The sequence below is a fragment of the Candidatus Methylacidiphilales bacterium genome, from assembly GCA_030054035.1.
Taxonomy (GTDB): domain Bacteria; phylum Pseudomonadota; class Gammaproteobacteria; order JASGCS01; family JASGCS01; genus JASGCS01.
Genome location: JASGCS010000001.1, coordinates 57,672 through 476,275 on the forward strand (window position 1 = coordinate 57,672; position 418,604 = coordinate 476,275).

At 34.8% G+C, this 418,604-nt stretch carries 397 protein-coding genes and 24 tRNA genes (1 of these 421 only partly in view); 192 read left to right on the top strand and 229 right to left on the bottom strand.

What is annotated here, in order from left to right; genetic code table 11:
• The 13 genes in view from rplF to cysC are tightly spaced (at most 23 nt apart) and all read left to right on the top strand, a layout consistent with a single transcriptional unit that may run on beyond the window.
• On the top strand, positions 1–49 hold the 3' portion of the coding sequence (gene rplF, locus QM538_00315; protein ID MDI9346940.1) for a 50S ribosomal protein L6. It extends 488 nt beyond the left edge of the window; 49 of the gene's 537 nt are visible here — the last part of the coding sequence; the start codon falls outside the window, past its left edge; the stop codon is at positions 47–49.
• Positions 49–405: a 50S ribosomal protein L18 gene (gene rplR / locus QM538_00320; GenBank protein MDI9346941.1), complete on the top strand. Its 357-nt coding sequence runs from the start codon at positions 49–51 to the stop codon at positions 403–405. Before rplF ends, rplR begins: the two co-directional genes overlap by 1 nt.
• An 8-nt stretch (positions 406–413) precedes the next feature.
• A complete protein-coding gene (rpsE, locus tag QM538_00325; protein ID MDI9346942.1) occupies positions 414–932 on the top strand; it encodes a 30S ribosomal protein S5 in 519 nt (172 codons plus the stop codon).
• 12 nt (positions 933–944) lie between these two features.
• Positions 945–1,151 (top strand): 50S ribosomal protein L30, encoded by a 207-nt coding sequence (gene rpmD / locus QM538_00330; GenBank protein ID MDI9346943.1) that lies wholly within the window; start codon positions 945–947, stop codon positions 1,149–1,151.
• Positions 1,148–1,582 carry a 50S ribosomal protein L15 gene (rplO, locus tag QM538_00335; protein MDI9346944.1) on the top strand — a complete coding sequence of 145 codons (435 nt, stop codon included), beginning with the start codon at positions 1,148–1,150 and terminating at the stop codon, positions 1,580–1,582. The genes rpmD and rplO overlap by 4 nt, the downstream gene beginning before the upstream one ends.
• Positions 1,583–1,585: 3 nt before the next feature.
• Entirely contained in the window at positions 1,586–2,905 is a 1,320-nt protein-coding gene (gene secY, locus QM538_00340; protein ID MDI9346945.1) for a preprotein translocase subunit SecY, read from the top strand.
• A gap of 3 nt (positions 2,906–2,908) precedes the next feature.
• Entirely contained in the window at positions 2,909–3,022 is a 114-nt protein-coding gene (gene rpmJ / locus QM538_00345) for a 50S ribosomal protein L36 (protein MDI9346946.1), read from the top strand.
• Between the two features lie 23 nt (positions 3,023–3,045).
• Complete coding sequence (rpsM, locus tag QM538_00350) at positions 3,046–3,402, top strand: 30S ribosomal protein S13 (protein MDI9346947.1); 357 nt, start codon at positions 3,046–3,048, stop codon at positions 3,400–3,402.
• Positions 3,399–3,782: a 30S ribosomal protein S11 gene (gene rpsK / locus QM538_00355; GenBank protein ID MDI9346948.1), complete on the top strand. Its 384-nt coding sequence runs from the start codon at positions 3,399–3,401 to the stop codon at positions 3,780–3,782. The genes rpsM and rpsK overlap by 4 nt, the downstream gene beginning before the upstream one ends.
• 1 nt (position 3,783) lies before the next feature.
• Positions 3,784–4,404, top strand: coding sequence for a 30S ribosomal protein S4 (gene rpsD, locus QM538_00360; protein MDI9346949.1), 621 nt, complete (start codon positions 3,784–3,786; stop codon positions 4,402–4,404).
• Between the two features lie 23 nt (positions 4,405–4,427).
• Complete coding sequence (gene rpoA / locus QM538_00365; protein ID MDI9346950.1) at positions 4,428–5,435, top strand: DNA-directed RNA polymerase subunit alpha; 1,008 nt, start codon at positions 4,428–4,430, stop codon at positions 5,433–5,435.
• A gap of 9 nt (positions 5,436–5,444) precedes the next feature.
• Positions 5,445–5,846, top strand: a complete 402-nt coding sequence (gene rplQ / locus QM538_00370; protein MDI9346951.1) for a 50S ribosomal protein L17 — start codon at positions 5,445–5,447, stop codon at positions 5,844–5,846.
• A complete protein-coding gene (gene cysC / locus QM538_00375; protein MDI9346952.1) occupies positions 5,839–6,375 on the top strand; it encodes an adenylyl-sulfate kinase in 537 nt (178 codons plus the stop codon). Before rplQ ends, cysC begins: the two co-directional genes overlap by 8 nt.
• Here cysC and QM538_00380 read toward each other — a convergent pair.
• Positions 6,368–6,997 (bottom strand): peroxiredoxin, encoded by a 630-nt coding sequence (locus tag QM538_00380; protein MDI9346953.1) that lies wholly within the window; start codon positions 6,995–6,997, stop codon positions 6,368–6,370. The genes cysC and QM538_00380 overlap by 8 nt on opposite strands.
• A 97-nt stretch (positions 6,998–7,094) precedes the next feature.
• Here QM538_00380 and QM538_00385 point away from each other — a divergent pair, with 97 nt between their 5' ends.
• Complete coding sequence (locus tag QM538_00385; GenBank protein ID MDI9346954.1) at positions 7,095–8,027, top strand: LysR substrate-binding domain-containing protein; 933 nt, start codon at positions 7,095–7,097, stop codon at positions 8,025–8,027.
• On the opposite strand, the gene QM538_00390 is transcribed toward QM538_00385, so the two are convergent.
• Positions 7,998–8,624, bottom strand: a complete 627-nt coding sequence (locus tag QM538_00390; GenBank protein MDI9346955.1) for a GDSL-type esterase/lipase family protein — start codon at positions 8,622–8,624, stop codon at positions 7,998–8,000. The genes QM538_00385 and QM538_00390 overlap by 30 nt on opposite strands.
• On the opposite strand from QM538_00390, the gene QM538_00395 reads away from it, so the two are divergent.
• From QM538_00395 to QM538_00560, 34 genes are all read left to right on the top strand, one after another.
• Positions 8,610–9,266 (top strand): ABC transporter ATP-binding protein, encoded by a 657-nt coding sequence (locus tag QM538_00395; protein MDI9346956.1) that lies wholly within the window; start codon positions 8,610–8,612, stop codon positions 9,264–9,266. The genes QM538_00390 and QM538_00395 overlap by 15 nt on opposite strands.
• Positions 9,263–10,396 carry a hypothetical protein gene (locus tag QM538_00400; protein ID MDI9346957.1) on the top strand — a complete coding sequence of 378 codons (1,134 nt, stop codon included), beginning with the start codon at positions 9,263–9,265 and terminating at the stop codon, positions 10,394–10,396. Before QM538_00395 ends, QM538_00400 begins: the two co-directional genes overlap by 4 nt.
• Complete coding sequence (locus tag QM538_00405) at positions 10,393–10,857, top strand: nucleoside deaminase (protein ID MDI9346958.1); 465 nt, start codon at positions 10,393–10,395, stop codon at positions 10,855–10,857. The genes QM538_00400 and QM538_00405 overlap by 4 nt, the downstream gene beginning before the upstream one ends.
• Positions 10,858–10,873: 16 nt before the next feature.
• Positions 10,874–11,230, top strand: coding sequence for an NADH-quinone oxidoreductase subunit A (locus QM538_00410; GenBank protein ID MDI9346959.1), 357 nt, complete (start codon positions 10,874–10,876; stop codon positions 11,228–11,230).
• Positions 11,227–11,760, top strand: coding sequence for an NADH-quinone oxidoreductase subunit B family protein (locus QM538_00415; protein MDI9346960.1), 534 nt, complete (start codon positions 11,227–11,229; stop codon positions 11,758–11,760). Before QM538_00410 ends, QM538_00415 begins: the two co-directional genes overlap by 4 nt.
• 9 nt (positions 11,761–11,769) lie before the next feature.
• Positions 11,770–12,453, top strand: coding sequence for an NADH-quinone oxidoreductase subunit C (locus tag QM538_00420; protein MDI9346961.1), 684 nt, complete (start codon positions 11,770–11,772; stop codon positions 12,451–12,453).
• Positions 12,450–13,706 (top strand): NADH-quinone oxidoreductase subunit D, encoded by a 1,257-nt coding sequence (locus QM538_00425; protein MDI9346962.1) that lies wholly within the window; start codon positions 12,450–12,452, stop codon positions 13,704–13,706. Before QM538_00420 ends, QM538_00425 begins: the two co-directional genes overlap by 4 nt.
• A complete protein-coding gene (locus QM538_00430) occupies positions 13,703–14,221 on the top strand; it encodes an NAD(P)H-dependent oxidoreductase subunit E (GenBank protein MDI9346963.1) in 519 nt (172 codons plus the stop codon). The genes QM538_00425 and QM538_00430 overlap by 4 nt, the downstream gene beginning before the upstream one ends.
• Positions 14,214–15,512: an NADH-quinone oxidoreductase subunit NuoF gene (nuoF, locus tag QM538_00435; GenBank protein MDI9346964.1), complete on the top strand. Its 1,299-nt coding sequence runs from the start codon at positions 14,214–14,216 to the stop codon at positions 15,510–15,512. The genes QM538_00430 and nuoF overlap by 8 nt, the downstream gene beginning before the upstream one ends.
• Complete coding sequence (gene nuoG, locus QM538_00440) at positions 15,503–17,872, top strand: NADH-quinone oxidoreductase subunit NuoG (GenBank protein ID MDI9346965.1); 2,370 nt, start codon at positions 15,503–15,505, stop codon at positions 17,870–17,872. The genes nuoF and nuoG overlap by 10 nt, the downstream gene beginning before the upstream one ends.
• On the top strand, positions 17,869–18,945 hold the full coding sequence (nuoH, locus tag QM538_00445) for an NADH-quinone oxidoreductase subunit NuoH (protein ID MDI9346966.1): 1,077 nt from the start codon (positions 17,869–17,871) through the stop codon (positions 18,943–18,945). The genes nuoG and nuoH overlap by 4 nt, the downstream gene beginning before the upstream one ends.
• On the top strand, positions 18,942–19,430 hold the full coding sequence (gene nuoI, locus QM538_00450; protein MDI9346967.1) for an NADH-quinone oxidoreductase subunit NuoI: 489 nt from the start codon (positions 18,942–18,944) through the stop codon (positions 19,428–19,430). Before nuoH ends, nuoI begins: the two co-directional genes overlap by 4 nt.
• A 3-nt stretch (positions 19,431–19,433) precedes the next feature.
• Positions 19,434–20,030: an NADH-quinone oxidoreductase subunit J gene (locus QM538_00455; GenBank protein ID MDI9346968.1), complete on the top strand. Its 597-nt coding sequence runs from the start codon at positions 19,434–19,436 to the stop codon at positions 20,028–20,030.
• Positions 20,027–20,347 carry an NADH-quinone oxidoreductase subunit NuoK gene (nuoK, locus tag QM538_00460; GenBank protein MDI9346969.1) on the top strand — a complete coding sequence of 107 codons (321 nt, stop codon included), beginning with the start codon at positions 20,027–20,029 and terminating at the stop codon, positions 20,345–20,347. Before QM538_00455 ends, nuoK begins: the two co-directional genes overlap by 4 nt.
• A gap of 2 nt (positions 20,348–20,349) precedes the next feature.
• Entirely contained in the window at positions 20,350–22,281 is a 1,932-nt protein-coding gene (nuoL, locus tag QM538_00465; GenBank protein ID MDI9346970.1) for an NADH-quinone oxidoreductase subunit L, read from the top strand.
• The gene (locus tag QM538_00470) at positions 22,278–23,786 is read left to right on the top strand and encodes an NADH-quinone oxidoreductase subunit M (GenBank protein MDI9346971.1); all 1,509 of its coding nucleotides are present in this window, start codon (positions 22,278–22,280) and stop codon (positions 23,784–23,786) included. The genes nuoL and QM538_00470 overlap by 4 nt, the downstream gene beginning before the upstream one ends.
• 2 nt (positions 23,787–23,788) lie before the next feature.
• A complete protein-coding gene (locus QM538_00475) occupies positions 23,789–25,261 on the top strand; it encodes an NADH-quinone oxidoreductase subunit N (protein MDI9346972.1) in 1,473 nt (490 codons plus the stop codon).
• 24 nt (positions 25,262–25,285) lie between these two features.
• Positions 25,286–25,359: transfer RNA gene (locus QM538_00480), tRNA-Met, on the top strand.
• Between the two features lie 34 nt (positions 25,360–25,393).
• The gene (locus QM538_00485; protein ID MDI9346973.1) at positions 25,394–25,876 is read left to right on the top strand and encodes a peroxiredoxin; all 483 of its coding nucleotides are present in this window, start codon (positions 25,394–25,396) and stop codon (positions 25,874–25,876) included.
• Entirely contained in the window at positions 25,866–27,134 is a 1,269-nt protein-coding gene (locus QM538_00490; protein ID MDI9346974.1) for an efflux RND transporter periplasmic adaptor subunit, read from the top strand. Before QM538_00485 ends, QM538_00490 begins: the two co-directional genes overlap by 11 nt.
• 3 nt (positions 27,135–27,137) lie before the next feature.
• Positions 27,138–30,218: an efflux RND transporter permease subunit gene (locus QM538_00495; protein MDI9346975.1), complete on the top strand. Its 3,081-nt coding sequence runs from the start codon at positions 27,138–27,140 to the stop codon at positions 30,216–30,218.
• Positions 30,219–30,311: 93 nt separating this feature from the next.
• The gene (locus QM538_00500) at positions 30,312–30,755 is read left to right on the top strand and encodes a hypothetical protein (protein MDI9346976.1); all 444 of its coding nucleotides are present in this window, start codon (positions 30,312–30,314) and stop codon (positions 30,753–30,755) included.
• Between the two features lie 3 nt (positions 30,756–30,758).
• Positions 30,759–32,252 carry a transcription termination factor NusA gene (gene nusA, locus QM538_00505; GenBank protein ID MDI9346977.1) on the top strand — a complete coding sequence of 498 codons (1,494 nt, stop codon included), beginning with the start codon at positions 30,759–30,761 and terminating at the stop codon, positions 32,250–32,252.
• 13 nt (positions 32,253–32,265) lie between these two features.
• Positions 32,266–34,722 (top strand): translation initiation factor IF-2, encoded by a 2,457-nt coding sequence (gene infB, locus QM538_00510; protein ID MDI9346978.1) that lies wholly within the window; start codon positions 32,266–32,268, stop codon positions 34,720–34,722.
• A gap of 19 nt (positions 34,723–34,741) precedes the next feature.
• Positions 34,742–35,068 carry a ribosome-binding factor A gene (locus QM538_00515; protein ID MDI9346979.1) on the top strand — a complete coding sequence of 109 codons (327 nt, stop codon included), beginning with the start codon at positions 34,742–34,744 and terminating at the stop codon, positions 35,066–35,068.
• 2 nt (positions 35,069–35,070) lie between these two features.
• Positions 35,071–35,985 (top strand): tRNA pseudouridine(55) synthase TruB, encoded by a 915-nt coding sequence (gene truB / locus QM538_00520; GenBank protein MDI9346980.1) that lies wholly within the window; start codon positions 35,071–35,073, stop codon positions 35,983–35,985.
• A 21-nt stretch (positions 35,986–36,006) separates the two neighbouring features.
• On the top strand, positions 36,007–36,372 hold the full coding sequence (gene sdhC, locus QM538_00525; GenBank protein ID MDI9346981.1) for a succinate dehydrogenase, cytochrome b556 subunit: 366 nt from the start codon (positions 36,007–36,009) through the stop codon (positions 36,370–36,372).
• Complete coding sequence (sdhD, locus tag QM538_00530) at positions 36,354–36,695, top strand: succinate dehydrogenase, hydrophobic membrane anchor protein (protein ID MDI9346982.1); 342 nt, start codon at positions 36,354–36,356, stop codon at positions 36,693–36,695. The genes sdhC and sdhD overlap by 19 nt, the downstream gene beginning before the upstream one ends.
• Entirely contained in the window at positions 36,692–38,467 is a 1,776-nt protein-coding gene (gene sdhA, locus QM538_00535; protein ID MDI9346983.1) for a succinate dehydrogenase flavoprotein subunit, read from the top strand. The genes sdhD and sdhA overlap by 4 nt, the downstream gene beginning before the upstream one ends.
• A 16-nt stretch (positions 38,468–38,483) precedes the next feature.
• A complete protein-coding gene (locus QM538_00540) occupies positions 38,484–39,257 on the top strand; it encodes a succinate dehydrogenase iron-sulfur subunit (protein MDI9346984.1) in 774 nt (257 codons plus the stop codon).
• Position 39,258: 1 nt separating this feature from the next.
• Positions 39,259–39,519, top strand: coding sequence for a succinate dehydrogenase assembly factor 2 (locus QM538_00545; protein ID MDI9346985.1), 261 nt, complete (start codon positions 39,259–39,261; stop codon positions 39,517–39,519).
• The gene (locus QM538_00550; GenBank protein MDI9346986.1) at positions 39,519–39,923 is read left to right on the top strand and encodes a hypothetical protein; all 405 of its coding nucleotides are present in this window, start codon (positions 39,519–39,521) and stop codon (positions 39,921–39,923) included. The genes QM538_00545 and QM538_00550 overlap by 1 nt, the downstream gene beginning before the upstream one ends.
• 4 nt (positions 39,924–39,927) lie before the next feature.
• Positions 39,928–40,644 carry a pyridoxine 5'-phosphate synthase gene (locus QM538_00555; GenBank protein MDI9346987.1) on the top strand — a complete coding sequence of 239 codons (717 nt, stop codon included), beginning with the start codon at positions 39,928–39,930 and terminating at the stop codon, positions 40,642–40,644.
• The gene (locus QM538_00560; GenBank protein MDI9346988.1) at positions 40,625–41,527 is read left to right on the top strand and encodes a pyridoxal-phosphate dependent enzyme; all 903 of its coding nucleotides are present in this window, start codon (positions 40,625–40,627) and stop codon (positions 41,525–41,527) included. Before QM538_00555 ends, QM538_00560 begins: the two co-directional genes overlap by 20 nt.
• Here QM538_00560 and QM538_00565 read toward each other — a convergent pair.
• Positions 41,524–42,273: an FHA domain-containing protein gene (locus tag QM538_00565; GenBank protein MDI9346989.1), complete on the bottom strand. Its 750-nt coding sequence runs from the start codon at positions 42,271–42,273 to the stop codon at positions 41,524–41,526. The two genes, QM538_00560 and QM538_00565, sit on opposite strands and share 4 nt — an antisense overlap.
• Positions 42,274–42,421: 148 nt before the next feature.
• Here QM538_00565 and QM538_00570 point away from each other — a divergent pair, with 148 nt between their 5' ends.
• Positions 42,422–43,963 (top strand): HD domain-containing phosphohydrolase, encoded by a 1,542-nt coding sequence (locus QM538_00570; protein MDI9346990.1) that lies wholly within the window; start codon positions 42,422–42,424, stop codon positions 43,961–43,963.
• Between the two features lie 2 nt (positions 43,964–43,965).
• Here QM538_00570 and QM538_00575 read toward each other — a convergent pair whose 3' ends face one another.
• Positions 43,966–45,045 carry a cyclic nucleotide-binding domain-containing protein gene (locus QM538_00575; protein ID MDI9346991.1) on the bottom strand — a complete coding sequence of 360 codons (1,080 nt, stop codon included), beginning with the start codon at positions 45,043–45,045 and terminating at the stop codon, positions 43,966–43,968.
• Positions 45,046–45,116: 71 nt separating this feature from the next.
• Between QM538_00575 and queA the strand changes: the two genes are divergently transcribed.
• The 5 genes from queA to secF are packed head-to-tail and all read left to right on the top strand — an operon-like array spanning position 45,117 to position 50,473.
• A complete protein-coding gene (gene queA, locus QM538_00580) occupies positions 45,117–46,157 on the top strand; it encodes a tRNA preQ1(34) S-adenosylmethionine ribosyltransferase-isomerase QueA (GenBank protein ID MDI9346992.1) in 1,041 nt (346 codons plus the stop codon).
• Positions 46,154–47,272, top strand: coding sequence for a tRNA guanosine(34) transglycosylase Tgt (tgt, locus tag QM538_00585; GenBank protein ID MDI9346993.1), 1,119 nt, complete (start codon positions 46,154–46,156; stop codon positions 47,270–47,272). The genes queA and tgt overlap by 4 nt, the downstream gene beginning before the upstream one ends.
• A 55-nt stretch (positions 47,273–47,327) precedes the next feature.
• On the top strand, positions 47,328–47,687 hold the full coding sequence (gene yajC / locus QM538_00590; GenBank protein MDI9346994.1) for a preprotein translocase subunit YajC: 360 nt from the start codon (positions 47,328–47,330) through the stop codon (positions 47,685–47,687).
• Between the two features lie 12 nt (positions 47,688–47,699).
• Positions 47,700–49,535, top strand: coding sequence for a protein translocase subunit SecD (gene secD, locus QM538_00595; protein ID MDI9346995.1), 1,836 nt, complete (start codon positions 47,700–47,702; stop codon positions 49,533–49,535).
• Positions 49,523–50,473 (top strand): protein translocase subunit SecF, encoded by a 951-nt coding sequence (gene secF, locus QM538_00600; GenBank protein ID MDI9346996.1) that lies wholly within the window; start codon positions 49,523–49,525, stop codon positions 50,471–50,473. The genes secD and secF overlap by 13 nt, the downstream gene beginning before the upstream one ends.
• Here the strand turns inward: secF and QM538_00605 are convergent.
• Complete coding sequence (locus tag QM538_00605; GenBank protein ID MDI9346997.1) at positions 50,453–51,205, bottom strand: inositol monophosphatase family protein; 753 nt, start codon at positions 51,203–51,205, stop codon at positions 50,453–50,455. The two genes, secF and QM538_00605, sit on opposite strands and share 21 nt — an antisense overlap.
• A 69-nt stretch (positions 51,206–51,274) precedes the next feature.
• On the opposite strand from QM538_00605, the gene iscU reads away from it, so the two are divergent.
• The 15 genes from iscU to QM538_00680 are packed head-to-tail and all read left to right on the top strand — an operon-like array spanning position 51,275 to position 62,930.
• Positions 51,275–51,667 (top strand): Fe-S cluster assembly scaffold IscU, encoded by a 393-nt coding sequence (gene iscU, locus QM538_00610; protein ID MDI9346998.1) that lies wholly within the window; start codon positions 51,275–51,277, stop codon positions 51,665–51,667.
• A complete protein-coding gene (locus QM538_00615) occupies positions 51,654–51,971 on the top strand; it encodes an iron-sulfur cluster assembly accessory protein (protein ID MDI9346999.1) in 318 nt (105 codons plus the stop codon). The genes iscU and QM538_00615 overlap by 14 nt, the downstream gene beginning before the upstream one ends.
• Positions 51,972–51,998: 27 nt before the next feature.
• A complete protein-coding gene (locus tag QM538_00620) occupies positions 51,999–52,454 on the top strand; it encodes a hypothetical protein (protein MDI9347000.1) in 456 nt (151 codons plus the stop codon).
• Positions 52,455–52,459: 5 nt separating this feature from the next.
• Positions 52,460–54,268 (top strand): Hsp70 family protein, encoded by a 1,809-nt coding sequence (locus tag QM538_00625; GenBank protein ID MDI9347001.1) that lies wholly within the window; start codon positions 52,460–52,462, stop codon positions 54,266–54,268.
• A complete protein-coding gene (fdx, locus tag QM538_00630; GenBank protein ID MDI9347002.1) occupies positions 54,261–54,602 on the top strand; it encodes an ISC system 2Fe-2S type ferredoxin in 342 nt (113 codons plus the stop codon). The genes QM538_00625 and fdx overlap by 8 nt, the downstream gene beginning before the upstream one ends.
• Before the next feature lie 3 nt (positions 54,603–54,605).
• A complete protein-coding gene (iscX, locus tag QM538_00635; protein MDI9347003.1) occupies positions 54,606–54,818 on the top strand; it encodes a Fe-S cluster assembly protein IscX in 213 nt (70 codons plus the stop codon).
• A 24-nt stretch (positions 54,819–54,842) separates the two neighbouring features.
• On the top strand, positions 54,843–55,268 hold the full coding sequence (gene ndk / locus QM538_00640; protein MDI9347004.1) for a nucleoside-diphosphate kinase: 426 nt from the start codon (positions 54,843–54,845) through the stop codon (positions 55,266–55,268).
• Positions 55,246–56,352 (top strand): 23S rRNA (adenine(2503)-C(2))-methyltransferase RlmN, encoded by a 1,107-nt coding sequence (gene rlmN / locus QM538_00645; GenBank protein ID MDI9347005.1) that lies wholly within the window; start codon positions 55,246–55,248, stop codon positions 56,350–56,352. The genes ndk and rlmN overlap by 23 nt, the downstream gene beginning before the upstream one ends.
• Positions 56,353–56,384: 32 nt before the next feature.
• Positions 56,385–57,164 carry a hypothetical protein gene (locus QM538_00650; GenBank protein ID MDI9347006.1) on the top strand — a complete coding sequence of 260 codons (780 nt, stop codon included), beginning with the start codon at positions 56,385–56,387 and terminating at the stop codon, positions 57,162–57,164.
• A gap of 14 nt (positions 57,165–57,178) precedes the next feature.
• On the top strand, positions 57,179–57,955 hold the full coding sequence (locus QM538_00655; protein ID MDI9347007.1) for a helix-turn-helix domain-containing protein: 777 nt from the start codon (positions 57,179–57,181) through the stop codon (positions 57,953–57,955).
• 2 nt (positions 57,956–57,957) lie between these two features.
• Positions 57,958–59,235 (top strand): histidine--tRNA ligase, encoded by a 1,278-nt coding sequence (hisS, locus tag QM538_00660; protein ID MDI9347008.1) that lies wholly within the window; start codon positions 57,958–57,960, stop codon positions 59,233–59,235.
• A complete protein-coding gene (locus QM538_00665; protein ID MDI9347009.1) occupies positions 59,222–59,875 on the top strand; it encodes a tetratricopeptide repeat protein in 654 nt (217 codons plus the stop codon). The genes hisS and QM538_00665 overlap by 14 nt, the downstream gene beginning before the upstream one ends.
• A 33-nt stretch (positions 59,876–59,908) precedes the next feature.
• Positions 59,909–61,042 (top strand): PQQ-binding-like beta-propeller repeat protein, encoded by a 1,134-nt coding sequence (locus tag QM538_00670; protein ID MDI9347010.1) that lies wholly within the window; start codon positions 59,909–59,911, stop codon positions 61,040–61,042.
• A 2-nt stretch (positions 61,043–61,044) separates the two neighbouring features.
• The gene (locus QM538_00675; protein ID MDI9347011.1) at positions 61,045–62,385 is read left to right on the top strand and encodes a 50S ribosome-binding GTPase; all 1,341 of its coding nucleotides are present in this window, start codon (positions 61,045–61,047) and stop codon (positions 62,383–62,385) included.
• 50 nt (positions 62,386–62,435) lie between these two features.
• Entirely contained in the window at positions 62,436–62,930 is a 495-nt protein-coding gene (locus QM538_00680; GenBank protein MDI9347012.1) for a cytochrome c, read from the top strand.
• Positions 62,931–62,942: 12 nt separating this feature from the next.
• Here QM538_00680 and QM538_00685 read toward each other — a convergent pair whose 3' ends face one another.
• On the bottom strand, positions 62,943–63,497 hold the full coding sequence (locus QM538_00685; protein ID MDI9347013.1) for a hypothetical protein: 555 nt from the start codon (positions 63,495–63,497) through the stop codon (positions 62,943–62,945).
• Between the two features lie 21 nt (positions 63,498–63,518).
• Complete coding sequence (locus tag QM538_00690; protein MDI9347014.1) at positions 63,519–64,073, bottom strand: hypothetical protein; 555 nt, start codon at positions 64,071–64,073, stop codon at positions 63,519–63,521.
• 48 nt (positions 64,074–64,121) lie between these two features.
• Here QM538_00690 and QM538_00695 point away from each other — a divergent pair, with 48 nt between their 5' ends.
• Positions 64,122–64,784, top strand: a complete 663-nt coding sequence (locus QM538_00695) for a cytochrome b/b6 domain-containing protein (protein ID MDI9347015.1) — start codon at positions 64,122–64,124, stop codon at positions 64,782–64,784.
• On the opposite strand, the gene QM538_00700 is transcribed toward QM538_00695, so the two are convergent.
• Positions 64,764–65,351, bottom strand: a complete 588-nt coding sequence (locus QM538_00700; GenBank protein MDI9347016.1) for a DUF924 family protein — start codon at positions 65,349–65,351, stop codon at positions 64,764–64,766. The genes QM538_00695 and QM538_00700 overlap by 21 nt on opposite strands.
• Positions 65,314–66,489: a pyridoxal phosphate-dependent aminotransferase gene (locus QM538_00705; protein MDI9347017.1), complete on the bottom strand. Its 1,176-nt coding sequence runs from the start codon at positions 66,487–66,489 to the stop codon at positions 65,314–65,316. Before QM538_00705 ends, QM538_00700 begins: the two co-directional genes overlap by 38 nt.
• 20 nt (positions 66,490–66,509) lie before the next feature.
• On the opposite strand from QM538_00705, the gene uvrB reads away from it, so the two are divergent.
• From uvrB to rsmA, 13 genes are all read left to right on the top strand, one after another.
• Entirely contained in the window at positions 66,510–68,531 is a 2,022-nt protein-coding gene (gene uvrB, locus QM538_00710; GenBank protein ID MDI9347018.1) for an excinuclease ABC subunit UvrB, read from the top strand.
• Positions 68,532–68,567: 36 nt separating this feature from the next.
• Positions 68,568–68,644 (top strand) — tRNA-Val (locus QM538_00715).
• Positions 68,645–68,676: 32 nt separating this feature from the next.
• On the top strand, positions 68,677–70,404 hold the full coding sequence (thrS, locus tag QM538_00720; GenBank protein ID MDI9347019.1) for a threonine--tRNA ligase: 1,728 nt from the start codon (positions 68,677–68,679) through the stop codon (positions 70,402–70,404).
• Between the two features lie 36 nt (positions 70,405–70,440).
• A complete protein-coding gene (infC, locus tag QM538_00725; GenBank protein ID MDI9347020.1) occupies positions 70,441–70,959 on the top strand; it encodes a translation initiation factor IF-3 in 519 nt (172 codons plus the stop codon).
• Between the two features lie 8 nt (positions 70,960–70,967).
• Entirely contained in the window at positions 70,968–71,168 is a 201-nt protein-coding gene (gene rpmI / locus QM538_00730; GenBank protein ID MDI9347021.1) for a 50S ribosomal protein L35, read from the top strand.
• Positions 71,169–71,185: 17 nt separating this feature from the next.
• A complete protein-coding gene (rplT, locus tag QM538_00735; GenBank protein MDI9347022.1) occupies positions 71,186–71,548 on the top strand; it encodes a 50S ribosomal protein L20 in 363 nt (120 codons plus the stop codon).
• Positions 71,545–72,582 (top strand): phenylalanine--tRNA ligase subunit alpha, encoded by a 1,038-nt coding sequence (pheS, locus tag QM538_00740; GenBank protein MDI9347023.1) that lies wholly within the window; start codon positions 71,545–71,547, stop codon positions 72,580–72,582. The genes rplT and pheS overlap by 4 nt, the downstream gene beginning before the upstream one ends.
• The gene (gene pheT / locus QM538_00745; protein ID MDI9347024.1) at positions 72,572–75,025 is read left to right on the top strand and encodes a phenylalanine--tRNA ligase subunit beta; all 2,454 of its coding nucleotides are present in this window, start codon (positions 72,572–72,574) and stop codon (positions 75,023–75,025) included. Before pheS ends, pheT begins: the two co-directional genes overlap by 11 nt.
• On the top strand, positions 75,003–75,275 hold the full coding sequence (locus QM538_00750; GenBank protein ID MDI9347025.1) for an HU family DNA-binding protein: 273 nt from the start codon (positions 75,003–75,005) through the stop codon (positions 75,273–75,275). Before pheT ends, QM538_00750 begins: the two co-directional genes overlap by 23 nt.
• Positions 75,272–75,625, top strand: coding sequence for a MerR family transcriptional regulator (locus QM538_00755; protein ID MDI9347026.1), 354 nt, complete (start codon positions 75,272–75,274; stop codon positions 75,623–75,625). The genes QM538_00750 and QM538_00755 overlap by 4 nt, the downstream gene beginning before the upstream one ends.
• A tRNA-Pro gene (locus QM538_00760) sits at positions 75,616–75,692 on the top strand. The genes QM538_00755 and QM538_00760 overlap by 10 nt, the downstream gene beginning before the upstream one ends.
• Before the next feature lie 39 nt (positions 75,693–75,731).
• Positions 75,732–75,808 (top strand) — tRNA-Arg (locus QM538_00765).
• A gap of 9 nt (positions 75,809–75,817) precedes the next feature.
• Positions 75,818–76,618, top strand: coding sequence for a 16S rRNA (adenine(1518)-N(6)/adenine(1519)-N(6))-dimethyltransferase RsmA (gene rsmA, locus QM538_00770; GenBank protein MDI9347027.1), 801 nt, complete (start codon positions 75,818–75,820; stop codon positions 76,616–76,618).
• On the opposite strand, the gene QM538_00775 is transcribed toward rsmA, so the two are convergent.
• The 4 genes from QM538_00775 to QM538_00790 are packed head-to-tail and all read right to left on the bottom strand — an operon-like array spanning position 76,596 to position 81,608.
• A complete protein-coding gene (locus tag QM538_00775; GenBank protein ID MDI9347028.1) occupies positions 76,596–77,696 on the bottom strand; it encodes an ABC transporter permease in 1,101 nt (366 codons plus the stop codon). The two genes, rsmA and QM538_00775, sit on opposite strands and share 23 nt — an antisense overlap.
• 12 nt (positions 77,697–77,708) lie before the next feature.
• Positions 77,709–78,839: an ABC transporter permease gene (locus tag QM538_00780; GenBank protein MDI9347029.1), complete on the bottom strand. Its 1,131-nt coding sequence runs from the start codon at positions 78,837–78,839 to the stop codon at positions 77,709–77,711.
• On the bottom strand, positions 78,817–80,562 hold the full coding sequence (locus QM538_00785) for an ATP-binding cassette domain-containing protein (protein MDI9347030.1): 1,746 nt from the start codon (positions 80,560–80,562) through the stop codon (positions 78,817–78,819). The genes QM538_00780 and QM538_00785 overlap by 23 nt, the downstream gene beginning before the upstream one ends.
• Positions 80,563–80,564: 2 nt before the next feature.
• Positions 80,565–81,608 carry an efflux RND transporter periplasmic adaptor subunit gene (locus QM538_00790; GenBank protein ID MDI9347031.1) on the bottom strand — a complete coding sequence of 348 codons (1,044 nt, stop codon included), beginning with the start codon at positions 81,606–81,608 and terminating at the stop codon, positions 80,565–80,567.
• Between the two features lie 35 nt (positions 81,609–81,643).
• Here QM538_00790 and QM538_00795 point away from each other — a divergent pair, with 35 nt between their 5' ends.
• The 11 genes from QM538_00795 to QM538_00845 all read left to right on the top strand — a co-directional run bounded on the left by QM538_00795 (position 81,644) and on the right by QM538_00845 (position 94,562).
• Entirely contained in the window at positions 81,644–82,651 is a 1,008-nt protein-coding gene (locus QM538_00795) for an NADP-dependent oxidoreductase (GenBank protein MDI9347032.1), read from the top strand.
• A 294-nt stretch (positions 82,652–82,945) separates the two neighbouring features.
• Positions 82,946–86,575, top strand: a complete 3,630-nt coding sequence (purL, locus tag QM538_00800; protein MDI9347033.1) for a phosphoribosylformylglycinamidine synthase — start codon at positions 82,946–82,948, stop codon at positions 86,573–86,575.
• Between the two features lie 3 nt (positions 86,576–86,578).
• Positions 86,579–88,234: a hypothetical protein gene (locus tag QM538_00805; protein ID MDI9347034.1), complete on the top strand. Its 1,656-nt coding sequence runs from the start codon at positions 86,579–86,581 to the stop codon at positions 88,232–88,234.
• 14 nt (positions 88,235–88,248) lie between these two features.
• Complete coding sequence (gene glyA / locus QM538_00810) at positions 88,249–89,502, top strand: serine hydroxymethyltransferase (GenBank protein ID MDI9347035.1); 1,254 nt, start codon at positions 88,249–88,251, stop codon at positions 89,500–89,502.
• 39 nt (positions 89,503–89,541) lie between these two features.
• Entirely contained in the window at positions 89,542–90,600 is a 1,059-nt protein-coding gene (gene ribD, locus QM538_00815; GenBank protein ID MDI9347036.1) for a bifunctional diaminohydroxyphosphoribosylaminopyrimidine deaminase/5-amino-6-(5-phosphoribosylamino)uracil reductase RibD, read from the top strand.
• A gap of 10 nt (positions 90,601–90,610) precedes the next feature.
• On the top strand, positions 90,611–91,255 hold the full coding sequence (locus QM538_00820) for a riboflavin synthase (protein MDI9347037.1): 645 nt from the start codon (positions 90,611–90,613) through the stop codon (positions 91,253–91,255).
• Positions 91,236–92,318 carry a 3,4-dihydroxy-2-butanone-4-phosphate synthase gene (gene ribB, locus QM538_00825; protein MDI9347038.1) on the top strand — a complete coding sequence of 361 codons (1,083 nt, stop codon included), beginning with the start codon at positions 91,236–91,238 and terminating at the stop codon, positions 92,316–92,318. Before QM538_00820 ends, ribB begins: the two co-directional genes overlap by 20 nt.
• A gap of 1 nt (position 92,319) precedes the next feature.
• Entirely contained in the window at positions 92,320–92,826 is a 507-nt protein-coding gene (gene ribH, locus QM538_00830) for a 6,7-dimethyl-8-ribityllumazine synthase (GenBank protein ID MDI9347039.1), read from the top strand.
• A complete protein-coding gene (locus QM538_00835) occupies positions 92,811–93,206 on the top strand; it encodes a transcription antitermination factor NusB (protein MDI9347040.1) in 396 nt (131 codons plus the stop codon). The genes ribH and QM538_00835 overlap by 16 nt, the downstream gene beginning before the upstream one ends.
• A gap of 2 nt (positions 93,207–93,208) precedes the next feature.
• Positions 93,209–94,117 (top strand): thiamine-phosphate kinase, encoded by a 909-nt coding sequence (locus tag QM538_00840; protein MDI9347041.1) that lies wholly within the window; start codon positions 93,209–93,211, stop codon positions 94,115–94,117.
• Positions 94,095–94,562, top strand: a complete 468-nt coding sequence (locus tag QM538_00845; GenBank protein ID MDI9347042.1) for a phosphatidylglycerophosphatase A — start codon at positions 94,095–94,097, stop codon at positions 94,560–94,562. The genes QM538_00840 and QM538_00845 overlap by 23 nt, the downstream gene beginning before the upstream one ends.
• Here the strand turns inward: QM538_00845 and QM538_00850 are convergent.
• On the bottom strand, positions 94,548–95,144 hold the full coding sequence (locus QM538_00850; protein MDI9347043.1) for a Maf family protein: 597 nt from the start codon (positions 95,142–95,144) through the stop codon (positions 94,548–94,550). The genes QM538_00845 and QM538_00850 overlap by 15 nt on opposite strands.
• Positions 95,145–95,234: 90 nt before the next feature.
• On the opposite strand from QM538_00850, the gene rpmF reads away from it, so the two are divergent.
• The 3 genes from rpmF (at position 95,235) to QM538_00865 (ending at position 97,500) form a co-directional block, all read left to right on the top strand.
• Entirely contained in the window at positions 95,235–95,447 is a 213-nt protein-coding gene (gene rpmF / locus QM538_00855) for a 50S ribosomal protein L32 (GenBank protein MDI9347044.1), read from the top strand.
• A 67-nt stretch (positions 95,448–95,514) separates the two neighbouring features.
• Positions 95,515–96,525, top strand: coding sequence for a phosphate acyltransferase PlsX (gene plsX / locus QM538_00860; GenBank protein ID MDI9347045.1), 1,011 nt, complete (start codon positions 95,515–95,517; stop codon positions 96,523–96,525).
• 18 nt (positions 96,526–96,543) lie between these two features.
• Positions 96,544–97,500 (top strand): beta-ketoacyl-ACP synthase III, encoded by a 957-nt coding sequence (locus QM538_00865; GenBank protein ID MDI9347046.1) that lies wholly within the window; start codon positions 96,544–96,546, stop codon positions 97,498–97,500.
• On the opposite strand, the gene QM538_00870 is transcribed toward QM538_00865, so the two are convergent.
• The 22 genes from QM538_00870 to QM538_00975 all read right to left on the bottom strand — a co-directional run bounded on the left by QM538_00870 (position 97,490) and on the right by QM538_00975 (position 115,947).
• Positions 97,490–98,674 (bottom strand): aminotransferase class V-fold PLP-dependent enzyme, encoded by a 1,185-nt coding sequence (locus QM538_00870; GenBank protein MDI9347047.1) that lies wholly within the window; start codon positions 98,672–98,674, stop codon positions 97,490–97,492. The two genes, QM538_00865 and QM538_00870, sit on opposite strands and share 11 nt — an antisense overlap.
• A gap of 208 nt (positions 98,675–98,882) precedes the next feature.
• A tRNA-Leu gene (locus QM538_00875) sits at positions 98,883–98,971 on the bottom strand.
• A 9-nt stretch (positions 98,972–98,980) separates the two neighbouring features.
• A tRNA-Cys gene (locus QM538_00880) sits at positions 98,981–99,051 on the bottom strand.
• Positions 99,052–99,076: 25 nt separating this feature from the next.
• A tRNA-Gly gene (locus QM538_00885) sits at positions 99,077–99,152 on the bottom strand.
• A 52-nt stretch (positions 99,153–99,204) separates the two neighbouring features.
• Positions 99,205–99,762: a CDP-diacylglycerol--glycerol-3-phosphate 3-phosphatidyltransferase gene (gene pgsA / locus QM538_00890; protein MDI9347048.1), complete on the bottom strand. Its 558-nt coding sequence runs from the start codon at positions 99,760–99,762 to the stop codon at positions 99,205–99,207.
• A 53-nt stretch (positions 99,763–99,815) separates the two neighbouring features.
• Positions 99,816–101,495 carry a GIY-YIG nuclease family protein gene (locus tag QM538_00895; GenBank protein MDI9347049.1) on the bottom strand — a complete coding sequence of 560 codons (1,680 nt, stop codon included), beginning with the start codon at positions 101,493–101,495 and terminating at the stop codon, positions 99,816–99,818.
• The gene (locus QM538_00900) at positions 101,480–102,106 is read right to left on the bottom strand and encodes a hypothetical protein (GenBank protein ID MDI9347050.1); all 627 of its coding nucleotides are present in this window, start codon (positions 102,104–102,106) and stop codon (positions 101,480–101,482) included. Before QM538_00900 ends, QM538_00895 begins: the two co-directional genes overlap by 16 nt.
• Entirely contained in the window at positions 102,096–103,133 is a 1,038-nt protein-coding gene (locus QM538_00905) for a hypothetical protein (GenBank protein ID MDI9347051.1), read from the bottom strand. Before QM538_00905 ends, QM538_00900 begins: the two co-directional genes overlap by 11 nt.
• 14 nt (positions 103,134–103,147) lie before the next feature.
• Positions 103,148–103,771, bottom strand: a complete 624-nt coding sequence (gene tmk / locus QM538_00910) for a dTMP kinase (GenBank protein MDI9347052.1) — start codon at positions 103,769–103,771, stop codon at positions 103,148–103,150.
• Positions 103,772–103,803: 32 nt separating this feature from the next.
• Positions 103,804–104,529, bottom strand: a complete 726-nt coding sequence (locus QM538_00915; GenBank protein MDI9347053.1) for a LuxR C-terminal-related transcriptional regulator — start codon at positions 104,527–104,529, stop codon at positions 103,804–103,806.
• Between the two features lie 135 nt (positions 104,530–104,664).
• Positions 104,665–105,048, bottom strand: a complete 384-nt coding sequence (locus QM538_00920; GenBank protein ID MDI9347054.1) for a PilZ domain-containing protein — start codon at positions 105,046–105,048, stop codon at positions 104,665–104,667.
• 22 nt (positions 105,049–105,070) lie between these two features.
• Positions 105,071–106,141 carry an endolytic transglycosylase MltG gene (mltG, locus tag QM538_00925; GenBank protein MDI9347055.1) on the bottom strand — a complete coding sequence of 357 codons (1,071 nt, stop codon included), beginning with the start codon at positions 106,139–106,141 and terminating at the stop codon, positions 105,071–105,073.
• On the bottom strand, positions 106,131–106,952 hold the full coding sequence (locus tag QM538_00930) for an aminotransferase class IV (GenBank protein ID MDI9347056.1): 822 nt from the start codon (positions 106,950–106,952) through the stop codon (positions 106,131–106,133). Before QM538_00930 ends, mltG begins: the two co-directional genes overlap by 11 nt.
• Entirely contained in the window at positions 106,904–108,130 is a 1,227-nt protein-coding gene (locus QM538_00935; GenBank protein MDI9347057.1) for a chorismate-binding protein, read from the bottom strand. Before QM538_00935 ends, QM538_00930 begins: the two co-directional genes overlap by 49 nt.
• Before the next feature lie 10 nt (positions 108,131–108,140).
• A complete protein-coding gene (gene fabF, locus QM538_00940) occupies positions 108,141–109,376 on the bottom strand; it encodes a beta-ketoacyl-ACP synthase II (protein MDI9347058.1) in 1,236 nt (411 codons plus the stop codon).
• Between the two features lie 26 nt (positions 109,377–109,402).
• On the bottom strand, positions 109,403–109,645 hold the full coding sequence (gene acpP, locus QM538_00945) for an acyl carrier protein (protein MDI9347059.1): 243 nt from the start codon (positions 109,643–109,645) through the stop codon (positions 109,403–109,405).
• A gap of 70 nt (positions 109,646–109,715) precedes the next feature.
• Positions 109,716–110,456, bottom strand: a complete 741-nt coding sequence (gene fabG / locus QM538_00950) for a 3-oxoacyl-[acyl-carrier-protein] reductase (GenBank protein ID MDI9347060.1) — start codon at positions 110,454–110,456, stop codon at positions 109,716–109,718.
• Complete coding sequence (gene fabD, locus QM538_00955) at positions 110,449–111,402, bottom strand: ACP S-malonyltransferase (GenBank protein ID MDI9347061.1); 954 nt, start codon at positions 111,400–111,402, stop codon at positions 110,449–110,451. Before fabD ends, fabG begins: the two co-directional genes overlap by 8 nt.
• Positions 111,399–112,193 (bottom strand): 4-hydroxy-tetrahydrodipicolinate reductase, encoded by a 795-nt coding sequence (gene dapB, locus QM538_00960; GenBank protein MDI9347062.1) that lies wholly within the window; start codon positions 112,191–112,193, stop codon positions 111,399–111,401. The genes fabD and dapB overlap by 4 nt, the downstream gene beginning before the upstream one ends.
• A gap of 14 nt (positions 112,194–112,207) precedes the next feature.
• Positions 112,208–113,350: a molecular chaperone DnaJ gene (dnaJ, locus tag QM538_00965; protein ID MDI9347063.1), complete on the bottom strand. Its 1,143-nt coding sequence runs from the start codon at positions 113,348–113,350 to the stop codon at positions 112,208–112,210.
• Positions 113,351–113,377: 27 nt separating this feature from the next.
• Positions 113,378–115,306 (bottom strand): molecular chaperone DnaK, encoded by a 1,929-nt coding sequence (gene dnaK, locus QM538_00970; protein MDI9347064.1) that lies wholly within the window; start codon positions 115,304–115,306, stop codon positions 113,378–113,380.
• A gap of 80 nt (positions 115,307–115,386) precedes the next feature.
• Positions 115,387–115,947: a nucleotide exchange factor GrpE gene (locus QM538_00975; protein MDI9347065.1), complete on the bottom strand. Its 561-nt coding sequence runs from the start codon at positions 115,945–115,947 to the stop codon at positions 115,387–115,389.
• 54 nt (positions 115,948–116,001) lie between these two features.
• Between QM538_00975 and ispG the strand changes: the two genes are divergently transcribed.
• Complete coding sequence (gene ispG / locus QM538_00980) at positions 116,002–117,219, top strand: flavodoxin-dependent (E)-4-hydroxy-3-methylbut-2-enyl-diphosphate synthase (GenBank protein MDI9347066.1); 1,218 nt, start codon at positions 116,002–116,004, stop codon at positions 117,217–117,219.
• A 24-nt stretch (positions 117,220–117,243) separates the two neighbouring features.
• On the opposite strand, the gene QM538_00985 is transcribed toward ispG, so the two are convergent.
• Positions 117,244–117,320 (bottom strand) — tRNA-Arg (locus QM538_00985).
• Positions 117,321–117,356: 36 nt separating this feature from the next.
• Here QM538_00985 and QM538_00990 point away from each other — a divergent pair.
• From QM538_00990 to QM538_01000, 3 genes are read left to right on the top strand one after another with little or no spacing between them, the layout of a single operon-like run.
• Positions 117,357–118,274, top strand: coding sequence for a MoxR family ATPase (locus QM538_00990; GenBank protein ID MDI9347067.1), 918 nt, complete (start codon positions 117,357–117,359; stop codon positions 118,272–118,274).
• Positions 118,275–119,210, top strand: a complete 936-nt coding sequence (locus QM538_00995) for a hypothetical protein (protein ID MDI9347068.1) — start codon at positions 118,275–118,277, stop codon at positions 119,208–119,210.
• On the top strand, positions 119,204–121,162 hold the full coding sequence (locus QM538_01000; protein MDI9347069.1) for a DUF3488 and transglutaminase-like domain-containing protein: 1,959 nt from the start codon (positions 119,204–119,206) through the stop codon (positions 121,160–121,162). Before QM538_00995 ends, QM538_01000 begins: the two co-directional genes overlap by 7 nt.
• Here QM538_01000 and QM538_01005 read toward each other — a convergent pair.
• Positions 121,159–122,385, bottom strand: a complete 1,227-nt coding sequence (locus QM538_01005) for an IscS subfamily cysteine desulfurase (GenBank protein MDI9347070.1) — start codon at positions 122,383–122,385, stop codon at positions 121,159–121,161. The two genes, QM538_01000 and QM538_01005, sit on opposite strands and share 4 nt — an antisense overlap.
• Before the next feature lie 82 nt (positions 122,386–122,467).
• Between QM538_01005 and ppsA the strand changes: the two genes are divergently transcribed.
• Both ppsA and infA read left to right on the top strand, forming a co-directional pair.
• A complete protein-coding gene (gene ppsA / locus QM538_01010) occupies positions 122,468–124,879 on the top strand; it encodes a phosphoenolpyruvate synthase (GenBank protein ID MDI9347071.1) in 2,412 nt (803 codons plus the stop codon).
• Positions 124,872–125,096, top strand: a complete 225-nt coding sequence (infA, locus tag QM538_01015) for a translation initiation factor IF-1 (GenBank protein ID MDI9347072.1) — start codon at positions 124,872–124,874, stop codon at positions 125,094–125,096. Before ppsA ends, infA begins: the two co-directional genes overlap by 8 nt.
• Here the strand turns inward: infA and QM538_01020 are convergent.
• From QM538_01020 to QM538_01030, 3 genes are all read right to left on the bottom strand, one after another.
• Positions 125,089–127,416 (bottom strand): AAA family ATPase, encoded by a 2,328-nt coding sequence (locus QM538_01020; protein MDI9347073.1) that lies wholly within the window; start codon positions 127,414–127,416, stop codon positions 125,089–125,091. The two genes, infA and QM538_01020, sit on opposite strands and share 8 nt — an antisense overlap.
• A 26-nt stretch (positions 127,417–127,442) precedes the next feature.
• A complete protein-coding gene (icd, locus tag QM538_01025) occupies positions 127,443–128,696 on the bottom strand; it encodes an NADP-dependent isocitrate dehydrogenase (protein MDI9347074.1) in 1,254 nt (417 codons plus the stop codon).
• A gap of 61 nt (positions 128,697–128,757) precedes the next feature.
• Positions 128,758–131,466, bottom strand: coding sequence for a thrombospondin type 3 repeat-containing protein (locus tag QM538_01030; GenBank protein ID MDI9347075.1), 2,709 nt, complete (start codon positions 131,464–131,466; stop codon positions 128,758–128,760).
• Positions 131,467–131,561: 95 nt separating this feature from the next.
• On the opposite strand from QM538_01030, the gene QM538_01035 reads away from it, so the two are divergent.
• Positions 131,562–133,559: an acyltransferase family protein gene (locus QM538_01035; GenBank protein ID MDI9347076.1), complete on the top strand. Its 1,998-nt coding sequence runs from the start codon at positions 131,562–131,564 to the stop codon at positions 133,557–133,559.
• Positions 133,560–133,575: 16 nt separating this feature from the next.
• Here QM538_01035 and QM538_01040 read toward each other — a convergent pair.
• The 4 genes from QM538_01040 to QM538_01055 all read right to left on the bottom strand — a co-directional run bounded on the left by QM538_01040 (position 133,576) and on the right by QM538_01055 (position 136,609).
• Positions 133,576–133,651, bottom strand: a tRNA-Thr gene (locus QM538_01040).
• Positions 133,652–133,672: 21 nt separating this feature from the next.
• The gene (locus tag QM538_01045) at positions 133,673–134,395 is read right to left on the bottom strand and encodes a hypothetical protein (protein MDI9347077.1); all 723 of its coding nucleotides are present in this window, start codon (positions 134,393–134,395) and stop codon (positions 133,673–133,675) included.
• A complete protein-coding gene (locus tag QM538_01050; GenBank protein MDI9347078.1) occupies positions 134,388–135,140 on the bottom strand; it encodes a type III pantothenate kinase in 753 nt (250 codons plus the stop codon). The genes QM538_01045 and QM538_01050 overlap by 8 nt, the downstream gene beginning before the upstream one ends.
• On the bottom strand, positions 135,137–136,609 hold the full coding sequence (locus QM538_01055) for a hypothetical protein (protein MDI9347079.1): 1,473 nt from the start codon (positions 136,607–136,609) through the stop codon (positions 135,137–135,139). The genes QM538_01050 and QM538_01055 overlap by 4 nt, the downstream gene beginning before the upstream one ends.
• Before the next feature lie 25 nt (positions 136,610–136,634).
• On the opposite strand from QM538_01055, the gene QM538_01060 reads away from it, so the two are divergent.
• Entirely contained in the window at positions 136,635–137,366 is a 732-nt protein-coding gene (locus tag QM538_01060) for an FAD-binding oxidoreductase (protein ID MDI9347080.1), read from the top strand.
• On the opposite strand, the gene gloB is transcribed toward QM538_01060, so the two are convergent.
• Complete coding sequence (gene gloB / locus QM538_01065; protein ID MDI9347081.1) at positions 137,363–138,160, bottom strand: hydroxyacylglutathione hydrolase; 798 nt, start codon at positions 138,158–138,160, stop codon at positions 137,363–137,365. The genes QM538_01060 and gloB overlap by 4 nt on opposite strands.
• A 24-nt stretch (positions 138,161–138,184) precedes the next feature.
• On the opposite strand from gloB, the gene QM538_01070 reads away from it, so the two are divergent.
• Both QM538_01070 and QM538_01075 read left to right on the top strand, forming a co-directional pair.
• On the top strand, positions 138,185–139,699 hold the full coding sequence (locus QM538_01070; GenBank protein MDI9347082.1) for a glutamate--tRNA ligase family protein: 1,515 nt from the start codon (positions 138,185–138,187) through the stop codon (positions 139,697–139,699).
• Positions 139,696–140,703 carry an NAD(P)/FAD-dependent oxidoreductase gene (locus tag QM538_01075; protein ID MDI9347083.1) on the top strand — a complete coding sequence of 336 codons (1,008 nt, stop codon included), beginning with the start codon at positions 139,696–139,698 and terminating at the stop codon, positions 140,701–140,703. The genes QM538_01070 and QM538_01075 overlap by 4 nt, the downstream gene beginning before the upstream one ends.
• 9 nt (positions 140,704–140,712) lie before the next feature.
• Here QM538_01075 and QM538_01080 read toward each other — a convergent pair whose 3' ends face one another.
• Genes QM538_01080 through QM538_01105 form a run of 6 tightly spaced genes read right to left on the bottom strand, consistent with a single transcriptional unit; the run spans position 140,713 to position 146,039 of the window.
• Positions 140,713–141,936: a DUF1015 family protein gene (locus QM538_01080; GenBank protein ID MDI9347084.1), complete on the bottom strand. Its 1,224-nt coding sequence runs from the start codon at positions 141,934–141,936 to the stop codon at positions 140,713–140,715.
• Positions 141,924–142,688, bottom strand: coding sequence for a HesA/MoeB/ThiF family protein (locus QM538_01085; protein ID MDI9347085.1), 765 nt, complete (start codon positions 142,686–142,688; stop codon positions 141,924–141,926). Before QM538_01085 ends, QM538_01080 begins: the two co-directional genes overlap by 13 nt.
• Positions 142,688–143,776: a redox-regulated ATPase YchF gene (gene ychF, locus QM538_01090; protein MDI9347086.1), complete on the bottom strand. Its 1,089-nt coding sequence runs from the start codon at positions 143,774–143,776 to the stop codon at positions 142,688–142,690. Before ychF ends, QM538_01085 begins: the two co-directional genes overlap by 1 nt.
• 1 nt (position 143,777) lies before the next feature.
• Complete coding sequence (pth, locus tag QM538_01095) at positions 143,778–144,362, bottom strand: aminoacyl-tRNA hydrolase (protein ID MDI9347087.1); 585 nt, start codon at positions 144,360–144,362, stop codon at positions 143,778–143,780.
• Complete coding sequence (locus QM538_01100) at positions 144,363–145,070, bottom strand: 50S ribosomal protein L25/general stress protein Ctc (protein MDI9347088.1); 708 nt, start codon at positions 145,068–145,070, stop codon at positions 144,363–144,365.
• Positions 145,071–145,088: 18 nt separating this feature from the next.
• Complete coding sequence (locus tag QM538_01105; protein ID MDI9347089.1) at positions 145,089–146,039, bottom strand: ribose-phosphate pyrophosphokinase; 951 nt, start codon at positions 146,037–146,039, stop codon at positions 145,089–145,091.
• 34 nt (positions 146,040–146,073) lie between these two features.
• Here QM538_01105 and QM538_01110 point away from each other — a divergent pair.
• The 5 genes from QM538_01110 to QM538_01130 all read left to right on the top strand — a co-directional run bounded on the left by QM538_01110 (position 146,074) and on the right by QM538_01130 (position 150,374).
• Positions 146,074–146,161 (top strand) — tRNA-Ser (locus QM538_01110).
• Positions 146,162–146,433: 272 nt separating this feature from the next.
• Positions 146,434–147,840, top strand: a complete 1,407-nt coding sequence (locus QM538_01115; protein ID MDI9347090.1) for a hypothetical protein — start codon at positions 146,434–146,436, stop codon at positions 147,838–147,840.
• Positions 147,821–148,690 (top strand): hypothetical protein, encoded by an 870-nt coding sequence (locus QM538_01120; GenBank protein ID MDI9347091.1) that lies wholly within the window; start codon positions 147,821–147,823, stop codon positions 148,688–148,690. Before QM538_01115 ends, QM538_01120 begins: the two co-directional genes overlap by 20 nt.
• Positions 148,691–149,205: 515 nt before the next feature.
• The gene (locus QM538_01125; GenBank protein MDI9347092.1) at positions 149,206–149,604 is read left to right on the top strand and encodes a DUF2177 family protein; all 399 of its coding nucleotides are present in this window, start codon (positions 149,206–149,208) and stop codon (positions 149,602–149,604) included.
• Positions 149,605–149,642: 38 nt separating this feature from the next.
• On the top strand, positions 149,643–150,374 hold the full coding sequence (locus QM538_01130) for a DUF1295 domain-containing protein (protein ID MDI9347093.1): 732 nt from the start codon (positions 149,643–149,645) through the stop codon (positions 150,372–150,374).
• A 108-nt stretch (positions 150,375–150,482) separates the two neighbouring features.
• On the opposite strand, the gene QM538_01135 is transcribed toward QM538_01130, so the two are convergent.
• Both QM538_01135 and QM538_01140 read right to left on the bottom strand, forming a co-directional pair.
• Complete coding sequence (locus QM538_01135; protein ID MDI9347094.1) at positions 150,483–151,061, bottom strand: heme-binding protein; 579 nt, start codon at positions 151,059–151,061, stop codon at positions 150,483–150,485.
• A gap of 142 nt (positions 151,062–151,203) precedes the next feature.
• Positions 151,204–151,785: a TMEM175 family protein gene (locus QM538_01140; protein ID MDI9347095.1), complete on the bottom strand. Its 582-nt coding sequence runs from the start codon at positions 151,783–151,785 to the stop codon at positions 151,204–151,206.
• A 74-nt stretch (positions 151,786–151,859) separates the two neighbouring features.
• On the opposite strand from QM538_01140, the gene QM538_01145 reads away from it, so the two are divergent.
• Positions 151,860–153,026 carry a hypothetical protein gene (locus tag QM538_01145; GenBank protein MDI9347096.1) on the top strand — a complete coding sequence of 389 codons (1,167 nt, stop codon included), beginning with the start codon at positions 151,860–151,862 and terminating at the stop codon, positions 153,024–153,026.
• Positions 153,027–153,032: 6 nt separating this feature from the next.
• On the opposite strand, the gene QM538_01150 is transcribed toward QM538_01145, so the two are convergent.
• Both QM538_01150 and QM538_01155 read right to left on the bottom strand, forming a co-directional pair.
• A complete protein-coding gene (locus QM538_01150; GenBank protein MDI9347097.1) occupies positions 153,033–153,290 on the bottom strand; it encodes a zinc ribbon domain-containing protein in 258 nt (85 codons plus the stop codon).
• 23 nt (positions 153,291–153,313) lie between these two features.
• Positions 153,314–154,750: a deoxyribodipyrimidine photo-lyase gene (locus tag QM538_01155; GenBank protein ID MDI9347098.1), complete on the bottom strand. Its 1,437-nt coding sequence runs from the start codon at positions 154,748–154,750 to the stop codon at positions 153,314–153,316.
• 74 nt (positions 154,751–154,824) lie between these two features.
• Here QM538_01155 and QM538_01160 point away from each other — a divergent pair, with 74 nt between their 5' ends.
• Positions 154,825–156,219 carry a serine/threonine-protein kinase gene (locus QM538_01160; protein MDI9347099.1) on the top strand — a complete coding sequence of 465 codons (1,395 nt, stop codon included), beginning with the start codon at positions 154,825–154,827 and terminating at the stop codon, positions 156,217–156,219.
• A 46-nt stretch (positions 156,220–156,265) separates the two neighbouring features.
• Here the strand turns inward: QM538_01160 and QM538_01165 are convergent, their stop codons facing one another.
• The 11 genes from QM538_01165 to QM538_01215 all read right to left on the bottom strand — a co-directional run bounded on the left by QM538_01165 (position 156,266) and on the right by QM538_01215 (position 168,864).
• Entirely contained in the window at positions 156,266–157,351 is a 1,086-nt protein-coding gene (locus tag QM538_01165; protein ID MDI9347100.1) for a nitrilase-related carbon-nitrogen hydrolase, read from the bottom strand.
• Between the two features lie 5 nt (positions 157,352–157,356).
• A complete protein-coding gene (locus QM538_01170; GenBank protein ID MDI9347101.1) occupies positions 157,357–158,316 on the bottom strand; it encodes a glycosyltransferase family A protein in 960 nt (319 codons plus the stop codon).
• Between the two features lie 81 nt (positions 158,317–158,397).
• Entirely contained in the window at positions 158,398–160,416 is a 2,019-nt protein-coding gene (locus QM538_01175) for a TonB-dependent receptor (GenBank protein ID MDI9347102.1), read from the bottom strand.
• A 71-nt stretch (positions 160,417–160,487) separates the two neighbouring features.
• Entirely contained in the window at positions 160,488–160,820 is a 333-nt protein-coding gene (locus tag QM538_01180) for a hypothetical protein (protein MDI9347103.1), read from the bottom strand.
• Positions 160,821–160,830: 10 nt separating this feature from the next.
• Positions 160,831–161,988 (bottom strand): iron-containing alcohol dehydrogenase, encoded by a 1,158-nt coding sequence (locus QM538_01185; GenBank protein MDI9347104.1) that lies wholly within the window; start codon positions 161,986–161,988, stop codon positions 160,831–160,833.
• Between the two features lie 26 nt (positions 161,989–162,014).
• A complete protein-coding gene (locus QM538_01190; GenBank protein MDI9347105.1) occupies positions 162,015–163,400 on the bottom strand; it encodes an aldehyde dehydrogenase family protein in 1,386 nt (461 codons plus the stop codon).
• A 27-nt stretch (positions 163,401–163,427) separates the two neighbouring features.
• Positions 163,428–164,804 carry a glutamine synthetase family protein gene (locus QM538_01195; protein ID MDI9347106.1) on the bottom strand — a complete coding sequence of 459 codons (1,377 nt, stop codon included), beginning with the start codon at positions 164,802–164,804 and terminating at the stop codon, positions 163,428–163,430.
• 23 nt (positions 164,805–164,827) lie between these two features.
• A complete protein-coding gene (locus QM538_01200) occupies positions 164,828–166,417 on the bottom strand; it encodes an amino acid permease (GenBank protein MDI9347107.1) in 1,590 nt (529 codons plus the stop codon).
• Between the two features lie 26 nt (positions 166,418–166,443).
• Positions 166,444–168,399, bottom strand: a complete 1,956-nt coding sequence (locus tag QM538_01205) for an acetoacetate--CoA ligase (GenBank protein MDI9347108.1) — start codon at positions 168,397–168,399, stop codon at positions 166,444–166,446.
• Between the two features lie 83 nt (positions 168,400–168,482).
• Positions 168,483–168,713, bottom strand: a complete 231-nt coding sequence (locus QM538_01210; GenBank protein ID MDI9347109.1) for a hypothetical protein — start codon at positions 168,711–168,713, stop codon at positions 168,483–168,485.
• A 61-nt stretch (positions 168,714–168,774) separates the two neighbouring features.
• Positions 168,775–168,864 (bottom strand) — tRNA-Ser (locus tag QM538_01215).
• Between the two features lie 30 nt (positions 168,865–168,894).
• On the opposite strand from QM538_01215, the gene QM538_01220 reads away from it, so the two are divergent.
• Both QM538_01220 and QM538_01225 read left to right on the top strand, forming a co-directional pair.
• Positions 168,895–170,109 carry a hypothetical protein gene (locus tag QM538_01220; protein ID MDI9347110.1) on the top strand — a complete coding sequence of 405 codons (1,215 nt, stop codon included), beginning with the start codon at positions 168,895–168,897 and terminating at the stop codon, positions 170,107–170,109.
• 42 nt (positions 170,110–170,151) lie between these two features.
• Positions 170,152–170,856, top strand: coding sequence for a Bax inhibitor-1/YccA family protein (locus QM538_01225; protein ID MDI9347111.1), 705 nt, complete (start codon positions 170,152–170,154; stop codon positions 170,854–170,856).
• Positions 170,857–170,861: 5 nt separating this feature from the next.
• Here QM538_01225 and serS read toward each other — a convergent pair whose 3' ends face one another.
• Genes serS through QM538_01245 form a run of 4 tightly spaced genes read right to left on the bottom strand, consistent with a single transcriptional unit; the run spans position 170,862 to position 175,395 of the window.
• The gene (gene serS / locus QM538_01230; GenBank protein MDI9347112.1) at positions 170,862–172,130 is read right to left on the bottom strand and encodes a serine--tRNA ligase; all 1,269 of its coding nucleotides are present in this window, start codon (positions 172,128–172,130) and stop codon (positions 170,862–170,864) included.
• On the bottom strand, positions 172,127–172,495 hold the full coding sequence (locus QM538_01235; protein ID MDI9347113.1) for a CrcB family protein: 369 nt from the start codon (positions 172,493–172,495) through the stop codon (positions 172,127–172,129). The genes serS and QM538_01235 overlap by 4 nt, the downstream gene beginning before the upstream one ends.
• Positions 172,496–172,498: 3 nt before the next feature.
• Positions 172,499–173,095, bottom strand: a complete 597-nt coding sequence (locus QM538_01240) for an outer-membrane lipoprotein carrier protein LolA (protein MDI9347114.1) — start codon at positions 173,093–173,095, stop codon at positions 172,499–172,501.
• Positions 173,096–173,121: 26 nt separating this feature from the next.
• On the bottom strand, positions 173,122–175,395 hold the full coding sequence (locus tag QM538_01245) for a DNA translocase FtsK 4TM domain-containing protein (protein MDI9347115.1): 2,274 nt from the start codon (positions 175,393–175,395) through the stop codon (positions 173,122–173,124).
• Positions 175,396–175,460: 65 nt separating this feature from the next.
• On the opposite strand from QM538_01245, the gene QM538_01250 reads away from it, so the two are divergent.
• Entirely contained in the window at positions 175,461–177,365 is a 1,905-nt protein-coding gene (locus QM538_01250; protein ID MDI9347116.1) for a nucleoside monophosphate kinase, read from the top strand.
• Between the two features lie 12 nt (positions 177,366–177,377).
• On the opposite strand, the gene thrC is transcribed toward QM538_01250, so the two are convergent.
• Both thrC and QM538_01260 read right to left on the bottom strand, forming a co-directional pair.
• A complete protein-coding gene (gene thrC, locus QM538_01255) occupies positions 177,378–178,448 on the bottom strand; it encodes a threonine synthase (GenBank protein MDI9347117.1) in 1,071 nt (356 codons plus the stop codon).
• Entirely contained in the window at positions 178,445–179,752 is a 1,308-nt protein-coding gene (locus tag QM538_01260; GenBank protein MDI9347118.1) for a homoserine dehydrogenase, read from the bottom strand. Before QM538_01260 ends, thrC begins: the two co-directional genes overlap by 4 nt.
• 32 nt (positions 179,753–179,784) lie before the next feature.
• Between QM538_01260 and QM538_01265 the strand changes: the two genes are divergently transcribed.
• On the top strand, positions 179,785–180,162 hold the full coding sequence (locus tag QM538_01265; GenBank protein MDI9347119.1) for an MTH938/NDUFAF3 family protein: 378 nt from the start codon (positions 179,785–179,787) through the stop codon (positions 180,160–180,162).
• Here QM538_01265 and QM538_01270 read toward each other — a convergent pair.
• The 6 genes from QM538_01270 to trpS are packed head-to-tail and all read right to left on the bottom strand — an operon-like array spanning position 180,159 to position 184,910.
• Positions 180,159–180,836 carry a peptidoglycan DD-metalloendopeptidase family protein gene (locus QM538_01270; GenBank protein ID MDI9347120.1) on the bottom strand — a complete coding sequence of 226 codons (678 nt, stop codon included), beginning with the start codon at positions 180,834–180,836 and terminating at the stop codon, positions 180,159–180,161. The two genes, QM538_01265 and QM538_01270, sit on opposite strands and share 4 nt — an antisense overlap.
• 3 nt (positions 180,837–180,839) lie before the next feature.
• A complete protein-coding gene (locus tag QM538_01275) occupies positions 180,840–181,469 on the bottom strand; it encodes a protein-L-isoaspartate(D-aspartate) O-methyltransferase (GenBank protein MDI9347121.1) in 630 nt (209 codons plus the stop codon).
• Positions 181,470–181,485: 16 nt separating this feature from the next.
• Positions 181,486–182,253 (bottom strand): 5'/3'-nucleotidase SurE, encoded by a 768-nt coding sequence (surE, locus tag QM538_01280; protein ID MDI9347122.1) that lies wholly within the window; start codon positions 182,251–182,253, stop codon positions 181,486–181,488.
• Positions 182,234–182,866, bottom strand: a complete 633-nt coding sequence (gene scpB / locus QM538_01285) for an SMC-Scp complex subunit ScpB (GenBank protein ID MDI9347123.1) — start codon at positions 182,864–182,866, stop codon at positions 182,234–182,236. Before scpB ends, surE begins: the two co-directional genes overlap by 20 nt.
• A complete protein-coding gene (locus QM538_01290) occupies positions 182,863–183,699 on the bottom strand; it encodes a segregation/condensation protein A (protein MDI9347124.1) in 837 nt (278 codons plus the stop codon). The genes scpB and QM538_01290 overlap by 4 nt, the downstream gene beginning before the upstream one ends.
• Entirely contained in the window at positions 183,696–184,910 is a 1,215-nt protein-coding gene (gene trpS / locus QM538_01295; protein MDI9347125.1) for a tryptophan--tRNA ligase, read from the bottom strand. The genes QM538_01290 and trpS overlap by 4 nt, the downstream gene beginning before the upstream one ends.
• A 42-nt stretch (positions 184,911–184,952) precedes the next feature.
• On the opposite strand from trpS, the gene QM538_01300 reads away from it, so the two are divergent.
• From QM538_01300 to QM538_01320, 5 genes are all read left to right on the top strand, one after another.
• The gene (locus QM538_01300; GenBank protein MDI9347126.1) at positions 184,953–185,495 is read left to right on the top strand and encodes an inner membrane-spanning protein YciB; all 543 of its coding nucleotides are present in this window, start codon (positions 184,953–184,955) and stop codon (positions 185,493–185,495) included.
• A 5-nt stretch (positions 185,496–185,500) separates the two neighbouring features.
• On the top strand, positions 185,501–185,767 hold the full coding sequence (locus tag QM538_01305; protein MDI9347127.1) for a BolA family protein: 267 nt from the start codon (positions 185,501–185,503) through the stop codon (positions 185,765–185,767).
• Positions 185,768–185,780: 13 nt separating this feature from the next.
• Positions 185,781–186,614, top strand: coding sequence for a peptidylprolyl isomerase (locus QM538_01310; GenBank protein ID MDI9347128.1), 834 nt, complete (start codon positions 185,781–185,783; stop codon positions 186,612–186,614).
• A gap of 206 nt (positions 186,615–186,820) precedes the next feature.
• On the top strand, positions 186,821–188,386 hold the full coding sequence (locus QM538_01315) for a 2-isopropylmalate synthase (GenBank protein ID MDI9347129.1): 1,566 nt from the start codon (positions 186,821–186,823) through the stop codon (positions 188,384–188,386).
• Positions 188,376–189,137, top strand: a complete 762-nt coding sequence (locus tag QM538_01320) for a uracil-DNA glycosylase (GenBank protein ID MDI9347130.1) — start codon at positions 188,376–188,378, stop codon at positions 189,135–189,137. The genes QM538_01315 and QM538_01320 overlap by 11 nt, the downstream gene beginning before the upstream one ends.
• Here QM538_01320 and QM538_01325 read toward each other — a convergent pair.
• The 4 genes from QM538_01325 to ilvB are packed head-to-tail and all read right to left on the bottom strand — an operon-like array spanning position 189,115 to position 193,130.
• Complete coding sequence (locus tag QM538_01325) at positions 189,115–189,879, bottom strand: phosphatidylcholine/phosphatidylserine synthase (GenBank protein MDI9347131.1); 765 nt, start codon at positions 189,877–189,879, stop codon at positions 189,115–189,117. The genes QM538_01320 and QM538_01325 overlap by 23 nt on opposite strands.
• Positions 189,872–190,900, bottom strand: coding sequence for a ketol-acid reductoisomerase (gene ilvC, locus QM538_01330; protein MDI9347132.1), 1,029 nt, complete (start codon positions 190,898–190,900; stop codon positions 189,872–189,874). The genes QM538_01325 and ilvC overlap by 8 nt, the downstream gene beginning before the upstream one ends.
• The gene (ilvN, locus tag QM538_01335; GenBank protein ID MDI9347133.1) at positions 190,897–191,415 is read right to left on the bottom strand and encodes an acetolactate synthase small subunit; all 519 of its coding nucleotides are present in this window, start codon (positions 191,413–191,415) and stop codon (positions 190,897–190,899) included. The genes ilvC and ilvN overlap by 4 nt, the downstream gene beginning before the upstream one ends.
• Before the next feature lie 2 nt (positions 191,416–191,417).
• Positions 191,418–193,130 carry a biosynthetic-type acetolactate synthase large subunit gene (gene ilvB, locus QM538_01340; protein ID MDI9347134.1) on the bottom strand — a complete coding sequence of 571 codons (1,713 nt, stop codon included), beginning with the start codon at positions 193,128–193,130 and terminating at the stop codon, positions 191,418–191,420.
• Between the two features lie 76 nt (positions 193,131–193,206).
• Between ilvB and QM538_01345 the strand changes: the two genes are divergently transcribed.
• Positions 193,207–194,733 (top strand): M48 family metalloprotease, encoded by a 1,527-nt coding sequence (locus QM538_01345; GenBank protein ID MDI9347135.1) that lies wholly within the window; start codon positions 193,207–193,209, stop codon positions 194,731–194,733.
• Positions 194,734–194,772: 39 nt separating this feature from the next.
• Positions 194,773–194,848 (top strand) — tRNA-Lys (locus QM538_01350).
• A 27-nt stretch (positions 194,849–194,875) separates the two neighbouring features.
• Here QM538_01350 and QM538_01355 read toward each other — a convergent pair.
• Genes QM538_01355 through dctP form a run of 4 tightly spaced genes read right to left on the bottom strand, consistent with a single transcriptional unit; the run spans position 194,876 to position 199,735 of the window.
• A complete protein-coding gene (locus tag QM538_01355; protein ID MDI9347136.1) occupies positions 194,876–196,591 on the bottom strand; it encodes a cation:proton antiporter in 1,716 nt (571 codons plus the stop codon).
• A 6-nt stretch (positions 196,592–196,597) separates the two neighbouring features.
• Positions 196,598–198,043, bottom strand: coding sequence for a TRAP transporter large permease subunit (locus QM538_01360; protein MDI9347137.1), 1,446 nt, complete (start codon positions 198,041–198,043; stop codon positions 196,598–196,600).
• A 13-nt stretch (positions 198,044–198,056) separates the two neighbouring features.
• The gene (locus QM538_01365; GenBank protein ID MDI9347138.1) at positions 198,057–198,596 is read right to left on the bottom strand and encodes a TRAP transporter small permease subunit; all 540 of its coding nucleotides are present in this window, start codon (positions 198,594–198,596) and stop codon (positions 198,057–198,059) included.
• A gap of 8 nt (positions 198,597–198,604) precedes the next feature.
• The gene (dctP, locus tag QM538_01370; protein MDI9347139.1) at positions 198,605–199,735 is read right to left on the bottom strand and encodes a TRAP transporter substrate-binding protein DctP; all 1,131 of its coding nucleotides are present in this window, start codon (positions 199,733–199,735) and stop codon (positions 198,605–198,607) included.
• 102 nt (positions 199,736–199,837) lie between these two features.
• Between dctP and QM538_01375 the strand changes: the two genes are divergently transcribed.
• Together QM538_01375 and QM538_01380 are read left to right on the top strand one after the other, a co-directional pair.
• Complete coding sequence (locus QM538_01375) at positions 199,838–200,749, top strand: ABC transporter ATP-binding protein (GenBank protein ID MDI9347140.1); 912 nt, start codon at positions 199,838–199,840, stop codon at positions 200,747–200,749.
• Entirely contained in the window at positions 200,739–201,527 is a 789-nt protein-coding gene (locus QM538_01380) for an ABC transporter permease (GenBank protein MDI9347141.1), read from the top strand. Before QM538_01375 ends, QM538_01380 begins: the two co-directional genes overlap by 11 nt.
• Here the strand turns inward: QM538_01380 and QM538_01385 are convergent.
• Complete coding sequence (locus QM538_01385; protein MDI9347142.1) at positions 201,524–202,645, bottom strand: ribonucleotide-diphosphate reductase subunit beta; 1,122 nt, start codon at positions 202,643–202,645, stop codon at positions 201,524–201,526. The two genes, QM538_01380 and QM538_01385, sit on opposite strands and share 4 nt — an antisense overlap.
• 137 nt (positions 202,646–202,782) lie before the next feature.
• Between QM538_01385 and mnmA the strand changes: the two genes are divergently transcribed.
• Positions 202,783–203,883: a tRNA 2-thiouridine(34) synthase MnmA gene (mnmA, locus tag QM538_01390; GenBank protein MDI9347143.1), complete on the top strand. Its 1,101-nt coding sequence runs from the start codon at positions 202,783–202,785 to the stop codon at positions 203,881–203,883.
• Here the strand turns inward: mnmA and acnA are convergent.
• Both acnA and QM538_01400 read right to left on the bottom strand, forming a co-directional pair.
• Positions 203,880–206,528, bottom strand: coding sequence for an aconitate hydratase AcnA (acnA, locus tag QM538_01395; GenBank protein ID MDI9347144.1), 2,649 nt, complete (start codon positions 206,526–206,528; stop codon positions 203,880–203,882). The two genes, mnmA and acnA, sit on opposite strands and share 4 nt — an antisense overlap.
• A 16-nt stretch (positions 206,529–206,544) precedes the next feature.
• On the bottom strand, positions 206,545–207,936 hold the full coding sequence (locus QM538_01400; protein ID MDI9347145.1) for a class II fumarate hydratase: 1,392 nt from the start codon (positions 207,934–207,936) through the stop codon (positions 206,545–206,547).
• Positions 207,937–207,972: 36 nt separating this feature from the next.
• On the opposite strand from QM538_01400, the gene purB reads away from it, so the two are divergent.
• Positions 207,973–209,322, top strand: a complete 1,350-nt coding sequence (gene purB, locus QM538_01405; GenBank protein ID MDI9347146.1) for an adenylosuccinate lyase — start codon at positions 207,973–207,975, stop codon at positions 209,320–209,322.
• On the opposite strand, the gene lysS is transcribed toward purB, so the two are convergent.
• From lysS to QM538_01420, 3 genes are read right to left on the bottom strand one after another with little or no spacing between them, the layout of a single operon-like run.
• Positions 209,285–210,721, bottom strand: a complete 1,437-nt coding sequence (gene lysS / locus QM538_01410) for a lysine--tRNA ligase (GenBank protein MDI9347147.1) — start codon at positions 210,719–210,721, stop codon at positions 209,285–209,287. The genes purB and lysS overlap by 38 nt on opposite strands.
• A gap of 25 nt (positions 210,722–210,746) precedes the next feature.
• A complete protein-coding gene (gene prfB, locus QM538_01415) occupies positions 210,747–211,883 on the bottom strand; it encodes a peptide chain release factor 2 (GenBank protein MDI9347148.1) in 1,137 nt (378 codons plus the stop codon).
• 7 nt (positions 211,884–211,890) lie between these two features.
• The gene (locus tag QM538_01420; protein MDI9347149.1) at positions 211,891–213,000 is read right to left on the bottom strand and encodes a hypothetical protein; all 1,110 of its coding nucleotides are present in this window, start codon (positions 212,998–213,000) and stop codon (positions 211,891–211,893) included.
• A gap of 86 nt (positions 213,001–213,086) precedes the next feature.
• On the opposite strand from QM538_01420, the gene QM538_01425 reads away from it, so the two are divergent.
• Both QM538_01425 and QM538_01430 read left to right on the top strand, forming a co-directional pair.
• Positions 213,087–214,580: a hypothetical protein gene (locus QM538_01425; GenBank protein MDI9347150.1), complete on the top strand. Its 1,494-nt coding sequence runs from the start codon at positions 213,087–213,089 to the stop codon at positions 214,578–214,580.
• Positions 214,577–215,134 (top strand): NUDIX hydrolase, encoded by a 558-nt coding sequence (locus QM538_01430; GenBank protein ID MDI9347151.1) that lies wholly within the window; start codon positions 214,577–214,579, stop codon positions 215,132–215,134. Before QM538_01425 ends, QM538_01430 begins: the two co-directional genes overlap by 4 nt.
• Here the strand turns inward: QM538_01430 and QM538_01435 are convergent.
• The 4 genes from QM538_01435 to QM538_01450 form a co-directional block, all read right to left on the bottom strand.
• Positions 215,131–216,681 (bottom strand): FAD-binding oxidoreductase, encoded by a 1,551-nt coding sequence (locus QM538_01435; GenBank protein ID MDI9347152.1) that lies wholly within the window; start codon positions 216,679–216,681, stop codon positions 215,131–215,133. The genes QM538_01430 and QM538_01435 overlap by 4 nt on opposite strands.
• A gap of 70 nt (positions 216,682–216,751) precedes the next feature.
• Positions 216,752–219,484 carry a TonB-dependent receptor gene (locus QM538_01440; GenBank protein ID MDI9347153.1) on the bottom strand — a complete coding sequence of 911 codons (2,733 nt, stop codon included), beginning with the start codon at positions 219,482–219,484 and terminating at the stop codon, positions 216,752–216,754.
• A 91-nt stretch (positions 219,485–219,575) separates the two neighbouring features.
• The gene (gene typA / locus QM538_01445) at positions 219,576–221,396 is read right to left on the bottom strand and encodes a translational GTPase TypA (protein MDI9347154.1); all 1,821 of its coding nucleotides are present in this window, start codon (positions 221,394–221,396) and stop codon (positions 219,576–219,578) included.
• Positions 221,396–222,379, bottom strand: a complete 984-nt coding sequence (locus QM538_01450) for a quinone oxidoreductase (protein ID MDI9347155.1) — start codon at positions 222,377–222,379, stop codon at positions 221,396–221,398. The genes typA and QM538_01450 overlap by 1 nt, the downstream gene beginning before the upstream one ends.
• Before the next feature lie 66 nt (positions 222,380–222,445).
• On the opposite strand from QM538_01450, the gene murI reads away from it, so the two are divergent.
• Both murI and QM538_01460 read left to right on the top strand, forming a co-directional pair.
• Positions 222,446–223,240, top strand: coding sequence for a glutamate racemase (gene murI, locus QM538_01455; protein ID MDI9347156.1), 795 nt, complete (start codon positions 222,446–222,448; stop codon positions 223,238–223,240).
• A 52-nt stretch (positions 223,241–223,292) separates the two neighbouring features.
• Positions 223,293–225,857 carry a hypothetical protein gene (locus QM538_01460; GenBank protein MDI9347157.1) on the top strand — a complete coding sequence of 855 codons (2,565 nt, stop codon included), beginning with the start codon at positions 223,293–223,295 and terminating at the stop codon, positions 225,855–225,857.
• 18 nt (positions 225,858–225,875) lie between these two features.
• On the opposite strand, the gene QM538_01465 is transcribed toward QM538_01460, so the two are convergent.
• From QM538_01465 to QM538_01475, 3 genes are read right to left on the bottom strand one after another with little or no spacing between them, the layout of a single operon-like run.
• On the bottom strand, positions 225,876–227,786 hold the full coding sequence (locus QM538_01465) for a hypothetical protein (protein MDI9347158.1): 1,911 nt from the start codon (positions 227,784–227,786) through the stop codon (positions 225,876–225,878).
• A gap of 11 nt (positions 227,787–227,797) precedes the next feature.
• Positions 227,798–228,145 (bottom strand): hypothetical protein, encoded by a 348-nt coding sequence (locus QM538_01470; protein ID MDI9347159.1) that lies wholly within the window; start codon positions 228,143–228,145, stop codon positions 227,798–227,800.
• Complete coding sequence (locus QM538_01475; GenBank protein ID MDI9347160.1) at positions 228,145–228,510, bottom strand: diacylglycerol kinase; 366 nt, start codon at positions 228,508–228,510, stop codon at positions 228,145–228,147. Before QM538_01475 ends, QM538_01470 begins: the two co-directional genes overlap by 1 nt.
• Positions 228,511–228,568: 58 nt before the next feature.
• Between QM538_01475 and QM538_01480 the strand changes: the two genes are divergently transcribed.
• A complete protein-coding gene (locus tag QM538_01480) occupies positions 228,569–229,399 on the top strand; it encodes a hypothetical protein (protein MDI9347161.1) in 831 nt (276 codons plus the stop codon).
• 12 nt (positions 229,400–229,411) lie between these two features.
• Complete coding sequence (gene pncB, locus QM538_01485; GenBank protein ID MDI9347162.1) at positions 229,412–230,590, top strand: nicotinate phosphoribosyltransferase; 1,179 nt, start codon at positions 229,412–229,414, stop codon at positions 230,588–230,590.
• Between the two features lie 24 nt (positions 230,591–230,614).
• Here the strand turns inward: pncB and QM538_01490 are convergent, their stop codons facing one another.
• From QM538_01490 to QM538_01530, 9 genes are all read right to left on the bottom strand, one after another.
• Positions 230,615–230,827: a cold-shock protein gene (locus QM538_01490; protein MDI9347163.1), complete on the bottom strand. Its 213-nt coding sequence runs from the start codon at positions 230,825–230,827 to the stop codon at positions 230,615–230,617.
• A 70-nt stretch (positions 230,828–230,897) separates the two neighbouring features.
• Positions 230,898–231,470, bottom strand: a complete 573-nt coding sequence (locus QM538_01495; protein MDI9347164.1) for a glycerol-3-phosphate acyltransferase — start codon at positions 231,468–231,470, stop codon at positions 230,898–230,900.
• Positions 231,471–231,515: 45 nt separating this feature from the next.
• A tRNA-Ser gene (locus QM538_01500) sits at positions 231,516–231,607 on the bottom strand.
• 45 nt (positions 231,608–231,652) lie between these two features.
• Entirely contained in the window at positions 231,653–231,865 is a 213-nt protein-coding gene (locus tag QM538_01505; GenBank protein MDI9347165.1) for a carbon storage regulator, read from the bottom strand.
• A 1-nt stretch (position 231,866) separates the two neighbouring features.
• Positions 231,867–233,126 (bottom strand): aspartate kinase, encoded by a 1,260-nt coding sequence (locus QM538_01510; GenBank protein ID MDI9347166.1) that lies wholly within the window; start codon positions 233,124–233,126, stop codon positions 231,867–231,869.
• Between the two features lie 18 nt (positions 233,127–233,144).
• Positions 233,145–235,754, bottom strand: coding sequence for an alanine--tRNA ligase (gene alaS, locus QM538_01515; protein MDI9347167.1), 2,610 nt, complete (start codon positions 235,752–235,754; stop codon positions 233,145–233,147).
• 14 nt (positions 235,755–235,768) lie between these two features.
• On the bottom strand, positions 235,769–236,260 hold the full coding sequence (locus tag QM538_01520; GenBank protein MDI9347168.1) for a regulatory protein RecX: 492 nt from the start codon (positions 236,258–236,260) through the stop codon (positions 235,769–235,771).
• The gene (gene recA, locus QM538_01525) at positions 236,232–237,311 is read right to left on the bottom strand and encodes a recombinase RecA (protein ID MDI9347169.1); all 1,080 of its coding nucleotides are present in this window, start codon (positions 237,309–237,311) and stop codon (positions 236,232–236,234) included. The genes QM538_01520 and recA overlap by 29 nt, the downstream gene beginning before the upstream one ends.
• A gap of 81 nt (positions 237,312–237,392) precedes the next feature.
• A complete protein-coding gene (locus QM538_01530) occupies positions 237,393–237,728 on the bottom strand; it encodes a hypothetical protein (protein MDI9347170.1) in 336 nt (111 codons plus the stop codon).
• A gap of 73 nt (positions 237,729–237,801) precedes the next feature.
• Here QM538_01530 and QM538_01535 point away from each other — a divergent pair, with 73 nt between their 5' ends.
• Genes QM538_01535 through QM538_01545 form a run of 3 tightly spaced genes read left to right on the top strand, consistent with a single transcriptional unit; the run spans position 237,802 to position 240,720 of the window.
• Positions 237,802–238,689, top strand: a complete 888-nt coding sequence (locus tag QM538_01535; GenBank protein MDI9347171.1) for an NAD(+)/NADH kinase — start codon at positions 237,802–237,804, stop codon at positions 238,687–238,689.
• Positions 238,667–240,367 (top strand): DNA repair protein RecN, encoded by a 1,701-nt coding sequence (recN, locus tag QM538_01540; protein ID MDI9347172.1) that lies wholly within the window; start codon positions 238,667–238,669, stop codon positions 240,365–240,367. Before QM538_01535 ends, recN begins: the two co-directional genes overlap by 23 nt.
• Complete coding sequence (locus QM538_01545) at positions 240,364–240,720, top strand: outer membrane protein assembly factor BamE (GenBank protein ID MDI9347173.1); 357 nt, start codon at positions 240,364–240,366, stop codon at positions 240,718–240,720. The genes recN and QM538_01545 overlap by 4 nt, the downstream gene beginning before the upstream one ends.
• A gap of 20 nt (positions 240,721–240,740) precedes the next feature.
• On the opposite strand, the gene QM538_01550 is transcribed toward QM538_01545, so the two are convergent.
• Positions 240,741–241,169, bottom strand: a complete 429-nt coding sequence (locus QM538_01550; GenBank protein MDI9347174.1) for a type II toxin-antitoxin system RatA family toxin — start codon at positions 241,167–241,169, stop codon at positions 240,741–240,743.
• Positions 241,170–241,178: 9 nt separating this feature from the next.
• The gene (locus QM538_01555; protein MDI9347175.1) at positions 241,179–241,955 is read right to left on the bottom strand and encodes an exonuclease domain-containing protein; all 777 of its coding nucleotides are present in this window, start codon (positions 241,953–241,955) and stop codon (positions 241,179–241,181) included.
• A gap of 49 nt (positions 241,956–242,004) precedes the next feature.
• On the opposite strand from QM538_01555, the gene smpB reads away from it, so the two are divergent.
• Together smpB and QM538_01565 are read left to right on the top strand one after the other, a co-directional pair.
• Positions 242,005–242,463, top strand: coding sequence for an SsrA-binding protein SmpB (gene smpB, locus QM538_01560; protein MDI9347176.1), 459 nt, complete (start codon positions 242,005–242,007; stop codon positions 242,461–242,463).
• 24 nt (positions 242,464–242,487) lie between these two features.
• Positions 242,488–243,330 (top strand): 2,3,4,5-tetrahydropyridine-2,6-dicarboxylate N-succinyltransferase, encoded by an 843-nt coding sequence (locus QM538_01565; GenBank protein ID MDI9347177.1) that lies wholly within the window; start codon positions 242,488–242,490, stop codon positions 243,328–243,330.
• Here the strand turns inward: QM538_01565 and smc are convergent.
• The 3 genes from smc to QM538_01580 all read right to left on the bottom strand — a co-directional run bounded on the left by smc (position 243,327) and on the right by QM538_01580 (position 247,869).
• Positions 243,327–246,821 (bottom strand): chromosome segregation protein SMC, encoded by a 3,495-nt coding sequence (smc, locus tag QM538_01570; protein ID MDI9347178.1) that lies wholly within the window; start codon positions 246,819–246,821, stop codon positions 243,327–243,329. The two genes, QM538_01565 and smc, sit on opposite strands and share 4 nt — an antisense overlap.
• Before the next feature lie 52 nt (positions 246,822–246,873).
• A tRNA-Asn gene (locus tag QM538_01575) sits at positions 246,874–246,949 on the bottom strand.
• A 17-nt stretch (positions 246,950–246,966) separates the two neighbouring features.
• Positions 246,967–247,869 (bottom strand): UTP--glucose-1-phosphate uridylyltransferase, encoded by a 903-nt coding sequence (locus tag QM538_01580; protein ID MDI9347179.1) that lies wholly within the window; start codon positions 247,867–247,869, stop codon positions 246,967–246,969.
• A 106-nt stretch (positions 247,870–247,975) separates the two neighbouring features.
• Here QM538_01580 and QM538_01585 point away from each other — a divergent pair, with 106 nt between their 5' ends.
• On the top strand, positions 247,976–248,233 hold the full coding sequence (locus QM538_01585) for a ferredoxin family protein (GenBank protein ID MDI9347180.1): 258 nt from the start codon (positions 247,976–247,978) through the stop codon (positions 248,231–248,233).
• Positions 248,223–250,652: a PD-(D/E)XK nuclease family protein gene (locus QM538_01590; GenBank protein ID MDI9347181.1), complete on the top strand. Its 2,430-nt coding sequence runs from the start codon at positions 248,223–248,225 to the stop codon at positions 250,650–250,652. Before QM538_01585 ends, QM538_01590 begins: the two co-directional genes overlap by 11 nt.
• Here QM538_01590 and pnp read toward each other — a convergent pair.
• Positions 250,649–252,742: a polyribonucleotide nucleotidyltransferase gene (gene pnp / locus QM538_01595; protein ID MDI9347182.1), complete on the bottom strand. Its 2,094-nt coding sequence runs from the start codon at positions 252,740–252,742 to the stop codon at positions 250,649–250,651. The two genes, QM538_01590 and pnp, sit on opposite strands and share 4 nt — an antisense overlap.
• 55 nt (positions 252,743–252,797) lie before the next feature.
• The gene (rpsO, locus tag QM538_01600) at positions 252,798–253,058 is read right to left on the bottom strand and encodes a 30S ribosomal protein S15 (protein MDI9347183.1); all 261 of its coding nucleotides are present in this window, start codon (positions 253,056–253,058) and stop codon (positions 252,798–252,800) included.
• Between the two features lie 94 nt (positions 253,059–253,152).
• Here rpsO and QM538_01605 point away from each other — a divergent pair, with 94 nt between their 5' ends.
• A complete protein-coding gene (locus tag QM538_01605; protein ID MDI9347184.1) occupies positions 253,153–253,962 on the top strand; it encodes a hypothetical protein in 810 nt (269 codons plus the stop codon).
• Here the strand turns inward: QM538_01605 and QM538_01610 are convergent.
• Genes QM538_01610 through QM538_01650 form a run of 9 tightly spaced genes read right to left on the bottom strand, consistent with a single transcriptional unit; the run spans position 253,943 to position 263,828 of the window.
• On the bottom strand, positions 253,943–254,920 hold the full coding sequence (locus QM538_01610; protein MDI9347185.1) for a malate dehydrogenase: 978 nt from the start codon (positions 254,918–254,920) through the stop codon (positions 253,943–253,945). The genes QM538_01605 and QM538_01610 overlap by 20 nt on opposite strands.
• A gap of 11 nt (positions 254,921–254,931) precedes the next feature.
• Positions 254,932–255,675: a 3-deoxy-manno-octulosonate cytidylyltransferase gene (gene kdsB / locus QM538_01615; protein MDI9347186.1), complete on the bottom strand. Its 744-nt coding sequence runs from the start codon at positions 255,673–255,675 to the stop codon at positions 254,932–254,934.
• Between the two features lie 2 nt (positions 255,676–255,677).
• Entirely contained in the window at positions 255,678–256,673 is a 996-nt protein-coding gene (lpxK, locus tag QM538_01620) for a tetraacyldisaccharide 4'-kinase (GenBank protein MDI9347187.1), read from the bottom strand.
• A gap of 8 nt (positions 256,674–256,681) precedes the next feature.
• Positions 256,682–258,424: an ABC transporter transmembrane domain-containing protein gene (locus QM538_01625; GenBank protein ID MDI9347188.1), complete on the bottom strand. Its 1,743-nt coding sequence runs from the start codon at positions 258,422–258,424 to the stop codon at positions 256,682–256,684.
• A 9-nt stretch (positions 258,425–258,433) separates the two neighbouring features.
• The gene (locus QM538_01630) at positions 258,434–258,847 is read right to left on the bottom strand and encodes a biopolymer transporter ExbD (protein MDI9347189.1); all 414 of its coding nucleotides are present in this window, start codon (positions 258,845–258,847) and stop codon (positions 258,434–258,436) included.
• Positions 258,848–258,856: 9 nt separating this feature from the next.
• Positions 258,857–259,453: a MotA/TolQ/ExbB proton channel family protein gene (locus tag QM538_01635; GenBank protein MDI9347190.1), complete on the bottom strand. Its 597-nt coding sequence runs from the start codon at positions 259,451–259,453 to the stop codon at positions 258,857–258,859.
• A gap of 32 nt (positions 259,454–259,485) precedes the next feature.
• Entirely contained in the window at positions 259,486–261,855 is a 2,370-nt protein-coding gene (locus QM538_01640) for a DNA internalization-related competence protein ComEC/Rec2 (protein ID MDI9347191.1), read from the bottom strand.
• A gap of 46 nt (positions 261,856–261,901) precedes the next feature.
• Positions 261,902–262,573: an ABC transporter ATP-binding protein gene (locus QM538_01645; protein ID MDI9347192.1), complete on the bottom strand. Its 672-nt coding sequence runs from the start codon at positions 262,571–262,573 to the stop codon at positions 261,902–261,904.
• Complete coding sequence (locus QM538_01650) at positions 262,566–263,828, bottom strand: ABC transporter permease (GenBank protein ID MDI9347193.1); 1,263 nt, start codon at positions 263,826–263,828, stop codon at positions 262,566–262,568. Before QM538_01650 ends, QM538_01645 begins: the two co-directional genes overlap by 8 nt.
• Positions 263,829–263,853: 25 nt before the next feature.
• On the opposite strand from QM538_01650, the gene QM538_01655 reads away from it, so the two are divergent.
• Both QM538_01655 and QM538_01660 read left to right on the top strand, forming a co-directional pair.
• Positions 263,854–264,555: a rhodanese-like domain-containing protein gene (locus QM538_01655; GenBank protein MDI9347194.1), complete on the top strand. Its 702-nt coding sequence runs from the start codon at positions 263,854–263,856 to the stop codon at positions 264,553–264,555.
• A gap of 307 nt (positions 264,556–264,862) precedes the next feature.
• The gene (locus QM538_01660; protein ID MDI9347195.1) at positions 264,863–267,835 is read left to right on the top strand and encodes a helicase-related protein; all 2,973 of its coding nucleotides are present in this window, start codon (positions 264,863–264,865) and stop codon (positions 267,833–267,835) included.
• A gap of 11 nt (positions 267,836–267,846) precedes the next feature.
• Here the strand turns inward: QM538_01660 and QM538_01665 are convergent, their stop codons facing one another.
• Both QM538_01665 and QM538_01670 read right to left on the bottom strand, forming a co-directional pair.
• The gene (locus QM538_01665; GenBank protein ID MDI9347196.1) at positions 267,847–270,801 is read right to left on the bottom strand and encodes a TonB-dependent receptor; all 2,955 of its coding nucleotides are present in this window, start codon (positions 270,799–270,801) and stop codon (positions 267,847–267,849) included.
• Positions 270,802–270,848: 47 nt separating this feature from the next.
• Complete coding sequence (locus QM538_01670; GenBank protein MDI9347197.1) at positions 270,849–273,431, bottom strand: TonB-dependent receptor; 2,583 nt, start codon at positions 273,429–273,431, stop codon at positions 270,849–270,851.
• A gap of 63 nt (positions 273,432–273,494) precedes the next feature.
• Here QM538_01670 and QM538_01675 point away from each other — a divergent pair, with 63 nt between their 5' ends.
• Positions 273,495–274,211 (top strand): CsiV family protein, encoded by a 717-nt coding sequence (locus QM538_01675; protein MDI9347198.1) that lies wholly within the window; start codon positions 273,495–273,497, stop codon positions 274,209–274,211.
• Here QM538_01675 and nagZ read toward each other — a convergent pair.
• The 21 genes from nagZ to rpsB are packed head-to-tail and all read right to left on the bottom strand — an operon-like array spanning position 274,174 to position 295,977.
• Positions 274,174–275,190 (bottom strand): beta-N-acetylhexosaminidase, encoded by a 1,017-nt coding sequence (gene nagZ, locus QM538_01680; GenBank protein MDI9347199.1) that lies wholly within the window; start codon positions 275,188–275,190, stop codon positions 274,174–274,176. The two genes, QM538_01675 and nagZ, sit on opposite strands and share 38 nt — an antisense overlap.
• Entirely contained in the window at positions 275,180–275,656 is a 477-nt protein-coding gene (ispF, locus tag QM538_01685; protein ID MDI9347200.1) for a 2-C-methyl-D-erythritol 2,4-cyclodiphosphate synthase, read from the bottom strand. The genes nagZ and ispF overlap by 11 nt, the downstream gene beginning before the upstream one ends.
• A complete protein-coding gene (locus tag QM538_01690) occupies positions 275,647–276,342 on the bottom strand; it encodes a 2-C-methyl-D-erythritol 4-phosphate cytidylyltransferase (protein ID MDI9347201.1) in 696 nt (231 codons plus the stop codon). Before QM538_01690 ends, ispF begins: the two co-directional genes overlap by 10 nt.
• A complete protein-coding gene (locus QM538_01695) occupies positions 276,314–276,679 on the bottom strand; it encodes a septum formation initiator family protein (GenBank protein MDI9347202.1) in 366 nt (121 codons plus the stop codon). Before QM538_01695 ends, QM538_01690 begins: the two co-directional genes overlap by 29 nt.
• Positions 276,666–277,931, bottom strand: coding sequence for a phosphopyruvate hydratase (eno, locus tag QM538_01700; GenBank protein ID MDI9347203.1), 1,266 nt, complete (start codon positions 277,929–277,931; stop codon positions 276,666–276,668). The genes QM538_01695 and eno overlap by 14 nt, the downstream gene beginning before the upstream one ends.
• On the bottom strand, positions 277,918–278,799 hold the full coding sequence (kdsA, locus tag QM538_01705; protein ID MDI9347204.1) for a 3-deoxy-8-phosphooctulonate synthase: 882 nt from the start codon (positions 278,797–278,799) through the stop codon (positions 277,918–277,920). Before kdsA ends, eno begins: the two co-directional genes overlap by 14 nt.
• Positions 278,796–280,439: a CTP synthase gene (locus QM538_01710; GenBank protein ID MDI9347205.1), complete on the bottom strand. Its 1,644-nt coding sequence runs from the start codon at positions 280,437–280,439 to the stop codon at positions 278,796–278,798. Before QM538_01710 ends, kdsA begins: the two co-directional genes overlap by 4 nt.
• A complete protein-coding gene (gene tilS / locus QM538_01715) occupies positions 280,420–281,775 on the bottom strand; it encodes a tRNA lysidine(34) synthetase TilS (protein MDI9347206.1) in 1,356 nt (451 codons plus the stop codon). The genes QM538_01710 and tilS overlap by 20 nt, the downstream gene beginning before the upstream one ends.
• On the bottom strand, positions 281,772–285,263 hold the full coding sequence (gene dnaE / locus QM538_01720) for a DNA polymerase III subunit alpha (protein MDI9347207.1): 3,492 nt from the start codon (positions 285,261–285,263) through the stop codon (positions 281,772–281,774). The genes tilS and dnaE overlap by 4 nt, the downstream gene beginning before the upstream one ends.
• 3 nt (positions 285,264–285,266) lie before the next feature.
• The gene (locus tag QM538_01725) at positions 285,267–285,821 is read right to left on the bottom strand and encodes a ribonuclease HII (protein ID MDI9347208.1); all 555 of its coding nucleotides are present in this window, start codon (positions 285,819–285,821) and stop codon (positions 285,267–285,269) included.
• Positions 285,822–285,837: 16 nt separating this feature from the next.
• The gene (gene lpxA, locus QM538_01730) at positions 285,838–286,647 is read right to left on the bottom strand and encodes an acyl-ACP--UDP-N-acetylglucosamine O-acyltransferase (protein ID MDI9347209.1); all 810 of its coding nucleotides are present in this window, start codon (positions 286,645–286,647) and stop codon (positions 285,838–285,840) included.
• 1 nt (position 286,648) lies between these two features.
• Positions 286,649–287,107 carry a 3-hydroxyacyl-ACP dehydratase FabZ gene (gene fabZ, locus QM538_01735; protein ID MDI9347210.1) on the bottom strand — a complete coding sequence of 153 codons (459 nt, stop codon included), beginning with the start codon at positions 287,105–287,107 and terminating at the stop codon, positions 286,649–286,651.
• Positions 287,108–287,117: 10 nt separating this feature from the next.
• On the bottom strand, positions 287,118–288,116 hold the full coding sequence (gene lpxD, locus QM538_01740; GenBank protein ID MDI9347211.1) for a UDP-3-O-(3-hydroxymyristoyl)glucosamine N-acyltransferase: 999 nt from the start codon (positions 288,114–288,116) through the stop codon (positions 287,118–287,120).
• A gap of 33 nt (positions 288,117–288,149) precedes the next feature.
• A complete protein-coding gene (gene bamA, locus QM538_01745) occupies positions 288,150–290,507 on the bottom strand; it encodes an outer membrane protein assembly factor BamA (GenBank protein ID MDI9347212.1) in 2,358 nt (785 codons plus the stop codon).
• A gap of 3 nt (positions 290,508–290,510) precedes the next feature.
• Positions 290,511–291,707 (bottom strand): 1-deoxy-D-xylulose-5-phosphate reductoisomerase, encoded by a 1,197-nt coding sequence (locus QM538_01750; protein MDI9347213.1) that lies wholly within the window; start codon positions 291,705–291,707, stop codon positions 290,511–290,513.
• A gap of 12 nt (positions 291,708–291,719) precedes the next feature.
• Positions 291,720–292,361, bottom strand: a complete 642-nt coding sequence (locus tag QM538_01755; GenBank protein MDI9347214.1) for a phosphatidate cytidylyltransferase — start codon at positions 292,359–292,361, stop codon at positions 291,720–291,722.
• A gap of 7 nt (positions 292,362–292,368) precedes the next feature.
• Positions 292,369–293,040 (bottom strand): polyprenyl diphosphate synthase, encoded by a 672-nt coding sequence (gene uppS / locus QM538_01760; protein MDI9347215.1) that lies wholly within the window; start codon positions 293,038–293,040, stop codon positions 292,369–292,371.
• Between the two features lie 22 nt (positions 293,041–293,062).
• Positions 293,063–293,620 carry a ribosome recycling factor gene (gene frr, locus QM538_01765; GenBank protein MDI9347216.1) on the bottom strand — a complete coding sequence of 186 codons (558 nt, stop codon included), beginning with the start codon at positions 293,618–293,620 and terminating at the stop codon, positions 293,063–293,065.
• Entirely contained in the window at positions 293,604–294,350 is a 747-nt protein-coding gene (pyrH, locus tag QM538_01770) for a UMP kinase (protein MDI9347217.1), read from the bottom strand. Before pyrH ends, frr begins: the two co-directional genes overlap by 17 nt.
• A 9-nt stretch (positions 294,351–294,359) precedes the next feature.
• A complete protein-coding gene (gene tsf, locus QM538_01775; GenBank protein MDI9347218.1) occupies positions 294,360–295,247 on the bottom strand; it encodes a translation elongation factor Ts in 888 nt (295 codons plus the stop codon).
• A gap of 1 nt (position 295,248) precedes the next feature.
• Positions 295,249–295,977 carry a 30S ribosomal protein S2 gene (gene rpsB / locus QM538_01780; GenBank protein ID MDI9347219.1) on the bottom strand — a complete coding sequence of 243 codons (729 nt, stop codon included), beginning with the start codon at positions 295,975–295,977 and terminating at the stop codon, positions 295,249–295,251.
• 48 nt (positions 295,978–296,025) lie between these two features.
• On the opposite strand from rpsB, the gene map reads away from it, so the two are divergent.
• Both map and dapE read left to right on the top strand, forming a co-directional pair.
• A complete protein-coding gene (gene map, locus QM538_01785) occupies positions 296,026–296,796 on the top strand; it encodes a type I methionyl aminopeptidase (GenBank protein ID MDI9347220.1) in 771 nt (256 codons plus the stop codon).
• A complete protein-coding gene (gene dapE, locus QM538_01790) occupies positions 296,777–297,925 on the top strand; it encodes a succinyl-diaminopimelate desuccinylase (protein MDI9347221.1) in 1,149 nt (382 codons plus the stop codon). Before map ends, dapE begins: the two co-directional genes overlap by 20 nt.
• Here dapE and QM538_01795 read toward each other — a convergent pair.
• The 4 genes from QM538_01795 to QM538_01810 are packed head-to-tail and all read right to left on the bottom strand — an operon-like array spanning position 297,895 to position 303,154.
• Positions 297,895–299,376, bottom strand: coding sequence for an ABC transporter ATP-binding protein (locus tag QM538_01795; protein ID MDI9347222.1), 1,482 nt, complete (start codon positions 299,374–299,376; stop codon positions 297,895–297,897). The two genes, dapE and QM538_01795, sit on opposite strands and share 31 nt — an antisense overlap.
• A complete protein-coding gene (locus tag QM538_01800) occupies positions 299,354–300,370 on the bottom strand; it encodes an ABC transporter permease subunit (GenBank protein MDI9347223.1) in 1,017 nt (338 codons plus the stop codon). Before QM538_01800 ends, QM538_01795 begins: the two co-directional genes overlap by 23 nt.
• Position 300,371: 1 nt before the next feature.
• Complete coding sequence (locus QM538_01805) at positions 300,372–301,430, bottom strand: ABC transporter permease subunit (GenBank protein ID MDI9347224.1); 1,059 nt, start codon at positions 301,428–301,430, stop codon at positions 300,372–300,374.
• Positions 301,427–303,154, bottom strand: coding sequence for an extracellular solute-binding protein (locus QM538_01810; protein MDI9347225.1), 1,728 nt, complete (start codon positions 303,152–303,154; stop codon positions 301,427–301,429). Before QM538_01810 ends, QM538_01805 begins: the two co-directional genes overlap by 4 nt.
• Before the next feature lie 24 nt (positions 303,155–303,178).
• Between QM538_01810 and QM538_01815 the strand changes: the two genes are divergently transcribed.
• On the top strand, positions 303,179–304,000 hold the full coding sequence (locus QM538_01815) for an enoyl-ACP reductase (GenBank protein MDI9347226.1): 822 nt from the start codon (positions 303,179–303,181) through the stop codon (positions 303,998–304,000).
• On the opposite strand, the gene QM538_01820 is transcribed toward QM538_01815, so the two are convergent.
• Positions 303,993–306,002: a SurA N-terminal domain-containing protein gene (locus tag QM538_01820; GenBank protein MDI9347227.1), complete on the bottom strand. Its 2,010-nt coding sequence runs from the start codon at positions 306,000–306,002 to the stop codon at positions 303,993–303,995. The two genes, QM538_01815 and QM538_01820, sit on opposite strands and share 8 nt — an antisense overlap.
• A 31-nt stretch (positions 306,003–306,033) precedes the next feature.
• On the opposite strand from QM538_01820, the gene QM538_01825 reads away from it, so the two are divergent.
• Both QM538_01825 and QM538_01830 read left to right on the top strand, forming a co-directional pair.
• Positions 306,034–306,357 carry a hypothetical protein gene (locus QM538_01825; protein ID MDI9347228.1) on the top strand — a complete coding sequence of 108 codons (324 nt, stop codon included), beginning with the start codon at positions 306,034–306,036 and terminating at the stop codon, positions 306,355–306,357.
• Positions 306,312–306,665 carry a hypothetical protein gene (locus QM538_01830; GenBank protein ID MDI9347229.1) on the top strand — a complete coding sequence of 118 codons (354 nt, stop codon included), beginning with the start codon at positions 306,312–306,314 and terminating at the stop codon, positions 306,663–306,665. The genes QM538_01825 and QM538_01830 overlap by 46 nt, the downstream gene beginning before the upstream one ends.
• A 10-nt stretch (positions 306,666–306,675) precedes the next feature.
• Here QM538_01830 and QM538_01835 read toward each other — a convergent pair.
• The 11 genes from QM538_01835 to QM538_01885 all read right to left on the bottom strand — a co-directional run bounded on the left by QM538_01835 (position 306,676) and on the right by QM538_01885 (position 312,764).
• Positions 306,676–306,752: transfer RNA gene (locus QM538_01835), tRNA-Asp, on the bottom strand.
• Positions 306,753–306,756: 4 nt separating this feature from the next.
• A tRNA-Val gene (locus QM538_01840) sits at positions 306,757–306,831 on the bottom strand.
• Between the two features lie 35 nt (positions 306,832–306,866).
• The gene (gene lon / locus QM538_01845; protein ID MDI9347230.1) at positions 306,867–309,290 is read right to left on the bottom strand and encodes an endopeptidase La; all 2,424 of its coding nucleotides are present in this window, start codon (positions 309,288–309,290) and stop codon (positions 306,867–306,869) included.
• 12 nt (positions 309,291–309,302) lie between these two features.
• Positions 309,303–310,622: an ATP-dependent Clp protease ATP-binding subunit ClpX gene (clpX, locus tag QM538_01850; protein ID MDI9347231.1), complete on the bottom strand. Its 1,320-nt coding sequence runs from the start codon at positions 310,620–310,622 to the stop codon at positions 309,303–309,305.
• A 5-nt stretch (positions 310,623–310,627) separates the two neighbouring features.
• Entirely contained in the window at positions 310,628–311,251 is a 624-nt protein-coding gene (clpP, locus tag QM538_01855; protein ID MDI9347232.1) for an ATP-dependent Clp endopeptidase proteolytic subunit ClpP, read from the bottom strand.
• Positions 311,248–312,294, bottom strand: coding sequence for a trigger factor family protein (locus tag QM538_01860; protein ID MDI9347233.1), 1,047 nt, complete (start codon positions 312,292–312,294; stop codon positions 311,248–311,250). Before QM538_01860 ends, clpP begins: the two co-directional genes overlap by 4 nt.
• Positions 312,295–312,307: 13 nt before the next feature.
• Positions 312,308–312,392: transfer RNA gene (locus QM538_01865), tRNA-Leu, on the bottom strand.
• 12 nt (positions 312,393–312,404) lie between these two features.
• Positions 312,405–312,480, bottom strand: a tRNA-Lys gene (locus QM538_01870).
• Between the two features lie 31 nt (positions 312,481–312,511).
• Positions 312,512–312,587, bottom strand: a tRNA-His gene (locus QM538_01875).
• 16 nt (positions 312,588–312,603) lie between these two features.
• Positions 312,604–312,679: transfer RNA gene (locus QM538_01880), tRNA-Arg, on the bottom strand.
• An 8-nt stretch (positions 312,680–312,687) separates the two neighbouring features.
• Positions 312,688–312,764, bottom strand: a tRNA-Pro gene (locus QM538_01885).
• A 26-nt stretch (positions 312,765–312,790) separates the two neighbouring features.
• Here QM538_01885 and QM538_01890 point away from each other — a divergent pair.
• Positions 312,791–313,690 carry a tetrahydrofolate dehydrogenase/cyclohydrolase catalytic domain-containing protein gene (locus QM538_01890; protein MDI9347234.1) on the top strand — a complete coding sequence of 300 codons (900 nt, stop codon included), beginning with the start codon at positions 312,791–312,793 and terminating at the stop codon, positions 313,688–313,690.
• On the opposite strand, the gene cysS is transcribed toward QM538_01890, so the two are convergent.
• The gene (gene cysS, locus QM538_01895) at positions 313,661–315,040 is read right to left on the bottom strand and encodes a cysteine--tRNA ligase (protein MDI9347235.1); all 1,380 of its coding nucleotides are present in this window, start codon (positions 315,038–315,040) and stop codon (positions 313,661–313,663) included. The genes QM538_01890 and cysS overlap by 30 nt on opposite strands.
• Here cysS and QM538_01900 point away from each other — a divergent pair.
• Entirely contained in the window at positions 315,039–315,770 is a 732-nt protein-coding gene (locus QM538_01900; protein ID MDI9347236.1) for a UDP-2,3-diacylglucosamine diphosphatase, read from the top strand. The two genes, cysS and QM538_01900, sit on opposite strands and share 2 nt — an antisense overlap.
• 6 nt (positions 315,771–315,776) lie before the next feature.
• Here the strand turns inward: QM538_01900 and recO are convergent, their stop codons facing one another.
• Genes recO through QM538_01935 form a run of 7 tightly spaced genes read right to left on the bottom strand, consistent with a single transcriptional unit; the run spans position 315,777 to position 322,303 of the window.
• On the bottom strand, positions 315,777–316,502 hold the full coding sequence (gene recO, locus QM538_01905) for a DNA repair protein RecO (protein MDI9347237.1): 726 nt from the start codon (positions 316,500–316,502) through the stop codon (positions 315,777–315,779).
• Entirely contained in the window at positions 316,489–317,328 is an 840-nt protein-coding gene (gene era / locus QM538_01910) for a GTPase Era (protein ID MDI9347238.1), read from the bottom strand. Before era ends, recO begins: the two co-directional genes overlap by 14 nt.
• Positions 317,329–317,337: 9 nt before the next feature.
• Positions 317,338–317,991 (bottom strand): ribonuclease III domain-containing protein, encoded by a 654-nt coding sequence (locus tag QM538_01915; GenBank protein MDI9347239.1) that lies wholly within the window; start codon positions 317,989–317,991, stop codon positions 317,338–317,340.
• A 5-nt stretch (positions 317,992–317,996) separates the two neighbouring features.
• Positions 317,997–318,380 carry a DUF4845 domain-containing protein gene (locus QM538_01920; GenBank protein ID MDI9347240.1) on the bottom strand — a complete coding sequence of 128 codons (384 nt, stop codon included), beginning with the start codon at positions 318,378–318,380 and terminating at the stop codon, positions 317,997–317,999.
• Complete coding sequence (gene lepB, locus QM538_01925; GenBank protein ID MDI9347241.1) at positions 318,380–319,132, bottom strand: signal peptidase I; 753 nt, start codon at positions 319,130–319,132, stop codon at positions 318,380–318,382. Before lepB ends, QM538_01920 begins: the two co-directional genes overlap by 1 nt.
• Positions 319,129–320,925: a translation elongation factor 4 gene (gene lepA, locus QM538_01930; protein ID MDI9347242.1), complete on the bottom strand. Its 1,797-nt coding sequence runs from the start codon at positions 320,923–320,925 to the stop codon at positions 319,129–319,131. The genes lepB and lepA overlap by 4 nt, the downstream gene beginning before the upstream one ends.
• Before the next feature lie 13 nt (positions 320,926–320,938).
• Entirely contained in the window at positions 320,939–322,303 is a 1,365-nt protein-coding gene (locus QM538_01935; GenBank protein MDI9347243.1) for a Do family serine endopeptidase, read from the bottom strand.
• Positions 322,304–322,351: 48 nt separating this feature from the next.
• Here QM538_01935 and QM538_01940 point away from each other — a divergent pair, with 48 nt between their 5' ends.
• A complete protein-coding gene (locus QM538_01940; GenBank protein ID MDI9347244.1) occupies positions 322,352–323,200 on the top strand; it encodes a rhodanese-like domain-containing protein in 849 nt (282 codons plus the stop codon).
• Here QM538_01940 and orn read toward each other — a convergent pair.
• The 9 genes from orn to QM538_01985 are packed head-to-tail and all read right to left on the bottom strand — an operon-like array spanning position 323,181 to position 331,987.
• On the bottom strand, positions 323,181–323,732 hold the full coding sequence (gene orn / locus QM538_01945; GenBank protein ID MDI9347245.1) for an oligoribonuclease: 552 nt from the start codon (positions 323,730–323,732) through the stop codon (positions 323,181–323,183). The genes QM538_01940 and orn overlap by 20 nt on opposite strands.
• A gap of 18 nt (positions 323,733–323,750) precedes the next feature.
• Positions 323,751–324,083, bottom strand: a complete 333-nt coding sequence (locus QM538_01950) for a histidine triad nucleotide-binding protein (GenBank protein MDI9347246.1) — start codon at positions 324,081–324,083, stop codon at positions 323,751–323,753.
• A 17-nt stretch (positions 324,084–324,100) separates the two neighbouring features.
• Complete coding sequence (gene recR, locus QM538_01955; GenBank protein ID MDI9347247.1) at positions 324,101–324,700, bottom strand: recombination mediator RecR; 600 nt, start codon at positions 324,698–324,700, stop codon at positions 324,101–324,103.
• Between the two features lies 1 nt (position 324,701).
• Positions 324,702–325,910 carry a DNA polymerase III subunit gamma/tau gene (dnaX, locus tag QM538_01960; GenBank protein MDI9347248.1) on the bottom strand — a complete coding sequence of 403 codons (1,209 nt, stop codon included), beginning with the start codon at positions 325,908–325,910 and terminating at the stop codon, positions 324,702–324,704.
• Positions 325,907–328,204, bottom strand: a complete 2,298-nt coding sequence (locus tag QM538_01965; GenBank protein ID MDI9347249.1) for an NADP-dependent malic enzyme — start codon at positions 328,202–328,204, stop codon at positions 325,907–325,909. Before QM538_01965 ends, dnaX begins: the two co-directional genes overlap by 4 nt.
• Before the next feature lie 2 nt (positions 328,205–328,206).
• Positions 328,207–328,953, bottom strand: a complete 747-nt coding sequence (locus tag QM538_01970; protein MDI9347250.1) for a DsbC family protein — start codon at positions 328,951–328,953, stop codon at positions 328,207–328,209.
• Between the two features lie 3 nt (positions 328,954–328,956).
• A complete protein-coding gene (locus QM538_01975) occupies positions 328,957–329,829 on the bottom strand; it encodes a tyrosine-type recombinase/integrase (GenBank protein MDI9347251.1) in 873 nt (290 codons plus the stop codon).
• Positions 329,823–330,938 (bottom strand): LptF/LptG family permease, encoded by a 1,116-nt coding sequence (locus tag QM538_01980; protein MDI9347252.1) that lies wholly within the window; start codon positions 330,936–330,938, stop codon positions 329,823–329,825. The genes QM538_01975 and QM538_01980 overlap by 7 nt, the downstream gene beginning before the upstream one ends.
• Positions 330,935–331,987 carry an LptF/LptG family permease gene (locus QM538_01985; protein ID MDI9347253.1) on the bottom strand — a complete coding sequence of 351 codons (1,053 nt, stop codon included), beginning with the start codon at positions 331,985–331,987 and terminating at the stop codon, positions 330,935–330,937. The genes QM538_01980 and QM538_01985 overlap by 4 nt, the downstream gene beginning before the upstream one ends.
• A gap of 49 nt (positions 331,988–332,036) precedes the next feature.
• Here QM538_01985 and QM538_01990 point away from each other — a divergent pair, with 49 nt between their 5' ends.
• From QM538_01990 to QM538_02005, 4 genes are read left to right on the top strand one after another with little or no spacing between them, the layout of a single operon-like run.
• Positions 332,037–333,563 carry a leucyl aminopeptidase gene (locus QM538_01990; GenBank protein ID MDI9347254.1) on the top strand — a complete coding sequence of 509 codons (1,527 nt, stop codon included), beginning with the start codon at positions 332,037–332,039 and terminating at the stop codon, positions 333,561–333,563.
• Complete coding sequence (locus QM538_01995; GenBank protein MDI9347255.1) at positions 333,550–333,999, top strand: hypothetical protein; 450 nt, start codon at positions 333,550–333,552, stop codon at positions 333,997–333,999. The genes QM538_01990 and QM538_01995 overlap by 14 nt, the downstream gene beginning before the upstream one ends.
• 6 nt (positions 334,000–334,005) lie before the next feature.
• A complete protein-coding gene (locus tag QM538_02000; GenBank protein MDI9347256.1) occupies positions 334,006–334,197 on the top strand; it encodes a hypothetical protein in 192 nt (63 codons plus the stop codon).
• Positions 334,187–336,952, top strand: coding sequence for a valine--tRNA ligase (locus QM538_02005; GenBank protein MDI9347257.1), 2,766 nt, complete (start codon positions 334,187–334,189; stop codon positions 336,950–336,952). Before QM538_02000 ends, QM538_02005 begins: the two co-directional genes overlap by 11 nt.
• Before the next feature lie 6 nt (positions 336,953–336,958).
• Here QM538_02005 and QM538_02010 read toward each other — a convergent pair.
• The 12 genes from QM538_02010 to rsmI form a co-directional block, all read right to left on the bottom strand.
• Positions 336,959–337,044 (bottom strand) — tRNA-Leu (locus tag QM538_02010).
• A 26-nt stretch (positions 337,045–337,070) separates the two neighbouring features.
• On the bottom strand, positions 337,071–337,412 hold the full coding sequence (secG, locus tag QM538_02015) for a preprotein translocase subunit SecG (protein MDI9347258.1): 342 nt from the start codon (positions 337,410–337,412) through the stop codon (positions 337,071–337,073).
• Positions 337,412–338,155, bottom strand: a complete 744-nt coding sequence (locus tag QM538_02020) for a triose-phosphate isomerase (protein ID MDI9347259.1) — start codon at positions 338,153–338,155, stop codon at positions 337,412–337,414. The genes secG and QM538_02020 overlap by 1 nt, the downstream gene beginning before the upstream one ends.
• Complete coding sequence (glmM, locus tag QM538_02025; GenBank protein ID MDI9347260.1) at positions 338,152–339,492, bottom strand: phosphoglucosamine mutase; 1,341 nt, start codon at positions 339,490–339,492, stop codon at positions 338,152–338,154. Before glmM ends, QM538_02020 begins: the two co-directional genes overlap by 4 nt.
• A gap of 8 nt (positions 339,493–339,500) precedes the next feature.
• Positions 339,501–340,370, bottom strand: a complete 870-nt coding sequence (folP, locus tag QM538_02030) for a dihydropteroate synthase (protein MDI9347261.1) — start codon at positions 340,368–340,370, stop codon at positions 339,501–339,503.
• 11 nt (positions 340,371–340,381) lie between these two features.
• Positions 340,382–342,277, bottom strand: coding sequence for an ATP-dependent zinc metalloprotease FtsH (gene ftsH / locus QM538_02035; protein MDI9347262.1), 1,896 nt, complete (start codon positions 342,275–342,277; stop codon positions 340,382–340,384).
• 9 nt (positions 342,278–342,286) lie between these two features.
• Complete coding sequence (locus tag QM538_02040) at positions 342,287–342,919, bottom strand: RlmE family RNA methyltransferase (protein MDI9347263.1); 633 nt, start codon at positions 342,917–342,919, stop codon at positions 342,287–342,289.
• 11 nt (positions 342,920–342,930) lie between these two features.
• Entirely contained in the window at positions 342,931–343,398 is a 468-nt protein-coding gene (gene greA / locus QM538_02045) for a transcription elongation factor GreA (GenBank protein MDI9347264.1), read from the bottom strand.
• A gap of 25 nt (positions 343,399–343,423) precedes the next feature.
• Positions 343,424–346,627 carry a carbamoyl-phosphate synthase large subunit gene (gene carB / locus QM538_02050; protein ID MDI9347265.1) on the bottom strand — a complete coding sequence of 1,068 codons (3,204 nt, stop codon included), beginning with the start codon at positions 346,625–346,627 and terminating at the stop codon, positions 343,424–343,426.
• Positions 346,611–347,726, bottom strand: a complete 1,116-nt coding sequence (gene carA, locus QM538_02055) for a glutamine-hydrolyzing carbamoyl-phosphate synthase small subunit (GenBank protein ID MDI9347266.1) — start codon at positions 347,724–347,726, stop codon at positions 346,611–346,613. Before carA ends, carB begins: the two co-directional genes overlap by 17 nt.
• Positions 347,686–348,507 (bottom strand): serine/threonine-protein kinase, encoded by an 822-nt coding sequence (locus QM538_02060; GenBank protein ID MDI9347267.1) that lies wholly within the window; start codon positions 348,505–348,507, stop codon positions 347,686–347,688. The genes carA and QM538_02060 overlap by 41 nt, the downstream gene beginning before the upstream one ends.
• A 15-nt stretch (positions 348,508–348,522) precedes the next feature.
• Positions 348,523–349,377 carry a 16S rRNA (cytidine(1402)-2'-O)-methyltransferase gene (gene rsmI, locus QM538_02065; protein MDI9347268.1) on the bottom strand — a complete coding sequence of 285 codons (855 nt, stop codon included), beginning with the start codon at positions 349,375–349,377 and terminating at the stop codon, positions 348,523–348,525.
• On the opposite strand from rsmI, the gene QM538_02070 reads away from it, so the two are divergent.
• Genes QM538_02070 through QM538_02080 form a run of 3 tightly spaced genes read left to right on the top strand, consistent with a single transcriptional unit; the run spans position 349,351 to position 351,519 of the window.
• A complete protein-coding gene (locus QM538_02070; protein ID MDI9347269.1) occupies positions 349,351–350,559 on the top strand; it encodes a hypothetical protein in 1,209 nt (402 codons plus the stop codon). The genes rsmI and QM538_02070 overlap by 27 nt on opposite strands.
• Positions 350,552–350,929, top strand: a complete 378-nt coding sequence (locus tag QM538_02075; GenBank protein MDI9347270.1) for a YraN family protein — start codon at positions 350,552–350,554, stop codon at positions 350,927–350,929. The genes QM538_02070 and QM538_02075 overlap by 8 nt, the downstream gene beginning before the upstream one ends.
• The gene (locus tag QM538_02080) at positions 350,908–351,519 is read left to right on the top strand and encodes an SIS domain-containing protein (protein ID MDI9347271.1); all 612 of its coding nucleotides are present in this window, start codon (positions 350,908–350,910) and stop codon (positions 351,517–351,519) included. The genes QM538_02075 and QM538_02080 overlap by 22 nt, the downstream gene beginning before the upstream one ends.
• Positions 351,520–351,521: 2 nt before the next feature.
• On the opposite strand, the gene QM538_02085 is transcribed toward QM538_02080, so the two are convergent.
• Genes QM538_02085 through QM538_02145 form a run of 13 tightly spaced genes read right to left on the bottom strand, consistent with a single transcriptional unit; the run spans position 351,522 to position 361,887 of the window.
• On the bottom strand, positions 351,522–352,145 hold the full coding sequence (locus QM538_02085; GenBank protein MDI9347272.1) for a glutathione S-transferase family protein: 624 nt from the start codon (positions 352,143–352,145) through the stop codon (positions 351,522–351,524).
• A gap of 22 nt (positions 352,146–352,167) precedes the next feature.
• Positions 352,168–352,938 (bottom strand): cytochrome c1, encoded by a 771-nt coding sequence (locus QM538_02090; protein ID MDI9347273.1) that lies wholly within the window; start codon positions 352,936–352,938, stop codon positions 352,168–352,170.
• Entirely contained in the window at positions 352,935–354,146 is a 1,212-nt protein-coding gene (locus tag QM538_02095) for a cytochrome b N-terminal domain-containing protein (protein ID MDI9347274.1), read from the bottom strand. Before QM538_02095 ends, QM538_02090 begins: the two co-directional genes overlap by 4 nt.
• Complete coding sequence (gene petA / locus QM538_02100) at positions 354,143–354,721, bottom strand: ubiquinol-cytochrome c reductase iron-sulfur subunit (protein ID MDI9347275.1); 579 nt, start codon at positions 354,719–354,721, stop codon at positions 354,143–354,145. Before petA ends, QM538_02095 begins: the two co-directional genes overlap by 4 nt.
• Positions 354,722–354,757: 36 nt before the next feature.
• Positions 354,758–356,053, bottom strand: coding sequence for a histidinol dehydrogenase (hisD, locus tag QM538_02105; GenBank protein ID MDI9347276.1), 1,296 nt, complete (start codon positions 356,051–356,053; stop codon positions 354,758–354,760).
• Entirely contained in the window at positions 356,050–357,102 is a 1,053-nt protein-coding gene (locus QM538_02110) for a 3-deoxy-7-phosphoheptulonate synthase (GenBank protein MDI9347277.1), read from the bottom strand. The genes hisD and QM538_02110 overlap by 4 nt, the downstream gene beginning before the upstream one ends.
• A 5-nt stretch (positions 357,103–357,107) precedes the next feature.
• Positions 357,108–357,737, bottom strand: a complete 630-nt coding sequence (gene hisG / locus QM538_02115; GenBank protein MDI9347278.1) for an ATP phosphoribosyltransferase — start codon at positions 357,735–357,737, stop codon at positions 357,108–357,110.
• A complete protein-coding gene (gene murA, locus QM538_02120) occupies positions 357,734–358,996 on the bottom strand; it encodes a UDP-N-acetylglucosamine 1-carboxyvinyltransferase (GenBank protein MDI9347279.1) in 1,263 nt (420 codons plus the stop codon). The genes hisG and murA overlap by 4 nt, the downstream gene beginning before the upstream one ends.
• Positions 358,989–359,255: a hypothetical protein gene (locus QM538_02125; protein MDI9347280.1), complete on the bottom strand. Its 267-nt coding sequence runs from the start codon at positions 359,253–359,255 to the stop codon at positions 358,989–358,991. Before QM538_02125 ends, murA begins: the two co-directional genes overlap by 8 nt.
• The gene (locus QM538_02130) at positions 359,252–359,863 is read right to left on the bottom strand and encodes an ABC transporter substrate-binding protein (protein ID MDI9347281.1); all 612 of its coding nucleotides are present in this window, start codon (positions 359,861–359,863) and stop codon (positions 359,252–359,254) included. Before QM538_02130 ends, QM538_02125 begins: the two co-directional genes overlap by 4 nt.
• Positions 359,860–360,321: an outer membrane lipid asymmetry maintenance protein MlaD gene (gene mlaD / locus QM538_02135; GenBank protein ID MDI9347282.1), complete on the bottom strand. Its 462-nt coding sequence runs from the start codon at positions 360,319–360,321 to the stop codon at positions 359,860–359,862. The genes QM538_02130 and mlaD overlap by 4 nt, the downstream gene beginning before the upstream one ends.
• Positions 360,318–361,082 (bottom strand): lipid asymmetry maintenance ABC transporter permease subunit MlaE, encoded by a 765-nt coding sequence (gene mlaE, locus QM538_02140; GenBank protein ID MDI9347283.1) that lies wholly within the window; start codon positions 361,080–361,082, stop codon positions 360,318–360,320. The genes mlaD and mlaE overlap by 4 nt, the downstream gene beginning before the upstream one ends.
• The gene (locus QM538_02145; protein MDI9347284.1) at positions 361,069–361,887 is read right to left on the bottom strand and encodes an ABC transporter ATP-binding protein; all 819 of its coding nucleotides are present in this window, start codon (positions 361,885–361,887) and stop codon (positions 361,069–361,071) included. Before QM538_02145 ends, mlaE begins: the two co-directional genes overlap by 14 nt.
• A gap of 47 nt (positions 361,888–361,934) precedes the next feature.
• On the opposite strand from QM538_02145, the gene QM538_02150 reads away from it, so the two are divergent.
• From QM538_02150 to lptB, 6 genes are read left to right on the top strand one after another with little or no spacing between them, the layout of a single operon-like run.
• Positions 361,935–362,678, top strand: coding sequence for a VacJ family lipoprotein (locus QM538_02150; protein MDI9347285.1), 744 nt, complete (start codon positions 361,935–361,937; stop codon positions 362,676–362,678).
• A 2-nt stretch (positions 362,679–362,680) separates the two neighbouring features.
• Positions 362,681–363,655, top strand: coding sequence for a KpsF/GutQ family sugar-phosphate isomerase (locus QM538_02155; GenBank protein ID MDI9347286.1), 975 nt, complete (start codon positions 362,681–362,683; stop codon positions 363,653–363,655).
• 4 nt (positions 363,656–363,659) lie between these two features.
• On the top strand, positions 363,660–364,136 hold the full coding sequence (locus QM538_02160) for an HAD hydrolase family protein (protein ID MDI9347287.1): 477 nt from the start codon (positions 363,660–363,662) through the stop codon (positions 364,134–364,136).
• On the top strand, positions 364,126–364,566 hold the full coding sequence (locus QM538_02165) for a hypothetical protein (GenBank protein ID MDI9347288.1): 441 nt from the start codon (positions 364,126–364,128) through the stop codon (positions 364,564–364,566). The genes QM538_02160 and QM538_02165 overlap by 11 nt, the downstream gene beginning before the upstream one ends.
• Entirely contained in the window at positions 364,556–365,014 is a 459-nt protein-coding gene (locus tag QM538_02170) for an LptA/OstA family protein (GenBank protein ID MDI9347289.1), read from the top strand. The genes QM538_02165 and QM538_02170 overlap by 11 nt, the downstream gene beginning before the upstream one ends.
• Entirely contained in the window at positions 365,007–365,735 is a 729-nt protein-coding gene (gene lptB / locus QM538_02175; GenBank protein MDI9347290.1) for an LPS export ABC transporter ATP-binding protein, read from the top strand. The genes QM538_02170 and lptB overlap by 8 nt, the downstream gene beginning before the upstream one ends.
• Here the strand turns inward: lptB and QM538_02180 are convergent.
• Positions 365,728–367,113: an aconitase family protein gene (locus QM538_02180; GenBank protein MDI9347291.1), complete on the bottom strand. Its 1,386-nt coding sequence runs from the start codon at positions 367,111–367,113 to the stop codon at positions 365,728–365,730. The two genes, lptB and QM538_02180, sit on opposite strands and share 8 nt — an antisense overlap.
• Before the next feature lie 94 nt (positions 367,114–367,207).
• On the opposite strand from QM538_02180, the gene QM538_02185 reads away from it, so the two are divergent.
• Together QM538_02185 and grxD are read left to right on the top strand one after the other, a co-directional pair.
• A complete protein-coding gene (locus QM538_02185) occupies positions 367,208–370,108 on the top strand; it encodes a ribonucleoside-diphosphate reductase subunit alpha (protein ID MDI9347292.1) in 2,901 nt (966 codons plus the stop codon).
• Positions 370,108–370,443 carry a Grx4 family monothiol glutaredoxin gene (grxD, locus tag QM538_02190; protein MDI9347293.1) on the top strand — a complete coding sequence of 112 codons (336 nt, stop codon included), beginning with the start codon at positions 370,108–370,110 and terminating at the stop codon, positions 370,441–370,443. The genes QM538_02185 and grxD overlap by 1 nt, the downstream gene beginning before the upstream one ends.
• A gap of 7 nt (positions 370,444–370,450) precedes the next feature.
• On the opposite strand, the gene pyrC is transcribed toward grxD, so the two are convergent.
• Positions 370,451–371,500, bottom strand: a complete 1,050-nt coding sequence (pyrC, locus tag QM538_02195) for a dihydroorotase (protein ID MDI9347294.1) — start codon at positions 371,498–371,500, stop codon at positions 370,451–370,453.
• 30 nt (positions 371,501–371,530) lie between these two features.
• Between pyrC and QM538_02200 the strand changes: the two genes are divergently transcribed.
• Both QM538_02200 and QM538_02205 read left to right on the top strand, forming a co-directional pair.
• Positions 371,531–372,889, top strand: coding sequence for a Mur ligase family protein (locus QM538_02200; protein MDI9347295.1), 1,359 nt, complete (start codon positions 371,531–371,533; stop codon positions 372,887–372,889).
• On the top strand, positions 372,873–374,186 hold the full coding sequence (locus tag QM538_02205; protein MDI9347296.1) for a serine/threonine-protein kinase: 1,314 nt from the start codon (positions 372,873–372,875) through the stop codon (positions 374,184–374,186). Before QM538_02200 ends, QM538_02205 begins: the two co-directional genes overlap by 17 nt.
• Here QM538_02205 and QM538_02210 read toward each other — a convergent pair whose 3' ends face one another.
• The gene (locus tag QM538_02210; GenBank protein ID MDI9347297.1) at positions 374,187–375,425 is read right to left on the bottom strand and encodes a GNAT family N-acetyltransferase; all 1,239 of its coding nucleotides are present in this window, start codon (positions 375,423–375,425) and stop codon (positions 374,187–374,189) included.
• A 7-nt stretch (positions 375,426–375,432) separates the two neighbouring features.
• Positions 375,433–377,118, bottom strand: a complete 1,686-nt coding sequence (gene ilvD, locus QM538_02215) for a dihydroxy-acid dehydratase (GenBank protein ID MDI9347298.1) — start codon at positions 377,116–377,118, stop codon at positions 375,433–375,435.
• A 33-nt stretch (positions 377,119–377,151) separates the two neighbouring features.
• On the opposite strand from ilvD, the gene ampD reads away from it, so the two are divergent.
• On the top strand, positions 377,152–377,703 hold the full coding sequence (gene ampD, locus QM538_02220; protein ID MDI9347299.1) for a 1,6-anhydro-N-acetylmuramyl-L-alanine amidase AmpD: 552 nt from the start codon (positions 377,152–377,154) through the stop codon (positions 377,701–377,703).
• Here ampD and QM538_02225 read toward each other — a convergent pair.
• Positions 377,645–378,310, bottom strand: a complete 666-nt coding sequence (locus QM538_02225) for an epoxyqueuosine reductase QueH (GenBank protein MDI9347300.1) — start codon at positions 378,308–378,310, stop codon at positions 377,645–377,647. The genes ampD and QM538_02225 overlap by 59 nt on opposite strands.
• 49 nt (positions 378,311–378,359) lie before the next feature.
• On the opposite strand from QM538_02225, the gene QM538_02230 reads away from it, so the two are divergent.
• The 3 genes from QM538_02230 (at position 378,360) to speB (ending at position 379,894) form a co-directional block, all read left to right on the top strand.
• Positions 378,360–378,812: a PaaI family thioesterase gene (locus tag QM538_02230; GenBank protein ID MDI9347301.1), complete on the top strand. Its 453-nt coding sequence runs from the start codon at positions 378,360–378,362 to the stop codon at positions 378,810–378,812.
• Positions 378,813–378,814: 2 nt separating this feature from the next.
• Positions 378,815–378,888 (top strand) — tRNA-Gly (locus QM538_02235).
• 19 nt (positions 378,889–378,907) lie between these two features.
• Positions 378,908–379,894, top strand: a complete 987-nt coding sequence (gene speB / locus QM538_02240) for an agmatinase (protein ID MDI9347302.1) — start codon at positions 378,908–378,910, stop codon at positions 379,892–379,894.
• Here the strand turns inward: speB and QM538_02245 are convergent.
• Genes QM538_02245 through QM538_02275 form a run of 7 tightly spaced genes read right to left on the bottom strand, consistent with a single transcriptional unit; the run spans position 379,891 to position 385,319 of the window.
• Positions 379,891–380,334, bottom strand: coding sequence for a YbgC/FadM family acyl-CoA thioesterase (locus tag QM538_02245; protein MDI9347303.1), 444 nt, complete (start codon positions 380,332–380,334; stop codon positions 379,891–379,893). The two genes, speB and QM538_02245, sit on opposite strands and share 4 nt — an antisense overlap.
• A gap of 14 nt (positions 380,335–380,348) precedes the next feature.
• Positions 380,349–381,356 carry a Holliday junction branch migration DNA helicase RuvB gene (gene ruvB, locus QM538_02250; GenBank protein ID MDI9347304.1) on the bottom strand — a complete coding sequence of 336 codons (1,008 nt, stop codon included), beginning with the start codon at positions 381,354–381,356 and terminating at the stop codon, positions 380,349–380,351.
• Complete coding sequence (gene ruvA / locus QM538_02255) at positions 381,353–381,919, bottom strand: Holliday junction branch migration protein RuvA (protein ID MDI9347305.1); 567 nt, start codon at positions 381,917–381,919, stop codon at positions 381,353–381,355. The genes ruvB and ruvA overlap by 4 nt, the downstream gene beginning before the upstream one ends.
• Positions 381,909–382,418: a crossover junction endodeoxyribonuclease RuvC gene (gene ruvC, locus QM538_02260; protein MDI9347306.1), complete on the bottom strand. Its 510-nt coding sequence runs from the start codon at positions 382,416–382,418 to the stop codon at positions 381,909–381,911. The genes ruvA and ruvC overlap by 11 nt, the downstream gene beginning before the upstream one ends.
• On the bottom strand, positions 382,402–383,124 hold the full coding sequence (locus tag QM538_02265; GenBank protein MDI9347307.1) for a YebC/PmpR family DNA-binding transcriptional regulator: 723 nt from the start codon (positions 383,122–383,124) through the stop codon (positions 382,402–382,404). Before QM538_02265 ends, ruvC begins: the two co-directional genes overlap by 17 nt.
• Before the next feature lie 3 nt (positions 383,125–383,127).
• On the bottom strand, positions 383,128–384,918 hold the full coding sequence (gene aspS / locus QM538_02270) for an aspartate--tRNA ligase (GenBank protein MDI9347308.1): 1,791 nt from the start codon (positions 384,916–384,918) through the stop codon (positions 383,128–383,130).
• A 2-nt stretch (positions 384,919–384,920) separates the two neighbouring features.
• Complete coding sequence (locus tag QM538_02275; protein ID MDI9347309.1) at positions 384,921–385,319, bottom strand: zinc ribbon domain-containing protein; 399 nt, start codon at positions 385,317–385,319, stop codon at positions 384,921–384,923.
• Between the two features lie 84 nt (positions 385,320–385,403).
• Here QM538_02275 and QM538_02280 point away from each other — a divergent pair, with 84 nt between their 5' ends.
• From QM538_02280 to QM538_02320, 9 genes are all read left to right on the top strand, one after another.
• Positions 385,404–386,945 (top strand): sulfite reductase flavoprotein subunit alpha, encoded by a 1,542-nt coding sequence (locus QM538_02280; protein MDI9347310.1) that lies wholly within the window; start codon positions 385,404–385,406, stop codon positions 386,943–386,945.
• Positions 386,935–388,569 carry an NADPH-dependent assimilatory sulfite reductase hemoprotein subunit gene (locus QM538_02285; protein ID MDI9347311.1) on the top strand — a complete coding sequence of 545 codons (1,635 nt, stop codon included), beginning with the start codon at positions 386,935–386,937 and terminating at the stop codon, positions 388,567–388,569. The genes QM538_02280 and QM538_02285 overlap by 11 nt, the downstream gene beginning before the upstream one ends.
• A gap of 3 nt (positions 388,570–388,572) precedes the next feature.
• Positions 388,573–389,946, top strand: coding sequence for a uroporphyrinogen-III C-methyltransferase (gene cobA / locus QM538_02290; GenBank protein MDI9347312.1), 1,374 nt, complete (start codon positions 388,573–388,575; stop codon positions 389,944–389,946).
• Positions 389,947–389,960: 14 nt separating this feature from the next.
• Positions 389,961–390,587: a c-type cytochrome gene (locus tag QM538_02295; GenBank protein ID MDI9347313.1), complete on the top strand. Its 627-nt coding sequence runs from the start codon at positions 389,961–389,963 to the stop codon at positions 390,585–390,587.
• Positions 390,588–391,373, top strand: a complete 786-nt coding sequence (locus QM538_02300) for an alpha/beta fold hydrolase (protein MDI9347314.1) — start codon at positions 390,588–390,590, stop codon at positions 391,371–391,373.
• A tRNA-Ala gene (locus tag QM538_02305) sits at positions 391,364–391,439 on the top strand. The genes QM538_02300 and QM538_02305 overlap by 10 nt, the downstream gene beginning before the upstream one ends.
• 54 nt (positions 391,440–391,493) lie before the next feature.
• Complete coding sequence (locus QM538_02310) at positions 391,494–392,501, top strand: hypothetical protein (protein ID MDI9347315.1); 1,008 nt, start codon at positions 391,494–391,496, stop codon at positions 392,499–392,501.
• Between the two features lie 23 nt (positions 392,502–392,524).
• Positions 392,525–393,895 carry a TrpB-like pyridoxal phosphate-dependent enzyme gene (locus QM538_02315; protein ID MDI9347316.1) on the top strand — a complete coding sequence of 457 codons (1,371 nt, stop codon included), beginning with the start codon at positions 392,525–392,527 and terminating at the stop codon, positions 393,893–393,895.
• Position 393,896: 1 nt separating this feature from the next.
• Entirely contained in the window at positions 393,897–394,529 is a 633-nt protein-coding gene (locus QM538_02320) for a peroxiredoxin (protein MDI9347317.1), read from the top strand.
• On the opposite strand, the gene QM538_02325 is transcribed toward QM538_02320, so the two are convergent.
• Both QM538_02325 and QM538_02330 read right to left on the bottom strand, forming a co-directional pair.
• Positions 394,524–395,861, bottom strand: coding sequence for an FAD/NAD(P)-binding protein (locus QM538_02325; protein MDI9347318.1), 1,338 nt, complete (start codon positions 395,859–395,861; stop codon positions 394,524–394,526). The two genes, QM538_02320 and QM538_02325, sit on opposite strands and share 6 nt — an antisense overlap.
• Positions 395,854–396,525, bottom strand: coding sequence for a queuosine precursor transporter (locus QM538_02330; protein MDI9347319.1), 672 nt, complete (start codon positions 396,523–396,525; stop codon positions 395,854–395,856). Before QM538_02330 ends, QM538_02325 begins: the two co-directional genes overlap by 8 nt.
• Before the next feature lie 18 nt (positions 396,526–396,543).
• Between QM538_02330 and QM538_02335 the strand changes: the two genes are divergently transcribed.
• Positions 396,544–397,530: a magnesium and cobalt transport protein CorA gene (locus tag QM538_02335; protein MDI9347320.1), complete on the top strand. Its 987-nt coding sequence runs from the start codon at positions 396,544–396,546 to the stop codon at positions 397,528–397,530.
• Positions 397,531–397,538: 8 nt separating this feature from the next.
• On the top strand, positions 397,539–398,030 hold the full coding sequence (locus tag QM538_02340; protein MDI9347321.1) for a disulfide bond formation protein B: 492 nt from the start codon (positions 397,539–397,541) through the stop codon (positions 398,028–398,030).
• Here the strand turns inward: QM538_02340 and QM538_02345 are convergent, their stop codons facing one another.
• From QM538_02345 to QM538_02365, 5 genes are all read right to left on the bottom strand, one after another.
• Entirely contained in the window at positions 398,031–398,426 is a 396-nt protein-coding gene (locus tag QM538_02345; protein MDI9347322.1) for a hypothetical protein, read from the bottom strand.
• A 4-nt stretch (positions 398,427–398,430) separates the two neighbouring features.
• Positions 398,431–399,015, bottom strand: a complete 585-nt coding sequence (locus QM538_02350) for a hypothetical protein (protein MDI9347323.1) — start codon at positions 399,013–399,015, stop codon at positions 398,431–398,433.
• Positions 399,016–399,094: 79 nt separating this feature from the next.
• Entirely contained in the window at positions 399,095–401,695 is a 2,601-nt protein-coding gene (locus QM538_02355; protein MDI9347324.1) for an AAA family ATPase, read from the bottom strand.
• Between the two features lie 30 nt (positions 401,696–401,725).
• A complete protein-coding gene (locus tag QM538_02360; GenBank protein MDI9347325.1) occupies positions 401,726–402,394 on the bottom strand; it encodes a polyphenol oxidase family protein in 669 nt (222 codons plus the stop codon).
• A complete protein-coding gene (locus tag QM538_02365; protein ID MDI9347326.1) occupies positions 402,391–403,320 on the bottom strand; it encodes an RluA family pseudouridine synthase in 930 nt (309 codons plus the stop codon). Before QM538_02365 ends, QM538_02360 begins: the two co-directional genes overlap by 4 nt.
• 22 nt (positions 403,321–403,342) lie before the next feature.
• On the opposite strand from QM538_02365, the gene QM538_02370 reads away from it, so the two are divergent.
• Positions 403,343–404,113, top strand: coding sequence for an outer membrane protein assembly factor BamD (locus QM538_02370; GenBank protein ID MDI9347327.1), 771 nt, complete (start codon positions 403,343–403,345; stop codon positions 404,111–404,113).
• 3 nt (positions 404,114–404,116) lie between these two features.
• Here the strand turns inward: QM538_02370 and nadE are convergent, their stop codons facing one another.
• Positions 404,117–405,715 (bottom strand): NAD(+) synthase, encoded by a 1,599-nt coding sequence (gene nadE, locus QM538_02375; protein MDI9347328.1) that lies wholly within the window; start codon positions 405,713–405,715, stop codon positions 404,117–404,119.
• 30 nt (positions 405,716–405,745) lie between these two features.
• Complete coding sequence (locus QM538_02380; GenBank protein MDI9347329.1) at positions 405,746–406,837, bottom strand: extracellular solute-binding protein; 1,092 nt, start codon at positions 406,835–406,837, stop codon at positions 405,746–405,748.
• Between the two features lie 45 nt (positions 406,838–406,882).
• On the opposite strand from QM538_02380, the gene QM538_02385 reads away from it, so the two are divergent.
• Positions 406,883–407,938 (top strand): PQQ-dependent sugar dehydrogenase, encoded by a 1,056-nt coding sequence (locus QM538_02385; protein MDI9347330.1) that lies wholly within the window; start codon positions 406,883–406,885, stop codon positions 407,936–407,938.
• Between the two features lie 12 nt (positions 407,939–407,950).
• Here the strand turns inward: QM538_02385 and QM538_02390 are convergent, their stop codons facing one another.
• The gene (locus QM538_02390; protein MDI9347331.1) at positions 407,951–408,304 is read right to left on the bottom strand and encodes a hypothetical protein; all 354 of its coding nucleotides are present in this window, start codon (positions 408,302–408,304) and stop codon (positions 407,951–407,953) included.
• Between the two features lie 325 nt (positions 408,305–408,629).
• Here QM538_02390 and QM538_02395 point away from each other — a divergent pair, with 325 nt between their 5' ends.
• From QM538_02395 to QM538_02410, 4 genes are all read left to right on the top strand, one after another.
• Positions 408,630–409,205, top strand: a complete 576-nt coding sequence (locus QM538_02395; GenBank protein ID MDI9347332.1) for a pilin — start codon at positions 408,630–408,632, stop codon at positions 409,203–409,205.
• A gap of 88 nt (positions 409,206–409,293) precedes the next feature.
• Complete coding sequence (gene pilB, locus QM538_02400; GenBank protein ID MDI9347333.1) at positions 409,294–411,042, top strand: type IV-A pilus assembly ATPase PilB; 1,749 nt, start codon at positions 409,294–409,296, stop codon at positions 411,040–411,042.
• Positions 411,043–411,047: 5 nt separating this feature from the next.
• Positions 411,048–412,259 carry a type II secretion system F family protein gene (locus tag QM538_02405; GenBank protein MDI9347334.1) on the top strand — a complete coding sequence of 404 codons (1,212 nt, stop codon included), beginning with the start codon at positions 411,048–411,050 and terminating at the stop codon, positions 412,257–412,259.
• A complete protein-coding gene (locus QM538_02410) occupies positions 412,252–413,091 on the top strand; it encodes a prepilin peptidase (protein MDI9347335.1) in 840 nt (279 codons plus the stop codon). The genes QM538_02405 and QM538_02410 overlap by 8 nt, the downstream gene beginning before the upstream one ends.
• Positions 413,092–413,098: 7 nt before the next feature.
• Here QM538_02410 and QM538_02415 read toward each other — a convergent pair.
• Positions 413,099–418,604, bottom strand: a 5,506-nt coding sequence (locus tag QM538_02415) for a hypothetical protein (protein MDI9347336.1), incomplete at its 5' end; no start/stop codon positions are given.

Consider the following 418,604-nt stretch of genomic DNA (forward strand, 5'->3'; position numbering starts at 1 on the left):
TAAGCTTTCAGATGAAGTTATTGTTAGAAAAGAGGTTAAGAAAAAATAATGACACGAAACATAAATACAAGAGTTAGAAGAGCCAAAAAAACTAGAATCAAAATCCGCTTACAATCTACCCATCGCTTAATGGTATATAAAACACCTAGACACACCTACGCACAAGTAGTCAGTCCTGACGGATCAAAAATTATAGCTTGTGCTTCTACTTTAGGTAAAGTGATGAGGGATAAAGTTAAACATGGTGGAAATATTGAGTCAGCAAAAATTGTTGGTAGGTTGATAGCTGAAAAATCAATTCAGAAAGGAATTTCCATAGTAGCTTTTGATAGATCAGGTTTTAAATACCATGGTAGAATTAAGGCATTGGCAGAAGAGGCTCGAAATGCAGGATTGCAATTTTAGGAGACATTATGGCAACATTCGAAGAAGCGTTAACATATACAGGATTTAAAGAAAAATTAGTTTCTGTTAACAGAGTTACTAAAGTTGTTAAAGGTGGTAGGTTGTTTTCTTTCGCCGCTCTTACTGTTGTCGGTAATGGTAATGGTAGAGTAGGTTTTGGATACTGTAAATCTAAAGAAGTCCCGAACGCAATTGCTAAATCGTACGAGCAGGCCAAACGCAATATGATCGAAATAAAATTAAAGAAAAGAACTATTCATTCTCCTGTTACTGCCAAACATGGTGCTGTAAAGATATACCTACAACCAGCTACTGAGGGCACTGGTTTGATTGCCGGTGGTGCTATGCGTGCAATTTTGGAATGTGTTGGTGTCCATAATGTACTTGCTAAATGTTATGGTTCAAGGAATCCCATTAATGTAGTACGAGCTACAATTAAAGGACTGCAATTGATTGACTCGCCTTTCCATGCTTCTAAAAGAAGAGGGAAAAAAATGATAAAAAATATCAAAACTGAACAAACTTAATAAATAGCCTACATGAATTCAAAAATATCAAAAAAAGGTAACACAATTACACTGACTTTAATTAAGAGTGTCGCTAAATTTACAGTTAAACAGAAACAAACAATTGCTGGATTAGGATTGAGAAAATTTGGCAGTGTTTCTACTCTTACCAAAACACCTTCTGTGGAAGGTATGATTCGTTCAATGCGTTTTGCACTAAAAGTTGAGGAATCAACATGAAACTGAATCAGTTCTCCCCCGCGCCAAATAGTAAAAAAAGTAAGCACCGGGTTGGTCGAGGTAAAGGCTGTGGTTGGGGTAAAACTTCTGGCAGAGGACACAAAGGGCAACATGCTCGTGCTGGTGGTTATCATAAAATAGGTTTTGAAGGTGGACAGATGCCTTTAGTTAGAAGATTGCCCAAATTTGGATTTACTTCCCTTATTAAGCCTTTTCGTGCCGAATTAACGCTTGCGAGACTAAATACCTTGGATAACAGTGAGATCACGATAGATTTTTTAAAGCAAACAGGTATTATTAGTTCAAAGGTAGAGAAAGTAAAAATTATTGCAACAGGAACGTTGAGTAAATCTTTTAGTGTGGTCGGTGTTTCTGTAAGTAAAAAAGCGAGACAGTTGATCGAACAAGCTGGAGGAAAAGTCGTCAACTAGTATATGGTTGTAAGTCCTTCTAATAAACTACAAACTGGCGTAGTTGATCTTTGGTATAGAATTGCTTTTGTATTTTTTGCGATAGTCATTTTTAGATTTGGTTCATTTATTACATTGCCAGGCATCGATGTAAATGTGCTAACTACTTTTTTTGATGATAGTAAAAATACAATTCTAGATTTAGCAAATGTTTTTTCTGGAGGTGCATTACACAGAATGTCTATTTTCGCACTTGGAGTAATGCCTTATATTAGTGCTTCTATTATTTTACAGATGCTCACTCATATTGTACCATCTCTTATCGCATTGAGAAAAGAGGGGGAGTCAGGTAGGGTTAAGATTACAGAATACACTAGGATACTCACAATATTATTTGCCACACTTCAGTCTATCGGTACAACATACGCGCTGAGCAATCAAAATATTAATGGCGAACAATTAGTTATAATCAACCAAGTTAGTTTTATCTTCATCTCAACAATAACGCTAGTTACTGGCACTATGTTTTTAATGTGGTTAGGTGAGCAAATAACTGAACGTGGTTTGGGAAACGGCATTTCATTAATTATTTTTTCAAGTATTGTAGCTGGTCTACCCACAGCAGTGTCAGGAACCTATGATCTATACTCACAAGGCGAATTGAACCCGCTCTCACTCATATTTATTTTTGTAATTGTTTTGGCAGTTGTTTTTTTTGTTGTGTTCATCGAAAGAAGTTTTAGAAAAATCCCAATTCAATACCCTCCTCGGCAACAGGGACGGACTATGGTATTGCCTCAATCGAACCATCTACCTTTAAAACTTAATATGTCAGGTGTCATCCCTCCAATATTTGCTTCGGCAATTGTTTTATTTCCTGCTACTGTGATAAAATGGTTTAGTAATGTTTCTACAGATACTTGGTTGGGAAATATAGTAAATCAACTTCAACCGGGAAAAATGGTTTATGAGTTTGTTTATGTTCTTGCAATCGTATTTTTTGCTTTTTTCTATACCAGCCTAGTGTTTAATCCAAAGGAAACTGCTGAGAACATTAAAAAAAGCGGAGGCTATATACAAGGAATTAGACCAGGTGAGCAAACTGCTTGGTATATTAAATTTATAGTTAACAGATTAACTGCAATCGGTGCATTTTATCTAGCATTTGTATGTTTGGTACCCGAGTTGTTAATTTTATACTTTAATGTACCATTTTATTTTGGAGGCACATCTATTCTAATTGTTGTGGTGGTTGTTATGGATTTTATGGTGCAAATACAAACACATTTAATGTCCTTTCAGTATGAAAAACTAATGAAACGAGCTAATTTAACGATGAGATAAAAAATGAAAGTAAGAGCTTCAGTAAAAAAAATTTGTAAAGATTGTAAGATTGTTAAAAGAAAAGGTACAGTAAGGGTACTTTGTAAAAATGCACGCCATAAACAGCGTCAAGGATAACAGATTATTATGGGAATAGAAATATGGCAAGAATAGGTGGGATTAATTTACCAATTAACAAACATGTTAGTGTTGGCCTAACTTCTATCTATGGTATTGGTAGAAGTAGAGCAATAAAAATTTGCACGTTGGCAAATGTTAACCCTTCAGATAAAATTAAAGTCCTCAATGAAGAACAATTGGAATCAATCAGAGAGCAGGTTGCTAAGTTTCAAATTGAAGGGGATTTAAGGCGCGAAGTTACAATTAATATCAAAAGGCTTGTGGATTTAGCTTGTTATCGAGGGATTAGACATAAAAAAGGTTTGCCTTTAAGGGGCCAAAGAACCAGAACAAATGCTAGAACTAGAAAAGGACCAAGAAAAGGAAGAACAAAATGACCACTACCCCAATAGTTAAGAAAAAAAATAAAATTGTATCGGATGGAGTTGCACATATTTTTGCATCATTTAATAATACTATCATTACTATAACTGACAAACAAGGTAATTGTATTGGCTGGGCGACGGCTGGTGGTTCTGGCTTCAAAGGATCCAAAAAAAGTACACCTTTTGCTGCGCAGGTTGCGGCAGATAAAGTTGGTGCCATTATTAAAGAACATGGAGTTAAAACATTACAGGTATTAATTAAAGGCCCAGGTCCTGGTAGAGAATCTGCAGTTCGAGTTTTACATAATTTAGGGTTTAAAATTTTATCAATTTCAGACATAAGCCCAATTCCACATAATGGCTGCAGGCCCCCAAAACAAAGGAGAGTGTAAAATGGCTAGATATCTAGGTCCAAGTTGTAGATTATCAAGAAGAGAGGGAGTTGATTTAGAATTTAAATCTGGTTTACGAAGTATAGAAAGTAAATGTAGATTTTCAAAACTTCCTGGCAGGTTCAGTGAACAAAAAACAAAACCATCTGAATACTGTACTCAATTACGCGAAAAACAAAAGTTAAAACGAACATATGGTTTATTAGAACGTCAATTTAGTATTTATTATAAAAAGTCTTTAAAGTTAAAAGGTAATACTGGTGAAAATATTTTTAAAATGCTTGAGCAAAGACTTGATAATGTTGTTTACCGGATGGGTTTTGCTACTACTCGAGCTGAAGCCAGGCAATTAGTTTCACATAGACTTATTTTGATTAATAACAACTATGTCACAATTCCTTCTTTTCAGGTTAAAGCAGGTGACATAGTTAAAATTAAGCAAACCGCACAATCCCAATCAAGAATCAAAACATCTTTAGATTTGGTTGTTAATAAAGGAATCCCTGAGTGGTTAGAAGTTGATAAAGGTAAATATTCTGGAGTTTTTTTGAGATCTCCCAATCGATCAGAATTATCTTCTGATATAAATGAAAGTTTAATTATTGAACTTTATTCTAAATAATAAAATAGTAGAGGAAAAGAAATATGTTTATACCAGTAGAGTCGTTCTTAAAACCAAAAATTGTCGAGATAAGTAAAATCGCACACAATAACTCAGTGATAGTTCTCGAGCCATTTGAAAAAGGATTTGGACATACATTCGGTAATGCGTTAAGAAGAACGTTGTTATCTTCTATGCCAGGTTGTGCAGTAACTGATGTTCAAATATCAGGTGTTTTGCACGAATTTCAGTCGATAGACTCTGTAGAGGAAGACATGCAAGATATTTTATTTAATTTAAAAAAGTTAGCTGTAATAATACATGAAGGTGATCGAGCTGTATTACAATTACAAGCAAACGCTACCGGTGATATTTTTGCTAAAGATCTGATTATTCCTCATAATGTTGAGATTATTAACCAGGATTTACATATTGCAAGGCTTCATTCATTAATAAAAAATGAAAAATTTGAAATGAATATAACTGTTCAAAGAGGAAGGGGTTATGTTACAGTACCAATGAGAAATATTCTGCAAGAAGGAGTAAGTCATAATCCAATTGGGAATATAAGACTCGATGCTAGTTTTAGTCCTGTTACGAGAGCTACCTATAGAGTTGAAAATGCTCGTCTAGATAACAGAACAAATTTAGATAAGTTAATAATTGAAATAGTAACTAACGGAACTATTGATCCTGAAGATGCTATTAGACGATCGGCAACTATTTTACGTGATCAATTAGTTTGTTTTGTGAACCTTGAGGCTGAATCTTCTCAAGATGTCATACAGAAAATCATTAACCCTTTATTTTCCCGACCAATTGAAGATTTGCAACTTACCGTACGATCTACAAATTGTTTAAAAGCTGAAGATATTTATTACATAGGAGATTTGGTACAAAGAACGGAAAACGATTTGTTAAGAACACCTAATCTTGGAAAAAAATCACTGACAGAAATTATAAGTATTTTAAGTTCACATGGATTAAAATTAGGTATGGAATTAGATAATTGGGTTAGCCCTATTAAAATTAAAATTGATGACCCTAGATAATCGTTTTATATGAGACATAGATATTCACAAAAAAAACTTCAAGTAACATCTTCACATCGAAAAGCAATGCTTAGAAACTTAAGTGTTGCGATTATTAACCATGAACGAATTGTTACTACTGTGCCAAAAGCTAAAATGCTGCGTTCATTTATCGAACCATTAATTACATTGTCTAAGAATGACTCAGTTAATACTAGAAGAGCGTTATTCAACATTTTAAGAGACCGATCAGTTGTTAGTAAACTCTGTTTGGTGATAGGTAAAAGATTCACTGAACGTCCCGGTGGTTATACTAGAATTTTGAAGTATGGCTTTAGACCAACTGATAATGCGGCAAGAGCTATAATTGAACTTGTTGATTATGTTTTACCAGTTACTGAAGAGATTAATAAATTAGCAAAAGTTGACTAATATTTTACCTCAATGTTTCTGGTTTACAGGACTCTCTGGATCTGGAAAATCCACATTAGCTGAATATACTAAAAACCAATTAATTTCTAATAATTTCATAGATAAAATTATTATTCTTGATGGTGACGCGATTAGAACTGGGTTAAGTTCAAATCTTGGTTTTTCTCAATTAGATAGAACAGAAAATCTTAGAAGGATTGCTGAGGTTGCCAAGCTGTTTTTGAGTGAAAAATATTTAGTGATAGTTTCTTGTATCACCCCATTGAATTCACAAAGGAATCTAGCAAGAACAATACTAGATAGTTATATATTTACTCTTTGCTATTTACAGTGCGCTTATCAAGTTTGTGAAAAAAGAGACGTTAAAGGGTTATATAAAAAAGCAAAAAATAATTCGTCTATAAAGTTAACAGGAAGTGGTAGTGAGTTTGAAGAACCCACTACCAGTGACTTAACAATCAAAACAGACGAACTTTCACTTCAAGACTCCTACCTACTCATTCATGGTAGATTAGTCAAATCTAAATAATTTTTACTTTTCTAAGGTAGGGTTTTTGCTCATCCCATCCTTGAGGAAAAAGCTTGTTAGCCTCTTCATTTGATAGTGAAGGTATAATTATCGCATCTTCCCCTACTTTCCAATTTACAGGTGTTGCAACTTTTAGTTTATCAGTTAGTTGTAAACTATCAATAACTCTTAATATTTCAACAAAGTTTCTACCCGTTGATGCAGGATAAGTTATGATCAATCTTACAATTTTTTTTGGATCTATTATAAAAACTGATCGGACTGTAAAAGTATTATTTGCTTTAGGATGAATCATGTCATATAAACTTGAAATTATTCTTTCTTCATCAGCTAGTAAAGGAAAATTTAGTTTTACTTTTTGAGTTTCTTCAATATCATTTGCCCAGGTTTTATGATCAGAAACGCTATCAACAGAAAGCCCTAAGACCTTAGTGTTTCTTTTCTCAAATTCATTTTTTAATTTTGCGACTTCCCCTAATTCTGTGGTGCAAACAGGTGTGAAATCTTTTGGGTGTGAGAATAACACACCCCAATTGTCCCCTAACCAGTCATGGAATTTTATGTCCCCTTGAGTTGACTTTGCATTGAAGTCTGGTGCGATGTCGCCTATTCGTATTGTCATAATATGTACCTCTGTGGTTTTTTATTTATTATATTGTACAAAAATTTGTTATCTAAAATAATATTATAATTAAATAGTTATATGATAAAATTAGATAATGAAATTAATCCAGCTTAAGATACTCAATGCGTTAGTGGATAACAATTTTAATATAACAAAAGCAGCTAAGCAACTAAAAATTGCTCAATCTGCTGCTAGCAGACAGTTAATGCTCTTAGAGCGAGAGTTAAAAGTTGAATTATTTATAAGAAAAGGCAAAAGATTTATAAAGTACTCAGATACTGGCAGCGGAATTGATGGTTTTATTAATCGAATATTGCTAGAAGAGAAAAACATCCTCCAGTTCGTATCATCTTTAAATGACAACACTGAAAAAATTCTTACACTTGCAACTACTCATACACAGGCGAGGTATTTTTTACCTCACGTTATTAGTAAATTAAGTAAAAAATTCCCAATTCTCAAATTTAGAATAGAACAGGGAACACCTCAACAAGTAGCTGATTTACTTGATAAAAATAAAGTAAGTTTCGCTTTATGTACAGAAATGCTTGATACTTACAGTGATTTTAAAACTTATGATTGTTATCAATGGAATCATATTGCAATAGTTGCTAAAAATCATCCATTGGCCTCAATAGGCACTGTAAAGTTAAAGACCTTAAGTGAATATAATCTAATTACTTACAATATAGGATTTACAGGAAGATCTGTTCTGAATAATATATTTACAATGAATAAACTACCTATGAGAGTAGTTCTTTCAGCAACTGATAGTGATGTAATTAAAACTTTTGTTAAGCAATCATTAGGTGTTGGAATTATCAATCAATTAGCTTTTCAAGAAGAAGACAAAAATTATTTAGTAATTATACCGATACAAGAACTTCGTGTCGGCTGTGTTACAAAATTAGCAATAAAAAAAAGTTTATATTTACCAAGATTGTTTAAAGAAGTTATTCATTTTATTTTAGATGAAGGTAAAAGAATAGAAAAGAAATTAATTATAAAATCTCAAAGATTTGATTGATTTTTCAACATTGGACTGAATAATTGCTTGGGCTTCTTGATTAAAGTGTATACCATCTGATTGTAAGAATTTTCTATCGTTAATTACTTCACCTAAGAAATTTGGATTTAGATGGCTATTGAATTTAACTGAAAGCGTCTTGTACATATCTAAAATATCGTTTCGGTAGTTGTTACCATAGTTAGAAAAAAATGGAATTCCAAGAATGAGTACTTTGCTTTTATTTCTATTTGCGATTTTAATAATTTTCTCTAAATTATTTCGGGTGTGCTCAATTGGGATTCCTTTTAGAAAATCATTGCCCCCTAACGCAATAATTACTAAATGGTAATATTTTTTATTGAGATGAAATGTCGCTATATGTAACCCATCTGTACTTGTAGCGCCAGAAACACTTGCATTGGTAATTATAAACTGTTTATTGTTACTTGCAAGTAAACTCACCCAGTCTTTTTTATAAGGTAAATTATAACCCGAACTCAAACTATCACCAAAAATTATTATATTTAATGGTGAATGAGTTTGTGATAGAATGCAAAGCGGTATTAAGCAACTAAACATTAAAACTATAATACTTCGGATATGAATTTTAGCCATGATAATAATATACTGCAAGTAAACAACCTTTCAATTCAACACGAATCTGAAACTAGTCCTTTGTTTAGTGGCTTACATTTTACCTTACCATTTCGTAAAACTCTTGCACTTGTAGGAGTTTCAGGTTCAGGAAAAAGTAGCTTATTAAAGATCATTTCTGGCTTAGGCAAACCAACAACTGGCGATGTCTGTTTTAATGGCACCTGGTTTTCAACTTTAAATGAAAAGCAATTAACTTTACTTAGAAAAGGTAAAATTTCATTTATATATCAAAATACTAATTTAGTTCCCTATGCGACTATTTATGAAAATGTATTAATTCTAACTTCAATGGTTTCATTGGATTTTGATCAGGTTTATTTTGAAACACTAGTAAATCTTCTTAAGATGACATCTGTAATAAAAAAACCTGTCTATCAATTGTCTGGTGGTGAAGCCCAACGTGGGGCAATTATCCGTGCATTAATGCTTAAACCAATATTACTAATTGCTGATGAGCCTACTTCCCAATTAGACAAACATTTAATAGATATAGTGATCACAATTTTTGATACAATGAAAAAAAACAATAATTGCTCTATTATTGTTGCTACCCATGACCCAATGTTAGCACAGAGTTGTGATTTTCAAATTAAATTATGATAAACAAAAAGAGAAAAGTTCTTTTTGTTACTGGAGAGGCGTCTGGAGATGCGTATGCTTCACAAATCATACTTGTTTTAAATTCTATTAACACGTCTGTTTCATATTATGCAATTGGTGGCGAAATGTTAAAGAATGCTGGGGCGAATATACTTTTTAACTATCTTTCAATTCAGGCTTTTGGATTTCTTCAAGCAATAAAAAAATATTGGAAAATAACAAATATTTTAAAAAAAGTTTGCAGGTGGATTGAATTGGAAAATCCTGATGTGATTATTCTAGTTGATAATTGGGGGTTTAATAGTTTGTTGGCTAAGCATATAAAAAAAAAGACTTCAATTAAGATATTTTATATAATTCCTCCTAAAGTTTGGGCTTGGAATATAAGCCGAGTTGCGCAGCTTAACAAAATATCAGATTGTGTTGCCGTGATTTTCCCTTTTGAAGTCTCATTATTAAGTACGTTAGGGTGCGATAATGTTTTTTATGCAGGCAATCCATTACTTGAAATATATCAATTAGAATCAATTCAATTAAATCAACGTAATGAAAATAGAGTAATTATAGGATTAATTCCCGGAAGTAGAAAATCAGAAGTCGATCTACACCTACCACTATTAAATGAGGTTGTTGATAGGTACTTTAAAAAAAATATAGACTCACAGGTTGATTTTATAATTCCGTGCGATGTATCGATAAAATCCATTTATGAGTCAGTGCTAGTCCACCCAAGAATAAAAATTTTATATGGGAAGTTTTCTTCAATTGTTCAGAAGTGTAATATTTGTGTGACTGCTTCTGGAACTGCCTCATTAGAAGTTGCGTTATGTTTAATTCCTCAAATCGTATTTTATAAATCAGGTTTTGTAGATTCGCTCATATTAAGGAAAATTCTTACAACTCAGTCCATCTCTTTACCAAATATTTTATTATCTCAAAAATATATTCCTGAATTAATTTTTGAAAACGCAACAAGTTCCTCAATCCTTTCGCATCTAAGTGAGTTGCTCGCAAATAAGTTTGCGCAATCAACACAAGTTGAGTTATCTAAGTCGCTCTATTCAATATTACAATCCGATTCGCTATTTTCAAAACAGTGTGCTAATCAAATTAAATTATTTCTTTCGTGAATCACTTTAAATCAGATGAATATTTCATTAATCGAACTTTAACTTTAGCTCATGTTGCTTCATTACATGGTGAGGTTCCTGTAGGTGCGGTGATTGTTTCTAACAATCAATTAATTTCAGAAGGGTCAAATAATACTCGAACTTTGTGTGATCCAACAGCTCATGCTGAGATTCTTGCTTTAAGAAATGCTGGAATTCAATTTAACTCAAACAGATTACCTACATGTACTTTGTATACATCATTAGAGCCCTGTGGAATGTGTATACAGGCAATCAAACAAGCAAGAATCAAAAGATTAGTATTTGCTTGCCTGGATGAAAATCTTGGGTGTGTTTGGAGCAATAATCTGGATACTTTTTATCCACTAATCGTAACTTATACAAATTCAGATTGTGCCAGGTCATTGTTACAATCATATTTTATCAAGAAACGTAAGCTTGAAGTGTATAATAGTACTTAGAATAATAAATAATTAAATGCTAGCTGGCTACATTCCTATAATCATATTCCTTGTTATTTCAATAGGGATAGGTCTAACTATGCTTATTTTAGGCTTTTTCTTAGGGCCTAGAAAGTCAAATGCATCTAAAACCTCACCATATGAATGTGGTTTTGAGGCCTTTGAAGATGCGAGAATGAAATTTGACGTTCGTTATTATTTAGTAGCCATTCTGTTTATAATTTTTGATTTAGAAATTGTTTATTTTTTCCCCTGGGCTGTATCTTTGCGATTTCTTGGATTTCCTTCTTTAATGGCGATGGGGTTATTTTTCTTAATTTTGTTAATCGGCTTTCTGTATGAATGGAGAAAAGGAGCGTTGGAATGGGAATGAACAAAAAAGCAACTTTTAATACCCCAGTTGAGCAACTAATTCATGGTGATTCACTTCAACATTACAAGGAGCATGGTTTTTTGTTATCTTCAGTATCTGGATTGATTAATTGGGCTAGAAGTGGTTCTCTTTGGCCAATGTCTTTCGGATTAGCTTGTTGTGCTGTTGAAATGATGCATGCTTCTGCGTCTCGATATGATTTAGATAGATTGGGTGTTATATATCGACCTAGTCCTAGACAAAGTGATGTGATGATAGTAGCCGGTACATTGTGTAATAAAATGGCTCCTGCCCTAAGAAAAGTCTATGATCAAATGAGCGAGCCTCGATGGGTAATTTCTATGGGGTCTTGTGCTAATGGTGGAGGATATTATCATTACAGCTATTCAGTGGTCAGGGGATGTGACAGAATAGTACCGGTTGATATCTATGTTCCAGGTTGCCCACCTACGGCAGAGGCTTTAATCTATGGCATCCTACAACTTCAAGATAAAATAAATCGTTCAAGTGCGTTTATTTATAGGAAATAATTTATTTTTATGATATCGAAAGAGTCATTTTTTAATCAGCTGCAAAATCAATTTATAGACCCTAGTTTTCATTTTGAAATGCATTACGATCAAGTTCTCGCTGAGATACCCAGTGCTTCTTTGTTAGATTTTGCATTAACTATGAAAAGTAAATTTCAAATGGAGCAGCTTATAGATATAACAGCTGTTGATTTGTTAATGTACGGTAAGCATGAATGGAAGACAGACAGAGCGACTCAATCTGGTTTTTCGAGAGCGGTTTCATCAAATGATTTTTCAAGAATGAAATTTGACCCAAACCAAAATTCAGTAACTTCTGACAACAGGTTTGTATTAATTTATCAACTCTTATCAGTGTTTAACAATTGTAGATTGCAAATCAAAACTCCCGTTGTTTCTAACAAAATATATTTGATCGATAGTGTAATTTCCGTTTGGTCATCAGCTGACTGGTTGGAGCGTGAGGTTTTTGATATGTTTGGTATTTATTTTTCTGGACATAGAGATTTACGAAGAATCTTAACCGATTATGGTTTTGTGGGACATCCATTTAGAAAAGATTTTCCTCTGATTGGTGAGGTTGAGGTTCGTTATGATCCTGAATCTGGAGCTGTAATAAAGTGCCCTGTATCTATAGAACCTCGAGTACTTGTGCCTAAAGTTATCAGAAATGATTTTCGTTATCAGCCATGAATTCAGAGATAAAAAATTATACAATAAATTTTGGACCTCAACATCCAGCCGCTCACGGTGTTTTAAGACTTATCTTAGAAATGGATGGTGAGACCGTAGTAAAAGCTGATCCACATATTGGATTACTTCATAGAGGCACTGAAAAATTAGCAGAATCTAAACCTTACAACCAATCCATTGGATACATGGATCGTTTGGACTATGTCTCCATGATGTGTAATGAGCACGCCTATGTATTAGCAATTGAGGGTTTACTAGGAATTTCCCCACCTATTCGAGCCCAATACATAAGGGTTATGTTTGATGAGATAACAAGAATTTTAAATCACTTAATGTGGCTTGGGGCACATGGTTTAGATTTAGGTGCGATGAGTATGTTTTTATATTGTTTTAGAGAAAGAGAGGATTTGATGGATTGTTATGAGGCAGTTTCTGGAGCGAGAATGCACGCAACCTATTATAGACCTGGCGGGGTTAATCGCGATTTACCCGACACCATGTCATTATACAAACCTTCTAAATGGCGGAGTAAAAAAGAGCTTGATTCCCTAAACGAAAATAGAAATGGCACATTGTTAGATTTTATAGAGGCGTTTACAAATAGATTCCCAAAAAAAATTGAAGAATACGAAACTTTACTGACAGATAATAGAATTTGGAAACAGAGAACGGTGGGCATCGGAGTTGTTTCACCAGAGAGGGCGTTGCAATTAGGTTTTACTGGTCCAATGTTACGAGGTTCAGGTGTGGCTTGGGATTTAAGAAAAAAACAACCATACGAGGTTTATCCCCAAATTGATTTCGATGTGCCAATTGGACATAACGGAGATTGTTACGATAGATTTCTTGTAAGAGTTGAAGAAATGAAGCAATCAAATTATATTATTAAACAATGTGTTACTTGGTTAAAGCAAAATCCTGGAATTGTAAGGTTGGACAACCCAAAAATTACCCCCCCAAAGCGATCGTCTATGAAAACAGATATGGAATCTCTTATTCATCATTTTAAGTTATTTACCGAAGGTTATTGTATTCCACCTGGAGAAATTTATAAAGCTATCGAGCACCCAAAGGGTGAGTTTGGTATTTATTTGGTTTCTGATGGATCAAATAAACCATACCGCCTCAAAATTAGAGCTGCTGGATTTTCTCACTTGGCAAGCATAAATGAGCTTGCTTCTGGTCATATGTTATCTGATGTCGTGGCAATTATCGGTTCGCTTGATATTGTTTTTGGAGAAGTTGATAGATGAAAGAAATTATTTCAGTACTATCTAAGCAAAGCTTGGATGAGATTAACAGTTGGAAAAAAAAATACCCTAAAGAAGGTGAGCGTTCGGTTATTTTGGCAGCGTTGAGAATAATTCAACACCAACTTGGTGGATATTTGACCGTGCAAGCTATGGATGAAATAGCTGCAATGCTTCAAGTTCCAAAAATAGCAATTTATGAAGTAGCTACTTTTTATTCAATGTATGAAACTAAACCTGTTGGAAAAAATGTAATTTCAATTTGTACGAATATTTCCTGTATGCTAGTTGGAAGCGGGGATTTGCTTTCTTATGTTGAGCAAAAATTAGGAATCAAAGCAGGTCAATCAACACCTGATGGTTTGATTTATTTAAAATTAGAAGAAGAATGTTTAGCGGCTTGTTGTGAAGCTCCTGCTATTCAAATAAATCATAAATATTATACTCACGTAGATAAGATTGCCATGGATACAATAATCGAAGGATTGCAACAGGAAAGTACTAATAGCCATGAATGAGTCACTTGTCTGCACCGCAACATTCAGCCTAAAGCAACCTTGGAGTTTTAGTACCTATACTCAATTAGGTGGTTATAAGTCGTGGGAAAGAATCCTGAATGATAAAATCACTCCACTTGAGATTCAAGAGATTGTTAAAAAGTCTGGGTTGAAAGGTCGAGGTGGTGCAGGATTTCCAACTGGGTTGAAGTGGAGTTTTATTTCAAAAAGTGAAGGACAAAAATATTTAGTTTGCAATTCAGATGAGTCAGAGCCAGGCACATGTAAAGATAGAGACATACTTCGATTTAATCCCCACGCTCTTGTTGAGGGAATGGCAATTGCAAGTTATGCAATTGGCGCAACTGTCGCATATAACTATATACGTGGTGAATTTATGGACGAGCCTTTTGAGCGATTTGAAAAAGCTTTGCAAGACGCTTACAAGGCGGGCTATCTTGGTAAAAATATAAAAGGTCATGGTGTGGATGTTGATATATACACCACATTAGGTGCTGGTGCGTACATATGTGGGGAAGAGACTGCATTGCTAGAATCTTTAGAAGGAAAGCGAGGGATGCCCAGATTTAAACCTCCGTTTCCAGCAGTAGTGGGCTTGTATAACAAACCCACTATTATTAATAATACGGAAACACTTGCCTCAGTTCCTTCAATAATTAAAAACGGCAGTGAGTGGTTTGCTTCATTGGGTACGCCTACAAGTGGGGGGGTAAAAATTTTTTCTGTAAGTGGGCATGTGAATAAACCGGGAAATTTTGAAATACCTCTTGGAACTCCATTTTCTACTTTGCTACAACTTGCAGGTGGTGTGTGGAAAAATAACGAACTAAAAGCAGTAATACCTGGTGGGTCTTCTGTGCCAGTTTTAAAAGCAAACCAAATAAAAAATTGTAAAATGGATTACGACTCAATAAAAAATGCTGGCTCATTACTAGGTTCAGGTGCGGTTATTGTAATGGATACAACAACTGATATGGTTAAAGTTCTACATAGGATTTCTCGATTTTATTTTGCAGAATCTTGTGGTCAATGCACTCCTTGTCGTGAAGGTACTGGGTGGATCTATCGAGTTCTTGATAGAATAATAAAAGGCAAAGGACTAATTGAAGATTTAGAGCGGCTGGACACAATTGCATCTCGAATTGAGGGGAGGACTATTTGTGCGTTAGGTGATGCCGCTGCAATGCCAGTACGGAGCTTTTTAATTCAATTCCCTGAAGAGTTTAAACATTATATTGACCATAAAAAAAGTTTAGTAGAGATTAATAATGAAAAAGAAATATGGAATTAAAAAAAGTTAACCTATTTATTGATGATATTGCGTATCAAGCGTCACCTGGTGAAATGATTATCCAGGTTGCGGATAGAAACAGCATTCAAATCCCAAGATTTTGTTATCACAAAAACCTCTCAGTTGCTGCAAATTGCAGAATGTGTTTGGTAGAGGTGGAAAAATCGCCAAAACCATTAGTTGCTTGTGCGACTCCTGTTGTTGAAGGCATGAAAGTATTTACAAGGTCCTCTGTAGCTAAGCAAGCGCAACGAGGAACTATGGAATTTCTTTTGATCAATCACCCACTTGATTGTCCTATTTGCGATCAGGGTGGGGAATGCGAGCTTCAAGATTTAGCAATGGGTTTTGGTACTGGCGTATCTTCATACGTTGAACATAAACGCGTCGTTAAAGATGAGAATTTGGGCGTGTTAATTTCAACAGACATGACAAGATGCATCCATTGTACAAGATGTGTAAGATTCGGTCAAGAAATAGCAGGTTTAAGAGAGTTGGGATTGACAGGAAGAGGTGAAAATATGCGAATTGAAACCTTTGTTAATTCAGTCATGGATTCAGAACTTTCTGGAAATATTATCGATTTATGCCCAGTAGGCGCCTTAACTTCTAAACCTTTTAGAATGAATGCTCGTTCATGGGAAATGATACAGCACCCATCTATTGCTCAACATGATTCTTTTGGTTCGAATGTGTTCCATCATACTTTGAGAAATCAAATTAAACGCGTTGTTCCAAGAGAAAATCAAAGCGTAAATGACACCTGGATTTCTGATAGGGATAGATTTAGTTATCTTGCGTACTCAAGTAATGATAGGTTGTTAACTCCACAGATTAAATCTAACGGAAAATGGCACAATGTTGAATGGCAGGAAGCAATTAAAACATGTTTAGAAAATTGGACAGAGCTTGAAAGTGGTAAATCTAAAAGTAAAATGTCTGTTCTTATTGGCGCAATGTCCACTTGTGAAGATAGTTATGCAGCTGTCAAGTTTTTTTCCTCTTTGGGTTTTACAAATATCGATTATCGAATACGAAATCATACATTGAGTAAATCGGATAATCTACCTGCTCAATTGACAATCCCATCATTAGAATCACTTCAACAATCAAAACTAATCTTACTTTATGGAATTAATCCCAGAAAAGATATTCCAATATTTTCTCTTGCTTTGCAAAATTGTGTCAAGCAAAATAGAAGTAAGATTCATATTTGGAATACATTGCATTATCAACAAACATTTACCACAAATCAGCTTATTGCTCATGATCTAGTTCTAGCTCGATGTGCGTTGTATTTGTTGTCTAATGTAGAATTACTATCTCAAAGTAAACAAAATATAACTTTAGATTTTAAAGATATTAGCCCTTATAAAGTTGAAATTGAAGCCTTAGCAAAAGAACTACTTGCGCATGGACAAAATGCAGACATCATTATTTCAACTACATCATCCCATCATAAATATTTCAGCGAGATTTGTTCAATTTTTAACCAAATTTCGGCTTTAACAAAAGCACGTTTTTCTGTAATGCCATCACAGGCAAATGAAAATGGCTTAAGATTGGCCCTGCGTACTCGTGGCATTAAACAACACGATGATGAATTTAATCATTCGTCTCATTTTTGGATCCAAAATTTAGAACCGCATCGCGATGCATTTAGGTCTGATTTGTACAGACAGGCTTTTAAATCAGCAAAATCTGTAATTGCCTGTACTACTTTTGCAGATGATACATTGAGGGAGTATGCAACTGTACTTTTACCATTAGCCCCAATTGGAGAACAGGGCGGGACATTAATTAATTGTTTTGGTCAATGGCAGACATTTAATTCAAGTGTGGCCCCAACTTCTGAAGTGAAAAGTGGGTGGTTAATTTCTAAACTGCTTGCAAATGAAGCGCGAATTCCTGGATTTAATTGGCTTTCAGAACATGATGTATTATCGGAATATAGCTCGCTCAATAGTACCACAACCTCGGCATCAACTGATTCTAGCAATCTTAACATTTTAAAAGAACATAAAATTGACAACATATTTATTCCAGAAAAAAATTACCTCGTCACAGTTTGGGGAATGTATCAAAGTGATTCAATGTGTAGAAGATCTAAACCATTACAAGAAACTACTGATGGTGTTCGTGATTCTAAGGTGCTTGTATCAATTTCACTCGCAAATAAACTTGGTATAATTTCAGGAAGCAATGTGGAGATTGCGATGGGAAATATTAAAATAATAGCAGTCGCTGAAGCATCAAATATCGTCCCATCAAATTGTGTTTCAATCTCACTTGGAAGTACAATTGCTTCTGAAATAGTACAAGGTGAGAATCAAGAAGTAGAGCTGAGATTAGTTTCATGATTAATGCAATTTCAAATATGTTGTTTACCTCAATCATTGAACCCTATCGTTCAATTCTTGCTATTCTGGTTTCAATAATCATCGTGCTAATACCACTTATTATTTCAGTCGCGTATCTTACTTATATTGAACGAAAGATAATTGGGTTTATGCAGTTTAGAATTGGCCCAAATGTTATAGGTTACCGCGGAATGCTTCAACCTTTTGCAGATGTCATTAAACTACTTTGTAAAGAGATAATTATCCCTTCAAGTAGTAATAAATATTTATTTTTAGTGGCTCCCGTTTTAGCTATTGCCCCTTCGCTTACAGCATGGGCAATAATACCATTCGCTGATAGTTGGTCTATTTCTAATATTAACGTAGGGCTACTTTTTATTTTTATGCTTACTTCATTAAGTGTTTACGGAATTATCATAGGAGGGTGGGCTTCAAATTCTAAATACTCTTTTTTAGGCGCCATTAGATCTGTTGCTCAAATTGTTTCTTATGAAATTGCCATGGGGTTTGCTTTGGTTGGAGTAGTCATAGCAAGTGGCAGTTTGAATGTTTCAGAAATAGTTTTAGCACAAAAAGGCGAACATGGTATCTTACAGTGGTATTTCATACCATTATTTCCACTTTTTTTTGTGTATTTAATTTCAGGAATAGCAGAAACAAATCGCGCGCCATTTGACGTTGCTGAGGGGGAATCAGAAATTGTTGCGGGTTTTCATGTCGAGTATTCTGGTACTGGTTTTGCCGCATTCTTTCTGGCTGAATATGCAAACATCATCCTTATTTCAATGCTAACATCAATATTGTTTCTCGGTGGCTGGCTATCTCCTTTTCCAGAATATTTCTCAATTCCTTTTCTTACCACTCCAGGTTTCGGTTGGCTATTAGTTAAAACATCAGCGATCATTTTTATGTTTTTGTGGTTTCGAGCAACTTTTCCTCGATATAGATATGATCAAATAATGAGGCTTGGTTGGAAAATATTACTTCCTATTACTATGATCTGGATACTAGTTGTGGCCCTATTGGTTCATAATCAGGTTTATCCATGGTTTTCAAATGTTAGAATCACATGAAGAAAATTTTCTTTATCTTTAAATCTTTATTCCTTTTTGAATTGTTTAAGGGCCTAATACTTACAATAAAATTCCTTTTTAAGGGCAAGTCAACTATTTATTATCCTGAAGAAAAAACACCTCTCTCTCCTCGCTTTAGAGGCTTACACGCGTTACGCACATATTCAAATGGTGAGGAACGATGTATTGGTTGTAAGTTATGTGAATCGGTATGTCCCGCACTTGCAATCACAATTGACACAGTGCAACGTGATGATGGTACCAGGCGTACAACTCGATATGATATTGATTTATTTAAGTGTATTTATTGTGGTTTTTGCGAAGAGGCATGTCCAGTTGACGCAATTGTTGAAACTAATATTTTTGAATATCATATGACTCAACGAGACCAAAGAGTTTTAACTAAGGATAAACTGTTAGCTATTGGGCAATTATATGAAAAAACAATAGATTCTAATCGAACTTCTGACTCACCTTATACCTAATCAATGATTTTATCTTTTCTACTATATTCCTTAATTGCACTGACATTGCTTTCAAGTATTTTGGTTGTGTTTTCAAGAAACCCAGTCTTTTCAGTATTGGCTTTAATTGCCACAAGTGTTTGCGTGGCGTTAATATGGTTATTGTTACAGTTTGAATTTTTAGCTATAACCATGATTGTTGTTTATGTTGGTGCTGTGATGGTGTTATTTTTGTTCGTCGTCATGTTTTTAGATATCGATGTTTCAAAAATGCTTTTTTCTTATAAGTCAATTTTACCTATTGGATTAGTACTCCCACCGTTATTTTTAATTGTGTTATTAACTCCATTTTTCTATAATATTATTGATGAATTACACCTTAAAATTTTTGAGTATTTATTACCTAGTGATCATTCAAATACACTTGAACTAGGGAAAGAATTATTTGGTAACTTTACCTATGTTTTTATACTATCAGGTTTGGTGCTTCTACTCGCAATAGTTATTGCAATTTCCTTAACCCTAAGAAGAAGAAAGAGCGTGAGTTATCTCAGTCCAGAAAAGCAAATTTCTGTATCTAGCAAAAATCGAGTTTCATTAATTAAAGATATGTCACCATGATATTTTCAGAGCCCATACTTCTATACCTATCTGTTACTTCTGCCTGTATTTTTTTAATTGCGAGTATTGGATTGTATGTCCATAAAAAAAATTTAATCATGGTGCTACTTTGTTTAGAATTGATATTAATATCTGTAAATTTACAAATACTTACAATTGCAAAAATGTACAATGATCTTTCTGGGCAAATTGCAGTTTTTTTTATTCTTACAGTTGCAGCCGCTGAAACCGCTATTGGTTTGGCTTTAGTAATTTTGATTTATAGAAATAGATCAACGGTTTCTATGGAAGAACTTAACCAAATTAAAGAAATATAAATATGATTTCTAGCATCCCTCATCTAGTACTTTTTCCTCCATTAGTTGGTTCAATTATCCTAGCAATATTATGTTTTCGTAAACCATCTTCAATTACTCATTTAATTGCAATTACAATGGTAGGTATCTCAACAGTTTCCTCTCTGATTCTGCTTTACATTGTTTTTAACAACCCCCAGCTTCAAACAGTTTATCAATTGTATGATTGGATGAGTTTTTCGACCTATAAAATATCCTTCGGTTATTTTATTGATCTCTTGAGTGCAATTATGGCTTGCACAGTTACTTTTGTTTCGTTTATGGTGCATTTGTTTACGATCGGCTACATGAAAGACGATAAAAGCTATACCAGATTTTTTTGTTATCTAAATTTGTTCACCTTTTCAATGTTACTTTTAATTTTTTCGCCAAATTTGGTGCAATTATTTTTTGGATGGGAGGGTGTTGGAGTTGTTTCATATTTATTGATTGGCTTTTGGTATGAGAGACCGTCAGCAATAAAAGCAAATTACAAGGCTTTCATTGTAAATCGTTTAGGTGATATAGGCTTATTAATTGCAATTGCAATTGCATTCTCTGTATTTTCAACCCTTGATATTGAACAAATGTACAGCCAATTTGAGTCTAGCAAAAACCTTACTTTAGTTGTTTTTGACCATCAATTTTCTGCAATATCTTTATTTGCTTTTTTTATTTTTGTTGGCGCAATGGGAAAATCAGCACAAGTACCTTTACATGTGTGGTTGCCAGATTCAATGGAGGGCCCAACTCCAATTTCCGCTCTCATACATGCCGCCACAATGGTTACTGCTGGAATTTTTTTAGTAGTTCGGTTTCATCCTTTTTTTAGTTCATCAACTCAGTTGTTAGATTTTATTTTAATTATTGGAACAATTACTTCTTTATTCATGGGTTTAATTGGGATCGTACAGTCCGATATTAAAAGAATTATCGCATACTCAACACTTTCTCAACTAGGGTTAATGGTTGTGGCACTTGGAGTTCAAGCGTATGCTTTTGCAATATTTCATTTAGTTACTCATGCATTTTTTAAAGCATTACTATTTTTATGTGCTGGCTCTGTCATTCATTCGATGCACCATGAACAAAATATTTTTAAAATGGGAGATCTAAAAAAGAAACTACCTATCACTTGTTATACAATGATCGTTGGCACTTTAGCACTAACAGGTTTTCCTTTATTTTCTGGTTTTTTTTCTAAAGATCTGATTTTACATAGTTTACATAATGCTTCAACACCTGTGGCGCATTACACTTACTGGTTAATGGTAATTGGAGTTTTTGTGACAACGCTTTACTCGTGGCGATTAATTTTTGTAGTATTTTTCTCTAAATCAAAACAACATCATCATGATAAAATCGAAGAATCTAATCTAGTGATCACAATACCTCTCTTGCTTTTAGCTATCCCTTCATTTCTTTCAGGGTTGGTGTTAATGCCGATATTTACAGATACAAATTTTTTGTATAATTATGGTTTAATAGATTCAGTTACCAAACAACATATCATTACTATTTCAGAAGTCATTAAGTCATTGTTTATTAATCCAGCTTTTTATTCAATGAGCATTGGTATGGCTACCGCTTGGTACTGTTACTCTTACAAGCCAGAGATACCTGGGATACTTTCCTTACGGCTTGTTAAAATTTATAATCTCCTACTTAATAAATACTGGATTGATGAATTATATGCCTTTTTATTTTGTAGGCCGATCACTTGGTTTAGTGCGTTTATTTGGAAGCGAATTGATAATCAATTTATAGATAGTTTTTTGGTTCATGGAACTGCGAACTCATTTTTAGTTATCGCTAAGAAAATTAGAATGTTACAAACAGGTCTTTTATATCATTATATATTTCTTTTCCTAGTTTCAGTAACCTTTCTGTTACTAATAATATTTTTTATGCCATGAATCAATTAAATATTCTGTCATTACTAATTTGGTTGCCCATAATCGGTGGTTTTTTATTGTTGCTGAAACCATCAGCTATTTACTCTAGTTTACTATCCCTGATTACTTCGTTGGTGCCCTTATGTCTATCATTTATCTTGGCGATTTCTTATTCTGGTGATCCTATATTTCAATTCCAAGAACTGTATCCATGGATAAGTAAATTTAATATTAATTACCACTTATCTGTTGATGCTATAAGTATCGTGCTTATTGTGTTAACCACATTAAGCACAACATTAGTAATCGTCTTTATTCAACCTTCAAGCATCCACTTACAACAACAATACTACAGTTCATTCCTAATAATGGAAGGTTTGATGATCGGTGTGTTTTCATCTCAAGATGTTATATTGTTTTATTTATTCTTTGAAGCAATGTTAATCCCGATGTATTTGATAATTGGATTGTGGGGTGGGCAAAATAGAATTATAGCGACATTAAAGTTTTTTCTATACACACTTTTTGGGTCAATATTATTTTTGGTTGCAATTACTTATATGGGTATCACAACTAATTCATTTAATTTAGCTACTTTACAAAAATACAATTTTCCAATCCAAGCTCAGTTTTATTTATTTATAGCTTTTATAGTTGCTTTTGGTATTAAAGTACCAATTTGGCCTGTTCATACTTGGTTGCCTCACGCTCATGTTGAAGCCCCTACTGGTGGATCGGTGATTCTTGCTGCCATCACGTTAAAAATTGGTGGGTATGCAATCCTTAGATTTTTACTACCTATTACCACAATTGCAACTATCACACTCTTACCTTTTATAATTATTTTGTCTCTAATTGCGATTGTTTATATTGGTCTTGTTGCCTACGCACAGCAAGATATGAAAAAACTAATTGCTTACTCATCAGTTGCGCATATGGGATTTGTTACCTTAGGTATTAGCGTTTCTGTTTTATTAATTCAAAATGGAGTTGTAACTGAAAGTGCCATTCATGCTATGCAAGGCGCCCTCTTTCAAATGATTTCACATGGTCTTATTTCTGCTGCATTGTTTTTTTCAGTAGGAGTGCTATACAATCAGCTTCACACAAGACAATTAATTGATTATGGCGGCGTTGTCTTGAAATTGCCATTTTTTTCTGCTTTATTTGTGTTGTTCTTATTTGCAAATTGTGGTTTGCCAGGTACTTCTGGATTTGTGGGTGAATTTTTTGTAATTATCGCAACTTTTCATTATTCACCAGTTGTTGCAATTATAGCTTCTTCGTCATTAGTGCTCGGCGCCATGTATAGTTTATTGATGACCAAGTCTGTAATTTTTGGACCTGTATCTAAAAATAGTGAGAAACTTAAATCTATGACATGGCGAGAGTCAGTAGTTTTGATTATATTAGCATTTTTAATTATTTATTTTGGAGTATTTCCTGCCAATTTGAATACATATATGCTGCCTTCTTCAACTGCGTTATTAGAAACAATCGTAAGTCATATGCTTTATTATAAATAAAAATGCACCCCACTATCCAAATGCCATTTAGTTTTTTACCTTTTTTACCTGAGTTGTTTTTATTAGCTGGGTTGCTTATTTTCATTATTGTAGGCTCTTTTTTAAACATAAAATCCAATCCAATAAAGATATTAAAACTCATAGTTGGCATTACAACATTTCTAACTTTATTATCATTAATTTATTCACGACTTCAAATTCATTCAGTATATATATTTGAAAATAGTTTTATTTTAGATTCTTTGGCTTGGCATTCTAAATTATTTCTTGTAGTCCTTTTTGGCGCATCACTTTCTTTTGGTGGCCAGCATTTAATTAAAAACAAAGTACCAGTCTTTGAGTTTTATACTCTTTTGCTAATTTCAATAATTGGGTCATTTGTTACTATTTCAGCAACACATGCTTTGAGTATGTACTTAGGTATTGAGTTAATCTCATTATCTTTTTATGGATTAATTGCTTTACAAAGAAATGATTCTCACAAGAGCGAAGTTGCAATGAAGTATTTTGTGCTTGGTGCCTTATCTTCCGGTTTACTTTTGTATGGTATATCAATGATTTATTTACAAACTGGTTCTTTTTCTTTTCAAGAAATATTATCTTGGGTACATGAACATAACTCAATTCAAGACCAAGTCCAAGTAAGGCCTTATTTTATTTACCTCGGTGTGGCATTTATAGTAATTGCATGTTCATTTAAATTGGGTATTTTCCCATTTCATCAATGGATGCCAGATGTTTATCACGGAGGAAACACGATTACCATAATGTATTTATCATTTATCCCAAAACTTGCTGTCGGGATATTGCTGTTACGTTTTTTAGAAAATTTTGTGTTCGATGTTTACAGACCTATTTTTTTATTAATCACAATTCTAAGTATTGGATCTTTAATTTTTGGCAATCTTGTCGCTATCGCACAAACAAATATTAAACGCTTGCTTGCGTATTCAACCGTGTCTCACATGGGTTTTATCTACCTGACAATAATTAGTGGTTCTATTGATAAATCTACAGTGCTTTTTTACTTGTATAGCTACCTTTTAACAACTTTGTTTGTTTTTATGCTTTTACTTTATCTTGATGATGAAATTCCTAATATTACCGAAATTGATCAATTAAGAGGACTTTCTACTAGCCATCCTTTCATTGCTTTCTGTCTCCTGACCTCGATGCTCTCTCTAGCTGGTATTCCACCATTTATAGGATTTTATGCTAAATTTAATGTTTTAATATTTTTAGCTCAAAATAAATTATATAGCTTAGTTGTTTTTGCGGCGTTAATTTCTGTGGTTGGCGCATACTACTATTTAGCTTTAGTAAAAAAAATATACTTTGAGTCAAACTCATCTCAAAAAATACCCGTAAAGACCTTTTCTGGTCAGTCAATAATTATAGGAATAACCTTTATTGTGTTTACAATTCTTTCACTGTACCCTGAATTTTTGTATAAATATTCTTCGTTTGTTTTTTAGCAAGTAACTGTGATACAATTGTTATGCGGGGTGGAGCAGCTCGGTAGCTCGTCAGGCTCATAACCTGAAGGTCGTAGGTTCAAATCCTGCCCCCGCAAAATTTTAATTATATAATATAGGATAATATAAACAATGCCAATCACAATTAACCAACAATTACCACAAGGTAGGTTTACAGTCATGAAATCTGGAGCCCCATCTAGCGTCTCAACTGACGATTTGTTTTCAAATAAAAAAGTTGTCTTATTTTCTGTGCCAGGAGCTTTTACACCTACCTGTTCTAATGATCATTTGCCAGGATATATTAAACTTCACCAATCTTTTAAAGAAAAAGGAATTGATATAATTGCATGTCTTTCAGTCAATGATGTCTTTGTGATGGATGCGTGGTGTAAACAATCGAAAGCTGATGAAACGATACTATTTTTAGCAGACGGTAACGCAACCTATACTAAAGCTCTCGGACTTGAACTTGACGCTACTGGCTATGGTATGGGTATTAGAGGGCAGCGTTTTTCAATGTTTATAGAAGAGCGGGTTGTAAAATTATTATTTATTGAAAATGACACAGGACTATCGGTTTCTTCTGCCGAACATATGTTGCGTGCGCTATAATCTGAAAGATCTACATAGTTTCTCCCAATTACTTTATCAAGGAACCCTAAAGTATTCTAAAAAACTAATTACTTTCTTAATTGAAAATCCAAAATTTAGAAATAATATACTTAGGGCCATTGTTGTTTTATTGGTCATTATTTGGATTGTGTATTTTTACCTTTACAATTTTTTTAGTTTTCCTACGAAAATACCTGAAGTTGTTACATATTTTGTTCAAAGTGAAATAGTTCCAGTAACCGTTGAAGCGATCGGAAAGACTGAAGCAAGTAAATCAATTTATATCACATCAAGAAATAATGGATATGTTGACACTCTTGAATTTGAAGAAGGGTCTTTTGTAAAAAAAGGCACTATTTTAGCTAGTCTAAGAAAAAATCAAGAAACCGCTAATTATAATAGTATAAGAGTTCAATGGCAAAATGCATTAATTAATATGCGAAGACAACAAGATTTGTTTGAAAAAAATCTAATTTCAAAAAGCGCTCTAGAAAATTCTAAAACTCTTGAAGAGCAGTTAAGGAACGACGCACAATCAGCGCAATCTAAATTAGCTGACCAGCTAATCACAGCTCCTTTCTCGGGATTGGTTGGTATTCGTAAGGTTGGGCTTGGAAGTTTTATTCAAGCTGGCCAAACTATTACTACCCTTGACGATACCGATGAGCTCTTTGTTAACTTTTCCCTTCCAGCAACACTAACAAATTTACTACAAAAAGATTTAGTTATAGAAGCTAGTTTAACTAATTCTTTGGAGAATCAAAACTCCAAAAAATTCCAAGGTAAATTATTTGCAATCGATTCGCGTGTTGATGTAGATACGCAATCTATTTTTATTCGCGCTATTATTAGCAACTCTGAAAGAAACTTAAGGCCTGGAGTGTTGATGTATGTTACAGTCCAACTCTCATCGCATCGAGGGTTTGTTATACCTGAAGAAGCTCTTGTTCAAAAATTAGATAAATCCTCTGTTTGGGTCGTTAATGTAACAAAACCAATTGTTAAAACTGAAAATATATTTTCAAAGTTAACTAGTTTATTTTCTAAAACTCCTGAAAAGAAAATATTTATTGTAGAAAAAAAACAAATAACAATTATATCTAGAAAAGCAGGTTGGGTAGAAATCGAAGGTGATATACAAGAGAACGATTTGGTAGTAATTCGTGGAATCAATAAATTTAAATTTGACCCAAAGGCATCTATTAAAAATATTGTTGATAAAAATGCATACAACAAAATGCTTTTAAGTATTCAATAGTTTGTGATTTTATCTGATATTTCGATTAAGAGACCAATACTTGCGATAGTAGTTAACATACTATTTTTACTATTTGGTATTGTGTTTTTGTTGAAATTACCGCTTAGAGAGTATCCAAATGTTGATATTCCGGTTGTGTCCGTGCAGACAACTTATACGGGTGCTTCTGCGGAAATAATTGAAAAAAAGATAACTAAAATTATTGAAGATAGAATAGTTGGCCTTGAAGGCATTGATCAATTAACATCTCAAAGTCAGGAAGGAGTTTCAAATATTGTAGTGCAATTTAAAGCAAATAGAGATTTAGATTTAGCTTTAAATGATGTTCGAGATAAAGTCATTTCTGCGACTAGATTTTTACCGGTTGAGGCTGATTCCCCAACGGTAAGTAAAGCTAGTCAAGACGACCAACCAATAATATGGTTAAATTTACAAAATAAAGAAAAAACTCTTCTTGAAATAACTGATTTCGCAAATCAGTATATAGTCGATAAATTTTCTTCGCTTGAGGGTGTTGCAAGGGTAAATGTCGGTGGGAACCAAGATAAATCGCTTAGAATTTGGCTAGATTATGGAAAATTATATGCAAATGGTCTTACTCCCGAGGATATCGTAAAAGCACTTTCAGTTCAAAATATTGAAGTTCCCTCAGGTTCGATTGATTCAAAAAATAGGTCGTTCCTAATAACAATTGACAAAGGTTATAACACCCAAAAAGACTTTAGCAATCTAGTTATTAAAAAAGGCTCTAACGGTTACCCACTAAAATTACAAGATATTGCCAGGGTGTCTGTAGAGGCGGTTGAGACTAGAAATTCTCTAAGAGGAAATGGTGTCTCTATGGTGGGAATAGGTATCGTTAAACAATCGAGTGCGAATACTTTGGCGGTTGCTCGAGCAGCTAAAAAACAAATGGTTGAGCTCAATCAAGCATTAGGTGATGGTTATTCAATTGAAAGTTCTTATGATAGCAGTTTGTTTATTGAAGCATCCCTTGCTGAAGTATATAAAACCTTGTTTTTTGCAATTATAATGGTCATGCTTGTAGTATTTGTGTTTTTAAATGATTGGAGAACTACTTTATTTATTTGCCTTAGTATCCCAACATCAATTGTTTCCACTTTTATTGTTCTGCACTTTTTTGGTTTCTCCCTCAATATTTTAACTTTACTTGCCATCGTATTAGCTATCGGTCTTGTAGTCGATGATGCAATTGTTATCCATGAAAATATTTACCGAAGAGTGCAAGAAGGAGAGCAGGCCCTGGAGGCGGCTTGGTATGGATCAAGACAGATTGCATTTGCGGTTGTTTCCACTTCTTTGGTATTAATTAGTGTTTTCATCCCAATATCACTTATTGAAGGATTTGTTGGAAAAATGTTTGCTGAATTTGCAATTACCATCGCCTCAGCTATATTTTTCTCAACATTGGTTTCACTTACTTTATCTCCAGCACTCTGCTCAAGGTTTTTAATAAAAAAGAATGCGATACCAAAATTAGAAAAATATCTTTCTGCAATGTCTGAAAGATACATAGTTATTGTGCAAACCTATCTCTATTCATTTAAAAAAATATTTATTTATCTGTTGGTAATTATACTATTCATTGTATTTTTCATTTTTTACTTAAAAAAAGAGCTTGTTCCTTTTGAAGATCGTGGATTAATCTTTTCCATCATTAATGCTCCAGAAGGATCTTCCTTTGATTACACCATATCTCAAGTCTCATCCATTGAAAAGCGGTTAATGCCTTTAGTTGAAGATAAGCAAATTCAGAGATTAATTTTACGCGTACCTGGTTCTTTTTCAGGAAATGAGTTTAATACCGCAATTGGCTTCATTGTGCTTACCCCACACGAAAGTGGTCGTTGGGGTATAGGTAGGGTACTAGGAGAAATATATTCTAGAACTAGTGATATCTCTGGGGCTGATTTTATTGCATTTCCGCTACCAAGTTTATCGAGATCGTTTGCTCAATCTTCATTTGAGTATGTGTTGCAAGGTCCTTCGTACCTTGAGATGTTACCGTATAGGGATAGGATTATACAAAAAATGAATGAAAGTAGTTTATTCTCGCAAATTCAAAGTGATTACAAAGAAACTACTCCGCAAATTAAGTTTATTTTGCAACGCGACAAAATTGCAGAATTCGGATTATCAACATCAGACATTAGTCAGACTTTGACTACTTTACTTGCTTCAAGAAAAATTACAAACTTTACTGAGAACGGATATCAGTATGACGTAATAGTAGAAGGTGAAAAGTATTTAAAGAACTCACCTAAAGATATACTTAAATTCTATGTTAGATCACCAAAAACTAATAGTTTTATCCAATTAGCAAATTTTGTTTCTGTTCAGGAAAGTGCTGATGCGACGATATTGAAGCGCTTTAATCGCCAGAGAAGTGTTACCATCTCTTCAAATCTAACTAATGGAGTTGCTATTAGTACAGCAATTTCAACTCTGCAAGAAATTTCAAAAAACCTACTCCCTACCAGCTTTTACTATAATTTTAAAGGGTTAGCTTCTGATTATTTAGCCAGTAGCGCTTCTTCAACTTATTTTTTTATTCTATCTTTATTTATAATCTATTTGGTATTAGCAGCGCAATTTGAAAATCTTTTTTTCCCAATTGTAATACTGGTGACAGTTCCTTTAGCGGTTATTGGGGGATTACTACCTTTATTCTTATTTTTTAAAACATTAAATATATTTAGTCAATTTGGTTTATTAATCTTAATGGGGATAAGTACAAAAAATGGGATATTAATTGTTGAATTTGCAAACCAATTACGTGAAGAAGGGAAGACGATCAAAGATGCGATTATTGAGTCCTGTAAGGTCAGATTAAGACCTATTCTTATGACTAATATAACTGCAATTGCTTGCGCAATACCACTAATTCTTAATAGTGGCCCAGGTTCAGAAACGAGAACTTTGCTAGGTTTAATGTTATTTTTTGGTGTTTTTATAGGTGTTTTGTTGACCTTAATCGTAATACCAACAGTCTATATGTATATTGTTACCACTTTTCCAAAATACACCACTTTAAGAAATTCTAAAATTAAATTATTAGTGTAGTTTTATGGTTGTTATTTTACCTGTTTTATGAGAAAATAGGAATAATGTGTGAAAGTCTCAGAGTTTGCACTAAATCAGAAGTAAAATATTTTTATGTTTAGGACTACAAACACAAACCAACTTAGGTTTATTGAACCTATTGTCGCTCGATTTGGGTTGTCAGTTCTGGGGCTAGAGTTCATATCGGGTAAATCAGTGTTATTAAGAGTGTATATAGACAATCCTTGTGGAGTTTCCGTTGACGATTGCGTTAAAGTTAGTCGCGAGCTTATGCTTTATTCCCATGTGCCTGAATTAAGTTTTGACAGGCTTGAGGTTTCTTCACCAGGTATTCCAAAACAGATTTTTTCTATTGATCAGTTAACTGAGTGTCTGGGTAGTAAAGTTATCGTTACTCTACGATATCCAATGTTTAATCTACGTAAAATTAACGTAACAGTTATTTCATGTGGTGAATTAAGTGCGAGTTTTGATTATAAAGGACAAGTACTAGAGATACAATACACACAAATAAAAAGGATTAACCTTGAGGAATAAAAGATGTCAAAAGAATTGCAATTAATAATTGAACAAGTATCTGATGAAAAAGGTTTAAGTAAAGAACAGGTTATAAAAGTTCTAGAAAACGCATTAGAAATGATATACCGAAGACAGACTAATCATGACCAATTAATTAGGGTTGCCATTAATCCAAAAAACGGCACTTACCAAGGATTTAGGAGATGGTTAGTGATCTCTAGTGAGCTCCAAGTAGAAGATCCTCACACTCAAATATCTATAGATCAGTTAGATATAAATGAAAAGCACTTATTAGTCGGTGATTATAGGGAGCTAGCCTTGCCACAAATTGAATTTGGAAGAATAGCGGTGCAGCAAGCTAAACAGGCTATGATGCAAAAGATTCGAGAGGAAGAGAAACTACAGATCGTTTCTCAATTTAAAAATAAAGTTGGCACAATAGTTTCTGGCGAAGTTTCTAGAATGGAACGAGAAAAAATTTTTATTGAATTAGGAAACGGCGTTGAATTAGTGCTTTTAAAACAACAACTAATTCCGACTGAGCGAATTCGTTTAAAAGATAGGATTAGAGTTTACCTTAAGGATGTCAGGTCAGATTTTCGAGGCCCATGTTTGTTGGGATCTAGAACTGATCCGCAGTTTTTAGTTAAATTATTTGAGATAGAAGTTCCTGAAATTGGTCAAGGATTAATAACAATAATGGGAGCTGCTCGAGATCCCGGTTCAAGAGCAAAACTTTCTGTGCGTAGCCATGATGCTAAATTAGAACCCATTGGGGCATGTGTGGGAATGCGTGGACAAAGAGTCCAAGCTGTGTCAAATGAATTAGGAGGTGAGAGGGTTGATATAATTCTTTGGGATAGCAACCCCGCTCAATACGTTATAAATGCAATGTCACCTGTTGATATAAAAAATATTTACATTGACGAAGATACTCACACAATGAATTTGGTTGTTGCAAGTGAAAAATTATCTCAAGCAATTGGTAAAGGTGGGCAAAATGTAAAATTAGCAAGTGAGTTAACGGGGTGGTCTTTAAACGTTCTTGATGAAACCCAGTACCAAGAACAAACTCTCCATGATCATGAGGCTAGTATTCAGTTATTTAAACAAGAGTTACATGTAGATGATGAAGTTGCTCGTATTTTAGTCGAAGAAGGGTACATTGGTATTGAAGAGCTTGCGTTTTCTACTCTAGAAGATTTAAAAAAAATCCCTGATCTTCATGAGCCTTTGATTACTGAGCTATATCAAAGAGCAAATGATGCCTTAGTAAAAAAAGCTTTAGAAGTAAAAGAAAATAAATCTGTAGCTATCAATCTCGATTCTTCTATACATGATTTAAAAATATTAAATCACGATTTAATCAACCTTTTAATTCAAAATAACATAACCATTATCGGGCATTTATCTGATCTTTCAACTGATGAACTACTTGACATCTGTCCACAACTTCAACGTGTAGAGGCAGAACGATTTATAATGGAAGCAAGAAAAATATCATTAGGGATATGAATTAATATTTATTATGAATGACCATCTAGGTAAAACAATTGAAGAGATAGCGAGAGCAATTAATAGGTCAACCGCTGACATTTTAAACACACTTCAAAATGCTGGCATTTTTAATAAAAGAGCTTCTGATTACATCAGTGCTTCCGAGCTTAAAGTCTTATTACACGGTACTGTAAAGAACCAGCCCCAATCACGTATAACTAATGAAAATCTTACATTTAGAACTTCAACAGGCATTAAAAAAAATGTAGGTATTCAAATTAAGAGAAAACACACCTCTCCAGATCCGCAACAAGTTACCGAAAAACTTATATCTCACGCACAGGAATCGGTTTCTTTGGGGGAAAAACCTTCTGAAGTAATTTCTCAATCTGAAACTGTAACGCAATTGGATAACCAGGTGTCATCTATTACCCCCGCTACGCCACCTCCAACTAATCAGTTAAACCATGTAAACAATACTCCAATTGAAATAATTGATAAAGAGTCAAAAAAGAAAAAAAATAAGGTTAAAATTGCACGCCCCCCTAAAAAATTAGCCGAATTAAAATATTCTTTATTGTATGAAACTGATGATACAGTTACTCAAATAGATCCTCTACGCCAAGAGCTATCACTCTCCGATGAGGTTAGTGATAAAAGAAAAAAAAGAAGAGATGCGCAGAAAAGACATTTTGATGTTACTTCTATACATAATCAAACTTTCACAAAACCAACAAGTATTCAAATTAAAAATATTTCTGTGTATACTAAAAATAAAATTGCTACTATTTCTCGATTATTGTCAATTAAACAAACTGATGTTGAAAAAACTTTATTGTCACTGGGATTTGTTCTGCCGGAAAACAAAGAACTCGATACTGAAACAGCATCTCTTTTAATTGAAGAGTTGGGTCATAAAGTTACTTTTGTTAAAGATTCTACTTACGAAGAACTTATTAATTCAAAGATTGTCAATGACAACTTGCTAGTTGCTAAACCTCCTATTGTTTCGGTTATGGGTCATGTAGACCATGGTAAAACCTCCTTGTTAGACTATATTAGAAAAGCAAATCAAGTCTCAAAAGAGGCTGGTGGAATTACTCAGCATCTTGGAGCTTATCAAGTAGTGCATAAAAACAATCCGATAACTTTTTTAGATACCCCTGGTCATAGTGCTTTTACTGCCATGAGATCGGTAGGTTCAAAAGTAACAGACATCATAGTTCTTGTTGTCGCAGGTGATGATGGTGTTAGTCAGCAAACAATTGAAGTTATACAACTTGCAAAAGACAATGCTGTCCCAATAGTTGTTGCGGTTAATAAATGCGATAAGGAAGAGTATCGTTTTGATAAGGTTGAGCAACAGCTAATGACACACAACATTATTCCTGACACGTACGGAGGTGACACGCAGTTTGTTAAGGTTTCAGCACTACACGGTACAGGAATAGACAGTTTACTTGATGCAATTATTTTACAATCCGAACTTTTAGAACTTCGAGCCCCTGCTAATGGAGTAGCTCAGTTAACAGTAATTGAATCGCATATAGAAAAATCAATAGGAGTTGCGACTACAGCTATTATACAATCAGGAGAGCTTTCAATTGGCGATCTTTTAGTATGTGGTAATACCTTTGGTAAAGTTAGAATTTTGAAAGATACTTTTGGCAGAGTAATAAAAAACGCACAACCATGTTGTCCAGTTTTGCTTTTTGGATTACCTGAAACACCACTACCTGGATCTAAAGCCTTTGTTGTGAACGATGAACAGACCGCAAAACTATTTATTAGGGCTTATGAGTTTGAGCAAAAGAATGAAATTCAAAAAGAAATTGATCAAGTAGTAGAAAATGAAGATCCTTTCGCTAATTTGCTACTGAAACCAGAAACAATTCATCATTTAATTATTAAAACAGATGTTCAAGGTACTCGCGATGCTATACAGAAAATCTTAACAGAAGACCCATTGCTCACTTCAAAAATAAAAATTATTTTTTCTAAAGTTGGCCCAGTTTTAGAATCTGATATTAAGCTTGCAAACGCTACAAGTGCAAAGATAATCGCGTTTAATGTTAGAATTGATTCCAGTGCAAAAGCAATTGCTCAGCGTTTTGGAATTGAAGTCAAATATTATAACGTTATTTACCATATTTTAGAAGACATCAAGCAATTTATTACCAATAATCAACCAGTTGAGCGAAGAGAAGAAATCGTTGGTTTTGCAGAAGTTAGAAATGTTTTTGAATCGGCAAAATATGGACAAGTTGCGGGTTGTATGGTTAAAGAAGGTGTGGTGAAAAGAAAATTACCAATCAGAGTTCTCAGAAATAATGTAGTTATCTATGAAGGTGAATTGGAATCTTTACGGAGATTTAAAGAAGATATCGAAGAAGTGAAGACTGGAATTGAGTGTGGTATTGCAGTGAAACGATACAATGATGTGCAAGTTGGTGATGTTATTGAAGTTTTTAATATTTTAAAAAAGTAGTGAATAATTTTAAACGTATATGCGAAACACTACTTCTTTCAAACCATTTCCTCGCAGTTTAAGAATCTCAAAAGAAATAGTACGGTTGTTACCCAATGCTATAAGATCTATTATTCCTAATAAAATCCCATTTCTAATCACTTTTACAAACTGTGTAGTTTCTTCTGATTGTTCCCATGCTAAGGTGTATTTTGTGCAACATGATAATACCACAGAACATACAATAGCTTTACTTACTTTAAATGCTAAAAAATTTCGTATGTACTTTAGATCAAAATTAAATATTAAAAAGATCCCAAATTTTACTTTCATACATGACACTGCATTTCCGGTATCTAAAAATTAACTGTGCCAATTCTATTACTTGACAAACCTTCAGGTATTACATCATTTCAAGCATTAAGAGAATGCAACAACTTATTTGCATTTACAAAATATGGACATGGCGGAACTCTAGATCCCAAAGCAACAGGGTTGCTACCAATTTTTATAGACCACGATACTATTTTTTCAAAGATTTGTCTTTTATCGAGTAAAAAATATGAAGTTATTTGTCACTTAGGTGTTTCAACAACAACCTATGATACTGAAGGCGAGTTAATAGAGTGCGAGTCAAAAAATATTGAACCTTCGATTGACAAAATATTAGAATCATTAAAAATATTTACAGGGTCTTATAATCAATTGCCCCCTATTTATTCTGCAGTTAAAATAAATGGTAAGAGATTGTACTCAATTGCGCGTACTAAAAAAAATGAAACCTTGAAATCACTCAAAGTTAAGCCCAGACCTATTACAATTTATTCAATTGATCTTTTAAATTATATATACCCCTTTTTAAATTTACAAGTAGTTTGTTCCAGTGGTACATATGTTCGTAGTTTGGTTAATGATCTTGGTAATTATTTGCATTGTGGGGCACATGTCTCAACGCTTCGCAGACTTGGGGTCTCATGTTTTAATTCAAAAATGTATACTTTGGATCAATTAAGTTCTTGTAATCAAATTGATCGAGAGGCGCTACTAATTCAAACCTCGGATTTAATATCTGAACAACCTCATATTTTGTTGTCAGATTACCAAATTAAAAAACTTAGCAATGGTCAAAAAATTTCATATCATGATTTAATTGATTCAGATAGCTATTTGGAAAATCAAGAGTACTTATTAGCATCAACTCGGAAAAAATTAGTTGGTTTTGGTTTGATTCAAGATCAATTTCTTAAACCAACTCGTATGATTTCAAATCACACATATAATTGAGTATAATGTATATAAAATAGCATGAAAAAGCCACTCATTTCACCACATCTTGAGATTTATTCTTTCCCTTTGGTCTCAGTGCTTTCAATTATGCATCGGGTTTCTGGAAGTGTATTAGTTATTTGCTCACTTAGTTTCCCTATATTGTTTTGGTATCTTATGTATGATCCAAATATTCTTAGGTCCGCACTCTCACATTATTTTGCTAAGATAACAAGCTCATTAATTATTTTTTCATTCACGTATCATTTTTTATCAGGAATCAGGCATTTATTACTTGATTCTGGTTTTGGTTTTTCTTTAAAGACAGCATACTTTGCTGGATTATTTTTGCTTAGCGCAACTATAGTAGCATCATCTTTAATAATTTGGGTTTTGATTTTATGAATATTGATGGTTTGAATCATTGGAAAATGCAACGATTATCAGCTATAACATTGTTTTTTATTACAATATGCCTCGCTTTTTTTATTTTCTCAAATCAGCAACCTTTTGACAATTTAATTTTTCAACTAAATCAAAACAATTATTTTAAAACTCTTGTATTATTCTGGATTTTAATTATGTATTTTCATGCCTATCTTGGTGTTGAAATGATAATTACTGATTATTTAAAAAATACCTCATTAATAATTACTATTCAATACTTACTTTTAGCTCACTATATTGGTTCTTTTATTTTTATTACCGTGGGATTGTTACGATTATGAGTTTATTTTCTAATAATAATATTGAGTATCAAGACTTTGATATATTGATTATTGGTGCTGGTGGGGCTGGACTAAGAGCGACTTTAGAAAGTGCACAAAGTGGATTAAAGGTTGCGTGTGTCTCTAAAGTATTCCCAACTAGAAGCCATACTGTAGCCGCTCAAGGCGGTATAAGTGCCGCATTAGGCAATATGGGAGAAGATGATTGGCGTTGGCATATGTATGATACTATCAAAGGATCGGATTGGTTGGGTGACCAAAATGCCATTGAATTAATGTGCAAAGAAGCACCTCAAGCGGTTATTGAATTGGAACATTATGGAGTTCCTTTTTCAAGAACAGAATCAGGGAAAATTTATCAAAGACCATTTGGCGGTATGACAACCCATTTTGGTCAAAAAAAGGCCGAAAGAACATGCGCAGCGGCTGATAGAACTGGACATGCCATATTACACACCCTTTACACCCAGTGCATTAAAAATAACGCCCTTTTCTTTATAGAGCATTTTGTGACTGATCTTTTGTTCGATGACAATAAGCAGTGTTGTGGTGCCTTGGTTATTGACTTAAACGAAGGAAAACTTAGAGTAATTACCGCAACTGTAGTGATACTTGCAACAGGTGGTTATGGCCGTGCGTATTTTTCCGCAACTTCAGCTCACACCTGTACAGGAGATGGGGGCGGGATGGTTTTACGAGCTGGATTACCACTTCAAGATATGGAGTTTGTGCAGTTTCATCCAACAGGAATCTATGGAAGTGGTTGCTTAATAACTGAAGGCGCAAGAGGTGAGGGCGGGTATTTAACTAATTCTTTAGGTGAGCGCTTTATGGAACGCTATGCCCCAAACGCTAAAGATTTAGCTTCTCGAGATGTCGTAAGTAGAGCTATGACAATTGAGATAAATGAAGGTAGAGGTGTAGGAGAAAAAAAAGACCATATTTATTTACATTTAGAGCATTTGCCAAAAGATGCACTAAGCAAACTGCCTGGGATAACTGAAACAGCAAAAATTTTTGCAGGTATAGACGTTACCAAAAATCCAATTCCCGTCATACCCACAGTTCACTATAATATGGGAGGGATACCGACAAATCTTTTTACGGAAGTGTTGCTCAATAATTCAAATACTGTTGTAACTGGACTTTTGGCAATTGGTGAAGCTTCATGTGTTTCAGTGCATGGGGCAAATAGATTGGGTTCAAATTCATTGTTAGATTTAATTGTTTTTGGTAAAATTGCTGGAAACAGAGCAGTGACTTTAGCTAAAAATTTGAAGAAAACCAAATCACATACTCTTGATAAATCTATGCATGCCATTGAATTATTATTATTAGGTAAAGGCACAACCACAACAAGTGAATTGCGATTTAGCATGCAACAAACAATGCAGAATTATTGTGCTGTTTTTAGAACAGATTCTTCGTTACAAACGGGGCTATCAAAAATAAAAAACCTTTATCTATCTAGAAATGACATCAAAATCAAAGATACAGGTCTATTGTGGAATACTGATTTAATTGAGGCAATTGAATATCAAAATCTTATATCTCAATCGTATGCAACAATTTTTTCTGCGATCCAAAGAAAAGAAAGCAGAGGATCCCATGCTCGAGATGACTACAAAGATAGGGATGATGTAAACTGGTTAAAACATTCACTTTTCAATTTTTCAGAAAACGACGAACCTTCACTTACTTACAAACCTGTTACTTTAGAAACGCTTTCTAACGATGTTGAAACTGTACCATTAAAACAAAGAGTATACTAAGGAGCACACGCTAATTATGACAATTTCACCACTTTCATTTTTTAAGTCATTACCAAAAGGTAAAACACATACATTACAATCAAAAAAAAGTAACTATCTTACCGTTAATGTGTACAGGTATAATCCTGAAAATAATGAGGAGCCTTGCATAGACACCTTTGAGCTTGATATGACAACTTCAAAGCCTATGGTACTAGATGTTTTACTGTATATAAAGGACAATTTAGATTCTACTTTAACTTTTAGAAGGTCATGTCGCGAAGGAATCTGTGGATCATGTTCTATGAATATTGATGGAAAAAATACATTAGCATGTCTAAAATCAACTAAAGACTGTGGGTCAACGATTAATATATATCCCTTACCACATATGCCAGTTGTGAAAGATTTAGTTACTGACCTCTCTAATTTTTATGCCCAATATCAATCTGTTAAACCTTGGTTACATGCAGACCCAACAATAACTCCAACAAAAGAACGAATTCAAACGCCAAAAGAAAGGGAAAAATTGGACGGTTTATATGAATGTATCTTATGTGCTTGTTGTTCTACGGCTTGCCCAAGTTATTGGTGGAATGGTGATAAATACTTGGGTCCTGCAGCTTTAATGCAAGCGTATCGTTGGATGGTGGATAGTCGTGATCGTGGTTTGACTGAAAGAAAATCTCAATTAAAAGACTCGTTTAAACTATACCGATGCCATACTATAATGAACTGTGCTACAGTTTGCCCAAAACACTTAAATCCAGCTAAGGCTATAGCAGAAATTAAAAAAGAAATTGCTTTTTAAAATGGCAAGTACTGATGCAAGAATAAATTATATTCGTTGGCAATGTAAAAGAGGTGTTAAAGAGCTTGATGACTTATTGCTAGATTACGTTGATAAAAAATCTCTTGAATTGACAATTGCTCAAACTCAACGTTTTATTACTTTATTGAAACTTAGCAATGATACGTTGTTCGAATTGTTGTTTTATAAAGCCACAGCTACCAATCTGTCACCTTTTTCTACTCTTGATGATATTATTATCCATGAACACCCAATCAATTAATGATATTAACTTCTATTAAAGCCCCGCTCCCACTTTTTATGATAATTTGTTTATCTAATATAGCACTTATTGTATTACTTACTTATTTGATGAACCCATATTTTATAATTCTAGGTTTTGTACTATTTCTAGCAACAGTAATTGAGTTCCTAGAAATCAAAAGAAACATGCCGCGCTACCTTTCGCTTTCAGTTTTAAATGATGAACTCTATATTCATAAAAAAACAATCAATGACTTTATTCCTTACAAAATTACTAATATTGAATCAATTTATTCTTGGGTTCTTAAGATCAAATTAATAAATCAAATCACTGGAAAGCAAAAAATAATTTCAATTTACACGTATCAAATATCAAAAGATTTTTACCATCTCTTTACTCTTAAAAAGATCGGTTTAAATTAATCCTATGCCGTTGTTAGGTGTCAATATCGATCACATTGCTACAATAAGACAAGCTAGGATGACACAATATCCAGACCCTGTTTATTTTGCCCAACAAGCGTTGCTTGGCGGTGCTGATTTTATTACTTTCCATTTACGTGAAGATTTAAGACATATTCAATTACAGGATGCGATAAATTTAATTTCTGTCTTAACATGCAGGACTAATTTGGAACTTTCCCCGAATCCAGCGATGATTAGAATTGCAACTAAGTTGAAGCCTTCTGATTGTTGTTTAGTCCCAGAGAAAAGGGAAGAGTTGACAACAGAAGGTGGTTTAAATTTAATTAATCAAGAACAAGTAACAAAAAGTGCAATCCAAGAACTACAAAATGCTTCTATATCTGTCAGTGTTTTTATCGACCCAGATTTTGCGATGATTGAAAAGGCAATATCACTTAAAGTTCCTAGCATTGAAATACATACTGGTTCTTTTGCCTCTAGCCCAACTAAAGAAAATTATGAGATGCTTTATAGTGCGGTACAATACGCACATGCAAATGGATTAAAAGTGAATTTAGGACATGGTCTTAATCAGGAATTATTAAAAAGGATTTGTACCATACCCAATATTTCTGAACTAAATATTGGACATGCCATTATTTCTGACGCTTTTGAGTTTGGTATTTGTAAAACGGTAGAGATATATAAAAATATCATAAATGAAAGTCAGCACTATTGATCAATTAATTGGTAATACACCAATGGTTAAACTAAAACTTGATTTAAGTGAAGGAGGATTGCCTGATCTATATGTTAAGTTGGAAGGTAATAATCCTGCCGGGTCGGTCAAAGATAGACCTGCTTCGCATATGATAAAACAAGCTTTACGTAAAGGCCTCATTACTACACAAACACCTCTTATTGAAGCCACAAGTGGAAATACGGGTATAGCTCTGGCGATGGTTGCTAGCTGTATGAAAATGAACTTAACTTTGGTTATGCCAGAACATATGAGTGTCGAGAGATTAATTGCAATGAAAGCGTATGGTGCCAATATTATTTTAACTTCAAAAGCTGGTGGAATGGAGGAGGCAAGAGATGTGGCTAATGAGTGCGCTGTAAAACAAAAAGCATTTACATTAGACCAATTTAATAACGATGATAATTGGATGTCTCATTATCTAGAAACTGGACCTGAAATTTGGAAGGATACTGATGGTGCAGTTACTTATTTTTTTAGTTCGATGGGAACTACTGGAACCATAACTGGAGTTTCAAAATACTTAAAAGAAAAAAATAAGTCAATAAAAATTATTGGCATTCAGCCAACCCCTGGATCAACAATCCCTGGAATTAGAACTTGGAGTGAGGGATATATTCCTAAAATCTATCGTCACGCATCTGTTGATTGTATTGAATTTGTGTCATCTGAAGACGCACTAGTAAAAACACAGTGGTTATCAAAAACACAGGGAATTTATGCTGGATTATCTTCTGGTGGGGTTGTGTCAATAATGTTGAATTACTTAAGTAAAGGAGTGCTTAGAGAAGGCGATGTTGCGGTTGGGATCGTATGTGATCGAGGTGATAGATATACCTCAACTTACGGTTTAAAATATTAACCTAAAAAGAATTCCATTTTAATCCCAGCAACTTCGATTAAGTCATGGTCATTTAATTGGTGTGCCTGGGTGCCTATAGATTTACCATTTACTGTTGGAAAGCTATTTGCAGGACCGTCAACATGAATAATAAAATATCCCTGCGCCCTTTTTGTAAGTGCAGCAACTTGTACTCCAGGTTTACCGATCGTAGTTAATTGTTTTTGAAGCTCCATTTCTTTTCCTGAATTGACCCCATTTAATATTTGCAATTTTCCTTTTACGCTGGAACTATTACTTACAACTGTAGATGTTGATGAGTTTTTCGAAAAATCAGTTGAGGATGAATTTTTCTGTGAAGTTATGTTTGAGTTTTGTGCCTGAAAATTTGGAATAGCAGAAGGGTTGGCTTTAGGTATTTGTTGGTTTGTGTAAATTACAGTTGCGTCACTTTCATCTTCGCTGCTATCAGAATCCGCAATATTCAAAAATTTTATCTCACAATTTCCTATTGATATAACATCGTTATTCTGTAGACCCGATTTTTTTATTATCTTCCCATTTATACATGTGCCATTTGTGGAGTTAAGATCTTCTATAAACCAATCAGATGAGACAGATAGGATCTGACAATGCTTGCTACTTACAAGAGGGTAGTTAATTGGGATATCATTATCAGATTTTCTCCCAATTGTCGTTATTGACTTTGTCAGTTCAAATTCCCCAAATGATTTCGTGTCTATTGTTATTACTAATTTTCCAGCCATATTTAAGACTTATATTATAGCAAAATTTAACTAAAAAAAACATCATTTATCTTTAGTGCTTTTTGCTTACAAAAAATATGTAAAATGATATTATTATTAGAGGGTTGTTCTCATGAAAGATGGTGTATTACTTAATAAAATCAATATATTGAATAGAGTTGGAATTGCGTTATCAGTTGAGCGTGATTATGAAAGGCTAATGGAGCTAATTTTAAGAGGCTCAATGGAGCTAACTAATGCTGATGGCGGAACCATGTATAGAGTAACAAAGGAAAAAGAGCTCAGATTTGAAGTGATTATTAACCAATCTCTTCAAATTGCAAGTGGTGGAACTTCAGAAACAAAGATAAATTTCCCGCATATCCCTTTGTATATTGATGGAAAACCAAATTATTTTAATATTGTAAGTTGTTGTGTTCATGGAGAGAGAACAATAAAAATAGATAATGTTTATAATTCTATTGATTATGATTTTCAGGGAACAAGAAAATTTGACTCTGCAAATGGATATAAAACAGTATCCATGCTTACTATACCAATGAAAAATCATGAAAATGATGTGATAGGCGCTCTTCAATTAATCAACTGCAAAGATGACGGTCATACGGTGAGCTCTTTTCTGGAAACAGACCGACATCTGGCTGAATCACTTGCGTCTCAAGCCGCTGTTGCAGTAACTAATAAAGAGCTAATTGCTGATTTACAGAATTTATTTGATTCATTTACGCAGCTAATTGCCAAAGCGATAGATGAAAAATCTCCTTATACAGGCAATCACTGTAGGAGAATCCCCTTACTTACTATGATGTTAGCAGACGCGGTAAGTGCAACTGACTCAGGTCCGTTAGCAACGTATCAATTAAGCGCTTCAGACAGGCTAGAACTTAATACTGCTGCCTGGTTGCATGATTGCGGTAAGGTAACATCTCCAGATTTTATAATGGACAAATCTACAAAATTAGAAACTATATGCGACCGAATAGAGATAGTCGATCTTAGAATTGAATTATTAATCCACCAAATTGAGCTAGAGCACTGGAGGGTTTCATCACAGCATCAAAAATTACCAGTAGAACTAGTGAATAAAATTAATGAGTTGAGAAATGCACGTACCTTTTTAAGAAACGCCAATGTCGGTGGTGAATCGCTAAGTGATGAAGATATTAATAAAGTGATTTCTATAGCGTCTCTTGAATATAAGAATGTAGATTTGAATATTGAAAATATATTGAGTGAAAATGAAAAATATAATCTGATAGTAAAACGAGGTACTTTAAATGAAGAGGAGCGCTTAGTAATAAATAATCATATGGTAGCGACTGTGGATATGTTGAACGCAATGCCATTCCCGAAACATCTTAAAAGAGTTCCTGAATTTGCCGGAGGCCATCATGAGCGGATGGATGGTAAGGGCTATCCAAAGGGGTTAACTAAAGATGAAATGTCTGTCCCTGCTAGAGTTATGGCAATCGCTGATATTTTTGAAGCACTTACCGCCAGTGATAGACCATATAAAAAAGGAAAAAAAATAAGCGAATGTCTTAAAATCATGGAACGAATGAGTAAAGAGCAACATATTGACCAAGATTTATTTTCCATATTTATAGAGAAAAAAATTTGGCTACATTATGCTCAAGAAGAGCTGCAATCGTACCAAATTGATATTATTGATTGGGAAGTGAGCCAGTAAGCTTACTTAATAATTGCACTAGATGGGGCAGAGGCAATCCCACCTTTAAGTAAAAAAGTGTTGAATCCTTTCTCATTTAAAATATAACAAGCTGCTTTGCTTCGATATTCAGTATCACAATAAGAGACTATAGTTTTATTTAATGTTTTCGAAGGTAGTTTTAAACGCACTAATATCAAAGGAATATTTACACTGTTAATGATATGTCCTTGATTAAATTCATCTGGATTTCTATGATCGTACAACTCAACAGCTCCTTTTGAGTTTAATGCAACTAACTGCTCATAAGTTATATACGGAGTAAGTGGCTCAACCATAGATTTCAAAAAAACTTCTTTTGGTAGTTTAAGTACCGAACCTTGATTCAGCATAACTACTGTTGAATTTCGTGGACTGTTTGAAATAATTGCATCCCCACCAAAATTTTCACCAGGATTTAAAATTCCAAGTTTTACACCATTTGGATTTTTAGAAGTAGCACGAATCACTAAACATTTACCCTTAAGTATTAAGTAAAAATAATCACCCATTTCACCTTGCGATATAATTTTAGATCCAGCTTTCACTTCAATTTTTTCAAATTTCGCATAAATATTTTGCAAACTGTCTGGGGGTAGTTTTTTAAAAATTCTAAGCTGAAGTAGTGATGTCATCCAATCAGTTGTGTCTATATCGTCTATAGAGGTTTTTGTTTGTTCAACATCAAAATTTATTTCCTCCACTTCAAAAGTACCGGTCTTTTCCCATGTTGACATCAAATCAACAAAAGTTGAGTCAATTTTTAAGATGATAGAATTCCTTTTGCATACAGCCGAATGTTGGCGTGGATTTGAGTTTTCAATAGGATGGGGGATAATTGACCCAATGCTTTCCAAAGTCGTTATAACTTTGTCGCCTTCTAAAATATCCACAACTCCTTCTTGCAAATAAATATAAAAATTATTTTTATCACCTTTATTGAAAAGCAAAGTTCCAGCTGGAACTTTTTGAAACTGAGCAGTTTCAGCTATCTCTTTTTTATTTTTTTGATGCAATGAACCCAAAGGGATAAGCTTGTCTATTATAGATAAATCTACTGGCATTTCTTTATTATATGCTAGGATATGTAATATTATTCATGTGTGAATTTATATATATATTTTAAATCAAATAAATGTTTGAAATAGATCCAATTTCTTTGAGCTACGACCTACCAAAGTCAAGAATTGCACAGTATCCATTATGTCACAGATCTGCAAGTAGGCTTTTAGTAGTAGATTCTAAAAAAGGGGTATTTAAACAGTTAAAATTTTACGAAATTTTAGATTTTATCCAAAAAGAAGACCTAGTAATTTTTAACACCTCAAAAGTAGTCCAAGCACGATTTGATATTTTTTATGCCAATAAGAAAAAAAGCTTACTTTTTGTAGAGTGGCTTGAGGATGGTAAAATTAAATGTATTGGTCCAAATTTAAGAGACATTAGCAGTTATAGCACACTTAAAGGTGAAAATGCGAAATTCACTATCATTTCAGTTTCTCATCACCTTATACTCCAAACATCTTTTAATACTATTGGTGATTGGTTCCAATGGTTGGGTCAGTACGGAAAAATGCCCCTCCCAGCTTACATAAAAAGAGATGTCAAGCAGATTGATACCTCAAGGTATCAATCGGTTTTTGCGAATTTCGAAGGTTCTGTTGCGTCCCCAACTGCAGGTTTACATTTTGATCAGAAATTAATTTCTGAAATATTAAAAAAAGGCGCTCACATTACTTCTATACAACTACACTGCGGGATTGGAACTTTTTCGCCAATTCGAAATTCTCTTAATGAACATTCCATGTCTTCTGAAACTTATACAATTCAAAAAGAAGCGATTGATAAAATAACTGACACTAAGTATCGTGGAAAAAAAATAATCGCAGTAGGGACCACAGTTGTGCGTGCGATAGAGTCTTTTTTTCTTTTTACAAATAACTCTCCCGTTCCAGGTACTTACACTACTACTTTGTTTATTAAACCAGGGTACAGTTTTAAAGTAGCTAATACTTTAGTAACTAATTTTCACGCACCATGCACCACACCTCTCTCTTTGGCAATTGCTTTTACAAATCGAGCTGTAATCTCCGAAGCATATTCGTTTGCAATAGATAGAAAATTTAGATTTTTAAGTTATGGTGATTCAATGTTGTTAGGGAATTTTTATTTATGAGCGAATTTAAATTCTTAGTTACTATGCGAGATAGATATGCTAGAGTTGGTACATTAACCACCCCACATGGGATAATTTCAACACCTTGTTTTATGCCTGTAGGAACTAATTGTTCAGTCAAGGGAATTTCATATCAAGATTTATATTCATTTAATTACCCAATCACTCTTGTAAATACATATCATATTTTAGCAAAGGGCGCAAGACAATTAATAGAAAACGCTGGGGGAATTCATTCTTTTATAGGTTGGAAAGGATCAGTATTGTCTGATTCTGGCGGTTACCAGATGTATAGTTTAGTCTCACTCTCTAAAAAAAGCGACCAAGGAGTGATTTTTGTCTCACCTTGGGACGGGTCAAAAATACTTGTGAGTCCAGAATCATCCTTAGAGCTACAAGCCGAAATTGGAGTAGATATAGCTATGTGTTTCGATGATTGCATAAGTTCTACGGCAAGTTTTGAGGAGCATCAACTTGCCGTAGAACGTTCTTCATTGTGGGCACAACGTTGTTCATCTGCTTTGCACAGTAAAAATTATAAAAAAACAACTCTTTTTGGAATTATACAGGGAGGGCAGTATTTAGAGTTACGGTTGCAATCACTAAACCGTTTGTTAAAAATAGGGTTTTTTGGATATGCTCTTGGCGGATTTGCAGTGGGTGAATCTAGGAATCAGCGAAATGAAATACTTTCTCAAATCTGTGATCACATGCCTCAAAACTCTCCTCGCTATCTTATGGGTGTTGGGACGCCCGTAGATATTTTAGACGCCATCTCTTATGGAATAGATTTATTTGATTGTGTTTTGCCTACTAGAAATGCCAGAAATGGCTATTTATTTACCTCTCAAGGTATAGTTAGAATTAAAAACTCAAAATTTCAGTTTGACAACACCCCTCTTGATAAGGAGTGTTGTTGCGTAACCTGTGTTAACCACACCAAATCTTACCTTCACTATCTCTTTAAACACAAGCAATTAACAGTATATCAACTATTGACAATACATAATCTGACTTATTACTCACAATTATGTATTGATGCGAGAAGCTCAATTGCTAAAGGTTGTTTTGAACAGTTCCGTCAAAAAATATTTAACGTTTATGTCGAAAAATAATTCAAAATCTCTCAATGAATTTTATCCTAAGTTATGGCATAATAGTACTCAGTTTATGAACCAATTTTTAAATTCAATTTTAATTTTTTTATTTCCATTTTCAGTTAATGCAGAAAGTCCACCTGCTCAAGGCAGCGGAAGTATGATCCCGACTTTAATCTTTCCTCTGTTATTGCTTTTAATTTTTTATTTTTTTTTAATCAGACCTCAAAATAAAAAAAATAAGGAATTAAATACTATGATCAGTAAATTGATAGTGGGTGATGAAGTTGTTACTATGACAGGAATGTATGGAATTATTACGTCAATTGACGGCCAAGTGGTAAAGTTAAAAATTTCTAAGGGTGTTGTAATCCAACTTCAAAAACATACTATAATTAGCCCTCTCCCAAAAGGTACCGTAGATTTATCTTGATTGTTTTGAAAAATGAAGACCAGTAATATTATTGGGAACACAAAAATTCCTATGGGAAAAAACTCAAATAATCCCTATGTTGTAGGCGGTGTGTTTCTAATAATTTTTTTCTTCACCATTTATTCTTTACCAAATTTATGGGAGGATAAACCATCTCTAATTATTACTTCTAAAGATGGTAGTGAGCTCACTAATTCTCACTCCTCAATCAAACAAATTCTAATTGAGAATAATCTAACTATTTCTAATGTAAAACAAAATGACTCAGATCGTATTGTGTACCAATTCAATACGGTTAAAGAGCAAATAATCGCCAAAGAGTTAATCCTCCAAACCCACAAAGATATTTTTAATATTTCTCTAACGTTATTATCAGACACTCCTGAATTTTTTGATAGCATAAAAGCAAAAAAAATGAAGCTTGGTTTGGACCTACAGGGTGGTGTGCACTTGCTTTTAAAAATTTCTTCTGACGAATTAGTGAGGCAATATCTTGGTTCGGTGCTAAGTGAAATCAGTCAATTGCTAATCGAAAATAATCTCAATGTTACTTCAACTGAAATTATCAGTAATTCTTTATTTTTGTACGCTCAAACTATAGAGCAAGCTAACAATATTTTTAAGATTTTAAATAATAGTTTTGCGCAGGAAATATCCGTAAATATCCAAGCTCCAACCGCCAAAGGTATTCCTTTGCTTTTGCAAATAACTAATTCTCGTTTATCACAATTATTCAAAAATGCTATTGAGCAAAATATGAGGGCACTTAATAATAGGATAAATGAACTTGGTGTGACTGAACCAATAATTCAAAGGCAAGGAATTGATAAAATCCTCATTCAATTGCCTGGTTTACAAGACACTGAAAGAGCTAAAAAAGTTCTTGGCTCGACGGCGAGTTTAGAATTTAGATTAGTTTCTTTGGATCAAAGTGGGCTGGTTTTCAAAGATAGAGAAAATCAATCTGTTTATTTGCAGCCACAGATAATTGTTTCAGGTGATAGTATTACTGATGCTGTGGCAACTATTGACAGCTCAACAGGTGAGCAGATCGTTTCGGTTAGATTGGATGCTAGAGGAGCCAGTAAAATGGAACAAGTTACAGCTCAAAATCTTCAAAAGCCAATGGCTGTGATTTTTAAAGAAAAAACATTTGAAGGTGCGCAAAAAAACACAGTGATTAGTACCGCAACCATCAGAGATGTTTTAAGTTCGCGATTTCAAATTTCAGGATTGACAAAAGAGGAATCAAAGGAACTCGCGTTATACTTACGAAGCGGTTCGTTGCAGTCTCCTGTTGAAATTATCGAAGAAAAAACTATTGGCCCATCTTTAGGAACAAAAAACGTTGAGTCTGGGTTTCGATCTGCGCTAGTTGGCGTACTCCTGATCACTTTGTTTATGGTATTTTATTATCGATTTTTTGGTTTAATTGCTATAAGTTCGCTACTAGTTAATTTTATAATGACAATTTCAATTCTATCTATTTTTGAAGCGACATTAACTTTACCTGGAATTGCTGGTATAGTGCTTAATTTAGGAATGGCTATTGATTCTAATATTCTTATTCATGAAAGAATAAAGGAAGAATTAAATGCCAAACGGAGTTTTCAAGACAGCATTTATTTTGGCTATAACCGCGTCTTTGTTACAATTCTAGACTCAAATTTAACCACTTTGATTGCAGTAATGTTTCTTTTTAGCCTTGGAAGCGGCCCAGTTAAGGGATTTGCGATTGTTATATCCGTTGGTGCTATTGCAACAATATTTTGTGCAGTTACAGTTAGTAGAATTCTTGTAAATATGTTTTTTAATAAATTTAAAGATCTGCCTAAATGGGCTCTATAAAAATGAAGCAAATTAATTTTTTTAAATTTTATATTATTTTAGTTGCCATTTCAACAATGGTGATTTTAGCTTCTTTTTCACTTATTATGATGGGAAAATTAAATTTAGGCATTGAATTTACTGGAGGGTATTTAATTGAGGTTTCTTCTGATTCTACAATAAATACTGATATTCTGAAAGAAAAAATTGAAAAAAGTGGCTTGGCTGTTTCTTCAATACAATATCTTGATGACACAAGACACGCTCAAATAAGGCTCTTTCCAGTCGATGACCCTCAAAAAAAATCCGATCAGTCTTCTGTGAATAATTATGTTTTGAGCACTATGAGTAATATTATTCCAAATATTACAAAAAGTGAATTTATTGGCCCGTCTGTTGGGGAAACTTTAAAATTTAGTGGTTCGATCGCTTTCATAGCGTCTCTTGTATCGATATTGCTTTATCTTTTGTTACGGTTTAATCTCATATTGTCAATTAGTGCGATTATTTCTCTTCTCCACGACGCTTCCGTTGTGTTACTATTTTTTCTTCTAACTAAAAATACCTTTGATTTAAACGTCTTGGCGGCGATACTGGCAATTATGGGCTATTCTCTCAATGATAACATTGTCATTTATGATCGATTTAGATCAAATTGTCTAATCCATGAACATGAGTCCATTAAATCTATTTTTAATCTTTCAATAAATCAAATGTTAAAAAGAACTATACTAACTTCTGGAGTAACCATGCTCTCAGTGCTTTCATTGTATTTTATTGGCGGAGTCTCACTAAAAGAATTTTCGCTTGCTTTAATTGTAGGAATTATTACTGGAACATACTCAACAATTTATATTGCAAGTGGGCTTGCTATTTTATTTGGTGCACAGCGAATTGTCTCTAACGCCTCCACCCAAAATGAAGACAACGATTATTATCTAAAGAAGTTCTCTAAGTAGGATATCTTGATTGGACACCAGGAAGTCTACTGCTTGAAAGTGTCCCCCTATAATATACTCCACACTGTTAAGTGGTGATTTTATGGTCTTTATACTTCCTCCGGCTTCAAGTATTAATAAAGATAAACTGTCATGTAATGGGTTTGATAAAGGTATTAATAAAGCATCTACCCTAGACATCGCTACTAGTCCGTAAAGAATTTGAAAGTTACCAAATACACGAGGGGTGTATTTATTATTGTTTAAGTTAAATGCTTTAATACTTTCAAAATCACAACCAACCGTGTAATGAATTTTATCAACGGATTGCTTGCATCTAATTCTCCTTTGTTCGTAGTAGCTCCCAGATCCTTTAATTGCATAATAAAGCACATTATTAAAAACTTCCAATAAAACAACACCTTGAGTGACTCCATTTTTTTTCCAAGCAACACTTATCGTGTAGGGGTATTGATATCGAATATAATTTTTTACTCCATCAAATGCAAAAATATACCATGATAACTCCAAAGCCCCATCGTTTTTTTCATATTCTTTATAAACAGACATCGAAGGATATGATTTTTGAAGTAGCTCAACAAAAATGCTGTGGATTTTGGAATTAATCTTGTCTTCAAAATCTTCAGTAATTTCAGGTAATTTAGAATGTATTTTCCGTAAAACTTCCCCAACTGATACGCAAGATTTTTTAGCTACTTCAGCAAGAGCTTCGTTATTAAAACTTTCAGTCATTTATTTTGTCATTTAAGTGAATTTATGTATGTTGTGCTATAATCATAATCTAAGGAGATATACAATTATATGGCATATTCAGAAAAAGTACTTGAGCATTATTCAAATCCTAAAAATGTAGGTTCACTTTCAAAAGATGATTCAAATGTTGGAACTGGTTTGGTCGGTGCACCAGCCTGTGGGGATGTTATGAAATTGCAGATCAAAGTTAATGAACTGGGAATTATTGAAGATGCAAAATTTAAAACTTATGGTTGCGGCTCAGCTATTGCATCTTCGTCACTAGTTACACAAATGTTACTTGGAAAAAATATTTCCGAAGCACAGCAAATTAAAAATTCTGATATTGCGGAAGAGCTTTTACTTCCACCAGTTAAAATACATTGCTCTGTACTTGCTGAAGAGGCGATTAAATCTGCTATTAAAGATTTATTGTCAAAGAAAAAAAATGCATCTAACTGAATCTGCTGTAAAACATATAAAAAAACAATTAATTACAAGAGGTAGAGGGATCGGTATGAGAGTTGGTTTGCTTTCTTCAGGATGCTCTGGTTATGAATACTCCTTTGAGTTTTTAGACTCAATTCAAGCAGGTGAAACAATAGAAATGCACCAAGACTTAACATTGGCAATTCCTAATAATTTTTTTACTCAACTAAATGATCTTACAATTGATTTCGTAACAGAGGGGTTGCAGAGTGGGTTAGTGATCCAAAACCCAAATGAAAAAATAAAATGTGGATGTGGAAAAAGTGTTGGTTTCTAGTCATCAGTATCCTGGAATTGCTTTTATATGCCAACCAAAAATTATTTCAGTATATTGCAACTTGATATTAGATGCGATTTAGATAGAAAAACTCTAGACTCCCATCTAATTACCTTACTTGACTCTACTCAGAATAATAAAGAAGAAATTCTTGAAGCGTATTCTGTACTTAAAGATAAATACGAAAGATACAAACACATTGTGTTTTTACTTAATCCAAATACTGATATGTCCATGGAAAAGCACTCTGTTTCAGTAGTGTTACAAGCTTCACAATGGTATGAAGAACTTGAAAATGTTTCAAATAAAAATGCCCTCGCTCAACTAATTGAAAAATATGAATTCATCCATGATGAATGTTATGAAAAAATTAAGCAAAATAATTTTTCAGAAGATTGTGTGAATTACTTGGTTAAGTTAAACTATTTAAGACGATTTTTACAATACAGTAAAGAAAAATTTCTTATCGCGTCTAGTCAGTAAACATAATGCCCACATTTATTCAAATTAAAGATTCTAGTAAAGAAAAAAATATAGACCAAGTTATTTTTGGAATCGACTTAGGCACTTCACAATGCGTAGTTTCTTGGTATCAAAACGGTGAGTTTAATTTTGTTTTGGATGAAAATGGCTCACGTACAATACCTTCGTTGCTAATATTTGACACTGACGCAAATTTAATTATAAGTCAGGAAAATAAAAATTCAGAGAACTCTACATCTATAATATCTACTAAGCGATTACTCTCGCTTACTCAAGATGAATATAATCAATTGAAAGATAAGTTACCGTATTCCACCTCCTTTGAAAGTGAGTTAGGAGTGGTGATTCATTTGGGCCAGCAACGTATTTTACCTTCAAGTTGCGCGCAGTTTCTGTTGACCTATTTAAAAAATTTAACTATCAGTACAAAGAAATTTCAACAAGAAAAACTTAGATGCGTGATCACTGTTCCGGCATGGTTTAATGAATTACAAAGAAGATTGATAAGGCACGCTGCAATTCTTTCGGATTGGGAAGTCTTGGGATTAATAAGTGAGCCTACTGCTGCCGCGTTATCTTATTTTCATAATAATCCTAAAGATGGAGTCTATTTGATTATTGACTGCGGTGGAGGGACAACAGATATTTCCGTGGTTAGACAATCAAATACCACCTCTTTAGTAGTTTATTCTAAAGGAAATAATCAGTTAGGAGGCGATGATATAGATTCGTGTCTGTATAATTATATCCATAACTCAAAAAACCCAACTCAAAATATCGATCATGTTACTTTGTTAGAAATTAAAAAAATTAAAGAACAATTTACTCCATTGACAAAAATAGAAGTTACTTCACGTGAGGATGGATCGAAAATTAAAATTGACTTCCCATTATTTAGTCAAATTGTTCGGCCTTTTATAGATTCATTTACTGAACTTTTAAATCAAGTTATTGATGAATTACATGAACTTGAAATTAATCCTGATGTTGTTATTCTTACCGGAGGCACATGTCAATCTCCAATTATTGAGCCAATTATAAGAGGGAAGTTTCCAATTCTCGAAATTTTTAACCACAATCCTTTGACTGCAGTTTCACAGGGCGCTACGCTACACGGTAATTACTTGTTAGGAACTGGCCAAGTTCGATCTAAACTTATTGATACATTGCCATTTTCAGTAGGTGTTGAAACCTATGGAGGGGTTATGGAGAAAATTATCCCTCGCCTAACGGTACTTCCCGCAAAATGTACCCGAGATTTCACTACGTGGTCTGATAATCAAAGTGGCATGGTTTTTACTTTATACCAAGGTGAGCAGGAGCAAGTTACTTTGAATCGATGTTTAGGTGCATTTACGCTTTCAAAATTAACTAAAACATTTGCTGGTTTGATTAGAGTACGATTTGAATTACAAATAGATTCCGACGGAATTATTACTGCCAAAGCAACCGAACATAATAAAGCAAATTCTGTAGCCTACGATGTTCAAGTGGATCGCTCTATTTCTCAAACAGAGCAAGTATCAAATGATTGTGAATTTGTTCAAATTACCAATGCACGTTTAAATGCTTACCGTATTCTTCACCATATTAAACAACTATCCGAATTACGACCTCTCCCCAGTGAAATTAAGTTACAAGTTCAATCGTTAAATAGCAGCTTGCAGAATTCTAATTTCGAAACTCTTCTCGCTTCAATTTCTAAATTAGAAGAAATCTCAAAAAACTACGTATCTGATGTGCTTTCTGATACGTTACATAACACCATGGTCGGTAAGCAAATTAACAATATTAGCAATAAATATAATGAATAGAATCTCAATATTACCTCATCCAGTATATTGTCCTCAGGGTATTGATATAAATCAACCGAGTACAAACTCATCATTATTGGATATATCACTTTCCCATGGAATTAAAATTGAACATGCGTGTGAAAAAGTATGTGCTTGCACTACTTGCCATGTCTTTATTAGAGAGGGTCTCCACTTATTTTCCCCACCAACAGATCTTGAAGATGATATGCTCGATCGAGCTTGGGGGCTTGAGTCAGTATCTAGATTAAGCTGCCAAGCAATTTATACTGGTGGATCTATAATAGTTGAAATTCCAAAATACTCTATCAATCACGCCCAGGAAAATAAATAAATCATGGAAAATAAAAAAATATATTGGTCAGATATCTACGAAATTGTTGATTACTTAGAACAAGCACATACTGAGCAAGATCCTCGTACTGTGCTCTTTGCCACGTTATATGGTTGGATTATTTCAATTCCTAACTTTGCAGATGACCCCAAAAAGTGCAATGAAAAAATTTTAGAAAGAATTCAACAGACATGGTGTGATGAGCGAGGTGGTTAGAGTATAATAAAGTTGTATAATCATATGAAAACTAGAACTCTTGCAATTTTGAAACCTGATGCGGTACGTAAAAAACATATCGGTGATATTCTCGCTATTATTGAGAAAAATAACTTTCAAATTACTGCATTAAAAATGCTACATTTGTCAAAACCTGAAGCTGAAGGTTTTTACCAAGAGCACGAAAAAAGACCATTTTTTACAGATTTAGTTAAATTTATGATTAGTGGCTCAATAGTTGTTATGGTAATAGAAGGTGAGAGTGCCTTTTCAAGATTTAGAAACTTAATTGGTGCTACTAATCCCAAAGAAGCTGAACCAAATACCATCCGATCTATGTTTGCAACTTCAATTGATGAAAATGCAATTCATGGCTCAGATTCAGAACAAAGTGCTTCGAGAGAAATTTGTTATTTTTTTAAAGAACATGAACTCGACTCAAGTTCCTAACATTATTGGGTTAACTAAGTCTGACCTTGAATGTAAGCTTTTTGAATTAAATCTACCGAATTATAGAATTACCCAAATTTTAAGTTGGCTATATCAATTGAGAGTGGGTAGTTTTATTGATATGGTAAATTTACCATTGTCTCTAAGAAAGTACCTTGAACAAAATTTCAAAATTAAATGGATTGAACCAGTAAATGAATTTTTATCTGTCGACGGAACAGTAAAATGGATTTTTAATTTGGATTGTCATAATGTTATTGAGACAGTGTATATTCCTGAGATTTCTCGCTCAACACTATGCGTTTCTTCCCAAATCGGCTGTGTTCTTAATTGCTCTTTTTGTGCTACAGGCAGAATGGGTTTTAATAGAAACCTGCAAACTGATGAAATATTATCACAAGTACATTATGCAATAAATAGAATTTATAAAATTCACAAACGAAAAATTACAAACATAGTTTTTATGGGGATGGGCGAGCCCTTATCTAACACAAATTCAGTGTTTTCAACTATTGAGCTTTTATTACATCCAAATGCTTATGGTATCTCAAAGAGAAAAATAACCGTCTCAACCGCAGGAATTGTGCCAAAAATTGAACTTTTTGCCGAAAGTAAACTTGGTGTTTCTTTAGCGCTTTCTTTACATGCTCCAAACGATACCTTACGTAATTCACTAGTACCACTCAATAAAAAATACCCCATCAAACAAACACTCGAATCATGTTTTCTTTATCTTGCTAAAACGAATTCAGAAACCTTAACAATTGAGTATACTATGATTGATCAAGTCAATGATTCGGAAGATCTTGCGTGTCAATTAGCGAAGTTATTAAAAAATAAGCCAGTGAAGATAAATTTGATTCCATTTAATACATTTGATGGTTCAGGTTATAATACTAGCAATGAAGAGACAACTTTACGATTTGCTAAAATTCTTAAAGATCATGGACTTTTTACAACTATCAGGAAGAATAGAGGGCGCGATATATCGGCCGCGTGTGGCCAGCTTGCCAATAAAATTGTGGATTTAAGTAATAGGCAAATTAAATTTATCAAACCTACTAATGGATTAATGGCTCTATGAATATAAACCTGTTTTTGACTATCTTATTCAGTTTGAGTTTAACGTCTTGCGCTTTAAACTCAAACGATACTTCGCTTGATAATTCTGATTACGCCTTTAAGAGAAAAGAAGCGGCTAAAATTAACGCTAAATTAGCTATTCAATATATCTCAATTAATAGATTAGATATTGCAAAAGAAAAGATAGATAAAGCTTTATTAGAGGATGACAAGGCGCCGGAGGTGTTAAATGCTTCTGCAATATTTCAAAGTAAACTAGGAAATCTAGATAAGGCAGAATACTATTTTAAGCAAGCGCTTTTGATGGATTCAAATAATCCAGAAATTATGAACGATTATGGAGTATTCCTATCAATTGAAAAAAATGAATTTGAAAGCGCATTGTTATATCTTTCAAAGTCGTATTCTAATCCTTTAAATACAAAAATAGAAATTAGCGCTACTAATTTAGCAAATACACTTGCGTATAAATATAGAAGTAAAAATTTAATAATTCCAGACAACGAACTACTTAGAATTAGAGGTTTTTTAGATAGAGCAATCAGTTCTAATGAACAATATTCTGTTGCGTACTTGTCTTTTGCAGATATTTTGTACTATCAAAAACTATTCCCAGAGTCTAGAAAATATTTACTTAAATACTTCGAATTAAATAACCCTGATCCTGTTACATTGCTGCTAGCGATTCAAATAGCGATAGGAAACAATAACATAGTAGAAAAAAATAACTATGAAAAAATATTACTAACACAATTTCCAAACTCATTACAAACTAAGACATACATCAAGTCATTACAAGAAAAGAATAAATAATTTATTTAATTGATATGCTTGGATCAAAAATAAAGACAACAAGAATATCTAAAAATCTTTCATTAGTTCAACTCTCGCAACTTACTGCTATTAAAGAAATTTACTTGGAAGCTTTGGAAAATGAAAATTACAAGCAACTTCCTGATCATGTTTATATAATAGGTTACCTGAATATAATTTCTGATACCCTTAGCATCCCATCACAAATTCTCCATTCTTTATATGAAAACGATCAACTACTTCAAGATTCAGTCCGTAATATCGGTTATTCAGTTAAAATAAGTCGTCACGCACCTAGAAATTATTTTTTATGGTATTTATTAGGCGGCGGTGTTTTGTTTTTGACATTACTAGTTGCGACTTTTTCAGCTATACGATCAACTGGTTTTTTATTTCTAGAGCCAATCAAGATAACTAACGAAGTAGTCCCAGTTATAGAAAATCCAATGACTAATCCTGAATTCACTTTTCACAGAATTGATTCGTCAATACAATCTGAATTGTTTAATAACACTTCACAGGTCTCAAAAAATTTAGGAAAAAAATTAAAACAATTTCATATAATTGCAACAAAAGAAACATGGGTGCTGATCAAGGATGAGGAAACAGGTGATGGTATATTTAATGGCATCATTCCTGCAAATAAAACAGGCATGTATTTCACAATACAATCGACTGCTAGAGTATATATAAGCAATGCGTTGGCAATAAAATTATTTATTGATGGTCAAGAATTTAGATATTCAAAACATATCTCACCGAACAATACTGCTAAATTTACTGTACAGTAACAATGATAACTAAATCTAATATTTCTGCAGTGAAAGGTATGAGAAATATATTCCCACCTGATAGTTATAAAAAACAAGAAATAATTAACCAATGCCAAACAATAGCACAACAGTTTGGTTACTTACCTTGGGAATTGCCCATTTTAGAACGAACTGAATTATTTAAAAAAACTTTAGGAGATGATAGTGATGTGGTTGGTAAGGAAATGTATTCATTTGTAGATATTGGAGGTGAAGATGTTTGCTTAAGGCCAGAAGGGACTGCGGGTGCGATAAGAGCTGGTTTAGAGCACGGCTTATTTTACAATCTCAATCAAAGAGTCTCTTATCATGGTTCAATGTTTAGAAGAGAAAAACCACAAAAAGGAAGATTTAGGCAATTCACACAATTTGGTTTTGAATATTTAGGCGCATCTTCTCCCTTAGCGGATATCGAAATGATTCTAATTACCAAAAATTTATTAGCAGAACTAAAAATTATCGACTCTGTGGTGTTGGAAATAAATTCAATCGGCACTAGTAAACAGCGTGCTGAATATTGTAATTACCTTAAGCGTTGGGAAGCTTCAAATGTTATAGAATTTTCACCTGAGCAGAGAAGAACGTTTGAAAATAATCCGCTTAGAATATTAGATACTAAGGATGCTTTAATTAAATCAAAAATTTTAAATCTTCCGACAATGGTTGATTTTTTACTGCAAGATCAAATAAATAATTTTTCTTATATCAAAAATATTTTATCAGAGAAAGGTATTACTTTTATACATAATCCTTTGCTAGTGCGTGGTTTAGATTATTACAATGATTTTGTTTTTGAATGGAAGTTGTTAAATGAAAATAAAAGTCAGAATAGTATCATCGCTGGTGGTCGGTATGATTCGCTTCCTTCTGTTTTAGGAGGTAGTCAAAATTATGCAATTGGGTGTGCAGTTGGTGTTGACAGAATTTTAGATTATTTTGACATTACCACAACAAGTAAAATAACTTTTTATTTTATCCCCCTAGATCAGTTGTCTCTTGTCTGCCTTGATATTGAGGTTGAGAAATTAAGGCGTATTTTTAAGGATACAATTTTTGTCATTGACCATAGTTTAAAAGGACTCAAAACTCAAATTCGAAATTCAGAGTCATATAATCCTTGTGTATATATTATAATGGGTGATAAAGAGCGACTAGATGGAAAAATAATGATAAAATCAAGCAATGATAATTCTGCGTTATATCCAATAAATGAATATGTTAACCAAATTGAGAGAATAATAAAAAATGGAAGAAGTTGAAATACATTCATGGAGAGATTTTCTCCTTCATTATAAATTGCTTTTCATTACAGTCTTTACTGGTATTTTCTTTGGTGTTGTTTTGTTTTTAGGTTGGAATTATTATCAAGAATATCAATCAGTAACAAGAAATAAATCTAGTACCGTCTTTTCTAGAGCAAGCCAAATTGATGAAGTGAATAGCAAGGAAATTCAAGAACTCCTCCTACAAAATTTAGATATTTTTGACAACGATTCATCTAGTGCTTATCCTATCTTTGCGAGACTATTAATTGCAAAAACATATTTTGAACAAAATAAAATCGATGAAGCAATCAAATCTTACCAGTGGATATTAGACAATAACAATAATAACTATTTCTTATGGGTAACAAAAATTAGACTTTCTAAATTGTTTCAAAATATTAATAAAATTCCAGAAGCAATTGAAATCTTAAGCGAAGCTTCTTCAAAAGAACCACCTCCAAATGGTCTCAAAGAGTTGGTTGAAAATGAACTTGGAAACTGTTACTATCAATCTGGTAATATTGATAAAGCTAAGGCATTTTGGCAAAGTGCATTTAATTTATCAAAAAGTAAAGATAAAAAGATATTTTATCAAATTAAAATTGATAATGCAATTTCAAATTTGGCTAATTAATTAAAAATGATTTATTTTAAGTTCATTTTTATTATGTTAGGGTCGTTTATTTATACCATTGCCCAATCTTCTGATTATTTAAAGGAACGAACCTTCAAAAAATCTTACATTTACACAAAATGGATAACGAACCTTGAATTTAAAGAGTATAGTTTTACCACCATCCCCTCAGTATCGTTCTATGAAAAATTGTTAATTGTCGTTTCTACTAATGGTCAAATATACTTTGTAAATAAAAAAAATGGAGCAATAGTTAATAAAATTAAATTACCTTATAATTTAAGTTGTGGTGTCGCGATAGATTCCCCAAATAACCAAATGTACACTTGCTCTCAAACAGGTGAAATTATCTCAATTAGTCTAAATAAACCGCATCAAATTTTATGGGTTAGAGATATAAATGCTGAAGTTATTATCAAACCTACAGTCTCTTCTAAATTAGTCCATGTCAAAACTCAAGATGGTACAGTGTACTCACTATCCATACTTGATGGTGAAATTGTGTGGTCATTTAATAAAAATGTACCAAAATTATCATTAACTGGTGGTTCCCCTCTGTTACTTTCAAGTCCGTATTTGTTCTATCCTACAGATTCTGGAAAGGTCGCAATACTAAGCGTGGAAAATGGCAAGCTTTTATTTGAGTATTCACTTGCAAATAAAAACAATAGTTCTGATTTAGAAAATATATCTGATATTGATTATGATATAGCTATTTACAATGATCAACTTATAGCCATGACTTTTCATGATCAAATAGCCTCATTTTCTTTAACAAAAGGAGCGAAAGTATGGAGTTCATCAATTGATAGCTGGTCTTCTAGTTTCTTGTTAAATAACGCCATTATCGCCGTTGCTGACTCGGGCTCAGTCTACTCAATATCTCTAAGTGACGGACTGGTTCTATGGAAGTCAAACCTTCCATTACATACTTCAATTTCTCAAGTTGTTGCTAATAATCAGGTTGTCATTTTGTCTGATCCAATAGGTAAAATGCATGTCTATGAAACAAGTTCTGGGATTTATTTAGACTCTTTTATTTTACATTCCAAACAATACACTATAAAAAAATTCAATATTTTTATAGATCCTGTAGACTCATCTAATTTATTTCTTTATAGTTTAAATGGCAGGTTAATTCGTATTATTCTTGACTATAAAAAATAACATTGCAAGCGCCAATAATAATTTTAATTGGAAAACCTAATTCAGGTAAATCAACGCTATTTAACGCAATTGCAAACAAGCATGTGTCATTAGTAACTCCGTTTGCCCACACTACATTAGATTATCAAGAAGTGCCACTAAATATTAATTCAAAATACTTCTCTTTAGTTGATACCATGGGTCTTCATAATTCAGATGGAGTGATTACAAATTTAGCTTTACAGCAGATAAAAAAATTAATAAATGACGCTACATTAATTTTATATGTAATTGAATCACATAACGGGATTACAAGTGAAGATATAAACTATATTAAAATTTTAAAACTTCGTTCAAAACCTACCGTGATGTTGCTCCACAAAAAAGACTTATTGCAACAGTCGGATTTGTTGTTTAAGACTCAAAATATTTATGGCTTCACGAGTTTCCCAACTTCTATTTATGATAAAGCTTCTATCCAGTCTATCAGAGATCACATCTTTAAAATTGGCTCATCAATCCCTACTGAAAATCAACTGAAAGAATTAGAAACAGTACCAAGAGTAGCAATTATTGGCAAAACAAATGTTGGAAAGTCTACATTATGTAATTTATTGAACCAAGGTACTAGATTAATTGTTTCAGAACTAGAACACACAACTAGGCACAATACTAGTTTATATGTTCACATTAAAAATAAAATATTTGAAATAATTGATACTCCTGGACTTTCTACTTCGTTACAAAAATCTAAGCGCACACTAACACTTACTTCGCGTATAGCCAGTCAACACCTACAAGCAATTAAACTTGCCTCCATAGTTGTAGTTATGTTAGATTCATCAAAACCAATTACAAAACTAGATCTTAAAACTATTCGTAAATCTACTATTGCCAAGAAGTTAACAATTGTTTTATTAAACAAGTACGACATGGTAAAAACTCCCAATGACAAGCACCAGCTTGACTTAAATATTGCGTCTATACAAGCCAAATTCTCAAGTTTACCAGTTTTATTAATTTCATGCAACACAAAAAGCGGGTACTCTTCTTTTGTCAAGGAGTTGTCACGTTCAGCTTTACTCTTGAGTAAACCAAACCTAGTTTCAATTTCTGAATTAAATTCAATCTTCAAAGAAGCGTTAAAATACTCACCGCCACATAATAAAAGAGGGGTTGTGCCAAAATTAAAATATGTTCATTGGGCTGATGATGAGCATAAAAGTATTGTAATACATGGTGAAAATTTGCAATATGTATCAAAAACCTACACTCAGTACTTACAAAAGTTTCTTGCAAGCAAATTTGGCACACAATCATCAATTATCACTATAAAATACTTAATAAAGAGTGACAAAAATTGATGAAAATATATTAAAATGGAAAGCGTAAAGATAAATAAGGAGATTGCAACATGAATACAACTATTACCAGAAAACTAATTTTTTTATTTTCAGTGCTATATTTAAATATAACGCTTGCTGAGGTTCCAACTGTTTTATTAAGCCCAAAAGAAAAATTATCAAACATAGATTACAGGAAATCTTATTTCACTATCTTAGGGAATAGTTTTGGACTAATAAATACAATGGCTATTGAGAAAAAAATAGTTTTTGATATGAAACAAATCAGAGAAGCAACCGATAACATGTATTACATTACTAAAGTAGAAGTTATTAAACGGGGATTTGGTTTGAATTCCATCATTCCAAAACAAACAAAAGCAAAAGCAGAAATTTGGAAAGACTGGGACACTTTCACTAAATTACATAGTGAGATGATTGATAAAATTGACACACTAAAAAGGGCTGTAGATAAAGATAAAGATGACTTTATTATTGCGGATATTGCAAAAGACGTGGGAAATTCTTGTAGAAATTGCCACGATAAATTTAAATCTAAAAAGTAATTTTAAAGCTATCTAATTGCACTTTATTTGTGAGATGGTAAGATCATTACGTTTGTTATATTCAAATGTATTTTTGATTTGTGGCTGACCATCTTCTTCAATAGTAACAGTTATTCTTAATTTACCTTTCTCGGTAATTTCGTAGTTTTCTTGTATAGTTTTGTTTTGTAAAGTGCTGATTATTTGTATTTTACCGTCTTTATCTTCAAATCCATTTTGAAATTCACCAGTTATAACTTCAGAAGATGTAATAACTTTTAGATTTTGATCTTTTGATAAAGGTATTGAACGGAAGATTCCATTTTCCTCAAAAAGTTGAATAAATTTTTCGGTGTCATAGGATATTAAAAATGGCCAAGGTGATCGTAAAACATCTGCAATTGTGTTAGATTTACAAAACTGGTAGCTAACTTTGCTTGAATTTAATAATCCCTCATCTATCGAGTTAACCCAAACGCCATTTAATTGCATTTGTGAAGGTGGTGGGTTTGAGTTTTGACAAGAAGTAACTATTACTATTATTAGTACGCTATAAAATTTTTGACTGATGTTCATTATGGTTTTCATAATTGTTGCTATTTTACCCTACTAGTTAGTTGAATAACCAATCCCAAAAGACAATCCTTTCGCTCTATTAAATAAATGCACTTGATACTTAAAAATTAATACAAGTCCAGATGCATTAAAAGAGTCTCCATAAATAATTACACCTACCTGTATATTAAAATCACTTCTTGTAATTTTATTTAACCGGTTTATGGCATAAAAGTAGTCTGGGTTTATTTTAATTTGATTAGTTGCTTGATTGATCTGATAATTTGTCATGAGAAAAATATTTGGGTTAACTGTTCTGCTTAAAGGAATGTTCCAACTGTAACCTACACCAAAATTTAAAATATTTATTGTTTGGTTCAGTTGTCCAAGTATTGGTTTGGTTTGTTTGTAAATTAATCCTATTTGAAAAACCGCTGATTGAAATCGTTTGACTTTATCATATAATAAAATCGAAAAATCAATTCCTGGTACAGGTTCAGTATATTGGTATTCTTTACTCAAAAAACTCTCCTCATACGAAATCGTGATATCCATTGAATTGGCATTTACTGCTAGTAATAAGCAAAATATTGTGAAAAGATGTTTCATAATTGATGCTATAATAACAAAAATTATTAATCATAAATTCTGAATTTAATGGAAATCAAAAAAACAGTAGTGGTGTGGGATTGGTCAATTCGTCTGTTTCATTGGTTGCTTGTTTTGTTAGTTTCACTACTTTATATAACTGGAAATTATTTATTTTTTCCAGCTCATATGTACTTAGGTATCGCTGTTATGACATTATTTTTTTTTAGAATTCTTATTGGTTTTTTTGGAAGCCAAGAGAGTAAATTTATTAGCTTTATTAAACACCCATCAATTGTTCTAAATTATATTCGAGGTAAATACACTCATCAAGGACTTGGGCATAATCCGATTGGTGGATATTCAGTGTTGTCTTTTATATTGATTTTCTTAATTATGATCATTTCGGGTTTGTTTTGTGCTGTGGAAGATGATTATATTTATGGACCTCTTTCGATATTCGTTTCATCTGAAATTAACGATTCATTTCATTCTATTCATGTGGTATTTTCAAAAATTTTACTTTTTGCAATAGCGCTCCATGTTATTGCAATATTTTATTATTTATTCAAAAAAAACAACCTAATAAAGCCTATGATAACTGGTAAAAAATCAATTGACACAATTCAGCAAAAAATTGAACAGGCACCTTCAGTAAGGTTAATATTTTTATTATTATTATCCTTAGTTTATGGAATGTCATGTATGTATTTATTTTTTATTGTTTTGTGATTTTAGAAAATCCAGTTCAGCTTTTGTTGACTTTCTCATAAGCAAATCATTTCTCATTGGAAATCTTCCGAATTGTTCGATGATGCTCTTAAAACTATACGCGTACTCTATTTGTCGTTGCCCAATTGCCCATTCTTCAGCAAGTTGACAACTCATTATTTGATCTTCATATAATTCGCTATGCATAAATGGAAGTAGTATAAATAATTTTTCATCAGACGATGCAGATAAATGAATATTTTTTACTACACATAATTTTGATAGGGTCAGGGCGTTGTAAGAGGTTTGGTATTTGAGATGGCTTTCTCTAAACATATTTAGGGGAAGCTGGTCAAAAGTTATAATAGCTTGAATAATATCAGGGTATTCTAAAGTACAACAATATTTTAAATTACGTAAACAAGAAATCCAAAGAGCTAAATAATTCTCTTTAATACTTAGGTCAATTTCTTTTGTCGAAGAGAACCAAGCATGGTGTCCTGATTCGCTAAACCAATATGATTGTAGTTTTTTAAAGCAATCTTTAATTTCAATTACAGATAAAATTTTTAATTCTTGTAATTGCATCTATTATTACCTCCTCACTTGTTGCGAATGAAAAACGTAAATGGTTTGCCATACCAAAAGCAGAACCAGGAACTATCGCAACACCAGCTTCAGAAAGTAATCTTGAAGCGAGTGTAATATCATTATCAATAGATTTAGATTTTATAACTTCAGAAAAATCAGGGAATGAATAAAATGCCCCATCTGATTTAATTACCCTAACTTTTGGTAATTGATTTAATAAAGAATAGATAATATCATGTCTTTTTTGAAATTCTTTGTTCATAAGTATACGTTCGCTTTGCGACCCTTCAAGCGCTTCAACAGCCGCATATTGTGCTATAGAATTTGGATTGGAAGTGGATTGAGACTGCAGGTTTGACATTGCGTTGATTACTACACTATTGCCCACACAATATCCGATTCTCCAACCAGTCATTGCATATGACTTTGATACTCCATTAATTAAAAAAACTCTATCCTTTAATTTTGGCTCCACCATTATTAAATTTACATACGCGTCTTTGCCCCAGTAAATATGCTCATAGATATCATCGCTAAGCACCATTAATTTAGGATATTTTAGAAGTACATCAGCAATATCCCTTAATTCATTTTTTGTGTAATTTGAACCTGACGGGTTATTTGGACTATTAATAATTAAGATTTTGCTTTTTTTTGTTATTGCTTTCTCTAAATCTTGCGGAGATATTTTTAGTGTTTCTAAATTACTAGGCATGATGAATTTTGGTACACCATCCATTATTTGTGTAATATCTGGATAAGAAACCCAGTATGGAATTGGTATAAGTACCTCATCCCCAGGATTAATTATAGCCTCAAGTAATGTGTAGATCGAATGTTTTGCTCCATTAGATACGATTACATTATTTAAATTATATTCCTGACCATACTCATGTAGACATTTATTTAAAATAGCTTTTTTTAGTTGCTGGATTCCATCTACCGCAGTGTATTTGGTAAATCCAGCATGAAGTGCTTTGATAGCGGCGTCTTTAATATGCTTCGGTGTGTCAAAATCAGGCTCTCCCGCACTCAAAGAAACAATATCTTTTCCCTGGGATTTCAGTGTTTGTGCAAGAGCGCTTATCACTAAAGTTGGAGAAGGCTTAATTCTGGTTGAGCGTTGTGATAACATTTAGTAAATAATTATACTATATGAAAAGAGAAATTGAAAGTGATACAAGCTCAAATTTTAATTTGAGATCTACTTTTGCTTGTACACCCGCTCAAAAAGAAGTAATAGATGCTATATCCCATTTGATTTTGGTTGGCAATAAATTTCAAACGCTTAAAGGAGTTACAGGTTGTGGTAAAACTTTTATTATGGCAAGTGTTATAGCCGAAATTAATAAACCTGCAATAATAATTGCGCCAAATAAAATACTCGCAGCACAGTTGTTTGAAGAATTCAAAGTTTTTTTCCCCAATAATTCAGTTGAATTTTTTGTCAGTTATTATGATTATTATCAACCAGAAGCGTATGTTCCTGGAAAGGATTTATTTATTGAAAAAGATTCCAGTATTAATCAGCATATTGACCAGATGAGATTGTCAGCCACTAAATCTTTACTTGAAAGAAAAGATGTTGTTATTGTAGCTTCAGTTAGCGCAATTTATGGTTTAGGCGATCCTTCAATTTACCAAACTATGCTACTGCACCTAGTACTTGGAGATTTATTTGAAATTGAAATAGCCATCTCAAGATTGATTGCAATGCAGTATGTTAGGAATGATATAGAATTTAACAGAGGTGTATTTAGAGTTCGAGGTGAAAGTTTGGATGTTTATCCCGCGGAACATGAAGATATGGGCATTAGAATTATTTTTGACGATATAAAAATAGTCAGCCTCTACACTTTTGACCCTTTAACTGGGGTAAAAATTCAAGATCTAAGAAGGTTTTCAATTTATCCTAAAACACATTACGTTTCACCAAGAGATAATATTCATAGAGCAATTATCGAAATCAAAAATGAATTGCGTCACCAAATAGATTTCTTCTCTAATGCAAATAAGCTTATCGAAGCGCAAAGAATAGAACAGAGAACTGTATTTGATATAGAAATGTTATCTGAAATTGGTTATTGTTCGGGCATAGAAAATTATTCCAGACATCTAAGCAGAAGAAATCCTGGAGAGGCGCCTCCTTGTCTTTTGGATTATTTGCCAAAAGATGGAGTGTTGTTCGTTGATGAAAGCCATCTCACTATCTCTCAAATTCAAGCGATGTATAAAGGGGACCATTCACGTAAAAAGAATTTAGTTGACTATGGTTTTAGATTACCTTCTGCGCTAGATAACCGACCTCTTAGATTTGACGAATTTGAAAGCGTTTCTCCAAGGACTGTTTATGTTAGCGCAACACCTGCTGAATACGAACTTTCAAAGTCTAGTGTTGTTCATGAGTTGTTAGTAAGACCAACAGGTTTGTTGGATCCTGTAATAGAAGTAATGCCAGCTAAAAATCAGATTGAAACATTGTTAATTGAAATTAAAAAAGAAATTGAAAAAAATCACAGAGTTTTAGTTGGGTGTTTGACAAAGGTTTTATCAGAAAAGATAAGCGAATTTCTAAATCAAAAATCAATTAAAACGCATTATATACATGCTGACACTAATACCACTGAACGTATTTCAATAATTCATGATCTTAGAATTGGAACTGTAGACGTTTTAGTAGGAATCAATTTACTTAGAGAGGGGTTAGATTTACCAGAAGTAGGGTTAGTAGCATTATTAGACGCTGACAGGGAAGGTTTTTTAAGGTCAGAAAGATCCTTAGTTCAAACTATTGGCAGAGCAGCAAGAAATGTTAATGGAAGAGTTATATTATTTGCAGACAGTATTTCACCAGCAATGGATAGAGCCATAACAGAATCCAATAGAAGAAGATCAATCCAGTCTGAGTATAATATAAAACACTCAATTACCCCTACTTCTGTTAAAAGAACTATATCAAATACCATGGATTATGAATACCATAAACAAAAATTGATAGAGCGAAAAATGGACTTAATTAAATCACCAGCAAAATCAATGACAGACAAGGAATTTGATTCATATATTAAGCAAGTAGAAAGTCAAATGGTTTTGCATGCAAGTAAATTTGAGTTTGAGAAAGCCATTGAGTGTAGAGAAAAGCTTAAATCATTAATTGCTTTACGAACCACTTTCTAAAGCTATGATATAATAAAAGATATTATTTTACTCAGTAGGCGCGTAGCTCAGTTGGTTAGAGCATCACCTTGACATGGTGGGGGTCGTTGGTTCGAGTCCAATCGTGCCTACCATGATAGAGTTAATTATATAGTAATTATATAGTATGTCCAGTATATCAATTGAAACTTTAAGACATTCTTGCGCGCATTTACTCGCACATGCGGTTAAAGAATTATACCCAACAGTTCAAGTAACTATTGGTCCAGTGATTGAAGATGGATTTTACTATGATTTTTATTATGAATCTAGTTTCTCAATATCTGATTTATCAATAATTGAGGACAAAATGCGTGAAATATCAGCAAGAAAACTTGAAATTTCAAGAGTTGTTTACTCTCGAAAAGAAGCAATTGATTATTTTAACTCAATTGGGGAATTTTTTAAATCTAAGATTGTAGATAGAATTCCTGAATCAGAAGAAATAACACTTTATAGACAGGGCAGCTTTATTGATCTTTGCCGTGGCCCTCATGTAGAAAATACTGGATTGTTACAATACTTTAAGTTATTAAAAGTTTCTGGAAGCTACTGGCAGGGAGATTCTACCAGTTATAAGCTACAAAGAATATATGGAACAATTTGGCATACTCGCAATGAACTCTCTGATCATATCACGATGCTTGAGGAAAGTGAAAAGAGAGACCATAGATTTTTAGGAAAACAACTATCATTTTTTCACTTCCAAGAGCAATCTCCAGGGATGCCATATTGGCACCCCCATGGTTGGACACTTTATCAATTAATTGTTTCATATATTAGAAATAAACTGGCTGAAAATCAATACCAAGAAATATCCACCCCTATACTTGCCGATCAGACTTTATGGGAATCTTCAGGGCATTGGGAGAAATTTTCTGAGCACATGTTTACTACTGTATCCGAACATAAAAATTATGCTATTAAGCCAATGAACTGCCCTAATCATGTGCAGTTATTTAACCAAAACCTTCATTCTTACAGAGAACTACCTATCAGATACGCTGAATTTGGCAGTTGTCACAGAAATGAATATTCTGGCACGTTGCATGGTCTTTTAAGGGTACGAGCGTTCGTTCAAGATGATGCGCATATTTTTTGTACTAGACAACAAGTACCTTTAGAAGTGCTTAATTTTATAAATTTGTTAAAAGATGTTTACAAAGATTTTGGATTCAGTAAAATAATCTACGCATTGGCAACGAGACCAGTGTTACGAGTGGGTGATGACGCAGTATGGGATGAGGCAGAGCAAAGTTTGAAAAAAACACTTGAGTCACTCTCAGTCACATGGTTTGAGAAAAAAGGTGAGGGTGCTTTTTATGGTCCAAAAATAGAGTTTATTTTGGAGGACTGTTTAAAGAGAAAATGGCAGTGCGGCACAATTCAATGTGACTTTTCAATGCCATTGAGATTAGGTGCAAGTTATGTTAATGAAGAAAGTGCAAAAACAACCCCGGTTATGCTTCACAGGGCAATATTAGGCAGCTTAGAGCGATTTATTGGAATTCTGATTGAACATTACGCTGGCGCTCTGCCACTCTGGCTCTCACCAGTTCAATGTAAAATTTTAACTATTTCAGAATCTAGCAAACCGTACGCTCATCAGGTAGCCGAGCAATTGAAAAATAGTTTAATTCGATCAGAAGTTGATATCCGAAATGAGAAAATAGGCTTAAAGATTCGAGAATCAACTCTAAATAAAATTCCTTATCTCGTTATCGTAGGGGAAAAAGAGATGCAAAATGGCATGGTTTCTGTGAGAAAGAGAGGAAAAGGTGATATAGGCAACCTATCCCTAAATGAATTTATTTCAATAATAAATGAACAAATCCATAGTAAAATAGCATTCTAAATCACAACAGAAATAGGATTAATTCGTATCAGAAATATTAGAGGAAATAAAAAAAATTATAAATCAAATAATCAAATTGATTCAATTACAGTTAGGTTGATCGATTCGAGCGGTAAGCAGTTGGGAGTTGTGGCAACCAATAAAGCAAAAGAGATGGCTCAAAATGCTGGTTTAGATTTGGTGGAAATTGGAGGGAGTGGCAACCCACCAGTCTGTAAAATAATGTCACTTAGTAAACATATTTTTGAGTTAAATAAAAAGGCAAGTCAGGCAAAAAAAAATCAGAAGCACACACAGGTTAAGGAAATAAAATTAAGACCAAATACAGATGAAGGTGATTTTAAGGTGAAAATTAGAAAAATTATGGAATTTATTACTGCAGGCGATAAAGCTAAAATTGTTGTTAGATTTAAAGGAAGAGAAATAATGTATCAAGATTTAGGAATGCAGGTAATGGATAGGATATGTTCTTCGCTAAAAGAAAGCATCACGATAGAACAGCCTGCCATTATGGAAGGAAAGCAGATTGTAATGTTACTTGGACCAAAGCGTTAGGAGAGATAATGTCTAAACAAAAAGTCAAAATTCATAGTGGTGCAAAAAAAAGATTTATAATAACAGCGTCAGGAAAAATAAAGAGAAAAAATGCCTTCAAACGCCATATTCTCACAAAAAAAACAAGTAAAAGAAAAATGAATCTCACTGGTGTTGCTTACATACATTTTTCTGACGCTAAAAATGTGCGACAACTATTTTTTCAATAACATAAAACGAGAGAACTATGCCAAGAGCAACTTCAGCAGTATCCAGAAAATCAACACATAAAAAAATATTAAAAAAAGCTAAAGGGTATCGAGGTCAGCGTTCAACCGCTTATCGAGTTGCTAAACAAGCAGTCATTAAATCTGGTCAATATAGTTATCGTGATAGAAAACAAAAAAAAAGACAGTTTAGATCCCTCTGGATAGTTCGTCTAAATGCAGCAGTTCGTAAGCACGGTGTTTCATATTCACAATTTATTAACGGTTTAAAAATAACTGGAATTGAGTTAGATAGAAAGGTCTTATCAGAATTATCAATTAGAGATGAATTGGCATTTAGCCTTATAATCAGCCAAGTTAAAAAATCACTCACTCTTGCATGAGTGAAAATGAGAAGATAAAATTAAAGTTTCAACGACAGCTTGAGCTTGTAAAAAACAAAAAAGATCTTGAATTACTCAGAGCTTCATACCTAGGTAAAGAAGGCATTCTTTCTATTTCATTCAAAGAAATTAATTCAATAGAGCAATCTGCTAAAATTAAACGAGCAAAAGAATTAAATATTCTCAAGCAATTAATAATCGATGCTTGTGAATTACATTTGAAACATTTACAACAAACTCAATTATCAGAAATTTTGGAACGAGAGTGTTTAGATGTATCGTTACCCGAATTACCCATTTCACATGGTTCGTTTCATCCTATAACTATTACTTGCCATGAAATATTTCATTATTTCACTTCGATAGGTTTTGATCTTGTTGATGGGCCAGAAATTGAAACTGATGAGAATAATTTTACTGCTCTCAATATTCCATTACATCATCCAGCAAGAGGGATGCATGATACTTTTTTTATTTCAAATGATTACTTACTTAGAACCCACACTACCACAATGGAAATACACGCAATTAGAAAATCTAATCCGCCATTACAAATCATAACTTTTGGTAAAGTTTTTCGAAGAGATCTAGATCCAACCCACACACCTATGTTCCATCAATTCGAAGGGATGCGCATTGATTCACGAGCAAATTTTTCTGGCCTTCTTGGGGTTCTTCTAGAGTTCTTACAGTATTTTTTTAACAACACTAATTTGATAACTAGAGTTAGGCCTTCTTATTTTCCATTTACCGAACCTTCTGCAGAGGTCGATATCTCTTGTTCAAACTGCAATCAAAAAGGTTGTCAATTGTGTAAACAAACAGGCTGGGTAGAGGTACTTGGTTGTGGAATGTTACACCCTTCACTTTTTTTAAAACTTGATAAAAAATGGAAAAAACAACAAGGGTATGCGTTTGGAATGGGAATTGAACGTTTAGCAATGGTCAAGTACAAACTTAATGATTTGAGAGATCTTTATAATTCAGATTTTGACGTCCTATCTCAATTTAATAAATGGCATTATGAAACTTAACTTTGGCTATTTAAATACCTTTTTTTTCGCAAAACCAATTTCTCATAAGCAATTAAATGCTCTGCCATTGTTAGGTTTTGAGTACTCTTACATTAGTAACTTTGATTCTGAGAAATTTAATTATTTCAGAATAGTATTAATTGAATCAATAGAGCCCCACCCTAATGCAAGCAATCTAAAAATTTGTCATATAACCGATTCATTTAATACTATGAAAGTTGTGTGTGGCGCTACCAATGTATACGAAGGTATGAAAACTGTATATATTCCAGCGGGAAAAAAATTACCAAATGGATCTTTAATTGACATCAAAGATATCAGAGGTGTTACTTCAACTGGGATGTTATGTTCTGCTCAAGAACTAGATTTAGGATATAAAACAAATGGAGTGCTTGATCTACCTAGTAAATCACCTATAGGCGCTGGTTTTTATTCATTTTTTAAGGACTATTTATCTCAAATTGACATTGAAGTTTACCCTAATCGCAGTGATACTCTTAGTTATGTTGGAATGGTAAATGAATTTGAACAGGTTCCAGGAGTTAAAGTTAAGATAACTTCTTCTTCTTTAAATAAATTAAACGAAGAGTCGAAAACCTCACTCCCTTCATTTCTTAACAAATCAAAAAAGCCACTTGCAAGGATCCTTGATAAGAGAATTGGGGATGGGTTTCTTTTTATTTGTTTTAAATTAAAATCTAAAGTGTTGCCCCAATTACCGTTCTTACAAACACAGGCGTTAGTTCAATCTGGCATTAATCAAGTTTCACCCTTAATTGATATTTCAAATTTAGTTATGATTGAAACAGGACAACCTATTCATCTTTATGATACTGCTAATCTACGCGGACAACTTCAAATTCGTTTTGCGAAAGAAGGAGAGAAATTTGAAGCGTTAGATTCTAACGAACGATTGTTAAGCAATTCTGATATAGTTATTTCTGACAATGAAAAAACTCTTGCGTTAGGAGGCCTTATAGGCGGCGTTCAATCAGCTATAAATTCTAGTACACAGTCGTTCATCGTAGAAATTGGTTGTTATAATCAAGAGATTGTCTCATTATCTTCAATAAAACATTCAATAAGGACTGAAGCATCTTCTCGGTTTTCTAAGGGCCTTCCGTTTCAGTTACATATTTATGCGTTAAATAGATTGATCGAGTTATTTGATTACTGTAAAATCCCTTACGACAGATCAGATGTGAGCTTCACTAAAATTATTTCAAAACGTAGTAAAAATAATTGTACAATTAAATTCAATCAAGCTAAAATAAATAAATTACTTGGAACAAATTTTTCTAATTCACAAATAAAAAAAAGTCTAAACAAATCTCAGATAAAAATTAATCGTGTTCTAAAAAATAATTCTTTTATTTGTAAACTACCATTCAAAAGAGTTGATTTATCTAATGAATCGGATATAGCAGAAGAAGTAATTAGACAGGTCGGTTATCATTCTATCAAACCATCTAAACATGATAACTTTAAACCTTCATACCTGCAATCATCTTCAAGTATAGAGTATAAAAAAATGATGCGCTTAAAACAACAATTAATTTCTTTTGGGTATCAAGAAACTATACACTACAGTTTTATCTCTTCATTGTACAAAAGCAACTCAAGTGTTTCTATTAAAAACCCACTATCTTCAGAAATGGCTATATTAAGACCCAACTTACTTTATTCTTTAATATCTGCCGATACATTTAACAGAAGTAATTTCAGAAAACCTAAAAAAATATTCGAGATGGGAAAAAGTTATTCGTTAGTTGGAGATCAATTTAGTGAAACAAAAACATTGGCTGGTTTGATACCCGTGGACTACCAACAGCAACATTGGGCGCGGCAAATTCAAAGTGATGAAAATTGTTTTTTTCGAATTAAGTCAGAATTAGTAGAGCTTTCGAGTCAGGTACTTTATCAATCCCATACCTTACCATCTCCCTGGGATCAATACCTTCACCCAGGAAGGTCGTCATGTTTTGCAACTACCCCTACTGGTATTCCATTTATAGTTTTTGGTAAATTACACCCTCAACTTATACTCTCAATTAATTGTTATTCTAATCTTTATTATTTTAATATCGATATTGATCAACTTCTTGCCACTAGCAATCAACATTTAAATATAAAATATACAAAATTTCCTTCTGTTCAAAGAGATTTAAGCATAATAGTGAATAAATCGCACCCTTACAGTTCTGTAAAAAATGCAATTATGTCATTGAATCTTTCCGAATTAACTTCAGTAACCCTGATAGATATCTACAAATTGAATAACAATGAATCGGATGAAATTAGTTACACAATTCGAATAGTGCTCACACCGGAAATTAAAACATTCACAACTGAGGAAATTGACATTCTTATGAGTAAAATAGTAAAATCAATTCAATACCAAACTGAGGCAGTGTTACGAAATGCAGACTATAACAAAATATAAAATTGCTAGTGATTTATCTAAAGAATTTGGAATGAGTGTTTCTGAAACCAGTAAACTAGTCGACTCTTTTTTTATTAGTATAAAAAATATCCTTATTATTGATGGGGCTGTTAAAATAAATAAATTTTTTAAATGCACTATCCGAGTTAAATCGCCACGTATTGGGATTGATTTTAAAAATAGAAAAAAAATAATAATTAATTCACGTAAAGTAGTTGCGGTAAAATTTAGTAAACTCTTTAAGTTATGAGCGTACTTAATAAATCTCTGCCTTTAAAAAAATTTTTTAGTATAGGCGAGGTTTCAAAAATCTGCAATATTAAGCCTTACGTCCTACGATATTGGGAAAAAGAGTTTGATGATTTACGCCCATTAAAAAGAAGAGGGAATAGAAGATTTTATCAACGAAGTGAAGTTCTGCTCATATTTAAAATTCAAAAACTTTTACATGAGCAAGGTTTTACAATTCATGGGGCAAGGCAATTTTTAGCTAACTCTACCAAAATATCACAGCTAGATCAAAATGAAATCACTAAAATGATTGTCGCTGATTTATCAGACTTAAAATTAATATTGTCTCAAGAAAAAAGCGGAGCGTAGCGCAGCCTGGTAGCGCACCACAATGGGGTTGTGGTGGTCGGAGGTTCAAATCCTCTCGCTCCGACCATGTAGTTTGTTATTTACTCAATAGTATAATAGCTAATCTGCGCCCGTAGCTCAGTTGGATAGAGCATCTGGCTTCGAACCAGAGGGCCGGGAGTTCGAGTCTCTCCGGGCGCACCAATTTGCCTTATGTATAAGAATAATTCAAACAAAAAACTTTCCCAATACTTTTTAGTTGATCAGTTAAAAAGTATTTTACTAGCCCAATTAATATATAATTCACACCCAAAAAGTGCCACGGTAGTTGAGATTGGTCCTGGCAGGGGCTCCTTGACTAAAGAATTATTAGCTCTTGGGTTAACAATTCATGCAGTTGAAATTGATCCAATAATGTGTACATTTTTGCGTAATACGTATTCAAATTATATACAGGCTAATAAATTAATAATACACCAAGAAGACTTTTTACGATTTGATATTATGGAATATTCAAAAAATAATTACGATCTTACTGTGGTAGGTAATATTCCATACCATATTTCAACAGATATACTTAGTAAACTTGTTGATTTAAATATCCATATTGAAAATGTATTTTTACTTGTTCAAAAAGAATATGCTGATAGACTGGTGGCGTCACATTCCACAAAACAATATGGCAGGCTAACAATATTTGCGCAATTAATATTTTCAATTAATATATTAACTGAAATATCTAGAAATTCATTTAAGCCTATCCCAAAAGTAGACTCTTGTTTTATTCAATTAAAAAATAATCGAAACACCCTATCCCCTGAGATATTGTTAAAATTAAAATATATTACAAGTATTTTTTTTAGGCACAGAAGAAAAATGCTCAAACATGTACTAAGACAATATAATATTAAAACAACTCACGTAATTGAAAACATTCGAGCTGAAGAAATTTCACCAAAACAATTTTTAGATCTTTGCAAAACTCTAGATTTTAATCTTCCTTGTACTTTTTGAAAATAGTGAACGTGACATATAATGACAACAAAGAAAGAATAAAGAGTTTAAGTAATGGCAACATGGCATCTGTAATGCCATATGATTTTATCAACACTCCTTTTACAATCTGAATAAAATGTGTAAGTGGGTTAAGGTACGCAACACATCTTAAAATAAAAGGCATATTTTCAATAGGGGATAGGTAACCTGATAAAATTACCATAGGTGACAGAATACTAAAAATTCCTAAAAAAGCTTGCTGTTGGGTATTGGAAATTGATGAAATAAATAATCCAATACCAACTACCGACAATCCGAATAGAATAAAACCTATATATAACACTGTAATTGAACCAGTAAGCGGTAATCGAAAAAAGACTATAGAGATACCTAAAACTAAAGTTCCTTGAAATAAAGCAATTAGTAAACCTGGGATTAATTTTCCAAACATAATAACCCAAACTTCAAGTGGAGAAACCAATAACTGATCAAATGTTCCCTCTTCTTTTTCTCTTGCAATTGATAATCCTGTAACCATTAAACAACCTATAGATGCAATAATTGCAATTAGACTTGGCATTAGGTGCCAAAGAAATTCTAGATTTGGGTTAAAGAAATTGGTTACTGTTATTTCTTGCGATTTATTGTTTAATGATATTTCTTGTGCGTACTGGAAAATAATTTTATGGATGTATGCATTTAGAATTTGAGCACTGTTAGATTTTCTTCCATCAAGTATTAATTGGATGTTTGAATTCCTATTAAGTTCTAATTGAGACGAGAAGTTGCTTGGAATTTTTATCCCAAGGATAGTTTCTTGATTCACAATTGAGCGTTCGAATTCTCTGTCAGAATGAGTAACTTGAACTGAGCTAATTGCTTGAAGCGCTGAGACTCTTTGAAGTAATTCGAGACTATGTTTGCCATTATCTTGATTAAAAACCACAATTTGCATATTTTTTACTTCTAACGTTGCTGCAAAGGGGAAGATAAGAGTTTGAAGTATCACAGGAAGGATGAGTATTTGTTTGCCTTGTGGTGAATTTAAAAATGACAAGAGTTCTTTAATAATCAATGTTTTTAATCGTTGTAACATACTTTATATTTTCTATTCTAATGTATTACGTGACTTTTTAAATAAAATAAATACCCAAACGAAAGAGTATAAAAAAAGAATGATAAAATTGTATAGCATTATTTTAAAAATAAATCCTGCTTGAAAGATATTTTGCAGGCTGTTCACATAAAATGTGGCAGGATAAATTAGTGAGATCGCTTTTATTATCCATGGCATACTTTGAGTTTCAAATATAAAACCAGATAGCATAATAGCGGGTAAAAAAGCAGTAGTAAGTGAAATTTGAGCTGCATTAAATTGATTTTTTGTTGCGGTAGAAATAAATAAACCAATTGATAATGAGGTGACTAAAAATAAAGTTGAGAAAATAAACAATAAAAAGAAAGATCCATGCATCGGTATCTTCATTATAAAAACTGTAACAAGCACACAGCTAATCAGCGAGGCAATTCCTAATAAGTAGTAAGGTATAAATTTAGATAGTAAAAACTCTTCAAGCGTTAATGGTGATGATAGCAAGGATTCCATAGTGCCACGTTCCCATTCTCGAGCGATCACTAATGATGATAAAAGACTGCCAATAATTGTCATAATAATTGCGATAGAACCAGGTATTAAAAAATTGCTACTTTTTGCAGATGGGTTAAACCAATATCTAGGTAGTATGTTGATGTACGTTTGCTTATTATCGTGAATGCGGTAAATTTCATTTTGCATCCACTGTGTCCACACACCTTGAATTGTGGCTTCAATAAAGACAGCTGTATTTGGATCACTCCCATCTTGAATAACTTGAATTGGGTTACTATTTTCTTTTGAAGCTAGTAATTTTGAAAAATTAGAAGGTATAACAATTATTCCATGTATCGTACCTCGAGCTAAAAGATCTTGAAGATGGTTCCTGCTGTTTCCAAAAGTGGTCTCAAAAGATGGATTATGTGAGATTGATTGTGCAAGAGACTGACCGTGAGGGCCGGTATCTTGCACTAATAGCCCAATAGAAACTCTCTGACTATCTAAATTTATTCCATATCCAAATAAAAACAATAATATTGCAGGTAACAGAAATGCAATTACAATACTACTTGGATCTCTAATAATTTGGAATAATTCTTTTTTGCATAAAGCAAGTACCTTCCTATGCTGTATTTTTTTTATCATCTTCTTCAATTAAATGTATAAACGCCTCTTCCATGGTTGGCAAGTAACCTGTTTTTTTACAAATATTTTGTTTTAACGCATCAGGAGTATCTTCAGCTATTAGTTTGCCTCTGTAAACTAATCCTATCTTGTCGCAAAATTCAGCTTCTTCCATGAAGTGTGTCGTTACAATAATTGTCACACCTTTAATTACCAAGCCATTTATATGTGTCCAAAATTCTTTTCTTGTAATTGGATCTACTCCTGATGTAGGCTCATCTAGAAATAAAATTTCAGGTTGATGCATTACAGCGCAACTTAGTGCCAGTCTTTGCTTATAGCCCAATGATAGCAGTGAGCAAGACGTGTTTAGGAATTGCCCAAGGTGAAATAAATCAATCATTTGATTTATTTTGTTTACTTGTTCACTACCAGAAATACCATAAATTCCAGAAAAAAACTTCAAATTTTGCATAACCGTAAGCGAAGTATAGAGTGAAAACTTTTGTGCCATATAGCCAAAACGTTGTCTAATCTCACTTCCACTCGTAGCAAATTTTTGACCAAATAAAGTTGAGTACCCTGAGTCAGGGGGTAGCAAACCACAAAGCATTTTAAATGTCGTTGATTTTCCTGCACCATTAGGACCGAGTAACCCATAAATTGTTCCTGGTTGAACTGAAAAACTTATAGAGTCTACTGCGATAAAATCACCAAACTTTTTAAACAGCGAATCGGCAATAAGAATATTTTGCGAGGTAGTAATTATTGTTTTGGTGGTTTGGGCAAGAGGGGATTCTCTTAAAGTTACTCCTCCTAACGAGTCTAAAAAAATATCTTCAAATCTAGGCGGTGTTTTAATGAATTCAACAGTGCAGGGGATAACTTTTCGTATTGCGTTTAAACATGGTTGGCTACCCTCGCTTTCATTTTTTGAGACCAATATACGTATTCCATTACCTTGAATTAATACGTCCATGATACCTTTAATTTTTATAACTTCTTTTAATGCTAGTCGTAGATTGAGATTATTTCCCGTGATGATAAAGGTTCTGTTTGATAAAGTTGACAGTAACTTTTCAGGATTGCCTTTTGATATTAATTTTCCTTCATTTAACAATATAACTTCGCCACATTTTTCGGCTTCGTCCAAGTACGCAGTACTCCATAATACTGTCATACCATTTTGTGATAAATGAGTAACCATTTTCCAAAGTTCTCTTCTTGAAATTGGATCTACGCCAACACTAGGTTCGTCTAAAAGTAGCACTTTGGGATCTCCTAGTAAAGCACAGGCTAATCCGAGTTTTTGTTTCATCCCTCCAGACAGTTTTCCAGCTAATCTTTTTGTAAAAGGAGCAAGGTTGGTTATTTCTAAAAGCTCATTAAATTTTTTTGTTTTATACTTAGTTTCAACCAATCTTAATTCAGCGTGTAATTCTAAATTTTCAATTACAGATAAATCTTCATATAAACCGAACCGTTGCGGCATATAGCCAACGTTTTTATGCACATAGTCAATTTCTTTTGACGGATCAATGCCATTAATAAGAATTTCACCATGTGTAGGTTTAAGTAGACCAACACATATTCTCATAAAAGTAGTTTTTCCTGCACCATCAGGACCTACAATTCCCGTAATAGTACCATGTTTAATTTGTAAAGTTAAACTGTCAAGTGCTAAAACTGGACTTAACGGAAATCTCTTTGAAACTTGACGAGCAATCAAAGCGTGCTCTGACATATTTATTTATTAATGATTATAGAAACTGGCATTCCTTGTTGTAAATGCTCACTAGGGCTGTCAATAATAACCCTGATCCTATAGACTAATGATGTTCTTAAATCTGGTGTTTCTACTGATTTTGGTGTGAATTCTGCTTGTGGAGAAACAAATCCTATCCTGCCACCATACCTAGAGCCACCATCAGTTAAAACTATGACTTTTTTACCAATAGGTACATTTTCAAGTTGTGGCTCAGTCACGTAAGCTCTTATCCAAATTGGGTGTTTAATTAGCAATGTAAAAACTGGAGTGCCAGCGGATATGATTGTGCCAGGTTCGCTTACTCTAGTAATTATAATTCCAGAAATGGGTGCTTTTAGCACTGTATCATCGTATTGTAACTGAGCAATGTCAAGTGCCGATTTTGCGCTACGAAGTGTTGCGTTTGATTCTTCAATTTCTTCAATTCTGAAGCCTTGCAAGATACTTTTATATTGTGCTTGGGCTAAATCTCGTGCAGCTTTAGTTTGATCTAATATAGATTTAGCGCTATCAAGGGTCTGTTGATTTGTTACCTTAGAATTAAATAATTGTAATTGCCTATTGTAATTGGCTATAGCCTCATTGTAAGCGGCTAAGCGTGATTGAAAATTAGCTTTCGCCTGATCTATATCTTCAGCTCTATTTCCTTTAAGTAAAAGGTCATTTCTTGCTTTAATTGCATCATAGTTAGCCTGTGCTTGATTAAAAGAGTATAGGTATGGTGTGCTGTCTAAACTACCAAGTATTGCGTTTTTTTCAACAAAAGTACCTTCCTCTACTAATAATTCTGAAATTCTACCCCCAACTCTAAAAGAAACATTAACGCTCCTAATATCAACATTTCCATAAATAACAATACGGTTATATTGGTACCAAGAATAAAAAAGGTAAAGTAATAGAATAATAGATAGAATAAAAAATGATATTTTTACAAATTTTTGGTTTTGTTTTGTAAGTGAATAAAACCAATTTAAAACTTGGTTATATCTATCTAGGAAAATTAACTTTATATTTTTATTCATGTTGGTATATATTATTATATCTTTACTATAAATGTATGAAACAGATCCAACTTAAAAATGTACCCGAGCAATTTGCTCTACCAACGGAAAATACATTTGAATTGTGTTCAGTGCCTGTCCCAAATATTGCACAAGGTGAGTGTCTTGTGAAAGTACTTGCACTTTCTGTAGCGCCTGTCCAATTACGATTTCTAACAAATACCTCAGTCGCTTCCAATGCTATATCTATTGGCGATTATATTCCAGGTCGTGGTGTTGGTATCGTCATTAAATCAAAAAGTAGTCGATTTTCGGTAGGAGATTTTATTCAAGGACCTTGTGGTTGGAGAGAATACGCAACTATACAAGAAAACAACCCATTAGCAATTACTATGAATTGTAAAGACTTACCAATACGATTTGGAGTGAGTACTTTAGGAATAACTGGCATGAGCGCTCTAATTGGTCTGAATAAAATTGCAAAAATTACAAAAAAAGACACTGTTGTTATTTCCGGTGTGTTAGGTGGCGTTGGATCACAAGTAGCTCAAATTGCCCGAATTAAAAAATGCAAAAAAGTTATCGGTATCTGTGGTTCTACACTCAAGTGTGAGCTAGCTAAAAAAAGACTCAATATTGACGAAGCAATAAATTACAATGACCCCGATTTTTTAATCAAACTTGAACAAGCTGTAGGTAATGGAGTTGATATTTTTTTTGATAATGTAGGTGGTGAAATATTAGACAATGTTTTACTCTATATCAATAGAAAGGCAAGAATTGTAGCTTGTGGGGGTATTTCTCAGTATCTTTTAGATGATAAAAATAAATATCAATATAAGAATATTTGGAAAATGCAGTTACATGATGCGCTATATCAATCTTTTATGATCTATGATTATGTTAAGCACTTCTACCACATGCACAGTATTTTAGCTGAGTATGTACGCGAATATAAAATCACACCGCTAGAAGATATTAGTTATGGACTAGAATCAATAACTCATGCTATTAATGACTTGTATCTTAGAAAAAACATCGGAGCAAGAATAGTAGTACTATAAAAAAGTTTAGCAATTCTTTAGCTCTGGTGTCTTTACCTTCTAATTTAACAAAAGATAAATGAGCGATTAATAGTTAAAGTTTCTTAAAAGATATTGTATTTAGTAGGATTAATTAAAAACACTCGAATTAACTTAGTTTTTTTAATACCACAAGGTTTATAAGGATTAGAAGTCATATAAAGGCATGAAGGTAAGAAAGTGAGGCGCACAATTAAAATCACCTTTTTTTGCACTATTGATAAATTATTTGAGACTGGCTGTCCTTTATTACTTTATTTTAAATTATAATAAATTGTGTCTAATAATTTCGTAGTTCTAAAAAGCAACAACCAGTTTGTCTATAAGTCATTTATTTATAATAATTTAATATTTACTTATAGAAAATTATTTTTAATACATAATTTATTTAGTAATATCAATAACTTAGAGGAAATTCTTAATGCTACTTATAATACTGATTATATGTTTATTAAAGATATTTACTTCCCTCAAGTTGGCTTTCAAACTCCAGAAGAAACTAAAATTTTAAGAATACTTAGATTTAACCAGGTTGATCTTGCTAATCTGCAATCAGGCTTATTTTTTGAAGATCAAAACCTTCCAAACGGACTTTTAGATCAAATGTTATGGAAAAAATATAGTAATATCAATGATTTAACAAATAATAATAAAGTTTTTTATAATTCTTATCCTGGTATTTTTCAACTTATGTTTGACCAGATAAACTCAGAGCATTGTAGGCATCACACATTTAAAAGAAAAAGACTTTATTTGGATAGTTTAAAAAATTCTTTGTTTGAAACAATTAAAACTTCTTTTAAAAAACAAACCCACAATGATTTGATTTTATCAGCTTATGACGATAACGCTTCCTGTATAAAAGGAGGGCTTTTTAACATAGTATCTAAGGATTTTGATGGTTTTTACTCATGTAAAAACACATCATTAGATTTAATACTTAAAGTTGAGACACATAATCATCCAACAGCTATTGCCCCATATCCAGGCGCAGCTACAGGAGTAGGTGGTGAAATAAGGGATGAATTGGCAATTGGGAGGGGTGGAATTTCAAACTTTGGCATAAGTGCTTACATCACTGCGGATCTAAATATACCAAATTTAACTGAAAAATGGGAAATCAATAACGCCATAAATCTTCAATACCTCCCAAGATCGGTTCAAACACCTCTCTCAATTATGATACAAGCTCCAATTGGGACTGCTGATTTTGGAAATGAGTTTGGGAGACCATTGTTATCAGGTTTTTTTAGAACAATACAGTCGAGCAGATCTATGCCAAATAGAGCTGCTTTTAAGCCTCTAATGCTTGCTGGAGGTTGTGGTGTTGTGCATACCTCTAGGATACGTAAAAACAAAGTGCCAGTTGGCGCTTTGTTGGTTATTATTGGTGGGCCATCTTATAGAATAGGTATGGGCGGCGGTTCTCTATCTTCAAAAAACCAAGGAGAAGTTGACGCTGATCTTGAGTTTTCCTCAGTGCAGAGAAGTAACCCAGAAATGCAAAGGTTATGTCATGAAGTTGTTCTTCGACTTATTGAGTGCGACACTGGAAATGACGTGATTGTGTATTCAATACATGATGCTGGAGCTGGTGGTTTATCTTGTGCGATTCCGGAAATGCTTCATGAAAATGAATTAGGTGTTTCTATAGAAATGGAAAAAATACCTTCTGGTGATACCACATTGTCGGCTGAGGAAATATGGTGTTGTGAGGCGCAAGAAAGATTAGTGTTGGCAATTAATCCAAATCACATTGAAATTTTTGAGAGCATCTGCAACAAAGAAACTTGCCCATTCGCCATAATTGGAAGCTTTGATGGCAGTAAAAAACTTAGATTGATCAAAAATAGTAATGAAATATTAAATACAGATATTTCATTACTATTTCCGATTGATAATTCTATACATGTGATAAATAATAACGACACCATTGCTCAAAACTACCCAAGCCCAGAGTATGAAATAGAAGATTTTGAAAAATCATTGTGCGGACTTCTTAGATTTCCATCTATTGCAAGAAAAAATTTTCTCCTAACTATTGCAGATAGATCGGTGGGTGGAAAGGTTGTTCAGGATCAGTTTGTTGGGCCGTATCAAGAACCTATAAATGACTGCGCCATTTCAGTAATTGATTTTTATAGTACAAATGCTCAAGCGCTTGCAATGGGTGAGCGTGCTGAAATTGCAATTACAAATCCTGAAGCTTCTGTTAGACTCGCACTTGCAGAAGCTATTACAAATTTTTCAGGAATCTGGCACCCATCATTATCGACTATCACTCTTTCAGCTAATTGGATGGCCGATCGTGAATTGGATCTTGATTTCGTAACACTGTGTAAAGAAGTTGATATTCTCTCAGAATTTGTAAAGGAATTGGATATGTGTATATCTGTGGGTAAGGATTCATTATCGATGAGAACTAATATGCTCGATAAAAAATTCGTAAACTCTCCACCCTATGTAGTAATAACAGCTATGGCTTGCATAGATAATTACAAAAAAATTGTAACACCATTATTGACTATTGACCATACTACTGTACTTTGTCGAATCGATTTTTCCAATCATCGAAGAATTGGAGGTTCGGCATTTTCTCGTACCGAAAATCTTGCACACTTTCAAACACCTGATCTTACTGACGCTAAATCTCTAATAGCATTTAAGAGCTTTATAAACATTCTTATAGAAAATAATGAAATCTATGCTTATCATGATATTAGCGATGGGGGTATGTTAATTTCATTATTAGAAATGGCATTTTCTGCAAGATGTGGAATAAGTATTGACACAAGTATAGCTTCACTAAAAGGATACAAATTATATAATGAATTGTTCTCTGAAGAACCAGGAGCAATTATTCAAATAAAAAAATCACATTTAACTAAATATAAATTACTAGCCGAGAAATACGGGTTATTTTTACATGAAGTTGCCACACTTTATCATAAGCCGTATCTAAATTTGCACTTTAGTCAAATACCGTTAGCTCAACTTTGGTCTCAATGGAACAAAATTTCTTATCACATACAATCAATTCGAGATGGGGAATCTTTTGCGCAAGACGAAGAGTTGTTCAATATAAATAGTTTCACAGAATCAAAAAATAAGCTTTCTTGTAAAATTATTAAAAATAAGTTAAATTTTGAAATAAGTAAGAATTTAAAAAATATAGTTGGGATTTTAAGAGAGGAGGGAACTAATGGGCATATAGAATTAGTGACAGTACTCTCTGAAGCTGGATTCACAGTTAGGGAATTTTCTTTAAATCAAATACTCGCAAACAATGTGGTTTTGCAAGATTTTGGCGCGATATTTTTTCCAGGAGGTTTTACTTATGGAGATGTCCTTGGAGCTGGTCAGGGAGTCGCAACATCAATACTCCATAATCAAATAATCAAGAAAGAATTTTTTGATTATTTTAATAGACCAGACTCAATAACTATTGGTTTTTGCAATGGTTGTCAAATTGGTACATTGCTTAAATCAATAATACCCAACTCAGAGGGCTTTGTTACTTTTAAGAAAAATTTATCTGGAAGATTTGAGTCTAGGCTAACAATGTGCCAAGTTCCTGCTTCACCAAGTTTATTTTTATCACCAATTGCAGGCTCAGAGCTTCCAATAATAGTATCACATGGCGAAGGAAGAGTAGAACAAATTCAGAACAACACTAATGTTGCCTTATACTATTCTGACACTAAGTACCCAATTAACCCAAACGGATCTGTAAATGGAATTGCTGGTATTTGCACTTCAGACGGAAGGGTTACTTTGCTTATGCCACATCCAGAGAGGCTTTTTAAAACATTTCAATATTCATGGTTACCTCCAGAATTTAAATCATTAGAATATGGGCCATGGTTTGAAGTATTTTATCAATTAAAGAAAACTTTACAGAGTTAATAAATGGATCAGTACGACAGAAGATCATTTATAAAAAATAATATTGGGAATTTGATAGCTTGCTCAACCATTTTTTCAGGACTAGCTGGTTGTCAGTCATCAAATAACCCACAACCTATTCAGCTACTATGTTACGCCAATGCTAATGCTTCTCTTTATCCTCAATACAGTAGTCAGGAAATCGCTCCCTATTTAATCGAAAAAATAAATCATTGCGGATTAATCAATAACGAGCACACCCTATTCGAAAAAATAAAGTATATCGGAAAAAGTGGTGGGTATTCGGAATTAATTTCAACTATTGCTAGACTTAAAAATAAACATATTGGACCAACATTGGTAATTGATGGAGGTTCAAGTTGGAGCTCTGGTGCTCTCATTAATTCTAAACTTCAAAAATTATTAGTTTCGTTAAGCAATTCTGCAATGACAGATTTTATGTCATTAGGTAATGAGTTAACTCTGCCAAGTCACGAATTAAAAAATTATCTTGAGCTATTCAAGGGAACTGTGGTGGAAAGTAACGTTTCAGTCACTACAAACCCCCTGATTATTCCAAGTAAACATGATTTTAAAACTTTAAATTTTATGAGACCGTATAGTATAAAGCGATTTAAAAATATTTCCATTGCGTTTTTGGGTTTAGCAAATTATAAGAAATTCCAAAAAGTTAATAAAATTCGTCAGAGCCCATTCGATATTACATTTAATAAATCATCGATTCAAGAATTAATTTTTAAATTAAAGAAAGAACGATTAGTAAATTACATTGTTGTGCTTTCGCAAAATAGTTACGAACTAGATGTAGAGTTGCTTAATTCTGTTGAGGGAATAGATATCCTATATTGCTGCAATCATTCTTTTCAAGATACCTCATCAATTGCTATTAAAAACTCACTGATGATCTGTTCAAGTAAAAATCTAGAATCAGTTTGGCAGATTTTTATTCCGTCAGACACCAAAGGACCAATATATGCAAAAACTATTAAGTTATTATCTAAAGAAATCACCCCTGACACTGCCTCTAAAAATTTTATTGCTAAAATGCTTCCTCATACTTTACGTACCCCAATAGGTCAAACTGATTTATTTTTAGGTAGCTCTACCAACCAAATGAACTCTATTGATTTTTTAATATCGCAATCAATTGCTAATTATTTTTCTGTTGAGAGTGTGGTTGGTTTATCTGAAAATAGGTCGCCCAGTTTTTTACCCAATGAAAAACTAACGCTTCTTGATATTTCATTAATTTGTGCGAGTCATTTTGGATTTGTTTCAAAAACAATAATCACAGGAAAAGAGCTCACACAAATTTTGATGACAATGGTAGAAGAGAATCAAAATACAAATAAATCACTCAATTTTCAATACTATTCTATAAAACTATACGGACTTACCGTTACTATCCATCAAGATTATGCTAATAGAATTAAGGCATTACAAATCCAAATTGAAGGAAAAAATATTGGCTTGTATGAAAAGTACCAAATTGCTTTTTGGGGGGTTGACAATTCTAGGATCTTTTATAACAATTTAAAAATACCTTTATATGATATTGTCGCATCACAAATTCAAAATAATAATATTAACCGAAATCTATTACCTGCGCTCTCTAGACAAAAATGCAATCCGGTAACTATAACGCAAACAATTATTTAATATAAAATATAACAATGATTGATAAATATTCCATCGAAAAAGAAGATACAGAAATTTTTAATTTAATAAACAAAGAAGCCAAGAGACAGGAAGAGTACCTTGAGTTAATCGCGTCTGAAAACTATACAAGTTTAGCTGTTATGAGCGCACAAGGTAGTTGCTTAACAAATAAATATGCTGAAGGGCTGCCTCAAAAAAGATATTATGGAGGATGCTCCGTTGTGGATGAGATTGAAATAATCGCCCAAGAAAGAGCAAAAAAACTTTTTAATGCAGATTTTGTAAATGTTCAGCCTCATTCTGGATCACAAGCTAATGCAGCCGCTTATTTATCGGTTTTATCAAGCGGAGATACTATTCTTGGTATGAGGCTTAGTGATGGAGGGCATTTGACTCATGGTGCGAAAGTGAATTTTTCAGGAAAGTTATTTAATTGCATAAGTTATGGCATTGATCCTGAAAGTGAACTCATAGATTATGATGAGATTAAAAATTTAGCTTTGAAATATAACCCCAAAGTCATAGTTGCTGGTTATTCGGCGTATTCTAGAATTTTGGATTTTAAGCGCTTTAAAGATATAGCTGATTTAGTTGGAGCTTTGTTGATGGTTGATATGGCGCATTTTGCTGGATTAGTTGCTGCTGGCGTTCATCCATCTCCTATTCCGTATGCAGATATTGTCACTACAACAACCCATAAAACATTAAGAGGTCCTAGAGGTGGGTTAATTCTATGTAAAAAAAACCCAGAGCTAGAAAAAAAATTAAACAGTTTAGTATTCCCTGGAATACAAGGAGGTCCTTTAATGCATGTTATTGCTGCAAAAGCTGTAGCGTTTAAAGAAGCGCTTCAGCCTGAATTTAAAGAATATCAAACTCAAGTTATCTTAAACGCAAAATCGATGTCCGAACAATTGAAACAACGCGGCTTTCATATTGTTTCTGGAGGCACTGACAATCATTTATTTTTACTTAGCTTAATAAATAGCCACCTTTCTGGAAAAGAAGCAGAAGAGTTGCTAGAATTGGCACATATCACAACCAATAAAAACACAGTTCCAAATGAAAAACGCTCCGCATTTGTTACTAGCGGTTTAAGAATCGGAACTCCTGCTATTACAACCAGAGGTTTTAAAGAACAAGAGTCTAAAGAGCTTGCTGATTATATTGCGACAATATTAGAATTCCCAGATAACCCAACAATTCAAAATGAAATAAAAAAAAAGGTACAAGAATACTGTTTGAATTTTCCAGTATATCAAAATTAACACTTGGTCACCAATTATCAAATTGAAGATATAGCATTTATGCAGAAAGCAATTTCTGTGGCTTCTAGAGGTATGTATACTACGAAACCTAATCCCAGAGTTGGATGTCTGCTTGTTAAGAATAATGTAATAATATCGTATGGTTTCCATGAAAGAAAAGGGCATTTACATGCTGAAAAAATGGCTCTCATCAATGCTTCCGAAACAAAAGACACAACCATGTATTGCACTCTTGAACCTTGCAATCATTATGGGTTAACTCCTCCTTGCACTAAAGAAATACTTAATAGCAATATCAGTAGGTTGGTAATTGGATCTATTGATCCTACAAGCCACATAAATGGAAAAGGAATTAGAGAGATTCAACAAGGAGGTGTGGAGGTGTTAGTTGGTGTTGAGCAGGAAGCTTGCAACGAAATTAATAGAGGTTTTATTAAAAGAATTTCTTCAAATCTCCCGTGGGTGATGGCAAAAATCGCAATTAGCCAAGATAATTGTTATTCTTTTATTAATAGTAGTCGTAAGTGGATTAGCTCTCAACCATCTAGAAAACATGCGCATCTGCTACGCGCTCGATCATGTGCGGTAGTTACTGGATACAAAACCTTCCTTGGAGATTTACCCAAACTGAATGCTAGAATTAACGCACCAACCATTCAGCCACTAATTATAATTTTGGACCCTAAAAAAATTATAAGTGAATCTCACAATTACTTTTCAACAAATAGAGCGTATAGAATTTTTTGTGGCTCTAGCCAAGTAAGTGAGCGTAAATCAAATACGGTAACATCTTTACCAATCAACGCTAAAGGGCGATTTAATTTAAGAGAGGTTTTACAAGAATTGGCAAAATTAGAATGCAATGAAGTTTTATTTGAATGTGGCCCTTCATTGATTTCACAACTTATCCAAGAAAATTTACTTGACCAGCTATTTGTTTATAGATCAAATGAAAGTATATGTAGTTATAATGGGGTACGTTGTGATGAGCTGATGCAGGTTATGCGCTCATCTCAATTCAAGTTAAAATATTATGAAACTAAAAATTATATTGGCCCTTCTGACACACTATCAGTCTACCGAGTGAATAATACTTAATAATTTTGATATGTTTACAGGAATAATTCAAACAATTGGGATAGTGCGAGATTATAATGCTACGATTTCAACTCTTACTGTTGAAATCCCGAACTCAATTAGTAATACACCATTAGAAATTGGTGAAAGTATTTCTATTGATGGTGTATGTTTAACTATAAAGCACCTTGAAATCAATACAAATTCAACTCTCTGTGAGTTTCAGATTGGCGCACAGACTAAATTAGTTACAGTAATTTCAAGTTATGTTTCTGAAACATGCGTAAATCTTGAGCGAGCCTCAACCATAAAAACTTTATTTGGTGGCCATATTGTTCAGGGACATGTAGATACTACTGGAACTATCACCGGTATCACTAACTCAATTGATTCACCATCAATTGAGTTTAGTTTTAAACCGAATAAAGTAGACATAAGTCCATTTATTGTGGTTAGTGGCTCAATTGCAATTCAAGGCATAAGTCTCACTATAATCAGATATTACAATGGAGAGATTGTATGTTCAATTATTCCACATACCTTCAGTTGCACTACTTTGCAATATTTAAAGATCGGTTCTCTTGTTAATATCGAAGTTGACTATATAGGCAAGATAATTTTAAAACATGTTAATTTATATTTAGAGAATAAAAAAAATGAACACATTTCGATCTAGTATATCAGAAGCTGTAAATGACCTTATTGACGGGAAAATGATTATTGTTACTGACGATGAGGACAGGGAGAATGAAGGTGATTTAGTCTTGCTTTCAAATTACGCAACCCCTGAAGCTATAAATTTTATGGCAACCTACGGTCGTGGGCTAATCTGCCTAACCGTAACGAAACATATCTGTAAACAACTTCAATTATATCCGATGGTACCTCCATCACAAAATAAAAGTAGCAATTCAACGCAATTTATGGTATCTATCGAAGCAAAAGAAGGGGTGACAACTGGGATCTCTGCAAAAGATAGAGCCCATACAATATTGGTTGCGATAGATCCAAAAAGCACTCATGAGGATATAGTAAGTCCTGGCCATATCTTTCCTTTATTAGCTCAAGATGGAGGTGTTTTAGTTAGAGCTGGTCATACTGAAGCTGGTTTAGATCTTGCAAAACTTGCTAAGGCAGCGTCACATTCAGCCGTTATCTGCGAGATATTAAATCCAGATGGTTCTATGGCAAGAAAAAAAGATTTAATTGAATACGCCAAGATCCACTCATTAAAAATGATAAGCATCCAGCAAATAATTGAAAAAAGACTCGAGCGAGAGTTTACCGTTGAAAAAATTTCAGAAGAACCAATTACATGCCCATTTGGAAATTATACTCTCACTGTCTTTAAAGATCTCCTAAATGATTGCACACATTATTCGTTACATAAAGGAGTTATAAACAGCAACCCTGTTTTGGCGAGAGTCCATGTCGCTGATTTTCTCATTGATACCATTCAGATAGGCAAGCAAAATAACCAACAAGTGAACCACTCAGCACTCTATAAAGCACTTGATGTAATACAGAAACATTCTGGGAGTGCAGTATTGGTTGTGTTATTTAAAAAACAAAACCACTTAAGAGAACCTGCTAACCCTATCGTGGAGAGAAAGATTGGATTGGGTTCACAGATTTTAAAATCACTCGGTGTTCAAAATATTGTCGTGCTTGGCGCTCCAAAATCTTACCCTGGGCTTACTGGATTTGGTTTAAACATAGTTGATCACATAGAATTTTAAAATGCAACAATATTCTGAATTTGTTAAACTTTTTAAAAATCTTTCAAAAAGTCGTTTTAAAAAAATAAACGCTTTAAAATGTGGGAAAATCGCCATAATTTCAACTCATTGGAATAAGAATATTGTTTCAAATTTGCTCAAACAATCTATTATGACTTTTAACAGATTGGGTATTGAAGATAAAAATATCCAACATTTTTTAGTTCCTGGTGCTTGGGAAATACCTCAACTCGCAAACAATCTATTTTCCCAAAATGCATGTGATTCATTACTCACGATAGGATGCATCATCAAGGGGGAAACCCCTCACTTTGAAATAATCTCCACACAATCAAGTGAGGCCTTGCTTTCTGTTGCAATGCGCTACAGCGTACCTACCATAAATGGTATTTTAACTACAAACTCAATTGATCAAGCTGAAAGCCGAGTATTCGCCCAACCTCTTGGCAAAGGAGAAGAGTTTGCTATTTCTTTGGTTCTATTATGTAAAGTATGGCAGCGACAATAAGTAACAGAAAAAGAAGAGCTAAACGAGAGGCGTTATTGGTATATTTGTATCAATTAATTTATAATGTTGAAATTGAATCTGATATAAACCACGCGCCATCAATTGAAACAAGCGATGCTGCAAAATCGATTATTCAGGCTAAAGAGATTCTTACAAAAAAAATTCAAACTATAGTCTTTAATTGGGAAAGTCTTCATGTAATTGAACAATTGATTTTAATTATTGGGGCATATGAAATTTTAAATACCAGAGAGTCAAACCCAGTGTTTACCATAAATGAATGTATTATGCTATCAAAAAAGTACGGCTCTCAAGATGGATACAAGTTAGTTAACAAAGTACTTGACAAATTTCGACTTGAAATAGCTTCACCACTTTAAAAATGAATCGGCAAGGTAAAAATTTCACCGAAGCGGGGCTATTAAATTTTATTCATAGCAAGGTAACTGAAAGAGATAAATCAATTATTGTTGGGATTGGAGACGACGCAGCAGTGATTACTTCTCATAAAAAAACTATTCTAACTACTGATACCCAAACAAGTGGGGTGCATTTTCGCAGTAAAGACACGCCTGAATCAATCGCAACCAAATCTTGCATTTCTTCAATAAGTGATATCTTTGCTATGGGAGGAATACCAAAATACCTCTTACTTTCAATTAATGCCCCTAAACTAAATAAAAACTGGTGTGTTAGATTTATAAATCAATTGCTTTTTGATCTTAAAATATACAATTGCGCTCTGATTGGTGGAAATACCTCAAGAAGTCCAACGCTTTCTATCACAACTACAGTGATAGGAAATGCGTCAAGTTCAATGTTGCGTTTTAGAAAAAAAGCTACAAATGGCGATAAAATTTATATTGGAGCACCACTAGGCACTGTGGCAATACATCAAAAATTGTATGGAAAAATACCAAACTCTAATGAGTGGGTACATTATTCGAAAAGGGATGTTCAGGCTTCATTGTTAGCTAGTTCGGTAATAGATCTTTCAGATGGATTAGTTGAAGACTTACCTAAGATACTTGGCTCAAAAGGAGCATTTATTTTCATTAATAAAATACCCCTTAACCATAAATTAGAAAATAGCAAAAAATTATCCCAAAGAGAAAAGTTTAAGTTAGCTATTACTGGCGGTGAAGATTATACTCTCTGCATGACTTCAAAAAAAAATCTTACCCAGTTTGGATACACTCAAATAGGTATCGTGAACAATTCCAATAAGATATGCTACATTTTGAATAAATCAATTTTTCAATGCAGTCATGGATTCAAGCACTTTGATTAGAGCAAATAAAGCGGTTTTAAGTTTTTTTGGAATTGGTTATTCCAAATACGCTCCTGGTACTATTGCATCTTTAGTATTTCTTCCTATAATATATTTCTTTGCTGCTAATCATAACGACTTATTGCTTTATCTTGGAATTGGATTGACGGTATTAGGTACGCTATTAATTATTGTCATAAGGAATAATACTTCAATCAGTCACGATCCATCTTGGATTGTTATTGATGAATTAGCAGGGATGTGTTTTGTTTTTATCGCTATCAATCCAACTTTCTTTACGCTAGTAGTAGGATTTTTGTGTTTTAGGTATTTTGATATCCATAAATGGGGATTGGTGCGTTTTTTTGATACCAGGAGTCGTTATTCAATATGCGTGATGCTAGATGATTGTGTAGCTGGCATTCAAACAAATGTTATTTTGCAATTACTCTTATTTTTTTATTGAGTAATGGAGTATAAAATTTGGTTTAATTATGTTCAACATTTGTGAGATATCAATTAAGGACATACCAATTAATGCTGAAGGATCAGGGGAGATAATTTTTTTACATAACATTAGACCTAATGATTCTGATCTAAGACTTCCTGCACAACTGTACGGTTTATCCTTATTAAGATAAGCCCGAATTAATGGACTGCTTAGTTTTTTATAATATACTGTAGTTATATGCAATTTTTTCTGCACTGATTTATTTTTTAAATAAATCACCGAAACAGCGCCATAAAAGTAAACTTTTTTATTTGAAAATTCTTTCAACTGCATAAAAGCTTGAGAAAATGTTTTAGGTTTGCCATAAAAAGCTTGCTTATAAACACATACCTGATCAGCGCCAATCACGATAGATTTTGGAAACTTAAGAGCGATTGCTAATGCCTTTTGATACGCTAATCGTGTTACGTAACGATTGGGTAGCTCAAAAGGTAGTGGGCTTTCATCAATATTGGGTGGAAATACCTTAAACGGGATCTGAAGTCTTTTCATCAGAGCTGAACGAGCAACCGAAGAGCTAGCTAAAATAATATCCATGATATTTATTATATAGTGCTTTCGTAGTATAGAAAAAAATGGTATTATGTAACAATGAATGAACAAATAAACACAGTAGGGGGCGTATAAATGGCAGTCCAACAAGGTAAAACTACTTCTTCCCGTAGAGGGATGCGAAGAGCTCATGATGCATTAACCAAAACAAATGTAGCTAAGGACAAACAATCCGGTGAGTTGCATTTTAGACATCATATCTCACCTAATGGTTTTTATAAAAATAAAAAAATTGTCTCCTTTAAGCAAAAGAAAGATGCAATCTCAACAGATTCTTCTTCAACTTAGAATAATTTTAAATTTAGATTAATTTTTAATATAGGCCTTGGTGTCTTGATTTTAACCTCGAGCTACTATGACTAAAAAATATGTCTTAGCAATTGATTTAATGAGTGGCGACTATGGAATTGAAGTTTCAATACCTGCAACCATCCAATTAGTTAATTCTTGTACAGATAAAAACTTAGCATTTTTGCTTATTGGAGATAAAAAATCCTATAATTTATACGCTAAAGAGCTAAGTAATATTTCACAGATTGAGTATGTATTTGCTGAAGAGATTATAACTATGGAAGAAGAGCCCTCAAAGGCAATCAGAAAAAAAGATAGCTCTATGAGGGTGATGATTGAGTTAATAAAAGAGGGCAGGGCGGATGGAGGGTTAAGTGCTGGAAACACTGGTGCGTTAATGATGCTATCACATTTACTAATTAAACCAATTCAGGGAATCATCCGAACTGCAATTTGCGCGCCATTTCCAACTCTCTATGGTAAAACTTGGGTATTGGATTTAGGAGCAAATGTAGTTTGTGAGCCAATAAATTTATATCAATTCGCAATTATGTCCCATGCTCTTGTATCCGCAACTGACTTTACTGAATCACCATCAATATCTTTGCTTAATGTTGGGAGTGAATCACATAAAGGAAGTCCTTTGGTACAAGAAACTTCTAAATTACTTGAAAAATCTCTACTTAACTATAAAGGATTTATAGAAGGGGATACTATTTTTACAAACAAGAGTGACATTGTCATTACCGATGGATTTACAGGTAATTCAGTCCTTAAAGCGTGTGAAGGGTTAGCGCGATATTTAATTCATGAAACCAAAAGGGAAGTTTCAAAGAACATTATGTTAAAAATATTTGGACTTATGGCATTACCAATGTTGCTAAAATTGAAAAATAAATACGACCCTTCAAATTACAATGGAGCTAGTTTTTTAGGATTAAATAAAATTATTATTAAAAGCCACGGTAGCACAAATATTAAAGGCTTTAAAAATGCTATACAGATTGCTATCCAGCAAATTAAGGCAGATCTACCTAATCAAATTGAACAAAAAATTAAGTACTATAATAACTAGTAATATGTGGATTAAAGCATGATTAGACTTATTGGCACTGGTTCTTGTATGGGTGACACTCTACTATCAAATTCCGAACTTTCAAAATTAGTCGATACAACAGACGATTGGATAAAATCAAGGACAGGGATTGAACAACGCTTTATAACAAAAACGACTAGTGCAGATGATGCGGTGGTTAATTATGCCGTTGAGGCTTCAAAAAATGCCCTAGAAAACGCTAAAATTTCCGCTTCAGACATCGATTTAGTGATTGTAGCTACTTGTACACCTGGCAGGAATTTACCATCTGTAGCTTGCAGAGTTCAGAATAAACTTGGTATCAGTAAAAAATGCCAAGCTTTTGATGTTTCTGCAGCTTGTAGCGGTTTTACGTTAGCCTTACATACCGCTCGTGGATTATTCTTGTCATGTCCAGAAATATCTAAAGCTCTTATAATTGGCTCTGAAGTAATTTCAAGTATAGTTGATTGGAATGATAGGTCAACTTGTGTTTTGTTTGGCGATGGTGCTGGAGCTGTAATACTTGAAAGATCCTCTTCCGATGTTTTATTTGATACTTATTTTAAGAGCGACGGTTCTTTTATCAATGATTTATATTCTGATCCGAATACTAACTTCATTAAAATGGATGGAAAAAAAGTCTTTACGTATGCAGTAGTTGAGATGGTTAACACAATTCAATATTTACTAGATCGTAATAAATTAGACCAAAGCAAAATTTCATTATTAATCCCACATCAAGCAAATTTAAGAATTATTGAATCTATTGGTAAAAAATTAGAAATCTCATCAGATAAAATTATTAAAACGATTGATAGACACGCTAATACTTCTGCCGCATCTATTCCGATTGCTTTAGATTATGCAAATAGGAATAATTTTATTAAAGCGCTTGATTTAGTTGTGCTCGCTTCATTTGGTGGTGGTTTTGCTTGGGGAGGCGCTTTATTTACTTGGCCAATTAAGGTTTAGTTTTTTCTATTTTCTGCAAGTAATTAATAATTATCTTTTCAAAATGTAAAATCTCACTTTCATCCGTGTACCAATGCGGTGATAATCGAATACCTCCCGCTCGAATTGAGGTGATTATATTATTATTTAAAAGATATTCGTATAAATCTTGAGGTTTTTTAGGTGAGCCATTTTTATTTTTTAATGTATATGTTAAGATTCCTGAAAGCTTAGGTGTGCGCATAGTTTCAGGAGCAAGTAATTTAATTCTATCTGAAAATAAACACATTATTTTATCTATACGATTACAATTATGTAGAATTTTCTTTGAGATATTTTTTATTCCAATTTTGTTAATCATTTTGAGTGATTCATATAGTGCAACTGTTCCAAATAAATTAGGGTTACCATTTTCCAACTTCCTTATTTTTTTAGATATAGCAGGAGAGGGGTGCTTTTCAAAATTTATTTCCTTAACACTTCTCCATCCAACTAAAGTACTATTTAATCTGTGTAATAATTTATCACTACAATACATAATACCTAGTCCACTTATTCCGTTTAACCATTTGTGACTTCCAGCAACGACTGCATCAATATTTTCCGGTTTATTAATACAAAGACTGAAAGCGCCAATTTGCTGAATTGCGTCAACTATAAGTAAGCAGTTATTCTCAACACATGCTTTGCTTAATTTTTGTAAATTTACTTGGGATCCTTGCAAATATTGCACCGAACTCACTGCTATTATTTTTGTGTGCTTATTAATTTTTTTTAAATAAGCTTCTGTCCAATCAATTTCTTCAATTGACGTATCTACATATACTATTTCGCACCCATGTCTTTTGGATACCTCTTCCCACACATATCTGTTAGAAGGAAATTCGTATTTACTTAGAAGTATGTTGTCTCTTTTTTTATACTCAAGTCCAAAAGCAATCGCGCTTAATCCAGTAGATGTGTTATTAATTAATGTAATATTATTCTTTGCAATTTCATAGTTGTATTCGCCTAATAGTAACTTTGTAAATTCTATTTTAGAACCATTAATTATTTCTAATATATTGTTATTATTTATTTTATTTTTAAAAGTTTGATCTAGCCAAGTTTGAATTTTTACTTTGATTTGTTTTAGCAACAGAGATTGACCTGCGTTGTTTAAATAGGCACTTTTAGAATTTTTATAACTTCGCATAATAGATATTATGTAATAATTTAATTTGTATTAATGTAATATTAATATATAATTTACTATAAAATATTAAACATATATGGGTAAAGAAGAAAAAGAAAGTGAAAAAACGCAAACTATAAACGAATTTGAAGTCAGCGAAGTTTTAAAACAGTTAAAAGAAGAACAAGAAAAAAAACCGAGCTAATAAAAATTATATTTATAATTGTAATGGTGCCCAGGGCCGGATTTGAACCGGCATGGAGTTTAAGCTCCGAGGGATTTTAAGTCCCTTGCGTCTACCAATTTCGCCACCTAGGCAATAAGGTGAGGCTGAGGCCGGAATTGAACCGACGTACGCGGCTTTGCAGGCCGCTGCATGACCACTCTGCCACTCAGCCAAATACAGCCAAATAATAAAATATTTGGAGCGGGAAACGAGACTCGAACTCGCGACCCCAACCTTGGCAAGGTTGTGCTCTACCAACTGAGCTATTCCCGCAATATAATTTCCCACTATTATCCACTAATATTATATAGTAGTGATGAATAAATTATTTTAAAAAAGGGATTGATTTAAATATATATATAAACATTGAATACAAAGATAAAACTAATGACAATAATAAAAAATATTTACCAAGAGTATAAAAATGATCAGAAAATTGATAATTTAAAAGTAGCAATATTATCGAAAGAAAAAGAAGAGTTGTTTTAAATTTACCAGATAAAGAAACCTGTACAATAGAAGAAACGCCTAATTGCCCCATTCGCTCTCTTAAACCAAGAATAATGATCTCCCTTAGATGAATAAGAATTATACAGGTAATAATGAATAAATCAGTATTGTACAGAACAATTATAGTAATTAAAGTTAATTGAATAATGATCTTGTCAGCAAGAGGATCTAACATTTTGCCAAGAGACGTTACTTGATTATACACGCGAGCAATATAGCCATCTAACCAATCTGAAATTGCAGCTAAAATTAGAAGTAGAATTGCAAAATTAAGATACGTGTAGTTTTTAGAATAATTAAAATATAAAATGAAAAAAACAATTACGGGTGTTACTATTATTCTTAGAAGTGTGATTATATTTGAAAATGTCATACAGATTATATATTTGATATTTTACTTGTAAAATGATAGAAGAAACATAATTGTTAAATTTTATTTTGATTCTTAAAATCATATTTGATCCTTCTTTTTTCAGACCAATAATTTGTATACTTATGCGCTTCATCTGTGATACTTTGAAGTAAGTACATAAGCATATATGGTAATTTTGTGGCGTGAGTTGAGCTGGTTGAATTATCATTTTGGTAATAATGAAGTGTAAAATCACCTGAAGCTCTTAAATTGCCTTTAGAAACAGATAAACATGATATTTTAGGTATATATTTATAGAGAAAATTAGAGTAGATATATTGTAAATGAGTTAAACCACCATCAATACAAAATAATGAGGGAAAGCTAATATTATTTTTTGATAAGTGTGAGAAATGCTTATCGCATGCATTTCCAATCATCTCAAGATCATTCTGACTTTTTTTTGTATTTGTATCTAAATAGGAACGGTATCTATTTCTAGTAAAACCAGTTTGATCAAAGTGAACTATTCCAATAGACGCACCCCTGCCCTGCCAATGGCTAGCATCTACTGTTTCAATTGAATTAATATCTTTCCAATTTATAGTGTATTCTTGTAAAGCCTGAATTAATTTAATTGGTGATAATTGATGATTTTGTGTTGTTAGAGTTGAGTGTATGGCAAGACTATAAAAATAATCACTCGAGATTTCTTTAGAATTATTAATAATATTTATAGATATTGTGAATGAAAAATAAATTGAAAGTGCTTTTTGTAATTCTGCAATTGGGAATATAGGGTAAATTATTTCTAATTGAAGAGCAGGCAACATTGGTAATTTGTTAAGACAAGCTAACACACCAGAAATACAGAGCTCCATCTCTGACAATAAAAATGAGATGGGTTCAATTCTTGTGGTGCTCAAAACCATAATTCCATTTCTTATGGCAATTTGATGAAAACATAGATGAGATGGATGTTTGATAATTGCAATAATGTCTCTATTGTTTTTTGAATTGTAGTTTTGTCTAGCCTGATCAAGCAACTGAAGAGTGTTATGAAACACAATGGCGCTTTCATAATCATATTTTTTAGAAGCTAGATTGATTTTATCAAGCAAACTTTCATTAGTTTCTCCAGTACTAGATAAATGATTGCCTTGTAAATAATCAATGCATTGATTTACCTGAAGTTGATATTGAAATGTATTAACATACTCAACACAAGGAGCTGTGCATTGTTTTAATTCATAGTATAAACATGGGCGTGTTCTATTGGTAAAAGTAGAACTTGAACATGTTCTAAGCATAAATTTTTTTTGTATAATTTCAATTAAATTTTTAGCTTGAGATTTTTTAGTAAACGGACCAAAACGAATGAGGTGTTGAGATTTTGTTGATGCACGAGATAATTTTACACATGGATAGTTTTCATTAGATAACTCGACTGTTGTGTAACTTTTATCATCACGAAATATAATATTGTATTTTGGAGAGTACCGCTTAATTAATTCATACTCAAGTAATAAAGCATCATTTTCATTATTTGTTTGGATAATTTCGATTTCTTTTACATTGCACATTAAAGATTTTGTTTTGGGATCGAGGTTTATTTGCTTGTAAGTTAATATTCGATTATGGAGATTTTTAGCTTTACCGACATATAAAGGAATCAAATCATTACACTCACCATACATGAGATAGACGCCGCTATAAGTTGGTAGCGCGTGAAGATTATTTATTTCAAAACGCAATTGAGTATATGAATCTTTTCAATGACTTCGTCAATAGGGCTATTATTAAATTTTTGGATGATTTTAGTTTTATAGAAGTACGCCACTTTAGGTAGTATTGAAAGCGATTGTGCGATTAACTTATTATTTCCAGAACATTTTATATACGCTTTAATATAATCAATTTCTCTTTTTGTTAGGTAGCATGGTGTTTGTGTTTTTAATTTCTGTTTAAATAATTCACGATAACTAGAATAACTAATAAAATCATTTATTGCAGGAATACTTATTATAGTTGGTTTAGTATTAACTAGATAATAATTATATTTACCTAATAGTAACGATCCTTTTATCTTGAAGATAACCATTGTGTGGATATTTTTATACTCAATAAAATCGATTGCTTTTTTAATAGTATCTTGATCGAGTATATAATCTAAATCTATAATAATAATATCACAAGAGCAAATCGTTTTATTAAAAATGTTTGAAGGTTTTTTAGAATTAACAACTAAACACTTTCCAAAAGAAGAATATATTTTAGATAATATTTTTATATCACTTACATTATTAGCCAACACCCCTATGGTAATTGTGGGCTGAAGATAATATCCATTTAACTTACTCTGCATAAATATCCCATAAAAGTAATGAATGTTCAAGTATCTTAGTTGGCGAAATAACTGACTGTTTTTCGTTAATAATTTTAATTAGCTCTAAAAGCCCATCTTGGATTGACCAAAGCCTGTCTACGGATTTATGTAAAACTAACAACGTATTAATTTCATCTCTATTGATTACTTCATTTATAGGTTGAGTGGGTATTTCGTTGAGACACATTAAAATATAAGTATTTATAAATAACTGCCAACGAAGTATTTGAAGACAGTAGTACTCATTTTGACTAAAATCCTTTAAGAATTGAAATAGTAATTTGATGTTAGCTGAAAGAAACAATTTTTTAAACTTGATAAAAATTGAAGTCAATTCAACTAATGATTGCTCGGATAATTCAGGATTATCTAAATCAAATAGAAAATTTGTTAATACTGAATTGCTTGCAACTCTAGAAATTATATATTCACTTCTCTCAAGATAAGTTGGGCCTCGAAGCCAAATTTGACGAACCCTGCTTTTAATTGTTTTAGAAACTTTTGTAATATCATGTGCAGTTAAAATAAATATAATATTATCCTTAGATTCTTCAATGCTTTTTAATAAAATGTCTGATTCTTTGCGTTTAAAAGTATCTATTTCAGATATAAATACCACCACACCTAAAGTCGATGTTGGGGATTTTGAAAATTGCTGCACAGAATTTCTTAATTCCTCAACTGAGATTTTTTTACCTATTGATTGCTCTGATATTAGTGGATATGATAAATAATTTAAAACAATAAAATCTGGATGTGTTCCAGCAGACATCCATTTACACGCATCACATAATTGACATGGAGTTTGTTTATTTGCTTTATTCATACACAATAAATATTGACTTAGTCGTAAAACAAATAATCTCAGCCCACACTGATGATCTGATTTAATTAATAGTGGTTTAATGTGAGTTTTATAACCAGCCTCCGTAATAACTTTCCCCATAAGTTCATTAAACCAAGGGTAGTAATGTTTATGAGGTAACGCAGTGTTCGTATTAATCATTTAAGTCAGCCCAATTATACATTCAGATAAGAACATATTTTGGAAAAAGTTTCATCCTCATTGGTTGAAGCATCAATAAGAATTTTATTTTTATCTTGGCTATTTTGAAATCGCTGAAGATACATATCTCTCATCTTGTCTAACAATAATCCATGGTTACTATGTAAATATATTTCATATCTATCTAGTAAAATACTTCTACTTGATATCCTTGTAAGTAATTTATCAATAGAAATATCTAAATAGATGGTAATGGGTATCAATTCTTTTGGCAGTATAACATTATGACACTGATCTAAAAATTGAGCAGAAAACCCCCCCTCTATTCCTTGGTAAACATAAGTGGAATCCACAAATCTGTCACAAAGTACCCAGTACCCTTCTTTAAGTCTTGGTAAAATTTCTGTAATAACATGCCGGTTTCTCATAGCAAGTAATAAGAAAAGATTAGTTTTCCAATCAAACCGCTTTTCCTTTATTGCAACTCTCACAAAATCGCCAAGTTCAATTCCTCCTGGCTCTTGAGTTGAGTGAACTTTAAAGCCCGAGGTAAGGAGTCGGTTTTTTAATCTATTTAATTGGGTAGTTTTACCAACACCATCCAAACCTTCAAGTACTACAAATTTACCAATACCCATAGGTGAGCATTGGTAAATTTGATTGTATTATTTCAATCGTTATGACTTTTTTTAAATTTATCAATTGCGTTCAGGATATTGCTTTGGTTTGGTTCTACTAAATAATTAATTTTGATTTTTAGTTGATCAAACGATCTCACATTACCTTTCTTTAAAATATTTGTCTTGTGCGAACTTATTGTTTTCTCGCTTACTTTCAAACATTTCGCCATTTGAATATTCCGTAACTTGCAATATAGTAGTAAAAAAATATCGAGCTCTCTAGAAGAAAGTATTTCCATGAATGAAAATAACTTTGTATATTTAGGGTTATTTTTACAATCTTTTAGAAATTTTTTAACTTCGCTTGAGAAAAATTTTTTCTTTGTGGTCTTGCTACCCTTTTTGAGCATAACGGTCTGATAGCACTTTTTAATTTCACTCTTCGAAGTTGTTGGTGATATCACGGCATCCAAATACTTATTTCGCTCAGCATAAGAAAGAAATAAAGCATTAAAATTCGTTAAATATCCAATTATTGCAATATGTCCTGACATTTTTGAAATGGATCGTAATGTTTGAGAACTACCAAACTCTGACATGTCAAGATTACAAAAAAGCGCGTCTGGAAAAGAAGCTCTGCAGTATTCACGAACTTCTGATAAAGAAGTAAAAACGCGACTTACGTGAATAAGCTCACCGTGTTCAGAAATTAATTCCTTAACTTGCTCCATACTGATTTTATTGGCATCTATTATTATTACTTTTACATTGTTCATGTTACTACCTCCTAATATTTTGTTTAAAATAATATATCATAATTTTATATAAAAAATCATGCTTTTATTAATAATTTTAAAAATCAGAATTTTATAAAATAGGCAAATATAAGGGTAAAAAACCAAAAAAAGGCGCTACATAGTCCGAGTTAGTCTCTCAGAAACCAAAGAACCACCCAAAATTATCTCAATTCTTTTTTGTGTCGATCCATTATCCTTTTCACTAAATTGTACTCCAATTCCTGGTTTCGCTTTAATTGAAGTAGAGCCACTAGGTGTCACCCATATAATTTTACCTGCGACTGGTATTTTTTCAGGTGAATCATTTAATTGGAGTAGCAGAAAAATATCTTGACCTAATTTATAATCCTTAGTTGTGGGTATAAAAATTCCTCCATTTATAACATAAGGCATGTAAGAACTATATAACGCACTTTTGTCTACTATGGTTAAGGATAGTAAGCCTCCAGACCTAAGAGCTTGTGGTTTTTGATCTTTAGGTGATATATTTTCAGTCATTTTGGTATTTTAACACTATTTTCTAATTTTTTAAATATTGAATTACATATTTTTTATGTTGCTCATAAGTAGTACTAAAATTATGCGATTTGCCTTCAGTACTTTTTGCAACAAAAAATAAATAATCCACTTTTGCGGGATTTAGAACAGCAATAATAGAAGATGTTTGAATTGTTGAAATTGGATTTGGTGGCAATCCACGTATAACATAGGTATTATATGGTGTGTACGTTTTTAGATGCTGTTTAGTGATGTTTCCATTGTAGGCATCTCCCAAACCATAAATTACTGTAGGGTCAGCTTGAAGTTTCATAAATTTTTTAAGTCGATTCAAATAAACTGCTGCAACTAATGGTCGTTCAAATTCAACACTTGTTTCTTTTTCAACTATTGACGACAAAGTCAGTAAGTCGTTTACTGATTTAATCTGATTAGGTAATTTATGTGAAGCAAGAATTTTCTTGAGCGTTAGATCGAATATTTCATAACTTTTGACAATAAGATTATTTGGATCAGATTGATATTCCACACAGTATGTATCAACAAAAAGTCTGCCTTCAAGATCATATATGTTTTTTAATTCAGGCATCTTATTACGAATAGTTTCAAAAGTAATTGTTGTATTAAAAATACCTGAAGTATTCATGGATTTCATGATATCAAATAATGTAACTCCTGGAAGTATTGTTATTTTTACCTTTGCAGTTCTTCCCGAAGCAATTGAATTGAATAAATCGTACAAAGTAGTAGAATTATTAACAGAATAAATACCGTATTTTGGATGCGAATTAAAAAACAATAAATCCCATAAAAAAACACCAATATATCGTCGAGCTAGTATATCTTGTGCGAAATTTAGATTTGTGTTTTCTCTAACCATCTCAACAATTTTTATTTTTGTGCTTCTTTTTTTAATTAGTATATAATCATTAGCGTTAGACTTTTCACAGAAATTAATAGCGGCATAATTAATTTGTGATTTAAATTTTAACGGGACGAATAAAAAAGTGTAAATTAAATAGAGCATTGCTAATAGAAGAAATATACTACTGGCTGATATAAAAATAAATAATCTTTTGTATCTACGATACATATAGATTATTAAGTTGAGTTGCGCATAATTCAATTAATGGATGGTTTGTCGAATAATGGCACATACCAAATGTTGACACTGGAATAACACCGTTTACAGCATTAGCTAAAAATACAGCTTGGGCTTTATATAGACAAGAGTAATGTGTGTAAACATATTGTAGATCCATTGAATTATTAGTTAATATTTTATCTATTGCCATTTTAGAAACACTCAACAAACTCCCAGAGATTAGACTTGAAGTGTAAACGTTGTTGTCGATAATCCAATATATACCATAATTTTCACAATCAATTATATATTCTTTACTGTCTAATAAAAGTGATTGAAATGAATTAACATTTATTTTTGATAGTGTAGCTAAATTATATAATTGTCTATTTCCAGTTTTATAGTTAAGATAGATATTATTTTGAGGAAAAACAAAAGCTGTCAAATCAATATCGCACATCTTATTTTGAATCTTTAGAGTTTTTTTTATGCTTAGATTGAAATTTATTGATGAAAGCCCGCTTTGCTCACTAGAGACATTACATTTATTTCTTGAAATAGTTAAACGCCCAATTGCAGTTTCAATCTTCTCTTTTCTGATTTCAAAATTTATATATTCTTGTATTGCAACAATTGAATCTGTCGGCAATTTAAGGTGAGGCATTGATATTAATAGTCTTTTGATATGGAGATTAATTAAAGGGATTTGATTGTTTATAATTCTCATAGTTTCAATCAAATAATCTGAATAATGATACATTGGCTTTGCTACTACACTATTGAAAAAATAGTTTTGTACATAGGTTTCGCTTTTTGCCATATTTCTTCCCACTCACTAGATACATTAGAATCATAAACAATCCCTGATCCAACATGAAAAATAAAATCATTTTCCACCATTTGAATGGAGCGAATTAAAATATTAAATTTAGCATTTCGTTTGTAATTATAAAATCCAATAGTTCCAGTATAGAAGTTTCTAATATCAACTTCCAGTGACTTAATATACTTAAGAGAAGCGTATTTCGGACAGCCACTAATAGAACCACCTGGAAAAATTGCAGGAAAAACAGAAGAAAATAAAAATTCAGAAAGCTGCGCTTGTATATAGGAAACTAAATGTGATACACTGGAGGTTTTTTCTATAGTCGCAAAAGATTTTACTTTAACTTTGCTTGCGAATTTAATCTTTGCCAAATCATTACGTTCTAAATCAACAAGCATTAAATGTTCACTGATTTCTTTTGAGCTATCTTTGAACTTTAAAATATCCGCATAAACACCTGGTGCATAAGTTCCTGCAATTGGAGCGGTGGTAATTTTATTATTTTCCCATGAAAATAACAATTCAGGGGAAGATGAAACTAATTTTAATTCTGGTAAATTACAATATGTCGAATAAAATGAGGGATTATGCTTAATTGAACTTAAGAATACTGATAACAGATGAATCGGGGATGAGGAATGTATTGAAACTTTTATACCAGTATTTACTTGATACACTTCGCCAGAGTATATTGAGTCCTTAATTTGTGAAAAAATATTTTTGTAAATATTTTTTGGAGTATGGTAGTTATAGGAAAGTGATAGTGGCGATCCGTTTAAGTTTAATGAACTAGAAATAAGCGGGGTAAAATAATCATACTTATCCATTGAAGTATACTCATACACAAAACCGTAAATGAAATCTTTTCTAGGATTTTCAATTTTATAAATTTGATAGCTTGCTTCAAAACTTAGATAAACAACAATTCCACCTTCAGGATTCACAATAGATTGTTTTTGGGAATATGTGTCAAGAGTCTCAAAAAAATTATTTGAGATCAAGTCTCCATTATCTGAATAAACCCCCTCACCTTTCCATAAAAAAATTCTTTTTAAATTTCTTGGTACATAATGAGCATTGTTAGATTCATTGTTAAGAGATGAGTAAAAAACTAATCGTGTTTTCTCCACATCATCTATTGAAGAAAAAATTGGTTTTGGGCAAATTGTCAAGAAATATTAATTAAGTAAATTTTTTAAAAATAAGTGACCCATTCGTACCACCAAAACCAAAAGAATTTGACAGCGCGTAGGATATTTCAGAAGCTCTTGCTTTGTTTGGCACACAGTCAATTTTACAATCTGGATCTTGGTTAAATACATTAATGGTTGGCGGTATTATATTATTTATGGTAGCTAATATGCAAAAAATCGCCTCAATACTTCCTGATGCGCCAAGTAAGTGGCCAGTCATAGACTTGGTAGAGCTAACTTGTATTGAGGAAGGAAAAATTGAACCAATAGCTTTTGATTCAATGACATCTCCAGCTGGCGTTGATGTTCCATGTGCGTTAATATAATTTATTTCTTCAGGCGTAATCTTTGCGTCTATAAGAGCGTTTTTCATACATCTAATTGGCCCTTCCCCATTTTCGGATGGTGAGGTAATATGATACGCATCAGAAGAAGTACCATATCCAACAAGTTCAGCTAGAATTTTTGCCCCTCGCCTTTGGGCAAATTCAAGAGACTCAATTACAATTACAGCAGCGCCATCACCCATCACGAACCCATCTCGGTCCACATCAAAAGGTCTGGAAGCTGTCAATGGATCATCATTTCTAGTAGAAAGCGCCCTCGCGTTACCGAAACCGACTATACCTAACTTTGTTGATGCGCATTCTGATCCCCCAACCACCATTGCATCTGCATCCCCACACTGTATTAATCTCATGGCATTTCCAATATTATGAGTTCCAGTCGTACACGCGCTAACAATAGAGAATGAAGGTCCTTTAAAGTTAAATCGGATTGATATATTACCTGAAATCATGTTAGTAATAGATCCAGGGATAAAAAATGGTGTGATTTTTCTATAAGATTTTGATTCTATCAACGAATGCGAGGCTTCAATAAAATTAATTCCTCCAATACCTGATCCTATAGAAACTCCTATTCTATGACAAGATATTTCGTCTGCAACTAATTGTGACTCATGTATCGCCTGAACAGCAGCGCAGATACCATGAATAATAAACGGATCGTTTCTCCTTGCTTCTTTCGCATCAATAAATGAACTGATGTCATAATCTACTACGGGGCAACAAAATTTTGTTGCTATATCAGAAGCATCAAAATGGGTAATAGGCTTAGCGCCTGATTTTCCTGAAATTAAATTTTTCCAAGTTGTATCGTAATCTTGACCTAGTGGTGAAACACAACCAAGGCCTGTAACGACAACTCTAACTTTGTTAGACAAAGCAACCTAAACTAAAAACAGTTGAATTAACTATTAGGTTTTGCTGATTTAATATACTCTAATAATTTTTGAAAAGAAGTTAATTTTTCAGCATCTTCTTCCGGTATAGTTATATCAAACTCTTCTTCAACAGCCATACTTAGCTCGACAAAACTAAGTGAATCAGCTCCTAAATCTGTTTCAAATGATGACTCAAGTTTTAACTCGTCCGGTTTGATTACCAATGTATCAATGACTACTTTTCTTAATCTTTCTTCAATAGAATCCATAAATTTTTACGCTCCTTTACTAACGTTTATTTCTTAACATTATATACTAAAGTAATGGTTTATGTTAAATCTACTGACAATATAAGCCACCATTACACTGAATAGTTTCTCCAGTAATGTAACTAGCGTGATTTGATGCCAAAAATAAGGCAATCGATGCGATATCATCAGCTTTTCCCATTCTGCCCATTGGAACCATAGATATAATTTTTTGTTTTTGCAATTCAGTTAGAGAATTAGTCATATCACTTTCAATAAATCCTGGTGAAATACAATTAACAGTAATATTTCTACTGGCAATCTCTAGTGCTAAAGATTTAGCAAAACCAATGATCCCTGCCTTAGATGCTGCATAATTAACTTGGCCTGGATTTCCAGACACACCAACAACGGAAGTGATAATTATTATTCTACCTAATCTATTTCTAAGCATTGGCTTAAGAAATTTCTGAGTAATAGAGAATGCTGAATGCAGATTTGTTTGTAAAACCGTGCTCCATTCATCCTGAGTCATTTTTATAAATAAATTATCGGCTGTAATTCCAGCATTTAATACCAAAACATCAGGTAATAAATTTTTATCATTTAATTTATCAAAAAGTTGATCGACCATTTCGCTTTTATTAACATTTAAGGTGTGCCCAAAGCCTAAAGATTGTGTTTGTTCTAGCAAATCTGATATCGAACGGGAGCCCTCGTCAGTTGTTGCTGTTCCAACACAAAAAAAGTTATTTTGAGCAAACTTCTCCATAATGGCTTTCCCAATCCCTCGAGAAGCTCCAGTTATTAAAGCAGTTTTAAGGTTAGTCATGTAGTAACTCCATTTTAATTTTATCTAGCGACTCATCATTATCAGTATTAAATATTGCAGATGTGGTAAATAAAGTTTTTATCAAGGTAATAAGAATTTTTCCCGGACCAACCTCAATTATAATTTTTGGATTGAATTTCTTTTGTAAATATAGCATTGAATCATGCCAAAGCACAGGATGAGAAATTTGCTCTGCGATTATAGTTGGCATTTGATCAGCAAGTGAATTTTCTGAAGCTGTTCTGTTATGTATTATTGGAAAAGTAGGGGTGTTAAATTTTATAGTGGAAAGTTTATGCAAGAATTTCTTAGATGCGTCATGTAATAATCTTGAATGTGAAGGTATACTAATATTTAAAGGTATAATTCTTTTAACAATATTATTGTCACGTAAATAACTCATACATTGTTCTATTGATGTTTTTCTTCCTGCCAGCACTATTTGCTGAGCTGAGTTAATATTAACAATTTCAACAACATTGCCATCATTAGAATTAAATCTTTCCAAAGAAGTTACCAGAGCGGGTAGTTCAAATCCAATTAAAGCCACCATAGCCCCTTCTCCAATTGGTACTGCTTCTTGCATCAATTTTGCTCTAATTGAAACTAGCGATAGTGCGCTCTCAAAAGTAATGGTATTTGAGCAAGCAAGAGCTGACCATTCCCCTAAGCTATGGCCTGCCATAACTAAAGAATGTTTACTTAGGTGTTGTTTAAGTAAAGAATAAATACCGTACTCTAAGGTGAATAAAATTGGTTGGGTATACTCAGTTTGGTTTAATAGTGTTGTGTCATTATTATTTATTATATTGTAGACATTGAATTGTAATATGTCACTTGCTTGATCCACTATTTCTTTGAATACTGGGTACTTTTCATAAAAAGCGTTCCCCATTCCAGAATATTGTGAGCCTTGACCTGGAAATAATAAGGCAACTGTGCTCATAGAATAAGATCTGCCAATGAAAACCATCCATTTTTTTTTGTATGTAATTTTGTAGCAGCGAACAGCGCACCCTCAGCAAAAACTGAGCGATCAAAGGCTTGATGGGTTAGGGTAATTTTTTCATGGCCAAAATAAAATGACACCGAATGATCACCAATCACCTCACCGACTCTTTCAATCGCAATTGAAATTTCTTTCTTTGAAAGAGGTTTATTTTTACCAAATTTAGCAATTAGTGGGCTTCTTGGTACTTGCAGACCTCTATTAACAGCACCTAACAGCGATAGTGCAGTTCCAGAAGGAGCATCAATTTTATGGATATGATGGGTGTCATGAATACTAATACTTGCCATATCTTGCAAAATAGAAGATATCATAGTTAAATTTCTTTCAAGAACCGCTACTCCAAGACTCATATTTGAAGAAATCAAAACTTTTGTATATTTTGAAATACTCTTCAATTTTAATTTTGTTTTATCAGAGATCATCGTTGAGCCTACTATCAAAGAGTAGTTAGGTTTCTTAATGTGGTTTACTAAATCAGAAGTGCCATGCTTACCACTAAAGTCTATTAAGACATCAAAATTTTCTTTGTCCTGTAGGGTAGCGCAACTACGAAGTTTTATAGGGAGTGTTAGAAATGACGACCCTAATAATGGGTGTGCATTATGTTCGAATACACTTGTCAAGGAAAGTTTGTATTGACTATGTGAAAATGATTGAAGGGCGTTGTAAGTAGCCACCCCCATCCTGCCATGGGCACCGTAAATAGCAACGCGAAGAAGTTTCATTAATTTATTTTAATTCACTTTGCAAACAAATGCTTTATTGTTTCATACCATTTTTTTGTTTTCGTTGCTTGGTAGTTACTATTCTCAAAGATATCTTTTAAAGAAGTGATTTGCTCAATTGCTTTTTTTGTTAAGGATGTTGGGATTTGGGCATGCAAGAGACAATGAAGATCTCCAACTTCCGATTTTGATCGAAGATATTTAATACCTTTACCCTTAACTGTAATAGTTTCACCTGATTGAGTACCTGCAATTACAGAAAGTTGTAGTGTAGTACCATCAACCCATGGTACTAAAATATTTCCACCTAAGATTAGAGTTGTAACAGGTACTGGTACAGTACAATGAAGATCATATTCATTGCGAACATAAAAATCATGGGGTTTAATCTTTACTGAAATATACAAACCACCTCTTGAACCATTTCTAATACCTGCATTTCCCTCACCAGAAAGTTGGATAGTGTTACCATTATCAATTCCCGCAGGAATCGATACGGATATATTTTTTTTACTAGAAATCCTACCATTTCCTTTACAAGTTGTGCAAGGTTTGTTTATTGAAATTCCCTGCCCTCTACACTTTAAACAAGTTTGTTGATAGATGAGAAAACCTTGTTGGGTACTTATCTTTCCAGAACCTTTACACGCAGAACAATGTTCTATACCGCCAGTAGAATCAGCTCCTTTTCCATCACATGTATTGCAAGCATCATATCTTTTGTATTCAATATCTTTTTTAACTCCTAGAACACTTTCAGCAAATGAGATATCAATTTCAATTTTTAGCGACTCACCCGGTGTATTATGATTGTTTTTTGAACTGCGACCTGAGCGATCTCCAAAAAAATTATCAAACACATCTCCGAAAATATCTCCTAGATTTGAAAAATCACCAAAATTTGTTTCAAAACCATCTCGTGATTGTGAAGCCGCTTGCGCCATATCTGACCCATAGCGATCATACATTGCTCTTTTTTTTGAATCTGAAAGAACTGTATAAGCTTCATTAATTTCTTTAAATTTTGCTTCAGCTTTTTTATCTCCTGGATTTTTGTCAGGATGATATTGCATAGCAAGTTTTCTATACGACTTTTTAAGCTCGTCTTCTGTGGCTTGCTGATTAACTCCTAAAATAGAATAATAATCTTTACTCAAAACATACACCGATAATTTAAAACATTATTATGAATCTTTTTTTGATAAATCTTCAAAATCAGTCTGAACAATATTTTCGTCATTTGGCTGTTTTGAGTCTTGGTTTTGATTTTTATTTTTCTCAGCCTCTGATTTATGGGTATACCATCGTTGCAAATGGGGAGAGGATTCTTGGGCAAACTCTTCAATAGCTTTTTTAATAACTTCAGCATCATTATTATTGTCCTGAATAATACCCTTTGCTTTTGTAATTGCATTTTGCAATAGATTTTTTTCATCAGGAGTAAAAAAATCCCCAGCTTCAGTGATTGTTTTTTCTAAAGCATGTATTGTTGATTCAAGAGTATTCGCAATAGAGATTCGATCTTTTAATTTATTATCCGCTTCTTCATTCTTTTTTGCGTCTTCTATCATCTCCCTAATTTCTTTTTCTGTCAAACCACCAGATGGAGTAATGACGATTGATTGTTTTTTATTAGTTTTTTTATCAAGTGCAGTAACATTTAGGATTCCGTTCGCATCTATATCAAAAGCTACTTCTATCTGAGGTGTCCCTCTTGATTCTGGAGGTATTTCAGTTAAATCAAATCTTCCCAGTGACTTATTTCCAGATGCGATACCCCTCTCTCCTTGTAATATATGTATCGTAACAGCTGTTTGATTATCTTCAGCAGTTGAAAAAACTTGTGTTGCTTTTGTTGGTATAGTGGTATTTTTTTCAATTAATTTAGTCATGACACCGCCTAATGTCTCGATCCCTAATGAAAGAGGCGTTACATCTAACAAGAGAACATCTTTCATTGAACCACCCAGAACAGCACCTTGAATTGCAGCACCAACAGCAACCGCTTCGTCTGGATTGACGTCTTTTCTAGGTTCTTTCTTAAAGAAATCTTTAACGGCTTTTTGAACTAGTGGCATCCTGGTCTGACCTCCAACGAGTATCACTTCGTGAATATCACCTACAGTTAGTTTCGCATCACTCAAAGCAGTCCTACAAGGAACTAGAGTTTTATCAACAAGATGTTGCACTAAAGACTCTAACGTTGGGCGCGTAATTTTCATAGCAAGATGTTTTGGGCCTTGTGAGTCGGCTGTAATGTAAGGTAAATTTAGCTCTGTCGATTCAATGGATGAAAGTTCGATTTTTGCCTTTTCAACCGCTTCTTTAAGTCGTTGCAAAGCCAACACATCATTTTTTAGATTGATCCCTTGAGATTTATTAAACTCACTTATTACATGTTCAAGTAGAATATTATCAAAATCCTCGCCACCTAAAAATGTATCTCCATTAGTAGATAATACTTGAAATTGCTGTTCGTCATCTACTGCAGCTATTTCAATAATTGAGATATCAAAAGTACCTCCACCTAGATCAAAAACTGCGACTTTTTGATCTTTACCTTTTTTTCCTAATCCATAAGCTAGGGCAGCAGCTGTCGGTTCATTTATAATACGCTTAACATCCAAACCAGCAATCCTTCCAGCGTCTTTTGTTGCCTGTCTTTGTGAGTCATTAAAATATGCTGGTACTGTGATAACAGCCTCTGTAACTGGGGATCCGAGAAAATCTTCTGCTGTTTTTTTCATTTTTGACAAAATTTTAGCAGAGATTTCTTGTGGTGAATATTTTTCGCCTCGAATCTCAATCCAAGCATCACCATTTTCAGAATTAGTGATGGTGTAAGAAATTAACGAACTATTTTTAGTTATTTCTGGATCGTTGTATTTTCTACCAATCAATCTTTTTGCAGCAGAGATTGTGTTTTTTGGATTAGTTACAGCTTGTCTTTTTGCTGCTTGGCCAACGATGATTGTGCCATCTTCACTAAAAGCCACTATTGATGGAGTTGTCCGTGCTCCTTCACTATTTTCAATTACCCGTGGTTGGTCGCCATCTAAAATCGCAACACAACTGTTTGTGGTTCCTAAATCTATACCTATTACTTTTGACATATGTTCCCCTTAATTAAATTATATTTTCGATTTGTACTACAAATGTAGTGGCATATTGAGTTTTTTCAAGTACGCACAATTTATTTCTTGACTGTAACCAAGGCAGGTCTAAGTAATCTACCTTGAAGTGTGTAGCCTTTTTGTAAAACTTGCCCCACAAAACCAACTTCTATATCATCATCCGAGCAGACGCCCATGGCTTGGTGAAAGCTAGGGTCGAATTTTTGATTGATTGGATTGACCTCTTCAATCTTTATCCTCTGCATTAATTGCTGTGTTAATGACAATGTCATATTGTACCCCTCAATAAATTGATTGGGCAGAGATTCTTTATTAGATTCGCAGAGCGCATTACCAGCAATAAGACTATCATAAATTGTAACTAATTCACTTGCAAAGTCTTCCACAGCAAATTTCCTAACTGTCTCAAGCTCTTTCTGTGATCTTTTTTTGTAGTTATCAAACTCAGCAGTAGTTCTTATTAACTTATCCCATGTGTCGTCACAGCGTTTTTGTAATTCATCTAGTTTTAATTCAAACTCTCCCCTTGGTAACTCCGTGGTTAATTGATCGTTAGAAGCTTGATCATTGGTATGAGGAGATTGGGAATTATTTTGTGGTTCTATTTCATCTGTAGGCATACAGTAAAATACTAGGGTTGAACTATATGTTTTTCAAGGGCGTAACTAAAAAAAATGAAGAGTAGCATCTCACTAACACATCAAGTATCTGTAGGTTCCATTGTGATTGGTGGAGGAAATCCTATCAGGATTCAATCCATGACTGACACACCAACTGAAGAAACCGAAAAAACAATTAATCAAATAAAGCTTCTTGCTGACGCTGGGTCTGAATTAGTAAGGGTCAGTGTATACAATTCCGAGGCAAGTTTTAGTGTGGTAGAGATAAAAAATAAATTAGTGCAGAGTGGTTATATCGTACCAATAATAGGAGACTTTCATTACAATGGAAACAAAATCCTACAAAGCAACCATGAGTGTGCGGTAGCGTTAGATAAATACAGAATAAATCCTGGAAATGTTGGGAGAGGGTCAAAACATGATGTAAATTTTTTAGAAATAATAGAAGTTGCAAAGAAATTTAAAAAACCGATTAGGATTGGTGTGAATTGGGGTTCGATAGACCAACAATTACTTACTAATCTTATGAATGACAACGCTAAGGATGGAAATCCACTAACATCAGAACAGGTACTTGAAAAGGCGCTAATTCAAAGTGCCCTATTTAGTGCCAATTTTGCAGTAAGTCAAGGACTTCCCCGAGACAAAATTATTGTATCTTGTAAAACAAGTTCGGTTAATTCTTTATTGTCAGTGTATAGATCATTACGCAAACAATGTAGCTACCCATTGCATGTTGGGCTAACTGAAGCTGGTATGGGTACACAAGGAATAGTACAATCAAGTGTCGCTATAGGTATCCTACTTTCGGAAGGGATTGGAGAAACCATACGGGTCTCAGTAACTCCTTCAAGCCAGTCAGACAGAAGCCAAGAAGTTAAAATTGCTCAATTCATTGTTCAATCTCTTGGGAAACGCAACTTTTCACCGAAAGTAGTATCATGTCCTGGTTGTGGTAGAACTTCAAGTAGTTATTTTCAAACTTTAGCCGAACATGTAAATCAATGGCTCAGTTTAAAATTTCCCATAATTAAGGAAACCTATAGCGGTGTCGAAAATCTCACTATTGCTGTAATGGGGTGTGTTGTTAACGGTCCAGGTGAAGGAAAACAAGCTGATATTGGCATAAGTCTACCTGGAAATGGTGAGGATCCAGTCGCCCCTGTCTATATTTTAGGTAAAAAACATTCTACGTTAAAGGGGGATCAAATTGCTGAAGAATTTATTTCAATTGTAGAAAACCACATTCATGAACACTTTCAAAAAAAATAACATGCGCCGAATTTTCAATTGCTATGGCGCGCCCGGAGAGATTCGAACTCCCGACCCCCTAGTTCGTAGCCAGGTACTCTATCCAACTGAGCTACGGGCGCGTATTTCTTACATTATATTTTACTATTACAATTGATATGACAATTGAAATATCTTTATTAATTAAAAAAGCTATCTCTTCAATACAGGAATCGATGTACGTCTCAACTGATACTATCACGCTTTGCATTGCAGCAATTTGTGCGCGAGGTCATATTCTAATTGAGGATACTCCAGGTGTTGGAAAAACTACTTTGGCAAAAATAATTTCGTCGACTTTTTCGTTGGAGACAAAACGAGTGCAATGTACTAATGATTTACTACCGTCAGATGTTCTTGGGTATTACACATTAAACAACACCAATCAAACTCTCACTTTTAAAAAAGGTCCTGTTTTTACAAATATTCTTCTTGTGGATGAAATTAACCGTGCAAGTCCTAGAACCCAGAGTGCTTTATTGGAAGTTATGGAAGAGCGTTGCGTCACAATAGACGGGACTACAAGTAAAATTCCGGAACCATTTATTGTGCTGGCAACACAAAACCCTTCGGAGCATTCAGGTACATTTCAATTACCACAATCTCAACTAGATCGATTTATTTGCCGTCTATCATTAGGATATCCAGACGCGCAAAATGAACTCGGGATACTAAAAGGAGTATTTAATTCCAATATAATACCTCATGCTTTGATTGATTCAACAATTCTAAATAAGATTTATGACGCAACTCAAAAAATCTGCATGTCTGATTCGGTATTACAGTACCTAATTGAGCTTATTACGGCAACAAGAAAAAGTAAAGAATTAATTACTGGTATTTCTCCTCGTGGTGCGTTGCAAATAAAATTAATGGCTCAGGCAATTGCTCTTATTCAAGGAAGAAATTTTGTATTGCCAGATGACATACATACTGTTTTTGTTCCTTGTTGCGAGCATAAAACAAAGTGCGCTGTGCCTGACAAATCAACTATAAGTGTACTTCAAACTATACTCTCCACAACCCCGTTACCGTAGATGATTCGTAGGTTTATAACCTGGCAGCAAAAAATATTTAAAAGGAGAGTCGTAGAAACAGTAGGATATTGCAATCCAACATATTCCAAACTATATATTATCCCAACTCCCATAGGGATAATTTTTGGCATTTTAATCTTTGTCCAGCTGTTAGCGGCGTATAATTATGGAAATAATATTGTTTACGCTTACGCATTTATACATACCTCTTGGTTTCTCTTTGCAATTATTAAAAACTTTACCTGCGGTTTATTTGTAGAGATAGATCCTGTCTTCCCTTATCTTGTGCAAGCTCACTCACCTTTCTGCATTACATTAAAAATACCTAAATTAAAGAGAGAAACCTCACTGGTAATTCTATTAAAGGCAACAGATGAAAATTACCGTCTATATTGCACAACTGCGAAGCAGACTTCTTTGTCAATTAATCTATTTTCAAATCAACGAGGAATTGTTTCTATACCAGAGTTTGTGGTTTCTACTACATCACCATTTGGGTTAACTAAAACGTACTGGTTTTTAAAATGTAAGAATACAATCCCCTGTTACCCCAAACCTATAGGTATCCCATTACATCTACTAATCTCACAGCAAAGTAGAAATATTGAGGGAGTTGAATTTCAATATCATAGAGACTGGATTGAGTCCGATTCTTTATCAAAAATTGATTGGAGAATATACTTTAAAAATAGGAAGAAATTTTCTAAAGTATTTTCAAACTCATCAAACAGCTCAACATTGTTGTTTGATTTTGACTCACTGCACGGTGATACAGAAACTAGATTATCTCAATTATGTTTATGGATAATCGAAGCGAATAAACTTCGAAAAGAATATACAGTACAATTACAGAAAGAATTCTATAGGAGTGGAATTGGTGATATTCATACTAATGAATGTCTAGTTGCACTTTCTCGCTTCAAATTACCATGTTAAATACTACAAATGCTCAATCAATTCAATCACACAAGCATATTGTTTTTATCTTGTTTATTTTCAATTCACTCCCTCAAATTCAACATCATCCTTGGTGGGTTGTGCCAATGCTTGCGCTCTTCTACGTAGTAACACTACGTCTATCGATTACCAATAAAAAACTATCTACATACCTTATATTTGGATTGATTCCTATTGTATTTTTTATTTTTTTATATCAATTAAATAAATCAAATGGCGGGCTTTATTGGGGGAGTTCTTTGCTACTTTCAGCTACTGGATTTAAAATAGCTGAAACCGAAAATCAGAAAGATTTAAAGATAACTTGCTTTCTGTTAATAATGTTAAATCTCACATCTTTATTATACAAAGTTGAGATTATAAATGTAATGTATTCATCAGTTTTACTAATTATTAATTTGGCATTATTTAATTTTACTGAGCAACAATTATTTTCAATCAAAAAATATATTGCTGCATGTAACCAGACTTTGATAATGATAGTAATCATGTTACCACTAACAATCGTCCTGTTTGTTTTTTATCCTAGATATAGTTCTGGGTATTCAAATCAAACACCTGAAGATAAAAATATTTCTGTTAGTGGTCTACCTGAAGTAATGGATATGAATTCTATAGAGTCCTTGACGCTTTCTAATGAAATACAGTTTATTGCTAAAATCGAACCAGAAATTGTGCGTGAAGATCTTTACTTTAGAGCAAAATCTTTAGGTATGTATAAAAATAATTCATGGAATGAGATCTACCAACAAACCCTCTCAACTAGTGAGTTTTTAAAGTGGAGAACACCCCAAAAGCAGCAAGAAACCTATCAAATAAAGACGTTATATCGACAGCCAATTAAAAGATGGTATTACACGTTAGAGCGTGTTGTATCAATCTCAGGAAATTATCAACCTCTCAGTAGCGGAGATCTGTTATCTAATGAAATAACTGGAATTAAATTTAATACCAGTGAATCAACAATAGACGGAAACTTACCAGATCAATTAACTCAATATGAGCAATTTCAGTATACCTACATTGATAGGTCGCAAAATCCAAAAACATTTCAACTAGGAAACGAGCTAAAACAAAACACCACACTTGATACTATAAAACAAATAAATATGTTTTTTAAAGATGCTAATTTACAATACACACTATCACCCGGAAAATCTCCCCAAAATTCTTCAGATTATTTTCTATTTATAAACAAAAAAGGATTTTGTGAGCATTTTGCTAGCTCGTATGCATTATTACTTAGAGCATCGGGAGTACCGAGCAGAATTGTGCTAGGTTTTCTTGGTGGAGAATGGGATTCATATAGCAAAGGCTATGTGATTAGAAATAAACACGCACATGCATGGGTAGAGGCATATTCTTACGAAACCGAAGAATGGTTAAGAGTTGATCCTACAACCTTAGTTGTCGCGTCTGAAACAATACAATCGTTATTTCAAAAGAAGAGTGACGCAGACTCAGTGCAAGAAATTATGTTTTCCATGTTTCAATCAATAGATTTTTGGTGGAACGAAAACATTGTTGGATACACAGGAACAAAAAGTGACGACGGCTTACAAGAAAGCGCATCACATGTTTTAGGGTTTAAACCATTGTATGGATGGTTGCTACTTGGTTTATTATTATTAGTATTTTTTATTCAAGAGATAACAAATTACTTTAAGAATAAGAATAATTATAACCAGATTTTAAAAAATAAATGGGGAAATTTTTTAGTTATTCTTAGAGGTCAGGGATTTGATTTTTATCCTCATGAAACTGAAGAAAATATAAAAATCAGGGTAATCAATCAACATTCGAAAGATCGAAGACATATAAAAAAAATAGTTCGATATATAAATCTATTCCAGAAAATAAAATATTTTACAAGATTCAAGAACAAATCAAAACTACTTGATCTGCGATTAAAAATTATTAAAAAATCTTAATGGGCTTGCTTTGTCCAATCGTAATTTTCAACATCGACACCATCTAAATGCATTTCCCATAGTGGAGACATTTCACGTAGTCGCTGTACTGATTCTTTAATTTTAGTAATAACAAAATTGATTTCATCCTCAGTTGTGTATTTTCCTACAGCAATGCGTAATGATGAGTGTGCTAATTCATCAGATAAGCCAAGAGCACGAAGCACGTACGATGGCTCAAGAGAAGCTGAAGTGCAAGCAGATCCAGAGGACACAGCGATCCCTTGTAATGACATCAATAGTGACTCACCTTCTACATATGAAAAACTAATATTTAGGTGTCCGGGTAATCTATGTGCTCTAGATCCATTAACGCTTACTTCGGGAATTTTTAGCAATTCCTTTTCTAAAATATCTCGCAATCGTGAAATTCTCAATGCTTCTGAATTCATGATTTCTTTTGCTATCTCACAAGCTTTACCTAAGCCGACTATTTGATGCGTAGGCAAAGTTCCCGAGCGAATACCAAATTCATGGCCTCCTCCATGCATTTGAGATATAAGTCTGACTTTAGGCTTTCTACGCACATATAGAATTCCAATACCTTTTGGGCCATAGATTTTATGTCCAGATAGGCTCAACAGGTCTATGTTTTGATCATCTACAGAGATTGGGATCTTTCCAGCACTCTGCGAAGCGTCAACATGATAGATGATACCTTTTTGCCTACATATTTCACCTATTTTTTTTATATCTTGAATCACGCCAGTTTCATTATTGGCGTGCATAATTGATACGATTGTTGTATCAGGTCTTAAAGATTGATTAAATGCTTCAAAGTCTAATAATCCGTCTGAATTTGGAGTTAAATAGGTAGCATCCCATCCTCTTCGTTCCATCTCCCGAACCGTATCAAGAACTGCTTTATGTTCGGTTTTCATGGTAACAATATGTTTCCCTTTATTTACATTAAACTCAGCAACTCCTTTGATAGCAATATTATTAGATTCCGTTGCGCCAGAAGTAAAAATTATCTCTCTCGATGAGCACCCAAGAAGATCTGCAACTTGCGCTCTTGCACACTCAACTGCCTCTTCTGCTTTCCAGCCAAAAGAGTGCGTTCGGGAGGCAGGATTACCAAAATTACCATCTATGGTGAGGCATCCAAACATTAATTTAGCAACCTCTGGATCGACAGGTGTGGTTGCAGCGTAATCTAAGTATATTTTTCTCGTCTCGTCCATAGTCTATTTATCCTTTAAGTTTTTATGCATAAGTTAGTGATTAGTACCATTATATTGTAAAATGAAATGCTTTTAATACCGCATGTATAAATATATCAGATTTTTTGACACCATCACATTACAGGATATCCCTGTAGTAGGTGGGAAAAATGCCTCTCTCGGTGAGCTATACACAAACCTAACAAAAAAAAATGTTAAAGTCCCTTATGGATTTGCCATAACTGCAGATGCGTATCGAGAGTATATAAGTAAAAATAAGGTAGATGCTGTAATTCAAGAAGAGCTTTCAAAAATAAATATCCAAGATTATGAAAGTTTGAACGAAGGTGCTGGAAGAATACGAGCTGGTATTCAATATGGTGAAATGCCTGAAGCAATTCAGGAAGAAATTTATGAGGCTTACACTTCACTGAACTATGCAGATGGGAGTTACTCAGAAGTTGCAGTTCGTAGTTCAGCAACTGCAGAAGATTTGCCTCACGCATCTTTTGCAGGTCAGCAAGATACCTATCTCAATATACGAGGTAGGAGAAATCTTGTAAGTTGTTGTAAACAAGTTTTTGCATCATTATTTACTGATCGAGCAATATCGTACAGAGCCCATCATCAATTTGATCACAAACAAGTTGCCTTATCCATTGTTGTTCAAAAAATGGTACGCTCTGATTTGGCCTGTTCAGGTGTTATGTTTACAATCGATACAGAGAGCGGTTTTGATCAGGTGATTTATATTACTGCTGGATATGGGCTAGGTGAAAATATTGTTCAAGGGGCGATTAATCCTGATGAATATTATGCATTTAAACCTGCAATAAAAAATAATCGGCAAAACCCCATACTAAAAAAGCAACTTGGGACTAAGCAACTTAGAATGATCTATACTCAAGAGCACACCGCTGGACATTCTACAAAAAATGTTACAGTACATCCACATGAACAAAATGAATTTGCTTTACAAGATAATGAAATTGTACTACTTGCTCAATATGGATTAGCGATTGAGGAACATTATTCAATTATGCACGGTAAAAAAATCGCAATGGATATCGAATGGGCGAAAGATGGGATTGATGGGCAACTTTACGTTGTGCAAGCTCGCCCAGAAACAGTAAAATCCAGGCAATCTAAACAATTTTATCAAAAATTTACACTTGCCTCTCACGGTGAAGTCTTAACTGAAGGTAAAAGTGTGGGGGAAAAAATTGCTAGCGGAAACACAAGATTAATCTTATCTATTGAAGATATGGATCAATTACAACAAGGAGAAATTTTAGTAACTGATATAACAGACCCAGACTGGGAACCAGTCTTAAAAAGAGCAGCTGGGATTATCACTAACAGAGGTGGTAGGACCTGTCACGCAGCAATTATTGCTAGAGAATTAGGTATCCCAGCAATTGTGGGTTGTAACAATGCCACTAGTCTATTACAAGATACGACTCCTGTAACTATATCATGTGCAGAGGGAGATACCGGGCGTGTCTATAAAGGAATAATTCCGTTTTCAGTTGAAAATTTTGATTTATCAACATTATCAAAAACAAAAACCAAACTCATGGTCAATATTGGAAATCCGCAAATTGCAATGCAAATATCACAGCTTCCAGTAGACGGGGTAGGTTTGGCACGACTAGAATTTATAATCACAAACTCTATAAGAGTTCACCCAAAAGCGCTAATAGAATTTGACTCTTTGGATGAATATACAAAATATAGAATTGAGAAAATTACATCTGGATATAGTAATCCAAAAGACTTCTATATTGAGAAATTAACTGAAGGGATTAGTACAATTGCCGCGGCGTTCTACCCTAGACCAACAATTGTTCGTTTAAGTGATTTCAAATCAAATGAATACGCATCGCTCGTCGGTGGCGATAGATACGAACCAAAAGAAGAAAATCCTATGCTAGGTTTTAGAGGGGCCTCAAGGTATTATTCAGATCAGTTTATTCAATGCTTTGAATTAGAATGTGAAGCAATTAGAAGAGCGAGGACTGCGGTTGGTTTAGAAAATATTATCCCGATGATTCCATTTGCACGAACTGTTGAGGAGTGTTCAAAAGTAATTTCATTAATGGAAAAATTCGGACTTAAAAGAGGAAAAGACGCATTAGAAATTTATTTAATGTGTGAACTTCCATCTAACGCAATTCTTGCAGATAGATTTTTAGAACTCGTAGATGGGTTTTCAATTGGAAGTAATGATTTAACTCAGTTGACACTAGGTGTTGATCGAGATTCAGGTTTGCTGCGCGGGTTTGATGAGAGAGATGAGGCAGTTAAAACACTCGTCTCTATGGCTATTAAATCATGTTTGAAAAACAAAAAGTATATCGGTATTTGTGGTCAAGCCCCTTCTGATTATCCTGAATTTACTACATTCTTAGTAGAGAATAATATAACTTCTATTTCACTTAATCCTGACAGTGTGTTCACGATGAAAAAATTAATTAACTCGCTTGAGTTATCCAAAAATAAACAAAATGACTGATTCAAAAGATCGTATCATAAAATCTCAAGGGGTTGTAATTGATGCGTTGCCAAACGCAACGTTTAGAGTGAAGCTTGATAATGGTCACACAATCATTTGCAATATTTCAGGAAAAATGAGAAAGCACTACATCAGAATCCTTAGAGGAGATCGTGTAGAAGTTGAGTTAAGTATGTACGATTTATCTAAAGGTAGAATAACTTTCAGAGCTAAGTAGTAGTTTCAAGCTCACGAGGAATTTTTATCGAGCAACGATCGCCAAAACCTGAATATAAAATAGTAATTATGTTCTGTTCCAAATTACCTTTGCCATTGTACGATAAAAGAAAGTCAGCTAATGGCTCACTAATGCAAGATTCAATAAATTTATCTATTGGGCGCGAACCTGCACGGGCCTCGATTACTTTTTCTAAAATACATTTAATTACCGAAGCGTCAATTAAAAATTTATAATTCTTTTTAACGACTCGATTTAAATAGTTATTAATATTGATTTTAATTATTTTTTCCAGCTCTTGATTTCCTAAAGATTGAAACACAATCAATTCGTCTAACCTACCAAGAAATTCTGGTGGGAATAGTTTTGTAACTGATTTTCTATCGAATGACTGAGTGATATTTTGAGTGTTGGACGAAAAACCAATTTCATTTGCATTAAGATCAAAACCAAGATTAGAGGTAAAGACAATTAGGCAGTTTTTAAAACTTATCTCACGGCCCATTTGATCGGAAAGCACGCCCCTGTCCATTATTTGTAAAAATAATTGGTGCACCGCAGGAGTAGATTTTTCAATTTCATCCAATAGAATAATTGAATGAGGCTTGCGCGCAATTACTTCTGTAATTTGACCTCCTTGATCAAAACCGACATAACCAGGTGGGGATCCAATTAGTCTTGAAACTGAATGCTGTTCGCTAAATTCAGACATATCGAAACGTACAAAATTCATGGATAATTTTTCAGCCAATTTTCTACAAAGCATAGTCTTACCCACACCTGTTGGCCCAAGAAATATACATTGATAAATTGGTTTCTCCGGATCACGAAGACCAGCGTAATATCGTTTTAACGCACTAGTTACCTTGGTAATTGCCTCCTGCTGTCCAATAATTTCATTATTTAATTCATTTACTATCAATTCTATTTTATTCAAATGTGGAGCTGTCAATGAATGCTTAGGGATATTTGTGATAGAAGCGACATGCTCCTCAACCATGTCGAGTGTTATCGGAAATGGAAGAGGTTCATTTTTAATTGATTTTCTAAACTTGGAACCTATTTCATCAAGTATATCAATTGCCTTATCGGGCAATTTTCTATCACCGATGTATCGTACAGAAAGCGCTATCGCTAAGCGAATTACCTCATCGCTAAAAATTACAGAATGGAAATTTGATAATTCTTTTGTAATTCCTTTAATTATTTCCAATGATTCATCAACGGTCGGTTCTTTGATATCAACTTTACTAAATCTTCTTACTAGGGCAGAATCCTTTTCAAATATAGTTCGATATTCGACATACGTTGTCGCCCCAATACATCTGAAAGATCCAGAAGTCAGGAAAGGTTTTAGCATATTTGCAACATCGAGCGTGTTACCAGTAGTAGAGCCAGTTCCTATAATAGTATGAATTTCATCAATAAATAAAATTGGGTTTTTCTTTTCATTCAAAAAAGTCATAATTTCAACCATTTTTTTTTCAAAATCACCCCGATACTTAGTGCCAGCCACTAACGATCCGATCTGTAAAGAATAAACAGTGCTATTATTCAAAATCGGCATTGCCTTGTTTTGTGTAATTAAGTGCACTAACCCGTGAACTAAGGTGGTTTTACCCACTCCTGCATCACCTACTAGAATTGGATTATTTTTGTGTTTTCTGCCTAAGATGGTTGTAAGACGATCAAGTTCATAAACTCTACCCACCAGTGGAGGTAGCTTATTATTAAGTGCAAGAGTATTAAGATTAACTAAAACTGAGTCGATTGTAGATTGTTCTTGTTTAGATTTTTTTTCTTCAAGAACATGAAAGACAACATTTTTACGAACAGATGAGGCTTTTGGTTGAGTTGGAAAAGTAAGCACTTCTTCAAGTTGTAAAGATAAAAAATATTTAAGGAGTTGGGCTTTTCCTAACTTGTATTTTTGCATCAACGCTGAAGCAAATGTATCTTTCTCATCATGGAGAATAATTAAAAAAAACAAACTGTCGTAGTCTTGTTTGTTAGTTGTCTGCGAGTATTCAATTACCCGTTGAAGTATACGATGGGTAACGTTAGTTGGAACAGGGGTTTTTAGTAATTCACTGGATGGTGAATCTAAGTGTTTAGGTACATTGGACTCAAGATAAGACTTTAATTCAATTTTACACAGAGAAATTTTTATTTTTTTTTGAGTACAAAAATCCTTCACTGCCTTTACTTGAAGCAAGGCGAGAAGCAGATGTTCTGGAGTTAGTACCGAATGTTTAGATTTCTGAGCATAGTCAATTACTATCAGGATATTTTTTTCTATTTCCCTGTTTAATCTATTCATAATACCTAACTATTTTGAAAAGATTGCTACATCGAGGTGATAATTTGATCACCAAAAGCCTTTGTGCCTAGTAGTTCTGCTTGATCCATCAAACGATGAAAATCATATGTAACTTTTTTCTTAATTACCGCCCCTTCTAGTCCTTTTAGCACTAAATCGGCAGCCTCATTCCAACCCAAATATCTAAGCATCATTTCTCCAGATAAAATGATTGAACCTGGATTAGCTTTATCTTGTTTTGCGTAGCGAGGTGCTGTACCATGAGTCGCTTCAAATACCGCAGAATAATCACCTATATTAGCCCCTGGAGCGATTCCAATCCCACCAACCTGAGCTGCTAGTGAGTCAGACAAATAATCTCCATTTAAATTCATTGTCGCTACAACAGAAAACTCATTTGCTCTAAGCATCGATTGTTGGAAAAAATTATCTGCTATAAAGTCTTTTACGACAATTTCCTTTCCATTGATAGGGTTTTTTATAGAGTACCAAGTGCCATCTTCGAATTGTTTTGCACCGAATTCTCTAATCGCTAACTGATATCCCCAATCTCGGAAACCGCCTTCAGTGAATTTCATTATATTCCCTTTATGAACAAGTGTAACCGAAGGTAAGTCAAAATCAATAGCATATTGAATCGCCATCTTAATTAATCTCTCACTTCCCTCTCTAGAAATAGGCTTGATACCAATACTAGAGGTGTTGGGAAACCTTATTGTGGTAACATGCATTTCATTGATTAAAAAATTAACTATTTTTTTTGCTTCAGGTGATTCTGCTTTCCATTCAATTCCTGAATAGATATCTTCCGTGTTTTCTCTAAAAATTACCATATTGACATCCTCAGGTTTTTTTACAGGAGATGGCACACCAGTAAAATACCTAACTGGTCTGACACAGGCATATAAGTCCATTTTTTGACGAATTGCAACATTTAATGAACGAATACCTCCACCAACTGGAGTGCCAAGTGGTCCTTTGATTGAGACCCCAATCTCTCGCATTGCATCTAGAGATTCTTCAGGGCAAAATTGCTCCGCACCATACATTTGGATCGCTTGATCTCCTAAATAAATTGGGACCCAACAAAGACGTTTCTTATCGCCATAGGCTTTTAAAACAGCTTGATTTAGCACTGCTTTCATGACAGGTGATACATCAAAACCAATACCATCACCCTCAATATATCCAATAAATGGAAAATCAGGCACAATTGGCTTTGCATTGTTAAAAGTTATAAAAGAACCTTGATCTGGAAATTTGACATGTTTGTATTTCATATATAAGCCTACTATTTTATTCTTTTTATCATACCATAATTAAATGTATTTTATGAATGAATTAGCAGCTATAGTAAGTGGAATCGAATCCATCTGGGCATCGCCATGATTTTGGCACTTTGACTTGTTGCAATCTATGTTTTTTATATAACCTCATTAAATTATTCGTGTGAAAAAAACCATCAGGGGTATGGACGCGCTGAAGAGATTCATCAGTCAAAGCATCTTCTACTGGCAACCACACAGCAAAATCTCTATAAATACTTGCTCCCTTTACGATATCTATAGTCAAACTGTTGCTAGGAAACGCTTCCCAACGATTAAAGATTTTAGCAATAATTAAGGTATGAGGACTTTCAGGTAATTTTGGAAATTTTAAATTACGAAAATCTGATGTATTAACACCTAAAGACATTAGATAGGAAAAAATTGAACTATTACAACTATCTACAAAGGCTGTTTGGGATTTATCTTTACCGAAACATAGACTTTTACCTGGCTTTATAGAAGAAAAAAGTTGCATGGGATCATTGCTATTTCCCCTTATACGGTAGTTAGTTGAAACTACTGAAGTGCTAAATCGTAACTCAACCTCTACACCTAACCTCCAGATATTACTGTCTGGAAAATTAAAAAAATAATCACGATTAAAAGCACCCCAACGCTCAGTGCCATCTACATTCAAACCAAATATAGCACCGGTTCCCCATTTAGGCTTCGGGCTACCACCACTAATAGTGGGGGGTAGAACATCGATATCAATTCCATGGTACTCAATACCAATTACTGGATGCACTGGATTAGCTGTTCCAATAATATTGTACTTTCCAATATTACGCTCAGGATCAAAAAATGCGAAGTTGGTGAAAAGATATTCACGCGAAATCCATATAGGTGAGTCCTCACCAGCTACTGTAGACTTATTTTTACTATAGGTGTATATTTGATTTAAGAAAGGAATATTAAAATATAAATTGCTAATAATTCTAAATTCATTTCCATTTTTAAATATATATCTATTCATATCATTGACCACTGCTTGCTCAGAAGCAAATTTACTGCTTCTGAGCATATTTGAAGTGAGTTTTAGCTCACCATTATTAACGCTCACAAGATCAGAAGTCGGCACTCCGTAAAAACCCTGGGCGTTATTCCAAAAACCCCAAATAATAGAATTTAATCTATTTGTGCTAAAATCATCGGCCATAATTTTAAAATACTCTTTTGAGGTAGTAGGTGTTACAGTTAAATCGGTAAATAATTTTCTAGTGGCTGCGGGAATTGTAATTTCTTTCACACCTCGATAGATTGGTTCATAACCACATCCCGGTGATGAGTCATTGCAAGCACTATCATATTTAATATACACACAAACTTTAATCTTGCGTGTTACTGGTGGAAAAGCCACAAAGGCAGCTTTATTATCATTAGAATAAGTAAGAGAAACATAATAATCATTTCTACCAAAATAAAGCCAGCGAGAATCAGAACTATACCAATCAACGGAAGTATTTGGTCCACCGCCTTGAACCGAAGGAACAAAAATATCAGATGTGTTATTAGTAATTATTGGAAATGAATTTAAAAGATTATCCGCAATAGCTTTTGCTTGTGGTGATGCGGATCCATCTGAAGAGGAAATTTCATCAGGCATACATTTAAAAGTTGAGTGCTCTTTAATTGAATCAGTTATATTACTACAAGCATTGCCAATACCATCTTTTTCCATATCAGCTTGATCATGATTAAATACACTAGGACAGTTATCTTGATTATTTGGTACACCATCATTATCATCATCGGATATCTGATCTGATCGTTCACATCCAATCCCTAGCGGATCAGAACTTAATGATGAAATAAAGCCAACTCTACTAAAGGGACATCGGTCAGTTTGAGCTAATTTTCTATTGTCGTAATAACGCAATTCTCCCGAACCAGTATACGATGTTACCTCTGAGCAATGCGCATCAATTAACCCATCATTATCGATGTCACAATCAACTGAATTTAAAACACCATCACCATCATAGTCACCAGAAGTTTGAAACTTTAATATGGACTTTTTTCCTTCTGGAATATACAAACTAGGTGGATTTAATTCGCAAGTATCGCCTATGCCATTTAAATTTTTATCATTTTGATTAGAATGAATAAATAGTAAACCATATACACTATTACTTTGTGAGACGGCAGGACAATTGTCAAGAAAATCTGGAACTCCATCGTGATCGCTATCAAGGTCTTCGGTATTATCTCTACAGCCATTTTGGTTTCTGTCATTCTGTAAATTGCTTGACCAATTTGTAAGCCCTGAGGGGCATTGATCGGAAGCATTTACTATACCATCACCATCGCTATCGACTACAGCTGGGGTATTTAAATTTACTGCAGAATTACTTAAAACCCTGCTTGCGCTTTCGTCTGAGGGGTGAGATAAAGTTTCATTTATGGGCGGTTGCACTAAAGCAAAACCTTGGTTATTTTCACTATTTGTTTTAAATTTATTTAGAAAGGCACGTTGTGTATCAATAAAGTTAGGCGTAACAGTTTCCTCCGCAAACTTGCCAATAAGCTCATAATTATTAGCGGGGTTAATTTCCTGTCTTGATAGATTAGGTTTGTTGTGTAAAGCAGTGCTTTTATGGGCGGCAAAATCAGTCTGCTTTGAAATGGTCATTAAACCCTTGCCTTTGTTTAATGTAAATACGATAATTATGGTAATTTGCACTAGCAGTAATACTAAAAAGAATGCTACAACGTTCTTCATATTTATTATTATATATGAAGAACGTTAGCTGAAATTGAGGTGCGGGGTAGCAATTAAGATCAACTATTGTAAAATGCCATGTAATATCTAACACCATGTACTATAGAAGAGAAATTGATGGGCTTCGAGCAATTGCAATAATCCCTGTTATCCTTTTTCACACAGGCAACTCATTTTTTACTGGCGGGTATCTTGGGGTGGATATTTTTTTTGTCATAAGTGGATATTTGATAACTTCTATAATTTATCAAGAAATGCAGCAATCTACATTTAGCTTCAAATCATTCTACATGCGTAGAGTGAGGAGAATTTTACCAGCATTATACTTTTTATTGTTTGTTTTGTTTCTTATTGTGCCATTTTTCTTATTTCCTGAAGATTACTCAAGAGCTGTATTTGTTGGCTTTAGCTCAATATTTTTTCTATCAAATGTTTTTCTGGCAAATCATAGTGGGTATTTTGATCAAGATGCGATACATAACCCTCTAGTACACACCTGGAGTCTTTCAATTGAAGAGCAGTTTTATTTTTCATTTCCATTGATCTTATTTGTAACAGTAATCTTTGGTAGAAGATTACGTATCAAGAATATAGAGATATGGCTACTGGTATTGCTCTTTATTTTAATATTGTTAGGGATTTATATTGCACAATTGCATTCTATTTCTGATCCAATAGTAAACTACTATCGCTTTACATCACGATATTGGGAACTGTTAGCAGGATCGTTTTGCGCAATCTGTGTAAACCATGCTTTCTTAGAGTGTAAAAATCGTTGGTGGAATGAAATAATTTCTGGGATTAGTATCACTACAATTATACTATCAATTGCATTTTTTTCAGAAGAATCTAACGTACCGTCAGTGAAACTAATTATTCCAATATTAGCTAGTTGTCTCCTTATATTGTATACCTATCAGAATAAAAGCTTCGTCTCAATGATTTTACAATCAAGGTTGCTAGTTGGGATTGGTTTATTGAGTTACAGTTTATACTTATGGCACCAACCTGTTTTTGTCATTACACATACCCTCTTTGGTAACTGGAGCACGCTAACTATCATTGTTGCTTTTATTGCAATTAGTATGCTTTCAATTATCTCGTATTATTTCGTTGAGAAACCATTTAGAAATAAAAATACTATTAGCAATAAAACATTGCTACTTATAATATCAAGTAGCACGATACTACTGATCGCATGGAGTGTTATGGTTTACTATACAAAAGGTTTAGAATTTATAATGGCTGAAATACCCTTTGAAAAAGATGCCCGAAAAAGTTATCTTATCTACAAAGAAAACCTAGTTGATCCAACCCCAACACAAGATTCACCGTGTATGATTGCGGTAGAACGACCACTTGAGCTTCCTGATAGCGCGTTAGCTAGCTGTTTTAATAAATGGGGCACTGCGATAATTATTATTGGCGATTCTCATGGGTATAATTTATATGACATTTTTTTAAAACATAGCACTCATAGGTTCGTCATATCATTTGCACAAGGTGGTTGTCGCCCAGCTCAAAAAGATTCCAATTCTAAAAAAAAATGTGCGAATTCAGAAATTGCTAAATTTATACTCGATCAAGCAACGCAGATTAAAAATGTTTACTACATTCAAGCAGGTTTAGATTTATTCACCTTACTAACCAAAAACCAAAGAAGATTATTATTCAATAATGATGATGTGATTCATGACATTCAAGATAGTAAAATCTCTGCAGTACTTTCATATTTACAGTTATTTTCTCATAAGGTACCGACTATATGGATTGGTCCATGGGTAGATCCATTTATAAAACCTCACACTCTTTCAGGTTTTAAGGCTATGCAGAATAAAAATTTTGCAATTTCTGATCATATAATTTCCCATTACAAAAGACTAGATGCAAAAATAATTGATAGGGTAACTAACCTAAGGGAAAAAACTGTATGGTACTTGTCTATCATCGAATTAATTCTGCCTTTTGGAATTGCTTCACAACAATGCTCTTACTTTATTGACGAAGATCACCTCAGTCCTTGTGGAACTAGAATGCTTGGCAAGGCTATTTACAATAGCCTTGATGAGTTTTCACGAGTTGTTAAAAAATAATAGCAACATTTAAAATTGGTGCCGGTAAAAGGACTTGAACCTCCAACCGCTCGCTTACAAAGCGAATGCTCTACCAATTGAGCTATACCGGCGTCGATCACTATTATACCAATTTACTCATTTTCACATGAAGTCCACTGAACTGTTTGAGGTGTAACAATTTCTTCTATCTGTTTTGCAAGGGTAGAGTCTTTTGCTACAACAGTTGAAGATATGGATAGTTCCGGCACTACCGTGTCGAGAGGCACTGTATTAAAATCAAATTGAGGGTACCTTTTTTTTAATTTAACAGCAATATTTTCTGCGGTATTTTTCTTTTTATATACTCCAACCGAAACTGAACTCTGATATTTAGAATCTACAATAATATAAAATTCTTTAAAATTAAGTCTATTTAATTCTTTTGCAATAGTCTGTGCTTTTAAAATTGATTTTTCAGTAGGTATAATTACTCTGTAAAAGTTTTTTTCAATTAACTTACTGTATGAACTTAACCGAATCGAATCTTTGAATGTCATAAGTTCCTGTAGCGCCCGATCACGATCTTTAACCGTTGGAAATGGTATTTGCGCACATAATATTGTTGTATCTATTGCTAGCTGTTGAGTAGAGGGGGGTACAGGGATTGTTTCAGATAATTCTGGAACAGTTAACGTTTGATTAGTTGACAGCGTAAGTTCATTGTTATTTTTAAGGTCTGATAAAGTATTTAACTGATGTAGAGGTTCAATACCGTAATTATCAAAATTATGTTTTGGTCTATATGTTTCTAAATATAGAAAAAGTAATAATACCATATTTGCAATAGATAAAAAAAGCACAATGATTCTACTCATAATGGGTTCGTAACATTTTTTGCATAGTATCAAAGATTAAAAAAGGCTGAACAACATGATCACAGGAAAGTTGGGTAGAGAGTTGGTACGAATAACCCCCGTAGAGAACTATACTTGGCGTTTTTTTAAAATACGCACAGGCTTGTGCGATTGCGCCAAGTAATGAAATAGCAGTCCCTGCTTTCGCTGACATTGTTGTATTTGTGGCTGGAAAACAATAAGATAAATTATTAGAAGGTAAAGCCCCTACGTGTAATTTACTAGAAACAGTTTGCAATGTTTCATAAGGACTTAGTAGTAACGCGCCCCCTGTGTGGACACCTTGTTCTATACAATCAAAAGTGGTTATTGTGCCACATCCAATTAAAAGAACATCTGTTGACTGTGTAAATTTTTGAAGGGTAGATTCTATTGCCACTGCCCTATCGACTCCATAACTAGCACAATCTGGATATGCGATTTTCATTTTCATCATTTTTTTAATTTGAAAATCTTGAACAGGATGAATAAGATGGCGATTTAATAACTCAATTGAAAATTTTTGGTGACTGGAAGTTTTTTTACATGTTGAAATAGCATAACACCCACTAGAATTCATAAGTAAGGTATTTATTACGGATACAATAGTTTGAAATTCCCCTGCATGAAATTTAGAGCCTTGATAAAAATACCGATCAGATTGATCACGCTGTTCATAAAATCTCCATTTGAGCATGCTTGAACCTATATCTAAGAGTAAGTTCATGTTACCCGTATCCAATTATGCAATTTATTTGTATTCTTAATCTTAAGCTGAAATGACCCCTTTTGATTTGAGGCAACTAGACCAATTTGGTCCAAAGATTTAGAAATATTTATAACACCTCTGGATTGTGTGAGTTTTTGTATCAATCGTGCAGTAGTTAAGTCAAAAAAATTCGTGATATGATCATAAATTTCAGTTTCATTAATCTGCGATTTATGTATTGCCAAGTGTTTAATAAACTGATCTAGCGAAGATTTATCAAAACATTCACGAACATGGGTGTCTAGACAAAACGCCACAACCATGCCGCTTAAATAATACGAAGAGTCGTATAGCACAGATAAGGAATGGGGGTGGTAATAACGAATCCAACTATCAAAACTTGCTTCAGATGGCGACTGCCAAGAAAGTGCCTTGCAGTCAGAGTATTTTTTCAACTCCTTTGCAAATAATATTAGAAAGCGATCCTTTGAAATCACTCCAGCTCTCACCAAAACCAATATATCGTAGTAATGTGTAAACCCTTCAAAAAACCATAAATTAGTTGTGGGAATGGGTGAGATAAGTGAAGTAGTGTTTGTTTTGTAATTGGTAACTCGTTTAACTATCCATGCGTGAATATATTCATGGGCAAATAATGAAAGTACAGAGGTTGTAATGCTTGCTCGGGGGTTATAGAATTTACTTTCAAACGCTTTGCTTGGTAGTTGAATTGAGGCACATGCGCTGTGCTCTAAACCACCATGTCCGGTATCTGTAATAAAAATAATAAACGCATAGTGTGGAAAAGGAACGCAGCCAAACTGTCTCATTACGGTTTGGCAAATATTATTAATTTGTTTAATAAAATGCTTACGTAAAACAACATTTCCACATACGACAAACTGGTGTTTGACTGAATTAACCTGACTTTGATAATATTTTAGCTCACCAACCACAATTGGATTATCTATTAACGTTTGATAATTAATGGACTCAAAGGTGCCAAATCCATTCGACTTACTTTGAGTACAAGGTAGTGTCGTAAATAATGATTTTTTTTTCTCAAAAACACTTTCTTTGACAGATTGTGGACTGATTTGTATCACGCAACGATGCTGGTGCATACCTTCAGGAAGTAAGCAACAAGCCGCTAACTCTAATAAAGCCCGTTTTGCATCAAGAAATAGCCCTCTATATGACTGATCATTTGCTAATAAAGTATATTCGATTCTTATTCTAGAAGGTGTCCCTCGAACTACCCAACAGTGTAAATCTAATTTCTCGATACCTAGTGGTTTATTATACTCATCATCAAAAGCGTTTATTGAAAGCATCTTACTACTAAAATTTCTCATGGTATAACTTCCTGGTGTCCAAGCAGGTAGTTGGATTACTACTGGCTGAGTTCCAGAAATTGGATTAAAAATGAGTTGGCAGGCTATTTGTTGCTTAGAAAAATCGAACTTCTTAATTGTGTAGAAAAGCATAGTAATTTAACAGTATTATAGTATCATGTCAAACATGATTGAAGCACAATTATTGAGAAAGGTTTCTATAAGCTGCTACAGGATTTTTTATTTTACCATCCTCTCTAGGGAAGAGTTACTTTGGCAACCAGGTCAATTTATACAATGTATTTTTATAGAAAATGGAGTCGAAATTAAAAGACCATACTCATTCGCACATGATCCCAGTAGCCGAGAACTTGAACTTCACACAGTATATATTGCTGGTGGGACAATGAGTGAAAAATTGGAACAGCTTCAATGTGGGGAAACATTATTACTTAGCAAAGATTCATACGGATATTTAACTGTATCTGAAATTGCGAATAACAAAACTGTACTTTGGTTTGTGGCAACTACAACAGGAGTTGCACCGTTCATTTCAATGCTGCGCAGTGGTCTCTTATCAACGTTTAGCAATGTATTGCTGTACTACTCTGGAAAAACGATTGAGAGTTTAATGTATCATAATGAGTTAAGCCAGGCACAGAATCAATTTGCTTGGTTTAATTATCAGCCAATTACAACCTCAGAGCAACCTCGAGTACAATTTTATCTGAAAGAAAAATTGAAAAACTATACAAATAAATTAGAGCAACTCCATGTTATGTTTTGTGGCAATCCCCAGATGATACATGATTGTCTTCAATTGGGCAATGAGCTTGGGTTAACTAGACACCGAAGAAAGATTCCTGGAAATATTACTTTTGAACGATACTGGGTAAGTACACATTCCTAGTAACTTGGATCAAATTCTTTATCCTTGAAGGTTCGTAACCAATAAAAAACTTCATGTGTTTTGTATAATTTTTTTTTCGCATATGACTGGCAAAATGAAATTACTAAATCAGTATGGCATTGCATAAAAAGATTGTATTTGATTTCATGGCCTACCGTTGTAGGCAGAGTAGGTAGTTGATTATTCCGAAGTGATTCAACTGATTTTCTGTAAACTGCTCTAGCATTGCTAGGATCTATAATCAAACTAAATAAAACATTAGCATAGGTGTATTCATGTGCTGGAAAAATTAAAGTGTCTGCATCTAGTGATGCAATAGTTTGAATTGAGTTGAACAGATCACTATGCGTGCCATCAAACACCCTCCCACACCCTGAAGCAAATAAAGTGTCCCCACAAAAAAATAATTTTTCATTTGCAAAATGAAACCCAATATGCTTAGCAGTATGCCCAGGTAGAGAGAACACGGTACAGTTGGTTTTTAAACAGGTAAGGTAAATAGGGCTATCAGGACTTACTGCAATATACGGAAAAAGATAGGCAGGATGAGTTGAGGCGTAGACAACACAATCAGGAAAGCGTTGTACTATCTCTTGAACACCCCCAATATGATCTCCATGATGGTGGGTGATAAGAATGGATTCTGGAATTAGTTGATTTTGGTTTAACCACGCAACCGTGCTCTTTGCGCAGCCTGGATCAACAAGCACTACAAAATTACTTTGAATTGTTGAGGTTATTGCCCAAATATAATTATCTTCAAAAGCTGTAATAGGCTTTACGATTAGGCTCATTCGTCTAGTAAAATAGCTAACATCATGGACTATAGTCTACCAAATAACTTCATACAAAAGAAGATAGAAGAAGATATTCGTCTTGGTATGCCCAAAACATCGCTAAGATTTCGTTTTCCACCTGAACCAAACGGGAGGCTACACTTAGGACATGCAAAAGCAATAAGCCTTAATTTTCTTCTTGCCAAGCATTTTCAAGCACCTTGTTTTCTTCGTTACGATGACACCAACCCTATGGAGGAAACTGAAGAATTTTATACCGAGATACTAAACGATATTCATTGGCTTGGCTTTAGAGAAACCTCCATAACATACGCTTCAGATTATTTTGATCAGTTTTATGACATAGCGATTGAACTTATTAAAAATCAAAACGCCTATGTAGACTTAGATTCAGCTGAGCTAATAAAACTTAACAGAGGAAGTCTAACCTGCCCAGGGATTGAGAGTGCCTATCGAAATCAAAACCAGAATGAAAATTTAGCCTTGTTTGAAAAAATGATGCGAGGTGATTTTAATGAAGGTGAAGCTGTGTTAAGAGCAAAAATAGATATGGCTTCTCGAAATATGAACTTGCGTGATCCAATTCTCTACCGAGTCTTAAAAAAAACCCACATTCGAACTGGTCATACATGGAATATATATCCCATGTATGATTTCGCTCATCCACTTTCTGACTGTATAGAAAAAATTAGTCATTCACTATGCACGTTAGAATTTGAAGATCATCGAGTTTTATATAATTGGGTAGTTGATAAAGCAAATCTAGGAGTAAAACCACAGCAAATTGAATTTGCAAGATTAGAAATTAAAGGCGCAACGACGAGTAAACGAGAAATCAAAGCTAAAATAGAACAAAGATTAATTGAGGGATGGAATGATCCTAGGATTGCGACCTTAAGTGGATTAAAGAGCAGAGGCCACCCACCACAAGCAATAATTGACTTTTGTGTAAGGACAGGATTTGGTAAAGCAAACAGTGAAGCTGAGTTTAGTTATTTTGAAAATATCAGTCGTGAGTATTTAAATCAAAATGCTCCACGCTCTACCGCTGTGTTAAACCCTATTACTTGTTTTTTAACTGATACCTCTACAAACATAGAAAGGAAGCTTTTGGTTGATTTGGACGATATTAGAATAAATCCTTCAAAGGATTTTTATAGACTAACACCTCAAGCATTAGTTCGGCTTCGGCATGATAGTATTATAAAATGCACTAGTATTGATTGCACTGGTGACATAATCAAATCAGTGCATGCTGAAATAATTCCAAATACATTCAAACAAAATCTACCAAACGGTGAAAAAGTAAAAGGAGTGATTCATTGGTTAGATCAATCATTGGCCGTTCCTGCTAGTTTTATCATCTTTAAAGACGGGAGTTACATAATGACAAATTCTTATATTCATAAAGACACCCCAACTAATGCGACCGTTCAATTCGAACGGGTTGGTTATTGCATTTACAATAATGAAACTGATTTTCAAAATACACGAGGGGTGTGGATAATGACACTACCACTCCGCGACTCAAAATGAACCAAATCAAGACCGACTGTTTAATTCTAGGTGCAGGTCCTACTGGGCTTTTTCAAGTTTTTGAACTTGGATTAGCTGGAATTCAATCTGTAATTATAGATTCACTTCCAATGGTTGGAGGCCAATGCAGTTACTTATATCCAGAAAAACCTATTTATGACATCCCAGCATGCCCTTCAATTTTAGCTCAAGAATTAATTGTAAATTTAATGGCTCAAATAAAACCATTTGATTGTCAAATTTTTTTAAAAAATACCGCTCAATCCCTATCTCAGCTACCGAACGGAAATTACCTTATACAAACTCAAGAAAATGCCATTGAAACAAAAACATTAGTATGCGCAACTGGGCTTGGGGCTTTTGCGCCTAGAAAAATTAAAATAAATGGTATTGACAAATACGAAAATATAAATCTATTTTACGCGCTACGCGACACAGCATCTCTTCGCGACAAAACGGTTTGTATTTGCGGTGGCGGGGATAGCGCACTTGATTGGGCAATCAACTTACAGAGTTTAGGCATCAAAACCCATCTAATTCATAGAAGAAATGAATTTAGAGGCGCTCACGCAAGTGTTACCACGCTTAACGCACTTGTTCTTGAAAAAAAAATCTCTTTAACGATTGGCACTATTGAAAGCTTTACAGGCGACCAAAAACTTCATTCACTCATTGTGAATAATACTGAAATTAAAGCAGATGTATTTTTAGTGTTTTATGGGTTATTGCCTAAACTTGGTCCTGTTGAAAATTTTGGTCTAACCATGCAAAAAAATCAAATTTGCGTACGCGTAGATACTTTTGAGACCAATAGAATTGGAGTCTATGCAGTAGGTGATTGCAATACTTACCCTGGTAAAAGAAAATTAATTCTTTCCGGCTTTCATGAGTCTGCTTTATGCGCTCATGCAATAGAAAAATACCTCTACCCTGATCGTAAACAATTTAATCAGTACACTACTACCTCAAGCCAATTACACCAGCGCTTAAAGTTACCCAACTAACTAGTTAATTTAATAACAATGTACCAACAGCCCATCTAATAATTTTGGAGTAAACCAAGTTGATTTTGGCGGCATTAACTCTCCTGCTCTGGAAACTTCTATCATGGAATGTATTGGCGTAGGGTGCAATGCAAAGCCAGCCAATAGCTCTGCATTGCGAACTTTTGCCTCAATTAGATCAAAACTTTTACCTCCAATAAATTCAATTCTCGTATCTTTACGCAAGTCAGAAATACCAAAAAGAGGGCTTAAAATTTGCTGACTTAATTTACTTACATCAAGACTATCTACTGGATTTTTATTATCCGATTGGTTGAATGAAAAAATATACCATCTATTAAGTATACAAACCGCACAATGACCAGGGTTAATAAATTTTGGTTTTTCACAAGCAGTTAATGCGACAACACTTTGCAATGAAGCAAGTAACTGCTCAGCGCTAATTCCTAGATTTGGTAAAATCCCACGATTGTATTCTTGGATAATCATTTCTTCCGCTGGAAAAAGCCCTGCAAGAAAATAATCAAAGCGATCGTTATGTATTGGAGAATGATGCTCAGAGATATTATTTGCGGCACTAGTTCGGTGATGTCCATCTGCTATAAAAAGTTGGTTACATGATTCGATTTGTAAACATATAGTTTGAACTAAATCACTATCTGTAATTTTCCAAAGTCTATGGAAATAACCCTCACTATCAACTACTTCTAATGACAATGGTTTGGCGACACATGAATTAAGCAATCGGTTGAAAGCCTTATCGGTAGGAACGGTAAGGAGCACAGGGCTTGGTTGGGCTTGTAGTGTGTTCAATTGGATGGCGCGATCTTTTTCCTTGTCAGGTTTTATAAGTTCATGCTTTGCAATTCTACCCATTCGATATGCTTCCAATGAAAATAACGCAATTATTCCAGTTTGAGTAAAGGTGCCCTTCGCAATTTGATAAGGGTACACTCCCAGTGTCTGCTCATGAAGAAGGAGTTTGGTTTGTATTGCTTTTTCAAATTGAATCTTCGATTGTGCGTAGACTCGCTCATCATTATCCTTTACCCCATCATCTAAATTTATCTCACTTCTGGTAATATGAAGAAAAGAGTGTGGGTTATTCATTGCTAACGCTTTTGCTTCTTGACGGGTTGGTACATCATAAGGTGGTGAAACAATAGACTGGGCATACATTGGATTTGCTAACAACGCTTTAAATGGTTTACATAATTTTTTCACTGGTGACATACTCCTAGACAATCTTGATCTTTATAAAATACACTTTTACCCCACTGTAACGTATGGGTGTTGAAAGAAAATAATATATGCTCATATGAATAATTTTTAGTGCTATTAGCAATCCATTGCACTGCTAACAGTGATTGCATCGAACCAATAACTCCAACCAATGCTCCCAACACTCCTCGTTCTTGGCAGCCATCAGTTTCAGATGTAAATGATAGGATGGGTTTTGGAAAAATACATTCAAAACAGGGGTCGTCGTTGCGATTATTAAATAAGGCTACATGTCCTGAATGAGTAATTACTCCAGCAGAAACAATTGGAATATGGTATTTATATGCAACATGGTGAAGTTTATACCGACTTGGAAAATTATCTAAACAATCAAGCACTAAGGTAACTGAGGGTAAAATAGTTTCCAGTTCTGCTTCATTTAATACTTTGTCAATAATACCAATAGTCGCGTCAGCTTGTAGATCTTGTAACCTACGAGCCGCTACTTCAACCTTGCGCTTTCCGATATCATGTTCGCTAAAAAGTGGTTGTCTGTGTAGATTTGATCGGGTTATGACATCATAGTCATTTATTATTAAATGCCCTACTCCAGACATAATTAGCTGGGTGCTTGCATTAGACCCCAAACCACCCATACCAACAACTAATACTTTGCTTGATAGTAATTGTTCTTGACCATGTTCGCCAAAGTCATCAAGGATAATATGGCGAGCATACCTTTCTTTTTGATTTATTGACAACATTACGCTGGAGCAAATCTGAAATGCATGATATCACCTTCTTGAACGACATACTCTTTACCTTCCAATCTCCATACACCGGCTTGTTTGGCGCCATGCTCTCCTCCGAAAGAAATGAAATCTTGATACGCTATCACTTCTGCTCGTATAAAGCCTTTTTCAAAATCAGTGTGTATCCTCCCAGCTGCCTCAGGAGCTTTTGCGCCAGCTCGAACCGTCCAAGCACGAACTTCTTTTTCACCAGCAGTAAAATAAGTCTGCAAACCCAACAAGCTATAACAATGCTGGATGATGGTATCTAGCCCACTCTGAACCACGCCTAACTCTTTCATAAATTCAATTTTATCAGTTTTTTCTAATAAAGAGAGTTCCGCCTCTAAGACTGAACTAATGATCACGCAATCAGCATTTTGTTTTTTAGCATATTCAATTAGTAAAGTGCTATATTGATTTCCGGATATTTCATGATCAAGCACATTAGCAACATATAATACTTTTTTAGCGGTTAATAAGCTAAGTGATTTCATCCAATGAGGTGCGGAAATATGAGGGAAAGTAAATGTTCGTGCCGGGAATCCTTTTGATAGCGACACTTCTAACTCGCGAAAAAAATCCATGTGGATAATTCCATCTTCTTCTTTTTTAGATTTTTTGGCAAAACGCTCCTTAGCGTCCTGTACCGTTTGTAAATCAGCTAAGAGAAGTTCGGTTTCAATAATTTCTATATCACCTATTGGGTCTACTCTATCCAACACATGGATAACAGTATCCTTAACAAAACAACGCACTACTTGAACTAATACGTCAACTTCACGAATATGAGTTAAAAAGGCATTACCCAATCCCTCACCTTGTGAAGCGCCTTTAACTAAACCAGCGATGTCTACAAATTCTACTGTGGCAGGTATAATTGTTTCTGAGCCAACCAATTGCGAAAGTGGTTGCAATCTACTGTCAGGTACAGAAACAATACCTACATTTGGATCAATAGTGCAAAACGGGTAATTTTCACTTGGCACACTTGAATGTGTTATCGCATTAAAGAGCGATGATTTTCCCACATTTGGTAAACCGACAATTCCGCAGCGCATGTTAAGTTTGGGTGTGGATAGATTGTATCATTTTATGAAAATTTCCAGACATAAAATTATTTATTTCATTTGAAAGTAAAGATAATCGGGTATCAATAATCTGCCTTTCCTCATCAATTGGTTTTGAAAGTACATGGCTATCGGTTTCCTTTCCTACTTGAGGTCTGCCGATTCCAACTCTAATTCTCCAAAAATCAGCGCCGCCTAGCATATCAATCATATTTCTAATACCATTATGACCTGCGTGACCTCCTCCAAACTTTACTCTCACTCTACCCACAGGTAAATCAACTTCATCATGTACGACTACGATTTCATTATTCTGAACTAAGAATTTTTTTTTAAGGTAGGCCACTCCAACACCACTTAAATTAATCCATTCAGAAGGTTTACTGATCCAAAAATCATTTAGTTTTGTAAATTCAATTTCCTTTTGGTATGAATCTGATTGTAACGTAATGGAATGTAGGTTGGTCATCTGATCAACAAACCAAAACCCAACATTGTGACGAGTAAGCGCATACTTCAAAGGTTTATTTCCAATACCAACTAATAACTTACAAGGATAATTTGAGTATTCGGGCAATTATTTTTTGGCAGGCTTTGCTTCAGGAGCTTTAGCATCAGCTGCTTTAGTCTCTGCAGCTCCTTCAACTGGAGTAGCTTCGGCAAGTGCAGTAACAGTGCTCGCTTCGGTTTCAACTTGACGAATGGTCACAGAAACAACCGCACGATCAGCCCCCTCATCACTTAAAGAGAATGAATAAGAAACTTCATCTGGCAATTGAATATCTGAAAGATGTAGTGATTGTCCGACCTGCATGTTCTCTAAATCAATAGTCAAAAATCTTGGTATGTCTTTTGGCAGACAGAACAATTCGACATCAGACATTAAGTGATTTATTGATCCCCCACCTAAACGAACCCCAATACATTTATCCTCATGCAAGAAACGGAAAGGAACTTTAATTTTAAGTTTCTTAGCGTCGTCAACACGCATAAAATCAATATGTACTTGTGAGTTTTTCCAAGGATGTCTTTGTAATTCTCTAAGAATCGCCCGTTCCGACTTACCTGACTCATGCACGAGAGTGACAATTTGTGAATAAAAATCAGGGTTATTAATATTCTTAGCTAGTTCTTTAGCGGAAACTTGTACTATTTCAGTAACTATCTTTCCTGAACTATTTACTCCATACACAATGCCTGGCACTTCACCAGATTTTCTTAGTCTTCGCAACTCGCCTTTACTAGTAGCATTTCGAGGTTTAACTGATAATTGTAAATTTTCCATAGCTAGTATTTTAACAGATTATGAGAAAAACAGCGAACTTACCGACTGATTTAGATGTACCCTTCTAATTGACTCAGCAAGTAGCTCAGCAACAGATATTTGTCTGATTTTTTTTGACTGATTTTTATTTATTGGGATGGTATCTGTAACAACTAAATCTCTAATTACTGAAGATTCAATATTTTCGTATGCTCTACCAGACAACACTGCATGGGTAATATACGCATAAACACTTGTAGCGCCATTTTCTAAAAGCGCAGAAGCTGCATTACACAAAGTACCAGCAGTATCCACAATGTCATCAACTATAATGCAGTTTTTACCCTCGACATCACCGATCACATTCATAACTTCAGAGACATTGGCGCGCTCTCTTCGCTTATCAATTATTGCAATTTCCGCACCTATTCCCTTAGCGATAGCACGAGTTCTCACAACCCCTCCAACATCAGGAGATACAAGAATTAAATTTGGCAATTTTGAACGCCACATCTCAGCCACCAACAATGGGGATGCATAAACATTATCAACAGGTATATCAAAAAATCCTTGAATCTGGTCTGCGTGTAAATCTACCGTTAAGATTCGATTAACACCACTACTCACTAACATATTAGCAACTAACTTTGCAGTAATTGGAACACGAACCGAGCGCACACGACGATCCTGTCTCGCATAGCCAAAGTAAGGCAACACAGCAGTTATTCGACCAGCACTACTTCTCCGAAGTGCATCACATAAAATTAGCAACTCCATGAGCATATCATTTACAGGAGTGCAAGTACTTTGCACTACAAAAACATCTCGCCCACGCACATCTTCTTCAATTTCAACTTGTACTTCACCATCACTAAAAGTATCAACAACAGCACGACCCATTGGAATGCCCAATTTGTTTGCGATACCTTCACTAAGAATAGGGTTAGAATTCCCACAAAACAATCGCAAATCTAATTCGTCTTTAACCATATAGCCATATAATATACCCTATAAACCAATCAAAGGAGAGGTGTCGGAGTGGTTGAACGTGACAGACTCGAAATCTGTTATACCGAAAGGTATCGGGGGTTCGAATCCCTCCCTCTCCGCCAATTTTAACAAAAAGTGAAAATTGGCGGTACTGTTTGGACGGACAAAATTAACCGAAACAAAGAAAGGGATAAAGAAGTCAACAAGTTTTATAAAAAACATACTTAACAGAAAAAAACTGCACAAAGGGGAGAACGAAGTGCTATAATCCAATCGATAGTAGACGAACCTGGTTTTGAACAAAAGTATTTCAAGGGTCTCCTATTCAAATATAATTTATTGACATATAATGAACTATATGAAATACTACAAAAAAGCAAAAATTATATAAAATATGGCAGATATATTCACAAAAAATAATATTCCAATAAAAAAACTTTCTCTTTGGGATGAAAATGCCCGTTTTCCTGATAAATATTTTAAAAAAACGGAAAAAGAGTTGATTGAGTATTTTCTTAACAAGAAAGATTTAAAATTGTCCGAATTAGCCGAAGAAGTGGTAAAAGGGTTTGACTTACCTCAACTTGAAAAACTCGTTATCTATGAAATAAACGGCAAAAATATAGTTTTGGAAGGAAATCGTCGTCTTGCGGTTTATAAGCTCTTGAATAACCCAGAACTGACAGACAATATAAAACTCAAAAACAAACTTAATGGATTAAAATCAAGAATCAAAATCAACGATAAATTTATACTTGAATGCTTAATAACAAAAGACAAGGATCAGGGACTTCGTTATATTGACAGAAAGCATTTAAGAGGCAATAACGAGGTTTCTTGGGGCGACAACGAGAGAGCGCATCATAATGCTCGCAGAGGAAACGCAAGTCAAAAAGATTTATTAAAAGTGGCAATTTCAAAAAGAATCAGAGTCTTGGATTTCCCAGAAGAATTAAAGGAAAAGGTTTTAGGCCATGGTTTTATTACAACTTTTTGGAGACTTATCGAACAAAATCCCGCATGGTCTACTTTTGGTTTTAGTCTTGACGATAATGGCGAACTTCAAACCAAAGACAAAGAGTTTGATGAAAAATTGAAAGTTATTATTTTTGATGTTCTACAAAAAGGACAATTTAACAGCAAATTATTTTCGCGTTTAAATACGAAAGAAATTGAAAGTTACTTGATGCAAATAACAAAAGATGATTATAAAAGGGTCGCTAACGAAATAAAAAAACAAACCAAAACAGATCTTTTTGGCAAAGAGTCTACATCTGTTAAAAAAAATAATGGGGCTAATCGCAGTAATCCAAAATCTTCAGATCGGAAGTACTTAATTTCGAATAATTGTGTTTTGAAGATTCAGGAAACAAAAATAAATAACATCTATCATGAACTGAAAAATGATTTGTTAATTGATGTCGTTCCAAATGCAGTCGGGGTTCTTTTTAGGGTATTTTTGGAAATATCTTTGGATTATTACGCAAAAATGAACGCCAACGAATTTATGAAAAATCAAACAATAAAAAACAAAATTTCTTGGGTGGTTGAAAGTTTAGTAAATAAAAAATATGAAAATAATAAGTTTAAAAACATCAATAAGGTTGGCTCGTCCATAGGAGAAAGAAGTCATCTATCAATAGAAAACTTCCACGAATATGTCCATTCAACAACGACCCAACCAACCTCAAGCGAACTAAAAGGTAAATGGGACAATCTTCAAGAATTTTTTGAGATTCTTTGGGGTGATTTGAAAAAAAAAGCAAAGAATAAAAAACAAAATGCAAAAAGAAAAAAATAAAATAACATCTGAATTTTCAAGTCCACTTCGTTATCCTGGCGGAAAAACTCGCTTGGCGTTTTTTTTATATAAAGCAATAGAAAAAAATTTTTTTGAAAATGAAAAAATAATCCTCGTTGAACCATACGCGGGCGGAGCTGGGGCCTCTTTGAAATTATTGTTTTCAGGTAAGGTTGATAGAATTATTATCAATGATTTGGATAAAGCCATTTCTGCGTTTTGGAAAATTGTTATTGCCGATACTAATTTTTTGATAGATAAAATAAAGAAAGTAAATATTGATATTGAAGAATGGAAAAAGCAAAAAGAAATTTACAATAATCCGTCATCATCAATAAAGGATTTGGCGTTTGCGACATTATTTCTGAACAGAACAAACCGTTCGGGAATTATTGAGGGCGGGCCAATAGGCGGAATGGAACAATTGGGTTTTTGGAATGTTCAGGCTCGTTTTACAAAAAATACGATTATTTCAAGACTGGAAAAAATCAAAAATTTTAAAAATAAAATATCATTTAGAAATTTGGATGGGATTAGGCTTTTGAAACAGTTGGAAAAAAATAAATGCAAAAACAGATATTTTATTTTTATTGATCCGCCATACTATCAAAAAGGTAAATCTTTATACTTAAACCATTATATCGATAAAGATCATAAGGAGTTATTGAAACTTCTTGAAAAATCTTCGTTAAAATGGGTTATGACTTATGACGATGTTGTCTATATTCAGAATCTTTATGATAAATTCAAGAAAAATAAATTTACGATAAATCACAGTGCATTTGAAGCAAGGCAAGGAAAGGAAATATTGATTTTTTCCGATAATGTCGCTAAAGTTGCGATTAGCTAAACCCGCTTGGTCACCTTATTTAATTTTGTAGCCGCCGTGCCCGCCCTGCGGGCGTTGAAGTAAGCTGGCAAAAAAGAAGAGGGTTGGGGGGAAGGAATTTTTGCCCGTTTGCGCTTTCCGTAACGAAGGCGCGGTTGGAGTGGGAGCGTTTCCGCCATTCCGCCCAAAGCGGAATACCAAAACAGAGTATTTTTTTTCCTTAATTGAAAATAATTTTGGGGGCGCGAGATTAAAAAAATGTAGGGAAAATTTTTCTGTTTTGCTCTCCGAAGCGAAGCGAAGGCGGGTGGAAATGCTGGGCGGGATTCAATCCGCAAAATCCAGAGGAATTTGCTCAAAAAAAGTTCGAGCATCAATCTAAAAACACCGCCAAAATTGGATATCAGGATTCGAAAAGATATCGGCTGAGGGAGTTTACTTTCCTCATTATAACTGTGATTATGTGTTTGGTCTTACTTGTATTTTTTATCAGAGGTATAATTTATAAAAAATAACTTAAAATACTATTAATTACTATGTTTATAAAACTATTCGCAATAGCACTACTTGTTTTCTTCGTTATCGACATGATCTGGCTTGGGATTGTCTCAAAAAATTTTTACAGGGCACAGATTGGAAAACTTATGAAGTCTGATATAAATTGGGCAGCTGCAATGATTTTTTATCTGATTTTTATCACAGGTCTTATTGTTTTTGTTATAGCTCCGGCTGTGGAAAAAGAATCTTTGACGCACGCCCTCCTTTTTGGGGCATTATTTGGATTGGTTTGTTATGCTACTTATGACCTCACCAATTTAGCAGTTGCAAAAGATTGGCCACTTTTGGTGACGATTGTGGATTTGGTATGGGGTACGGTGCTTGCGTCTTCGGTATCGGTCGTGACTTATTTGATTGCAACTAAAATAGTTCTGTGAATTACTACCTAACCCTTATTTTATTTTTGTTTGTGTACATGAACCTTTGGTTCTTGGTCTCTTTGATTAAAAAAAGGAACGATGTTGCTGATGTGGCGTGGGGGCTCGGGTTTGTTCTTATGGCTTGGATGTCTTTTTTTCTAAATGGTGATTCCGGTGCCCGAGGATTGCTAGCCGGTATCTTGGTGAGTATTTGGGGATTGCGTTTGGCGTGGCATATTCATGCTCGGAATAAAGGAAAAACCGAGGACTACCGGTATCTCGCATGGCGTAAAGAATGGGGTAAGTGGTTTTACCCTCGTTCATATTTACAAGTGTATCTTTTGCAGGGGATGTTTTCGTTTCTGATCGTCATGCCCGTTTTAATCATTAACAACAGTGCTTGGTCAGCTTTAGGTATATTCGATGTACTTGGTATAGCAATATGGCTCATTGGGTTTTATTTTGAGTCCATGGGAGATGCACAGTTGGCACGATTTATTAAAAATCCAGAAAACAAAGGCAAGTTGATGCGGAGTGGGCTCTGGGCATACACGCGACATCCAAACTATTTTGGAGAGGTAATGCAGTGGTGGGGTTTATGGCTCGTCGCCCTTCCCGTCCCAAATGGATGGCTTGGTATTATTGGGCCACTGACTATTACCTTTTTAATACTGAAGGTTTCTGGTATCCCAATGCTAGAAAAAAAGATGGCAGAACATCCAGATTTTGCAGAATATAAACGGCGAGTGAGCGTATTTATACCTTATGTATGGCGGAATAGTAATTGACAATAAAGAGAAATTTTATCTTAGCATTTAACGACTCTGCATTTTATCGTTAAAAAACTATCTTTGATTTTTCTTGCCATTACTTACTTTTTACTCTTAAATATAAAATTAATTACTGATTTCCACCATCACTTCGTTGCGATTCATCCACGGTGGAGTCCATGGCGCATTGTATCCAGCGTAGGCAGCACTACCTTGTGGCATAACTCCGTCCCGAGCAAGCGAAGCAAATAGTGTTGATTGCATAGTTTTAACTCTCGCTTCCGAACGGTATCCCGCGAACCGTATCACGGCATATTTCTTCGCAGGAATCATGACGATATTTACTCGCGGATCGTTTGGTATCGGCAATGTTTCTAAGGTGTATGAGCGAGGTATGCCGAAGGATATAATCTGTGATTTGCTCTCCATAGTCGCCACCACCGGTGCTGTCATGGCGATACTCTTTTTTTTGTTATTCCCGCCAAAAATATACCTCGCCACGATTCGAAAACCCGCACTCATTGATTCGTTATAAGATCCCTCAACAGTAGTCTGCGCTACAATATGTACTGGATACTCCCGTATCTCATAGCCATCCATTTTCTTCACCACGCTATAGTCGGCCTGTTCCACTCGCGAACCAAAATATCCCCAGATAGTCCAGAGCACAATGATGACGAAGAGAGCGATGAGTACATTGATCATAATTTTATTTTAAATTACCAGTCCAAATGCGCTTGATGATTTTTCTAGGTTTGGAGGTTGGGTTTATCACATTCACAGATGTATCTTAACAGAGTATCGTAAGGATATCTGTAAAAATGGAGCGTATTTCTATAAATAGTAATTATTTGTTTCTCATTTTCCTTTCTATTTCCCTATTTGGTATTACCCAAATGAGCATAGCTAAAAAGTAAATAGCAATTGTGATTCTGGTATCATAAAAGGCTAGGGTAATTCCAAGAAGATATGAGGTAATGGAAATATAAACTTTAATTAAGGATTTGTCTAAGATGGCTTTTAAATCAATAATTTCATGATCACTTGCATGAAGGCTTTGAATTTGAATAGTGGCGCTTCCTCCACAGATAAGTAAGAGTACTCCATAGGTTACTACGGAGGCCACTGCAAAGTTACTATGTCCCAACCACTCAGTTGCTACAGGTACTAGTGAAAGCCAAAAGAGTAAATTGAGATTGCTCCAGAGAATTTTTGTAGATACCGTTTTAATTGCTTGAAAAAGATGGTGGTGATTAACCCAATAGATACCTATAAAAATAAAACTTAAGATATAACTGACAAGGGTAGGTAGTAATTCTAGTAAATTGTAAAAAGAATTGCCTGATGGGGTTTTAATCTCAAGCACCATGATAGTGATAATAATCGCAAAAACTCCATCGCTAAAGGCCTCTAGTCTTGCTGTTTTCATTGGTGATACATTATATCTTGCATTTAGTTAAAGTATTACAATTATAATTATAGCTATTAGAATTTTGGAAGAATATGATGAAGAAGGTAAAAAAAGTCACGAATAAAGCGGCGCGTCAAACTGAGAAAATACTTCTTAAGGACATACTGTTTAGTCCTGAAAAAATTATCTATTTAGCAAATCTTATAAAAGCTAACTATCCGAACTTTCAAGTCCACGAATTTATAAATACTAGTTCCAGCGCTTGTAAGTCATTAGAGTTAAAGGCTAGGATTAATTGCCTTGCAGAAAATCTAAACAAATATATACCTGAAAACTATGAATCCCAACTTAAAATACTACTAAGTGCCCTCCCCCCTCCTCTTGACCCTAATCTTTGTGACAATGATTTTGGTGATTTTATTATTGCGCCATTTTCTCATTTTGTTGCACGCTATGGATGTCAAATTCACTATCTCAATCTATCGCTTGAAGCTCTATACGAAATAACAAAACGCTTTTCAGCTGAAGATGCTGTGCGCTATTTTCTCGTTACATTCCCAGAAGAAACCTTACATACATTGCAAGTATGGAGTCGTGATGATAACTATCATGTCAGAAGGCTCTGCAGTGAAGGGACGAGGCCTAGCTTACCTTGGTCGCAAAAAATCAATCTTCCATTGAACCATTCCAAAGTTATTCTTGACAACTTATATAGCGACACTAAAAGATACGTAATACGATCTGTTGCCAATCATGTGAATGATATAGCTAAGCATGATCCACAATTAGCTATTTCATACCTGCATACTTGGAAGCTTTCTAACAAACAATCAAAAAAAGAAATGGACTACTTATGTACACATGGGCTTCGTACATTATTAAAACAAGGGCACGCAAAAGCACTGTCATTAGTGGGTATATCAAAACGATTAAAGTTTAAATTATTAGAGTTCACGTTACAGAAACAAGCAAGATTAAATAACTATGTATCGTTTAGTATAACTGTTCAGTCAAAAATAACAGCTACAACATTAATACTTTATAGGGTCTATTTCCAACATCGTCTTGGTGGAATTAAATCTCAAAAGGTATTTAGGCTCAAACAATTAAAAATAGTTAAAAATACTTCAGTAACAATTAGTAGAAAATATAAACTGAACGAGAATGCTACCACCAGAAAAATCTATAAAGGGAAACACGCACTAGAAATTTTAATCAATGGCACCAGTTATGGTAAAAAATATTTTATCGTGCAATAGTAATTCTTACCGCGATTTCTTTTTCCAACGAGGTGCAAAACCAATGCACCATGTATAAAAACATGCTAGGAGTTTATTCATACCTCTTGAAATCATTGCCTGATAACACACTTGTTTAAATGCCTCCAAATCGTTACCTTGATAACACAATCTGCCATTTGCAAAACAAAGGCTGCAATAAACATCAGATTCTCTAATACCGGGATCTTTATTAAAAGGCATAAGGCAACTCTGGCAATTTTTTGAACAGTTTTCTTTATTCATACTATTATTATAAAGTAACCCCGTTAGATAATTTTTTTATACCGTTGTAGCGCCATGATCCGCGCTTGTGAATGTTCTATAATTGGAGTTGGCGGGCTATCAAAATAACTTTGTGGTAAATACGCTCTCAGATACTGTTGGTTTGGATCAAATTTGTTAGCTTGAAGCAATGGATTAAATATTCTAATGGGTTTAGGGTCTGCCCCAACAGAGGCGCCCCATTGCCAACCACCAGTATTTGAAGACTCATCTAAATCAAGAAGCATAGCACGAAAATATTCTTGCCCCCACCTCCAGTCAATACCTAAATTTTTTGTAAGGATTGAAGAAACGATCATCCTACTGCGATTATGCATTGTTCCGGTTTGAGCTAGTTCATGCATCGCAGCATCTACAATTGGATACCCAGTAAGACCTTGTATCCAAGCTACAAATCGTGAGTGCGCTTCATCGCCAGAAAGCCATTTCATGGTGCGAAACTTTTCTTGGAATGGCGCTGTGTGTAATTGAGGGTAGTGTAAGTGAAGATATCGATAAAACTCCCTCCAAATTAACTCAGTAATAAATATTTGCGCTCCAAGCTCACTTGTAACAGGATATTTGAAATCACTTTGAAATTTAAGACGAAGCTCGTTAATAATTATTCTTGAGGATAGCAAACCCCATGCCAGAGCAATCGATAATTTAGAAGTGTATGATTTGCCCAAAAAATCTCTTTTTTCATGGTATACATCAATAGAATTTGAAATATATTTTTTTAACCATCTCAAGGCGTCATCGTCATTGTGGTAAAAGAGATTGTACTGTTTAGGTAGTGATAATACAGTATCTAAATTATAACTTTGATCGCCGACCTTTAATAGTCTAGATTGTGAACATTGATTGAGTATTTTATTTGGCTCGCATTGTTTAAATACAGAGTCCAATGGCTCTTCAAAGTAAGTAGTTGCACTTAGCTTAGGTGATTGAATAATTGTGGCGCTACAAAATTCTTGCCAGACTTTATTCTTAAATGGTGTAAAAATAGAATAATACAACCCGTTCAAAGTGCGAGTTTCAGGCATTATGGTGAGAGCATCAACGCAGACATGGATAGGTATATTTGATTCGCGAAGTTTCTTAATTTGTGTATTAAAATCAGGATAGATATCATCATTGACAAAAATAATACAATTGTATTGCGCGACTAATAATTTAATAACATGAGTTGCTTTGCCGATAAGAACGATAAATCTCTTAAATTTATTAGCAAATTGCGATACAAAAGTACCAATGACAAACCGCGATGGGTAGCCACACTGCTCATCTGCATGTGCATTGACCATATAGTCTTCTAAAATAAATATTGGTAAAAATAACATTTGATGGTCGTGGGCATATTTACACGCATAAAAGAGCGCAGGATTATCAAATACTCTAAAATCTCTTCGGCACCAGTAAATAACTACATTTTTTTTCATACAAACCACTGAGCTAGTATTTTAATATGTTAAAAAGCAGTGTGCTAAAATGACTACAGAATCTATAATTTGTAATGATCAATAATCCACAATTTGGAAAATACCATGTTCTTGAGAAAATTGGTAAAGGCGCTATGGGCGAGGTATGGCTGGCTAAGGATCCTGATATCAATCGTGCTGTTGCCATTAAAACAATCCTTAAAAACGAAAACGAATCGCAAAGCAATCTCATGTATGAAGACATGCTCGCCCGTTTTAAAAACGAAGCGAGAATTGCCGCACTCTGCTCTCATCCTTCAATGGTGACAATCTATGAACTAAATGTACAGCCTCCAACTCCCTATTTAGTCATGGAGTATGTTTCGGGAAAAGGTCTTAGAGATTTGATCAAAGAAAAATCCCTTTCCTTACGAGAGGTAAATTCAATTTTTCACCAGCTCCTTATGGGCGTTTCTGCTTTTCATGACACCAACATTGTGCACCGAGACCTTAAACCAGGAAATATCATTGTAACTGAAAAATTACTAGTTAAAATTACAGATTTTGGAATAGCCCTAAATAGAAATACGTTAGTTGATTTAGAAATCGATGAGGGAGTTCCGACTCATGAGTTAACTAAAATTGGGACTACGGTAGGAACTCCGCGATACATGCCAATAGAACAAACTACAGACTCTAAAGTGGATCAGCGCGCTGACCTCTACGCGCTAACCGTGATGCTCTATGATTTACTTTGCAACTGCAAACTTCCCAGTGGGATTGCTTACACTACTTTACAAGAACAGCCTCAGCTTTTTTACACACATCAATCTGTCAAAAATGATTTGCCTATTCCTGTTGCGTTTGCATCGTTACTTTTAAAAGGATTAGCTATCAATGTAAACCAGCGAATTGCTCATGCTGAAGAATATTTATCACTGTATAAACATTCAGTTGAGACATTTAATATCCACCTAAAAGAAATTAGAAAAAAACAAGACATGGATGATATTTCCATACTCACCAATGATAATTTTCATTCATTAACATTTAATTCGCCGGTTAATAACTCACCTTCAAGAAACGATAGCCAATTTACAGATATAGTAAAAAGCGCCCCTGCTCTTAAAACTAATGTTGAAAGAACTATGAATGATAAAACTCAAGTATATCAACAACCAAATCCAGTAGAAGCATCGTCAGGTGTAGAATTTTATTATCGTAATAAAGTTGCGATATTTTCTTTTGCTAGTGTACTACTTACGCTACTGATTGGAACAATTGCATACTTGCTATTCAGTAATAAAAATCCAGTGTCCAAAGCCAAAACGACCACACCTATTCATAATACCCTAACAGAACCCACTAACAAGCGGGATAAATTAAAAAAAGATGCTGTGACTAAAGTTAAAAAAAATAATAAAACCAAAAATGCTGGTAAAAAAATCAATAATAAAAAAGTTGATAAAAGCTCAGATAAAAAAAAGTAATCTAATTAATAGAATTATAGTTTTATCAGTATCTAGTCGTAACAATTTATTTCTTAATCCACCTACTTACTGAATCCAAATATTTTTTCATCGCCTTTTCATCGCTTGGAAGCTGGTCTGGTGGTAGATCCATATGATCGAGGGGTATTTCATCTTGGTAGTTATAAAATAAAGGTTGGACTAGTTGGAGTGAAAAACGAGGAATGGTTCGACCTTCTCTAAATTTTTTAATCGGGATGATTGAGGTTGCAATAGATTCCACATTTCCTTTGGCATGCGCAATAATTTTACCTGAATTATTTACGATCAATGAACCACCTCCAAGATGCGAATATGGTTTATCTGAAGGAAAGATAATATTAGCCATTGCGGTATACAAATTAAAATAACGAGCTGTAGCAAGCACATCTTCTTCCGCAAAAAGCGTAGCGGTGCGAAACATAATCTCTACTCCACGCATAGCAAAAGCCGCAAAAACAAATGGGTCAAGTTGCACCGTGCTGACCGCAATATTACCATATTCAGTTTTTAATACTGGGAATAATTCTTCTATGCCGTATTTTTTTACATATTTTGTATAGACACTTTCTATCGTTGTAGTAGGAATTTCCCCTGTGCCTTCAAGACCAAATCGTTTAATGTTTTTAGATTTCCAAAATTTTTTCGCAATCTCGCCTTTAGGATTAATCACAACATTAATACTAAGTATGTGCCCAGGCCATTCTAGATCGCGAGCATAAGAGCCAAAAATAAGGTAGGAGTTACATTGTTTAGCGAGTTGTCCTAATTTGATAGTTTCATTCCCTGGTATTGCTATAGTCATTTTCAATTTCTTTTCCCTTGGTCCTGCGGTGTATCCAGTTAAAGGAAATTCATTAAATAAAATAAAATCTGGTTTTGGTTGTTCATTGCAGGCTTTGATTATCCAACTTGTCATACTTTCAAGATTTATCTTTAGACCCTCTTCAGGTGTTTGAAACTCTTCAATATTTTTGACTAAATTTTGGACTACTTTCACAACTATTTCATCCTTAGCGAGGGGAAGAGTTGGATAGGTACCATGTGGAGAAACTAATACTGTCTCCCCGTACGCAATAGAAATAATAGAAATAAGCAGTAGTGGTATTCTCATAACCACTAGTTTATCATAGCAAATTTATACTTTTGCACACGATACATAAGATATGCAAAAGGAAAGAGTACGCAATAAATCGCGGGAGTTCTCGTGTCTCGTATTTGCTTAACTATAGAAACCTCACCATGTAGTGAGTACACTATATAATCTAGGTATTGTTTGATATATTCTCTACATGATAAATATTTTTGATGTACAGTGATAAGCTCAAGATAGCACAACCTAAAAGAATGTGGGCTGGTAATTCTACGCAGCTTACCTTGTGTACTTAATGAGTGAGGTTGCTGATGGATAATTTGAACAGGTATATTGAAAAACCGTACTTTATATAAATGTGACATACGATAGGTGATCATTGAATCTTTGGCAGATTTTTCGTTAGAGAATAATGTGAACGGAAATTCTTTTAGCACCTCAGTTCTGTAACTTCTCCGACAATCCCCTCCCCATAAATTATATTGAAATGATAACGATAACCAATTTGAATCAAGCGGATCTTCAGGGTACTTAGGAGTACTTAATTGGGTTAGATTATTTAAAAACGCTAACCCTTCAACTGCTGCATAGTGCTCAGGATGTTTAATCGTAAGCCATTGTTGTTTAAAAATTGTTAGGGCGTCTGGAAGTAGCTCATCGTCTGAGTCTAATGCTACCGTGAAGGTACTATGTAAAAATGGTAGGGATGAATTCCAAGCCGATGGTTTGCCAGAGTTTTTAGATAGTGCAAGTATCGTAATTGGCATAGTTAGGTGATATTTTGACCACTGCATCAACGAATTAGTAGTGTCATCTGATGATCCATCATCTATTACCACTATATGACAATCTCTTTCTTGTTGGGCGTAGGCGCTATCAAGGGCTCTTATCACTAATTGTTCTCTATTAAAAGTGGTAATAAAGATGGAAAAAAGCCTATGTGCTTTGTTATTTGTGTCAACTAAAATGTTAAGATCTGACTGCAACAATTGGTATTATACTATTTTTAATTACCATGCCTTAATGACTCAATACGTACTCAGACATGGTAATTAAAAATTTAGTCATTAAAACTTTACTGAAATACCTGAATGTATTGACCTACCAGCGATTGGAGAATAGTATCGCACCTGTTCTATAGTATTAGCCTGAAACGCTAATGCATTGGCAAGATTGTTCAATGAGACAAACCAATGTAACGATTCATCGGTATAAGACACTTCAAAGTCAAAAGTACTAAAACTATCGGTAACTCTCGTTTCACCTAATCCTGGCTTTACTTTTGAAAAAAATCTAACAACAGGTGCTATACGAATTTCCTGAGATGCCGTAATTAAAGAAATTGCAACTCTGGTAGGAGTCAGTCTAGGTAATCTGCCATTAGACCCAACCTTACTGGTGAGTCCATCAATATAAAACTCAGGTATAAAATTCCACTCGGAGGTATTTTGAGTTATGGATTTAAACAATAATTCAAATCCCTGAATAATGGTATTAGAACCAACATAGTCATAGCGAGGTATATTTGCATGCACCACTTCACCATGTAAAACATGAAAATGGACTGTTTTAAAACTATTTCTAAGAAAAATAAAATTATTATAATCACTTCTAAATAAAGCTAAATCTAGTGTTTGTTTATCGCTGCGAAGTGAGTAGTTAAATTCAACATGAAGCCCTTTTTCAATTTTTTGATTTGGATTGCCAAGCTCATAGGTGCCAGTTACTTCATGCAGTCCATCAATATATAATTCAGTGGGTGATGGAGCGCGCTGAGAACTAGTTACTAGCAATGAGACTGTATCTTGGTCGCTAATTGGAAAATCAAATTTTAAACTTAAAGACAATGGATAAAACCTTTTTGAAGGTTTTATTGGTAGCAATGAGACTTGAGTATCATGAGTATGTTCATCAGAATGTTCAATGAGGCCAAGAGTTTTTTCCGTAGCGTAATGAACATCGGTGTATCGAGCACCAATTGTAATTATACTCGTGTCAACTTGCAGCGATTCATTAAAGAAAAACGATAACGCTTCTTCTTTATAACTAGTTAACAAAATATGCTCGCCAGTGTTTGAAAATGTATTGCTTTGAACTTGGAAACCAAACACCCCATCGAGATTGCCATCTGATATTTGTTGCATTTCAATTCTACTTACCACACCTGAATTCCTGAATATTCCTGATACCACACTGTCTTCTGACTCAAAATGTCGATAGCTATTCACAACTAGTCTAAAACGAAGCAGATCAATTGAGGAATTTTGAATAAATTGATTGCCCGAAATTGATAGTTTGGTTTGTAATAGGTCTAGACTAACTGGCTCTTTTGGTACTCCAAACTTTGTCGCATAACTATCAAATGAAATTCCCCAAAATGAATTATCTTCTTGAACTGAAGAGTATCCAATTCCATTTTGTTTGACAAAAAACTGTGTGTTCTTAACAAGCGTTACTTTTTTGTCTTCCGGATCTGTAAATGCAGGAGTACGCAAGCTACCCTGATCACTGTATGCAGCGTCAATATGCCAAGTGTTACTTCCAGAATTTCCTTCAACTATTACTGAAGTGTCGCCTCCATAGGTTCTACCATCATAGCCAAATGAAATATACCCTTCAGCCTCCTGCAGTCTTTTACGGCTAATTCGATTATCAACAACATTGACGACTCCACCTGTAGAACTAGAGGAATAAAGCAGCGCTGATGGACCTTTAAATATTTCAATTTGAGATAGCTGCGCAGTACCAAGTCCTGGTGCATGGTCATAACTTATTGATGATGCGTCTAATACAAGCACCGAATTATTTAAAATTTGCACCCTATCAACATCTAAACCTCTAATGACTGGCCGACTTGCCATATTACTATATCCAGTTGCAGTAACTCCAGGAGCATTTCTTAAAATTTCTCCAATAGACTGTTTACCGGTTCTTTGTAAATCACTATGAGTAACAACTTGAATTGCACTATTTGTTTGGTTACTGGTTGATGAGCCGACTACATCGAGCGTTTCTATAACAGGTCCGGCGTTAATAATTGTAGTTGACATCGCAACTGATACTAATAAAATAAATTTTTTAAACATGGAATCTCCAAATATGATTAATTGAATACAATAACGATTCCCATCGTTATTGTTAAAGCGAAATATTCTAATTAAGCTTTTGGAGGCGCGCGAGGGTATACGAGATATGTGAACTTATTTACAGGAACGAACACATAATTACTATCATTTAGATAAAAATATTTTGATAGTATAGTACTGTATTGAGGTGATTGAGTGTCGTCTGCAAGCAACGAGCAAGCCATGTCAAAAGATTCGCAATTATGAAGGATCTCATTGGCATCACTGCGATTTTCATCTTGATAATGGCGAAGTTCTAAAAGAATTTCATTATGTGATATTCCGTGATAATTACCAACTATTGGTAACAGAAGTGAAGAAAGGCAGAGCGTTAGATTTAAAATTATTACAAAGTAAAATGGCATATATTTTGAATCATATTGTACCATTATGTGCGTCATGTAGAATTTGTTCAGCCAACAATTCGGTAAATGGAATTGGGTTACCAGAAGCAGATGGGTCTTTTGGACTTTTCGTAATGATGAGTTGGTCTTTACTGCGATCCACGTTGATTTCTTTTAAGGTATGTGGAATTGACAAGGAACTTCTAAAAGTTAGAATCCAATCTAAAAAATTATGCTTACCAGATTCACATCCAAGTATTGGGCAAATTTGATCAATCAGTGTTTCTATTGCCGGGTAATTTCTTTTTAGAACATAAGGAAGATACACTGCGTTAGTCAACCCATGGTGGGTGTCAAACAACGCTCCAGTTGGATGAGACAATGCATGAATGCCACCAAGTCCTTTTTGAAACGCAGTGCCTCCCATTATAGATCCCATCATCATTTGCGCTCTTGCGTCTAGATCGTTTGGATCTTTAAAAACTTTTGGTAGAAACTCTGCTATAGTTCGCATTCCTTCAATTGCAACACCTCTGCTAAGGGGATGATAGAATGGCGCACAATACGCTTCAAGACAATGAATAAACGCGTCCATTCCAGTCCATGCAGTAAGGTTACTAGGGAGAGCTTTTGTGAGTTCAGGGTCTGCTACTACAACTTTAGGCATCATTAAAGGATGAAAGATAATGATTTTGTCTTGGGTATCGGCTTTTGTAACTACAGCCGCACGACCAACTTCCGAACCAGTTCCAGATGTAGTTGGAACAGCGATGTTAGGAAGAATAACTGAGCTGTCTGCCCTTGTCCAATAATCACCTATATCTTCAAAATCCCAAATAGGTCTAGTTTGTTTGTAATAAAAACCTAGTAATTTAGCAATGTCAAGTGCCGATCCCCCGCCAATAGCTATAACACTATCAGGTAATACGGTCTTTATAAAAGAGATGCCATCAGTTAAGTTCTGTTCAGTAGGGTTGCCCTTAAAATTAGAAAACACTGCGTTGCCTAGACCTTGCCTTGCTGAAAGCTCTAACATTTCTTGCACAACTGGTAGCGTGAGAAGGTAGCTATCAACTACATACAAAGGTTTTTTAAAAGCAAATTCCTTGGCAATAGAAACCAGTTGTTTAAAAACTCCACATTGCAACCGAATAGCGGTTGGGTATCCGAATTTAGCTTGTAAAGGCATATGATTTTCCTAAGGTATAAATTTTGTTACACCTGATCGCGAATATAAAATGATTTTGGTCTAGTGAGCAGTTCATACCCAACTCTAGACATAGTGGCGCCCCTTCCGGTATTTTTAATTCCAGTCCATGCTAAAAATGGGTCAAGATAATCACAGCGATTAACAAAAAATGTTCCAGTATCAACTTGCTTACCTACAGATTCAGCTCTAGCTAAATCTGTAGTCCATAGAGACGCAGTGAGTCCGTAGGGACTATCATTCATTAATTGAATTGCTTCCAAATCAGAAGAAACCGACATTATCCCAACCACAGGTCCAAAATTTTCCTCGATCATTAGCTGCATGGAATGATTTACATCCACAACTACCTCTACAGGAAGATACGATCCACCGAGGTTATCTTTTTGGTTGATTAGCGTGCTGGCTCCTTTTTGAACAGCCTCTGCAATTTGATCTTGAACAATTTTTTTCTGATGCACTGAAACAAGTGGGCCCATAACGGTATTAGGATCCATTGGGTTGCCAACGTTCCATTTTTTTGCCTCTTCAACAAAACTTTCTACAAATTTTTGGTAGATATTTTTTTCAACATAGATCCGTTCAATTCCACAGCAACATTGACCAGAGTTAAAAAAAGCACCTTCGGCTAAATTCGACACAGCGTACTCTAGGTTAGTATCGCTCAAAACATACGCAGGATCTTTGCCACCTAACTCCAAACCGAGAGACGCAAATGTGCCTGCTGAGGCATGCTCCATAGCCTGCCCTCCTCGCACCGAACCAGTAAAATTTATATGATCAACCGCACCAGATGAAATTATTTTTTCTGTTTGCTGATGAGTGAGTAAGATGTTTTGGAATACCCCTTCTGGTAATTTTGCCTCTTGAAAAGCCTGAGCAAATCGCTCACCAACTAGCATAGTCTGTAAGGCATGTTTTAAAATTACTACATTACCCGCTAGCAATGCAGGAATTATGGTATTCACTGCAGTAAGGTATGGATAATTCCATGGCGCAATGACAAAAACTATGCCTAATGGCTCTCTATGGATATATCTAGTTACACCTTGAATTGGATTTGGTGGTAACACATCTTCGAGGTACTGCGGTGCATAGGTAATTGAAAAACGCACCCGTTCCTCAAAACCTCTAAACTCTCCTGGACTAAATTTTATTGGTCTGCCCATTTGCCAACTAAGCTCTTCCGCAAACACCATTTTGTGTTTAAGCACGGCATCCAAAAAAGCCAAGCAATACTGTTGTCGCTCTTGGATAGTGGTAGTTTTCCAAACTGAGAATGCTTTACGAGCCTGTGCTAAGACTCGATCAACCTCTGAATCACTTGGATAGTTCCTAGTTGCATAGACACTTCCATCTACAGGTGTTTTTAATTGTGCTATTTGCTCCGCCATTTTATAACTCCATTTTTAAATTAATTTTTAATACCTTTCAAACCCTCTCCAGAGCTCCCAATCGGTAACCCTTCTGTTCATTTCAAACAATTCCCATTCAGCGGTATGAATATAATGATTGTGGGCAAATGTTCCGATCACCTCAGGGATAAAAGAAGATTTTTTCATAAGAGTAATTGCGTCAGCTAGCGAAGTGGGGATTTCACTTATATCAGCAGTATTGTAAGCATTACCAGAAAATTCTTTTCCAAGTGGGAGTTGTTCTTTTACTCCTTTCAGGCCAGCGGCAACAAGCATTGCATAAGCAAGATATGGATTGACATCTGCACCAGGAATCCTACACTCAATCCTAACTGAAGATGTGTTAGCACCACAAATTCTAAAACCACTAGTTCGATTGTCGATACTCCATACTGCTTTTGTTGGTGCAAAAGTACCTGCAGAAAAACGTTTATATGAATTTATATAAGGGGCTAAAAACCAAGTTACTTCTCTAACATATTCCAACATTCCTGCTAAAAATTTACACATAAGATCACTCATACCATGAGGTTTAGAAGGATCGTAGAAGGCGTTTTTTCCACTGGAATCTCGTAGTGATATATGCATATGAGACGAACTTCCCGCTCTTGAATAATGGTATTTGGCCATAAAAGTCACAGATCGATCATACATGAGGGCAATCTCTTTTATTGCGTTCTTAACAATGGTGTGGCGATCTGCCATCTCTAACACTTCACAATACTGAATATTAATCTCTTCTTGACCTGGACTCCATTCACCCTTGGAGTTTTCTACAGGAACCCCGGAGCGATGCAGGTGATTTCTGATTGCACGCATTACCTCTTCTTCTTTTGAAGTTAAAAAAATACTGTAGTCTTCTGTGTAAGGACCTGCCAGAGGACTGAGATCTTGATATTTATTTTGCGAACATTGTTTATAATTCTGCTCAAAAAGAAAAAACTCTAATTCAGATGCGGCCATGACATCGTACCCTAAGGTAATAACGTTAGCGCATTGTTTACTTAAAATAGCTCGGGGACTTATTTCAATTGGATGATTGTGGTGATCGGATAAATCACATAGTACCAATGCTGTGGCTGGCAACCAAGTAGCGATTCGTATCGAAGATAATATCGGTTTTAAAGTAAAATCACCATACCCTTTTTCCCAGCTTGCGTGCTCATAACCAGGTACGGGTTCCATATCAACATCTACAGCTAATAAATAATTACAAGCGTGGGTTTCAGCGTAAGCAGTTTGACAAAAATACTCAGCGTGAAAACGCTTTCCTGTTAGCCTACCCTGCATATCAGGAAAACAAGCGATTACGGTGTCAATTTCATTTGCTTGAACCTTTTGTCTCAATTCATCAATAGTGATAATTCCTTGTACTTTTTTCATTTTTTGTTCCCTTATAACTAGATTTATTTTCTTATATACAATTTTTCTTCTTCAACTTGTAAAACCATCTCCTCATCACTACTTTTCAAAAGCATTTTCCTTGCAATATAAAAATAGTACAAAGTTGTGCACGCAAAAACAATCAAGCCTAATATCACCCCTAATTTAATTGTTTGATTAGGGTCCATCATTGAAATTACTTTTAGTAAATACAAATTACCGGTTAGGGCTTCATTTCCATAATATTCTAATAAAAAAAGTGCCGCGAATACCGTTAGCATGCCTATAGTAATAGTCACGCCTAAAGCAGAAGATAATTTACCAAGTGGATTATTGTAAGTCGGCGTCCGAAATCTATATTGGTGGGAAAGGTGCGAGATAAAAAACACCAGATAGGACACCATTATATAAAAGATTGCAAAATATATAAGTAGTTGATTTGCATAAGCGATACCAAATTTAATATATGAAAAGTATAATCTCCATAATACTAATGTTACAACAATTCCAATAAATGTTCCGAAAAGATACGCAAGCCATGGATTGTTAAGTGAAGGTTTTAAAAAAGGTAATTTTGATTTAGTGATATTATTCTCACTTTCAGAGTATGAGAAAGGCTCAGAAAGAGCGTATGGTAAATAGCCTGACCTACTAAGAAAAAATATAACTTTTCCACTGGCGTAAATAAAACCAATCGCACCAAATGACAGGCCAAACAGAATAAATAGCTTCAAAGTAATTGATGGTAAATCTGTGATTTTTAAAAATGCCATTAAAAATGGTTGGGTGACATTTTTTAGTTCTTGCACCCCAACATGTGCAGAAACTATAAAAATAAGTACCGAGAAGAAAACAAATAGCAAGGCTAACAATATATTACTGGCGGTTATAATATTTACTTCTTTTTTTTGTAAGTCTTCAGTAAAAAAACCAAGCGACTCCAAACCAACAAAAAAAATTATTGATATAGGTAAACTAAAAAAAATACCCACGCTCCCATGTGGGAGTAATGGGGTTTCACCAAAATCCGGTATGTCTAGTAGATTATCATAACTAATACCATTAAACGCTAGCACGGAATACAGCGTTAGCACTACGATTGTTATTACAAAAAAAACAATTACCAATGCTTTTATTAGATTGCTTGTAAATATTACACACAAAGTAAAAAGCAGGTAAATAAAAACAAACAAGAACCAATCAGCAATAAGCTCATTTCCTTTTTCATCGAGAGGTAAAATGTATTTCAATAAATCAACAACAAGAAGAACATAGGCTGCAGCAAAAGCTATATACGCATAAACTAGAAAATTTCCAACCATGTACATACCAAATTTTCCAAATACAAGCCTCGGAAGTATAAGCATGCCCCCAGCACTTGGATAGATTGACACTGACTCTTTAAGACAAAGCATCAAGCAATAATATAAAAGCAAGGTAAGTAACGAAGCGATCAATAACCCACCAAACCCACCAATAGATAAGCCGCTCGTCCAACCAGAATAAAATCCAGATTCAACTAAACAAAAAATATACGCAACAATTGTTAATAATGACATAGAGGATGGGACTATCCTCTTTTGAAAAAAATTATTGGGAGTTTCTCTATACATTATTGCTTACTATACACCATATTTAACTATTTTTTTACCACACTTTTGAAATACGATAGGCTATCAGGATTCGCTAGCGCATTCAAATTTGGGATTACTTTTGAGTTGAGTGCGCATCGTACAGCTTCTTCTGAGATTTTACCACTCATGGTTTTTGGAATCGCAGGGACTTCTGCAATGAATCCTGGTACATGGCGAGGAGAGGCCTTAACCCTAATTGATTTTTTTATACTTTCACGCATTTCATTTGTAAGCACAAGACCTGGCTTTAACACAACAAAGAGAGCTACTATCACATCATCACCCTCTTCAAGTCCTACACATACTGACTCAATGATTTCAGGAAACGACTCAAGCACTCTATATATCTCAGAAGTACCAATGCGAACTCCGCCTGGGTTAAGTACCGAGTCACTACGCCCATAAATCACAAAACCACCGCGAACTGTCTCTTCAGCAAAATCACCATGGTGCCATACCCCATTAAATCGTTCGAAATAGGATTTATAATACTTAGACCTTTTTACATCATCTCCCCAGAAATAAACAGGCATAGAAGGAAAAGAAGAGACGCAAACTAACTCACCTTTTTCACCAACAACTCGCATCGCTGCGTCATTCCACACTTCAACAGCCATACCAAGCCCAGCGCCTTGTATTTCACCAGAATAGATTGACTCATATGGATTACCAATTACAAAACAAGAAACAATATCAGTGCCACCTGACAACGACACTAATGGTTTAGATAACAACCATCGATTAGATACGCCTTCATAATGTTCTGGCAGTAAGGGAGAGCCAGTACTGAGTATTACTCTTAGTGACTCAAACCAACTTGCATCAAACTCATCAACTCGTTTCAAGGTTTCACTAATGTACTTTGCGCTAGTGCCAAAACAAGTAACCTGCTCACGAAATAATAACTTTAACACCGCATCATCAGTTGGATAAAAAGGAGATCCGTCATTGCATACTATTGTCACCCCTTCGGCAAGCATGGTCACGGTCCAGTTCCACATCATCCAACCACAAGTTGTTAAATACATCACCGTATCATATAAATTCACATTTAACTGCAATGCATGTTCCTTCCTATGCTGTAATAATGTACCTCCAGCTCCATGTACTATACATTTAGGGCGACCAGTAGTTCCACTAGAAAACAAAATATACAATGGATGATTAAACGGATACAGTACCTTTTCACGAAGCGGAACCACTTTCAACAATGCTTCCTTCAACAAACAACCTACATTACCATGCCTATCAATATCAGAGCCACTACAAACAAAATCGCCATAATCGCAGAGCACAACACGACCAATGCTTCCAACAGCGCAGGCAACCTCAACTATCTTTTCACCAATCTCATGGGACTTACCACCATACCGATAACCAACTACAGAAAACAAAATTTTAGGGCAAACTTGCGATAACCTATCAACCAGCGCCACTGTACCAAACTCTGGGGCACATGAACAAAAGACAGCACCAACTTGCGCAGTTGCCAAAGCAATTGCAATGGCATCAATACCATTTGGTAATACTACTGCAACTCTATCACCTGGTACCACCCCATTAGCAACCAACAAACCAGCCAAACGATCCACCAACAATTGTAAATCACCATAGCTAATTTCCCTCAGAAACTCACCTTCAGAATATTCAGTCACAGCAATCTTTTCGCCAACATCACGCAACACTTCATGACGAAACGACAACATCACATCAGGGTACCAAACATCGCTAAACATATCACCCCCACGCAACAGCGAAACTCCACGACGATCAGCACTTACCCCACAATACTCCCACACTAAATCCCAGAATAACTCACGAGACTCAACACTGAAACGATGCAAAGATGCATAATCATCAAAACTCCGACCAGTCCTCTCTGACAACAAAGACGCAAACTCAAATAAACGACTTTGAGACTTCTCAAAGTCAGAACGGTAATAATAAGGAAATTCTTGCACTATAAAATTATATCACTGATAAGAAAAACCCATCTTTGTGGGTACTCTTATAAAGTAATTTATGCAAATTTAAACTTCAGAAGCTACTTTACCTTATTGCTAGACTTAAGCAATTTCTCGCATTCCGCATGTTTTTTTTGCCACTCCTCAGTTTTATCAACAACCTTTTGAGACTCAAAAACAACACAATTCGCTCTTTCTTCACTTAATATACTTTGCAATACTACAGGATTCACGGGTCTTAGCTTTTTCTTCACACCCTCACCAAAAGCAACACCAAACATCAAACAAAATAATACTATTACTATTTTCATTTCTATATTGTACCCTAACTATAATTAGGGAAAAAATCGCAAGAGCGAATAATGTAAAACCTGGCGGAGAGAGAGGGATTCGAACCCCCGAGGAGTATGATCCCCTGTCGGTTTTCAAGACCGATGCAATCAACCGCTCTGCCATCTCTCCTTTATAATGTCATATTATACAATTAATGTAATGTCATATATTTTTCCAATTCTTGCTTTTATGTATTTGCATTTTTTGTTTGTGGTGCCAAATGAAATATTTCAAATAGGTTTGGGAAGTTTTAGTGTTTTGGCTCTATGTCCTTTGATTGGATTGTTTGTTGCTTTTGTTATGGTTGGTAGATTGGCTTCTCGTTATCCTGCTTATAGTTCGTTTAGTGAGTGCGTAAATGCTAGTAGTGTTATTGCGCCTTTTAAACTATGGATGGTGTTTGGAGGTATTTCGTTGTTAGTGGCGTTATCACCATATCTGGTTCGAGTTGTGATTATTGTCAATACATTACTGCAGGTGCCTTTTTTATTGGCATTAGGTTTGGTGGGATTATTGGTGTTAGTGATTGGTTATTTTATTGTTAGTCGTTGGTTGCTCTGGTCCTCAGCTGTAGTAGTGGTTTTTGCCGCATTGTTCTCTGTATTGATATTTGTTGATGGTGTGCCAGCCTTTGTGGCTAATGCTCATATTTTAAATTTATTTGGTAGCACAAAAATTAGTTTGTTTGGTGATTCATATAGGACTATTCGCTATGTGTCTGTTTCTTGTATGTACGCTGGATTGTTTATGAGTTACCCATTTGCTGAATTACTATTTGGTATGGTTAGATCAGGACGAGGTCTGGTATGGTTATTGGCTGTAGGATTTTTGAGCTCATTGATTTGTTTTGTTGGTTTTTATGCCACGGTGTATGGACTAAAGAGTGATGCCGTTCAGGAAGTTACTGATGTGTATTTTAGCTATCGCTTTGCATCAAAAGATTATGGTGGAATTATACTAGTTTTATTATTGGTTACAATTATTGGTGTGGTGATGGTTGGGATTTTGGCAGCTCTGTTTTATACAAAAATGGTAGTGATAGGTGAAAAGTTCAAATCATGGTTGTATGGTGTTGCCTGTCCAGTGTTGGGAATTATACTGTCATTGGGTATTGATGTTGAGTCATTTAGATGGTGGCAACAAGAAGGTGTTTTTTGGTATAGCTCATTTTTGGTTATTACGCTGATGGCTAGTTTATTATTTTCTTTTAGTCGTAGGACACAATGGGTGTTATGCGCACTATCTCTATTAGTAGCAGGGATTTTTGCAACATTGAAAGGTCTGGGGGTGTTTTTTACCATAGATATATTGCAGTTTTTTATGCTGATTTTACAGGTGTTTTTTGTATTGGTTGCCTTGTTGTTTCACGGATAAGTAGACCTTGATATTTTGATTTTTTTACCATATAATTAGAGTATGAAAACAAAAGAGGATTTAACTATGAATTATCAAAACAATTCGGTAATACTTGACAGCGGTCAGGTACAGGTATCAGAAAAAAATAAAGTACTGCGAAATACATACTTGTTGCTGTCAGGCACATTAATGTTTAGCGCAATGGTTGCAGGGATAGCGGTATTGATCAATATGCCACCAGTAAATATCTGGGTTAATCTTATTGGTTCAATAGGTTTGCTTTTTATTGCCTCAAAGTTTAGCGATCGTCCTGCAGGTTTATTCTGGGTGTTTGCCTTAACTGGCTTTCTGGGTTTAACATTAGGTGGTGTTGTAAATGCTTATCTGAAGTTTATCCCTAATGGCGGTCAATTAATCGCAACTTCATTGTTTTTTACTGGGACAATTTTTATCGCATTATCCTTCTATGCGGTTCAGTCCAAAAAAGACTTTAGTTTCTTAGGTGGCATGCTCATGGTTGGAATTATTACTGCTTTCCTCGTAGGGTTAGCTGCTTATTTTTTCAACTGGCCAGCAGTAAGTTTAGCGGTTAGTGCCGTCTTTGTATTGCTTTGTTCAGGATTGATTTTGTATGATACGAGCAGAATAGTCAATGGTGGTGAAACAAACTATATACTTGCGACCATTTCATTATATCTCTCAATATATAACTTGTTTTTAAATTTACTTCATCTACTCACTGCATTTAGTGGTGGAGATGAGTAATTAATTTATTGCTCTATTGCAATGCTATCCGCCCCATAATAGGGGCGGAGTTGTTTGGGGAGTATGATCGCTTTTTCTGATTTAGAAAAATGATTTTCTAATATCGCAATAAGAGTTCTACCCAACGCTAATCCAGAGCCATTAAGCGTGTGACATAGTTCATTTTTATTTGTTTTAGTATTTTTATATCTCGCAAGCATTCTTCTCGCTTGAAAATCAGTGCAATTACTACAGCTAGAAATCTCACGATAGGTTTGTTGAGAAGGTAGCCATACTTCTATATCAAATGTACTCGCTGCTGAAAACCCAGTGTCGGCAGAACAAAGATGAACGGTACGAAAAGGTAATTCTAGTTTCTCTAGGATAGATTCTGCTTGGGATACAAGTTTAGTGTGGTAGATGTCTGATTCTTCAGGTTTAGTAATGAGTACTAATTCTACTTTTTCAAATTGATGCTGCCTGATTAGACCATTTACATCTTTACCATACGACCCTGCTTCAGATCTAAAACAAGGACTGTAACTGACAAACAGCATAGGTAATTCTTTTTCTGAAATAATACTATCAGCCACAAGATTAGTAAGGGGCACTTCAGCAGTTGGGATGAGATAGCGAAGTGGTTGCTCATTGATGCAAAAGACATCTTGCTTGAACTTTGGTAATTGCCCAGTCCCAATGAGCGCTTGCTCATTAACGAGGAGTGGAATATTAATCTCCGTATACCCTGCTTGGATATGGGTATCAAGCATAAACTGAATGAGCGCTCTATTTAGCTTTGCTAAAGCGCCATGGAGCACAACAAACCGAGAGGATGAAATTTTTGCCGCTCTAGCAAAATCCATTGAAAGTGGAAATAAATCATCGTGGCTTGGGGTAATGTCTGAACGTGGAGTTCCCCAGGTACGCTTAACAATGTTATCTGTTTCACTTTTACCGTATGGCACATTATCATTAAGTACATTAGGGATGGTAAGCAAAAAATTGTGATACTCTGATAATAATGATTTTTCTTTTACTTCGAGCTCAGCGATAGTTTTTTTTAAACTGGCTGATTCGTCAAGTAATGTAGTAGCATCCACTCCATTTTTTTTTGCTTCGCCGATTAGCTTAGCATTCTGATTCATGTTGCTTTGGTGCTGATTTAATGCTATAGTGAGATTCTTTCGTTCTAGTTCTAATTTAGATATATAGCCTTGGTCAATCTGATAGCCGCGCTTAGCTAAATTTTGCGCTACTTGCGCTAATTGATTTCTAATTTTTGCAACGTCTATCATAGCAACAAAAATCTCATTCCAATAAAAAAAGCCACTAAGCCGCCAAGCACAGACGTGAGAAGGTACGCAGTAGCATGCAAAATATTCGTGGAATAGAGTTGGTATAGTTCATAGCTAAAAGAAGAAAATGTAGTGAATCCACCTAAAAAACCGACCATCACTATAATTTTAATAGTTGGTTGAAGCTCAATATATTTTAAAGAAGTTCCTAGCGCCAACCCTGCGAGCATAGATCCAAGTATATTAACTGTTAACACCCCAATAGGAAAATTAAAAGTGGGTAAATAATTACACCACTGAGATACTTGATATCGCATTAGACAACCAAGACCACCAAAGATGAATATATAGAAACTTTCTTTCATAGACTACCGCATATCATAGAGTTCAAGGTTTTTTGTGTGGGGGGGTAAAAACAAATCTTTTGGTAACATTTTATTTGTAACAATAGAGATGAAGTTTATCGCATGCTCACCACCTATACTATCTTTCCACGCTATCTGTTTTGGAAATTCATTGAGATTAAATGTAACCAGCAATGACTCAAAAAGAGTTTCACTAGACGCAGGTATTAAAGTGAATTGTGCGTGCCCTTGATTGTCTTTATGATACGTTATTTTAGAAAATAATGACTGAAGTTTTTTTTGCGATACTGATTTTTGAGTTAAAATTGAAGTTGGGCCTAGATTCTCTTCGTTGATATTTTTTATAGTGAGATGGCCAAGAACTTTATCATAGATATAAAGTGCGTTATCGTAACTGAAAATGCTCATTTCATAAGGATAGGTATATTCCCATTTAAACTGGTCTGGAGAAACAAAATAAAATACCCCTCTTTGGATTTCTGACTGTGTATTATTGGTTTGCTGGGTAAATTGTGTTTGAAGTTTCGGAGTGTTGGAAAATTTGGTCAGTAATCGTACAAACTCGTCGATTGGTTCAGCGAATACAGTTGCAGTAAACATGCAACATATAATAATTAATTTGCGCATCACTCTGGTCCAATATACTCTCGTTTACCGTTTGATGAAAGTGGGGTTACTAATCCTTGTTTCTCCATTATATCAATCAATCTAGCCGCATGGTTATATCCTAATCGCAATCTTCGTTGTAGATATGAGACCGATACTCGTTTAGTTGTTTTAACAATTTCTAATGCCTCTTGATAATGGGCTTCTCCAAAATTTTCTGTCGAACCGGATGGTTGCTGGTCTCCTCCTTCTTCTGTCGATGGTAATACAACTTCGTAAGACATAGCCCCGCCTGTTAATTCCCGTAAGTAACCAACCACCGCCTCAACATCATTTTCACTCACATATGGACCATGGATCCGTTCAGGTATTAAGTTTGCAGAACGCATAAAAAGCATATCGCCTTTTCCAAGTAGCTGTTCGGCTCCTCCTTGCTCAAGTATAGTTCTTGAGTCTAACTTAGAAGAGACTTGAAATGCAATTCTTGATGGTATATTTGATTTGATCAACCCAGTAATAACATCCACAGTTGGTCTTTGTGTGGCTAAGATTAGATGGATGCCGCAAGCGCGAGCTTTTTGCGCTAAGCTAACAATATAACTTTCGGCTTTTTTTCCAACTTGATGCATCATATCAGCAAACTCATCAATCACAAGCACGATATATGGTAGTGGCTCTTCGTCGCTCGAATTTTCTAGCGGACTTTCTTTTAATTTACTATTGTAACTTTTTATACTCTTAACTTTATATAGTTCCATTTTTTTGTACCGTGATTCCATTTCCATTACGCACCAGCGCAGTGCAGAGAGCACTTGACCAGTATCTGTAATTACTGGGGTAAGTAAATGAGGTATCCCGTCGTACATACCCAACTCAATTCTTTTGGGATCAACTAGAATTAAGCGTAACTCACTCGAGGATCGCTTAAAAAGCATAGACAGCAACATACCATTTATCCCTACTGATTTTCCCGATCCTGTGGTTCCAGCAACTAATAGATGGGGCATTTCAGCTAAATCAGAAACCACTGGATTTCCACTAATATCTTTACCTAACGCTAAAGGTAACAATGCATTACTATTTTGGTAACATTCCGATGCAAGAAGTTCAGACAAATAAACCGATTGTCTAGTAGGATTGGGTACTTCTAGTCCAATTACAGATTTTCCAGGAATAACTTCTAAAACACGGATACTTGAAACCGATAGTGAGCGGGCTAAATCTCGTTCTAAGCCTGTGATCTTACTTGCCTTAATGCCAGCACCTAAGTCTAATTCAAATAGAGTGATGACTGGGCCAGATTTTAAAGCCACAACAGTCGCTTCTACACCAAATTCTTTTAGTTTCATTTCAACCAACCGTGAAAATTTTTCAAGCATAACTTGATTTTGTTGCACTTTAATATTATCTCCACCATGAATCAATGTTATTGGCGGGACTAAGAACTTTGGTTTTTCTTGATCCGTCGCCATAAAGCTTTTCTCTAAGACTAATGTTTTTTGTATTGGTATGGATTGAGCTTGAGGGGTGGCAGGTTGATTGATTGATTGCGGATGTGATTGTTCGGTATTTGGAATTGGGGCTGGCTCAGGTTCAACATAAGTAAATGGCTCACGAAATGTTTGAGTCTCAGGGTAATCATTAGGAATTGTTTGTTTTTGATATCGTTGAAGTAATATTGTATATAAACGAATTAGGTGATGCCCGACAAAATACGTAAGTTTTGAAAATGACATGGCACTATATAACATAGCTGAGGTTATCGCCAGAAAGTAGAGTAGCGCAGTTGCGCCGAGTTCATTAAACATTGCTATACTAACCTTGGCGACAAAAAGACCCACTACTCCACCACTTTCATTTGGCAGATAGTCGGGCATAGTTTTTACATGCATCGCCGCAAGCGCACTTAGACAAAAAATTGTTATTGCGCCAGTGGCAAGTTGAAACCATAGCGATTTTGCAAAAGTTAGGTCGTATTTCTGTTCAACGCGACTTAGATATTCTTTTTGCAATCCACCTCGTAATTTACCCACCCCGATCAATCCAAACAAAATCACCCAGCCCCAGGCAAAAAAACCAAAAGAGAAGTAAAGCGCGTGAGACAGGGATGCTCCGATTTTGCCAAAAACATTGCTAACTGATCTTTCCCCGGTTGTGGTAAGCCAGTTTGAATCGCAAGGAGAGAACGAAAATAGGCTAATTGCTAATACTATCACCATTCCAAGTATGCCTATAGCTACAATTTCATTTATAACTGTTCTAATAGTCTGTTCTTCAAAATTATTATTTTGCATGGTAAATCGACACTCTATCTGCTATTATACTATTAGCTGGATACCTAGCTTAGGAACTTGCATTCATGAAAAAAAACTTATTTTATGCCCAATCTGGAGGAGTAACATCTGTAATTAACGCAACTGCAGAAGCAGTTATCCTTCAAGCCCGTAAAGAAAAAAACATTGCGTCAATTTACTGTGGGCAATATGGTATTTTAGGTGCGCTTGACGAACAACTCGTCGATGTTACAAAAACACCAGAAAAGGTCATTAAAAGACTCAGCAATAACCCTGGGGGGGTATTTGGCTCATGCCGATTTAAATTAATAGACCCAAGTAAAAATGAAAAGTCTTTTGATCGATTGCTCACAGTTTTTGATGCTCATAATATTGGGTATTTTCTTTATAACGGTGGCGGAGATAGCGCGGATACAAGTTTTAAAATTGAGCAGGCTGCTAAGTTAAGAAACTATCCGTTGAAGGTGGGGCATATTCCAAAAACTATTGATAACGATTTACCATTTACTGATTGTTCACCTGGGTTCGCATCAGTTGCAAAATACATTGCAGTAAGCACACAAGAAACTTCACTAGATCTAGCATCAATGCATAAAAGCTCAACTAAGGTTTTTATTCTTGAAGTCATGGGTAGAAACGCTGGTTGGATTGCTGCAAGTGCTGGATTGGCGCAAACCAAACAACTTAATGTCCCATTACTAATTCTATTTCCTGAAATACCATTCAATCAAAGTTCTTTTCTCAACGCAGTATCAGAAAAAATTAAAGAATTTGGATATGTATCTGTAGTGGTATCTGAAGGGGTACGCGACGATCAAGGAAAATTCGTAAGCACGCATTTATCAAAGGATGCGTTTGGTCATCATCAGCTTGGTGGAGCAGGTAACTTTATTGAACAATTAATTGAAAGTAAATTGCACCTTAAATGCCACACCGCTATTGCTGATTACCTGCAAAGATCAGCCAGGCATGTTGCCTCAAATATTGATTTGATCCATGCAAAAGCACTAGGTCAAGAGGCTGTCCGTATGGTTTGCCAAGGAATTTCTGGAAAAATGCCAATTATCGTCAGAAAAAGTAATACTCCATACCGTTGGGGCGTTAGCAGTGTACACCTATCCAAAATTGCTAATCAAGAAAAAAAGATGCCTCTTACATTTATATCTAGCGATGGGTTTACTATCACCAATCAATGCAGAAAATACTTGAGCCCTTTGATACAAGGAGAGGCTTTTAGTCATTTTAAAGATGGCGTCGGTGATTATCAACAATTTTTATTTCCTAAAGTTAAGAAAAAATTAATCCGAAATCGTGGCTATAAAATATTACTGCTTGGACCTCCTGGTGCTGGTAAAGGAACACAGGGAGATCTGCTTTGTCAAACCTTAAAGATAGTTAAGGTTTCATGCGGTGATATTCTAAGAAAAGAATCACGAAGTGGCAGTGAATTAGGAAAAAACTTAAGTGCGATTATGGCATCAGGAGCGCTGGTACCAGACTCTCTTATTATTGAAATTATGAACAAAGAGCTAAAACAAAAGCAGTATGATGATGGGTATCTTCTTGACGGTTTTCCTAGGACTGTCGGACAGGCACAAGCACTCCATAGCACTGTCTGTGTGTTAGACGCAGTGATTGAAATTAATATAAGTGACGCAACGCTTCATAGCAGACTAGAAGGAAGATGGATTCACTCACCTTCAGGAAGAACATACCACACAACCTTTAATCCACCAAAAATACCCTTTACTGATGATATTACAGGTGAGCCACTCTCCCAACGGGTAGATGACACACCAGAGACAATTAAAAAAAGATTAGAAGTATATTATCAGGAAACTCAACCACTCTCAAAATATTACAAATCTTTATGTAAAGATCATGGAACTAAATATTTAGTCATAAATGGCGATCAATCTATTAATCAGATACTAAAAAAAATAACTACTTTTCTTATTGAGAAATTATAAATTATTGGGCAGTCAAAATCTTGAGACTATCTGATGATACTCAGGCTCTACCACTGCAATACGATTTTTATAGTCATATTGATCGATTATGGCAGTGTCTTTTAAGCCATTTCCAGTTAATGTGCAGACTACTGTTGCGCCCTTTTTTATCACGCCTCGTTTATATGATTCAATAACGCCTGCTATACTGATCGCAGAAGCTGGTTCACAAAAAATCCCTTCAGATTCTGAAAGATATTTTAAGGCTGCAATTAGCTCTTGGTCTGTTTGAGATCCAAACCATCCATTTGATTGAGAGACAGCGTCTTTTGCCAATTGCCAAGACTGTGGATTTCCAATTCTAATTGCAGTTGCGATAGTTTCAGGGCTTTCAACAATAGCTCCATGAATAAATGGAGCTGCTCCGCTAGCCTGGTAACCAACCATACGAGGTAAACTGTCTGATAAACCGATTTGTTTAGCTTGAACATACCCTTTCCAGTAAGCTGAAATATTGCCGGCGTTACCGACAGGAAGCACATGGTATTCTGGTGCTCGGCCCAATGAAGTAGTGATTTCAAAAGAAGCGGTTTTTTGACCTTCGAGACGCATAGGGTTAACAGAGTTTACTAATGCAATATCATCTCGTTCACTTGAAATTTCCTTAACGAGCTGCATTCCTTGATCAAAGTTACCTTTTATTTGAATGATAGTTGCCCCATACATAATGGCTTGCGCTAATTTCCCAGATGCAATTTTACCCTCAGGTATGAGCACTACACATGCCAACCCAGCTCTTGCTGCGTAGGCTGCTGCTGCTGCTGAAGTATTGCCAGTAGATGCACAGAGAAGAGTTTTGGCGCCGTTATGCAACGCTTCTGTAACTGCAACGGCCATGCCTCGGTCCTTGAATGAGCCTGTTGGATTTAGACCTTCAAATTTTACATATAACTCAAGGTCGAGTTCGTGCTTTTGACAAAACTGTTCAAGGTGGATTAATGGGGTGTTACCCTCTCCAAGCCCGATAGCTTTTGCTTGAGGAGGCAGTCCAAGGTATTCCCGCCACCGTATAACTACACCATCTTGAGGAATTTCAATTCTCATTGTATTTTATATATTGGATATTTTACTACTCGCTGCGTTACGATAGATAACTTTTCTAATTTTATTACAATTTCATTTAATTGTTTATGTGAAATGCACTCTGTGATCAATATTATAGGCACGCTGAAAACCCCCTGATCATTTAGGCACGCATACTGATGATTTTGTGTAATAGAATCAATATTAATAGACTCTGAAGCAAATAAATTGGTAACTTGGGTTAAACTTCCAGGCTGATCAAACACTTGTAATCGTATAAACCAAGGTGCATTTATATTATCATTTGCATGATTACTAAGCTGGGGCAAAAGATTTCTACTGGATATTCTGGCATCGCTGACTAACTCTTTTGCTAAGGAGACACAATCTGCGACCACTGAAGCGGCGGTTGGAAAACTGCCGGCCCCAGAACCAGCAAAAAATAAAGTTCCGCAAAAATTACCTGAGACCTCCACGCCGTTCATTGGTCCTGGTAATTGTCCTAGCATAGAAGATGAATCTACAAATGTAGGCTCAACACGTATTGAAAGCTCGCCATTAACATAAAAACATTTGGCAAGTAACTTAAGTTGATACCCATATTGTTGGCCATATTGTATATCTTGGATATCAACTTCAGTAATACCGACCCTACTACAGCTTTCAAATGGAATAAGAACATCGTGGGTGAGCATAACCAAAATTAACATTTTATGCAAGGTATCAGATCCATCAACATCCAAAACAGGATTTGCTTCAGCAAAACCGTTTTTTTTTGCTAAGGCAAGTGCTTGGTCAAATGTAATAGTTGTATCGCGCATGGTGTTTAAAATAAAATTACATGTGCCGTTAAGCACACCTACAATACTAGATATCGTGTTCACAGAAAGTGATCTTTGTAGAATTTCAATTATTGGTATCGCACCCGCAACTGCGGCTTCAAATTTTATGACGGTCTGGTGTGTGCGGGCGAGAGCAAATAAAGAATGGCCATTCATTGCGATCAACGCTTTATTGGCCGTTACGACTGGTTTACCCAAAAGTAATGCTTGAGTAACAATACGGTTTGCTTCGCTCGTCCCTCCGATTAGCTCTACCACAATATTTACATTTGGATGGTTAATTACTGAATCTACATCCTGATAAAAATCAATAGTATCAAGCTCAGGAAAAGGATTGATCTGTTGCTTACGGGCTAATGCTACCACCCGAACAGGCAAACCCACCAATCGGGTAATTTTCTCTTGTTGTTTCAAGAGCATAGCAACAGTCCCACTACCTACCACTCCGTACCCAATCACACCAATTCCTATAAAATTCTTCATACTATAATATTGTATGAAGACTATTTTATACTATGCAACTACTTAATCAACCCAATCTATCACAAACAATTAAACGCTATCGAAAAGGTGAAGTCGAACTTCGATCGGGAAGAGTTTTAACACATCCATTTTTATTGACTTCAGAAGATTTGGTATTGTTACCTGAACTAAGTGAAATGCAACTATTTAGCATCACCCAAGGCACTGCGGTAATAGATCAACTTCTATTATTACAGCATTCAATAGTAGTGCTGGGTTGCTCGAGTGAGCCTCAAGAAAGTTTTGAATTAAAAAATTATCTTGAACAACGCTCGTTAAGCTTTGAGTGCATGAAAGCAGACGCAGCTTGTCGCACCCATCTTGTGCTTATGAGCGAGAATAGAAAAGTACAGTTACTTTTATTTCCCTAACTAACTGTAGTGCCAAGTAATCGAGATGGGTCTTTAGGTTCACCATCTTCACGAATTTCAAAATGAACCCCAGGCTCTCCTGCAATAGTTGCGCCTGAATTGCCAATAACATCCCCTTGTTTTATTTGCTGACCTTCGGCAACGGAAATAGTTTTTAGAAATCCATAAGCACTCAAATAACGATCTGAATGTTTAATAATAATTAAATTTCCGTATGCTTTTATCGCAGAACCAACGTAAACCACTGTACCTCGCGCACTAGCTCGTACTGGTGACGCAAGGGGCAATTTGTAATAGACCCCAGAATAGTCTTTGGGGCTATTCCCTGTAAAAGAATTGGTGATCTCTCCTTCTGCGGCTGGACTTTTCCATACTTCGGCAGTATTAGCATTGCCATTTAACATTTTTTGAGGGATAGACTTAACCACTAGATTTTGTGGGACTTCTTGTTTAGTAAAATTCACTCGTAATCTAGTTCCAACTTGCAATGCATCAGGATTTTTAATTCCATTCACTGCGATGAGATCTTTTAGTGAAACTCTAAATTGCCAAGAAATTTGATATAGATTGTCCCCTTTTTTTACCACATACAGATAGGGATCCCAAGTTTGATTATTCGAGCAATTTGCAAGAATCATAGATAAGAAAATCATCATTGAAGTTTTAAAGATCATTTGTTATATTTCTCCTTTTAGATACGGCACAAAAACCACTTGCTCATAGGTATAGGTTTCCACTCCATTTTTATTTTTTTTAAGTACCGTGAGTTGTTGTTTTGTATTGCCAAGAGGAATGATCATCACCCCTTGTGGTTTAAGAACACTAAATAAGTCTACTGGAATCTCATCACTTGCAGCTGAAAGTATTACCGCATCGTATTGAGCATGGTCTGAAGCCAGATGACTAGAAGCATAGCGACATTCTATATTCTCAACTCCGAGAGAAGTTAGCAAATGTTGCGCTTGGGAATGAAGCGCAAAAATTCGTTCAATAGTAACCACTCGTTTGGTGAGCTGAGCAAGTAATGCAGTTTGATACCCAGAACCAGTACCAACTTCAAATATTAAATCTGGGTAAGCAGATTGAGAGTGAAGAAAAAGTAGCTCGGCCATTCTCGCAACTACCCAAGGTTGTGAAATGGTTTGTGCATGTCCGATTGGCAATGCCACATCGTGGTATGCTCTTGCTTGTAAACTCTCCTCGACAAATTGATGCCTAGGTATTCTACCTAGCGCTTCAAGAACTTTAGCGTTACTAATACCATGATTTGAGAGATGTGAAATTAATGATTTTCTTGACTGGATCATATTAGAAATATTTTTCTTACTCATGGGAGGCAAGTTGATTAAGTAAACTATAGTCTGTATAATCAATAGTGAGAGGTGTAACTGACACATAGCCTTGACTAACTGCATAATAATCTGTGCCCGGTTGTTTGTCTAACAATTCACCTCCTCTCCCAATCCAATAGATTTTTTCACTTCGACCATCTTCACTTTGAATCATGCGTTGAGGTTTCCCCCGCCTACTCAATTTTGTATACCTAACACCTTTAATAAGTTGAGTAGGTAGATTTGGTACATTAACATTAAAAATCGCATTACCAATATTGTGAAATTTATTTTCGATATCTAGAAGTAATTGTCCTGCAATAGAGGCGGCTGTATCAAAATGAGACGGAGGAGATCCGCACAGCGAAATTGCTATGGTAGGAAAGGGCAAATACCTTCCCTCTATAGCCCCTGCTACGGTACCAGAATAGAGTACGTCATCTCCTAAATTTTCTCCAAAATTAATTCCACTAATCACTGTGTCAAAATCTTTTGAAAAATACCCTGAAAGCGCAAGATGAACACAGTCGGCAGGTGTGCCATTACATGAAAAAATTGAATTACCATGCTTTTCTACCCTCACTGGATCTCTAGTTGTTAAAGAGCTACTACAGGCACTTCTATCTTTATCGGGGGCAAGCAGAGTGACTTCGTACTCTTTTGATAGCTTTTGAAATAGGATTTGGATACCTTCTGATCGATATCCGTCATCATTAGTAAGCAGTATTCGAGAAATTGCTCTAGCCACTGCTGTGGTCATCTTGACTTGGCTGCTGAATCAGTGCGTCTGATTTTTCTGAGGCGCGCATAGTAAGTTCATCTATAGTTTTCGGCTCTGGTAAAGGTGGTAACTCGTTAATATCTTTCAAATTAAAATAATCCAAAAACGCTTTTGTAGTGCCATACAGCGCTGGTTTTCCCAAACTCTCTCTGTACCCAGTAACCTTTACCCACTCACGATCTAACAGCACCCTAAAAATATTTTGCGAGACGCTAACTCCTCTAATGTCCTCTACATCTCCTCGAGTGACTGGTTGTTTCCAAGCAATGATCGCTAATGTTTCTATAAGTGCATTTGAGTATCGATGGGTTTTAGTTTCCCAGAGTTTTAAGATATTAGAAGACATTGACTCATCAATCTGATACCGATATCCACTCGCAACTTCTTTGAGCACCAAACAATCATGGTCGTTATTACTAACGAGTTCTATCACTGACTCTTTAACTCTTAATTCAATTTTCTGTTCAACGGCGCTTTCACTGGTATCGGTTTGTTTTATTTGATCCGGAAGTAACTCAACAATCTCACCAATAGTTAGCGGTTTATCACTAACTAGAAGTAGAGATTTAACAATTTTAGTAAGACTCATCATTCAGCTATCTCCAATTCATCTGTATTTGTATAAGTAGGCAAACTCCAATTTTGAATAAGTAATTCTACATCAATTTCTCCGTATGGGGTATTCTGCGAGATTGTAACGACGCGTTGATTAGTCAGTAATAACAAAGATAAAAATGAAAGCGCTACTCCGAGAATCCCGAGCCGAGCGTCAAGTAACTCAATAAAAGTTTGTTTTTGATGCGCTTTTAGTTTTCCTATAATCATGGTCGTGCAATCACGAATAGTTAGCGTTTCCCTTCCAATTGTGTAATTTTTAATTAGCGAAAGCCTTAGTAAAACTTGTTGGTATGCCTCAGCTAACATAGCCAACTCAACTGGTGGGTGCTTCTTAGGTAAAGTCGTTCTTGAAAAATCTACAGAAGGCAAAAAGATATCCCTCTCAAGCCTTGGTAACTCACCCAAATATTCGGCAACAGTTTTATATCTCTCATATTCAATTATTCTTCTAACTAGTTCTGATCGGGGGTCAACTTCTTCCTTATCAATAATTTGTTTGGGTAGTAGCATTTTTGTTTTAATTTCCGCTAATAATACAGCCATGAGTAAATAATCGCCTGCTAGTTCATATTTCAATGTTTGCATAACTTTGACATAGGTTGCGTATTGTTCAGCAATTCGTGCAACTGGTATATCTAAAATATCAATATTCTGCTTTTTTATTAAGTACATCAGCAAATCCATAGGTCCAGAAAAATGATCTAAAGTCAGTTGCAGGGCTTCACTAGGTACATAGACATCGCTAGGTATCTCCAAAATTGGAACGCCCTTGATTACCGCAAAAGGTGTTTCAGAACTAAAAGTCATTGTAGTAGGTGAAAAACTCCCCGTATCTGCTCCATAGTTTCGCTGGCTTGATGAGTGGCTTTTATCGTGCCCTGTTTTAATATGTCGCGTATAGTGTCTTTTCTATCTTCTAGTTCAATAATTTTATCTCTGATTATTGCGATATCCTGATTTACTGATTTTGCTATTTTCTTTTTACAATCTACACAACCAATCGTGGCTTTTCTACAAGCTAAATTGATTTCTTTTTTAGTTTCTTCATTGCTTACCGCCATGTGGTACTCCCATACTGGACAATTATCCGGATTACCTGGATCAGACCTTAGCTTTCTCGCTGGATCCGTTGGCATTTTACTAAAAGCATACTCTATACCTTTCTCATGCTCATTGAGCAATATGGTATTACCTGCTGATTTTGACATTTTTTTACCATCTAATCCAAGAAATTTAGCTTGTGGCAAAATACTTGCTTCTGGTTCTGGAAGTATCTTCTGACCACTCCCTTCCAAAAATCCAAGTAGCCGCTCACGATCACTCACCGTTAATGAAGTTTGTTCAAAAATTATTGTCCGGGTTTGTTGCAGCGCTTCAAAATCTCCAAATTCTCTGTAGCGTTTTCTGCCTTTAAGCACCGCTTCACGAATCACCGGCTTCATTTCACTTAGAAGATCCTCAGTTTTTTCTTGCAATAATTCACCACCCCCAAATAGATAGTTAAATCTTCGGGCCACTTCCCTTGCAAATTCTATATGAGCTATTTGATCCGCGCCAACTGGAACTACATTTGCTTTGTAGAGAAGGATGTCTGCAGTTTGTAACAATGGGTACGATAAAAATCCGAGCGTATCAAGAGATTTGCCTTTTTGATTTTCCAATTGATCTTTATAACTCGGAATTCTCTCTAGCCATGACAAAGGTGTGATCATTGAAAGTAACAGTTGTAGTTCTGCATGCTCACGCACCCAAGATTGGACAAAAAGAACACACTGATCAGGATCAATCCCACACGCAATCCATTCGGAGATCATCGAAATGGTTAGTTCTGAAACAGATTGAGGTTTTTCATACTCAGTTGTCAATGCGTGTAAATCAGCGACAAAAAAATAACAGTCTTGGGTATGCTGCAATGCAACCCAATGTTTAAGCACACTATAATAATGACCAAGATGTAACCTGCCGGTAGGTCGCATACCTGATAATACTCGTGAGGTTTGGTGAATGGAAGAGTTCAATGTTTAACAGTAAAATATACGCTATGATTATACCAAAAGAATATGGCAAATACTTTAGTTGAATTTTTACCACTAGTTCTTTTTTTTGTTGCTTATAAAATCAAGGGGGTGTATATTGCGACGATAGTGCTTATGCTGTCTATGGTTTTAGCTTGTTTGTATTACAAAATACGCACAAACCAATGTCCTAAAATGTTAAGTTATAGTACACTATTTGTAGTTGTGGCGGGAGTTTTCACATTATTATTTGACGATCCAATTTTCTTACAAATAAAACCAACTGTACTCTATCTTAGTTTTGCGGGTGCAATGTATGGGATGCTAAAATTTAGAAAAAAAAATATACTGCAAGCGCTATTATCCAATAAAATCAACCTTACCAAAAATCAATGGGACTCTGTATTGATCCATTGGGTGTTTTTTTTCTTGTTTTTAGGGGAGATTAATATTATCATTGCCTATTTCTTTAGTTTTGATTTTTGGGTAGGGTTTAAAGTATTTGGAATGATCATTTTGAATATATTCTTTCTTGTATTTGAGGGGATTTGGTTGTATACTAAAGGGGCAACGATTAGTTCGAAGTGATTTTTATGGATATTACTAAAAAAGTAACTGAGATACTGCAAGATACTTTTGCACCTGATTCGTTATTGGTGGAAAATAATTCTGCAGATCATGTAGGTCACGCTGGGGCATCTCAAGGAGGTGCGCACCTTGCAGTGTCTATAGTCAGCCAAGCTTTTTTTGGAAAATCAATGATTGAACGACATCGCTTGATTTATCAAGCGCTTGGCTCACTTATGAAGCAAGAAATTCATGCGTTGAGCATTAAAGCGGGGCATCCAAAAAATAACTAAATGGGAGTTTTATATGAAAAATAGAATTAATCAACTTGCAATTGTTATGTTATTCTTACAAACAAGTAGTGGGATAGCAGTAGAAAAACCAGCCGACAATTTCAATCCACAAGCACCAGTTGCGACAATTAACGGAAAAGTTCTCACCCAGGGTGAAGTCTATCGATATAGGGACTATCTAAGGGAAAATGGTGTTGATCAAGAATCACTTGACCCAAACAAACTAGCACTATCCATGGTTCAAGAAGAAGTTCTCGTGCAAGAAGCCACTAAAAGTGGTTTTGCTAAAGGTAAAAATTACGAGTATGAAGTCGCGATTAATAGAAAAAAGGTGCTTATCACTGCCTTATTAAAAGATTATTTAAGTAAAAACCAACCCACACCAGCTGAAATAGACTCTGCGTATCAAGATTACAGCAGAGACAAGAAAGAGTATGAAGTTAGGCATATTTTGGTCGACGACCCTGCCCTTGCTGATGATCTAGTTCAAAAATTAAATAATAAAGAACCGTTTTCAGACTTAGCAAAAAAACACTCGCGCGATAATTCAGCGGAAAATGGAGGGAGGCTTGGTTGGATCGCGCCAAGCAGAGTGGTGCCAGAATTTAGAGATGCCTTAACCGCTCTTTCTGTCAATGAACTTACTAAAAAACCCGTAAAAAGCCAGTTTGGATGGCATATTATCCAAAATTTAGGTGTTCGAGACAGAGAAATTAAAACCTATGAAGAGATTAAGGAAGAGCTTCTTAACCAAGTAAGGCAAAAGAAAATTGGTGAGTATTCCCAATATTTAGTTTCAAAAGCAAAAATTGTTCTCCCAAATGAAGGTAAAAAAGTAAGTAAATAAGTCTCGTTGTAAACTTTGTGTTAAAAACCCACTAAAATTAATTTCAATATTTATTTTAGTGGGTTTTTTTTATGATAAAATCATGGTTGTGATCAATGCCTCGCAATTTTACTCTCTCCTCCTGTGCTGCTTACGCTAAGCACAGCAATTGCATTTTAAAAAATTTAATCACCTAATTAAAATTAAACAAACCAGAGAAGAGAGTTATGAACACAAACATGAGATTGATAAAAATATTTGACACCACTTTAAGAGACGGTGAGCAAAGCCCAGGAGCGTCAATGACGTTAGAAGAAAAAGTTAGAATCGCCATTGGGTTAGAAAAACTTGGAGTAGAAATTATTGAGGCAGGTTTTCCTGCAGCTTCAAAGGGAGACTTTACTTCTGTACAAGCTGTGGCAAAACAAATTACCACTTCAATAGTTTGTGGCTTAGCACGAGCAAATCAACAGGATATAACTACTGCCTACGAAGCTTTGCGAGTGGCTCCGATATTTAGAATCCACACATTTATTGCAACATCAACAATTCATATGGAAAGGAAATTAAAAATGACTCCTGAGCAAGTATTGGAACGAGCAGTTCAATCAGTATCACTTGCCAGAAATTACACTAATGATGTTGAGTTTTCCCCAGAAGACGCTGGAAGATCCGAAATCGATTTTCTTTGCAAGGTAATTGAATCTGTCATTAATGCAGGTGCAACGACCATAAATATACCAGACACGGTTGGCTACACGACACCAATTGAATTTGGTTCGTTAATTGCACTACTTATAAAACGAATACCTAATAGCGATAAAGCGATATTCTCAGTGCACTGTCATAATGATCTTGGACTCGCAGTGGCAAACTCCTTGAGCGCAATTGCAAATGGTGCCTGCCAAGTCGAATGCACGATTAACGGGATAGGAGAAAGAGCAGGAAATGCTTCACTTGAGGAAATAGTAATGGCACTTAAAACAAGGAGTGATTTTTATAAGTGCGCTACTAACATTGACACAACGCAATTAGTACCCATGTCAAAACTAATTTCAAGCGTTACAGGGTTTATGGTACAACCCAACAAAGCAATTGTTGGAGCGAATGCATTTTCGCATGAAGCAGGAATTCATCAAGACGGAGTCATCAAGCATAGAGAAACCTATGAAATTATGAGGGCAGAAGATGTGGGTTGGGATTCAAATAAGCTTGTTCTTGGCAAGCACTCTGGACGAAACGCATTTATAACTAAACTTTCAGAGATGGGAGTTACATTCACAAATGAAGAAGAAAAAAATAGTGCGTTCTTAAAATTCAAAGAAGTGGCTGATATGAAACATGAAATTACTGACTTTGATCTTCAGGCGATCGTCACGCAATCACAGATACAAGAAGAACGATATTCGCTTATTTCTCTATCGGCCAAAACTGAAAGTAGCAAACCAGCCCATGCCACTATAACTCTTTCTGATCAAGGAGTTGAAAAATCATCGAGTGCATTTGGCGATGGTCCAGTTGCTGCAGTTTTTGCCGCAATTGAATCCTTAGTGCAAAGTAAAGCCACCCTACTCCTCTACTCAATTGGAAATGTTACCAGCGGGATTGATGCAATAGGTGAAGTGATGGTGCGTTTATCAAAAAATAACGTAATTACCAACGGTAAAGGTGCTAATACTGATATTATTACCGCATCAGCGCTTGCCTATATTAATGCTCTTAATAAACTAACTCTCCATGAGCAAAAAGTCCATGCCCAAGATGCGCAATTTGACGCAACCTATGGAATCTAATAGACGCAGGTTATTCTATAATGCGATTGGACTTGGAAATGCCAGATGGTTAACTCAATTTGAACCTAACCAACCACAGATAAGTGAGGTTTCTCAAATTCATAAAAATAGCTCTATCTCACTTAACACCATCAAAAAGCACACAAAAAAGCACACAGAGGTTGGTGGATTGAAAACTTTGGATGACCTTTACCAGCGCGCCAGCCAATGCCATGACTGTGAGCTATCCAAAACAAGAAATCAAGTGGTGTTTGGAATTGGCAATGTATCTGCAGACATCGTCTTTGTCGGTGAGGGACCGGGAGAAGAAGAAGACAAAACAGGGTTGCCTTTTGTTGGCAAAGCCGGTCAATTACTAACATTAATGCTTGAGGCAATAGATCTAACTAGAGAGTCAGTATATATTTGTAACGTGGTTAAATGCCGGCCACCCAATAACAGAACACCATTAGAATCAGAAATTACAGCTTGTAAGCATTATTTAGAGTCGCAATTGCGACAAATTAGCCCGAAAATTATTGTTGCACTTGGTGCTACGGCAGCCAGATCATTATTAGGAAATAAATTTACCGAAAAAATATCCTTGGCTACATTGAGAGAATCTGTCCATACGTATGGTGATCCAGAGTTGTCAAAATTAATTATCACCTATCATCCTTCTTATTTATTACGATCACCAGGAGAAAAAGCCAAAGCTTGGAGTGATTTAAAAATAATTAAGAAAACTCTTAAGAAGCTGAAGGACGTTTAATACTTCTTCTCAAATAGAGAATAAAAGGAGATGTAATATAAATCAAGGTGACTAAAAATATCGTGTCATATAAAGCATACTCGTAAAGTGTTTGCAGTATTAGTACTAGTAAAGCAGCTAAAAATAAATACCCACCGAACTGAACGCGATTATTTAATCGCAAATCTTTAAAACTATAGTATGGAAATTTACTGACCATTAAAAAACCCAAGACAAGTGTAATTACAATTGATGGGACAATTAAAAATTCTTGCGACCATTGATGTTCGATTGAGAGACCTACAAAAGAAGCAACAGTAAGCGCGGCGATTGGAGAAGGTAAACCTTGAAAAAACCTCTTATCAACAACAGTTACACTAGTAAATCTAGCTAATCTAAACGCTCCAGATGCTAAATATGAAAACGCAATTGCCCAAGAAAAAAATGGTTTAAACCCATAGTTTGCTAAACTAGAAAGAATCCATTGGTGCATAAGTAATGCCGGGGCCAAAGCAAAAGCTATTGTATCTGAAATACTATCGAAACTTGCACCAAAATCACTCTGCACATTTAACCATCGTGCAATTCTTCCATCTATAAAATCAGCGATCATAGCTAAAAGCATAAAGTAAATTGCGATCTCGTACTGCGCACGCACAACTGAAACAATGCATTGAAATCCAAAAAATAGCGCTAACAAAGTTATGCTATTAGGTAGCCAAAATAACACTTGGCGCTTTCTCGATCCGGAAAGATTATTCACTTCTTTCAGTTATTTTTTTATTTTTAGAAATCCAAGGCATCATGGATCTTAATTTTTTTCCAATTATTTCAATAGGGTGCTCAGATTGCATCCTGCGCATAGCGTACATAGTTGGAGCCCCAGCTTGATTTTCTAAAATAAAATCTCTAGAAAAAGACCCTGATTGAATATTATTTAGGATTTGCCTCATGCGATGCTTGACCTTAGCGTCAATCAAAACAGGTCCTTGTGTGAGACTACCATATTCTGCGGTATTAGAGATTGAATAATGCATATCAGATATGCCTCCTTCATACATTAAGTCTACAATAAGTTTAAGCTCATGTAGACATTCAAAATACGCCAATTCGGGATCATAGCCAGCTTCAACTAATGTTTCAAATCCAGCACGAACTAGGGCAGTTAGGCCGCCACAAAGCACAGCTTGCTCTCCAAATAGATCAGTTTCTGTTTCATTTTTAAATGACGTTTCTATAATTCCACTCCTCCCCCCACCAATTGCTACGGCATATGCTAAGGCAAGATCAAGGGCTTGTCCTGAATGATTTTGATTTACCGCAACCAAACAAGGAACACCAGCACCCTCTTTAAAAGTAGATCTGACAAGATGTCCTGGGCCTTTTGGAGCGACCATAAAAACATCTGAAGTTGATTTAGGAATTATTTGTCCGTAATGAATATTAAACCCATGAGCAAACGCAAGAGCGGCATCAGATTTGCAGTATGGTTCTATCATGGATTTATAAATTGTACGTTGACTTTCATCAGGTGCTAAAATCATAATAATATCAGCTTTTGCTACTGCACTAGCAACTTCTGCAACTTCAATACCAAAAGTTGAAACCCGTTTCCAGTTCGCAGATTCTTTTCTAAGCGCAACAACTACGCTAATACCTGAATCATGTAGATTTGCCGCATGAGCATGCCCTTGAGAACCAAAACCAACTATACATACAGTTTTAGTTTTAAGCAATGCTAACGCCTGTTTTGAAACATCTTTATCATATTTTACTTGTATCATTGTTTTTCCTCTTGGTAATTATTATACCCAGCATAAGGCAACGCTAACGCGCCGCTCCGTGCCACCAGTATAAGATTGGTTTTATCCATTGTTTTAATTATAGAATCTATTGTATCGCTGTTTCCGTAAATTTCAATCATTATTTTTGCTCCTCGCGTTTTAAGGCTATAAACAACATTTGCGTTAATGCAGTTTTTAATTATAGCATCTTTTACTAACTCGTTATTTGCAATTAATACTAGTGCAATTTCTCTTAGTTCAGCATTTTCCGTACTAACACTACATTGTGAAAACACATCTATAAGTTTTTCCAATTGACTACAAATTTGTTTAAGTATTGAAGACTTGCCAATAGTAGTAATTGTCATATGTGACAATGTAGGGTCGGTTGTAGGAGCAACATTTAGCGCTTCAATATTATAACCACGCGCTGAGAAGAGATTAGCCACTCGTGCAAGCGCGCCTGGTTGATTTTCAAGTAATACAGAAATAGTAAACCGTTGTTTATCTTCCATACTTAAGCCAACTCTCTGTTAGTTGGAGCCACAAGCATTTCATGATGACCCTTGCCATGTTCAATCATTGGGTAAACATTCTCAGAAGGATCGGTAAGTATATCTACAAAAACTAATTGATCATGTCTAGCGAGCGCTTCTCGAAGACCTTGCTCTAATTGTGAAGGTTTTGTTATCTGCATTCCAACATGCCCAAAACTTTCTGACAAAGCCACAAAGTCTGGAAGTGCATCAATATATGATTGGGAATATCTAGAATTATAAAAAAACTCTTGCCATTGGCGGACCATACCCATATAGCGATTATTGAGGTTTATTATTTTAATTGGTAATTGGTATTGCTTAGCTGTTGAAAGTTCTTGAATACACATGATTATACTTGCTTCGCCAGTAACGCAGCAGACAATATCTTGTGGGAAAGCAAGTTTAACACCCAAGGCAGCAGGAAGGCCAAATCCCATGGTACCCAATCCTCCTGAATTTATCCAACGATTAGGTTTATCAAAATGATAATATTGCGCAGCCCACATCTGGTGTTGTCCCACATCAGATGTTATAAACGCTTCCCCTTTTGTGATGTCCCATAAAGTTTCAATAACTTTTTGAGGTTTAATCACTTCAGCGCTCAATTGGTAATCCATACATTTTTTTGCTCTCCATAGATCAATGGAGTTCCACCATGACTCAAGTCGCTCTGGAGGGATATTCTCAGGAAGCTGCGCAAGTATTTGCTGTAAAATTTCCTTAGCAGAACCGACTAGAGCCACTGTAGGTTGGATGATTTTACCGACACAAGAAAGATCAATATCAATGTGAATTATTTTCGCAAAGGGACAAAATTGTGACACCTCGCCAGTGACTCTATCATCAAACCGCGCTCCAATAGCCAACACCATATCTGACTCGTGCATAGCCCAATTTGCCTCTAAAGTACCATGCATACCTAACATACCTAGAAATCTTTTATCTGAAGCTGGAAATGCTCCAAGACCCATTAAGGTGCTCGTAATTGGAGCGTTGAGTTTCGAAACTAGCGTTCGCAATTCTTGTGAGGCATTTGCTAGCACAACTCCACCACCAGAGTAGATCACTGGTTTTTTAGCATTCAAAATAATATCAATTGCAAGCTTAATTTCATTGGAGCTTGGTTTGCTATTTGGATGATATGACCTTAGTGATACATTTTTCGGATAGATGAATTCAATCAATTTTTTTGGATCCGTTGTGTCTTTTGGTATATCAATTACTACAGGACCAGGCCGACCAGTGGTAGCTAAATAAAACGCCTTTTTTACTATCTCTGGAATTTGTTCAGCTGATTCAACTAAAAAATTATGTTTAACGATAGGTCGAGTTACTCCAAGGGTGTCTACTTCTTGAAACGCATCTGATCCAATAAAAGGTTTAGGGACCTGACCAGAAATGATTATCATAGGAATCGAATCCATGTATGCTGTGGCTATTCCTGTGACTGCATTAGTAGCACCAGGTCCAGATGTTACTAACACTACCCCTGGTTTACCTGTAGCACGAGCGTAACCGTCTGCAGCATGGGTAGCGCCTTGTTCATGCCGAACTAAAATATGGGTAATGTCTTTTTGTTGAAATATCGCGTCATAAATATGGAGCACTGCCCCACCAGGATATCCAAAGATATAACGAACTCCTTCTTGTTTTAGAGATTCTAGTAAAGCTTGCGCGCCTGATAACTTCATGGTTAATAGTTTGGTAAAATGGACTAGGGATTAAACATTTTTGATACATAAGTATTTTATACTAAACTCTAAGTTGGTGGCACAACGCCATTTTTACAGGCATTACCAATGGGTCATGATTTCATTTCTGTACTTTTCAGCGTTATGTTTCTCCGTGAATTCGTATAGCACATCGTCATTTTTAGAATCTTCAAATATTCCAGAAATAGGTGAATCCTCAGACAATCAAATTAGCAGTCAGGAGTATGTACGACTAGGGCTCGTGAATGTTCTTGCCTTAGCGCGAGTAAATGGTATTATCCAAGACCCACTTAGTGATTTTTACATTCAGCAGTTAGGGATGAAAATTTCTTCGAGTGTTGAGTTTAGCAACGAATCGGACTCAGAAACCTATTTTTTTATTGTAGCGAGCAGAGCCATCAACGCATTTGCAATGCCCGGTGGTTATATTGGATTAAACTATGGATTGGTAATCAATTCAAAATCTGAAGATATGCTGGCATCAGTAATAGCACATGAGTTAGCACATGTTGCAAAAAGACATCTTTTAAGCGCAAAAGAAGAGGCAAGTAAAAATTCCGGGCTACTTATTGCAGGTATCATTGCAGGGTTACTTGCCAGTGCTAGTTCAAAAACTACAAATAGCTCTATTGGAAACGCTCTGCTATTCGGTAGTCTAGGTGCAAGCGCGGAAAAGCAACTAAGTTTTTCTAGGAAACAAGAAGAGGAATCAGATTTGCTTGGACTCCAATATCTCTCAAGATCAGGATATGACCCAAAAGGAATGTTAGAGTTTCATGAACTACTTGCATCTCTCACTTCTGGAAGTCAAGTACCAGAGTATTTAAGCACACATCCTAATTCGGGAACTAGAATTGCTGAAATTGCATTAAGAACTGGACATCAAACTTCTGCTAACATACCTGTAACTATTCGACACACCTGGTTTCCATATATAAAAGTACGACTACATGCATTAGATGATTTGAAAGAAATTGCTTTACCCCAAGAAAATGAATCACTGAATTCATTTGAACTTTACTCTATTGCTATGTGGCATCAACGAAATAAAAATTATGCTAAATCTAATTTATTTTATGAAAAAACCATCGCAACTGATCCAGACAATGAGTACCTACTCTATAGCCAAGCTGAAAATTACTATGATCAGAAAGAATTCTCTAAAGCAATTTCAATTTTAAAAAGACTCGTATCGCTCTACCCTTACTTTACACCCGCAAGAATTCTACTTGCACAAAATTATATTGAAACAAAGGATACCATTAATTTTTGTAGCACGGTTGAGTATGCCGCATTGCCAACTTCAAGTAAAAGAGTTATTTATCTCCGCGATCAAATGGTTTTTAAACTCCGCGCTGATTGTAGCTTAGTGAAAGGAAAAATATTAGAGTACCATTTATTGCTTGCTAATAGTATTCTTGCTTCTGGAAACATTCAAGGCGCATACCAACAACTAAAACTAGCCTTGCGAATCAAGAATAGCAATGAAAATGAAAAGGTAATTATCCATAAACAATTACAACTTTTGCACGAATTAGACCCAGAAAACATCCCACAAATAAAAACTGAAAAAGGACAGTAACAGATATTTATTTGATAAAATAAACCCTCACCACACATCGGGTCGTTAGCTCAGTCGGTAGAGCAGCTGGCTTTTAACCAGTTGGTCGTAGGTTCAACTCCTACACGACCCACCATTGTCATTTAGCTTTAATTATTAGCTATTAGTCTTTTTTTTCAATGCTATTATTATGAACCTCACGCTGTTGCATGAGCAACTCTTGTATTCCCGATTCTGGAAATGAATATGAATCTAAGATTGTAAATAATAACTGCATACTCATTTCAAATGTTTCAGTAACTAATATAGTTGCACCGTACCTTCTCAGTTCATTTGCGTGTTTTTCATCTTTTGCTCGCACAATCACTTTTACGCTTTTGCTCTCTTTTCTTACCTGGATTAGCGTCTCCAAAGTTGAATCTGCGTTATCCATAGTTAATACTACAACTTTCGCTTCACTAATTTTCATTCGTGAAATCAAGCCTGGAAGGTTTGGTCCTCCATAGTATAATTCGGGAAATTTAACTTTTAGCTGTTTGATTTTATCTAGGTCCTTTTCCAATGCAATAAACGAAATGCCTTGGTTCTTTAACGTAGTACCAATAAGTTGACCCACCCTGCCAAAACCGACTAGTACTACATGGTTACTGATCTCTTGATGATTAAGACTATCCTCCACTTTATCTACATTAAAATATTTAAAAACTAAATTAGCAATTGGGTGAATACTAATTAACGAGAAAACCACGACAAGATATGCAATAGACACTATTGCTCCAGAAAGCAGATGCAATTGTGAAGTGATAGACAACACCACTAGTGAAAACTCACTGCCTTGAGAAAGCACACTTGCCATTCGTGTTGAATCACTCCAATGTTTATATCTAAGCATTCCAACAAAAATTATTACAATTGATTTGATCGTTAAAACACCGAGAAGTATAAATAAAATCGTAAGAGGATTCTCTATCAACATTGAAAGATTAACTGACATCCCAATAGAAATAAAAAAAACACCTAAAAGCAGGCCCTTAAAAGGAGTAATTACTGAAGCGATAGCATGTTTGAACTCGGTTTCTGCAAATAACAGACCAGCAACTAACGCACCTAAAGAAGATGAAACCCCAAATATTTGGCAAATACTAATCATGCCAAATAAGACAAGCATTAATAATGCGTAAAAGGAATCAGTTTGATTTTTAAATATTAAAACTCTCATAATTGGATTAAGTATTTTAATTCCTAAAAGATATAATGCAGTAATTACAAAACAAGAAATCAGCGCGACTTCTAAGATTGTCAATACTATCTCAACACCGACCTGACTTGAACTCGCAAAAAGTTCTAAAAACACAAGGGTGGGTATTACAAATAAATCTTGAAACAGTAAAATAGAAAGTATTCTTTGTCCGACCATAGTTCCTAATTGTGAAATATGTTCTAAATACGCAACCACGACAATGGTAGATGAAAAAGAAAGTGCCATTGCTAAAAAAATACTTTCTGATAATGAGAAGGCGTTAAGAATAAAAAAAACAGTTAGAAGACTAATTGATAAAAATATTTGCAAACTTCCATCGACCAGGACCCAAGCACGCATAGTAATTAATTTTGGAATTGATAACTCTAATCCAATCATAAAGAGCATAAAAATGATACCGAGCTCACCAATCATGTGGTTTGTATTTGATTCCACGACAACGATATCTTTAATTGCAGGTAGATACTCAGCAATTATTGCTATTGAGGTTGGTCCAAAAATAACACCGGCAAAAATAAATCCCACGGTTCTATTTATAAAAAGCCGCTCTAAGAGCGGGACAAGGACTGCGACTAAAGATAAATAGAAGAGTAGACTAGTGAAAAAATGTATTTCCATGCCAAGTCACCTATAGGGATCGCTAGATGGTAAGCCATATCCACCTTGATCCGTGTTTAAATCGATGGTAGTTACATCAATAATTTTTTCAGTGTCTAAAAATATGGTTACGATTTCTGGAATAACTATAACTAACACTACTAATAACAATTGCAAACAAAGCCACGGAATCGCGCCTAGGTACATATCTTTGGAGCTTATATTTTTTGAAATTATTTTTTGCTTAAAGAGTGTGTCAGTAACTCCCCGTAAATAAAATAATGCAAAACCGAAAGGAGGATGCATAAAGCTAGTTTGCATGGTCACACAAATCATTACCCCAAACCAAACCAAGTTAATATCTAACTTTACCGCGATTGGAACTAATAAAGGCAGGACAATAAATGCTATTTCAAAAAAATCTAGAAAAAATGAAAGTCCAAAAACCAGTAGGTTTGCTGCAATCAAGAACCCTAGTTGACCATAGGGAATCTCACTGATCAATTTTTCCACCCACTCATTACCATCTACTCCTTGAAAAACCAATGAAAATACTCTTGAGCCAATTAAAATAAATACAACCATCGCTGTCAATCTCATTGAGGTTATAGTTGCGTCTTTAAAATATTGTATCGTGAGTTTTTTATAGCACAGCGCAAGCACCATCGCACCAAGCGCACCAAGCGCACCAGCTTCCGTTGGGGTTGCGATTGCAAAACTCATGCCAGGTAAACCACCCATACTTCCTAAAACTGTAAGTATCAAGATTGAAGTTGGCACAATATCTTTTAGACATTTTTTAATGAGCAGGTATCCTTGTAAGGAATTTTCTGTTCTAGGGATTATCGGTAAATCTTGTGGCTTGTATAAGGACCAAAAAAATGTAAAGGCTAAAAAAAGCAACATTTGAATGATTGACGGCCCCCATGCACCTTGATACATAGCATTTACCGGAATTTGAAGCTGGTCTGCGAGTATTACCAGAACCAAGGAAGGTGGGATTAACTGGGTGATTGTTCCTGAAGCAGCTAATACACCAGTGGCAAATCGTAAATTGTAGTTGTGATGTATCATGATAGGTAAAGAGATCATAGCCATTGCAATGATCTGACCAGCAACTGTTCCAGTAATAGCTCCGAGAATGAATCCAACTACTATGACCGCATAGGCTAACCCTCCTCTAGTGTTACGAAAGAGTTGGGTAAGCGATTCAAGTAGCGATTCAGCTAAACCACAGCGCTCAAGAATAGCACCCATTAAAGTAAAAAAAGGGATTGCCAGCAATAATTCATTTGATAAAATTCCAAAAATATTTAATGGCAAATTTAATAAAAATGATTCTGGAAACCACTTAAAGTATATGGCAACTCCAGCACAAAACAAGCCAAGTGCACTCAGACTAAAAACAACCGGAAATCCAATCAATAGAATTGCCACCAACCCAATAAACATTACGGGTGCAAAATATTCCATTCAAAATTTTCCTTTATTGCACATTTCTAACATTTTGAAAAAAGTCGCATTGCCCAGTACGTAAAAACACTAACCGTTTAATTAGCTCAGAAAAACCTTGCAATGAAACCAATGCAAAACCAATTGGTAAAGTGGACCAAACCGGAAAACGCAACAACCCACCAGCGTTTGGACTCATTTCACCACTAACCAACTTATTAATGAAAATCCCAAATGAAAGATAGAAAAATAATGTCATAGTTGGGAGTAGAAAAAAAACAATGCCGAAACAATCTATCAACACTTGAGTGCGTTCACTATATTTTGAATATAGTATATCGACTCGAATATGCTCTCCCAATCTAAAAACTTGCGGAGCCCCAAACATTACCACACCAGCAAACAAATACCATTGTATTTCTAGAAAGGCATTTGAACTTAGATTAAGACTATATCTAACAATTGCATTTCCACTGCAAATCAAACAAGCACCGATTAAACATATAACCGCAACCCAGCCAGCGAAATCTGTACACCGATCAATCACCCTAGTGATCTTAAGTGCTAGATTCATAGTCAATTTTATAGCTTGTTCTGCATGTAACTATCAAATCCATGCTCAGCATACTTAAACCAACTCACGGTATTTTTTTGGAATTTCTGATAGTCAGTGTAGATTTTTTTCCATTGAGGGTTTGATTTTGCTATAGAGGCATATAATTCTAACGAAGCCTGGTAAGCGGCATCCATAATTGGTTTTGGAGTTAGCTTGGTAATAGTTCCCTTTGCGATAATTTCTTTAAGGGCGTCTGGATTTCTGGCATCATATTTCGCAGTCATATCAATATGCGCAAAAGCACTGGCAACTTCTACGATTTGTTGGTATGATTTAGGTAACTTCATGAATGCATTTTTATTAATGTATAAACTAAGTTGGGTAGATCCCTCCCACCAGGCCGGATATAGATAATGACTGGTGACTTTGTGTAAGCCAAGTTTAAGATCATCATAAGGACCAACCCACTCAGCACCATCAATAATTCCTTTTTCTAATGCTTGATATAACTCACCGCCAGGTAAATTTTGAGGTACTGCGCCTAACATTTTCAATACTTTTCCAGCAAACCCACCTACTCTAATTTTTAAACCTTGTAACGAGGCAATGGAAGAGATGTCTTTTTTATACCATCCACCCATTTGCGCCCCAGTATTGCCTATGGGAAAATTAATGATATTGTAACCTGCAAATAATTCGCGTAATAACGACAAGCCATTACCATCAAACATCCAAGCATTCATTTGCCTAGTGTTTAATCCAAATGGTACGGCAGCATCTAAAGCGAGTGCGTCATTTTTTCCAAAATAATAATACCCTGCTGTGGCACCAGCCTCTACGCTTCCTTGACTCACTGCATCAAATACCCCAAAAGGTGGAACCAATTCACCACCGGAATGAACAGAAATAATAAATTTACCTTCTGACATAATCTCAACTTGTTTTGCAAATACTTCAGCGCTACCATAGATTGTATCAAGCGTTTTCGGAAAGCTTGATGCAAGCCTCCAGCGCACAATGGAGGAATCCGCAATAGCTGCCGCACTAGCTGTTGATTGGGTAGCAATGAGCGCCCCTGCAATCCCCGAAACACCTGCGGATTTAATAAACGACCTTCTCGAATTTTTATTTTTTAATTGTGCTTTTTCCATTGTCATAACTTATTGCTCCTATTTTTAGTTTTAGTTAGCGTAAGTGCTTATTATAAAAATTATATCACATAGTAGCGGTTTTTAATAATAAAGTATAATACATAAATAATGATGATTGCTTTAAATGTTAATTCAGTCTCGAAGCAATGGAATGGTGCTGTTGCACTAAAAAACCTATCATTAGAAGTGCTTGAAGGTGAATTTTATGCGCTATTAGGTCCAAATGGTGCTGGGAAAAGCACATTGATAGGTATCATCAGCTCACTAATCTCACAGGACACTGGTACGATTTCTTTATTTGGCAAAAATCAAGCCGAGCACAGATTGTGGTGTAAACGACAAATCGGCATTGTGCCTCAGGAATTCAATTTTAATATGTGGGAACCGGTTGAAGAAATAGTAGCAACCAATGCCTGTCTTCATGGGAGTTCTGTACATGAAGGTATTAAAAAGGCTCGTGCAATCTTACAAGTTGTTGGGCTTGGTGACAAATTTAGAGCTATAGCGAAAAACTTAAGTGGGGGTATGAAACGACGCTTAATGATTGCTCGAGCAATGGTTAGCGATCCTAAATTTCTTATCCTAGACGAGCCGACTGCAGGAGTTGACATTGAAATACGGCATAGTATTTGGGATTATCTTACTGACCTTAATTTGAAAGGCACCACCGTTTTATTAACCACTCACTACTTGGAAGAGGCAGAAAAACTCTGCCAGCAAGTTGGATTTATCAATCATGGGGTTATAAAATTTCAAGGTCCTATGTCTGAAGTTAGTGGCCTACTCAAGGAAAGAGTTTTAAAAATACATTGTTCTAAAAATAAAGCTATATCCCTTCAAGATCCATTAAAAATAATTGAGCAAAATGATCATAGTATCACCATGCACGCGCCACAAAGCACTAGCTACACAGAGCTTTGTGCAATTTTGTCAAGTCAAGGGGTTGAGGTTCGCGATATTAAACCTCAACGAAGTGATTTAGAAGAAGTATTTTTACGAATGAGCAACGATGCGCAGTAAGAGTGATTTTGAGTTATTATTTAACCCGCTCATTGCACTTTTGCTTAGAGAGGTAAGAAGATTCGCAAGAATCTGGGTACAGACTTTAGTTCCGCCGGTAATTACCACAAGCCTTTATTTCATTATCTTTGGGACTTTGATTGGTACTAGAGTGGGTATAATTCAAGGGTTAACCTATGCTGAGTACATCGCCCCCGGTTTAATACTTATGGCAATAATAACCAATTCTTACGCAAACACTGTGGCGTCATACTTCAGTGCAAAATTGCAACGATATCTTGAGGAGTTAATTATTGCGCCAGTACCAGCATCTATTTTAGCGTTAAGTTTTTTAGCTGGGGGGATTGCGCGAGGTTTACTCGTTGGGTTAATCGTTTTCCTTACCGCATCTATATTTATCAATTTCAACATACTCCACCCAGTGTTATTTTGTTTTGTTTGTTTTTGCACTGCTTTAATTTTTTCTTCTCTAGGATTGATAAATGGGATTTATGCAAAGAGTTTTGATGACACGAGCATTATCTCATCTTTTGTTCTGACCCCTCTTACCTATCTCGGAGGAGTGTTTTTTTCAATTTCCATGCTACCGCCACTATGGAGTTTTATAGCCCATATCAATCCAATTTTATTTGCTGTAAATGGTCTTAGATATAGCGTATATGGCATAACAGATTTTTCAATAGCTACAATCGTGAGTCTTTTAATTATGTTTTGTTTTCTCTCAGTTGGTTTGAGTTATTACTTTTTACATCGAGGTCTTAACCGTGGGGTCTTTTAATTTTCCCAGTTTAATGTTCCAAGTTGATATTCGGTAACTCTAGTCTCAAAGAAATTCTTTTCCTTATTTAGATCAATTATTTCTGACATCCAAGGAAATGGGTTATGCTTTGTGCTTGGATATAATTCAGCCAAGCCGATTTGATTACACCTTCTGTTGGCGATAAACTTCAAGTATCCATCAAACGACTCCACATTCATGCCCAAAACACCGCCACCAATCGTATCTTTTGCGTATTCAATTTCCAAAGTAACGGCTTCATCTAATAAACCTCTCATTTGTTCTTTAAAAGCATTTGTCCATAATTGTGGATTTTCTAATTTGATTTGATTAATTACATCAATACCAAAGTTAAGATGCATGGACTCATCACGCAAAATGTATTGGAATTGCTCCGCAGTTCCAGTCATTTTATTTCTTCTACCCATTGACAGCACCTGCACGAACCCAACATAAAAAAATATACCTTCAAATGCTACATAAAACGCAATTAGATCTCGCAATAATCGTTGATCTGCTTCAGTGGTACCTGTTTGAAAGAGTGGATCACCTAAAGATTGGGTATAAGGAAAAGCCCACATAGCTTTCTTGGCAACAGAGGGGACTTCATGGTACATATTAAAAATAGCCCCTTCATCCATCGCTAATGACTCAATACAGTATTGGTAGGCATGTGTGTGGAGCGCTTCTTCAAACGCTTGCCTGAGCAAATACTGGCGACATTCAGGATTAGTTATATGACGATACACAGCTAAAACCAAATTATTGGCAACTAGGGAGTCCGCTGTAGAAAAAAAACCGAGATTTCTTTCCACTATTCTTCTTTCATCTTGAGTAAGATTATCTGATTTCCACAGAGCAATATCTGCAGACATATTTACCTCTTGAGGCATCCAATGGTTAGCACAAGCATCAAGGTATTTTTGCCAGGCCCATTGATACTTAAATGGCACGAGTTGATTTAGATCAGCTCTACAATTGATAATTTTTTTGTCATCCACACAAATCCTTTCAGAAGAACTAGGCAAATCTGAAATTCTATGCGCTTTTTCTACTGCTCCTGTCGTTTCTTTAAATTCTTTTAGTGCATGTAGCACTGGATCATCCCATTCTTGCATAACGTAACTCCACTTTTAATGTATATTATAAACCAACCTCCTCCAAGTGCGGATACAATTTGCACAACAAATGAGCACAAGAGTGAGTTGCTATTAATTCAAAAATAAATCCCTTAAAATTCAGGTAAAATATCAAAATGAGCACTATCGCAGTAGCACTTTCTGGAGGAGTGGACTCTTCAGTGAGCGCTCTCTTGTTGCGCAATCAAGGAAATAATATCATTGGTATGCATATGACCAACTGGGAAGAAGAGGTATTTTCTCCATGTAGCCAAGATCGTGATTTATCAGACGCAAGACAAATAGCCACTTTTTTAAATATCCCTTTTTACCCTTGTAATTTCACTAAAGAATATTACCGTGAAGTTTTTTTAGATTTTATAGATTCTTACCAAAAGGGGTACACCCCAAATCCAGATGTGTTTTGTAATAAAGAAATTAAGTTTAAGGTGTTGCTAGAAAAGGCAAGGTTACTTGGTGCGGACTCAATTGCAACAGGACATTATGCACGAATTCAGTATGTTGCTGGTAGATATGAATTACACCGTGCCTCAGATGAATCGAAAGATCAAAGTTACTTTTTATATATCTTAAATGAAGAATTACTTGCTATAATTAAGTTTCCTTTAGCAACAACTCATAAATCTCAAACTAGAGACTTGGCTAAATTACATGGATTGCACACATACGCAAAGAAAGATTCCACAGGAATATGTTTTATCGGTGAAAAAAATTTTCGGCCATTCTTAAAAAAATTTATCACCACGCAAAAAGGTGAAATTAAATGCTTGGAAAGTGGTAGGATTATAGGAGAACATGAGGGGAGTGTCTTATACACTATTGGACAACGAACCGGACTTGGGATTGGTGGAGTGAGTGGCGCAAAAGAAAAACCTTGGTATGTTGCAAAAAAAAATATCGGGACAAATACTATTTATGTCGTACAAGGCGAACACCCTGCCCTGTATTACGACACGCTAATAACGAACCAGCCTCATTGGATACACAAAGAAAACTATGCGGCCCCCCCAAAGATCGCCGAAGCCAAAATTCGTTATAGACAACTCCAACAATCATGCGAGATTAGCAAGCATTCCGATGGAGGATTACAGGTAAGTTTCAGAAACCCTCAACGAGCCGTCGCACAGGGACAAAGTGTCGTATTCTATCAAGACACCCACTGTTTAGGTGGTTCAGTTATTGCTAGGGCTGAAAACAATTACACAAATACTAACTAAGCAGTAAGCTTTCTAACCATATAGTTCAGAATACCTCTGTTTTTATAATATTCCCATTCCATAGGGGTATCTATCCTTACTAAAACATTAAATACTTTTTTTTGCGATCCCTCAACCGCAGTCACAGTTAACTCTTTAGCACCCTGAGTGACTTGAGAAAAGGTAAAAGTTTCTTTTCCCGATAGACCGACGCTCTCACTTGAATCACCCTGTTTGAACTGAAGAGGAAGTATTCCCATTCCAACTAAATTTGAACGGTGAATTCTTTCATAACTAATTGCGATTACCACTTGTACCCCAAGTAAAAACGGACCTTTACCTGCCCAATCTCTAGAAGAGCCACTTCCATACTCTTTACCGGCAAGTACTAATAATGGGGTGTTTGATTCTTGATACTTGACCGATGCATCATAAATAGACATGACTTCTCCAGTTGGGTGATACACTGTCACTCCACCCTCAGTGTCAGGTGCGATTAAGTTTTTTAATCGGATGTTCGCAAAGGTTCCACGCATCATAATTTTATGATTGCCCCTACGAGACCCATACGAATTAAAATCTTCTTTATTAATACCATGCTGTGTTAAAAAAACCCCAGCTGGGCTTTGTGCTTTTATTGATCCTGCCGGTGAAATATGGTCAGTGGTGATAGAATCTCCAAGTTTTGCAAGTACCTTTACCTCAGTAAGTTCCGGAAGTTTAGGTGGTTGCATTGTCATATTCTTAAAATATGGTGGGTTCTGTACATAGGTTGAATCGTTGTTCCATTGATACCTTGATCCATGTGTTGTCGCAACTGACTTCCAGCTTTCATCACCGTCATATATGTTGCGATATGCCTGCTGGAATAAATCTTTTGTAACCGAGCTTTCAATTACATGATTAATCTCAGCAGTTGTAGGCCAAATATCTTTTAAGAAAACTTTTTTTCCATTGACAATTCCGATTGGTTCATTTGCAAAATCTATATCGCTCCTGCCTGCAAGTGCGTAGGCAACAACCAGTGGGGGTGAAGCTAGAAAGTTCATTTTTACATCTGGGTGAATTCTTCCTTCAAAATTTCTATTACCTGACAACACAGCAGCTACTGAAAGTTTTTCCTCTTGGACTACTTTTGAGATCTGTTCATCAATAGGCCCACTATTACCAATACAGGTAGTACACCCATAGCCGACAATATTAAAACCAAGCGCATCTAAATACTCTTGAAGCGAAGCTCGTTGCAAATAATCTCTCACGGTAAGTGACCCAGGAGCTAACGAAGTCTTTACCGTTGGGGGCACGAGTAACCCAGCTTGAACGGCTTTTTTAGCTAACAATCCCGCACCGAGTATAACGCTTGGATTTGAAGTATTAGTACATGATGTTATCGAGGCAATAACAATATCGCCATCTTGAATAGTACATTGTTTACCACTTCGTAGCTTAACCGATGCGCTTTTTTTGTTATTACCTAAATGTTCTTGAATCACAGATTTAGCTTGCGTAAGAGTTATTCTATCCTGTGGGCGTTTTGGGCCGGAAATTGAAGGTACAACAGACGCTAAATCTAAACGAACGGTGTCATGGAACATTAATTTCTGACTAGTAAGTGGGTCATAAAATAATTGTTGTGCTTTTGTGTAAGCTTCAATTACTTCAATATCATTTTGTGAGCGATTAGTTAAAGTGAGGTAGTGAATTGTTTCAGCATCAATAGGAAATATTCCGCAGGTTGCACCATATTCGGGTGCCATATTTGAAACAGTTGCCCGATCAGCAAGTGAAAGACTTGAAAGTCCAGTTCCATAAAATTCAACAAATTTTCCAACTACTCCTTTTTTTCTTAATAGTTCTACTATAGTTAAAACTAAATCTGTTGATGTAACTCCTTCTGACAATTTACCACTCAGTTCAAACCCAATAACTTGAGGGATTAACATACTAATTTGCTGACCCAACATTACTGCTTCAGCTTCAATGCCACCAACCCCCCATCCAAGCACACCTAATCCATTAATCATAGTTGTGTGAGAATCAGTGCCGACAACAGTATCGGGATATAAATCTATTTGATTATTATTGGTATGTTGAAAGACGACTCTGGCAAGAAATTCAAGATTAACTTGATGCACGATACCAGTAGACGGTGGGACTACTTTTAAGTTAGTAAATGCACTCGCGCCCCATTTCAAAAACTCATATCGCTCTTGGTTTCTTTTATATTCTAATTTTTTATTTAGATCAAGCGCTTGAGCGCTTCCATGATGATCAACCATGACCGAATGATCAATAACCAATTCAACCGGTGCGATTGGATTGATTTTTTTAGGGTCTCCCCCTAACATACTTACAGCATCTCTCATTGAAGCGAGATCCACAACAGCTGGCACGCCAGTAAAATCCTGCATCACAACACGAGCAGGCATAAATGCGATTTCTCGTTCTTGGAAGTCATTAAAATCAATTTTTGCTAAATACTCTATATCTTTTTTCATAACTGAAATCTCATCTTCATTTCTCAATAAGTTTTCAAGTAATATTTTTAAGCTAAATGGCAAAGTATTAATAGAAGGGTACTGCTGAGCAAGCTTTGGTAATGAGAAATAATTATATGCACGATTATGCACTGTTAAAGTAGTTTTAGTGTTGTAAGAATTTTTCATAAAGTCTCCGATTAGGTTATGGATTTCCTCCTTTAGTAAGTTTCATTGGGTCTAATAATTTTTCTAGCTCTATTCTACTCAACTTGGTTAACTCCAAAGCAACATCAATAACAGGTCTTTTTTCTTTATATGCTGTTTTAGCAATTTTAGCCCCTGTTTCATATCCTACTACCGAATTTAACGCAGTTACAAGTATTGGGTTAGCGCTTAGTGAGGCATTAATTTTTTCATGATTTACTGTAAACCCTTTAATACACTGATGGGCAAGTAATCGAGCTGAGTTTCCCAGTATGGCAATTGAAGTTAATAACGAATATGCTACCATTGGTAGCATGACATTCAACTGAAAATTACCTGATTGACCTGCAATCGTAATACTATGGTGATACCCCATAACCTGTGCGCAAACCATGGTAGTCGCTTCTGGTATTACCGGATTAACTTTTCCTGGCATGATACTACTACCTGGCTGAAGTGCCGGGAGGTTGATTTCACCCAAGCCAGCCAGTGGACCACTATTCATCCAACGTAAATCATTAGAAATTTTCATCAAGGTAACCGCAAGAGTGTTTAACTGACCGCTCAACTCAACTGGATGATCTATTGCGCTCATACCTTCAAATTTAGACTGCATTGAACTGAATGTGATGTTTGTTTTCTCGCTTAAATTTTGACAGAATAGTAAAGAAAATTGTGGGTGGGCATTAATTCCAGTGCCAACTGCTGTACCGCCCTGAGGGATCTGCACCAATCTCTTCAAACTATCTGTAATTCTATCCCTGGCACTTGAAACTTGAGCCGCCCAACCCTCTAAAATTTGTTTATAGGTAACCGGCATCGCATCCATTAAATGAGTTCTGCCAGTAGTAACCACCTCCGCTAAGTCGGAAGCCTTATTTCTTATGGTTTCCTCAAGATCAGTAAGTGCGGGTAACAGGCATTGATACACCTCAATGGTTGCAGATATAGAAATTGCACTTGGCACACAGTCATTTGAGCTCTGCGACATATTGACATCATCATTTGGATGAACTGGTATGTTTTGCAGTTTGCAAAGTGTTGCAATCACTTCATTAACATTCATATTTGAACTTGTGGCAGAACCTGTTTGATACACATCAATAGGAAAGTTTTCATAATAGTTTTCTAGTTGCTTATGAATAATTTTTTCACATGCTTCTTGAATTGCTTGAGATTTTTCACTATCCAATTGTCCAAGTTGGTGATTGGTTTTAGCGGCCACTGATTTAATGATTGCTAACGCACGAATAAAGGGTTCTGGCATTAATTTTCCACTTATAGGAAAATTCAGTACTGCACGCATCGTTGTGGCACCATATAAACAATGCTGAGGTACCTCCATTTCGCCCATACTATCCTTTTCTATTCTTATATTTTTCGTTACCATAAGGTAAAATTATAACATGGCTTTCAAAGAAACAAGATGAATCCCCTTCTAGCAATTAGCCCAATCGATGGAAGGTACCATGATAGTATTCCGGATAGCATGCGATTACTATTCAGTGAGTATGGATTAATAAAAAAAAGATTGTTCGTTGAAATTGAGTGGTTGATTTTCCAATCTCCTGAAATAAGCGAAAAAGACAAAATTTTCTTACGAGCAATTGTAATCAATTACGACACTCAAAGTGCAAACAAAATTAAAGAAATTGAAAAAATCACAGCGCATGATGTAAAAGCGACTGAACTATTTATTGCTCAGTCACTACCTGCTCATCTCGCTTCAATAGCGCCAAAAATTCATATCGGGTTAACTTCGGAAGATATTAACAACATTGCCTATAGCTTGATTTTGCAAGAATCTTCTCTAATAATACAATCACAAGTAAAGACCTTAATTGGTGTGTTTGTTGCTCTAGCACATGAGCAACATGATACCTATATGATTGCTCGTACCCATGGACAGGCCGCAACTCCAACAAGTTTTGGAAAAGAGATGGCTGTATATGCGGACAGGCTGACGCGCGTAAGCAATCAATTTAGTACATGTTCTTACTACGGTAAAATTACCGGTGCAAGTGGGAGCTACGCAACCTTTGCTTTATTCGAAAAAGACGCAGAGAAAACTATCCGCAGTCATAACACATTTATTTCCAATCTTGGATTACTTCCAATTCAATACACAACTCAAATTGCTTCTCATGATGATATTGCAATAGCTCTTTCACATCTATCTAGTATTGGAACAATAATTAAGGATGCCTGTGTTGATTTATGGCTATATTGTAGCTATGGTTACTTATTACTTAAAAATAATAAAAACGAAGTTGGTTCATCAACCATGCCTCATAAAATTAACCCTATCCATTTTGAGAACGCAGAAGGAAATGTAGAACTAGGCATTTGTATGGCGCAATATCTCTCCAGATCACTTCCCTGCTCTCGCCTCCAAAGAGACCTATCAGGATCTACTAAAATGAGAAATCTTGGAGTGGCGGTTTCACATATATATTTAGGTATTTCCAATCTCCTGAGCGGTCTATCTAGAGTTTCGGTTCATAAAGAATTAATGGCAAAAGAACTTGATAATCATTGGGAAGTCATTGCCGAAGCAATTCAAACTGCTATGCGAAAAATAGGCATTGAAAATGCTTATGATATAATCAAAAAAGAAAGCAGAGGAAAACAACTTACCAAAGACGATGTCCAAGACATGCTTATAAAATATAATTTACAAAATATACTGAAAGATATTAGCCCATCAACATTTACTGGTTATGCAAGTTACTTAGCGCTTAAGATTGGTCTTGACGAACCAAAGGAAACAAAATAACATCTCTAATTGAAGGACTATTAGTTAACACCATAACTAAACGATCAATACCAATTCCCATGCCCGCGGTTGGTGGCATAGCGTATTGCAATGCAGTAATATAATCTTGATCAAAAGGCATCGCCTCACTGTCACCTGTTTCTTTTAACCGTTGTTGCAGTTTAAAACGATTTTCTTGATCAATTGGATTGTTAAGCTCAGAAAATCCGTTGGCAATTTCTCTACCACCAATGAAGAACTCAAAGCGATCGGTTACTTCCTGATCATCATCATTGGTTCTCGCAAGTGGTGAAACTTCAAGCGGGTAATGAGTCACAAAAGTTGGTGCTTGTAAGGTGTGCTCTACTTTTTTTTCAAAAATTTCACAAAGTAATTTTCCACTACCCCAATGAGACTCAACTGGAATTGCCTGAGTCAAGCAATACGATAGTAACGCTTGCGTATCTCTAGTTTTTCCTATTAGCGTAGGGCAAGCTGTTTCCACAGTTTCTTCCATAGTAACTCTCCTACATGGGAATAACGGTGTCTGACCTAATGATTGGGTAGTGCATTTTTTAATTACATGGGCAAAAAGACTTTCGCAGAGATCCATCATAACGTTAAAATCAGCATAGGCTTGGTACATTTCCACCATAGTAAACTCTGGATTATGTCTAGTCGACACCCCTTCATTTCTAAAATTTCTATTTAACTCAAAAACTTTTTCAAAACCTCCCACAATCAACCTTTTCAAATAGAGCTCTGGGGCGACACGAAGAAACATTTCTTGTTCTAACTCATTGTGAAATGTTACGAAGGGTTTTGCACTTGCCCCACCTGCGATCGGATGCATCATGGGTGTTTCAACTTCTAAAAAACCCAATGAGTGCAAATAATCTCGTACTTCAGTAACAATCGAGGATCTCGTCTTAAACAAGTTTCTTCTCTCTGATGACATGATTAAATCAAGATATCGTTTTCTAACCCGTAATTCTTCGTCCTTTAATCCATGGTATTTTTCTGGGAGCGGTATCAGACATTTACTCAAGAGTTGGCAAAAAGTAATTTTTAAACTTACCTCGCCGGTTTTAGTAACAAAGATCGTACCCTGTACTCCCACAATATCCCCAACATCAAAATGCACGCAGCTATCATAATTTTCAAGTACAGCATGTGAAAGATAGAGCTGAATTGTCCCACTATAATCTTCTAGTACAAAAAAACTAGACTTACCCATAACTCGCTTAGCTTTTAGTCTTCCGGCAAGCGAGTAAGATTTTTCAACATTGCCTAACTGATATAAGCTTGGTATTTCAGCAGCTTCGGTTGTTCTGCTAAAATTATTAGGGTACGGAGAATCAATCAACCATTGTTTGATCTTATCTAACCTGTCTTTAAATAAATGGTTTGAGTCATCCATAGCAAGTTATAGTATGTAAGTTTTTTTATTCATCAATTGTTTCATGCAGTTTTGATACATTCATTTTAAGCGATGCAATAATAAAAGCATCTAAATCACCATCAAGTACAGCTTTTGTATTGCCTATTTCTAATCCAGTGCGCAAATCTTTAATTCTAGACTGATCCAATACGTAGGATCGTATTTGATACCCCCATTCTATATCATGTTGCTCTTCCTTCATTGAATCAACTTCATTTTGTTTTTCTTTTAGCGCACGATTATAAAGAAGTGTGCGCAGTTGTTTTAAAGCGGTAGATTTATTTTTATGCTGTGATCTATCACTTTGACATTGTGTTACTAATCCAGTTGGAAGGTGAGTAACTCTAACTGCAGATTCAGTTCTATTAACATGCTGCCCTCCTGCACCACTTGCTCGATACACATCAATCCTCAAATCAGCTGGAGAAATGGTTACCTCTACCGAGTCATCTAGCTCTGGCAAAACTGATACAGAAGCAAATGAAGTGTGTCTTTTGTTATTTGAATCAAATGGAGATCTACGCACCAAACGATGAATACCATGTTCAGTGCGCAACCACCCATAGGCATTGAACCCTTCTATTAATACGGTCGCGTGTTTAATACCTGCCTCTTCGGCCATTTGCATATCAGTACAGGTGGTGGTAAAGTTATGCGATTCTGACCAACGCAAATACATTCTTAACAACATTTCTGCCCAATCTTGGGCTTCGGTGCCACCAGCACCAGGCTTGATAATTAAAAACGCATTATGTGAATCATGGGGCAAGGAAAAAAGCAGGTGTAATTCTTCTTTTTCAAGATGTGTAATTAATTTTTGGTAGTCTTCTCGTAAAGTTTCAATAGACGACTCATCATTTTCCTGCAACGATAATGAGATAAAATCCAAAAGATACTGATGATTGACTCGTAGGGAGTTCATTACGGTAAGGGCAAGTTCTATAGAAACTTTTTCCTGATTTAAAGCCTTAAGAAGTTGAAAATTTTCCCAGTGTTCTGAATTTTCTAACTGAGTTACTATAGCTTTTAGCCGATCTTCTTTTACCGATTGATTACACATAGCACAATATGACTCTATTCTTTTGCCTAAGTGCACACTGCGAGTGTGCAGTTCTTTAAGAGTTATTTTTGTTTCTAACATTTAATTTTTATTCTATTGATACCAATGCCAATTGTGGTGTTGAAGAAGCGGTAGAAAAAACAATTCTTGCGCGCACAGTAACTTTTTCACCAACCGAATGACGGAGTAGTTGTTTAGAATGGTCACTATTATATATAAATCCTTTTAAGGTTTCCCCATTGCTAGTTAAGAACACAATAGTAATAACTTTACCGTCAGGGTAATAATCAAAAATGGTGCAGGAAAAAACAATTATTGGATCCTGATTTCCCAATCCATAGGGCTCAGCTAGCGCGATTTCATAGAGTCTGGATTCAGTAATTTCAAATTCCGATACCGTAAGATACCGAGGAGTTAGCTCACTAACAAGCACTGGTGATACTAATTTACTATTTGAAAACATAGCTGAAAATCTCGTAGTGTGCTTAGCGAGACCAAACCCACCTAATGAAGTTGAAGCAAACCAAACACTATTAGAACTTATTTCATCGTAATTTTTTAATTCATAAACGCTGTAATAGGCATAGGCTTTTTGGTTTTTAGCAACAATACATTTTGCAAATCGCACTGACATTTGTTTAGCAAACATATATAACGAGTGAAAAGTACCCTCTGGAAAATCATATATCCATATATTTGAGTCAGAATCCTCTTTACCTAATGCAGACAATCTTTGGTTGATTTTTTGTTCAATTACCTGATGCGCCAGCTCTTTAGATAAAAACCTATCTTGGCAGCTTAAACAACGCGAAAGTGTCAATGAAGAGAGTGGTGATTCATTATGGTCAAAGCAAGAACGAATTAATTTTTGAATGCTGGATAGCGTTACGCATTCTAATCTTATAAATGATACTTGTATCAAAGATTGTAATCCAAAAGATATTTCCCCTTTTCTAAAACGAGATAAAGAATCCTTGATCCGCGTTTTTAGTTTTTCATCCGCTAAGGAAACTTCAGCATACGCAACGAACAATATGGTCAATTCGTCAGTCATAGATTCAAGTAATTGTGGTACCTTTAATGGATCTATGACATAAGATTGATTAAAGTTTTCAGAGCTAGTGACAAACTCTACCCGGTCGCCATGTAACAATGACTGGCTTGCGACAATACAACTAAGTGGGTCGGTAAAAAACAAATGGTGAGGTTGTGTTGTAATAGATTAAATTATATATTAAAATTTTATTCTAACATGGCAAGGCTATAATAATACATAAGAAAACTATGGATACCAATCAACAAGCAATTCTAAGTCACACTAGAAAAATCATTAGATTTGGACTTGCAAAACTTCATAACAATCAAAAAAGAAAGAGATCATTATTAATATCACATAATCACCCTGCGATTAATTACTATGCCAATAACCTACATATAGATTCCGTCAGCTTACGGCTATGCGAATCATTTTTAAAAAAGCGTGCCATATACGATGCTATTACCAAATTATTTAAGGGGCTTGAATTTAATAGCACTGAAAAACTACCAGTATTATTTACCTCAATAAGATCATCAGCCAGTATAGAGCGGATTAAGAAAAATCTAGAGTTACAGATACAAGGTGAAATTCAAATATCTAAATCTCTATCCACTGCTGAGTTGCTATTTACCAAAAAATATCAATCACACGCAAAACAAAAAATCGAAACTATTATTCACTTAGGTTCTGGTGGGTCCGCACTAGGGCCACAGTTACTCTGCAATGCCTTAAGCTACCAACAACCACAAATAACGAAGTCTTACACCGTTTATTTTATTTCAAATGTTGACGGCCACCCATTAGCACATGCTCTTTCAAATTCAAAACCTGACACAACCTTAGTAATTGTAAATTCAAAATCATTTACGACAAACGAAACTCTTCAAAATTTATCCATATTAAAAAAATGGAAAAAATCTTTTCACAAGGAAGATTTTATTGCCATAACCGCAAACCCAGAGCTGGCCAAAACTAATGGATTTCATATTGATTCTATTTTTACCTACCCAACCTGGCTTGGAGGCCGATATAGCATTTTCTCCCCAGTTTCATTTATCTTTCAATCACTCTTTGGAAAAAACGCTTACCTTCAATTACTTGAGGGAGCGCAAGCTAGTGATGAGATTACGAAAAAGAAACTGCTTAACAAAAATCCAAGTTTGAGATCAGCAATGCTAGATTACCTCTATCACACATTATTAAAATATCAGACAAGGGCTATATTTATTTACGAAACCAGGCTTGCGCTATTGTTACCTTACATTCAACAATTAGAGATGGAGAGCAATTCAAAATCTATTACAACTTCATTAAAAAAAATCAAAACATCAACAGCACCAATAATTTGGGGGGGATTGGGTACTGATAGCCAGCATTCATTATTCCAAACTTTATTTCAAGGTACCCATCTTTTTCCATCAGAATTTATAACCATTAAAAAACCCGAACACTCACTTACCGATAATCACCTTTGGCTACTTGCTCATGCACGAGCACAACAAGTTGCATTACGAGATGGCCACAACGATCTTCGGCCAGAAAAAAACTGCCCAGGGAATAAACCATCATCACATATCCAATTGGAATCTCTTAATCCATTTTCACTTGGGGCATTAATCAGCTACTATGAACTACGCACCTTTCTATTTGGTAAATTGCTTCAGATTAATTCATTTGATCAGATGGGTGTTGATTTTAGTAAGCCAATCGCTAAAAAAATCTATGAGTCATTAAAATGAAGTATTGTTCTTCCTGTGGCTCAGATGCAATGGTTTTTGAAATACCTGCCCATGACACCAAAGAGCGATATATTTGCAAAAAATGCAATACCATTTATTACACCAACCCTAAAATAGTAGTCGGTTGTATTATTCAATGCCATGAGCAAATTTTACTCTGCGAAAGAAATATTGAGCCACGCAAAGGTTTTTTAACCTATCCTGCAGGCTTTATGGAAAACTACGAAACACTTCAAGAGGCCTGCATCAGAGAAACTAGAGAAGAAGCAGGCGTAAACATACAGAACCCGCGATTATTTGCTTTATATAATTTACCTACCAGTAATCAGATTTTTGTTGTGTATCATCATTATGTTAGTGATACAAAAACCGAGGAATATTGCGATGAAACTGCCTCTCTATCCTGGGTAAATCTCAATGAAATACCATTTAATCAACTAGCTTTCCCTATCATAGTAGAAACCTTAAAATCATTAATAGAAGGGAAAAAAACACCTATTCAAGGCACTATTTCACGAAAGGGAAATACCTACCAACATTGGATAATTGATTAAAGTCCTAATACCCCTGGATTCATTACATTGTGTGGGTCAAGAATATTTTTAATATCCCGAACAAGTTTAGCATTACTAGGTGCTAGCTTTACCAAATAAGGATAGCTTCTACCAATTTGAAAATGAACCGCATGGTACTTAGTAAAAATAGCAATAATTTTATCTTTTAAATGTAAAACCAATAATTTACCATCAGGATTAGCAGGAAACTTACGTAGCCGAGATAAATATCCGGTATCAATATATTTTGCATGTATAGCATACAATTCATCTTCCCAATAAAATACTGGCTCTATAACAGCGCCTTGAGAACCGAGTGCGCTAAATAAAATAGAATAGGTAACTTTATATTTTTGCATTTCAGAAGCATGCATAACAAATAAATCAGCAAGCTCGCTACATACAATTTCGGCATCGCCATGTGCTACGATCCCATGAATTGGCAACCATCGTTCGCCCTGTGGCCCAAGCATATTATTTAAAGGACTAAAAGGGTTGGCCCGAAGTGCTTTCGGTATAATGGTGGGGAGCTTATTTCCTCCATGAGCATAAGCAAGTGAATGTAATTGCTTGATATCTTCTTTTAGCGAAGCTCTACTATATTGCTCACTTAATACATGTAATTGGTAACAATCAGGGCTAAACTTTCTTCGGCCATAAAACGCAAAAGTAAGCAATGACCATAAACTTCGTAAAATTGACTTTTCATGTTTAGCAACTTCACTAACCACTTTCAAATCAGACACTAAGCTTTCTCGTTTTAATCTTGCCTGTTGTAGTAAAGGATCAAAGCCAACCACCTCAGTTCCAATCCCTGAATTTGCCACAGCCTGTAAGGCTTTCAAAAAAGATGAGCGATGTTTAAACTCAAATGAAACACCATCTGTATAAAGAGAGTCTGAAACTAATCTTAAAGCAACTTTAGTTTTAACACCAAACGCACCACAATCACCGAGGAAAAGACCGCAAGAATCTACTCCAAACCAACGAAAAGCAGCGCTACCATTACCCAAACAACCAACATTTAACTTTTCCCCCAACCCAGATACTACTTCCAACCCTAACACAGACTCTGCACTACAACCATAACGAGCACTTCCCCAGAACAATGAATGCTGGCTCAGAGAACCACCAACAGTAGCATGTATTCCACTCAATGTTCCCCAAAACCTAGTCTTCACTCCATGCACAGACAACTCACCCAACAAATGTTTCCAACTACAACCAGCCTCAACTACCACCACCCCATTTTCCACATCAACAGACAACACTTTATCCATCAAACTCATATCAAGAACAACCAACCCCTCAGCAACTACCCCACCAGTGTAACTCAAACCCGCACCACGACTCAGAATACCAATCTTATACCTAATACAACACTTAACCACCAATTCAACTTCTTCAGCAGAAGCGACCATAACAACCACATTCACATCCTTAACCTCATAAAACACATCAGAATAATACACTGAACTAATCATATCACCCACCAACAAGCGATCAGCTGCAATCACTAAACTTAAATCATTAATTAATTTTTTCATATTTTTAAACAAGCATACCCACAAATAAAAAAGCCAGCATATCAAGCTGGCTTCCCTACACTAATTATAATTAGAAATTATAATTTACCTCAATACCATACGAAGCACCTCTTCGTGGAGCAACAAAATACGCCCTACCTCTTGACCCAGTTGTTGGATTTGCGCCTGAACTAGCAGCACCAATCTCAAACCACCTTGTGGCTAAAATGGGAGTAGTATCATTCAAAATATTTTTTCCGAAGATAGATAAAGTAACTTTATCCATAATAAATGAAATTTTTGAATCTAGCAGAGTCACTGCACCAACATATTGAAAATTATCAATTTGAGTAAACTTTTTATCTTCAAAAGTAGCAGATAACGAATAATTGATAGATGATTTAGTATCCATTTCTTCATTTACATTAATTGAGAGTGAAGCGGTGTATTCAGGCACAAATGCAAATTTTTTGTTTTTAATAGAACCATATTGCTTTACTTGAGCCTCAGTTCCAGTAAATTCAACACCACCACATGTAGGATTACCTGTTAAGAAATTTGTAGTTGCTACCACTGTGCATCCATTTTGTATAAAATTAACCTGAGCTAATACTGGGTCATACCCACTAGTAAAATGCGCATCAACTGTGGCATAACTAAAATTAATAGACACTGAATCTGTAACAATAGCTTTTAATTCGATTTCTAAGCCTTGTGTTAAACCGTTAGATTGATTTACCACTATAGAAGTTGTATTACTACCCCCAGGTAAAATCGCTGAGAGTGCCTGAGAAGTCTGAATATCTTTTATATCGTTTTTATATAAAGACAAACTGAATAAAGTTTTACCATCATCAAAAACCCCTTTATAGCCTAATTCATAATTAACCGAAGTTTCTTGTTTGTACTCAGAGCGATCTTGCTCCACACCGTTTAATAAAAACCTACCTAAAGTACCATTAAAACCACCTGCCTTTACCCCTTGAGAATAAATTAAATACAAATTATTATATTCATCAGATTGATATTTTAATGTGATTCTAGGAAGAGTGTTTTCCCAAGTTTTCTTTTGATTAAATGAAACCACACCAGAATAATCTGATTTTTCAATTAATCTATTTGAATTATAGATATTGTTTCTATTAGTAGATAGTATATTGCCATTTAGTCCTCCATCTTCTCTGTATTCAATTTGATGTTTGGTTTCTTTCTGATTTCTAATTTCAAAAGAAAGTGAAACTCCATCACCAGCTTCGAACTCAATCATTGCATAGATCGCATCATTAGAAAGTGATGATTTATTTTGCTTATAACCATGAGCTAAAGTATAAAAACTAACTGCACTTAGTCGAGGGCAAAGGTAGGTGCGAGTTGAAGAATTATACTCGGAATCAGCTAAAGTACCGTCTAGATTTTCACATCTCCAAAGTTTATTATTGGCTACATTTGGCTCTTGACCTGTTTGAAAGGCAATATCAAATTGTTCAATTCTTCGTTCATAATTATAAAGACCGGCAATCCACTTGATATCCGAGCTCTCATTTGATTGAATTCTAATTTCAGTAACTTTATCGTCAAATTCTTTCTTGCTTGAATCCGCGAATATAGACTCACAAGAAATATTCCAACAGGTAGTAGTTGATGCAGGAGTAACAGGGCTAGCACTGGTTCCCGACCTTAAGTCAGTTCTAGCAAAATTTTGAAGATTGTATGCGGAATGATCTGAATCAGATCCCGTACTTAATTCTTCAAATTTTTGTGATAGCGATATATTTAAATCAATGCTTTTATTGATCTTATAAACAATATTTAAAATATTTAACTCGACATTACGATCAACTCCAGAAAAAGCAATTCCTTTTTCTAGATTAACTGCATCAGGAATTAAGTCAGCAGTTGAATGACTTTGCGACGATTTTTTCCCATAGTATGGATTTGCAACGCCGTCAACATCATATTCATCGTTTAAAGCGAAAATTAATGTACTTGGCAATTCACCACAATAAGCTCTAACGTTTCCAGCAACTTTTGCAGGGCAATTTCCAGAAGCAGGTGCGATAAACGCAAATGGTCTGGTTCCATCTGAATCAACAGTATTTAAGTATCTATAGTTAACAGAAATATCACTTGAATTATGGTTAATAACAATTGATGCTCCAGTGGTAGATTGTTGGCCAATGGTTTTTTGTGTTATCTGGTTTTTCCATTCACCGCCATAGCTAAAATTACGACCTGTAATTCCAATAGAGGTGTTATTCGATACCGGTATATTTAATGAAAGATTTGTTGATTTTTCATTGTGGTTTGCAAGATAAACTTTTACATTACCTGAAAATTTTTCAAAATCGGGCTCATTTGTTACGTAGTTAATTGCGCCAGAATATGTATTTCTTCCATACAGTGCTGATTGGGGACCCTTAACAACTTCTATTCTTTTAATCGAACTTAAGTCGATTGATTGTATATCACCAGGATAATAAACACCGTTAAGAAAGTACGACACGCCAGACTCAACGCCGAATTGCACTCCTGCTAGGACATTAGATAAACCTCTTATAACAGGTCGCTCAGTCGCTCTACCAAAGGCATTGGAGAAAGACAGGCCTGGAGTGAATTTTGCAAAGTCATCAATTGAACGGATGTTGAGATTCTCAAAGTCTTTTGAACTTAGAGTTGATATTGAAAGTGGGACTTCTTGTAAAGTTTCTGTTGTTTTTCTTGCTGAAACAACCACCTCTTCAAGCGTTGTCTTATCTGCAGAAAACGCAATTGTACATGTTAAAGATACTATTGCTGTGATTAAAAAATTAATTGATCTATTCATGAAAAACCTCCTGTATTTAACTTTCAAGATTTTGACATATCTAAAACACTTTTGTCAAGTGTATTTATTACATATTAATTAAAAATTTTTGTTATTTTGAAAATCTTTTTCTTTGATTTTCAGTTAAGAATTTTTTTCTAAGTCGTAATGATTTTGGAGTTACTTCTACAAGCTCGTCTTCTTCTATAAACTCCATGCATTGTTCTAGTGAATAATTAAGGGGAGGAGTGAGGAGAATATTCTCATCGCTACCTGCTGCTCTCATGTTATCTAGTTTTTTCCCTTTAGTTGGATTGACGGCTATGTCATTCTGTCTGGAATGAATACCAACAATCATTCCTTCATACACATCGATCCCATGTCCAATAAATAACTTACCTCGTTCCTGGAGTGAAAATAATGAATAGGCAAGTGATTTGCCATCAGCCATAGAAATGAGAACTCCATTTTTTCTTTGTAGGTCTATTGATGAATTAAAGGTGTCGTATCTATCAAAGATATGAGTCATGATGCCCGATCCAGAAGTTGCCGAAAGAAATTCATTTCTAAAACCAATCAGTCCTCTTGAAGAAATAGAGAACTCCAAACGTAATCTATTACCAATAGTAGAAGTAATTTGTTGTAGCTCTGCCCTTCTCCACCCAAGCAGTTCCATGATTGAACCCTGATGCTCATTTTCACAATCAATAACCAATTGTTCATAAGGCTCTTGCGTTACACCATTTATAGTTTTAATAATAACCTCTGGTCTAGAAATGGCTAGTTCAAATGACTCTCTTCTCATTGATTCAATAAGAACGGAAAGATGGAGTTCGCCTCTACCTGAAACAACAAATTCATCAGAAGAACTTCCTTGCTCTACGCGCAAGGCAACATTGTGAAGTAGTTCTTTTTCTAGGCGCTCGGCTAGTTGCCTAGAGGTAAGGTATTTACCTTCTCTTCCAGCTAAAGGCGAGTCATTAACGCAGAATTTCATTCTAAGCGTAGGATGATCAACGGTGAGTGGCGGTAAAGGTAGTGGATTTTGTGGGTCACAAATTGTGTCGCCAATAGTAAGTTTTTCGATTCCAGAAACGCTAACAATATCACCAGCAAGCGCTTCAGGTTGTTCAACTTTTTCAAGCCCCCTAAATCCCAATATCTGTAATATTCTTCCATTTTTTTTACTTCCATCTTGCGATACAACTGTTACTGATTGGTTAGTTGTAATTTTTCCATTTTTTATTCTACCTAACCCAATTATCCCTACAAAATTTGAGTAATCAAGTGCGGAGATTTGCATCTGAAGTGGTGCATTTATTGATGATTCTGGCGGAGGCGCTTTTTGAATTATAGTTTCAAATAACGGGGTAAGGTCTGGGGCAATAGAGTCAATTTCAAAACCCGCTTGACCCTTAAGCGCAGAAGTATAGACTATAGGAAAATCCAACTGTGCATCACTTGCACCTAGTTTCACAAATAGCTCAAATACTTGGTCGATGACCCAATGTGGTCTTGAGCCGTCTCGATCGATCTTGTTAATCACAACAATAGGGCGAAGATTATAAGAGAAGGCTTTCTGAGTTACAAATCTAGTTTGTGGCATTGGTCCGTCAATGGCATCAACTAAAAGCAGAACAGAATCTACCATAGAAAGCACTCGCTCTACCTCCCCACCAAAATCCGCATGTCCTGGAGTATCAACGATATTAATTCTGAATCCATTCCAATCAATCGCTGTGTTTTTCGCTAAGATGGTAATGCCTCGTTCACGCTCCTGATCATTGGAATCCATAATTCTCTCTTTCCAAGCCATTTTTCTTTGCAAAGAATTTGATTGCTTAAGTAATGAATCTACCAATGTAGTTTTGCCATGATCAACATGAGCAATGATCGCAATATTGCGAATAATATTTGCTGAGGCTTCTGACATTAAAATTCTAGAATTGAACTACCAGTGTTATTTCTAGATTCTAAATCGCTATGAGCGATATGTGCTTCTGAAAGTTTGTATCGTTGATTAATAGTTGGTTGTATCTCTTTCTGGGAGATTGCTGAGAATAAATTATTGGACATTTGTATGTATCTTGATCTTAAAGCTATGTAATTAAAAACAGAAGCTCGGGTTATTTTAACCGATCCGCGCTCTGCAAGCAACTGTATATTAATTGGGGGTACGGCACCTGTTGAACTGCCAAATGATACAAAAGTGCCAAGTGGTTGGATAAGTTGCATTGATTGATTGAAGGTTTTTTCCCCACAAGAGTCAAAGACAATAGGCACACCTCTGCCATGGGTTATTTCCATGACTCGGTCAATGACTGATTCGGTTTTATAATTGATTGCAAATCTTGCTCCGTGATGCAACATGCGTTGACATTTTTCATCTGTTGAGGCAGTTGCGATTAAATCAATACCTTGATGGCGCGCATATTGACACGCAAGTAGCCCCACCCCACCCGAACCTGCAGTCAAATACGCAACAGATCCTGGGGTAATTTTTTCTATGTAATCAAAAAGAGCTATAACGGTAAGCCCCTTCATGAACACCGCCGCCACTTCAATCAAGCTAATAGTGTCAGGAACTTGAATTATTTCATTTTCCTGAACATAGGAATACTCTGCATACGCTTTAGGAATTTTAGAAACATAAACGACCCGATCTCCTGGTCTAAATTGAGTAACTCCTGTGCCGACTTCTTCAACCACTCCACTAGCTTCCACTCCAATTCCATGAGGCAACGGAAGCGGATAAAAGCCGGTTCGATGATACACATCAATAAAATTTATTGCGGAAGCTTTCTGTTTGATCAACACTTCGCCTGCAAGTGGAGTATGTAGCTCTTTAGTGCGTAGCTCTAAAACCCCTGCGTCGCCATGGCGTACTATTTCTACAAATGAAAAATGTTTTTTCATGGCGGTATTTATAAAGTGATAAAATTATACCATGCAATTGATTTTATATAAAAATAAGGTGTTTAATTGATACGAGTTGGAGTTTTTGATTCAGGAATAGGCGGTCTGTCAGTGGTGCAATATTTGCTTAGTGGTGAGGATTCACTCCATATTGAATACTATGCAGATTCAAAACACATTCCATACGGTGATAAGTCACCTGAATTCATTAAAGATCGAAGTGAGAAAATTTGTAGCTTTCTATATTCAAAACATGTTGAATGTATTATTGTAGCGTGCAACACCGCTACTGCAATTGCTATTGATAGTCTTCGCAACAGGTTTAAACTTCGATTTATTGGGATAGAGCCTGGAATAAAACCAGCATTAAAAAAAACAAAGACGAATGCCATAGCAATTCTTGCCACACATAACACCATACGAAGCGCGCGATTTAAGAAACTAATCGACGAAAATAACGCTGAACAGAAATACAACTTCTATCTAAGAGCTGGAAATGGGCTAGTTGAGCAGGTTGAAAAATTTCAATTAGATGACCTACAGCTCCTCCATGGCCACCTAGATTCTTGCTTAATCAACAATGTAGATACTTTAGTTTTGGGTTGCACTCATTACTCTTACCTTAAAAATGAAATTAATAATTATTTGCATTCAAACGGAAAAAAAATTTCTATAATTGATTCTAGTGAAGCAGTAGGTAGGCACGCCATAGGATTGTTAAGCAACTACCCACATCAACAACCCAAGAAAAAAGGAATATATTCATTATCACTAAGCACGACGGGAGAAATCGAACCTTTAATTAAAGCATCAGAATATTTAGGGTTATTATTCGAGAGCGCCCTCTCCATTGCTGATTAACTAACCCGTAAGGTTAATAAAAACTGACTAAATTTGATATAATAAGCGCTACGTGAAAACCTTTTACACAATGTTGCATAAACTCTCTATACTCGTTGCGTTTGTTTTGATTGGGTTTATCGGTTTTAGTAATACCAGTTTTTCTGGTGAAGATGATAGATTTTACGCTGAAGACTTTCTAATTCTGTACCTAAGTGGAGATGTCTACAATATAGTTTCTAGACAACAGGTCTTTTTTGATATAAAAAACGACGGTCATAAAACCTACATGTATTGGCCAGCCCAAAATGTAGGTATTCTTACATTAGATCTTAATAAAAATGGAATAATTGATAACGGTGGTGAGCTTTTTGGGAGAAATACCAAGGTTGGAGAGAACTATGCTTCAAGTGGTTTTCAAGCATTATCTCAGTATGACACAAATAAAGACTTTTTAATTGATGAAAAAGATTCAGTTTATCTATCACTATATATTTGGATTGACAAAAACAACGATGGGGCATCACAGCCAGAAGAATTGTTTACTTTAAAACAATTGCAGGTCTTAGCTCTAAATCTCGAAAATCAAGTTGGTAGCATAAAGTATGGGCATGGTAATGAGCAATTAGCAACATCTCCTTTAAAACTAACTGGCTTAAGTTTTAAATACGCAAACGCTGGAAACAGAGGCAATGAAAGAACTTTCAATTTGATTGATATGAATTTTGGTGTGAATCCTAGGTACAGATCTATTACGAATTCAATAGAAATTAGCGAGGAAGCAAAGCTAATTCCTAATATTAGTGGCATTGGAAGAATTAGAGATTTAAGGGAGCTTGCGACAATTGATAATTCATTTATACCTATAATCAACACCATAATCAAAGAAACCAATGAAGAACAGAGAGAGGTATTAATTAGTCAATTTTTTGATAAACTAATCCAGACCTCTGACAAGCAATCACTTTTAGAACAGGTTTCTGCGTTGCAGGGTAAAGGATTTAAAGCCTCTCTAGAGTACGCAATCACTTCTGTTGCTCCACAAACTCCAGAATATGAACTTTTTCTAAAAAAAATACAGGCTATTGAGAAAATATTTGGTTACACTTTTAAAGGAGCAATTGGTCAGGTCTCCATCACTTCTCTTGAGGAAAAAGACCAGTCATTAGTAATACAAGTTCGTCCAGATTTCTTATTAGAAGTAAATAAAACTTACAGCACACTTCAAAAGAGCATTGAGGAATCAATAGATTTACAAACAAAATATTTTGCTTTCGCGAGCGCATTTGAAGAAGACTTACAAGCAGAAGTCATTAATTTTAAGAAATTTGAGAATTTATTATCCTTACAAACCAGAGGATTTGACCCGAAAGGGTTTATTACCATAGTTGATTTTATACTAGGATCTTTGAACTATTTAACTAAGCATAGTTGGAATGGTTTTGAATTTTTAAATAAAGAATTTAGTTTTGATAGAGAATTCAACGATCCATACATAAAAAGCATGAGTGATTGGATGGTTTTACTAGCAAGTTTTCGCGATACTAAAATATTAGGAAGTAAATCACAGGCTAATTTTTTAGTTGGCCCTGCTAAAGGTAGCGCTACAATTTACGGAGGTGGGTTTTCTGATGTGATTTTTGGCAGAGGGGTTAATAATGTGGTTTACGGCGCTGACCCATTAAATGAGACATGTAACTCAACTCTTGATGAAACTGATGATGATTTGTTTTATGGTGGTAACGGCGGAAATACTTTTTATGGAGGTAGTGGTAACGATGTGGTTATAGCTGGCACTGGCACTGATCTTATAGATGGTGGTTGTGGTAATGATATGCTACTTGGTGGTGAAGGTGATGATCTAATTTCTGGTGGTACTGGCAATGATCGGTTGATCAGTGGACCAGGTGATGACCGATTAGATGGCGGAGCTGGAAAAGATTTCCTAGAAGGTGGTGAGGGTAACGACGTGTACTTATTTGGAAGAGGTTCTGGTATGGATCATATTTATAATTACCACAAAATCAAAAGTACTGACACTATTGAAATCGCACAGACTCTGAGTTTTAGTGAGGCAAAGCTTACAAGAGCGATGGACGATTTAGTAATATCATTTTCACAATCAAATGATAAGTTAATTGTTGATGGCTTTTTTAGAAAAGGCTCGGAAGGACTTGGGGATAAAATATTATTTCCATATTCAGTTGAGTATGTATATTTTTTAGCTGATAAAAAGAAGATTGATTTTCAAAATATTGTAAGTATTATTAAATCAAATGAACTAATTGATAAAAACTCGCAAGTAAACATTTTAAAACAGGGCTTAAAGCTTGAGCAAGAAAGAGAACTCGCAGACCGCAATGCAAAAGCTGCTGCAGCCGCTCAAGCTGAACTCAACCAAAGTTTAAGCGACTCTGAGAAACAAGCCGAACGAGAAAGAAGTCTAGACTCCGACGCTCGCTCAAAAGAACTAGAAGAAATCAGTAGATCTGATCAGGAAAAAACCGTATTGTTTAATACCGATATTAAAAATCCTGATATTAAAAAAGAAGATCCCGCAGTAAAAAAACCTAGCAAGAAAAAAGTATCTAAAGTAAAGCCAAAAGAAACTACCAAGCCAAAAGAAACCGCAAAGTAGCGTTCAAAATATTATTTATCAGTCGGTATTTTGTATTGCCCTTATTCGAATTATATTTTTATCTTTAAATTCTTTACTACATTGAACACACCTTTCTTTAACGACCAGTCTAAATTCTTTTTCCTGTGCTAAAAGGTAAGCTCTGATGGGTTCAATGGTCAAATATGTGGTAAAACCACGCAATAAACTCCCTAAAAATTGCTCTGGCTTATCAAATTGATTCCAATGATTGATTATAGCTAATCCAAGCATTTGTCTGATTTTTGAGTCAATTTGAATAATCGTCTCTTCTTCATTTTCTGGTATGAGAAATTTTTCAAATTGCTCAAATTTATCCCTAAATGGTAATATTGGGTTTGAGATCGCATAAGAAAAATATTGGGCGTACGCAGAAGCAATCAATGTTCTAATTGAGGTGTTTTTTGAGGTCATAAAATTGGAAAGGCTGGAAAGCGTATAATTAAGCAACACTGTATTATTTTGTGATACAGCCAATTTTACAACCTGCGATCTAATTCTAACACTTTCTAAAATATAATTTTCTTCATTCTTAAACTCTTGATCAAAAACGCTTTGTTCTTTTAGTAAATCAGTGATGACTGCTCCATCTCCGGAATTAGCTAGGTGTTTTTGTAATAAAGCAATTCTTAAACTCAACTCACTTCCAGCGAACTCTGCATTTTTAGTTGTAGTTCTAAGCTCTTTAATTTTATTAAGTAGCATTTTTGGAATACTTAGGTCTTTTTGATGGTCTAAAGATGTCATTGCTAATTTGTAGATTGTTTGTGCGTGTAGTGGAGCCAACTCACGAACAAGGTCTGTTTTAGAAAGAACTTCCGTAAGGATTTTTTCAATGAATTGTTTATTTTCTTCTTGCCAACGAATCACTTCTTTATCAATGACCGGTTCCACATCAATTGCAGTAAATTCCGAAATCAGTATTGTATAAATTGTGAAGGTGTCAATCAAACACTGTGTATTGTCTGAAATGCAATTCATAGATTTTTGAATTGATGATTGTAATTTCTGATACACATCACTCTTGAATTTTCTAGTTTCAGGAGTGCTGTTACTTATCACTGACAACATTAATGAGGTGGCTCTAAGTGGTAGTTGCTGATAGGATGAGTCTTGGGTTAAAGAAATTATCCTATCATAATTGTCTTTAATTGTTCTTGGTATCATGAAAATAGAATCATATTTTTTACCACTACTAGTGACATAATAATTAATCATGGTAAGTGAAGAACTTAGCGCGATTTTCTTTAAATAATGGTCAGCTGGAAAATTTTCATAGCGATTTATAATATTGTTATGGTATTTAGATAAGTTATTGTATTGCTGATTACTGATATTAGTTTGAATAATAGAAAATTCGATAAAAGTTAACAGATCCGCATATCCCTTTTGCCATTCGAGCACATCTTCATCTTCGCTTTCAAGAATTAATTTTTTATAAATAATATCAGATTGATAAACATATTTACTTTCAAGTAAATATGCAATAAATTGTGCTTTGACACATGCAAGTAAAAATTTGAACTTAGGTTCATGAGTAAATCTTTTTTTAAACTCATTGCCAAAATCAATATAGTTTCTAATTGAATTAAGATCGGTCATACCATCTTGTTGCACTTGATAGGCTTGGGCAATAAAAATAAATTTTGTCAGAGAGTAATAAAATTGTAACGCTTTATCAGCATCCATTGTTGCAAAAGACTTCGACTGCAGTTGGGGAGATATCGTTTGAAATAATTCCTTTAAATACTTGGACACATCGTTACTATTACGGGTTTTTAATTCGTCAATAAGGTCTTGAAAATCGGTCACAATCTCATTGGGGTTGATAATAATACTATCACTCGCATTTACAGATATACTCAACTGAGCAATAACGCAGAAAAAGAAAGTGAATAAAAATTTGATCATGTCTTAATGAACTATAACAGGAATATATTTAAGAACAAATGAGCAAGGTATCCAATAACCACTCCTACTAAAAACATACCTGCAAAAATAAACTTTGTGAATCTTAACGTAGTAGCAGCGTTAGTGGTGTCGTCGAGTGGTGCGGTTGGAAATTGGATCAGCAGTAGTGTTAAAGCAAGTAAAAATAAGGGGTTTCCCAATCCATATTCAAAAACTATTAGACCTAAAACATAACTCGTAAGAACTATTTTAGCAATAAAACTTAGATATTTTATTTTTTTTGGAAAATAGTACCCTAATATAGTTCCGGTGAGAAAAAGTAGCAGTGGGACAAAAACAAAATATATTAAATGCGCCATTAACGAACAAGTAGTTGATACATGGCAATTACCCAGAAGGTCAGCGCAAGAAGTAATGCAATAAAGACTGCGGCTGAGGCCATATCTTTAACTTTTTTAGAAAGCTCATTAAAATCTAGACTGATTCTATCAATAGTTTTCTCAACCGCTGTGTTTAGCAACTCCACAATCAACAATAAGGTATGCGAGAATAAAATAAACAGTTTTAATTCAATTGATATCGGCAAAAAAATAAGTAGGCTAATCGCAATAACAAACAGAACTATTTGTTGTACAAAGGCCATATCATCTAATGCGAAACGTAATCCCCGAATTGATTGTTTACTTGCAGGTATTAATCGTAGAAAAAAATTAAAAAAATTCATGTTGGCTTTATTAAGTATTCTATATTTTACCGTAAAATCTTGATATATAATAAGCAGCGTGAGTACAGGAAATACATTATTAATTATTGATCCTCAAATCGATTTTTGCGATATCCCCCCACAATCTATAGGTGGATGGCAACCTAAACTTGAAATTAAGGGCGCGAATCAATGTATGCTTACACTAGCAAAATATATAAAAAATAACCTAACTTTGTTTGATTCAATATATATTAGTCTCGACACTCATCAATATATCGATATCTCACATACTGTTTTTTGGCAAGACGCTGACGGTGTCACGCCGCCTCCGTTTACTCTGGTGACTTACCAAGATCTTCAGAAAGGAAAATATTTACCTAAAATGGAAAAATTTACATCTATTGCAGCCTCCTATTTGCAGGCTCTTGAATTAAAAAACAAATATATGCATACGCTTTGGCCTCCCCATGCGTTAATTGGTAGTGTTGGGAATTGCGTTCACCCCGAACTCCATAGCTCAATCTTGTGTTGGGAATTGTCAATGCAAAAAAATGCTCATTACATTCAAAAAGGATTACATCCCTTTACAGAACATTTCAGTGTGTTTTGTTCTGAGGTGCCCGATCCAACAGTTCCAGAAACAATGCACAATGAGTTTTTATTAAATAAAATCTCAAATTGCAACAAGTTGTTCGTGGCCGGATTAGCGAGTAGTCACTGTTTGAAATCATCAGTAGAAGACCTGCAAGAATATTTTTTTACTCACAAACAAATTACCTGTGAAAAAATCCTCCTTAGCGACACGACCTGCCCTGTTGCTGGATTTGAAGAGTTAGAAAAACAACTATACAGCTTTTTAAAAGACAAGAATTGGCAGCTTGCTCGATGTGACTCACTAGTGGCCTAACGGATATTATTAGTGATAATTAACTCACTTCTTGATACTGATTTATATAAAATCACCGTATGGCAAGCAATGCTTCACCACCATCCAGGGGCTTCAGCACGATATGAGTTTATATGCAGAAACCCACATATCTTCCCGCTTAAAACTCTTGCAAAAGATTTGGAAAAAGAAGTTGAGCATTTAACTGAGCTGTCTTTTAGTGAAGATGAATTGCAGTACCTTAGGACTATTCCTTATTTTAAAGAAGATTTTATAAATTTTCTTAAAATTTTCAGATTACAAAAGGATTTTGTCACAATACAAACTCAAGATGACAATTTACAAATTACCATTGAAGGTCCGCAAGTGCATATTACAATATTTGAAATCTATTTACTTGCAATAATTTCCGAACTCTATAATAAGAGAGTATCTAGAAGAGACGATATAATTGAAGGAAGAAAGCGGTTGCGTGCTAAAATTGAAAAAGTAAAGGCTTTTTTTAACAACACAAAGCCAACACAATTTCCATTTGAATTTTTTGATTTTGGCACAAGAAGAAGATACAGTCTTGAATGGCAATATGAGGTCGTCAACACACTTCATAAAGAAATACCCAATCATTTCAGAGGAACATCTTCATTGTATCTATCTAAATTATGCTCCATTCACCCAATTGGCACCTTATCTCACGAATATTTTCAATCTCACCAAGCATATGGAGTTCAACTCAGACAATTTCAAAAAACCGCAATGGAGGAATGGGTCCAAGAATACAGAGGAGATCTAGGCATAGCTCTAACCGATACTATTGGAATTGATGCTTTTATTAGAGACTTTGATCTTTATTTTGCAAAACTATTTGATGGATTGAGACATGACTCTGGGGATCCAATAAACTGGGGGGAGAAATGCATTGCGCATTACCTCACGCTAGGTATTGAGCCTAGTACCAAAAAACTTGTTTTTTCGGACAACTTAAACATTGACAAAGCTTTAGCGATCCACACCCAATTCTCAAATAGAATTAAATGCGGATTCGGTATCGGAACTAACCTGACAAATGATGTGGGAATAGAAGCACTAAATATTGTAATTAAAAATATTTACTGCAATGGACAACCGACCGGTAAAATCAGCGATGATCCAAACAAAACCATTTGCCCAGATCAATCTTATTTAGAATACCTAAAAAAAGTATTCAGTAAATAATCAAATAGTATTACGGCGAGAGGTCTACTCTTCGCCTTTAATATTTGTAGCTTGTTTGCCTTTTGGGCCTTGAACTATCTCAAACGTTACTTTTTGTTTTTCACTTAGGCTTTTTCTTCCATTGCTATCAGTGACTATTGAGCTGTAATGCGCAAATACATCTTCACTTCCATCATCAGGTTTAATAAACCCAAAACCTTTTTTATCATCAAACCACTTAACTACACCTTTTGACATATGATATGCCCCCTAATTTTATTTATTGTAAGTTCTTCGTCATACTGCACGAGGATATATTTTACCATGTTTATGCGTTATTATTGAAAGAACTGAAAATATTTTTAAAGTGAGTGAAGTACATAAAAATCATCAATAATAGACTACTAAAAATTTCGATTGGCATAGAGCTTTTCATAATTAACGCATAGCAAGTAATCATACCTGGAAACAATGTGAATGAAAAAAGCGCTGCTTTATAACTTTTCTTAAATAAAAAATAACCCATAAGCCAAAGTAATATTATCATAAACCCAGCTATAATAGAAATTGCAAAAAGCGCACCTATTGAAGTTGCTACGCCCTTTCCACCCCTAAACAAATGAAAAATTGAAAAACAGTGTCCTAACACACAACAGGCAGCTGCAGTTATTTGAAGCTCTAGTACATGGTCTAGGTTATTTAAAATTGAAACTAGACTTACTGCCAATAGCCCCTTGCAAGCGTCTAGCGCTAAACATAGACTAGCTAGCCATTTTCCAGCATATCTGTTAAGGTTGGTTGCTCCAGGATTATTAGAACCAACTGTTCTAGGATCAGGTAGTGAAAATAGCCTGGATATAATAATTGCAAAATTTAATGAGCCAACTACATAAGACACCATAAAAAGCAATAAGAAGCTCACAGCGACTTATTTACTTCTAGTAGGTGGCGGAGAGAGAGGGATTCGAACCCTCGATGTGGTTTTAGCCACATACTCCCTTAGCAGGGGAGCGCCTTCGACCACTCGGCCATCTCTCCAATCCGTCAAAAACATATTACGCCTTTCAATTTTTTATTAACTTTTTAATTAGGTTTTATGTTATTAAAATCAATTGGTAATTGATCTCTACTTAAGTCTTCTTTCTTTTTAATATAGATCTCTTCTCTATCTATTCTACAATGTTTGGGGGCGTCTATTCCTAAAGTAGTTACCTTGCCTTTCCTATTAAGTACCGTAACAGTTATCTCATCATTAATAATAATCTTTTGTCCAATTTTTCTTGTAAGAATAATCATATTATTTCTCGGCACAAAAAGCATCATGAAGGGCTCTTACCGCGAGCTCTAGATAATCTTCATGGATTAATACTGATATTTTAATTTCAGAAGTCGCAATACTCATTATATTAATAGATTTATCAGCCAATACCCTGAACATTTTACTCGCTATTCCTGCGTGAGAGCGCATACCAACGCCTACTAATGAAACCTTTGCAACTTTGGTATTTCCTTCTATTGTAGAACATATTTTTTGATCTACCAACCCTTCTAATGTCTTCATGGCTTTTTGATAATCTCGTTTATGCACCGTAAAAGTAAAATCGGCTTTTCCTTGTCTGCTTACATTTTGTACAATCATATCAACTTCAATATGATTATCGCTAATTTTTGATAATATCATTGCCGCGCTACCCGGCTTATCATTTATGTCACAGATGGTAATCTGCGCTTCATCTTTTTCATGGGCAATACCTGCAATGGACACATGCTCTAGTTGTTTATTGGCACTCTGCTCTTGTTTTTTCATACGGTCTCCTTCTTGTTCCGCTAAAATTAATGTTCCAGTTCCATGAGAAAAGCTAGACAATACTCTAATGGGCATTTTATATAGCTTAGCTAATTCAACCGATCTAATTTGTAGTACTTTTGAACCCAAGCTAGCCATTTCCAACATTTCCTCGAAACTAATGGTATCTAACTTTCTCGCATTAGAAACTAATCGAGGGTCTGCAGTGTAAACACCATCAACATCAGTGTAAATCTGACACTCATCCGCCTGAAACGCTACTGCAATAGCTACCGCTGTTGTATCAGATCCCCCTCTTCCCAAAGTTGTAATTGAATTTGAATCATCCACGCCTTGAAATCCTGCTATCACAGGCGTTATACCATTGATAAGTGATTTTTGAATACTTTTAGAATCAGAATTATCAATGGAATTAATTCTTGACTTGGTGTACGCATCATCAGTTCGAATAGGAATTTGCCAACCTAGAAATGACATAGCTTGAATTGACTTTGCCTGCAAAGCAAGCGCCAATAAACCTGCTGTCACCTGCTCGCCAGATGAAGTAATTACATCAAGTTCCCGAGGATTAGGTATTGGTTGGATGGACTCAGCTAAACCAATTAGCTTATTTGTTTCTCCTGACATTGCAGAAACAACAGCAATAACTTTATTACCAAGTGAAATTTCTTGGGCGATTAAAGTGGCGACATGTATAATTCTATCCACACTGCCCACTGAAGTTCCTCCAAATTTTTTAACCACTAACATGTATCTAAAAATATTTTATTAATTATGTATATTAATTATCCAAGATTTACAATATTCTACCGCATCTTTGAAAGCGCTAATTTTTTCACACCCAAGTTGAGATAAGTTCTGCCTTCCACCACCTTTAGCATCAAGTATAGTAAATAATTTTTTTGCAATCACATCGGCAGAATATTTTATAGAAATCACTCGAGAAACAGAAATAACCACTATCCCATTTTCATTTTGTGGCTCTGAAACAGCGAGTATGGCAAACACATTGTTCTCCTTAGATACTAAAATCTCAGCTAATAGTTTTAATTTATCAACGCTATAAGAGCCTAGGTGCGCCGCTACAAATTTGACTGTTCTGATTGATTCAGCTCTAATGAATAGTTCATTAGCTAATTGTTGAGTTGTTTTTAAAGTTAATTCTTTATTTTCGATTTCAATTTTCTTTTGTTTTTCAAGAAGCGTTATAATTTTGTTCGGAAGTTCTGTAACTGCGCATGAGCAAGAAAAGGCAAGCTCTTGAAGGATTTTTTTTTGTAGTTGATACTGATCATAAAACGCTGCCATAGCAACTCCTGTAATCCTTCGCACACCTTGCGCAACTGCAGTTTCATCAAGTATTGTAAAACACCCAATCTCGCCAGTAGTTTTTACATGGGTACCGCCACATAACTCAATAGAAGGTCCGATAGTATGCACACGAACTTGTTCTTGGTATTTTTCACCAAAAAGCGCAATTGCGCCATTTGCGATAGCAGATTTAGGCGTAGTGATTTCCATAATAGTGGGGCTATTTTTTTCGATTTCTTCATTGACGACTGATTCGACTTCTAACAAAGCTTGTTTACTGACCGGTCCATCATGCGAAAAATCAAAGCGAGTATAACGATCAGTTACTAACGACCCTTTTTGAACTGTATCAGTCCCTAAAACAGTGCGTAGCGCGTAATGTAATAAATGTGTTACAGAATGGTGGGCAGTTGTTCTGGCTCTTACTTTTCTATCAATTATCGCTTTACCAGTAGATCCTATGACTAGCTCAGCTGGTCCGTGATAATATCCAGAATGCATGAGCAACGAACCATGTGCAACACAATGAGATACTGAAAAAACTCCTTGTTGAAAAAGTATTTCACCTTGATCCGCAGCTTGCCCACCAGATTCTGGATAAAACGGAGTTTTATCCAGAACGATAGTTGCATACGACTTTGGATGTAACTCACTAACCTGTTCATTGTCAACAAGAATAGTCAATAGAGCAACCGATTGCACTTCAGTAGATTGATAACCTACAAACTCTGTCGGTACAATATCTTGAACCAAAAAAGATTGCGGGGCTTTAAAGTGTGAGCTTTTTTTACCTCTTTGTTTTTGTGCTTCCATGTACGCATTAAATGACTCCATGTCAAGATTAATATTACGTTCTTTTGAAAGATCCTTTATTATATCTACAGGAAAACCATAGGTATCATAAAGCTTAAACACATTTTCTCCACTTAATGTATTTGAACTTAATTGCTGGATAGATTGTTCATAATGCTTCAGCCCTCTTTCAAGCGTAGATAAAAATCTCTCCTCTTCCCTTTTAATAACGGAAATGACGCCATGTGTTCTAACCTGATTATAAACTTGGTCTTGAAGAGATAAAACGGGTAGTACTAATGAGTGTAACATTGGATCTCGAGCGCCTAACTCATAACAATATCGAAATGCCCTTCGAATAATGCGACGTAAAACATAGCCCTTACCTTCATTTGAAGGTTGCACATCATCAAGTAATAAATACACCATCGCTCTTGCGTGATCAGAAATTACATTCAATGCGATTTTATTTTTTTTTTCTAATGGTGAAATTGATATCGTGTCAATAATTTTATTTTTTAAAGACACAAACTCGTCAGTATCGAAATTATCCACAACCCCTTGTATGACAGATGCCAATCTTTCCAAACCCATGCCAGTATCGATTGATGGTTTTGGGAGTTTTGATCTATTACCATTTTCATTGATAAAATATTCCATAAAGACCACATTCCAAATTTCAGTAAATCTATCTAAATGAGCATCTGGACTACCAGGAGGTCCGCCTGGTACAGTTGGCCCATGATCATAGAAGATTTCCGTGCAGGGACCACAAGGACCAATATCTCCCATTTGCCAAAAATTATCGCTACTTGAAATTTTTATCAACCGCATTGGATTAATCCCTATGTGGTTTAACCAGATTGACTCTGCTTCAGAATCATCAAAGTAGATAGTAACCCATAACTTAGACTCAGGTATCTTAAAATAACTAGTCAGGCAATTCCATGCGTAATATATTGCTTCGCGTTTAAAATAATCTCCAAAACTAAAATTACCTAACATTTCAAAATATGTGTGATGGCGAGCGGTATAACCAACTTGCTCTAAGTCATTGTGTTTTCCCCCAGCCCTAACACAACGTTGAACAGTAGTAGCTCTTTTATGTATTGGTTTTTCCAATCCTAAAAAAATATCTTTGAATTGCACCATGCCAGAATTAGTAAACAATAATGTCTCGTCATTTTGCGGAACAAGGCTACTAGATTGAAGTAACGTGTGATCCTTACTGACAAAATAATCAGTAAATTTTTTTCTAATTTCGTTTGTTTGCATAAGTTAAAAACTCTTCAAGAAAGGCTACTACTGCTAGTGACATATTCAAAATCAGATTTACCAAACCCTCTAGATATTATATAACGGTACAATTTTGCTCGATGAGTATAATTCGTAGATGCATTTTGAATCATTTTTGCAAAAACCGATCTGGTCTGCGCCATAGTATCTAATACATCGTGCCAATGGATTTGATTAATATGATCTACAGCGATTTGTTTTGAAATCCCTCTTTGCAATAGTTCTCCATAAATTTTTTTCGGACCAAAACCTTTTCTAATTCTTGACTGAACATACATCATTGAATACTGCGTATCATTTAAAAAATTTAATGAGGTGCATTTTTCAATGACTTGGCTAACTTCACCATCAGGGTAGCCGCGATGGGTCAACTTTCTTGAAAGAGTAACGCTTGTATACATTTGTTTGGAGAGTAATGCTTGCGCATAATCAAAACAAGTTCTGCGGCTAGTGTTTTTATTCTGGACTTGCTTCCGAAATGTCATCTACAGGAGGTTGATTAGTAACTGAGTGATTTTTGACTTGTTTATTTAATTCCCTAATTTTTTTCTCAAGTTCCTCACATTCTTTAGGGTGCTCCTTTAACCATTGTCTTGCTTGTTCTTTTCCTTGTCCTATTTTTTGATTTTTATAAGAGAACCAAGAGCCGGCTTTATCAATTAATTCGCGTGTAACACCTAGTTCCAGTATCTCACCTTCTAAAGAGCAGCCAATTCCGTAAAGTATATCAAACCGCGCTTCGGTAAAAGGAGGAGCGACTTTATTTTTAACAACCTTAACTTTAGTCTCACTTCCAATCACTTCATCACCTTGCTTGATTGACCCTACCCTTCTTATATCCAATCGTACTGAAGAATAAAATTTAAGCGCATTTCCTCCTGTCGTGGTTTCAGGATTGCCAAAAAGAACTCCTATTTTCATTCTGATTTGATTAATGAAGATAACGAGTGTGTTTGAGCGATTAATATTTGCAGTGAGTTTTCTTAGTGCTTGAGACATTAAGCGAGCCTGCAATCCCATATGTGAATCACCCATCTCACCTTCAATTTCAGCTTTTGGTGTCAGTGCAGCCACAGAATCAACAACAACAACATCAACAGAGCATGAGCTCACTAGCATATTTGCAATTTCTAATGCTTGCTCTCCAGTATCAGGTTGGGAAACTACTAGATCCTCAACTTTAACTCCCAACTTTGAAGCATATTGAATATCCAATGCGTGCTCAGCATCAATAAAGGCAGCGGCACCACCGCATTTTTGACATTGTGCTATTACCTGCAGGGATAATGTTGTTTTTCCAGAAGACTCTGGGCCAAATATTTCCACAACCCTTCCCCGAGGCAACCCACCAATTCCTAAAGCTAAATCTAATGTAAGTGAGCCAGTAGATATGGTCTGAATATCTGTATCAATTTTATCATCCCCCATACGCATAATTGAGCCTTTACCAAATTGTTTTTCAATCTGACCAATAGCATTGGTCAAAGCTTTTAATTTTTCATTCTGTATTTTTGAGTTATTTTTTGGTTCTGCCATTATCTGCTCCTATCATTATTAATAATTACTAGTTTACCTTACTAAAGAAATAAAAAATAAAAAATCAGAAAATGCAAATATTTATTGCACTGAAGTATTTTTTAATTCTTGTTGTAGTGTTTCTAATTTCTTTTTGATTTTGATTTTTTCTTGTTCAGTATTTTTTAATTCTATTTCATATTTTTCAATAGTTTTCTTTAATGCTTGAATTTCTTTTGTTTTTTCAGCAATTAATTTTTTATCATGGTTAGAGACTTCTTTTATTGGATCAGGAACAGTACTTGGAGTAGGCTGCTGACTTTTTTTCAATTGAGCTTCGCTCTTTGGCGTATTGCCTTCTTTTGAGCCCTGAATTTCAGAGTATGAAATACTAACTATAGAAAATACAAGTAAAATAGTGATATATAATTGAACCATAGCCTAGATTTTAACATGATTTCCACACATAAATTAGAATTGCTTTACGATTAGTGTTATAAGATATGAGACTATGAATGTAAAGACAATACTACTGATCAGGAATCAATTTTCAGATACTAAAAATATTAATGAAAAAATAGCAGCTATTGCAAAAAAAAAGAAGATACATTGTATTGAGTCAGATCTAAGCTCTTTGAAACATATCGAAAATAAACTAGCGGTAAAAAATATAAATCAATTGGATTTAATTGTAATACTCGGTGGGGATGGCACTATGCTTTCAGTTATCAATCAACTAATACACTTATCTGTTCCTTTTACTGGAATTAACACTGGTAGATTGGGATTTTTAACCGATAGTTTTATAGGTTCATTAAGTTCATTTCTAACTAATGCTTCCAAAGGTAATTTTATATTTGATACCAGGATCGCGTTACACGCGACCATAGTTCGAAAAGGTAAAATTAATGAGGAGATTATTGCAGTGAATGATTTCATTATTAGAAGCAATACTTTTCACATAGCAAATCTTGGTTTAACTATAAATAACGAATTTATTCACGAGGAACGAGGAGATGGGATAGTAGTATGCACTCCAACAGGATCAACTGCATATTCTATGTCTAGTGGCGGACCTATTATTGCACCAAGTATTGATTGTCTATGTGTCACTCCACTATCACCTCATTACCTAAGTCATCGTCCTATTGTGCTATCACCAACAACAGTAATCAAAATATCAGTACCAAAATCAGCTAGAGATGTTGATTTTAGCAATGATGGGATTCGTATAATTAAACTGATCCAAGGAGACGAGATAATTATAAAAAAATATCCATTAGCTTTTACCTTGGCCTACCATCCTTCTTATAGTTATTTTCAAGTATTGAAGAAAAAACTATTTTGGGGGACTAAAACAAATCTTGCAAATAAAAATGTTGGTAGAATTAAACGTTAAAAATTTTATACTAGCAAAAGATATTACTCTTACCTTCGATCGTGGGTTAACGGTAATCACTGGAGAAACCGGTGCAGGAAAATCAATTTTAATAGACGCGCTTCAGCTTATTTTAGGGGGGCGTGCTCACGTTTCAACAATTCGTAACGGTGAACAACGTGCTGATATTCAAGCATGGTTTGAAATCGAAAATAATAATCAAATAATTGCATTATTACATTCCTACAATATACCGCTAGAAGACAAAAACTGTATCATATCCAGAAGTATTTTTTCAGATGGTAAAAGCAAAGCGTCTATAAATGGGATAACGGTAACAAATAGTATTTTAAAATTAATAACGAACTTGCTTGTTGAAATTCATGGTCAGAATCAACATATAGCTTTTACAGAATCTTCTTTTCAAAGGTCTTTTATTGACGAATATGGATCGATAACGGAGCTTAGGAAAGAATACGAGCAACTATTTGACCAACATGCTTTGCAAATTGAACATTTAAATCAGCTTAACAATGACCATAAAGTATCAAATGAGAAAAAAGAATACATAGAATATTTATGCGATGAATTAAACCAATTACATTTAAAACCCAAAGAGTGGGAAGAGCTGACAAAAAAACAGCTCGCAATTGCGAATCGTGGTGAAATTACCAGCACACTAACATTGTTACAGTCGATTTTTATTGATGATCAAAAGTCAATTACCAATCAACTTAAAACTGCCATGCGCGCTGCCTCAAGTTCAAAATTATTTAAAAATCAATTTCCGACAATTCTTGACTTAATGGAAATAGTTAATCAAAATATTGCTGATGTGGCAGATGATCTTCGAATGAGACTTGAAGAATTTGATAATTTTGATGAACCTATTGAACTGGTAGAACAAAGGATGAGCGCTATCCATAAAATCGCTAGAAAACTACATGTTGAACCAGAACAATTATTACAAACTCAGGATAAATTATTACAAGAATTAAATAATGTCACCAGGCAAGAAGAAACTATACATGAACTAACATTGGTCATTTCATCTTTGCATAACAAAATGATTGAAAAAGCAAAAGCAATTTCTTTAAAAAGGATAGCAACTTGTCAAGAACTATCTAAAGCTGTTTCAATTGTATTACCTGATGTGGCTTTACAAAATACAACTTTTACCATTGATTGTAAACAACACCATGATACTTTACAAAAATATGGAATTGACCTCGTTTCGTTTAACGCAAGTTTTAATCTTGGTAGCGTAGTTCAACCGCTTGATAAAATAGCTTCAGGTGGTGAACTGTCTAGAATAGCGCTTGCGCTTTATCTTGCTTCAATTACTTCAAATATCAAAACTTATAACACGCACGGTACTTTATTTTTTGACGAAATTGATACGGGTATCGGCGGTGAAACCGCAACCTCAATCGGTAAGCTTTTAGCAAAACTAGCAAGGCAGCATCAAGTATTTGTAATTACCCATCACGCAATTATTGCAGCACAAGCAGAAACACAAATTACTATAGAAAAATCGATTTCTGAAAACTCAACTGAAACGATCGCAAAGGTAGTAAGTGACCAGGAGAGAATCGCTGAGCTTTCGAGAATGTTAAGCGGATCTTCAATTGCTAAAGCAAGTATAGAAAACGCTAAAGAATTATTAAAAAACGCTAAAAGTGGTAAAATAAAAAAATGAATAATTTATTTTATGGTATGTTTTTGATTTTTATTGTCGCATGCTCACCTGCGTATGTTATACCTATACAGCAAGGTAATGTAATCTACGAACCAGATGTTACTAAAATCAAGGTGGGCATGAGCAAACTTGAGGTTATTTCAGTACTTGGTGAACCTGCCATCACCCATTTTTTTAATAAAAATAATTGGACTTACATCTATCATAGTAAAACAGGCGGGCAATCTCAACTAATTGATTTACAACAATCAAGTAATAATGAAAACAGTGCAAAATCAGCACTCATCTCTTCAGTAGAAATTAAATTTGATAACGAAATAGTTAAAAATATTTCTTACACAATTTTACAATGACAATATAACCAACCATTACCTCAACCGTACACTTGGTAAGCCCTCTTTACAAATGAACGCACAAACTCTGTCCTGAGTTGACCAACAAATAAAGCGCCACCAAACATCGTAGAAATTGGCGGCAACTCAACTTGTAATAAAAAATATATTTGTGTTTTATTATGTTCTAGAAACTCAAAGTTCCATTCACCATATAGCTGAGTAAAAGTTCCATCTATCTGTTGCATAGTAATTTTGTCATGCCCATAAAAAGTATTTTTTGAGGTTACTGAAATAGAAATAAGCCCCTTTCTAAAAACCATTTTTGCGATAATGAAATCATGGTTTTCTTCAACTTGAAAAGAATCTGTGCAATAGGTCAAGAAATGTTTATAAGATGGTACATCCATTACTAAGTCAAATACTTGTTTTTTTGAGTAAGGAACTATGACCTTTTCAGATGAATGCATATTTGGCGTTTACTCTTTGGATATGAGTGATTCAATGCTACCAATAGGAAGATGCCTATTCAATTCAAGATCAGAATTATAATATTTTTTTAACTCATTTCTAAAATCTTCGTGGAGTGTAACCATTTCATGAGTTAACGGAACTTTAAAAGGGCTAATTTCAAACGAAACTTGAGCTTCACTTATGCTAAAGCTATTAGATGTATTGCTATCTAACTCGATAGATAATTGTTCAGGGTTTGTTTGTAGAAAAATATATACTTGGGCAGCTAAACGAGCATCATCATAAGCATTATGCAAACCAGTCTTATCACGACTATGCGTTGGAATACCTAATCGGGCGCAAACGCTAGATAAATCATTTTTCTGATTAGGGAATTTTCTTCTACAGAGTTGAAGGGTATCAATATATTCAAGTTTCTTGAAATTTTGAGCATAGTCAGGGTGGATTCTTTCCAATTCATTAATAAATAAATTTCTATCATATTCTGCGTTATGCATAATAATAGGGCTTGAATCTATGTATTCTATAACCGTGGTTAAAATCTCACTTAAAAGTGGCTTATCTTTAATATCATTATCATAAATTCCATGTATGGCACTGGAATCTGGAGGTATAGGTATACCTGGATTTACTCTAATTAATTTAAAATCTCCACTAATACTGGAATCAAGTATTTCTAGAAGTCCAATCTCTATTATTCTATCTTGCGTTACACTTAATCCAGTAGTTTCTAAGTCTAATGAAATGAGTCTTTTGGATATATTGCCTTTAACGAATGCCACTGCTAGTAGTCCATATTTTTATGAAAGCATTATACAATACTATCACACTATGAACAAAATAACTAATAAAAAAGCTAGATTTGAATATGAAGTAATACAAACACTTGAATGTGGAATACATCTGTTAGGGTGGGAAGTTAAAAGCATTCGATCTTCAAAAATTAACATAGATGAAAGTTATGCCATTGTTCGAAACGAAGAACTCTATTGGCTCAATGCTCGTTGCGCTCCACTTGCGCACACCAGCATGTCAAATACAAAAGCAGATCCAGTCAGAACAAAAAAATTACTTGCACATAAAAACGAAATTGCAAAACTAATCGGATCACTGACCAAGGGATTCACGCTTATCCCATTATCATTATACGAAACAAGAGGAAAATTCAAACTAGAGTTAGGGCTAGGTAAAGGTAAAACTAACTACGACAAACGAAAGAGTATAAAAGATCGTGAATGGAAAATTAACCAAAGAAAGATTTTACTTAACGCAAACAAAATAGTAAGATAGAGATTAATTGATATGGAGAGTATTATGGAAACACAACACATTCATCAAAAAGTAGAAGAATTATACGACGGGAGGAGTGAAATAACTAAAGATTCGGCTTTTAAAAAATCACTAGTGCCATTTTCTAACACAATACTAACTGGACTAAACGAAGGCAAAATAAGAATTGCTGAGAAAACAAAAGATGAGTGGGTAGTAAATACCTGGGTGCAAAAAGCAATACTATTATTATTTACGATTAGAGAGTTAGAATTATCACACTTTTATTCAATGTGCTATGACAAAATTCCACTTAAATTTATTAATTACAGTGCCAGTGATTTCATAAAAGATAAAATCAGAATAGTGCCTGGAGCTATTATCAGATCTGGTTGTTATATTTCTCCTGGAGTTGTTGCGATGCCGAGCTTTGTCAACATCGGTGCTTTTATAGGAGAAAATACCATGCTAGACACTTGGTCAACGGTTGGCTCTGGAGCTCAAGTTGGTAAAAATGTTCATCTTTCTGGTGGCGCAGGATTAGGAGGAGTGTTAGAACCAATTGGGAACAACCCAACAATTATTGAAGACGATTGTTTTATTGGCGCTCGATCAGAAATTGTTGAGGGTGTAATTATTAAAAAAGGATCGGTGTTATCCATGGGGGTTTTTATTGGTAAAAGCACTAAAATTTACGACCGAACTACAAGAACTCTTATACCCCAAGGTGAAATACCAGAATATTCAGTAGTGGTGCCTGGAACCATTGCAAGTGCTAAACACTCTGAAGAGCAAGATTTGTGTCAACTTGGCGCAGCAATAATAATAAAAAGAGTTGATGCGCAAACTAGATCAAAAACAAGTATAAATGAACTCTTAAGAAATTAGACAATCGCAAAGGCGGTTGCTTCACGCAAATTAACACCCACAAGTTTTGTAACTCCAGCCTCACTCATAGTCACTCCAAGTAACTGGTCAGCATTAGCCATAGTTGTTTTATGATGGGTAATAACTAGATGCTGTACGGTTTTAGACATTTCTCTAATTAACACACAAAATCTCTCAACATTAACTTCATCTAACGCGGCATCAACTTCATCCATAAGACAAAAAGGAGCCGGGTTTAAAGTAAACATCGATACAACAAAAGCAATAGCAGCTAATGATTTTTCACCGCCTGAAAGTAAATGAATGTGGGTAATTTTTTTCCCAGGTGGTTGAATTAATATACTTACTCCGGGGTATTCTAAATCGTCATTTAATTCAAGTCTGGCACTGCCTCCATTGAACAGCTGATTTGCGATTTTATTAAGATTGATTGACACAGCAGAAAACACTGAATGAAATGATTCGTCTGTTTCTTTATTAATTGAATCAATCGTTTCTTGTAGTGTTTTTAATGCATGTATAACATCGTCGCATTGTGTATCTAGTATATTTTTTCTATCGAGCAATTCAGAATATTCTTCCATTGCTACCATGTTAATAGCACCAAATTGCCCAAGAGATGTTTCTATTTTTTCAATTTCAAGTGTAAGAGTTTCTTCAGTTTGATCAGTTAGCTCTGGAACTGAGATAGTTATATTTAAAGATGATTTTTGTTCTTCATACTGAGTAATTTGCAATTGAGTTTCTTGTAACAGTAATTGCTTTTCATGTATAAAAGCTTGCAATGATTCCTTATTTTGTAATAACGTAGCCAACTGTTGTTCAAATATTGCTATCTGATCACAATTGAGTTGAAATAATTTTTGTAAGTCAACACAGGCTACTTGGATTAAATCATTATCCGTATAATGTTTAATTTTTTCCTCTTCTAATTTTGGAATTTTTTCTTGTAGGGAAATAATAGTATTTGCATTTACAGATATTCGTTGCTTAGTTTGCGCTAATTGTTGTTCAATCGTTGCGATAAGCGATTTAATTGAATCACATAATAACTGTTCATGTTCCAAATCAGATGATATTTTTGAACAAGTTAGGATCTTTTCTTCATGTATATTTCTAGAGTTTTTAATTGTTAAAATAATTGCTTCTTTTTCTTGAAGTAACAATTTTAAATCTTGGGCTAAAGAAGATCGTTCGTCTTCTTTTTGTTCAATGTCTTTTATATTTTCTAATAATTCATTGCGCTTAGCTTTTAGTAATAAATTTATTTCGGTTAGATTTTTTGTAGATGATTCTGAAGTAACTTTATTTTCTGTTACAGTTTTAATTAAAATAAATTGTTCGCTTTTTAATTTATCAAGTCGCAGGCGAATTTCTGTAATCGCTTTAGTATTAGCCTCAAACTCTTGTTGATAAAAATTTATTTGCCCAGAATTTGAAATTAAATTATTTTGTAAATTTTCCAGTTTATGTTGTAAATCCTTAATGGCATTTTCAACAGATTGTCGCTCGCGCGCTCTTTGGATAGGTCCTTGAGGACTGTCTACTGAGTCACGAAGTACATTGATAGAGTTATGTTGTACCCAAATACTATCTTGGGTAATAACTGATTCATCTGATGGTAATTGATTGATTAATGCTAGAGCACTTTCAAAAGATTGGGTGATATGTATTTTATCAAGCAACGTAACTACATGATTAGGAGCCTGAACTTTACTTGATAAACGATTGGTAATATCACCTATGGATTTTTGAAATGCGCCAATCACAAACATAACCTCGCCGCATGGAATATCATTTACAGCAGTAGCGATGGTTTGAACATCATTAGAAACAAAAGCATCTAGTTGCTTTGAAAGCACAAGCTCTACGGCACGCTCCCAAGGCGATTCGACTGTAATATAATTGCTGAATATATCTTGCGTTTCACGAGAATGTGATTGTAGCCAGCTTAAAAGTTGTGACTTGGTGTGATCTTGGCCTGAAACCTGTAAAGCTTGTAATGAAGCTAGCATAGATGAGAGAGTTAATTTTTCTTCTTGAATTAAAGTTATCTGCGTTTGCATTTCATTACGTTTTAGTTGTAATTGCGACAACGACTCTTTTAATTGCTCATGGGTTGAAATGAGTATAGTAAGGGCCTCCTCATCAAGCGCTATCTCGTCAGTAAACCGAAAATGCTGACTAGCATGGAGTTCTTCCTCGAGTCTATTAACTAGTGCATGTAATTGAGTTGATTTACTCTCCATTTCTTCAATCTGATTTTTAATCAAATCACTTTGAAGTAAATTATATTCTAATGATTGATTAAGTTGATTGTAGGTGAGCTGTCTCGCGTCAAATCTTTGTTGCCAATCTTGAAGCATTGATTCGGCTTGCTCTGTTGACTGCTTTGAGAGCTCCAGTTCTTTAACAATGCTGTCATATTTTGGCTTTAGTAAACTGTGATGACTTATCTTCCCTTCTAGCTTATTATTTTCCAGTTTTAATTGTTCGGTTAAATCACTGCACTGTTGCTCAAGTATACTTTGTTCTTCTAGATTACTATTACATTGTTCTTTTGAGTATTGTATCTGTAAATCAATTTGTTTACAAATAGTAACAATAGCTTGGGCCTCAGATTTTTTTACATGTAATTGTTCTTGGGTGTTAGCTAGTGAAGTGCGTTCTTTTGATAGTTTCAACTCATAATCATGGTATTCACTATTAATCTGCTCCAATTCATGTTTGAGCTGCTTCATTGATTCCAAATGTTCATCTCGGAGCTTGGTGAAAGAATTAATTTTGAAATTGCATAAAATAGCTTTTTTTGTAATCTTTTCTTTTTGTAATTTTTGAAATTTAATTGCTTGTTTTGATTGTTTATCTAATTTTGCAAGTTGGGACCCGAGTTCTTCGCGGATATCTTTTAAGCGGTCCAACTTTTCTTTAGTAAGTGCAATTTTTGCAATTGACTCTTTTTTTCGTTCCTTAAATTTAGAAATTCCCGCGGCTTCTTCTAAAAAACTTCTAACATCTTCGGGTTTAGACTCAACTATTCTTGACACCATACCTTGTTGGATTATTGCATAACTCCAACTCCCTAGTCCAGTGCCTAATAATAAATCTGTAATATCTTTTTTTCTACATCGCTGGGAGTTCAAGTAGTAACATGATTCACCATTTCGCGATAACTCTCGTTTAATTGATATATCTTTATACCCTGCATATACACCTTGTAACGAGCCATCACTATTATCAAATATTAACTCTACCGACGCACGATCAGAAGGAGGTCTAGAATCGGTGCCTGTAAAAATAACATCCTCCATAGAAGTACCTCTAAGACTTTTTGCAGATCCCTCACCTAAAACCCATCGGATTCCGTCAATAATATTTGATTTTCCGCAACCATTTGGACCAACGATTGCTACAAGCTTTGATGACGCTTCTAGCACGGTTGTATCCGCAAATGATTTAAATCCGGAGTAAATCACCTTACTCAATCGCATAATGATATATTTTTATTTATTAATTTATTAATAGTACTTTTTTGTTATAAACTGGCTCCCTGAGACGGGCTCGAACCGCCGACCCAGTGATTAACAGTCACTTGCTCTACCAGCTGAGCTATCAGGGAATTGCGCTATTATAACATTAGTTAAGAACCTTATTATTATTTATCAGAGCAATAATTCCAGCTTTTAGAGATGGGTCTTCTAAGGCTGTTGAAAAAGTAGCTTGCAGATAACCTAGTTTTGAACCACAATCAAATCTTTGGGCGGCTATATCAAAAGCGGTAACCGGCATAACTTTTTTTTGAATCATATGTGCAATTGCGTCAGTTAACTGAATTTCACCTTGCGATCCAGGTTTTGCACCCTGTAAAAACTCAAATAACTTACCATGCAGAATATAGCGACCTATTATTGCTTGTGTTGAAGGGGAGTCTTTTGGTTCTGGTTTTTCTACAACTAATTCACAATTTAATAATCTATCTCCTAAATTTTTTCCACTAACCATGCCATATTTTCTTGAATCTTCTATGGCAATCTGTTCAGTAGCAATCACCATACCTGGATGATCATTTACTATCGAAACCATAGAAGTTAATGTGTTTTGGATCCTTTTATTATGTAGCAAATAATCATCGGCTAATAAAACTGCAAAATACTCATCTGGAGAAATTAAAGCTCTTGCAGTTAGTATGGCGTCTCCTAAACCTTTTGGCTTACTTTGCCTAGTGTAAATAAAATGACTGTCCTTTGGAATTGTAGCTCTTAATTTCTCCAACAAATCTATTTTACCCGTTCGATCTAACTCAAGTTCTAATTCAAGTTGATCGTCAAAGTGATCTTCAATTGCTCTTTTAGACCTACCAGTGATAAAAATAAACTCTCTTATCCCAGCAAGATACGCCTCCTCCACCGCATACTGAACAAGAGGCTTGTCAATAATTGGTAACATTTCTTTAGGGGTTGCTTTAGTGGCGGGTAAAAATCTTGTTCCAAAACCAGCCACAGGAAAAAGAGCTTTTTTAACAACTATTGATTGGCTCATATCATTATTTGTGTTATTATAATACAGATTTTAATTTGATATGGCGTTTATAGTAACAGAGTCTTGTATTAACTGTAAATATACAGATTGTGTAGAAGTGTGTCCAGTGGATTGCTTCCATGAAGGTAACAACATACTGGTAATCAATCCAGATGAATGCATTGATTGCGCGCTATGCGTACCAGAGTGTCCAGTAGAAGCAATTGTAGCTGATGAAGACATTTCAAGCTCACAACTAGAGTTTATTGAAATTAATAAAAACCTATCTAAAACTTTACCTGTCATAACTAAAAAGAAACCAGCGCCACTAGATGCTGACGCATGGAAGACAATTAAAGACAAAAGAAAATTACTTGAGTTATAAAAAAATTAATGCGCCAGTTCAATCGCATTTCATTGAATTAGTTGCTGATGAAATTTTAAAAGCAACATCCACTGTTGATACTGTAGTAAATTTTAACTCGATATTAATACTAAGTGAACATGGTAATTTAAATCATGCGTTAGCAAAGGAAATACATAGAAAAAGCGCAGTTAAAATAATCAATGGCTATAATCCAATCAGCCTAGATACTTGGATAAGCCTACAACTTTCAGAAATAGAAAATATAATACCTAATCATATTTCAAAACTATTACTCGCAAATTTATTAACTAATTATAAATCAGTATTAGCTAACAACGATCCATTAACTGTTGCTGATTCGTTGCTATATTTTTTTAACCAGATAACAATATCAAATTATTCAGAACATACATTATTTCAACAATTCATAGATAAAGAAATAGCAAATGGTAGCGCACAAGAAACTAAATTAATATTTATACTTTGGGATATGTGGAATATATATCTAAAAGCTAATAATATAATCACTCTTGAACGCGCACTTCAGTCACATAAAGACCACCTCATTAATAAATTTGATAATTATAAAACGATTTTTATTATTGGATATCCATTATTACACGCATATCATGCAAATTTAATCGAGATAGTAAGCAAGAAATCGGTAATAACTCATTTTGATATTGACTGGAATAATGAATCTAACTTGAATAATTATGGGTGGTTTACAACATGCCTAGACCCTTCTATTTCACTACAAAAGAAAATTAAACTTAATGAAGATACCTATTCACAAGCAACAAACCATTGCTACTTTAATTTTTTTGATGAGAAAGAAACTATGATCCAAAGTTGTATTAATTCAATTATTGAATTAATAAATAACTCAGATAATCCGATTGCTATTTTGTGTGATGACAGAAAGTTATTTAGAAGATTGAGAGCGCGATTATTTGAAAGCGAAATCACAGTTATTGATCCATCGGGTTGGCCTATTTCTACTCTACCAACTGGTACTTTGTGTCATGACACCCTAGTGGAGATGCTTATGCAACATAATCCAAAAGAGAGCTACTCGTTCTCTAATTTAATTACTAAACTAATTACGCAGTTGCAACTAAACATTAGTATAATCAAAGATGAGTCAATAAATGTACTATTAATAAATTTATTACAATTAAATCCACATCTCAATCAATTTCAAATTACTGGTTCAATAGAACAATTTACACTCTGGATCCATTCGATACTTGAGCAGACGTTATATAAATTTGCAAGCACAAGATATGTGAATGTGTTAGCGTCAAAATACAGTTCAATTGCCTATCTAGAGAACCATCATATTCTTTTACTTGGTATTCGCAACATCTATAGTCCAAAAATATCATTTACTAATATTTTTCTTAATGAAGCAACACGTAATCAATTGCATATTGCTACTGATGCAATTTTATATAATCAACAAATTAATTACTTGAAGAGAATTTTATCTGTGTCTCAAACAGTTAATTTTTATAATGTGCAACAAGGCGAAAACGATGAGCATGCGCTATTTGATCAGGGTCGTATTTTACTAGATTGTTTAGATAAAAATAATATTAATAATTTCATACGAGACGGTAATCAAATAAACAGTATCCAAACTAATAATACAAAACAAATTGCTCTCCCTGCCCACGCTCCTTTACCAAACATATTAACAGTAAGCGATTTAACCATGTTATTAACTTGCAGTGCGCAGTTTTATTTTAATAAAACCTTAGATTGTGAAAGAGTTATAGACACCGAAGAAGTTCAGAATAAAATCACTTTTGGTTTATCATTTCATGATGCGTTACGAATATTTCATCAAACGAGAGACTTGGTGTCAATACTGCATACTGTTCACACACAAAACGATCGAAGAAATTACATATTTAAACTATTGCTAAAATCTTGGCGCTGCTCTAACAATAATTTGCAATCAACATATAGCAATTATCTTTGGAAAGAATTTGCAGCAAACTACGCTTGTGAAATCTCTGAATTAGGAGACCAGCTACAATCAATTTCAAGTGAGCAAACAATAAGCCTTAGATTTGGAAATATCACTATTAAAGGGGTTATTGATGTTTTATTTACATTGAAGGACAATTGTTTATGGCTAGGAGAATTTAAAAGTGGAATAACTCCAAGCGAGCATGAATTGCTGCATTTAAAAAAACCACAGCTACTTATTTATGGCTACTTACTTGAACAGAAGCCAAGTAAGTATGTGATGTTTGGGATAAACAAAACACTTTCAATAGACGCTGTTAAAACTGTCGATTCAATGAAGGAATTACACAGCAATTTGACTGCTGTAAGAGAAAATACGGCTTATAGAGTAGTTCGTGTCTCAAACCAAAAAATTTGCAATAATTGTTCTGTGCGAACTACTTGTAAACCAACTATTTAAGGATTTTCTGTAACATCTCGCATTGATAAACGCACTCTACCCTGTTTATCAATTTCTAAAACTTTAACTTTGACTTTATCACCAGTTTTTAACACATCATTCAAATTTTCAATTCTTTCTTCAGAAACTTGTGAGATATGAACCAAACCATCTTTTCCAGGCACTACAGAAACAAAAGCGCCATATTCCATAATCCTTGCAACTGTCCCATCATAGACTTTACCAACTTCGAGGTCTGAGGCTATGGCTAAAATTCTTCTTTTCGCTTCCTCGCCTGCGATTTTATCAACAGAAGCTATATGAACTGTACCGTTATCTTCGACATTTATATCAACTCCAGTTTCCTCGGTAATACTTCTAATGGTAACTCCGCCTTTACCAATAATGTCTCTAATTTTATCAGGGTTAATTTTTATCGTTATGAATCTTGGGGCGTATTCGGAAACATCTTCTCTAGGTTTACTTATACTAGAATTCATTATATTTAAAATGTGAATTCTTCCTTTTCTTGCTTGTTCTAGTGCTGCCGATAAAATTTCAAAGGTAATACCATTTATCTTAATGTCCATTTGTAATGCGGTAATTCCTTGTTCTGTTCCGGCAACTTTAAAGTCCATATCACCTAAATGATCCTCATCACCAAGAATATCACTTAATACTGCAAATGAATCACCCTCTTTAATCAAACCCATTGCAATCCCAGCAACGGGACTGGTTATCGTCACCCCTGCATCTAATAGTGATAGTGTAGCCCCACATACAGTTGCCATTGAGCTGGAGCCATTTGATTCCAGTATATCTGACACCACGCGAACTGTATAAGGACATGAATCAGGATCTGGCATAACAGCAGCTAGGGCACGCTTTGCTAATTTACCATGGCCGATTTCTCTTCTTCCAGGACCCATCATTTTTCCAATTTCACCAGTAGAAAAAGGAGGGAAATTGTAATGCAAAAGAAATCTGTCTTTTATTTGCCCCTCTAACGCATCTATTGACTGTGCGTCATGTTCGGTACCAAGCGTCGTCGCAACTAAGGCTTGGGTTTCACCTCTAGTAAAAAGAGCTGAGCCATGAACCCGAGGAAGTAATCCTACTCGTATTGAAATAGGCCTTATCTCGTCAAGCTTTCTACCATCAATTCTAATTTTATCAGTTAGCGCCTTTGATCTAATATAGGTATACTCTAAATTTGAAATTATTGTCAATATTTGTTGATTGCTCACTGGAAAGGAAAAATTCTGTAATTGTATAGCGGCAACAGTCTCTAAGCGTAATTGTGCAAGTTTTTTTTGTCGTTCCTGTTTATCAAGCAATGCATAGGCAGCTACGATTTTATCCATGGAGATTGATTCAACAGCATTACAGAGTTCTTGTGGCTCATCACTCTTATTCCAAGAAAATAGGGGTATTTCTACTGGAGAAATTGCAGATTCTAAAGCCCTGACAAAACTGTTAATTTCTGAATGGGCGAAAAGTAACGCTTCGATCATCTCCTTTTCACTTAATTCTTTAACTTGTGATTCGACCATCAAAATAGCGTCTTTAGTTCCTGCAACAACTAAATCAAGCTTTGATTTTAATAATTCAGTACGAGTTGGATTCACCACAAACCCACCTTCAATATAGCCAACTCTAACTGCTCCGAGTAGCGCAGAAATAGGCAACCCTGATATAGAACAAACCACTGAAGAAGCAAGCATCGCAACAATATCAGGATCAATTTCAGGGTTTAATGAAACAACATTGCAAATTATTTGAACTTCATTATAAAATCCCTCAGGAAAAAGAGGTCTAATTGGTCGATCTATTAATCTGCTCGTTAGAACTTCTTTTTCACTTGGCTTGCTCTCTCTTCTAAAATAACCGCCAGGTATTTTTCCACCTGCATAGGCTCGTTCTTGATAGTGCACTGAAAGAGGAAGAAAATTTTGTTCAGATGACACATGATGGTTAGCAACTATTGTTGCCAGAACCACGGTATCATCAATATTTACCAACGCAGAAGCTGTGGCTTGACGAGCCATTTCACCGATTTCAATTTTGGCTTGACGATTACCGATTTGTATACTAAAGGAATGTTTTTTCATAGAATAATAATAAAAATTAAATTGTTAAAGGGATGGAAAACGACAATATTGCCAGTTAACCACGAATTTGTAGTTTTTTCACAATACTGGTAAAACGTACATGGTCGGCGCGTTTTAAATATTTTAAAAGTTTCTTTCTTCTTTGAATTAATTTAAAAAGACCATTTTTTGAATGGTTGTCTTTGGGGTGTTTTTCAAAATGAGAGACTAGGCTTTTGATATGCTCACTACAAATTGCAATTTGCACTTCAGAAAGACCTGTATTTTTAGAATTACCAGAATATTCTTTTACTAATGATTCCTTTGAAAATTGCATATTTTCTCTTCCTCTCTATGTTCATGTAAGCTTTTTATCTCAGTAATTATACCACAATTATAAGTAGGTATACTTAAGTATAATATGCAAGATCATGGAGTCTTTTCCTAAAGTTTTCAACCCCACAAACTATGCGATTATTACTGTTACTGGAAAAGACAGTGGATCATTTTTATTTAAACTTATTGCTGGAAATACACCGAATCTTGATCTGCAGGTAGCGTTTGTGGTTTTTCTCAATCATCAAGGCAGAATCTTTAATTTTGGACATATAATTAAAATCAACAGTGAAGAGTACCGATTACTGATTCCATATGACACTTTAGAGCTCTTTGTTTCCTATTTGAACAAAATGAAATTTAGATCTCATGTGTCGATAACTTCAACAAAAGCAAATATTTTAATTTTAAATGAGCAAGAAGCATCAATACATCAAGTTGCCACTTCAAAAGATAATGAGGTTGAGATTCGCGACTATGGATTATTGTTTACATTTGGAATGAACATAGGGCATTGTATACTTTTCAATAATGAAAAAGAGTTTTCACTTTGGTTAGCCGATCAAAAACTTGCCGAATTTATAAACACAACTGTAGCATTTAATGCTTGGTGTATCTACAATTCATTTCCAGTGTTTTCAACTGAAATGATCAATACCTTTCTAGCATTGAGAATATTACCAGAGGAAATCAAAAATAAAGCAATCTCACTAAAAAAGGGGTGTTATCCTGGACAAGAAATAATAGCAAGGACTACTTATTTGGGATCAAATAAGTACTCATTAATTACTCTTGCATCTAAAAATTTAATAGATAGCAATTTAGATATTTTAATTAATTCAGTAAATTTCAAAGAAACAGACTATATTTTAGTGGCAAGAAAAATTAAGGAATTAGATTCTTAACAATATCTCGCTCTTCAAGCAACTCTTTCTCAGTTGCTTTTATACGCTCTGCTTGGAAATCATCAATGGAGAGATTTTTAATAATTTTAACTTTTCCTTTATTTATTTTAATTGGAAATGAAAAATAAATATCATTTGCAACTCTGTAAGCGTTACCATTACTTAACACTCCCATACTCACCCATTGTGAATCACCAAACACCCAACTTTTCATGTGATCAATAGCAGCACTGGCCGCTGAAGCCGCGCTTGACGCCCCTCTTGCTTTAATAATAGCTGCGCCTCGTTGTTGAATTTCAGGAATAAATGTATTTTTGACCCAAGAGCTATCTAAGATTGTTTTTAATTTTTTTGTTTTATAAAGGCCATATGTAGTGTCAGGAAATTGAGTGGCTGAGTGATTACCCCAAACTACTACTTGCTTTAAATCAGTTGCTCTACATCCTATTTTTTGGGCAATGCTGGCATAGGCTCTATTTTGATCCAAGCGCATCATTGAAGAAAAATTATCATGCTTTAATTTTGGAGCATTTGCCATAGCAATTAAGGTGTTGGTGTTTGCGGGATTTCCAACCACTAGTATTTTTACATTTTTTTTAGCAACCGAACTCAAGGCCTTGCCCTGAACTTTAAATATATTAGAATTTTCAATCAGTAAATCATTTCTCTCCATCCCAGGACCTCGAGGTTTGGCTCCAACTAAAAACACTATTTCCGCATCGGCAAAGGCAATTTCAGGATTATCTGAAACAGTAACACCTTGCAAAGTTGGGAAAGCACAATCCTCCAACTCCATAACAAGACCTTTAACTTTATCCACAACTTGAGGCACTTCCAGTAAGCTGAGTTGTACAAGTTGTTTTTTTCCAAATAATTCACCACTTGCAATTCTAAAAACCAGCGCGTATGCAATATTTCCGGCAGCGCCGGTGACTACTATTTTAATTGGTTTTTTCATATTGTGTCTCCTTATTGTTTTTTTATTTTACTATATTTAAATCTTTCAAAATCTTCAATAGTGTCTATACCACCATCTAACTCATCGTGATAAAAAGATATTTCAATAAAATCTCTATACCATAGCGACCTCAATTGTTCTAACATTTCTGCTTGTTCAAGATAGGATGGATGATACGATAAGAATTTGCGTAAGTATGATACCTGATAACAATATATACCGAGATGCTGCCAATATTGGATTGAGCATTGTGTATTTCTTACATAGGGTATAGGATGCCGGCTAAAATAAATTGCTCTATTATTAACATCAGTAATAACTTTAACTACATTAGGGTTATTTAATTTTGTATGATCAAAAATTGGTGCAGCAGCAGAACTCACTTGAATTGACTGCTTTTTTTTAATCATATTTTGGGCTACTAATTCAATAACCGTACTTGGTAAATGAGGTTCGTCACCTTGAACATTGACTACTATTTCATCATCTTTAAGTTCCAATAAACTACAGGTAAAGGCGACTCTTTCTGTGCCGCTTTGCAGAGAAGATGGTGTCATAACACATACTGCTCCAAAAGATTTTACGACTTGTTCAATTTCTTCATGATCAGTGGCAATAATTATATTGTTTGCAGTAGTTTGTTGGCACTGTTCATAAACATACTGTAATAATGTTTTACCATTAACCGTTAATAAAAGTTTTTTTTCTAATCTCGTAGACGAATACCGAGCTGGAATTATAATAGTAAATGACATGCTTATATTTTACGCAACTTATTTGTAATAAATGTTAGAAGTTTGCCTTCAACATTATAGTGTAAACGAGCTACCCATACATTACTAGGGAATGTAGCTGGATCAAATCTATAATAATCCTTTTCAGAAATAACTGTCGCTAGTTTAGACGGGAAATGTTTGCTAATATCAAAAGATTCATGGTCCTTATACATAAAGCATTCCTGGACAATTATTGAGGAGTTATTCAGCGCTTCAATAAACCGAAAAGGTTTTGCAATAGCAACCAATACACGAACAGGAAGTTTCCAATCAGCTACAGGTATTTCAATTTTTGATTGAGTCTCATAAAAAGAAATAATTCTCGAATCAGATAAGGCTATTTTATTCATATATGGAAATAAATAGTTAGGGACTTCGGCTTTACTGTCAGCATGAACCACCACCTGATCCGCTTTACCTAATCGTGAAATTCTCTCTCTAAACGGACCTGAGGGTAATACGTAAAAATTATTAAGATTTGAGCAATCTATAGTGACTATAGAAACGGTACTTTGGAGTTTTAAATATTGAAACCCATCATCGCTGATAATACAATTACAATTATTCAATCTTAACAATAACTCTATTGATTTAACTCTATTTTTACAAACCACAACTGGAATGTTACAGGTTAAGTAAAGCATAAATGCCTCATCGGAAACCAAATTATGGTCACTCGAATTTGTTACTAGAATAGGATTAGAAGGTGAATGAGGGTATCCTCTAAGAATAATTGCCGGCCTGTAGCCTTGTTGAATTAAATGCAAGGCAATCAATCGAACTAGTGGTGTTTTGCCATTACCGCCCAATGTAATATTACCAATGGTAATTACGGGAATTTCAGGAATATAGGTAGGTAGTATTTTTTTTGAGTAAAGTAATTGACGAAGACTAACAATAAAATAATAGATGCAAGCTACTGGAAGTAGCAAAAAATGAAAAAGTGAAGGTTTACTCCAAATAAAACTTTCACGCATAAAACAAATTATTTTATCGCAGTCATACACAAATGATGGTAGAGAGAACCATTGGCAAGAAGGTCTTCATGAGTACCTACTTCTACAATAGTGCCTTGATCCATTACCACAATCTGGTCTGCCAATTTAGTTGTTGACAATCGATGGGCGATAACTATAATTGAACTTTGCATTTTTAATGATTGTAACGCTTCTCTAATTTCTCTATCCGACTCATTATCTAAAGCAGAAGTTGGCTCATCCATTAAAATAATTTTTGACTTTTTCAAAAATGCCCTTGCGATAGACAGTCTTTGCTTTTGTCCTCCTGATAAAAATTGGCCATTTTCTCCGATTACTGAATCATACCCATCTGGAAGATTCATAATGAAAGAATGAGCGCAAGCTTTTCTACAAGCTTCTATGACCATATCATTACTGTAGTTACTTAACTCTCCGTATGAAACATTTTCTATAATAGTAGAGTCATTTAAAACAATATCTTGCCCAACATAAGATATGTGTTTTCTTAAACTTGATAGGGTGAAAGATTGAATAGGAGTATCATCAATTAAAATCTCACCGGTTTGTAATTCATAAAATCTAGGAATCAAATTCATAGTAGTTGTTTTTCCACTCCCCGATCTCCCAACCAGTGCCACGATAGTATTTGGTTCAACTTTAAACGAAACTGAGTTTAAAATCGGAACAGAATTATGGTATGAAAAACAAACCTGTTTAAACTCAATTTTGCCTTGTATTGAATTAAGTGTTTTTGTACCTGTGTCTATTTCATGTTGGCCCTGCATAAAAGTAAAAATTAATCTACCTTCTTCTAAAATAGTATAGTATGTTGAGCTGAAATCAGACAGCCGTTTCAAAGGTACTAATGTCATAAAAAGTGCAAATAAAAATGAAACGAAAGCCGCACTAGTAATTTTCTCACTAAAATAATCAACGGTCGAAAGATAAACAATTCCAATAAATACCACCATTACAGTAAATTGCATAACAGGTGAAAGCACTGATTTTAACAAGATTGCTTTTGCACCATTTTTAAACATAGCAATACATAATTTTGAAAATTTACTACTTTCATAATTTTGAGCATTATAAATTCTAATTGAGCGATATCCTTTAACAGTCTCAATCAATTTAGAAACAACTAATGAATCTATTTTCTGAATTTTGAGAGTGTTTTCTTTGAAAAGTTTTCTTGAAGAGACAAATAGTAAGATCATAAAAGGAACAGCAATTACTATGGATAAACTTAAAAGTAAACTTTGATATAGCATAACCCCAATTAACCCTAGGATAGTAAAAAAATCTTGGAATACTATCACCACTGACTGAGAGGCTGCCTGTGACATAGAATTAGTTCTTGTTATTACCATTGAAATAATTTCAGATTGCCTATAAGAATCATAATTTTTTGAAGGCATTGTCATCAAATAATTAAACAAATCTACTCTTATATTCGAGACAATTTTTTGACCGATCCATGTCAGGTGATAGGTTGAAAGAATCATTGACACAGTCCTTCCAACAAAAAAAAAGAGCAAGATTAATGGTGCTAAAAAATTTGATTTCGATTTAAGTTCAATAGTAGTAATGACATCCTCCATCATTTTTGCAAATCCTGCATTGGTGATTGCCACAAGAATTAGTGAAATAATCGCAATAATATATTTCAAGCGATGCTCTCGCGTGTAAGAAAATAATTTCAAAAGCACTTCTTTATTAGTTAAATCAGGTGTTGCTTTGTTGTCCATATAGCAGTCTTAAGGTTGGATGGTTACAATTCCTATTGCGCCAACTTTTAAAGTATTGGATGCTGCGATAGTTTGAACTACAGACTGATGAGGGGCCCTGGCGTCAGCTTGAATCATAATTTGATAGCTACCAGAATCGCTTATCATTTCTTGGCGCATTGCTTTAACCAGCGCCTCAGTTGCTTGTGGTTGTACGATACGGCCATCTAAATAAATTTTTCCTTTAGTATCAATTTGAATATATATTTTTTTTAGATCACTTCTCAGTGGAGAAGAAATGGCTTTAGGTAACTGAATAGATAGGCCAGCCTGCTTCTCAAAAGTAGTCGTGAGAACAAAAAAAACTAATAACATAAAAACCACATCAACAAGTGATGTTAGATCAATACGAGGTGTCTGAGGTTTTTTATTAGTGAATTTCATTTTGAGCTATCAACTCAACACATCTAATAATCTAGTTGCTTCTCGTTCCATAGCTAAGACTATTTCAGATATTTTATTTAGAAATATTTTGTGAAAAACGAGAGCAGGAATAGCCACCAGTAAACCACCTACTGTTGTGATAAGTGCTGTTGCGATTCCCCCCGCAAGCTCCTTTGAACTTGCACTTGTTGATAATGTAACAGTTTGAAATATTTCAATCATTCCAATCACGGTGCCAAGTAACCCTAAGAAAGGCGCTATGGAGACTATTATTTCAAGAATATATAAAAACTGTTCAAGTTCTGAGGTTACCTGTCTTCCAACATCTTCAAGTCGTTGCTGGATAACAAAACGAGGCTGATTACGATATTCTAATCCTGTAGCCAGTACTTTTCCTAAAAGCGATGAGTTTTTTAGTGTTTCAATTTTATCCTTAGTAATGTCATTGTCCTCAACCCATGTCCAAACTTTTTCGATAACCGACCGAGGGAATATCCGGTTTTTTCTTAAAAAGACAAAACGCTCTATCACTATTGCACTTGCAATAACAGAGCAAAGAACAATGGGCACCATAACCCAACCACCAGATTGAATAATCTCAAGCATATTTCCTACTATTATAATACGAAGTTTAAAAACTAATAACGCATTGGATATTTACTAATCATACCTCCATATTGAAAATGGTCAGATTGCCATCTTGTAAACATTTCAAATCTCAAGCAATTTCCAGAGAAATTTAAGTCATGAACTGAAATTCTAATCATTCCACACCAAGCGCTATTCATAAAAGGAATTTTTAAATGTGCTAAAGTTCTCATGGTATCATTGTGAGGAAATCTATATCTATTTTTAATACCAGATGATATTAGAGCTAATGAAGGTTTAAGGTTTTTTAATAAGCTAGCGTGGCTTGAGCTTTTGCTTCCATGATGACCTAGTAAAACAATTGTAGATTTCAAATCGGGATAATATTTCATTAGCGCAATCTCACCTTTAATTTCTAAATCACCTAAAGCTAAAAAAGATAAGTTGGTGCCCTTAACCAATAGGACACATGAATGATTATTAGTGGCACGATCTTCTATTAATGGAAGAGGTTGAAAAATTGTAAAAGTAACTTTATCCCATTGCCAGCTATTAATTTCACTACAAGTAGTGGATAAATTCTCATCAGTGATATTATGTAAATATGTATGTTTTGTGTATGGATCTGCTACCACGATTTTACTAATTAACGCATGTTTGGTTAAATACCCCAAACCAAAGGCATGATCAGAATCTCCATGTGAGGCTATAACCATAGAATATTGTTTGATTCGTCTAGAACGACTATAGGGATGAACTACCAACTCTGCATAACTTTTTTTAAAATATGAATCTCCAACATCGTACAGTATTTGGTGATTAGCGGTTTCAATTAATATTGATTGACCTTGCCCAACATCAAATATCGTAATAGTGAAATATCCAGGTAGTATTCTAGAGTTAGAATACGCATACCATAAAATTAAAGCAACGCATATTCTAATAGACATCCAAATAGTTATTGGAGAAACTAGAATATTTCCAATTAGAACTAACATTATCAAAACATGAGGTATTGAGACATTGGGTATTGCTAATAGAGTAAAATTGTTGATGGGTATTTGTTTAAGTAGATATTGAAATAATTCAGATGTATAAGTAAATAATTCAATAATTATTAATGCGTTAGTGTCAGTAATTAAATAGTAAATAAAATTAACAAATGCTAAAGGCATTAGGATAAATTCGACAAATGGTATCGCAAATAAATTACTAAATGAACTTAAAGTCGCATATTGATTAAAAAATAAAAGTGCGATAGGAAATAACAACACTAACAATATAACTTGCATTCCTAATAATTTAAAAATAAGTGAGTATGATTTAAAATGTTTACCAATCAACACAATAATCATAAACGCAACAATACTAAACCAAGTACCGACTAATAAAAAGCTCGTCGGGGAATAGATAAGCAAACAGATAGAGCATAGTAGCAATAAAAATGATAATGTAGTATTTCTTGATAGCATTAATGAAGCGGTGATAAAACCAAAAAATAAAAGCGCTCTGGCTGTTGGTATCGACAATCCGGATATGAGAGAATATAAAATTACAATTATCGCAGAAAAGCCAATGGCAATAAATGTGACAATATTACTTTGTCTAAAAATAAAAAACATAGATAGTAAAAGAGAAATTAATGAATATGACATAATTCCGAGAGCGCTTATGTGAGAACCAGAAATTGAAATTAGATGAATAGTTCCGGTTTGATTAAACAAATCCCATTGCTCATCGGTAAGCAACCTTGTGTCACCAGTAGTAAGTGCGAGTAGCAAACTATCAACTGGTTTATTGAGTGATTTAATTGAGTCGTAATATGACTGCCTAATTGATGTTATTTTTGATTTGATAGAAACGCATGGTTTCTTTTCTTTAAGTATCAGAACAATTCCTTTTCCAATTTTTTGTTGAGCAAAAGCAATTCTTTCTAAATCAATGTAACCGACATTTTTTACTTCACGAGGAAATGATATTTTAGTCACTACAGAAATACAATCACCAATGGTAATTTTATCTTCGCTTGCGGAGCGAAGTGTTACATAGAGTGAAGGGTAATACCCTACTTTTTTACTTTCAATATTAGTAATTTTCAATGTGAATGAATGAGTATATGAATCGTAGCCAGTATTTGTGTCTACTGTAATCAAACCTGTTACAATTCCAGATAGATTAATTATAGTATCTTCTGGAATATAGCTTTTTATTTTTTCATAAGTAACCACATAGTGAAATGATAAAACGAATCCAATTATAAAATAAAACCATACACTTTTAATAACTACACAAACTATCGCGATAATAACAATCAAAATAAGAACAAAAATGAAGTTATATTGCAATGGTATAAAATACGGAAGCAATGATCCTGCGATCAGCATAAAAAGTGCGCCAGAATAAAATCTAGATGAAGACATCTTCACGATTTTAATAAGCGTAAAATCAGAAATTAAATTTTAAGTACTATTCTTCTTGTAAGTTACCAAAGGTAAGATTTAATCTTCTAGTTACTTTAGAAGATATTTGTTGGTCATGAGTAGCAATTAACAAGGCTTTATTGCTTTGATTACAGAGATTTAAAAGTAGATTAATGATATGCTCTTTAGTATGCGGATCTAAATTTCCAGTTGGCTCATCTGCAATAACCACACTTGGATTGGTAATAAGCGCTCGAGCAATCGCAACTCTTTGTCTCTCACCGCCTGATAGTTGATATGGGTAAAGTGTGTTTTTATTTTGTAGTGAAACTTGATTTAAAAGTTCTCGGACAAGATTAGTAATCGTAGTACTGGATACCTGGGTTAGATAAAGTGGCAATGCAATATTTTGCTCTACGGTAAGCTCCCGCACTAAGTGGTGTCTTTGAAAAACAAAGCCAATATGTTTTAATCTAAATAAAGACCACTGTTGCTCGCTATAATTTGAGATATCAATAGAACAATGTTTAATCATCCCGCTATCAGATTTTAATAATCCTGCAATAATATGAAGAAAAGTAGATTTTCCAGAACCTGATGCTCCATATAATGCTATTGATTGACCTGGGTAAATTGAACATGAAACTTTATTTAGAATTGGATTACCTTCTGAATAAGATTTTAAAACTTCGATTATTTCTAAAACCGGACTAATCATGGCGTAATATGTCAGATGGTTTTATCATACTCGCTCGATACGAAGGGTGAATTATGAAGAATAATGAAAGTAAAATTGTAGATAAGGAAATTATTAAAACATCTTTTAACAAAACTTGACTAGGGACTTGTGTAATAATAAAAGTGTCTGTATTTAATATTTTAATATTAAATAGTTGCTCAAAACCAAAAACAATTGCTGGAACATTATAAGCGATAGATAGTCCTATAACATTTCCAAACAATATACCCATTCCAACTAAAAGGCATCCATAATAGAGAAATATTTTTAAAATGGTATTTGGCGTAGCGCCGATTGTTCTTAAAATCGCAATCGTAGAACGCTTTTCTCTTACCAGCTGAGATAACGCGATAGATAAATTGAATGTAGCGAGCAACACAATGATGAATAAAATTAAAAACATAACTTTCCGTTCTAATGCTATGGCCTGGAATATATTACTATTTTTTACCGTCCAGTCCATAATTATTAATGGCTCAGTTATACTTTGCTGAATTAATTTTGCAACTTCAGGAGCGCGCTCTGGATCTTTAAGCCAAACCATTAAACCATCTATCTGGTTGTTATGGGAAAATAATATCAAGGCATCTTTTAATCTCATAAAAACCATTGAGCTATCAATTGAATGAATGCCGGAATTGTAAGTTGACGCAAGTGTTACTTTTTTAAAAGTAGGAACAAATCCTATAGCTGTTTGATGGGTATTTGTGGAAAGTAATAAAACTTGTTGGTTGAGATTAAGTCCGATTAATTTGCGCAAATATTCGCCGCTAATAATTTGCCATGGCATTGCGCTTGGATGAAGCGCATCAAGCACTTGCTTACTTGATTTATCCTGAAGTTGAAAGCCATATTTGAATGCGTCTTCCTCTATTCCATAAACAAGTACTCCTTGTAAATATTGATCGTACTTTATCATCGCTTCTCCACGAACATATGGAGTGGTTAATGAAACCTCTGGCAAGTTAGAAATTAATTTAATCACAGAATCCCATGGTATAAAAAGGGGATCATTTTTTAGGGCTTGAATTTCAATATGGGGAGTAAATTGTAGTAAAGATTTTTTTAACTCCTTTGAAAAACCATTCATAATTGATACCGCCACCAACATAGCACTAATTCCCAAAGTAATGCCAATAACTGATAATAAAGATAATAGGGAAATAATTCTACTTTCAGATTTACCTCGAATATATGAAACGGCAATAATAAAAGGTGTGGAATATCTAGACATGTCAGTAGAGTATAATAATTAAAAAATGAATAATTCTTTACCAATATTCTACTCTCTAGAAAGAGTTTTGCTTTACGTATGTACGATTAGCACAATAACGATTATGATCACTAGTTTCGCTGAAGAGGTGGTAGGAATAACCCCTACCTTAACCAATGTGGAAACCACTATAAACGGAACCGCATATAGAATCTATAGAAATCAAGATAATACTAACTTACTTGATGGGATTTATAGAAAAACCTCTAGGCCATGTCCGCCCTACTGCATTCAACCAATAAAAGCAAATACTAAAGTTGAAACAATTGGGGAGCTAGAGTTGATAGAAAATTATAATAAAAACTTGATAGGTAACAAAACATTGCTTCTTGACGTAAGAGAACCAGAATGGTATTTACTTGGAAGCTTGCCTGGATCAGCACAAATTCCGTTATCAATAATTTCAATTGCCTTTGAGCAAAACAATCTTCAGCTTATGGATAAATACGCCACAAACCAAGCTACGATAGATGTGATAAAATCGTTCAAACTACTAACCAATACCTTTAATCCATTTTTAGAATACCCTACTATTATAATTTTTAGTAATGGAAATTGGGATTCGGATAGCTATTCAACAATTCAATTATTAATTAATAAAAAATATCCAGCAGAAAAAATTCATTGGTACAGAGGCGGTGTGCAAGATTGGTTAGGTTTAGGATTTAAGCTTACTCAAGCACGATAAATTATATTCTTAAAAGTTACTCAAATTTCACACATCTCCTTTGGAGAGTTGCAAATAATCTTTTTTTTATATTGAACAGTCATGTATTGTTTTGGTGGAAACCGTTCCAATACTGCAGCAATTGTTGTAACAATAACTTGAGTTTGTTTTAATTCAATTAATGTATTTGCTGTGTTGATTAATTACAGAATGGGATTGTTTACCATATGATCGAGTTGCCCCTTCACCAGAACATTTAATCAACACAGCAAATACATTAATTGAATTAAAACAAACTCAAGTTATTGTTACAACAATTGCTGCAGTATTGGAACGGTTTCCACCAAAACAATACATGACTGTTCAATATAAAAAAATACAAAAAGGACAAACCTTAGATTGTGAAGGGTTATGTGAATTTTTACATTCCATCGGATACTCCAGAACCAAAACATCAGTTAAGTTTCAAGGAGAATACTCATTATTGGGAATGATAATTGAACTATATCCATTTGGTTACAGTATTGGATTTAGAATTATTTTACAAGACATTGTTGTGGAACACATATATCAATTAGATGCCAATAACAACATAATAAAAGAACATGATGGTCACATTATTCTAGCAAATAATAGTTGGCATCAAATTAATAGCACAACTATTAATATTTTTAAAAATAATTATCGTAATAATTTTGAAGGGAACTTAGTAAAAGATGATTTTTATATGTCAGTTATATCAAATAAGTATCATGACTCCTTAGATCACTATTTTCCACTATTTTTTGAAAACACTACAACTATTTTTGACTACTTAAATGAAAATGCACTTTGGTGTGTACACCCTGATTGGCAAAGTAAATTAGATCAACGATTTAGTTTTATCAATAATTGTTATTCTCAATCATCACATTTATATCCAAAAAAACCACTAAAACCTGAAGTGAGGTACGTCACTCCAACTAATTGCATACAACAAATAGGTAACCCTAGTTATGAGAACGAATCAGAAATAAATTTACCGTTAACGATAGAAGTAAATCAACTAAAAGATATTTTAATATCTTATTCCTTACTTAAAACCAAACCCAATGTTACCTGTAACACAACAGATATTAAACTACATAAAACTATTAGTGATACTCTAAATAAACTAGGTTGGGAAGAAAGTATTCGATTTACATCCCTACGAAACATTGAGTCTTTTTACGATGAAGAAATAAATTATATCTATATTAATTTAAGCAATCCCTTTGATTCAATAAATAATAATGATGAGATATCCGCTGATGCAATACTTCACAGCTTGCCACAACTTAAAATAAATGATTTCATAATACATAAAAGGCATGGGATTGGAATTTATAGAGGGCTAGTAACAATGGCCTTTGATGATGTTGATACACAAGAGTTTATTGCAATAGAGTTTTCAAACCAAACATCGTTATACCTTCCAACTCATGAGTATTCACAAATCAGTTTTTACGCACCAGGTAACCAAGTAAACCCACCAGTGCTTGGAGTGTTACATGGATCTTCGTTCAAACAAACTTATAATAAAATCACTAAAGAAACTATTGATTATGTAGCAATTATCCTAGAACAACAATCTAGACGAAAATTAAATAGCAAACCTCAAAAGTATAAACTTGATCCACATGCATATAACAATTTTTTAAGTTTATTTAATTATCAAGAGACTGAAGATCAAAGCAATGCAATACATATCACTTATAAAGATATGATGTCTCAATCTACAATGGATAGAATAATTTGTGGAGATGTGGGGTATGGGAAAACAGAAATAGCACTCCGTGCAACATTTTTAGCAGTATCAAGTGGGTATAGCGCAATATGGATAGCTCCTACATCATTATTGGCAGAACAACATGCTGAAACAATTAAAAAAAGATTTATAAATACTACAGTTGAAATTTTTCACTTGAGTCGTTTTGCGCAAAATAAGTTAACTATAAGTATTTTAGATAAGATTAAAAACACTTCACCATCAATAATTGTTGGAACACACCGTGTATTAAATAGTGCCATCACTCCAAATAAACCTTCCCTGCTTGTTATTGATGAAGAGCATAAATTTGGTGTTGAGCATAAAACAAAATTATTAGAAATACACCCTCAATTAGATTTACTAACAATGAGCGCTACTCCAATACCTAGAACATTAAATTTAGGAATAACAGGTTTAAAAGACTTGTCATTAATATCAACACCTCCCCCATCACGAAAACCTGTAATTACTTATTGTATGTTATATGATAAAGGATTTATAAAAGAAGCTATAGAACGAGAACTACAGAGAGGTGGGCAAATATTTATAGTGCACAATAAGATTAGTACCATAGACACAATGTATGATCGTATAGTTGAATTATTTCCAGAAAATAAAATTGCTATTGCGCATGGTCGAATGAAATCAGAAGTGCTTGAAACAGTGATGCAACAATTTGCCAATAAAGAGTTTGATATATTAATAACCACAACTATAATTGAGAGCGGAATTGACTTTCCAAACGCAAACACATTAATTGTCACTATGGCAAATAATTTAAGTCCAGTTCAATTACACCAATTAAGAGGTAGAGTGGGACGATCCTACCAACAAGCAATAGCAATATTCATAAGTGATACCAAAGAAGGTTTAAAAGAATTAGAGGATATAAAAAACACTCACTTTAATGGTGCAGGATTTCATCTTTCGCTACAAGATTTAGAAAAAAGAGGTGCTGGTGAAATATTAGGTAAAAAACAATCGGGCAATTTACTTACCCTAGGCACAGAGCTATATCTAGAAATACTTTCAAAAGCAATGCATGATTTAAAAGAAAATCGCACTCCGGTTGATTTAAACACTACAATACAGTTTCATGAACCAGCTTTTATACCTGAAAGTTATTGCATAAATCCAGCCTATAGATTACAAATATACAGGCAAATATCTAGATGCACTAAAGAAGATGAAATAAATATAATTTATAAAAATATAGTAAAAGAGTACGGAGACCCACCCAAACAATTTGAAAACTTAATTTTAATTGCAAAAATTAAACTATTAGCAAACGCAAATAATATTGAAACTATTCAATGGTCAAAAAAATCAATTAACATAACCTTTAATAACTCAGCATCAATACATAGTAAATTAATAGACTTAGCTTCAAAAAATATAGCCCAATTTACTGTTACATTTCATCAGAATGGTTCGGTTTCGTTCAACCATCAACCATTAATTACAGCAATAAATCACTATAACTTTTTTGTTGAAATTATAAAATTACTTTAATGTTAATACTATCAGTATTTAGCTGATATTTCAAAACCATAACTAACACCACCAGACTGCAACACAAATGCTTGTCCAGCTTCAGGAGCGGCAATGACTTCAACAGGATATCTAATATTTTCTATATTTTTACCCCAAATACCAAACCTTAGTGAGTCATCTGAAATTAAATCTAATCGTAGATTAATAATGCCAAATGGATCTCTTTTAGTTTTTCGTAAATCAGATTTAGCGTTTGGAAGACCGCTCACTTGATTACAATTAGATGGATTAACTTGCATACCTAGACCTAAATTTGCCAAATCAGCTGAGGAATAACACAAACCAGTATATTTTGTGTAAATATTATTAACTGATTCACCTTGTACTTCGCTAAACCAAGTGGTACCAGTATAAGAGTAATCAATTCTAAATAATAGAACTAATTTGTTGGAGACTTGTCCCTTATATTGTAAAAATAAATTAGCATTTGAATCTGGTGAAAATGGAACAGTATTACCTACTGTATAAGGTCGATTTTTATTTTTTTCAATTTTTGAATCAATTTTTGAAAAACCAAATCCAAGTGTAAAGCTTTCTGTTGCGACAAATGATGAAGAAAACTCAAGACCAGAAATTGATGCTTCATCAATATTTGTAATTCCATACAATAAACCAAATGCTCCTGCAAAATAACTAAAAGTTTGTAAATTTTTTACATTATTATTATAGATAGAAAAATCTATGAAGCCACCATTATTATCAAGAGTTTGTTTGAATCCCAATTCAAATGTATTTGAAGTCTCTTTTTTATATTCGTCTTTGACATTATAAACTTGTAAAGAAAATTTAGATGGATCAATTGAGATTAGTGGGTTCAAATTAGAATCATAGACTGTATTGCATGGTCGGAATTGTGTAACCAGCGTTGTTACACTAGGACAATAATAATAATCAATTGTATTCTTTAAACCAGTAAAGTTAAATCCACCACTTCTAAAACCAGCACTGTAGCTTGTGTAAAAATTAAAACCAGAACCTTCAGGTCTATAGCTTAAAGCTAATTTAGGTTGAAGTTGTTGGAAAGATTTATTTACATCAGCGACTTTCTTACCGCCGTTAAAATTATATAAAATATTTAAATATTTAATACCGCAAGGAGGATTAATTAAAGGGTTAGTAGCAAAGTTCGTAAGACAAGTAATGGTTTCAGATTGTGATTTAGTAATATCTGGATTGCTAATATAATCTGGATGAGGTTCGCTAGTCGTTGGAACATTATTTTGAACAGTTTTATCTTCGTGATCAAATCTAGCATCAAATGAAATATTAAAATTTTCAGTAACATTCAAATTTAATGAACCAAAAACAGCAGCAACTTTGTTGTTATAAGTGTCAGAATACAAAACTTCTGTTGGACTGGTAGAAGTTTTTAAATTTAGTTCTCTGGCAATTATTGATAATCCCAAATCTTGGCCTATAGAAGCAACAGCATCATTAGTGATGTTATGTAAAGAAAAACCAGCTACCCAAGCAATGTCCTGTTTTGGATTAGATGAATATCGTAATTCAAAATTTAAATCATTTTGTGTTCTTTTTTGATATTGATAGCCATCACATGAAGTAGATCCATAAGAGGGATAATTATTATAATAATTGTAAGGTTGTTCAGGATTTAATGACCGTGAGCTTACTAGAGATGACTGGAGACATTTAGCATAATTTGCTTGACCATTTGAACCGAAAGCAGAATACAAATTTTCAAGAACTAAAGTGTTAATATTTAAACCAGGTGTGGAACGAAGCGCTTGTTGATCAATAATACTCTGATTAAGAAATGCAGCCGCCGCACTAATGTCTGCAAACAGTACTCCTGGAGCTAGCAAATTTTTAAGGTTCTGATTAGAAAATAAGTTTGCCGCAAAACCATTTGTACCATTTGTGCCATTTATTATTAAAGATTTCACACTATTAAACGCATAATTTGCGGCTGTAAAAGTTGCTTGTCCGTTTGTGCCATCACCTATAAGAGATGTGTCTTGTTTGTTATTTGAGAGTAGAATTGTGAGTGAATTATCATTTCCATAATCAAAATCTAATTTTGCCGAAAAATTATTATTTTTTGAGTTATTTATATTTTTTATATTATTAAGATAACGATAATTTACTGAATTAACATTGGTAGTAATTACACAGGTTGGGTTATTTACACTACAATTTCCAACAGAAAAACCAGCAGGTATTGAGTTAAAGTTTACAGCACCTGAGTTGGCTTCATTTGCTTCGTAATTTAAATCTAAAGTTATGTTAGAAGCAACTTTTCCAAAAAATCTTAATGACAAATCTTTTTCGTTAAAATCATCTACATTTTTTTGTTTAAAATACTGGCTAGAATAAAATCCATCAGTTTTTGTTAGTCCATAAGTAAATTTAACTGCAAAATTTTTAGTTAATGGAACATTAATAGTTTGCTGAAGTAATCTAGCATTGTTATTTGCAAAAGAGTATCTTGATGTACCACCAAAGGCATCAGCTGTTGGTTTAACTGTATTTATTATTATTGCACCAGCAATAGCGTTTCTACCATATAAAGCGCTTTGAGCTCCTTTTATCACTTCAATTGATTCAATGTCAATTAACTCACGATTTAAAGCACCTGGATTAGGGATTAAAATGCCGTTTTTAATTATTGCCACATTAGAGTCTGTCAGACGTGCATTATATAACCCTCTTATACTTAGCTGACTATCGGTAATTGTTGCGCCTTGAACTAGATTTACACCTGAAGTTAGGGATAGAAAATCTGTATTTCTATTAATTGAAGCGTCACGAATCTGTGACTTAGAAAAAACAGTTACACTAGCAGAAGTCTGCTCTAAAGTGCTAGTATTTCTCAGACCTGTTACAATAATTTCTTCAACAATTGGCTCTGCAATTGCAGTAGAAAAAGTTAGTACAAAAATTAATCCAGATATTATTCTAATCATTATTGGCTCCGTTTTTTTAAATTCTCTTTATTTTTTTTAATTACTTATTAATATTTAGCTGATATTTCTAACCCTACAGATCTAGATGAGCCTTGATGTATAAAAGATCCACCAAATTCAGGGGCTGGGATAATTTCCGCTAAATATTGGGTATTCAATAGATTGTCTGCCCAAAGAGTAACTGCAAAACCGCTATCCCACTCAAAGCCAATACGAGCGTTTACTAAACCAAAACCGTCTCGTTTTGTTTTTTCCATACCACTAAAACCAAAACCATACTGAGTAAATTGATTTGGGATTTCATCATTTCTATTGTTTTCTTGTACTTCGCCAAACCAGGTATCGCCGGTAAAATTATAATCACCTTTGATTATAATTTTAACTCCTTTAGTAATATAATCTTTATACTGAACACCTAAAGTATAGGACTGTACAGGGGCAAAAGGCACGAGATTTCCCTCAGTGTAAGGACGATTAGTGTTTTTGTCTATTTTTGATTTAATTCTAGAATATGCTAAATTTAACATTATCCCTGAGCCAACTTTAAACTCACCAGCAAATTCAAATCCATTAATACTTGCCTGATCAATATTAGTGATTACACGCAATAATCCATAAGGCCCAACCAAGAAGTTAAAGAACTGGAGATTGTCTACTATAGTTTTGTATGTAGATATGTCCAAAGTAACATCACCGTTATTTAGAAAAAGTTTTAAACCCAGTTCACCAGAAGTAGAAACTTCTTTTTTATACTCATCTTTAACATTAAATATTTTTAGTTGGATTCCAGGTATGTTAAAAACTCCATAACCAGTAAAACAAGGAGAAGCTCCACCCATAGTTATAGGAAGGGTTGGCGAAGGAGTTTTACCTGCGGGACAATAATATTGATTGATTGTAGCTTCAGTTCCTAGTGAATTAAAACCACCACTTCTAAAACCTACTCCAATATTACCATAAAAATTAACGTTGTCTTTTGGGTGAACACTAAAGCCAATTTTTGGTTGGAATTGTTCAAACGTTTTACTTTTTGATGGTATTGACTTATAATTAGCTGAATTAGTAATACCTGTATTGATGACAGTTAATCCTGGATTCAGGAAACCATGTCCCTGTGGATTTAAACCTGTATTAAAACTAGGAGATACATTATTTGTTGCTGATCTTTTTTCTTGGTCGTATCTTAAATCCATTAAAATATCAAATGTGGTATCTACTTTAAAATTCAATGAAGTGTAAAAGGCAAGAACATCACTTTTATACTTATCATTAAAGAGCAAATCAGTTTGTGGGCTAAACCCTTCGAATGGTACTCCAGTGCCAAAGTCCTCTCCTTGAGCAACTATAACATGGCGGTTAATTTGATATATAGACATTCCGACCGTCCATAATGTATCAAGTGAAGGATCAGACTTATATCGTAAGTCTAATGTTATATCTCGTTGGTCTCTTTGTTGATATTGGTATCCATCACAAGTAGTTACAGAATATGGGGGGTAAAAACCTACATTAGGATAGGTGGAAGCCGTACCAAAAGGTAAAGGGAACGAAGGTAATAAACCACTATTAACCTGACCTGAAGTGTCCTGACATGAAGTAGTGCCAAAGTAAGTAGAAAACGCAGCACTTGCACCATCAGCTAAAAGTTTATTTTTTTGATCGTTAAATGCTAACATGAAGACAAACGATTCATTATTTCCTGTATCCACATCAAATTTCATTGAAAAATTAAAATTGTCAGAATTGTTTTTAGATTCTATATTGGATTGATAATCAAAATTATGTAAATTTACATCTTCATATAAAAAAGGAGCTGCGGGACTCCCTATTGAAGAGTAAAAGGCAGATGCTTGGGGTAATTGTACAGAAGCATTAAAACTAATAGCTGGGCCAGTGGCTTTACCAAATCCAATTTTAAAATCTGCAGTAGTGTCGCTTGAAATGACTCCTGTAAATCTTGCTAGGAAATTATCGTCATTAAGATTATCAATAACTTTTTTATTTAAATAGGTATTTTTATAAAAACCATCAGTTTTTCTACTACTAAAAGCAAATTTAGCAGCGAAATCATCGCTGAATGGTGTGTTAATAACCTGTTGGAGCAGTAGTGAGTTATTATTACCAAAAGTTATTTTAGTTGAACCTTGATATCCTGAAGGGTCAGGCTTTGCGGTATTTATAATAATCGCCCCAGCAATTGCATTTCTACCATATAGAGCACCTTGAGGTCCTTTTAAAACTTCAATTTGTTGTAAATCGATTAACTCACGATTAAACGCACCCGGATTAGTTAACAAAACCCCGTCAACTACTAATGCAAAATTTGATTCAGAGTCTCTAGCCCCATTAAGCCCTCTGATGGATACTTGGGTGTCTTGGATTTCGGCAGTATGAACTAAGGACACACCGGGAGAAAGTGAAATAAAATCACCTACTTTTTGAATACCACTATCTTGTATTTTTGATTGGGTGAATACCTGTACTGAAGCAGGCGCACCTTGTAGTGAAACTTCTCTTCCAAGTGCTGTAACTACAACCTCTTCAATTGAGTTAGTTGCATTTTTAACTTCACTTGCAAATGATAACTGAGTTATAAAACCAATCATCAAAAACATTATAATATTTTTCATATGATATACCATTTTAAATTCCCTCTCAAAAATTATGAATATTATATAGTAAATTGTACACAAATGAAAAAATATTTTTACTTTTTTTTCACCCTCGCCATAATCTCAATTCCATGCATGGCGGCTGATACCAACCAACTAGAAAGTACATTTTATGGTAAATATGTAGTTTTTGAAAATGTAGGTAATCTTGACTATAGAGACATTGAAGAAAATGAATTGCATTATTGTGAAAGTAGCCAACAGTTACCACAAAATCAAATACCACAAAATCAAACGACAGACACAAACCCTGCTCCACTTAATGTGAATGTGGAAATTAACCAAGAATTTGGCCCTGAAATAGAGCTCTTTTTCAATGACTTTAACCATTCATTGATTAACTTGCAAAAAAACACTCAGTACAGATTAATTGACCAATTTCAATGGCAGGTAACAATGCTTGGAACAGAAACTACTGAACTTGTAAAAATATCAAGCGGTATGACGATGGGTGGTGAAAATAGACCTATTCCAGATAATTCAGAATGCTTACTGGTTTCTGAGAAAAATCAACTCCATGAGTTGCATGGCACAGTAGAGTTGGTATCGGGTAAATATTTTCATGCGTTTAACAACTTTCAGTTTAGCAAAATTACCGATCAAGGACTGAAAATCTACAATATCCAGGAAACGAGGAAAATATCTAGTGACAATTTATATTATCTTGACCATCCAAGATTCGGGATACTTTATAAAATAATTAGCGAAAAGAGTATTGCTCGGAAACAGAAGAAATAAATTTTTTGGTCTTTAAGAATCTATCAGTTTTTATTTCTGATTGATCGAGTGCTGCTTTGAATTGAAACATTTTTTCCTGTTTATGATTTGGTTTCAGCGTTGAAGAAAACTGGATAGCTAATTCAATTGTTGGTTGTGAGTTGCATACAAGAAGCCAATCACAACCTGCTTGTAATGCTAGATTGATGCGATCACCAATGGTGCCAAACCCTTCCAATGCATTCATCTCCAAATCATCGCTCACTATCACACCTTGGTATGAACAGATTATTCTTAAAAAATATGACAGCCACCAAGGAGAGAGAGTAACTGGTAATGAGTCAATTTTATCAAAAACGATATGAGCAGTCATGATCATTGGTAGCTGATTCGCAATGACCAATTGAAATGGTAGTAGATCGGCATAGATTTGATGTAAAAATCGTTCATCGACAGGAAGTGTATTGTGAGAATCAGGAATTACATAGCCATGGCCTGGAAAATGTTTACCGGTAGCAGGCATACCGGCCTGCATCATCCCTTGCATATACTCAAGCGCGCTTGATCCGGCAATAAAAGGATCACGAGAAAAAGCACGATCGCCTATAATCACCGAACGGCTATGTTGTAAATCAAGCACAGGAGCAAAATTAGCATCTATTCCATAATATCTTAACTGGGTAGAAATACACCAAGCACAATCTCTTATCGATGGGCTCGAGGTGGAAATAGATTTTACCAAAAATTCCATTGGGGGAATAATGATAAACTCGTCTTTAAATCTCTGGACACGCCCTCCTTCTTGGTCTACAAATATAGCTAGGGGTGAGTTTGCACGCAATAAATGTATTTCACAAGTCAATTGTTTTAATTGTTCTGGGTTTTTATAATTTCTCGAAAAAAGGATAACCCCTAGCACAGAAGGATGGGACAACATATTCTTTTCCACTTGACTTAGATTGTAGCCTTGAACACCAACAATGAGAAAATTAGTCAGCATCTTTTATTAACAATGTCGCAAACGCGCAGACAGCTTGATTGTTTCCAATTAGTCCAAGCGTTTCAGCAGTTTTTGCTTTAATGCTAATTAACGATTGATGGATTTTTAAAATTGTTGCTAGATTATTTTTGATAGGGGTTTTGTATTGCTTAAGGGAAGGCTTTTCAATAATAATGGTAGTGTCAAGATTTAAAATTGTATACCCTTTCTCTTTAAGCAATTGAGTGGCACTTAAAAGAAAAACTTCACTTGGCATATTCTTATATTTAATATCTGAATCTGGAAAATGCGATCCTATATCCTCTTCACCCATTGCTCCATACAGTGCGTCGCAAATTGCGTGGATTAAAACATCACCATCAGAATGAGCAACACAACCAAGCTCAGAATCTATAAACACGCCCCCAATAACTAAACGGTGGTTGGGGGCTAGTCTATGAATATCAAACCCTTGGCCTACACGCATAGGTATAATGAAGCGATAGTTATATCATGTTGATATGTTATCTTTATATTTTTAACACTACCAGTTAAAAGCACTGAATGATACCCTGCATAATGAATAGCGGAGACTTCATCATCAAAAACCAACTTATGACTGCAGGCTAAAGAAAGTGAATGGTATAAATGCTCAAATCTAAATACTTGAGGTGTTTGTGATAGATAAAATTCACTTCGATTAACTGGAACAATCGCCCCATCTAAGTCTATTTTTTTCAGAGCGTCTGTAATCGGTATAGCAAAATGACCACCATACGGATGGTTTTCAATCTTAATGAGCTCTTCTCGAAGATCCCAAGAAAATACAGGTCGTACAGCATCATGGACGATTACCCATTCATTTGGTTTAGCAAAATTCTTTAAATATTCAAGCGAATTCATAACTGAATCCTGTCTGGTTACACCTCCATTTATAGTGTGGACATTTGGAGGGATATTTTTTATCTTACTGAAATTATTATCTAATTTAGAAATTGGAATAATAATTTTGCTTGGCCTAAAGATTTCGTTTAATGAATGGATGGTGTGTGTAATAATTTCCTTATCGTGAATAACAACATACTGTTTTGGTTGCTTGGCTAAAAAACGCTGCCCGATTCCAGAGGCTGGAATAACCACCCAGTTAGGGGCGTCTAGAAGTTGGTTGCTCATCGAGATTGTAAAGCTGAATAAAAAGCTCATTTTTTTTCACCATACCTAAATTTCTTCTGGCGTAATCTTCATATCTTAAATCAAGATTATTTTTGGATTGAATTGCATATATTTCATTTTTTAATTTTTTTATTTCATCTTGTAACGACAAAATCGTATGTTCAATTGACGCTATTTCTTTCTTTACTACTGCAGTATACAAAATACCTTTTTTTCCTAAGGTGATATGGTACACATTAGCAACAGTAATCAAAACTAACAGCCAGAAGATGAAGACTTGGGATGTTGCTACTTGTAACAATGCACGATACCCTAATTTTAGTTTACTTAAAATCATTGGCTAATGAAATTTTATATCTACGCTCGAGTCTTAATAACTGATTATACTTAGCGGTTCGATCGGTTCGTGAAAGTGAGCCAGTTTTTATTTGTTTAGCATCAATCCCAACTGCTAAATCACTGATAAAAGTATCTTCTGTTTCACCACTTCTATGAGATATGATTGTTTTATACGAATTTTTTTTAGCCAGTGCGATTGTGTTAAGCGTCTCAGTTAATGTCCCAATTTGATTTACTTTAATAAGAATAGCATTTGCAAGCTTTTGATTAATTCCCTCCTGAAATATTTTTTCATTAGTTACAAACAAATCATCTCCGACAAGTTGAGTAGTGCTACCTAATCTCGATGTAAGTAGTTTCCAACCAAAAATATCTAGTTCACTCATACCATCTTCTATACTAATTATAGGATATAAATTACAAAGTTCTGAAAGATAGTCAACATGTTGTTCGGATGAAATCTGTGTGTTAGGATCAATTTGATAGGTTTTTTCATTCTCATTATAATATTCGGTGCTTGCACAGTCCAAAGCAAAAGCTATTTGATTTTTTAATGAATACCCTGCTAATTCTACTGCTTGGCAAAGTATGCTTAACGCTTCTTGATTCGATCTAAGCGGAGGTGCAAAACCACCTTCATCGCCAACTGTAGTTAAATAACCCAAATCATTAATAATTTTTTTTAATGCATAAAAAATTTCAGCACCCCATTGAATCGCTTCAGAAAAAGTTTGTGCACCTACTGGAATTATCATAAATTCTTGAATACTTAGATTATTATTTGCATGCGCACCACCATTAATAAAATTAAACATAGGCATAGGCATACTCATTGGACCTTGTTTTGATACATGTAACGCAAGGTCACAACCTAGTTCCATTGCTTGAGCACGGGCAAATGCTAGTGAAACGGCAAGTAAAGCATTAGCGCCTAGTGAATTTTTATTAGTAGTTCCATCAAGCTGAATAAGCATTGTATCAAGTTCAGATTGAAAGTTAAATTGATTGTTATTAATCTCCTTTGCAATAGTTGTGTTAATGTGCGATACTGCTCGAAGAACACCTCTACCTGCAAATCTCTTAGAGCCGGTGTCTCTAAGCTCAACCGCCTCTTTGCTTCCAGTTGAAGCTCCAGATGGTACTGAGGCTCTTCCTATCGCTCCACTTTTCAATTGAATTTCAGCTTCTACTGTAGGATTTCCTCTTGAGTCGAGTATCTCCAAGCCAATGACTGAATTAATAATACTCATGGTGTTGTTTATCTTTTATCACATTGTCAATTGCAATTATTTGTTTTAGCAATTCTTCTATTTGATACATTGGCCAGGCATTTGCACCATCACTCAAAGCGGAAACTGGATCGGGATGTGTTTCAATAAAAACACCTGCTACGCCATTAGCCACTGCAGCTCTTGCAAGTGTTGGTACAAATTCACGAACCCCACCAGAAGCAGTTCCTTGTGCGCCGGGAAGCTGAACTGAATGTGTCGCGTCAAAAATAACCGGGTATCCAAATGATTTCATGACAGTTATACTTCGAGGGTCGCTGATTAAGTTGTTATAGCCGAAAGATGCCCCTCTTTCACATACCATTACATCATGGTTGTTAGTTGCAATAATCTTTAAAATCACTTGTTTCATATCCCAAGGTGACATGAATTGACCTTTTTTTATATTAACTGGCTTACCTAATGATGCAACTCTCGTAATAAAGTTGGTTTGCCTGCAAAGAAACGCTGGGGTTTGAATTACATCGACAACTGAAGCAACTTCTGCAAGTGGAGAATCTTCATGAACATCAGTCAAGACTGGTATATTAAAAGTTTTTTTTACATCTTCAAGTATTGATAAACCATGTTCTATTCCCACACCACGAGGAGAGAGATGTGACGAGCGATTAGCTTTATCAAAAGATGATTTATATATAAATGAAATATTCAACTTAGAAGTTACTTGTTGTAAATAACCCGCTGTTTCTATTGCCAAATCTTTACTTTCAATCGCACAAGGACCTGCAATAAGTACAATCTTTGACAAATTACCAATATTAATAGTGTCGACCTTTACAATTTTATTAGGATATTGTTTTTTTTCAACCATAAAAGGAATAGTATTCATGATTGAGCTATTGTTTTAATAAAATTATTAAAAATGGCGTTTCCAGTAAAAGGATTGGATTGAAATTCTGGGTGAAATTGCACGCCAACAAACCAAGGATGATTTACGCTTTCTATGACTTCAATTAAATTATTATCCACATCTCTACCTGTTATCATTAATCCCGACTGTGATATTTCTTTTTCATAAAATGGATTTACTTCGTACCTATGTCTATGTCGCTCAGAAATAATATCCTGTTGATAAATATCATGAATCTTGCTTCCGCTTTTTAATCTGCACTTATATGAACCTAATCTCATACTCGATCCTTTATCACTATTGAATGTTTGTTTTTTTATACCATGTTCGGTTTTCCATTCGCTAATTAAACTCACAACAGGGGAAGTTGTTGACTGATCAAACTCAGTGCTAGTTGCGTCTGGAATAATACCATTAGACTGCAAAGATTCTATTAACATTAACTGCAAACCTAAGCAAATTCCTAAAATAGGTATGTGATTAATTCTAGCATGCGAAATTGCAAGTTTTTTTCCTATAATTCCACGAATTCCAAAACCGCCAGGTATTACTATTCCTATATTTTTTTTGTTGTGTAAAAAAGATAACATTTCTACATTCGTAATTGATTCAGAATCTATGGACTCAATATTTACATTTGTTTCAGTAACTAAGCCAGCATGTTTTAAAGCTTCGATTAATGATAAATACGCTGAACCATTATCAATATATTTACCGATTAAATAAATTGTAGCTATTGAGTTTTTTACTTTTTTTGTGCGTTTCACAAGATCTATCCATGGGTCGATTTTACATACAGTCTGAGGAAGATTCAATCTATTGAGCACCGCTCGGTTTAAATTTTGTTGTTGAAGCGCTAAAGGGATCTCATAAATTGTTTGATAATACCCGATACTAATAACTGAACTTGGATTAAGATTAGAAAACATAGCAATTTTTTTTAAGTTACTGTCATCTATGGTTTTTTCTGATCTGCAAATGACAAAATCAGCTTGAATACCTATGGAGCGCAAAGTGGATAAAGAATGTTGAGTTGGTTTAGTTTTAACTTCATCAGCGGCATGCAAATGTGGAACTAAGGTTAAATGCACATAACAAGTATTTTGAAAACCTATTTCAGGATCTAGAGATATCTGTCGAATGGCCTCAAGAAATGGTAGCGATTCTATATCCCCAACAGTACCACCAACTTCTACCAACAATACATCAACTGAAGAAGCATTTTTTTTTATTCTACTGATTATTTCATCTGTTATATGGGGTATCACTTGGACAGTGGCTCCTAAATAATCACCCCTTCGTTCATTAGCGATTACTGTAGAATACACTTGACCAGTAGTAAGATTATTTTCTCTGTACATTTTCACACCTGTAAACCTTTCATAATTACCTAAGTCTAGGTCAGTTTCAGCTCCATCAGAAGTAACAAAAACTTCGCCATGTTGAAACGGGCTCATGGTACCTGGGTCTACATTTAAATATGGGTCCATTTTAAGTATTGATATCTTTAATCCATGAGCGCTAAGTAAGGCACCCAAAGAAGCGGTGCAAATGCCTTTTCCTAATGAAGAAACTACACCTCCAGTAATAAAAATAATTTTATTTGACTGTTTTGCCATGAGTTGATATATTTAAGTATTTTACCAATGTTATGGGTTTAAATGGTAACATTAAATTATTTAGCAACAACCACTGCTGATCGTACATTGTAAAATTTTCATGCACAATCATAATAAGTGCATTTCCATTAAAATAACAGAATAAACATTCCTGTCTTTCCCAAGGAGGAATGGTTAATTGTTGAAATTTATTTCTTACCGATTTTCTTTTCAAAGAACTATCAGTAATTTTTTCACCACCCTTTCTTGGGACTAGTATTAAGTTTTCCGGCAGGTACGTTGTCTGTGGGAACTGGCACTTTATTAAAGCACTACAAAGCTCTGGTGTTATGTCAAGACGCGTGGTGTTGCTGAATCGTTGATTTTCAAATAATATATATTCTTTCCACTTTATTAACTTTTGTGAAGCTACTAACAATTCAGCATAAGAATCTTTAGATGTTGCTATGAATTGACTAACTGAATTAAACTGCTTAGTTGTCGGATAATTTCCACAGAATTGTCTGATATAGAATCTAAGAGCGTTATTTTTTCGCTCCGTAGGCATATTAAATAGCAACGATAAAGACACTACAGGGTATTTTCCAAATAGCAGGACGGTGGCATTTTTAATATCTTGATGTGCATTGAGTTCTTCATGTCTGATGGTTTCCGAACAAATGGTGCTTAAGCGTAACAGAGATTTTCTATATTGAGGATAAATAATCTCAAATCGAGGCATAATTTCCTCTCGCAAAGCTACGCGTTTACTTATCAAAGCAGAATTCATAGGATCATCTATCCAAGACAAAGAACGTTGTAAAGCGTATGCCTTGATCGTACTTTTTTCTAGAGATAATAACGGCCTAGCAATTGGGAATGGTGAATATTTAAATAAACTTAAACCAACCAATCCTTTGATACCAGTACCTCTTATTAAGTTCTGCACAATTGTTTCACAATGATCATCTAAATGATGGGCTGTAACAAGCATTGTTGAGGAATCCAAATAATTACTGCATAAACTGTACCTCAATCTTCTGGCTTGGTTTTCTAGAGAAGATCCTTTTGACACAGTTCCTTTACAAAGTATAATCTTATAATTATACTTACGAGCAATTGCGGTACAATAATTCTCAAATTCCACAGAGCTACTTTGAAGATTGTGATTAACATGAATTAAAGTTATGAAAGAATGATTAACTAAACTAGCGGTATAAAATAAATCAACTAAAACAGTAGAATCCACTCCACCACTAATCATTAATAAAAAGTTTTGGTATTTATTATTGGTCAATGACTGAATGGTGCGCAAAGATTCTAAAAACACCGAACCTACTTGTTGAATAGTTGTCACTGTTCCCATTTTTCAAAGCTAAAACCATTGGTTAATGTGAAATTGCATAGCTCTAAAAGTAATATAGGGGTTAGCCTAATTTTTTTCTTATATTGAACTGTGACAATATCAGTACCTAAATCTAATATTAAATTAATTGCCATTGCACCCTCACTGACTGGTAAAAGAAAGGATTCAATTTTTTGAATACGATCAACAGCAGAAGTATTCGTAATCTCACTCATAAATGTAATAGATTTCAACCTCCTAACCCAATGTTCAAATAATTCAACATTCTTAACATTTTTTTTAGAAGTTAGAGATGATTCATAATTTTGCTTGTTATAAAAATCATAGCTACTTTTTGTAAATGTGACAACAGCTATTTTATTTATATAATCAGACATTGGATTTAATAAGGTATTTAGAGATGCTCTATATTCTCTACGCCCTGTATCATCCTCAATCGATAAAAATACTTTATGCTTCGTTTCATTTTTACCCTTTTGAGTGCTTTGAATGTTTTTTTTATTATCTTTGAAGGAAATAGATTGCATATCAAGTATCAATACTAATGCACTTAACCCCTGTTCGTCATTTTGTGAATCAATTTGAGTTAGAGTAATAAAACTAAAATTATTTTTTACGATTGTGTATTCTTGTAAGGGATGCGTTTTAAAATAATAGCCAAAAGTATTTTTTTCATTTTCTGCTAACTCATGGAGAGAGTACTCACTACAGTTTTGCAACTCTAAACCTTCTTCAAGGTGTTCATTTTGAAGCGAAGTATCAAAGAGTGAATTTTGTTTTATAGCAATTTGATGTTGCGATGTTGCTCCATATTGAATATATTCTGATAGTTTATCAGATAATGCTTTTCGTTTATTATTAAATTCATCAAATGCGCCTGAGTGAATTAACGCCTCGATAGAGCGCTTATTAACTATTTTCAAAGGTACGCGTTTTATAAAATTAGTAAACGAAGTAAACTCGCCATGTTTATTTCTTTCCTCTATAATCGCCTCACCGGCTAAATCCCCCATTCCTTTTAACGCTTTGAAACTATATTGCAAAGTGGTGCTATCTATAATTGCAAAACCATTTATACTTTTATTAACTGAGGGAGGTAAAAATGTTAATCGTTGTATTTCATCTTGATGCATCAACTCAACAAATGATTCAATTTTTTTAGATTCATTATCTAAGTATGAAGCAAGATAATCAATAGGATAATAAGTTTTTAACCAAGCTCCTTGATACGCAACGAGTGCGTACGCAGTAGAATGAGATTTATTAAAACTATAACCAGTAAACTTATCTATATCTTGATAAATTCTTTCGGCTATTTCTATTTTATTTACAGTTAATGCAATTTGATTTATGAACTTATTTTTAAGATGAACAAGTAATTCTGATTTTTTCTTTGTAATTGCGTTTCGTAATAATTCAGATTCGCCAGGTGTAAAATTGGCGAGTACTTTAGCAATTTGCAATACCTGTTCTTGATAAACGATAACACCAAAAGTAGTTTTTAAGATAGGCTCTAGTGCAGGGTGTTCATAGGTAACAGTTTGTCTGCCATGCTTTCTATCAATGTATAAATCAACCATTCCTGCATCAAGAGGGCCAGGTCGATATAGGGCTAAAATAGCAATTATTTCTTCAAATTTAGAAGGTTGTAATTGCTTTAGCTTAGTTGTTATTGATTTTCCTTCTAACTGAAAAACACCTAAGGTTTTTCCTGAACATAACTCATCATAGACCCTAGGGTCGTCTAATGGTATTTCATCAATTTCAATGTTTTTACCCAATCTTTGCCTGACTGAAACAATTGTTTTCTTAATTGTAGTAAGCATTGAAATTGCTAATAAATCAAATTTTATTAAACCAATATACTCTAGATCATTTTTATCAAGATGAGTTACAGTTAATTTAGATTTTTCATCCCTATATAACGCAGTATAATTAACTATAGGTTGCGGTGAAATCACCACTCCTCCAGCATGTTTACTAATGTTTCTTATCTGACCTTCGAGTTGAGTAGAGTATTCAAATAATTTATTAGTTTCTTCTGAAGAAGTAATTAAGGTATTAAATTCGACACTCTTGCTTTTCGCATCACCTAATGTAATTTCCAATTCATTAGGTATTAATTTTGCAATTGAATCAACATATCCATATGATAAACCAAGAACCCTACCGACATCTCTGATTACGGCTTTTGCAGCCATAGTGCCGAAAGTTATAATTTGCGAAGTCTGGACTGTTCCATAGACATCCAACAAATGTTGAATCACTTTATCTCGATCTTCTTGACAGAAGTCAATATCAAAATCAGGTAACGATTTCCTATCAGGATTTAAAAATCTTTCAAACAAAAGATTGTACTTTATTGGATCAATTTTAGTTAATTTAAGGCAAAACGCTACTAATGAACCGACACCCGATCCTCTGCCCGGCCCGACCATAATGTTATTTTTTCTTGCCCAATCAATAAATTCTTGTACAATTAAAAAATACCCTTCAAAACCAAAGTTATTAATAATCGAGAGTTCGTATTGCAATCTCGATTGATAGTCCTCAATGGCAAGTTCCTGATATTTATTTAAATATTTTTCTAACTCGTTATTTGCTAAATTAATTAATTGCTGCTTCATATCATCTTTTTTTACAGATACAGCAGTAGGTAATTGTGCATTAGTGTTTTCATAAATAGTGAAGTTACAACGAGCAATTACTCTACAAATATTATTTAAAACTTCAGGGTATTTTTTATATATTAACGTAGCTTCATTTTCACTAAGCACAAATTGCTCATCTCTGAACAAGGGGTTGATTAAGTAGTCATTTAAACGCTGACTTGATTGTATGCATACTTTAATTTCATGAGTTAAATAACTTTCTCTATCAATAAAACGCACATTATTGACTGCTACTAATGGCAGTGAATTAATTTTAGCTAGACTTGCTAATTGAGAATGTATATAGGTTGAGCAAGAAGCGTTAAGTGGCGGAAATCCAATAGACATATTATCGCCAACAATACTAGTTATTCTTGAAATATCATCAGAGTCAATATCTAAATAAATAGCTTGTGGTGAAATATTTATTGAAAATGGATCTGCTAATGGATTATAAATTAAAAATAACCCGGAATGATTGTCAAGTAAGTCTTCAATTGGTATTTGTTTGTATAAATTATCAGATCGAGTATAAGCATTTGTTAGTAGCGAGCAAAGATTTTGATAGCCGTCACGATTCATAACTAGGGCAGTAATACAAAAAGTTTTTTCTTTTATACCTTTACATATCAAATCACAACCAATAATTGGATATATGCCTTGTTCTTTAGAAATTTTACAAAATTGGACCGAACCAAACAGATTCATAGTATCTGTGAGGGCAACCGCGCCTTGATGTAACTCTTTTGCCCGTTTTATTAATGTGCCTATTTTTATAATACCGTCGGATTTAGTGTACTCGCTATGAACATTTAGGTGCGCAAACATTATTTAACGTTCGCTTCTAAATGTCACTCTATGATATTTAGATATTCCATATTTAGATATCATTTCTTTATGTTTTTTAGTTGGATAACCTTTGTGAAGATGGAAGTGATATCTTGGTTCAAAGTAGCTAAGCTTTGACATCACTCTATCTCTGTATACTTTTGCGACAATAGAAGCTGCAGATACAGCAGGTTCTAGCATATCCCCTCGAATCAGTGGAATAATATTTCTATTTTCAGGAAGCGGGGAAAAAATCCCATCAACATAAACTTTAATTCCGGATTGATAAACAAGTTGGATAGATTTTCTCATTGCCAGTAAACTAGCTTGCAAAATATTTATTTTATCGATTATCTTGGGTGAGATTTCAATAACTGACCAGGAAATTGCGTTTTCTAATATTTGATTAAAGTAATAAATTCTTTTCGTTGGGCTAAGCGCTTTAGAGTCTTTAATCTTTTCAAAAATTTTTGGATATGGAAAAGGCAACACAACTGATGATGCTACCACTGGTCCCGCTAGACACCCTCTACCCACTTCATCGCACCCACAAATCATACAATATTAGATTGCTTTAAACAATATCTTCAGTTCTTCTTGTCTGAAAAGTAACTACACCTTGTTTCGATGCCACAACAAAATCAACTAACTGCTTAACTTGATCGTAAGAATTATATAAATCTACCAAGTCACTATGCGCGACTCTAACCGCCAGCGGTTGATTGGAGAGTATAATTCTCGAAGCTTTTTTTATTGCTTGAATCAATTCTGGTTGAAAATTTTTTCTCATCATTCCAACTTTATTGATACCGATTGCTTTAGCTGGCATCCCAGCAATTTTAGAGTACGGAGCAATATTTTTTCTAATTATAGATCCAAAACCAACAAAACAGTAAGATCCAATTGTTATAAATTGATGAAAAATGCTAAAAGCACCTATGACGGCAAAATTACAAATAGTGCAGTGTCCAGCAAAACCGACATTATTGGCAAATATATTTCCATTTCCAACTACACAATCATGGGCAATATGGACGCCAGCCATTAATAAGTTATTATCGCCAATAATTGTTCTATCTGACGTTATTCCAGTCGCTCTATGAATAGTTACATTCTCACGAATAACATTGCCAGAACCAATAATCAGGTATGTGTTTTGATTTTTATATTTAAGATCTTGAGGATCGCCACCTATTGTTGAAAAAGGATGAAAACAATTGTTCTCTCTAATAATAGTACCTGGATTAATCACCACATGAGAAAGCAGTTTTGTGTTGTTACCAATTTGAACATTCCTACCCACATAACAATGCGGACCAATAAAAACCTTCTCGCCTAATTCGGCTTTTGGGTGTATTTCAGCAGTTGGATGAATAAATCCCATTTTATCTAACCGTACATAATAAATTACCTTCTGCAGTTAGTAAGTCATTTACATAGACTTTTGCAAAAAATAAAAATGGAGGCTTATGTCGCTTACCTTGTAACGTGACCTCAAAAAACATTACATCACCAGGCCTAACTAATCTTCTATACTTTAAATCATCGACCTTTAAGAGTAAAAATTCATTGCTTGAAATTGTGTCCCATGACATAGCTGCTAACAAGGCAGAAGATTGCGCCATGGCCTCCATAATATAAGCGCCAGGATAAATTGGAAAACCTGGATAATGCCCTTGAAGTACCGGATCACTAAAACTAATATTTTTTTGAGTTACAATTTTTTCACTAGCTATAAACTCAACTACCCTATCAATTAACAAAAAAGGATAACGATGTGGTAGGTATTTCACTATTTTTTCAATGCCAAGTATTTCATTGGTTGTATCAAATCTAGAGCTCATAGTAGTTACATTATAATTCTTTTACATCTTTAGAAAAAGCTTTAATAATTGAAATAAAAACTCTCTGCCATTGTCGATAGGGTAAAGCAGGGATATGAGCACCGTACACTCCTGGCACACGGATACTTCTCGACACAACACTACCGAATAAAACAGTGACATGGGAACAAATTTGTAAATGGTCAGCAACAATCACTCTCCCCCCCAAAGTACAGTAATCACCAAGTTTTGAACTTCCTGCAACTGCTGAATAAGCGGCTAAAATTGTGTGCTCACCTACTTCGACATTATGCGCAATATGCACATGTGCATCAAATTTAACACCTTTTTTAATTACAGTGTTTTCATAAGTGCCACGATTAATAGACGAATAACTTCCTATACTACATCCAGAATCAATTTTCACAGATCCAAAGTGGGGAACTTTTAGCCACTTAGACCCATCAAACTTAAAGCCAAACCCATCAAGTCCAATAGCAGCATGAGAAAATATTTCAATATCATCTTCAAGTATTGAGTTAGCAATCACTACAAATGGATGTATTAAACAATTTTTTCCTATACATACATTATCACCAATCCAAGATGAAGCGTAGATTAAAGTAGAATCACCGATAACAACGTTATTACCTATAAAAACACCTTGGTCTATAAAAACATTGTTTCCGATTATTGCACTTGGAGAAATGATGGCTGAAGGATGGATACCAGACTTTGTTAATTTTGGTAGAAACAGGTTTGATATTTTGATAAAATCAATTACAGGATTTTCACTTATCAAGACCGGTTTTATAAAGCTATAGTATTTTAATTCCTTAGGAATAAGGATTGCGGCAACTTTTGAATTTTGGGCTAGTGAATAAAATTTCTCATGCTCAATATATCCAAGTGCGTTCTTTTTTTCACTGGTTAAACTTGTCACTGATTCAATAATTACTGAATCTGTATTATTACCTTTTAGCTCTAGGTTGCATATTCGAGCTAATTCATTCAAAGTATAGCTTTGCATTGATTTTAGTATACAATAGAAAAATAATACTGATTAAAATCCTGACCCAATGGAAAATTGAAATTCTTGGATATTTGCTTTATCTTCTGGGTAATTTTTTAACGGTTTAGCGTAACTAAATAACAGAGGTCCGATTGGCGTTACCCATACCATTCCAATACCAATATCGTATCTTAAAGTGGCAAAATTAAATGTAGAGTATTTTGAAGATAAATTTCCAGCATCGATAAACGCAACAATTCGTAAAGGGTTTTCACTTGGGGGAGCGTTACCAATCGCAGGTTTTTTAGGATCAAAGTAAATTTCTAATGAGCTATATAGTGAAAAATCACCTCCAATTGAGTTACCAAAAACATCTTTTGGACCTAATCCATATGGTTCATAGGCTCTTAGATTTGAAATACCACCCAAATATTCCTTATCAAAAATTGGAAGTTCATCTAATTTTTCACCGTACTGATTTCTTTTAATATTTGAGTAAAGCAATCCTTGAGTAACAGAATGTTTTGTTAACAAAACAATTCTTTCACCTAACGGCTGGTAATACTTAAAATCTAAAGAATGTTTCAAGTACGAAGGATTGGTGTTTGAATGATAAAGCGAAAAATTATAACTGAATTGAGAACCAATGTCTGGAAATAAAGTCCTGTTTCTAGTATCATGTGAATACGATAACCCTAGCGTTAAATATTTATACGTATTGCCATACGTGAGTACATAATTACTAAATTGGTCTGAAGTTGATCCAGCCGCTGATAACTTTTGATCTTTATAGCCAGGCAGCACGGTAAAACTTGAATATTCAGTTATTGGGATGCTCCATCCAAAATTGAAAACCGAACTTCCTAAAAGGTATGGGACGATTGTAGAAACTGTGCTTGAGTATTTTGCCACATTAATTTTAGATGTTGAGATTGAAGTAATAAAATCAATTCCGTCTTCAGTGAAATATGAAATTCTATAAGATGCGCTAGCTTGCTGCTGGACTTGGCTAAACCCCAATGATAATGAAATCGAGTCACCTGTATTAACAAAATTATCCCGCGATAAAGAAAAATTTAAATTTAATCTATTTGCCTGTGAGTATCCAACCTGAAAAGAGAAATTTCCAGACTGTCTCTCTTGAACAGTAAATGTAACATCCACGAGATGAGAAATACCTGGTACTTTATCTAGAGTATATGAAACCTCAGAGAGATAGGTTAACCGTTGTAATCGTTCTTTTGATCTTTCAAGCAAGCTTTTGGAATAAGGCGCACCTTCAAACTGTCTCATTTCCCTACGCAATACAGAATCAATAACAGAATTATTATTAGCAAAAGTAATTCTTCTAACAATTATTTTACTTCCAGGATTTACTATAATTTTTAACCGGACAGATTTACTACTCTCATCTAAAATGCTTGTGTATTTTGTTTCTGAGTAAGCGAATCCCATATCAGAAAGTAAAGAATTTATTGCATTAGTGCTTAATGTTAGTAGTCGTTGTGAAAAATATGTTTTATTTTTAATATATATAAACCTATGCAAATCATTTATTGAAAACTCAGACGATTCATAGTTAATTAAAATAGCATCAACTGATTCCACCGTATATCGATCACCCTCAAAGAGAGTAATAGAAATTTCAAGCCCGTCCCGCTCCGGAGTAAGAGTTACAATGGTTGATTTTATTTTAAAACGCAGGAAACCATTATCAAGATACCATGATTTTAGAGCTTCAATATCACCTTCAAGCTTTCTCTTTGAGTATCGATTATTTTTATTTGCAGGATCAAGAATATCAGCAACTTGTAAAGAGAATAACTCGAGTAAATTAGATTTTGTATAATTTTTATTCCCGATTATGTTAATCCTCTTAATGATGGCAGGATCCCCTTCTGTTATTTGTATAATAATTTTTTTACCACCTTGGCCAATATCTGTTATCTCTAAGTCAACTTTTGCATTGTATCTTCCTTCGTTGTAGTAAGCTTTTTTGATTTCTTTACCAATTACTTCAAGAATACTTTTATTGAATATTTCACCCTTAGCAATTTGGGCATTTTTTAGATTTTCTTCTAGAATTTTAGTCTCTATGAGACTATTGCCCTTTATTTCAACACCAACTATTGTAGGTCTTTCTTGAAGTTCAATATAAAGAATGGAGTTTTCATGTTTAATAATAATATCTTCAAAATACTTAAGCGAATATAGTTTTTGAATTAAAGAACCTAAAGATTGCTTATTAATAACACCTCTTTTTGGTAAACCAACCAAAGTCTCTAAATAAGAGGTCGGAATTCTAACGTTCCCTCTATAAACAATTGAGTTATATTCAAAACTCTCAGCATTTGAAAATGCTGGATTTAGCACACATATTAGGGAAATAGTTAAAAAAATTAAACGCATATTTTATCTTACTTTTTTTACAACTTCTTCGGTTTTAGCAAGGGTTTCTTTATAAAGTTCGATCAAATCTATAAAACTTGTTACTGATTTATTGGTATCAGTTACTACCCTTTCGATGATTGGAATGATTGCATTGAATGGTATTTTACCACTTAAAAATGAATCAACAGCAATCTCATTGGCTGCAGTTAACGCGACAGTTGAACAATCACCATTTGCAAGAGCCAGATAGCAAAGTGTGATAGATGGAAATCTAATTTGATCCACTTCTTCAAAACACATAGAGTTTAACACTTCAACGGTGATGCTTTTTTTATCTGAATTATTTAATCGTGTTTCAAATATTCCATAGGCTATAGGTATTTTCATGGTTGGATAATACATGTTAATCAATACACTTCCATCAACAAAAGATACAAATCCATGCACCAGACTTTGCCTGTGGATTAAAGTCTTTATTTGATTTGGTTTCAAAGTAAATAAACGGCAACACTCAATTATTTCAAGGCCTTTATTTATTAAGGTGGCTGAATCGATAGATATTTTTTTACCCATTTTCCATGTAGGATGATTTAAAGCATCTGCTATTTTTACATGCTCAAGTTCTGATTTTGATAACGAAACAAAAGGGCCACCACTTGCTGTAATGGTAACTGTCTCAATTTCAGGGGAGCTCTTTAAACAGCTTCTCCATAGAGCATTGTTAATACATTGATAAATAGCATGTGGTTCACTGTCAAGTGGTGTTATTCTTGCTTTTCCAAGTCTAACTGCATCAATAAAATAACTCCCACCAACAACTAATGACTCTTTATTTGCAATCAATAGATGTTTGCCTCTAAGCGCTAACTGGTAATATAATTGAAGAAAATCAATCCCACTGGTAGCGCAAATAATATGAGTTACATGACTAGCGGAACATATATCTAGTATTTCAGATTGTTGGGTAACTATCTGACAAGTTAAATTTAGTTGTTTAATCAATTGCTTGCAAGGCTCTACTGAATTTTGATGTGTGACAGCTAAATATTTTGGAGCTACCTTGGTTAACAAATGGCTTAAAGCATTCCAATTTTTATGTACTGACAAAAGTTCAATTGAACATTTTCTTGTTTGATTGGCTAGAACTACTTCAATTGTTTGCACGCCAATAGATCCGCTTGCGCCTAAAATGGAAATACATAACTCAGTTTGTGTCATATTGTAATTGGGTCAGATAAAAAAATAGAAGTAAAGTGGAGCAACAATAATTAGACTATCAAATCTATCTAAAAAACCTCCATGACCATAAAATAATTTTCCGCTATCTTTTACATTTGCCATCCTTTTTAATAAACTTTCTAATAAATCTGCTACAACAGCAATAATTGCCAAAAATAAAACTTTAAACATAACAACATAAGAAAAAGCAACATTATTTAGAGACATTAAAATTATAGTAACTAACACAACTGTACTTACGATACCAATTATTGCTCCTTCGACTGTTTTACCAGGACTAATAAACGGTGCCAACTTTCGACGACCAAGGCTTTTTCCTCCTAGGTAACTCATCACATCACAACAAATTGTTAAGGCAAAAAGACCAAGTGCTTGTTTTATATTACCAAGTAATAATATTCCGATACAGAATACCGACAAGGTGATCCATGAATATATAAAAAATAATAAAAATAATTTACTTTGTATCTGCATATTATTTTTTATTACAAGTGCGCTTACCTCAAATAAAAGTATAAAGAGTACGGTTAATAAAAATAATCCAGTTAATAACGTAGATTTAAAGTAGATAATTAAAAGAAAAATAAAAGTGAAGACTGCTGCACCTATGATTCGCTTTGCTAACTCGCTCATAATTGAATTATAATATTTTGCCAAAAGTTCTTGTTTGCTTGCTATACCATTGAATTGCTTTAGTAAATTCAATTTCATTAAATTCAGGCCACAATATATCTGTGAAATATAACTCACTATAGGCTAACTGCCATAATAAAAAATTACTAACTCGTTTTGAACCTCCTGTTCTAATTAATAAATCTATATCTGGAATAGCGGAAGAAGGTAATAATTTTCTTATTTCTAACTCTGAGGGATTTATAAATTTTTCATTTGTCGCACGCAAGATAGCTTGAGAGATATCCCAACGGCCACTATAATTAAATGCAATGGTTAAATCTAAATTGGTACCATTGCTGGTAATTTGGACAACCTTACTTAGTTCAGATTGATCTAGGTCGCTTAGTATTGATAGGTCACCTATAAACTTAATTTTAATACCTTGAGCTACTAATTGAGGTATTTCTTGAGCTATAGTATCAACAAGTAATTTACAAATTGCCAATACTTCGGGATGTGGACGTTGGTTATTTTCTATACTAAATGCAAATAACGTTAGATGTTTAATTTTTACACTAATTGCAGTAGAAATTACAGAGCGAACAACTAAAACTCCTTGGACATGTCCTTCACTTCTAAGTAACGAATTATGTTGTGCCCATCTTCCGTTACCATCCATTATAATCGCTACATGCAAAATATTGCTCGCAGATTGAAAGCTAAAAAGTAGTTAGTTCTTTAACTTTATGCTGAAGTTTGGAATCAATTTCAGCTATTTGTTGATCTAGGATTTTTTGTATTTTATTTTCGATATTTCTTACATCGTCCTGACTTAGAACCTTCTCTTTCTCAGATTGTTTTACAATCTCCAAGACGTCTCTTCTAACTGTTCGGAGTTGCACTTTAAATTGTTCAGCAATAGATTTTGCAGATTTCACGAATTCTTTTCTCCTCTCTTCAGTCAAAGGAGGGTTTGTCATTCTAATTTGATCTCCTATAACTGCAGGAGTAATTCCAATTTTTTGATCAACTATACTTCGTTCTATTGCTGATAAATTTTGTCGATCAAATGGAACAATCACAACAGTTTTTCCCTCTTCAACATGCATCTTGCAAATTGACTTTAGTGGAACCTTGGTGCCATAGATTAAAACCATAATCCCATCATATAACGATGCGCTAGCTCTACCCGTTCTTATTTTAAGTAATTCTTGCTCATATTGTGTTAGAACCTTTTTCATTGATTGCAACGCATTTGTTTCAAATTGCTGGCTCATTAAAATCTCCTATTAGAGTCCCAAAATTTTTGTTGAACACTGCTTGGTAAATATGGTTTGGAAAATGAATATTAAAAACTTTTACAGGTATTTTATAATCTCTACACATAACAACAGCTGTAGAATCAAGAGCAGAAAGTTTATGCTCTATTACATAGTCGTAACTTACTTTTGAAAATATTTTTGCATTTTTATTAATTTTAGGATCTGCAGAGTAAACACCATCAACATTTGTTGCTTTCAGCATGATATCAGCCTGAAGTTCTATTGCTCTCAGACTTGCAGCAGAATCAGTAGTAAAAAAAGGATTCCCCGTGCCAGCAGCACAAATAACGATCTCGCCATTTGCTAAACATCGTAAAGCGTGACGTTGAGAATAAGTGTCACACATTTCATGAATTCCGATGGAAGATAAAACTCGAGAGGGGATTGAAATTTTCTTAAATGACTCATCTAGTGCCAATGCATTTATTACTGTTGCTAACATTCCCATTTGATCGGCAATAACTCTTGAAATACCAATTGTAGATAACTGTACTCCTCTAAAAATATTTCCACCACCTATCACTACTATTACTTCGATATTGTTTTCTCGCAAAATCGAAACCTCTTTAGCAATACTAGTTAGTTTGTGCGCATCAATACCAAATGAAAGTCCTCCTAAAAGGGACTCACCACTGATTTTTAATACCACCCGCTTATATAAATCGTTGACTTGGGTAGAAGTCATATTCGCATATTAGTTTGTACTAAATGACTTGACTTGATTAGCTACTTCTGTAGCAAAGTCCAAAACCTCTTTCTCAATACCTTCACCCACTTGCATTCTGTAAAAAGAATCAAGAGTTGCATTTTGGGCAAGTAAATATTTTTGAACCGAATTTTGGGGATCCTTAATATAAGGTTGGGAGAGCAAGCTAATTTCAGAAACCCATTTTGAGACTTTTCCTTCAACAATTTTTTCTACAACATGAGGTGGTTTATTGCTACCAGCCATCTGCTCAATTGCAATATTTTTTTCATTTTCAATAACTTCTTTTGGCACGTCTGCGCTAGAAACGAATAATGGGTTTGTGGCAACAACTTGTAGAGCTAATTCGTGCGCAACTGCTTCAGTTCCAGATTTTAAAATCACTATTGATCCAATTTTTGATCCGTGGACGTAGGTATCAACAATTCCTCGTTTATCAACTAAAACAAATCTCCTAATAATAATATTCTCACCTATTGTTGCAATTAATGAAGTTCTTTTTTGCTCAATAGTTTCTGGCGAATTTTCAGAATAGGGTAACGCAAGTAAATCTGAAAGATCGCATGGTTTGTGCTTAAGAATTAACTTAGCGACATGCGAACAAAATAGCAAAAATTCATCAAGTTTTGCAACAGATTCTGTTTCACAATTGCAATCCACCATTACAATTTGTGAGTCACTAGAGCTAATTTCAATTCTACCTTCTGAGGCAATTCTGCTAGATTTTTTTTCGGCACTTGCTTGCCCTTTTTTTCTAAGGAACTCTATAGCTAGTTCAATATTTCCATCGCACTCAGTGAGTGCTTGCTTACAGTTCATAATCCCAGATCCAGTAATCTGTCGTAACTGTTTAACCTGCTCACTTCGTATTTCCATTTTATTGTACTATTTTTGACTCTTCTTGAGCAATGGTGTTTTGAACACGGTCATTTTTAGCCTGTAAAATAGTATCGACAATAATCTGGACATACAGTTCGATTGATCGTAAAGAATCGTCATTACCTGGAATAACATAGTCCACACCTTTTGGATGGTTATTTGTATCTACAATTCCAACAACTGGTATGCCTAACTTTACCGCTTCGCTAACTGCAATATTCTCATGCGCAACATCAATTACAAAGACCATGCTAGGTAACTTTTCTATACCACTAATACCACCTAAACCTTTTCTAAGTTTATCTCTTGTTCTTGTGAGTACTAATAATTCTTTTTTAGAGATTTTTTGGATAAAATTAATGTCTTGAATTTTTTCTTCTATATTTTTTAACTTTGAAATTGATTTTGAGACAGTGTGAAAGTTTGTCAGCATGCCACCTAACCATCGTTCTGAAACATATGGCATTTCGCATTTTTTTGCACCATTTTCAATAGAAACTCTCGCTGCATGTTTAGTGCCTACGAAAAGTATGGTTCCAAACGCTAAAGCCTCTTGATAAATTGCCTTGTTTGCTAACTCAAATGAGGATTTAGTTTTATCTAAATCTATAATATGAATCTTATTTCGAGATCCATAAATAAAATTTGCATTTTTAGGATTCCACTGACTGGTTCTATGGCCATAATGAACACCAGCGTCAAAAAGTTCTTTAATTGATAATTCCATATTTGAGAGATTTTTTCCTTGGTTATTATACAGTAAAATGACTTGGAAATGAATAACTACATTAAAAACAAGGAAGAAATTGCTTGCATGAGAAGAGTAGGTAAAATGGCAGCTCAGACATTAGAAATGATTGGGCAGTATGTAATAGAGGGTGTTAGCACTAATGAACTAAATGACAGATGTCATGACTACATAACAAAAACACTACATGCTATACCGGCACCTTTAAACTATAAGGGCTTTCCAAAATCTATTTGCACTTCCATAAATGAAGAAGTGTGCCATGGCATTCCGTCAGAAAAAAAATTGGCCAATGGAGATATTGTAAATTTAGATGTAACGGTAATCTTTGAAGGTTTCCATGGAGATACAAGTAAAATGTTCACAGTAGGGACTCCAACTAAAAAATCAAAAAAACTAATCGAAGATACATACAAGGCTCTTTGGCTAGGAATAAAAAAAGCTAAACATGGAGCCAGAATAGGTGATATTGGAGATGTAATATCAAGGTACGCAGCTTCTCAAGGATTATCAGTAGTTCAGGAATATTGTGGACATGGTATTGGGAGAAAATTCCATGAATATCCAAATGTCTTACACTTTGGCAATGCGGGAGAAGGGGAAATGCTCTATGAAGGCATGACAATTACAATAGAGCCAATGTTAAATATTGGCAAAAGAAATGTTATGGTACTTGAAGACGACTGGACAGTGGTTACCAAAGATGGGACACTATCTGCACAATGGGAACATACAATTCTAATTACAAAATCTAAAGCTGAAGTATTAACACTACGTAATGATGAATGTCTCAACTGAAATAATTAGTCATCTTACGCAACTAATAAAATTATCATCAATCACGCCTGATGACGCAGGCTGTCAACAATACATTGCAGATCAACTTACGAAAAGCGGATACACCTATATTGATGTTTCTAAAAATGCCGTTACAAACACTTTGTTTTTCAAAGATAAAAATAAACCATTGCTATTATTTGTTGGGCATACTGATGTTGTTCCACCAGGCCCACTCGAACTTTGGAATTGCGATCCATTCACTCTAACTATTAATGATGATACGCTGTACGGGAGAGGGGTTGCAGATATGAAGGGGAGCGTATCTGTTATGATTAAAATTCTCCAACAATTCAATGATTCTGATAAAAATATTGCGTTATTACTTACCAGCGACGAAGAAGGGGATGCAATAGATGGGGTACGTTTTGCGATTTCATCATTACTTACTCAGGGGTTTACTATAGAGCTTGCTATTGTTGGAGAGCCGACTGCGAGTTTATCGAGTGGAGATACAATTAAAATTGGAAGAAGGGGATCTATTAACTCAACAATCATTGTTAAAGGTAAACCTGGCCATGTTGCTTACCCAGATTTAACAATAAATCCAATAATTCTATCAGTAAAGCCATTGCAGGCTTTATGTGAAATAGTGTTTGATCTTCCTTGTGAGTCTTTTGATTTAACACAACTTCAATGTACTTCAGTGTATGCAGGAAATAAAGGCTTAAGAAATGTTATACCTGCAACTGCAACAATAGAATTTAATATTAGGTTTTCGCCAGCATATACTGAAGTACAAATTAAGGAAATAATTTCAAGGCATCTTCAACCATTTCAAGACATACTTACCACATCATGGACTAGAGCAAGTCTTCCGTATCTAACAACTAACAAAAAAGCCATCTCATTAATTTCTTCAGCAGTTAAAAGTGTAACTAAAAAAGATCCGATTTTGAGTACTAGTGGCGGTACATCTGATGGTAGATTTCTATCACATGAATTAATTCCTGTAATTGAACTAGGTCCTCCAAATGCAACAATACACAAACCCAATGAGCAAATACTATTGCGCGATTTAGAATCTTTATATACGTGTTACTACCAAATTGTACAAGCTTATTTTCCAGACTGCACTAAGGTACCTTGACCAGTAATAGTAATTACGCGATCACATAACGCAGCCACTATTTTTGGATCATGGGTTATGACAAAATAACTAAGCCTATTTTCTTTTCTAATTTCTTGTAACAATGAAACTATAGCAAATCCAGCAAAACTATCTAGCGCGCTAGTTGGTTCGTCGAGTATGATAAGGTCCGGATTAGTTAGTAAGGCACGTGCAATTGCGACTCTTTGTTTTTGCCCACCAGATAGTTCACTTGGGTAACGCGTAATCAGATGCAAAGATAATTCTACCTGTTGAAATATTTTCGATATTTGATTTTCAATTTCTCTTTCTGAAACTTTAATGGGCTTTTGTTCCAAAGCTTCAAATAAAGATTGATATACTGTTCTTTTAGGGGATAAGTAAGCATGAGGGTCTTGAAATACGGCTTGAGTAATCATCCGCTCAGATTTTTTATTTTCTGCTCTGCTAATAGACCCCCGGTACTTACAAAGTTCAAGAAGACACATAGCAATAGTTGTTTTTCCACTTCCAGATGGACCAACGCACCCTAAAGACTCCCCCCGATAAATTTCAAAAGCAATATCAGTAATTATGTTATGTTTTGATTTACTAAATAGGCTGTTGTTTGATTTTTTAGTTACAGTTAAATCTGAAACTGTAACTAAAGTCTCGGTACAATCAAATTGTAATTTTGTTTTTTGTATTGTAAAATCATTTACTGATTTTATTAATTTTTTGGTGTATTGATGTTTAGGATACTGCATAATATCTTTTGGATTAGTTACCTCTACAATTGATCCGTTATATAAGACCATAGTTTTATCGGCGCAATAATTAGCTAACATGATGTCATGTGTGACAAATATAATTGAAATATTATTTGTCTCACGAAGTTTTTGTAATAATTCAATAAATATTTTTTGATTTTCAGAATCTAAAGCGCTAGTTGGTTCATCGGCGAGTAAAAGTAAAGGTTTAGTATGTAATGCGATTGCTATTGCAACTCGCTGTCTTTCACCTCCAGAAAGCTGATGGGGGTAACTCTGTAATACTCGCTTAGGATTTTTCAAACCAACGGTAAGTAATAAATGAATTAACTCTTCATGAGTGGCTTTTAAAGGAGATACTTCAGTGAGTTGAGACTGAATCTTCATCAATGGACTTAAACTACTTAAAGGCTCTTGGCCAATTAAATTTATTACTTTCCCACGTAACGACTGCAATCGATTTACCGTTGGCGATAAAAATATTTCCTGCTTAATTGCAATCTCACCGATCATGCTCATAGAAGAAGGGATAAGTCCGAGTAAAGACCGTAATAAAATGGATTTACCTGAGCCAGATTCACCAATAACAGATACCCATTCCTGAGACTGTAATTCAAACGCAATATTTTGTAGAATCGGGATTTTGGATTGTTCTACCACCACATTAAGATTTTTAATATTAATTAGATTGTTGTGAGTCATCTTTAAATACATCCCGAATTCCTTCACCAATAAACACAAATGAAACTAAAAAAATTAATAACACAGTAAACGACGTTGCGCTTAACCACCAAGCATCTATATGCCCTCTGGCTTGATTTAACAACTCACCTAGACTTGGGTACGAATCACCCACCCCCAAACCCAGAAAATCTAAACTGGTAAGTGCCAATAAAGTTGCTCCAAGCCTAAATGGGAAGAGAGTAATTATAGGAATCAAAGTATTTGGAAGTATATGTCTCATTATGATTTTGATATGACTAAGACCTAAAGATTTGGCTGCAAGTACATATTCTTTTTGTTTAATTCTTAGAAACTCTGCTCTGGCATAATCATTAAAACTAATCCAAGAAAAAAGGGAAAGAATTATAAATAAAATCAATAATGATGAATCAAATAATGTGGACGCTAACAACAATATATACAGCTCTGGAAGCGCAGACCACACTTCAATGCATCTCTGAATAATTAGATCATACTTACCTCCTGCGTATCCTTGTACAGCACCTAAGAATACCCCGATAAGCGCTGATACTATAGTAACTGCTAATGCAAATAATATGTTTAATCTCACACCATATAAAATTCTCGCAAGCACATCCCTCCCTCGATCATCAGTTCCAAGAAAGTTTATACTTGATGGTGGTGATGGGAAAGGATTATTATTTAAATTATTTACTGAATTATAAGAAAATTTAATTGGAGGATATATCACCCAGTTGCCATTTTGTTGCCAAAGTGACTTTACCTGCTCACTTTGATAATCGATTTCTTTATAATTCAATAAAAACGTACTTGGTTCATAATGAATATAAACTGGAAAAAATAGAGAGCCTTGATAATAGACTACAATAGGTTTATCATTGCATAGTAATTCGGAAAGTAAACTAAAAAATAATAGTAGTAAAACAATAATACTGGCGCCGAGAGCGTATTTATTCTTTCTAAATTTCTGAAATAAATTTTTCCGATCCATTTTATTTGTGACTATTAAAATTTATTCTTGGATCGACTATTATATACAGAATATCGGTAATAAGCTTTCCCACTAATGCAACGATAGAAAAAAGAAAGATGAGTGCAAGTAGTATGGGATAATCTCTATTAATGGCTGCCTCATAACCCAACAACCCTAACCCATCAAGTGAGAATATTATTTCAATGAGTAAATTACCAGAAAAAAATGCAAATAAAAATTGAGTTGGAAAACCAGTTAAAATCGGAATAGATGCATTTGGAAGTAAATGTCTATAAAATACTTTAGACTCTGTTAAACCTTTTGCTCTTGCAATTAAAACATATTGTTTTTCAACTTCATCTAAAATTGAATTTTTAGTTAACAAAGAAATAAAAGCAAAGCCCGATAACGACAAACATACAATAGGAAGAAAGATATGCCAAAGATAGTCAAGGAGCTTACCTATCATGGTTAACTCTTCCCAGTTATCTGATGTGATTCCTCTTAAAGGAAATAACGGTAGCGCTCCCCCTCCTCCAAATAACGCAATAAGAGCAATCGCTAGAATAAATCCCGGAACTGAATACATGATAAGCAATAAAGTTGTGCTAGCGTTGTCGAACACAGATCCAGCACGAATTGCTTTAGAAATTCCTAAAGGGATTGCAAATAAATAGGTAAGTAAGAAAGTCCACACACCCAAACTAATTGAGACAGGTAGCTTCGTAAGAATCACAGAAGCGACAGAACCCTGTTGATAATAAGATACTCCAAAATCAAATAAAATTAAATTTTTTACCGTTGCTGCGTAGCGAGTTAATAAAGGTTGATCAAATCCATATATTTTTTTAATGGCTTCAACTTGTTCTTCACTTATAGTTTGGTATTCAATAACTTTATTTTTAGAAGTTAGTGCGGTAGAAACTTCGCCTGTGGCGTTCAACTTTTGCATTGCTAGATAATGTTCGACAGGGCCGCCTGGAACAAATTGTATTATCAAAAATGTTATGGATATTACTCCAAACAAAGTTGGAATCATTAATAAAATACGAATTACCACATACTTAATTAGTGTCATTTCTCAATCCACCAAGTTGTAAGCATCCATTCTAACGCATTATAATATTTAGGTAACACACTAGGATGTTTAAGTGAACTGGAATAGGCAACCCGATGATAATTTAAATACCAGTTGGGTACAACCAACCATTGACTCATAAGCACACGATCAAGTAAATTTGTAGATTTTAGAAGTGCCGAAGAATTATTCGACCTAACCACAATATCGATTAATCTGTCTACAGTCGTATTGCTTATACCGGTATAATTATCCTGACCTTCAATATTTACAGATTTGGAGTGAAAATAGTTATACAACTCATTACCCGGTCGCTCGCCAGATGGAAAAGTAACTACAAGCATATCATAGTCAAATTTATTTATTTTTTGCTGATAGAGAGCAAAATCATAAACTTTATATCGAAGCGTTACACCAATAAGTGATAAATAATACGCATAACGGTGAAGTATTCTCTCAAAACCACCTTGCACAAGTGGTAATTCAATATTCATGCTTTTTACTCCTGCATCTTCCATTAGTCGTAAAGATTCTTTGAGTCTGTTTTCAAAATCTGAAGAAAGTATTTTTTCATAATACGCAGAATCATACAATACTTCATTGCCAAATTCATTTTTTATTGATTCTGGGATTTGAATATTTGATTTTGCACCAAATATACTGTTACTAAAATAACTAGCAGATCTAACATACTGATTATAAAAAAGATGTCGATTTGCCCATTCAAAATCAAATAACAACGCAATTGCTTTTCGGACATTTTTATTTTGAAATTTTAATTTTCGTAAATTAAAACTAAACCCTTGCATGCCTGCATTGTTATCATAATGGAACTCTCTAGCAACTAACGAACTTGTGATAAATCCTCCTCGATTATATGCGGTAGCCCATCTTTTTGAATTAGATTCACTTATCCAATCAATATCGCCAGATTGTAAGGCTTGTAACGCAATGGTTGGGTCCTTAAAATACTTGAATGTAATTTTAGAGAAATTAAACATGCCGTTCCTAACTAGCAATGATCGAGCCCAATAGTTCTCGTTTCTTTTATAAACAATAAATTTACCAAATTGATACTTATCGACAAGATACGCACCTGAACTAATTGGTTGTTTGTTTGATAATGTGCTCACTACTCCATCAGCAATCCATTGCTTAGAAAAAATAGGTATAGTAGTCGCTATGATGAATGGTAATTCGGGATTTTTATTACGAAGTATAAATTCGACCGTATGCAAAGCATTTGATTGCACAGCCAAAATATCTTTATAATAATTAATGTACCTAGGATGTGATCCTGAAGAGACTAAAATTTTATATGATGCAACCACGTCGTCAGCAGTAATTCTAGAACCATCGCTAAAAGTTGCGTTAGGATTAAGTGTAAAAACAACTTTTTTTTCATCTTCACTTATTGAGACAGACTTAGCAATCAGGCCATAAGCTACTAAAGGCTCATCCATGCTTTGAGAAAACAAGGTATCATAAAGCAAGTAATCAGAAGCCATCGCGCCTTGGTTCTTTAATGCAAACGGGTATAAGCTATCAAAATATCCAATTGCTGGAAGAGAGACTGCGCCAATAGTATTAATATTCTTTTGAACATAAGAAAATTTTGTATCATTTAATTGGTATTTTGGCGTGCTACTTATTGCTATAAAATAATTAGCAAGTGCACTTTGCCAACATACGAAAAGATAGCATAAAAATAATAAATTCTTCATAATTTATTGGGTATAATAAACATTATGTTACATGATAAAGTAATCGTTATCACAGGTGTTGCAAATCAAAGATCAATTGCCTACGGAGTAGCTCATGCATGCGCTAGACATGGCGCCACACTTATCGTTGTTATTCAAAGTGAAAGATTCAAATCAAGGGCTGAAGAATTAATTCTTCAGTGCGGTAAATATCACAATAAAAAACATACAATTTTTATTTGTGACGCTGCTTATGACGATCAATTACAACAATTAAGTCTTGACATTGCAAGTATTACAGAACGTATTGATGTATTTGTCCATTCTATCGCATTTGCTAATAGAGATGAAATAAAAGGGGCATTTCATGATGTCACAACTAGAAGTGGTTTTCTTCTCGCGCATGATATCAGTTCATACACACTTGTAGCATTTTCAAAATTCTTATTACCCCTATTAAAGAAATCTCAATCAGCAAGTATAATTACAATGACATACTATGGATCTGAAAAAGTTATACCTAACTACAATGTTATGGGCGTGGCCAAAGCTTCACTTGAGGCTTGCGTTCGATATCTTGCAGCATCACTTGGTAGTGATGGGGTACGAGTAAATGCCCTCTCACCAGGTCCAATACAAACATTAGCGGCTTCAGGCATTACCGGACTTAGCAAAATGATTCAAGCAACAAAAGAAAACTCACCGTTAAAAAAATCACTTACTATTGAAGATGTCGGTAATGTTGCCGTATTTCTAGCCTCCGATCTTTCTCAAGCAATTAGTGGTGAAATAATTCATGTTGATAATGGATCGCATTGCATGGGAATCAACATCAAAAATGATGACAATAGATCAGATATTAGTTAGTATTTAACAATTTTTCATACTCGGGCTTTAAAACTACCTCCGCGTTATCACGCAAATAATTCCCAAGGGAATCAATACCAACACTTTGAATTAAGTTTTCAAAAACAGTTATAGATTGTAAGGTGAAAGCAATCTCAGTCTCATCCTTGGTAGGATCTTTTTTATTTCTCAATTTTTCTAAATAATCTTTAGGGTTTTTAATCGTAAAAATATCTGAAACCCATTGTTCACTTGGCAGACTTATATCATGGTAGTTATAAATCAAAACATCACCTTGTGGTAGGGCAAATTTATAATACTTTGATTTATCTCCTTTGGCATTAAGTTGGTAAAGTACATTAAAAAAATCATCTGGTAATTGTAATTGAGGATTGAGTCGATACACAGCAATATCACCAATTTTAATAATATTACTACTTAGTATATTTTCAATAATTTTAATTTCTACAGATGGTTGATTTATTTTACTCAGCTTTTCGTCTGCAAGTTTAGATGCGGCTAAAGTAGCTTTTTCATATTTCCAAGCGACAATTACTTCATTTTTAACCATATCTAATTTAGGAATATACGACGGTGAATAATTATTTATTTGATAAACCATTACCGAATCATCAGATAAGGTTACAATTTCACTCATGCCTTGAGGGTTCGTTTTTGCTAAATTAAAAGCCTGTTTTCTTAAAATGTTGTTAGTGAAATGACCGTCCCCTTTGCTGTAATCCATAGAATTAGTTTTTAATAGATTGCCATTAAATGAAGATGCGATGATTTCTAGATTTTGAGATGTCTTTTGTAGCATTTTTTGTAATAAATCTAATTTTTCAGCATAGATATTGCTTTTCCGTTCATCAATCAAAGATAATAAAATTTGTTGTCTCATTTCATCTAGTGGAGCTACTTGCCCATTTTTAATATTTTCTAAATAAATTAAATGATAACCAAATTGCGACTTTATCACATTACTTATTGGATTTTGTAAAGTTAAAGAGAAAAGTGATTTTTCAAAATCAGGATCTGTGTCGCCTTTACCAAGCCAACCAAGATCGCCGCCCATATTTTTAGTTGCGATATCTTCAGATATAGTAGCTGCTATTTTGTTAAATTCAGCTAACGAATTAGTATTCTTTTTTATGGATTGTAATTTATTAATAACTTCCTCTTCGTTTTTCTCGCTTTTAGGTAAGGTTAATAAAATATGAGCTGCTTTTCGTTTTTGCACAAGTTCTTGATTGGCAAAATTTATTTTATAAAATTCTTTGATTTCTTCTTCGCTGGGCATTTGAACATTTTTTGTAAGTTCGTCTTTATTTAGCACCACATACTTAACATCAAGCGATTCTTTTGTTTTAAATTTTTCAGAATATTTTAAATAGTAATCTTGCAATTCTTTTTCAGAAGGTTCGACATCAGCAATTAAATTTTTTGCAGAAATAAAGTATAAGGTTGTGTTTCTTTTTTCATTTAATAATTTAATTAAATGTTTAATTTCCCAATTGTTTGGTAATTCTGATTTGGTTAAAGTTTTTGTAATTTGTTCTTTTTTTATTAAATTTTTATATCGGTTAACAAAAGATTCAATCGTTAGCCCACTTTCAATAATAAAACTGTTAAATTTTGCATAATCAAATTTTCCATCTGTTTGAAAGTTAGGTATTTTCTCAACTGACTCTTTTAAGTATTCATCGGTAATGTTCATATTAAATTTATCTGCGGCAAACTCAAATAATAATTTATCCATTAACCCTGCCAACGCTAAGGACTCAAGTTTTTTAGGGTCTTGTAATTCATCAGGAATTTTACCTTGATTGTTTGAAATAACTTGGGACAATATTTCAGACTGGGTTTCTTTTAAATCAGATAAAGTGATTTTTTTGCCGTTTATTTTTCCAATAATACCCTCTTGAAAGTTATAGTCAAAATAACCATAAACCCCCCAAAAAGTAAAAGGAATTAATACTATTGTAATTACAAAAATTGAGAAAAATTTTTTCCAGCGTTCCATAGTGATTTATATTTTACATTAAAATAATCAAGTGAATAATCAAATTATAGCTAATACAATCATTGAAGGGAACTACGCCCCTCTCATCAAAGACAATGTAGACACTGATCAAATTATACCATCTTCGGAAATGAAACTACCCTCTAAACGAGGTCTAGGTATAGGTTTATTTGCAAATCAAAGATACAACAACACTATCACACGTGATCCAAATCCCCTTTTTATCCTTAATCAACCTAATTTTCAAGAAATAACTATTTTGGTGTCAGGGTTGAATTTTGGTTGCGGCTCATCAAGGGAGCATGCAGTATGGGCATTAAAATTTATTTTTCCAAAAACAGTGCTTATTATCTGAAGATCAATGTCTATGGAGATTCTATTTTTACCTACTGTATTGCAAATCTCATTCTCCCAATCATTGTTTCGAAAGATGTCGTTTTGCTGTTTTCTGAAAATACAGTAGGTAAAAATAGAATCTCCATAGACATTGATCTTCAGATAATAAGCACTGTTTTTGGAAAAATAAATTTTAATATAGAAAAAGAAGTGAAAAATAAATTTATTCTGGGTGAAGATTCGATATCAAGTCTCCTCAATAATTTTACAAGCACCATTGATGAGCATGAAAGAAAAAATAAAATAACTAAACCTTGGTTATTCTAATTTCAAGATGTGGCGGAGTGGACGGGGCTCGAACCCGCGACCCCCGGCGTGACAGGCCGGTATTCTAACCAACTGAACTACCACTCCATCTTGGTGGGTACTGTGGGATTCGAACCTACGACCCCCGCCTTGTAAGGGCGATGCTCTACCGCTGAGCTAAGCACCCAATATTGGTTTTTAGTTTAGGTATTATATGCGATTTTATTGACTTGTATGGAGATTAGAAAAGGTAGAATTTTCATTTCTATAGTCAGCAGCCTTATTTGTAAGTATCTTGATTTTTTTACCTTCAGTATTAAACAAATGGATAAAAGAGTCCTCGAACCATTGAAGCGGAATAATATCAAGTCCTGATTTTATATCATCTGGAATATCTTCAAGCTGATGGGCGTTTTCCGCAGGAATAAGAACTTTTTTAATCTTTGCCCGTTGCGCAGCAAGTAGCTTTTCACGTAATCCACCTATAGGCAAAATTGATCCTCGTAAAGTTACTTCACCTGTCATAGCCACATCTGAGTATACAGGAATATTTAAAACTGCAGAGAAAAGCGCAACAGTCATCCCTAAGCCAGCTGATGGACCATCTTTTGGAATTGCACCCTCTGGTACATGGACATGGAAATCATGTTCATTAAAATAATGCAGTGGGATAGTCTTATCAAAATCATGGATATGTCTTTTAATTATTGTGAGGGCGGTATCTATGGATTCTTTCATAACATTTCCTAATGAACCGGTATATCGAGTACCACCTCTGCCAAATATTGTTGTCGCTTCAATATGAAGAATATCACCGCCAAACTCCGTCCATGCTAAGCCTGTGACTTGACCAATAATTGAATTTGGTTTATCAAATTGATACCTATATTTTCTAACACCTAAATATTTTTTAACATCTGATTTTAATAATGTTTTTTTAATTTTATCTTTAAGTTCATCACGCAAAGATACATCGTTCTGGTGTTCAAAAACATGCTTCCTAGAAATTTTGGCAATTGATCGTTCTAATTGTCGAACACCTGATTCCCTCGTGTAGAACTGTATAATCTCATATATGACCTCTTGATGAAGCTCTAGTTCGTTAGCTTGAATTCCATGTAGTTTTTGCTGCTTTGGAATTAAATGGTTATTTGCGATATGAAATTTTTCGTGGTCACTATATCCATACAAGTGAATAATCTCCAAACGATCAAGTAGTGGCTTTGGCATATCAAGAGTGTTTGCGGTAGTGATAAAAAGTACTTCGGAAAGATCGAAAGAAACCTCAGTATAATGATCTACAAACTGTGAATTTTGTTCTGGATCCAACACTTCAAGCAATGCAGATGCTGGATCTCCTCTAAAATCACTTCCCATCTTATCAATTTCATCAATAAGTATAACTGGATTTTTTACTTTTACTTTTATTAAATTTTGAATAATTCTTCCTGGCATTGAACCTATATAAGTTCTTCTGTGCCCTCGAATTTCTGACTCGTCTCTAACGCCTCCTACCGAAAACTTGATAAATTCCCTGTTTGTTGCCAGTGCGATCGACCTAGCAAGAGATGTTTTTCCAACTCCTGGAGGACCAACAAAGCATAATATGGATCCTGCAGTTTTATTAGTCCGTTTTTGAACAGCGAGATATTCAAGCACTCTGGTTTTTAATTCAACTAATGCATAATGCTCACTGTCTAAAATTCTTTTTGCTTTATTCAAATCATTCGATAACTTAGATCTTAATTGCCATGGAAGTTGAATAAGATGATGGAGGTACGTCTTTACGACTGAGGCTTCTGGGGACGAGGCTGAAAATGTTTTAAGTCGAGCTAATTCTTTCCTTGCTTTGTCTGACGCTTCTACTGACATTTTAGAATCAATAATTTGTTGTTCCAAATCTGTAAAATCTTTACTTTCTTGATACTCATCACTTAGCTCTTTTTGCAATGCCCTAATTTGCTCATGAATAAAATAATCTTTTTGATTTTTTTCAATTTGGCTAAATATTTTATGTTTAATTTTTTGATCTAAAAGCAATGAGTCGACAGTATTTTTTAATAAATCTAATATCATTTCGTACTGCTCTTGAATTGTTTCTATTGAAAGTAGCTCTTGCTTTTGCGAAACATCAACATCAAGTTTAGCTGACACTGTGTTAAGTAAAACCTCATCGCTATCAATAGACTCCAGCTGGGTTATCAATTGATCATTATTAGCATTTGGAATAATTGTCAATAGATTTTGTAAACTTATTAACAACTCTCCTCTTTGTGCATCAGTCAGAATTGATCCTGAATCGTGGTGTTTAAATTGACGAGCATTAACATTAAGATAACCAAAATCATACAAATCCTCAATTAGCATTCTATAATGCCCTTCCAATGTCACTCGATAAGTACCTGTTCCAGACTTAATTACTTTAATTATTGTAGCTAACACACCAACGACATAAATTTCTTCAAATTGTGGTAACTCAGTTTCTGGATCGGTCTGAAGGCTTACAATTATTGGTCTGTTATCACGCTGTGACTCAAAAATTGATTTTACCGACCTTTCTCTGCCAACAATTATATCTATAGTTGTATTTGGGAAAAGCACAACGTCTCGCAAGGGTAAATACGGAATATGCAAATAATCAGACATTAAATTACTAATTTAAACTGCTTTTTTTTCGATTTCATAAATTGAATTATCTTGTTTAAACTCACTATAAAATTGTTGCGGTTTGATTTCATCATGAATACAAAGAGGTTTGATTTCTTCTAAAACGCATTTTTCATCCACTACAATTTTTGTAGTGCCTTTATCATGTGGAAGATCGTACATTGTATCAAGTAAAATTTTCTCAACTATAGATCGTAGCCCTCTTGCTCCAGTGCTATTAATAAGGGCTTTTCTAGCAATTGCTATAAGAGCAGACTCTGAAAAATCTAATGTAACGCCATCCATAGAAAATAATTTTTTAAATTGTCTTACGATAGAATTTTTTGGTTCAATTAGTATTTTTACAAGTGTTGATTCATCAAGCTCATCCAACACAGCAACGACTGGAAGCCTGCCTACAAACTCAGGAATTAGGCCATATTTAATTAAGTCATCAGATTGTACATCTTTCATAAAATATATATCTTTATCTGGCATATCAGTATTGTTACTTGTGTCGTTCGAAATAAATCCAATTCCACTCTTTGAACTTCTCTGCTTGATAATTTTTTCTAAACCAGAAAAAGCTCCGCCACAAATAAATAAAATGTTTTTAGTATCAATCTGAATAAACTCTTGATGCGGGTGTTTTCTCCCGCCTTGGGGTGGCACAGAAGACACAGTACCTTCAATTAATTTGAGCAATGCTTGCTGAACCCCTTCGCCTGAAACATCCCTTGTAATTGATGGATTATCAGATTTTCTAGCAATTTTATCTATTTCATCAATATACACTATGCCTTTTTGTGCCTTCAGTACATCGCCATTTGAATTTTGTAAAAGTCGCTGGAGAATATTTTCGACATCTTCACCAACATATCCGGCTTCGGTGAGCGTAGTTGCATCAGCAATCGCAAAAGGCACATTTAATCTTTTTGCCAATGTTTCAGCTAATAAAGTTTTTCCGGATCCGGTTGGGCCAATAAGTAAAATATTACTTTTACCCAACTCGACATCTTGTGTGTCCTTGTCGGTTTGATGGTAAAGTCTCTTATAATGATTATAAACACAAACTGCTAAAACACGTTTAGCAAAATCTTGTCCAATAACATAAAGATCTAAATACTCTTTTACATCTTTTGGCAAAAAACTTTCAAAGGAAGTGGAGGTGTCTTTACTATTATTAAGCTCTTCGGAAAGTATTTCAGTGCACATAACAATACACTCATCACAAATATAAACTTGCGGGCCAGAAATTAGTTTTTTAACCTCTCTTTGAGATTTTCTACAAAACGAGCAAACAAAATGTGTTGATTTATTATCAGAATCCATATAGATTATACCGAACCTGCGTCGCCAGAAGCAACTCTAGTGCTCAAAACCTTATCGACAATACCATACGCACAAGCCTCAGTACTGTTAAGAAAATAATCTCTGTCAGTATCTTGTTCAATTTTTTGAAGAGGTTGTTCAGTATGCTCAGCCAATATAGTATTCAGCACAGCTTTTATTTTAATAATTTCTTGGGCATGAATACTAATATCAGAAGCTTGGCCTTGAAAGCCTCCCAAGGGTTGATGGATCATTATTCTGGAATTGGGTAAAGCAAATCTTTTCCCTTTTTTACCTGACGCTAAAAGCAAAGCTCCCATACTTGCAGCCTGACCAATACATAGTGTGCTGATATCAGGTGAAATAAATTTCATAGTATCATATATACACATACCCGCAGACACCGATCCACCTGGAGAGTTTATATAGAGATAGATATCTTTTTTTGGATTTTCTGATTCCAAAAAAAGCATCTGGGCTACAACTACATTCGCAACATAATCATCAATAGGCCCTACTAAAAAAATTAAACGCTCACGTAACAATCTAGAGTAGATATCAAATGCCCTTTCACCTCGTGAGGATTGCTCTACGACAATTGGAACATACTGTGAAAAAGTTTTATTCATTTATTATTAGTATCTATGAGATCACTTAATTTAACTGGTTTACTGACTATCTTAACTCTATTAAATATATGGTCTACAAATTCTATTTCAAGGGCAATAGTAAAAAAGTAATTTCTCCAATAATCATTCTGCACTAATTGCCTTATGGCTTTTTCAGGATCTTGGGTGCTTTGTGCAGTTTGAGATATTAATTTTTTAATAACTTCTTGTTTTGGAATGATGTTAAAATTATTTACTATATGTTTCAAAATCCAGTCTGACTTTAATCGTTTCTCAATTAAAGTTTTAGTAAAGGAATCCAGTTCAACATGCTTATCACATGGCTCTTCGGCTTTATGAGTATGACCTGCTTTTTCATGTAATTCATGTCCTAAACGACGCTCTTCAGTTGTTATTGCTTTAGCTAAGATTGAAGGAGGTAGTGAAAATTGAAATTCGTTAAGTAAAGCTTCAAGAATTGATTCTTTATTTTTCTGAAACAATTTAAATTCGACTTCTTGGAGTAACGTTTGCTTAATTGCTAAATCAAATTTTTGCTCGGCGTCATCACCAATAAAGCCCAATTTTTCAAATGCTATTTGACTTTGATCATTACCATGTTCTTTAATAACTTTTTCTTTCATTGAAGTAAAATCGCTTTGATTTATTGAGTACTCAAACTTGGTAATTTCTAAGCTTTCTAATGAAAGTAAATTAATTTCGGGTGAAAGTTCATAAAAATAATCTATGCTTAAAATTTTATTTTTTATATCTAGTTTTGGATTATACATCGGCTGAGTTGCAAGAACAATGTTTTTATTTGAAGCCAAATAATCGCTCCAACATCGTAAGGAAATATCTTTAATTGCTTGATCTTGTAAGGTTTCGGTATATTTCTTTAGTAATATTTCATCTGGAACTTTACCTTTTCTAAAACCATCAATCGCAACTGTTTGTTTCAAATGGACTAGCTGTTTTTGCATAGATTTATCAAACTCTTCCCAAGAAACAGAAAATACTACTTCTCTCTCTAGTTGCGATATTTCTTTAACTTCATAACTCATATTATTTCCTAGTTGGTGCGAATGGAGAGACTCGAACTCTCACAGGTTTCCCCACTGGAACCTAAATCCAGCGCGTCTACCAATTCCGCCACATTCGCTTTAATTCAAACTGGTGGGCCGTCGGGGACTTGAACCCAGAACCTACTGATTAAGAGTCAGCTGCTCTACCAATTGAGCTAACGACCCACTTTTTTTTATTTTACCCCTAATTATAGAATGGGGTGAGCGATGGGGCTCGAACCCACGACCACTGGATCCACAATCCAGAGCTCTACCGACTGAGCTACGCTCACCATTGTATCAATAGTATGGCGCGCCCGGCAGGAATCGAACCTGCAACCACCGGCTTAGAAGGCAGGTGCTCTATCCGTTGAGCTACGGACGCATGTATTATGGTCGGGGCAGAGAGATTCGAACTCCCGACCCTCTGCTCCCAAAGCAGATGCGCTACCAGACTGCGCTATGCCCCGAGTATAATATCGTACGATATTATACTATGCCTAAAAATAAATCAATTGATAGCATTATGCTTGATGGAAATTTTTGTTCAGAGCAGATTCTAAAGGAACTACGCACTTGGATTAAACAATTACTTTTAAATGGCATTAGATTGCCATCTTTAACTGTGTTTCTAATTGGTGATAATGACGCGAGTAAAATTTATGTGCAGAAAAAAATACAAGCTTGCAACTCATTAGGTATTCAATGTAATTTAAAACAATTTTCAAATAATATTAAAATTGAAGAAATATTATCAGAAATTGATTATTGCAACACTGACCAAAACACTGATGGAATACTTGTACAATTACCTTTGCCAAGCCACTTATCCACACTTGAAATCTGTTCACGAATTTCTCCCTCTAAAGATATAGATGGTTTTAACCCTCAAAATGTTGGGAGGTTGGCATTACGATCTCCGCAGTTAAGACCCTGTACCCCCAAAGGAGTGATGGCACTTTTAGATTTCTATAAAATTTCACCTGAATCAAAACATGCAGTAGTGGTTGGAGTATCAAATCTAGTTGGAAGACCGCTTGCTTTGGAGCTTTTATTAAAGGGCGCTACAGTTACTTGCTGCCATAGATTAACCAATAAGTTAGAAGAGCATGTCAAAAAGGCTGATTTGCTTTGCGTTGCAACTGGCAAAAGAAATATTATTGATTGTGAGTGGATTCCAAGGCAATGCACAGTAATAGATATTGGCATAAATAGAGATAGTAGCGGTAAAATTGTTGGCGATCTTGATCAAGAGAAATTGGTAGGAAATGTATACGCATACACACCTGTACCTGGAGGGATTGGGCCAATGACGGTAACAATGGTGTTAGTAAACACACTCGAGGCACATAGCACACACCTAAATTTACAGTTTATATCTCCAACTAGTACCTAAGGGACCATCTTCAAGTATCACACCTTGCTCTAGTAAGTCATTTCTAATAATGTCAGAATTTTTGTAGTCGCCATTAGTTCTATATATATTTCTTTTTGCTACTAATTCTTCAATATTAGCTTTTGAAATGTTAGATTTTATCGTAGTTTCACTAAATAATCCAAGATAAGAACAAAGAATTTTCAAAACAATTGAGAGATGATTAGCAATTTTTAATCTATTTTTAGATTTATTTGTATGTATTTCATGTGCTAGCAAATGAAGAATTTGTAACGCTTCTGGGGTATTAAAATCATTTAATAAATGGTTTATAAATTCTTTATAAAATTCATTGTCTGTAATGTCTAATGAGTTTATTTCTACATCTACATGTAATGCTGTTTGAATTTTAGTTAGTTTTTCTACTGCTTGTGAAAGTGACTTATGATGATAGTTTATGGGACTTCTGTAATGTGTGGATAACATAAAATACCTTAATGTATCTGCGCTATACAATTTTCTAAATTGCTTAATTAATAAGGTATTACCTAGTGATTTACTCATTTTTTTATTATCATAATTAACAAAACCAACATGGAGCCAATGTGATGCAAATGTTTTATTTGTTATTGATTCAGTTTGAGCAATCTCGTTTTCATGGTGTGGAAAAATTAAATCATTACCGCCGCCATGAATATCAATTTGCTCTCCTAGACAAGTTCTAGCCATAGCGCTACATTCAATATGCCACCCAGGCCTACCTACTCCAAAAGGTGATTGGTAGCCATAATCAGATGTGTCTACTATTTTCCATAGAGCAAAATCTTCGGGGTGTTTTTTATTTTCATCGTTTAGGACTCGGACGCCTGAAAACATATCTTCAATACTTCGCTTTGATAATTTTCCATAATCTTTAAAAGCACTAACAGAAAAATAAATATCGCCCTTGGTTGTAGCGTAAGCAACTTTCTTATCGAGAAGAATTTGAATGCACTCAAACATATTTATTAAATATCGAGTAGCAAGTGGTTCTTGAGTTGGTCTTAACAATCCCAGAGAGTCATAATCCGAATGCATGGAAGCAATATATTGATTTGCAATATCAGCAGGATTGCATTTTCTTTCCTTGGCTTTATTTATGATTTTATCATCGACATCAGTTATATTTCGTACATAAACTACAGATAAATTCAATGTTACAAGAAATCTAACTAAAGAATCGAATATCGTAGCAACTCGAGCATGCCCAATATGACAATCATCATATACGGTAACACCGCAAACATACATTTTGATTACATTATCTTCTAACGGTATTAAAGGTTTTTTTAAAGCTCTAAGACTATCGTATAATAGGAGTTTATTAACCATGAAATATCACTATTTTATTTCTGATATACACTTAACTACCAAAGATACAAATTTATTAAAATCATTTCATTCATTCTTAGACAATATTTTAGCCGATTCCGCATCTCTCTATATTTTAGGTGATCTTTTTAATTACTGGATAAGTGAAGAGGAAATACCAGCAGAATTTATCGATATTTTTGAACACTTAAAAAAATGCGTTGATCAAAATGTGCCGGTTTATTTTATAGTAGGAAATAGGGATTTTTTGATTTCGAATACTTTTTTAAAACGCTTCGGAATTATACTACTTGCAGATCCTTCAATTATAACCATACAAAATAATATGACCCGCACCATTTGCCTGACACATGGTGATAGTCTTTGCACCAACGATGTAAGTTATCAAGTCTTCAAATCCATCTTACGTTCACGCATTGTTCGTAAAGGTATACAAGCGCTCAATCATAAACAAAAACTATACTTAGCTACATTTCTTAGATTTTTAAGTACCGTAAGCTACAAAATAAAAAAGGGTTTGACAAACTATGATGTAAGTGAATCAGCTATTCTTAAGCTACATAGAAATTATAAATTTGATTTATTAATACATGGACATATTCATAAACCCGGAGTTCACTTACTTACTATCGACGATACTTCTGTCACAAGAATAGTGTTAGGTGATTGGGGGAATTGTTTCAATGTGGTAAAAATGTCAGTAAGTTTTGTAGACCGGCTCACTTGGTAATTATAATTAAATCAAGATAGTATGTGGAACATATGTTTTGAATGTTTTAAAATAATTTATATTAAATTGCTGTTTGAATATATTATTTACTAATATTCTGAGGTTTCTAATATCAATATCGCTTAAAATTTCTAATGAATTATTAGATATTGCTAATATACAATGACCCGACACACCCATATCAACTTTTTCATTATGTAACACTGTAAACCCAACTCCATGTTTCCACATATACCGTTTTGAACAATCGATTTCTTCTTGCTTAATACTATCTACAATACCGTATCCAGTATATTTTAGTGCTTGTAGTTCAAAATATAAAATATGGTATTGTTTGATATCAGATTGACTACTGGAACAAGTATTAATTAACGCTTTATACAACTCAAAAAGCGGTCTGTGGGCATCAAATACTTTTAGAATTTTTTTTAAAAGCTCGTTAATATAAAATAATTGATAAAAATACTTATAGGTTACCAAAGAATAAGTTCTTCTTGAGTGCCCAACTTCCTCCCAGGAAAAACAGTTTTTGATATCAGACATACCAGACCACGATAATTCATAATTAGTAAACAATTGTAACGCCGGGCGTTTTGATTTTTTTCTAGCGCCTTTGGCAACTATCGTTACTCTTCCATGATTTAGTGTAAATAAATCAACAAGAATACTTGTTTCTCTAAATGATTGCATAGATAAAACATATGATGATTGATTAATTTCAACTCTTTTCATATATCACTTTTAAAGATAGGTGAATTTTTAATTCAAATAGTAGTATCAATCTTTTCCGAATAGATATACCTAATCTTTTAATAGTGGCACCATTGCTACCAACCAGTATTGGTAAATGGCTTTTTTTATTGGTCACAAGCAAAATAGATATATTTATAGACTTATCTGATTGGTCCAATTTTATAATTCGATAGTTGAGCGTGTAGGGTATTTCTTGATGAATATGTACTAACAATTGTTCACGAAGCACTGAATGGATAATAGATTGCTTGTTAGAAATCTCTGAATCATATAAATAAGGATGATCATAAACTTCTTCGGTGAATTGATCAGTCAGAGATAATATTTTTTTTTTATAACTTATTTTTTTAGTGCTAAAAGGAACAATATGTTTAATAAAAGAAATATTAGAACAATAGTCATTTATATATTGCAATGGGTCAATTTTAGTTAGTACATCAATTTTATTCATAATAATTAAACTAGGAATTTTTTTACTATTTATTTTTAAGAGAATCTGTATATCTTCTTGAGAATAATGTTTGCTATCAACCATATACCATATAACAGAAATATTTTTAGAGAGTGAGAGCAATTCGTTGAATGTTTTTTGATTTTTATTATACGATTCTATTCCTGGTGTGTCAATTACAACTAACTGTGTATTCGCAATTGTGGTAATTCCGAATTGAACTACATTCGTTGTGTTAATTTTATGAGTAACTCCCGCATACGGCTTTGCCGATACCATATTGAATAGAGATGATTTACCAACATTTGTTTTGCCGATTATAGCAACTGAGCCAAAATACTTTTTAGAAATCATGTGCGCAATCTAGCAATTTAATTGAGTGATCATTAAAGACGCAGCCATTTCTTCAGCTTGTCTGACCCTACTTCCCGTTCCAGTGGTTTCAATCTTTTTACTTTGAACATACGCAACGCAATTAATTGTAAACATTCCATCGGTCGATTTCCCAATTACACTATATATTGGTAGTTTTTCATGCTTAGCTTGAAGAATTTCCTGCAAAGTAGATTTATGAGACTTAATATGCAAAAGGTTGGCATCTTTCATGCATAATTTTAGAACGCAGTTTCTAGTAACATGATAACCGCCATCAATATAAATTGCGGCAAATAAAGCTTCCACTACATCCGCTAAAGATTTTTTCATATGATCTAATTGTTGCAAATTCACAGAGTTTCCACAAATTATAATTTTGTCTATCAGTAGATAATAGGCTATATTAGTTAAATTACTGTTGGAAATAATCGCGTCACGCTTGACAGACAATTCCCCAACTGTCAATTCTTGATAATTTGAGTATAAGTATTCGGTAACAATCTGGTACAGTAGAGAGTCACCTAAAAATTCAAGTTTCTCATTATGAACACTCTCTGAACTTGGATGGGTTATTGCAACAATTAATAATTCTTTATTAACAAAATAATATCCTAGTTTTTCAGAAAATTCTGATTCTAGCATTTTATTTAAGGAGCTGGTAAATAAGCTTCCTTTAAAAGTCTTACATAAAACCCATAACCAGAAACTATCTCTTCTTCAGCGAAGAATGTAACAATAATTGTTGCATCACGTGAACCTTCTTTTCTAATAATTTTTATTGTAGACTTGTCAACATTCTTAATATCATTTTCAGAAAGTTTCTTTTCTAGTTCAAATCTAATCGATTCAGAGGAAAGACCTCGTATTTCTGGTAAATTAACAAAATCGTTTACTACTTTTTCTACAGTTTTATACTCTATATAATAGGGAACTAATTTAATCCCCAATGTTAAAATAAAACCCAGGGCAGGTATTCCAAATAACCAAAGAAAAATTCCTTTTTGCCTGCTAACAATTGTGCTTAATGTCATTAGTTTATCACTCCTATTCTACTTAAAACTTCTTTACCAAAATGCATCCAAATCACAATAGCTTCACCAACCACATTTCTCTCTGGCACGAGACCCCAACAACGACTATCATAACTATTATCTCGATTATCACCCATCACAAAATATTTTCCATTCGGGACTATCCACTCACCTTCATCACAGCTATTTCTTGCATGTTCTATATTGTATATTTTATATTCTCTTGAGGGTAAACGCTCAATATATTCAATAGTATCAACACCACTGATTTGTTGCGCGGTTATTTTAACATACTCTTTGATATATTGAGTAGAATTAACAATAAGCTGCTTATCTACATACCGAACAGTATCACCTGGCAATCCCACAACTCTTTTAATATAGTGTTTAGTTGGATCAACTGGGAAATAAAAAACCACCACATCACCATGTTTAATCTTTGAATGTTTTATGAGTGGGTAATTAAAGATTGGTAACTGCACACTATAAGATAATTTATTCACCAAAATAAAATCATTTTTAATAAGAGTAGGCATCATTGACGCGGAAGGGATTTTAAATGGCTCAAACATCGAGCCACGTAAAAGCACTACTAAAAGTAAAATCCAAACGATGCTTTTATTAAATTCGTATATTTTTGAAATATACGAATTACTAATCGGCAACAATTTTCCTTTAATTAATAGTTGTATCATACCCACTATTAAAAAAGCAATAAAAAGCCAAAATGTAAAATCAATAAAATAAATCATTTTGAATATTTTAATATTGATAAAAACGCTTCTTGCGGTATATCAACTCTACCAAATGTTTTCATTCTTTTTTTTCCTTCCTTTTGTTTTTCTAGTAATTTTCTCTTTCGACTAACATCTCCACCATAACATTTTGCAATGACATTTTTTCTAAGTGCACTAATTGAACTTCTAGCTATTATTGATCCACCCACAGCTGATTGAATAGCAATTGGGATCATTTGCCTAGGGATTAGTTCTTTTAAGCGTTCAACTATAGTTCTTGAATATTTATCTAATCTATCTTTATGGATAATGGTAGAAAGGGCGTCAACTTTTTCTCCATTCAACAATATATCAAGTTTCATCACTGAACATACTCTGTACTCTAAGAAATCATAATCATATGACGCAAAACCCCTAGAAACTGATTTAAGTTCATTAAAAAAATGCATTATAACTTCTGATAACGGCATCTCAAACTCCAAAGAAACCTGACTACCAAAATGGTTTTGTTTAATTAATTTTGCTCTTCTATCCATACATAATTGCATTACTGGTCCAACATAAAGTTGCGGAACTATGATTTTTGCAAGAATAAAAGGTTCCCTGATTTCTTTAATTTCATTAGGCGAAGGAAGCTCGCTTGGATTATGGATACGAACTACTACCCCATCCTTTTTAAGAACCTCATACACAACGGTTGGGGCAGTTGTTATTAAATCATGATTGTACTCACGTTCGAGGCGTTCTTGTATTATTTCCATATGTAACAAACCTAAAAACCCACAACGAAATCCCAATCCTAATGCAGTGGAATTTTCTGGTTCAAAATATAACGAGGAGTCATTAAGGCCTAGCTTTAAAAGGGAATCTCTAAAACGATCATAATCATCTGTATCAATTGGATATAACCCTGCAAATACCCTAGGCTGAATTTTTCTAAACCCTTCAATAGGATTTGAAACTGAATCCTGTTCGTCTAAAATAGTATCTCCCACCGGAGCTGCGTGTATGTCTCTTATGCCAGCAATAATAATCCCCACCTCACCCTCAGTTAATTCTTCTAAATCAATTTTTTTAGGGGTAAAACAACCAATCTTTTCTACTACAAAAATATTTTTATTTGAATATATCTTAATTTTTTGTTTTTTCTTTATTGAGCCTGAAAATATCCTAACCAATGAGACGACGCCAACATAGTTATCAAACCAAGAGTCAATAATGAGCGCTTGTAGTTTTGTAGTTGCATGTTTTTTTGGATGTGGTACGGCAATAAGCACTCTTTCTAATAAATCTCTAACTCCTTGACCTGTTTTAGCACTCACTCTAATAGCATTTTTAGCTTCTATTCCAATTAAATTTTCAATTTGATTTATTGTCATTTCGCAGTCTGCAGAAGCTACATCAATTTTATTTATGACTGGAATAACTTCAATATGTTGAGCGAGAGCGGTGTAGCAATTAGCGATACTTTGTGCTTCAACGCCTTGTGTTGCGTCAACAACGAGCAACGCGCCCTCACAGGCTGAAAGTGACCTAGACACTTCGTATGAGAAATCAACATGACCAGGAGTGTCAATCAGATTAAATGTGAAAACTTGATTCGCAATAGATGTGTATGATAAACGAACACATTGAGACTTTATCGTAATCCCTCTTTCACGCTCAATTGAAAGAGTATCTAACATCTGATTTTGTGCAACGCCATGGTCTAAAGCACCACAAATCTCAATAAATCTATCAGCCAATGTTGATTTCCCATGATCGACATGGGCAATTATTGAGAAGTTTCTTATCGTCTCGATTGGCAATTGTACCTACACACTAAGGCGATTTTATCGGAATAAACATAGTGCTCGTCCCACGTTTAATAAAGAACGGAACTTGGGTGCCACTAGGAATTCCACGAATAGCAATTTGACAATCATCCACTGATTTAATGTCCTTTGATTTTATCCTTAAGATTAAATCACCAACTTGTATTCCAGAATTTACTGCAGGACCACTTTTAGTTATTTTTGCAACCTGAACACCCGTTTTTTCTTGCGTATTTTCAACTGTCATTCCATAAAAAGTGAACGTATTTGAACTTAACTGATCGTCAGGGTCTCCCGCATCATTGGTTTTAGAAATTTTAGAATTCTTGAGAGGAGATAAAGTTGCTGATATTTTTATTATTTTTCTATTTCTTAAAAGCTCTATCTCGATAGGAAAATTGACAGGTGTCGCGCCTACTATTGGCGGTAAATCTGAAGACTGCACTATTTCGTTATTGTTAAATTTCAATATTACATCTCCTGATTTTATACCTGCTTTTTCTGCTGGAGAATCAGAGACCACTTCCGCAACTAATGCTCCTGATGGTTTTTTTAAACCAAAACTATCGGCTAATTGTTTGGTAACTGTTTGTATTGAGACTCCTAACCATCCACGAATGATCTTTTTATTAGCCCTTAATTCAGTTACGATAGTTTTAACTGTGTCTATTGGAATTGCAAAAGAAAGCCCAATATATGTTCCAGTTTTGCTTACAATCATTGAATTTACCCCTACCACCTCTCCTTTTAAATTAATAAGAGGTCCACCTGAATTACCAGGGTTAGTAGGCACATCAGTTTGAATAAATGGCGTATAAATTTCATTTGCTAAACTTCTTGAAATTGCACTTACAATTCCTTTTGTTACGGTATGATCAAAACCAAATGGTGAGCCGATTGCCACGACCCATTCACCGACTTTTAAATCGGTTGAGTTTCCAAGTTTTGCAAATGGTAGATTAGTTGCTTCAATTTTGAGTAGTGCAATATCACTTACTTCATCACTGCCAATTACTTTAGCTGTATAAGTGCTGATGTCAGAAAGACTGACTTCTATTTCATCTGCGTCTTTAATAACATGATGGTTGGTAATTATATAACCATTTTTATCATAGATAAAACCAGAGCCAAATGATGTGCTTGGCGAGGAACTTTGGGGATCGCCAAAAAATCTCTTTAACAATTCATCTGGATCATTTCCTTTGCTCTCATCTTTATTTTTAGCTTGTGTTTCGGGGGCATTTTTCTTTGATGTAATATGAACAACATATTTAACACTGTTTTTTGCTAAGTCAGTAAAATCTGGTAAGGTATCTGCAAATGTTAACCCACTACAAAAAAATAAAATAACAACTAGTCGAACAAATTTCATAATATACACCTCAATAAATTTTATACATGTTATTATATCATGGACACCATGCACAGCAAACCTTTGTGGTATTCATCGAATGAATCTCTTTTAGATAGCGAAGTTCACTATCCAATAGTAATTGAAGTGGCTAAAAATTCTTCGATTAAATATCGACAATTAAAATTTCCGTCTAACTACTTATTTTTACCAATACAACAATTAATGAATACAAGATATGACCGAAATGGGTATTTATGCACTATTGAAGAATTTCAAAATGCATTTGGGGAACTTCTAAAAATAAGTAATGGGTATTTTTTCATCTGTGGAAATGATGACTACATATCAAGTTCACGCTGTATCTGGACAATGCACGCCTTCGGAATATACCACTGTTCAATTTGGAATGGCACTATCGAAAATTGCATTGCATATATCGAATCAGGTTTATTAAACAATAAATTTAGCAAGCCAATTATCACTAATCAAGCATTGCCAGTTTCCATAAATAATACCGTAATAGCTGATGCAAATTTCATAGTTTCACAAACTAACAATCCTTCGTATAAAATTCTTGATGTTAGAACAATAGAAGAATTTACTGGTGAGGAGAGAAAAAACTGCACACGAGGCGGACATATTCCAAACGCAATTCACTTACCTCATCTCTATTTTTATAGTGAAACAGACTCACGTGAGCTCAGGCCAGTAAATAATATATTAGATAAGTTAGTTTCGCTAGGTATAAATAAAGACAGTAAAGTTATTTGCTATTGCCACACCCACATGAGATCTTCTTTTGTATACTGCGTACTCAAATACTCTGGATTTCAACATGTTCTTGGATATCCAGGCGCATTTAATGATTGGGAATTAAATCATACCCGATCTGTAATTACCGGTTTTCAAAAATAATACTTTTATAGTACTTGATCTCTTTTATAGAATCTTTAATATCGTCCAATGCTCTATGCGCTGATTTTTTTTTATCCCGCTTCATCGCTCGATCTGGCAACCATCGATTAACTAATATTTTTAGTGTGCTGACATCTAAGTTCCTGTAATGAAAAAACTGTTCTAAATTTGGCATTAATCTTGCCATAAATCTTCTATCCTGGCATATAGAATTACCACACATTGGCGATTCGCCTGGATAGCAATACTTGCTTAAAAATTTAATAGTTATCTGTTCAGCCATTTCTACGGTAATTGAACTACCAAGCACGTCTTTAATTAGACCAGATTTTCCATGGTGCAACCTATTCCAATTATCCATTGAGTCCAACACATTGATTGGTTGATGGATCGTAAAATGGGGGCCGATTACCAACTCCTCAATATTTTTATCAGTTACAATTGTAGCAATTTCAAGTATTAAATCTGTGTCTGGATTTAGTCCAGTCATTTCTAAATCAACCCAAATTAGATTATCTTTACTAATCAGCATGGTAATTTTACATTCTTATTATCCAGGCGGCCAAGATAGTTTTCTACCAGCAAGTACATGCAAATGAATATGGCCTACGGTTTGTCCAGCGTCTTCATTACAGTTCATTACCAATCGGTAGCCTGAATTTGCATACCCTTTTTTACTTACAATTTCTTTAGCGCGAAATATCATTAAACCTATTAGATAAGCTTCATTTTCATTAATCTCATTAATTGTCTTTATTTGTTTTTTTGGTACTACTAAAAAGTGACAAGGGGCGTGAGGCGCAATGTCTTCAAAAGCAATTAATTCTTCATCCTCATAAAGTATTGTTGCCGGAATTTCTCTTGAAATAATTTTTATAAACAAATCTTCTATCATTTTATTTAATTCAGTTCTTTTCGCTCCATTAAAGCACAGGCCAAAGTAGTACTATCTACATATTCTAGCTCACTACCCGCAGGTAATCCATGGCTAATTCTAGTTATTTTTATTTTCAGATCACTGGTTAACTCTTTTATGTAATTTGCCGTGGCTGAACCCTCTACAGTTGCATTTGTTGCGATAATCATTTCTTTCACCCCCCCCTGCAATACTCGAGAGCGTAGAAGTGGCATACCTAACTCATAGGCGCCAATACCATCTAAAGGTGATAAATGACCCATTAACACAAAATATAAGCCATTAAATAGACCGATTTGTTCTATTAATAGCACATCGATTGGGTTTTCCACAATACATAGTATAGATTTGTCGCGTTTAGACTGAGAACAAATTACACACACTTCGGAAGTTGTAAAATTTCTACAAGAAGAGCAGCATGAGATTGAATCCATGGCGAATTCAATAGCTTTAGCTAGGCTTTTTCCACCAGGTCGATTTTTTTGAAGCAGGTGGTAAGACATTCTAACAGCAGACTTATGGCCAATGCCAGGAAGCATTGTAAAAGCAACTATTAGATCCTCAAGCACAGAATCACTTTTCATACTATTTGAATCTCTTTTGATGCTCTGTAATAGTTACTGTTGATAATGATGCTATTTGCTCAACAACAGGATGTGAGTTATTAGTAATTTTTGAATGTGTTGTAAATGGGCTAGAATTAGAATACTCTTTTGCACCCCAACTTTTATTTACTAATGCTATTCGTAGTATAGAGTTTATAACGGCAGATTTTCCATTTGGATAATACGAATAATTTTTTCTTGTGTCAAGTACAATTTGCATAAACACTTGTAATAAATGTGGCTGCAATTTTTGAAGCATCTCAGCAATTAAATAATGAGTATTATTTGTTTGATTAGAATAAGGCGCTAACGATGCTTGTTGCAATTCTTGAATTATAGTATCAAGTATCTGCAAAGGTTCACCGGAATAAGTGTCAATCATTTTAATAGCTGATTCAAAATCACTTTTGGAATCATTTACTACAAATTGAAAAAACAATTGCACTAACGATTGAGATGAAGGGCCTAAGATAGTTTTAACAGACTCTAAAGTAATTCCAGTATCTGAAGCAAATAAAGCTGTTTCCAAAATATTTAGAGAATCTCTAATGCTTCCATTTGCAGCCTCAGCAATTGCAATAAGAGATTCATTAGTATAATCAATTTTTTCATTCTGTAAAACCTTCGAAAGAACTGAAACGATCATATCAATTGGAACTGGTCTGAAATGAAATAGTAGGCATCTCGACCTAATAGTTTCAGGTATCATTTCTAACTCAGTTGTGGCAAAAATAAAAACTAGATATGGCGGAGGCTCTTCTAGAGTTTTTAGTAGAGCATTAAAACTATGTTTTGTTAGCATATGAACTTCGTCTAATAAAATTATTTTTTTTCTACTTATTGACGGTGGATAAATTGCAGTTTCCAGTAACTCTCTAGTTTCTTCGACCTTGGAGTGTGAAGCAGCGTCTAATTCAATAAAATCGATATAAGAATTTTCATCACAAGAAATACAATTTCTGCACTTTAAACAAGGTGTAGGTGTGATCCCATTTTCACAATTTAAACTTTTTACCAATATTCTTGCGAGGCTAGTTTTTCCAACTCCTCTAGTGCCTGAGAATAAATACGCATGGTGAACTTTTTCTACTTCAAGCGATTTGGAAATAGGGATAACAATGTGCTCTTGCCCGACCATATCAGTCATAATCTTTGGTCTATATGTTCTTGCAAGCGCAATGTGATTCATAGTTTTTCTTGTGATGATTCAATTTTTGATTGAATGTATTTCGTAATATTAAAAATACTTCTCGAGGAAACAGTGTTGGTAAGTATGTGTGCAGGATACGCACATCCAGCCAATATTGAGGCTATAACATCTTGATTTGCAGATGTGGCTTTAAGTAGTCTAAATGAGATACTTGCAGAATCCATGTCAGGCATAATAAGCAAATTAGCATTTTCATGCATCAACTTATTGTTAGCAAGTAACTCACTTCTAATTGAATAATGCAACGCAGCATCGGGCATCATTTCTCCATCAATTGCTATTGTGGGATATTTTTTTTGTAAAATATTTACGGCATCGCTCATTTTCACCGCTTGAGGTAGATTAGAGCTTCCAAAACTTGAATGCGATAATAAAGCAATTTTAGGCATCAACTTAAATTGACGCACCACATCAATTGATAACTCAGTTATTTCTACTAATTCTTGCACAGTTGGTTGAACTGTAACTTGAGTATCGGCAATAAAAATTGTCTGGTCTTTAAGAAACGCAACACTGACTGAACAATAATTTTTTATACCATTTTCTTTTCCTAGTATTTGATCAATATAAAAGAGATGGTCTTTGAACGCTCCAGTGGTACCACACACTAAAGCATCACCTTCACCCTTTTTAAGTAAAAGTGAGCCAATTACAGTTTGATTGGTTAGTAGTAATTTTCTTGCATTTGGGATTGATACTCCTTTTCTCCCAGCAATTTCATGATAACTTTCCCAATATTCTCTATACCGTGGATCATCTTGCGGATCAACTATCTGAAAATCTTTATCGACTTGTATTCGGAGATTAAGTCTATTAATATACTGTTCAATAACAGTTTTTCTTCCAACAAGAATAGGGAACGATATTTTATTTTCAATTGTTGACTGTGCGGCACGTAACACTCTGTGGTCTTCACCTTCAGAAAAGATAACCTTAATTAATTTTGCGCTTTTTTTTGTTCTTAGCCCTAAAGCACTCCAAGAAGTTCTGGTCACAATTCGTTCAAGTGATAACCGGTACTGTTCAATATCCACAATTGGTTTTGTAGCCACACCATCTTTCATTGCGGCTAAAGCAACCGCAGGGGCAATTTCCATCACTAGTCTAGAATCAAAAGGCTTAGGTAAAATATAGTCTCTTCCAAACACCATTTCATTTCCACCATACGCCCCAGCTATAAATTCATCTACTTCTCTAGTGGCTAATTGTGCAATAGCTTTTGCACACGCAATTTTCATTCCATGAGTAATTTTAAGTGCACCTACGTCTAAAGCTCCACGAAAAAGGAAAGGAAAGCAAAGCACATTGTTTACTTGATTTGGAAAATCAGATCTACCTGTAGCGCAAAGTGCGTCTGGTCGCACTGCAATTACATCATTTGGGTTAATTTCTGGAATAGGGTTTGCCAAACAAAACAATATTGGATTGGGAGCCATGGTTTTTACCATTTCTTGAGTGCAAATATTACCCACTGATAATCCAAGAAAAACATCACAACCATTAATAGCTTCAGATAACGTTCTTAATGATGTTTGCAAAGCAAACTGTTCTTTATGAGGAGGTGTAATTTTTGCATCTCTGCCTTTGTAAATAACCCCAAACTCATCGCACGCAATTATATTTTCCTTTAAGACCCCAACAGACTTGAACATATTTAAACATGAAGTACCTGCTGCACCTATCCCCACCGCACACACTTTTACTTTTTGCGGATCTTTTTGAACAACACTCAATGCGTTAAGAAATGCCGCGACCACTACAATTGCTGTGCCATGTTGATCATCATGAAAAACTGGAATATTCATTCTTTCTTGCAATATTCTTTCTATGTCAAAACATTCAGGGGATTTTATATCCTCTAAATTTATTCCACCAAATGTTGGCTCTAATGAAGACACAATATCACAAAACGCTTCAACAGAAGTTTGTTTTATTTCTAGATCAAAAACATTAATATCTGCAAATTTTTTAAAAAGCACTGCCTTACCTTCCATTACTGGTTTTGCAGCATATGGTCCGATATCACCCAATCCTAACACTGCTGTACCATTTGTGATCACACCAACAAGATTACTTCTAGAAGTATACGTATTTATTAATGTTTGATCTTTTGATATTTCAATACATGGCTCAGCAACACCAGGTGAATATGCTAACGATAAATCATGACTAGTATGCATTGACTTTGTTGGACAAATTTCAAGCTTACCAGCTGGGAACGAAGAGTGGTACTCTAATGCTTGTTTTTTAAATATTTTCTTTGCATCATCCATAGTTAATTTTCCAATTTAAGTCTATCTTTTAATTCTTCTGGAGTTAGGAATCCTCCGATAACACTTCCATTTCCAGTTATTATCATAGGGGTTCCAGATAACTGAATTTCCCTTCCTAAAGTCTCAGACTTTAGCAAGAAATCATTTTTACAAGAGATGACCGGAATAGTATTATTGTTAATTAAATTATCAAAAATAACATTTCTTTCTGATTTAGTAACGCATAATATATTGGACATATGCTGTGCTGAATTTGAGTTTGCACCCTCTCTTGAAAATAAAATATAATTTACCGTTATTCCTAAGGCAACCACTGATGATATTTGCTTATGGAATTTCTTACAGTAACCACAAGTATAGTCAGTAAAAATAAAAACCCGTTGTTTATTCTCGGGCGGGCCGTATTGTAGCATATTCTCAAACCCAAATGAACTTAGTTTTTGAATAACTGATTTTTGTATTTGTTTAGAGATTAGTTTCGTTTTTTTTTCTAGGTCATACATTTCACCTACAATCAAGTACCGAGAGGTAGAATCTATATAAAATTGTTGAGTTCCAATAGTTACTTCGAACAATTTAGTTACTGGGGTCTTTGAAACAATAATACCATCGAGATCATTTTTTGAATACATCCCTTCAAATATTGTTTTAATTTTTTTTATATCTGGAAGTGGGTTAACTTCACTATAGGAAAGGTGTGTGTAAAATAACAACATAGTCAGAAGAGGCGCAAGTAAATTATGATTCATGCGCTATCCTCTTGGATGATGTTTAGAGTGAAAATCAACTAGTTTATTTTTTGCTACATGTAAATACTTTTGAGTTGTTGCAATTGACGCGTGGCCAAGTAACAACTGCAATGACCTAATGTCAGCGCCATTATTGAGCATATGAGTTGCGAAGGCATGTCTTAGACTATGAGGTGAGCATTTCTTTTCTAAATGAATTTGCTTTCCTAAGGAATGTATGAGCGACCACACATACTGACGAGACAGTAATGTGCCATTTTTTTTTGCTGGAAACAAATAATCAGATACACTAGAATTCTTGGATAAGTTCTCACTCAAGTAATTGGTAATTATTTTTTGAGCGATATCACTCAAGGGAACAGCTCGCTCCTTCCCGCCTTTGCCGACAACTCTAATTATACCTTCTTGTAATTTTATTTGACTTATTCGTAGCGATATCACTTCTGATACTCTTAAACCACAACCATAAAGAAGTTCTAAAATAATTAGTTCTTGCCCACTATAATTACTTTTAACTTTTTCAATTAAATTAAACATAGAACGCACTTCATTTACAGATAAAGTAATTGGTAATGTTTGGCTGTTTTTTTTGGCAATCTGTATCGACACTTCTTTACTAGCTATATCGGGATACTGTTTAGACTTCCAAGAAATAAATGAAACAAAAGTAGTTCTTTTTCTATGTTGCGAACTTATAGAGTACTGTTTAAGATATGAACTGATGCGATCGGTACTATATACTACTTCAGATTTTGCAAATTTCGAGTTGTGCCATTGATGATATACTTTTAGGTCAGATAAATATGACGCAACGGTATTTTTAGCTAATCCTTTTGTTAGCAACAAGTACCTTGTGTATGATTCAATATTTAACATTGTGTCGATTTATTATACCAATTTTTTAATGTGTAAAAAATTAGTGTTATATAAATCAAATAAAATAAAAGGTAGAGAGATATTGAAGTGAAAGATTGGATGATAATATTCTGGGTTAAAAGTATTATGAATAAAGAAAAAAATATTATTGCGATAGACCTTTTAATCTTATAACTATTGGCTCTAGACTTTGGGATTCGTAAGATACTTAAAAGCGCAAGACATGAAAAAGTAACTATAGCAATAAGATTTGAGAACCTTGATATAATTTCAACGATTAGATCGTAAGGTATTACTTGGTTTCGATATTGAATAAAAGAATACCACACCAAGGTTCTTACCGATAACCCATGATGTGGTAAAGTTAGCATTTTTATACTTCGATACTCAATAAAATTAGTTTCTTGTACTAATTCTTTTTCAATCTTACGATATGATAGCTCCTTTGGTATGTGTTCTTGTACTCTATATAACTCCCATATTTTTTTCTCATAATTATATTTTGCATTTTTAATTAAGACTACTTTTTGCAATTCTCCATTATTTGATACAAATATTTGCATAACGCTAGATAACAGTTGAGGGTTTCCATATTGCTCAAACAACAATACACCGTATGGAGTTTTAAACCAATATTGATTTTGTTTTTCAAAATAATTTTTTGACTTAATTTTATTTTTCAATTCATCTAAGTAACGATAAGAACTAGGTATTAGTAATTCAGTGCACAATAAAGAAATAAGTACCATAATCAGAGAAAATAACATTGTAATTTTTAGAAATAAACTTACTTTCATAGATAATGAAATGCAGGCAACGTATTCGTTTGATTTTATTTTCTGATACATTGTAAAAAGTACTCCGACAGCACAAGACAGAGGTAATAGGAGCACAAAATAATAGCTGAAACCTTGGGTGATTGTTAGTGCTATGCTATCAATTAACGGAATTTCATCAATTCTAAATTCCCTAAAAGTGTTAATCATTCTAAATATGCCGAAAATAAATACCATCACAAGACTAAATAGCAGAGAGTTGAGAATAATATTTTTAATAATTAAGTGAGTGATTGTCGGTGGCATTTTTAATAATGTATACAGTCTCTTCATTGTAGATTCCATTTTCTTTTAAACATAACCACCATGAATAAGATTGTTGCACTTATCCACGAAATCAATGTGTAAGGTTCTATACCATTTATTGATACTATATCTAAATTTGCATATATCGATCTCGTTATAAAATATAAAAAAATAATTGGGATTGCCTTAAATCCAGTTCGATTGCCTAAAGTTTTTACCGAAAGTATTATTACAATTATTGGAAATAAAAGTAACTGGATTATCCCAACGCATCTTTCATACATAATGTTTAATTTTTCATTAATTGGCAATTTAAATAATTCTGATGTTGGATAATAGACATTTTTATTACTATTAAATATTAACTTTGGCGTGATTGTTTGCGATTTAGATTTATATTTTGTATAAATTATTATTTCAGGTTTATCGTACTGTAAAAATAATTGACTTCCGTTATTAAAAACAAGCTCTGGTGTATTATGAGTTGTACTTATTGCTAATTTTTCTGTGACATCGACGAAAACACCTTTTTTGTTTGTTTTAAATAAAATTGTAGGGTAAAAATAATTCGTACTATTAATAGTGTTACTTGATCCTAAAAATAGAATAATATCATTTCCAAAAGATGAAAAGCTACGTTCTTTTAGATCTGATATTTTATTTTTTACATACAGAGATGAAAAAAGCACATCCCGCTCATAAAATACACGAGGCACTACAAAATTAACCATGACAAACGCAATCACAGCAATTGGAAAAATAATTGAGTATACCAATTTAATTAGTTTATCAAAACCAAAACCAAGCGAGCAAAGTGCGATTAACTCTCTATTATTAATCATTGAATAAATAAAATACAACGTAGCAAAAAAAGCAGTGGCAGGTAAGATTGTTTGAACTACATCAGGAAAAATACTATAGAACATAGCTTGAAATAAAATTTCTAACTTCATATTTGTAATAGAAAATTTAGAATTTAATGACAGCGCATGTATAAACACATATATTGCTATAAACATAGCAAAGATAAGCATAAACACACGGATAAATTTTATTCTAATAAATTCAAGTGCCATTCGTTATACTATATTATGACAAAGTAAGATAAAATAAATGAACTAAACGATGGTACATTCATTTTCAACAAAAATACCGGCAATTTATGTCGGTATTAATCGTAGTTTTCCCGCCAATGGTTGTCTAGTTGCGCTTATTAGAGAAGATGCGATTATTGATGAAAAAAGTTACGACTACAATACAAGGCAATGTATTAAGACTACATTACATATGGGCGATATGCCAAAGGGATTCGCCATAACTCATACTACCCCACTCTTAATACCTAGAAATATCAAGCAGAAAAGGATTGTGATGGTGCAATTAACAAAACAATCTATTTCAAGCTATTTTAAACTTATTGATCTAAGTCATAAAATCGCAAAAGCAATTATTAATACAAATGCAAAACATGTGATTTTGAATTCTGGAATTATTTTACAGGAATATAACAAATATTCTTTAGATAAAAATGAAAATGAAATTCAAGAATCCGATGTGATTTCAATATTTTTAAGAGAATTGCTTCTTCAACAACTTTTTTCTAAAAATAAATCAATAGAATCGATAAATTTTATTGTAAGTGCTATAAAAAAAGAACATTCCTCAGTAATTGCAAACACTGTAGCAATTTCAAGAGCAATGCATTGGTCAATTGAATTATCAAATTTACCAAGCAATAAATGCACCCCAAAAATCCTTGCCCAAGAAGCTAAAAAGATATGCTCTCAATTCACTAATCTAACGTTAACTATCCATAGTACAAACTCTATAAATAAATTGAACATGGGAGGTGTATTGGCGATATCAAAAGGTTCTGTGAATGCTCCATATTTTATTGAAGTGTCTTACAAACCAAAAAAATCAACCTCTAAAAAACCCATTGTATTAGTTGGAAAAGGAGTTACATTTGACAGTGGTGGAATTTCATTAAAGCCTTCTAAACAAATGGACGAAATGAAATATGACATGTGTGGCGCCTCTACAACGCTTGCTACAATCTTTGCATGTGCATACGCTAAATTACCTATACATGTACAGGTACTAGTTCCAGTTGTTGAAAATATGCCAAGTGGCTCCAGTATAAAACCTGGAGACGTAATCACAACACATTCTGGTAAAACAATTGAAATACTAAACACCGACGCTGAGGGGAGAGTAATTCTTGCGGATATGCTTAGTTACGCTGAAAATTTTAAACCAAGATTTCTCATTGATGTTGCTACTTTAACTGGAGCATGTATAACTGCGCTAGGTAGAGATTTTTGTGCGGTAATCAGTAATCAGCAAGAATTAGCCGATACGCTAATTCAATCCGGACGAAAAGCATTTGATTGCTGCTGGCAATTACCACTTCATGAGCCTTATCGTGAATCATTGCACAGTAACTTTGCTTCTATTGCAAATATTGGAAATGGCGAGGCTGGAACAATTATTGGTGCAGTATTTTTAAAAGATTTTGTCAATCCTAAAACTCCTTGGGCACATCTTGATATCGCTAGTGTTGCATGGAAATCTGGTATAACAAAGAGCGCTACTGGTAGACCTATTCCATTACTTTATGCCTTTATACAATCCAAACTTGATTACAACTAAATTTTTATTTTATAAAGACACTGACAAAAATAAAATGTTAGAAAAACAATTGTGTGAGTACTGTGCTCAATCTATCAAACAACCCAGTGCGCTACTGTACATACTTTGCCATGAACTTGATTTTTCTTATGTTAGTAACATGTTGTATACAACAAAACAGATAAGTTTACTTGTGCATGAAAAAGAACATCACGAGGACGTGAATCTAGTGAAGATAATAATTGGAAATGGCTCGACACTTCATAATTCTAATTACTCTCAAATAATTTTGTATGTTTCAAATAATTCAAATTATTTACCAATAACCATTCCCAACTCATTGACTGAGATAAGATTATTTGCAAAATTAGAAGAGAGACAAAAACAAGTATCCAAACTTTATTTCGATTATTTTAAATCATGTTTAATTAAAATTAATTCGTACACCTTTGACTAATACAGTATGAAAGAAGAATCCCCAATCATTCCAACGCTTCATAAAACCATAAAAAAAACAATAGCTAATTCTCCATACATATCGGAAAAAGAATTATATGAGATTGTTCATCCGATTCTTGAAAAGTATATTAAACAAATTACCAAGGAAATAGTTCAAAACGTTTTAAGTATATATAAAAAACAAAATGAAAGATAAATATTATCCTGGCAATAAATTTGAAAATATAGACTATCAAAATTGCTTGGATAAGGGTTATTTTAAACCCACTCAATCTGGATCGCCATATACTATCTCGCTCCCTCCACCTAATGTTACAGGCTCGCTGCACATGGGCCATGCATTTCAAGCTACATTAATTGATTTTTTAATTCGATTTCATAGAATGAAGGGTTTTTCTTGTCTCTGGCAACCAGGGATAGATCACGCGGGCATCGCTACGCAATTAGTTGTAGAAAGATCTTTAGCAAAAACAAACCAATTTAAACAGGACTTCAGTAGAGATAATTTTATAAATGAAGTTTGGAAATGGAAAAATCAATCTGGTAATATAATTATTGATCAGTTAAAACAATTACTGGTTACCGCTGATTGGTCGAGAAATTGTTTTACAATGGACGAGTCATATAACCACGCTGTGTTAGTCGCATTTAAAGAACTGTATGAAGATAATTTAATTTACAGAGGGGAGCGATTAGTTAACTGGGACACTTCTTTACAAACTGCTATTTCTGATTTAGAGGTAATTCATCAACAAGAATTATCTTGGCTTTATTTTATTAATTACCCAATTATTGGAAGTAATAAAATGGTTACTATTGCGACCACTAGACCTGAAACTTTATTTGGCGATGTGGCACTTGCCTTTCACCCAGATGATGAAAGGTATAAACATTTACAAAACACATTTGTCCAACTTCCGCTTACTAATAAACAAATTCCCATAATTTCAGACACCAGTATAGATCCAATATTTGGAACTGGATTAGTTAAAATCACACCTGCTCATGATACAAATGACTTCGAAATTGGCAAGAGACACTCGTTACCATTAAATACTATTTTTAATTTGGATGGTACGTTAAAATCTAACACACACAAGGCAATTGCAGGTATGAAAATACTGCAAGCTAGGACTATCGTGGTTGGATTACTTGAAGCTGAAAACTTAGTAGAAAAAAAAATCGAACATACAATTAGCGTTCCTAGAGGTGACAGGAGTGGAGTAATAATAGAACCAATGTTAACAAAACAATGGTATATTGACTTAACTTCACAATATGGCAAGGAAAAATTAGTTACACCTGCACGAAATGCAATTTTAAATTCAAGCATTTCAGTAATCCCAAAAGATTGGAAATCCACTTATTTACAATGGATTGACTCTATACAGGATTGGTGCATTAGTAGGCAGATTTGGTGGGGACATCAAATCCCTATCTGGTATGACAAAGATGGCAATCACTATTGTGGGACAGAAGAAAAAGAGGTTAGGAACAAGCATGGTCTACATGATTCAATTTCTTTATCTAAAGATCCAGATGTTCTTGATACTTGGTTTTCATCTGCATTATGGCCACTTGCGACTCAAGGTTGGCCAAAGTCAACACCTGATTTAAGTCGATATCCAAATACCGTACTGGTAACTGGATTTGATATTTTATTTTTCTGGGTTATTAGAATGGTATTATTTGGTGTTTATTTTGGAAAAACTGTACCATTTAAGGCTATCTATATGCACGGATTAGTCAGGGATGCTCAGGGAAACAAAATGTCAAAATCTAAAGGAAATGTAATTGACCCATTAGATCTAGTCTCGGGTATTTCACTAGAAGCATTGGTTGAAAAGCGATCCAATAGCGTAATTCAAGATAGACAAAAAAAAATAATTCGTGAGAGCACTATAAAGCAATTCCCTAATGGTATTGAAGGATATGGGGTGGATGCTCTACGGTTTAGTTTCGCTAGTATGTCAAATAGTGGAAGAGATATAAGATTTGATTTGAAAAGAATAGAGGGGTATAGAAATTTTTGTAATAAATTGTTTAATGCTGGTAAATTTATCTTTCCTTATAATACTTGCCAAAACACACTAAGCAATGACGCTCTTTTCAATAATAAAGATATAAGAGTTGTTTGGATAATGGGAAAATTTAAGAACATGCTTGGACAATATCATATTGCAATGGATGAGTACCGTTTTGACAATGCCACCAACGCTATGTATCATTTTGTTTGGGATGATTATTGCAATTGGTATCTTGAATGGGTAAAAAATGATATATCAAATAATATCGCAATACAACAAACCACAGTGGCGCTCTACCATGAGATTTTGAAATGTTTATCGCCAATTATCCCTGGTATTACATCATATATTTGGAAAGAGTTTAATAGCAGTAACTCAGATTGCATGATGCAATCTATTAAAAATCCAGAGCAATTCAGTCACGATCAAAGTGTTGAGGAATTTATGGAACATATTCAACGTGTTATTATTCAGATTAGATATTTAAGAGAGTTATTAGCGATCCCACCAACAAACCAAACAACAATAACTCTTTATAATACAGCCGAACTTATGAACACACAACTACAAAAACATAGATCTTTGCTAGATTCTAGACTTAAAAATACTAAGATCCAGTTAATTAGTAATATACATGAATTTTCTGAAGTTTCAAAAACCATTCCGATGAGAATAGAAAACACAACTTGTTATTTACACTACCAAGCCACCAATCAAGAAATTAGTATTTTAATTCAAGATATCACCAGGAAGACAATCATTTCAGAAAATACCATAAATAAATTTAATGCGATGTTGAATTCTGAACAATTTATAAGCAAAGCACCTGAATCAGTAATTACCGAGTATCGAGAAAATCTAATTAAAGAAGCAGAAAAAGTAAATGCCTATAATTCAATCTTAAACTGTCTAAAAGTAAATTGAATTATATGGTGCCGAAGGACGGACTCGAACCGTCACAGCTTACGCCACTACCACCTCAAGGTAGCGTGTCTACCAAATTCCACCACTTCGGCAAAAGTATTATTATTTCTATAGTCTATTAATTGTTACTAGGTTTATCAGAAATATTTGGAACTGTGGCCGGTTGCTGAGGGTTGGGCTTATCAGTATTGGAATTTATAATTTTTTCAAAATTAGACTGCTCTTTAGTTTTATTGGTTGACAAATAAGATAATGTAATACTAGTGATAAAAAAAAGAAATACAATCCCATAGGTGAGTTTCTGTAAAAAACTAGTAGCCCCCCTAGGCCCAAAAATAGTACCCGAAGTGCCGGATCCAAATGCAGCACCAATAGAAGAGCCTTTTCCTCTTTGAATTACTACTAAACCTATTAGAATTAGTGCAAGTAGCACATGAACAACCATAATTAATGACAACATTAGAAACTCCTTTTATCTCTCGATGTATACGACACTATCAATTTATTAAATGATTCAATTTTCAATGATGCACCTCCAACGAGCACCCCTTGAATCTCTCTTATAGAAAGTGTTGTTGAAATGGTGTCTTCATTTACTGAACCACCGTATAGTATTTTATCATGTATTATATTTTTGTTTCTAAATAAAACCATGCAGCTTTTAATCATATCAGTTATTGAGATTATATATTCGGAGGTTGGAATTAAACCAGTCCCAATTGACCATATCGGTTCATAGGCAACAATGATTGGAGCACAAATAGGGTCTAATGTTGATAATAGAGAGGTAAGTTGAGATCGCACTACTGAATTTCCTTTTTCCAATTTGTAATCCGCAATCGACTCACCAACACAAATAATAGGTGTAATTGAAAAAGATAAAAGAAGCTTTATTTTACTTGCAAAGTGTTCCACTGTCTCTTTGAATAACTCTCTTCTTTCTGAATGACCTACAATACAATATGATACATTGGCTTTTTTAAGCATTTCTGCGCCAATTTCTCCTGTATATGAACCATTAGGAAAGGGACTAACATTCTGAGCACCAAGAAAATAACCATGGGGTAATTTTAATTCTGATAACAAATGGTACGGTGGACAAACAACGATTGCATGATCTGTTTTTTTAATTTTTAGATATTCTGCACAAAGCGAACTATCTCCATTTTGTTTCCAGTTAGCAACAATTAGATAAGATTTCATAATTTAATTTTTTCAAGTATATCATTTACAATTTTTTCATTTAAACTGTTTGATTCTGATTCCACAAAGACGCGAAGTAAGTTTTCAGTACCCGATTTTCTAACAATTACTCTTTGATAATTTTTAGTATCAGAATTTAATTGCTGAATAAATTGTTTAAACTGGCTACTATTTAAAATATTTTCAACTTGATCAATTGAATTAATTGTTATATTAGTGGACAAATTCGGAAGAGAGTTATAGTCCTCTAATAACTCTGAGATGGTCTTATTAGAAAATTTAATTGCCTCGAGAACTTTTAATGCTGATAATAACCCATCGCCAGTGTTAGCAAACTCTCTAAAAATAATATGTCCAGAAGGCTCGCCACCAAGTTGCCAATTATTGGACTTTAATAATTCGTATACATGTTTATCACCAACTGAACTTCTTGTAAACTCAATGCCATATTTTGATAATGCAATTGGTAATGCTCCATTTGATAATTCTGTTCCTACAATTCCATCTATTGGTAAATTTCTAATTTTCATACTTTTTGCAATTAAATAAAGTATTTTATCTCCATTATAAATTTCATTATTAGCTACAACAACCAGTCTGTCACCATCACCGTCCAAACAAATACCTAAATCAGCTTTTGTCTTGAGTACCATTTCCTTTATTTGATTTGGATGTGTAGAGCCGCAATTACTATTTATGTTTAACCCATCAGGACCACAGTTAATCGATATTACTTCTGCGCCTAATTGTCTAAGCAAACTAGGACCGACAAAATAACCAGCTCCATTTGCACCATCGAATACAATTTTCATTTTTTCAAGGTCTAAATCATGTTTAACGCATGATATAAGATATCGAATGTAGTGATTTGCTGCGTCAGTAAGCCTTTGGGCTTTTCCCAATTTATGAGATTGTACACAATACATTGGCTCAGTTTCAAGAGTTTCTAATATGCTTTCAATTTCTAACTCATTTACCTGAGTTAATTTTTCACCTGATGAATTAAATATCTTTAACCCATTGTACTCATAGGTATTATGAGATGCACTAATCACAAAAGCACCTGCGGCATCATGTCTTGTAACTAAACTCGCAATTGCGGGAGTAGGTAATGGTCCGGTTAAAATGATCCCAACTCCAGCAGCGCTTAAACCAGCTTCTAATGCAGATTCTATCATATAGCCAGATATGCGAGTGTCTTTACCTACAATTATTGGTCCACGTTTTTGCTCATAAAGTACTTTACCAACTGCATATCCTAAATTAAGGATAAAACGGGGGTTTAGCAATGCTTCACCGATTATCCCCCTGATACCATCTGTTCCAAATACTTTCATTTTTCTTATTATAACTGTTGATTACTTTTATTAAACCACATTTTATATTCTTCTATAGCAGTTATCCAACGTTTAGTTACACCAACATCATGGGTTCTAAAAATTCCAGCTCCCTGAGCTAAGGAGACTTGAGTAAGTAACAAAGTAGAAGGTAATCTGTGGGCAATTGGATCGTTATTAGATAATTGAAGTAAAGTTTTATTTAGCGATTTCCTCGATAGCCCAATACAGATCGGTAGATCAAAGCTCATCAGCTCATTAATATTAGTTATAATTTGCATATTATGATCAAATGTTTTACCAAAACCAATTCCTGGATCAATAATGATTTGATTTCTTGAAACGCCTGCCTCTTCTAGCTTCTGAATTGTATGGGTGAAATAACTCTTAATCACATTTATTACATGACCAGAATATTGAGGATTATATTGCATAGATATTGGCGTGCCTTGCATATGAGAAACTATTAAATGAAGTTTTGTTTGTTTTGCAAAATTGATAGACTCTAAATTTGCAAATCCACTAACATCGTTAATAATATCAGCACCAAGTTCTTGTGCTATTTTCATTATTTCTGGTTTCTGAGTATCAATTGAAATTATTGCTTGCGTTTTTTTTCTTAAAATATTGAGCACAGGCTCAATTCTCGCCCGTTCTTCTTCAGTGCTTATTGATTTTGCACCAGGTCGAGTTGATTCTCCACCTATATCAATAATTGAAGCCCCCTCTTCAATTAATTCAAGCGCATAACTGACTGCCATATCAACTGTCTTAACCACCCCATTTTCAGAAAAAGAATCAGGGGTACAATTTACCACACCCATAATGGTAGGTAATGTGAGTTGGGTGCCTTTTAAAAATTTAAGTAATGTTACCAATAGAGAATTATCTATGGTGATTGAGTAATTGTATCTTGTATTGTATTACTTTGAGAACCGCTAGATTTTTGATTAGTATTATCATCATCCCAAGATTGAGGTGGAGTAGGTTTTTTACCTTCCATAATTTCATGTATTTGAGATTGATCAATAGTTTCATATTGAATAAGCGCTTGTGCCATTTCATTTAGGATATCAATGTGTTTTTCTACTATCCCCTTTGCTCGTTTATAATTAGTATCAATTATTAATTTGATTTCATTGTCAATCTGATTAGCAGTTGCGTCTGAATTTAATTTTGGCTGAGATTTAGAATACCCAAGATACATTTCACCTTGTTCTTCAGAAAAAGCAAGTGGGCCTAAGCTTGATAAGCCCCACTTAGTTACCATATTTCGAGCAATTTCAGTAGCTCGCTCTATATCATTCTGTGCGCCAGTAGTAACACACTCTTTACCAAATATCAACTCCTCTGCTATTCTCCCTCCAAATAAACTTGAAATTTGACTTTCCAACCTTCTTTTAGAAACACTTAGTCTATCATCCTCAGGTAAAAACATGGTAATCCCTAACGCACGACCTCGCGGAATAATTGAAACTTTATATACTGGATCATGATCTGGAACTTGTAATCCTACTATTGCATGACCTGCTTCATGATAAGCGATAAGTTTTTTTTGTTCATCTGTCATAACCATAGATTTTCTTTCTACGCCCATCATGATTTTATCTTTAGCTTTTTCTAAATCTTTCATTTCTACATGTGGTTTATTTTCTCTTGCCGCAATAAGCGCAGCTTCATTAACAAGATTCGCAAGATCAGCACCTGAAAACCCAGGAGTGCCTCTTGCGATTATTTTTGTAGAGACTGTGTTAGATTTTTTAAGTTTTTTTACATGTACATTAAGAATCTGTTCCCTTCCTTTAATATCTGGAAGTGGGACAACCACTTGACGATCAAATCTTCCAGGTCGTAATAAAGCTGGATCAAGAACATCAGGCCTATTGGTAGCCGCTATCACGATAAGGCCAAAATGCTCTTCGAAACCATCCATTTCTACCAACAATTGATTTAGCGTTTGCTCTCTTTCATCATGCCCCCCTCCCAAGCCAGATCCTCTATGTCTACCAACTGCGTCGATTTCATCAATAAAAATAATGCAAGGGGAAACTTTTTTAGCTTGCTCAAACATATCCCGAACTCTAGAAGCGCCAATTCCAACAAACATTTCAACAAAGTCAGATCCAGAAATAGAAAAAAATGGGACCTTTGCTTCACCAGAAATGGCTTTTGCTAAAAGGGTTTTTCCAGTGCCAGGATGCCCGACAAGTAAAACACCTTTTGGGATTTTACCACCCAACGTTTGAAATTTTTTGGGGTTCTTTAAAAAATCAACTATTTCACTTAACTCGGCTTTTGCCTCATCAATACCTGCAACATCATTAAAAGTTATTGATATTTTTTCATGGTTAAGCATTTTAGCTCGACTTTTTCCAAAAGAAAACATTCCACCTTTTCCACCACCCCCACCACTCATTTGTCTCATAAAATAAATCCAAATAGCGATCCACAAGATAACTGGAATTGAATTAAGTAACAACTGCATTAAAATCGATGGTTTTTCAGGAGGCACTCCAATTACATCAACCTTATTATCAAGCAATTCTCCAATCATAGAACGATTGTCAGATTCTGGAGAATATGTTTTAAATTGATTACCATTTATGAATTTACCCTGAATATCTCTATTACTAATTTGCACTTGAGCAATATTTCCTGATTTCACTTCGCTAATAAACTGAGAATAAGTTAATTCTGATAATTGATCTTTCTGAACTGGCAAATAATTCCTAAAAGTAAATGTAAGAATTGCAATGATAACACCCCAAAATATTATATTTTTCATATCCTCATTTTACTCCTTTTTTAAAAATCCAACACACACATAATATCGTTCTTTACTTTCTTTGCGACTCGAATCAGGCTTACAAGGTTTTACTTGTTTAAACAAAGACTTTAATAAAGTAAAATTCTGAGTTGAGTTTTCAGAATCAAATATCTTAATAATCAAATAACCATTTTTTATTAAGCAACAAGAAGTTATAAAGAGCACCTCTTTGATTAATGTGTCAAATCTTAAATTATCATATTCTTGAATTCCACTAATATTTGGTGACGCGTCGCAAAGTACCACATCAAATAATTTATTGCTCCGAACATTGTTAATTTCCGCCAAACACTCATCTGAACCAAAGTTTCCATTTATAACAACATGGTTGCTGTTTAATTTTTTCATTGGTAATAAGTCTACACTTACGAGGGTTCCCGTTACAATTTTTTTCAAGACAAAACAACTCCATCCGCCAGGTGCTGCACCTAAATCCAAGACATGGGAATTGGGTTTTATAAACATATGGGTATTATTTAAATCTTCTAACTTAAAATACGCTCTTGAGACCAGCCCTTGTTGTTGAGCCTTCTTAACGTAGTGATCGCTTTGTTGTCTTTGTTTCCATCGACTTGAACTTGATTTTGAAGAAACTGCCATAGTTATACAAATTATGGAACTCTTTCAATAGCCACAATTTCCAAAATTGAGTCTATAAAAGTGATCTCATCTCCAATTTTCCTACCTATTAACAATCTTGCAAAAGGTGAAACGATAGAAATAAAATTTTTTGATATGTCAGCTTCGACATCTCCCACTATCTTATAGCTCTTACTCTCGTTATTTTTTTTATTTTTTAGTGTAACAGTTGTTCCAAATACAATCTTGCCGTTATCTGGAATTAAACTAATATCAATTATTTGCGCACTCGATAAAATTGATTCTAGTTCATTAATTCTCCCCTCTATAAAGGATTGTTTTTCTCTAGCCGCGTGATATTCAGCATTTTCTTTAAGATCTCCCATCGCACGAGCTTCCGCTATTGCCATACTGATTTTCGGACGGTCGGTTGTGATTAATTTAGCAAGTTCTTCCCTGAGAATTGCACAACCTATTTTCGTTATTGGTTTGCGTTCCATGTATTAATTATATTCTATATTATAGTTATAGTTTTCTTGGTTTACAAGTGTCACTGACTGATAAGGCTCGGCATGTAGCATACGATCCAGGAATAGTAGTCGTGATAGGAATATGTAGCAATAATGCTCTCCTTCTTATGGTGAAAGAATCAGCAATAGATTGTCTGCCTTCCGTAGTATTAATAATCAGGTCAATTACTCCAGAATCAAGCAATTCCAAAATATGCGGTGAGCCTTGACTCACCTTGTTAATTTCTATACAAGGAATTCCAGCTTCATTAATTATTTGAAAAGTGCCTTTAGTTGCATAAATTATATAATTATTGGCATGTAACAATTTAGCTAATGGCACACAGTGAGATTTAGTGCTATTACTAAGACTGATAAACGCATTCCCTGATTTTTTTAATTTTACACCTGCAGCAAGTTGGGCAAGTGCAAACGCCTCTTCAAAGGTTTCTCCACGACCCATCACTTCTCCCGTTGATTTCATTTCAGGACCTAATAAAATATCGGAGGAGTTAAATTTAATAAATGGAAATATAGATTCTTTAACGCAGTACAATTTCTGCTGGGAAACCCCGTCAATAATTGATGTAAGGTCCTTTAGCTTTTTTCCTCCCATAATAAAAGATGCGTATTTAGCCAGTGGGTGTCCCGTACTCTTTGAGACAAAAGGTATAGATCGAGAAGCTCTGGGGTTTACCTCTAATAAATAGATTTGAGAATCTTTTAAAGCAAACTGAATATTTACAAGTCCAATCGCTTTAATTGAACGAGCTATCAAAGTAGCTTGATTGCGTAACTCTTGTTGTGTTTCAATAGGTAAAGAAAATGGAGGTATGGAACAAGCAGAATCTCCAGAATGCACACCAGCACTTTCAATATGCTGCATTATTGCAGGAATAAAAACCTCTTCCCCATCAGTAACTAAATCAATATCTATTTCGATAGCGTCTGAAAGAAATCTATCTAAAAGTAAAGGTTTGTCTGAAGCTATTCTAAAAGCATTTCTAGCAAAAATTTCCAAGTCTTCGATACTATAAGCAATTTCCATTGCTCTACCACCTAAGACATATGATGGTCTTACCAACAAAGGAAAGCCAACAATCTCTGATCCTTTTAGCGCTTCTTCTATTGTGACAGCAGTAGTATTTACAGGTTGAAGTAACCCTATCGAGTTTATTAATTTTTGAAACAACTTCCTGTCTTCGCACATATCAATTGTTTCACTGCCTGAACCTAGAATAGAGATTCCGTGATCAGCTAACTGTTGTACTAGTTTTAGAGGAGTCTGCCCGCCAAATTGGACGACTATTCCTAATGGATTCTCTAAACAAACCAAAGAATAAATATGTTCAAAACTAATTGGCTCAAAATATAATGCATTTGATAAATCATAATCCGTTGAAACAGTCTCTGGATTACAATTTACCATAATTGTATAATAACCAAGTTGTTTAAAGGCCATTAATGCATGGACACAACAATAATCAAATTCAATTCCTTGTCCAATTCTATTTGGACCACATCCAAGTATTATTACTTTAGGTTGATTTATTTTAAACTGCAACTCGTTCTTTCCAAAATATGAAGAATAACAATAATTTGTTTCAGTATCAAATTCAGCCGCACAGGTATCAATTCGCTTATAAACGGGAATTATTTCAAATTTAACTCGTAGCTCTCTGATTATTGAAGGTGAAGTATTCAACAGTGTCGCTATTCGCGTATCGGTTAATCCAGATTGCTTAGCCTTGGAAAGCAAATCTTGAGTAATTTCCGATAGAGCACAAGCTGATAGTTTAATTTCTAAATCTATTACATCTTTAATATTTCTTAGAAACCAAGGGTCTATAGAAGTTAGTGAGTAAATGGTTTCAAGATCAATCCCTCTCCTGATCGACTCAGCTAAATACCATAATCTTTGCGATGATGGTCTGCTAATTTTTTCAAATAATACTTCATTTGAAACGATTTCATTTTGTTCGATAGGGCTTTGCAACCCATCTCTATCTATTTCTAAACTTGTAATTGCTTTAAGTAATGATTCATTAAAAGTTGTGCCAATTGCCATCACTTCACCAACTGATTTCATTTGTGTACCCAACTCATCAGCAGTGTTAGAAAATTTTTCAAAATTAAACCTTGGTATTTTTGTAACGACATAATCAATAGTTGGCTCAAAAGAAGCGGGTATCTCACCAATGGTAAGATTGTTTTTTATTTCAATTAAACTATATCCCACTGCCAATTTAGCGGCAATTCGTGCTATAGGATAGCCTGTTGCTTTTGAAGCTAGCGCAGATGATCTCGAAACTCTGGGATTCATTTCAATTACGAACTGTTCGCCTGTTTTCGGTTGGACGGCAAACTGAACATTAGAACCACCTGACTCAATACCAATTTTTTTCATTATCTCTATCGTTGAGGTTCTCATTAGTTGATATTCTTTATCTGTTAAAGTTTGGATAGGAGCAACAGTAATTGAGTCTCCAGTATGAGTTCCCATAGGATCAAAATTTTCTATTGAACATACTATAATGCAATTATTTTCTTTATCACGGATTGCTTCAAGTTCAAATTCCTTATAGCCAATCATTGATTGTTCAATGAGCACTTGTTTTGTTTGAGATAAAAATAAACCATGCTTTACAATTTCAAGTAATTGTTGCTGATTAAATGCTATACCACCTCCAGAACCTCCTAATGTATATGATGGTCTAATGATTATTGGGTAACTAAATTCCTTAGAAAAATCTAATGCTTCCTTCACAGAATTGACGATTCTTGACTCAGGACAACGAAGTCCTAATTCACTCATCGCTTGCTTAAATAAATTTCTATCTTCAGCCATTTTTATGGACTGAGATTTAACCCCAATCATCTCAATCTGTAAATCATTAAGAATTCCTTCCTCATCTAATTTCAACGCAAGATTAAGGGCAGTTTGACCACCCATGGTAGGGAGCAATGCGTCTGGTTTTTCAATTTCTAATATTTTTTTTACGTGATTAAAATCTAGGGGTTCTAAATAAATACTATCAGTAGTAGTGAGATCTGTCATTATTGTGGCAGGATTAGAGTTAATTAAAGAAACCTTAAAACCATCTTCCTTGAGTGCTCTGCAAGCTTGGACGCCTGAATAATCAAACTCTGCGGCTTGTCCTATAACAATTGGTCCAGAACCAATTATTAGAATGTGATTAATATCATTTCGTCTTGGCATTTTTGTCAATTAAACTCTTAAATTCATTAAAAATATATTTAAAATCATGGGGGCCTGGATTGGCTTCAGGGTGACCTTGGATAGCTATTAAAGGGGCTGTAGCTGAAACAAATCCTTGCAATGAGCCATCAAACAAAGATCTGTGAGTTGCAATTAGCGATGATGTGAGGGTTGTCTCCAGAATCTCAAAACTATGATTTTGACTCGAAATTACACTTTGGTGAGTTCTTAAATCTAAAATTGGATGGTTAATACCGTGATGTCCATATTTCATTTTTTTTGATTTAGCTCCTAATGCAAGTGCAATAATCTGAAAACCCAAACAAATTCCAAGCAAGGGTAATTTATGCGAGACACAATAATGCACTATAGGATGAACATAGTTACATGGTTCTGGGTCCCCGGGTCCGTTTGATAAAACTACCCCAACTGGATCATTGCTAAGCAATTCATCTAATGTTGTTTTTGCAGGAAAACAAACTACTTTGAATCCGAGAGTTGCTAAAAAATGTAATATTGATTTTTTGACCCCCAAATCTATAACAGCAATAATTTTTTTATTCGTAGACTCAGGGTTAAAATAATATTTTTCCTTAGTTGTTACTTGAGAAGCTAAATCTAAACCTGATAATCCTTTATAATTCCTTAACGCATCATACGCGTCGTCTAAATCAGAATTAGTACGACAGTCCAAGCAAGCTCTTAAAGAACCATGAGTTTTAATTAATTTAACTAAAAATCTGGTATCTACGCCTTCTACAGCTGGAATGGAATTCTTGATAAGAAAAGAGGATAGGCTCGTTAAACATCTCCAACTACTAGGTTGATATGTGTACTTGTGTACCAACAAGCCGCTATTATGAATTATATTTGATTCATTATCTTCTAAATTAATACCTGTATTACCAATATGGGGATAAGAAAATACAATGAACTGGCCCTTATATGATGGGTCAGTGCAAACCTCTTGATACCCGCTCATAGCTGTATTAAACACTAATTCACCTAGAGCCATCACGGGAGCACCAAAGCTGATGCACTCTATGATAATATTCTGATCAATGATTAATTTTGCCATTGTATTGTGGGTAAAACTCATCTATCCAGTTTAATATTTGTTTGCAATTTTCGAATCTATCATCTGGATTTTTAGCTATACATAATTGCAGAAAATTATCAAACGGTGATTGGACATCTATAAATTTGTCATCACTATTAATGAGCTTAGTTTTTAATACTTCTTCTATTGTAAGATCGTTAAATAATTTTTTACCGGTAAATATTTCATAAAAGACGCAACCCAAACTATATATATCAGTACGCTCGTCATAACATTGCAATAAAGCTATCTGTTCAGGGGCAAGATAACTAGGAGTTCCAATAACAGTACCTGGTTTGGAACGTAGTTTTATATTATCTCTTTCAATTGAAATTCCAAAGTCAAACAAACAAAGTGATCCATCTTCACGCAAGCCAATATTTGTTGGATTTAAATCTAAGTGTAAAATACCCCTTTCATGAATGTAATTTAATGCCGTGACAAGTTGGATCAAATAAATAATTGGATCATACTTAACCTGATTAAAATGTAAGAAATTTTTCAGATCCCCTTTTGCTAGATACTCTGTAACCAAAAATATAACGCTTTTAGTCACTCCATAATCATACAGCTTTACTATATTGCTGTGTTCTAGTAAAATCAACATTTGGACTTCATGAAACAAACGACCCTGATCATTTCTAGTATTAGGTAATTCATCTCTCTCAACACATTTAATTGCAATTTGAAGTGAGTCTGAATTTCTAGTGCCTAGAAAAATATTTCCATGTGAACGATTGGGCAGTAGTCCAGATGTGGTGTAACCAGGTATCTTTAACATTTATTTAACGATATTTTACCATTGTTGCGTTACACATAATGAATACCATTCTTTTTTACTTCCGCCAAAATGTTTTGTAAGTAGCGTCGCAGCTTTTGAAGGGCTTACTACTTTTATTAGACTTCTAGCGAATAGCAATTGATCTGAGCTTGGATTGAATTTATCAGTGATTTGATTTGGGCTACAAATGAGTATGAACTCACCGTTTAAATTTATTGCTCCATTTTTAATCATAGTTTCAAGAGCACTTGCGCTTCCACGAAATACCTGTTCATGTATTTTGGTAAGCTCTTTTACTAACGCAAGCTCTCTAGATGGCTCAAAATGATTAATCAATTCAATTACTTTAGTTACCATACGCTTTTGTAACAATAAAACTGATGTGTGTTGCAAGGCAAGGCAGTAGATTAGATGGTCTTTTAGTTCTGAACTATTATCTGAAACAAAACCATGGTACTCAAATCTATTTAGGGGTAATCCCGATAAAACTAAAGCGCAAATTGGAGAGCAAGAGCCCGGTAAAACAGTAAAAGAAATCGAATGATTTATAAATGCTTTTAGTAATGGGTAGCCAGGATCATTGAGTAACGGTGTTCCAGCGTCGCTTACCAAACCTATATGGTTTCCTTCAGAGAGTAAAGAAATTATTTCTGGTATTCTTTGTTTTTCATTACCTTCATGCAAGCTGTATAGCGGTACCTTGATTCCATAATGAAGAAACAATTTTTTTGCAATTCTTGTGTCTTCTGCATAAATTCTATCTAATATTGACATTATCGAAACAGATCTATATGTCATGTCATCTATATTTCCAATTGGTGTTGATATAAAATAGAACTGGTGATGCAATATATTTTTATTTACACTCATATACTTTTTTTTGTAACCTTGTTTTGGACAATATTTCCAAATTATGGAACAGCCACAGACAAGACTCCTGTTGCTATTTTACTCAATCATAACTCACTTAGCTATGAAATCACTGAGAGCTTTTTTAAAGGATTAAAGAGCGCTAATACAAGTAACAATACATTTACTTTTGAGCCGCATGACACTTCTCAATTAATCACGCTCCAGGAGTGGAGTGATTTTTTTGATTCACTGCAGCGTAAAAATATTAAGTATTTTATCGGTCCTGTATTAAAAAACGAAGTGATTAAAGCGACTCAAGTATTAAACGATAAACACTCGGTAGGGATTGCACTTAATTACATTGAGCGCATCGAAACTGATATAAAAACTACATTACCAAATATATCGTATTTAAGTATTTCTCCAAAAGATGACATTGATATGTTAGTAAATTTACTTACACCATATTTAGGTAAACATATTGTGATCTTACCAGAAACTATTTCAAATAATGATTTTAATCTTCCTGAATATGATATATTTGAATTTTGGTATTATGACGAGAGCTCGGCTAATTTTAACGAATTAGTAAGCTATCTGCTTCACTCTGATTTAAGTCAAGCGAGAATGTTGCAATTAGTAGAAACGATCGAAAATAAAGTAACGTTTCAACAACGCAGAAGGCAGGATATAAAAAGTATTACTATTTTAGGCTCAAATAAAAATATCGCAACAATTAAAAGTTTTCTTAATTACTATTACATTGATCAAGTTCCAATATTCATACCAATTACAATTCTAGATAAATGGAATATTAAATCAATTATTAATTATAAGGGATCGTTAATAATGGGTTCAACTTGGCTCAATGATTATTCAACAAATTTAAAAAAACTAAACTTCAAAGAACTAGAAATTAAAAAGCTTAATCCATTTTTCTTTGCTCTTGGTTTTGATAGTATAACGTTATTATCAAATATAATTAAATCTAATCATGACCTCTCAAAACTACCAACCTTACTGGGTACATATATTTTTGATCCTAGAAGTGGGCGATTCAAGAGAAATGGAACAGTTTCGCTCATTGATACACAGTCGATCATTTCATTAAATCAAAATCAAATCTCTTTTCAACTACAAAAAAAATTAAACTACTATTACAAACAACGAAAACTTTTAATTAAGCCAAAAAATGAATAACTTTATACGCTCACCGCAATCATCTTATATCAAGGGAAGAATTGCGGAAGAGATTGCGATGAGATATTTATGTAATCAAGGGGTGGAAATAGTAGCTCATAACACTCACTATCCTTTTGGAGAAATAGATGTGATTGGTAAATTTGAAGGAGTATTAATCGCATTTGAGGTTCGTTATCGTAGCAATGCAACTTTTATTAGCCCAATTGAAACAATAACAAAAAGTAAAGTTAAAAGGATTCTTAACTGTCTTGTAACTTACGCGAAAGAAAACTCAGCTTATAAAAATTTTAACCTGCGAATTGATATAATATGCATCACAGGTACATTACATAACCCCACTATCACATGGATTCCAAATATCATTTAGTCAAAGAAGAAATTTTTACAAATTTATTAAAATCCGCTCTAATTGACCAAGAAAAATGCAGGGGTATTATAGCTGGACAAATAACAAATCTAATTAAAATTGCTCAGCGTTGTATTCAAACTTGGCACAATGGTGGAAAAATTATAGCTTGCGGAAACGGTGGATCATCTGGTGATGCGCAACATCTAGCTTCTGAACTTCTTAATAAATACAAGCATGATCGGGTAGCGCTTGCCGCCATGGCAATCACATCTGATGCCCAAGTAATAACATCTATCGCTAATGATAGAAATTATTTAGAAATATTCTCAAGGCAACTACAAGGATTGCTCCAAGCTCAAGACACGCTGATAGTTTTTACCACAAGCGGCAACTCAAGTAACATTATTGAAGCAGTTAATACTGCAAAAAATAAGGGGGTAAATACTATTGCTTTTACAGGATTTGATGGCGGAAAAATCGCTAAAACACTTTCTGAAACAGACATCGAATTAAGAATTGCTATTAATAACACCGCACGAGTTCAAGAAATGCATTTAACTTGCATTCATCTATTGTGCGAATACATGGATTATTGTTATAGCAAATGATATTATCTTTTTGATTTTCTACTCTTGATAGGAGAGTTTTTCATCAATTCGATTTCATGATTAAAATGTGCCAATATAGTAGCATGAGTTAAAAATTTATTTATATACCTATCTAATGGTGTTCTTGGTGTGACAGATATATTCCACGATCGCAACTTAATTAAATAGGGAAAAGCCGAACAATCAGCTAAGCTTAACTCCTTACCAAATAACCAATTGGAGCCCGTTACCCACTGAGAAAAAAGTTGTATCTCCTTTTGGAATAAACTCTTACTCTCCTTTTCACAATTTTCAAGTCTAGCATACAATGGAAACCATTTATTTCTAAAGTACTTTAATAAAAATCTACAGCGTGCTTTATCTAACGGATCGTTGGGCATAAGCTGCGGACAAGGGAACCGCTCATCTAGATACTCAAGCATGAGATCGCTATCATTAAAAACAAAAGTGCCGAAATTTTTTTCTCGGAGCGTAAGCACACCAGAAAAATGGGATAGGTCTATGTCAGAATTTTTCTGAGGGCTATCTAGATCCACCTCTATAATCCTACATGGAATTTCCTTTTCATATACAACTAATCTAGCTCTAAGACTATCTGGATCATTGGGTAAAGTATACAGTTCCATATTATTTTCAAGCTACCAAAGGTTAATTTCTTTTATTTTCCACTTCCTTCCAATATGAAAGATGTAAGAAGTAGGTAACTATCGAAAGCAATACTAAAAACATCACTACCCAAATCCCAATACGCTCTCTTTCAGATTTAGATGGATCAGAAAGTACTGTTAAAAAATTTACTATGTCTAAAACGAAAGCATGGAACTCTGTTTTACTCAACAAACCTTCTTTATGAACAATTAAATTAGCGTTTTTTGTTTCACTATCTTCAAGATATTGGATACCTTGAATTTCCCAAAAAGGATTAGGCATTGCGACATCCTTAAAAATAACATTATTGAAACCAGTTTGTTTGGTGGTATCCCTATAAAAACCTGTTAAATATGAATATAACCAGTCTTTGTTTCTAACTCTTGTTATTAATGAGAGGTCTGGTACTTTTGTTAAATAAACTTGTATTGCATAATTTTCCTCAAGGCCAGCACTTACTTTTTCTCCATATTTTATTTTTTCACCAAAACTATCTAAAGGATAAATTAAGTATTTTTTAATTATTTCAGAAGAGTCAACTCCCATGCCAAGAATATTACCAAATTGATTATAGGTGGCATATTTTAGTGAGTGGCAACCTGAGCAATAATCCATAAAAGCTCGAGCTCCTCTCTGAAGCGATGCTTTGTCACTAGTATTTATGGGGGCTGTTAGTAGCGTAACACCATCCTGACTAGCACCAGCAACACTAAATGAGTTTGCTATCAACCCTACAATAGCAATTAAGATTAACGGATTATAAAACTTCATTTCATAATCCTAGTCGGTACAGGCTTGCACTTTTCATTTTTTGAAGTAAAAAACAATACGACAAAAAAACTAAAATAAATGATAGTGCAGATTCTAGCAATGAAAGTGAACTGTGGAGTTACCGGCTGTAGACCCAAATATCCGAGCACGATAAAACTAACAATAAACATGCCTAGTAATATTTTATAGAACATGCTTCGATAACGAATTGATTTAGTTGGGCAACGATCTAACCAAGGTACAAAAAACAAAATAGCTACAGCAGATCCCATTGCTATTACACCAAATAATTTATCAGGTACCGCTCTTAAAATTGAATAAAAAGGAGTAAAGTACCAAACTGGTTTGATATGTGTAGGAGTGACGACAGTATTTGCAGCTATAAAATTATCGTGTTCTAAAAACAATCCGCCAAGTTCTGGTGCATAAAATACCACTATGAAAAATATTGTTAAAAATACTGCGACTCCGAAAATATCTTTAATAACATAGTAGGGATAAAAAGGAATGCCATCAAGCGGTTTACCATCGCTACCTAAATGTTTTTTAATTTCTATGCCTTCAGGATTGTTTGAACCCACCGTCCTCAAAGACATTAGATGAAGAAAAACGACTCCTAAAATTGCCATAGGTAAGGCAATCACATGCAACGCAAAAAATCTACTTAAAGTGCTCTCTGATACAACGAAATCACCTCTTAGATATTCAGTTAGCGTAGATCCCACAAAAGGGATTGCGCCAAATAATTCAGTTATTACCTGGGCGCCCCAATAAGACATTTGCCCCCATGGTAATAAATATCCCATAAAAGCTTCTGCCATTAACAATAAATACAAAAACATTCCAATTACCCATAGTAATTCCCTAGGTTCTTTATAGGATCCATATAAAAAAGCTCTAAACATATGTAAATAAATTACAATAAAAAATGATGAGGCTCCAACGGCATGCATATATCGCATTAACCATCCCCAACTCACATCTCTCATGATATATTCCACTGAAGCAAAAGCGTCAGCTGCGCTTGATTTGTAATACATGGTCAAATAAATACCTGTAATTATTTGCATTACTAGTACTAGTAATGCAAGAGAACCAAAAAAATACCAGAAATTAAAATTTTTTGGAGCAAAATAATCGACAAGCTGGCTCTTTGCAATACTAGCTAAGGGTAGTCTCTTTTCAACCCATTCAGAAAATTTTTTCATGCACTTTTACCTATGATTAACTTATTGGATTGTATTGAATACTCTGGAATTTCCAAATTAATTTGCGCCGGCACACCTTTATACACTCTACCTGATAGATCAAATTTTGATCCATGGCAAGGACAATAAAAACCCCCATACCAATCAGTACCCAAATCTGCTGGGGCAATTTCAGGTCGATACAATGGCGCACAACCTAGATGAGTGCATACTCCTAATAAAACTATAAACTCAGGTACCAATGATCTATATTTAGATTTAAATTCTGCTTTATCTGGCTGGGTAGAATTTTTAGAACCAGAATCTGCGAGCAAATCTTCATGGGCGCTGAGTTGCTCAAGCATTTCTTTTGATCTGTGCACAATGAATATCGGTCTGCCCTTCCATAATTTACGCATCATACGACCCATTTCTAATCCTGTAATATCTACCTCTACTGGAGCTGCGCCTACATATGCCTTAGCGCTTGGTTTTAGATACGATATGAATGGAACTGCAACGCCCACAACCGCAACCGATCCCATTGTCGCAACGGTACCAAGTAAAAACTTTCTTCTAGTTTGTAAATTTTCCAAAGCTGTCTACCAAAATAATATCCATTTTAACATAATTTATCCCCTGATTTTAGAACTAAGCGCATGAGCCTCGAGACCTTCAGCAAATGCAATAGTACTAGCAGTAATTGAAAGTTCTTTTGCTGCGCGAGCTGATAAATGTACAACATTTTGTCTCTTTTGAAAGTCGTAGGTTCCTAACGGAGAACTAAATCTTGCGCTTCTATTTGTAGGTAACACATGGTTAGGGCCAGCACAATAATCTCCAAAAGACTCTGCACTTGAACTGCCTATAAATATTGCCCCAGCGTTAGTTATAAAACGAATGTATGTATTTGCTTTTAATAAATTTAAATGTAGATGTTCTGGGGCGATCAAATTGGATAGCTTTAAACTTTCATTAATACTTCTAGAAACAATCAACACACTTCCACGTATAAATGATTCTTGGATTATTTTATTTCTGCTTAAATGTTGAGAAATCTCAAGCAAATGTTTTTGTACTTGACGAGCCTGGTCCATACTAGTTGTTATACCAATTGCTCTCGCCGAAATATCATGTTCAGCTTGAGCAAGTAGGTCTAGCGCTACAATTTTTGGGTTAGATTTTGCGTCAAATAAGATCACAATTTCGGTTGGGCCCGCGAGCATATCAATACCTACAACGCCAAATACTTGCCGTTTAGCTTCTGTAACATATTTATTTCCTGGGCCAGTAATTTTATCAACAGGGTTAATTGTTTTTGTCCCATACGCTAATGCAGCTATAGCTGAAGCGCCACCAATTTTATACATCTCATCAATACCGCACATCGAGGCGGTGGCAAGCACTAAAGGAGAAATAACACCATTTATCGCTGGGCTCACAGCGACTATTTTTTTTACCCCAGCATTTCTTGCTGGAATTGCATTCATCAACAGTGTAGAAGGATAGGAAGCTGTGCCACCTGGTACATAAATGCCAACTCTCTCAATCGGCATAATTCTCTGAGAACAATAGGAAGCTTTACTTTCTTGAAGTGTGTATGGTTGTAATTTTTGTTTTTTTGCAAACGCATTTATACGCTGAAACGCAACAACTAATGATCGTTTAAGTAAAGGTGATAGCTTATTGTATGCACTATCCATCTCTTTTTTTGAAACCATAAGTTGGCTGCATTTTTTTGGCTTCCAATTATCAAAGGTTGTCACTTGTTTTAATAACGCAAAATCACCGTGATTTTTAATTTGTTGTATTTGGTTGAATACAACACGGCTTACGGTTATTGAATCTTTTCTAGAGGGTAAAATAATTTGCTGATTAAAATAATTTTTGAAATTTACTTGTGAGGTAGATAGGATTCTAACTTTCATGAATTTCTTTTACGCACAGCTTTATCTAACTTACTTAATAACTCAAGTGTACTTTCCCAACTAATACATGCATCAGTAATACTCACACCGTAAGTAAGGTTTTTAGAATCAGTTAACTTCTGATTGCCTTCATTTATATTACTTTCTATCATGGCCCCAAAGATACTATTACCACCTTGCTCAATATGAGCACAAATGGATTCAAGAACTATCGATTGATTTTTATAATTTTTATTACTATTGGCATGACTACAATCAACCATAACATTTGGGTAAAGATTATGCTTACTAAGCAACTGACAGGCCTGATGTATAGATTGCTCGTCAAAGTTTGGTTGTTTGCCCCCCCTTAAAATAATATGGGTAGACTTATTTCCTGTTGTTGAAAAGCTAGCTAACTTACCTTCGTCAGTGACAGATAAAAAAGTATGTGACTCACCTGATGAAACCATTGCGTCGACCGCTATCTGAATATTGCCATCTGTTCCATTCTTAAAACCTACTGGGGTGGATAGCCCAGAAGCTAATTGTCTATGACACTGGCTTTCTGTAGTTCTTGCGCCGATAGCGCCCCAAGTAATGAGGTCATTAAAGTACTGTGGTGTGATTAAATCTAAATACTCAGTGCCACATGGTACTTCCTCTTTGTTAATTTCAACTAATAAGGAACGAGCCATTCGTAAGCCTTTGTCTATGTTATAACTTTGATTGAGGTCTGGATCGTTTATTAGTCCTTTCCAACCTACGGTAGTTCTAGGTTTTTCAAAATACACTCGCATGATAATGTGCAAAGTATCCTTGTATTCCGATGATATTTGTTTGATTTTCTTCGCGTACGCTAAAGCAAGTTCGGTATCATGTATCGAGCATGGGCCAACGATCACAACAAACCTAGGATCTTTTCTGGAAATAATTTGTACTGTAGTTTCTCTGGCGGATGACACAAAATCACACAAGCTTTGTGTGAGCGGGTAAGTTTTAATTAATTCTTTTGGAGTAACTAAATCGGCGTTGATTGATTTTATTCGTAAATCACTTGTTTGTATCATAGCAGTTACCTAAGGTTAAAAATATTTTTTATTTGCTCGAGTTCATTTCTTTTTGTAATATAGGCAGCACGGTTAGCAATCAACCTTGCGCTTGAAAGAAAAAGCTCATCTTCAATTACTAAATTATGTGCTTTTAATGAATCCCCAGTATTACTAAGATCTACAATTGCATCCGCTAATCCGATTGAAGGCGCCATTTCAAGAGCTCCATGCAATATTACTGTATCAACATTTATTTTTTTAGCGAGAAAATAATTTTTAGTAATATTGGGATATTTTGTTGCTATAAGCAATGAAGAATAATTTGTAAAGATGCTATGTTTAGGCTTGGCGTACACCATTTTACATTTACTATTACCAAGATCGCTGAGTTCAATAATTCCACTACATTCATTTTCAAGCAATATATCTTTACCAACTACTCCAAGATCTGCTACCCCTATATGCACTAGGGTTGTTACATCAATTGATCTAACTTTCACTAATGTTAATAATTTATTTGGGTGCTTGAATATTAATGATCTATCTGAAATTTCAAATTGATTGTTTGTAAAACCAAGTTGAATTAAATATCGCTGATTATCATTAAAAGTTCTGCCTTTTGCAATTGCAATGGTTATTGGTTTGTTTTTCATACAGTAATTCTTTCAATTTGAGCACCGACTGCCTTAAGTTTATCTACTATTCTCTCATATCCACGGTCAAGATGGTAAATATCTTTAATGATTGTTTCTCCAGACGCGACTAAGCCAGCAAGCACAAGCCCAGCTGAAGCTCTTAAATCTGTCGCTCGTAATTCAATCCCATGTAATATCGTATTACCTGTAATATATGCCGTGTTTCCAGATAAAACAATATTCGCACCCATTTTATTTAAACTCTCAACATGTAAAAATCTGTTCTCAAAAATAGTCTCCTGTATTGTAGAATCCCCCATTGCGATGCAGTTTAGCACCATAAACTGTGCTTGCATGTCAGTTGGTAAGTAAGGATAAGGTTTTGTGGAAAAACTATGCGCGGTAAGCGGTTTCTGGGCAGAAACATGGAGATGTGTATTTGATTCACTATTTATCAAAACATTCATATTTCTTAGATGATCGATCACAGCACCCAAATGCTTAACTGGCGACGAAGTCAGAGTCAGCTCTCCTAAAGTAATCGCACCAGCAACTAAAAAAGTGCCACATTCGATCCTATCTGGAATTATAAAATGCGTCGTATCTGCACCTAATCTTTGAACACCTTCAATTGATATAGATCGATCAGTATTTAAAGTTATTTTCGCGCCTTGTTCGTTTAGAAAATCTATTAGATCAATTACTTCAGGTTCTATTGCGACATTTCTAAGTGTAGTTTTACCCTGTGCTAAAACAGCTGCCATTATTAAATTTTCCGTACCAGTTACCGTTACTACATCAAAGGTTATTTCAGTGCCTCTAAGTTTAGTTGTTGTAGCGATCAACTTCTCAGGGTAGATTTCAAATTCAACACCTAATTGCTTTAACCCTTTAATATGTTGATCGATAGGCCTAATGCCTATAGCGCATCCGCCAGGTAAACCTAACTCTGCCTTACCATGTATAGCAAGTAGTGGGGCTAGTAAAAGTATCGAAGCTCTCATTGTTGAAGTTAACTCAACTGGAAGTTCAACATGCTTGCTTATAGTAGGATATAAAGTAGCCGAGTGGGAATTGCACTCAATATCAACGCTGAGGAGCCTTAGCAATTGAAAGAATTTTTTAATGTCGTCTGAGTCTGGTATATTATCTAGCCGGACTGGTTGATCGCATAAAAGACTTGCGGCGAGAATAGGAAGTGCTGCATTTTTCGCACCAGCAATAGCAATAGTACCAGAAAGGGGGCGACCTCCTCGAATACGAATTGCGTTAGCCATTAATAAAGCTATTTGAAAATAAATCCTGTACTCGATGTGCTTGAATTAAAGAGTTAATAAACGGAGGTACTGATTTATATGAAATTTTGTTTGCTTTTTTTTCCAATTCCAATACAACTAAAAATGCAAGTAAACTTGAATTTGCAAACTGTACTTTACTAAAATCTAACAATAAATCTTCATTTAGATTGCTGTACTTTTGATATAAAGCTGAAATCTCTACTTGATCAACGCGAATTGGTAATTCTATAGTGGTCATTTTGATTTATCATTCTCAATTTTTTTTCTAAAATTGAGAAGTATTCCGTTAATGCCAGAGCGTTGAATTTCATCATTTACCACATCACGATATGAGGCGACTAAACTTAACTGTTCAACTTTCATATCATATACCAACCAACCACTTTCCTTTTTTAAGAACAAAAAATCAACTGTAGTAGAACTAGACCCTGTGGGCTGGATAATTTTGATGGTGACAGTGGAGCGATTTTCTTGGTTTGTGGTTAGATATGGCTGAAATTGAATTATCTGATTCGAGAATTTTAAAAATGCATTTCCGTACACTTGCAACAAAAGTTGCTTAAGTAGGCCTGTAAATTCTTTGAACTGATCGGAGTTAATTGTTTTGATGTTTCTTGATAGCACTAATTTTGAGAACTGATCAAAATCAATCATAGGCACAATAATCGGATAAACTTTTTGTTTAATTATTTGCCTTCTCTTTTCTATATCAGTCTCGTTTTTAAGTAATTCAATCGTTTGATTTACAACTTGCTTAACGGTTAAAACTGTTTGATGTTCTTCAACTTCTAGAGCATAAGAAAATGTTACACAAAGTAAAGCTAAAGCTACAAATAATGGTCTCATTTTTCTGACTTCGATACTAAAAATTGCCCAATCAACTTCTCTAGCACGACAGCAGATTGAGTGTATTGGATCTCAGAGCCTTCTTTGAGCATCCCTTCACTTGCTCCAGGCTCAATATTTATATATTGTTCGCCTAACAAGCCTGAAGTAAAAATAGCTAGCGAGGAATCTTCAGGAAATGAATATTTTTTAAATAGATGTAAAGTAACTAAAGCAGAGTAGTTTTTATTATCAAAAGCGATGGAAGCGACTCTTCCAACTAACACGCCACTAGATGTTACCGGAGATCTTGCGTGCAAAGTCCCAATGTTTGAAAAGTAAGCGGAAACTATATAAAACGGCTCTTTTTTCACCCCAGATCCATCACTAATTGAGACTGCAAAAAACATAATGCTCGCTAAAGAAGCTATAAAAAAGATTGCAACCCAATAAATTACGTATTTAGGAATTGAGTTCATAGCGTAGAATTAGAAAACATGATTGAAGATAGTAAATAGTTTAACCCTAGGATACTTAAGGATGAATACACAACCGTATTAGTAGTGGACTTACTCATACCTTCTGGTGTGGGATCAGAATCAATCCCTTGAGCTAACGCAATCCAAGCACATGCAATTGCGAAAATAAATGACTTGATAATTCCATTCATAAAATCTCCTTGAAAATCAAAACCATTTTTAACAGTCGTCCAAAATACCCCAGAATCTAGATTTAGTATAACACAACTTACAAAATAGCCACCCCACAACCCTGCTGTAATAAACAACGAAGTTAACAATGGGAGCGAGATTATAGAGGCAAAAAATCTTGGACCATAAACAATTTCATTGGGATTTACCCCAATTATTTCAATACTACTAATTTGTTCGGTAGCTTTCATAAGCGCTACTTCTGCTGTAATCGCAGAGCCAGATCTTCCAGCAAACAGTAGCGCGGATATTACTGGACCTATCTCTCTTGTCAGGGATAGTAACACCAAGACACCTACTGCCTCTTTTGAATTAAATTTAACTAGCGTATTGTATCCCTGTAATGCCAAAACCATTCCAACAAATAATCCTGATACTATGATGATGATTGCAGAAAGTACTCCGATAACATACAGCTGTTTTACAAGTAATTTGTATCTACGTGGAATTGTTACTACACTTACCAATATTGGAACAAGCAATAATACTCTTGTGCCAATGGTAGTAATGATTGTGTTAAATAATTTCATGGAATTGTTCTTTGAATAACTTTGCATGATAATCAAATTGAACCGCGCCTTCAGCTGAACTATGCACAAATTGCCTAACCCAAGGATTACTCGTCGTTTGAAAATCGGAAGGGGTGCCTGACGCAATGATTGTTGCGTCTGAAATCGCATATATATAATCAGCAATACTTAACAACTCAGTTACATCGTGAGATACAATAACTGAAGTTAACCCAAGCAATGAATTTAATTCAGATATTAATTTAAGTAAAACACCCATGCTAATTGGATCTTGTCCTGCAAACGGTTCATCATATAGTAATAATTCAGGATCCATAACAATCGCACGGGCAAGGGCCACCCTCCGTGTCATACCTCCAGATAATTCAGATGGAAATAATGTAGCCGCTCCACGTAGTCCGACTGATTGCAGTTTTAACAGAACTTGCGCAACAATAACAGGTTCAGGTAACTTAGTATGTTCCCTAAGGGGAAATGCGACATTTTCAAAGACACTTAAATCATTAAGCAACGCGCCACTTTGAAATAACATTCCAATTTTTTTTCTAATCTCAAACAAATTTGCAGATGAAATCTTATGAATATTTTTATTTCCATAAAGAACTGTACCTTGATCAGGGGATAATTGACCACTCATTAACTTTAAAAGTGTTGTTTTGCCACATCCACTACTTCCAAGAATTCCAACTATTTTACCTTTAGGAACAGATAGCGATAAATTCTCAAATATATATCGGTTGGCACGCTTAAATGACACTTGAGAAAATGTAATATATGTTTTGGTTTCGTTTAAATTATTTATCATAAAATAAGAGAGTGTACTATGCTATAGCAATTAATAATATTTATTATATGTCAAATTTGTTTTTCTTTTTAATACTATGCACACTACTTACCAGCGGGTGCTCCATCCAACAATCTGAAATTAAAGATCCTTATTTCAATAAGAACCAGCAATTATACGAGCAATTTGTTAACACCGATGAAAGTGTCTGGAAACCTTCAAGTGAATTTTACTCAAAAACTTTTGATTCGAGTGTACATACTACTGTGAATAACTTTTTTACGAACCTTGCTCAAATTAAATATGGATTTAATAATTTTCTACAAGGAAAATTTATAGTTGCGACTGAACAACTTGCTAGATTTGTAGTTAATACAATCTTTGGATTGTTTGGAATATTTGACGTGGCAAGTTCAATTGATTTAAAATCCCAACCGCAAGACTTTGGTCAAACTCTTGCGCTTTGGGGGTATCGCAAAACTAATTTTTTAATTGTTCCAATTCTAGGACCAACTACTGAACGAGATGCACTGGGATATTTATTTGATTTTTTTTTCTTAAGTCCACTTAGTTACAGTAACGCAGCTTTTGCCACTAAGTCAGCTTTAACATTTATAGATATAGTTGACACGAGACGCACAAACTCAGATGCTATTGATTTTATTTATTCTTCAGGAATAGGAGAGGATAGTTATTCTTTCTTTAAGTCCGTTTGGTCAAGAAATAGAAATACGAAAATAAATGAATTAATTAGTGCAGCTGGTATTAAAATAAATTCTCAGGATGACTTATACGAACTACTGGAACAATAAACATGCTACTTGAAAGTCAAATAATAAAAAGAGCAAGTGAGATACTTACTATAGAATCAGAAGCTATTCAAGGAGTTCAAGCTTCTTTAGATCAGTCGTTTATCTCTGTCTGTAAGGAACTTTTTTCTTGTAAAGGTAAGATTATTTTACTTGGATTAGGTAAATCAGGAATTATTGCAAAAAAAATTGCCGCCACATTGTCTAGCACTGGCGCACCGTCATTTTTTATTCACGCTAGTGAAGCAATCCATGGAGATATTGGCATGATATCTAAACAAGATATAATTGTTGCAGTTTCACATTCAGGAGAAACTCAAGAAATCATCACGACACTTTCTGTGGCAAACACGCTTGGTATAGTTAGTATTGCAATGACCTCTAATTCAAATTCAAGATTAGCTCAAATCGCAACGATGTGTATTCATATTCCTATTAACAGAGAAGCTTGTCAACACAATCTAGCTCCTACCGCAAGTACCACCGCAATGTTGGCGCTCGGTGATGCGATCGCACTAATATTATTTGAAATGAAAGGAATGACATCAGAAGACTTCGCCAGAACACACCCAGCAGGTACATTGGGGAAAAAACTTTTAACTACTGTAGAAAGCCTCGCACATTTTGGTAAAGATGTACCTTCAGTTTCACCATCAGTTTTTATTATAGACGCGGCACTTGAAATGTCAAATAAAAGGCTAGGGTGCACACTAATTACTCACAACCAAGAAGTTGAGGGTATATTTACTGACGGCGATTTACGTCGTTTAATTCATAATACTACCAATCTTCAGACCACACAAATTTCAAATGTCATGAGTAAAAAATTTAAAAGTATCAATGCCTCTGAACTCGCCTCAAATGCGCTTCAAATTATGCGCATTTCAAAAATACAAGTACTTGTTGTTAATTCGGAGCGTCACGGAATAGGTGTTCTTAGCATCTATGACATAATCGACGCAGGATTATCTGATGAATAGCGGAATGTACAAACCTAATCTTATAAAAATAATAGGATTAGATTGTGACGGAACGCTTACTGATGGAAAAATCAATCTCGGCAAAGATGGAGAGCAATTCAAATCATTTGATGTTAAGGATGGTTTTGGTATTGTCAACCTTATTCAAAATGGCAAAATAGTAGTTTTTATTTCTGCGAGAAAATCACCGATACTTGAGTATCGTGCAAATGAATTAGGTGTTAAACACTGTATTCAACACGCTTCTGATAAAGTATTAGAAATGCAGAAAATTACCTCATTGTATGGGGTAGATTTTAGAGATGTATGTTACATGGGCGACGATATACCTGACCTTCCACTTATAACTAGTGTAGGACTTGGCGCAGCCCCTCGCAACGCCCATCAAAAAATCTTAGAACAAGCGAAGTGGGTTAGTGCATTTGATGCTGGAAATGGGGCAGTGCGAGAGCTTTGCGATTTTATTTTACATGGTATTTAAATACTTATTTTTTATTTTGGCGCTCTATGGTAGTTTTTTATGGGGGACAACTACCTATCTAATCGAAAATGAATATTTAGATAAAAATCTACCAGAATTCGAACTACGAGAAGCTCATTTGTTATTAGCAAATATTGACGTTAAGCAATTTATTGACATTCACTCTGATTATGTAATTTTTGAACATGATAAATTCTCCACCAGAAATAACACCGTGCTTACTGCAACTAAAAATACCAAAATACAATTTTCAATTTTAACCGAAGATTTCATTTTAGACATAAATGAAAAAAAAGGATATAGTCGCAAACCTAGTACTATTACAATTTCAGATATTACTATTGATGCAAATAAATTACAAATTGATTTTCAGGATACCGATCATTTTAAAATTGACGCACAACAGGTAAAAACTAGCAATGAGTATTAATAATATAATCATACTATTTGTCATAGGATTATTTAATTTTAATTTACTTGCAGCAAATATCTACACCATTGAATCAAAGTATCTAACCATTCTTGCAAGTCAAGAAAAAATGCACTATCGCGGAAATGTAGTCTTAACTGCCTCTAATTTCATAATAAATTCATCAGAACTTGAATTCATTAAAAAAACAAGGGAAGATTTGATGCGGTTCACCAACTTAACCATCATCCAACTTTCAAAAGATAAAAAACAAAAATTAACAATTTCAGGAGATAAGGCAGAATATTTTATTAAGGGTAAATTTATCATTACAGGTAATGTAAAATTTAGCGACGGAGAAAACTCCATTCAAGCTCAAAAAATCACCTACAACAGTGTAAATAGAACGATCGAAGCAGTACAAGTGCAAGATAAACAAGTAAAAGTGGTCATAAAAGCCAATGAATAAATCATTAGATATTTTTGAAATAAGAAAGTCTATTAAAGATAAAGTATTAGTGAACAATGTCTCGATAAGCCTGCATCCTGGAGAGATTGTAGGCTTACTCGGACCAAATGGAGCCGGAAAAACTACTTGTTTTTACCTAATCGCAGGTATTGAAAAAACCGAAAATGGAGTTATCAGACTTGATGATACAGATATAACCGCAATGAATCTAGCGCAAAGAGCATTATCAGGCTTGGCATATCTTCCACAAGAAGCAAGTATATTTCAATCTTTATCTGTAGAAGATAATTTAAGAGTGGCAATAGAATTAATAGGTGTTACTGATGAAAATGAAATTACTAAAATTATTGGGACTTTTCTCGAGCAAATGCATTTAACCCATCTTGCAAAAACCCGAGGCACAAATCTTTCTGGAGGCGAGCGAAGACGAGTAGAGATAGCTCGCTTACTTTGCACCAATCCAAAATATATTCTTCTCGATGAACCGTTCGCTGGAATTGATCCTATTTCTGTAATAGAAACACAATATCTAATTGCACAACTATCAAGTAAAGGTATTGGAGTTCTTATCACGGATCATAATTATCGTGAATTATTAAGTATCTGTAAAAGAGTTTATTTTCTTTATGAAGGATCTATACTTGTTGAAGGTAATGAAACAGAAATTACTTCGCACCCCATAGTTAAAAAAATTTATTTAGGTGAGTCTGAATTTAAGTAATAAGTCGTAAGTCTTCTAAAGAAGGTATCCTTCCTATCACCGCCCCAAGCGCTACAATTAAAGGGCTGGCAAGATGTGTTTTGACTTGGGCTCCTTGTCTGTTTTTAAAATTTCTATTTGTTGAGCTTAGCACCCTAGATCCTTTCGGAAACGACTCACCACCAGCAAAAAAACAAAGTGAGCACCCTGACTCTCTCCACTCAAACCCAGCCTCTAAAAAAATTTTGTCAAACCCCTTTGCTTCAGCCATTTTTTTGACACGACTAGAACCTGGGACAATTAAAGCTTTCATATTTTTATTTATTTTTTTACCTTTCAGAAATGAGGCAACTAATTCTAAGTCACTAAATCTACTATTGGTACATGAGCCTATAAAAGCACCTTGGATTGTTAATTGTTGGAGATATGAAACGCCTGAAAGTCCCATATATCCTATAACTTCAGGGTCAACGCTTGATTCGGCTGGTAAGGGTTGGTCAATACTTATATTTTGGTCGGGGGAAATGCCGTACGAAATTCGTGGTAAAAGATTCTGTAAAGTCATTGCATGATTATTCTCAAAGATAGCATCACTGTCTGTTGAAAGCGAATGTATATATGTATGTAATTGGCTTGATTCCAAAGTAGCTCCGATTGGCGTGCTAAAGAAATATTCAGTAGTTATTTGATCGGGGGAAATAATCCCACTAAACGCCCCGAGCTCAACTGACATGTTACAAATAGTCATTCTACCTTCCAAAGGTATACTTTTTATCAATGAACCACAATATTCAATTATCGCGCCATGACCAACTGATGTGCCATATTTTTGTAAAATAGCTAAAACGATATCTTTTGCGGTCGCATATTTGCTCAGTGTGCCATTTATTTCAATCTTTATATTCTTGGGTCGAGTTACTGAAATAGTTCTGGTGATTAGTGCTTGCTCTGCCTGACTAGTTCCAATTCCAATCCCTAGACAACCTAACGCCCCTAAGGTACCTGTATGACTATCGGGGCACACAATAACTGAACCAGGAATTGCAATCCCTCTCTCCGCAACTACCACATGTGAAATTCCTTGATTTTCGTCATTGATATCGTACAAATTTATTTTAAATTTATTTGCTAAAGACCTTGTTACCTGTATAGCAATTTCACTATGAGGAACTAAACCAAAATCTGTACGATTTGCAAAGGTATCAATTGCATGATCAATAATTGCATAAACTGATTCAGGTCTTCTAACCTGCAATGCTCGATCTTCGACACCTTGTAGCGCAATACCACCTGTCCTCTCATGTAATATAACTCTATCAACATATAATAATTGGATGTTAGAATTGTTGGAAGGTAACACATGTTCGTCCCAAATCTTATCAAAAATTGTTTTTGCCATGATATCCGACATAATTGATTTTAATGCAAAATTATTAAAAATAATTGGGCAATAAAAAGTGTTAAAAATGGTATAATTGTATGCATACAATTCCATGGCTAAATTCACCGATATTGATAACCTTGAAATAAACCACTCAAACCCTAATACAACTAAAGATTTACAAAGAGAAAACTTAGGTGGTATTTCTTTAACTGCACCGGGAAAATACAGAGTAATCAGAAGAAATGGCAGGCTAACTGAATTTGAAATTTCCAAAGTGGAAACTGCTATGACAAAGGCTTTCTTAGCAGAAGAAGGAGGAATGGCAGCAAGTTCGGAAAGAATTCATGAGCTAGTTGCACAATTAAGCTTGCAAGTAACAAATAATTTATTCAAACGCCTACCCGATGGTGGGACATTTCACATAGAGGATATCCAAGATCAAGTTGAGCTTGCCTTAATGCGACAAGGCGAACACAAAGTTGCCAGAAGATATGTCCTTTATCGAGAAGATAGAAGTAAACTTAGAAAATCAAGCGTTGATAATCAGACTAAACCAGTAATAAATGTAACATTATCTGATGGACATACCGTCGCACTACCGACCGAATTATTACTTGCAATGATTAAGAATGCCGCAAACAATTTGGACGATGTGGATACTGGAATGTTGTATAGTGAAACAGTAAAAAATCTTTATGATTTAGTTCCTGAGCTAGATGTAATTAAGTCGGCAATTATGAGTGCAAAATCTCTTATCGAAAAAGAACCAAATTATTCTTATGTTGCTTCTCGCCTGCTCCTTAAGCTCTGCAAAATTGAAGCTTACAAAACTCTCTCAATGCCTGTGCCAGCAAGTATTTTTGAACCAATGCAAAATAGCTACCAAGGGTACTTCGAAAAATACATCGCTTATGCCATTTCGAAAGACTTACTCAGCCATGAGCTTGCCGAATATGATTGCGCTACACTTGCCAAAGTGTTAATTGAACAAAATGATTCTAAATTTAGCTACCTGAGTTTACAAACACTTTATGATCGCTACTTTATTCATCATGGCACCAATCGAATAGAATTACCACAAGCGTTTTTTATGCGAGTTGCTATGGGTTTGGCACTATATGAGAAAAAATCAGAGCGCGAGCAATATGCCATTTTGTTCTATAAGACGCTTTCTAGCTTTCGTTTTATGTCAAGCACTCCAACCCTATTCAATTCCGGCACACTTAGACCGCAACTTTCAAGTTGCTACCTAACAACAGTACCTGATGATTTAAGTGGTATCTACGAAGCTATTAAAGAAAATGCCCTTCTTTCAAAATATGCTGGCGGGTTAGGTAACGACTGGACCTCTGTGCGGAGCATGGGATCGCATATAAAAGGCACTAACGGAAATTCACAAGGTGTTGTTCCGTTTTTAAAAGTAGCGAACGATACTGCCATTGCAGTGAATCAAGGTGGCAAAAGAAAAGGTGCGGTTTGTGCATATCTTGAAACATGGCATTTAGATATAGAAGATTTTTTGGAGTTAAGAAAAAATACAGGTGATGATCGTAGAAGAACGCACGATATGAATACAGCTAATTGGATTCCAGATCTTTTTATGAAGCGAGTGCATGAAAAGGGAGAATGGACGCTATTCTCACCTCATGAGACACCTGATTTACATGACATTTATGGCAAAGATTTTGAAAAACGCTATATGCAATATGAGCAAATGGTCGAACGAGGTGAGATCCTATTGTACAAAAAATTACCTGCATTGACTTTATGGAGAAAAATGCTCACTATGTTATATGAAACGGGACACCCCTGGATTACATTTAAAGATCCATGTAATATCAGATCACCCCAGCGACATGTTGGAGTGGTCCACTCATCAAATCTATGTACAGAAATCACACTCAACACAAACAAAGAAGAAATTGCGGTCTGTAATCTAGGTTCGATAAATCTTAAAGAGCATATGACACCTGAAGGTTTAGATGAGGTAGCGCTCAAAGAGACCGTCTCTATAGCGGTTAGAATGCTCGATAATGTAATTGAATACAATTATTACAGTGTCGAAAAAGCAAAATTTTCAAATCTAAAGCATAGACCAATCGGTCTTGGGTTAATGGGGTTCACAGACTTGCTGTATCACTTACGAGTTCCTTATGATAGCGATAAAGCAATTGAAATATCTGATCAATCTATGGAAACAATTAGCTACTTTGCTATAGAAGCTTCTATGAGTCTTGCCAAAGAACGGGGTCCGTATCAAACATATCAGGGATCATTGTGGAGCAAAGGTATACTTCCAATTGACTCATTGCGACTCCTCGATAAAGAGAGGGATGGTTTTTTAAAAGTAAACTATAACTCAACAAAAGATTGGGATACGTTAAGGAAGAATGTTACCCAATACGGGGTTAGGAACTCAAATATAATGGCGATCGCCCCAACCGCGACCATTGCAAACATTTGTGGAGTATCCGCATCTATCGAGCCTACATACCAAAATCTGTATGTCAAATCTAATTTATCTGGTGAATTCACCTTAATCAATCCGTACCTTGTCACAGACTTAAAAAAGCACAATATCTGGGACGACGTGATGATTAATGATTTGAAATATTACGATGGTAGTTTGCAAAAAATTGATCGCATTCCAAATGAAATTAAAAAACTTTATAAAACTGCATTTGAGATTGATCAGCGTTGGTTAATTGAATGTGCTTCACGAAGACAAAAATGGATAGACCAAGCTCAGTCTCTTAATCTGTACTATGCAGATACTGACGCCAAAACACTAGACCTAATGTATCAATTAGCATGGATACGAGGACTAAAGACAACATATTACTTGCGAACCATTGGGGCAACTCATATTGAAAAAACAACTTTAGATTCTAGTAGAAAAAATACTTTGAATAGAGTTACTTCAGCAGATAAAATTACAGAATTTGAAAATAAAACCAGTTGTGCGTTTGGAGCTGGAGCTAATGATCAAGAATGCGAGGTTTGTCAATAATGGTACTAGACAAAAATGAGACATTAAATCGAATTAAAGAAATCGTTTCAAAAAACGAAATAGTAATTTTTATGAAAGGCACCCCACAATTTCCACAATGTGGATTTTCTGCTAAAGCATCTAAAGTTCTTGGCGAAGTTGGAGCACAGTATTATGCTGTTAATGTGCTTGAAGATTTAGCTATTTTTAAATTTCTTCCAGATTTTGCAGCATGGCCAACTTTTCCTCAAATCTACGCCAGAGGAGAATTGATAGGCGGATGTGACATATTGGTTGATTTATATAATTCAGGCGAATTAGCAGATATAATTAAAAATCAAGACGCTGCTAGCTAACGAATAGTTAGGCTACCAATTGCCAACTAGCCACTTCTCCTGAACAAAGCGGCACCACCTTCTCCACTCCAAACTCATAAACACTTGGTACATTCCAAGGTTTTTTTTGAAGCTCAATCATAGTTTTATTCATTGGGAGCTCATAAAAAAGCGCACCATGTTTGCTTAAAAAATCTTCTAAGGCGTACAATTTTCCAACTCTTTCAAAAATATCTGCATAAATACTAAGTGCTACAGGAGTATTAAATATACCAGCACATCCACAGCTTGTTTCTTTGGCACTAATCGCATGTGGGGCGGAATCTGTGCCAGCAAAAAACCATGGCAATCCAGAGGTTGCGGCCATAATCAGGGCGTTTTTATCTTCGTTGCGTTGAAGTAAGGGCAAACAATAAAAATGAGGGTGTATGCCATTATTAAAAATCGCTCTACGATCCAACAAGAGATGGTGCGGTGTGATAGTTGCATGTACTCTGCCCTTTTGCGACAGGATAAAATCAACAGAGGTTCTAGTGGTTATATGTTCCATAACAATTTTTAGGGTAGGATGGCGTCTCATGATAACAGGAAGTATTTGTTGTATAAATAGCTTTTCACGATCAAATGGATCCACATAAGCAGAAACAACCTCACCATGCAACAATAGCACAGAGTTTGACTCAGCGATAGCGGCAAGGATATTATCTAGGACAAGCAAATCTTTCACTCCATGATCTGAGTTAGTTGTTGCCCTGCTTGGGTAGTACTTAAATCCTCTAACGTTAGGAAGTTTAGTGCACCGGTACACTTCTTCAACACTGGTAGTTTCCTGTAAAAAAAGAGCATAATGAGGTTCAAACAACTTGCCCGGAGGATTTTTTAGCAACAATGAATCAACTTGGGATTGGTACTCAGTAACAGCAATTGCGGTAGTAACCGGTTTCTTTAGGTTTGGCATGAGTAACGCTCGATAAAATTGAGAAGCTGTATGGGGAAGTGCGAAATTCAGCATCTCTTGTTCTCGCAGATGAGTGTGCCAATCATCAGGTTGACGCATTATAATGGATTGCAGGGTCATGGTACTTTATATATTAGTACTTTATATTTTATGTTATCAAACAAGTCTGAAACGATTCATATTTTGGGTATCTGCGGAACCTTCATGGCGGGTATCGCGCAACTCGCATTAAAAAAGGGCTACAGAGTAACCGGAAGTGATTCGCACTATCACGATCCAATTTATAGCCAATTAAAAGGCCTGTCTAAAACTTACGATCTCACGCTTTTTGAAGGTCATGCATATAAAGATATCTCTCCGTCAACAAGCATGATTATCGTTGGTAATGTAATGACTAGAGGTATGCAAGTTATTGAAGATATGTTGATCGGCTCAATCCCATATACTTCAGGACCTCAATGGATGGGTTCGCATATATTAAATGGAAAAAAGGTCATTGCTATTGCCGGAACTCATGGTAAAACAACAACTACCGCACTAGTTTCTTTTATACTTCAATCTTGTAAGATTGATTGTGGTTATTTAATTGGTGGAATACCCCTAAACAACAATCTCACTCACGCACATCTTGGAACTGATTACTTTGTCATTGAGGCTGATGAATATGATAGTGCATTTTTTGATAAGCGATCTAAATTTATACACTACAAACCTACAACGCTGCTAATCAATAATCTAGAATTTGATCATGCTGATATTTTTGAGTCAATAGAAGATATTCAGACTCAATTTCATTTTCTCATTAGAACTATGAGCGCCAAGACAAACATATTTGCTAGAAGTGTTCCGTTCATAAAACAGTTAATAGCTAAAGGGTGCTGGTCAAATCTAGTATGGTTGCAATCTAAACAACATTGGTATGCCTATAAATCCAACCACCACATTATTATCACTTTTAAAAATAAAGTAATATCAAGACTATCGCTGACTGAGTATCCTTCTCTAGAGATTTCATGTAACTCTGAAAATGTACTTTCTGCGTATGCAATTTGTACACAACTTGGAGTCTCCGTAACTGACATTGAAAAATATCTTAAAGAATTTAAACAAGTCACCAGACGGATGCAAAAAATTTACGAATCGCCCTCAATTGTTGTTTACGAAGATTTTGCCCATCACCCTACCTCAATCAAAATTAGCCTCGAATACCTCAAAAATTCTTTTAAACCTGATGATACTGGCATCGTAATTGAAATGGGTTCAAATAGCATGAAAATGGGCACATGGGAACAAAAATTACAACTCCTAACCAAACCATATAAAGCCAAATTACTCTCTAAAACACCACTTGCTGTAGTATCAAAAAAAACACTGGGAGCATTATTAAACTCGGTCAATGCTCAAGGTTCAAAAAAGAAAAAAGCGATTATAATTATGAGTAATAAAAATATTGACCCGCTAAGGGTTAAAATACTAGAGCTAGTTAAAAGTTATGAGCGAAAAAAATAACCCCACTGAAGCAGTAGTTCCTAAAAGACTAGGAAGATATATGGTACGTGAACTACTTGGTTCAGGTACACACGGTAGCGTCTACAAAGGATATGATCCGTATGTTGGAAGAATGGTGGCAATCAAAATTGAAAAAATAACTGAAAGTCCCAACGAAGAAAGTTCTATACAAACCCATCAAAATTTATTCAAAGAAGCGCGCACTACTGGATTCCTCAGTCACCCCAATATTGTATCTTTATACGATGTAGGAGTCGAAAATAACATATATTTTATAGTTATGGAGTATGTTGAAGGTAACACATTGTCAGTATACTGCTCAAGTGAAAACAAGGAATTGAGTGACAACCCTCAAAGAGTAATTAAAATTGCTTATGATTGTTGTATTGCATTGGAATATTCACACACCAATAGAGTATTACATAGAGATATCAAACCTTCCAATATCATGTTAACGAAAGAGGGGAAGCCAAAAATAATGGATTTTAGCATCGCACATAAAATCCAAAAAGAAGCAGAAGATCAACAAGTTATCGGCTCACCCACATATATGTCTCCTGAACAAATTCAGGGCAAGGCATTAACTCCAGCTACTGATCAGTTCTCTCTTGCAGTAGTTATTTTTTATGTTTTAGCAAAACAGCCACCTTTTTACAACAGCAATATTAAAGAACTTTTTAAATTAATTCTAAAAAGCGAACCCCCCGAACTTCAATCACTAAGACCAGATCTGCCTAAAGAGTTGAGTTTAATTTTAAGCAAAGCTATGAGTAAAAACCCTTCCGATCGTTTTCCCAATTGCCAAACATTTGGTAGTGAGCTCTTGGCACTTTACCGAAGTACTGAAAAATCTAGTTTGAATAAATCCCAACAACATGACGCAATAAGTAGATTGGCTTTCTTTAGTTATTTTAATCAAGATGAAATAGAATTATTTATTAATTCTTCCACGATGGTGCGTTCAAATAACGGCGATATACTATTTCAAGAAGGGCAAGAAACATACGATCTTTATGTTATTATTTCAGGGGAAGTAGATATTATTAAAAATCAAACACTAATCGCCACTTTAAAAAGCGGAGAAGTGTTTGGAGAGATGACCTTCTTAGCTAAAAACTCCAATTTAAAGAGAACTGCCACAGCAAAATCACGCGGAGAATCTCTAATTCTTAAAATAGATACTCAGATTATTACCAATTTTCCTATTGAGGCACAACTTAATTACTACAAGGTATTCTGCGAGAATCTTGCTTACCGACTATCAATTACTACATCAAAATTAGCGTCAAAACGCTAATTATTCAAATTTTTTAATCAGTATTATTGAGTTCCTTTTACGGTCATATTTTTTTTGACGAACTAGAGGGAGTGATTCAAAACCAGTACGACGATAGCCAAGTCGAGTAAAAAAATCTTCAGCCTTAGTGGTGAGAACAAAAACTGTATGATATCCTAGTGCCACCAATTCATTTTCAGCTCTATTAATAAGCATTTTCACAATTCCTTTATTTGCGAACTCTTGTTGAACACAAACCGCGCCAAGTTCAGCCATATGTGAAGTGCGAAACAAAATTATCTCACAAGTCCCGACTAAGGCTCCCTCACTTATGGCAACTAGAAAACGGTTATAATTTTTTTCTAGGTACGCATCTGTTCTTTTTAAAAAATAATTTTTAGTATTTGGATTCATAAGCAACCATTTAATACTTGAAATATCTTGTTTAGTGGCTCTTCTAATTGAATGATGCGCACCCTTCCTAATCAACACGCCACTACCTGACTTAGTGTAAAGTTCAGTTAAAAGCCCATTGGATCGCAAACCATTAACCAGATGCACGCGCTTAACATTACCATAAATCGCTTGTTCAATAATACTGGAAAGATTTTTATAATTTTTTATTCTTACTTTCAACCAGGAAGATATTTCATGAACCGTCACCTGAGAAGATAGTTGCGCTGAAAACAATGATCGTTTTGAAGAATAGAGTATTAATTTTTTTGCAGATAACGCTGTAGCAAAATCAACTGCTACTTGATAGGAGTTTAGTACCAATTGATTTGATTGATATGAAGCAATGGGTGAGTAAAGTAAAACTGACTTTCTAGCTGATTGTTTGAGAAGATCTGGACTGCGGATTAGAATTGTCCCTTGATAGCGATGCTCTATCCCTTCCACAACACCGACAGGTTTACATGAAACGGTGGCGGTCCCGTTTATCACACTGTACTCATCACCCAAATACTTCTCTATTCTATAACGAACATCGCGAGATTCCCTTTGATAACGCTCAATATTTTTTTTTGGAACATGTGCTACTGCGTCAAAACTTGAACCATGCACCACTAACAAACGAGAGCCAAATCTATGGATTATCTTTATTTCTTTAACAATTGATTCCAGGACTGTATCGTGACAACAATCTATAGGAATATGTATGACAAATAGCGCGGCATTATGATTTCGAACATACGGCGCGGCTTCTTGTAAAGTATTGAAGTACGCTTCATGGGTGTTAACAGTGATAGATTTTTTCAATTTCGTCTCAACAATTGAGATCGGTTACTGCACCTAATGATGCGGAAGTAACACTAGCACGATATTTTGCCATAACACCATGAATTTTTTTAAAGAGAGGATGCTTAAGTTTCTTTTTTCTTTTTTTCAATTCTGCTGGAGATACTTTAAGGATAAGTTCATTAGAGTTACTATCGATAGTAATGGTATCACCGTTTTTAACTAAAGCCAACGGGCCTCCATCAAATGCTTCTGGGCTAATATGCCCAACAACAAACCCGTGAGTTCCCCCGGAAAATCGTCCATCAGTGATTAAGGCAACATCTTTTCCCAACCCAGCACCCATTACTGCGGAAGTTGGAGCTAGCATTTCCCTCATTCCTGGACCACCCTTTGGGCCTTCATATCTAATCACAATTACCATTCCAGCTTTAATTGATCCATTTAAAATTGCTTTCAAGGCTAATTCTTCGGAATTAAAAACCTTTGCAATTCCTGTAAATGTTAACCCCTCTTTACCAGTAATCTTAGCAACTGCACCGTCCGGAGCAAGATTTCCCTTTAATATGACTATATGACTATCTTTTTTAATTGGATTGCTTATATCGCTTACAATTCTCTGGTTTTCTGGATATTCTTGAACTTTGTTTAAATAATCACCTAAAGTTGTGCCATAAATTGTCTTGCATGAGGTATTAATAAGATTTGCTAATGCTAGGCGCTTTAACAATGGTCCCAATCCGCCGATTTTAATAAACTCACTCATTGGAAATTCTCCAGATGGTCTGAGATTGCACAAGACTGGTACTTTTGCGCCTATCCTTTTAAAATCATCTAGATTTAGAGAAATTTTTGCTGAATGTGACATAGCTAATAAATGAAGAACAGCGTTAGTTGACCCTCCTAAAGCTATCACCGTTGTGATTGCGTTCTCAAAAGATTTTTTATTAATTATGCTCTTTGGGGTAATTCCCATCTCAAGGGCGTTATACAAAACACTACCTATTTCATCGCATTCTATTTTTTTTTCTTTAGATATCGCTGTTCGTGATGACGAGCCCCAAGGTGATAGGCCCATAGCTTCAATTGCGCATGCCATGGTATTTGCAGTATACATACCACCACAGGCTCCAGGACCTGGTATGGCTCGTTTTTCAATCTCTAAAAAATCAACTTCACTAATTTTTTTATTGCTAAACGCACCAACTGATTCAAATACTGACACTATATCAATGGGTTTATTATTATAGATGCCAGGCATAATAGTTCCGCCATAAATAAAAATTGATGGTCGTTGTAACCTAAATTGAGCAATCAGGCATCCAGGCATATTTTTATCACATGATCCAATGGTAACCAATCCGTCATACGCCAATCCGTCAGTTACAGTTTCTATTGAATCTGCAATAACTTCTCGTGAAATGAGTGAATATTTCATACCTTCATTTCCCATTGAAATTCCATCCGACATGGTTATAGTGTGAAAAAGCACTGGCTTGCAATTATTTGCTTGTAATGATGCAACACAAAGTTTACTTAACTCGTCAAGATGCATATTGCAAGGAGTAACATTACTAGCGAGTGAGGCAACACCGACAATAGGTTTTTTAAAATCTTCATCTGAAAATCCAGTTGGTCGTAGCATCGCTCTACTTTGAGATCGAGTCGGGCCATCAAGTAGCCGCGAGGAGTATTTCCTTAAAAAAGTAGTCATACTTTATTTTTAATGTAATTATATACTATTTGCGTGCAAAGTCGCTATAGTATTTCTATACAGGGATGGGTATCTCCATCAACATGTATTCCATCACCAAATTATGACTCCAGGACACAAGATACCATAATTAACTGCATTATAATTCACGCAATTAGCCTTCCTCCTAAAAATACAGAAACTAAATGGGTAATTGATTTTTTTACTAATCAACTTGACCCAAGTAAGCATCCATATTTTGAAACCATGCATCACTTGAAGGTTTCAAGTCACTTCCTCATTGACCCAGCTGGAAATTTATTTCAATTTGTAAGCACCAATGATCGGGCATGGCATGCTGGGGAATCTGCTTTGGATGGAGATCCAAACTGTAATAATTATTCAATTGGAATAGAATTAATAGGCAATGATGAAGAGCCATTTAAACCGTTTCAATACGAAACTTTGACGCAACTTGCAATCACACTAAGAAAATTTTACCCTTCAATAACCAAGGAACGTATTGTGGGTCATTGTCATGTTGCGCCTAATCGAAAAACTGATCCTGGTCCTTTTTTTGATTGGGCTTTTTTGAATAAAATGTAATACCGCGTTTTATTCTTTCTCTCCCTTGCTTACTTCTGGACCGATTAGTGTCTCGTAATGAGTACACACAACCACAATATTCCTGTTGGTAAAATTCTTCGGCTTTAGCTATTTCAATCATCCTACTGGAACCACCCTGTTTGCGCCAATTAAAATCCCAATAGTGAAGGTCGGTATGGCGCGAAGCACACCAATTCCCTATCCGAGTAATTTGTTCAAAATCTTTCCACCTAGAAATACCTAAGCAACTAGTAAAATACTTAAACCCGTGTTCTTTTGCGTACTGTGCTGTGCGTTCAAACCGAAAATCAAAACAAACGCTACATCGCACTCCTCGTTCTGGTTCATTTTCAAGACCGGTTACTTTTGAAAACCATTGCTCTGTGTTATAGTCTCCATCTATAAATGGCACTCCTAGTTTTTGCGCAAATGTTATATTTTCCCTCTTGCGTAACTCATACTCTTCTTTTGGATGAATATTGGGGTTATAAAAAAATACAGAGACTTCTAGGTTTGATTTAACTAATAGCTCTAACACGCTGCCCGAACAAGGAGCACAACAACTATGGAGTAGGATTTTTTTTGAACCGTCTGGTAAAGTAAGCATGAGATATTTTAATTCAACTTATCTATTAATTTTAGTTTATACTAATACCATGGATGGTATGACTTATGTTCACTCAATCAAGACTGGATTGATAGAGCCCCATCCACTCTCAAAAAAATTAAACCTAACTATAAACTCATTTACCAAAGGAAATGTTTATTGTAGCGCTACAATAACTAATGAATTTGCTAGCAAACGAGGAGTTTTGTTAGGTGGGATAACATCAATGATACTTGATATGGCAATGGGATTATCTCTGGTATCATGTTTAGGTGACAATATTGGAACTTATACTATTGAGATGAAAATAAATTTTTTTAAAACTATAAGAGTTTCTCTAAACACCATCCAAATTACTGGTACCGTTTTGCATTGTGGCAAAACACTTGGACATACTGAAGCTTGTATTTTAGATTCAAACCAAACACTGTATGCAAAAGCACTAGGTACATTTATAATTTTACCAGATGAAAAAATCGATGGGCTTGCGGGAATTAAATAGTTGCGGGTGTAGTTCAGTGGTAGAATACTGGCTTCCCAAGCCAGTAGCGAGGGTTCGATTCCCTTCACCCGCTCCAATTTAACAACCAATTTAATATGAAAAAACAAATTTTTAGGCATCAAAGAAAAGACCTTGGAGTTTCTGGTGACCAAGCATTTAGGAGTGAAGAATTACTTGGTAAGTATACCGAGTCTGTTTATGCAGGAACAGTTAGTTTTTTACGCAGGAAATTAACTCGTGATCTTAAAGGTGCTGATATTGCTGTAACTGGAATACCTTTTGATAGTGCCACAACTGGTAGGTCAGGTGCAAGGCTTGGGCCTCGAGCAATACGAATTGCCTCAACCACATTAGCTGAATTAGATGCATTTCCACAGTCAATAGACCCTTGTTCACTCCTAGCAATAGCAGATTACGGTGATTGTTATTTCGAGTTAGAACAATTGCACAATATTGTTCCTATTGCAGAAGCACATATAAAATCAATTCTAGCACAAGGTGCAATGGCTTTGACTCTTGGTGGTGATCATTTTATTACCTACCCTTGTTTGCGTGCATATCATGCGCATTACCCTCAATTAGCATTAATTCACTTTGACGCTCATCCTGATACTTGGGATGACGCAGGTGGCCTCAACCATGGCACCATGTTTACTCGCGCTGTTAATGAAAAGTTAATTGACCCGAATCACTCTATTCAAATTGGGATTAGGACTTTAGTTGAGGATGATAGAGGGATAAAAATTGTTAGCGCAGAAGATGTTGGTTCACTAGGTGCACAGGCAGTCGCGGAAATGATTATAGAGCGAACAGCAGGCTTACCCTGTTATTTGACATTTGATATTGATGCATTAGATCCAGCTTTTGCACCTGGCACAGGAACTCCAGTGAGCGGTGGATTAACTTCTAGAGAGGCGCTAAGTATAATCAGAAAACTTGCACCACTTTCCATTGTTGGAATGGACATAGTAGAAGTTGCTCCAGCATACGATCATGCTGAAATTACGGCATTAGCTGCCGCACATATTGCCTATGATGTTATTTGTTTAATTGCACAGAATAAGGCATCTCGTTCAGGTTAACGGATTTCTTCTCGCGCACCACAAGCGATTAAAATAGGTTTTAAAATTTCTGGGATTACGATTGGTTTAAATTTTATAGTATCGACACAAGTTAGCTCAACTTGGCAGGTAAATATTTTTCTATCTTCATTTTCTGTTGGTTGAATTAAATACACATCTTGTTGCATCACTATAGTTGCTCTTCGGTATGAAATTGGGCAACATCCTACTTTTAGTAGATTTCCAAGTCGAGCTGGATATAAATATTGTGCGTCAATCTTCTTAATTACAGCAACGACATTGTAAGTTTTCTCTAATACTTCAAGAGGGATATTGTGAAAAAGAAAAAACTCAATTCGCGCATACTCAATAAATCTTAAGTAATTTGCATAATAAACCACCCCGCCACAATCTGTGTCACCATAATAGACTCTACAGGTATGAAAAAATTGATTTTGCATTTCTACTATTATACTTACAGTAAGGGAGTGGTGGGGTTTGGATTTTGCATCCCAATGACACTATACCCTGCTGGAGTTATACTTCTTCCACGAGGACCTCTTACGATGAGTTCTCGTTTAAGTAAAAATGGTTCGACAATATTTTCAATGGTACCGCTATCCTCTCCTAACGTTGTCGCAATAGTTTCAAGACCAACCGGTCCGCCACGGTAGATGTTTGCAATTGTTTTTAAAAATCTTTGATCTAACTCATCTAATCCGTGGGTGTCAACATGGAGCATGTGTAAGGTTTCTTCTGTTATCGCAAGTGAGACAGAAGTTTCCCCACGAACAAGTGTTACATCATGCACCCTTCGGAGCAATCTATTGGCAATTCTTGGTGTTCCTCTTGAGCAACTAGCAATTCGCTGCGAGGCTTCAGGTGATATAGAAATATTTAAAATATTACTTGAACGATGTATTATTTTTTGAATATCTTTTTCCTCATAATAATCTAACCTTTGCACAATACCAAAACGATCCCGTAGGGGTGAAGATAGCAAACCCGCACGAGTAGTGGCTCCAATCAAAGTAAATCGAGGAAGATCTAATTTGATCGAGCGAGCCGAAGGTCCCTCGCCTATCATTAAATCCAATTGAAAGTCTTCCATAGCTGGATAGAGCACTTCTTCAACATGCGAAGATAATCGGTGTATTTCATCAATGAAGAGAACATCATGTGGTTTTAGGTTTGTTAATAATGACGCAAGATCTGCGGCTTTTTCTATGACTGGGCCAGAAGTGTGTCTAATCGTTGAATTAAGTTCTCTAGCCACAATGGTAGCAAGTGTAGTTTTTCCCAAACCAGGAGGGCCAAAAATAAGCAAATGATCTAGCGAGGAGTTTCTAAGTAAGGCTGCTTTAATAAAAATAGACATCTGTTGTTTCATTTCTGACTGTCCGACATACTCCTGTAAGGTAAGTGGCCGTAATGATAAATCCGCTGGATCGTTTGCGGTATCAACAATTTTAGAGTCTATCATTTCTGCAGTCCCTCTCGTATTAACTCCTCTAAACTTAACTGTTGATAATTAGGAATTGATTTAATTTTTTTTGTTGCTTCAGATAAACGAATTCCAAGTCCTACTAAAGCTCTAATCGCATCATGCGCGTTCTCACCTTGTACATCAACTTGCTCCTGCGAAATAGCAAAAAGTTTACCATGGAGCTCCAAAGCAATTCGTTCGGCGACTTTTTTACCTATTCCTGAAATGCTCGAGAGAGCAAGAATATTTTTTTTCTCGATATGTGTCGCGAGAACTGGAACCTCATACCCAGAGAGGATGGCAAGAGCTAATTTTGGGCCAACTCCAGAGACTGAAATTAGTTGACGAAATAAACTTCGTTCCACAGCTAAATAAAAACCAAACAACAACCATTCATTCTCTCTGATTACTAAATGAGTAAAAAGAGATACCGTACTACCGAACTGGGGTAATTGAGATTTAGTGTATCGCGAGACAAAAAGATCTAAAGTAAGCCCATGAACATTTATTGATATCAAATCACCAGCCTCAACTAATACTCCTTGGATTTTACTTAGCATAGCTATCACACGCTATGGCGCGATACGAGTGTGCGTGGCAAATACCCACTGCAAGTGCATCACTTGCGTCAACTTCCATCTTATTTCGTATATTTAATATTATGCCGACCATATATTGCACTTGGTTCTTATCAGCACTACCATTACCTACCACAGATAACTTAACTTCTTTTGCGCTGTAAGTAAAAGTAAGCGGGCTGGCTTTGTACGCCTCACACATGCATATCCCTCTTGCGTAGCCAAGCATTAAAGATGATTTAGCATTTATACTCATGAACACATCTTCTACTGCAATATGTTTTGGATTATACAATTGAAATATTTCTGCAAGTTGTTCTGATAGGAATAACAATCTTGCTCCCAATGGTTTTGAAGCATCTGGGCATATTACCCCTGAAGCAATATGCTTGGTCGACACACCATCACTATCCATCACTCCATATCCAGTTTTCTTTAATCCTGGATCTATTCCAATTATTCTATTAAGAGGATCTGGCATTGGTATAAACCTCTTGTACATCATCAAGCGAATCTAATTTTTCTAACATCTTGTCAAGTTGCAACTGGCATTCGGCATCAATCGCAACAGTCGTAATCGGTTGCATCTCAATTAATTCGGCATCACTACTAAATCCCTTTTCGCGAAGCTTAGCAACTACCAATTCGAATGTATCAGGGCGAGTTACCACTTCAACTCCGCACTCAGGTATAACAATTATGTCATCCGCACCTGCCTCAATAGCCACATCAAATAATTGTGTTTCAAGTGTCACATCGACAAAACGAATAACCCCGATTTTCTTAAATAAGTACGAAACAGAACCACTCACACCAAGATTTCCATTGTGCTTAGTAAACACCGCTCGCACATCAGAAACAGTTCTTATTTTATTATCAGTTAAACAATCTACCATTATAGCGGCCCCACCGGGCCCATAACCTTCATAGACCGCTTCACTAAAGTCCGACCCTGCAATTTCACCCGTCCCTCGCTTAACCGCACGATCTATAGCATCTCTTGTCATATTTGCGTCAAGTGCTTTATGAATAGCGAGACGAAGACGGGGATTAGTTTCTTGATCTTTACCGCCTACTCTAGTTGCAGAAGTAATTTCTCTAATTAGCTTTGTAAAGATTTTTGCACGTTTTGCGTCTTGAGCGCCTTTGCGATGCTGAATATTTGCCCATTTAGAATGACCAGCCATAAATTATACTTTTTTTGATTCTTGAACGGCTAGATGTAGCTCCCTTATTTTTCTATTTGCCAAAGAACTTGGAGCATCGGTTAGCAAACAGACACCATTTTGATTTTTTGGAAATGCGATTAATTCTCGTATTGAATTTGCGCCACTAAGCAACATATATAAGCGATCAAGCCCCAAGGCTAATCCACCATGAGGAGGAGCTCCAAAAGAAAGTGCGTTTAATAAAAATTGGAACTTACCTCTAATTTCTTCCTCTGATAAACCTAATATTGTAAAAAGTTTATGTTGCTCAGAGACCAGATGATTTCTTATTGAACCACCACCTAACTCAACGCCATTTAACACTAAATCAAATGCATGAGATAATAAAGTCGAAGGGTCTCCTTTAAAATCTATTAATGATTCAGTGCACGCAGTAAATGGGTGATGCATAGCAACATAGCGTTTTTCTAATTCATCATACTCAACCAGTGGGAAATTAACCACCCAACAAAATGAGAGCGCATCTGGATCGATAAGTTTTAAACTGTCGGCAATTGCACCTCTAAGCATGTGCATCGTTACATTAACTAATTTTGCATCTCCCGCACCAAAAAAAACCAAGTCACCGGTTTGCGCCGAACACGCATCTAAGATGGTATTGGTCAACTCCTCACCTAAAAACTTAATAATTGGTGATTGTAACCCTGCTATTCCCACCTGTCGATCGGTGCATTTTATATAAGCCAACCCACCAGCTCCTTGTGCTTGGACCATTTCTGTATAGGTATCAATCTCCGAGCGACTAAGCCTAACCGCTCCCTGGGGAACTCTCAAGGCTACCACACGAGAATTTTTTGCATTTGCACAGGTAGAAAAAATTTTAAATCCACAATTTTTAACCAGATTATCAATATCTACCAAATGTAATGGGTTTCTTAAATCTGGTCTATCTATTCCATATTTTCGCATTGATTCTTGATAGGTAATATGGGGAATAGGTTTTGTAAATTTTTTATTACCAAATCTTTCAAATAGATTAGTTACTACCAATTCAGTAATCTCCATTATTTCTTTTTGATCACAAAATGAGAGCTCAAGATCAAGTTGAGTAAACTCAGGCTGTCTATCACTTCTTAAATCTTCATCTCTAAAACAACGAGCTATTTGATAATAACGATTTAGCCCACCCACCATGAGTAGCTGTTTAAACAATTGGGGTGACTGTGGTAGTGCGTAGAACATTCCACGATGTAGTCTGCTCGGAACAACATAATCCCTAGCGCCTTCAGGTGTTTCTCTAGTTAGCATTGGAGTTTCCACTTCGCAAAAATCATGTTCTTGCATCATAGTCCTAATAAACATATTCGCCTGCGCTCTAAGCCTGAGCCTATTTTGCATATCATTTCGGCGAATATCTAGATATCTAAATCGAAGTCTGGTTTCCTCATTAACTATAGATCCATCTAATGGAAATGGCAACACCTGAGATTGATTTAACACCTCACATTCAGACACCACTATCTCAATATGCCCGGTATTAAGATTGTCATTTTTCGTTCCTTCTGGACGATTTCTAATAACCCCAGTCACTGAAATTACCCACTCAGATCGCAGCGACTGTCCGAGTCCATGAAGTGAGGTATTATCTGGATTAAAAACTATTTGTACTATGCCACTATGATCGCGCAGGTCAATAAATACAATTCCGCCATGATCTCGCCAATGTTCAACCCATCCACTTACCTTTACTAAAGTCCCTATCTGGACTTTTCCACATTCTAAAGTAATATGGGTTCTAAATTTATTTTCCACGATCAACCTGACCCGTCTTTTGGCTTGGTAGTTTCTTTTTTAATTTCTTGTTTGGCTTCTTTTTTAACCTCTTGCTTAGACTCCTTAGCCTCTTGTTTGGCCTCTTGCTTAGACTCCTTAGCCTCTTGCTTAACTTCTTTAGTATCTTGCTTAGCTTCTTGCTTGACCTCTTTTTTGGGGTCTTCTTTTGTGCTATTATTTGTACTATTAGAAGTAGGGGTGGGATTTTTGAAATCTGTTACATACCAACCAGTCCCTTTTAAATGAAATTTTGGTTTGGAAAGCTGCCTTACTAGCGTATCTAATCCGCAATTTGAACAGTGTGGTGGTTTTAGTTCATATTTAATAAGCAACTCCTCGCGATGATCGCAGTTAGAGCAAGAAAATGTGTAAATTGGCATATCTGTTTTTAATATATATTAAGCTATTTTTATAATTATTTTATATATACCCATTGTGTAGTATATATATAATTTTACTTCACTATGGTCAATCTTTCAAACTCTATTCCAAAAATAATCTATGCTGGCCAAGGAGGAAATGCCAAGTGGGTAGCAACAAAACTTAGTGAAGCGCTGGGGATCGCTAACATACACCACACTTTACTTGCATGCAACTCACTAAATACCATGACACTTTCACAAGAACGACAAGTGGTTTTCGTTATTAGCACTCAAGGAGAGGGAGAACCGCCAGATAATGCAAGAGCGCTTTTCTCTTATTTACAATCAAAAAAAAACTATTCGTTGTCACAACTTAAATTTTCTGTATTTTCATTAGGGGATAAATCTTACCCATTATTTGCAAAAGCAGGAAATGATGCCGCAGAACTTTTGTTATCACGCGGGGCAAAACAAATTGAACCAACCACTCAGGCTGATACTGACTATATAAAGATTGTACCAGAATGGATTGCAAGACAATGCTCATTTCTAAGCGACGGGGTATTAAGCGCGGCGAGTAGTTATACTATTCCAAATTTGCATCGAGAAATCAGGTCGGTGGCGCTACCAATATTAGAAGTGCATGATCTTTGCGATTATCAATCTTCAAAAAAAGTAATCCATGTTGCATTAGATAACACCGAAGCGCAATTAGCATACCAACCTGGTGATAGCTTGCTGATTGACATACATACACCTTTTCATTTGCTTGAAAATATCGCATCGTATTTTAGTGATTCAACCACAGAACTGACAAATACATTACATTCAAAAGAAATAATGAGAACACACGGGACTGCCATTAATCAATACCAAAAAATTAATGGGTACTCACTTTCGCAATTTTCAGAAAAACAGTTAGACAATATAGATTGGATGCGAATTCTAACCACCTATCCCCCTCGGAATATGTCATTTAAACAATTCATTGAGCTTTTACCTAATAAATCTGAAAGGCTATATTCAATTAGCTCATCACCAAATTATCATGTTGGAGAAATACATTTAACCATAAGACAATTTACTCGTGGCACTTTGTACGGAAGAGGGCTTGGTTCTAGTTATTATAGTGAATATCAAGATGCCTGTTCAGTTACGATAAAGCCAAATGAATCTTTCAGATTACCAGAAGATGAAACAGTACCATTAATACTGATTTCTGCAGGAACTGGTTTAGCGCCATTTAGAGGATTTATATTTGAACTAATTGCGAGGCAAAAAAATAACAAAGTTTGGTTATTTTTTGGTGAGCAGACTAGGCATACAAATTTTTTATACCAAAAAGATTTACTAGAGTGGTTAGATACTAGACCAGGAGATAAGCTCTCAGTTTCATTTTCAAGAGATGTTATCGCGCAAGGATACATTGATTCACAAATAATCAACAACGGAAAAGAAATACTTAGTTGGATAGAACAAGGTGCTAAATTATTTCTATGTGGATCAAAATCTACGCTTGCAGTCAGTGTGGAACAAAGTATAAAAAAAATCTATCAGCAACATAAATCACTTAGTACAGAAATGGCAGAAGAGGCATATAATCTACTTTTAACTAATGGAGTGTTAGTTCGCGATGTCTACTGAAATTGAAAAATTAAAAATAAATAGTAATGCCTTACGAGGTACAATTAAACAATCTCTAAACAATCCTATCACCTCTAGACTTGCAACCGGTGATGATCAGTTAATTAAATTTCATGGCATATACCAACAAGATAATCGCGATAGGAGAGAAGCAAGGGAGAAAATACGCTTAGAGCCTGACCACTCATTTATGTTACGCATTCGAATACCTGCAGGGATAGTAACTTCAAAGCAATTAATTGCCATAAATGATATATCTGATAGCTATGGAGAAAAACATTACAAATGCACAACAAGGCAAACAATCCAGATTCACCACATCGCAAAACAAAATCTCCCCTCAGTTATTTCTCATTTACATTTGGCTGGCTTAGACTCTAAAGCTACATGCGGTGATGTGAATAGGAATATCACCACAGCTTCGCATACTCTCAAACCCGCCTTGCTTCAAGAATGCCTTGTTATGGCACAAGAATTAAGTGATGCGTTTTTACCAACCAGTCAAGCCTATGAAGATTTATTTTTGGGTAACAATACTACTACTATGGTACCAGATGCAATGTATCAAGATCGTTATTTGCCCAGAAAATTTAAAACCGCAATTGCCATTCCCCCAATCAATGATTGTGACCTTTTCACTAATGACTTAGGGTTTATAGTAAATGGGGAAAAAGAAATAGAAAGCATTACGCTAGTATTAGGGGGAGGACTAGGGCATACATTTGGTAATGTAAAAACTTTTCCAAAGTTAGGTACACCGATAGGTAATTTCCCAAAAAAACATTTACCTGCTGTGATGAAAGCCGTACTTGAATTTCAAAGAGACTTTGGAAATAGAAATGACAGAAAATTATCCAGACTGAAACACACCATCGCTGAGCTTGGACTAGAGTTCACAAAAAAAGAATTAGAAAAAATATCATCAATCACATTTGACCCACCCATATTTCAAGCATTCACCACTGGGCAGGAATGTTTTGGTTGGAACATTGATGAAAATGGTAAAAGTAGATATACGCTTAAATTACCATCGGGTAGAGTATCTGATCAACTATTTCCCTATAAATCATTTATTCGACAGGTTGCCAGTGAGCTACAAGTAGATTGGAAAATAACTTCTTTCCAAAATCTTCACATCACAGCACCAGATGACAAAAACAAAGATTTACTTAAGGCATTAATAAAACATTTTCGACTAGACACACAGCATAAAAGTGAGTTTAGCAAAGAGCTTTTTGGGTGCACAAGTTTTCCACAGTGCCCACTCGCATTTGCAGAAGCAGAAAGGATAATTCCAAACCTTGAACATACAATCGAAGCGTTACTGCTAAAACATAACCTACTTGACTTGCAAATCTCAATGCGAGTTTCAGGATGTCCGAATAGTTGTGCTAGACCAGAATTAGCCGAAATTGGTTTAATTGGGAAATCAAAATCAAGGTACAACCTATATCTTGGAGCAGACCGAGCAGGGACAAGAATGAATTTTCTTTTTCAAGAAAGTGTGACCTTAGAAGATATCTATAAGCAATTAGACAGTTTATTTCATCAATATTCAGTAAATAAAAACCATCAAGAATATTTTGGAGATTTTTGTCATAGAACTATTCAATGTAACAATTAGATCGTGTTTTTACTTGGATTAAAACTAGAAGAATGTTCAATAACAATAATCGGAGGAGGTGTTGTTGCTTTGTCAAAGTTAAGAACTGTATTACAATTTCAAGGCAAACCAAGAATTATCGCTCCAATAATACTTAAAGAAATTGTGTTACTCGCAAATGAGTATTCTCTACCAGTTGAACAGTGCAAATGGGAATGCTCATCAAAACCAAAGGCTTTGCTTACTATCGTCGCCACAGATTCACAAGAAATTAATCAGGGAATCGCATTTGAAATAAAAAAAAGCGGCGCCTTGGTAGTGGCTGCTGATAATATTGAAAACAGCAATTGTTCCTTTGTAGCACTGATAAAGAGAGCTAATATGACCATTGGTATTTCATCGAGTGGTGTTGCTCCGGTCTTAGCTCAGACTATAAAAAAAAGAATTGAAGAACTTTTCGCTACCCATCTTGAAGATCTTATTACCATTCTTGCCTCAGCACGAGTAACGATTAAATCTAGATTTCCTTTACTGTCTACGCGTAGAGCATGGTATAAAAATATTTTTTTAAAAATACCCCCATTCAATCCTACACTCCATAAATCAAAGCAAGAAATTATTACCATAATCGAACAATCTTTTTCCACTTCAGAAATGGTTCACGCCAAGGGATCTTTGACATTAGTTGGCGCAGGACCAGGGGCTAGAGATTTACTAACGCTACGAGCACTGCACGCTATTGAAAGTGCGGATGTCATCCTTTATGATTCACTTGTTTCTGAAGACACGCTCGCAACGGCCAGGCGAGATGCAGTTTGTATAAATACTGGAAAAAGACATGGCTTGCATCGGTACCATCAACCAGAAATACACCAAGAAATTCTAAAATACACTTCGCAAGGATTACAAGTAATTAGATTAAAAGGTGGGGACCCGCTCTTATTCGCACAAGCGAGTGAGGAACTTCATTTTGCAAAAAAACATAACATCCCTTTCGCGGTTATTCCGGGCATTTCCGCACACACATCTGCTTGTGCACAACATGCCTTTCCAATAACTAAAAATGAAATATCAGATTCTGTATTAATCACCACTGCACATAATAATAAAAAACCCTTAGGTTGGTGGAAAGCACTGGTGAGAAAAAATCAAACGGTCATTCTGTACATGTCAAGAGATAAACTTCTACCTATCGTTAAAAAAGTTACCGCGTTAGGAATACCTTTGAACACTCCAATCGCTTGTATAGCAGATAGTAGTTTGAGTACCCATGCGATATTAAAAACCACCTTTGGTGCTATAGCTAAAAATCAAAATATGCTTATGGAATACTTAGAACAAGCGAAAAATCAAAACAAAGCGGTCATTACAATTTTTGGCAATTCAATTAAAAAGTAGGATAAAATAACGCCATGGTCTATAAACAATTTAAGGTGACGATTCTATGTTTAAGCGCTATAGTTCTCGTCTCCTCTACTAATCTATTTGCAGAAGAATCAATTGCGAGTGGCAAGGTAATTTTTGAAACCTGTAAAGGGTGTCACAGCATTAAAGGATATCAGTCCACATATCCTAGTTATCATGTTCCCTATCTGTATGGTCAGAACCAGACCTACATAACTACCGCGCTAAGAGGATATAGAGATGGGGCAAGGAAACATGGGTCAATGGTCTTTAATGCAGGTTCTCTGAGCGATCAAGATATTCAAAATGTTGCGGTCTTCCTTTCAAGTGGTAACAGCCCTGCCTCAACAAACCCTCCGAACAATAAAATAGCATCAGTGCGCGGTAAAGAATTATACCAAGCAACATGCCTCTCGTGCCATGGTGAAAACGGAGTAACGCAAATGGAAAACACTCCACATCTTGCCGGTCAATACAAAGATTATTTGCGCAATGCCATCCAATCATATAAAAGCGGAATTAGGAACAATGCTATTATGGCAACTTTTGTAAGCCAATTGACCGATAAAGATATTGAAGATATTTCATTGTATCTCAGCTCACTATCTGGTCCCCTCACCACAGCTCCGCGCTAATTGACAAAACTGCATCTCCATGATTCGGTCGGTACTGGACCGATACGAATAATATTATTACATGGGCTTTTTGGCGATGGCTTAAATTTAAGAGGGTTAGCGTCACTACTTCAAAACGCAAGTTGCTACAGTTTAGATTTACTTAACCATGGTAAATCTCCTTTGAGAGAAAATTCAAGCTTAGAGCAATATGCTCAAGATATTTACGAAACTACCATGCACCTCCTTCCAGCAGTTTTTATTGGGCATTCGCTTGGCGCAAAATACACCATGCTTTTTGCCAATCAATACCCGGATAGTTGCCAAGCAGTAATTTCACTAGATATGATTAATCGTACTTACCCACTTGACTTCAAAAAAAATATCTTTCAATCTCTGAAGCTTCTGGGCACGCCACTTCCATCAAGGCAAATAGCAGATGATCTCCTTACCCCAACTATACCTGACAAGAAGCTCAGAAGCTTTCTCATTAAAAACTTAACCTACCAAGAAACTATCAAAGCATATACCTTACGAATCTCACTATCAGCCCTCGAACATGATCACAGACAATTAGTAACAGAGCTACCCATTAATAAAATTCAAGTGCCATCTCTATACCTAATGGGGAGCAGAGGGTATAAACAAAATGATGATGGCAGGTACCTAGAAAAGTATCACCACAACGCAGAGTATCAAACTATAGATAACGCAGGCCATTGGCTACACGGTGATAATCCCGATCAAACCGCAAAGCAAATTCAACGATTTATTGATTCAAGTATAATAACCCCTAAGGGGCGGTAGCTCAGTTGGTAGAGTGTCGCGTTCGCAATGCGAAGGTCGGGAGTTCGATCCTCCTCCGCTCCACCAAATACTCACATCATCAAGATAAAAAAAATTAGCATAATACTATAAAATAGTGCTATGACATATATACTTTTAATTGCATCATTGTTATTACTCGTACTCGCGGCAGAAATCTTAACCAACGGTTTTGAACATTTTGGCATGAGATTAAAAATCTCTGAAGGAGTAACTGGTTCTATATTCGCGGCTGTGGCTACTGCCCTACCTGAAGCAACTGTACCATTGGTTGCAATTTTTGGAAGTGCCGGAGGAAGTCAAACCTCTAATGATATTGGTATCGGAGCTATCCTTGGCGCACCGCTGATGCTTTCTACACTTTCAATTTTTTTAATGTCGGCTTTTGTGGTTAAACAACGAACACTAACAGGTTATGTAACCCCTGAGTACACTGGCATTAAACGAGATTTAATATTTTTTATAATTTTTTATTTGTTCGCCACCTTAGCTTTTTTTATCCCGCATGAAAGAATGGAGATAAAAATAATTATCGCTTCCATAATGGTACTAGGCTATGTGCTATATTTGAAACAAACCATTCAGGCTTCAAATAAATTAGTAGATCAAGGGCATGGTACTTCTGCAGATCACCCATTATTATTCACGCGGGTAACTAAACTACCAACTAATTTATTAACAATTATCATTCAATTAATACTTGCCTTTATCCTTATGATTTTTTCGGCAGAAATTTTCATCGATGGAATTAAAACAGTTTCATTACAATTTGATATCTCTCCATTACTACTTTCATTGGCAATAGTTCCAGTAGCAACTGAGCTTCCTGAGAAAGTTAATAGCATTTTATGGATAAGAAAAGGTAAAGATACCTTAGCGTTTGGCAATATCACCGGAGCACTTGTCTTTCAGGGATCACTATTACCTGCGATTGGGATATTGTGCACTCCATGGAATCCTAACCCACTCACGATACTCTCCTCTATCATTACCATATTTGCAAGTGTATGGCTTTTATTCATACATTCAAATAAAGGGTTTAAGATTAGTAATTTGCTAGTTTGTGGGATTTTTTATATCACCTATTTTGTGATTATCGCTTTCCAATAAATTTTTAATATAATGGTGTACAGATGAAAAAAATATACCTTGCTGAGAATGATCTTCCACGAAGTTGGTATAACATTCTTGCGGATTTAGAAAATAAGCCATTGCCCCCACTTCACCCAGTTTCCAAGCTACCAATCGGCCCTGCAGATTTGTCGCCTATTTTCCCTATGGAGCTTATAAAACAAGAAGTAAGTTCAGAGCCCTTTATTGAAATACCTGACGAGGTAGTTAATAAATATTTAATTTGGAGACCTAGCCCACTTATAAGAGCTACAGAATTTGAAAAAGCCCTCGGTGGGTCAGTTTCCATTTATTATAAATATGAAGGTACAAGTCCCGCAGGGTCGCATAAACCTAATACTGCATTGGCTCAAGCATACTATAACAAAAAAGAAGGAGTTAAAAAATTAACCACCGAAACCGGTGCGGGACAATGGGGTACGGCACTTTCTTTCGCCTGCCAACAATTTGGATTAGCGTGTGAAGTATACATGGTGAAAATCAGCTTTGATCAAAAACCTTATAGAAAAATATTGATGAATTCTTTTGGAGCAAAAGTAATCGCCTCACCAAGTAGAGACACACAGGCAGGAAAAAAACAGCTTGAACTAAACCCTCAATCAAATGGTAGTCTTGGAATTGCAATTTCAGAAGCAATAGAAATGGCTGCCCAAGATGAGCACACAAAATACTCACTTGGATCTGTACTTAATCATGTCTTAATGCATCAAACCATAATAGGCCAAGAGGCAAAAAAACAACTTGAAATCGTAGGTGAATATCCTGATATCATTATCGCTCCTCTGGGAGGAGGTTCTAATTTTGCTGGAATCTGTTTTCCTTTCTTAAGAGATGTCATAAAAAGAAATAAAAAAACCAGATGTATTGCCGTTGAACCAGCCTCTTGTCCTAAGCTAACTAAAGGAAAATTTCTATATGATTTTGGTGATACTGCAGGCTACACTCCGTTATTACCCATGTACACGCTTGGGCATAATTTTAATCCCGCCGCCATACATGCAGGTGGTTTGCGTTATCATGGAGCAAGTGTGATCATAAGCCAACTACTTAAAGACAAACTTATAGAGGCCTCGGCTATTCAACAACTAGAGTGTTTTAAGGCTGGGTTATTATTTTCACAGACCGAAGGTATACTTCCCGCACCAGAAGCTAGTCATGCTATCGCTCAAGTAATTAGAGAAGCAAAACAAGCACAGCTTGAGGGCAAGAAAAAAACCATACTTTTTAATTTATGTGGACATGGGTATCTAGATCTACAGGCGTATCAAGACTTTTTTGAAAATAAATTAACTGATCATGAGCTTTCCGAAGCTGATTTAGTTAATACTATTAAAGAACTAGAGCAACTACAACCAAAAACAATAGGAGTATAAAATGGCAGTAAAAAAGAAAATCGCGACTAAGAAAAAAATACTTGCTAAAAAGAAAATTGTTACTAAAAAGAAAGCAACATCAAAGAATAAAGTTGTAGCAAAGAAGAAAACTGTTACTAAAAAGAAAATCGCGACTAAGAAAAAAACTCTAAGCACGGTTAGCCAGCAACCATCTAACCCAATTCCAAGCATCGGAAACCCCGCACCAGACTTTGAGTTTATTCATCAAGGCCGAAGCGAGAATATCGGTGATTTCGCAGGAATTATTGTCCTCTATTTTTACCCAAAAGATGACACCCCAGGTTGTACTATTGAGGCAAATGGCTTTAATAAAATCGTTTCACAGTTAGCTGACCGGCAAGCAATAGTTGTTGGGGTATCTCCAGACTCAGCTGTTTCTCACGCAAAGTTCAAAGATAAATACAGCTTGTCTTTTTACCTAGTCCCAGACACCGATCAGACAGTCTCCAAAAAATATGGTTGCTGGGTAGAAAAGTCTATGTATGGTAAAAGTTATATGGGTGTAAGTAGGACTACTTTCATTATTAAGAATGGCATTATCACACATGTGTTCACAAAAGTTTCACCTAACGAACACGCGGAAGAAGTACTCTCTGCGGTGAACTCATTATAACAAGCTTACTAACTGTTTAACATGGGCACGAAGTTCAGGGACCGCTGTAGCTTCATAATACTTGGCTTTTAAAAGCGGGCCGAGATAGAGTAAATTTTTATTAACTTCGCCTCTACTGTTTACAGTTCGGTAAGTGTTTGTGACTTGCAAACCAAGGTTGTGAGAATCTGGAATAATAGTACCTTGTTTAACTAATTGCTCTATGAGCGGATCTTTTTCTTTTGTAATATCTACATTTGGTCCTGTGCAATTAATAATGCAGTCTGCCCTAATAGTTGGAATTTTTTTTGAGCTAGTGCTAACTTGTATTACCCCATTAATCATTGTCGCCGAAATACAGTTAGCTTTATAAAAAGTAACAAGCTTATTTTTTATTGCTTCAGTAATTTTTGCATGTAACTGCGGAGAAATTCTATGTCTATGAGTTTCCCAAAAAGGTGCGATTTTTTTTAAAAATTTTGACTGTTCAACAATAGATAAACTTTGCCATAATTCAGGGGTTATTTTTCTGAGCTCAATAAATAGGTCTCTCCAGTCTCCACCATTATTTCTGACCTGGGAAAGGGTCATTCTAAATTGATGTAATTTTAATCGTAGAGAAGATTGACGGATGATTGAATCGCATGATACAGCTACCTCAGGAATTACATGCAAGCCTCTATGCGGTTGAGGGAGCACACCATTTCTAGACATTGCGACAATACTTTTTATTCCTTTATCTAACAACAATGAAGCAATATCTAAAGCGGTTAACCCTGAACCAATAAGTAACACGTTTGCTGAAGGTGAAATGGTAAGTAACTTATTGGCTTGAGAGGCAGGGTGCCATGGGTCACTAATACAATTACTGCTACTTTCCCAAGGTAGGTTAGTAATTCCCTGTGGTATTTTTGAAGGAAAGTTTCCTAAGGCAAGTATCGCAAGATCTACTTGATGCATATCATCTTTATCAGTTACTATGTGGGCAGATTCATGATTAGTTTGAATTGCAATTACATTAGACCTTACCACAGTAAGAGAAGGTGTTTTGACAAAATAGGATCTTAAATACTCTCCATATAATTTTCTAGGAACAAAATCTTCCGGATGGTATGTATAACCTTGTTCACAAAGCCAAAGATAAAAATCATTTTCTTGCCCATCTATCATGCCCATTCTTCCGGCTGGAACATTTAGTAAGTGAAAAGGAGAGTTCGTACCATAGGCAACCCCACTTCCGATAAGTGAAGATCGAGAATATATCGTTATGCTGGAATTAGGAAATTTTTTTCTAAGTGAGTAGCATAATGCCACTCCACAAAACCCCGCTCCAATAATCGCTATTTTATCCATGCAATGAAAAAATAGAGTAGCGAATTCCCCTATCATAGGTGTCAATTTTTTCAGTTTTCTTCACCCACACAATTAACAAGATTGTGATCGGCATAAGGACACACTCTATCCCGAACTTGACCACAGTTTCCGAAGTAATTATTTGTAAAATCACCGATGCATGGTAGGTTCCATAAAAAGCGATGCATACAAACACCACACTATCAATGATATGAGCAACGATAGATGAAACCAATACTCTAAGCGAAATAAATTTACCTTCTGAGCGTACTTTCATTTTGCTTACTATTATAGAATTTGCAAATTCACCACAAAGGTAAGCTAGAGAAGATGCGATGACAATCCGTGGGGTCTGCCCGAGGACCTGCACAAAAGCCTCCTGATTCTGCCATTCAGGAATGCTTGGAAGCATAATAATAATTTGAAATACCATTGATGCAAGGACCATTGAGAATAGCCCTAACCAAATGATTTTTCTACTTTTTTTAAACCCATAGACCTCAGTAACTAGATCACTGATAATGTAGGCAAATGGAAAAATGATGTTAGCGGCACTAATAGAAAAGTAACCCACAGGCATAATTTTTTGTGCGGTAATCATTGATATAACCATAGTTGTTGAAAGCAGCACTGCCCAAATGGCATAAAGTTTGTGTGTTTGCATAGAAGTTAGGTTATTATAATGTGCAAGGATAAAGTTATGTTAATCAACGCTACAGTTTACCAAAACGGAAAAAAAATAAAAGATTGCAACCTAGATGAAGTGCGGTCATATAGCAAACAACAAAAGCACTTTACCTGGATAGCCCTCGCAAACCCAACTTTTGAAGAAATGACATTGATGCAAGATATCTTTGACCTGCACCCACTTGCCGTAGAAGACTCCTTACGAGGAAACCAAAGAGCAAAATTAGAAGAATACGATAATACCCTATTCACGGTGCTTCAATTACCTGAAATTGATGGGGCAAGTTTACATATTGGCAATCTTTGTATTTTTGCCGCTAACAATTTTTTACTTTCAATTCGTATACATAGCAATATCACCTATCACCATGTACGCCTCCAATGTGAAAAAGAAACCGAGCAGTTCAAAATTGGCCCAGGTTACATTTTATATGCATTAATGGACGCAACCGTAGATCGTTATTTCCCACTCCTGCAGTGGTTTGAAAATGAACTAGAGACTGTGGAAGCTGACATTTTCTCCTCAAACCATAAAACCAGAGTAAATACGCTAAGACTTTATAATTTAAAACAGCAAGTCGCTTCTCTAAAGAATGTTGTTGCGCCACTCATTGAAGTAGCGTTTAAACTCTATGGTGGAAGAACTCACGCACTATGCAAGAACTTGGAAGAATATTTCAGAGATGTCAATGACCATCTCAATAAAATAAATTTTGATATTGACAACCTTCGGGAAACTATTGCAACTGCGATACAGGTTTCATTGTCAATGGTTGCAATTGAAGACAACGAGATAACAAAAAGACTTGCGGCCTGGGCTGCAATTTTTGGTATACCAACAATTCTAGCAAATATTTGGGGGATGAATTTTAAATATATGCCAGAGCTAGAATGGAAATACGGGTATGTCTTTGCGATTTTCTTAATATTTGGGGTAAGTATATGGCTGTACACTCGGTTTAAGAAACATAAATGGATATAGGCTACCCGATGAATTTATTTACTTCAATTCCAATCTTGCAATCACTAGTAATTGCATTTGTTTCATTTTTTGGATTTATTTTTGCAATTTTTCTACAAATCACCGCAGGCTACCTTCCATGCCCTCTTTGTATTATGCAACGATATAGTTACGGTGTGATATTTCTACTGGCACTTTGTGCAATTTATTGGTACCAAAATACTAAGGTGAAAATAATGCATTTCTTTTTGCTCCTAGTTAGCTTAATCAGTGTGTGTATTGCATTAGCTCATCTTTATATCAGATACGGAAAGGCACCAAGTCAAGAATGCATAGCTGATCCCCTTGAGCTTGCCCTAAATTCATTTTGGTTCGCTAAATGGTTTCCCACGATGTTTTCATCCTTAGGGAGTTGTGTGGACATAAGTCCGCCCATACTTGGATTAGATATTATCATATGGTCAGCACTAGGATCTGGCACGATGTTAGTTTTCAGCGTTTTTTTATTTATTAAAAAATAATTAGAAATTATTTCTCAAGCTACCAAGCCGGTAATCAGGCGCTACGAATTCAGCAATTTGTAAAGTGGCACCCCATGGGACAGTCGAAGTAGCTAATATTTCACATTCACTATTGATACGCTGCGTTAGATCAAAACCAATTGACTCAATTAACTCTTTACTCCGACCTGGTGCAATGATTAAATGGACAAATAAAAATGGGTAGGCTCTTTTACCATCTGCAACTGAATCATACTCGGCCTTAAGAGCAAAGACTCTAATCGCACCCAAGGGGAACACGGCTTTTCCAGAACTATCCTTCATGCATGCTAGGCAGTCTCTCAGGGCTTCGCAGAGTAGTGCAATGTTAAGATGCTTGGCAATCTCTTGATTGTATTGTATTGTGGCATGTGGCATATCGCTAGACTACCACACGAAAAATAACAACAAAAAGAATAAAAAATAATCCAAGCGCAACTAAAATATGAATAAAATATTTTTTTAGAATTTGTTCAATTTGATCATTAAATTTATAGATCAGGTATGCGGCGGTGAAAAATCTCATACCCCGTGAAATGGAAAGGGCAAAGATAAATACCAACAAATTGATTTCTTGACTGCCAGCAACAAATGATGTAAAGAGGATAGGAAGCGGTAGGGCGCCGAGGATAAATACTGCATAAAAACCCCATTGGGATAATTGCTTTTTGACCGATATTTCATCATAGCCGAGCGAAGGAAAGCTAGTTAAAATATCAGCAATTTGAATTGTAAAAAATCTACTCAATAAATACACCGAAACAGCTCCAGAAACAGTACCTACTAATCCGACAAAGGCCATATAGGCCCATTTTTTAGGTTGGGCTGTGCAAATTGGAGTCAGCAGTACTTCAACGGGAGGAAGCCAAGGAAAAAAAGCATCAAAATAGCCGTTAGCTAAAAGATAGTAGTGTGCATGGCTACTCTTGCACTTTTCTAATAGATATTCAACTAATTTGTGTAACAATGGTGTGAGTTATGGTAATCAGATCTTTTAATTGCTAAGCTAAGGTATTTTAGCATAATAGACCCACATAACTAAATAATTACAACACCTTGCCGTTTTGACTAAACACAACTTGCTCAGGCACCTCTACAGACTGTGCTATGATTGGTAAAGCAGGGTCTAGAGTAGATGAAAGTATTATTTTTGAAAATGGGTTCTCTAAATAATGGGTGATAGTTCGTTTTACTGGTCTTGCGCCATAGTATGGATCATATCCATGTTTCGCAATTAACGAAGCAACCGAATCTTCAAAGGTAATAAGGTAACCAAGTTTAGCAATTTTTTGGGTGAGTGAGGCAAGTTGGATATCTACAATTTTTTTAATTGATTGCTCGCTTAAACTATTAAATACAATACATTCATCAATACGATTAATAAACTCAGGTCTAAAATATTTTTTAATTTCTTTGATAACTTCAGCACTCATGTGCTCATACTGTTGTTGTGCGGTATTGGTAGCTTGATAAGATTGTATAATCTCACTGCCTATATTTGATGTCATAACAATTATGGTATTACAAAAATCTACCGTATGGCCATGGCTATCACTTAATCGGCCATCATCTAATACCTGTAACAAAATATTAAATACATCGGGATGGGCTTTTTCAATTTCATCAAGCAGTACCACACTAAAGGGACGACGGCGAACTTTTTCAGTCAACTCACCTCCTTCTTCAAACCCAACATAACCTGGAGGTGCTCCAATCAATCGAGCTACCGAATGTTTTTCCATATACTCAGACATATCTATTCTTATAATCTGTTGTTCATCATTAAACAAAACTTCAGCAATCGCTTTACATAACTCAGTTTTTCCAACTCCGGTTGGGCCAAGAAATAAAAAACTACCATTTGGTTTGTTGGTATCGCTTAATCCTACTCTAGACCTTCGGATTGCTTCTGAAACTGCAGTTACAGCCTGAGATTGATCTATGACACGCATCGCAAGTCTGGTATCTATCTGGAGTAGTTTTTCGCGTTCAGTTTCACGCAATTGCTCTAGGGGAATAGCTGTCCAGCGCGAGACTATCTTTTCAATGTCATGGCTATCAACGATAGTGTTGAGCATGGGGTTAGCATTTTTAGTTTTTAATTGTTCAGCTAATTTTCTTTCAAGTTCAGGAATGGTGCCATACTGTAACTGACTCATTAACTCTAAATTAGAAACCCGACGGGCCTGATCCAGTTGTAGGGTGGCATGCTCAAGCTTTTCTTTAATATGCGCAAATGCACGAACTTCATTTTTCTCTTTTTGCCATACACTATCTAAAACCTGAAACTCTGATTCTAATTTTTGAATTTGCTCTTCTAATAGCTGTCGTCGTTTTACACTTGATTCTGAGGTTTCTTTTCGTAATGCTTGATCTTCAATTTTTAATTGAATGAGTTTTCTATCTAAGCGGTCCAATGTCTCTGGTTTGGAATCTATTTCCATACGAATCATGCTAGCCGCTTCATCAACTACATCAATTGCCTTATCAGGCAGCTTCCTGTCTCCAATATAACGAGATGATAACTCTACCGCACTAACTATCGCATCATCGCTAATAGATATTCCGTGATGCAGTTCGTATTTTTGTTTTAGGCCTCGTAAAATCGCAATGGTTGCTTCTTTGCTTGGTTCTTCTACCAGCAAGCGTTGAAATCTTCGCTCAAGTGCAGGGTCTTTCTCAACATATTTTTTATATTCATCTAAAGTCGTAGCACCGATGCAATGCAATTCGCCTCTAGCAAGTGCAGGTTTTAGCATATTACTCGCATCCATCGCACCATCACTTTTTCCAGCACCGACCAGGGTATGCATCTCATCAATAAATAGAATAGTTTCTTGTTGCAACTCACTTAATTCTTTTAATAATGCCTTTAGTCGTTCTTCAAATTCACCTCGGTACTTTGCCCCTGCGATCAAGGCGGCAAGGTCTAATGAAAGTAACTTGTGACTGCTTAAACTTTCTGGGACCTCGTTATTGACAATGCGTTGAGCAAGCCCTTCCACAATTGCAGTTTTCCCAACTCCAGGATCTCCAATCAGCACAGGGTTGTTTTTGGTTCTTCGAAGAAGGATTTGAATAGCTCTGCGAATTTCTTCATCTCGCCCAATCACTGGATCGAGTTCACCTTTTTTTGCTCGTTCAGTTAGATCAATAGTATACTTTTCAATCACTCCTCGTGACGACTCAGCACCAACAGAATCCACCACCCCGCCTTTGCGTTCCTCTTGTAGCGCTACCAGATACGGCTTTTCAAGGATGGAAAAATCTTTTAGAATCTCTGACTCAGGAATTGCCATTGAAAATAATGCTGGAATAATCCAATCAGTGCTGAGCAGAGTATCTCCAGATTTGTTTCCTAACGAATCAGCAGTGGTAAGTAATTGTACCAATTTCTGATGTATTCGTAATTGAGTTGGATTTGAAACTTTGGGATACTTTTCTATCAATTGCAAAAGTGCTTTTTGGAATTGCTCTGTTGCGGCACCAAGTTTTTTAAGTATCCTGCTCGCACTAGTTTCTGGTTCTGCGATCAAGGAGTAGAGTAAGTGCCCGACTTGTAATTCGCTGTGAGTGTATCGCTGCGCTAACTGCTGAGCTGACTGTAGTACTGATTGAAATAATGATGTGCTTTTTTCTAACTGCATAGTTATAGAGTGTGGCTTAACTATCAAATTTCAAGTACACACTCCAATACCATGATAATTTCTGCAGTTTCTATCACCCCGACGATAAGAATAATAATTCTCGCGCATGAGAAAAGTATCCGCACCACCACCACTTATTTCTGATACACCATGAACGCGCAATTGATTGACCACCAGTGCATATAAAGAGACTTGGAAATTACCACTTGCGTTCTGTCTAACCGCATACGTTCCACTATCCCAAATTATTAATTGATCTGCAACATCTTTTTTAACTTCAAAGCTAGTGTATCCAATATGAGGACCGATCCAAACTTGACACTCAGCAAGAGGGATATTTCGCAACTGCAATCCCTGTAACGCATGCATAACTATATTTGACGCGACTCCTCGCCATCCGGCGTGAATTACTCCAATAACTCCTGACTTGGGGTGGTGAATCAGAATTGGCACACAGTCAGCCGTAGCAATGACAAGCAGACAATTAATTTTACTCGTAAATATCGCATCAGCTTCAATTGAATCACTTAAAAAGTCCTCGGGATACCAAACAACTCTGGTCCCATGTACTTGCTTAGAAAAAATCGGCATCGCACCCCATACCTGCGCAATGCCATCCAAACCAATGCCTTTAGAAAAAGTTCGTGCAATTAGTTTTTCAGTTTCAAACGGCGCATGGTCATACTTATACTTACTCATGGACTGAGTGTCTGTAATAATTTTTGATAGTCATCAGGCAAAGTAGATTCTATGACTATCTCTGAATCAAGACCAAATGGTTTCCAAGACAATCTCCAAGCATGGAGCGCGACCCGATTAAAGCCAAGTAAACTATCCCTTGCTTCCGGCTTTAAACCTTTTTGCACATGTTTTTTACCGTATAATTTATCTCCAACCAGAGACATGCTTTTAGCCTCAAAATGCGCTCTAATTTGATGGGTACGGCCACTTTCTAACTGAATGAGTAGCTCTGTCGCACCGGCAAGCCTATGCAGAACACGAAAATGAGTGATGGCTTCCTTTCCTCCTTCCACCACTTTTCGTTTGAGTCTATTTCTAGAATCCCTGGCAAGAGGTAGATTTATAGTTGAGCCACTAATTACCGTGCCATACACGATGCCACGATATTCTCTTTTTATTTCTCTTCGTTGTAATAATTTGGTTAAATAATCATGTGCCTCAAGATGTTTAGCTACCAAAAGCAAACCACTGGTATCCTTGTCAAGTCGATGCACTAGCCCTCCCCTGGGTACCTGGCGTAAATAGGGGTAGGCATAAAGTAATCCTTGGAGTAAGGTGCCATGCGACACTCCTGCACCAGGATGGCAAACCACACCAGGAGTTTTGTCTACCACTAAAACATTTTCATCTTCATGTGCGATGGTTATCTCTAGTGGTTCGGCATCATTTTCAATAAAATCACTGGTGATAAACCACACTGCAACCTGTTCACCGTTTCCAACTATGGTGTTTTTTGTTGCAGGTTTACCGTTAACCAGTATGGTGTTATTTTTTATCGCGAGTTGGATATAACTCCGAGAGAAATTTGGAAGCTGACTAGCCACAAATAAATCGAGGCGAGTAGCCTCTCCGCTCGCAATAAAATCATAAGTGTGCTTAGCCATTGTCTCTTATAATATATCGCATATGAAGATAATTTATCTTATTCCGTTATTGCTCGTCGCTTGCACAAACATCCAGCCAAACCTCAATATTGAAAACGCCCAAAACCCACAAGAATTATACTTGACCGCTAAAGAGGCCTTTAAAAGAAGTCGCTACGACCTCGCTTTGCAGTCCTTAGAAAAACTTGATACCAATTTTCCTTTTAGTCCCTTTAGCGATCAAGTTAAATTAAATCTTGCCTATGCTAGATTTAAATCTAATAAACACATAGAAGCAATCAGTTCATTAGATCAATATCTTCAAGAGAAACCATATAGCCTACAAGCACCGTACGCTTGGTATTTGCGAGGACTTTGTTATCAGGAATGGTCGATAGGATATTTTACTCAGCAACTTGGAGAAGCCGATAGAAGTAAGTATGACTTAGTTTCCCTCAAAAGAGCCTACGCAAACTTTGAACAGATCATTAAAATTTTTCCTAAGAGTATTTATAGTTTGGACTCTGCGTACCGTATGAAGATCATTAAAGAACAATTAGCCATAGCTGAAATTCAAGTAGCTGAATATTATTTGAATAGACAAGCCTACATTGCAGCCATAAATCGAGCATTACATAACTTAACCGTTTACCAAGGTGCAACTAATAATAACAGGGCACTGGAATTATTGATCCAAGGCTACCTAGGACTTAATAGAAAAAAAGAAGCTAGAGAAGCCTATCGTGTCCTTGAACTTAATTTTCCCAATTACGCTACTTTAGCAGAACTTCAAAAACTTACAAAGCTTGATTAAGATTTAAGATTGATTAAACTTTAATCCGATTGGGTACTGGTAATCATATTGAAATGATTGTTTTGTAACTCTCGGAGCGGCACAGCTTTGTGCGCGCTTAAAATGCGCAGCGTGTAATTTACTATGCACTTCACTAACTTTACTTTTTGCGACAGGCAATTTTTTTAACGCTGACTGAGCAGTAGCACCAGGTACAAGTAAAGCCTCAATAATTGGATCTAGCTCATCATAAGGGAGCAATGAATCGCTATCTTTCTGACCGAAGCGCAATTCAGCAGTGGGCTCTCTTGTGAGAATTCCTTCAGGGATTACCTCACCATTGCGATTACGAAATCTAGCTAATTTATAAACCCAGTGCTTGGTTAAATCACCAATTGGAGCAAAGCCCCCGCAGGTATCACCATACAGAGTGGCGTATCCCATCGCTGCTTCACTTTTATTGCCTGTGGCTAAGAGCATAGACTTTTGTTGATTAGCGATTCCCATTAGTATCATGCCTCGAATTCTTGCTTGAATATTCTCAAGCACTATTTCTGAAGTGGCCCCGGCAAATAAATTACCAAACATCCCCTCAAATTTACTATGTAATTCACCAATAGAAACTATGGACTTTTTTAAACCCAGTCGCACAATCAAAGCTTCGTACAACATTTGAGATTGTTCAGAGGTAAACTTACTAGGTAAAAACGCAGCATAGACATTATTAGCCCCTAATGCATCTACAGCGAGACAGGCGACCAGTGCAGAATCTACACCACCAGAAAGTCCCAAGACTACCCCTTGACAACCAGTTGAAGTTACTTTTTCTTGCAGAGAGAATACCAAGGCACTCCAAAGCGATTCCTCAATAGACACGCTTGACACTCCTCCACTAACAGAAATTTTCTTATCTAAATGACAAACTAAGATTGACTCAGTACAGGTCGCACTTTTTCCAAGCAATGTGCCTCCTGCGACAACTAAGCTCCCTCCATCAAATATCAAACCATCTTGACCGCTTAGCCCATTAACAAAAAATATTGGGCATTTAATCAACTGAGATTTCTTTTTCAACTCCGCTTCTCGCAGAGGAGCCCTATCAACAAAATAGGGTTGCATTGCCACATGCAACAATACATCACATTTATTTTTATACCAGCCAAGAATTTTATCGTCGCTTATTTCATAACAAATGCATATACCACAGTCCAGGCCACCTAATGAAACTACAGTGCCTTTTTTACCTGCAGCAAAAAATCTGCCTTCACCCAATACCCCTTTTACATTAAATATCTGTTTGTCATGCCTCGCTAAAAGTTTACCCTTGCCAAACACATACACCGAATCATAGAGATTGCCACGGTCAAAACCAACTCCTCCGACTACGATAAAATAATTTTTGCTTAATTTTTTAACCTGTGCCAAGGCATCATCGTGCATTTGCTTAAACTCAGAACTATACATCCATGCACCAACCAAACCTCCGCAGAGATACAGCTCTGGAAAAACAAAAATCGCTCCAGCATCGCCTTCTGACACGATCCCGGCAAGCTGACCAACATTGTAATCAAAAGCACCGAGCCTACTTAAAGGACTTACCAGTCTAATCTGAGAGCGTTTCATTAATTAGCGAATTTCTCGGAACACGGATAATTACTTAATGCTAGATTTAAATTTCGTAAATAGTTCTGTAACATAGCGCGTTATCTCTTGATCATCCTGTTTAGTCGGAAACAATGTGCTCATTATTTTCTCATTGGGATAGACGACTGGATTATTTTTAATCTTATCATCAATCAATGGCAATGATTCCTTATTAGCATTAGCGTAATTAATATAATTACTTAAATTCGCAGATACCTGAGGCTCAAGTATATAATTAATAAACAAGTGGGCTAATTCAGGATTAGGCGCATCAGCAGGAATGGCAATGGTATCAAACCAAACAATACTGCCTTCTTTGGGAAGAATATACTCAACCTTAAAATTATTGTTAGACTGCGCCACTAACTCTTGTGATTGGAGAATATCCCCGTTATAAGCTAAAGAAATGCATATCTCCCCTGAAGCCAAGTCATCTTTATACTTCGTGCTATCAATATATCTAACATAGGGACGAATGCTCATGAGTAGTTTTTGCGCTTTATCAAGATTTTCTTTTGTTTTCACTTTATAATCCAAACCAAGATAATGCAATGCTAAAGTATACAACTCAGCATCGTCTAACAACCCTACCCCACAATCACCAAGCTTTTTCACAACAGACGCATCAAAAAGTAATTTCCAACTATCCAGAGGTACATTTCCAAGTCGCTTCTTTACTTTTTCAGTATTTATACCAATGCCTAAAGAACCCCACATAAAGTCAACAAGATATTGATTTCCAGGATCATAGGCTTGCAACTTTTCCGCAATAACTGGATCTACATTCTTTAGATTAGGGATTTTACTCTTATCCAACTTCAAGAGCAACCCACTGCTAATAAATCGTTCAGCAAAATTAGCGGAAGGTACAACAATGTCATACCCAGATTTACCAACAAGTAACTTTGCCTCTAGTACCTCATTAGTATCATAATTATCAAGCACAACTTTAACTCCAAATCTCTTTTCAAATTCAGGCAAAGTAGTCTCATCGTTATAGCCATTCCAATTATAGACATGTAAGACCTTATTTGTCTCTTCATTCTTAGTGCAAGAAATTAGAACGACCACAAAACTCAACAATAATGCAACTCTTTTCATACAGGTATCTCCTTACTATTAACCTATGCATTATATAATAACTTAATGAGAGACTTAATAAAATATTTATTCTGTATTACATTGTACTTACCTATTTTCCCGGTATTTTCTCAAACTGAGATTATCGTTAATGGATTGCAAATCCCCTGGGCAATTACCGATATCGGCAAACAAAGATTTCTCATCACAGAACGAGCAGGCAGGATTATCCTCGTAGAACTACAAAACAAAACAAAAAAAGTAGTGCTTAGGCTACCTCAAGTCATAGCCAAAAGCGAATCAGGCCTACTCGGAATTGACACTGATAAAAACTTTGCCAACAATGGCTTCCTATACATTGCATTTACACATTATGACAAAAAGAAAAACCTAGTCAATGCACTTGCTAAACTTTACTGGGATGAATCAACTTCAACATTACATTTCCACAAAATACTATTAGATAATGTAGAGGGAGCAAGATGGCATAATGGTGGTAGAGTAAAAGTAGGACAAGATGGACATATTTACTGGAGCACTGGGGACGCCACCAACCCAGACCTAGCCCAAGACCTCACCTCTCTCAATGGCAAAATACTCAGAATCTCCACCGATGGAACTATACCAACAGATAACCCATTCAACAACTACATCTACAGCTATGGCCATCGCAATGTTCAAGGACTAGCATGGCATCCCACCAACAATCAACTCTACGCCACAGAACATGGGCCTTCAGGGATACCCAAACTCAACTGCTGCCAAGATGAAATAAACCAAATTCACAAAGGAGCAAACTACGGCTGGCCAATCATCACAGGATCTCAATCCAAAACCAACCTACAAACACCAATCATACACAGCGGCAACGATACCTGGGCACCCTCAGGCATGACCATTCCAACCACAGGCAAATGGCAACACAACATAATCTTCACAGGACTAAGAGGACAATCAATCTATCAAGCCACAATCACACAACTCAAAGCATATTTCACCAATCAATTCGGAAGAATTAGAGACATCATAGAAGCCAAAGACAAGCAACTCTACTTTATCACCAACAACCAATCAGAAGATGAAGGATACGACAAACTCGTCAAGATAATTACAGTACCTTAATTTCAGAAGTTATTAAGCTCTGACAGCCTTTGTAGTTCTAGGGGATAAGGCAAGTTTAGTTTTTATTTTTCTAATTATTACATCTTCGAGCAACTGTACTCTATCATGCATGGAATCTTGTCTTTCAGAAATCCGAGCAATATCTACTCTAACCGCATGAATATCATTAGCAACATCTTTAAACCCCTTGGCCATTTCAGATCTAATCTCTTTAATCTCCTTGAACATTTCTTCAAGCTTTTTCTCAAGAGATGTATGGCCGAATTCCACTAATTTAAACTTATACATACCATAAGCAAACAGTAGCAATATTGCAAAATTATCCTTTGATATTTCTATAATGAAATTAAGTAGGGCATTATCCATATATTCTTCCTTTTATTATAACGATATTTATGCGCATATAAAATTCTAATCTAAAGAAAAAACATGGGTACATTTCTGATTTTTTTACAAATTTTGACCTTACCCCATCGTCTGTACCATTTCTTCAATGAAATTATTAGTCATTTTGGCTTATAGTGATTTACCAGAAAACTCAGCGAAGATTTGGCACAGGTATAGGGGGCAGGGTCAAGCTCTCTGCTTGCATAGTCCCTCATTTTATTGTATTAGGGTAGGATATGTGATAAAAAATATGGTGTTTTGGATTTTTCTATGGTATAATTAATAAAAATAACAGGAGTTTATCATGAACTATAAAAATAAAAATAAAGGTTTTTCACTAGTTGAATTAATGATAGTCGTTGCTATTATCGGTATTCTTGCATCTATTGCAATACCACAATACAATAACTATATCGCAAGATCACAGGTTACAGAAGCTATGACTTTAGGTGCAGCTGCTAGAACCTCGATTGAAGAATGGGTTTCTTCAAATGGCGGCGCAGCAGTTCCTCTAAATCTGCTGGTTACAGCCGGTGCTAGAATTAATGGAACTTATGTTGAGTGTATCATCATTGATAAACTTAATACTAACCCCGCAGCTTGTGCAGATCCAACCGACGCCACAGTGAATATTTTGACCCCAGATGGTGTCGGCTTGTATATTCACATTAGATTCAGAAATAATACAAATGCAAACCTAGCAGGCAATTCTATCACAATGGCAAGGTCAGCGCCAAGTGGTGTATGGGCATGTGGTAATATTGGAATTACTTTTACCCCAGCTGCAGCTGCAGGACAACAAGAAACTGTAGGAGCAGCAGCAGCTGACGGTGCGAACGATGTCGAAAGACAGTTCAGACCAGCAGCATGTCAGCAGTAAATTAGTATATTTTTAAGATTTAAAAAAACCCCGACTGTATGTCGGGGTTTTTGTTTTATATGGTATATAAATGCTAAAATAATGGGGTATGTCAATCAACAAACCCCTGTCAGCGACTTCTTCAAGTTCAGCAATATCTGGCTTTGCTATTGGTGGTTTGCCGAAATTACTTATTGCTCAAAAGAAATTAGATGAGTTTCAGGTTAGAGAACTAATTCAAGCAGCAACCGATTCAAAGAAATCTTTTATAGAGGTGTTGTTAGAGAAAAAAGCATTAAGTGCGCTAGAAATTGCAGAAGTGGTGTCAGTATCTATGGCATTACCAATCTATGACTTAGATACATTTCAATTTTCTTTTCAACCAGAAACAAGTAAATTAATCACCCAAGATTTTTGCAAACAACATTTTATTATTCCATTGCTTAAAAGGGGTGAGATTTTATTCGTTGGGGTTGTCGATCCTTCTATAATCAGTGAGCAACTAGATCAGATTAAATTTAAAACCAATCTAAATATAGAGCCGGTTGTTGTTGAACTTGATAAGCTAAAAAAAGCTATTGAGAAAATGGACTCTGCCGGTGGCGATAAGATGGATGACCTAGATGATGACTTAACGAATTTAGACATCACTCAGTCTAACGAAGCGGTAGCTGATGCGGCTTCTGAAGTTGAAGACACCCCTGTGGTTAAGTTTGTCAACAAAATGCTCCTTGATGCGATTAATAAAGGCGCAAGCGATATCCACTTTGAGCCCTATGAAAAATTCTACCGAGTACGATATAGAGTTGATGGCGAATTGATGGAAGTGGCAAAACCACCTTTAAACCTTACTCAAAAATTAACTGCGCGCATAAAAGTTATCTCAAACATGGATATTTCCGAGAGAAGAGTTCCGCAGGATGGAAGAATAAAATTAAAACTATCAAACACTAGGTCTATTGATTTTAGGGTAAATAGTTGCCCGACTATTTTTGGGGAGAAAATCTGCCTTAGAATACTAGACGCTAGTAGTGCTATGCTCGGGATTGACGCATTAGGCTACCAGCCCGTGCAAAGAGAAGCCTATTTAAAAGCACTTTCTCTTTCTGAAGGAATGATCTTGGTTACTGGCCCAACTGGTTCTGGAAAAACTGTCTCGTTATATACTGGTTTAAATATTTTAAATACGGTAGATGTCAATATTTCCACCGCAGAAGACCCAGCGGAAATTAATTTACCTGGAATAAACCAAGTTAATATGAATCCAAGAGCAGGATTGGATTTTGCCTCTACCTTGCGAGCGTTTTTGCGACAAGATCCAGATATCATAATGGTTGGGGAAATTAGAGATTTAGAAACAGCTAGTATTGCGATTAAAGCCGCACAAACCGGACATTTAGTTTTATCTACACTACACACTAATGACGCGCCACAAACTCTTGATCGCTTAGCTAATATGGGAGTTCCAGCATTTAGTATAGCAACCGCAGTTAAATTGATCATCGCACAACGACTGGCGAGAAAATTGTGTAAATGTAAAGTTCCATTTGATATACCACATACCACATTACTCAAAGAAGGATTTCTACAAAGCGATCTAGACGCAAAACCAACTATTTACAAACCGGGAGGATGCGACATTTGTGGTGGTTCTGGTTATAAAGGTAGAACCGGTCTCTATCAAGTAATGCCAGTCAATGATGAAATGGCTCGAACCATTATGGCTGGTGGAAATTCCATTCAAATTGCCGACATCGCTAGAAAAAATGGAGTTGATGACATACGAAGGTCTGCAATTAAGAAAGTCTTAGAAGGAACTATTAGTCTAGAAGAAGCAAATAGCGCAAGCTCAGGATAAAAATTATGGCTGGAAAAAAAGTATTTGTATATAAAGCAAAAAATAAAAACGGTAGAGAAGTTAAAGGTGAAATAGAAGCCATAACTACAGAATTTGCAAAACTGCTCTTAAACAGACAAGGCTATATTATCAGTAGCATAAAAGAAAAAAGTAGTGGTTTTTTTGGTGGTAAAAATAAAGTCAAAGCCGAAGAAATTGCCATCGTATTGCGCCAAATCGCAACCATGTTAAACTCAGGTATCACCATTGTTCAAGCGTTATCAATAATTGCACTTGGAAATCCCAATCGCGAATTGCAAAAATCCTTACTAGATATTAAAGGAAATATAGAAGGAGGATCTCAGCTCTCGCAAGCCTTATCTAGACACCCACAATTATTTGACTCGCTGTCAATTAGCTTAATTGCAGCAGGGGAAAAATCTGGCTCACTAGATAAATTGATGGATAAACTTGCAGTCTATAAAGAAAAAAACGAAACTTTAAAAAAGAAAGTTAAAAAAGCCATGAACTATCCAATTGCGGTAATCTTAATCGCGGTTTTAGTAAGTACATTACTTTTAGTCAAAGTTGTTCCACAATTTGCCAGTATTTTTGCTGGATTTGGTGCTGAACTCCCCGCCTTCACTCAAGTTATAGTAAATGCCTCAAATGCATTAGTGAAATACTGGCTCATTATTGTTGTCGCAATTGTAGTTATATATATTCAAATTAAAAAACTTTCACAAAATTCTGAAGCATTTAAATTATGGGTTGATGTGACTGTATTAAAACTACCAGTGGTAAAAAAAATTGTGCGTGGAAGTGCAATCGCAAGATTCGCGAGAACTTTAGCTACCATGTTTGCGGCTGGGGTTCCACTCACTGAAGCATTAGTTAATGTAGCCCCAGCAACCGGAAATCGGCTTTATGAAAGAGCGGTGTTACAAGTCGCAAAAGATATTGCACAAGGAGATCAGATGCAAACATGCTTAAAGAGACATCGTCATTTATTTGATGAGTTTGTCATCCAACTAGTACAAATCGGAGAAGAGGCCGGCTCATTAGAAAGTATGCTCAATAAAGTTGCGGATTATTACGAAACTGAAGTTGACACGCTCGTAGACTCAATGTCTAGTTTAATGGAACCAATAATTATAAGTATCCTTGGAATCATGGTCGGGGGTTTAGTGGTAGCAATGTATCTACCAATATTTAAACTTGGATCAGTAGTTGGTTAGTGCTACTGTAATATTACTTTCCTTATGTGTTGGCTCTTTTATTGGGATGCTGTGCTATAGACTACCCAACATCTTGCAAAAATATTGGGCTAAAGATTGCAAAGAATATTTGGCTGAATATGAAATAAGTGAAATTAATAAAGTTAAAAATCTAGGACTTGCCCTCCCCTCCTCACACTGCCCAAACTGCAATACCCCGCTACGAATTATTGATAATATCCCGATACTATCATATTTATTATTACAAGGAAAATGCCATTACTGTAAAAAAACTATCGCAATTGACTACTTTATCTGCGAAATAAGTACCGTTATTCTAGCCATCTACCTCTTTAATCAATATGACATAAGTAGCAATTTTTTTATTTATGCCATATTTAATACACTACTCTTAGCGTTGATCATGATAGATGCCAGACATGGGCTATTACCTGATATTCTCACCTTACCATTACTTTGGATCGGACTACTACTCAGCGCACTATCCGAATCAAATGTAATTGGATTAAATCTTAAAATAAATATGCTGAGTGCGCATGATGCAATCATTTATTCTGTCATAGGCTATATGGCATTAGCAATCCCTAACGCAATATTCCGGTTGATAAAAAAACAAGACGGTGTTGGTGCTGGCGATATGAAATTATTAGCCGCCTTTGGGGCATGGTTTGGTCTGCAGGGAATTATGGTTCCATTGGTAATAGGGTCGGTGCTAGGAACATTCTATGCTTTGATTAAAAAGCTTAGAGGTAAAGACGCAAGTGCAGTATCTTTTGGTCCATTCCTAGGGATTGGAATACTAGTCTATCAATACTTAACAATATCTAATTAGACGATTATTAATTGATACAGAGTGTATCATCGTAATTAATAACGCTGAACAAATCCTCGCAACCAGTATCGGTGCCAAAAATAGAAAGTAAAGGGTTGATTATACTTCCAATAAAATTATATGATACTTTTTTCTTAATCGGTTGGGCATATTTAGAAAGATAATTTGAAATTGGAGTTCTTACCATTAAAGTGCTATTTGGTGATAGCGTTGCATTTGCAAGCGTAGCAGATGCTTGGGAAGGAACTTGGATATATGTAGTACCAGAATTTGCTATAGAGATATTAATGGATTGTATAATTCCAGAAGCATGCAATGTAGTTACTTTGATAGGGAAAAGAAAAGAGCCAATCGATTTGTTAGAAGTAACGAAGGATATACTATTAATAATAATTAAAGCGTCGTTCTGTAATTCTAAACCATCAACAAAACTCATGTTTACTTGATTTGCGGTAAGTGAGGCCTGTACCGTGATGCTTTTTTTTGCAGTAAAAGACAAAGATGCATTTGGGATATTAATAGATTGAGTAATCACAATGTCTTGGTTGGCAACAATAGTTGCGTTTGAGACATTTATTGTACCAAGCGATATTCCAGTAAGACTAGAAACCCAAACTGCTTGATTCGACTGGGGTGCGACCAATGAAAGAGTACCGGTATTAAATAATTGAATGACTTGAATAGGTTTAGATTCGCTGCCAATTGAGCCAAGTTGACTTGAGAGAGAAATTGAACCGCAGTTTGGGGCTAGAGTACATGAGGCATACAGAGAGCCAGAATTTAAGACCCCAAGTAAAATTGAACCAGCATATGAGATTACTTTGATAGAATTTGCTTTAAATGTGTCTAGCGCAGCAATAGAACCAGAGTTGGTTTGCAATGTAAGAGTGGCTCGATCAGAAAGAAAAATCGGAGTGTTGGCAAGATTGATACTTGTGGTTTGATTGGGAAAGGAAGCGTAGTCTGTAATAAAGGAAAGTGAAGTGATGGACTGCGGTGCAAGTCCTGCGGTACTAAAACGGTTATCAGTTGTAATAAAGAGCCGGGCTTGGACTTTGACATCTCCGACAGCAGCTTCCAATAAGTTTTGGGTAATATATAACACCGATGATACATTTTGTCCACTGATATTCGCTCTCAAAAACAATCCAGAAGTTGATTTAAGAGAAGTCGCGCATACATAATTTGTTGGAAGAGAAATAGGACAATCCGTACCAGCAACGATAATGACCTGATCGTAGTAATGATAAGAGTACTCAGTACCATTAATACTGACTAGTGGTAACACACCATCACTACTAAACTGAATAGAGCGAAACCATGAGGTTGAAGCAATACCAGCAGATCTAGCCAGATGCACTTGGCTACCGTTTGGTGCTTGGATTGAAAATGAAGTAAAGGAGGGTTCGCTTACTCCAGAGCTTACTAATAATGGCTGACTGGATTGGGCAATAGAACCAATTCTTGAAATAAGGCTAATAGAAATCGCTTCAACGCTACCGCTTGATTGAGTATTAATTTGAGACGCATCAATGCTTAGACTATTTGCAAAAAGTCTGGCTGCTAACACCGTTGCGCCAGTTGAAAGCAAAGAAATAGTATCGTTAACTTGGTTGGAATCAAATGCTATAGGTAACTTAGTATCACTTGCGATAGACAAAGAAAGATCGCTTTTTACATTCAAAGTTTTTATATTTGATGAAGAGCTATCAAGCACACCAATTCTAATACCCTGCCTGGCATGTATAAAAATATTCTCACTTGAAACAAAATGTACTTGCGAAGTTTGATCTAGTGAAGAAAGATATAATGGAAAGTCAAGTGAGCCAATTGAACCTCCTCTGGCAACAATCAATCCACTCGTCATGATTGAAGGAGAAAAACCTACTACACTACCTGATGGAAATAGGTTATTCAACAGAATTGGATTGGTTGCTGAGGGGCATAGCACACAACTAACCAAGACAGTTCCGTATAGTTGAATTGAATTATCCGAGCTGGCAATAAATGAATTTGCGTTTAACAAAACTTGGCTAGAATCTAAAAATCTAGCAGAAGTAATCATGCCACCTGCCGTAGTAACCAAATACCAATTATCAGACACTGAGCTTGAAGGTAGTAATGTTGTGAAATTAATTGTGCCAGCAACTTTCAGAATAATATAATTAATTTGAGAGCCCGTGCTGTCAATATTAGCGACAGATAAATTTGATAATGAACTTATAACGATATTACCATACGACGACACACTTAATACGGAATTTTGCACAATTATAGAGAAAGGAGTGCTTTCACTACCAACCGAGCCACCAAGTAATGTGGTTAATGAAAAATTGAGGGAATTGTTTATAAAAAACAAATCAATAGATGAATTTGCACCACTAGAAGCTACAATGTTTCCATTGGTCGCACGTAATACGATTCCAACGCTACCAACTTCAATATACCCAAGGTAGTTAATATCACCTGCATTGGCAGTAACTGACAACTCTTCAACTTTAATAATTCCTGACTTTAATCCAAGTGACGCTTTTCGGCTAGTAACATTGATACTATTTTCATTGAGCACTCTAGAATTTAATGAAACCATGCCTGATGTCGCAGTCAAATAATAATAATCTTTAAGTCCATTTAAGGTGTCAAATGAATTTGATTGCAATGTAATACCATCGGTAAGTGAGTTACCATCAAAATTAAAATGGAGAGAGTGACCTTGTAGTGAATTACTAGAAGCAATGGTATATGGAGAGGATGATACTACAAAAGTTTTATTAAAACTTAGAGTGGCCAATTTCACGCTGCTCAATGCTAATCTGATTCTTACATAATTTTCTGAGCTACCTATGGTTGATTGTAACGAACTAACGCATACCTGAGCTGCCGATCCATTAATCTGACAATCCAATGTTGAATTGGATGATACTGCGGTAGCGTGTAAAGTTCCGGTTATAACAATCGGTCCATTGGCAAGCAATGAGATGGTTGAGGCCTTAATAGAAAGCGAGCCTAAAATACCACCTACCGGTACAGTAATGGGATTAAAGTAATCTAAAGCTATAATTCTTATTGAAAGCTTACTACATGCCGATGATTGGCAGAGTAAATCCTCAGTGATAAAAATTGAAGATTCTACCGAGTACTCAAGTTGGGTTAGCGATAGGATATGTTCATTGGTAGGATTAGTAAATGAAATAGAATACGAACCGGAACTACCGATTAAATCTAAAACATTTATTCTTCTAGATAAAAATATATTAGTTCCGGCAGAAATACTCAATGAGTTCAACGATAATTCATTCCCTGTTGAACTTATATGGAGTGGATTGGCGCTAGACCCAATCGCACTAGTAACGCTTAAAGCGAGCGATCCACCTGCACGAACATAGATTCCACAGTCAGTTTCATATCCGCATTTAGAAATTATATTTGAACCTGTTCCAGTATTAGTAATAGTGACCTGAGGTGAAGAAATTACAGAAAGGTTAAAAGAATAATTTGCAGCATTTGAGGTAAATAGTACAGGTAACTCGCTATATGCAGACACAATATATGGTAATGAAATATTAGAAAAATTTATAGATGAGTGTAAACATCTAGAACAAGTCAGAGGTGTGTACGCAATTTCGCTGGTTACTACAAAAGTTAATACGGCATTAGGGTCTGCAGTAGCAAGTGCGGTAATGCTTGAAGATGCGCTGATACCGTACTGTGCTCTTAAAGTAATAGGAGCAATTAATTCTTCTAACGCTGTAGTTTTAATATAAAAATAATCTCCACCTAATCCCCTGCTGATTTGACTAAGATTTTTCTCGCCTGAAGCAATAGAAGAAAATGATGTTGCGCAATAATCTTTTGCAACATCTAAGTCTGAAGGACAAGTACTTACAATTGAGATCTGTTTAAAAATATTTAACGTTGTTGAGGTAGCAGTTCCATAGATTACACTAGCGCCACTACCAGAATAAGTGCTTAATGAAATCGCAGTTACGCCAATAGGAATAATAAGCGTGGATGCAGAATCTCCTAGTGATAATGCAGTAGAAGCAGTTAAATGAGCCATATTATTTTGCGTATCAATATACAGATAAGGGACTGCGTTGCTAACAACAAACGGTGTCGTGCTAGTTCCTATTGTGCCAGTACGAGCATAGAGGTGGAGCCCTTTTGCATTAATAAGAAATGTATTATGTCGATTATAGAGCACTGAACCATAGGCTCGCAGTACTAAAACTGTTGAAGAAATACTCACTGTTGCGGCAGGATTAAGGACGATATCACCCAATGCACTTTCTAAATATAAATTATTTATTGTTCCAGTGGCAAAACTAAATGAGGTTATATTCCAAGCATCTTGTTTGAGATACACGCTACCTGTACCGACTGCAATAGTGAGCGAAATATAATTAGGATTCCCACCACTAGCGATATATAGGGGGGAGATAATTGATCCAATCTTGCTTGGGGCATCTAATGAGATACTTGCAAAAGAAATAACTCTATCTTCATAGCCGATTGCGTTGGCAATCACACCATCTGATTCTAAGGACAAAGTGGCAGAAGACGCACTCGCGCTTTCAAGATCAGTTAACAGCAGGCCATGATCACTGGTGATAAAAATATTGGCATTTGAAATCGCAGATAAGGTGATTTCACCTGCAGTGGTTGCAACAATGTTCAAAGGGACTGTAGCAGAACCAATAGAACCTCCATCTGAAGATAAAAAAAGTTTTGCGCCACTAGGTAAAGTGAGAGAGGTGTCAGGAGTGACAGGAGAAGTGACAGGAGTAGGTTTTAGCGTTATTGCGCTGGCAGAATTAATACTAATCGTACCAATTGAGGTAGCAGTTGAATTATCTAGCTGAATTGGAAACAATGAAGATACAAAAAGATTAGTTACACCTGTAAATGTAAGATTTACCGAACAGCTAGCACCTTCACATGAAAGAGCAAGAGGAAGATTTTCTGAAGCAACTAATGGCGCAACCAAGCTAATTGTGTTTGTAGCAGCAGAGCCTTGTTGTATTAACAATGCATTAGTAAAAACTTCAATACTTTTAGTAGCGGTAAAGGTAATTTGGGTTGCGGAAATTGAATTTAAAATAGCGATTGATGAAGCAGAAGTTATGGTTACTGTACCATTTGATAGAATAATTGGTTGAGAAATATTAATTAAATCAGTTGAATCATTAGTACATGAAGATGAAGTACATGTAGTGGTCAATGAAAGATTAACACCAGAAGCTAAGGTTAATCCAGAAGTAAAAATTCCAGAAAAAGAAATACCTTTAAGAGCACTTAACGAAATAGTTCCTGAAGTTACGCTTTCAAGTGAAATCTCATTAATATAGCTAACCGTACCTGAATTATCAGCTACAGCCACAGTAGAAGTACCAGAAACAATGGATGGGCATGAGATTGAGGCAGAAGAGGTGCAAGCTACGCTACCGCCGATAATTGTTATATAGTCAGGATCTAGGAGTAGGGTATCTTGGGAGTTGAGGGTGAAGGGTTGG

Bases quoted from the DNA above. Each gene is read 5' to 3' on its own strand.
- rplR (MDI9346941.1), top strand. From the start codon at position 49: ATGACACGAAACATAAATACAAGAGTTAGAAGAGCCAAAAAAACTAGA.
- rpsE (MDI9346942.1), top strand. From the start codon at position 414: ATGGCAACATTCGAAGAAGCGTTAACATATACAGGATTTAAAGAAAAA.
- rpmD (MDI9346943.1), top strand. From the start codon at position 945: ATGAATTCAAAAATATCAAAAAAAGGTAACACAATTACACTGACTTTA.
- rplO (MDI9346944.1), top strand. From the start codon at position 1,148: ATGAAACTGAATCAGTTCTCCCCCGCGCCAAATAGTAAAAAAAGTAAG.
- secY (MDI9346945.1), top strand. From the start codon at position 1,586: ATGGTTGTAAGTCCTTCTAATAAACTACAAACTGGCGTAGTTGATCTT.
- rpmJ (MDI9346946.1), top strand. From the start codon at position 2,909: ATGAAAGTAAGAGCTTCAGTAAAAAAAATTTGTAAAGATTGTAAGATT.
- rpsM (MDI9346947.1), top strand. From the start codon at position 3,046: ATGGCAAGAATAGGTGGGATTAATTTACCAATTAACAAACATGTTAGT.
- rpsK (MDI9346948.1), top strand. From the start codon at position 3,399: ATGACCACTACCCCAATAGTTAAGAAAAAAAATAAAATTGTATCGGAT.
- rpsD (MDI9346949.1), top strand. From the start codon at position 3,784: ATGGCTAGATATCTAGGTCCAAGTTGTAGATTATCAAGAAGAGAGGGA.
- rpoA (MDI9346950.1), top strand. From the start codon at position 4,428: ATGTTTATACCAGTAGAGTCGTTCTTAAAACCAAAAATTGTCGAGATA.
- rplQ (MDI9346951.1), top strand. From the start codon at position 5,445: ATGAGACATAGATATTCACAAAAAAAACTTCAAGTAACATCTTCACAT.
- QM538_00380 (MDI9346953.1), bottom strand. From the start codon at position 6,997: ATGACAATACGAATAGGCGACATCGCACCAGACTTCAATGCAAAGTCA.
- QM538_00385 (MDI9346954.1), top strand. From the start codon at position 7,095: ATGAAATTAATCCAGCTTAAGATACTCAATGCGTTAGTGGATAACAAT.
- QM538_00395 (MDI9346956.1), top strand. From the start codon at position 8,610: ATGAATTTTAGCCATGATAATAATATACTGCAAGTAAACAACCTTTCA.
- QM538_00390 (MDI9346955.1), bottom strand. From the start codon at position 8,624: ATGGCTAAAATTCATATCCGAAGTATTATAGTTTTAATGTTTAGTTGC.
- QM538_00400 (MDI9346957.1), top strand. From the start codon at position 9,263: ATGATAAACAAAAAGAGAAAAGTTCTTTTTGTTACTGGAGAGGCGTCT.
- QM538_00410 (MDI9346959.1), top strand. From the start codon at position 10,874: ATGCTAGCTGGCTACATTCCTATAATCATATTCCTTGTTATTTCAATA.
- QM538_00415 (MDI9346960.1), top strand. From the start codon at position 11,227: ATGAACAAAAAAGCAACTTTTAATACCCCAGTTGAGCAACTAATTCAT.
- QM538_00420 (MDI9346961.1), top strand. From the start codon at position 11,770: ATGATATCGAAAGAGTCATTTTTTAATCAGCTGCAAAATCAATTTATA.
- QM538_00425 (MDI9346962.1), top strand. From the start codon at position 12,450: ATGAATTCAGAGATAAAAAATTATACAATAAATTTTGGACCTCAACAT.
- QM538_00430 (MDI9346963.1), top strand. From the start codon at position 13,703: ATGAAAGAAATTATTTCAGTACTATCTAAGCAAAGCTTGGATGAGATT.
- nuoF (MDI9346964.1), top strand. From the start codon at position 14,214: ATGAATGAGTCACTTGTCTGCACCGCAACATTCAGCCTAAAGCAACCT.
- nuoG (MDI9346965.1), top strand. From the start codon at position 15,503: ATGGAATTAAAAAAAGTTAACCTATTTATTGATGATATTGCGTATCAA.
- nuoH (MDI9346966.1), top strand. From the start codon at position 17,869: ATGATTAATGCAATTTCAAATATGTTGTTTACCTCAATCATTGAACCC.
- nuoI (MDI9346967.1), top strand. From the start codon at position 18,942: ATGAAGAAAATTTTCTTTATCTTTAAATCTTTATTCCTTTTTGAATTG.
- QM538_00455 (MDI9346968.1), top strand. From the start codon at position 19,434: ATGATTTTATCTTTTCTACTATATTCCTTAATTGCACTGACATTGCTT.
- nuoK (MDI9346969.1), top strand. From the start codon at position 20,027: ATGATATTTTCAGAGCCCATACTTCTATACCTATCTGTTACTTCTGCC.
- nuoL (MDI9346970.1), top strand. From the start codon at position 20,350: ATGATTTCTAGCATCCCTCATCTAGTACTTTTTCCTCCATTAGTTGGT.
- QM538_00470 (MDI9346971.1), top strand. From the start codon at position 22,278: ATGAATCAATTAAATATTCTGTCATTACTAATTTGGTTGCCCATAATC.
- QM538_00475 (MDI9346972.1), top strand. From the start codon at position 23,789: ATGCACCCCACTATCCAAATGCCATTTAGTTTTTTACCTTTTTTACCT.
- QM538_00485 (MDI9346973.1), top strand. From the start codon at position 25,394: ATGCCAATCACAATTAACCAACAATTACCACAAGGTAGGTTTACAGTC.
- QM538_00500 (MDI9346976.1), top strand. From the start codon at position 30,312: ATGTTTAGGACTACAAACACAAACCAACTTAGGTTTATTGAACCTATT.
- nusA (MDI9346977.1), top strand. From the start codon at position 30,759: ATGTCAAAAGAATTGCAATTAATAATTGAACAAGTATCTGATGAAAAA.
- infB (MDI9346978.1), top strand. From the start codon at position 32,266: ATGAATGACCATCTAGGTAAAACAATTGAAGAGATAGCGAGAGCAATT.
- QM538_00515 (MDI9346979.1), top strand. From the start codon at position 34,742: ATGCGAAACACTACTTCTTTCAAACCATTTCCTCGCAGTTTAAGAATC.
- sdhC (MDI9346981.1), top strand. From the start codon at position 36,007: ATGAAAAAGCCACTCATTTCACCACATCTTGAGATTTATTCTTTCCCT.
- sdhA (MDI9346983.1), top strand. From the start codon at position 36,692: ATGAGTTTATTTTCTAATAATAATATTGAGTATCAAGACTTTGATATA.
- QM538_00540 (MDI9346984.1), top strand. From the start codon at position 38,484: ATGACAATTTCACCACTTTCATTTTTTAAGTCATTACCAAAAGGTAAA.
- QM538_00545 (MDI9346985.1), top strand. From the start codon at position 39,259: ATGGCAAGTACTGATGCAAGAATAAATTATATTCGTTGGCAATGTAAA.
- QM538_00550 (MDI9346986.1), top strand. From the start codon at position 39,519: ATGATATTAACTTCTATTAAAGCCCCGCTCCCACTTTTTATGATAATT.
- QM538_00555 (MDI9346987.1), top strand. From the start codon at position 39,928: ATGCCGTTGTTAGGTGTCAATATCGATCACATTGCTACAATAAGACAA.
- QM538_00560 (MDI9346988.1), top strand. From the start codon at position 40,625: ATGAAAGTCAGCACTATTGATCAATTAATTGGTAATACACCAATGGTT.
- QM538_00565 (MDI9346989.1), bottom strand. From the start codon at position 42,273: ATGGCTGGAAAATTAGTAATAACAATAGACACGAAATCATTTGGGGAA.
- QM538_00575 (MDI9346991.1), bottom strand. From the start codon at position 45,045: ATGCCAGTAGATTTATCTATAATAGACAAGCTTATCCCTTTGGGTTCA.
- queA (MDI9346992.1), top strand. From the start codon at position 45,117: ATGTTTGAAATAGATCCAATTTCTTTGAGCTACGACCTACCAAAGTCA.
- tgt (MDI9346993.1), top strand. From the start codon at position 46,154: ATGAGCGAATTTAAATTCTTAGTTACTATGCGAGATAGATATGCTAGA.
- yajC (MDI9346994.1), top strand. From the start codon at position 47,328: ATGAACCAATTTTTAAATTCAATTTTAATTTTTTTATTTCCATTTTCA.
- secD (MDI9346995.1), top strand. From the start codon at position 47,700: ATGAAGACCAGTAATATTATTGGGAACACAAAAATTCCTATGGGAAAA.
- secF (MDI9346996.1), top strand. From the start codon at position 49,523: ATGGGCTCTATAAAAATGAAGCAAATTAATTTTTTTAAATTTTATATT.
- QM538_00605 (MDI9346997.1), bottom strand. From the start codon at position 51,205: ATGACTGAAAGTTTTAATAACGAAGCTCTTGCTGAAGTAGCTAAAAAA.
- iscU (MDI9346998.1), top strand. From the start codon at position 51,275: ATGGCATATTCAGAAAAAGTACTTGAGCATTATTCAAATCCTAAAAAT.
- QM538_00615 (MDI9346999.1), top strand. From the start codon at position 51,654: ATGCATCTAACTGAATCTGCTGTAAAACATATAAAAAAACAATTAATT.
- QM538_00620 (MDI9347000.1), top strand. From the start codon at position 51,999: ATGCCAACCAAAAATTATTTCAGTATATTGCAACTTGATATTAGATGC.
- QM538_00625 (MDI9347001.1), top strand. From the start codon at position 52,460: ATGCCCACATTTATTCAAATTAAAGATTCTAGTAAAGAAAAAAATATA.
- fdx (MDI9347002.1), top strand. From the start codon at position 54,261: ATGAATAGAATCTCAATATTACCTCATCCAGTATATTGTCCTCAGGGT.
- iscX (MDI9347003.1), top strand. From the start codon at position 54,606: ATGGAAAATAAAAAAATATATTGGTCAGATATCTACGAAATTGTTGAT.
- ndk (MDI9347004.1), top strand. From the start codon at position 54,843: ATGAAAACTAGAACTCTTGCAATTTTGAAACCTGATGCGGTACGTAAA.
- rlmN (MDI9347005.1), top strand. From the start codon at position 55,246: ATGAACTCGACTCAAGTTCCTAACATTATTGGGTTAACTAAGTCTGAC.
- QM538_00655 (MDI9347007.1), top strand. From the start codon at position 57,179: ATGCTTGGATCAAAAATAAAGACAACAAGAATATCTAAAAATCTTTCA.
- hisS (MDI9347008.1), top strand. From the start codon at position 57,958: ATGATAACTAAATCTAATATTTCTGCAGTGAAAGGTATGAGAAATATA.
- QM538_00665 (MDI9347009.1), top strand. From the start codon at position 59,222: ATGGAAGAAGTTGAAATACATTCATGGAGAGATTTTCTCCTTCATTAT.
- QM538_00670 (MDI9347010.1), top strand. From the start codon at position 59,909: ATGTTAGGGTCGTTTATTTATACCATTGCCCAATCTTCTGATTATTTA.
- QM538_00680 (MDI9347012.1), top strand. From the start codon at position 62,436: ATGAATACAACTATTACCAGAAAACTAATTTTTTTATTTTCAGTGCTA.
- QM538_00685 (MDI9347013.1), bottom strand. From the start codon at position 63,497: ATGAAAACCATAATGAACATCAGTCAAAAATTTTATAGCGTACTAATA.
- QM538_00690 (MDI9347014.1), bottom strand. From the start codon at position 64,073: ATGAAACATCTTTTCACAATATTTTGCTTATTACTAGCAGTAAATGCC.
- QM538_00695 (MDI9347015.1), top strand. From the start codon at position 64,122: ATGGAAATCAAAAAAACAGTAGTGGTGTGGGATTGGTCAATTCGTCTG.
- QM538_00700 (MDI9347016.1), bottom strand. From the start codon at position 65,351: ATGCAATTACAAGAATTAAAAATTTTATCTGTAATTGAAATTAAAGAT.
- QM538_00705 (MDI9347017.1), bottom strand. From the start codon at position 66,489: ATGTTATCACAACGCTCAACCAGAATTAAGCCTTCTCCAACTTTAGTG.
- uvrB (MDI9347018.1), top strand. From the start codon at position 66,510: ATGAAAAGAGAAATTGAAAGTGATACAAGCTCAAATTTTAATTTGAGA.
- thrS (MDI9347019.1), top strand. From the start codon at position 68,677: ATGTCCAGTATATCAATTGAAACTTTAAGACATTCTTGCGCGCATTTA.
- rpmI (MDI9347021.1), top strand. From the start codon at position 70,968: ATGTCTAAACAAAAAGTCAAAATTCATAGTGGTGCAAAAAAAAGATTT.
- rplT (MDI9347022.1), top strand. From the start codon at position 71,186: ATGCCAAGAGCAACTTCAGCAGTATCCAGAAAATCAACACATAAAAAA.
- pheS (MDI9347023.1), top strand. From the start codon at position 71,545: ATGAGTGAAAATGAGAAGATAAAATTAAAGTTTCAACGACAGCTTGAG.
- pheT (MDI9347024.1), top strand. From the start codon at position 72,572: ATGAAACTTAACTTTGGCTATTTAAATACCTTTTTTTTCGCAAAACCA.
- QM538_00750 (MDI9347025.1), top strand. From the start codon at position 75,003: ATGCAGACTATAACAAAATATAAAATTGCTAGTGATTTATCTAAAGAA.
- QM538_00755 (MDI9347026.1), top strand. From the start codon at position 75,272: ATGAGCGTACTTAATAAATCTCTGCCTTTAAAAAAATTTTTTAGTATA.
- rsmA (MDI9347027.1), top strand. From the start codon at position 75,818: ATGTATAAGAATAATTCAAACAAAAAACTTTCCCAATACTTTTTAGTT.
- QM538_00775 (MDI9347028.1), bottom strand. From the start codon at position 77,696: ATGTTACAACGATTAAAAACATTGATTATTAAAGAACTCTTGTCATTT.
- QM538_00780 (MDI9347029.1), bottom strand. From the start codon at position 78,839: ATGATAAAAAAAATACAGCATAGGAAGGTACTTGCTTTATGCAAAAAA.
- QM538_00785 (MDI9347030.1), bottom strand. From the start codon at position 80,562: ATGTCAGAGCACGCTTTGATTGCTCGTCAAGTTTCAAAGAGATTTCCG.
- QM538_00790 (MDI9347031.1), bottom strand. From the start codon at position 81,608: ATGAATAAAAATATAAAGTTAATTTTCCTAGATAGATATAACCAAGTT.
- QM538_00795 (MDI9347032.1), top strand. From the start codon at position 81,644: ATGAAACAGATCCAACTTAAAAATGTACCCGAGCAATTTGCTCTACCA.
- QM538_00805 (MDI9347034.1), top strand. From the start codon at position 86,579: ATGGATCAGTACGACAGAAGATCATTTATAAAAAATAATATTGGGAAT.
- glyA (MDI9347035.1), top strand. From the start codon at position 88,249: ATGATTGATAAATATTCCATCGAAAAAGAAGATACAGAAATTTTTAAT.
- ribD (MDI9347036.1), top strand. From the start codon at position 89,542: ATGCAGAAAGCAATTTCTGTGGCTTCTAGAGGTATGTATACTACGAAA.
- QM538_00820 (MDI9347037.1), top strand. From the start codon at position 90,611: ATGTTTACAGGAATAATTCAAACAATTGGGATAGTGCGAGATTATAAT.
- ribB (MDI9347038.1), top strand. From the start codon at position 91,236: ATGAACACATTTCGATCTAGTATATCAGAAGCTGTAAATGACCTTATT.
- ribH (MDI9347039.1), top strand. From the start codon at position 92,320: ATGCAACAATATTCTGAATTTGTTAAACTTTTTAAAAATCTTTCAAAA.
- QM538_00835 (MDI9347040.1), top strand. From the start codon at position 92,811: ATGGCAGCGACAATAAGTAACAGAAAAAGAAGAGCTAAACGAGAGGCG.
- QM538_00840 (MDI9347041.1), top strand. From the start codon at position 93,209: ATGAATCGGCAAGGTAAAAATTTCACCGAAGCGGGGCTATTAAATTTT.
- QM538_00845 (MDI9347042.1), top strand. From the start codon at position 94,095: ATGGATTCAAGCACTTTGATTAGAGCAAATAAAGCGGTTTTAAGTTTT.
- QM538_00850 (MDI9347043.1), bottom strand. From the start codon at position 95,144: ATGGATATTATTTTAGCTAGCTCTTCGGTTGCTCGTTCAGCTCTGATG.
- rpmF (MDI9347044.1), top strand. From the start codon at position 95,235: ATGGCAGTCCAACAAGGTAAAACTACTTCTTCCCGTAGAGGGATGCGA.
- plsX (MDI9347045.1), top strand. From the start codon at position 95,515: ATGACTAAAAAATATGTCTTAGCAATTGATTTAATGAGTGGCGACTAT.
- QM538_00865 (MDI9347046.1), top strand. From the start codon at position 96,544: ATGATTAGACTTATTGGCACTGGTTCTTGTATGGGTGACACTCTACTA.
- QM538_00870 (MDI9347047.1), bottom strand. From the start codon at position 98,674: ATGCGAAGTTATAAAAATTCTAAAAGTGCCTATTTAAACAACGCAGGT.
- pgsA (MDI9347048.1), bottom strand. From the start codon at position 99,762: ATGACATTTTCAAATATAATCACACTTCTAAGAATAATAGTAACACCC.
- QM538_00900 (MDI9347050.1), bottom strand. From the start codon at position 102,106: ATGCAGAGTAAGTTAAATGGATATTATCTTCAGCCCACAATTACCATA.
- QM538_00905 (MDI9347051.1), bottom strand. From the start codon at position 103,133: ATGATTAATACGAACACTGCGTTACCTCATAAACATTACTACCCTTGG.
- tmk (MDI9347052.1), bottom strand. From the start codon at position 103,771: ATGGGTATTGGTAAATTTGTAGTACTTGAAGGTTTGGATGGTGTTGGT.
- QM538_00915 (MDI9347053.1), bottom strand. From the start codon at position 104,529: ATGAACAATGTAAAAGTAATAATAATAGATGCCAATAAAATCAGTATG.
- QM538_00920 (MDI9347054.1), bottom strand. From the start codon at position 105,048: ATGACTGAAAATATATCACCTAAAGATCAAAAACCACAAGCTCTTAGG.
- mltG (MDI9347055.1), bottom strand. From the start codon at position 106,141: ATGTATCGTAGATACAAAAGATTATTTATTTTTATATCAGCCAGTAGT.
- QM538_00930 (MDI9347056.1), bottom strand. From the start codon at position 106,952: ATGGCAAAAAGCGAAACCTATGTACAAAACTATTTTTTCAATAGTGTA.
- acpP (MDI9347059.1), bottom strand. From the start codon at position 109,645: ATGGATTCTATTGAAGAAAGATTAAGAAAAGTAGTCATTGATACATTG.
- fabG (MDI9347060.1), bottom strand. From the start codon at position 110,456: ATGACTAACCTTAAAACTGCTTTAATAACTGGAGCTTCTCGAGGGATT.
- fabD (MDI9347061.1), bottom strand. From the start codon at position 111,402: ATGAGCACAGTTGCCTTATTATTTCCAGGTCAAGGCTCACAATATTCT.
- dapB (MDI9347062.1), bottom strand. From the start codon at position 112,193: ATGAAACTTCTTCGCGTTGCTATTTACGGTGCCCATGGCAGGATGGGG.
- dnaK (MDI9347064.1), bottom strand. From the start codon at position 115,306: ATGTCAAAAGTAATAGGTATAGATTTAGGAACCACAAACAGTTGTGTT.
- QM538_00975 (MDI9347065.1), bottom strand. From the start codon at position 115,947: ATGCCTACAGATGAAATAGAACCACAAAATAATTCCCAATCTCCTCAT.
- ispG (MDI9347066.1), top strand. From the start codon at position 116,002: ATGAAGAGTAGCATCTCACTAACACATCAAGTATCTGTAGGTTCCATT.
- QM538_00990 (MDI9347067.1), top strand. From the start codon at position 117,357: ATGACAATTGAAATATCTTTATTAATTAAAAAAGCTATCTCTTCAATA.
- QM538_00995 (MDI9347068.1), top strand. From the start codon at position 118,275: ATGATTCGTAGGTTTATAACCTGGCAGCAAAAAATATTTAAAAGGAGA.
- QM538_01000 (MDI9347069.1), top strand. From the start codon at position 119,204: ATGTTAAATACTACAAATGCTCAATCAATTCAATCACACAAGCATATT.
- QM538_01005 (MDI9347070.1), bottom strand. From the start codon at position 122,385: ATGGACGAGACGAGAAAAATATACTTAGATTACGCTGCAACCACACCT.
- ppsA (MDI9347071.1), top strand. From the start codon at position 122,468: ATGTATAAATATATCAGATTTTTTGACACCATCACATTACAGGATATC.
- infA (MDI9347072.1), top strand. From the start codon at position 124,872: ATGACTGATTCAAAAGATCGTATCATAAAATCTCAAGGGGTTGTAATT.
- QM538_01020 (MDI9347073.1), bottom strand. From the start codon at position 127,416: ATGAATAGATTAAACAGGGAAATAGAAAAAAATATCCTGATAGTAATT.
- icd (MDI9347074.1), bottom strand. From the start codon at position 128,696: ATGAAATACAAACATGTCAAATTTCCAGATCAAGGTTCTTTTATAACT.
- QM538_01030 (MDI9347075.1), bottom strand. From the start codon at position 131,466: ATGAAGAACGTTGTAGCATTCTTTTTAGTATTACTGCTAGTGCAAATT.
- QM538_01035 (MDI9347076.1), top strand. From the start codon at position 131,562: ATGTACTATAGAAGAGAAATTGATGGGCTTCGAGCAATTGCAATAATC.
- QM538_01045 (MDI9347077.1), bottom strand. From the start codon at position 134,395: ATGAGTAGAATCATTGTGCTTTTTTTATCTATTGCAAATATGGTATTA.
- QM538_01050 (MDI9347078.1), bottom strand. From the start codon at position 135,140: ATGAACTTACTCTTAGATATAGGTTCAAGCATGCTCAAATGGAGATTT.
- QM538_01055 (MDI9347079.1), bottom strand. From the start codon at position 136,609: ATGCTTTTCTACACAATTAAGAAGTTCGATTTTTCTAAGCAACAAATA.
- QM538_01060 (MDI9347080.1), top strand. From the start codon at position 136,635: ATGTCAAACATGATTGAAGCACAATTATTGAGAAAGGTTTCTATAAGC.
- gloB (MDI9347081.1), bottom strand. From the start codon at position 138,160: ATGAGCCTAATCGTAAAGCCTATTACAGCTTTTGAAGATAATTATATT.
- QM538_01070 (MDI9347082.1), top strand. From the start codon at position 138,185: ATGGACTATAGTCTACCAAATAACTTCATACAAAAGAAGATAGAAGAA.
- QM538_01075 (MDI9347083.1), top strand. From the start codon at position 139,696: ATGAACCAAATCAAGACCGACTGTTTAATTCTAGGTGCAGGTCCTACT.
- QM538_01080 (MDI9347084.1), bottom strand. From the start codon at position 141,936: ATGTCACCAGTGAAAAAATTATGTAAACCATTTAAAGCGTTGTTAGCA.
- QM538_01085 (MDI9347085.1), bottom strand. From the start codon at position 142,688: ATGTTGTCAATAAATCAAAAAGAAAGGTATGCTCGCCATATTATCCTT.
- ychF (MDI9347086.1), bottom strand. From the start codon at position 143,776: ATGCGCTGCGGAATTGTCGGTTTACCAAATGTGGGAAAATCATCGCTC.
- QM538_01100 (MDI9347088.1), bottom strand. From the start codon at position 145,070: ATGGAAAATTTACAATTATCAGTTAAACCTCGAAATGCTACTAGTAAA.
- QM538_01105 (MDI9347089.1), bottom strand. From the start codon at position 146,039: ATGGTTAAAGACGAATTAGATTTGCGATTGTTTTGTGGGAATTCTAAC.
- QM538_01115 (MDI9347090.1), top strand. From the start codon at position 146,434: ATGGCAGATATATTCACAAAAAATAATATTCCAATAAAAAAACTTTCT.
- QM538_01120 (MDI9347091.1), top strand. From the start codon at position 147,821: ATGCAAAAAGAAAAAAATAAAATAACATCTGAATTTTCAAGTCCACTT.
- QM538_01125 (MDI9347092.1), top strand. From the start codon at position 149,206: ATGTTTATAAAACTATTCGCAATAGCACTACTTGTTTTCTTCGTTATC.
- QM538_01130 (MDI9347093.1), top strand. From the start codon at position 149,643: ATGAACCTTTGGTTCTTGGTCTCTTTGATTAAAAAAAGGAACGATGTT.
- QM538_01135 (MDI9347094.1), bottom strand. From the start codon at position 151,061: ATGATCAATGTACTCATCGCTCTCTTCGTCATCATTGTGCTCTGGACT.
- QM538_01140 (MDI9347095.1), bottom strand. From the start codon at position 151,785: ATGAAAACAGCAAGACTAGAGGCCTTTAGCGATGGAGTTTTTGCGATT.
- QM538_01145 (MDI9347096.1), top strand. From the start codon at position 151,860: ATGATGAAGAAGGTAAAAAAAGTCACGAATAAAGCGGCGCGTCAAACT.
- QM538_01150 (MDI9347097.1), bottom strand. From the start codon at position 153,290: ATGAATAAAGAAAACTGTTCAAAAAATTGCCAGAGTTGCCTTATGCCT.
- QM538_01155 (MDI9347098.1), bottom strand. From the start codon at position 154,750: ATGAAAAAAAATGTAGTTATTTACTGGTGCCGAAGAGATTTTAGAGTA.
- QM538_01160 (MDI9347099.1), top strand. From the start codon at position 154,825: ATGATCAATAATCCACAATTTGGAAAATACCATGTTCTTGAGAAAATT.
- QM538_01165 (MDI9347100.1), bottom strand. From the start codon at position 157,351: ATGAGAATACCACTACTGCTTATTTCTATTATTTCTATTGCGTACGGG.
- QM538_01175 (MDI9347102.1), bottom strand. From the start codon at position 160,416: ATGTTTAAAAAATTTATTTTATTAGTATCAGTTGCGATGTCAACTACA.
- QM538_01180 (MDI9347103.1), bottom strand. From the start codon at position 160,820: ATGCCATTTTACTTTGTAATAATTTTAAATCTAACGCTCTGCCTTTCT.
- QM538_01185 (MDI9347104.1), bottom strand. From the start codon at position 161,988: ATGCCTTTACAAGCTAAATTCGGATACCCAACCGCTATTCGGTTGCAA.
- QM538_01190 (MDI9347105.1), bottom strand. From the start codon at position 163,400: ATGGCGGAGCAAATAGCACAATTAAAAACACCTGTAGATGGAAGTGTC.
- QM538_01195 (MDI9347106.1), bottom strand. From the start codon at position 164,804: ATGAAAAAAGTACAAGGAATTATCACTATTGATGAATTGAGACAAAAG.
- QM538_01200 (MDI9347107.1), bottom strand. From the start codon at position 166,417: ATGTATAGAGAAACTCCCAATAATTTTTTTCAAAAGAGGATAGTCCCA.
- QM538_01210 (MDI9347109.1), bottom strand. From the start codon at position 168,713: ATGAAAATAGTAATAGTATTATTTTGTTTGATGTTTGGTGTTGCTTTT.
- QM538_01220 (MDI9347110.1), top strand. From the start codon at position 168,895: ATGTCATATATTTTTCCAATTCTTGCTTTTATGTATTTGCATTTTTTG.
- QM538_01225 (MDI9347111.1), top strand. From the start codon at position 170,152: ATGAAAACAAAAGAGGATTTAACTATGAATTATCAAAACAATTCGGTA.
- serS (MDI9347112.1), bottom strand. From the start codon at position 172,130: ATGATAGACGTTGCAAAAATTAGAAATCAATTAGCGCAAGTAGCGCAA.
- QM538_01235 (MDI9347113.1), bottom strand. From the start codon at position 172,495: ATGAAAGAAAGTTTCTATATATTCATCTTTGGTGGTCTTGGTTGTCTA.
- QM538_01240 (MDI9347114.1), bottom strand. From the start codon at position 173,095: ATGTTTACTGCAACTGTATTCGCTGAACCAATCGACGAGTTTGTACGA.
- QM538_01245 (MDI9347115.1), bottom strand. From the start codon at position 175,395: ATGCAAAATAATAATTTTGAAGAACAGACTATTAGAACAGTTATAAAT.
- QM538_01250 (MDI9347116.1), top strand. From the start codon at position 175,461: ATGAAAAAAAACTTATTTTATGCCCAATCTGGAGGAGTAACATCTGTA.
- thrC (MDI9347117.1), bottom strand. From the start codon at position 178,448: ATGAGAATTGAAATTCCTCAAGATGGTGTAGTTATACGGTGGCGGGAA.
- QM538_01260 (MDI9347118.1), bottom strand. From the start codon at position 179,752: ATGAAGAATTTTATAGGAATTGGTGTGATTGGGTACGGAGTGGTAGGT.
- QM538_01265 (MDI9347119.1), top strand. From the start codon at position 179,785: ATGCAACTACTTAATCAACCCAATCTATCACAAACAATTAAACGCTAT.
- QM538_01270 (MDI9347120.1), bottom strand. From the start codon at position 180,836: ATGATCTTTAAAACTTCAATGATGATTTTCTTATCTATGATTCTTGCA.
- QM538_01275 (MDI9347121.1), bottom strand. From the start codon at position 181,469: ATGATCCAGTCAAGAAAATCATTAATTTCACATCTCTCAAATCATGGT.
- surE (MDI9347122.1), bottom strand. From the start codon at position 182,253: ATGACCACAGCAGTGGCTAGAGCAATTTCTCGAATACTGCTTACTAAT.
- scpB (MDI9347123.1), bottom strand. From the start codon at position 182,866: ATGATGAGTCTTACTAAAATTGTTAAATCTCTACTTCTAGTTAGTGAT.
- QM538_01290 (MDI9347124.1), bottom strand. From the start codon at position 183,699: ATGACTTTTAGTTCTGAAACACCTTTTGCGGTAATCAAGGGCGTTCCA.
- QM538_01300 (MDI9347126.1), top strand. From the start codon at position 184,953: ATGGCAAATACTTTAGTTGAATTTTTACCACTAGTTCTTTTTTTTGTT.
- QM538_01305 (MDI9347127.1), top strand. From the start codon at position 185,501: ATGGATATTACTAAAAAAGTAACTGAGATACTGCAAGATACTTTTGCA.
- QM538_01310 (MDI9347128.1), top strand. From the start codon at position 185,781: ATGAAAAATAGAATTAATCAACTTGCAATTGTTATGTTATTCTTACAA.
- QM538_01315 (MDI9347129.1), top strand. From the start codon at position 186,821: ATGAACACAAACATGAGATTGATAAAAATATTTGACACCACTTTAAGA.
- QM538_01320 (MDI9347130.1), top strand. From the start codon at position 188,376: ATGGAATCTAATAGACGCAGGTTATTCTATAATGCGATTGGACTTGGA.
- ilvC (MDI9347132.1), bottom strand. From the start codon at position 190,900: ATGATACAAGTAAAATATGATAAAGATGTTTCAAAACAGGCGTTAGCA.
- ilvN (MDI9347133.1), bottom strand. From the start codon at position 191,415: ATGGAAGATAAACAACGGTTTACTATTTCTGTATTACTTGAAAATCAA.
- ilvB (MDI9347134.1), bottom strand. From the start codon at position 193,130: ATGAAGTTATCAGGCGCGCAAGCTTTACTAGAATCTCTAAAACAAGAA.
- QM538_01355 (MDI9347136.1), bottom strand. From the start codon at position 196,591: ATGGAAATACATTTTTTCACTAGTCTACTCTTCTATTTATCTTTAGTC.
- QM538_01360 (MDI9347137.1), bottom strand. From the start codon at position 198,043: ATGGAATATTTTGCACCCGTAATGTTTATTGGGTTGGTGGCAATTCTA.
- QM538_01365 (MDI9347138.1), bottom strand. From the start codon at position 198,596: ATGAATCTAGCACTTAAGATCACTAGGGTGATTGATCGGTGTACAGAT.
- dctP (MDI9347139.1), bottom strand. From the start codon at position 199,735: ATGACAATGGAAAAAGCACAATTAAAAAATAAAAATTCGAGAAGGTCG.
- QM538_01375 (MDI9347140.1), top strand. From the start codon at position 199,838: ATGATGATTGCTTTAAATGTTAATTCAGTCTCGAAGCAATGGAATGGT.
- QM538_01380 (MDI9347141.1), top strand. From the start codon at position 200,739: ATGCGCAGTAAGAGTGATTTTGAGTTATTATTTAACCCGCTCATTGCA.
- QM538_01385 (MDI9347142.1), bottom strand. From the start codon at position 202,645: ATGCAAGAATGGGATGATCCAGTGCTACATGCACTAAAAGAATTTAAA.
- mnmA (MDI9347143.1), top strand. From the start codon at position 202,783: ATGAGCACTATCGCAGTAGCACTTTCTGGAGGAGTGGACTCTTCAGTG.
- acnA (MDI9347144.1), bottom strand. From the start codon at position 206,528: ATGAAAAATTCTTACAACACTAAAACTACTTTAACAGTGCATAATCGT.
- QM538_01400 (MDI9347145.1), bottom strand. From the start codon at position 207,936: ATGGTAACGAAAAATATAAGAATAGAAAAGGATAGTATGGGCGAAATG.
- purB (MDI9347146.1), top strand. From the start codon at position 207,973: ATGAATCCCCTTCTAGCAATTAGCCCAATCGATGGAAGGTACCATGAT.
- lysS (MDI9347147.1), bottom strand. From the start codon at position 210,721: ATGGATGACTCAAACCATTTATTTAAAGACAGGTTAGATAAGATCAAA.
- prfB (MDI9347148.1), bottom strand. From the start codon at position 211,883: ATGTTAGAAACAAAAATAACTCTTAAAGAACTGCACACTCGCAGTGTG.
- QM538_01425 (MDI9347150.1), top strand. From the start codon at position 213,087: ATGGATACCAATCAACAAGCAATTCTAAGTCACACTAGAAAAATCATT.
- QM538_01430 (MDI9347151.1), top strand. From the start codon at position 214,577: ATGAAGTATTGTTCTTCCTGTGGCTCAGATGCAATGGTTTTTGAAATA.
- QM538_01435 (MDI9347152.1), bottom strand. From the start codon at position 216,681: ATGAAAAAATTAATTAATGATTTAAGTTTAGTGATTGCAGCTGATCGC.
- QM538_01440 (MDI9347153.1), bottom strand. From the start codon at position 219,484: ATGAATAGATCAATTAATTTTTTAATCACAGCAATAGTATCTTTAACA.
- typA (MDI9347154.1), bottom strand. From the start codon at position 221,396: ATGTCAGAAGCCTCAGCAAATATTATTCGCAATATTGCGATCATTGCT.
- QM538_01450 (MDI9347155.1), bottom strand. From the start codon at position 222,379: ATGAAAAAACATTTTTCATTTGTAGAAATAGTACGCCATGGCGACGCA.
- QM538_01465 (MDI9347158.1), bottom strand. From the start codon at position 227,786: ATGATCAAATTTTTATTCACTTTCTTTTTCTGCGTTATTGCTCAGTTG.
- QM538_01470 (MDI9347159.1), bottom strand. From the start codon at position 228,145: ATGGCGCATTTAATATATTTTGTTTTTGTCCCACTGCTACTTTTTCTC.
- QM538_01475 (MDI9347160.1), bottom strand. From the start codon at position 228,510: ATGAATTTTTTTAATTTTTTTCTACGATTAATACCTGCAAGTAAACAA.
- QM538_01490 (MDI9347163.1), bottom strand. From the start codon at position 230,827: ATGTCAAAAGGTGTAGTTAAGTGGTTTGATGATAAAAAAGGTTTTGGG.
- QM538_01495 (MDI9347164.1), bottom strand. From the start codon at position 231,470: ATGGTGTCTTATGTAGTTGGCTCATTAAATTTTGCAATTATTATATCC.
- QM538_01505 (MDI9347165.1), bottom strand. From the start codon at position 231,865: ATGATTATTCTTACAAGAAAAATTGGACAAAAGATTATTATTAATGAT.
- QM538_01510 (MDI9347166.1), bottom strand. From the start codon at position 233,126: ATGTTAGTGGTTAAAAAATTTGGAGGAACTTCAGTGGGCAGTGTGGAT.
- alaS (MDI9347167.1), bottom strand. From the start codon at position 235,754: ATGCAAACAAACGAAATTAGAAAAAAATTTACTGATTATTTTGTCAGT.
- QM538_01520 (MDI9347168.1), bottom strand. From the start codon at position 236,260: ATGACATTTCGGAAGCAAGTCCAGAATAAAAACACTAGCCGCAGAACT.
- recA (MDI9347169.1), bottom strand. From the start codon at position 237,311: ATGGCAGAACCAAAAAATAACTCAAAAATACAGAATGAAAAATTAAAA.
- QM538_01530 (MDI9347170.1), bottom strand. From the start codon at position 237,728: ATGGTTCAATTATATATCACTATTTTACTTGTATTTTCTATAGTTAGT.
- QM538_01535 (MDI9347171.1), top strand. From the start codon at position 237,802: ATGAATGTAAAGACAATACTACTGATCAGGAATCAATTTTCAGATACT.
- recN (MDI9347172.1), top strand. From the start codon at position 238,667: ATGTTGGTAGAATTAAACGTTAAAAATTTTATACTAGCAAAAGATATT.
- QM538_01545 (MDI9347173.1), top strand. From the start codon at position 240,364: ATGAATAATTTATTTTATGGTATGTTTTTGATTTTTATTGTCGCATGC.
- QM538_01550 (MDI9347174.1), bottom strand. From the start codon at position 241,169: ATGCATTCATCTGAAAAGGTCATAGTTCCTTACTCAAAAAAACAAGTA.
- smpB (MDI9347176.1), top strand. From the start codon at position 242,005: ATGAACAAAATAACTAATAAAAAAGCTAGATTTGAATATGAAGTAATA.
- QM538_01565 (MDI9347177.1), top strand. From the start codon at position 242,488: ATGGAAACACAACACATTCATCAAAAAGTAGAAGAATTATACGACGGG.
- smc (MDI9347178.1), bottom strand. From the start codon at position 246,821: ATGCGATTGAGTAAGGTGATTTACTCCGGATTTAAATCATTTGCGGAT.
- QM538_01580 (MDI9347179.1), bottom strand. From the start codon at position 247,869: ATGAGCCAATCAATAGTTGTTAAAAAAGCTCTTTTTCCTGTGGCTGGT.
- pnp (MDI9347182.1), bottom strand. From the start codon at position 252,742: ATGAAAAAACATTCCTTTAGTATACAAATCGGTAATCGTCAAGCCAAA.
- rpsO (MDI9347183.1), bottom strand. From the start codon at position 253,058: ATGCAATTTTCAAAGGAATCATTAGTAAAAGAATATTCTGGTAATTCT.
- QM538_01605 (MDI9347184.1), top strand. From the start codon at position 253,153: ATGGAGTCTTTTCCTAAAGTTTTCAACCCCACAAACTATGCGATTATT.
- QM538_01610 (MDI9347185.1), bottom strand. From the start codon at position 254,920: ATGAAAAAACCAATTAAAATAGTAGTCACCGGCGCTGCCGGAAATATT.
- kdsB (MDI9347186.1), bottom strand. From the start codon at position 255,675: ATGTCATTTACTATTATAATTCCAGCTCGGTATTCGTCTACGAGATTA.
- lpxK (MDI9347187.1), bottom strand. From the start codon at position 256,673: ATGCGTGAAAGTTTTATTTGGAGTAAACCTTCACTTTTTCATTTTTTG.
- QM538_01625 (MDI9347188.1), bottom strand. From the start codon at position 258,424: ATGGACAACAAAGCAACACCTGATTTAACTAATAAAGAAGTGCTTTTG.
- QM538_01630 (MDI9347189.1), bottom strand. From the start codon at position 258,847: ATGAAATTCACTAATAAAAAACCTCAGACACCTCGTATTGATCTAACA.
- QM538_01635 (MDI9347190.1), bottom strand. From the start codon at position 259,453: ATGCTTGAGATTATTCAATCTGGTGGTTGGGTTATGGTGCCCATTGTT.
- QM538_01640 (MDI9347191.1), bottom strand. From the start codon at position 261,855: ATGTCTTCATCTAGATTTTATTCTGGCGCACTTTTTATGCTGATCGCA.
- QM538_01645 (MDI9347192.1), bottom strand. From the start codon at position 262,573: ATGATTAGTCCGGTTTTAGAAATAATCGAAGTTTTAAAATCTTATTCA.
- QM538_01650 (MDI9347193.1), bottom strand. From the start codon at position 263,828: ATGTCTAGATATTCCACACCTTTTATTATTGCCGTTTCATATATTCGA.
- QM538_01655 (MDI9347194.1), top strand. From the start codon at position 263,854: ATGAATAATTCTTTACCAATATTCTACTCTCTAGAAAGAGTTTTGCTT.
- QM538_01665 (MDI9347196.1), bottom strand. From the start codon at position 270,801: ATGATTAGAATAATATCTGGATTAATTTTTGTACTAACTTTTTCTACT.
- QM538_01670 (MDI9347197.1), bottom strand. From the start codon at position 273,431: ATGAAAAATATTATAATGTTTTTGATGATTGGTTTTATAACTCAGTTA.
- QM538_01675 (MDI9347198.1), top strand. From the start codon at position 273,495: ATGAAAAAATATTTTTACTTTTTTTTCACCCTCGCCATAATCTCAATT.
- nagZ (MDI9347199.1), bottom strand. From the start codon at position 275,190: ATGCTGACTAATTTTCTCATTGTTGGTGTTCAAGGCTACAATCTAAGT.
- ispF (MDI9347200.1), bottom strand. From the start codon at position 275,656: ATGCGTGTAGGCCAAGGGTTTGATATTCATAGACTAGCCCCCAACCAC.
- QM538_01690 (MDI9347201.1), bottom strand. From the start codon at position 276,342: ATGAGCAACCAACTTCTAGACGCCCCTAACTGGGTGGTTATTCCAGCC.
- QM538_01695 (MDI9347202.1), bottom strand. From the start codon at position 276,679: ATGATTTTAAGTAAACTAAAATTAGGGTATCGTGCATTGTTACAAGTA.
- eno (MDI9347203.1), bottom strand. From the start codon at position 277,931: ATGAGTATTATTAATTCAGTCATTGGCTTGGAGATACTCGACTCAAGA.
- kdsA (MDI9347204.1), bottom strand. From the start codon at position 278,799: ATGAATACTATTCCTTTTATGGTTGAAAAAAAACAATATCCTAATAAA.
- QM538_01710 (MDI9347205.1), bottom strand. From the start codon at position 280,439: ATGGCAAAACAGTCAAATAAAATTATTTTTATTACTGGAGGTGTAGTT.
- dnaE (MDI9347207.1), bottom strand. From the start codon at position 285,263: ATGTTTGCGCACCTAAATGTTCATAGCGAGTACACTAAATCCGACGGT.
- QM538_01725 (MDI9347208.1), bottom strand. From the start codon at position 285,821: ATGATTTGTGGGTGCGATGAAGTGGGTAGAGGGTGTCTAGCGGGACCA.
- lpxA (MDI9347209.1), bottom strand. From the start codon at position 286,647: ATGGGATTTATTCATCCAACTGCTGAAATACACCCAAAAGCCGAATTA.
- fabZ (MDI9347210.1), bottom strand. From the start codon at position 287,107: ATGAGCTCTAGATTTGATACAACCAATGAAATACTTGGCATTGAAAAA.
- lpxD (MDI9347211.1), bottom strand. From the start codon at position 288,116: ATGCAAAGCTATACTTTGAATGAATTAGCTCGAATATGCAACCTAGAG.
- bamA (MDI9347212.1), bottom strand. From the start codon at position 290,507: ATGCGTTTAATTTTTTTAACTATTTCCCTAATATGTGTGCTAAATCCA.
- QM538_01750 (MDI9347213.1), bottom strand. From the start codon at position 291,707: ATGACACAAACTGAGTTATGTATTTCCATTTTAGGCGCAAGCGGATCT.
- QM538_01755 (MDI9347214.1), bottom strand. From the start codon at position 292,361: ATGAGCGAGTTAGCAAAGCGAATCATAGGTGCAGCAGTCTTCACTTTT.
- frr (MDI9347216.1), bottom strand. From the start codon at position 293,620: ATGAGCCAGCAATTTGAAACAAATGCGTTGCAATCAATGAAAAAGGTT.
- pyrH (MDI9347217.1), bottom strand. From the start codon at position 294,350: ATGACTTCTACCCAAGTCAACGATTTATATAAGCGGGTGGTATTAAAA.
- tsf (MDI9347218.1), bottom strand. From the start codon at position 295,247: ATGGAAATACGAAGTGAGCAGGTTAAACAGTTACGACAGATTACTGGA.
- rpsB (MDI9347219.1), bottom strand. From the start codon at position 295,977: ATGGAATTATCAATTAAAGAACTTTTTGACGCTGGTGTTCATTATGGC.
- map (MDI9347220.1), top strand. From the start codon at position 296,026: ATGAATAACTACATTAAAAACAAGGAAGAAATTGCTTGCATGAGAAGA.
- dapE (MDI9347221.1), top strand. From the start codon at position 296,777: ATGATGAATGTCTCAACTGAAATAATTAGTCATCTTACGCAACTAATA.
- QM538_01795 (MDI9347222.1), bottom strand. From the start codon at position 299,376: ATGACTCACAACAATCTAATTAATATTAAAAATCTTAATGTGGTGGTA.
- QM538_01800 (MDI9347223.1), bottom strand. From the start codon at position 300,370: ATGGATCGGAAAAATTTATTTCAGAAATTTAGAAAGAATAAATACGCT.
- QM538_01805 (MDI9347224.1), bottom strand. From the start codon at position 301,430: ATGACACTAATTAAGTATGTGGTAATTCGTATTTTATTAATGATTCCA.
- QM538_01810 (MDI9347225.1), bottom strand. From the start codon at position 303,154: ATGAAGAATTTATTATTTTTATGCTATCTTTTCGTATGTTGGCAAAGT.
- QM538_01815 (MDI9347226.1), top strand. From the start codon at position 303,179: ATGTTACATGATAAAGTAATCGTTATCACAGGTGTTGCAAATCAAAGA.
- QM538_01820 (MDI9347227.1), bottom strand. From the start codon at position 306,002: ATGGAACGCTGGAAAAAATTTTTCTCAATTTTTGTAATTACAATAGTA.
- QM538_01830 (MDI9347229.1), top strand. From the start codon at position 306,312: ATGGGCATTAAAATTTATTTTTCCAAAAACAGTGCTTATTATCTGAAG.
- lon (MDI9347230.1), bottom strand. From the start codon at position 309,290: ATGTCTGATTATTTGCATATTCCGTATTTACCCTTGCGAGACGTTGTG.
- clpX (MDI9347231.1), bottom strand. From the start codon at position 310,622: ATGGATTCTGATAATAAATCAACACATTTTGTTTGCTCGTTTTGTAGA.
- clpP (MDI9347232.1), bottom strand. From the start codon at position 311,251: ATGAATAAAACTTTTTCACAGTATGTTCCAATTGTCGTAGAGCAATCC.
- QM538_01860 (MDI9347233.1), bottom strand. From the start codon at position 312,294: ATGAGTTATGAAGTTAAAGAAATATCGCAACTAGAGAGAGAAGTAGTA.
- QM538_01890 (MDI9347234.1), top strand. From the start codon at position 312,791: ATGCCTAAAAATAAATCAATTGATAGCATTATGCTTGATGGAAATTTT.
- QM538_01900 (MDI9347236.1), top strand. From the start codon at position 315,039: ATGAAATATCACTATTTTATTTCTGATATACACTTAACTACCAAAGAT.
- cysS (MDI9347235.1), bottom strand. From the start codon at position 315,040: ATGGTTAATAAACTCCTATTATACGATAGTCTTAGAGCTTTAAAAAAA.
- recO (MDI9347237.1), bottom strand. From the start codon at position 316,502: ATGAAAAGAGTTGAAATTAATCAATCATCATATGTTTTATCTATGCAA.
- era (MDI9347238.1), bottom strand. From the start codon at position 317,328: ATGATTTCTAAAAAGTATTTTGGCTCAGTTGCTATAATCGGCAAAACA.
- QM538_01915 (MDI9347239.1), bottom strand. From the start codon at position 317,991: ATGCTAGAATCAGAATTTTCTGAAAAACTAGGATATTATTTTGTTAAT.
- QM538_01920 (MDI9347240.1), bottom strand. From the start codon at position 318,380: ATGACATTAAGCACAATTGTTAGCAGGCAAAAAGGAATTTTTCTTTGG.
- lepB (MDI9347241.1), bottom strand. From the start codon at position 319,132: ATGATTTATTTTATTGATTTTACATTTTGGCTTTTTATTGCTTTTTTA.
- QM538_01935 (MDI9347243.1), bottom strand. From the start codon at position 322,303: ATGAAATTTGTTCGACTAGTTGTTATTTTATTTTTTTGTAGTGGGTTA.
- QM538_01940 (MDI9347244.1), top strand. From the start codon at position 322,352: ATGCACAGCAAACCTTTGTGGTATTCATCGAATGAATCTCTTTTAGAT.
- orn (MDI9347245.1), bottom strand. From the start codon at position 323,732: ATGCTGATTAGTAAAGATAATCTAATTTGGGTTGATTTAGAAATGACT.
- recR (MDI9347247.1), bottom strand. From the start codon at position 324,700: ATGAAAAGTGATTCTGTGCTTGAGGATCTAATAGTTGCTTTTACAATG.
- dnaX (MDI9347248.1), bottom strand. From the start codon at position 325,910: ATGAATCACATTGCGCTTGCAAGAACATATAGACCAAAGATTATGACT.
- QM538_01965 (MDI9347249.1), bottom strand. From the start codon at position 328,204: ATGGATGATGCAAAGAAAATATTTAAAAAACAAGCATTAGAGTACCAC.
- QM538_01970 (MDI9347250.1), bottom strand. From the start codon at position 328,953: ATGAATCATAATTTACTTGCGCCTCTTCTGACTATGTTGTTATTTTAC.
- QM538_01975 (MDI9347251.1), bottom strand. From the start codon at position 329,829: ATGTTAAATATTGAATCATACACAAGGTACTTGTTGCTAACAAAAGGA.
- QM538_01980 (MDI9347252.1), bottom strand. From the start codon at position 330,938: ATGAAGAGACTGTATACATTATTAAAAATGCCACCGACAATCACTCAC.
- QM538_01985 (MDI9347253.1), bottom strand. From the start codon at position 331,987: ATGGCACTTGAATTTATTAGAATAAAATTTATCCGTGTGTTTATGCTT.
- QM538_01990 (MDI9347254.1), top strand. From the start codon at position 332,037: ATGGTACATTCATTTTCAACAAAAATACCGGCAATTTATGTCGGTATT.
- QM538_02000 (MDI9347256.1), top strand. From the start codon at position 334,006: ATGAAAGAAGAATCCCCAATCATTCCAACGCTTCATAAAACCATAAAA.
- QM538_02005 (MDI9347257.1), top strand. From the start codon at position 334,187: ATGAAAGATAAATATTATCCTGGCAATAAATTTGAAAATATAGACTAT.
- secG (MDI9347258.1), bottom strand. From the start codon at position 337,412: ATGTTGTCATTAATTATGGTTGTTCATGTGCTACTTGCACTAATTCTA.
- QM538_02020 (MDI9347259.1), bottom strand. From the start codon at position 338,155: ATGAAATCTTATCTAATTGTTGCTAACTGGAAACAAAATGGAGATAGT.
- glmM (MDI9347260.1), bottom strand. From the start codon at position 339,492: ATGAAAGTATTTGGAACAGATGGTATCAGGGGGATAATCGGTGAAGCA.
- ftsH (MDI9347262.1), bottom strand. From the start codon at position 342,277: ATGAAAAATATAATATTTTGGGGTGTTATCATTGCAATTCTTACATTT.
- QM538_02040 (MDI9347263.1), bottom strand. From the start codon at position 342,919: ATGGCAGTTTCTTCAAAATCAAGTTCAAGTCGATGGAAACAAAGACAA.
- greA (MDI9347264.1), bottom strand. From the start codon at position 343,398: ATGGAACGCAAACCAATAACGAAAATAGGTTGTGCAATTCTCAGGGAA.
- carB (MDI9347265.1), bottom strand. From the start codon at position 346,627: ATGCCAAGACGAAATGATATTAATCACATTCTAATAATTGGTTCTGGA.
- carA (MDI9347266.1), bottom strand. From the start codon at position 347,726: ATGAGTTTTACCCACAATACAATGGCAAAATTAATCATTGATCAGAAT.
- QM538_02060 (MDI9347267.1), bottom strand. From the start codon at position 348,507: ATGTTAAAGATACCTGGTTACACCACATCTGGACTACTGCCCAATCGT.
- QM538_02070 (MDI9347269.1), top strand. From the start codon at position 349,351: ATGCAATATATTTTTATTTACACTCATATACTTTTTTTTGTAACCTTG.
- rsmI (MDI9347268.1), bottom strand. From the start codon at position 349,377: ATGAGTGTAAATAAAAATATATTGCATCACCAGTTCTATTTTATATCA.
- QM538_02075 (MDI9347270.1), top strand. From the start codon at position 350,552: ATGAATAACTTTATACGCTCACCGCAATCATCTTATATCAAGGGAAGA.
- QM538_02080 (MDI9347271.1), top strand. From the start codon at position 350,908: ATGGATTCCAAATATCATTTAGTCAAAGAAGAAATTTTTACAAATTTA.
- QM538_02085 (MDI9347272.1), bottom strand. From the start codon at position 352,145: ATGGAACTGTATACTTTACCCAATGATCCAGATAGTCTTAGAGCTAGA.
- QM538_02090 (MDI9347273.1), bottom strand. From the start codon at position 352,938: ATGAAGTTTTATAATCCGTTAATCTTAATTGCTATTGTAGGGTTGATA.
- QM538_02095 (MDI9347274.1), bottom strand. From the start codon at position 354,146: ATGAAAAAATTTTCTGAATGGGTTGAAAAGAGACTACCCTTAGCTAGT.
- hisD (MDI9347276.1), bottom strand. From the start codon at position 356,053: ATGAAAGTTAGAATCCTATCTACCTCACAAGTAAATTTCAAAAATTAT.
- QM538_02110 (MDI9347277.1), bottom strand. From the start codon at position 357,102: ATGATACAAACAAGTGATTTACGAATAAAATCAATCAACGCCGATTTA.
- hisG (MDI9347278.1), bottom strand. From the start codon at position 357,737: ATGAAAAACAAACCAATAACCATTGCAATTGCAAAAGGCAGAACTTTT.
- murA (MDI9347279.1), bottom strand. From the start codon at position 358,996: ATGGCTAACGCAATTCGTATTCGAGGAGGTCGCCCCCTTTCTGGTACT.
- QM538_02125 (MDI9347280.1), bottom strand. From the start codon at position 359,255: ATGACCACTATAGAATTACCAATTCGCGTTGATCAAGTAGAGATTTCA.
- QM538_02130 (MDI9347281.1), bottom strand. From the start codon at position 359,863: ATGAGACCATTATTTGTAGCTTTAGCTTTACTTTGTGTAACATTTTCT.
- mlaD (MDI9347282.1), bottom strand. From the start codon at position 360,321: ATGAACTCAATTCCTAAATACGTAATTTATTGGGTTGCAATCTTTTTT.
- mlaE (MDI9347283.1), bottom strand. From the start codon at position 361,082: ATGAAATTATTTAACACAATCATTACTACCATTGGCACAAGAGTATTA.
- QM538_02145 (MDI9347284.1), bottom strand. From the start codon at position 361,887: ATGATAAATAATTTAAACGAAACCAAAACATATATTACATTTTCTCAA.
- QM538_02150 (MDI9347285.1), top strand. From the start codon at position 361,935: ATGTCAAATTTGTTTTTCTTTTTAATACTATGCACACTACTTACCAGC.
- QM538_02155 (MDI9347286.1), top strand. From the start codon at position 362,681: ATGCTACTTGAAAGTCAAATAATAAAAAGAGCAAGTGAGATACTTACT.
- QM538_02160 (MDI9347287.1), top strand. From the start codon at position 363,660: ATGTACAAACCTAATCTTATAAAAATAATAGGATTAGATTGTGACGGA.
- QM538_02165 (MDI9347288.1), top strand. From the start codon at position 364,126: ATGGTATTTAAATACTTATTTTTTATTTTGGCGCTCTATGGTAGTTTT.
- QM538_02170 (MDI9347289.1), top strand. From the start codon at position 364,556: ATGAGTATTAATAATATAATCATACTATTTGTCATAGGATTATTTAAT.
- lptB (MDI9347290.1), top strand. From the start codon at position 365,007: ATGAATAAATCATTAGATATTTTTGAAATAAGAAAGTCTATTAAAGAT.
- QM538_02180 (MDI9347291.1), bottom strand. From the start codon at position 367,113: ATGGCAAAAACAATTTTTGATAAGATTTGGGACGAACATGTGTTACCT.
- QM538_02185 (MDI9347292.1), top strand. From the start codon at position 367,208: ATGGCTAAATTCACCGATATTGATAACCTTGAAATAAACCACTCAAAC.
- grxD (MDI9347293.1), top strand. From the start codon at position 370,108: ATGGTACTAGACAAAAATGAGACATTAAATCGAATTAAAGAAATCGTT.
- pyrC (MDI9347294.1), bottom strand. From the start codon at position 371,500: ATGACCCTGCAATCCATTATAATGCGTCAACCTGATGATTGGCACACT.
- QM538_02200 (MDI9347295.1), top strand. From the start codon at position 371,531: ATGTTATCAAACAAGTCTGAAACGATTCATATTTTGGGTATCTGCGGA.
- QM538_02205 (MDI9347296.1), top strand. From the start codon at position 372,873: ATGAGCGAAAAAAATAACCCCACTGAAGCAGTAGTTCCTAAAAGACTA.
- ilvD (MDI9347298.1), bottom strand. From the start codon at position 377,118: ATGACTACTTTTTTAAGGAAATACTCCTCGCGGCTACTTGATGGCCCG.
- QM538_02225 (MDI9347300.1), bottom strand. From the start codon at position 378,310: ATGCTTACTTTACCAGACGGTTCAAAAAAAATCCTACTCCATAGTTGT.
- QM538_02230 (MDI9347301.1), top strand. From the start codon at position 378,360: ATGGATGGTATGACTTATGTTCACTCAATCAAGACTGGATTGATAGAG.
- speB (MDI9347302.1), top strand. From the start codon at position 378,908: ATGAAAAAACAAATTTTTAGGCATCAAAGAAAAGACCTTGGAGTTTCT.
- QM538_02245 (MDI9347303.1), bottom strand. From the start codon at position 380,334: ATGCAAAATCAATTTTTTCATACCTGTAGAGTCTATTATGGTGACACA.
- ruvB (MDI9347304.1), bottom strand. From the start codon at position 381,356: ATGATAGACTCTAAAATTGTTGATACCGCAAACGATCCAGCGGATTTA.
- ruvA (MDI9347305.1), bottom strand. From the start codon at position 381,919: ATGCTAAGTAAAATCCAAGGAGTATTAGTTGAGGCTGGTGATTTGATA.
- ruvC (MDI9347306.1), bottom strand. From the start codon at position 382,418: ATGCCAGATCCTCTTAATAGAATAATTGGAATAGATCCAGGATTAAAG.
- QM538_02265 (MDI9347307.1), bottom strand. From the start codon at position 383,124: ATGGCTGGTCATTCTAAATGGGCAAATATTCAGCATCGCAAAGGCGCT.
- QM538_02275 (MDI9347309.1), bottom strand. From the start codon at position 385,319: ATGCCAATTTACACATTTTCTTGCTCTAACTGCGATCATCGCGAGGAG.
- QM538_02280 (MDI9347310.1), top strand. From the start codon at position 385,404: ATGGTCAATCTTTCAAACTCTATTCCAAAAATAATCTATGCTGGCCAA.
- QM538_02285 (MDI9347311.1), top strand. From the start codon at position 386,935: ATGTCTACTGAAATTGAAAAATTAAAAATAAATAGTAATGCCTTACGA.
- QM538_02295 (MDI9347313.1), top strand. From the start codon at position 389,961: ATGGTCTATAAACAATTTAAGGTGACGATTCTATGTTTAAGCGCTATA.
- QM538_02310 (MDI9347315.1), top strand. From the start codon at position 391,494: ATGACATATATACTTTTAATTGCATCATTGTTATTACTCGTACTCGCG.
- QM538_02315 (MDI9347316.1), top strand. From the start codon at position 392,525: ATGAAAAAAATATACCTTGCTGAGAATGATCTTCCACGAAGTTGGTAT.
- QM538_02320 (MDI9347317.1), top strand. From the start codon at position 393,897: ATGGCAGTAAAAAAGAAAATCGCGACTAAGAAAAAAATACTTGCTAAA.
- QM538_02325 (MDI9347318.1), bottom strand. From the start codon at position 395,861: ATGGATAAAATAGCGATTATTGGAGCGGGGTTTTGTGGAGTGGCATTA.
- QM538_02330 (MDI9347319.1), bottom strand. From the start codon at position 396,525: ATGCAAACACACAAACTTTATGCCATTTGGGCAGTGCTGCTTTCAACA.
- QM538_02335 (MDI9347320.1), top strand. From the start codon at position 396,544: ATGTGCAAGGATAAAGTTATGTTAATCAACGCTACAGTTTACCAAAAC.
- QM538_02340 (MDI9347321.1), top strand. From the start codon at position 397,539: ATGAATTTATTTACTTCAATTCCAATCTTGCAATCACTAGTAATTGCA.
- QM538_02345 (MDI9347322.1), bottom strand. From the start codon at position 398,426: ATGCCACATGCCACAATACAATACAATCAAGAGATTGCCAAGCATCTT.
- QM538_02355 (MDI9347324.1), bottom strand. From the start codon at position 401,695: ATGCAGTTAGAAAAAAGCACATCATTATTTCAATCAGTACTACAGTCA.
- QM538_02360 (MDI9347325.1), bottom strand. From the start codon at position 402,394: ATGAGTAAGTATAAGTATGACCATGCGCCGTTTGAAACTGAAAAACTA.
- QM538_02365 (MDI9347326.1), bottom strand. From the start codon at position 403,320: ATGGCTAAGCACACTTATGATTTTATTGCGAGCGGAGAGGCTACTCGC.
- QM538_02370 (MDI9347327.1), top strand. From the start codon at position 403,343: ATGAAGATAATTTATCTTATTCCGTTATTGCTCGTCGCTTGCACAAAC.
- nadE (MDI9347328.1), bottom strand. From the start codon at position 405,715: ATGAAACGCTCTCAGATTAGACTGGTAAGTCCTTTAAGTAGGCTCGGT.
- QM538_02380 (MDI9347329.1), bottom strand. From the start codon at position 406,837: ATGAAAAGAGTTGCATTATTGTTGAGTTTTGTGGTCGTTCTAATTTCT.
- QM538_02385 (MDI9347330.1), top strand. From the start codon at position 406,883: ATGAGAGACTTAATAAAATATTTATTCTGTATTACATTGTACTTACCT.
- QM538_02390 (MDI9347331.1), bottom strand. From the start codon at position 408,304: ATGGATAATGCCCTACTTAATTTCATTATAGAAATATCAAAGGATAAT.
- QM538_02395 (MDI9347332.1), top strand. From the start codon at position 408,630: ATGAACTATAAAAATAAAAATAAAGGTTTTTCACTAGTTGAATTAATG.
- pilB (MDI9347333.1), top strand. From the start codon at position 409,294: ATGTCAATCAACAAACCCCTGTCAGCGACTTCTTCAAGTTCAGCAATA.
- QM538_02405 (MDI9347334.1), top strand. From the start codon at position 411,048: ATGGCTGGAAAAAAAGTATTTGTATATAAAGCAAAAAATAAAAACGGT.